The organism is Streptomyces sp. NPDC091376 (assembly GCF_044757085.1).
Classification (GTDB): Bacteria; Actinomycetota; Actinomycetes; order Streptomycetales; family Streptomycetaceae; genus Streptomyces; species Streptomyces pratisoli.
The window spans coordinates 396907-794619 of the sequence record NZ_JBIVUF010000001.1; the positions used below are offsets into that span (position 1 = coordinate 396907).

General features: G+C 71.5%; 343 protein-coding genes, 1 tRNA gene, 2 pseudogenes and 2 riboswitches (1 of these 348 only partly in view). Of the genes and pseudogenes, 196 read left to right on the top strand and 150 right to left on the bottom strand.

The features are described 5' to 3' along the window. Together ACIQMR_RS01775 and ACIQMR_RS01780 are read left to right on the top strand one after the other, a co-directional pair. Positions 1-225, top strand: the final stretch of a protein-coding gene (locus ACIQMR_RS01775; RefSeq protein WP_401381676.1) for an endonuclease/exonuclease/phosphatase family protein. It extends 801 nt beyond the left edge of the window; only the last 225 of its 1026 coding nucleotides appear in the window; its start codon lies beyond the left edge, outside the window; its stop codon occupies positions 223-225. A 153-nt stretch (positions 226-378) separates the two neighbouring features. Further along, a complete protein-coding gene (locus ACIQMR_RS01780) occupies positions 379-1611 on the top strand; it encodes an MFS transporter (protein ID WP_401381679.1) in 1233 nt (410 codons plus the stop codon). Here ACIQMR_RS01780 and ACIQMR_RS01785 read toward each other — a convergent pair. Together ACIQMR_RS01785 and ACIQMR_RS01790 are read right to left on the bottom strand one after the other, a co-directional pair. Further along, positions 1580-3361, bottom strand: coding sequence for an NAD+ synthase (locus tag ACIQMR_RS01785; RefSeq protein ID WP_401381681.1), 1782 nt, complete (start codon positions 3359-3361; stop codon positions 1580-1582). The two genes, ACIQMR_RS01780 and ACIQMR_RS01785, sit on opposite strands and share 32 nt — an antisense overlap. Positions 3362-3475: 114 nt before the next feature. Beyond that, a complete protein-coding gene (locus tag ACIQMR_RS01790) occupies positions 3476-5197 on the bottom strand; it encodes a multicopper oxidase family protein (protein ID WP_401381684.1) in 1722 nt (573 codons plus the stop codon). 93 nt (positions 5198-5290) lie between these two features. Between ACIQMR_RS01790 and ACIQMR_RS01795 the strand changes: the two genes are divergently transcribed. Continuing rightward, on the top strand, positions 5291-6022 hold the full coding sequence (locus tag ACIQMR_RS01795; protein ID WP_401381685.1) for a DUF998 domain-containing protein: 732 nt from the start codon (positions 5291-5293) through the stop codon (positions 6020-6022). After that, positions 6019-6975 (top strand): alpha/beta fold hydrolase, encoded by a 957-nt coding sequence (locus tag ACIQMR_RS01800; RefSeq protein ID WP_401381688.1) that lies wholly within the window; start codon positions 6019-6021, stop codon positions 6973-6975. The genes ACIQMR_RS01795 and ACIQMR_RS01800 overlap by 4 nt, the downstream gene beginning before the upstream one ends. Here ACIQMR_RS01800 and ACIQMR_RS01805 read toward each other — a convergent pair. Next, positions 6896-7315 carry a CBS domain-containing protein gene (locus ACIQMR_RS01805; protein ID WP_266374613.1) on the bottom strand — a complete coding sequence of 140 codons (420 nt, stop codon included), beginning with the start codon at positions 7313-7315 and terminating at the stop codon, positions 6896-6898. The two genes, ACIQMR_RS01800 and ACIQMR_RS01805, sit on opposite strands and share 80 nt — an antisense overlap. Before the next feature lie 99 nt (positions 7316-7414). Between ACIQMR_RS01805 and ACIQMR_RS01810 the strand changes: the two genes are divergently transcribed. Continuing rightward, a complete protein-coding gene (locus tag ACIQMR_RS01810) occupies positions 7415-7852 on the top strand; it encodes a DUF5990 family protein (RefSeq protein ID WP_401381690.1) in 438 nt (145 codons plus the stop codon). A gap of 166 nt (positions 7853-8018) precedes the next feature. Here ACIQMR_RS01810 and ACIQMR_RS01815 read toward each other — a convergent pair whose 3' ends face one another. The 3 genes from ACIQMR_RS01815 to ACIQMR_RS01825 all read right to left on the bottom strand — a co-directional run bounded on the left by ACIQMR_RS01815 (position 8019) and on the right by ACIQMR_RS01825 (position 9891). Next, positions 8019-8783 carry a DUF305 domain-containing protein gene (locus ACIQMR_RS01815; protein ID WP_401381691.1) on the bottom strand — a complete coding sequence of 255 codons (765 nt, stop codon included), beginning with the start codon at positions 8781-8783 and terminating at the stop codon, positions 8019-8021. Further along, a complete protein-coding gene (locus ACIQMR_RS01820; RefSeq protein WP_401382640.1) occupies positions 8783-9379 on the bottom strand; it encodes a DUF3105 domain-containing protein in 597 nt (198 codons plus the stop codon). The genes ACIQMR_RS01815 and ACIQMR_RS01820 overlap by 1 nt, the downstream gene beginning before the upstream one ends. A 107-nt stretch (positions 9380-9486) precedes the next feature. Then, complete coding sequence (locus tag ACIQMR_RS01825; protein ID WP_401381693.1) at positions 9487-9891, bottom strand: hypothetical protein; 405 nt, start codon at positions 9889-9891, stop codon at positions 9487-9489. 142 nt (positions 9892-10033) lie between these two features. Between ACIQMR_RS01825 and ACIQMR_RS01830 the strand changes: the two genes are divergently transcribed. Then, positions 10034-11395 carry a glutamine synthetase family protein gene (locus ACIQMR_RS01830; RefSeq protein ID WP_266374618.1) on the top strand — a complete coding sequence of 454 codons (1362 nt, stop codon included), beginning with the start codon at positions 10034-10036 and terminating at the stop codon, positions 11393-11395. A gap of 199 nt (positions 11396-11594) precedes the next feature. Here ACIQMR_RS01830 and ACIQMR_RS01835 read toward each other — a convergent pair whose 3' ends face one another. After that, complete coding sequence (locus ACIQMR_RS01835) at positions 11595-12197, bottom strand: YcxB family protein (protein ID WP_401381696.1); 603 nt, start codon at positions 12195-12197, stop codon at positions 11595-11597. Between the two features lie 46 nt (positions 12198-12243). Beyond that, positions 12244-12849, bottom strand: a complete 606-nt coding sequence (locus ACIQMR_RS01840; protein WP_401381698.1) for a CGNR zinc finger domain-containing protein — start codon at positions 12847-12849, stop codon at positions 12244-12246. Between the two features lie 193 nt (positions 12850-13042). Between ACIQMR_RS01840 and ACIQMR_RS01845 the strand changes: the two genes are divergently transcribed. Further along, positions 13043-14224, top strand: a complete 1182-nt coding sequence (locus ACIQMR_RS01845; protein WP_401381701.1) for an epoxide hydrolase family protein — start codon at positions 13043-13045, stop codon at positions 14222-14224. Positions 14225-14813: 589 nt separating this feature from the next. On the opposite strand, the gene ACIQMR_RS01850 is transcribed toward ACIQMR_RS01845, so the two are convergent. The 5 genes from ACIQMR_RS01850 to ACIQMR_RS01870 form a co-directional block, all read right to left on the bottom strand. Then, entirely contained in the window at positions 14814-15038 is a 225-nt protein-coding gene (locus ACIQMR_RS01850) for a hypothetical protein (protein ID WP_401381704.1), read from the bottom strand. 55 nt (positions 15039-15093) lie between these two features. Further along, entirely contained in the window at positions 15094-15534 is a 441-nt protein-coding gene (locus ACIQMR_RS01855; protein ID WP_401381706.1) for a VOC family protein, read from the bottom strand. Between the two features lie 30 nt (positions 15535-15564). Next, complete coding sequence (locus ACIQMR_RS01860) at positions 15565-15999, bottom strand: VOC family protein (RefSeq protein WP_401381708.1); 435 nt, start codon at positions 15997-15999, stop codon at positions 15565-15567. A 20-nt stretch (positions 16000-16019) separates the two neighbouring features. Then, positions 16020-16568 (bottom strand): pyridoxamine 5'-phosphate oxidase family protein, encoded by a 549-nt coding sequence (locus ACIQMR_RS01865; protein WP_401381710.1) that lies wholly within the window; start codon positions 16566-16568, stop codon positions 16020-16022. Positions 16569-16632: 64 nt separating this feature from the next. Then, positions 16633-18870, bottom strand: a complete 2238-nt coding sequence (locus ACIQMR_RS01870; protein ID WP_401381712.1) for a PIG-L family deacetylase — start codon at positions 18868-18870, stop codon at positions 16633-16635. 246 nt (positions 18871-19116) lie between these two features. Here ACIQMR_RS01870 and ACIQMR_RS01875 point away from each other — a divergent pair, with 246 nt between their 5' ends. Then, on the top strand, positions 19117-22110 hold the full coding sequence (locus ACIQMR_RS01875) for a bifunctional [glutamine synthetase] adenylyltransferase/[glutamine synthetase]-adenylyl-L-tyrosine phosphorylase (RefSeq protein WP_401381714.1): 2994 nt from the start codon (positions 19117-19119) through the stop codon (positions 22108-22110). A 62-nt stretch (positions 22111-22172) separates the two neighbouring features. On the opposite strand, the gene ACIQMR_RS01880 is transcribed toward ACIQMR_RS01875, so the two are convergent. The 4 genes from ACIQMR_RS01880 to ACIQMR_RS01895 form a co-directional block, all read right to left on the bottom strand. Then, the gene (locus ACIQMR_RS01880; protein ID WP_401381717.1) at positions 22173-22820 is read right to left on the bottom strand and encodes a DUF4230 domain-containing protein; all 648 of its coding nucleotides are present in this window, start codon (positions 22818-22820) and stop codon (positions 22173-22175) included. A gap of 414 nt (positions 22821-23234) precedes the next feature. Further along, on the bottom strand, positions 23235-24119 hold the full coding sequence (locus ACIQMR_RS01885) for a phosphatase PAP2 family protein (protein WP_401381720.1): 885 nt from the start codon (positions 24117-24119) through the stop codon (positions 23235-23237). Positions 24120-24285: 166 nt separating this feature from the next. Beyond that, positions 24286-25317 carry a LacI family DNA-binding transcriptional regulator gene (locus ACIQMR_RS01890; RefSeq protein ID WP_401381723.1) on the bottom strand — a complete coding sequence of 344 codons (1032 nt, stop codon included), beginning with the start codon at positions 25315-25317 and terminating at the stop codon, positions 24286-24288. A 25-nt stretch (positions 25318-25342) separates the two neighbouring features. Next, entirely contained in the window at positions 25343-27082 is a 1740-nt protein-coding gene (locus ACIQMR_RS01895) for a glycoside hydrolase family 13 protein (protein WP_401381725.1), read from the bottom strand. Between the two features lie 301 nt (positions 27083-27383). Here ACIQMR_RS01895 and ACIQMR_RS01900 point away from each other — a divergent pair, with 301 nt between their 5' ends. The 8 genes and pseudogenes from ACIQMR_RS01900 (at position 27384) to pulA (ending at position 40695) form a co-directional block, all read left to right on the top strand. After that, the gene (locus tag ACIQMR_RS01900; RefSeq protein WP_401381728.1) at positions 27384-28655 is read left to right on the top strand and encodes an extracellular solute-binding protein; all 1272 of its coding nucleotides are present in this window, start codon (positions 27384-27386) and stop codon (positions 28653-28655) included. 15 nt (positions 28656-28670) lie between these two features. Continuing rightward, a complete protein-coding gene (locus ACIQMR_RS01905) occupies positions 28671-29684 on the top strand; it encodes a carbohydrate ABC transporter permease (RefSeq protein WP_401381731.1) in 1014 nt (337 codons plus the stop codon). Continuing rightward, positions 29678-30541 carry a sugar ABC transporter permease gene (locus ACIQMR_RS01910; RefSeq protein WP_401382643.1) on the top strand — a complete coding sequence of 288 codons (864 nt, stop codon included), beginning with the start codon at positions 29678-29680 and terminating at the stop codon, positions 30539-30541. Before ACIQMR_RS01905 ends, ACIQMR_RS01910 begins: the two co-directional genes overlap by 7 nt. Before the next feature lie 105 nt (positions 30542-30646). Next, complete coding sequence (locus ACIQMR_RS01915) at positions 30647-32323, top strand: glycoside hydrolase family 13 protein (RefSeq protein WP_401381733.1); 1677 nt, start codon at positions 30647-30649, stop codon at positions 32321-32323. Continuing rightward, positions 32308-33351 (top strand): LacI family DNA-binding transcriptional regulator, encoded by a 1044-nt coding sequence (locus tag ACIQMR_RS01920; RefSeq protein WP_401381735.1) that lies wholly within the window; start codon positions 32308-32310, stop codon positions 33349-33351. The genes ACIQMR_RS01915 and ACIQMR_RS01920 overlap by 16 nt, the downstream gene beginning before the upstream one ends. A 42-nt stretch (positions 33352-33393) precedes the next feature. Further along, positions 33394-33516, top strand: coding sequence for a hypothetical protein (locus ACIQMR_RS01925; protein WP_401381737.1), 123 nt, complete (start codon positions 33394-33396; stop codon positions 33514-33516). Positions 33517-33932: 416 nt separating this feature from the next. Then, a pseudogene (locus ACIQMR_RS01930) lies at positions 33933-35312 on the top strand (alpha-amylase family protein); the annotation flags it as partial. A 91-nt stretch (positions 35313-35403) separates the two neighbouring features. Beyond that, positions 35404-40695 (top strand): pullulanase-type alpha-1,6-glucosidase, encoded by a 5292-nt coding sequence (gene pulA / locus ACIQMR_RS01935; RefSeq protein ID WP_401381739.1) that lies wholly within the window; start codon positions 35404-35406, stop codon positions 40693-40695. Between the two features lie 10 nt (positions 40696-40705). On the opposite strand, the gene ACIQMR_RS01940 is transcribed toward pulA, so the two are convergent. Then, on the bottom strand, positions 40706-41455 hold the full coding sequence (locus tag ACIQMR_RS01940; protein ID WP_401381741.1) for a TetR/AcrR family transcriptional regulator: 750 nt from the start codon (positions 41453-41455) through the stop codon (positions 40706-40708). 63 nt (positions 41456-41518) lie between these two features. Here ACIQMR_RS01940 and ACIQMR_RS01945 point away from each other — a divergent pair, with 63 nt between their 5' ends. After that, positions 41519-41815 carry a hypothetical protein gene (locus ACIQMR_RS01945; RefSeq protein ID WP_266374655.1) on the top strand — a complete coding sequence of 99 codons (297 nt, stop codon included), beginning with the start codon at positions 41519-41521 and terminating at the stop codon, positions 41813-41815. A 68-nt stretch (positions 41816-41883) separates the two neighbouring features. On the opposite strand, the gene ACIQMR_RS01950 is transcribed toward ACIQMR_RS01945, so the two are convergent. From ACIQMR_RS01950 to ACIQMR_RS01965, 4 genes are all read right to left on the bottom strand, one after another. Beyond that, positions 41884-42918 (bottom strand): PDR/VanB family oxidoreductase, encoded by a 1035-nt coding sequence (locus ACIQMR_RS01950; protein WP_401381744.1) that lies wholly within the window; start codon positions 42916-42918, stop codon positions 41884-41886. A gap of 1 nt (position 42919) precedes the next feature. Next, positions 42920-43888 (bottom strand): metal-dependent hydrolase, encoded by a 969-nt coding sequence (locus ACIQMR_RS01955; RefSeq protein ID WP_401381747.1) that lies wholly within the window; start codon positions 43886-43888, stop codon positions 42920-42922. 74 nt (positions 43889-43962) lie between these two features. After that, positions 43963-45819, bottom strand: a complete 1857-nt coding sequence (locus ACIQMR_RS01960) for a hypothetical protein (protein ID WP_401382646.1) — start codon at positions 45817-45819, stop codon at positions 43963-43965. Between the two features lie 374 nt (positions 45820-46193). After that, positions 46194-49334: an alpha-N-acetylglucosaminidase gene (locus tag ACIQMR_RS01965; RefSeq protein WP_401381749.1), complete on the bottom strand. Its 3141-nt coding sequence runs from the start codon at positions 49332-49334 to the stop codon at positions 46194-46196. Positions 49335-49440: 106 nt separating this feature from the next. Here ACIQMR_RS01965 and ACIQMR_RS01970 point away from each other — a divergent pair, with 106 nt between their 5' ends. Then, the gene (locus ACIQMR_RS01970) at positions 49441-49914 is read left to right on the top strand and encodes a hypothetical protein (protein WP_401381752.1); all 474 of its coding nucleotides are present in this window, start codon (positions 49441-49443) and stop codon (positions 49912-49914) included. A 149-nt stretch (positions 49915-50063) separates the two neighbouring features. On the opposite strand, the gene ACIQMR_RS01975 is transcribed toward ACIQMR_RS01970, so the two are convergent. Both ACIQMR_RS01975 and ACIQMR_RS01980 read right to left on the bottom strand, forming a co-directional pair. After that, positions 50064-51629 (bottom strand): DUF1996 domain-containing protein, encoded by a 1566-nt coding sequence (locus ACIQMR_RS01975; RefSeq protein WP_401381753.1) that lies wholly within the window; start codon positions 51627-51629, stop codon positions 50064-50066. Positions 51630-51825: 196 nt separating this feature from the next. Further along, positions 51826-52818 carry an NAD-dependent epimerase/dehydratase family protein gene (locus ACIQMR_RS01980; RefSeq protein WP_401381755.1) on the bottom strand — a complete coding sequence of 331 codons (993 nt, stop codon included), beginning with the start codon at positions 52816-52818 and terminating at the stop codon, positions 51826-51828. A 174-nt stretch (positions 52819-52992) separates the two neighbouring features. Here ACIQMR_RS01980 and ACIQMR_RS01985 point away from each other — a divergent pair, with 174 nt between their 5' ends. Next, positions 52993-53706 (top strand): hypothetical protein, encoded by a 714-nt coding sequence (locus ACIQMR_RS01985; RefSeq protein ID WP_401381757.1) that lies wholly within the window; start codon positions 52993-52995, stop codon positions 53704-53706. A gap of 48 nt (positions 53707-53754) precedes the next feature. Next, positions 53755-55206 carry a PepSY-associated TM helix domain-containing protein gene (locus ACIQMR_RS01990; RefSeq protein ID WP_401381759.1) on the top strand — a complete coding sequence of 484 codons (1452 nt, stop codon included), beginning with the start codon at positions 53755-53757 and terminating at the stop codon, positions 55204-55206. An 80-nt stretch (positions 55207-55286) separates the two neighbouring features. Here ACIQMR_RS01990 and ACIQMR_RS01995 read toward each other — a convergent pair whose 3' ends face one another. The 4 genes from ACIQMR_RS01995 to ACIQMR_RS02010 all read right to left on the bottom strand — a co-directional run bounded on the left by ACIQMR_RS01995 (position 55287) and on the right by ACIQMR_RS02010 (position 59425). Next, positions 55287-55910 carry a winged helix-turn-helix domain-containing protein gene (locus tag ACIQMR_RS01995; RefSeq protein WP_401381761.1) on the bottom strand — a complete coding sequence of 208 codons (624 nt, stop codon included), beginning with the start codon at positions 55908-55910 and terminating at the stop codon, positions 55287-55289. A gap of 344 nt (positions 55911-56254) precedes the next feature. Further along, a complete protein-coding gene (locus ACIQMR_RS02000; protein WP_401381762.1) occupies positions 56255-57169 on the bottom strand; it encodes a DUF6891 domain-containing protein in 915 nt (304 codons plus the stop codon). Between the two features lie 155 nt (positions 57170-57324). After that, positions 57325-58356, bottom strand: coding sequence for a glutamine synthetase (gene glnII / locus ACIQMR_RS02005; RefSeq protein ID WP_401381764.1), 1032 nt, complete (start codon positions 58354-58356; stop codon positions 57325-57327). A 277-nt stretch (positions 58357-58633) separates the two neighbouring features. Then, positions 58634-59425: a tyrosine-protein phosphatase gene (locus ACIQMR_RS02010; RefSeq protein ID WP_401381766.1), complete on the bottom strand. Its 792-nt coding sequence runs from the start codon at positions 59423-59425 to the stop codon at positions 58634-58636. A gap of 138 nt (positions 59426-59563) precedes the next feature. Between ACIQMR_RS02010 and ACIQMR_RS02015 the strand changes: the two genes are divergently transcribed. Next, the gene (locus ACIQMR_RS02015) at positions 59564-60448 is read left to right on the top strand and encodes a Gfo/Idh/MocA family protein (RefSeq protein ID WP_401381769.1); all 885 of its coding nucleotides are present in this window, start codon (positions 59564-59566) and stop codon (positions 60446-60448) included. Positions 60449-60479: 31 nt separating this feature from the next. Here the strand turns inward: ACIQMR_RS02015 and ACIQMR_RS02020 are convergent, their stop codons facing one another. Beyond that, positions 60480-61199 carry a hypothetical protein gene (locus ACIQMR_RS02020; protein WP_401381771.1) on the bottom strand — a complete coding sequence of 240 codons (720 nt, stop codon included), beginning with the start codon at positions 61197-61199 and terminating at the stop codon, positions 60480-60482. A 174-nt stretch (positions 61200-61373) separates the two neighbouring features. Continuing rightward, positions 61374-61733: an arsenate reductase family protein gene (locus tag ACIQMR_RS02025; RefSeq protein ID WP_401381773.1), complete on the bottom strand. Its 360-nt coding sequence runs from the start codon at positions 61731-61733 to the stop codon at positions 61374-61376. Positions 61734-61862: 129 nt separating this feature from the next. Here ACIQMR_RS02025 and ACIQMR_RS02030 point away from each other — a divergent pair, with 129 nt between their 5' ends. After that, complete coding sequence (locus ACIQMR_RS02030; protein WP_401381776.1) at positions 61863-62171, top strand: hypothetical protein; 309 nt, start codon at positions 61863-61865, stop codon at positions 62169-62171. A 147-nt stretch (positions 62172-62318) separates the two neighbouring features. Here the strand turns inward: ACIQMR_RS02030 and ACIQMR_RS02035 are convergent, their stop codons facing one another. Continuing rightward, positions 62319-63671, bottom strand: coding sequence for a DUF1254 domain-containing protein (locus ACIQMR_RS02035; RefSeq protein ID WP_401381777.1), 1353 nt, complete (start codon positions 63669-63671; stop codon positions 62319-62321). Positions 63672-63950: 279 nt separating this feature from the next. Between ACIQMR_RS02035 and ACIQMR_RS02040 the strand changes: the two genes are divergently transcribed. The 3 genes from ACIQMR_RS02040 (at position 63951) to ACIQMR_RS02050 (ending at position 67683) form a co-directional block, all read left to right on the top strand. Next, entirely contained in the window at positions 63951-64820 is an 870-nt protein-coding gene (locus ACIQMR_RS02040; protein WP_401381779.1) for an arpA protein, read from the top strand. A gap of 80 nt (positions 64821-64900) precedes the next feature. Further along, entirely contained in the window at positions 64901-65779 is an 879-nt protein-coding gene (locus ACIQMR_RS02045; protein ID WP_401381781.1) for a class I SAM-dependent methyltransferase, read from the top strand. 89 nt (positions 65780-65868) lie between these two features. Continuing rightward, complete coding sequence (locus ACIQMR_RS02050; protein ID WP_401382649.1) at positions 65869-67683, top strand: choline/carnitine O-acyltransferase; 1815 nt, start codon at positions 65869-65871, stop codon at positions 67681-67683. Positions 67684-67802: 119 nt separating this feature from the next. Here ACIQMR_RS02050 and glnA read toward each other — a convergent pair whose 3' ends face one another. Continuing rightward, positions 67803-69212 carry a type I glutamate--ammonia ligase gene (gene glnA / locus ACIQMR_RS02055; protein WP_358664709.1) on the bottom strand — a complete coding sequence of 470 codons (1410 nt, stop codon included), beginning with the start codon at positions 69210-69212 and terminating at the stop codon, positions 67803-67805. A 246-nt stretch (positions 69213-69458) separates the two neighbouring features. Between glnA and ACIQMR_RS02060 the strand changes: the two genes are divergently transcribed. Next, a complete protein-coding gene (locus ACIQMR_RS02060) occupies positions 69459-69926 on the top strand; it encodes an RDD family protein (protein WP_266374690.1) in 468 nt (155 codons plus the stop codon). Between the two features lie 154 nt (positions 69927-70080). On the opposite strand, the gene ACIQMR_RS02065 is transcribed toward ACIQMR_RS02060, so the two are convergent. From ACIQMR_RS02065 to lipB, 4 genes are all read right to left on the bottom strand, one after another. Beyond that, positions 70081-70779: a DUF4191 domain-containing protein gene (locus ACIQMR_RS02065; RefSeq protein ID WP_266374692.1), complete on the bottom strand. Its 699-nt coding sequence runs from the start codon at positions 70777-70779 to the stop codon at positions 70081-70083. A 19-nt stretch (positions 70780-70798) separates the two neighbouring features. Then, positions 70799-71002, bottom strand: a complete 204-nt coding sequence (locus ACIQMR_RS02070) for a hypothetical protein (RefSeq protein WP_266374694.1) — start codon at positions 71000-71002, stop codon at positions 70799-70801. A 234-nt stretch (positions 71003-71236) separates the two neighbouring features. Then, on the bottom strand, positions 71237-72202 hold the full coding sequence (gene lipA, locus ACIQMR_RS02075) for a lipoyl synthase (RefSeq protein ID WP_401381784.1): 966 nt from the start codon (positions 72200-72202) through the stop codon (positions 71237-71239). A gap of 102 nt (positions 72203-72304) precedes the next feature. Then, positions 72305-73159 (bottom strand): lipoyl(octanoyl) transferase LipB, encoded by an 855-nt coding sequence (lipB, locus tag ACIQMR_RS02080; protein WP_401381786.1) that lies wholly within the window; start codon positions 73157-73159, stop codon positions 72305-72307. A 271-nt stretch (positions 73160-73430) separates the two neighbouring features. Here lipB and ACIQMR_RS02085 point away from each other — a divergent pair, with 271 nt between their 5' ends. After that, on the top strand, positions 73431-74879 hold the full coding sequence (locus tag ACIQMR_RS02085) for a regulator (RefSeq protein ID WP_401381788.1): 1449 nt from the start codon (positions 73431-73433) through the stop codon (positions 74877-74879). Between the two features lie 74 nt (positions 74880-74953). Here the strand turns inward: ACIQMR_RS02085 and ACIQMR_RS02090 are convergent, their stop codons facing one another. From ACIQMR_RS02090 to ACIQMR_RS02105, 4 genes are all read right to left on the bottom strand, one after another. Continuing rightward, positions 74954-77191 (bottom strand): alpha-L-fucosidase, encoded by a 2238-nt coding sequence (locus ACIQMR_RS02090; protein ID WP_401381791.1) that lies wholly within the window; start codon positions 77189-77191, stop codon positions 74954-74956. Beyond that, a complete protein-coding gene (locus ACIQMR_RS02095; RefSeq protein ID WP_401381793.1) occupies positions 77188-79425 on the bottom strand; it encodes a family 20 glycosylhydrolase in 2238 nt (745 codons plus the stop codon). The genes ACIQMR_RS02090 and ACIQMR_RS02095 overlap by 4 nt, the downstream gene beginning before the upstream one ends. 143 nt (positions 79426-79568) lie before the next feature. Further along, positions 79569-80894 (bottom strand): FAD-dependent oxidoreductase, encoded by a 1326-nt coding sequence (locus ACIQMR_RS02100; protein WP_401381795.1) that lies wholly within the window; start codon positions 80892-80894, stop codon positions 79569-79571. Positions 80895-81239: 345 nt separating this feature from the next. Beyond that, on the bottom strand, positions 81240-82130 hold the full coding sequence (locus ACIQMR_RS02105; protein WP_401381797.1) for a TIGR01777 family oxidoreductase: 891 nt from the start codon (positions 82128-82130) through the stop codon (positions 81240-81242). A gap of 35 nt (positions 82131-82165) precedes the next feature. Here ACIQMR_RS02105 and ACIQMR_RS02110 point away from each other — a divergent pair, with 35 nt between their 5' ends. Next, positions 82166-82744: a GNAT family N-acetyltransferase gene (locus ACIQMR_RS02110; protein WP_401381800.1), complete on the top strand. Its 579-nt coding sequence runs from the start codon at positions 82166-82168 to the stop codon at positions 82742-82744. Here the strand turns inward: ACIQMR_RS02110 and ACIQMR_RS02115 are convergent. Next, on the bottom strand, positions 82734-83417 hold the full coding sequence (locus tag ACIQMR_RS02115) for a TetR/AcrR family transcriptional regulator (protein WP_401382652.1): 684 nt from the start codon (positions 83415-83417) through the stop codon (positions 82734-82736). The genes ACIQMR_RS02110 and ACIQMR_RS02115 overlap by 11 nt on opposite strands. A 131-nt stretch (positions 83418-83548) precedes the next feature. Then, on the bottom strand, positions 83549-84067 hold the full coding sequence (locus ACIQMR_RS02120; RefSeq protein ID WP_401382654.1) for a DUF4240 domain-containing protein: 519 nt from the start codon (positions 84065-84067) through the stop codon (positions 83549-83551). Positions 84068-84177: 110 nt separating this feature from the next. On the opposite strand from ACIQMR_RS02120, the gene ACIQMR_RS02125 reads away from it, so the two are divergent. Beyond that, positions 84178-85098 carry an SDR family oxidoreductase gene (locus ACIQMR_RS02125; protein ID WP_401381802.1) on the top strand — a complete coding sequence of 307 codons (921 nt, stop codon included), beginning with the start codon at positions 84178-84180 and terminating at the stop codon, positions 85096-85098. Here the strand turns inward: ACIQMR_RS02125 and ACIQMR_RS02130 are convergent. The 6 genes from ACIQMR_RS02130 to ACIQMR_RS02155 all read right to left on the bottom strand — a co-directional run bounded on the left by ACIQMR_RS02130 (position 85089) and on the right by ACIQMR_RS02155 (position 95136). Continuing rightward, complete coding sequence (locus ACIQMR_RS02130; RefSeq protein ID WP_401382656.1) at positions 85089-86057, bottom strand: helix-turn-helix transcriptional regulator; 969 nt, start codon at positions 86055-86057, stop codon at positions 85089-85091. The genes ACIQMR_RS02125 and ACIQMR_RS02130 overlap by 10 nt on opposite strands. 149 nt (positions 86058-86206) lie before the next feature. Next, complete coding sequence (aceE, locus tag ACIQMR_RS02135) at positions 86207-88891, bottom strand: pyruvate dehydrogenase (acetyl-transferring), homodimeric type (protein ID WP_401381805.1); 2685 nt, start codon at positions 88889-88891, stop codon at positions 86207-86209. 345 nt (positions 88892-89236) lie between these two features. Then, positions 89237-89860, bottom strand: a complete 624-nt coding sequence (locus ACIQMR_RS02140) for a GntR family transcriptional regulator (RefSeq protein ID WP_401381806.1) — start codon at positions 89858-89860, stop codon at positions 89237-89239. 110 nt (positions 89861-89970) lie between these two features. Continuing rightward, positions 89971-91773, bottom strand: coding sequence for a 2-oxoglutarate dehydrogenase, E2 component, dihydrolipoamide succinyltransferase (sucB, locus tag ACIQMR_RS02145; RefSeq protein ID WP_401381808.1), 1803 nt, complete (start codon positions 91771-91773; stop codon positions 89971-89973). Between the two features lie 95 nt (positions 91774-91868). Beyond that, the gene (gene lpdA / locus ACIQMR_RS02150; RefSeq protein ID WP_358664729.1) at positions 91869-93257 is read right to left on the bottom strand and encodes a dihydrolipoyl dehydrogenase; all 1389 of its coding nucleotides are present in this window, start codon (positions 93255-93257) and stop codon (positions 91869-91871) included. A 370-nt stretch (positions 93258-93627) separates the two neighbouring features. Next, on the bottom strand, positions 93628-95136 hold the full coding sequence (locus ACIQMR_RS02155; RefSeq protein ID WP_401381810.1) for a leucyl aminopeptidase: 1509 nt from the start codon (positions 95134-95136) through the stop codon (positions 93628-93630). Positions 95137-95439: 303 nt separating this feature from the next. On the opposite strand from ACIQMR_RS02155, the gene ACIQMR_RS02160 reads away from it, so the two are divergent. From ACIQMR_RS02160 to ACIQMR_RS02175, 4 genes are all read left to right on the top strand, one after another. After that, positions 95440-97569, top strand: coding sequence for a hypothetical protein (locus ACIQMR_RS02160; RefSeq protein ID WP_401381812.1), 2130 nt, complete (start codon positions 95440-95442; stop codon positions 97567-97569). A gap of 95 nt (positions 97570-97664) precedes the next feature. After that, entirely contained in the window at positions 97665-99188 is a 1524-nt protein-coding gene (pelF, locus tag ACIQMR_RS02165; RefSeq protein ID WP_401381814.1) for a GT4 family glycosyltransferase PelF, read from the top strand. Then, complete coding sequence (locus ACIQMR_RS02170) at positions 99185-100648, top strand: hypothetical protein (protein ID WP_401381816.1); 1464 nt, start codon at positions 99185-99187, stop codon at positions 100646-100648. The genes pelF and ACIQMR_RS02170 overlap by 4 nt, the downstream gene beginning before the upstream one ends. Positions 100649-100662: 14 nt before the next feature. Then, positions 100663-101487, top strand: a complete 825-nt coding sequence (locus ACIQMR_RS02175) for an endo alpha-1,4 polygalactosaminidase (RefSeq protein ID WP_401381818.1) — start codon at positions 100663-100665, stop codon at positions 101485-101487. Here the strand turns inward: ACIQMR_RS02175 and ACIQMR_RS02180 are convergent. After that, complete coding sequence (locus ACIQMR_RS02180) at positions 101484-102284, bottom strand: adenosylcobinamide-GDP ribazoletransferase (protein WP_401382659.1); 801 nt, start codon at positions 102282-102284, stop codon at positions 101484-101486. The genes ACIQMR_RS02175 and ACIQMR_RS02180 overlap by 4 nt on opposite strands. A 59-nt stretch (positions 102285-102343) precedes the next feature. Here ACIQMR_RS02180 and ACIQMR_RS02185 point away from each other — a divergent pair. Further along, positions 102344-103108 (top strand): annotated as a pseudogene (locus tag ACIQMR_RS02185) (hypothetical protein); the annotation flags it as partial. A gap of 26 nt (positions 103109-103134) precedes the next feature. Here the strand turns inward: ACIQMR_RS02185 and ACIQMR_RS02190 are convergent. From ACIQMR_RS02190 to ACIQMR_RS02200, 3 genes are all read right to left on the bottom strand, one after another. After that, positions 103135-103953: a hypothetical protein gene (locus ACIQMR_RS02190; RefSeq protein WP_401381821.1), complete on the bottom strand. Its 819-nt coding sequence runs from the start codon at positions 103951-103953 to the stop codon at positions 103135-103137. A 208-nt stretch (positions 103954-104161) separates the two neighbouring features. After that, positions 104162-105202: a nicotinate-nucleotide--dimethylbenzimidazole phosphoribosyltransferase gene (cobT, locus tag ACIQMR_RS02195; RefSeq protein ID WP_401382661.1), complete on the bottom strand. Its 1041-nt coding sequence runs from the start codon at positions 105200-105202 to the stop codon at positions 104162-104164. A gap of 60 nt (positions 105203-105262) precedes the next feature. Then, positions 105263-106462 (bottom strand): bifunctional adenosylcobinamide kinase/adenosylcobinamide-phosphate guanylyltransferase, encoded by a 1200-nt coding sequence (locus ACIQMR_RS02200; RefSeq protein ID WP_401381822.1) that lies wholly within the window; start codon positions 106460-106462, stop codon positions 105263-105265. A 91-nt stretch (positions 106463-106553) separates the two neighbouring features. Between ACIQMR_RS02200 and ACIQMR_RS02205 the strand changes: the two genes are divergently transcribed. Then, positions 106554-106760, top strand: coding sequence for a hypothetical protein (locus ACIQMR_RS02205; protein ID WP_401381824.1), 207 nt, complete (start codon positions 106554-106556; stop codon positions 106758-106760). Between the two features lie 45 nt (positions 106761-106805). Here the strand turns inward: ACIQMR_RS02205 and ACIQMR_RS02210 are convergent, their stop codons facing one another. Continuing rightward, positions 106806-107543: a class I SAM-dependent methyltransferase gene (locus ACIQMR_RS02210; RefSeq protein WP_401382663.1), complete on the bottom strand. Its 738-nt coding sequence runs from the start codon at positions 107541-107543 to the stop codon at positions 106806-106808. A 92-nt stretch (positions 107544-107635) separates the two neighbouring features. Continuing rightward, positions 107636-108232: a DUF3043 domain-containing protein gene (locus ACIQMR_RS02215; protein WP_401381827.1), complete on the bottom strand. Its 597-nt coding sequence runs from the start codon at positions 108230-108232 to the stop codon at positions 107636-107638. Positions 108233-108545: 313 nt separating this feature from the next. Here ACIQMR_RS02215 and ACIQMR_RS02220 point away from each other — a divergent pair, with 313 nt between their 5' ends. The 5 genes from ACIQMR_RS02220 (at position 108546) to ACIQMR_RS02240 (ending at position 114986) form a co-directional block, all read left to right on the top strand. Continuing rightward, positions 108546-109331: a PspA/IM30 family protein gene (locus ACIQMR_RS02220; RefSeq protein WP_401381830.1), complete on the top strand. Its 786-nt coding sequence runs from the start codon at positions 108546-108548 to the stop codon at positions 109329-109331. 12 nt (positions 109332-109343) lie between these two features. Next, positions 109344-109622 carry a hypothetical protein gene (locus ACIQMR_RS02225; RefSeq protein ID WP_266374737.1) on the top strand — a complete coding sequence of 93 codons (279 nt, stop codon included), beginning with the start codon at positions 109344-109346 and terminating at the stop codon, positions 109620-109622. A gap of 113 nt (positions 109623-109735) precedes the next feature. Then, positions 109736-110989: a sensor histidine kinase gene (locus tag ACIQMR_RS02230; protein ID WP_401381833.1), complete on the top strand. Its 1254-nt coding sequence runs from the start codon at positions 109736-109738 to the stop codon at positions 110987-110989. After that, positions 110986-111672 carry a response regulator transcription factor gene (locus ACIQMR_RS02235; protein ID WP_266374740.1) on the top strand — a complete coding sequence of 229 codons (687 nt, stop codon included), beginning with the start codon at positions 110986-110988 and terminating at the stop codon, positions 111670-111672. The genes ACIQMR_RS02230 and ACIQMR_RS02235 overlap by 4 nt, the downstream gene beginning before the upstream one ends. 149 nt (positions 111673-111821) lie before the next feature. Continuing rightward, complete coding sequence (locus ACIQMR_RS02240) at positions 111822-114986, top strand: efflux RND transporter permease subunit (RefSeq protein ID WP_401381836.1); 3165 nt, start codon at positions 111822-111824, stop codon at positions 114984-114986. Between the two features lie 180 nt (positions 114987-115166). Here the strand turns inward: ACIQMR_RS02240 and nadA are convergent, their stop codons facing one another. Then, positions 115167-116345, bottom strand: coding sequence for a quinolinate synthase NadA (gene nadA / locus ACIQMR_RS02245; RefSeq protein ID WP_266374742.1), 1179 nt, complete (start codon positions 116343-116345; stop codon positions 115167-115169). A gap of 278 nt (positions 116346-116623) precedes the next feature. On the opposite strand from nadA, the gene erpA reads away from it, so the two are divergent. Beyond that, positions 116624-116980 (top strand): iron-sulfur cluster insertion protein ErpA, encoded by a 357-nt coding sequence (erpA, locus tag ACIQMR_RS02250; RefSeq protein ID WP_340369235.1) that lies wholly within the window; start codon positions 116624-116626, stop codon positions 116978-116980. Between the two features lie 64 nt (positions 116981-117044). On the opposite strand, the gene ACIQMR_RS02255 is transcribed toward erpA, so the two are convergent. Then, positions 117045-118562: a hypothetical protein gene (locus ACIQMR_RS02255; protein WP_401381839.1), complete on the bottom strand. Its 1518-nt coding sequence runs from the start codon at positions 118560-118562 to the stop codon at positions 117045-117047. A gap of 111 nt (positions 118563-118673) precedes the next feature. Beyond that, the gene (locus tag ACIQMR_RS02260) at positions 118674-118889 is read right to left on the bottom strand and encodes a hypothetical protein (RefSeq protein ID WP_401381841.1); all 216 of its coding nucleotides are present in this window, start codon (positions 118887-118889) and stop codon (positions 118674-118676) included. A 130-nt stretch (positions 118890-119019) separates the two neighbouring features. Between ACIQMR_RS02260 and ACIQMR_RS02265 the strand changes: the two genes are divergently transcribed. Then, positions 119020-119994, top strand: coding sequence for a carbohydrate kinase family protein (locus tag ACIQMR_RS02265; protein ID WP_401381843.1), 975 nt, complete (start codon positions 119020-119022; stop codon positions 119992-119994). A gap of 84 nt (positions 119995-120078) precedes the next feature. On the opposite strand, the gene ACIQMR_RS02270 is transcribed toward ACIQMR_RS02265, so the two are convergent. Continuing rightward, positions 120079-121443, bottom strand: coding sequence for a cysteine desulfurase/sulfurtransferase TusA family protein (locus ACIQMR_RS02270; protein WP_401381846.1), 1365 nt, complete (start codon positions 121441-121443; stop codon positions 120079-120081). Between the two features lie 282 nt (positions 121444-121725). Here ACIQMR_RS02270 and coxB point away from each other — a divergent pair, with 282 nt between their 5' ends. The 4 genes from coxB (at position 121726) to ACIQMR_RS02290 (ending at position 126225) form a co-directional block, all read left to right on the top strand. Continuing rightward, complete coding sequence (gene coxB / locus ACIQMR_RS02275; RefSeq protein ID WP_401381848.1) at positions 121726-122730, top strand: cytochrome c oxidase subunit II; 1005 nt, start codon at positions 121726-121728, stop codon at positions 122728-122730. Next, complete coding sequence (ctaD, locus tag ACIQMR_RS02280) at positions 122727-124457, top strand: cytochrome c oxidase subunit I (protein WP_401381851.1); 1731 nt, start codon at positions 122727-122729, stop codon at positions 124455-124457. Before coxB ends, ctaD begins: the two co-directional genes overlap by 4 nt. Further along, a complete protein-coding gene (locus ACIQMR_RS02285) occupies positions 124454-124852 on the top strand; it encodes a cytochrome c oxidase subunit 4 (RefSeq protein ID WP_328725006.1) in 399 nt (132 codons plus the stop codon). The genes ctaD and ACIQMR_RS02285 overlap by 4 nt, the downstream gene beginning before the upstream one ends. Before the next feature lie 119 nt (positions 124853-124971). Next, positions 124972-126225, top strand: a complete 1254-nt coding sequence (locus ACIQMR_RS02290) for an Ig-like domain-containing protein (protein ID WP_401381854.1) — start codon at positions 124972-124974, stop codon at positions 126223-126225. A gap of 37 nt (positions 126226-126262) precedes the next feature. On the opposite strand, the gene ACIQMR_RS02295 is transcribed toward ACIQMR_RS02290, so the two are convergent. After that, the gene (locus tag ACIQMR_RS02295; RefSeq protein ID WP_401381856.1) at positions 126263-126661 is read right to left on the bottom strand and encodes a hypothetical protein; all 399 of its coding nucleotides are present in this window, start codon (positions 126659-126661) and stop codon (positions 126263-126265) included. Positions 126662-126852: 191 nt separating this feature from the next. Here ACIQMR_RS02295 and ACIQMR_RS02300 point away from each other — a divergent pair, with 191 nt between their 5' ends. The 6 genes from ACIQMR_RS02300 (at position 126853) to ACIQMR_RS02325 (ending at position 134057) form a co-directional block, all read left to right on the top strand. Continuing rightward, on the top strand, positions 126853-127473 hold the full coding sequence (locus ACIQMR_RS02300; RefSeq protein WP_266374756.1) for a heme-copper oxidase subunit III: 621 nt from the start codon (positions 126853-126855) through the stop codon (positions 127471-127473). A 62-nt stretch (positions 127474-127535) separates the two neighbouring features. Continuing rightward, positions 127536-128345, top strand: coding sequence for a c-type cytochrome (locus ACIQMR_RS02305; protein ID WP_401381859.1), 810 nt, complete (start codon positions 127536-127538; stop codon positions 128343-128345). Further along, positions 128342-129391, top strand: coding sequence for a Rieske 2Fe-2S domain-containing protein (locus ACIQMR_RS02310; protein WP_401381861.1), 1050 nt, complete (start codon positions 128342-128344; stop codon positions 129389-129391). The genes ACIQMR_RS02305 and ACIQMR_RS02310 overlap by 4 nt, the downstream gene beginning before the upstream one ends. Continuing rightward, positions 129388-131013, top strand: a complete 1626-nt coding sequence (locus tag ACIQMR_RS02315; RefSeq protein WP_401381864.1) for a cytochrome bc complex cytochrome b subunit — start codon at positions 129388-129390, stop codon at positions 131011-131013. Before ACIQMR_RS02310 ends, ACIQMR_RS02315 begins: the two co-directional genes overlap by 4 nt. A 124-nt stretch (positions 131014-131137) precedes the next feature. Further along, entirely contained in the window at positions 131138-132202 is a 1065-nt protein-coding gene (trpD, locus tag ACIQMR_RS02320; protein ID WP_401381867.1) for an anthranilate phosphoribosyltransferase, read from the top strand. 85 nt (positions 132203-132287) lie between these two features. Next, positions 132288-132405: riboswitch (SAM riboswitch) on the top strand. A gap of 200 nt (positions 132406-132605) precedes the next feature. Beyond that, positions 132606-134057, top strand: a complete 1452-nt coding sequence (locus tag ACIQMR_RS02325) for an aminotransferase class V-fold PLP-dependent enzyme (RefSeq protein WP_401381870.1) — start codon at positions 132606-132608, stop codon at positions 134055-134057. A 156-nt stretch (positions 134058-134213) separates the two neighbouring features. Here ACIQMR_RS02325 and ACIQMR_RS02330 read toward each other — a convergent pair whose 3' ends face one another. Then, entirely contained in the window at positions 134214-134495 is a 282-nt protein-coding gene (locus ACIQMR_RS02330; RefSeq protein ID WP_328401570.1) for an Lrp/AsnC ligand binding domain-containing protein, read from the bottom strand. Beyond that, entirely contained in the window at positions 134492-135217 is a 726-nt protein-coding gene (locus tag ACIQMR_RS02335; protein WP_401381872.1) for a rhomboid family intramembrane serine protease, read from the bottom strand. The genes ACIQMR_RS02330 and ACIQMR_RS02335 overlap by 4 nt, the downstream gene beginning before the upstream one ends. A 114-nt stretch (positions 135218-135331) precedes the next feature. Between ACIQMR_RS02335 and ACIQMR_RS02340 the strand changes: the two genes are divergently transcribed. The 5 genes from ACIQMR_RS02340 to ACIQMR_RS02360 all read left to right on the top strand — a co-directional run bounded on the left by ACIQMR_RS02340 (position 135332) and on the right by ACIQMR_RS02360 (position 140860). Then, positions 135332-135574 carry a hypothetical protein gene (locus ACIQMR_RS02340; protein WP_401381875.1) on the top strand — a complete coding sequence of 81 codons (243 nt, stop codon included), beginning with the start codon at positions 135332-135334 and terminating at the stop codon, positions 135572-135574. Between the two features lie 46 nt (positions 135575-135620). Further along, positions 135621-136979 carry an NYN domain-containing protein gene (locus ACIQMR_RS02345; protein ID WP_401381877.1) on the top strand — a complete coding sequence of 453 codons (1359 nt, stop codon included), beginning with the start codon at positions 135621-135623 and terminating at the stop codon, positions 136977-136979. 320 nt (positions 136980-137299) lie between these two features. Beyond that, positions 137300-138328, top strand: coding sequence for an NlpC/P60 family protein (locus tag ACIQMR_RS02350; RefSeq protein ID WP_401381879.1), 1029 nt, complete (start codon positions 137300-137302; stop codon positions 138326-138328). 207 nt (positions 138329-138535) lie between these two features. Next, entirely contained in the window at positions 138536-139564 is a 1029-nt protein-coding gene (locus tag ACIQMR_RS02355; protein ID WP_401381881.1) for an NlpC/P60 family protein, read from the top strand. Positions 139565-139618: 54 nt separating this feature from the next. After that, positions 139619-140860 carry a hypothetical protein gene (locus ACIQMR_RS02360; protein WP_401381884.1) on the top strand — a complete coding sequence of 414 codons (1242 nt, stop codon included), beginning with the start codon at positions 139619-139621 and terminating at the stop codon, positions 140858-140860. 348 nt (positions 140861-141208) lie between these two features. Here ACIQMR_RS02360 and ACIQMR_RS02365 read toward each other — a convergent pair whose 3' ends face one another. Further along, positions 141209-142453 carry a glycosyltransferase 87 family protein gene (locus tag ACIQMR_RS02365; protein WP_401381887.1) on the bottom strand — a complete coding sequence of 415 codons (1245 nt, stop codon included), beginning with the start codon at positions 142451-142453 and terminating at the stop codon, positions 141209-141211. Between the two features lie 106 nt (positions 142454-142559). Between ACIQMR_RS02365 and ACIQMR_RS02370 the strand changes: the two genes are divergently transcribed. Both ACIQMR_RS02370 and ACIQMR_RS02375 read left to right on the top strand, forming a co-directional pair. Continuing rightward, positions 142560-143702 (top strand): glycosyltransferase family 4 protein, encoded by a 1143-nt coding sequence (locus ACIQMR_RS02370; protein ID WP_401381890.1) that lies wholly within the window; start codon positions 142560-142562, stop codon positions 143700-143702. A gap of 278 nt (positions 143703-143980) precedes the next feature. After that, on the top strand, positions 143981-145612 hold the full coding sequence (locus tag ACIQMR_RS02375; RefSeq protein WP_401381892.1) for a GMC oxidoreductase: 1632 nt from the start codon (positions 143981-143983) through the stop codon (positions 145610-145612). Here the strand turns inward: ACIQMR_RS02375 and ACIQMR_RS02380 are convergent. Beyond that, complete coding sequence (locus tag ACIQMR_RS02380) at positions 145600-147396, bottom strand: AMP-dependent synthetase/ligase (protein ID WP_401381894.1); 1797 nt, start codon at positions 147394-147396, stop codon at positions 145600-145602. The genes ACIQMR_RS02375 and ACIQMR_RS02380 overlap by 13 nt on opposite strands. A 236-nt stretch (positions 147397-147632) precedes the next feature. Between ACIQMR_RS02380 and ACIQMR_RS02385 the strand changes: the two genes are divergently transcribed. The 6 genes from ACIQMR_RS02385 (at position 147633) to ACIQMR_RS02410 (ending at position 152914) form a co-directional block, all read left to right on the top strand. Then, entirely contained in the window at positions 147633-148394 is a 762-nt protein-coding gene (locus ACIQMR_RS02385) for a metallophosphoesterase (RefSeq protein ID WP_401381896.1), read from the top strand. Positions 148395-148458: 64 nt separating this feature from the next. Then, positions 148459-148908, top strand: coding sequence for an SRPBCC family protein (locus tag ACIQMR_RS02390; protein ID WP_385475467.1), 450 nt, complete (start codon positions 148459-148461; stop codon positions 148906-148908). A 10-nt stretch (positions 148909-148918) separates the two neighbouring features. Beyond that, positions 148919-150169: an ArsA family ATPase gene (locus tag ACIQMR_RS02395; RefSeq protein WP_401381898.1), complete on the top strand. Its 1251-nt coding sequence runs from the start codon at positions 148919-148921 to the stop codon at positions 150167-150169. Positions 150170-150265: 96 nt separating this feature from the next. Continuing rightward, positions 150266-150730, top strand: coding sequence for a DUF5304 domain-containing protein (locus ACIQMR_RS02400; protein ID WP_401381900.1), 465 nt, complete (start codon positions 150266-150268; stop codon positions 150728-150730). Positions 150731-150791: 61 nt separating this feature from the next. Then, positions 150792-151733 (top strand): ROK family glucokinase, encoded by a 942-nt coding sequence (locus tag ACIQMR_RS02405; protein ID WP_401381903.1) that lies wholly within the window; start codon positions 150792-150794, stop codon positions 151731-151733. Positions 151734-152149: 416 nt separating this feature from the next. Then, the gene (locus ACIQMR_RS02410) at positions 152150-152914 is read left to right on the top strand and encodes an endonuclease/exonuclease/phosphatase family protein (RefSeq protein WP_401381906.1); all 765 of its coding nucleotides are present in this window, start codon (positions 152150-152152) and stop codon (positions 152912-152914) included. Positions 152915-153063: 149 nt separating this feature from the next. Here ACIQMR_RS02410 and ACIQMR_RS02415 read toward each other — a convergent pair whose 3' ends face one another. Together ACIQMR_RS02415 and ACIQMR_RS02420 are read right to left on the bottom strand one after the other, a co-directional pair. Next, entirely contained in the window at positions 153064-153693 is a 630-nt protein-coding gene (locus tag ACIQMR_RS02415) for a hypothetical protein (RefSeq protein ID WP_401381909.1), read from the bottom strand. Then, positions 153686-154465 carry an alpha/beta hydrolase gene (locus tag ACIQMR_RS02420; protein WP_401381911.1) on the bottom strand — a complete coding sequence of 260 codons (780 nt, stop codon included), beginning with the start codon at positions 154463-154465 and terminating at the stop codon, positions 153686-153688. The genes ACIQMR_RS02415 and ACIQMR_RS02420 overlap by 8 nt, the downstream gene beginning before the upstream one ends. 187 nt (positions 154466-154652) lie before the next feature. Between ACIQMR_RS02420 and ACIQMR_RS02425 the strand changes: the two genes are divergently transcribed. From ACIQMR_RS02425 to ACIQMR_RS02440, 4 genes are all read left to right on the top strand, one after another. Beyond that, entirely contained in the window at positions 154653-155462 is an 810-nt protein-coding gene (locus tag ACIQMR_RS02425; RefSeq protein WP_401382666.1) for a lysophospholipid acyltransferase family protein, read from the top strand. A gap of 47 nt (positions 155463-155509) precedes the next feature. Next, positions 155510-156739: a MacS family sensor histidine kinase gene (gene macS / locus ACIQMR_RS02430; protein ID WP_401381913.1), complete on the top strand. Its 1230-nt coding sequence runs from the start codon at positions 155510-155512 to the stop codon at positions 156737-156739. Continuing rightward, positions 156736-157407 carry a response regulator gene (locus ACIQMR_RS02435; protein ID WP_401381914.1) on the top strand — a complete coding sequence of 224 codons (672 nt, stop codon included), beginning with the start codon at positions 156736-156738 and terminating at the stop codon, positions 157405-157407. Before macS ends, ACIQMR_RS02435 begins: the two co-directional genes overlap by 4 nt. 136 nt (positions 157408-157543) lie before the next feature. After that, complete coding sequence (locus ACIQMR_RS02440; protein WP_401381917.1) at positions 157544-158572, top strand: 6-phosphofructokinase; 1029 nt, start codon at positions 157544-157546, stop codon at positions 158570-158572. Positions 158573-158768: 196 nt separating this feature from the next. Here ACIQMR_RS02440 and ACIQMR_RS02445 read toward each other — a convergent pair whose 3' ends face one another. Then, positions 158769-160673: an anthranilate synthase family protein gene (locus tag ACIQMR_RS02445; protein WP_401381920.1), complete on the bottom strand. Its 1905-nt coding sequence runs from the start codon at positions 160671-160673 to the stop codon at positions 158769-158771. Between the two features lie 101 nt (positions 160674-160774). Then, entirely contained in the window at positions 160775-160831 is a 57-nt protein-coding gene (locus tag ACIQMR_RS02450) for a trp operon leader peptide (RefSeq protein ID WP_078513512.1), read from the bottom strand. A gap of 107 nt (positions 160832-160938) precedes the next feature. On the opposite strand from ACIQMR_RS02450, the gene ACIQMR_RS02455 reads away from it, so the two are divergent. Continuing rightward, the gene (locus ACIQMR_RS02455) at positions 160939-162285 is read left to right on the top strand and encodes a class II 3-deoxy-7-phosphoheptulonate synthase (RefSeq protein WP_401382669.1); all 1347 of its coding nucleotides are present in this window, start codon (positions 160939-160941) and stop codon (positions 162283-162285) included. Positions 162286-162454: 169 nt separating this feature from the next. Further along, positions 162455-162727 carry a bacterioferritin-associated ferredoxin gene (locus ACIQMR_RS02460; protein WP_266374812.1) on the top strand — a complete coding sequence of 91 codons (273 nt, stop codon included), beginning with the start codon at positions 162455-162457 and terminating at the stop codon, positions 162725-162727. Positions 162728-162755: 28 nt separating this feature from the next. On the opposite strand, the gene bfr is transcribed toward ACIQMR_RS02460, so the two are convergent. Continuing rightward, positions 162756-163235 (bottom strand): bacterioferritin, encoded by a 480-nt coding sequence (bfr, locus tag ACIQMR_RS02465; protein ID WP_358664801.1) that lies wholly within the window; start codon positions 163233-163235, stop codon positions 162756-162758. A 157-nt stretch (positions 163236-163392) separates the two neighbouring features. On the opposite strand from bfr, the gene ACIQMR_RS02470 reads away from it, so the two are divergent. Next, the gene (locus ACIQMR_RS02470; RefSeq protein WP_401381924.1) at positions 163393-164025 is read left to right on the top strand and encodes a sulfite oxidase-like oxidoreductase; all 633 of its coding nucleotides are present in this window, start codon (positions 163393-163395) and stop codon (positions 164023-164025) included. A gap of 30 nt (positions 164026-164055) precedes the next feature. On the opposite strand, the gene ACIQMR_RS02475 is transcribed toward ACIQMR_RS02470, so the two are convergent. The 6 genes from ACIQMR_RS02475 to thiO form a co-directional block, all read right to left on the bottom strand. Further along, positions 164056-164565: a DUF4396 domain-containing protein gene (locus tag ACIQMR_RS02475; protein ID WP_401381926.1), complete on the bottom strand. Its 510-nt coding sequence runs from the start codon at positions 164563-164565 to the stop codon at positions 164056-164058. 81 nt (positions 164566-164646) lie between these two features. Continuing rightward, a complete protein-coding gene (locus tag ACIQMR_RS02480) occupies positions 164647-165510 on the bottom strand; it encodes a deoxyribonuclease IV (RefSeq protein WP_401381928.1) in 864 nt (287 codons plus the stop codon). Positions 165511-165515: 5 nt separating this feature from the next. Further along, on the bottom strand, positions 165516-167438 hold the full coding sequence (gene pknB / locus ACIQMR_RS02485) for a Stk1 family PASTA domain-containing Ser/Thr kinase (protein WP_401381930.1): 1923 nt from the start codon (positions 167436-167438) through the stop codon (positions 165516-165518). Between the two features lie 148 nt (positions 167439-167586). Then, complete coding sequence (locus tag ACIQMR_RS02490) at positions 167587-168381, bottom strand: thiazole synthase (protein WP_401381933.1); 795 nt, start codon at positions 168379-168381, stop codon at positions 167587-167589. Between the two features lie 6 nt (positions 168382-168387). After that, positions 168388-168603 (bottom strand): sulfur carrier protein ThiS, encoded by a 216-nt coding sequence (thiS, locus tag ACIQMR_RS02495; protein WP_266374819.1) that lies wholly within the window; start codon positions 168601-168603, stop codon positions 168388-168390. Then, positions 168600-169787, bottom strand: coding sequence for a glycine oxidase ThiO (gene thiO, locus ACIQMR_RS02500; RefSeq protein ID WP_401381935.1), 1188 nt, complete (start codon positions 169785-169787; stop codon positions 168600-168602). The genes thiS and thiO overlap by 4 nt, the downstream gene beginning before the upstream one ends. Next, positions 169785-169897, bottom strand: a riboswitch (TPP riboswitch). Its footprint overlaps the gene before it by 3 nt. Positions 169898-170014: 117 nt before the next feature. On the opposite strand from thiO, the gene ACIQMR_RS02505 reads away from it, so the two are divergent. The 5 genes from ACIQMR_RS02505 to ACIQMR_RS02525 all read left to right on the top strand — a co-directional run bounded on the left by ACIQMR_RS02505 (position 170015) and on the right by ACIQMR_RS02525 (position 174409). Next, complete coding sequence (locus ACIQMR_RS02505) at positions 170015-171256, top strand: NAD(P)/FAD-dependent oxidoreductase (protein WP_401381936.1); 1242 nt, start codon at positions 170015-170017, stop codon at positions 171254-171256. Positions 171257-171346: 90 nt separating this feature from the next. Next, positions 171347-171712 carry an Rv2175c family DNA-binding protein gene (locus ACIQMR_RS02510; RefSeq protein WP_266374825.1) on the top strand — a complete coding sequence of 122 codons (366 nt, stop codon included), beginning with the start codon at positions 171347-171349 and terminating at the stop codon, positions 171710-171712. Between the two features lie 115 nt (positions 171713-171827). Next, positions 171828-172478 (top strand): thiamine phosphate synthase, encoded by a 651-nt coding sequence (gene thiE, locus ACIQMR_RS02515; RefSeq protein ID WP_401381939.1) that lies wholly within the window; start codon positions 171828-171830, stop codon positions 172476-172478. Positions 172479-172554: 76 nt separating this feature from the next. Beyond that, positions 172555-173472 carry a methylenetetrahydrofolate reductase [NAD(P)H] gene (metF, locus tag ACIQMR_RS02520; protein WP_401381942.1) on the top strand — a complete coding sequence of 306 codons (918 nt, stop codon included), beginning with the start codon at positions 172555-172557 and terminating at the stop codon, positions 173470-173472. 52 nt (positions 173473-173524) lie between these two features. Further along, on the top strand, positions 173525-174409 hold the full coding sequence (locus ACIQMR_RS02525) for a hypothetical protein (RefSeq protein ID WP_401381945.1): 885 nt from the start codon (positions 173525-173527) through the stop codon (positions 174407-174409). 128 nt (positions 174410-174537) lie between these two features. On the opposite strand, the gene ACIQMR_RS02530 is transcribed toward ACIQMR_RS02525, so the two are convergent. From ACIQMR_RS02530 to ACIQMR_RS02560, 7 genes are all read right to left on the bottom strand, one after another. Further along, the gene (locus ACIQMR_RS02530; RefSeq protein ID WP_401381947.1) at positions 174538-176058 is read right to left on the bottom strand and encodes a phytoene desaturase family protein; all 1521 of its coding nucleotides are present in this window, start codon (positions 176056-176058) and stop codon (positions 174538-174540) included. A 53-nt stretch (positions 176059-176111) separates the two neighbouring features. Further along, the gene (locus tag ACIQMR_RS02535) at positions 176112-176729 is read right to left on the bottom strand and encodes a DUF4126 domain-containing protein (protein WP_401381950.1); all 618 of its coding nucleotides are present in this window, start codon (positions 176727-176729) and stop codon (positions 176112-176114) included. Between the two features lie 351 nt (positions 176730-177080). Next, a complete protein-coding gene (locus tag ACIQMR_RS02540; protein ID WP_401381952.1) occupies positions 177081-177689 on the bottom strand; it encodes a TetR/AcrR family transcriptional regulator in 609 nt (202 codons plus the stop codon). A 28-nt stretch (positions 177690-177717) separates the two neighbouring features. Then, a complete protein-coding gene (locus ACIQMR_RS02545; protein WP_401381954.1) occupies positions 177718-179805 on the bottom strand; it encodes a YhgE/Pip family protein in 2088 nt (695 codons plus the stop codon). Further along, positions 179777-180883: an ATP-binding cassette domain-containing protein gene (locus ACIQMR_RS02550; RefSeq protein WP_401381956.1), complete on the bottom strand. Its 1107-nt coding sequence runs from the start codon at positions 180881-180883 to the stop codon at positions 179777-179779. Before ACIQMR_RS02550 ends, ACIQMR_RS02545 begins: the two co-directional genes overlap by 29 nt. 186 nt (positions 180884-181069) lie before the next feature. Beyond that, positions 181070-182017, bottom strand: a complete 948-nt coding sequence (locus ACIQMR_RS02555) for an MASE1 domain-containing protein (RefSeq protein ID WP_401382671.1) — start codon at positions 182015-182017, stop codon at positions 181070-181072. A gap of 78 nt (positions 182018-182095) precedes the next feature. Next, positions 182096-182932, bottom strand: a complete 837-nt coding sequence (locus ACIQMR_RS02560) for a PP2C family protein-serine/threonine phosphatase (protein ID WP_401381958.1) — start codon at positions 182930-182932, stop codon at positions 182096-182098. 175 nt (positions 182933-183107) lie between these two features. Here ACIQMR_RS02560 and ACIQMR_RS02565 point away from each other — a divergent pair, with 175 nt between their 5' ends. The 3 genes from ACIQMR_RS02565 (at position 183108) to ACIQMR_RS02575 (ending at position 185200) form a co-directional block, all read left to right on the top strand. Then, positions 183108-183647: an SAV_6107 family HEPN domain-containing protein gene (locus tag ACIQMR_RS02565; protein WP_266374839.1), complete on the top strand. Its 540-nt coding sequence runs from the start codon at positions 183108-183110 to the stop codon at positions 183645-183647. Positions 183648-183740: 93 nt separating this feature from the next. After that, positions 183741-184529 (top strand): methyltransferase, encoded by a 789-nt coding sequence (locus ACIQMR_RS02570; protein ID WP_401381961.1) that lies wholly within the window; start codon positions 183741-183743, stop codon positions 184527-184529. Between the two features lie 281 nt (positions 184530-184810). Continuing rightward, positions 184811-185200, top strand: coding sequence for a DUF3040 domain-containing protein (locus ACIQMR_RS02575; protein WP_266374841.1), 390 nt, complete (start codon positions 184811-184813; stop codon positions 185198-185200). Positions 185201-185445: 245 nt separating this feature from the next. Here ACIQMR_RS02575 and ACIQMR_RS02580 read toward each other — a convergent pair whose 3' ends face one another. The 4 genes from ACIQMR_RS02580 to ACIQMR_RS02595 form a co-directional block, all read right to left on the bottom strand. Beyond that, the gene (locus tag ACIQMR_RS02580; RefSeq protein ID WP_401381963.1) at positions 185446-187863 is read right to left on the bottom strand and encodes a transglutaminaseTgpA domain-containing protein; all 2418 of its coding nucleotides are present in this window, start codon (positions 187861-187863) and stop codon (positions 185446-185448) included. After that, the gene (locus ACIQMR_RS02585) at positions 187860-189209 is read right to left on the bottom strand and encodes a DUF58 domain-containing protein (protein WP_401381966.1); all 1350 of its coding nucleotides are present in this window, start codon (positions 189207-189209) and stop codon (positions 187860-187862) included. The genes ACIQMR_RS02580 and ACIQMR_RS02585 overlap by 4 nt, the downstream gene beginning before the upstream one ends. Beyond that, positions 189209-190261 carry an AAA family ATPase gene (locus tag ACIQMR_RS02590; protein WP_401381968.1) on the bottom strand — a complete coding sequence of 351 codons (1053 nt, stop codon included), beginning with the start codon at positions 190259-190261 and terminating at the stop codon, positions 189209-189211. The genes ACIQMR_RS02585 and ACIQMR_RS02590 overlap by 1 nt, the downstream gene beginning before the upstream one ends. Positions 190262-190526: 265 nt before the next feature. Next, positions 190527-191069, bottom strand: a complete 543-nt coding sequence (locus ACIQMR_RS02595; protein ID WP_401381971.1) for a beta-class carbonic anhydrase — start codon at positions 191067-191069, stop codon at positions 190527-190529. A gap of 308 nt (positions 191070-191377) precedes the next feature. On the opposite strand from ACIQMR_RS02595, the gene rsmH reads away from it, so the two are divergent. From rsmH to ACIQMR_RS02675, 16 genes are all read left to right on the top strand, one after another. Next, a complete protein-coding gene (gene rsmH, locus ACIQMR_RS02600; protein WP_401381973.1) occupies positions 191378-192355 on the top strand; it encodes a 16S rRNA (cytosine(1402)-N(4))-methyltransferase RsmH in 978 nt (325 codons plus the stop codon). A gap of 60 nt (positions 192356-192415) precedes the next feature. Next, complete coding sequence (locus tag ACIQMR_RS02605; protein ID WP_401381975.1) at positions 192416-192931, top strand: septum formation initiator family protein; 516 nt, start codon at positions 192416-192418, stop codon at positions 192929-192931. Between the two features lie 4 nt (positions 192932-192935). Beyond that, on the top strand, positions 192936-194885 hold the full coding sequence (locus ACIQMR_RS02610) for a peptidoglycan D,D-transpeptidase FtsI family protein (protein WP_401381977.1): 1950 nt from the start codon (positions 192936-192938) through the stop codon (positions 194883-194885). A gap of 17 nt (positions 194886-194902) precedes the next feature. Next, a complete protein-coding gene (locus tag ACIQMR_RS02615; protein ID WP_401381980.1) occupies positions 194903-196558 on the top strand; it encodes a UDP-N-acetylmuramoyl-L-alanyl-D-glutamate--2,6-diaminopimelate ligase in 1656 nt (551 codons plus the stop codon). Then, positions 196555-197991, top strand: coding sequence for a UDP-N-acetylmuramoyl-tripeptide--D-alanyl-D-alanine ligase (murF, locus tag ACIQMR_RS02620; RefSeq protein ID WP_401381983.1), 1437 nt, complete (start codon positions 196555-196557; stop codon positions 197989-197991). The genes ACIQMR_RS02615 and murF overlap by 4 nt, the downstream gene beginning before the upstream one ends. Then, positions 197988-199058, top strand: coding sequence for a phospho-N-acetylmuramoyl-pentapeptide-transferase (gene mraY / locus ACIQMR_RS02625; RefSeq protein WP_358664842.1), 1071 nt, complete (start codon positions 197988-197990; stop codon positions 199056-199058). Before murF ends, mraY begins: the two co-directional genes overlap by 4 nt. Then, the gene (murD, locus tag ACIQMR_RS02630) at positions 199055-200473 is read left to right on the top strand and encodes a UDP-N-acetylmuramoyl-L-alanine--D-glutamate ligase (protein ID WP_401381985.1); all 1419 of its coding nucleotides are present in this window, start codon (positions 199055-199057) and stop codon (positions 200471-200473) included. Before mraY ends, murD begins: the two co-directional genes overlap by 4 nt. Positions 200474-200959: 486 nt before the next feature. Further along, positions 200960-202345: a putative lipid II flippase FtsW gene (gene ftsW / locus ACIQMR_RS02635; protein WP_401382674.1), complete on the top strand. Its 1386-nt coding sequence runs from the start codon at positions 200960-200962 to the stop codon at positions 202343-202345. Between the two features lie 6 nt (positions 202346-202351). Then, positions 202352-203440, top strand: coding sequence for an undecaprenyldiphospho-muramoylpentapeptide beta-N-acetylglucosaminyltransferase (gene murG / locus ACIQMR_RS02640; protein WP_266374854.1), 1089 nt, complete (start codon positions 202352-202354; stop codon positions 203438-203440). Between the two features lie 21 nt (positions 203441-203461). After that, complete coding sequence (locus ACIQMR_RS02645) at positions 203462-204262, top strand: cell division protein FtsQ/DivIB (RefSeq protein ID WP_401381988.1); 801 nt, start codon at positions 203462-203464, stop codon at positions 204260-204262. Positions 204263-204541: 279 nt separating this feature from the next. Beyond that, complete coding sequence (ftsZ, locus tag ACIQMR_RS02650; RefSeq protein WP_401381990.1) at positions 204542-205744, top strand: cell division protein FtsZ; 1203 nt, start codon at positions 204542-204544, stop codon at positions 205742-205744. Positions 205745-205772: 28 nt separating this feature from the next. Continuing rightward, positions 205773-206498 (top strand): peptidoglycan editing factor PgeF, encoded by a 726-nt coding sequence (pgeF, locus tag ACIQMR_RS02655; RefSeq protein WP_401381992.1) that lies wholly within the window; start codon positions 205773-205775, stop codon positions 206496-206498. Then, positions 206495-207214 (top strand): YggS family pyridoxal phosphate-dependent enzyme, encoded by a 720-nt coding sequence (locus tag ACIQMR_RS02660; protein ID WP_401381994.1) that lies wholly within the window; start codon positions 206495-206497, stop codon positions 207212-207214. Before pgeF ends, ACIQMR_RS02660 begins: the two co-directional genes overlap by 4 nt. Positions 207215-207348: 134 nt before the next feature. After that, positions 207349-207972: a cell division protein SepF gene (locus ACIQMR_RS02665; RefSeq protein WP_401381996.1), complete on the top strand. Its 624-nt coding sequence runs from the start codon at positions 207349-207351 to the stop codon at positions 207970-207972. Positions 207973-208049: 77 nt separating this feature from the next. Further along, complete coding sequence (locus tag ACIQMR_RS02670) at positions 208050-208346, top strand: YggT family protein (RefSeq protein ID WP_266374861.1); 297 nt, start codon at positions 208050-208052, stop codon at positions 208344-208346. A 49-nt stretch (positions 208347-208395) separates the two neighbouring features. Next, complete coding sequence (locus ACIQMR_RS02675; RefSeq protein WP_385479642.1) at positions 208396-209487, top strand: DivIVA domain-containing protein; 1092 nt, start codon at positions 208396-208398, stop codon at positions 209485-209487. 292 nt (positions 209488-209779) lie between these two features. Here the strand turns inward: ACIQMR_RS02675 and ileS are convergent, their stop codons facing one another. Further along, on the bottom strand, positions 209780-212956 hold the full coding sequence (ileS, locus tag ACIQMR_RS02680) for an isoleucine--tRNA ligase (protein WP_401382000.1): 3177 nt from the start codon (positions 212954-212956) through the stop codon (positions 209780-209782). Positions 212957-213560: 604 nt separating this feature from the next. On the opposite strand from ileS, the gene ACIQMR_RS02685 reads away from it, so the two are divergent. From ACIQMR_RS02685 to ACIQMR_RS02710, 6 genes are all read left to right on the top strand, one after another. Beyond that, positions 213561-214652, top strand: a complete 1092-nt coding sequence (locus tag ACIQMR_RS02685) for a TraR/DksA family transcriptional regulator (protein ID WP_401382002.1) — start codon at positions 213561-213563, stop codon at positions 214650-214652. A 206-nt stretch (positions 214653-214858) separates the two neighbouring features. Next, positions 214859-215419 carry a signal peptidase II gene (gene lspA / locus ACIQMR_RS02690; protein WP_401382005.1) on the top strand — a complete coding sequence of 187 codons (561 nt, stop codon included), beginning with the start codon at positions 214859-214861 and terminating at the stop codon, positions 215417-215419. Positions 215420-215485: 66 nt separating this feature from the next. Beyond that, a complete protein-coding gene (locus ACIQMR_RS02695) occupies positions 215486-216427 on the top strand; it encodes an RluA family pseudouridine synthase (protein ID WP_401382007.1) in 942 nt (313 codons plus the stop codon). Continuing rightward, positions 216424-216945: a GNAT family N-acetyltransferase gene (locus tag ACIQMR_RS02700; RefSeq protein ID WP_401382010.1), complete on the top strand. Its 522-nt coding sequence runs from the start codon at positions 216424-216426 to the stop codon at positions 216943-216945. The genes ACIQMR_RS02695 and ACIQMR_RS02700 overlap by 4 nt, the downstream gene beginning before the upstream one ends. A gap of 199 nt (positions 216946-217144) precedes the next feature. Beyond that, positions 217145-218731: a Na+/H+ antiporter gene (locus ACIQMR_RS02705; RefSeq protein WP_401382012.1), complete on the top strand. Its 1587-nt coding sequence runs from the start codon at positions 217145-217147 to the stop codon at positions 218729-218731. Positions 218732-218930: 199 nt separating this feature from the next. Continuing rightward, on the top strand, positions 218931-219677 hold the full coding sequence (locus tag ACIQMR_RS02710) for an SDR family NAD(P)-dependent oxidoreductase (protein WP_401382014.1): 747 nt from the start codon (positions 218931-218933) through the stop codon (positions 219675-219677). Between the two features lie 52 nt (positions 219678-219729). On the opposite strand, the gene ACIQMR_RS02715 is transcribed toward ACIQMR_RS02710, so the two are convergent. Further along, positions 219730-220821: a mechanosensitive ion channel family protein gene (locus tag ACIQMR_RS02715; RefSeq protein ID WP_401382017.1), complete on the bottom strand. Its 1092-nt coding sequence runs from the start codon at positions 220819-220821 to the stop codon at positions 219730-219732. Between the two features lie 23 nt (positions 220822-220844). Here ACIQMR_RS02715 and ACIQMR_RS02720 point away from each other — a divergent pair, with 23 nt between their 5' ends. Next, positions 220845-221414, top strand: a complete 570-nt coding sequence (locus ACIQMR_RS02720; protein WP_401382020.1) for a dienelactone hydrolase family protein — start codon at positions 220845-220847, stop codon at positions 221412-221414. Positions 221415-221459: 45 nt separating this feature from the next. Here ACIQMR_RS02720 and ACIQMR_RS02725 read toward each other — a convergent pair whose 3' ends face one another. From ACIQMR_RS02725 to ACIQMR_RS02745, 5 genes are all read right to left on the bottom strand, one after another. Then, positions 221460-223028, bottom strand: coding sequence for a protein kinase (locus ACIQMR_RS02725; RefSeq protein ID WP_401382023.1), 1569 nt, complete (start codon positions 223026-223028; stop codon positions 221460-221462). A gap of 34 nt (positions 223029-223062) precedes the next feature. After that, positions 223063-224712, bottom strand: coding sequence for an alkaline phosphatase D family protein (locus ACIQMR_RS02730; RefSeq protein WP_401382025.1), 1650 nt, complete (start codon positions 224710-224712; stop codon positions 223063-223065). A gap of 101 nt (positions 224713-224813) precedes the next feature. Next, positions 224814-225626, bottom strand: coding sequence for a DsbA family protein (locus tag ACIQMR_RS02735; RefSeq protein WP_401382027.1), 813 nt, complete (start codon positions 225624-225626; stop codon positions 224814-224816). A 50-nt stretch (positions 225627-225676) separates the two neighbouring features. Continuing rightward, the gene (locus ACIQMR_RS02740; protein ID WP_401382029.1) at positions 225677-226360 is read right to left on the bottom strand and encodes a hypothetical protein; all 684 of its coding nucleotides are present in this window, start codon (positions 226358-226360) and stop codon (positions 225677-225679) included. A gap of 136 nt (positions 226361-226496) precedes the next feature. Next, entirely contained in the window at positions 226497-227825 is a 1329-nt protein-coding gene (locus tag ACIQMR_RS02745; protein ID WP_401382032.1) for a DUF2252 domain-containing protein, read from the bottom strand. Between the two features lie 214 nt (positions 227826-228039). On the opposite strand from ACIQMR_RS02745, the gene dnaE reads away from it, so the two are divergent. After that, positions 228040-231579: a DNA polymerase III subunit alpha gene (gene dnaE / locus ACIQMR_RS02750; RefSeq protein WP_401382035.1), complete on the top strand. Its 3540-nt coding sequence runs from the start codon at positions 228040-228042 to the stop codon at positions 231577-231579. Positions 231580-231695: 116 nt separating this feature from the next. On the opposite strand, the gene ACIQMR_RS02755 is transcribed toward dnaE, so the two are convergent. Further along, positions 231696-231869, bottom strand: coding sequence for a hypothetical protein (locus ACIQMR_RS02755; RefSeq protein ID WP_401382036.1), 174 nt, complete (start codon positions 231867-231869; stop codon positions 231696-231698). A 223-nt stretch (positions 231870-232092) separates the two neighbouring features. On the opposite strand from ACIQMR_RS02755, the gene ACIQMR_RS02760 reads away from it, so the two are divergent. Genes ACIQMR_RS02760 through ACIQMR_RS02775 form a run of 4 tightly spaced genes read left to right on the top strand, consistent with a single transcriptional unit; the run spans position 232093 to position 235937 of the window. After that, positions 232093-233361: an NYN domain-containing protein gene (locus ACIQMR_RS02760; protein WP_401382038.1), complete on the top strand. Its 1269-nt coding sequence runs from the start codon at positions 232093-232095 to the stop codon at positions 233359-233361. 37 nt (positions 233362-233398) lie between these two features. Further along, positions 233399-234373, top strand: coding sequence for an ABC transporter ATP-binding protein (locus tag ACIQMR_RS02765; protein WP_401382676.1), 975 nt, complete (start codon positions 233399-233401; stop codon positions 234371-234373). A gap of 55 nt (positions 234374-234428) precedes the next feature. Further along, the gene (locus ACIQMR_RS02770) at positions 234429-235262 is read left to right on the top strand and encodes an ABC transporter permease (RefSeq protein WP_401382040.1); all 834 of its coding nucleotides are present in this window, start codon (positions 234429-234431) and stop codon (positions 235260-235262) included. A gap of 48 nt (positions 235263-235310) precedes the next feature. Beyond that, entirely contained in the window at positions 235311-235937 is a 627-nt protein-coding gene (locus tag ACIQMR_RS02775) for an ABC transporter permease (RefSeq protein WP_401382042.1), read from the top strand. A gap of 428 nt (positions 235938-236365) precedes the next feature. On the opposite strand, the gene ybaK is transcribed toward ACIQMR_RS02775, so the two are convergent. The 4 genes from ybaK to ACIQMR_RS02795 form a co-directional block, all read right to left on the bottom strand. Beyond that, entirely contained in the window at positions 236366-236863 is a 498-nt protein-coding gene (ybaK, locus tag ACIQMR_RS02780) for a Cys-tRNA(Pro) deacylase (protein WP_401382044.1), read from the bottom strand. 16 nt (positions 236864-236879) lie between these two features. After that, a complete protein-coding gene (locus ACIQMR_RS02785) occupies positions 236880-237620 on the bottom strand; it encodes an LON peptidase substrate-binding domain-containing protein (protein WP_266374889.1) in 741 nt (246 codons plus the stop codon). Between the two features lie 5 nt (positions 237621-237625). Further along, positions 237626-238738 (bottom strand): hypothetical protein, encoded by a 1113-nt coding sequence (locus ACIQMR_RS02790; RefSeq protein WP_401382046.1) that lies wholly within the window; start codon positions 238736-238738, stop codon positions 237626-237628. A gap of 184 nt (positions 238739-238922) precedes the next feature. Further along, complete coding sequence (locus ACIQMR_RS02795; RefSeq protein WP_401382048.1) at positions 238923-240530, bottom strand: oxidoreductase; 1608 nt, start codon at positions 240528-240530, stop codon at positions 238923-238925. A gap of 191 nt (positions 240531-240721) precedes the next feature. Between ACIQMR_RS02795 and hisD the strand changes: the two genes are divergently transcribed. Genes hisD through ACIQMR_RS02845 form a run of 10 tightly spaced genes read left to right on the top strand, consistent with a single transcriptional unit; the run spans position 240722 to position 248415 of the window. Next, positions 240722-242047 carry a histidinol dehydrogenase gene (gene hisD / locus ACIQMR_RS02800; protein WP_401382050.1) on the top strand — a complete coding sequence of 442 codons (1326 nt, stop codon included), beginning with the start codon at positions 240722-240724 and terminating at the stop codon, positions 242045-242047. After that, positions 242044-243150: a histidinol-phosphate transaminase gene (locus ACIQMR_RS02805; RefSeq protein WP_401382052.1), complete on the top strand. Its 1107-nt coding sequence runs from the start codon at positions 242044-242046 to the stop codon at positions 243148-243150. Before hisD ends, ACIQMR_RS02805 begins: the two co-directional genes overlap by 4 nt. Beyond that, entirely contained in the window at positions 243147-243740 is a 594-nt protein-coding gene (hisB, locus tag ACIQMR_RS02810; protein WP_328724972.1) for an imidazoleglycerol-phosphate dehydratase HisB, read from the top strand. The genes ACIQMR_RS02805 and hisB overlap by 4 nt, the downstream gene beginning before the upstream one ends. 2 nt (positions 243741-243742) lie before the next feature. Next, positions 243743-243907: a hypothetical protein gene (locus ACIQMR_RS02815; RefSeq protein WP_266374897.1), complete on the top strand. Its 165-nt coding sequence runs from the start codon at positions 243743-243745 to the stop codon at positions 243905-243907. Then, positions 243904-244545, top strand: coding sequence for an imidazole glycerol phosphate synthase subunit HisH (hisH, locus tag ACIQMR_RS02820; RefSeq protein WP_401382055.1), 642 nt, complete (start codon positions 243904-243906; stop codon positions 244543-244545). The genes ACIQMR_RS02815 and hisH overlap by 4 nt, the downstream gene beginning before the upstream one ends. Positions 244546-244547: 2 nt before the next feature. Continuing rightward, a complete protein-coding gene (priA, locus tag ACIQMR_RS02825) occupies positions 244548-245285 on the top strand; it encodes a bifunctional 1-(5-phosphoribosyl)-5-((5-phosphoribosylamino)methylideneamino)imidazole-4-carboxamide isomerase/phosphoribosylanthranilate isomerase PriA (protein WP_266374899.1) in 738 nt (245 codons plus the stop codon). Next, positions 245282-245689: a RidA family protein gene (locus tag ACIQMR_RS02830; protein WP_401382056.1), complete on the top strand. Its 408-nt coding sequence runs from the start codon at positions 245282-245284 to the stop codon at positions 245687-245689. Before priA ends, ACIQMR_RS02830 begins: the two co-directional genes overlap by 4 nt. After that, entirely contained in the window at positions 245686-246441 is a 756-nt protein-coding gene (gene hisF / locus ACIQMR_RS02835) for an imidazole glycerol phosphate synthase subunit HisF (RefSeq protein ID WP_401382059.1), read from the top strand. Before ACIQMR_RS02830 ends, hisF begins: the two co-directional genes overlap by 4 nt. Positions 246442-246448: 7 nt before the next feature. After that, positions 246449-247132, top strand: a complete 684-nt coding sequence (locus ACIQMR_RS02840) for a hypothetical protein (protein ID WP_401382061.1) — start codon at positions 246449-246451, stop codon at positions 247130-247132. 59 nt (positions 247133-247191) lie between these two features. Then, the gene (locus ACIQMR_RS02845) at positions 247192-248415 is read left to right on the top strand and encodes a serine hydrolase domain-containing protein (RefSeq protein WP_401382063.1); all 1224 of its coding nucleotides are present in this window, start codon (positions 247192-247194) and stop codon (positions 248413-248415) included. Positions 248416-248454: 39 nt separating this feature from the next. Here ACIQMR_RS02845 and ACIQMR_RS02850 read toward each other — a convergent pair whose 3' ends face one another. Then, entirely contained in the window at positions 248455-249087 is a 633-nt protein-coding gene (locus ACIQMR_RS02850) for a TIGR03085 family metal-binding protein (protein ID WP_401382065.1), read from the bottom strand. Between the two features lie 84 nt (positions 249088-249171). On the opposite strand from ACIQMR_RS02850, the gene hisI reads away from it, so the two are divergent. The 11 genes from hisI (at position 249172) to lgt (ending at position 258011) form a co-directional block, all read left to right on the top strand. Continuing rightward, the gene (gene hisI / locus ACIQMR_RS02855) at positions 249172-249540 is read left to right on the top strand and encodes a phosphoribosyl-AMP cyclohydrolase (protein ID WP_358664896.1); all 369 of its coding nucleotides are present in this window, start codon (positions 249172-249174) and stop codon (positions 249538-249540) included. Between the two features lie 11 nt (positions 249541-249551). Continuing rightward, positions 249552-251081 (top strand): anthranilate synthase component I, encoded by a 1530-nt coding sequence (locus tag ACIQMR_RS02860; protein WP_401382067.1) that lies wholly within the window; start codon positions 249552-249554, stop codon positions 251079-251081. 8 nt (positions 251082-251089) lie between these two features. Next, complete coding sequence (locus ACIQMR_RS02865; protein ID WP_401382069.1) at positions 251090-251737, top strand: TIGR02234 family membrane protein; 648 nt, start codon at positions 251090-251092, stop codon at positions 251735-251737. 125 nt (positions 251738-251862) lie between these two features. Continuing rightward, positions 251863-252120 (top strand): HGxxPAAW family protein, encoded by a 258-nt coding sequence (locus ACIQMR_RS02870; protein WP_401382072.1) that lies wholly within the window; start codon positions 251863-251865, stop codon positions 252118-252120. A gap of 80 nt (positions 252121-252200) precedes the next feature. Then, the gene (locus tag ACIQMR_RS02875) at positions 252201-252626 is read left to right on the top strand and encodes a DUF2752 domain-containing protein (protein ID WP_266374917.1); all 426 of its coding nucleotides are present in this window, start codon (positions 252201-252203) and stop codon (positions 252624-252626) included. Between the two features lie 127 nt (positions 252627-252753). After that, positions 252754-253563 carry an indole-3-glycerol phosphate synthase TrpC gene (gene trpC, locus ACIQMR_RS02880; protein WP_358664900.1) on the top strand — a complete coding sequence of 270 codons (810 nt, stop codon included), beginning with the start codon at positions 252754-252756 and terminating at the stop codon, positions 253561-253563. An 8-nt stretch (positions 253564-253571) separates the two neighbouring features. After that, entirely contained in the window at positions 253572-253778 is a 207-nt protein-coding gene (trpM, locus tag ACIQMR_RS02885) for a tryptophan biosynthesis modulator TrpM (RefSeq protein ID WP_266374920.1), read from the top strand. 72 nt (positions 253779-253850) lie between these two features. Continuing rightward, entirely contained in the window at positions 253851-255143 is a 1293-nt protein-coding gene (gene trpB, locus ACIQMR_RS02890; protein WP_401382076.1) for a tryptophan synthase subunit beta, read from the top strand. Continuing rightward, positions 255140-255952, top strand: a complete 813-nt coding sequence (gene trpA, locus ACIQMR_RS02895) for a tryptophan synthase subunit alpha (protein WP_401382078.1) — start codon at positions 255140-255142, stop codon at positions 255950-255952. Before trpB ends, trpA begins: the two co-directional genes overlap by 4 nt. Positions 255953-256037: 85 nt before the next feature. Continuing rightward, entirely contained in the window at positions 256038-256868 is an 831-nt protein-coding gene (locus tag ACIQMR_RS02900) for a thioredoxin domain-containing protein (protein ID WP_401382080.1), read from the top strand. Between the two features lie 186 nt (positions 256869-257054). Next, positions 257055-258011, top strand: coding sequence for a prolipoprotein diacylglyceryl transferase (gene lgt / locus ACIQMR_RS02905; protein WP_401382083.1), 957 nt, complete (start codon positions 257055-257057; stop codon positions 258009-258011). A 155-nt stretch (positions 258012-258166) separates the two neighbouring features. On the opposite strand, the gene ACIQMR_RS02910 is transcribed toward lgt, so the two are convergent. From ACIQMR_RS02910 to ACIQMR_RS02940, 7 genes are all read right to left on the bottom strand, one after another. After that, entirely contained in the window at positions 258167-258964 is a 798-nt protein-coding gene (locus tag ACIQMR_RS02910) for an HpcH/HpaI aldolase/citrate lyase family protein (protein ID WP_401382085.1), read from the bottom strand. Then, positions 258961-260265: a CaiB/BaiF CoA transferase family protein gene (locus ACIQMR_RS02915; protein WP_401382088.1), complete on the bottom strand. Its 1305-nt coding sequence runs from the start codon at positions 260263-260265 to the stop codon at positions 258961-258963. The genes ACIQMR_RS02910 and ACIQMR_RS02915 overlap by 4 nt, the downstream gene beginning before the upstream one ends. A gap of 83 nt (positions 260266-260348) precedes the next feature. Further along, positions 260349-261269, bottom strand: coding sequence for a ribokinase (gene rbsK / locus ACIQMR_RS02920; protein WP_401382090.1), 921 nt, complete (start codon positions 261267-261269; stop codon positions 260349-260351). Then, the gene (locus tag ACIQMR_RS02925) at positions 261266-262684 is read right to left on the bottom strand and encodes an ADP-ribosylglycohydrolase family protein (RefSeq protein ID WP_401382093.1); all 1419 of its coding nucleotides are present in this window, start codon (positions 262682-262684) and stop codon (positions 261266-261268) included. Before ACIQMR_RS02925 ends, rbsK begins: the two co-directional genes overlap by 4 nt. Further along, on the bottom strand, positions 262681-263850 hold the full coding sequence (locus tag ACIQMR_RS02930) for an ADP-ribosylglycohydrolase family protein (RefSeq protein ID WP_401382096.1): 1170 nt from the start codon (positions 263848-263850) through the stop codon (positions 262681-262683). Before ACIQMR_RS02930 ends, ACIQMR_RS02925 begins: the two co-directional genes overlap by 4 nt. Positions 263851-263923: 73 nt before the next feature. Beyond that, positions 263924-265276, bottom strand: coding sequence for an ADP-ribosylglycohydrolase family protein (locus ACIQMR_RS02935; RefSeq protein WP_401382679.1), 1353 nt, complete (start codon positions 265274-265276; stop codon positions 263924-263926). Positions 265277-265833: 557 nt separating this feature from the next. Further along, on the bottom strand, positions 265834-266829 hold the full coding sequence (locus tag ACIQMR_RS02940) for an ADP-ribosylglycohydrolase family protein (RefSeq protein ID WP_401382099.1): 996 nt from the start codon (positions 266827-266829) through the stop codon (positions 265834-265836). A gap of 257 nt (positions 266830-267086) precedes the next feature. On the opposite strand from ACIQMR_RS02940, the gene ACIQMR_RS02945 reads away from it, so the two are divergent. From ACIQMR_RS02945 to ACIQMR_RS02975, 7 genes are all read left to right on the top strand, one after another. After that, the gene (locus ACIQMR_RS02945; protein WP_401382101.1) at positions 267087-267815 is read left to right on the top strand and encodes a VIT1/CCC1 transporter family protein; all 729 of its coding nucleotides are present in this window, start codon (positions 267087-267089) and stop codon (positions 267813-267815) included. Between the two features lie 405 nt (positions 267816-268220). Next, positions 268221-272786, top strand: coding sequence for a glutamate synthase large subunit (gltB, locus tag ACIQMR_RS02950; RefSeq protein WP_401382103.1), 4566 nt, complete (start codon positions 268221-268223; stop codon positions 272784-272786). Next, positions 272779-274239, top strand: a complete 1461-nt coding sequence (locus tag ACIQMR_RS02955; protein ID WP_401382106.1) for a glutamate synthase subunit beta — start codon at positions 272779-272781, stop codon at positions 274237-274239. The genes gltB and ACIQMR_RS02955 overlap by 8 nt, the downstream gene beginning before the upstream one ends. 196 nt (positions 274240-274435) lie before the next feature. Further along, positions 274436-275266, top strand: coding sequence for a Scr1 family TA system antitoxin-like transcriptional regulator (locus ACIQMR_RS02960; protein WP_401382109.1), 831 nt, complete (start codon positions 274436-274438; stop codon positions 275264-275266). Next, positions 275263-275466: a DUF397 domain-containing protein gene (locus ACIQMR_RS02965; protein WP_401382111.1), complete on the top strand. Its 204-nt coding sequence runs from the start codon at positions 275263-275265 to the stop codon at positions 275464-275466. Before ACIQMR_RS02960 ends, ACIQMR_RS02965 begins: the two co-directional genes overlap by 4 nt. A 2-nt stretch (positions 275467-275468) precedes the next feature. Further along, positions 275469-276191 (top strand): vWA domain-containing protein, encoded by a 723-nt coding sequence (locus tag ACIQMR_RS02970; protein WP_401382113.1) that lies wholly within the window; start codon positions 275469-275471, stop codon positions 276189-276191. Positions 276192-276259: 68 nt separating this feature from the next. Continuing rightward, positions 276260-276763: a pyridoxamine 5'-phosphate oxidase family protein gene (locus ACIQMR_RS02975; RefSeq protein WP_401382116.1), complete on the top strand. Its 504-nt coding sequence runs from the start codon at positions 276260-276262 to the stop codon at positions 276761-276763. Between the two features lies 1 nt (position 276764). Here ACIQMR_RS02975 and ACIQMR_RS02980 read toward each other — a convergent pair whose 3' ends face one another. Further along, entirely contained in the window at positions 276765-277736 is a 972-nt protein-coding gene (locus tag ACIQMR_RS02980) for an acyl-CoA dehydrogenase family protein (RefSeq protein ID WP_401382118.1), read from the bottom strand. 160 nt (positions 277737-277896) lie between these two features. Next, on the bottom strand, positions 277897-279048 hold the full coding sequence (locus ACIQMR_RS02985; RefSeq protein WP_401382120.1) for an acyl-CoA dehydrogenase family protein: 1152 nt from the start codon (positions 279046-279048) through the stop codon (positions 277897-277899). 63 nt (positions 279049-279111) lie between these two features. Here ACIQMR_RS02985 and ACIQMR_RS02990 point away from each other — a divergent pair, with 63 nt between their 5' ends. The 5 genes from ACIQMR_RS02990 (at position 279112) to ACIQMR_RS03010 (ending at position 283993) form a co-directional block, all read left to right on the top strand. Then, positions 279112-279900, top strand: coding sequence for an SDR family oxidoreductase (locus tag ACIQMR_RS02990; protein WP_401382123.1), 789 nt, complete (start codon positions 279112-279114; stop codon positions 279898-279900). Between the two features lie 26 nt (positions 279901-279926). Then, positions 279927-280565: a TetR/AcrR family transcriptional regulator gene (locus ACIQMR_RS02995; RefSeq protein ID WP_401382126.1), complete on the top strand. Its 639-nt coding sequence runs from the start codon at positions 279927-279929 to the stop codon at positions 280563-280565. Then, positions 280547-281704, top strand: coding sequence for an acetyl-CoA C-acetyltransferase (locus ACIQMR_RS03000; protein ID WP_401382129.1), 1158 nt, complete (start codon positions 280547-280549; stop codon positions 281702-281704). Before ACIQMR_RS02995 ends, ACIQMR_RS03000 begins: the two co-directional genes overlap by 19 nt. Before the next feature lie 347 nt (positions 281705-282051). Then, positions 282052-282255: a cold-shock protein gene (locus tag ACIQMR_RS03005; protein WP_020871138.1), complete on the top strand. Its 204-nt coding sequence runs from the start codon at positions 282052-282054 to the stop codon at positions 282253-282255. Between the two features lie 91 nt (positions 282256-282346). Further along, positions 282347-283993, top strand: coding sequence for a DEAD/DEAH box helicase (locus ACIQMR_RS03010; protein WP_401382132.1), 1647 nt, complete (start codon positions 282347-282349; stop codon positions 283991-283993). A 71-nt stretch (positions 283994-284064) separates the two neighbouring features. Here the strand turns inward: ACIQMR_RS03010 and ACIQMR_RS03015 are convergent, their stop codons facing one another. Genes ACIQMR_RS03015 through ACIQMR_RS03030 form a run of 4 tightly spaced genes read right to left on the bottom strand, consistent with a single transcriptional unit; the run spans position 284065 to position 287489 of the window. Then, positions 284065-285114 carry an NAD(P)H-dependent flavin oxidoreductase gene (locus ACIQMR_RS03015; protein WP_401382134.1) on the bottom strand — a complete coding sequence of 350 codons (1050 nt, stop codon included), beginning with the start codon at positions 285112-285114 and terminating at the stop codon, positions 284065-284067. Continuing rightward, positions 285114-285878 (bottom strand): CoA-transferase subunit beta, encoded by a 765-nt coding sequence (locus ACIQMR_RS03020; protein WP_401382137.1) that lies wholly within the window; start codon positions 285876-285878, stop codon positions 285114-285116. The genes ACIQMR_RS03015 and ACIQMR_RS03020 overlap by 1 nt, the downstream gene beginning before the upstream one ends. Then, positions 285875-286744 carry a CoA transferase subunit A gene (locus ACIQMR_RS03025; protein ID WP_401382140.1) on the bottom strand — a complete coding sequence of 290 codons (870 nt, stop codon included), beginning with the start codon at positions 286742-286744 and terminating at the stop codon, positions 285875-285877. Before ACIQMR_RS03025 ends, ACIQMR_RS03020 begins: the two co-directional genes overlap by 4 nt. After that, complete coding sequence (locus ACIQMR_RS03030) at positions 286737-287489, bottom strand: enoyl-CoA hydratase family protein (protein ID WP_401382143.1); 753 nt, start codon at positions 287487-287489, stop codon at positions 286737-286739. Before ACIQMR_RS03030 ends, ACIQMR_RS03025 begins: the two co-directional genes overlap by 8 nt. A gap of 66 nt (positions 287490-287555) precedes the next feature. Between ACIQMR_RS03030 and ACIQMR_RS03035 the strand changes: the two genes are divergently transcribed. From ACIQMR_RS03035 to ACIQMR_RS03055, 5 genes are all read left to right on the top strand, one after another. Next, positions 287556-288332 (top strand): SDR family oxidoreductase, encoded by a 777-nt coding sequence (locus tag ACIQMR_RS03035; RefSeq protein WP_401382145.1) that lies wholly within the window; start codon positions 287556-287558, stop codon positions 288330-288332. A 1-nt stretch (position 288333) separates the two neighbouring features. Next, positions 288334-289251, top strand: a complete 918-nt coding sequence (locus tag ACIQMR_RS03040) for an SDR family oxidoreductase (protein ID WP_401382148.1) — start codon at positions 288334-288336, stop codon at positions 289249-289251. A 211-nt stretch (positions 289252-289462) separates the two neighbouring features. Further along, positions 289463-289855, top strand: a complete 393-nt coding sequence (locus tag ACIQMR_RS03045; RefSeq protein WP_401382151.1) for a ribonuclease domain-containing protein — start codon at positions 289463-289465, stop codon at positions 289853-289855. Between the two features lie 162 nt (positions 289856-290017). After that, complete coding sequence (locus ACIQMR_RS03050) at positions 290018-291118, top strand: TauD/TfdA family dioxygenase (RefSeq protein ID WP_401382153.1); 1101 nt, start codon at positions 290018-290020, stop codon at positions 291116-291118. Continuing rightward, positions 291115-291675: a phosphonate degradation HD-domain oxygenase gene (locus ACIQMR_RS03055; RefSeq protein WP_401382155.1), complete on the top strand. Its 561-nt coding sequence runs from the start codon at positions 291115-291117 to the stop codon at positions 291673-291675. The genes ACIQMR_RS03050 and ACIQMR_RS03055 overlap by 4 nt, the downstream gene beginning before the upstream one ends. A gap of 334 nt (positions 291676-292009) precedes the next feature. Here the strand turns inward: ACIQMR_RS03055 and ACIQMR_RS03060 are convergent, their stop codons facing one another. From ACIQMR_RS03060 to ACIQMR_RS03095, 8 genes are all read right to left on the bottom strand, one after another. After that, on the bottom strand, positions 292010-292765 hold the full coding sequence (locus tag ACIQMR_RS03060; protein WP_401382157.1) for a GntR family transcriptional regulator: 756 nt from the start codon (positions 292763-292765) through the stop codon (positions 292010-292012). Further along, a complete protein-coding gene (locus ACIQMR_RS03065) occupies positions 292758-293435 on the bottom strand; it encodes an HAD family hydrolase (protein WP_401382159.1) in 678 nt (225 codons plus the stop codon). The genes ACIQMR_RS03060 and ACIQMR_RS03065 overlap by 8 nt, the downstream gene beginning before the upstream one ends. Then, complete coding sequence (locus tag ACIQMR_RS03070; protein WP_401382161.1) at positions 293432-294511, bottom strand: ABC transporter ATP-binding protein; 1080 nt, start codon at positions 294509-294511, stop codon at positions 293432-293434. Before ACIQMR_RS03070 ends, ACIQMR_RS03065 begins: the two co-directional genes overlap by 4 nt. After that, positions 294511-295359 (bottom strand): ABC transporter permease, encoded by an 849-nt coding sequence (locus ACIQMR_RS03075; RefSeq protein ID WP_401382163.1) that lies wholly within the window; start codon positions 295357-295359, stop codon positions 294511-294513. Before ACIQMR_RS03075 ends, ACIQMR_RS03070 begins: the two co-directional genes overlap by 1 nt. Next, positions 295347-296255 (bottom strand): ABC transporter permease, encoded by a 909-nt coding sequence (locus tag ACIQMR_RS03080; protein ID WP_401382165.1) that lies wholly within the window; start codon positions 296253-296255, stop codon positions 295347-295349. Before ACIQMR_RS03080 ends, ACIQMR_RS03075 begins: the two co-directional genes overlap by 13 nt. A gap of 8 nt (positions 296256-296263) precedes the next feature. After that, positions 296264-297424 (bottom strand): ABC transporter substrate-binding protein, encoded by a 1161-nt coding sequence (locus tag ACIQMR_RS03085; protein ID WP_401382166.1) that lies wholly within the window; start codon positions 297422-297424, stop codon positions 296264-296266. Between the two features lie 196 nt (positions 297425-297620). Next, positions 297621-299177 (bottom strand): ankyrin repeat domain-containing protein, encoded by a 1557-nt coding sequence (locus ACIQMR_RS03090; RefSeq protein ID WP_401382169.1) that lies wholly within the window; start codon positions 299175-299177, stop codon positions 297621-297623. 24 nt (positions 299178-299201) lie between these two features. Next, the gene (locus ACIQMR_RS03095; protein WP_401382171.1) at positions 299202-300101 is read right to left on the bottom strand and encodes a hypothetical protein; all 900 of its coding nucleotides are present in this window, start codon (positions 300099-300101) and stop codon (positions 299202-299204) included. A gap of 261 nt (positions 300102-300362) precedes the next feature. Between ACIQMR_RS03095 and ACIQMR_RS03100 the strand changes: the two genes are divergently transcribed. Next, positions 300363-301121, top strand: a complete 759-nt coding sequence (locus tag ACIQMR_RS03100) for a S1 family peptidase (protein ID WP_401382681.1) — start codon at positions 300363-300365, stop codon at positions 301119-301121. A gap of 95 nt (positions 301122-301216) precedes the next feature. Here the strand turns inward: ACIQMR_RS03100 and ACIQMR_RS03105 are convergent, their stop codons facing one another. Then, complete coding sequence (locus tag ACIQMR_RS03105; protein ID WP_401382173.1) at positions 301217-302959, bottom strand: beta-galactosidase family protein; 1743 nt, start codon at positions 302957-302959, stop codon at positions 301217-301219. Between the two features lie 269 nt (positions 302960-303228). On the opposite strand from ACIQMR_RS03105, the gene ACIQMR_RS03110 reads away from it, so the two are divergent. From ACIQMR_RS03110 to ACIQMR_RS03140, 7 genes are all read left to right on the top strand, one after another. Further along, positions 303229-304116, top strand: coding sequence for a helix-turn-helix domain-containing protein (locus tag ACIQMR_RS03110; protein WP_401382175.1), 888 nt, complete (start codon positions 303229-303231; stop codon positions 304114-304116). A gap of 11 nt (positions 304117-304127) precedes the next feature. Then, a complete protein-coding gene (locus tag ACIQMR_RS03115; RefSeq protein ID WP_401382177.1) occupies positions 304128-304457 on the top strand; it encodes a chorismate mutase in 330 nt (109 codons plus the stop codon). A 173-nt stretch (positions 304458-304630) separates the two neighbouring features. Further along, entirely contained in the window at positions 304631-305581 is a 951-nt protein-coding gene (locus ACIQMR_RS03120) for an alpha/beta hydrolase (RefSeq protein ID WP_401382179.1), read from the top strand. A gap of 383 nt (positions 305582-305964) precedes the next feature. Then, the gene (locus tag ACIQMR_RS03125; protein ID WP_401382181.1) at positions 305965-306816 is read left to right on the top strand and encodes an alpha/beta fold hydrolase; all 852 of its coding nucleotides are present in this window, start codon (positions 305965-305967) and stop codon (positions 306814-306816) included. Positions 306817-306990: 174 nt separating this feature from the next. Then, positions 306991-309492, top strand: coding sequence for an aminopeptidase N (gene pepN / locus ACIQMR_RS03130; protein WP_401382183.1), 2502 nt, complete (start codon positions 306991-306993; stop codon positions 309490-309492). A 530-nt stretch (positions 309493-310022) separates the two neighbouring features. Further along, positions 310023-311402, top strand: coding sequence for a pyridoxal phosphate-dependent decarboxylase family protein (locus ACIQMR_RS03135; protein ID WP_401382185.1), 1380 nt, complete (start codon positions 310023-310025; stop codon positions 311400-311402). Continuing rightward, positions 311399-312832, top strand: a complete 1434-nt coding sequence (locus ACIQMR_RS03140) for a lysine N(6)-hydroxylase/L-ornithine N(5)-oxygenase family protein (protein ID WP_401382187.1) — start codon at positions 311399-311401, stop codon at positions 312830-312832. The genes ACIQMR_RS03135 and ACIQMR_RS03140 overlap by 4 nt, the downstream gene beginning before the upstream one ends. Before the next feature lie 12 nt (positions 312833-312844). On the opposite strand, the gene ACIQMR_RS03145 is transcribed toward ACIQMR_RS03140, so the two are convergent. After that, positions 312845-314638: a bifunctional metallophosphatase/5'-nucleotidase gene (locus ACIQMR_RS03145; RefSeq protein WP_401382189.1), complete on the bottom strand. Its 1794-nt coding sequence runs from the start codon at positions 314636-314638 to the stop codon at positions 312845-312847. A 109-nt stretch (positions 314639-314747) separates the two neighbouring features. On the opposite strand from ACIQMR_RS03145, the gene ACIQMR_RS03150 reads away from it, so the two are divergent. The 4 genes from ACIQMR_RS03150 to ACIQMR_RS03165 all read left to right on the top strand — a co-directional run bounded on the left by ACIQMR_RS03150 (position 314748) and on the right by ACIQMR_RS03165 (position 318219). Continuing rightward, entirely contained in the window at positions 314748-315473 is a 726-nt protein-coding gene (locus tag ACIQMR_RS03150; protein ID WP_401382192.1) for an SIMPL domain-containing protein, read from the top strand. Positions 315474-315615: 142 nt separating this feature from the next. Then, positions 315616-317049, top strand: coding sequence for a pyruvate kinase (gene pyk, locus ACIQMR_RS03155; protein WP_401382194.1), 1434 nt, complete (start codon positions 315616-315618; stop codon positions 317047-317049). Between the two features lie 100 nt (positions 317050-317149). After that, entirely contained in the window at positions 317150-317704 is a 555-nt protein-coding gene (locus ACIQMR_RS03160) for a hypothetical protein (RefSeq protein ID WP_401382196.1), read from the top strand. Between the two features lie 26 nt (positions 317705-317730). Beyond that, positions 317731-318219, top strand: coding sequence for a hypothetical protein (locus ACIQMR_RS03165; RefSeq protein ID WP_401382198.1), 489 nt, complete (start codon positions 317731-317733; stop codon positions 318217-318219). A gap of 21 nt (positions 318220-318240) precedes the next feature. On the opposite strand, the gene ACIQMR_RS03170 is transcribed toward ACIQMR_RS03165, so the two are convergent. Next, positions 318241-319029 (bottom strand): helix-turn-helix domain-containing protein, encoded by a 789-nt coding sequence (locus ACIQMR_RS03170; protein WP_401382200.1) that lies wholly within the window; start codon positions 319027-319029, stop codon positions 318241-318243. An 85-nt stretch (positions 319030-319114) separates the two neighbouring features. Then, a tRNA-Leu gene (locus tag ACIQMR_RS03175) sits at positions 319115-319197 on the bottom strand. 93 nt (positions 319198-319290) lie between these two features. Between ACIQMR_RS03175 and ACIQMR_RS03180 the strand changes: the two genes are divergently transcribed. Further along, the gene (locus tag ACIQMR_RS03180; protein WP_266374986.1) at positions 319291-319947 is read left to right on the top strand and encodes an ANTAR domain-containing response regulator; all 657 of its coding nucleotides are present in this window, start codon (positions 319291-319293) and stop codon (positions 319945-319947) included. A gap of 78 nt (positions 319948-320025) precedes the next feature. Here the strand turns inward: ACIQMR_RS03180 and ACIQMR_RS03185 are convergent, their stop codons facing one another. From ACIQMR_RS03185 to ACIQMR_RS03215, 7 genes are all read right to left on the bottom strand, one after another. After that, entirely contained in the window at positions 320026-320742 is a 717-nt protein-coding gene (locus ACIQMR_RS03185) for an ABC transporter ATP-binding protein (protein ID WP_266374987.1), read from the bottom strand. After that, positions 320742-321830 carry an ATP-binding cassette domain-containing protein gene (locus tag ACIQMR_RS03190; protein ID WP_401382203.1) on the bottom strand — a complete coding sequence of 363 codons (1089 nt, stop codon included), beginning with the start codon at positions 321828-321830 and terminating at the stop codon, positions 320742-320744. Before ACIQMR_RS03190 ends, ACIQMR_RS03185 begins: the two co-directional genes overlap by 1 nt. A gap of 2 nt (positions 321831-321832) precedes the next feature. Continuing rightward, positions 321833-323659: a branched-chain amino acid ABC transporter permease gene (locus tag ACIQMR_RS03195; protein ID WP_401382205.1), complete on the bottom strand. Its 1827-nt coding sequence runs from the start codon at positions 323657-323659 to the stop codon at positions 321833-321835. 5 nt (positions 323660-323664) lie between these two features. Further along, positions 323665-324594, bottom strand: a complete 930-nt coding sequence (locus ACIQMR_RS03200; RefSeq protein ID WP_401382207.1) for a branched-chain amino acid ABC transporter permease — start codon at positions 324592-324594, stop codon at positions 323665-323667. 94 nt (positions 324595-324688) lie between these two features. Beyond that, entirely contained in the window at positions 324689-325927 is a 1239-nt protein-coding gene (locus ACIQMR_RS03205; protein ID WP_401382209.1) for a branched-chain amino acid ABC transporter substrate-binding protein, read from the bottom strand. A gap of 212 nt (positions 325928-326139) precedes the next feature. Further along, the gene (locus ACIQMR_RS03210; protein WP_401382211.1) at positions 326140-326604 is read right to left on the bottom strand and encodes a Tat pathway signal sequence domain protein; all 465 of its coding nucleotides are present in this window, start codon (positions 326602-326604) and stop codon (positions 326140-326142) included. Positions 326605-326735: 131 nt separating this feature from the next. Then, positions 326736-327146 carry a hypothetical protein gene (locus tag ACIQMR_RS03215; protein WP_401382214.1) on the bottom strand — a complete coding sequence of 137 codons (411 nt, stop codon included), beginning with the start codon at positions 327144-327146 and terminating at the stop codon, positions 326736-326738. A gap of 213 nt (positions 327147-327359) precedes the next feature. Here ACIQMR_RS03215 and ACIQMR_RS03220 point away from each other — a divergent pair, with 213 nt between their 5' ends. After that, a complete protein-coding gene (locus ACIQMR_RS03220; protein WP_401382216.1) occupies positions 327360-329279 on the top strand; it encodes a Xaa-Pro dipeptidyl-peptidase in 1920 nt (639 codons plus the stop codon). Positions 329280-329333: 54 nt separating this feature from the next. Here the strand turns inward: ACIQMR_RS03220 and ACIQMR_RS03225 are convergent, their stop codons facing one another. Continuing rightward, positions 329334-329825 carry a PaaI family thioesterase gene (locus ACIQMR_RS03225; protein WP_266374998.1) on the bottom strand — a complete coding sequence of 164 codons (492 nt, stop codon included), beginning with the start codon at positions 329823-329825 and terminating at the stop codon, positions 329334-329336. Positions 329826-329887: 62 nt separating this feature from the next. Beyond that, positions 329888-332167 (bottom strand): FdhF/YdeP family oxidoreductase, encoded by a 2280-nt coding sequence (locus tag ACIQMR_RS03230; RefSeq protein ID WP_401382219.1) that lies wholly within the window; start codon positions 332165-332167, stop codon positions 329888-329890. A 181-nt stretch (positions 332168-332348) separates the two neighbouring features. Here ACIQMR_RS03230 and polA point away from each other — a divergent pair, with 181 nt between their 5' ends. Then, positions 332349-335030 carry a DNA polymerase I gene (gene polA, locus ACIQMR_RS03235; RefSeq protein ID WP_401382683.1) on the top strand — a complete coding sequence of 894 codons (2682 nt, stop codon included), beginning with the start codon at positions 332349-332351 and terminating at the stop codon, positions 335028-335030. A 171-nt stretch (positions 335031-335201) separates the two neighbouring features. On the opposite strand, the gene ACIQMR_RS03240 is transcribed toward polA, so the two are convergent. Then, positions 335202-336041, bottom strand: a complete 840-nt coding sequence (locus tag ACIQMR_RS03240) for a DUF4184 family protein (RefSeq protein ID WP_401382221.1) — start codon at positions 336039-336041, stop codon at positions 335202-335204. Between the two features lie 221 nt (positions 336042-336262). Between ACIQMR_RS03240 and ACIQMR_RS03245 the strand changes: the two genes are divergently transcribed. The 3 genes from ACIQMR_RS03245 to ACIQMR_RS03255 all read left to right on the top strand — a co-directional run bounded on the left by ACIQMR_RS03245 (position 336263) and on the right by ACIQMR_RS03255 (position 339420). Beyond that, a complete protein-coding gene (locus tag ACIQMR_RS03245; protein WP_401382222.1) occupies positions 336263-337975 on the top strand; it encodes a lytic transglycosylase domain-containing protein in 1713 nt (570 codons plus the stop codon). 297 nt (positions 337976-338272) lie between these two features. Then, a complete protein-coding gene (locus tag ACIQMR_RS03250) occupies positions 338273-338410 on the top strand; it encodes an SPW_0924 family protein (protein ID WP_401382224.1) in 138 nt (45 codons plus the stop codon). A gap of 17 nt (positions 338411-338427) precedes the next feature. Continuing rightward, positions 338428-339420 carry a DUF3068 domain-containing protein gene (locus tag ACIQMR_RS03255; protein WP_401382225.1) on the top strand — a complete coding sequence of 331 codons (993 nt, stop codon included), beginning with the start codon at positions 338428-338430 and terminating at the stop codon, positions 339418-339420. A 29-nt stretch (positions 339421-339449) separates the two neighbouring features. Here ACIQMR_RS03255 and hrpB read toward each other — a convergent pair whose 3' ends face one another. Together hrpB and ACIQMR_RS03265 are read right to left on the bottom strand one after the other, a co-directional pair. Beyond that, complete coding sequence (hrpB, locus tag ACIQMR_RS03260; RefSeq protein ID WP_401382227.1) at positions 339450-342011, bottom strand: ATP-dependent helicase HrpB; 2562 nt, start codon at positions 342009-342011, stop codon at positions 339450-339452. 4 nt (positions 342012-342015) lie between these two features. Further along, entirely contained in the window at positions 342016-342819 is an 804-nt protein-coding gene (locus ACIQMR_RS03265; protein ID WP_401382229.1) for a class I SAM-dependent methyltransferase, read from the bottom strand. Positions 342820-343204: 385 nt separating this feature from the next. Between ACIQMR_RS03265 and rpsA the strand changes: the two genes are divergently transcribed. The 5 genes from rpsA (at position 343205) to ACIQMR_RS03290 (ending at position 347519) form a co-directional block, all read left to right on the top strand. Continuing rightward, on the top strand, positions 343205-344698 hold the full coding sequence (gene rpsA / locus ACIQMR_RS03270; RefSeq protein ID WP_266375005.1) for a 30S ribosomal protein S1: 1494 nt from the start codon (positions 343205-343207) through the stop codon (positions 344696-344698). 150 nt (positions 344699-344848) lie between these two features. After that, positions 344849-345790 carry a PAC2 family protein gene (locus ACIQMR_RS03275; RefSeq protein WP_401382232.1) on the top strand — a complete coding sequence of 314 codons (942 nt, stop codon included), beginning with the start codon at positions 344849-344851 and terminating at the stop codon, positions 345788-345790. Positions 345791-345928: 138 nt separating this feature from the next. After that, the gene (gene coaE, locus ACIQMR_RS03280) at positions 345929-346528 is read left to right on the top strand and encodes a dephospho-CoA kinase (protein ID WP_401382234.1); all 600 of its coding nucleotides are present in this window, start codon (positions 345929-345931) and stop codon (positions 346526-346528) included. Between the two features lie 150 nt (positions 346529-346678). Next, positions 346679-347074: a DUF3592 domain-containing protein gene (locus ACIQMR_RS03285; RefSeq protein ID WP_401382236.1), complete on the top strand. Its 396-nt coding sequence runs from the start codon at positions 346679-346681 to the stop codon at positions 347072-347074. Between the two features lie 82 nt (positions 347075-347156). Then, the gene (locus tag ACIQMR_RS03290) at positions 347157-347519 is read left to right on the top strand and encodes a tetratricopeptide repeat protein (protein WP_266375010.1); all 363 of its coding nucleotides are present in this window, start codon (positions 347157-347159) and stop codon (positions 347517-347519) included. A 45-nt stretch (positions 347520-347564) separates the two neighbouring features. On the opposite strand, the gene ACIQMR_RS03295 is transcribed toward ACIQMR_RS03290, so the two are convergent. After that, positions 347565-347840 carry a DUF6343 family protein gene (locus ACIQMR_RS03295; protein ID WP_401382238.1) on the bottom strand — a complete coding sequence of 92 codons (276 nt, stop codon included), beginning with the start codon at positions 347838-347840 and terminating at the stop codon, positions 347565-347567. Between the two features lie 169 nt (positions 347841-348009). Here ACIQMR_RS03295 and ACIQMR_RS03300 point away from each other — a divergent pair, with 169 nt between their 5' ends. Next, entirely contained in the window at positions 348010-348480 is a 471-nt protein-coding gene (locus tag ACIQMR_RS03300; RefSeq protein ID WP_401382239.1) for a DoxX family protein, read from the top strand. A 51-nt stretch (positions 348481-348531) separates the two neighbouring features. Here the strand turns inward: ACIQMR_RS03300 and ACIQMR_RS03305 are convergent, their stop codons facing one another. Continuing rightward, the gene (locus ACIQMR_RS03305; protein WP_401382241.1) at positions 348532-348867 is read right to left on the bottom strand and encodes a hypothetical protein; all 336 of its coding nucleotides are present in this window, start codon (positions 348865-348867) and stop codon (positions 348532-348534) included. Between the two features lie 206 nt (positions 348868-349073). Here ACIQMR_RS03305 and ACIQMR_RS03310 point away from each other — a divergent pair, with 206 nt between their 5' ends. The 5 genes from ACIQMR_RS03310 to ACIQMR_RS03330 all read left to right on the top strand — a co-directional run bounded on the left by ACIQMR_RS03310 (position 349074) and on the right by ACIQMR_RS03330 (position 356644). Next, the gene (locus ACIQMR_RS03310; RefSeq protein ID WP_401382243.1) at positions 349074-350024 is read left to right on the top strand and encodes an SPFH domain-containing protein; all 951 of its coding nucleotides are present in this window, start codon (positions 349074-349076) and stop codon (positions 350022-350024) included. 193 nt (positions 350025-350217) lie between these two features. Next, positions 350218-353034: a DEAD/DEAH box helicase gene (locus ACIQMR_RS03315; RefSeq protein WP_401382245.1), complete on the top strand. Its 2817-nt coding sequence runs from the start codon at positions 350218-350220 to the stop codon at positions 353032-353034. After that, complete coding sequence (locus tag ACIQMR_RS03320; RefSeq protein ID WP_401382248.1) at positions 353031-354440, top strand: SWIM zinc finger family protein; 1410 nt, start codon at positions 353031-353033, stop codon at positions 354438-354440. Before ACIQMR_RS03315 ends, ACIQMR_RS03320 begins: the two co-directional genes overlap by 4 nt. Positions 354441-354496: 56 nt before the next feature. Beyond that, positions 354497-355846, top strand: coding sequence for an amidohydrolase (locus ACIQMR_RS03325; RefSeq protein WP_401382250.1), 1350 nt, complete (start codon positions 354497-354499; stop codon positions 355844-355846). Positions 355847-356032: 186 nt separating this feature from the next. Then, complete coding sequence (locus ACIQMR_RS03330) at positions 356033-356644, top strand: chaplin (protein ID WP_401382252.1); 612 nt, start codon at positions 356033-356035, stop codon at positions 356642-356644. A 110-nt stretch (positions 356645-356754) separates the two neighbouring features. On the opposite strand, the gene ACIQMR_RS03335 is transcribed toward ACIQMR_RS03330, so the two are convergent. Beyond that, positions 356755-357417 (bottom strand): DUF2293 domain-containing protein, encoded by a 663-nt coding sequence (locus tag ACIQMR_RS03335; RefSeq protein WP_401382254.1) that lies wholly within the window; start codon positions 357415-357417, stop codon positions 356755-356757. A 110-nt stretch (positions 357418-357527) separates the two neighbouring features. On the opposite strand from ACIQMR_RS03335, the gene ACIQMR_RS03340 reads away from it, so the two are divergent. Continuing rightward, positions 357528-358259 carry a hypothetical protein gene (locus ACIQMR_RS03340; protein WP_266375020.1) on the top strand — a complete coding sequence of 244 codons (732 nt, stop codon included), beginning with the start codon at positions 357528-357530 and terminating at the stop codon, positions 358257-358259. Positions 358260-358633: 374 nt separating this feature from the next. On the opposite strand, the gene ACIQMR_RS03345 is transcribed toward ACIQMR_RS03340, so the two are convergent. Beyond that, positions 358634-359845, bottom strand: coding sequence for a pyridoxal phosphate-dependent aminotransferase (locus ACIQMR_RS03345; protein WP_401382256.1), 1212 nt, complete (start codon positions 359843-359845; stop codon positions 358634-358636). A 117-nt stretch (positions 359846-359962) separates the two neighbouring features. On the opposite strand from ACIQMR_RS03345, the gene ACIQMR_RS03350 reads away from it, so the two are divergent. Both ACIQMR_RS03350 and ACIQMR_RS03355 read left to right on the top strand, forming a co-directional pair. Then, a complete protein-coding gene (locus ACIQMR_RS03350) occupies positions 359963-360715 on the top strand; it encodes a winged helix-turn-helix transcriptional regulator (protein WP_401382258.1) in 753 nt (250 codons plus the stop codon). Between the two features lie 116 nt (positions 360716-360831). Beyond that, on the top strand, positions 360832-361503 hold the full coding sequence (locus ACIQMR_RS03355; RefSeq protein WP_401382261.1) for a uridine kinase: 672 nt from the start codon (positions 360832-360834) through the stop codon (positions 361501-361503). Positions 361504-361808: 305 nt separating this feature from the next. Here ACIQMR_RS03355 and ACIQMR_RS03360 read toward each other — a convergent pair whose 3' ends face one another. The 4 genes from ACIQMR_RS03360 to ACIQMR_RS03375 all read right to left on the bottom strand — a co-directional run bounded on the left by ACIQMR_RS03360 (position 361809) and on the right by ACIQMR_RS03375 (position 366129). Next, on the bottom strand, positions 361809-362741 hold the full coding sequence (locus ACIQMR_RS03360) for a carbohydrate kinase family protein (RefSeq protein WP_401382262.1): 933 nt from the start codon (positions 362739-362741) through the stop codon (positions 361809-361811). After that, positions 362738-363646, bottom strand: a complete 909-nt coding sequence (locus ACIQMR_RS03365) for a pseudouridine-5'-phosphate glycosidase (protein WP_401382265.1) — start codon at positions 363644-363646, stop codon at positions 362738-362740. The genes ACIQMR_RS03360 and ACIQMR_RS03365 overlap by 4 nt, the downstream gene beginning before the upstream one ends. Positions 363647-363821: 175 nt before the next feature. After that, entirely contained in the window at positions 363822-365162 is a 1341-nt protein-coding gene (locus tag ACIQMR_RS03370) for a hypothetical protein (RefSeq protein ID WP_401382267.1), read from the bottom strand. Next, complete coding sequence (locus tag ACIQMR_RS03375) at positions 365146-366129, bottom strand: hypothetical protein (RefSeq protein ID WP_401382269.1); 984 nt, start codon at positions 366127-366129, stop codon at positions 365146-365148. The genes ACIQMR_RS03370 and ACIQMR_RS03375 overlap by 17 nt, the downstream gene beginning before the upstream one ends. Before the next feature lie 171 nt (positions 366130-366300). Here ACIQMR_RS03375 and ACIQMR_RS03380 point away from each other — a divergent pair, with 171 nt between their 5' ends. Beyond that, a complete protein-coding gene (locus tag ACIQMR_RS03380; protein ID WP_401382271.1) occupies positions 366301-366678 on the top strand; it encodes a cupin domain-containing protein in 378 nt (125 codons plus the stop codon). On the opposite strand, the gene ACIQMR_RS03385 is transcribed toward ACIQMR_RS03380, so the two are convergent. Next, positions 366668-367951 (bottom strand): MFS transporter, encoded by a 1284-nt coding sequence (locus ACIQMR_RS03385; protein WP_401382273.1) that lies wholly within the window; start codon positions 367949-367951, stop codon positions 366668-366670. The two genes, ACIQMR_RS03380 and ACIQMR_RS03385, sit on opposite strands and share 11 nt — an antisense overlap. 116 nt (positions 367952-368067) lie before the next feature. Continuing rightward, positions 368068-368604 carry a methylated-DNA--[protein]-cysteine S-methyltransferase gene (locus ACIQMR_RS03390; protein ID WP_401382275.1) on the bottom strand — a complete coding sequence of 179 codons (537 nt, stop codon included), beginning with the start codon at positions 368602-368604 and terminating at the stop codon, positions 368068-368070. Between the two features lie 269 nt (positions 368605-368873). Between ACIQMR_RS03390 and ACIQMR_RS03395 the strand changes: the two genes are divergently transcribed. The 5 genes from ACIQMR_RS03395 to ACIQMR_RS03415 all read left to right on the top strand — a co-directional run bounded on the left by ACIQMR_RS03395 (position 368874) and on the right by ACIQMR_RS03415 (position 376151). Further along, entirely contained in the window at positions 368874-369779 is a 906-nt protein-coding gene (locus tag ACIQMR_RS03395) for an MHYT domain-containing protein (RefSeq protein WP_401382278.1), read from the top strand. Positions 369780-369889: 110 nt separating this feature from the next. Continuing rightward, positions 369890-372037 carry an excinuclease ABC subunit UvrB gene (gene uvrB / locus ACIQMR_RS03400; protein WP_401382281.1) on the top strand — a complete coding sequence of 716 codons (2148 nt, stop codon included), beginning with the start codon at positions 369890-369892 and terminating at the stop codon, positions 372035-372037. A gap of 135 nt (positions 372038-372172) precedes the next feature. Beyond that, on the top strand, positions 372173-372805 hold the full coding sequence (locus ACIQMR_RS03405) for a TerD family protein (RefSeq protein WP_266375033.1): 633 nt from the start codon (positions 372173-372175) through the stop codon (positions 372803-372805). Between the two features lie 88 nt (positions 372806-372893). Next, positions 372894-374864 carry a TerD family protein gene (locus ACIQMR_RS03410; RefSeq protein WP_401382284.1) on the top strand — a complete coding sequence of 657 codons (1971 nt, stop codon included), beginning with the start codon at positions 372894-372896 and terminating at the stop codon, positions 374862-374864. Between the two features lie 276 nt (positions 374865-375140). Further along, complete coding sequence (locus ACIQMR_RS03415) at positions 375141-376151, top strand: TerC family protein (RefSeq protein WP_401382286.1); 1011 nt, start codon at positions 375141-375143, stop codon at positions 376149-376151. Between the two features lie 134 nt (positions 376152-376285). Here ACIQMR_RS03415 and ACIQMR_RS03420 read toward each other — a convergent pair whose 3' ends face one another. From ACIQMR_RS03420 to ACIQMR_RS03430, 3 genes are all read right to left on the bottom strand, one after another. Next, complete coding sequence (locus tag ACIQMR_RS03420) at positions 376286-377584, bottom strand: MFS transporter (RefSeq protein WP_401382287.1); 1299 nt, start codon at positions 377582-377584, stop codon at positions 376286-376288. 195 nt (positions 377585-377779) lie between these two features. After that, a complete protein-coding gene (locus ACIQMR_RS03425; protein WP_401382290.1) occupies positions 377780-378436 on the bottom strand; it encodes an MBL fold metallo-hydrolase in 657 nt (218 codons plus the stop codon). A 21-nt stretch (positions 378437-378457) separates the two neighbouring features. Then, entirely contained in the window at positions 378458-379150 is a 693-nt protein-coding gene (locus tag ACIQMR_RS03430) for a maleylpyruvate isomerase family mycothiol-dependent enzyme (RefSeq protein WP_401382293.1), read from the bottom strand. A gap of 224 nt (positions 379151-379374) precedes the next feature. Between ACIQMR_RS03430 and uvrA the strand changes: the two genes are divergently transcribed. After that, a complete protein-coding gene (gene uvrA, locus ACIQMR_RS03435) occupies positions 379375-382398 on the top strand; it encodes an excinuclease ABC subunit UvrA (RefSeq protein ID WP_401382295.1) in 3024 nt (1007 codons plus the stop codon). A 105-nt stretch (positions 382399-382503) separates the two neighbouring features. Here uvrA and ACIQMR_RS03440 read toward each other — a convergent pair whose 3' ends face one another. Beyond that, on the bottom strand, positions 382504-383421 hold the full coding sequence (locus ACIQMR_RS03440) for a carbohydrate kinase (protein ID WP_401382297.1): 918 nt from the start codon (positions 383419-383421) through the stop codon (positions 382504-382506). 138 nt (positions 383422-383559) lie between these two features. Between ACIQMR_RS03440 and ACIQMR_RS03445 the strand changes: the two genes are divergently transcribed. Continuing rightward, on the top strand, positions 383560-383988 hold the full coding sequence (locus tag ACIQMR_RS03445) for a Rieske (2Fe-2S) protein (RefSeq protein ID WP_401382300.1): 429 nt from the start codon (positions 383560-383562) through the stop codon (positions 383986-383988). 58 nt (positions 383989-384046) lie between these two features. Here the strand turns inward: ACIQMR_RS03445 and ACIQMR_RS03450 are convergent, their stop codons facing one another. Then, positions 384047-384991: a hypothetical protein gene (locus ACIQMR_RS03450; RefSeq protein ID WP_401382302.1), complete on the bottom strand. Its 945-nt coding sequence runs from the start codon at positions 384989-384991 to the stop codon at positions 384047-384049. 342 nt (positions 384992-385333) lie between these two features. On the opposite strand from ACIQMR_RS03450, the gene uvrC reads away from it, so the two are divergent. From uvrC to ACIQMR_RS03500, 10 genes are all read left to right on the top strand, one after another. After that, positions 385334-387376, top strand: coding sequence for an excinuclease ABC subunit UvrC (gene uvrC, locus ACIQMR_RS03455; RefSeq protein ID WP_401382305.1), 2043 nt, complete (start codon positions 385334-385336; stop codon positions 387374-387376). Further along, positions 387373-388317, top strand: a complete 945-nt coding sequence (gene rapZ, locus ACIQMR_RS03460) for an RNase adapter RapZ (RefSeq protein WP_401382308.1) — start codon at positions 387373-387375, stop codon at positions 388315-388317. The genes uvrC and rapZ overlap by 4 nt, the downstream gene beginning before the upstream one ends. Further along, positions 388314-389348, top strand: a complete 1035-nt coding sequence (gene yvcK, locus ACIQMR_RS03465) for a uridine diphosphate-N-acetylglucosamine-binding protein YvcK (protein ID WP_401382310.1) — start codon at positions 388314-388316, stop codon at positions 389346-389348. Before rapZ ends, yvcK begins: the two co-directional genes overlap by 4 nt. After that, on the top strand, positions 389339-390328 hold the full coding sequence (whiA, locus tag ACIQMR_RS03470) for a DNA-binding protein WhiA (RefSeq protein WP_093653140.1): 990 nt from the start codon (positions 389339-389341) through the stop codon (positions 390326-390328). Before yvcK ends, whiA begins: the two co-directional genes overlap by 10 nt. 178 nt (positions 390329-390506) lie before the next feature. After that, the gene (locus ACIQMR_RS03475; RefSeq protein WP_401382314.1) at positions 390507-393446 is read left to right on the top strand and encodes a M14 family zinc carboxypeptidase; all 2940 of its coding nucleotides are present in this window, start codon (positions 390507-390509) and stop codon (positions 393444-393446) included. Between the two features lie 194 nt (positions 393447-393640). Then, a complete protein-coding gene (gap, locus tag ACIQMR_RS03480) occupies positions 393641-394645 on the top strand; it encodes a type I glyceraldehyde-3-phosphate dehydrogenase (protein WP_266375050.1) in 1005 nt (334 codons plus the stop codon). Positions 394646-394754: 109 nt separating this feature from the next. Beyond that, positions 394755-395966: a phosphoglycerate kinase gene (locus tag ACIQMR_RS03485; RefSeq protein WP_401382318.1), complete on the top strand. Its 1212-nt coding sequence runs from the start codon at positions 394755-394757 to the stop codon at positions 395964-395966. Positions 395967-395973: 7 nt separating this feature from the next. Continuing rightward, positions 395974-396765 carry a triose-phosphate isomerase gene (gene tpiA / locus ACIQMR_RS03490; RefSeq protein ID WP_401382320.1) on the top strand — a complete coding sequence of 264 codons (792 nt, stop codon included), beginning with the start codon at positions 395974-395976 and terminating at the stop codon, positions 396763-396765. A 142-nt stretch (positions 396766-396907) separates the two neighbouring features. Beyond that, complete coding sequence (gene secG / locus ACIQMR_RS03495; protein ID WP_266378139.1) at positions 396908-397138, top strand: preprotein translocase subunit SecG; 231 nt, start codon at positions 396908-396910, stop codon at positions 397136-397138. A 111-nt stretch (positions 397139-397249) separates the two neighbouring features. Next, positions 397250-397585, top strand: coding sequence for an RNA polymerase-binding protein RbpA (locus ACIQMR_RS03500; protein WP_078503510.1), 336 nt, complete (start codon positions 397250-397252; stop codon positions 397583-397585). The last annotated feature ends 128 nt before the right edge of the window (positions 397586-397713 follow it).

The following is a 397713-nucleotide window of genomic DNA, read 5'->3' on the forward strand; positions in this document are numbered from 1 at the left end:
GATCTCAACGGCACGATGAACGACCGCTCCCTGAACGCGGTCAGCTCCCAGATGCGCTCCACCCAGGGCGCGGCGGGCGACGGCTTCGGCTTCAGCTGGCCGGCGTCGTTCCCGATGGCCAGGATCGACCAGATCCTGGTGAAGGGCGTCGAACCGGTCTCCTCCTGGACCCTGCCGCGCACCGCGAGCGACCATCTCCCCATCGCGGCACGCGTGAAGCTCTGACCCGTGTGAACCTCTGCGTCGCCCCTGTGAACCTCTGACCCGAGTGAAGCTCTGACCCGGGGTAAAGCCGCGGCAACCAGGCGTTCACCCGCGGGAACAATCCGCATGAGAGTCTTTGTTCCGTTTGAGAACTAAACCGGAAAGGCTCTTCCCATGCCCCTGGCGCTGCTCGCGCTCGCCGTGTCCGCCTTCGGCATCGGCACCACCGAGTTCGTGATGATGGGCCTGCTGCCCAATGTCGCGGGCGATCTCGGCACCTCCGTCCCCACCGCCGGGTACCTCGTCTCGGCGTACGCGATCGGCGTCGTCATCGGCGCCCCGCTGCTCACCGCGCTCGGCTCCCGCGTCCCGCGCAAGCGGATGCTCCTGCTGCTCATGGCGCTTTTCGTCGTCGGCAACCTCGCCTCCGCACTCGCCCCCGGCTTCGGCACGCTCCTCGCCGGGCGCGTCCTCGCGGGGCTGCCGCACGGCGCGTTCTTCGGGGTCGGCGCGGTCGTGGCCGCGCGGCTCGTCGCCGAGGGGCGGCAGGCGCGGGCCGTGGCCACGATGTTCCTCGGACTGACCGTGGCCAACATCGTCGGCGTACCCGCCGCGACGCTCCTCGGCCAGCACCTCGGCTGGCGCGCCACCTTCCTCGTCGTCACCGTGATCGGACTGGTCGCGATGGCCGCGCTCGCCAGGCTCGTGCCGGACGTACCCGTCGACGCCCACCAGGGCCTCGGCCGTGAGCTGCGCGCCCTCGGCAACCGGCAGGTGCTGCTGGGACTGCTCACCGCCGTGTTCGGCTTCGCGGGCGTCTTCGCCGTGTACTCCTACCTCGCCTCCATCACGACCGAGGTGATGGGCCTCGGCGAGTCCTCCGTGACGCTCGTCCTCGCCCTCTTCGGCATCGGCATGACGCTCGGAGCGCTGGCGGCCGGCCCGCTGACCGACCGGGCCCTGCGCCCCACCCTGTATGGCTCGCTCGCCGCACTCGCGCTGGTCCTCGTCGCCTTCAGATTCACCGCGCACATCCCGTGGGCCGCGCTCGTCACCGTGGTCGTCCTCGGCGCGGTCGGCTTCATGACCACGACCCCGCTCCAGATGCTGGTGATGAACAAGGCCCAGGACGCCCCGACCCTCGCCTCCGCCTCCAACCACTCCGCCTTCAACCTCGCCAACGCCGGCGGCGCAGGGCTCGGCGGGGCGGCGATCGCCGCGGGCTGGGGCTGGATCTCACCGGCGCTCGTCGGCTCGGTTCTCGCCGTCGCGGGCCTGGCGATCGCGGCCGCGGCGGGACTGCTGGACCGTACGGCGAAGGGAGCCTCCCGCGTCGTCGCGGGAAGCCCCCTCGCAGCGGCGGACGGCCGGCAGGTCAGTGCGTCGTCTCGCGCCAGCGGTTCGTGATCGGCAGGCGCCGGTCCTTGCCGAAGCCCTTCGCCGAGATCTTGGTGCCCGGCGGGTACTGGCGCCGCTTGTACTCGGCCGTGTCGACGAGGCGCAGGGTCCTCGTGACCAGCTCCTCGTCGTAACCGGCGGCCACGATCGCGTCCTTGCCCTGATCGCGGTCGACGTACAGCTCCAGGATCCGGTCGAGGACGTCGTAGTCCGGGAGCGAGTCCGTGTCGACCTGCCCCGGGCGCAGTTCGGCGCTCGGTGGCTTGACGATCGAGCTCTCCGGGATCGGCGGGGTCTGGCCGCGCTCCTCGGCCGCCCGGTTGCGCCACTTCGCCAGCCGGAAGACCGAGGTCTTGTAGACGTCCTTGATCGGGCCGTACGCGCCGACCGAGTCGCCGTACAGCGTCGAATAGCCCACCGCCAGCTCGGACTTGTTGCCCGGGGCGAGGACGATGTGGCCCTCCTGGTTGGAGACCGCCATCAGCATCGTCCCGCGCAGCCGCGACTGGAGGTTCTCCTCCGCGAGACCGGTCAGCCCGAGCGAGCCCATGTAGGCGTCGAACATCGGCTCGATCGACACGGTGCGGAAGTTCAACCCGGTGCGACGGGCCAGCTCGGCCGCGTCGCCCTTGGAGTGGTCCGAGGAGTACTTGGACGGCATGGAGATGCCGTACACGTTCTCCGCGCCGAGCGCGTCACAGGCGATCGCGGCGACGAGTGCCGAATCGATACCTCCGGACAGGCCGATCAGGACGGACCGGAAGCCGTTCTTGGCGGCGTACGCGCGCAGGCCGACGACCAGCGCGGAGTACACCTCCTCGTCGTCGTCGAGGCGCTGGGCGTAGCCGCCCGTCAGCTCCCGCTCGTACGCGGGGAGCGGCTCCTCGGAGAGGACGACCCGGTCGACGGTGAGAGCGTCGTCCACCCGCTGCCCATCAGCGGCTCCGCCGCCGGGCGTCCCGGGCTCGGCGGACGCCGCCGGGAGGTCGAGGTCCAGGATGACGCTGCCCTCGGCGAACTGCGGGGCGCGCGCGACGACCTCGCCGTTCCTGTCGACGACGATCGAGTCGCCGTCGAAGACGAGCTCGTCCTGGCCGCCGATCATCGCGAGGTACGCGGTGGTGCAGCCGGCCTCCTGGGCACGCTTGCGCACCAGTTCCAGACGGGTGTCGTCCTTGTTCTGCTCGTAGGGCGAGGCGTTGATCGAGACGAGCAGCCCGGCCCCGGCGGAGCGGGCGGCGGGGACGCGGCCGCCGTCCTGCCAGAGGTCCTCGCAGATGGCGAGCGCGACGTCGACGCCGTGCACGCGGATCACCGGCATGGTGTCGCCCGGCACGAAGTACCGGAACTCGTCGAAGACGCCGTAGTTGGGGAGGTGGTGCTTGGCGAACGTCAGCACCACCTGGCCGCGGTGCAGCACCGCGGCGGCGTTCTGCGGGGCGCCGGCGGGCTGGCCGTACCGCGGCTGTGCCTTCTCGGAACGGTCGAGATAGCCGACGATCACCGGGATCTCCCCGTACCCCTCGTCGGCGAGCCGCCCGGCGAGCGCGCGCAGCGCGGCCCGCGAGGCCTCGACGAAGGACGACCGCAGGGCCAGGTCCTCGACGGGGTAACCGGTCAGCACCATCTCGGGGAACGCGACGAGATGCGCACCCTGCCCGGCGGCGTGCCGGGTCCAGTGCACGATCGACTCGGTGTTGCCGGCGAGATCGCCGACGGTCGAGTCGATCTGATTCAGAGCGAGACGAAGTTGAGGCACGCGGCCCAGTGTAATCGTCTCTCTGACGCGATGTCCTGCGGTGTGTCACGCGCCACCCCGCAGGCGCCTGCTCCGCCAGGGCGAGGGGGGAGGGGCGGGCCCCTCCCCGCTCGGTCAGCGGCGATACGCGAGGGTCGTCATCATCCCGGACTCCGAGTGGTAGATGTTGTGGCAGTGCAGCATCCACAGGCCCGGGTTGTCCGCGTCGAAGTCGAGGACCAGCTTGTTGTGCGGCAGGACCACGGACGTGTCCTTGCGCGCGCCGTGGGAGTCGATGCCGGCCAGCGAGTAGGTGTGGCCGTGCAGATGGACGGGGTGCCACATGTCCGTGGCGTTGACGACCACCAGACGCACCCGCTCGCCGTGCTCGATCTTGTGGATCCGGTCCGGTGAGTAGGGCCGGTGGTCGATGCCCCAGTCGTAATCCTCCATGCCGCCGGTCAGCGTGACCTTGAGCAGGCGGTCCGGCCGGCGCCGGTCCATGGCCACGGACTCGTGGGGCCGCAGCCGCCGGGCCGACTGGAGCACGTTACGGTACAGCTCCGCCGGACGCGTGGACGGCTTCGGCGCCGCCCCGCTGCCGGTGCGCAGCACGGCCATGGCCGAGCCGTTCTTGCCTTCGGCGAGGGCGGTGAACGGGAAGACCCCGCTCTTCACGGTGACCAGTGCGTCGTAGCGCTCGGCCATCCCCACGAGCAGCGAGTCGACCTTCTCGTGGTGCACGGGGAAGCCGTCGCTGTGGGTGATCGTCAGCTGGTGACCGCCGAGCGCCACGCGGAACGGCGACTCGCCGCCCGCGTTGATGATGCGCAGCCGGATGCGCTCGCCGGGCTTGGCCTGGAACTGCGTCGGGTCGTCCGGCGTGCGCCCGTTGATCAGGTAGTGCGGGTAGGCGACATCGCCCGCGTGGCCGCCGAGCAGCTCGCTCTTGGCGCCCTTCATCAGCCGGTACGGGCCCTTGCCGCCGTGCGGTGACGGCGAGGGGCCGCTCCGCGCCGCCGGTGCGTGGGCCCAGCCCGGCCCGTACCCGGCGTCCACTCCTCCCGCGGGCCGGGAGGGCCGGCCGCCGCGCTCGTCGTCGTCCTCGTCCCCGTGGTCCTCGCCGCGCTCATCGCCGTGCCCGGAGCCGTGCGCCATGGCGGGCTTGCCCTTGCGGAGCTGTGCGAACACGTCCTCCGGTGTGGAGCCGTTCACCCCGTCGATCCAGTCGTCCAGGATGATGATCCACTCCCGGTCGTAGGAGAGCGGCTCGTTCGGGTCGTCCACGATCAGCGGCGCGGCCATCCCGCGGTCGAGCTGCAGGCCCATGTGCGGGTGGAACCAGTAGGTACCGGGATGCGGCACGAAGAAGCGGTAGGTGAACGCCTTGCCGGGCTTGATCGGCGGCTGCGTCACATCGGGCACGCCGTCCATGTCGTTGGTCAGGGCGATGCCGTGCCAGTGGACCGTGGTCGCCTCCGGCAGATGGTTGTTCAGCGTCATCTTCAGTGTGTCGCCGGCGGTGATCCGCACCTCCTTTCCCGGCAGTTCGTTGTTGTACGTCCAGGTCCTGACGGTGCGTCCGCCGCCCAGCTCGACCGTGCTGGGGGTGGCGGTGAAGGTGAGCCCCCGCTCCAGGCGCTCGGGGCTCGGCGTCCAGGTGGGGCCGACCTGCTTGCCGTCCGGCGCCGGGGCAGAAGCCTGGGGCCTGGCCCCCGGGGCCCCCTCCTGGCCGCCGCGGTCCGGACCGTCGCCCGAGCAGGCGGCGAGCAGTCCGGATCCCGCGGCGGCGATCCCGGCGCCGAGTACCGCGCGACGGGTGTGAGAGGTCTGACGGGTGTGCTCCTGCCTGTACATGGCCCTCCGGTCGGTCGAACCTGCGCGCCCCCACCCCACCGGGGGACAGGCCCCGGGCGGGGCCGGACGCGGCACGACCTAGCATGGGGCACAATGCCCGAAACATTCGGTACATCCGTTACATCCAGAACTGTCGCGCTGCTGATCGCGCTCGGTTCCCTCGCTTACACCGCCTGGGTGCTCGAACTGATCCTCAGCACCGGCATCGACCCGGTCCGGGCGTACGTGAGCGAACTCGCCGCCGCCGACCAGCCCTTCGGCGGACTGTTCCGCGCCACCGATCTGGCCGCCGGGCTGTTCGTCCTCACCGGAGCCGCCGGGGCACTGCGATGGCTGCCGCGGCGCCCCTGGTCCGTGCTCGGCTGGGCGGCCCTCGCGCTGTTCGGCGCGGGCACCGCGGCCGACTCCCGGCTGCCGCTCAGCTGCGCACCCAGCGCGGACCCGCAGTGCGCGGCCCGGGAGACCGCGGGCCTCGTCCCCGCCACGCACGCCGCGCACGCCGTCACGTCCACCCTCGCCACGGCCGGCGCGCTCGTCGGCCTCGTCGCGCTGACCGTCGCCGCGCGCCGCTACGGATGGTGGCCCCCGCTGGCCCGGACGGGACCGGTCCTCACCGGCCTCGAACTCGCCGCCACCGTCTGGACACTGACCGCCGTCGCCGCCTTCCGGGCGGGCCGCGGCATCTGGGCGCTCGGCGCCGGACAACGACTCCAGGTGCTGCTCGTGGCAGGCTGGCTGGCGGTACTCGCGCTGTCCGTGGCGCGGGACGGCAGGCGGGGGACACCAGGGATGCCGGGCACACAGGGGACGAGGGACAGCGCGTGACGTTCGTACGGGTCGGCGGAGTGCCCCATCACGTCGTCGTCGAGGGCAGCGGACCGGTCTGCGTCCTCAGCGCGGGTCTCGCCATGAGCTGGTTCGACTGGGACCCGGTCGTACCACTGCTCGCGCCCCGCCGCACCGTCGTCCGCTTCGACCGTCCGGGACACGGCCTGAGCGGACCGGCGGCGGTCCCCCCGTCGGCGACGGGCGAGGCCCACCGCATCGCCGCCCTCCTCGACGCGCTGGGGCTCGCCGGGCCCGCCTCCGTCGTCGGCCACTCCATCGCCGGATTCCACGCCGAGGCCTTCGCCCGCCTCCACCCCGCCCGTACGTCCGGCATCGTCCTCGTGGACTCCAGCGTCGAGGAGGACGCGCGTGCGCCCGTCGCCCCCGCGGTGCGTACGGCCGTGGCACACGGCGTCGGCACCGCGCTGACCGCCGTGGGAGCGCCCGCCGCGCTCGGCCCGCTCACCCGCCGCGCCGTCGTCCGGCTCTCCCGCACGGGCGGCGGCGATCCGGCCCCCGCCCCGCTCGTACGCCGCTGCTACGGCACCGCGCGCGTGCTCCAGGGCGCCCTGCTGGAGAACACCCACTACCGCGCGGTCGCCGCCGAACTGCTGGCGCTGCGCGGGCGGTTCCCGCTTCCGGACGGGGTCCCCGTGACCGTGCTCGCCGCGGACGCCGGCCGGGGCGGCCTGGGCGGCCGGTTCACCCGGCGCTGGCTGGAGCGGCAGCGCGCGCTGGCCCGGCTGCTCGGCGACGCCCGCTTCGAGGCCGTCGGCGGCTCTGGCCATCTGATGATGCTGGACCGCCCGGACGCGGTGGCCCGGGCGGTCCTGACGCCGGAGGGGGAGGCGGGAGAAGGAGAAGAGCGGGTCAGCCCCGCGCGTACACCTGCTCGACCCACGACGCGATCTGGTCCTCCGGCAGATGCTGGGCCAGATCGGCCTCGCTGATCATTCCGACGAGGCGCTTGTTCTCGATGACGGGCAGCCGGCGGATCTGGTGGTCCTGCATCTCGTGCAGTACCTCGTTCACGTCCGCACCGGCTTCGACCCAGCGCGGGGTGCCCTTGGCCATGTCGCCTGCCGTGATCTTCGACGGGTCATGGCCCATGGCCACACAGCCGACGACGATGTCACGGTCGGTCAGGATGCCGCAGAGGCGTTCCTCGGAGTCGGCTATGGGCAGGGCGCCCACGTTCAGTTCGCGCATCAACTGCGCGGCACGGTCGAGCGTTTCGTGTGCCGGGATCCACTGGGCCCCGGGATGCATGATGTCCTTGGCGGTGGTCATGGGGTTCGTACCTCCTGAGTGCGGCCCACGCGACCCTTGTCACCCGATGTCACGCCCGGACCCCCGCTGGAGGACCCAGGGGCGGAGAGGAGCCTTCCGATGGCCCGGCTGACGTTGCGCATCACGGGCCGGGATCTTCCCGGCCGTCACTGCGGGGACTTCTCCGACGTGCACGTGGGCACACAGCGGGGCAGGGAACCCGACCAGCTGGTCCCGGCGGACGCCGGGGAGGCCGTTTTCGACCTTACCGCCGACGTCGTCGAGGCGCCCGACGGGACGACCGACTTCCGCGGCCCCTATGTGCAGGGGCGGCGCGGCGAGCGGTTCGTCTATCTCACCTGGGGAGAACTGCCGGCCGGTGGCACCTTCGCGATGTTCCGGCGCGCGAAGCTCTTCCTCGCGGACATCCCGGCGGAGCTGGTGGCGGCGGGCGCCGCCGAGGCGACCATCGGGCTGACCGACGCCCACGGCCTGCCGCTGTGCGCGGCGGTCCGCCCGCCCCGGGTGCGGTGGCGGGCCGGGGCGTGCGAAGGCTGAGCCGGGTCGGGCGCGAGCCGGCCGGGCGCGTGTCAGGCCGGCCGCGTGTCAGGCCGGCCGCGTGGCCGGTCCGCCGCGAGACGGACCGGCCACGGGGCTCGTCGGCCGAAGGGCAGGCCGGCCGCGCGGCGGACCGGGTTGGGCGGCGGACGGGCTGCGAACCGGGTCAGCCGCGGGGCGCCGCACCCCGCTTCTTCAGCAGGTCGGCCATCAGCGCCAGCTCGGACTGCTGGGCGTCGACCATGCCCTGGGCGAGGGACTTCTCCGTCCCCACGGTGCACAGGTCCGCGCAGCCCCGGGCCATCGTGACGCCGCCCTTGTGGTGGTCGGTCATCAGCTGGAGGTAGAGGATCTCGGCCTGCTTGCCGCTCGCCTTCGCGAGCTGATCCAGCTCGGCCGCGGTGGCCATGCCGGGCATCAGCGAGGCCTCGCCGGCGGCGCGCCCGGCGGCTGCGCCGTGCCCGCCTCCCTGCCCCTCGCCCTGCTCCTCTTCATGCCCGTCCTCGTGACCGCCTCCGTGACCGTCCTCATGCCCGCCGTGGCCCTGCGCCGGGGTCATCCAGCCCATCGGCTCGGACCCGGACTCGACCTTCGGCAGCCCCCACAGATCCAGCCAGCCCAGCAGCATGCCGCGCTGGTTGGCCTGTGTGTTGGCGATGTCGTACGCGAGCCGGCGCACCTCTTCGTCCTGCGTACGGTCCCGGACGATGAAGGACATCTCCACCGCCTGCTGGTGATGGACGGCCATGTCACGGGCGAAGCCCGCGTCGGCGGAGTCCGACGCGGGGACCGCCGTCCCCGTACCGCCGCCGTGGCCGCCCTCGTGCCCCTCGTCGCCGCCCGCGGACGCGACCGTGGCCGCGCCCGCGAACAGCAGCGCCAGCACCACCGCGGTGATCGCGGCCCAGTGCGTCCGGGTCGGCTTCGGCATCACCCGCTCAGCCCGCCCGTGCACGCGGCACCCGGCTCGGGCGTCTGCGGACCCTGCACGTACCGGGTGAAGAACTGGTCCACGCGCGGGTCGTCCGCGGCGTCCACCGTCACCTGCTTGCCCCAGGCGCTGAGCATGATCGCTCCGGCCTGGTCCTTCACCGGGCTGATCATCGAGTACGAGGTCTTGCCGACCTTGTCCTTCAGCTTCTGCACCTCGGCGGCCGGAGCCTTGTCGCTGTAGGTCACCCACACCGCGCCGTGCTCCAGCGAGTGCACGGCGTTCATCTCCGGTATCGGCTTGTCGTAGACGTTGCGGTCGCAGTTCATCCACGCCTGGTGGTGGTCACCGCCGACCGGCGGCTTCATCGGGTACGTCACCGCCTTGGTGACGTGGTTGCGGCCGAGCTTCTTCGCGTCCCAGGACTTCTCGTCCTTGATCGGAGCCTTGGCGGCGGCCTCCGCCTGCTCCTTCTTCTCGGACTCCTTGTTCAGCATGAACGCACCGAAACCGATGAGGCCCGCCACCACGACGGCGCTGACCGAGATCGTGATGATGCGGTTGCGGCGCTCGCGGGCCTGCTCGGCGCGGCGCATCTGCTCTATCCGGGCGCGTCGGTCGTTCGTCTTCTTCGACACTCTGCTTCGTCCTTCGTCTTCTGCGTCTGAGGGATGTCGGGGGTGTGCGGGAGGGCGCGGTCCGCTCAGGTCCGCAGCACCTGAAGGACGTGGAGATCCGGGGCACGGGGGAGCGCCCCGGAGCGCGGCGGCCGGCCTCCGAGGGCCGCCGTCGCGGGGTCGGCCGGGAGCCCGGAGACGGCGAGGGGGGAGTCCAGGGGCGGGGCGGTGAGCACGGCGGGGCCCAGGTGCGGGAAGAGGTCGCAGTCGCCCCGGTCGTACGGACAGCTGTACGCGGCCTGGTCCGGGGTGCCGGGCGCCGCCGTGAGCCCCTCGAACCCCTGGTGGGCGTCGTGCGGGCGCGCCGTTCCCGCCGCGGTCTCGGCCTGGCCCAGACAGAGGAAGAGCGCGGCGAGGAGCGTCGCCACGGCACTCCCCAGCGCCATGGGACGCGCGGTGTGCGCGGTGCGGGTGTGCCGCAGGCCCCCCATGGGCGCAGATGGTAACGGCGGGTGCGTGCTTCATGTCATACGGGGTGCGTAATCTGGGCGAAACCCCGGGTCGTGATACTGAAGTTCTCCGCTACGCCCTGGCGGTGGTGCACAGGCCGTCTGAACTGCAAGGATGTGGCTTATGGACAAGCAGCAGGAATTCGTGCTCCGTACGCTCGAGGAGCGCGACATCCGGTTCGTCCGCCTCTGGTTCACCGATGTGCTCGGCTTCCTGAAGTCGGTCGCGGTGGCACCCGCCGAGCTCGAGCAGGCATTCGACGAAGGTATCGGCTTCGACGGGTCCGCGATCGAGGGCTTCGCGCGGGTCTATGAGTCCGACATGATCGCCAAGCCCGATCCGGGCACCTTCCAGATCCTGCCGTGGCGCGCGGAGGCCCCCGGCACGGCCCGGATGTTCTGCGACATCCTCATGCCCGACGGCTCCCCGTCCTTCGCGGACCCGCGCTTCGTGCTCAAGCGCATCCTGGCCAAGACCTCGGACCTCGGCTTCACGTTCTACACCCACCCCGAGATCGAGTTCTTCCTGCTGAAGAACCGGCCGCTGGACGGGTCCCGCCCCACGCCCGCGGACAACTCCGGCTACTTCGACCACACCCCGCAGAACGTCGGGATGGACTTCCGCCGCCAGGCCATCACGATGCTCGAATCCATGGGCATCTCGGTGGAGTTCAGCCACCACGAGGGCGCGCCGGGGCAGCAGGAGATCGACCTGCGGTACGCGGACGCGCTGTCGACCGCCGACAACGTCATGACGTTCCGCCTCGTCATGAAGCAGGTCGCGCTGGAGCAGGGGGTCCAGGCGACCTTCATGCCCAAGCCGTTCTCCGAGCACCCCGGATCCGGGATGCACACGCATCTGTCCCTCTTCGAGGGCGACCGCAACGCGTTCTACGAGTCCGGCGCCGAGTACCAGCTCTCCAAGGTGGGACGGTCCTTCATCGCCGGCCTGCTCAAGCACGCCGCCGAGATCTCGGCCGTCACCAACCAGTGGGTCAACTCCTACAAGCGCATCTGGGGCGGCTCGGCCCGCACGGCCGGCTCGGGCGGTGAGGCCCCCTCGTACATCTGCTGGGGCCACAACAACCGCTCGGCCCTGATCCGCGTGCCCATGTACAAGCCGGGCAAGACGGGCTCCGCACGGGTCGAGGTCCGCTCCATCGACTCCGGCGCCAACCCGTACCTGACCTACGCGGTGCTGCTCGCCGCGGGCCTCAAGGGCATCGAGGAGGGCTACGAACTCCCCGCCGGCGCCGACGACGACGTCTGGGCCCTCTCGGACGCCGAGCGCCGCGCGATGGGCATCGAGCCGCTGCCGCAGAACCTGGGCGAGGCGATCACGCTGATGGAACGCAGCGAACTGGTCGCGGAGACGCTCGGGGAGCACGTCTTCGACTTCTTCCTGCGCAACAAGAAGCAGGAGTGGGAGGAGTACCGCTCCGAGGTCACGGCCTTCGAACTGCGCAAGAACCTGCCGGTGCTGTAGCCGCATGCCGGCGGGCTCACCGCCGCTGAACGGCACTCCGGGCCGGCGGTCACCGACCGTCGGCCCTCCGGTGCCTTGCCGGCCTCGGGCCGTCCGTGGGCCGTGCGGGCGCTGAGACGGTCGGCCCGTACACACCGTGGCGCCGTTGGTCGTTGCGGGTGCGCAAGCCGTCGCGAGCCGGGTGCGGCCGGCTACCGGCTCAGGTGGCGCGCGCCCCTCCCGCGGCGCCGGGGCCGTCTTCCGGCTGGTCGCAGCCGTTCCTCCGAGCGGCCCGTACCGAGCGCTGGTCGATCAGAGCGGCGGCGAGCAGTTCCCGCATGCGTTCCGTGTCCTGGGGTGCGCTCAAGCCGCGCTTCGGCAGTAGCAGCACTCCGGCGCCCCATACATCTGGCGTGAGCAGTACGAAGACCCGGCGACTCTCGACGCAGCGCCCGTAGAACTCCCAACCCGTGTGGTTCGTATGGCGCTCGGACACGGTGCCGATCCCTCTTCGGTCGACCGTGACGCGATGTTCGCCCAGGTGCCTCGCGTATCCGAGCAAGGCCAGAGCCATCAGCCAGCGGCACGCGATCATGATGAGGACGACAGTCACGGTGAACCGCAGCACCCCCAAGGCAGGGGAGTTGATGCCCCTGGTCGCCACGTTGGCCACGATGACCAGGCCGAGGAAGATGCCCACGACCCACAGGACGCGACAAACCCATCGGCCAGCGGGGCTGTGCCGCATCTGAAGCTTCAACCCGTCGGATATCTCCCGCAGTGTCACCGTGTACGTGAACTGCACGGATACGTCGGTAGCCATACGTCCTCCCCGGAGCTGCTGAAGAGGGGATCGTACTGGTGGGCGATCAACCGCTACTCAGCCCACCGCGGCCGGACTGCTTTGCTGATCCGGGGCTTTCATGCTTGTTGGCATTGAAGCGCGCCTTCTTCTGACGATTCCCACACGTGTTCATGTCGCACCATCTGCGGGTGCGACTTTGGCTGGTGTCGAAGAAGGCTGCCTGGCAGGTCGGCGATGCGCACAAGGCCAATTTTCCGTCTCGTTCGCCTGTGATGATGCTGATCGCGTCGGCGGCGATGACGCCCAGGGCATCCTCCACGGAGGAAGCCGAGCTGAGCCGCCATCGCCGATTGCCCTCGGGCGTCAAGACAGCCGCGGCCCGGCCCTGAGTGCTGCAGTCATTGATGACCTGGACGGCAGATGCAGGGAGAGGGTCTCGGCGTGCGGCCGCTGTCGCGGCGGCGTGAATCGATTCCCTCAGCTCCCGGGCGCGTTCGAGCTGGGCGGTGGTGCAGGACTCCACGGCGAGGCCACTCACCGCCAGCCAGTCGACGAGTCGGTTCGGCGCGGGAATGCGTTCCACAGCGTTGCCACAACGCTCCGTCAGGGTCGCCGTGAAGCTGGTCGCCAGCACCTTACCGAGACGGAAGTCAGGGAACCGAGCGCTCATGGAACCACCTTAGCTGGTTGCATGCCGACATCGAGACCTGCTAGAACCGTCTTAGCCGGTTCCGGCGGATCCCAAACCGATTCCATCGATGACCAGGAGGTCTCATGGCCACACACCGGTGCGTCACCGATGCTGCGGCGGCCATCGATCATGGCGTGGTCACCACGTCAGCTCACCCTGGTGGGGGCATCTCATGAACCGTCGAACCAGCGACGTGCAAGCATTTGAAGCCCGCGAAACCGACACCGACCTCGACGACCTGCGCGCGCGACTGGCCGCAGCACAGCTGCCGGAAGCCGAGACGGTCCATCGCGCCGCGCCCGGCCCGCGCCGATGGGATCAGGGCGTTCCTCTTGCCGACCTCGTCGATGTCGTGAACTACTGGCGCACCGAGTACAACTGGCGGTTGTTCGAAACGCGTATCAACCAGATCGGCCAGTTCCGCACGACCATTGACGATCTGGGAATCCACTTCCTGCACCGTCGGTCCATCCGGGCAGACGCCATCCCTCTGATCTTGACACACGGATGGCCGGGCAGTATTGCCGAGTTCACTCATGTAATAGACGAACTGGCAGATCCGAAAAGCGCAGACGCACCGGCGTTCCACGTCGTAGTCCCGTCGCTGCCAGGTTTTGCTTACAGTGACAAGCCGGCCACCACCGGGTGGGGAACCGAAAAGATCGCGGCCGCCTGGGTGAAACTGATGGGAAGGCTCGGCTACAACAAGTTTGTCGCCCACGGCGGCGACTGGGGAGGTGTGATCACCGCAATCCTCGGCGGCAGGTTCCCGGAGCATGTGCTCGGCATCCACACGACGCTCGCGCAGGCACCGCCCGGGTTGACAACGGACGGGCTGACAGCGGGCGAGCGTAAATGGACCGAGGAAACCAGCTGTTTCTGGCGCCACCACGCGGCGTACGCGAAGCAGCAGGCGACCCGGCCGCAGACCATCGGGTACTCGCTCGTCGACTCACCAGTCGGTCTTCTCGCCTGGATCCTTGACAAGTTCGCCGAGTGGACAGATACCGAAGACAGTCCGTTCGAGACGATCTCCAGAGACAGCGTCCTTGACAACGTCACGCTGTACTGGCTGACGCGAAGCGGCGCATCGTCAGCCCGCATCTACTACGAAAGCCACAACTCGCTCGACCCCGAACTCCGCGTCGACGTCCCGTCGGCAATCAGTGTGTATCCCCGCGACATCGAGAAGTGTCCGCGCGCCTGGGCAGCGGAGCGGTACCGACAGATCGTCCGATGGAGGTCGCCCCGAACCGGGGGACATTTCCCGTCGCTGGAGGTTCCCGCGCACTTCGTCAAGGATCTGCAAGAGGGCCTCGCGGCGGTGCTGGCCGCCGGCGGTAGTCGGTCATGACGTTGTCGACGCCGGCATGGAGGCGTGCGGCCGGAGCCGTGCTCGCCAGGGCGACGTGGACGGCGGTGCCGCCAGGGATGCCCAGGACCGCTTTGCGCTGCCAGAGGTGGAGGGCCACGGTGGCGGCGAGGGCGTGAGGGCGGGCAGGCAGGAGGATCAAGGGCGAGGACTGAACCGCGCGGCTACGGCCCGTCGGACGAGATCGCCGCACCACCCACTCCGGGCCGACGGTCACCGACCGTCGGCCCGCAGGCGTTTCACTGCGCCGAAACGCGTCCCGGCATCGGGCAGCGGTCAGCCCTGCCGGGGCATGGCGATGAGGGGGAGCGGCGTGGGTGCCACCGGGCGCGGGTGGCCGCCAAGGGCGCGGGGCGCGCCTCCGTGGTGGTCGTGGCGGCGGAGACCGGTGTGAGGGATCTCCGGACCGTGGAGCGGCTTGAGACCCGGCGGCCGCGTACCCGGCTCGTACGACGAGGTCGTCGAATGCCGGCCCGTCCGGGTCAGCCGGCCCCCGACATCGGGTGCCGGCAGGACAGCGCTCCGGGCCGGCGGTCGGCGACCGTCGGCCCGGGGGGCGTTCTCGTGTGCGTCAGAGCTTGTGCATGCCGTAGTAGGGGCTGACGATCCGGGTCTGCTGCGAACCGAAGTCGACGAGCATCGCTTCGCCCGAAGCTTCCACGGCGATGACCTTGCCAAGGCCGTGCTGGTCGTGCGAGACGCGGTCTCCGAGGGTGAATTGCTTCAGCACCGGGTCGGCCGGCGCCTTGAAGGGGCTCGTGGGCAGGTGGCGCCTGGGCGCTGGTCTCTTAGTCATTACAGTCCAGTATGCGGTCTGGAGCACCGGCCGGACAGACTCGAACGCCCGTCCGTCAGACCTGGCGCCGGTCGGAGAGGGGTAGCGGGGACTCCTGGATGACCCAGCCGTTGCCGTCGGGGTCGGTGAAGAAGACGAAGGAGTTCCAGGCTTCCCCCTTGCCCGGGGCCCAGCCGGAGGGGGAGACGTGCTGGACCGCGCTGACGGCGACACCGCGGCCGAGGAGTTCGTCGTGGGCCGTTTCGATGTCCGGGACACAGAGCTGGAGGCCCTGGATCGCGCCGGGGGTCATCGTCGTCTGGCCGGGTGCCGGCGGCATGCCCTCGCCGATGACGATCGAGCAGGTGGAGCCGGGCGGCGTCAGCTGGAGGATGCGGACGCCTTTGGCGATGCGGGTGTCGTGATCGACGGCGAAACCGCACTGGTCGGCGTAGAAGGTCCTGGCCCGGTCCAGGTCGGAGACCGGGATGACGATCACTTCGAGGGTCCATTCCATGGCGCCGCCAGGGGAGTGGTCGTGCGGACCTCAGCGGTCCGTCAGGGGTTTCGGGGCCTCCTGGACCACCCAGCCGTTGCCGTCGGGGTCCTGGAAGAACACGAACGAGTTCCAGGCGTCGTCCCCCTTGCCGTCCTCCCAGCCGCTCGGTCCGACGTGCTGCACGGGCCCGACCACCACACCGCGGCCCACCAGCTCCTTGCGGGCCGCCTCGATGTCGGTGACACACACCTGCAGGCCCTGCAGGGAGCCCGGGGTCATCCGTGGCCGGCCCGGCGAGTCGGGCAGACCGGACTCGAGGGCGATGGAGCAGCGTGAGCCGGGCGGGGTGATCTGGACGAGGCGGGCGCCTTCGAACGGTGATGTGTCGAGGTCGGCCCGGAATCCGCACTGGTTCACGTAGAAGTTCTTGGCCCGGTCGACATCGGTGACCGGGATGGAGACCACTTCGAGGGTCCATTCCATGGCTGGGTATTCTCCTCGTCTCAGCCGCTGAAGCGCCAGCGCGTCTGGCTGTACGTCCCGCCGCCCCTGCCGAAGCCGAAGGCGGTCCGCGGCGCCACCCCGAAGACGAGGGCGCGGCCTCCGCCTTCGTGCCAGAACGCCTTGTTCCGTACGTCGAAGCGCCATTCCGGGCCGTACTTCGCCTCCCAGGCCTCGGCCAGCCGCGCGAGCCGGGCCTCGTCGGACACCATGACCGCCTCACCCTCGACGACCAGGTCCCGGCCCTCCTTGTCGCGGCTGGTGCCCGTGGTGAGGACGACCTGCGGGTTGGCGGCGAGATTGCGGGCCTTGCGTTCCTCCTCGCCGGTGGTGAAGTGCAGTGCGCCCTCCAGCCAGACCGCCAGCAGCGGGGTGACGTGCGGGCGGCCCTCGGGGCGTACGGTCGACAGCCAGAAGATCCCGGATTCGTTCAGCTGGGTGACCGCCTCCGGCCAGGGCGTCGCCGTGGCGTCGGCGGAGCTGTACCGGGGATCGAGGTGGGTCTGCGGTTCCTGTGTCGCCATCGCGGCGTCCCTCCGGGGTCCGGTCATGAACATCGTCCCTTCGATGTACTGACCCTGCCCGTCGGCCGGACTCATCGGCGGACACGGGTGCTCATCGGGCCGACGGCGTCCAGTGGAGCGTTCCGTCGAGGCCGATCGCGGCCACCCCACCGGCGGATCCCCCGGTCAGCCCCGCGGGCGCGCCCGCGAAGAGGAAGCCGGACTCGGTCCAGGCGGGCCGCCGGGTTCCGGGCACCGTGGGCGTGGACGCCGCCACGGACACGGAGGGTGTCGTCGCGAGGGTGCCGGTGCGGGACCGTACGGCGAGCAGATCGCCGGCGGCGCTGACCGGACCGAAGCCCGCCACTCCGGCGGAGGGCACGGACGAGGTGACCGGTGCGGCCGTTCCCGCCGTGCCGCGAAAGCCCAGGCCGCGAGGGCCCGAGCCGCGTAGGGCCGGGTCGCCGAAGTGGACGCTGCGCACCTCGCCCGTCACCGGCGCCCGGTACCAGAGCCGTACGCCGTCACCGCCCGGGTCGGCCGTCGCGCTCAGCGCCAGCGTCGTCGGCGGCAGTCCCGTCGGCCGCGGTCCCGACGGCGGCGCGTCCGGCGCGGTCCGTGTCCAGGCCACCACCGACCTCGGCGTGGAGACGAAGACCGTGTGCCGGCCCGCCGCGTCGGCGGCGACGACCGGATCGCCGTGCAGATCCGACCCGCCCAGCGGCGTCCACGGACCCCAGCCGCCGCCGGGGAGCTCGGCCCGGCCGCTCAGCCGGTGGCCGCCGTCGCGGAGGTAGACGGTGAGCCTGCCTGCGGTGTCCACGGTCGCGGCCGGGGCACTGATGTCGGACGTGCCGCTCGCGTCGTCCCGCTCGGGTGTACCGAGCGGGACCCACGGCCCGAAGCCCCCGCCCGGCGTGCGCTGCACGGTGAGGACGACGTCCCGGCGGTAGTCGGCGGCGCGGGCGCCGAGTGTCGTACGCGTCCCGAGGACGGCGATCCGTCCGTCGGGCAGGCGTACGGACGTCACTCCGCTGTCGATCCCGCCGCCGGAGAGCAGCCGGGGCCCGGTCCACGGCGCGTCGGCCGCCGCACGGTGCCAGACCGCGAGCCTCCGGTCGAGCACGGAGAACGCCCACGCCGCCCCGTCCGCGCCCGGCTGCACCCAGGAGGTCGAGTCGCCGCGCGTGTAGCGGACCGTCTGCGCCCAGCCGTGGCCGGCGGGCCGCGCCGCGACCTTACGGTCTCCGCAGCCCGCTGGGTCGCCGCAGTGGTCGGCGCCGTCCACCCATGCGTACGTCTTCAGGGTGCGCAGCTTGGCCTCGGCGCCTGCCGGGTCCAGGGTGCGCGGCAGGCCGCCGGTGAAGTAGCCGAGGTAGGTCTGGACGCCGAAGCGCGGGTGCCCGGGCACCCGCGCGTAGCGGGCGAGCGCCGCCTGCGCGAACCGCGCCCCGTACAGATGGTCCTGGTGGTCCGCGTACGTGCCCTTCGCCGTACGGCCGGGCGTCGGGTCCTGCATCCGCACGAAGGTCGGCCGGAACCGCTCCAGCAGTCCGGCGATGGTGTCGACGACCTGCCGTTTCGTGTACGCGAAGTCCTCCCGTACGGGCGCGCTGGCGGCGAGCTGCGACGACAGTGTGTCCACCCGGCCGTCCCACAGTCCGTGCAGGCTGTGCGGCCGGTCGCCGTTGATGCTGCCGGCCTCGTGGAGCTGCACCCAGACCAGGCTTATCTGCGGCTCGGCGCGCAGGACGTCCAGCTCGGCCGTGCCGCCGCCCGCCGTCGGTACGGCCGTACGCGACCACGCGCTGGTCCGGTCGCCGGTGGCCATCTCGGCGTAGGCCGCGCGTATGCCGTTCTGGCGGGCCTCGGCGTAGGCGGCCTTGTCGGCGGCGGGCGGACGCGGGTCGTCACGGCGGGCGTTGACCCCGTCGGACTCGCCCGCCGTCAGATACACCGAGGTCAGGCTGCGGCCGGTGGCGACGGACTGGCCGGCGTCCGGGTTCATAAAGAACAGGTCGTCGTCGGGGTGCGCGACGATCTGCATCACCCTCTCGCCCACGGTCGTGCGCACCGGCGGCACCGCGGGCGCCTCGGCCGGTCCCGCCGTGCTCGTACCCGGCCGGTCCGCGGAGGCGCTGCCGGGGACGGCGACCAGCGCGCAGACCAGGCTCAGCAGCGTGACGACGACGAATCCGGCGGCGAGACCGCGGCGGGGCGCCTGACGCAGACCGCGACGGGGCGCTGGACCAAGATCGCGACGTGGCGCCTGACGCAGACCGCGACGGAGCGCTGGACGAACAGCGCGGCGGGGCGCTGGGCGAAGAGCGCGGCGGGGCCGGATGGGCATGGCGGACAGTGCTTTCGTGCGGGCGTGACAATGCCGTCCGGGCATCTGACATGTCCGGACGGCACAGAAGACGGAAAGTCCAGGAATAAGGGTTGATCCGCCCGAACCACGAAAAACATGGCGAATATCACGGTACCGGTGACGCCGCTCGCGCGCTCACCCGGACTCCGCGCCCTGCGCGGGCACCTTCCGCGCCCCTGCGGCTAGGCTCGGTCCCGGATCCGGACCTTGATCGGAGGCGGCGGGATGACATCGGTGCCGGGGCGCAGAAGCAGTACGTTCACCCGTCTGCTGCGGCACGGCTTCACCCACCCCGCCGTCGCCGAGCGGTTCCTCGACCTGCCCGAGATGGCGCCCGTGCGCACCGACTCCGTGCTCCTCGACGCGCTCGGCGCCACCGCCGACCCCGACCTCGCGCTGCGCGGACTCGTACGGCTCGTGGAAGCACAGCAGCCGGAGGAGCGACAGGGCCTCCTCGACACCCTGATCGCCGCGAAGCCGCTGCGGGACCGGCTGCTCGGGGTGCTCGGCACGTCCGAGGCGCTCGGCGACCACCTGGCGCGCCATCCGCACGACTGGCAGGCGCTGGTGATGTACGAGGCGGCCGATCTGCACCCCGGCGTCGCGGAGTTCGAGCGCGGACTGGCCGAGGCGACCGATCCGGTGTCGCTGCGCGTCGCCTACCGCCGCTGCCTGCTGTCGATCGCGGCCCGTGACGTGTGCGGCACGACCGACATGACCCAGAACGCCGCCGAGCTCGCCGACCTGGCGACGGCGACGCTGCGGGCGGCCCTCGCCATCGCCCGTGGTGCGGCGCCCGAGGACGCCGCCGCCTGCCGGCTCGCCGTGATCGCCATGGGCAAGTGCGGCGGCCATGAGCTCAACTACGTCTCCGACGTCGACGTGATCTTCGTCGGTGAGCCGGCGTCCGACGGGACCGACGAGTCCACGGCGCTCAAAGCCGCGACCCGGCTCGCCTCGCACCTCATGCGGATCTGCTCGGAGACCACCGTCGAGGGCGCGATCTGGCCCGTCGACGCCAATCTGCGCCCGGAGGGCCGCAACGGCCCGCTCGTGCGCACCCTGTCCAGCCATCTCGCGTACTACCAGCGCTGGGCGAAGACCTGGGAGTTCCAGGCGCTGCTGAAGGCGCGGCCGGTGGCCGGGGACCTCGAGCTCGGCGGCGACTACATCGAGGCGCTCTCCCCGCTCGTGTGGCAGGCCGCGGAGCGCGAGAACTTCGTCCCCGACGTGCAGAAGATGCGCCGCCGGGTCGTCGACAACATTCCCGCCGCGCACGTCGACCGCGAGCTGAAGCTCGGGCCCGGCGGACTGCGGGACGTCGAATTCGCCGTCCAGCTCCTGCAGTTGGTGCACGGCCGCAGCGACACCACACTGCGCAGCGGCACCACCCTCGACGCGCTGAAGGCGCTTGCCGCCGGCGGGTACGTCGGCCGGACGGACGCGGCACAACTCGACGAGGCGTACCGCTTCCTGCGCAGCATGGAGCACCGCATCCAGCTGTACCGGCTGCGCCGCACGCATCTCGTCCCCGAGAGCGAGGAGGACCTGCGACGCCTCGGACGTTCGCTCGGGCTGCGCACCGACCCGGTCGCCGAGCTCGACAAGGAGTGGCGGCGGCACGGCTCGGTCGTCCGGCGGCTGCACGAGAAGCTGTTCTACCGGCCCCTGCTGGACGCCGTCGCACAGCTCACGCCCGGCGAGACCCGGCTCAGCGCGAAGGCCGCCGGGCAGCGCCTGGAAGCCCTCGGCTACGCCGATCCGGCCGCCGCGCTGCGGCATCTGGAGGCCCTGTCGTCCGGTGTCACGCGCAAGGCGGCGATCCAGCGGACGCTGCTGCCGGTGCTGCTGGGCTGGTTCGCGGACTCCGCCGACCCCGACGCGGGCCTGCTCGGCTTCCGCCAGGTGTCGGACGCGCTCGGCAAGACACCCTGGTACCTGCGGCTGCTGCGCGACGAGGGCGCGGCCGCGGAGAACCTCGCCCGCGTCCTGTCCGCGGGGCGGCTCGCCCCCGATCTGCTGCTGCGCGCCCCGGAGGCGGTGGCGTTGCTCGGCGACCCCGAGGGACTCAAGCCGCGCGGCCGGGAGCATCTGGAGCAGGAGGTGCTGGCGGCGGTCGGCCGCGCCGACGGCCCGGAGGCGGCGGTCGCGGCGGCCCGCGGGGTGCGCCGGCGTGAGCTGTTCCGTACCGCCGCGGCGGATCTGATCAGCTCGTACGGCACCGAGGAGCGCCCTGCCGAGCACGACCCGGGAGCGCTCGTCGACCGTGTCGGCAACGCCGTCACCGACCTCAACGCGGCGACGATCGCCGGCGCGCTGCGGGCCGTCGTCCGCGACAAGTGGGGGGACGAACTCCCCGCCCGCTTCGCCGTCATCGGCATGGGCCGCTTCGGCGGCCACGAGCTTTCGTACGGCTCCGACGCCGACGTCCTGTTCGTCCACGAGCCCCGCGAGGGCGTCGACGACCACGAGGCGGCCCAGGCCGCGAACACCGTCGTGGCGGAGATGCGACGGCTGCTCCAGCTCCCCACCGCCGACCCGCCGCTCCTCATCGACGCCGACCTGCGCCCCGAGGGCAAGACCGGTCCCCTCGTGCGCACGCTCGCCTCGTACGCCGCGTACTACCGCCGCTGGTCGCTGGTGTGGGAGAGCCAGGCGCTGCTGCGCGCCGAGCCCATGGCGGGCGACGCGGACCTGGGCGCGCGCTTCATCGAGCTGATCGACCCGCTCCGCTACCCGGCCGAGGGCCTCGGCGAGGACGCGGTACGCGAGATCCGCCGCCTCAAGGCCCGTATGGAGACCGAACGTCTGCCGCGCGGTGCCGATCCGACCCTGCACACCAAGCTGGGGCGTGGCGGCCTCAGCGACGTCGAATGGACGGTCCAGCTGCTCCAGATGCGCCACGGCTGGTCCGAACCGGGCCTGCGCACCACCCGCACCCGAGAGGCCCTGGCCGCCGCGCACGCCGCGGGACTCATCTCGACGGAGGACGCCCAGATCCTCGACGACGCCTGGGTGCTCGCGACCCGCGTCCGCAACGGCGTCATGCTGGTCCGCGGCCGCGCGGGCGACACCTTCCCCTCGGACGGTCGTGAACTCGGCGCGGTGGGGCGGTACCTGGGGTACGGCTCCGGGCACGTGGGGGAGATGGTCGACGAGTACCGGCGTGCGACGCGAAGGGCGCGCGCGGTGGTGGAGGAACTGTTCTACGGGGCCTAGGGGTATCGACCCGCGGCGTCGGACAGCGCCCCGAGCCGCCGCCGGCCCGGGGCGCGGGCCCCTTACGCGCCGTACGTGATCCGGACGTCCGTGAACCCGAGGGAGCGCAGGAGGCCCTGCAGCATCCTCGTGGTGTTCTGCTCGGCCTGTGCCGTCAGCCTGCTGTCCTTCGCCGCTGCCGCGATGTGCTTGGTCGCCAGTTGCTGGACCGCCTGTTCGTTGTTGGGGTTGTCGGAGAAGAGGTCGCCGAGCCGGTCGAGCAGGCCGCGCTGCTTCGAGACGGCGTAGGACCGGTCCGGGTCGAGGGCCGGCTTGCCCAGGGCCGCGTGCGGGAGTCTGATGATGGCGGCGGTGCGGTCCTCGTTGACCGTGATGTCGTCCTCGGCGAGACCTTCCATGTCGACGTACGCGTCGACGGTGCCGGCGCCGACGTACAGCGTCCTCGTACCCCGCAGCGCGTCCGGGAGGTACTTGGCGTCCTTCTCCAGGTCCACGACGACCTGGAAGTTGCCCGTGGCCGCCTCGTAGCGGCTGATGTCCTGGATGGACTCGAGCAGCGCGGGGCCCGAGCGGTCACGGGTCTCCTCGCCGAAGACGTCGCCGAACGACGGCAGCAGGCTGAGGCGCATTCCCGCCACCAGCAACACGACCACCAGAGCTGCGCCTCCGGCTGCCTTCGCCCACCAAGGCACAGCTTTGCCAGAACTCATGAGGGTGTTTCCCTTCCTTTCCGTACGGATGCCCTCGTCCGCGGCGATCAGGCACGGCCATGTCCCAGTCATGGCAATGTCGTGTTCCTGTCACATTGTTGAGCGCCCCGTCCGTCCCCAATTCGTCGTCCGAATCGGTGACTTGGAGGCAGAGGCCCGCGCCGCGTCGACGCCTACGATCGATGATCGCGAGGCTTTGTGCAACGCGTCACACCCGGGGTGCCGGGAGAGTCCTTCTCGCCGTCGTCGGCGACACGCGGAAGCACCCCACGGACCCGCCGGAGCCGACCGTGTCGGGTGGGTATGCGACACACCGCGCCGGCCGAGGTGTGGACCGGGCGCACGCGATCCGGGGGCCGGGGTGTGCGCTACGCACCGTGAGCGGAGACGTTTCGCCGCCGCTCGTGCGTCGGCTCAGCGACGGGCGGTGTTCAGCTTCGCCGACCAGATCCCGTCGCTCGCCGTCGCCGTCGTCACGTGCCGCGGCAGCCGGTGCGGCAGCGACCCGTACCAGGCGTACGACAGCCCGTACCCGAAGGCGAGGCAGAGCAGGCCGCCCACCGCGTCCAGCCAGAAGTGGTTGGCCGTGGCCACGATCACTATGAGCGTCAGCGTCGGGTACAGCAGGCCGAGGATCTTCGCCCACGGAGCGGTCGCCAGGGCGAAGATGGTCACCCCGCACCACAGCGACCAGCCGATGTGCATCGAGGGCATGGCGGCGTACTGGTTGGACATGTTCTTCAGGTTGCCCGAGGCCATCGAGCCCCAGGTCTGGTGCACCAGCACCGTGTCGATGAAGTCCTGGCCGGTCATCAGCCGCGGCGGGGCCAGCGGATACAGGTAATAGCCGACGAGCGCGACGCCGGTGGTCGCGAAGAGGACGAGCCGGGTGGGTGCGTAGCGGCCCGGGTGGCGCCGGTAGAGCCACACCAGGACGCCGATGGTCACGATGAAGTGCAGCGTCGCGTAGTAGTAGTTCATCGTCACGATCAGCCATGTCACCGAGTTGACGGCGTGGTTGACCGTCTGTTCCACGGCGATGCCGAGGGCGTTCTCGGCGTCCCAGATCCAGTCGGCGTTCCGCAGGGCCTGCGCCTTCTGCTCGGGAACCGCGTTACGAATGAGGGAGTATGTCCAGTAACTGACCGCGATGAGCAGGATCTCGAACCAGATGCGCGGCCGTCGAACCGACCGCATCCTCTGCAGTCTGCTCCGCTCCGGGGCCTGGCCGTCCTCGGTCACCATGGGTGACGGGGACGCGGTCAGGCCTTCCAAAGTCTTTACGGTCGCTTCACCCATAGGTGCAGAGTCTGCCAGATAGGTGCCTCCGGTCCGATCATCCCTCGGTCGGGTTCGCGGCACCCGCGGTACGTCCTGAGTACTAGGGCGATCCCCCGCATTTCCCGGGGGTTCCGCGGAATGCCTCGCTCCGCCGGATCGGGGCGGCCGGGGTGGACGGGGCGGATCAGGAGGCGGTGTGCACGGGGCCCGCGGCGGTCGAGCCGCGGACGACCAGCTCCGGCATGAAGACGAACTCGCTGTGGGGAGCGGGCGTCCCGCCGATCTCCTCCAGCAGGGTGCGTACCGCCGCCTGGCCCATCGCGGGGACCGGCTTGCGCACGGTCGTCAGCGGCGGGTCGGTGAAGGCGATGAGCGGGGAGTCGTCGAAGCCCACGACCGAGATGTCGTCGGGGACTTCCAGTCCGCGCTGCCGCGCCGCCCGGATCGCGCCGAGCGCCATCATGTCGCTCGCGCACACCACGGCCGTGCAGCCCCGGTCCATCAGCGCGGACGCCGCGGCCTGGCCGCCCTCCAGGGTGTAGAGGGAGTGCTGGATCAGCTGGGACTCGATCTCCCGCTCACTCAGGCCGAGCTGGTCGTGGACGGCCTTGATGAAGCCCTCTATCTTCCGCAGGACCGGGACGAAGCGCCGGGGCCCGAGGGCCAGTCCGATACGGGTGTGGCCGAGGGAGACGAGATGGGTCACCGCCAGCTGCATGGCCGCCCGGTCGTCGGGCGAGATGAACGGTGCCCGCACCTGCGGGGAGAATCCGTCGACGAGGACGAAGGGCACGCCCTGGGCGCGCAGCTTCTCGTAGCGCTGCATGTCGGCCGTCGTGTCGGCGTGCAGCCCGGAGACGAAGATGATGCCCGAAACGCCCCGGTCCACCAGCATTTCGGTGAGCTCGTCCTCGGTGGAGCCCCCGGGAGTCTGGGTGGCCAGCACGGGGGTGTAGCCCTGGCGGGTCAGCGCCTGTCCGATGACCTGGGCCAGGGCCGGGAATATGGGGTTCTCCAGCTCGGGCGTGATGAGCCCGACGAGCCCGGCGCTGCGGCGGCGCAGCTTCACGGGACGCTCGTAACCGAGGACGTCGAGTGCGGCGAGCACCGATTCGCGGGTGGTCGAGGCAACGCCTGGCTTGCCGTTGAGCACCCGGCTGACCGTCGCCTCGCTGACCCCCGCCTGGGCTGCGATGTCGGCAAGCCGTGCGGTCATGGGATTGGACTGTACCGGTCGCATGTCAGATTGCCCACCAGACGGTCGAGTCGGCGGGCAGGCGGACCCTCCCGCCGTCGAACCCGGGGGTCGCCGAGGCCAGCAGCAGGCTCCCCGGCGCGGGAAGCTCCACGTCCGTGCCGCCGATGTTCATCGTGCAGACGAACCCGTCGCGGGCGAAGGCGAGGACGCCGTCGGGTGCGTCCAGCCAGGTCACACCGGAGCCGGCGCCGAGGCCCGGGTGCTCGCGGCGGGTGGCGAGGGCGGCGCGGTACAGCTCGAGGGTGGAGCCGGTGATTCCGGTCTGGGCCTCCACGCTCAGCTCGGCCCAGTCCGCCGGCTGGGGGAGCCAGCTGCCGCCGCTGCCGAAGCCGTACGACGTGCCCGACCGTGTCCACGGGATCGGCACGCGGCAGCCGTCACGGAAGCCGTCCTGGCCCTCCGCACGGAAGAACGACGGATCCTGACGCACCTCGTCCGGCAGATCCGTCACTTCGGGGAGGCCGAGTTCCTCGCCCTGGTACACGTACACCGACCCCGGCAGCGCCAGCATCAGCAGCGCCGCGGCCCGGGCCCGGCGGAGCCCCTGCTCCCCTCCGCCGTAGCGCGTGGTGTGCCGGGTGACGTCGTGGTTCGACAGCACCCACGTGGTGGGCGCGCCCACGGACGCCGTCGCCGCCAGCGAGGCGTCGACGACCTCCCGCATCCGGTCCGGATCCCAGGGGCAGCGAAGGAACTGGAAGTTGAACGCCTGGTGCAGCTCGTCGGGCCGTACGTACAGCGCGAGCCGCTCCGGGCTGGGGGCCCAGGCCTCGGCGACGCCGATGCGCTCGCCGTCGTACGTGTCCAGGAGCCGGCGCCAGGAGCGGTGGATCTCATGGACACCGTCCTGGTCGAAGAACGGCAGCACCTGCGCGCCGATCATCTTCGCCTGCTCACGGGCCCCGATGTCGGGCAGGCCGGGGGCCTTGACCATGCCGTGGGCGACGTCGATCCGGAAGCCGTCGACGCCGAGGTCCAGCCAGAAGCGCAGGACAGCGTCGAACTCCTCGCGCACGGCGGGGTGCTCCCAGTCGAGATCGGGCTGCTCGGGGGCGAAGAGGTGCAGGTACCACTCTCCTCCGGCCTCCGGCTGGGAGGTGCCCCCATCGCCGTCCGGGTTCGTCGTCCGGGTCCACGCCGGGCCACCGAAGACCGACTCCCAGTCGTTGGGCGGCAGTTCCCCGTCCGCTCCCTTGCCCGGCCGGAAGTGGTAGTACGCCCGCTCGGGACCGCCCGCGAGCGCCGAGCGGAACCAGGCGTGCTGGTCGGAGGTGTGGTTCGGGACGATGTCGACGATCACCCGCAGGCCCAGGCGGTGCGCCTCGCGTACGAGGTCGTCGGCGTCGTCGAGGGCGCCGAAGAGCGGATCCACGGCCCGGTAGTCGGAGACGTCGTAGCCGCCGTCGGCCTGCGGGGAGGCATAGAAGGGGGTCAGCCAGACCGCGTCCACGCCGAGGCCCGCGAGATGGGGGAGTCGGTCGCGGATGCCGCGCAGATCGCCGATGCCGTCGCCGTCGCTGTCGGCGAAGGAGCGGACGTACACCTGGTAGATCACGGCGTCCCGCCACCAGTCCCGCGGCTGCCCGGGGCGGCGCGGCGGAGCGACCGTGGCGGCCTGCGGCACGGGCGCCGTACCCGACTCCGGCACAGTGGCCGTACCCGACTGCGGCGTGGCGGTCGTACCGGTCTGCGGCGTGGCGGTCGTGCTGAGCTCCTGCGTCATGGGCGCTCCTTCGGATGCCTGTTTCGGGATGTTCCGGATCTTCCGGTTCAACGCCGACCTATGTCGAAGGTAACAGCGCTGCAATCTCTTGCGGAAGCAGTTGCGCGGGCCTTACGGAGCGTTGGAACGGACGAAGCCCCCGTTGGCAAGGCGCGCAACGGCCACCGTGAGGACACGCGGATGTAACGATCGCGGCTGCTTGCGGAAATCTCTCGCAAGGTCTTTCGGTCTTCTTTCAACCTTGTTACGTTCCTCGACGAATCGGCGCCGTGATGGAGCGGCCCAGGTCGAAGGAGTTCACATGCGACGTGGCATAGCGGCCACCGCTCTGGTCGCGAGCCTGGCGCTCACGGCGACGGCGTGCGGCGGGGACGACACCGAGGGCGGCAAGAGCAGCTCGGGCAAGCTGTCCGGCACGGTCACCTGGTGGGACACGTCGACCGTCGGCAGTGAGGACAAGGTCTTCAAGAAGCTCGCCGAGGGCTTCACCAAGCTCCACCCCGACGTCAAGATCAACTATGTGAACGTGCCCTTCGGTGAGGCGCAGAACAAGTTCAAGAACGCCGCTCAGTCCGGCTCCGGCGCCCCCGACGTGATCCGCTCCGAGGTCGCCTGGACCCCCGAGTTCGCCGACCTCGGCTACCTCGCCCCGCTCGACGGCACCTCGGCCCTCAAGGACGAGAAGGACTTCCTGCCGCAGGCCGCCGCCTCCACGAAGTACAACGACAAGACCTACGCGGTCCCGCAGGTCATCGACTCCATGGGCATCTTCTACAACAAGAAGATCTTCGAGCAGGCCGGCGTCACGCCGCCCGCCTCGATCGCCGATCTGAAGACGGTCTCCAAGACCATCAAGGAGAAGACCGGCAAGACGGGTCTGTACCTGCGCGGCGACGACGCGTACTGGTTCCTGTCCTTCCTCTACGGCGAGGGCGGCAACCTGGTCGACGCCGAGAAGAAGCAGATCACGATCGACAACCCGGCCGGCGTCAAGGCCATGAAGGTCGTCAAGGACCTCGTCGACACCGGTGCGGCCAAGACCGACGCCACCGACGGCTGGAACAACATGCAGACCGCCTTCAAGGAAGGCAAGGTCGCCATGATGATCAACGGCCCGTGGGCGGTCACCGACACCTACGCCGGCAAGGAGTTCAAGGACAAGACGAACCTCGGCATCACCCCGGTGCCGGCGGGCTCCGCCGACCAGGGTGCCCCGCAGGGCGGCCACAACCTCGCCGTCTACGCCGGCTCCAAGAACCTCGACGCCTCCTACGCCTTCGTCGAGTACATGAGCTCCGTCGAGTCCCAGACCACGGTCGCCAAGGAGCTCAGCCTGCTCCCGACCCGCACCTCCGTCTACAACAAGCCGACCGTCTCCGGCAACGAGATGGTCGCCTTCTTCAAGCCGGTCGTCGACAAGGCCGTCGAGCGCCCCTGGATCCCGGAGGGCGGCAGCCTCTTCGCCCCGCTGGTGACCGAGTACACCAAGGTCCTCACCGGCCAGACCACCCCGGAGAAGGGAGCCAAGACGGCGGGCGACGCCTACCGCAAGCTCCTCAAGGACTGGAAGTAAGGAAGAGACCGACTGATGGCTGTCCACACCAGCGGCCAGTCGGTGGCGAAGGCCGCGGAGCCCAACAGGGCCCGCGGCCGTCGCCGCGACACCGCAGGCGCGCCCGGCAAGCTCCGCCGCGCCCTCTCCACCCACTGGTACGCCTGGACCATGGTCGCCCCTGTGGTGATCGTGATCGGGGTGATCATCGGCTATCCGCTCGTCCGCGGCGTCTATCTGTCGCTGACCAACGCCAACGAGCGGAACGTCGAGCGGTCGATCGGGGTCAACCACCTCCCCGCGACCTACGAATTCGTCGGGCTCGACAACTACGCCGACGCACTCACCGGCAGCCAGTTCCTCGACACCCTCGGGTGGACGCTGGTGTGGACGGTCTCCTGCGTGGCCGTCACCTTCGGCCTGGGCCTCGCCCTCGCCAACATCCTCAACCGCAGGATCGCCGGCCGGTCGTTCTACCGGATGATGCTGATCCTGCCCTGGGCCGTGCCCGGATTCGTCTCCGTCTTCGCCTGGCGCTTCCTCTACAACGAGGACAACGGCCTGCTCAACAAGATCCTCGCGGGTGGCGGCCTCGACGCGGTGCCGTGGCTGAACGACCCCACCTGGGCCAAGTTCTCGGTGATCGCCGTCAACGTCTGGCTCGGCGTCCCGTTCATGATGGTCGCCCTGCTCGGCGGTCTGCAGTCCATACCCGGCGAGCTGTACGAGGCCGCGGAGATGGACGGCGCGGGCGCCTGGCAGCGGTTCCGCCACATCACCATGCCGGGCCTCAGGTCGGTGTCCACCACCGTCGTCCTGCTGAGCACCATCTGGACCTTCAACATGTTCCCGGTGATCTTCCTGCTCACCAGGGGCGGTCCCGGTGAGGCCACCCAAATCCTGGTCACCCAGGCGTACAAGTTCTCGTTCGAGATCAGTCCGCGCGACTTCGCCCAGTCCTCCACCTGGGGCGTGCTGATCCTCGTCCTCCTGATGGTCTTCGCCGCTGTCTACCAGCGCGTCCTCCGCAAGCAGGGAGAAACCTGGTGACCTCGACCCACGTCCCGGCCAACGCCCCCGTGCGCGGCCGCCGCTCGCCGCTCGCCTCGGCCCTGCTGCACCTGACGCTGTTCGTCGCGTCCGTGATCGCCGTCTTCCCGGTGCTGTGGGTGCTGCTCACCTCGCTGAAGCCGGCGGAGTACGCGATCACCACCGACTTCGTCAAAGAGACGACGTTCGAGAACTACACCAAGCTGCTCGACGACACCGAGTTCCTCACCTGGTTCGGCAACTCGCTGCTCGTCGCCGGCCTCACCACGGTCCTCGGCGTCTTCGTGGCCGCCACCACCGGCTACGCCGTCAGCCGCTTCCGCTTCCCCGGCAAGCGCGGTCTGATGTGGACCCTGCTCATCACCCAGATGTTCCCGGTCGCGGTCCTCATCGTGCCGATCTACAACATCATGGCGGGCCTCGGTCTGCTCAACGAGCCCGCCGGCCTCGTCATCACGTACCTCACCATCGCGGTGCCGTTCTGCGCCTGGATGATGAAGGGCTTCTTCGACACGATCCCGCGCGAGATCGACGAGTCGGGCCAGGTCGACGGCCTCACCCCGTTCGGCACCTTCTGGCGGCTGATCCTGCCGCTCGCCAAGCCCGGCATCGCGGTGACGGCGTTCTACTCGTTCATCACGGCCTGGGGCGAGGTCGCGTACGCCTCCGCCTTCATGGTCGGCGACGAGAACCTCACCCTCGCCGGGGGCCTGCAGAAGTTCGTCAACCAGTACGGCGCCCAGTGGGGGCCGATGACCGCGGCCTCGGTGCTCATCGCCATCCCGGCCGCGATCGTCTTCCTCTTCGCCCAGCGTCATCTGGTCACGGGCGTGTCGGCAGGTGCCGTGAAGGGCTGATCCGTCAAGGGCCGATCCCACGAAGGCCGATCGGCACAGCGCCCGTCCGCCGCGGATCCCCACGTTCCGTACGTTCCCCCCAACCACCACCATCCCAGGGATGAAATGACCCAGCATCTCGCTGCCCCCGCCACCACGACGACGACCGGCACCCACGCCGAGCCAGCGCCATGGTGGCGGGACGCGGTGATCTACCAGGTCTATCCGCGCAGCTTCGCCGACGGCAACGGCGACGGCATGGGCGATCTCGCCGGGATACGCAGCCGGCTCCCGTACCTCAAGGAGCTCGGCGTCGACGCGGTCTGGCTCAGCCCGTTCTACGCCTCCCCACAGGCCGACGCGGGATACGACGTCGCCGACTACCGGGCCATCGACCCGATGTTCGGCACCCTCCACGACGCCGACGCGCTCATCCGCAGTGCCCACGCCCTGGACCTGCGCATCATCGTCGACCTCGTGCCCAACCACTGCTCCGACCAGCACGACTGGTTCCGCCAGGCGCTGCGCGAGGGCCCCGGCTCCCGGCTGCGCGAGCGGTTCCACTTCCGGCCCGGCAAGGGCGAGCACGGCGAACTGCCGCCCAACGACTGGGAGTCGATCTTCGGCGGCCCGGCGTGGACCCGGACCACGAACCCGGACGGCGGCGCGGGAGAGTGGTACCTCCACCTCTTCGCCCCCGAGCAGCCCGACTTCAACTGGGAGCACCCGGCCGTCCAGGACGAGTTCCGCTCGATCCTGCGGTTCTGGCTGGACATGGGTGCCGACGGCTTCCGCGTCGACGTCGCCCACGGCCTGGTCAAGGCCCCCGGCCTGCCCGACATCGGCTCCGGCGACCAGCTCAAGCTGCTCGGAAACGATGTCATGCCGTTCTTCGACCAGGACGGCGTCCACGAGATCTACCGCTCCTGGCGGCGGATCCTCGACGAGTACGAGGGCGAGCGCATCCTCGTCGCCGAGGCCTGGACGCCGACGGTCGAGCGCACCGCGATGTACGTGCGCCCCGACGAGATGCACCAGGCCTTCAACTTCCAGTACCTCACCACCAACTGGGACGCGAAGGAGCTGCGGCAGGTCATCGACGGCTCGCTCGCCGCGATGCGGCCCGTCGGAGCCCCCACGACATGGGTGCTGTCCAACCACGACGTGACCCGCCACGCCACCCGCTTCGGCAACCCGCCCGGCCTCGGCACGCAGCTGCGCGAGCAGGGTGACCGTGAGCTGGGGCTCCGCCGGGCGCGTGCGGCGACGCTGCTGATGCTGGCGCTGCCGGGGTCGGTGTACGTGTACCAGGGCGAGGAGCTGGGTCTGCCGGATGTGACGGATCTGCCGGACGAGGTGCGTCAGGATCCGTCGTTCTTCCGTGCGGAGGGCCAGGACGGCTTCCGTGACGGCTGCCGCGTGCCGATCCCGTGGACACGGTCGGGCACGTCGTACGGCTTCGGCAGCGGCGGCAGCTGGCTCCCCCAGCCGGCGGACTGGGCCGAGCTGAGCGTGGAGGCCCAGACCGGAATCACCGGCTCCACCCTCGAGCTGTACCGCGCCGCCCTCGCCACCCGCCGCGAGCACCCGGGCCTCGGCGCCGGCTCCGGTGTGACCTGGCTGGACGCCCCCGACGGCGTCCTCGCCCTGTCCCGCGACGGGTTCGTCTGCACCACCAACACCACGGGCGCGCCGGTACGCCTCCCCGCGCCCGGCACGCTCCTGCTGGCCAGCACACCGGTGGCGGTGAGCGACGGCTCCGCCGTCCTGCCGGCCGATGCGACGGCGTGGTGGACGGTGTGACGATCCCCCGGCCGAGGGGCACCGCGGGGGCGGGCGCCCCTCGGCTCACGGACATCGCCGCGCAGGCCGACGTCAGCGAGGCGACGGTCAGCCGTGTCCTCAACGGCAAGCCGGGGGTCTCGGCGGCGACCCGGACACGGGTGCTCGCCGCGCTCGACATCCTCGGCTACGAGCGTCCCGTACGGCTTCGACGGCGCAGCGCCGGGCTGATCGGGCTGGTCGTACCCGAACTCACCAACCCGATCTTCCCCGCCTTCGCCCAGGTCATCGAACAGGTCCTGGCCGGACACGGCTACACCCCGGTGCTGTGCTGCCAGCAGCCCGGGGGAGCGACCGAGGACGAACTCGTCGAGCAGCTGGAGGAGAGCGGCGTCGACGGCATCGTCTTCCTCTCCGGTCTGCACGCCGACACCGCCGCGGACCAGACCCGCTACGCCGAACTGGCCGCCCGACGGGTCCCGTTCGTCCTCGTCAACGGTTACAACGAACAGGTCTCCGCGCCGTTCGTCTCGCCCGACGACCACATGGCGGCCGGCATGGCCGTGCGCCATCTCGCCGAACTGGGCCACGACCGGATCGGCCTCGCCGTCGGCCCGCTCCGCTACGTCCCCTCGCGCCGCAAGACCCAGGGCTTCCTGGAAGCCGCGGGCCCGGGTGCCGAGCGCTACGTCCGGCACACCCTCTTCAGCCTGGAGGGTGGGCACGCCGCGGCCGCGGACCTCCTCGACGCGGGCTGCACCGGCATCGTCTGCGGCAGCGACATGATGGCCCTCGGCGTCATCAGGGCCGCCCGCGAACGCGGCCTGGACGTACCGGGCGACGTCTCGGTCGTGGGCTACGACGATTCCGCCCTGATCCCCTTCACCGACCCGCCCCTGACCACCGTCCGCCAGCCCGTCCAGGCCATGGCGTCGGCGGCGGTCGGCGCACTGCTGGAGGAGATCCGCGGCAATCCCGTGCCGAGCACGGAGTACGTCTTCCAGCCGGAACTGGTGGTCCGGGGCTCGACGGCGCGGGCGCGCGGCTGAGGGCTGCCGCCATCGCAGTCCTCCCGCGATGGCGGCGGCACCGTGTCTCAGCTCAGCCCGTTGATGGCGTATGCCTCGATGACGCCCCGTTGCCGCGACGCCGAACGCAGCTTCCACAACCAGGCCATGGACCTGCTCGATGAGGCCGCCGACACCGAAGCCTGACAGCACGAGCGGCCCAGCAGAGGCCCTCGACACGGCCATGAAGACTCCGAAGGAGCGAGGCTGTTCGACGCGGCCGAGGGATCCGTTTCGACCGGCTGGGCTCGTAGATCAACGGCACGGCCAGGGGAGGCCGGGAGTGCCGGACAGGTGACCGTCGCGACGGCCGAGGTGTCGCAGAGGCGTCCCAGCTCTGTGCGGGGTGCCAAGGTCTTCTTGGAACGGTCCGGAGCCTGCAAGTTCTTGCGGAATCATCACGTCCATGTGTCGCGCACATGTCTCAACCGTTGACCGATGGACCGTCTGGCCCTACGGTCACCTGCGCAGAGGGCCTTTCAGCTTTGCAGCAAGAACATTCAATCCCCACGCAGGCCCTCGGCTCGACCCCCACACCCTTCCTGAGCCGCAGGAGGAACCACATGGCCAGCAGATCTCTGGCCGCCGCACTCGCCCTCGTGGCGGGCGCAGCGGCCGCGGTGATCGCGCCGGCAGGAGCCGCGCAGGCGGCCCCGCCCGGTAGCAAGGACGTCACCGCCGTCCTGTTCGAGTGGCGCTTCGACTCGGTCGCGCAGGCGTGCAGCAGCACCCTGGGTCCCGCCGGGTACGGGTACGTCCAGGTCTCGCCGCCCCAGGAACACATACAGGGCGGGCAGTGGTGGACCTCGTACCAGCCCGTCAGTTACCGGATCGCGGGGCGGCTGGGCGACCGCGCCGCGTTCGCGAACATGGTCAACGCCTGCCACGCGGCGGGCGTCAAGGTAGTCGTCGACACCGTCATCAACCACATGGCCGCCGGGAGCGGGACGGGCACGGGCGGCTCGTCGTACACGAAGTACGGCTACCCCGGCCTGTACTCGTCGTGGGACATGGACGACTGCACGGCGCAGATCACCAACTACCAGGACCGCGTCAACGTCCAGTACTGCGAACTGGTCGGGCTCGCCGATCTCGACACCGGTGAGGAGTACGTCCGCACGAAGATCGCGGGCTATATGAACGACCTGCTGTCGCTCGGCGTCGACGGCTTCCGGATCGACGCCGCGAAGCACATACCGGCCGCCGACCTCGCCGCGATCAAGGGCAAGCTCGCCAACCCGGGCGTGTACTGGAAGCAGGAGGCCATCCACGGCGCCGGTGAGGCCGTCCAGCCGACGGAGTACCTGGGCAACGGCGATGTGCAGGAGTTCCGTTACGCCCGTGACCTCAAGAGGGTCTTCAACAACGAGAACCTCGCCTATCTGAAGAACTACGGCGAGGGCTGGGGCTACATGGAGAGCGGCCGGTCCGCCGTCTTCGTCGACAACCACGACACCGAGCGCGGCGGTGACACGCTCAACTACAAGGACGGCGCCAACTACACGCTGGCCAACGTCTTCATGCTGGCCTGGCCGTACGGGGCCCCCGACGTCCACTCCGGGTACGAGTGGTCCGACAAGGACGCGGGCCCGCCGAACGGCGGCACGGTCAACGCCTGTTACAGCGACGGCTGGAAGTGCCAGCACGCCTGGCACGAGATCTCCTCGATGGTCGCGTTCCGGAACACCGCCCGGGGCCAGACCGTCACCAACTGGTGGGACAACGGCGCCGACGCGATCGCCTTCGGACGCGGCGACAAGGCGTACGTCGCCATCAACCACGAATCGTCCTCGCTGACCCGCACGTTCCAGACCTCGCTCCCGGCCGGGAACTACTGCGACGTCCAGACCGGCACCGGCGTCGCGGTCAACGGCTCCGGCCAGTTCACCCGGACCCTGGGCCCCAACACCGCGGTCGCCCTGCACGCCGGTGCGAGGAACTGCACAGCCTGACCCCCTGCGCCGGCCGGGCCGTGCGGGTGCCCTCGCACCCGCACGGTCCGACCGGCCTTCCGCACACGAAAGGGAGACCTCTGTGATACGCCCCTGGCGCGGCCGGCGCAGAACGGTGGCGGCCACGCTCGCCGCCGCCCTCTGCGCGGCGCTCGCGCCCGCCGTACCGGCCGCGGCGGCGAAGCCGCCCGCCCCACCCGCGGACGCGAAGCTCGCCGCCGAGCCCGCACGGCACGACCTGACCCGGGAGCAGTTCTACTTCGTGCTCCCGGACCGGTTCGCGAACGGCGAGCGCGCCAACGACCTCGGCGGGCTGACCGGTTCACGCCTCCAGACCGGTTACGACCCCACCGACAAGGGCTTCTACCAGGGCGGCGACCTCAAGGGCCTCACCCGGCGTCTCGACTACATCAAGGGCCTCGGCACGACCGCCATCTGGCTCGCGCCGATCTTCAAGAACCGGCCCGTGCAGGGGTCGGGGAAGGACGCGTCGGCCGGCTACCACGGCTACTGGATCACCGACTTCACCCAGGTCGACCCCCACTTCGGGACCAACGACGACCTGGAGACCCTGATCGACAAGGCCCATGCCAAAGGCATGAAGGTCTTCTTCGACGTCATCACCAACCACACCGCGGACACCGTCGACTACGCCGAGAAGGCCTACGGCTACCGCCCCAAGGGCGCCTACCCGTACCTCGACAGGACCGGCCGTCCCTTCGACGACCGGACCGCGGTCGCCGCGGTGGACGCCGACTCCTTCCCGTACACCCCGGTCAAGGGCGCGGGCGGCGTCACCAAGGTCCCGGCGTGGCTCAACGACCCGACGATGTACCACAACCGCGGCGACTCCACCTGGGCCGGCGAGAGCGCGGAGTACGGCGACTTCGTCGGCCTCGACGACCTGTGGACCGAGCGCCCCGAGGTCGTCGACGGCATGCGGAAGATCTACGAGAAGTGGGTCCGCGACTTCGACATCGACGGCTTCCGCATCGACACCGTCAAGCACGTCGACCTCGACTTCTGGACCCGGTGGGCCACCGCGCTCGACGCGTACGCCGCGAAGCACGGCCGCGACGACTTCTTCATGTTCGGTGAGGTCTTCTCCGCCGACACCGCCGTGACCTCGCCGTACGTCACGCGGGGGCGGCTGGACGCCACCCTCGACTTCCCGTTCCAGGACGCGGCCCGCGCCTACGCCTCGCAGGGCGCCGAGGCCGGCCGGCTCGCGAAGGTCTTCGCCGACGACCACCGGTACACCACCGACAAGGCCAATGCCTACGAGCAGGTGACCTTCCTCGGCAACCACGACATGGGCCGCATCGGCACCTTCCTCAAGCAGGACAACCCCGGCGCGGACGACGCCGAACTGCTGAAGCGGGCCCGGCTCGCCAACGAGCTGATGTTCCTCAGCCGCGGCAACCCGGTGGTCTACTACGGCGACGAGCAGGGCTTCACCGGCGCCGGCGGCGACAAGGACGCCCGCCAGACCCTCTTCGCCTCGAAGACCGCCGACTATCTCGACGACGACCAGCTCGGCACGGCTCGCACCCACGCCGACGACGCCTACGACCCCGCGCACCCCGTCTACCGCTCGATCGCCGCGCTGTCGAAGCTGACCCGCGAGCACCCGGCGCTGCGCGACGGCGTCCAGCAGGAGCGGTATGCCAAGGACTCCGTCTACGCCTTCTCGCGTACGGACGCGAAGAAGCGCGTCGAGTACGTCGTGGCGACCAACAACGCCACGACCGCGAAGACCGTGACCCTGCCCGTGGACTCGGCGGCCTTCCGCGTCCTGTACGGAGGCTCCGGCGCCGTACGGGTCACCGGCGGGAAGATCACGGTCACGGTGCCCGCGCTGTCGTCCCTGGTACTGCGCGCGACCGGCCCCCTGGCACCACCCGCCGCGAAGCCGTCCCTCACCCTGAAGGCCCCGGCGGCCGGAGCGACCGGCACCGTGGAGCTCTCCGCCGACGTCGAGGACGGACAGCTCAACCGGGTCGTCTTCGCCGCCCAGGTCGGCAACGGCGCTTGGCGCACCCTCGGCACCGCCGACCACGCCCCGTACAAGGTCACCCAGCACATCACCGCTCCCGCCGGAACGCCCCTGCGCTACAAGGCGGTGGTCGTCGACAGCCTCGGCCGCACGGCGAGCGCCCTCGCCGCCACGACCGCGGGACACCTCCCGCCGCCCGAGAAGCCGACGGCCGTCGATCGCACGTACGCCGTCGTCCACTACAAGCGCCCCGGGGGAGGCGACTACGACGGCTGGCAGCTGAAGTCCGGTGACCTGACGGGAAGCTTCACCGGCCGGGACGCCTGGGGCGCCTTCGCCTGGGTCAAGGTCCCCGAGGGCGCGTCCACCATCACGTACACGGTGGAGAAGGACGGCACCGCCGACGGTCCGCAGCGAAGCATCAACCTCGCCCGCACCGGCGAGGTCTGGATCACGCAGGGCCAGGACGGCCAGTCCGAGACGCCGCCCGACGGCGCCGACCCGCCGCAGGACACGAAGAAGGCGGTGCTGCACTACCAGCGGGCCGACGGCGACTACGACGGCTGGGGACTGCACACCTGGACCGGCGCCGCCGAGCCCACCGACTGGTCGAAGCCGCTGATGCCGGTCCGCGAGGACGCGTACGGCGCGGTCTTCGAGGTCCCGCTCGCCGAAGGCGCCACCTCGCTCAGCTACATCCTCCACAAGGGCGACGAGAAGGACCTGCCCACCGACCAGTCGCTGTCGTTCGGCAGCCACGGCCGCGAGGTGTGGATGCTCGCGGGGCAGCCGAAGTACCTGCTGCCGATGACCGGCGGCGCTCCCTCGCCGGATCTGTCGAAGGCCGAGGCGCAGTTCATCGACCGGAACACCGTCGTGTGGAAGGTGAAAGCGACCGACGCCACCAGCCAGCAGCTCGTGTACGCGCCCGGCGGCGGGATCGAGGTCGTCGACGGGGCGCTCAGCGACGAGGGCCGGTGGCTGCGCCTCGGCCCGGCCGCGCTGAGCGACGCCCAGAAGGCGAAGTTCCCGCACCTGAAGGACTTCCCCGCCTTCACCGTCGACCCGCGCGACCGCGACCGGGTCCAGGAGGCCCTGCGCGGCCAGCTCATCGCCACCCAGCGCAACGAAGCGGGCGCTCTGCTCGCCGCCACCGGCGTGCAGATCCCGGGCGTCCTCGACGACCTGTACGCCGGGAAGGCCCAGGGAGCCGCGCTCGGGCCGGTGTTCCGCAAGGGCCGCCCGACGCTGTCCGTATGGGCGCCCACCGCGCGGAAGGTCGCCCTCGAACTCGACGGCAGGACCGTGCCGATGCGCCGCGACGACGCCTCCGGCGTCTGGTCGGTCACCGGCCCGGCGAGCTGGAACGGAAAGCCGTACCGGTACGCCGTGACCGTCTGGGCGCCCAGCGTCCGGCAGCTGGTCACCAACAAGGTCACCGACCCGTACTCCACCGCGCTCACCACCGACTCGGCCCGCAGCCTCGTCGTCGACCTCACCGACCCGAAGCTCGCCCCCGAGGGCTGGTCGACACCGAGCAAGCCCGCCGCCGTGCCGCTGAGGGACGCCCAGATCCAGGAGCTGCACATCCGGGACTTCTCCACCCGCGGCTATCTGGGCTTCACCGACCGCGACTCGGCCGGCATGAAGCACCTGACGTCGCTCGCGAAGAGCGGCACCTCGTACGTCCATCTGCTGCCCGCCTTCGACATCGGCACCATCCCGGAGAAGACGTCGGACCAGGCCGTGCCCGACTGCGACCTGACGGCGTACGCGCCCGACTCCGACGAGCAGCAGGCGTGTGTCACGAAGGCCGCCGCGAAGGACGCCTACAACTGGGGCTACGACCCGCTGCACTACAGCGTCCCCGAGGGCTCCTACGCCTCCGACCCCGAGGGCACCCGCCGCACGGTCGAGTTCCGGCGGATGGTGCAGGGCCTGGGCGACGCCGGGCTGCGCACGGTCATGGACGTCGTCTACAACCACACCGTCGCGAGCGGTCAGTCGGAGAAGTCCGTCCTGGACCGGATCGTGCCCGGCTACTACCAGCGGCTCCTCGACGACGGCACCGTGGCCACCTCCACCTGCTGCGCCAACACCGCGCCCGAGAACGCCATGATGGGCAAGCTCGTCGTCGACTCGGTCGTCACCTGGGCCAGGGAGTACAAGGTCGACGGCTTCCGCTTCGACCTCATGGGCCACCACCCGAAGGCGAACATCCTCGCCGTCCGCAAGGCCCTGGACGCGCTGACCGTCGAGAAGGACGGCGTCGACGGAAAGAAGATCATCCTGTACGGGGAGGGCTGGAACTTCGGCGAGATCGCCGACGACGCCCGCTTCGTCCAGGCCACCCAGAAGAACATGGCAGGGACCGGGATCGCGACCTTCTCCGACCGGGCGCGGGACGCCGTCCGCGGCGGCGGGCCCTTCGACGAGGACCCGGGCGTCCAGGGCTTCGCCTCCGGCCTGTTCACCGAGCCCAACTCCTCGAAGGCCAACGGCACCCCGGCCGAGCAGCGGGCGAGGCTGCTCCACTACCAGGACCTGATCAAGGTCGGGCTCTCCGGGAACCTCGCGTCGTACACCTTCACCGACACCCGCGGCACCGAGGTCAAGGGCTCCGAGGTCGACTACAACGGCTCACCGGCCGGCTACGCCGCCGCGCCAGGAGACGCCCTCGCCTACGCGGACGCGCACGACAACGAGACGCTCTACGACGCCCTGGCGTTCAAGCTGCCGTCGGCCGTCTCCGCCGCTGACCGCTCGCGGATGCAGGTGCTGGCGATGGCGACGGCCACGCTGTCACAGGGACCCGCGCTGTCGCAGGCAGGCTCCGACCTCCTCCGGTCGAAGTCGCTCGACCGCAACTCCTACGACAGCGGCGACTGGTTCAACACCATCCACTGGGACTGCCGCGACGGCAACGGCTTCGGCCGCGGCCTGCCGCCCGCCGCCGACAACAAGCCCAAGTGGTCCTACGCCGGGCCGCTGCTGACCGCGCCGACGCTGACGCCGGGCTGCCCCGAGATCAACGGCGCCTCGGCCGCGTACCGCGATCTGCTGAAGATCCGTACGACGGAGCGGGCGTTCGGGCTCGGCACGGCGGAGCAGGTGCAGTCGGCGCTGTCCTTCCCGCTGTCGGGGAAGGACGAGACGCCCGGTGTGATCACCATGCGTCTGGGCGAGCTGGTCGTGGTGTTCAACGCCACACCGGAGCGCACGTCGCAGCGGATCGGCGCGGTCGCGGGCACGTCCTACGGTCTGCACCCGGTGCAGGCGGCGGGCGCCGACGCGGTGGTGAGGTCCGCCTCGTACGAGGCGGGCTCGGGCACCTTCACCGTGCCCGGCCGGACGGTGGCCGTCTTCACCCGCGGCTGACCGCCGTGGGTCAGGTGTCGCGCTGCTCCGGCACGCGTACCGCCTGAGGCGCCAGCGCCATGAGCCGGCCGACGAGTTCAGCGAAGGGACCGTCGGCCGGCTCGTCCGCGAGGATGCGCATGAGCACCGTGGCCATGGAGTCGTCGTACGCCGCCGGCACCGCCACCAGCGCCACGAAGTCGTGCACCAGCTGCACTTCCAGCTCGGCGCGCGGAATCTCCCGCCCGTCCAGCCACAGCAGCGCCGTCGTCTCGGCGAGCGACACCCAGGAACGGACGACGAGCCGCAGCCGCGGCGACCGGTCGCCGACGTCGAGGTGGGCCATGATCTGCTCGTACGCGGCGTGCCTGACCTCGTCGATCATGGCGTTGGTGGTCGTGGCCGCGCCTGTTGGGCACGACCCGCCCGCGGCTACGGCAGGCCCGCCGCGCATCAGCGCGGAGAACCCCGGACCGTGCTCGTCCACGAAATCGAAGAACCGTCCCATGACGCGCAGCAGCCGGGCCCCGAGCGGCCCCTCCTGCTTCTCCTGGAACCGGGCGGCGAGTTCGTCGGCCGCGCGCCGCAGTGCCGCCTCGTACAGGCTCTGCTTGCCCGGGAAGTAGTGGTACACCAGCGGGCGCGAGATGCCCGCGGCGGCGGCGATCTCGTCGATCGACACCTCGTCGGGGGAGCGGTGGCCGAACAGCTCCAGCGCCACGCCGATCAGCTGCTCTCGGCGCTCTTCGACGCCCATCCTGCGGCGAACCCCGGTCGTCATGCGAACAGCGTAACGGCCGGTCGTCGAACAGCGTCCGCCTCCCGCCGGGTACGCTCCCGGGATATGACCGCTTCTGACCAGGACACCACCGCCCCTGTGCCACAGGGCATGACCCCGCGCCAGGCGCGGCTCCTCCGCATCACGGCAGCGTCCGTACTGCTCGTGGCTCTCGCGGTCGTTCTGGTGGTGCGGCTGGCCAGTCGTACGTCCGTCCTCGTGGTCGGGGTGTACGGACTGGCCATGATCCTGTGCGGAGTCGTCATCGAGCTGAGCCGCCACGGACGCACCCGGCTGGGTACGTATCTGCTGGGCGCGGGCCTGGTGGCGGCCCTGGCCGCGGACTGGGTGCTGCTGCCCTGAAACGGGCGGATTCCTGCGCCGCGCGGATTCCTGCGCCGCGCGGACCTCTTGAGCCGCACGCGCCGGGGTCACAGGTCCAGGACGAGGCGCCCGCTCGTGCACCGGGAGACGCAGATCAGCATCGAGTCGGACCGTTCCGCGTCCGTGAGCAGCTCGTCCCGGTGGTCGATCCCGCCCTCCAGCACCCGCTGTCGGCAGGTGCCGCAGAAGCCCTGCCGGCAGGAGTAGGAGACGTCCGGCAGCTCGTCGCGCACGGCGTCGAGCACCGAGCGGCCGGCGGGGACCGTGAGCGTCCGCCCGGAGCGGCGCAGTTCGAGCTCGAACGCACCGCCGGGGGCGGCGGCCGCGCCCGTGAACCGCTCCAGGCGAAGCTCCCGGCCCTCGGGCAGGGCGGCGGCGACCGCGTCCATCAGCCCTTGCGGGCCGCAGCAGTAGACCACCGTCTCCGCGGGAAGGTCCGCCAGGAACGCCAGGTCCGGCCGGCCGGACACGGTCTTCGCGCCCAGCTTCTCGGCCTCCTCGACGTACGGCATCGTGGCCCGGTCGCGCCCGCAGTACAGCAGCCGCCAGTTCGCGGCGCCCGCCGCGTGCAGCGCCCGCACCATGGGCAGGACGGGGGTGATGCCGATGCCGCCCGCGAGGAAGAGGTACGAGGCCGACCCGGCGAGCGGGAACCGGTTGCGCGGACCGCGGATCTCCACCTCCGTGCCCTCGTGCAGGTGCTCGTGCACCTCGCGCGAACCGCCGCGGCCGTCCTCGACCAGGCGGGTCGCGATCGTGTACGCACCGGAGTCCTCCGGGTCGCCGCAGAGCGAGTACTGGCGTACGCGGCCGGAGGGCAGGACGAGGTCGATGTGCGCGCCCGGCTCCCAGCGCGGCAGGTGGGCACCCTCCAGCCGGAGCTGGACGACGCCTTCGGCGGGCGTGGTGCGCTCGGTGACCAGCACGCGGCGGGAGGAGGCGCGACGACCGCCCCTGCCCGAGACCGGTTCCTCCAGCGCGGGCATCGGCCACAGCGGGGACGCCGCGATACGCCGGCGCAGGGCACGCCTGGCCAGCAGCGCGGTTCCGGCGACGAGGACGACGGTACGCAGCCGGGGCATGTCAGCGGCCTCCCTTCGGGAACGGGCCGTCCACGCCCTTGCCGTCCGCGCGCTTGCCGTCCGGGCCCTTGTTCTTCACGGCCTTGTCGTTCAGGCCGTTGGCGCCGGGTGACGAGGCCAGATAGGCGACGGCCTGGGCGGTGCTGCCCTCCTGGCTGGGGTGGTAGGCACGGCTGAGATAGCGCGGGATGGAGCGCAGCATGTCCGGTGTGGACGGGAGGACGCCGCGGTTTCCCGCGCGGTAGAAGTCCCGGAAGCTCGCCCTGCCGTCGAGCAGTGTGGGGTCGTTCTCCATGAAGAAGCGGGCGCCGCGCTGCCAGAGGAAGACGAGCGCGGAGAAGGCCGCCGCCCAGGTCCGCACCCGGCGCCGGTAGCTGCCGTCGACGTGCAGGAACAGGTCGAAGGCGACCGAGCGGTGCTCGACCTCCTCCGCGCCGTGCCAGCGCAGCAGGTCCAGCATCATCGGGTCGGCGCCGCGCCGGTCCAGTTCACCGGCGTTGAGCACCCAGTCGCCGAGGAAGGCCGTGTAGTGCTCGATCGCGGCGATCAGCGCGACCCGTTCCTTCAGCCACCATGCGCGCGGCTTTCCGGGCGGCAGCGTCCGGTCGCCGAGCAGCTTCTCGAAGAACCAGTCGACCTGCGCGGTGTACGGGGTGGGGTCGAGGCCCAGTTCCCTGAGGTGCGGCAGTACGTCGTCATGGGCCTGCGAGTGGACCGCCTCCTGGCCGATGAAGCCGATGACGTCCTCGCGCAGCCGGTCGTCGTGGATGTGCGGCAGGACCTGCTTGTAGACGTGGACGAACCAGCGTTCGCCGGCCGGGAGGAGCAGATGCAGCACATTGATCGTGTGGGTGGCGAACGGATCGCCGGGGACCCAGTGGAGCGGGGTCTCCTCCCAGGCGAAGGAGACCTTTCGGGCTGTGAGCGCCGTGTGTTCCGACGCCACCTTGACCGGCCGCGTGTTAGACATGGCGTCAATGTACTGATGGGTACGTCGTGGGAACAGGGTCCGCGCAGCAGCGGATCGGGACGGGCCGATCCGGTTCAGCGCAGCGAGTCGAGCCGCGTACCGTCCGCGAGACGTCCGTTCAGCTCCGCCCGTGCGCCCTTGCGCGCCGGTACGGAGAGGAGATTGCCCCGGGTGCTGCCCGTGACCCCGCCGCTGGCGGTCAGCGAGGCGAACTGCTCGCTGCCCGCGGCCAGTACGTACCACTGCCGCGCCCGGGACTGCCACAGCACACCCGTCAGCACGCGTGGATCACGTGGTCCGCAGGCGGGCGAGGCCTCGGAGCGGGCCACGACCGTGCCCGGCGATTCGGCGGGCGGGCGGGGCGACGGCGTCTGGATCTGGGCGAGCACACGGCTGCCCGTGCCACGCCAGGTCTCGGCCCGCGTGCACAGCCAGGCCGCGGTGCCGTCCCCCTCCGGCAGGGTCTGCCGGGCGTACTCCCAGGTGTTGACCTCCCTCACCCCGTGCGAACGCATCGCGCGGAGCAGACAGGCCGTACGCGCCCACGCCCGACGGGCCGACCGCCCCTCACCCGGCACATCGGCGTTGGCCGACGGCGGACCCCAGGTCAGCCGGGCCGGGGTCAGCTCGCCCAGGTCGGTCAACAGCCGCCGTGCGCCGTCGTCCGTCAGCTCCAGCGCGGCCCAGGTCCGGCAGTCCCTGGCCTGGACCGCGCTCGCCAGCGGCTCGGTCACCCCGTGCGCGTCGCGCCGCAGCGGACGTGGCTCCCCCGCCGGGTCGAGCAGATCACGCACCGCGGACCCGCGTACCCAGGGAGCCGTCAGATAGCGGACGTTGCCGTGGCCCCGGCCGATGAGCAGGGCCCCGGAGGAGGCCCCGTCCGCGGCATCGGCACGGGCGAGGTCGAGGGCCGGGCCGCCGGTCGTCGCGTCGTTCGGCTCGGCGTACCGCACGATCCGCAGCCCGTCGTGGAACAGCACCACCCGGGCGCGGTCCACCTCCCCGGCGAACAGCAGCTGCGGTGCGCCCATCGGCGGCCCGGGCGGAGTGCCGGGCGTCGCCGACACCTGCACCCGGACGCCTGGCCGCGCCCATACGGCGAGCGCCCGGCCCAGCAGCGCGCGGTCGCCCGTCAGCCTTCCGCGGGCCGGCCAGACGGAGAAGTCGGTGCGCGTGGCGCTCTGCCAGGCCATGGGGCCGACGCGGCGCAACTGGCCAGGGTCCAGGGCCGCCTCGGCCGCCGGGTTGCGCGCGTACAGCGGGGCCGCGGCGCCGTCGCGCCCCCAGCCCTCGCCCGGCAGTCCCAGCAGCAGGCCGCAGACCAGCACGGCCGCCACCGCCGCGAGCGCCGCCTTCGCGTGCTGGCGGCGGCGCATCAGATCGGTGGGGCGGGCCTGGAGCGAGCAGGGGTCGAACTCGGGGGAGGCCAGCAGCGCGGCGGCGCTCCTGCCTCCCGGCGTCCGGACGCCGTCGGCCTCGGCGAGCGGCGCGTGCGGGTCCCCGACCCCGGCGTCGCTCAGGACGTGCCGCACCTCCGCGTCCGGCAGCTGTTCGAGACCGCGCAGCACGTACGCGGCGCGTGCCGGACCGGACAGCGCGGACAACTGCTGGTCCAGGGCGAGTTCGTCGGCACCGCCGGAGCGGGGGAACACCCGCAGGCCCCACACCTGGGGCAGCAGCGGCGGGAACTGGGCGCGCTTCGGCCAGGCCGGCCGTCTGAGCGGAAGCCCCGCCTCCAGCGCCTGCCGCAGCACCCGGCCGCGGATGTACGCGTATCCGGGCGCGGCCGTCCCGCGCGGCACAGGCACCCCCGCCGAGCCCCCGGAGCCGCGCCCGGCCCGTCCGCGCGGCAGCGAACGCTGCACGACGGAGTGGGCGGTCAGCACCCGCCGGTTGCGGCCGAGCGACGGCGGCAGGACGAGATACGCCATCCGCACCAGACGCGGATAGTGCTCGACGAGCGCGGCCTCGGCCTGCTCGACACCGACGGCGGGGCGTACGAGATCCTGGGTGCTCACGTTCAGCAGAACGAGCGAATACTGCGATAGTCACCAGGCTGGGGAAAGCCGTACTGCCGTGTCGCGGTGAGGCGTTCACGCATCCGTTCCACCGCCTCGTCCGGCACGCCGAGACCTCCGGTACGCAGCGTTCCGTCGAGCCGTGGAGCCTCGCCGGCTCGTCGAACGCGGCAGCCGGGTACCCGGGCGTCACACCGACGACCGTCAGGGCGAACCCGGCACGGTGCCCGCTCGCCACGGTCCGCCCGGACCGGTGCCGCCGGACCGGTACCGGTGAGCCGACGCGGTCAGTCCGACGGCCAGCCCGACAGCCCGCTGAAGCCGACCGTGCCCCTGGCCCCGGTCCCGTTGTGCGCGGCCGTCATGAACAGGCCCGCGTCCTGCACCGCCGCCGCGCCCGGCACCGTCGGCGTGGCGACAAGGCGCCACGTCGCGCCGTCGTCCGTGGAGCACTCGCCGGTGAACCGGCCGTCCGCGCGGCCCAGCCGCAGCAGCACCGGCGCCGTCACCCCCGTCACCCGCCGGTAGGCGTCCACCGTGCCGTCGCCGTCACTGTCGTACGAGAAGACGACCCCGTTCGCCGGGGTGACCGCGAGATTGAGGAATCCGGGGGAGCCGGCCGTCGCCAGGCTGTTGCGCACGACGATGCCCGCCCGCGCCCAGGCGCCCGTCGCCGGCTGGGAGTCCACCCGCAGCGTCAGGCTCACGCCGTCCCGCAGCACGCCCTGCCGGTGGACCGCCCCGAACTGCTCGGTCGTCCGCCACAGGTCACCGCCGCCGCCGTTGATCGCGAAGCGGCCGTCCAGGTGCCCGAACACGGCCGAGTTGCTCGAATGCGTCCGCCATCCGGCGGGGAGCGGGCCGGCCACGTACAGGCTGCCCCGGTGCACCGCGGTGACGGGCGTCTCGCCCTGCGGCCCGTAGGTGGCGCGCAGTTCGTACGGCAACGGTTCGAGCGGGGAGGTGAGCGGGCCCGGCGGGGCCTGCACCGTCCAGCCCACCGTCCCCGAACCGGCCGCCGGCACGGGCGGCAGGGCTCGCGGCGGCTGCTCGCCGAGTCCGGTGACCGCGAAGTCCACCGGCCCCGTGCCCCGCAGCCCGTTCACGTTGCGGAAGGCGGCCGTGACCGAGGCGGTGCCGCCCGGCCCCAACACCGGGGGCGTCGCCGTGACGGTGACGGTGCCCTGGTACGGGGCCAGGGACAGCACCTCGTGCACCCGGCGCGCCGTACGGTACGGATCGCGCACCGGCCGCAGCGGATACGCGGTCCGTTCCCGGGTCCACGGCTCCTCGGTCGCGTACCAGTCGAACGCCTTCGGTGGCCTGCCCTGCGCGAGCGCGTCCTCCAGCTCGTCCAGGAACGCCTGCCACTGCGGCAGATGGAAGTCACCGACCAGGCCCTGCCAGTCCCGGTTGGCATAGTTCGCGAGCCGGCCGGCGTCCGCCGTGACCCGGTCCGCCCACGTGGTGACGAGAACCCGGGCGGTGCGCTCCAGCTGCTCCCGCTCGGCCTCCGACGAGGCCATGCGCTTCGCGTCCTCCAGCCACGGCCCGAGCAGGAACGCACGATGCGAGCCGGTCATCTCCTCACTCAGCCGCATCAGCTTCAGCCACAGCCGCGACAGGGTCCGGAAGGCCACCTGGTCGCCGCGCCCGTGGGCGGCCTCCAGGTGCGGCAGCAGCTGCCAGGAGCGGTTCGCGAGCGCCTGCCGGCCCAGATCGGTGAGGTCGTAGCGGTACGCGTCGGATCCCCGCAGCTCCTCCCGTACGTCCAGCAGCGCCGCGAAGGCCTGGTCGAGGACGCCGGGGTGGTAGGCGGGCGTGTGGGTGGCGTAGTACGTACCGGACGCGGCCGTCAGCGACGGCCGGGCGGCGAAGATGGAGTCGTGCGGGCGGCCGTCCCGGCTGCTGATCCGGTAGACGGAGTCCCGCAGCGCGGCGAACGCGGCCCGGGCCGCCTCGTCCCGGCCGCCGTAGCGCAGATCGGCGTACCCGGCGAACCACTCCTCGCGGTCGATCGCCTCCTCGTGCCAGGCCAGTTCGGAGAACAGCTCCAGCGCCGCCGGATCGCGCTCGGCGGCCTCGGGCATGTAGGCGGTCCCGGCCAGCGCGGAGCCCGGCTTGTCCCGCCACCGCGTGAACCGCTCGGTCCAGATGTGCGTCTTGGCGCCGAGCGTGGTCCGCCCGCCGAAGTTCGGGATGGTGCCGAACGCGTACGGCGCACCTCCCCAGTCCTTCTCACGGTCCACGACGGTGTCGAGATCGGACAGTCCGTCGACGATGAGCAGATGCCTCTTGTCGAGGGCGTCGAGCAGATCACGGCGCGGATTGGCCTGCCAGCCCAGGATCAGCCACAGCGCACCGGGGCGGGCGGTCCGCAGGGCCCGCTCCACGGCTCGGGCGGCGTCCGGCACGGGCACGTCCCCGGCGGAGCCGCCCTCGTGCAGCAGGTCCATCTTGAAGTGCCCGATCTCGCCGAACAGATCGTGCTGGTGACGGTAGAACGCGGCCGCGACCCGCTCGAAGGCCTCCGTGCGCGGATCGAGCCAGTCGGGCCGCTTCAGACCGGACCAGGTGCCCTGCGCAACGGTGCGGGCACCGGGGTTGCGGTCGGCGAAACCGTCGGGGACGGTGCCGAAGTAGCCGGGCATGACGGGGGACATGCCCAGCTCGCGCAGCCGGGCGGTGATTCGCCGGCCCAGCTCGGCGCGCCGGGCGACCAGCTCGGGGCTCATCGGGCCGCCGTACGCGCTCATGTTCTGCAGGAGCCACCACGGCTGATGGGACGGGGCGGGGAGCCAGGTGCGCGCCTCGGCGTCGGAGTAGCCGAAGTCCTGGAGCAGCCGGTGGTAGACGGCTTCCTGGCCCGGGGTGACCAGGACCTCGTTGCAGCCGTGCAGGGCGAGGACGTCGATCAGCCGCTCCCAGCGCGGCCAGTCCGCGTACGGGGCCGTGTAGCCGTCATGGGTGTCGTTGAACGCGAACCGGTGCGGGACGGTGGCCGCGCGTTCGAGCGGGCGCTGGGGTGCGGGGAGCCGGAGGGGGAGGTCCAGCTGGGTGCCGGCCCAGGAGACATGGGCTCCGCACTCGTACTTGAGGTACCAGTGCACGCCGGTGAGCAGGGCCACGGGGCCGGTGCCGGCGACCTCGATGCGTCCCGTGGTGCCGGAGACCCGGAAGCGTTCCCCGCCGCCGTCCTCGGGCAGGTCCGAGAGCCGGAACTGTGCGGCGTGGTGGGGGATCAGCAGGCGGTGCAGCGCGGCGCGGGCGGGGTCCGTAGCCGTGGGTCCTTCGCCCCTGCCGGCGCCGCTGCCGCTGCCGGCGTCACTGTTGTCGTCGGAGGCGCCGGAGGCGGGGGCGGCGAAGGCCGTACTCACCCCGATCGCTCCCGCGGTGCTGAGCAGTGAACGTCTCGAAAGCCGGCTCATCGCGCTCCTCCGTGTTGCTGGTGAGACAACAGGTGCGTGTGCGTCGCGCGGCACGTTACCCGGCGTTCGCCAGCGCACGAGGGTGCCGAGCGGGCACGATGGCCGGATGCGTACGGAACGAGCTCGAAGCACCACCCCGATAGCCCTGGCCGCCCTGGCCCTGACCGCCGTCACGGCCCTGACGGCCTGCGGCGCGGACGACGAAAAGGCCCCCGACGCGCCGAAGACGGCGACGGGGACCCTGGAACAGCTGGCCGAGCAGGCCGAGTGCGACCCGAACATCCAGACGGACGCCAAGGAACTGCGGCAGGCGAACTGCGCGACGAAGGACGGCAAGTACGTCCTGGCCACGTTCGCCACCGACCGCGGACAGCGCGAGTGGATCAACGAGGCCAACGACTACGGCGGCTCGTACCTCGTCGGCAGGAAGTGGGTCGTGGTCGGCGAGGAGAAGGTGGTCACAGCACTGCGCGGCCGGCTCGGCGGGACCGTGGAGACCGGCTCGTCGCACGGCGGACACTCGGGGAGCAGTGCCGACGGCGGTGGGGGACACGAGCAGGAGCACTCCGGCCATCACTGAGCAGGCCGCGCAGTTCGGTGGGGGGTCAGGGGGGACGGGGGCGGTCGGGGGAGGGGAGAGAGCGGAGGTGGTGCCGAACCCCAGGGGCTCAACCCGGGAGCCCCGGGGCTCGGCGCCGGCTCACTCTGCGGATCTGGCCGACTCGGTGGTCATCGGCACCGCCGGCCGCCGTTGATGCAGTTCACCACCTTGTTCATCAGGTTCTCGTCGAAGACGTTGATGAAGTCGCCGTGGTCGGTGATGGGCTTGTGCAACTGCTCCGGGAAGGAGTCGACCGCGAAGACGCTCGGATTCTCCCCGTCGAAGACGGGGGGCGGAACGTCGTAGACGATGCGCTGCACCAGCTGCGGAATGGCCCTGAAGCCGTTCTGGCAGCTGCCGTTCTCATCCGCGAAGGCGACATGGGTGCGGTGATTGGCGCTGTCGGTGTTCTGGCCGTCCCAGCAGCTCTGGAATTTGAATGTCCGTACCACCTGACTGCCCTCCGGGCAGATCGGGTACTTGTCCTTCAGCTGACGGTCCTCGAATCCGGTGCAGCTCCACGATGCATTGGCATTGGCATCACCGTTGACAAAGGCCTTGGCGTCACCGGTGATGATCCGCAGGAATCGTGGCATCGCGGTGACCTTGGAGACGGGACTTCCCACGAAATTGAGCGTGACCTGGGCCGGGGTCTGGATCTCGCCGACATTCTGGTCCTTGCCGCCGCCGTCGGCCTGGGCGTCGTTCTCGTCCTGCCCGTTCTGCAGTCGCAGCACCGGCCAGTAGTAGGTTGACCTGTCGCCCTGGTTACGGCAGGTGGTGTCGCCGTTGGCAAGGTCGTCGTCGCTGGCGAAGGCGTCGTTGGCCTGGTTGCCGACGTAGTCGTGCATATGGTGCGCGCCATTGCTCACACCGGGCGCGACGATGACATTGTCCGGGTTGAACTTGCCGTTCTCGTTCTTGCCGCAGTCGGTGCTGAAGGTGCCCTTGGAGGCGCCTCGGCGGTTCCGGGGGCCGTTGACGTTCGGCTGCACGGACTGGATGTCGACGAAGTCGTTCTGCTCGGGACCGTTGCCGGCCTGACCGCCGTTGTCGTTGCCGCCCTGGTCGCCGCCGTCCTGGCCGCCGTCCTGACCCTGGCCCTGGTCCTGACCCTGATCCTGGCCGCCGTCCTGGCCTTGGTCCTGCCCGCCGTCCTGGCCCTGGTCCTGACCTTGGTCCTGGCCACCGTCCTGGCCCTGGTCCCCGCCGCCGTTGTCGGCGTCGTCGGCGCGCAGGGTGCACGGCGCCATGTTCTCCAGGCCCTGCGGTTTGGGTGCGCCGCGCTCGATGAGCGAGACGATCCGCTGGATGATGACCAGCCGCTCGTTTCTCAGCGGAGCGAGAATCTGCTGCTGTCCGTAGGAGGGGTCGCTTTCGACCCGCTCCTTGTTCTCGGCGAATCGCTGATACGCCGTGGTGATCTGGGTGTCCAGCGTCGCGAGTTCACGGTCCACGGAACCGCGTTGCTGCTGGGGTACTTCGGGCAGTTCGTTTCCGACGTCCGGACAGTCGATGGTCGACACCGACTGTCCGGCGGCCTGGGTCTGGTCGGGGCGCTGACCGGTCCAGCCCTCACCCGCGGATGCGTAGACATTGACCGCGATCAGCCCACCCCCGCCCAGAATGAGGGCAGCCGAGGCGGCTATCGCCCGGTTTGCCAGCGTTGAGCGTTTGCGTGTTGTGCGTGCCATGGAACTCCAATCCCGGGAGGGGAGCAGCGCGTCGTTCCATACGGACGGCGACGACGGCTCGTTCAGCCGGAGCCGGAATTCGTAGAAGTCTCCATTCGCAAACCGGACGTGACCGGACGTCAGTGACGGCTGTGACCTCAGTGAGCCCGGTGACGTCAGTGGCCGAGATGTGCCGGTGCGGTCGCACCGGCCCCGCTCAGGAGCGGGCGAGCAGCGCCGACTCCTGGTCGGGGGACAGGCCCACCGGGCTGCGGTCGGTGCGCTGCGGTGCGCTGCCGCCGAGACCGCGCAGCCAGGCCCATGTGTCGGCGACCGTCTCCTGGACCGGCCGGCAGCGCAGTCCGGCAGCCAGGGCCTTGGACACATCGGCGTCGTGGATCGCGTCGTACAGCTCGCCGCGCGGGATCCAGACCGGCAGATCGGTCCAGGGCTCGACCCCGGCCGCCGCGATGGTCTCCGCGTCCAGCCAGCGCAGCTCCGCGTCGGAGCCGGTCACCCGCACGCAACTCTCCAGCAGCTCGCCCATGGTCGTGTGCCCGGGCGGGGACACCAGGTTGTACGGGCCGGCGAGACCCTGTTCCGACGCGTCGAGGGTCCACTGCGCGAGATCGCGTACGTCGACGTACTGCACCGGCAGATCCCGCGGTCCGGGCGCGGGCACCGGGCCGCCGCGAGCCACGCGGTTCAGCCACCAGGGCAGCCGGCCCACGTTCTCCCACGGGCCGATGATCAGCCCCGCGCGTACCAGCAGCGACCGCTCCGGGCCGAAGGCCTCCGTCGCGGCCAGTTCACCGCCCCGCTTGTCCCGGGCGTAGTCCGTGGCCTCGGCGCCGGCCGCCGCGCCCGCCACCAGGGGACCGTTCTCGTCGAGTCCAGCGGCCGGCGGCCAGGCGTAGACCGAGCGACTGGACACATACGCATACCGGCCGACACGGTCCGCGAGGAGCCGTGCCGACTCCTGCACGGCGGACGGGGCGGCCGACCAGGTGTCGACCACGATGTCCCATTCACCCTCCGCGAGCGCCTTCAGACCACCCGGCGCGACCCGGTCACCGTGCAGCACCCGCACACCGGACGGGGCCTCGTGCCGCCCCCGGTGGAACACCGTCACCTCCCAGTCGCGCCGGAGCGCCGCCTCCGCGACCGCCCGCCCCACGAACTCCGTGCCGCCCAGAATCAGAAGTCTCATGCTGCCGACCCTGCCCTCCCGGACGGCATGACGTGCGCAATTCCGCTGCCGGGAGAATCCGTTGATGCAGGTCGTGCGGGGGCCGCGGTGGGGGCCGCGGTGGGGGCCGTGACGCAGGTCGTGAAGCAGGCCGTCTGACGGAATCCGGCCAAGGGATGGCACCATGTGCGAGCCATGACAGATGCCTGGTCGCCGATGCGCGCCCTGCGAGCCGCACTTTTCGCGGCGGTGTGCATCTCGCTGGCCGGGGTGGGGCATTCGTCCATGTCGGGTCATGATCTTCCGGTCACCGCGGTCCTGTTCGCGTTCGTGCTCACCGCTGCCGCGGGGTGGCTCGCGGGCACCCGACGCCGTGGCGCGCTCACCATCGGCTCGGGCCTGCTCACGGTCCAGGGCGTCCTCCACCTGGTCTTCGCGGGCTCCGAGCCCCATGACTCCGGCGGCAGGGGCCACCACCACACGGCGGCGACGGGCGCGGACGCCACGTCGAACGGCGCCGCCACGCTCGACATGGCGCCGACGGCCGGCACGGCCGCTGCCGACACTCTCGTGGCCGAGGCCACCGCGCACCTGACGCATCTCGCCGCCGGTCCCGGCGGCATGCTCGCCGCGCACGTCCTCGCCGCCGCGGTCTGCGCGCTGTGGCTCGCGCACGGCGAGACCGCCCTCTTCCGGCTCGCCCGCACCGCCGGGACCGTCCGCACCTCCGTCTTCGCGCCGCTGCGGCTGCTCCTCGCCGTCGTGCGCGTGCCGGAACTCCCGTACTCCGTACGCCCGCGCCCCCGCACCCGGCGCCTCCACGGAGTCGTCCTCGCGCACAGCGTCTCCCGGCGGGCCCCGCCCGGCCGCCCGTACACCCGCGCCACGGTCCCTGGAGCACTCGTCTGACACCCGGGGGCCGCATCCCCCATGTCAACGCCGACTCCTAGGACCATCATGGCCATTGACGACCCCGTACGGGGCAACACCGACACCCCTGGCGCCCCTGGCGCATCCGAGGCGCCGGCCGCGGCGGAGACCCGCTCGACCTGGAGCGCGCTCCGCCCGCTCGTCCTGCGCATCCACTTCTACGCGGGCATCCTCATCGCCCCGCTGCTGCTCGTCGCCGCCACCAGCGGACTCCTCTACGCCCTCTCCTTCCCGGCCGAGAAGATCCTCTACAGCCACGAGCTGACGACCGACGTCGGTGAACGCAAGATCCCGCTGGACACCCAGGTCGCCGCCGCCCGCAAGGCGCACCCCGAGGGCACGGTGACCGCCGTGTGGCCCTCCGCCGAGGACGGGGCGACCACCCGGGTCCTCATGAGCAGCGACGAGGTCGAGGAGGGCAAGTCCCTCGCCGTCTTCGTCGATCCCTACACCGCCCAGGTACGCGGTGACCTTCCCAGTTACGGCAGCTCCGGCGCGCTCCCGCTGCGCACCTGGCTCGACGAGCTCCACCGCGATCTGCACCTCGGCGACCTCGGCCGCAACTACAGCGAGCTGGCCGCCAGCTGGCTCTGGGTGGTCGCCCTCGGCGGACTGCTCCTGTGGATCGGCCGCAAACGATCCGCCAAGCGCGCCCTGTTCGTCCCCGAGCGCGGCGCGAAGGGCCGCCGCCGCACCCTGTCCTGGCACGGTTCCGTCGGTCTGTGGGCGGTCACCGGTCTGGTGCTGCTCTCCGCCACCGGACTGACCTGGTCGAGGTACGCGGGCGAGAACATCGGTGCCGTCCAGGACCAGCTCGGCGGCGCCACCCCGGTCGTCGCCGCGACCCTCGACGGCGCGGCCGCGGGCGGCGACGAGCACGAGGGCCACGGCGCCGACGGGCACGGGGACGCCCACCAGGGCGCCGACATCGGCATCGACAACGCCGTCGCGGCGGCCGCGGGCGAGGGCGTGGACGGCCGGATCTCCGTCGTCCTCCCGGCCGACGGCAGCGGCTACGTCGTCAAGGAGACCGACACCCTCTTCCCGGTCAACCTCGACTCGGTCGCGATCGACCCGGCCGACGCGCGCGTCATGGACGAACTGCGGTTCGCCGACTACCCGCTGCTCGCCCAGCTCACCCGGTTCGGCATCGACGCCCACATGGGCGTCCTCTTCGGACTGCCCAACCAGCTCGCACTCGCGGCGCTCATGATCGGGCTGATCATGCTCACGGTGTGGGGCTACCGTATGTGGTGGCTGCGCCGTCCGACGAAGGGCCGCGGGCTGGGCTTCGGACGGCCGATACCGCGGGGCGCCTGGCGCAAGGTACCGGTGACGGCGATGCTGCCGCTGGCCGCCGTGACCGCGCTGGTGGGCTGGTTCGTCCCGATGCTCGGCGTCAGCCTGCTGGTGTTCCTCGCCGTCGACATCACCCTGGGCCTGGTCGCACGGGCGAGGGGCGGGGCCCCCGCCGCGTAGGTCGTGTCTGACGAGCCGGGCCGAAGGGCCCGGTCCGGCGGAGGCCGTGAGGCTGCGCGGGACCGGGCCCAAGGGCCGTATCAGGGCGTGTACGTGTAGCCGACCCGCCGCACGGTCCGGATCGTGTCGCGGTGCTCGGCGCCCAGCTTGCGGCGCAGCCGCGCCACGTGGACGTCGACGGTCCTGCCGTCGCCCACATGACCGTAGCCCCACACGGTCGTCACCAGCTGGTCGCGGGTGTGGACGCGGTGCGGATGCGCCACGAGATGCGCCAGCAGCTCGAACTCCAGATACGTGAGGTCGAGCACCTGCCCGGCCACCGCCGCGGTGCGCCGGGCGGTGTCGATGCGCACGGGACCGGTCTCGCCGCCGTCCGTGAGCGGACCGGGGCCCGGGCTCCGGCCCGGGTCCTGGCCGGGGCCCGGCTCGGTGACTTCGGCCGGCGTCTGCGCGGTGGCCGCGAGGAGCGGTGGCTGCCGGTCGGCCGGTACGAGAACGAGGTAGCCGACCATCGGAGGCCGGCCCGGGAGCACGGGCAGTGTGTGCTGCGGTGCCGGGAGCCAGGTGGCGCCCGGCGGGAGGAAGTCCCCGACGTGCACGACCTCGTCCGGGTCGACGGCTCGCAGCCGGTGCCGGTTCTGGACGGTGGCTGCGGTGCCGGTGCTGGTCGCGGTCGCGGTCGAGAAGGAACGGGAGTTCGCCATGAGAGGTCAGCTCTTTCGCGCGGAGAGTCGTCGATCCCCGGATCGGGGGAGTCGGATCGACGGAACGGACGGACGGACGTGCGTACGTCGTGCGCGTCGGCCGAAGGCCTCGGCAGGGCCCGCTGAAGGGTCCTGGGGAAGGCTTTAGAGGGCCGACGCGTTCCTCGCGCGGCAACACACACGGTCGAAGTCGTGGTGCTGACGGGAAGGCCAGAACGGCTCCAGGTCGCTGCGACCTGTCACGTTGTCCCGAAGTCTGGCCATACGCCTATTCAAGCAGATGAAGCGGCAGGACAGCAGACCCCTCTCACGAGACGGACACCACCGTCCGCCCCGCGCGGTCCTCAGCCCACGAGACGCTTGCGCCAGTCCAGCGGGGTGACCGTGATCGCCCGGCCGGGATCGCCGTCCCAGTCGGTGGCGAGCCCCACCCCGGCGAGCGCCGCCACCACCTCGTGCCCGACCGCGGCCGTGGTCTCCGGGGAACCGTCGAACCCGCCGTACAGCAGCGTCAGTCCGTATCCCGCGGCCACCGAGTCCGTGCACTGCGTGTGGAAGTAGACGAAGCCGCGCGCGCCGGGCGACCCGGCGTCACCTATCTCGGACTCGCCGCAGTTGCGGCAGCAGGTGAAGTTCTCCCGGGCGGTGATGCCGGCCGACTCCAGGGACCCGAAGGCGCGCGTGAGCCGCTCGGGGTCCGTCTGGCCCTCCCAGTCGGCCTGCTCGGCCACCCGCTCCAGCCACATCCGGTCCACCAACTGTCGTGCCTGCTCGGGCGACACCGGTCGGTCGTCGCCGGAGACGAGGTAGTCCTCGGCCGCCTCGGACAGCTGGGCCCGGGTGACGTAGCCGCCGACCAGCAGCCCCTGGACTAGCTCCTCGACCTGCTTGCGATCGTCGGGGTCCAGCTCGGGAGCGGTCTCCGGGGCGGGCCCCAGGTCCAGCGGCTCCCAGCCGAGCCCCGCGTCCCAGCCGTCCTCCTGCCGCGCCCAGCCCAGCATCGCCGCCACCACGGCTTCCGGGGCGTCGACCCGCACCTGGAAGTGCCGGTCGGGCGCCCCGGCGCGATGCTCCAGCGTGTAGTCACCACCCGTCTCGTGCCACACCTGGACGAAGACATCGGGCAGGTCCGGTATCCGCTGCACCACGAGGAACTTGTCCTGCGGGCCGCCGATCCGGCACACCAGCTCACCGAGCCGCTCCGCGGTCGCCCGCACGTGCCGCTGCCCGTTCTCCGTCATCACTGTGATCGCAAGCATGCGCACCACCATGGCAGGCCCCACTGACAACGAGGGCGACGGGCGACGGGGCGACGGAAGGGACGGGAGCGACGGAGGCGACGAGGTCTGTGGCGACAACGGAAAGGGCGCCCACCGCAAACGGTGGGCGCCCCTCGCGAGCGGTCGCGAGCGGATCAGACCTGGCCGGCCTTCTCCAGCGCGGAACAGCAGGTGTCCACGAGCAGACGCGTCACCACGTACGGGTCGACGTTCGCGTTCGGACGGCGGTCCTCGATGTAGCCCTTGCCGTCCTTCTCGACCTGCCACGGGATACGGACCGAGGCGCCGCGGTTGGAGACGCCGTAGCTGTACTCGTTCCACGGGGCGGTCTCGTGCAGACCGGTCAGCCGGTCGTCGATGCCGGCGCCGTAGTTCTTGACGTGGTCGAGCGGCTTGGAGCCCTCGCCCAGCGACTCGCACGCGGTGATGATCGCGTCGTACCCCTCGCGCATCGCCTTGGTCGAGAAGTTGGTGTGCGCGCCCGCGCCGTTCCAGTCGCCCTTCACCGGCTTGGGGTCGAGCGTCGCGGAGACCTTGAAGTCCTCGGCGGTGCGGTACAGCAGCCAGCGGGCGATCCACAGCTGGTCCGCGACCACCAGCGGCGCCAGCGGGCCGACCTGGAACTCCCACTGGCCCGGCATGACCTCGGCGTTGATGCCGGAGATGCCCAGACCCGCCGCGAGGCAGTTCTCCAGGTGCGCCTCCACGACGTCGCGGCCGTAGATCTCGTCGGCGCCGACACCGCAGTAGTAGCCGCCCTGCGGGGCCGGGAAGCCGCCGACCGGGAAGCCGAGCGGACGGTCGCCGTCGAAGAACGTGTACTCCTGCTCGATGCCGAAGACGGGCTCCTGCGCGGCGAACTTCTCCGCGACCTCGACCAGCTGCGCACGCGTGTTGGACGGGTGCGGCGTCATGTCCGTGTCGAGGACCTCGCACAGCACCAGGATGTCGTCGCCGCCGCGGATCGGGTCGGGACAGGAGTAGACCGGCTTCAGCACGCAGTCGGAGGCGTGACCCTCGGCCTGGTTGGTGCTGGATCCGTCGAAGCCCCAGATGGGCAGCTCGGCGACGGTCGTGGCGGAGCCCGTCAGAATCTTCGTCTTCGAGCGAAGCTTCGCGGTCGGCTCGGTGCCGTCGATCCAGATGTACTCAGCCTTGAAGGTCACGGGGCCTCATCCTTTGCGGGTGCAGCGGGTATGAGGCGCAGCTTCGCAACACCGGATTTCCCGTCCATTGCTCGATTGTGAACCCCGTGTTACTCAGGAATCCTTCGTTTCCCGCGACCTCTCCGCGACCGCACCGGCGTTGGGCGATGCCTCGAATCCGGCATTCCGGATTCGCCGGACGAGCTGAAGCCGTCCGTGTCGTATACGGGGTTGAGGCGCACCCTCACGCTGTCCGGCCGTCGTGATCGCGGCGGCGTCGACGAGGAGCGGCACGTCCTCAGTCGCGGCCCGTGTGCCGGGAGGCCGGCGTCGGTGCCCGTGCCGGCGCCGGCGCCGGCGCCGGTTCGAGCAGGTTCCGGCGCAGAGCGGTCTCCCAGGCGTCGTCGATGCCCAGCAGGTTTCTGGTGTAGTCGCGTACGGAGCCGTGCTGCCGCGTCAGGGCGGTGAGGAAGAGGCGCATGACGTCGGCGGGGGCGCGGCCGTAGCCCGGCCAGGCGGGTTCCTGGCCGGGGTGGTCGGCACGCCAGTCGTGGAGGAGCCGTTCGGTGGCCAGTTCGGTGAGGGCGAAGTCCTCGATGACGCGCTGCTCGGGCACGCCCAGAAGGGTCAGTACGAGCGCGGCGACCAGTCCCGTGCGGTCCTTGCCGGACGCGCAGTGGAACACCACGGGCCCGTCGCCCGCCGTGGCGATCACCTCGAGCGCCCCGCGCAGCTCCGTGACGCCGTCGTGGGCGACCTCCATGTACTTCTCGGCGAGGAACGGGCCGGTCTCCACCCCGGGGCCCAGGGCCGCCTGGTCGTACGGGCGGTGCTCGATGCTGAGATTGTGGTAGGTCAGTGACTCGTGCTCGGGGATCCGGCCCTTGGCGTCGATCTCCCAGGGGTAGCGCAGATCGATGACGGTACGGACACCCAGGCCGAGGAACCGGTCCCAGTCCCCGCCCGTGAGCTTGCCCAGCGAGTCGGAGCGGTACAGGAGTCCCCACCGCACCGTGCTGCCGTTCTCGGCCTGATAGCCGCCCAGGTCGCGGAAGTTGTGGAGCCGCTCGAAGGCTATGTGTCTCTTCACAACGCGTCACCCTACGTCCGCGCCGGGACACAGGCGGTGGACGCGGGACCGGAACCGGCACCGGCACCGGCGCCTGCACCTGGGTCCACGCCGGCATCGCTGTCACCGCGACTCTGCCACGGGTGCAGACTTGCCTCCATGACGAAGCTGCGGATCGGACTGATCGGAACGGGTCCCTGGGCGGAGCGCACCCAGGCCCCTGCTCTCGCCGCGCACCCGGAGGCCGTCTTCACCGGGGTGTGGGGGCGCCGCCCGGAGGCCGCCGCCGCGATCGCCGCGGCCCACGGGGTCAAGGCGTACGACGACGTGGACGCCCTCATCGAGGCGAGCGACGCCGTCGCGATCGCCCTGCCGCCCGACATCCAGGCACCGCTGGCGGCGCGGGCGGCCGCCGCAGGGCGGCATCTGCTGCTGGACAAGCCGGTGGCGACCACGGTGACGGGAGCCCGCGAAGTCGTGACCGCCGTGGAGGGCACGGGCGTCGCGTCGGTCGTCTTCTGCACGCTGCGGTTCGCCGCGGACACCGCGCCGTGGATCGCGGAACAGGCCGCCGCGGGCGGCTGGTTCACCGCGCGGGCGCACTGGCTCGGCTCGCTGTTCGCGAGCGGCTCGGACAGCCCGTACGCGGCCTCGCCCTGGCGCCGGGAGAAGGGCGGGCTGTGGGACGTCGGCCCTCATGTGCTGTCCGTGCTGCTGCCCGTACTCGGCGACGTGAGCGACCTGACGGCGCTGCGCGGACCGGCCGACACGGTGCATCTCGCCCTGCGGCACGGGTCCGGGGCGTCGAGCACGGCCACCCTCGGCCTGAGCGCGCCACCGGAAGCCGCCGGCGCCGCCATCGAACTCTACGGCGAGCGGGGGCGGGTGCCGATGCCCGCGTGGGGCGATGCGATCGGCTCGTTCCGGTCGGCGATGGACGCGCTCCTGGAGTCGGCGCGTACGGGGGACGCGCACGCGTGCGACGTACGGCTCGGGCTGCGCATCACGGAGATCCTGGCGGAGGCGGAGGAACGGCTTCGATAGCCGCCCCTCCGCCTGCCCGTGGCGAGCGCCGTCAGCCGACGCGCTCGATGCGCGCGTTGCGGATCAGGAACTTGCCGGGCTCGCGCACCTGCTCGAACGCGGCGTTGTTCAGCAGCGCGCAGCTACCGGACACCGAGGTGACCTCGACGGTCGTGGACTTGTCGTTGTCGAGGTTGGTCACCTTCAGCTTCGTACCGGCCGGGAACTGGCTGCTGGAGGCGGCCGGGGCGCCGCCCTCGCCGGACAGGGTCACGGTCGAACCGGCGCAGACGACCTCACCGGCGGCCCCGCCGTTGTTCCCGCCGTCCTCGGCGCCGCCTTCGTCACCGGCACCTGCACCGCCGTCGTCCGCGGGCGGCTGCTCCTCGGCGGGCGGCTGCTCCATGCCCGGGGGCGCTTCCTCGGCAGGGGGCTGCTCCTCGGCCGGCGGCTGCGCGGGCGGCGCGGCCTGACCGCCGCCGCCCTCCCCTGCGCCCTGGCCGACCTCACAACCCGACGCCTCCTGCTGGACGTTGATCTGTGCGATCACGGCTTCGCGGTTGGCGATCCGGGCCGCCGACTGGGCATCGGGATTGGCCCGCTGACCGGCGATGAAGTTCTCGTTGTTGCGAATCGCCTGCGCGAGTCCGTCACAGGCCACCGACGCCTGGCTTGTCCCGGTCATGACAATCGCAGTACCGCCGACCAGCGCCGCGGCGCCGATCATGAGGGCGATCTTCTTCTTGCCGCTGAGGGTCTTCTTGCGCGACACGTAAGGCTCCTGTCCTCGGCCGTGAACGGCGGCCGGATGGGTTCCGTGTGCCGTTACGTACGAGTAGGCCGAGGGCTCTGCTCAACCGCCACAGGCGGGACTTCCTTAACTGAGGCTTAAGTTTTCGCAGGTGGGCGAGGAGCTGCGGTTTCGCGGTCCGGCCGGAGAGCGCGTTCAGCGATCCAGTGCGTCCCGTACCGCCTCGTCCGTGCGCGCCACGACCGCCGTGCCGTCGCCCGCCGTGATGATCGGACGCTGGATCAGCTTCGGGTGCTCCGCGAGCGCCTCGATCCACCGGTCCCGCGAGGCGGCGTCGCGCGACCAGTCCTTCACGCCGAGTTCCTTGGCTGCCGCTTCCTGTGTGCGGGTGATGTCCCACGGCTCAAGGCCGAGCCGCCCGAGCACCTCGCGGATCTCGTCCGTCGACGGCACGTCCTCCAGGTAGCGCCGCACCGTGTACGACGCGCCTTCCTCGTCGAGCAGATGCAGCGCACTGCGGCATTTCGAGCACGCGGGATTGATCCAGATCTCCATCCCGACACCGTACTCCCCATGCGCCTCTCGAACACCCTGAACACCCTTTGGCCAGGGGCGATTGTCAGTGGCGGGCAGTAAAATCGAACTAGTTCGTGAGGGTCCAACCACCGCGCCAGGAGGTCGCCGATGGCCGTAGCCACGATCACGACGAAGCCGGGGACGAGGACGAAGAGGGGGACGGGGACGAAGACGGGGGCGCTGCCCGAACCGACGAAGCGGCCACTGCCCGCGGGCCTCCCGCGCGAGTGGTACGAAACCCACAACCGCCGGCTCAAGGCCATGCGCATCGCCATCGCCCTGCTCGACACGGGGGTCTACCACCCGGCCAACGCCAGCAACCGCCGGATACGCACCACGGCCGAGCGCATCGGCATCCACCCGCCGTCCGAGACGACGTGCCGCATGGTGCGCTCACTGATCCACTACGCCGACTGACGGCCGGGATCCACGGGTCCGGATCCACGAGTCCGGATCCACGAGTCCGGAGTCGGGAATCCGGAGCCAAGATGTGCGTGGGCGCGCCCCGCGGTCCGGTCCGCCGGCCGGCCCGGGGCGCTCCCGCGCACCCGCGGCGGGCGACTCCTATCGACGTCTCTCGATCCTCGGCAGCCGGTAACTCCCGTCCAGCACGTCCTCCTTGGGCGCGTACAGACGCACCACGGGCCGGAAGTCCCCGGGCGGGGCGGGCAGCCAGTTCGCGGCCCAGGCCGGATCGGCCGGCCGCTCCTGCTGGATGTGGACGGTCAGGGAGCCGTCGTCGGCGTGGACGAGTCCGGGGGTGCGGTCGCCGATCGAGTACCGCCCGATCGGATTGGCGACGAGATAGTGGTCCGGGGTGTCGTACATCGTCACCGTCCAGAACGACTCGACGGGCGGCGGCTGTTCGAAGCGCAGCGTGTACGCCCGGGAGCCGGTGAGCCCCTCGCCGTCGGCGTCCGTGAAGACCTCGGCCTGCACGGACTCGTAGCCGTGGTTCCCCCACAGCGCGCTGCGCGCCGCGACGGCACGTACGAGGTACGACTCCTCGCGGTCCGCGATCCTCCACCGGGGTGAGTCGTGCGTGCCGACGCCGAAGTGGTCCAGGTTGTAGTCGCAGGCGTGCGGGTCCAGCGCCCACTCCCCGGGCCCTGTGCCGTCGCCGGCCCGGCTCCGCAGTGCCTCCTCGATCCGGGACCGGCCCCGGACGAAGCCGTCCTTCAGCGCCTTCGCCAGGTCGGCGGCGGGGGAGACGTACGGCGACGGGCCCTCCTCCAGCAGTCCGAGGGGCTGGAACTTCTGCTGGTACGCGGCATCCTCGGCCGACGGAGGGAAGTCGGCCATCCACACCCGCAGCTTCTCGAAGAACCCGAGTGCCTCCCGTACCCCCGGCTCCGGCGTCGGCAGCCCCGCCCGGTGCTCCCGTCCGTCGAGCGCCTCGACCGCCAGCGCGTCCTGCAGTGCGGCGACTCTCGGCAGGTCGTCCGGCCCGTCGCACGACCAGCGCCCGACGGCCGTCACCACGGCGGTCGGCGCGTCGATGACCCCGCGCACGCCGTCGGGCTCCCGGCCGGCCCACCCGGGTGGCGCGACGAGCCAGCGGCCGCCCTCGGTGCCGGTCGCGCGGGAGCCGATGTACGCGAAGGAGTTGCTCCACGCGTCCACGAACTGCACCACGTGGTACGCGCTGCCGTCGCTGCCCGGTACCCGCAGCACCAGCGGTCCGCCGGACAGATCCAGCTGCGCGACCGAAGGAACCGTGTCGTTGCTGACCGAGGCGAACGTGTCATGGTGATCAGCGAGCTTGCGGGCGTGCGCGAACGCGTTGAACGGCGTCGGCGGCAGCCTCCCGATGCCCTTGCGGACGAGCGCCCCGGCCATCGTCAGCTCGTACACCAGCGGATACCCGTACACGTACGCCTCGGCGGCGAGTGCTTCCGTCACCGTCGCATCGGCCATCGAACAGCCCCTCCGGACCAGGGTGTGGTGTTTGCCCCGTAATAGTGAACTTATGGACGATTGATCAGCATGCGGAGTCTAGATCCCGCCGGGCCGCCCGCCCCGTATTGCTGCGGCGCCGTGCCGCACCGCCCGCACCGCTCGTGCCGTCCGCACCACCACGGCCGTGTGGCGTGTCACAGACAACCCGGCGGAGGCTGTGGGAACTTCAACTGTGTTACTTCTCAGTTCAGTTGGGGATGGTCTTGTCTTGCCCTGCCCGCACACCGAGAGGATCGAATGAGCACTCTGGAAGCAATGACGCTTGACCAGGTGGTCGACACGGCCCGATATCCCCTGTCGGAACTCGGGAGCGCCGAGGGGCAGGCCGTGGTTTCCCGGGCCCGGCGCGAACTGTCGGCACTCGGCTGCACCGTGCTGCCGGACTTCATCCGTCCGGTGCTCCGTGACGTCCTGTGCGAGGAATGCTCGGCCATCGCCCCACGGGCGCACTTCGACCTCGAGACGGTGAACGTCTACAACATCGCGGTCGACGCGGCACTGCCGCAGGACCACCCCGGCGTAAGGACCTTCCAGCGGGGCAACGCGTTCGTGGCGCGGGACCGTGTCCCCGAGAGCTCCCTCATCAGCCGGCTCTACTCGAACGAGGCGTTCCGGCGGTTCGTCGCCGAGTGCTTCGGGCTGCCCCGGCTGCACGAACTGGCCGATCCGCTCTCCGGACTGGTCCTCAACGTCGTCCAGCCCGGGATGGAGCACCCCTGGCACTTCGACACGAACGAGTTCACCGTCAGCATGCTCACGCAGGAGGCCGAGGACGGCGGCGTCTTCGAGTACTGCCCGAACATCAGATCCGCGCACGACGAGAACTTCGCCGACGTCCGGGACGTCCTGGACGGCCGCGGCGAGCGACTGCTCCGACGCCTCCCTCTGCACCCCGGTGACCTGCAGCTGTTCAAGGGCCGCTACTCCCTGCACCGGGTGAGCCCCGTGCGGGGCGGGACGGCGCGCCACTCGGCGATCTTCGCGTACAGCGAGCGCCCGGGAGTCATCGGGAGCGTGGCACGGACCCGGCAGCTCTTCGGCCGGGTGCTGCCCGCGCACCTGGCCGCCGAGGGCCGCGCGGTCCGGAGCGACCAGCTGCTGGACTGACCGTCGGCGTCCGTCCAGGAACGCGCCGCCCGGCGACCGAGCAATCCAGAGACTCAGTGACCCACGGAGGGCCAAGCCCCGTGCGATTCGACGAGACCGGAAAAGTCACCCTCGACCACATCTACACCCAGCCCGATCCCCGCGCCTACTTCAGAGTGCTGCGTCCCCTCGGCTACCGCGTTCCGCAACAGGCCAAGCCCTACTTCGCCAAACTCATCAAGGAGTACCGGGAGTCCCAGCAGGTCGCGGCGCCCCAGGTGCTGGACATCGGGTGCTCGTACGGGATCAACGCCGCCCTCGTGAAGTACGACGCGACCATGGACGAGTTGTACGAGCGCTACGAGGACGACGGCGAGGACGAGGGCGAGAACGGCGGCGAGGACGGCGGCGAGGACGGCGGCCGCGAGGCCCTGCTGGCCCGCGACCGGGAGCTGTCCCGGTCCCGCCGGCCCGCCCAGCCCATCCGCTTCGTCGGCCTGGACGCCGCAGGCAGCGCGCTGTCCTACGCGCTCGAGGCCGGCTTCCTCGACGACGCGGTCCACGCCGACCTGGAGAACGACGAGCCCACCGCCCGGCAGCGCGACCAGCTCTCCGGCACCGACCTGGTGATCTCGACGGGCTGTCTCGGCTATGTCACCGAGCGGACGCTCACCCATGTCGTACGGGCCCAGGGCGGCCGCCTGCCCTGGATGGCGCACTTCGTCCTGCGGATGTTCCCCTTCGACCGCGTCGAAGGCGCACTGGCCGAACTGGGATACCGGACCGTCCGCGTCGACGAGGTCTTCAAGCAGCGCCGGTTCGCCTCCCCGGAAGAACAGGCGCTCGTACTCGACGGCATGTCGGCCGCCGGAGTGGATACGCAGGGTCTGGAAGCGGAAGGCTGGCTCTACGCACAGCTCTATCTGTCCCGGCCGAACGGCACCTCAGGTCACAACGATCCGAATCGAGAGCAGAAGTGAACATCAGTCAGGGCGTAGCAGGCGGCACGGCGGCCGGCGGCACGACGAGCGGGGGCGCGTCTGCAGGCGGCACGGCTGCCGGTGGCGCGATGAACCACGGCGCGACGACCTTCGCCAACGAGGAAAGCCTGCCGCGCGTACCGCTGCCCACGCTGGAGGCGAGCTGCGAGAGGTTCCTCGCCTGGTGCGCACCGCTGCTCGGCCCCGACGAACTGGCGGCGACCGAGGCGGAGGTCGCCGCCTTCCTCCGGCCCGGCGGGCCCGGCCGGGCGCTGCACGCCGCCCTGGAGGAGTACGACGCCACCGACGGCGTGCACAGCTGGCTCGACACCTTCTGGCCCTACCGCTACCTGGGCCGCCGGGACCGGATCGCGCTCAACGCCAACTTCTTCTTCCTGTTCCAGGACTCCGGCCTGCCCCAGACCGAGCGCGCGGCCGGGCTCATCGCGGGTGCCCTGAACTACAAGCGGCAGCTCGACCGCGAACTCCTTCCGCCCGTGGTGCAGCGCGGCGTGCCCCAGTCGATGGTGCAGAACAAGTTCCTCTTCTCCGCCACCCGCATCCCGGGCGCCCGGCAGGACACCGTCCGCGCGCCCTACAGCGACGCCTGGCCGGGTCCGTCCGACGCCCGGCACATCGTGGTCTTCTTCCGCGGCGGCATGTTCCGCCTGGAGGTGCTCGGCGCGGACGGCGTCCCGTACGGGCTGGACGACCTGGCGGCCGGGCTGCGGGCCGTCATGAAGGCCGGCGACGAGCCGGCCGCCGCGGACACCTCGGTGGGCCATCTGACCACCATGGCGCGGGCGGAGTGGGCGGCGGCCCGCCAGTCCCTGCTCGACCACGACCCCCGCAACGCGGACGCCCTCGACGTCGTCGAGACCGCGCTGTTCTGCGTCTGCCTGGAGGACTTCGCCCCGGCGGACACGCAGGAGGCCTGCGACGAACTGCTCCACGGCGACCGCGGCAACCGCTGGTTCGACAAGGCGCTGTCCCTGATCGTCTTCGCGGACGGCCGCGCGGGCATCAACGTCGAACACTGCGAACTCGACGGCACCACCATCCTCAGCTTCACCGACTTCCTCCTCAGCACCCCGGCGGAGGAGCATTCCCGGAACTCCGGAGCCCGCTCCCAGGGCCTGCCGGCCGTGGAACCGGTCGTCTTCGGACTCGACGCGGCGCTACGGGACCAGGTGCGCGCCGCCGCCGACGCCTTCGCCGCGTACGGCCGGGCCACCGCGACCACCACCGTGTCCTTCCCCGACTTCGGCAGCACCACGGCCAAGGCCCTCGGCGTCTCGCCGGACGCCTTCGTCCAGTGCGCCTACCAGCTGGCCCACCAGCGCGCCAAGGGCCTCCTCGGCGCCACGTACGAGTCGATCGCCACCCGCCAGTACCGCAACGGCCGCACCGAGGCGATGCGCGTCGTCACCCCCGAGATGCTGGCCTTCGTCGCCGCGATGGAGGACCCCTCGACCTCCCCGGCCGCCCGCCGCACGGCCTTCCGCACCGCCGCCGAGGCCCATGTGACCCGCGCGAAGGCCTCCCAGGCCGGCCAGGTCCCCGAACAGCACCTCTGGGAACTCGAACTCATCCAGCGCCGCCGCGGCCCCGCCCTGGGCGTCGACGACCAGCCCGCCCTCTACCGCACCCCCGGCTGGCTCACCCTGCGCGACGACTACCTCAGCACCAGCTCCGCGCCGTCCCACAACATCCAGTACTTCGGCTTCGGCTCCACCAGCAGCCGCTGCATCGGCGTCGCCTACGTCCTCCTGCCGGACCGCTTCAACCTCTACCTGAGCACCCCCGAACCGGTCGCCGACCAGATGCGCACCTTCGCGGACCGGCTGAGGGAGGCGGTGGCGGAGCTGCGGGAACTGATGGGATCCGGGCGGGACGGGAGCTGAGAGCGAACGGCTCGGACACAGAAAAGGCCGTCGGCCGCGCCTTCCGGTGAGGGAAGAGCACGGCCGACGGCCCACGGACGGCCCGGGCGAGCGGATACCCGCTCCGACCTGGGGCGTTCTTAGATGTCGAAGTACAGCTCGAACTCGTGCGGGTGCGGACGCAGCTGGATCGGGGCGATCTCGTTCGTGCGCTTGTAGTCGATCCAGGTCTCGATCAGGTCGGACGTGAAGACGCCGCCCGCCTGCAGGTACTCGTTGTCCGCCTCCAGGGCCTCGAGGACCGCCGGGAGGGACGTCGGGACCTGCGGGACGCCCGCGTGCTCCTCGGGGGCCAGCTCGTAGAGGTCCTTGTCGATCGGCTCGGCCGGCTCGATCTTGTTCTTGATGCCGTCCAGACCCGCCAGCATCAGGGCGGAGAAGGCCAGGTACGGGTTCGAGGACGGGTCCGGGGCGCGGAACTCGACGCGCTTGGCCTTCGGGTTGGAGCCCGTGATCGGGATACGCATCGCGGCCGAGCGGTTGCGCTGCGAGTACACCAGGTTGACCGGCGCCTCGAAGCCCGGGACGAGGCGGTGGTACGAGTTCACCGTCGGGTTGGTGAAGGCCAGCAGCGAGGGGGCGTGCTTCAGGATGCCGCCGATGTAGTAGCGGGCGGTGTCCGAGAGGCCCGCGTAGCCCTGCTCGTCGTAGAAGAGCGGCGAGCCGCCCTGCCACAGCGACTGGTGGACGTGCATGCCGGAGCCGTTGTCGCCGAAGATCGGCTTGGGCATGAAGGTCGCGGTCTTGCCGTTGCGCCAGGCGACGTTCTTCACGATGTACTTGAAGAGCATCAGGTCGTCGGCCGCGGCGAGCAGCGTGTTGAACTTGTAGTTGATCTCGGCCTGGCCGGCGGTGCCGACCTCGTGGTGCTGGCGCTCGACCTGGAGGCCGACGTTCTCCAGCTCCAGGGAGATCTCGGCGCGCAGGTCGGCGAAGTGGTCGACCGGCGGGGCCGGGAAGTAGCCGCCCTTGTAGCGGACCTTGTAGCCGCGGTTGTCCTCGAGCGCGCCCGTGTTCCAGGCACCGGCCTCGGAGTCGATGTGGTAGAAGCCCTCGTTGGCGCTGGTCTGGAAGCGCACGCTGTCGAAGACGTAGAACTCGGCCTCGGGGCCGAAGTACGCGGTGTCCGCGATGCCGGTGGAGGCGAGGTAGGCCTCGGCCTTCTTGGCGATGTTCCGCGGGTCACGGCTGTACTGCTCGCCGGTGATCGGGTCGTGGATGAAGAAGTTGATGTTGAGGGTCTTGTCACGGCGGAACGGGTCCAGACGCGCGGTGGACAGGTCCGCGCGCAGCGCCATGTCGGACTCGTGGATCGCCTGGAAACCGCGGATCGACGAGCCGTCGAAGGCGAGCTCCTCGGACGGGTCGAACGCCGTGGCCGGAATCGTGAAGTGCTGCATCACGCCGGGAAGGTCGCAGAACCGGACGTCGATCATCTTCACGTCGTTGTCCGCGATGTACTTCTTGGCGTCGTCGGCGTTCTGGAACATCCAACTCCTCCTACTCCCGACCCGGGGATGGGCGGGGTTGTGACTCGGGTCGTGCGGCCAGTGCGGTGGCACACGCTGCACACGACCCTAGGCAGACGGGATTTCTCCAGCATGACTCATTTGTTTCGCGGAAGTTAACCGAGCCGGTGGTGAGCCGTGTGAAGAGCGTGGATACGGGTGACCAGGGTGAGCCCGTGGTGTGACCCGGGCGGCGGTGATCAAAAGCGTGCACAGTACCGTTGACGGGTGGACAACAGGCAAGCAATCGGATCGTGGCTGTCCGGGCCCCGTGCGGCGGCCGAGGACATGGGCGCCGAATTCGGCTACCGGGGTGAGCGGCTCGGACTGCCGGAGCAGGGCCCCGGCTCCGTCGCCCCGCTGGGGCGGCGCTTCGGTGCGCTCTTCATCGACTGGGCCCTGTGCATGCTGATCGCATACGGGCTCTTCGCGGACGGTGACCAGCAGGCCGCGGGGAACTGGGCGCTGGGGATCTTCCTCGTCCTGAGCGTGCTGACCGTGGGCACCCTCGGCAGCACTCCCGGTAAGCGGATCCTCGGTCTGCGCGTCGTCGCCGAGGACGGCGGACGGCTCGGCATCGGCAAGGTCCTCGTCAGGAGCGTGCTGCTCTGCCTGGCCATCCCGGCGCTGGTGTGGGACCGCGACGGGCGCGGCCTCCATGACCGGCTCTCCCGCTCCGTCCAGGTGCGGATCTGACTGCGCGGGGCCGGCTCCTCACAGTGGACCGGCTCCCTGCCGAGACATGAAGCCGGCTCCATACCGAGACATGAAGAGGGGCGCCCCGGGAGATCCGGAGCGCCCCTCTTCATGTCGGAGCATTCACGTCGTAGCAGCCAGTACGTCAGCTACGTCAGCGCATCTTTCCGCCGCGCGGCATCCGCATGCCCTTCGGCATCGGGCCCTTCGGCAGGGGCATGTTGCTCATCAGGTCGCCCATCGCGCGCAGACGGTCGTTCGTCTGCGTCACCTGCGGGCCGGTGAGCACGCGCGGGAGCTTCATCATCGTGGTGCGGAGCTTCTTCAGCGGCACCTGGCCCTCGTCGTTGCCGACGACGATGTCGTGGACCGGGGCGTCCACGGCGACCCGGGCCATCCGCTTCTTCTCGGCCGCCAGCAGGGTCTTCAGCCGGTTCGGGTTGCCCTCGGCCACCAGCACGATGCCGGCCTTGCCGACGGCCCGGTGCACGACGTCCTGGCTGCGGTTCATCGCGACCGCTGGGGTCGTGGTCCAGCCTCGGCCCACGTTCTGGAGCACCGCGGCCGCCGCACCCGGCTGTCCTTCCATCTGCCCGAAGGCGGCGCGCTCGGCGCGGCGTCCGAAGACGATCGCCATCGCGAGGAAGGCCAGCAGGAAGCCCAGGACGCCCAGGTAGATCGGGTGGTCGATCAGAAAACCGATCGCGAGGAAGACACCGAAGGTGACGATTCCCACACCCGCGAGGACAAGACCGATCTTCGAGTCGGCCCGCCTGGTCATCTTGTAGGTAAGGGCGATCTGCTTGAGTCGCCCGGGGTTCGCAGAGTTCTCTGCCTGTTCCTTCCTCGCCATGTCCTGAAGTTTACGTGCCTCAGGAAGAGCGAGTCGCCACGGCCTCCAGCACGTGCTGCGCCTCGACCCGGTCCTTGGCGCGACGGCGGTCCTCGAGGACCGCGGTCCAGGCATTGCGGCGGGCGGTGCGCTGGCCGCCGCTCAGGAGTACGGACTCGACGGCGAGGAGCGCCTGGGTGAAGGTCGGGAAGGCGTTGGCGCGTACGGAAGTCGCGGCCTGCATGGTGGAGATCTCCCTCGGAGGCGGGGTGATGAGCGGTGCGAGTGTGCGTGCGGTGCGTAAAGCCAGAGTCACTGATTGGTGTTACCAGGGCGTGACCGACCGGTCAAACACCGATGAAACCTTTACTCGCTACCCCGGAATCCTGACGCGGCCCGTACGCGCCCGCGACCTGCGGGGAGCGTACGGGCCGCGCCCAATTGGCCGTTACCGGCCGGTAGTTTCCTGTGCTGGAGTTCACACCGCCTGCGTAGCGGCGATCTCCCCACGCTTCTCGATGGCCTGCTGGAAGAGGCGGCCCGCGCGGTAGGAGGATCGCACCAGCGGACCCGACATCACTCCGGAGAAGCCGATCTCCTCGGCCTCCTCCTTCAGCTCCACGAACTCGTGCGGCTTCACCCAGCGCTCGACGGGATGATGCCGGACCGAGGGCCGCAGGTACTGGGTGATGGTGATCAGCTCGCAGCCCGCGTCGTGCAGGTGCTGCAGCGCCTCGCTGACCTCCTCGCGGGTCTCGCCCATGCCGAGGATCAGGTTCGACTTGGTGATCAGACCGGCCGCGCGGGCCTCGGTGATCACCTTCAGCGAGCGCTCGTAGCGGAAGCCGGGGCGGATGCGCTTGAAGATCCGGGGGACGGTCTCGACGTTGTGCGCGAGGACCTCGGGGCGGGAGGAGAAGACCTCGGCCAGCTGGTCCGGCTCCGCGTTGAAGTCGGGGATCAGCAGCTCGACCTTGGTCCGGCCGGCCTCGCGGTCCGCGGTCTGGGCGTGGATCTGGCGCACGGTCTCCGCGTACAGCCAGGCGCCGCCGTCCTCCAGGTCGTCGCGGGCGACGCCGGTGATCGTGGCGTAGTTCAGGTCCATCGTGACGACCGACTCGCCGACGCGGCGGGGCTCGTCACGGTCGAGAGCCTGCGGCTTGCCCGTGTCGATCTGGCAGAAGTCGCAGCGCCGGGTGCACTGGTCGCCGCCGATGAGGAAGGTGGCCTCGCGGTCCTCCCAGCACTCGAAGATGTTCGGACAGCCTGCCTCCTGGCACACCGTGTGCAGGCCCTCGCTCTTCACGAGCTTCTGCAGCTGGTTGTACTCGGGGCCCATTTTCGCCCGGGTCTTGATCCACTCGGGCTTGCGCTCGATGGGGGTCTGGCTGTTCCGGACCTCCAGACGCAGCATCTTGCGTCCGTCGGGTGCGACAGCGGACACGACCGGCTCCCTACACTTCGATTCCTCGGCGCACACCAGGGTACGCCCGATGATTGTGATGCCCTCACCGGTGGCCAACCTCTGGCCACAGGCGGGCATTCCTCAGGCTGTCGGCGCCGGGGCCGGCTCGGGCTCGCGCCCCGTCTCGCGCCCGGCGTCCAGGCCGGTTTCCCCCTCGACCTCCCGCGGTCGCAGATCCGCGTTCTCCAGGACCTCGCGCAGATGCCTCTCGACGACCGGGAGCACCTCCGCGATGGTCACGTCACGGCCCAGTTCGTTCGCCAGCGAGGCCACTCCCGCGTCCCGGATGCCGCACGGCACGATCCGGTCGAACCAGGTGTTGTCCGGGTTCACGTTCAGGGCGAAGCCGTGCATCGTGACGCCCTTGGCGACCCGGATGCCGATGGCCGCGAGCTTGCGGTCCTCACGCCGCTGGCCGGCGTTGGACGGGGCGTACTCCGGTCCGCTCAGCCGCGGGTCGAACTCGTCGTCGTGCAGGCGCGGGTCGAAGTCGAGCGAGAGGCCACCGAACGCCGGGCGCTGCTCGACCGGGTCGCCGAGCACCCACACACCGCTGCGGCCCTCGACCCGGGTGGTCTCCACGCCGAACTCCGCGCACGTACGGATCAGCGCCTCCTCCAGCCGCCGGACGTGGGCCACCACGTCCACCGGGCGGGGCAGCTGCATGATCGGGTAGCCGACCAGCTGGCCGGGCCCGTGCCAGGTGATCTTCCCGCCGCGGTCGACGTCGATGACCGGGGTGCCGTCCAGGGGGCGCTCGCTGTCCTCCGTACGCCGCCCGGCCGTGTAGACGGGCGGGTGCTCCAGCAGCAGGCAGGTGTCGGGGATCTCACCGGCGAACCGGGCCGTGTGCACACGGCGCTGCTCGTCCCAGGCCGCCTGGTACTCGACAGCGTCGTCGCCGAAGCCCAGATGGACAAATCGCAGCTCGCTCACCGTTGTGCCTCCCTAAAGCTTTCACGGTGCACTCATCGCGCCCCCGGCCACTGTACGACTCGTGTCGCACCCGTCAGCGCCGCCCTCAATCCTCACACGATCGGATGAATGCCGGACGAAGGTGGCGGTTGGGTCGGTATGGGCCGCTAAATTCGCGCCGTTCCTCCCCCAGAGCTTCTCCCCCGGAGCCGCGCCCGGGGGAACCCCCAGGAGGCACCCCCAGGCTGCGAGGGCCGCACCCGGGCCCGGAAGGCAGGAGACCGCACAGCTGATGACCGACCGACCCCCGCAGCGCACCCCCAACCGCCAGCTCGCCGCGCTCATCGCGGAGGCCGGATTCTCCAACGCGGGGCTCGCCCGCCGGGTGGATCAGCTGGGCCTGGAGCACGGCCTCGACCTGCGGTACGACAAGACGTCGGTGACCCGCTGGCTGCGCGGACAGCAGCCGCGCGGCACGACGCCCGCGCTCATCGCCGAGGTCTTCACCCGTCGGCTCGGGCGGCGGCTGTCGGCGCAGGACCTGGGGCTCGACGCCTGCGCGCCGGTCTACGCGGGCCTGGAGTTCGCGGCCACGCCCGAGGAGGCCGTGGACATCGTCAGCGGGCTGTGGCGCAAGGACTCCGGCAGCCATGCCGAGCTGCGGAAGATCGCGTTCACCCCGGCGGGGCTCGTCGTCCCGAGCCGGGACTGGCTGATCGGGCGCGCGGACGAACAGGTGAGCCGCGGCGATCCCGCGCAGAACGGCGGGCCGGTGCGCGTGCCCTCCCAGGGCCGCGCCACCGTGCCGCGGCAGCGCGGCACCGACCGCGGGCCGGGCCAGCGCGTCACCCCCGGCGACATCGCGGCCCTGCGCTCGGTCGGCGAGCTCTTCCGCACCCTCGACCACGCGTACGGCGGCGGACACGCCCGCCAGGCACTCGTCCGCTACCTGGAGCACGAGGCCGAGCCGATGCTGCGCGGCACGTACGGGGAGAACACCGGGCGCCGGCTGTTCGCGGCCGCCGCGGATCTGACCCGGCTGGCCGGCTGGACGTCGTACGACATCGCCGCGCACGGTCTCGCGCAGCGGTACTTCGTCCAGGCCCTGCGGCTGGCCCAGGCGGCCGGCGACCGGGCCTACGGGTCGTACGTGCTGGTCACCATGGCCCGGCAGGCGGTCTACCTGGGGCACGGGCGGGAGGCTGTCCAGCTGACCCGGGTCGCCCAGCAGGGCGTCGGTTCCGCCGTACCGCCCGTCGTCCAGGCACTGCTCCACGCCGTCGAGGCCCGCGGCCATGCGGTGCTCGGTGAGGTACGCGCCGCCACGGCCTCCCTCGTGCGGGCCGAACGCGCGCTGGACACGGCGCGTCCCGGGGACGACGCGCCGCACTGGGCGCGCTTCTTCGACGAGGCGCAGCTCGCGGACGAGTTCGGGCACTGCCACCGCGATCTGCAGCAGTTCCGGGCGGCCGCGCAGCACGCGGAGCGCTCGCTGCACCTGCGCGCGCCCGGGTACGCGCGCAGCCGGCTCTTCTGCCGAATCGTCCTGGCGACGGCCCGGCTGGGGCTGGGGGAGCTGGACCAGGCGTGCGCGCTGGGCGCGGAAGCGGCGCAGCAGGCCTCGGAGATGCGGTCGGCCCGTGCGATCGAGTACGTGCGGGACTTCGAGCGGCGGCTCGAGCCGTACCGCGACGCGGCCGCGGTACGTACGTACCGGGACCGCGTCGCGGCGATGGGCTGAGCAGCCGGCGCCGTCCGGCGGGACCACGCCGTGCCCACGACGCCGTGCCCACGACGCCGTGCTTACGACAGGGACTACGGTCGGCTGCCCCGGAGTTGGACCTCCGCGAGCGAGAGCGGGTTCGTCGGGGACGAGAGCTGGACACGGACGTGCCGGGCCGTCGTGCCCGGTGGCAGCGGGACCGTGGTCGGGCGGCCCGCCCGGGCCGGGACGTGGATCGCCGTGACGCCCGGGGTCGCCTTGGCCTCCTCGAGGCCGTCGGCCGTGATCGGGTCGTCCGAGGCCAGCAGCCAGAAGTCCGTGAGCCGATCGGCACAGCAGTCCGTACGGTTCCAGATCTGCGCCTCCTCCAGCCGTGCGCTCGCGCCGAGATCGATCTGCCACCACGCCTGGTGCGAGGGCTCGGCCGTGTGCGTCACCGATCCGCCGGAGAACGCGCCGTCCGTGTTGCCGTCCACCGCGCGTGATGCCGGGGCGTCCCAGGCGGTCGACGACTGCGTGGCCGGGCGGCCCTTCGCCAGGTTCTCCCGGGCGACGGTCACCTTCACCTCGGTGGTCGTCGTCAGCCGGCCGTGCCGCAGGGTGATGTCCAGCGTGTACGTACCGGACGCCGCCGACGCGGGCGGGGTGAGCGTGAACGGGACCTTCGCGTCCGCGCCGGGACCGAGCGGCTTCAGCCGGGCCCCGGACGGGGTGACCGTCCAGCCGTCGGGGGCCGACAGCCGCAGGCCCGTCGAAGGCGCCGGGCGGCGGGAGGTGTTGGTGACGGTGAGTCCGCCGTCCGCCGTCCGCCCCGGGTTCAGCTCCTGCGGCAGCTCGGTGCGCGTCCGCACCAGACTGTGCACCCCCGGGGTGGTGACCTTGAAGACGTACGCGTGCCGGCCCGACTCCGCCGGTGTCTTCACCACGACGCGGCCCTGTGCGTCCCGGTGCCAGGCCAGCGCACCGGCCTTCGAGCCGAGCAGGGTGATCCGGGAGCCCGCCGTGACCGGGGTGTCGGAGCCCAGGGTCAGTTCGGCCCCCGGCCACGTCAGCGCGGTCGCGTAGAGCGCGCCGTCCTTCACCGTGTAGCGGATGTCGTCGTCGCCGGACGGCTCCTCGGCGTGGTGCCAGTACGTCGTTCCGTAGATCGCCTCGCCGTTCGTCCTCAGCCACGCTCCCATGTCGAGCAGCCGTTGTCGCTGGATCTCCGGAATGGTGCCGTCGCCGCGCGGGCCCACGTCGAGCAGCAGATTGCCGTTCTTGCTGACGATGTCCACGAGCGAGTCCACGAGCTGGTCGGACGTCAGATGGTCCTCCTCCGGCTCGTTCTGGTTGTAGCCGTACGAGTGGGCGATGCCGCGGCTCGCCTCCCACTTGTTCGGGTCGATGTCCGCCTTGACCGTGTACTCGGGCGTCTGGAAGTCGAGTTCGGTCGAGTCCAGGGCACCGGTATCGATCTTGCAGCGGTTGGCGACCGCGACCTCCTTCGGCTTCGGCCGGTTCTTGGCCCTGTTGTAGTAGTCGGCGAGGACGGGCGCCGTCCGCCAGTACGAGGCCGGCTTCTCCCACTGGCCGTCGCACCACAGGATGTCCGGGTCGTACTGCTCGATCAGCTCCCGCATCTGCGGCGCCATGTAGTCGGCGGCGTAGTCGCCGACCACCGGGGCTCCGGTGTAGGGAACGGGGGCGCCCGTGTACGGGTTGGTGGCGGGGCGGCCGGTGTAGGACGGGTTGAACCACTCGTACAGCGAGTAGTAGAAACCGGCCTTCAGCTTCTCTCCCCGGCCGTCCTTGCGGGCGGCGGCGAAGAGTTCGCCCGCGAGGTCCCGGTGGGGGCCGAGGTCGACGCTGTCGCGGCCGGAGACCTCGGAGTCGTACAGCGCGACACCTTCGTGGTGCTTGGAGGTGAGCACGAAGTACTTGGCCCCGGCGTCCTTGAAGAGCTTCACCCAGTCGTCCGGGTCGTACTTCTCGGCCTTCCACTGCCCGATGAAGTCGTCGTAGTCGGCGTCCGCGCCGTAGGTGTCCCGGTGGTAGGTGCTGGTGGCGCTCCCCGGGGAGTTCATGTAGTTCCAGTACCACTCGGCGTAGCTGCCGCGCGGGCCCCAGGCGGGCACCGAGTAGGCGCCCCAGTGGATGAAGATGCCGAACTTGTCGTCCTCGAACCACGTCGGTGTGGGGTGGCTGTTGAGGGACTCGACGGTGGGTTCGTAGTCCTTGCCCCTGTCTGCGCCCTCGCCTCGGGCACCATCCCCGGCACCCGAGGCGGGCGGTGCGAGGAGCAGTGCCGCGCAGGCGGCGAGGGCCGCCGCGGCCGCGGTGCGTCTCACTGTGCATCCCTTCGGAGGAGGTCGCGTACCTGTCCGGGGCTCAGCGCCTCGTCCCAGGTGCGCAGTTCGTCGAGATCGCCGCGGAGGCTCGCCTTCTCGGTGCCGATGGAGCGCAGCGGCAGCGGGACGGACGCCTCGACGGTGCCGACGCGCTCGCCGTCGGCGTACAGGGTGGTGCGGCCCGGCTCGGTCACCCAGGTCAGCCGGGTCCAGCGGTCGAGCGGGAGGGTGTAGGAGAAGGAGTGGTCGGCGGTGCCGTAGCGGGTGAAGCCGACCCGGCCGGTGCCGTACTGCATGAGCTTGAGCGCGCCCGCCTTCGAGCTGAGCAGCACTTGGTCGGCGGTGCGGGCGGTGGGGCGTACCCGTACGGACACCGTCCACGGCTCGGCGGTGTCGAGGCCGCCGAGGCCGAGGCCGTCCCGGTCGTGGTCGAAGCGCCAGGCGCCGCCGGCCGCGCCGTCACCGGTGACGGGCGTGGGGTTGTTGATGATGTACGAGGTGCCGGGCAGGGAGCCGGCGGTGTCCTCGGCGTAGAGGGTGTTGCCGGGGCTGCCGGCGTACGTCCAGCCGCTCGGGTACGGGGCCGGGTCGAAGGTCCAGTGGTGGCTGGGGCGGCCGTCGTCGGTGCGGGGTGCCACGGGCAGGGGACGGACGCCGGGCGGGTCGCCGAGGCGGGCGACGAGGGCGCGGAAGCCGTCGACCGTGCCGGGGGTGGGGGAGGCGTTCCAGGCGCGGTCGGCGAGGATCGCGCGGGCTGCCGCCATCTGCTGCTCGAAGTAGCCGTCGTCCGACCAGAAGTTGTAGTCGGCCCAGTTGACCAGGCCGGAGCCGAGCATGTCGGGCGTGGTGCTCGGGGCCCAGGTGTCGTACATCCAGGGCTCGTCCGGATACAGGTGGTGGTAGTTGTTCGGGGTGACGTAGAAGGGGCCGATGGCGATCTCGTCATGGCCCGGAATGGCCGGCTCCGCGCCCGTGCCCTCCCAGGTGATGAAGACGACCGGGCCGTGGACCTTCTGCTGGGGCGCGGCGAGGTGCTCGGAACCGTTGTAGACGGCGGTGCGCCTGCCGTGCTTGCTCACCACGTCGTCGAGGGTGTTGATGTAGCGGTTGAGCAGGTCGCCGAGGGTGCTGATGTCCGGGTCCGCGGCCAGGAAGTCCTTCACGCGCGGGCATTCGGCGAGCTGGCCCGGGACCTCCTCGGCGCCGATGGCGAACAGCGGGGCGTCGAACCAGCCCGCGAACTCGTCGACGATCTCCTTGGTCTTCTCCACCGCCCGCTCACTGGTCATGTCGATGATCCAGTCGGCGGTGAGGTGCGAGTGGGTGTGCGCGCCGGTGCAAGGGGCCGAGCCGGTGCCGTTGTCCGCGCCGAAGCCGATGCCGAACGCCTCGCTGATGACGGTCGCGTGGCCCGGGACCTCGATGCCGGGCATCAGCTGGACGTGGTGGCGGGCCGCGAAAGCCTTGAGGTGCTCGATGTCGGCGCGGCTGTAGCTGTGGCCGGGGTCGGCGAGCCCGGGGAACTTCGGGCTGTGGAGGCGGAAACCTTCAGACTCCGACAGGTGCAGGAACAGGGTGTTGAGCTTCTGGTCGCCCATCCTGCGGATGAGGTTCTCCAGGTAGGGGATCCGCCAGTACTTGCGGCCCGCGTCGAGATGGACCATGCGGACGGCCTGGGCGGGCTGGTCGGCGGCGCGGGCGCGGGGGAGCGAGCGGTGGTCGGGGGCGGTGGCGCGGAGCAGCTGGAGGAGCGTGCGGGTGCCGTAGAAGAGGCCGTGGGTGGAGGCGGCTTCGACGGTGACGGCGCCGCTCGTGTCGCCGGCTGTGCCGCTGCCGCTGCCGCTGTCGAAGCGGTAGCCCTCCGCACCGAGTCCGGTGTCCGCGAGGCGCAGAACGATGTCGCCGGGGGCCGGGTGCCCGTACGCGATCCGGGGACGCAGCCCGCTGACGCTCGCGAGCTCGGCCCGCAGCTGATCGGCGAGCCCGCGCACCGACTGGCGGGCGGGGCCGGGGAGTTCGGCGCGCCCGGCGGGAAGCGCGGTGGACCGGGCGGTGCGGGGGTCCACGACGATGCGGCTGCGGGAGGTGAGGACGGTACGGCCGCCGAGGTCCGTCCAGTCGGTGGGGCGCGGGACGACGGACGGTGGCGCCGCGGCCCCTGGCTCGCCCGCCCCGGCGGCAGTGGGAGTGATAGCTCCGATGACTAGGCTGAGGATGAAGACGAGCACAGGCATGGCTCGGCGCACTACTGCCTCCCGGCGTCACTCCTGGCATCAAGGGACACGGGGACCGTAGTGCTGTGTCAGGTCACTGACAAGAGCTGACGACGACAGAGGTCGGATGTATTACTGGCTGGACTCCCAGACTACGAGGCCAACTACGCCGCAGCCGTGCTGAGGGAGGACGGGCTGAGTTCCGGCTGGATGCCGATGTCGCGCAGGAGCGCGTGCGCCGCCCTCCGGCCGGAGAACAGGGCGCCCTGGACGGTGCTCGTGTCGCGGTGGTCGCCACAGACGTAGAGCCCGCAGAGGAGCCGTACCGGGCGGCGTGTGTCGTGCGGCGGGGGCATCGCCGGTACGGCCTCCGGGTCGTGGTGCGCGTCCAGCAGCTCCCACTTGGCGGTGGACGTGCCGTACAGCGCGGCGAGATGCGTACGGACCCGGCGGTCGAGCCCGGCGGGCGGGCGGCCGAGGACGGTGGACGTGATCAGCACCCGGCCCTCCGGCGCGCGGGACGGGTCGACCTCGCTCATCACCGCGGTGTGCGCGACCGGGCCCGCGCCGTCCGCGTCCAGGAGCAGGGCAGGCTCGGCCAGCGGCGGTGCGGGGGCGGTGTGGTGCAGGACCGTCACGGGGTGGAAGTCCGGGACGCGCAGCCCGGGCAGGAGCGCGGCTGCGGCGCGGGCGCCGGTGGCCAGGAGCAGCGAGCGGCAGGTGAACATGCCGTGCTCTTCGGTGGTGACGGAGCTGATCGACGCCTCGGTGACCCGGGCGCCGGTGAGGACGGTACCGGGCGGCAGGGCGTCCGCGAGCGCCTCGGGAAGGGTCGCGGCGCCGCCGGCGGGGACGCAGAGCCGGCCCCGGGCGAAACCGCGCAGGACGAGGTCGGCGCAGCGGCTGGAGGTCGTGAGCTCCGGGTCGCCGAGGAGGGCGGAGAGCAGCGGACGGAGGAAGGAGTTGACGGTACGAGGGGGGAGCCCACGGGCGAACAGGGCCTCGTGCGTGGGCAGTTCACGGCGTGCGAGCAGCCGGCGGGGCGGGGTGGCCGCGAGCCGCCCGAGCGCGGCGGCGAGGCGGGCCTGGTCGATGGCGCCACCGAGAGGCGTGCGAGGGGCGCTCGCGAGGGCGCGCGCAGCGGTGAGTGCGCCCCTCGCGCTCCGTGCGTGGCGTACGCCGCGGGTCTCACCGGCTCGGTGGTGCCGGCCGTCGCTGTGCACGAGCACGCCGGGGGTGAACGTCCGCAGCGGCATGCCGGCGAGGGCGGGGTCACGGCGGAGTTCCGGATACGACGTGTTGAGCAACTGGCCGACCCGGTCCAGCCGGAACCCGTCCAGGTCCTCGGTGACCATCCGGCCCCCGACCCTCGGTTCGGCCTCCAGCACGAGGACCGTGACCCCCGCACTGGTCAACCTGTGAGCCGCCGCGAGCCCGGCGATACCGGCTCCGACGATGACGACGTCCGCGTGGCGTGCGCTACTGAGCACGTGCCCCTCCCCGGGTCGGCGCGGCTGGTGTGGGGGCTCATGCCCCCAACCGGCGGGCGGAATGCCGAAGTTCGGATCGAGCGTAGAAACCTCGCCACCGACCGCGACGCGCGCGCGTCGGGGCGCCCGGTGGCACGGGGTCGCACGGGCGCCTCCGGCGCGGCGAGGGACCGGCGCGGGTGGCCCGGTGAGGTGACGCCGTCCCGTGGGGCGGTTCCCGTGCGGGACCCCAGGGGCTCGGGCCGGGGCTCGGACTCGGACTCCGGGGTTGCGGCCGCTCCGTGCCCGCGACCGCATCCCGTACCGCTCAACCGCGTGGTCACCGCGGCGCCCCGCGCGAGCGGCTCAGTCGAGGGCCGCGCGGATCGCCGCGTCGATGGAGGGGTGGCTGAACGTGAAGCCCGATTCGAGCAGCTTCGCCGGCAGTACGCGCTGGCTGCCGAGGACGTCCTCGGCGAAGTCACCGAGGTAGACCCGCAGCGCGATCGGCGGGACCGTGAAGAGCGTCGGACGGCGCAGGACGCGGCCCATCGCCGCGGTCACCTCGCGGTTCGTGAGGGGGTCCGGCGCCGTGAGGTTGACCGGCCCTGACAGGGTGTCCGTGTCGACGATGTGCCGCAGCGCCGCGACCTCGTCGTGCAGGGAGATGAAGCTCCAGAACTGGCGCCCCTTGCCGAGCCGCCCGCCCAGGCCCGCCCGGAAGACGGGGAAGAGCCGGCCCCACGCCCCGCCCTCGCGGGCCACGACCAGGCCCGTACGGGCGAAGACCACCCGGATGCCCGCCTCCTCGGCCGGCGCCGCCGCGTCCTCCCACTCCTCGCACACCGAGGGGAGGAAGCCGGCGCCGGGCGGTGCGTTCTCGTCGACCGCGCGGTCACCCGTGTCGCCGTAGTACCCGACCGCGGAACCGCACACCAGCACCCGAGGCGGTTCCTCCAGCGACGCCACCGCCTCGGCGATCGCGGCCGTACCGAGCACCCGGCTGTCCCGGATCTCCTTCTTGTACGCGTCCGTCCACCGCTGCTCGCCCACGCCCGCACCCGCGAGATGCACCACCGCCTCGCAGCCGATGAGCCCCGCCGCGTCCACGTACTGCCGTACGGGATCCCACTCCACCTCGTCCGCGGCCCGCGGTGCCCGCCGCACGAGCCGCACCACCTCGTGCCGGTCCTCACGCAGGGAACGTACAAGTGCCGTACCGATGAGCCCGGTCGAGCCGGTGACCGCAATGCGCATGTCTCACATCCTCCTCCCATGACACAGTGGCCGCCATGTCCGAACCCGGCACCCTCTTCTCCATACGCGCGGCCCGTGGCTGCGACGACGCCGCGCTCGGCGAGCTCGACCGCGCCACCTGGTCCACGCTGCACTCCGTGCAGGCGCGCCCGGTGCCGCCGTACGGCACGTTCTTCACGTCCCACCGCCCCGAGGACTACCTCGTCGCGGAGACGGACGACCACGACGGCGACCGCGGTGACCACGACGGCCACGACGGCGACCACGACTGCGGCGAGCACGACGACCACCACGGCCGGATCGCCGGATTCATCTGCGTCGTCGCCCCCACCCCGCTCGCCTGCCACCGGCACGTACGCCAGATCCAGGGCCTCGCCGTGGCCGCCGGGGCGCGCGGTCAGGGCGTCGGGCGGGCGCTGCTGCGGGCCGCGGCGGACGAGGCCCGGCGTCAGGGCGCGACGCGCATCACCCTGCGCGTGCTCGGGCACAACACCCCGGCCCGCCGGCTCTACGAATCCGAGGGGTACACCGTGGAAGGCGTCCTGCCCGGTGAGTTCTACCTGGCCGGGCGTTACGCCGACGACGTGCTGATGGGCCGTCCGCTCACCCGGTAGCCCGCCCCGCACCCGACAACGGGCGCATCCCGCCCGTCAGTTCGCGCAGACACCGCACAGCGAGCTCCGACGGCGAACCCGGACCCGCGAGCGGCGGGGCGTCCGCCTCGGCCCAGGTCTCCAGCGCGATCCTGACCGCGTCCGTGGCCACCGCCGCGGCCAGCCGAACCTCCAGCGGTTCGGCGTCCGGCCCGGTCAGCGCGGCCAGCACCGGCAGCAGCTGCTCCTCCGACTCCTGGTTAACCCGGTACCAGACCGCCCGCAGCGCCGGGTCCCGCAGCGCCGTACGCACCAGCCAGCGCGTCCAGCGCAGCCACTCGGCCGAGGTACCCGGCGGCACCGACAGCGCCTCGGCGAGAGTCCGCTCCAGCAGCTCGGGCAGCTCGGGCCCCGTGGTGGGCCCGGGTCCGGGCAGGGCCGCCGTCAGCCGCACGCGCCAGCGCTCGGGGCCGATCGCGAACAGCGGGCCGACGGCATCGCGCTTGTTGCGGAAGTACCGGTAGAAGGTGCGCAGCGCCACCCCGGCACGGTCCGCGATCTCCTCGGCGGTGGTGCCGTCGGGCCCGCGCTCGGCGAACAGCTCGGCGGCGGCGCGCGCGATCTCCAGCCGGGTCGTGGCCTTGCGGCGCTCGGTGAGCGGCCGGCGCGGCGACGGCGGTGACGGCGGCGTGATGTTCACCGGAGAAAGCGTACGCCCGGCACCGGCCGGCGCCGGGCGGGCCGCGCCTCCCGGGTGCCCGCGCGTGTTGCGCGCGCCCGGCGCCCGGAGGCAGGCGCGCGGCGGGAGCCCGGGGGCAGGCGGCGCTACACTCCGAAGCGCTCCCAGAGCGCCGGGAAGCGCTCCGCCAGCGCACGGTCGTCGTCGAAGTCGAACGGCGTGCCCTCCGGTTCCGCCGACTGCGCCGGGATCCCCAGATCGGGTGCGACCGCACCGGTGAGCTGTTCGTACGCCTCGTCGGCCGCGTATCCCAGTTCCTCCCCGTCCCCGTCGATCTCCTCGTCGAAGTCGTCCAGGAGCTCGGACAGGGAGTCCGGGTCGTGCACCGCGCCCTCGAACACCTCGCGCCCCTGGCCGATGAGCCAGCACCGGAAGTAGTCGAAGGCGTCGTCGCTCGCTCCGCCGAGCAGGACGGCGGCGGCAGCCCACAGGTCCCAGCGGTACGCGCGGTTGTACCGCGATTCGAAGTGCCGGGCGAAGTCCAGGACGGAGTCGGGGTCGAGCTGCAGCAGTCGGTCGACGAGCAGATCGGCGTGTTCCTCGGGGTCGCCCTCGGCGGCCTCGCGCGTGCTGTCGATGATTTCCCAGAACTCCGTCTCGTCCATCACGGGACAAGCATCGGGGTTCGCGCTGACCTGCGCACGTGGAGCGGCCGAAACGCTCCCTTTCGGAAATGTGGACAGAGGGTGTCGCATTTCCGTGCGACCGTCCCGGCATGGTGACGAACACAGCACTGCAGGGGAAGATCGCGCTGGTCGCGGGTGCGACACGGGGCGCGGGCCGGGCCATCGCCGTACAACTCGGCGCGGCGGGCGCGACGGTCTACGTGACCGGGCGTACGACCAGGGAACACGTCAGCGAGGTCGGCCGGGCGACCGAGACCGTCGAGGAGACCGCCGAACTGGTCACCGCGGCCGGCGGCGAGGGCATCGCCGTCCCCACCGACCATCTCGACGTGGACCGGGTCCGCGCCCTGGTCGCGCGCATCGACGAGGACCACGGCCGCCTCGACATCCTGGTCAACGACGTCTGGGGCGGCGAACACCTCATCGTCTGGAACACGAAGATGTGGGACACGGACCTGGAGGGCGGCCTGCGGATGCTGGAGCTCGGCGTCCGCAGCCACATCATCACCAGCAGCTGCGCGCTGCCGCTGCTCGTACGCAACCCCGGCGGGCTCGTCGTCGAGGTCACCGACGGCACCGCGGAGACCAACCGCCGGTTCCGCGAGAACTTCTACTACGACCTCACCAAGAGCGCCCCGATCCGGATGGCCTTCGCGCTCGGCGAGGACCTGAAGGGCGTCGGCTGCTCCGCCGTCTGTGTCACCCCCGGTTTCCTCCGCTCCGAGCAGATGCTGGACACCTTCGGGGTGCGGGAGGAGAACTGGCGGGAAGCGATCGCCGAGCAGCCGCACTTCGCGATCGCCGAATCGCCCGTGTACGTGGGCCGGGCCGTGGCCGCGCTCGCCGCGGACCCGGAGCGGGCGCGCTGGAACGGACGGTCGCTGTCCAGCGGACAGCTCGCCGAGGAGTACGGCTTCACGGACGCCGACGGGAGCAGGCCGGACGCGTGGGGCTACTTCGAGGACGTCGTGTACGGAGGCGGGAAGGGGACGGCGGAGGACTACCGCTGACGGCGGGAGTAGAGGGCGTGCAGCCCGGTCGCGGCCTCCGTGAAGCGTTCACGCAGGCCCGCCGGCTCCAGCACCTCCAACTCCGCTCCGAGGGAGAGGAGCTGAGTGAACGCCACCACGTCCGACTCGACGGGCAGCGTGACCGTGACCCACCCCTGACCGTCGGGCGGTCCCGCGGCCGCCAGGGCCTCCTCGGCGGCGGCGCGGTCGGTGACGTGGGCAAGCCGGCGCGCGCCGTCCGGGGAGAGCCGGACGACCACCTCGGCGCGCAGGATCGAACGGGCGAACTGGGCGGCGCGCTCCTCCCAGAAGCCCGCCAGGTCGAAGGACTCGTCCCGCTCGAAGCGGTCCTCGGTGAGGGCGACGGCGGTGAAGCGGTCGATGCGGTAGACCCGGAAGGAGCTGCCGTCGGCCCGGGCGCACAGATACCAGACCCCGGCCTTCAGCACGAGGCCGTACGGCTCCAGCCGCCGCTCGGCGTCCCGGTAGCGGGCCGTGACGACGCGGTCGTCCCACACCGCCTCGGCGACGACCGGCAGGAGGTCGGGGGTCGCCGGCTCCTGGTACCAGCCGGGCGCGTCCAGATGGAACCGCCGTGCCGCCGAGTGCGAGGCGTCCTTCAACGACGGCAGCAGCGCGGCGGACACCTTGAGCTGTGCGGCGGAGGCCGCGTCCTGCAGCCCCATCTCGCGCAGCGCCCCGGGCACGCCGGAAAGGAACAACGCCTCCGCCTCGCTCCTGGCGAGCCCGGTCAGCCGCGTCCGGTAGCCCCCGATCAGCCGGTAGCCCCCGGCCCGGCCCCGGTCCGCGTACACCGGAACGCCCGCCTCCGAGAGCGCGAGGGCGTCGCGGGTGATGGTGCGCTCGGAGACCTCGAGCGCCTGGGCGAGCTCGGCGGCGGTCATGGAGGGGCGGGACTGGAGGAGGAGAACCATCTTGATGAGGCGGGCGGCACGCATGCCGGCCATTTTCCCCTCCCTCGCCCTCCCCGGAGGCTCGCCCGGGGCGCCGGGCCTCCTGTGCCCCGCGGGCCTGGGGAGTCCCGGACGCGCAGGCACGACGCCCCCGTCACTCACTGGGCGACGGGGGCGTCACTGCGAGGGGGGCCTCAGAAGCCGTACCGCTCCCGCGCGTCCTTGACCGCGGAGGCCGGGACCTCGCCGCGGCGGGCGAGCTGGGCCAGCGCGGCGACGACGATCGACTGCGCGTCGACACCGAAGTGGCGGCGGGCCGCCTCACGGGTGTCCGAGAGACCGAAGCCGTCCGCGCCGAGCGAGGACCAGTCCTGCTCCACCCACTGCGCGATCTGGTCCGGCACCTGCCGCATGTAGTCGCTGACCGCGAGCACCGGGCCCTGCGCGCCCTCCAGCGCCTGGCGTACGTACGGCACCCGGGACTCGCCCCGCAGCAGTGCCGCGTCCGCCTCCAGCGCGTCGCGCCGCAGCTCGGTCCAGGAGGTGGCGGACCAGACGTCGGCCGTGACACCCCAGTCGGAGGCCAGCAGCTGCTGCGCCTGAAGCGCCCAGTGGATCGCCGTACCCGACGCGAGCAGCTGGATGCGCGGGTCGTCCGCCGCGCCCTCGCCCTCGTTGAAGCGGTAGAGACCGCGCACGATGCCCTCGTCGACGCCTTCCGGCTTCGCGGGCTGCGGCATCGGCTCGTTGTAGACGGTGAGGTAGTAGAAGACGTCCGGATCCTCGTCCGGGCGGGCCTCGCCGTACATCCTGCGCAGACCGTCCTTGACGATGGCCGCGATCTCGTACGCGAACGCCGGGTCGTACGTCAGCGCCGCCGGGTTGGTCGCCGCGATCACCGGCGAGTGACCGTCCGCGTGCTGCAGACCCTCACCCGTCAGCGTCGTACGGCCCGCCGTGGCGCCCACCAGGAAGCCCTTGCCGAGCTGGTCGCCGAGCTGCCACATCTGGTCGGCGGTGCGCTGCCAGCCGAACATCGAGTAGAAGATGTAGAAGGGGATCATCGTCTCGCCGTGCGTCGAGTACGCGGTCGACGCGGCGATGAAGTCCGCCATCGAACCGGCCTCGGTGATGCCCTCGTTGAGGATCTGGCCGTCCTTGGCCTCGCGGTAGTACATCAGCTGGTCGCGGTCGACCGGCTCGTACGTCTGGCCCTTCGGCGAGTAGATGCCGAGCGACGGGAACAGCGACTCCATACCGAAGGTACGCGCCTCGTCGGGGACGATCGGCACCCAGCGCTTGCCGGTGTCCTTGTCGCGGATCAGGTCCTTGACCAGGCGGACGAAGGCCATCGTGGTCGCCAGGGACTGCTTGCCGGAGCCCTTGTCGAAGGCGGCGAACGCCTTCTCGGCGGGCGCGGGCAGCGGGGCGAGGGGGTGTACGCGGCGGGCCGGGGCCGGGCCGCCGAGGGCCGCGCGACGCTCCTGCAGGTAGCGGACCTCGGGGGAGTCCGCTCCCGGGTGGCCGTAGGGCACCTGGCCGTCGGCGAAGGCCGCGTCGGAGATCGGCAGGCCGAGCAGGTCCCGCATCGCCTTGAACTCGTCCACCGTCAGCTTCTTCATCTGGTGGTTGGCGTTCTTGGACGCGAAGCCCGCACCGAGCGTGTAGCCCTTGACCGTCTGGGCCAGGATCACCGTCGGGGCGCCCTTGTGCTCCACGGCGGCCTTGTACGCGGCGTACACCTTGCGCGGCTCGTGGCCACCCCGCGAGAGGTGGAAGCACTCGAGGATCTTGTCGTCGGACAGCAGCTTCGCCATCTCGACGAGCGCGGGGTCCTTGCCGAAGAAGTCCTCGCGGATGTAGGCGGCGTCGCGGGTCTGGTACGTCTGGACCTGCGCGTCCGGTACCTCGCGGAGGCGGCGGACCAGGGCGCCGGTGGTGTCGAGCTGGAAGAGCTCGTCCCAGGCGTTGCCCCACAGGCTCTTGACGACGTTCCAGCCGGCGCCGCGGAACTGGGCCTCCAGCTCCTGCACGATCTTGAAGTTCGCGCGGACGGGGCCGTCGAGGCGCTGCAGGTTGCAGTTGATGACGAAGGTCAGGTTGTCGAGGCCCTCGCGGGCGGCGAGTGCCAGGGCCGCGGTCGACTCGGGCTCGTCCATCTCGCCGTCGCCGAGGAAGGCCCAGACGTGCGACGCGGAGACGTCCTTGATGCCGCGGTTGGTCAGATAGCGGTTGAAGCGCGCCTGGTAGATCGCCGAGAGCGGGCCGAGGCCCATGGAGACCGTCGGGAACTCCCAGAGCCAGGGCAGTCGGCGCGGGTGCGGGTAGGACGGCAGGCCGTTGCCGCCGGACTCCTGGCGGAAGTTGTCCAGGTGGGCCTCGGTGAGGCGGCCGTCGAGGAAGGCGCGGGCGTAGATGCCGGGGGAGGCGTGGCCCTGGATGTAGAGCTGGTCGCCGGAGCCGTCCTGCTCCTTGCCGCGGAAGAAGTGGTTGAAGCCGGTCTCGTAGAGCCAGGCGGCGGAGGCGAAGGTGGCGATGTGTCCGCCGACGCCGTGTTTGGCGCCGCGGGTGACCATCGCGGCGGCGTTCCACCGGTTCCAGGCGGTGATCCGCTGCTCCATCGCCTCGTCGCCGTCCACGGCGGGCTCGGCGGCGGTCGGGATCGTGTTGACGTAGTCCGTCTCCAGAAGCTTGGGCAGATCGAGCCCTGACACACCCTCGGCGTGCTGGAGGGTGCGTCGCATGAGGTACGCGGCGCGGTGGGGGCCGGCGGCCTTGGTGACGGCGTCGAGGGAGGCCGCCCATTCGGCGGTCTCCTCGGTGTCACGGTCCGGGAGCTGGTCGAGCTCGCTCGGAAGCTTGCCTACGGGGTCGGTCATGACGCCGCCTTCCGGAGAGGAGGGGGGTGGAGATGGGGCCTTGTCTGGCAGGACGGGGCCGACGGACTGGTGGGTCCGTCGTCGACTGTAAGCCGACGATCGATGATCGATCAAAGTTTGAAGCGAAAAACTTCTTCAGATCGACAAAGTCGGCACAGGGTGCCGCGAAGTAGGGCACCGGGTGCCGAGCTTTTTCCTTCGTGGGGCTCCGCCCACACCCCGCGCGGGGCCAGGAGGAGCCGGGCCCGGAGAGGTCACGCCACGCCCCACAGCCCACCCGGTGAACACCTCACCCAGGCGTCGGCGACGACACCGCACCCCGTACCGGCACCGCCGCCGGAGGCGTTACGCGCGGGGGGCGCAGCCGAGGACGTGGGACTTGACCAGGGTGCCGATCTGCGGGTCGCGGCGGCGGAAGGCCGCGAGGAGTTCCTCGTGCTCCTCCGCGTAGGACTTCTGCTTCGTGCCCAGCCACCGGATGGACAGCGCGGTGAAGACCTCGATCCCCAGGCCCTCCCACGTGTGCAGCAGCACCCCGTTGCCCGCGGCCTTCACCAGCTCCCGGTGGAACGCCACCGTGTGCCGTACCTGGGCCGTCCCGTCCGCGGCGCGGTCCGCCTCGTACAGCGCCGCCACATGCGGCTCCAGCGCCGAGCAGTCGGCCGCCAGCCGCTCCGCGGCCAGCTCGGCCGCGATCTGCTCCAGACCGGCCCGGACGGGGTAGCTCTCCTCCAGGTCCGCAGCCGTCAGATTCCGTACCCGTACGCCCTTGTTGGGCGCCGATTCGATCAGCCGCAGCGACTCCAGCTCGCGCAGCGCCTCCCGCACGGGCGTCTGGCTCACGGCCAGTTCCGTGGCGATCCGGCGCTCCACGATCCGCTCGCCCGGCTTCCAGCGGCCGCTGACGATGCCCTCCACGATGTGCTCGCGGATCTGATCGCGCAGCGAGTGGACGACGGGCATGGTCATGGAAGCGCTCCTTCAAGAAGAGAAGACCCCTAGACAATACGGCGGCGCCCCTACCTGGGAGTACTCCCGGGCAGGGGCGCCGCTCGTGAGGCTGGTTACAGCCGGGTGGCTCAGAGGCCGAGCTCGACCTCGAACTCGCCGGCCTCCAGGATCGCCTTGACCGCCGTCAGGTAGCGGGCGGCGTCGGCGCCGTCCACCAGGCGGTGGTCGTAGGAGAGCGTCAGGTACGTCATGTCGCGGACGCCGATGACGGTGCCCTCGGCGGTCTCGATGACGGCCGGACGCTTGACCGTCGCGCCGATGCCCAGGATCGCGACCTGGTTCGGGGGCACGATGATCGTGTCGAACAGCGCACCGCGCGAACCGGTGTTGCTGATCGTGAAGGTCGCACCGGCCAGCTCGTCCGGCGTGATCTTGCTGCCGCGGACCTTGCCCGCCAGATCGGCGGTGGCCTTGGCGATACCGGCCAGGTTGAGGTCGCCCGCACCCTTGATGACCGGGGTCATCAGGCCCTTCTCGGAGTCGACGGCGATGCCGATGTTCTCCGAGTCGAAGTAGGTGATGGTGCCCTCGTCCTCGTTGATCCGGGCGTTGACGACCGGGTGGGCCTTCAGCGCCTGGGCCGCGGCCTTCACGAAGAACGGCATCGGGGACAGCTTGACGCCCTCGCGGGCGGCGAAAGCGTCCTTGGCCTGGGCGCGCAGCTTCATCAGCTTGGTGATGTCGACCTCGACGACCGAGGACAGCTGAGCCTGGCCGTGCAGCGCCTTCATCATGTTGTCGCCGATGACCTTGCGCATGCGGGTCATCTTGACGGTCTGGCCGCGCAGCGGGGACACCTCGAGGGCCGGGGCCTTCTTCGCGGCGACCGGAGCGGCGGCGGCCGGAGCCGGGGCAGCGGCGGCGGCCTTCGCGGCCTCGGCGGCCGCGATGACGTCCTGCTTACGGATACGGCCACCGACGCCGGTGCCCTTGACCGAGGACAGGTCCACACCGCTCTCGGTCGCGAGCTTGCGGACCAGCGGCGTGACGTACGCGCCCTCGTCGACCGGAGCGGCGGGAGCCGGAGCGGCCGGAGCGGGGGCGGCGGGGGCCACCGGGGCCGGTGCCGGGGCGGCAGCGGCAGGCGCGGCCTGGACCGGCGCGGGCGCGGGCGCCGGAGCCGGAGCGGCCGGAGCCGGAGCCGGAGTGGCCGGAGCCGGAGCCGGAGTGGCCGGAGCGGGAGCCGGGGCGGCAGCGGGAGCCGGGGCCGCGGGGGCGGCCGGAGCAGCCGGAGCGGCACCCGGGGCGCCGATCACGGCGAGCTTCGCGCCGACCTCGGCGGTCTCGTCCTCGCCGACCGTGATCTCCAGCAGCACACCCGAGGTGGGCGCCGGGATCTCGGTGTCGACCTTGTCGGTGGAGACCTCGAGCAGCGGCTCGTCGGCCTCGACGGAGTCGCCGACCTCCTTGAGCCAGCGGGTGACGGTGCCCTCGGTGACCGACTCGCCCAGCGCGGGCAGCACGACGTCGGTGCCCTCGGCACCGCTGCCGCCGGCGGCGGCCTCGGCGGTCGGAGCCGGTGCGGGGGCGGCCTGCTCGGCGGCCGGGGCGGCCGCGGCGGGCTGCGCCGGCTCGGGGGCGGGGGCGGGGGCCTCGGCGGCGGCCGGGGCCGGGGCGGCAGCGGGGGCGCCCGTGCCGTCGTCGATGACGGCCAGCTCTGCGCCGACCTCGACGGTCTCGTCCTCGGCGACCTTGATGGACGCCAGGACACCGGCGGCCGGTGCGGGGATCTCGGTGTCGACCTTGTCGGTCGACACCTCCAGCAGCGGCTCGTCGGCCTCGACGCGCTCGCCCTCGGCCTTCAGCCAGCGGGTGACGGTGCCCTCGGTGACGCTCTCGCCGAGCGCCGGAAGGGTTACGGAAACCGGCATGGTTTCGGTTGCTCCTAACGGTGGGGTCTCCCCGGCTCGCGCGGAGCGCCGAGCCAGGGGAAGTGCGGTAGTGGTCGTCGCGCCCGTGGACTGGATCAGTCGTGGGAGTGGAGGGGCTTGCCCGCGAGGGCCAGGTGGGCCTCGCCGAGCGCCTCGTTCTGCGTCGGGTGCGCGTGGATGAGCTGCGCGACCTCGGCCGGCAGAGCCTCCCAGTTGTAGATCAGCTGAGCCTCACCGACCTGCTCGCCCATACGGTCACCGACCATGTGGACGCCGACCACGGCACCGTCCTTGACCTGCACGAGCTTGATCTCGCCCGCGGTCTTGAGGATCTTGCTCTTGCCGTTGCCCGCGAGGTTGTACTTCAGAGCGACGACCTTGTCCGCGCCGTAGATCTCCTTGGCCTTGGCCTCGGAGAGACCCACGGAGGCGACCTCGGGGTGGCAGTACGTCACCTTCGGCACGCCGTCGTAGTCGATCGGGACGGTCTTCAGACCGGCCAGTCGCTCCGCCACCAGGATGCCCTCGGCGAAGCCGACGTGCGCGAGCTGGAGGGTCGGGACGAGGTCACCGACGGCCGAGATCGTCGGCACGTTGGTCTGCATGTACTCGTCGACCAGGACGTAGCCGCGGTCCATCGCGACGCCCTGCTCCTCGTAGCCGAGGCCCTGCGAGACCGGGCCGCGGCCGACGGCGACCAGCAGCACCTCGGCCTCGAAGGTCTTGCCGTCGGCGAGGGTGACCCGCACGCCGTTCTCGGTGTACTCGGCCTTCTCGAAGAAGGTGCCGAGGTTGAACTTGATGCCGCGCTTGCGGAAGGCGCGCTCAAGAAGCTTCGAGCTGTTCTCGTCCTCGACCGGGACGAGGTGCTTCAGGGCCTCGATGATCGTGATGTCGGTGCCGAAGGACTTCCAGGCGGAGGCGAACTCGACGCCGATGACACCGCCGCCGAGCACGATCGCGGACTGCGGCACCCGGTCCAGGACCAGGGCGTGGTCGGAGGAGATGATGCGGTTGCCGTCGATGGTCAGACCAGGCAGCGACTTCGGGACCGAGCCGGTGGCGAGGAGGACGTGGCGGCCCTGGACGCGGCGGCCGTTGACGTCGACCGAGGTGGGGGAGGACAGCCGGCCCTCACCCTCGATGTACGTGACCTTGCGGGAGGCGATCAATCCCTGCAGGCCCTTGTACAGCCCGGAGATCACCTCGTCCTTGTACTTGTGGACGGCAGGGACGTCGATGCCCTCGAAGGTGGCCTTGACGCCGAACTGCTCGCTCTCGCGCGCCTGGTCGGCGATCTCACCGGCGTGCAGCAGGGCCTTGGTGGGGATGCATCCACGGTGCAGGCAGGTGCCGCCGACCTTGTCCTTCTCGATCAGGGCGACGTCCAGGCCCAGCTGCGCTCCGCGCAGGGCCGCGGCGTAACCACCGCTGCCACCGCCGAGGATCACTAGGTCGAAAACGGTGCTGGCGTCGTTCGCCACGTCACGTCCTCCATGCATGTGCGCCGGGCGCCGGTCGTCCATGACCTACGCGGCGGCTGGTGTTCGGCCGCTTGTCTTCGGCCCTGTGGTGGGGGCCCTGTCCTGCCGAGAACCCATCTTCGCACTTGTCGACGGAAGGCGGGACGCGGGGCCGGGGTACGGGACGGCGGTTCAGCCGTCACCGGCGATTACTGGTACGTACGAACCTGCGAATTTCGTCGAAGGCGAACGGAAAGACCACCGGCTGGGCAAACCGAGGACCCCCGCCCGGTATTCCTGCGGCGCTCGCGGAAGGCTTCCCGCGGCGCTCGCGGAGGGCCACCGACGCCCGGGTCCGGAACGTACTCCGGACCCGGTGCACGGTGGTGCGTCAGCCCAGGTCGCCCTCGGCGGTGCGCTCGGCCAGCCTGACCAGGGTGCGGACCGCGGAGCCGGTGCCGCCCTTCGGGGTGTAGCCGTAGGGGGCGCCCTCGTGGAAGGCCGGGCCGGCGATGTCCAGGTGGGCCCACGTGATGCCCTCGCCGACGAACTCCTTGAGGAACAGGCCGGCGACCAGGCCGCCGCCCATCCGCTCGCCCATGTTCGCGATGTCGGCGGTCGGCGAGTCCATGCCCTTGCGCAGGTCGGTCGGGAGCGGCATCGGCCAGGAGTCCTCGCCGACCTCCTCCGCGATCTCGTGGATCGAGGTGCGGAAGGCGTCGTCGTTGGCCATGATGCCGAAGCGGCGGGTGCCGAGCGCCAGCACCATCGCGCCGGTCAGCGTCGCCACGTCCACGATCGCGTCGGGCTTCTCCTCCGACGCCTTGGTGAGCGCGTCGGCCAGGACGAGACGGCCCTCGGCGTCGGTGTTGAGCACCTCCACCGTCTTGCCGCTGTACATGCGCAGCACGTCACCCGGGCGGGTGGCGGTGCCGGACGGCATGTTCTCGGCGAGCGCCAGCCAGCCGGTGACGTTCACGCGCAGGCCGAGCCGGGCGGCGGTGACGACGGCGGCGAACACCGCGGCGGCGCCGCTCATGTCGCACTTCATCGTCTCGTTGTGGCCCGCCGGCTTCAGCGAGATGCCGCCCGAGTCGTAGGTGATGCCCTTGCCGACGAAGGCCAGGGACTTCTCCGCCTTGGGGTGCGTGTACGCGATCTTCACCAGCCGCGGGCCGTTGGCCGCGCCCTGGCCGACACCGAGGATGCCGCCGAAGCCGCCCTTGAGGAGCGCCTTCTCGTCGAGGACCTGCACCTTGAGGCCGTGCTCCTTGCCGGCCGCGGAGGCGACGGCGGCGAACGACTCGGGGAACAGGTCGTTCGGCGGGGTGTTGACCAGGTCGCGGGCGCGGTTGATCTCCTCGGTCAGCGCGATCGCCCGGTCGGCCGCGGCCTTGTACGCCTTGTCGCGCGGCTTGGCGCCGAGCAGGGCGATCTCGGCCAGCGGCTTCTTGCCGTTCTCGCCGTCCTGGTACGCGGTGAAGGCGTAGGCACCGAGCAGCGCGCCCTCGGCGATCGCCTCGGCGTCCTCGGAGGCCTCGATCGGCAGCGCGAACGCGGCCTTCTTCGTGCCGGACAGCGCCCGGGCCGCGGAACCCGCGGCGCGCCGCAGCGATTCCGGCGTGTACGAGTCGTCCTTCTCCGGGGCGGCACCGAGGCCGACCGCGATCACGACCGGGGCCTTCAGGCCGGCCGGCGCGGGCAGCTTGGTCACCTCGCCCTCGGCACCGGAGGCACCGAGGGTCTCGAGGACGGTGGCGAGCTTTCCGTCGAACGCCTTGTCCACGGCCTCGGCGCCGGCGGCGACGACCGGGCCCTTGGCGCCCTTCGCGACGCCGACGACGACCGCGTCGGCGCGCAGCGTCGCAGCGCCGGCAGTGCTGAGAGTGAGAGCAGTCACGGTGGTGAAATCTCGCTTCCGTTGAGTTCCATGGCCGAAGAGGTGGGTCGGCCGCCCGGCGCATCGTAAATCGGGCGAGCCGGAGCGCCGCCACGAGCCTACGCGCGCCCGCTGTGTTCGCTCGCGCCAGCGGTGATTCACCCATCCGTGGTGTCTCCGCCACGTTTCCCCGGCCGACCGGTGAGTCCTGCGTCACACTCGGCCCGAATGCGCAAGGGAGCGAGTAGCTGCTTTGCATGATTTCCACATGTCCTCCCCGGATTCTCCGCGGGGGAGGGCCAACGAGGGGTGGGGGGAAACGCCATGGCGCCCGTATTCGGTACGAGGTTGCGTACGAGCGGATTCACGAGCGGATCGACGAGAGGATCGACGAGAGGATCCAACGGTTCCACGAAGGGCAGGCTCGGCACGGCAGCGGTGGCGCTCACGTCGTGCGCGCTGCTCACCGCCGTGCTGCCCGCGACGCCGGCGGCGGCCGCGGACCCGGTGCCGCGGATCGACCTGAAGGTCCTGGTCGTCGACGACGGCGGTGACTCGGTGGCCGCGGTCACCTCCGAGCTGCGCAGTACGGGAGTGCCGTACAGCGTCGTCGACCTCGGCGATCCGAGCCGTCCGACGATCAACGCGGCCTTTCTGAGCGACACCGTGAGCGGCCGGCCGCGCGCCAAGTACCAGGGTGTGGTCCTCCCGAACGAGGCGCCGTTCGGGACGGACTCCGCGGGCGCCGCCGAGCAGGCCGCGCTCGTGGCGTACGAGAAGACCTTCGGGGTCCGCCAGGTCGACGCCTACACCTGGGCGCATCCGGGCGTCGGGCTCGACTACACCAGCGAAGGCGGCTGGGCCGGCACCCTCGACGGCGCCGCGGCCACCGTCACCGCCGCGGGCCGCACCGGGCCCTTCGGCTATCTCGACGGCCCGCTGACGTTCGAGGACAACGCGCCCGACATCGGCGAGAGCTACGGCTATCTGGCGCGCCCGCGCGAGGGGTTCACGAGTTACGTCGACGCCCCTGTGCCCGGCGGCGAGGGCCGGGCCAGCCTGCTCGGCGAGTACGCGCACGACGGGCGCCGTGAGCTGGTCGTCACCTTCGCCTACAACCAGCACCAGCGGCAGTTCCGGCTGCTGGCGCGGGGCATCGTCGAATGGCTCACCCAGGGCGTCCACCTCGGACAGAGCCGCAACTACTTCGCGGTCCACGTCGACGACGTGTTCGCGCCCGACGCCCGCTGGGACAAGGACCGCAACTGCACACCGGGCGACATCGACTGCGGTGGCGGGGCCGAGGACACCACGCCCGACATCCGCATGACCGCCGCGGACGCCCAGTACGCCGCGCAGTGGCAGCAGTCCAGCGGCTTCACCCTCGACATGGTCTACAACGCCGGGGCCGGCGAGGAGTGGAAGGCCGAGCACGGCGGCACCGACGCGCTCACCGCCCGGCTGGTCGCCGACCGCGCCAAGTACCGCTGGATCAACCACACCTACACCCATCCGTTCCTCGGCTGCGTCCAGAACGTGTCCGTCGTCCCGTGGCAGTGCGCGAAGAACGCGAACGGCACGACGCAGTACATGAGCCGCGCCGAGATCGCCGCGCAGATCCGCGACAACCACAACTGGGCGGTGAACAAGGGCATCTCCGTCGACCGTACCGAGCTGGTCACCGGCGAGCACTCGGGTCTCAAGACCCTCCCGCAGCAGCCTGCCGACAATCCCAACCTGGCGCCCGCGCTCGCCGACAACGGCGTCAAGTGGATCGCCAGCGACAACTCCCGCGAGCCGCAGCAGCGCCCCGTGGGCAGCGCCCTCACCGTGCCCCGTCACCCGATGAACGTGTACTACAACACGGGCACGGCCGCGGAGATGGCCGACGAGTACAACTGGATCTACACCTCCAGGGCGGACGGCGGCAGCGGCATCTGCGAGAGCAACCCGGCCTCCACCTGCCTGGACGAGCCCCTGGACGAGCAGACCGGCTACGCGCAGTACATCGTGCCGCAGGAGGCCAGGATCGCCCTCGGCCACGTCGTCGCGAACGACCCCCGCCCCCACTACGTCCACCAGTCCAACCTGGCCGAGGACCGCATCCTCTACCCCGTCCTCGACCGGATCCTCGCCGACTACCGGTCGCTGTTCGCCGACAGCGCGCCGCTCGTCAACCAGAGCCAGCGCGACACCGGGACGGAACTGAGCCGCCGCGCCGCGTGGCAGAAGGTCCTCGACACGGGCAAGGTCACCGCGTACCGGATCGGCACCACCGTCACCGTCCAGGCGCCGAACGGGGTCGTCGTTCCCGTCACCGCGCCCGAGGGCACGCGGAAGCAACTGCTGCTCGGTACGAGCCTCTTCGGCACGCCCTACGCGGGCCGGCGCTCGGCCTGGACCGCTCCCGACCTCCTGCAGTCCGCCGTCACCCTGCGGCTGCCCGCCGTCTGACGCGCGGGTCCGCCCCGTCATCGCACGCACCCCGGCCGGCCCGGCCGGGGTGCGTCACCCACGCCCATGACGCACGTCCAGGGGGACCCAGCACGATGAGCCAGGGACGTCATGTCGCCATGCTCACCGAAGGAACGTATCCGCATGCCCACGGTGGCGTCAGCACCTGGTGCGACCAGCTGATCCGGGGCATGCCCGAGGTCGAGTTCACCGTCACCGCCCTCACCGGAAGCGGCCGGGAGCCCGTCACCTGGGAGCTGCCGCCCAACATCCGCAGGCACACCTCCGTGCCGCTGTGGGGGCCTCGCCCCGGCCGTGCCCGCGCCCGGTTCGGCAGAGCCGCCCGGCACTTCCCCGACCTCTACGCACGCTTCCTGATGTCGGTGCTCGACCCGCACGCGCACGCCGACTTCGGCGCCGGGCTGGACGCGCTCGCCGAGGAGGCCCGCGCCGGCCGGCTCTCCGCCGCGCTGCGCACCGAGTCCGCCGTCCGCACCCTGATGCGGCTGTGGACGCTGCCGCATCTGCCCACCGCCGCGGCCCGGCCGACCGTCCACGACGCCCTGACCGCCGTCGATCTGCTCGAGCACGCGCTGCGCCCGCTCGCTGTGCGCATCCCCACGGACAGCGTCGCCCACGCCGTCAGCAGCGGGCTCGCCACCCTGCCCGCGCTCGCCGCCCAGCGCCTGGACGGCGTGCCCTTCCTCCTCACCGAGCACGGCATCTATCTGCGCGAGCGCTATCTCGGCCAGCGAGCGACGGCCCAGCGGTGGCCCGTCAAGGCGCTGATGCTGGGCTTCTACCGGGAGCTCAACACCCTCGGCTACGAGCGGGCCGATCTGATCACGCCGTGCAACCGGTACAACCGCCGGTGGGAGGAGCGCGGAGGCGCCCCCGCCGACCGGATCCGCACGGTCTACAACGGTGTCGATCCGCACGCCTTCCCGCATGCCGGCGCCGAACCCTCCGTACCCACGCTCACCTGGGCCGGCCGGATCGACCCCATCAAGGACCTGGAGACGCTGATCCGGGCCTACGCCCTGGCCCGGGCCGAACTGCCGGAGCTGCGGCTGCGGTTGTTCGGGGCGGCGCCCGCGGGCGGTGAGCGGTACGCGACCGGGCTGGAGAAGCTCGCCGCGGAACTGGGCGTCGCCGACGGCATCGTGTGGGAGGGCCGGATCAGCGATGTGGCGCGCGCCTACGCCGCCGGGCACGTGGTGATGCTGTCCAGCATCAGTGAGGGCTTCCCGTTCTCGGTCATCGAGGCGATGTCGTGCGGCCGGACGACGGTGTCCACCGATGTGGGCGGGGTACGGGAGGCCGTCGGCGACACGGGCCTGGTGGTGCCGCCGCGCGAGCCGGAGGCGCTGGCCGCGGCGGCCCTGGAACTCCTGCGGGACGACGAGCGCCGGGCGGAACTGGGCCGGCGCGCCCGGCAGCGGGTCCTCGACCGCTTCACGCTGCGGCGTTCCGTGGACGCCTTCCGCCGGATCTACCGGGAACTGGACGGGGCGCCGGGCGCGGTGCCCGAGCCGCTCGCCGAGACCATCGCCGACTGGACGCTGGAACTGAGAGACCCCTGGTACCTGCAGCCGGCCGCGGACGGGAGCGTGTGGTGAGCGGATCGCTGTGGCTGAAGGAACCGGGCTCCGCCGGGCGGGACGCTCTGCCGTCCGTACCGGGGAGCCGGCTCCACGCCGACCGGTCCGAGGCCGACCCGGTCGACGAACTCGCCGGGCGGCTCGGCGACTTCATCGCGGCGGCCGTCCATCCGGACGAGATCGCCGCGCTGCTGGAGTCCGACGGGCTGACGGACGAGCAGATACGTCTGCGTTACGGCCGCCAGGACTCCTTCGCCCTGGCGGAGGAGCTGTACGCGCGCGCCGAACGCCGCTTCCCGGAGCCCGGCGGCCCGCCGGCCGCACCCACGGGCCCGACGCTCCTCGCCTGCCTGCTGCGCGGCCTGGTCTTCACCCTCCCGGGGCTCGCCCACGTCCTGGCCGTACCGCTCCTCGCGGGCGGCCGCCCGGCGTACGAACCGCTGATCGCCGCCGCGCTCGCCGGCTGGGCGTGGAACCAGGCCCTCGCCCACCGCGCCTACACCTGGCTGGGCCTCGGCGACCGCGCGGCGGCCGCCCGGTCGCTGCTCCTGGGCGCGCCCGTGGGCGCGCTGCTCGGCACGGCCTCGGCGGTCACCGCCGAGGGGCCGATGGTCCTCTTCGCGGCGGGCCAGTCGCTGTATCTCGTGGCGGCGACCGTGCTGCTGGTGCTGGGCCGCGACCGTGCGCTGCTGCTCGCCCTGACGCCGCCGGCCGGTGGCGCGCTGTTCGCCGCGCTGCACCCGATGCCGGTCTGGGCGCACCTCGCCCTGCCCCTGGCCTCGGTCATCGCCGCGGTCGCCCTGGCGGCGTGGGCGGTGAGCACGGAACTGCGCCCGGGCGGTCCGGGCGGTCCGGGCGGGAAACCCGGCCCTGCCGGAGGCGGGGCCCACCGCACACCGTCCCGTGGCCTGGTCACGCGTGTCCGCACCGGGGGCCGTGGCCGGCCGCGGCTCGGCGGGTCGGTGCCGTACGGGCTGTTCGGGCTCGGGGCCGGTGTGCTCGTGCTCCAGGTCGCCCTGGACACCCCGCTGTTCGCCGTCGCGCTGACGCTCGGCATGGGGCCCGCCGAGTGGCTGCTGCACCGGTTCCGGGCGGAGAGTCTCGCCGGGCTGCGGGCCAGCACCTCCCCGCGTCGCTTCCGCGTCACCGTCGCCGCGGCGCTGGCGCGCTGCCTCGCCGGCCATCTGGGGGCGCTGCTGACGCTCACGGCGGCGGCGACGCTGCTGTGGCCGGGCAGCGGCCACGGACCGGGCGGAGCGGCGATCGCCGGGATGCTGCTGCTCGGCGTCGTGCTCTGGACGGCACTGCTGCTCCAGGCGTTCGGCGCGGTGACGAGCGCGGCCGTGGTGTGCTGCGCGGCCGCGCTCGGCACGGTCCTCGTCCCCGGGGCGGACCTGCTGTTCGTCCCCGCGGCCGCCGCCGTCGTGCTGGTGGGGCTGGTCTGTGCTCTGCTGGGCCGGATCACCGCGCATCGCTGAGGAGCCCACGGAACATGAGCCTGCCGGTCCCGCCAAGACGTCTCCTGCTGCTCCTGGCGCTGCTGCTGACACCGGTGCTGCTCGCCGGCTGCACCACCGTCCCGGACGACGCCGCCCCGGACGACGCCGTGCCGCCGCGCACCCGTTGGCAGCCGAAGCCGGGGCTCGCCTGGCAGTGGCAGCTCAGCGGCCGCCTCGATCCGACGGTCGACGTACCCGTCTACGACATCGACGGCTTCGAGCATCCGGAGTCCGTCGTCAGCGACCTGCACCGGCGCGGCCGCAAGGTCATCTGCTACATCTCCACGGGCGCGTGGGAGGACTTCCGCCCGGACGCGGACGCCTTCCCCAGGGCCCTGCTCGGCAAGGGCAACGGCTGGAAGGGCGAACGCTGGCTCGACATCCGCCGCACGGACGTCCTGGAACCGCTGATGGCCGAACGCTTCGACATGTGCAGGGAGAAGGGCTTCGACGCGGTCGAGCCGGACAACATGGACGGCTACGCCAACGACACGGGCTTCCCGCTCACCGCCGCCGACCAGCTCCGCTACAACCGGCTCATCGCCCGGCTCGCCCACGACCGGGGACTGGCCGTCGGCCTGAAGAACGACCTGGACCAGATCCCGCAGCTGGTCGGTGACTTCGACTTCGCGGTCAACGAGCAGTGCGCGCAGTACGCCGAATGCGCCGCGCTGACCCCGTTCGTCGAAGCGGGCAAGGCGGTCTTCCACGTCGAGTACGAGCTGACGACGGACCGCTTCTGCCCGCAGTCGAAGCGGCTGCGGCTGAGCTCGATGCTCAAGAGGTACGAGCTGGGGGTGTGGCGGCAGGCCTGTTAGGAGCCCACGGCCAGCGCGATCAGCGTCGCCGTCGCCGCCGTCTCCGCGAGCGCGCCGAACACGTCTCCCGTCACCCCGCCGAAGCGGCGCACACCGTGCCGCAGCAGCAGTTCGGCCGCCGCCGCTCCGAGCAGGAGGGCCACGGCGACCCGCAGCGCCCCGTACCCGCCCGACGTCGTGCCCGCGGCCGCGCACGCCGCGGTGACCAGGACGGCGGCCGTCACGGCGTGGCGTACGGGGACGGTGGCGGCGACCATGGCGCCGAGGCCCTCCGGGCGGGCCGCCGGGACACCCGTGCGCGAGGCGAGCGTGAGCGCGAGCCGCGCCGCGACGCCCGCGGCCACCGCCCCCGTCGCGCCGTGGACCCAGCCGTGCCCGTACAGCTCGTACAGTGCCGCGACCTGCGCCAGCAGCACGAAGAGCAGGGTGATCACGCCGAACGGCCCGATGTCCGACTGCTTCATGATCCGCAGCGCGTCCTCGGCGGGCTTGCCGCTGCCCAGGCCGTCGGCGGTATCGGCGAGGCCGTCGAGGTGGAGGCCCCGGGTGAGCACGGCGGGTACGGCGGCGGAGCCGACGGCGGCGAGCAGCGGGCCCGCGCCGAGCACCAGTAGCAGCCCGCCGAGGGCGGCCGCGCAGAGGCCCACGACCAGCCCGGCGAGCGGGGCGCAGAGCATTCCCGCGCGTGCGGCGTCGCGGTCCCAGCGGGTGACACGCACCGGCAGCACGGTGAGGGTGCCGAAGGCGAACCGTATGCCGACCGGGCCGACTGTCCTGAGAGAGCTCACCGCGCGCAGGGTAGTCGGTGCGCTCCGACGGTAAATTGCGCATGACGGACAAAACGGGAGCGGGTGGCATGGGTCACTGGTTTTACCGCAACATCGTGGAGCCGGGAAAGCTCCCGCTGCTCATCGCGCTGGCCTCTTTCGTCCTGACCTTCCTGATCACCCGCACGGTCACCCGGCTGATCCGGCTCGGAAAAGGACCCTTTCGCAACGTCAGCTCCGGCGGGCTGCACATCCACCATGTGGTGCCCGGTGTCGTCCTCATCATCATCGGCGGATTCGGGTCGGTCGCCAGCAGCCAGCACACCGGCGCGGGCACCGTCGTCTTCGCGGTGGTCTTCGGGACGGGCGCCGGGCTGGTCCTCGACGAGTTCGCGCTGATCCTGCACCTCGACGACGTCTACTGGACGGAGGCGGGCCGCCAGAGTGTCGAGGTGGTCGTGCTCACCGCCTCACTGCTGCTGCTGATCCTCGGCGGCTTCTCGCCGCTCGGGGTCAACAACCTCACGGAGGACGAACGCGACGACCGCCGGGTCTTTCTGCTCACCCTCGCCGTCAACTTCGCCTTCGTCCTGATCGCCCTCTTCAAGGGCAAACTGCGGATGGCGATCATCGGCACCCTGGTGCCGTTCGTCGCGATCATCGCGGCGCTCCGGCTGGCCAGGCCCGCCTCGCCGTGGGCCAAGCGGGTCTACCGGCGCCGCCCGCGCTCCCGGGCGAAGGCGGTGCTGCGCGCGTTCCACCACGACAAACGCTGGAGCGGACCGCGCCGCAAGTTCGAGGACCTGATCGGCGGCGCCCCGGACCGGCTGCCGGCCGCCCTCGCCCCCGGCCCGGGACCCGGCGCCCGTGCCGTGTCCGGTCATGGCGCCGCCACCGGTGCCGATCCCGATCCTGATCCCGGCAACGGTCCCGGCGGCGCCTCCGGCGCCGGTCCCGGTTCCGCCACCGATCCGGCCTCCGGTCCCGGTTCCGGTTCCGGTTCCGCCACCGATCCGGCCTCCGGTCCCGGTTCCGAACCCGGCGCACGCTGAAAGTGCGCCGTCACGGCGAACACCACGATCACCACGAGCACGCCCGCGATCGCAGCGAGATGCTCCTTGCCCGCCAGATTGTTCTTCACCAGCACTTCGACGATCATCGCGACGACCACCAGGCCCATCGTCACCCGCGCCCCGTAGCGGTGACAGACCCAGACCGCGAGCCCCACCACCGCCGCCGACGGCCCCGTGTCCACGACCTGGGCGTCCGCGGCGGGCAGGCCCAGCGGATGACCGGGTCCCAGGGCGATCCCGGCCCGTGCGTACAGCGTCCCGGCGAGCGTGGCCGCGTACGCGACCATCAGGGTGCGCGGCCGTCCCAGACAGATCTCGCAGATGCCGAACACCAGGAGGATCTGGGCCAGTGCGCCCCACACCGGCAGATCGAGCGCCGGGACGAAGAGGGACAGCGGGGTGCGGAGCAGAGCGAGCCAGAGCGGGTCCTCCGCCCGCACCGAGCCGATGTCCTGCACCGGCTGATAGCCCCACGTCTGGTTCTGCACCAGCTGGAACAGGCCGGTGAGACAGACCGCGCCGAGCGTCATGGGGACCGCGCGCCACGTCCTCGTCACGAGCGCCGTCCGTACGGTCGTGTACAGCGGCCCCCACTCGCGGCGCGCGAAGGCGCGCGCACGGTTCACCGCCGGCCCGCCGAGGGCTCGAGAACGGCGCTCACGTCGAAGAGCATGGAACGTGGCTCCCAGATGGGTCGGTACGTGGCGTCGGCGCGCTGCAGCGACTCGATCCGGTCCCGCCCCGAGCCCCGCGCCACGATCGAAGACCGGCGACGGTGTCGAGAAGTTGAGTGGGATCCGAGTGATCCCGATCTCGCGCGGGTCGCGGCGGAAACTACTCCGTACGCACGGGCAGTTCGGCGGCGAGCGCCGCGGACGCCCGGACGAGGGGGAGCGCCAGCAGGGCGCCCGTTCCCTCCCCGACCGTGACGCCGTGGTCGAGCAGCGGGTCGAGCGCCATCCGGTCGAGGGCCTTCGCCTGGGCCGGCTCTCCGGTCACCTGGCCCGCCAGCCACCAGTCCGGCGCACGGAACGCCGCCCGCTGCCCGACGAGGGCGCAGGCCGCCGATACGACACCGTCCAGGATCACGGGCATCCGGCGCACCGCGGCCTGCAGCAGGAACCCGGTCGTCGCGGCCAGATCCGCCCCGCCCACGGCCGTCAGCAGCGCCAGCTGGTCGCCGAGCACGGGCCGGGCGCGGCGCAGCGCGTCGCGGATCGCCGCGCACTTGCGCATCCACGCCAGATCGTCGATCCCGGCACCGCCGCGCCCGGTCACCACCGAGGCGTCCGTGCCGCAGAGCGCGGCGATCAGGGCGGCGGCGGGCGTCGTACCGCCGACACTGAGATCGCCGAGCACCACCAGATCGGTACCGGAGTCGGCCTCCTCGTCGGCGATCGTCACACCCAGACGCACGGCCGCCTCGGCCTCGTCCGGGGTCAGCGCGTCCTCGACGTCGATGCGTCCGCTGCCACGCCGCACCCGGTGCCGTACGACGTCCTCGGGCAGCAGGTCCGGATCGCAGTCCAGTCCGGCGTCGACGATCCGCACCGGCACATCCATCCGCCGGGCCAGTACCGCGACGGGGCTCGCGCCCTCCAGCGTGGCCCGCACCAGCTCGTGCGCGGTTCCCGCCCGCCGTCCCGACACACCCAGCTCAGCGACCCCGTGGTCCCCCGCGAACAGCACCACCCGCGGCCGTTCGACGGCCCGTGCCGGCACGGCCCCCTGCGCGGCCGACAGCCACTCGCCCAGCTCGTCCAGCCGCCCCAGGGCCCCGGGCGGCACGGACAGCCGCTCCCGGCGTTCCTCGGCGTCGCGCCGCATACCGGTGTCGGGGCGCTCGATAAGGTCGGAGAAGTCGTCGAGATTCAGCGAGCTCATTCGCCGAACAGTACCGGCCCGCCCCGCCTTTCCGGCTCCCGGGCCACCCGCTCACCGCAGCGGCAGCGCCTGGCCCGCCACCACCAGCAGGACGTGCTCGCACTCCGAGGCGAAGGCCGCGTTCAGGCGGCCCAGTTCGTCGCGGAAACGACGGCCCGACGGGGTCGCGGGGACGACACCCGAACCGACCTCGTTGGTGACGGCGACGAGCGTGCGGCGCGTCTCGCGGACGGCCGCGACGAGGGCGGACGTGCGGGCGTGCAGGAGGCCGCGGCCGACCGTCTCCCAGCGCTCGTCGTCCCACGCGTCCACCTGGTCCATCGCGTCCGTGAGCCACAGCGCCAGGCAGTCGATGAGCAGCGGCGGACCGCTCTGGGCCAGCAGGGGAACGAGCTCGCAGGTCTCGATCGTGCGCCAGCTGCCCGGCCGGCGCTCCCGGTGCGCCGCGACCCGGGCCGCCCACTCCCGGTCGTTCCCGCGCGCGCCGCTCGTCGCCACGTAGACCACATCGGGGAACGACTCCAGCCGCCGCTCCGCCTCAAGCGACTTCCCCGACCGCGCACCGCCGGTGACCAGCGTGCGCCGCGGCACGTCCGGGACCGCGTGGTACTCCCCGACGTACAGCGTCGTGCCGTCCGGCACGGTCCGCGCCCCCGCCGCCGCGAGCCGCCGGTCCAGCTCGGCACCGGGTGGCGAGTCGTGGTCGATGTGGACGGCGACGACGTCGGTCGTGGCGCCGACCGCGCCCACCGCCCGCAGCCTGGCCAGTCCGTCGGGGCGTCCGACGACATCGGCGACGATCATGTCGTACGGCAGCGGATCACCGTCCGTCACGCCGGCGGGCGCCCCGCCCGGCGGCAGGTACAGCAGCCGCTCCCCCTCCGGCGAGGTCACCTCGTACCCCGTACCCGGGGAGTCCAGCGAGACCGCTCGCACCCGGTGCCCGCTGATCAGCGTCAACTCCTGACCGTCCGGCACCCGCCCGGCCGTCGGCAGCCCCGCGGGCAGCTCCATCGCGGGCCCGTCGTGCGGGTGCGACAGCAGGACCTGCCGTACCCCCACGAGTGAGTGGCCGGCCCGGGCGGCGGCCAGCGCCGCCCCCGGCGTCAGGTCGAGCAGCAGCGCGCCGTCCACCAGCAGGGCGGTCGCCGCGCGTGCCCGCTCGCCGCGGGCGGCGGCGCAGACGGCGCAGGGGCAGTCGGGGCGGGGGAGCCCGGTGGGGGCTCCGGTGCCGAGCAGAGTCAGTTCCACGGTCACGATCTTCCCGCGTCACCGCTGCGGGTGCGCGCCCGGCTACGCTGCGGGAAGCAAGGTCATCAGCGCGTGGACCCGGGAGGCGCACATGGCGTGGACGTGGCGGTTCGAGAAGGCCGACGGGACGGAGGTCCAGCCGGCCGTGGAGCCGGAGGAGTTCAGCACGCAGGGGGACGCGGAGTCCTGGATCGGCGAGGTCTGGCGAGAGCTCCTGGAGGGCGGTGCGGACCAGGTCTTCCTCTTCGAGGACGGCAGCCGCATCTACGGCCCGATGAGCCTGAACGCCGAGGGCTGAGCCCACTCACCGGCCCGCACCCGGGGGAACCGCCCCGGGGCGGGCCTACTGGCCCCGCACCCCGCACAGATGCAGCAGTGCCGCCGCCGAGCGGTACGGGTCCGTACGTCCCGCGCGGTCCTCGGCCGTCAGCAGCCGGGCCAGCTCGTCCTCGGGCGGCAGCTCCGCGTCGTCGGCGGCGCCGTCCGTGAAGACCCGCACGCCGTACCAGGCGTGCAGTGGGGCGGCGATCCCCGCGAGGGTCGCCTTCAACGACGCCATGTGGTCGGCGCGGACCTGGATGCCGAGCCGGTTGGTGTACGTGTCCGAGTCGAAGGCGGTCAGCGCCGTCGCCCAGTCACCCGCGAGGCCGGGCCGCATCGCCAGCGCGTCCGCGTTCCGTACGAGCAGGGACAGCAGACCGCCCGGCGCCAGCATCCGCGCCAGGCCCGCCAGCATCGCGTCGCGCTCCTCGACGTACATCAGCACGCCGTGGCACAGCACCACGTCGAACGAGCCGGGCAGGAAGTGCACCCCGGTGTCCCGGCCGTCGCCCTCGATCATCCGGAAGCGCTCCCGGATGCCTTCGGGCTCGGTCGCCAGCGCCTCCCGGGCGACCCGGAGCATTCCCGCGTCCGACTCCAGACCTGTCACCTTGTGCCCGGCCCGCGCCAGCCGCAGGGCCTGGGTGCCCTGGCCCATGCCGACGTCGAGGACCCGCAGCCGCTGCCCGACGGGGAAGCGTGCGGCTATCTGCTCGTCGAGCTGACGGGCGACGAGCTCCTGGCGGACCGTGTTGCGCAGCCCGCCCAGGCCCTTCAGCCAGGCGGCCGCGCAGCTCGCGAAGCCGGAGACGTCCTGAACGGAGACGTCCTGAACGGAGACGAGGTCCGCGCTCAGGGCCGCTCTCCGCGCTTGACGCGGGGCTTGGGCAGCCGCAGTCGGCGCATCTGGAGCGTACGCATCAGGCCGTAGGCCACGGCACCGCGCTTCGGCTCGTCGGGGAAGCGCTCGGCCAGCTGCTTCTTCAGGCGGAGCCAGATGCCGATCGAGTCGATGACGATCAGCACGATCACACCGAGCCACAGCAGCAGCGCGATGTTCTGCAGCTGGGGCACGCGGATCATGGAGAGCACCAGGATCACCACGGCCAGCGGCAGGAAGAACTCGGCGATGCAGAACCGCGAGTCGACGAAGTCGCGGACGAATCGACGCACCGCACCCCTGTCACGGGCCGGGAGATAGCGCTCGTCGCCACCGGCCAGCGCCTCGCGCTGCTTGGCCAGGTCGGCGCGGCGCGCCTCCCGTTGGCGGCGCATGGCCTCCTTGCGGTCGGTCGGTGCCGACTGCGCGCGACGGCGCTGCGTCTGGGCGTCACTCCGCTTCGGGGTCGGGCGGCCCTTGGGGGCCTCGGGGTCGCGGGGCTGCTTGGAGAGGTCCGCCGTCACCTTGTCGGTGGGGGCCTTCTCATCCTTCGAACGGCTACGGAACACAAAACACAAGGGTACGGGGTGCCGGGCATGGACCCCAGCCCCCGGGGGAACGATCCGGCAACGGCGAGCGTCCGTACGGGGCAGAAGCAGGCAGAACGTACGGCGGCGCGTGTGCACGACGGGGCAACCGCGGCTTTCCCTGACGGTCACCTACTCCTTGGGCTGGATCGCAGCCGTGGACAGGTCGTTCTTGGGGAGGAGCGCATCCGCGCTCGAACAGTGCGGTAATGGATGCAGGGCCCGTACTGTGGGTCCTGGAGTAGCTGGAGCTGAGTCCGTCAGAAGGGGGCGCGCGAAGCCCATGAGCGGTGTCATGAAGCGTATGGGGATGATCTTCCGCGCGAAGGCAAACAAGGCCCTTGACCGGGCCGAGGATCCGCGCGAAACCCTCGATTACTCGTACCAGAAGCAGCTGGAGCTGCTGCAGAAGGTGCGCCGCGGAGTCGCCGACGTGGCGACCTCGCGCAAGCGCCTGGAGCTGCAGCTGAATCAGCTCCAGGGCCAGTCCACGAAGCTGGAGGACCAGGGCCGCAAGGCGCTGGCGCTCGGCCGTGAGGACCTGGCGCGTGAGGCGCTGTCCCGCCGCGCCGCGCTTCAGCAGCAGGTCACCGACCTGGAGACGCAGCACCAGACCCTGCAGGGCGAGGAGGAGAAGCTCACGCTCGCCGCCCAGCGGCTGCAGGCCAAGGTCGACGCCTTCCGTACGAAGAAGGAGACCATCAAGGCCACGTACACGGCGGCCCAGGCGCAGACCCGGATCGGGGAGGCCTTCTCCGGCATCTCCGAGGAGATGGGCGACGTCGGCCTCGCGATCCAGCGCGCCGAGGACAAGACCGCCCAGATGCAGGCCCGCGCCGGCGCCATCGACGAGCTCCTGGCGTCCGGTGCGCTGGACGACCCGACCGGCATGGCGAAGGACGACATCGCCGCGGAGCTGGACCGGATCTCCGGCGGTACGGACGTCGAGCTGGAGCTGCAGCGCATGAAGGCCGAGCTGGCCGGAGGCAGCAGCGCGCAGCAGCAGGCGATCGAGGGCGGCAGCGGTTCGGCGCAGGACCAGGCCCAGGGTCAGAACCAGCACAAGTTCGACAAGCAGTAGGGACGGCGCGTCATGATCGTACGGATCATGGGGGAGGGCCAGTGGAAGGTCGAGGACTGCCACTTCGTCGAGCTGAACAAGCTGGACGACGAGCTGCTCGCCGAGATGGAGTCGGGTGACGGGGCCGGCTTCCGCCGCACCCTGGGCGCCCTGCTCGACGCGGTCCGCCGCTTCGGCGCCCCGCTGCCCGACGACTCCCTGGAGCCGTCCGAGCTGATCCTGCCCTCCCCGGACGCGACGCTCGGCGAGGTCAAGGCGATGCTCAGCGACGACGGCCTCATCCCGGGCTGACCCCGGTACTCAGCACCTCGGCCCGCGCCCGGACACCTCCGGGCGCGGGCCGGGTTCTGTGCCCGTGCGGGAGCGGCGCCCCGGGGGGCGTGCACCCCGTACCGTTGCTTGACGTGACGGCACCTCTGACGGGATTCACCCGGCTCGCGCACACCCGTTGCTGGCTGCGCGCGCATCCGACGGCGTTCGACGCGGCCCTTGCCGTCGCCGTGCTCGTCTGCATGGTCACCGCGTCGTTCGCCGATCCGCACGGGCCGCACGGGCCCACCTTCGGCACCCGTACACCCGAGGTCCGCAGCCTGCTGCTGATGGTGGTCGCGGCCGGGGCCCTGGTGTTCCGGCGGAACCGGCCCGTGGCGGTGCTCGCGGTCACCGCCGCCGTGTCCGTCGTGGAGCTCGTCGCGGGCGATCCGCCCGCCCCCGTCGCCATGTCCGCGGTGGTCGCGCTCTACACGGTCGCCTCCCGCACCGACCGTCCCACGACCTGGCGGGTCGGCCTGCTGACGATGGCCGTGCTGACCGGCTCGGCGATGCTGTTCGGCTCGGCGCCCTGGTACAGCCAGGAGAACCTGGGGCTCTTCGCCTGGACCGGTATGGCGGCCGCCGCGGGCGACGCCGTACGCAGCCGGCGCGCGTTCGTCGACGCCATACGGGAGCGGGCCGAGCGGGCGGAGCGGACCCGCGAGGAGGAGGCCAGGCGCCGGGTCGCCGAGGAGCGGCTGCGGATCGCCCGCGACCTCCACGATGTCGTCGCGCACCACATCGCCCTGGTCAACGTGCAGGCCGGGGTCGCGGCACACGTCATGGACAAGCGCCCCGACCAGGCCAAGGAGGCGCTCTCCCACGTACGGGAGGCGAGCCGGTCCGCGCTGAACGAACTGCGCGCCACCGTCGGTCTGCTGCGGCAGTCCGGCGACCCCGAGGCACCCACCGAGCCGGCCCCGGGACTGGCCGTGCTCGACGCGCTGCTGGACACCTTCCGGAACGCCGGACTGCCGGTCGAGCTGGCCCGTACCGACCACGGCACCGAGCTGCCCGCCGCCGTCGACCTCGCCGCGTACCGCATCATCCAGGAGGCACTGACCAATGTGCAGAAGCACGGCGGCGGCGACGCGAAGGCCGAGGTGAGCGTCGTACGCGTGGGCCGCACGGTGGAGGTCACGATCCTCGACAACGGCTGCCCGGCCGGCCAGGGGAGCGGACCCGGGCACGAGGCGGACAGCGGCGGCCACGGACTGATCGGCATGCGCGAACGGGTCACGGCGCTCGGCGGCACCCTCAGCGCGGGACCCCGTTACGGCGGAGGCTTCCGGGTGCAGGCGATACTGCCGGTCAAGGCCCACGCGGAGGGGGACGAGGACGCATGACGATCAGGGTGCTGCTCGCCGACGACCAGGCGCTGCTGCGCAGCGCGTTCAAGGTGCTCGTCGACTCGGAGCCGGACATGGAGGTCGTCGGGGAGGCCGCCGACGGCGCACAGGCCGTGGAGCTGGCCCGCTCGGCCCGGGCCGACGTGGTGCTCATGGACATCCGGATGCCCGGTACGGACGGGCTCGCCGCCACCCGCCTGATCAGCGCCGACCCCGCGCTCGCCGATGTACGGGTGGTGATGCTGACGACGTTCGAGGTGGACGAGTACGTCGTGCAGTCGCTGCGCGCGGGGGCGTCCGGCTTTCTCGGCAAGGGGGCGGAGCCCGACGAACTGCTCAGCGCCATCCGGATCGCCGCGGCCGGGGAGGCGCTGCTCTCGCCCGCCGCGACCAAGGGCCTGATCGCGACCTTCCTCGCGCAGGGCGGCAGTTCGGAGGGCGGCCAGGACTCGGGCGCGTACTCGGAGCGGCTGGCCGCGCTGACCGGCCGGGAACGCGAGGTCCTCGTCCTCGTCGCGGGCGGCCACTCCAACGACGAGATCGCGGAGCGCCTGGAGGTCAGCCCGCTCACCGTCAAGACGCACGTGAACCGGGCGATGGCGAAGCTCGGCGCCCGCGACCGGGCTCAATTGGTGGTCATTGCGTACGAATCGGGCCTGGTACGCCCAAGGGTGGAGTGAGTCTCCACCCGGCAGTACTCCAGGAGGAGTATGCGCCGGATAAGGATGTGGACCTGGGGCCTACGGATTCACCCTCCTGGATGGCCGATCGTATAGAGGGGCACCTGACCAGGCCCGCCTCCTGCGTACCGCCACAGAAGAGAGACCCCATGTCCTGGCTGTCCAGATTCAGCCTCGCGCAACGGGCCCTGATAGGGCTGATGTCGATCGTGGCGATCGTCTTCGGAGCGATCGCCATCCCCCAGCTCAAGCAGCAACTGCTGCCCTCCATCGAACTGCCGATGGTGTCGGTGCTGGCCCCCTACCAGGGTGCGTCCCCCGATGTGGTCGAGAAGCAGGTCGTCGAGCCGCTCGAGAGCACCATCAAGGCCGTCGACGGCATCACGGGCATCACCTCCACGGCGAGCGAGGGCAACGCCGTGATCATGGCCACGTTCGACTACGGGGACGAGGGCACCAAGCAGCTCGTCGCCGATGTCCAGCAGGCCGTGAACCGCGCCCGCGTCCAGCTCCCCGACGACGTGGACCCGCAGGTCATCGCCGGTTCCACCGATGACATCCCGACCGTCGTCCTCGCCGTCAGCTCCGACAAGGACCAGCAGGCGCTCGCCGACCAGCTGGAGCGGACCGTCGTCCCGGCCCTGGAGGACATCGACGGCGTCGGCCAGGTCACCATCGACGGCGTCCAGGACCTCCAGGTCTCGGTCACGCCGGACGACAAGAAGCTGGCCGCGGCCGGGCTGAACACCATGGCCCTCGCCGAGGCGCTCAAGGCGGGCGGCGCGACCGTCCCCGCGGGCTCCTTCTCCGAGGCGGGCAGCAGCCGCACCGTCCAGGTCGGCGGCGGTTTCACCTCGCTGAAGCAGATCGAGGACCTGCGCATCGCGCCGCAGGCAGCCGAGGCGGGCAAGGGCGGCAAGGCCAAGCCGGTCCGGCTCGGCTCCGTCGCCACGGTCGAGCAGGAGGAGTCGCAGCGCGTCTCCATCACCCGTACGAACGGCAGGCCCAGCCTCGCCGTCATGGCCACGATGGACAAGGACGGCAGCGCCGTCGCCATCTCCGACGCGGTCACGGAGAAGCTGCCCGAGCTCCGCAAGGACCTCGGCTCCGGCGCCGAACTCTCCGTGGTCTCCGACCAGGGCCCGGCCGTCTCCAAGTCGATCTCCGGTCTGACCACGGAGGGCGCGCTCGGTCTGCTCTTCGCCGTCGTCATCATCCTGGTCTTCCTGGCCTCGATCCGCTCGACGCTCGTCACCGCGGTCTCCATCCCGCTGTCCGTCGTCCTCGCGCTGATCGTGCTGTGGACTCGCGATCTGTCGCTCAACATGCTGACGCTGGGCGCGCTGACCATCGCCATCGGCCGGGTCGTCGACGACTCGATCGTGGTCCTGGAGAACATCAAGCGGCACCTCGGCTACGGCGAGGAGCGCGAGACCGCGATCCTCACGGCCGTGCGCGAGGTGGCGGGCGCCGTCACCTCCTCGACGCTGACCACGGTCGCCGTCTTCCTGCCGATCGGTCTGGTCGGCGGCATGGTCGGCGAGCTGTTCGGCTCGTTCTCGCTGACGGTCACCGCGGCGCTGCTGGCGTCGCTCCTGGTCTCCCTGACCGTGGTGCCCGTCCTGTCGTACTGGTTCCTGCGCGCCCCCAAGGCCGTACGGGACATCGACCCGGACGAGGCGCGCCGCAAGGCCGAGGAGAAGGAGGCCCGCAGCCGGCTCCAGCGGATGTACGTGCCGGTCCTGCGGTTCGCGACCCGTCGCCGTCTCACCAGCGTCGTCCTCGCGATCGTCGTGCTCTTCGGCACCTTCGGCATGGCCCCGCTCCTGAAGACGAACTTCTTCGACCAGGGCGAGCAGGAGGTCATGTCGATCAAGCAGGAGCTGAAGCCCGGCACCAGCCTGGAGGCGGCCGACGCGTCCGCGAAGAAGATCGAGAAGGTCCTCGACGGGATCGACGCGATCAAGGCGTACCAGGTCACCGTCGGCTCCTCCGGCTTCATGGCGGCCTTCGGCGGCGGCACGGGCGCCAACCAGGCCTCGTACCAGCTGACCCTGAAGGACTCCGGGTCCTACGAGAAGACCCGCGACCTCATCGACGAGGAGCTGGGCAAGCTCGACGGGATCGGCGACACGACGATCGCGGCGGGCGACGGCTTCGGCAGCCAGGACCTCAGCGTCGTGGTGAAGGCGGCCGACGCGGATGTCCTGCGCACGGCGTCCGAGCAGGTACGGGACGAGATCGCGAAGCTCGACGACGTCACCGACGTCCAGAGCGACCTGTCCCAGTCCGTGCCGCGGATCTCCGTCAGGGCCAACGCGAAGGCGGCGGACGCCGGCTTCAACGACGCCACGCTCGGCGCCGCGGTCGCCCAGGCGGTGCGCGGTACCCCGGCGGCCACGGCGATCCTCGACGACTCCGAGCGCGATGTCGTCATCACCTCCGCCAAGCCGGCCACGACGATGGCCGAGCTGAAGAAGCTGCCCCTCGGGCCGGTGAAGCTCGGTGACATCGCCGACGTGAAGCTGGTGCCGGGCCCGGTCTCGATGACCCGGATCGACGGCGCACGCGCCGCGACGATCACGGCGAAGCCGACCGGTGACAACACGGGCGCCGTGAGCGCGTCGCTCCAGACGAAGATCAACGCGCTGGATCTGCCGGACGGCGCCACCGCGTCCATCGGCGGCGTCTCCGAGGACCAGGAGGAAGCCTTCGCCTCGCTGGCCCTGGCCATGCTCGCGGCGATCGCGATCGTCTTCATGCTGCTGGTCGCGACGTTCCGCTCGCTGGTCCAGCCGCTGATCCTGCTGGTGTCCATCCCGTTCGCGGCGACCGGCGCGATCGGTCTGCTGATCGCCACCGGTACGCCGTTGGGCGTGCCCGCGATGATCGGCATGCTGATGCTGATCGGCATCGTGGTCACCAACGCGATCGTGCTCATCGACCTCATCAACCAGTACCGGGCGCAGGGCCTGGGCGTGGTCGAGGCGGTCGTCGAGGGCGGCAGGCACCGGCTCCGGCCGATCCTGATGACGGCCCTGGCGACGATCTTCGCGCTGCTGCCGATGGCGCTGGGCGTCACCGGCCAGGGCGGCTTCATCGCCCAGCCGCTGGCGGTCGTGGTCATCGGTGGTCTGGTGACGTCGACGCTGCTCACGCTGCTGCTGGTGCCGACGCTCTACGCGATGGTCGAACTCCGCAAGGAGCGCCGCCGTGCCAAGCGCGAGGCGAAGCGGGCGCGGAAGTCGGGGCCCGCCGCCCCGGCGGCCCCGGCCCCGTCGGACGACCCCGACCCGCAGCCGGTCAACGCGTAAGCGCGTAACGCCTCCGGCGCGCCGCCCGGTACCGGTCCATCCGGTGCCGGGCGGTTGCCGTTGCGGCCTTCGCCGGGTGCCCGGTGGTTCGCGGCGGTCGCTGCTGGTGCCGGCGAACGCCGGTGCCCCCGGTACGCACAGGCGTACCGGGGGCACCCGGGATCGAGGGGCGCGGCCCCGTTACGGGAGCGCCAGCATGCGCTCCAGCGCCAGCTTCGCGAAGCTCTCGGTCTCGCGGTCGACCTGGATGCGGTTGACCAGGTTGCCCTCCGCCAGGGACTCCAGCGCCCAGACCAGGTGCGGCAGGTCGATGCGGTTCATCGTCGAGCAGAAGCAGACCGTCTTGTCGAGGAAGGCGATCTCCTTGCCCTCGGGGGCGAAACGGTTCGCCAGGCGGCGTACCAGATTCAGCTCCGTGCCGATCGCCCACTTGGACCCGGCCGGGGCCGCCTCCAGCGCCTTGATGATGTACTCCGTGGAGCCCACGTAGTCCGCGGCCGCGACGACCTCGTGCTTGCACTCGGGGTGGACCAGGACGTTCACGCCCGGGATGCGCTCGCGCACGTCGTTCACGGAGTCCAGCGAGAAGCGGCCGTGCACGGAGCAGTGGCCGCGCCACAGGATCATCTTCGCGCCGCGCAGCTGCTCGGCGGTGAGCCCGCCGCCCGGCTTGTGCGGGTTGTAGACGACGCAGTCGTCCAGCGACATCCCCATGTCACGGACCGCGGTGTTCCGCCCGAGGTGCTGGTCGGGCAGGAAGAGCACCTTCTCGCCCTGCTCGAAGGCCCAGTCCAGCGCCCGCTTGGCGTTCGACGACGTACAGATCGTGCCGCCGTGCTTTCCCGTGAACGCCTTGATGTCCGCGGAGGAGTTCATGTACGAGACGGGGACGGTCGCCTCGGCGACACCGGCCTCGGTGAGCACGTCCCAGCACTCGGCGACCTGCTCGGCGGTGGCCATGTCGGCCATGGAGCAGCCGGCGGCCAGGTCGGGGAGCACGACCTTCTGGTCGTCACCCGTCAGGATGTCCGCCGACTCGGCCATGAAGTGCACACCGCAGAAGACGATGTACTCGGCCTCGGGGCGGGCCGCCGCGTCCTTCGCGAGCTTGAAGGAGTCGCCGGTGACGTCCGCGAACTGGATGACCTCGTCGCGCTGGTAGTGGTGGCCGAGCACGAAGACCTTGTCGCCGAGCTTCTCCTTCGCCGCGCGGGCGCGCTCCACCAGGTCCGGGTCGGACGGGGAGGGGAGGTCGCCGGGGCACTCGACGCCGCGCTCGCTCTTGGGGTCGGCCTCGCGGCCGAGCAGCAGCAGGGCGAGCGGCGTCGGCTGGACGTCCAGGGTTTGGGCGGTGGTCACGTCACGCACCCTTTCTCTTCTCGAGCGGTTGAGCGAGGCGGAAGCCTTTTCGTCTATATGACGCTATCTATCATAACCGCTTCACGTCACTTTGACGATGCCGATAGCGTCGATGTGACGCAATTCCTGGATCGCCGACTGCCGGAGGCTGGTGCCCCCACAGGAGCGTGTGTGCGAGCATGAAGGGGAAAGACTAGGGCTCGTCCGGAATGAATCCGGAGCCCCGCCGGTTGCAAGAGGTCGGCAAGCAGTCTCCGTACAACCCGGGAGAGAAGCAGATGTCCGTATCGGACGAGACCACCACCGTGAGCGACGGCATCCTCCTGTCCGACGCCGCCGCGGCCAAGGTCAAGACCCTGCTGGACCAGGAAGGCCGGGAGGACCTGGCGCTGCGCGTCGCCGTTCAGCCCGGTGGCTGCTCCGGCCTGCGCTACCAGCTCTTCTTCGACGAGCGCTCGCTCGACGGCGACGTCGTCAAGGAGTTCGACGGGGTGAAGGTCGTCACCGACCGCATGAGCGCCCCGTATCTCGGCGGTGCCTCGATCGACTTCGTCGACACGATCGAGAAGCAGGGCTTCACGATCGACAACCCGAACGCGACGGGTTCGTGCGCCTGCGGCGACTCCTTCAGCTGAGCCCGCACGACAACGCCCGAGGGCGGCGACCCGGACCGGGTCGCCGCCCTCGGGCGTTCGTCGCTCACTTGCGGGGAACGGCGTCCCCGCTCTGCACGTCGAGGACGGTGCGGTCACCCAGCGGCTTGTCCAGGGTCACCTTCGCCGTCAGCTCCTTGGCGATCAGGATGCAGACCCGCCCGGGGTCCGGCCTCGACTCGATGATCTTCACCTTCACCTCGGTGCCGGTCTCGTCCGCGGCCGCCGAGTAGTCGCTGCAGACCCCGCCCCAGAAGCGCAGGGTCAGCGTCCGGCCGTCCTTGGCCACGGCGTACGACTCGACGCCCCGCACCGTCGTCTCGGGAAGCTTCGACGGGTCGCCGGGTGACGGCACCGATGTGCCGGGTGGCCTGGCCGGCGCCCGGGTCGCCGGTGGGGCGGCCGGCTCCTTCGGCGCCTGCTTCAGATATGCCGGGGCCACGGCGGGCTCCGTCATGGTGAACGGCTGGGCGCCACGCGTCGGCTTCACCTCGAACAGCCAGGACGGGACGAGCGCGGGCCGCCCGGCCACGGAATGCACCGCGAGCCCGAACTCCGCCTTCGTGATCGTCATCACCTCGTCCGGACCCGTCGTGCCCTTCGGCTCGCACGGTGCGGCGGGTTCCGGCGCGGCCGGCTTCTCCTGACCCGTCAGCGGTCCGGGACTCGCGCAGCCGCCGATGCCGACCCGGCCGCCACGGCGCGCCTCGTTCAGCTGCTTCAGCGTCTGCTCCGCGCCGATCACCGGGTACTCGTGGCCCTTCACGGGCTTGGCCAGCTGACCGCTGCCGCCGCTCACGGTGCCGTCGGCGCCGACATGGACACCGGTCGACCAGCCGTACGTGGGCAGCCCGCCGACCACCGGATCGGCGCGCACGACGCGGACCGCGCCCATCACCTGGGTCGCGTCGAGCCCGGCTTCGCTCTGGCCGACCGCGGCCAGCACGGGAGCGGCGGCCTTCTTCGCGGCCTCCTCGCTCACCGTCCCCACCCCGCCCGTCTCCGGCGCCTGGGGCAGGATGCCTCCACCCGGCCGGCAGACGTCCTTCTTGACGCAGTCGTCGCCCTTCGGCAGCCCGAACCGGGTGAACGACCACGTCCCCGGTGCCTGCCGGTTCACCTGGAGCTGCGGACCACCGCCGTCCTTCTCGCCACCGGCCTTCCACACATCGCCGTGCAGCCGCGGTGTTCCGGGCACCCCGAGGACCTCGGCCAGGCGCTTCACCTCGGCCTCGCCCACCGTCCCGTTCGCCTCGTAGAGCGGCGCCGAATCCGGGCCGTCGGGCAGTTCGCCCGCCGCCCGGTACTCCACGCCGTAAGGGCTGGGCTCACCCGCCGCGACACCCGTGCCGCCGTCCAGTGCCAGGGGTGGCGGCTTGTCGCCGGCGCCCGGCACGGCGCCGGCGCCTCCGTCGGAGGCCGTCGTGGCGAGGTAGGCACCACCGCCACCCGCGACCAGGACGGCGGCGGCCACCGAGGCGACCGCCAGCGGGGACCGGCGCAGACGGCGGAGGGTGCCTTCGGGTCCGTCGGCGCTGTTCTGGGACCGCTCCGTACTGCTCACCGCATCGCTCCTTAGGGACCCTCGTCGGGGACACCCATGGGACGGAGTGGGGGAGCGCGCGGTTCCCCGAGTGCGCCGTACGGGGGATGGCGGGCGCCGGGGAGGCGTGGGTCAGTCGCCGTACACGGGCATCGAGTCGACCAGTCGCGCGGAGGCCGACGGGACGACGATGCCGTGGATCAGCGACGGGTGCACGGGTGCGGCCGCGGTGAGCGGCGGCACGGTCCAGTGCGGCGCCATCCGTGCGCTGTCACCGCGCAGCTCGGCCAGGCTGATCTCGGTGTCCCGGCGCTCAGGAGAGACGGTGTACGACATGTGCTTCGGCATACGGGAACCGTACGCAGGGTTACGTGGCGGAAAAAGCCCTACTATCGGGTAGTTTCCGTGCTTCAGCGCGGGCACCGCGAACCGGTAGCGTTAACTGTCAACGCCGCCTCCCTTCCAGGAGCACTTCGCCGTGCGAATCGCAGTCACCGGCTCCATCGCCACCGACCATCTGATGACCTTCCCCGGCCGTTTCGCCGACCAGCTGGTCGCGGACCAGCTGCACACGGTCTCCCTCTCCTTCCTGGTCGACAACCTCGATGTGCGCAGGGGAGGGGTCGGCGCCAACATCTGCTTCGGGATGGGTCAGCTCGGCACCGGACCCATCCTGGTCGGCGCGGCGGGCGCCGACTTCGACGAGTACCGCGCCTGGCTCGACCGGCACGGAGTGGACACCGCGTCCGTACGGATCTCCGAGGTGCTGCACACCGCGCGCTTCGTCTGCACGACCGACGCCGACCACAACCAGATCGGCTCCTTCTACACGGGCGCGATGAGCGAGGCCCGGCAGATCGAGCTGAAGTCGGTCGCGGACCGGGTCGGCGGACTCGACCTGGTGCTGATCGGCGCCGACGACCCCGAGGCGATGCTCCGGCACACCGAGGAGTGCCGGTCCAGGGGGATCCCGTTCGCCGCGGACTTCTCGCAGCAGATCGCGCGGATGAACGGCGACGAGATCCGGATACTGCTGGACGGGGCGACCTACCTCTTCTCCAACGAGTACGAGAAGGGGCTCATCGAGTCCAAGACCGGCTGGACGGACGAGGAGATCCTGGGCCGCGTCGGCCACCGGGTCACCACCCTCGGCTCGCGCGGTGTGCGCATCGAGCAGAAGGGCGAGGAGGCCATCGAGGTCGGCTGCGCCGAGGAGGAGTCCAAGGTCGACCCGACGGGCGTCGGCGACGCGTTCCGCGCCGGGTTCCTCTCCGGGCTGTCGTGGGGCGTGGGCCTGGAGCGGTCGGCGCAGGTCGGCTGCATGCTCGCGACGCTGGTCATCGAGACCCTGGGCACCCAGGAGTACACCCTGCGCCGCGCCCACTTCATGGACCGCTTCACCAAGGCGTACGGCCACGACGCCGCCTCCGAGGTTCGCGAGCACCTGGCGTAACCCCCGGCTGTCCGTCCCGTCCCCGGTCTCCCCGCGCACGGCGCGGGGAGACCGGGCGCCGGGCCCGGTGCGGAGCCCCGGGGATCAGCTCCGGCGGCGCACCACGTACGCCGTGCCCCGTTCCGCCGGCGACTCGCCCACGTACTCCTGGTCGCGCATCTCGCACCAGGCGGGGATGTCCAGACGCGCCGCCTCGTCGTCGGCCAGGACGGTGACCGTGCCGCCGACCTCCACATCGCCGATGACCTTCGCCAGCTCGATGACGGGCACGGGGCAGCGCCTGCCGAGCGCGTCCACGACGAGGGACGCGGACCCGGCGGAGGCTCCGGGGGAGACGGGCGCGCCGAGCCGCCCGCGGACGTCGGCGATCACCCCGGGAAGGATCTCCAGGAAGCGGTCCACGTCCGCCTCCTGCGTGCCCGGCGGCAGCGACACCCGTACGTTGCCCTCGCTCAGCACCCCCATCGCCCGCAGCACATGGCTCGGCGTGAGCGTCGAACTCGTGCACGACGAGCCGGAGGACACGGAGAATCCCGCCCGGTCCAGCTCGTGCAGCACAGTCTCCCCGTCGACATAGAGACAGGAGAAGGTGACGAGATGCGGGAGCCGGCGCACCGGGTCGCCGACCACCTCCACGTCCGGCACCAGCTCCGGAACGCTCGCCCGGATCCGGTCCACCAGCGCCCGCAGCCGCCGGGCCTCCTCCCGTGCCCCGTCCCGTACCGCCCGCAGGGACGCCGCGGCCGCCACGATCGCCGGAATGTTCTCGAAACCGGGCGCACGGCCCGACTCCCGCTCGTCCGCGGGATGTTGGGAGGCGAACCGGACGCCCTTGCGGACCGCGAGCAGCCCCACACCCGCCGGTCCGCCCCATTTGTGCGCGCTCGCGGTCAGCAGCGACCAGTCCCCGGCGACCGGGCCCCAGCCGAGCGACTGCGCGGCGTCGACGAGTAGCGGCACCCCCGCCGCCCGGCACGCCTCGGCGACCTCGGCGACCGGCTGCTCGGTACCGACCTCGTGGTTCGCGGACTGCAGGCACGCGAGCGCGGTGTCCTCGCGCAGTGCCTGACCGAACACGCCCGGTGACACCGCACCCCAGCGGTCCACCGGGACCTCGGTGACCGGACGGCCCTCCGCCGCGTGCAGCACCGCGGAGTGCTCGACCGCCGACACCACCAGATGGCTCCCGACACGCCGGCGGCCCGCCAGCGCGCCCGAGATGCCCGTATGGATGGCCCGTGTCCCCGAAGGGGTGAAAACGAGCTCGTCGGGGCGGCATCCCACGGCGTCCGCCGCGGCCTCCCGGGCCGCGTCCAGCAGCAGGCGCGCCCGGCGTCCCTCGCGGTACAGCCGGGCGGGATCCGCCCAGCCCTCGTCCAGGGAGGCCTGGAGGGCCTGCCGGGCGACGGGGTGCAGCGGGGCGGAGGACGCGGCGTCGAAGTAGGGCACGTTTCCACGCTAACGCGCCGCTTCGGAGAAGGCGTCAGAAGGCCGCCGCGGGCCCTCAGTCGGGGTCCGTGACCAGCCCCGGGACCGTTCCCGGAACCGTACGGTCCACCCCTTCGGGTCGTCGGACGGCGCGTTGGGCACCCTCCATGCGCGACCCCAAATAGCGTCCAGTAGGGTTTGGTCCGCATAAACATCCAAACCCCTGCCCGCGTCAGGGCCGGCGACCGACCAGCGAGACGGCCGCAGCCGGCCGCGCGGGCGAGACTCTCGGGAAGGCGCTACGTGAGTCCCAACGGCTCCGACCTCCCCCACCGCCCGCCGGGCGTGGGCGGTTCCCCCATGTCGCGGCGCCCGATGCGGCGGAAGCTGCCGCAGGTGCTGACTGCGGGCTTGATCGTGGCAACCGCCACTGGTTGCTCCCCCACTTGGGAGGACTTCCCCCGCCTCGGAATGCCCACCCCCGTCACGGAGGAGGCTCCGCGGATCCTCTCCCTCTGGCAGGGCTCCTGGGCGGCCGCCCTCGCCGTGGGCGTGCTGGTGTGGGGTCTGATCCTGTGGAGCATCTTCTTCCACCGGCGCAGCCGGACCAAGGTCGAGGTTCCCCCACAGACCCGGTACAACATGCCCATCGAGGCGCTGTACACCGTGGTTCCGCTCATCATCGTCTCGGTGCTCTTCTACTTCACCGCGCGCGATGAGTCGAAGCTCCTGGCCCTCTCCGACGAGCCGGCTCACACCGTCAATGTGGTCGGCTACCAGTGGAGCTGGGGCTTCAACTACCTCGAGGACGTGGACGGCAACCCCGCCTCGGGCGACGCTCAGGCCGACAAGAACCTGAACGCGATTCCGGACAAGTACACCAATGACTTCCCCAAGGGTGCCGAGGGCGTCTACGACGCCGGCATCCCGGGCACCCGGAACCCGCAGACCGGCAACCCCGGCCCCACACTGTGGCTGCCGAAGGGCCAGAAGGTCCGCTTCATCCTGACCTCCCGGGACGTCATCCACTCCTTCTGGGTGGTGCCCTTCCTGTTCAAGCAGGACGTCATCCCCGGTCACACCAATGTCTTCGAGGTCACGCCGAACCAGGAGGGCACCTTCCTGGGCAAGTGCGCCGAGCTCTGCGGTGTCGACCACTCCCGGATGCTCTTCAACGTCAAGGTCGTCTCCCCGGAGCGCTACCAGCAGCACCTGAAGGAGCTCGCCGAGAAGGGGCAGACCGGCTTCATCCCGTCGGGCATTGAGCAGTCGGACCCGGCCCGGAATGCGGAGAAGAACCAACTGTGAGCATCCTCAACGAACCCCAGGGTGCTGCGACGGCCGACGACTCGTACGAGAACGAGCTCCCGGTCCGTAGCAGGCAGCCCGGCAATGTGGTGGTGAAGTGGCTGACCACCACCGACCACAAGACCATCGGCACGCTCTATCTGGCGACGTCGTTCGTCTTCTTCTGCATCGGCGGTGTGCTGGCGCTCTTCATGCGCGCCGAGCTGGCCCGTCCGGGTACGCAGATCATGTCGAACGAGCAGTTCAACCAGGCGTTCACGATGCACGGCACGATCATGCTGCTGATGTTCGCGACGCCGCTGTTCGCCGGATTCGCCAACTGGATCATGCCGCTGCAGATCGGCGCGCCCGACGTGGCGTTCCCGCGGCTGAACATGTTCGCGTACTGGCTGTACCTCTTCGGCTCCATCATCGCGGTGGCGGGCTTCATCACCCCGAACGGTGCGGCCGACTTCGGCTGGTTCGCCTACTCCCCGCTGTCGGACGCGGTCCGCTCGCCGGGTGTCGGCGCCGACATGTGGATCATGGGTCTGGCCTTCTCCGGCTTCGGCACGATCCTCGGTTCGGTCAACTTCATCACCACGATCATCTGCATGCGCGCGCCCGGCATGACGATGTTCCGGATGCCGATCTTCACCTGGAACGTGCTGCTGACCGGTGTGCTGGTCCTGCTCGCCTTCCCGGTGCTGGCCGCCGCCCTGTTCGCCCTGGAGGCGGATCGTAAGTTCGGCGCTCATATCTTCGACGCGTCGAACGGCGGCGCGTTGCTGTGGCAGCACCTCTTCTGGTTCTTCGGGCATCCAGAGGTGTACATCATCGCCCTGCCGTTCTTCGGAATCGTCTCCGAGGTCATCCCGGTCTTCAGCCGCAAGCCGATGTTCGGTTACATCGGTCTGGTGGCCGCGACCATCTCGATCGCGGGTCTGTCCGTGACCGTGTGGGCCCACCACATGTACGTCACCGGCGGAGTGCTCCTGCCGTTCTTCTCCTTCATGACCTTCCTCATCGCGGTACCGACCGGTGTGAAGTTCTTCAACTGGATCGGCACCATGTGGAAGGGCTCACTGTCCTTCGAGACCCCGATGCTCTGGACGATCGGCTTCCTGATCACCTTCCTCTTCGGTGGTCTGACCGGCGTCATCCTGGCCTCGCCCCCGATGGACTTCCACGTCTCCGACTCGTACTTCGTCGTCGCGCACTTCCACTACGTCGTCTTCGGCACCGTGGTCTTCGCGATGTTCGCCGGATTCCACTTCTGGTGGCCGAAGTTCACGGGCAAGATGCTGGACGAGCGGCTCGGCAAGATCACGTTCTGGACGCTGTTCATCGGCTTCCACGGCACGTTCCTGGTCCAGCACTGGCTGGGCGCCGAGGGCATGCCGCGTCGTTACGCCGACTACCTGGCCGCCGACGGGTTCACCGCGCTGAACACCATCTCCACGATCAGCTCGTTCCTGCTCGGTCTGTCGATCCTGCCGTTCCTCTACAACGTCTGGAAGACCGCGAAGTACGGCAAGAAGATCGAGGTCGACGACCCGTGGGGCTACGGCCGTTCACTCGAATGGGCGACATCCTGCCCGCCGCCGCGCCACAACTTCCTCACCCTGCCGCGGATCCGCTCCGAATCCCCGGCGTTCGATCTGCACCACCCGGAGATCGCGGCTCTCGACCAGCTCGACCACGCCGGTCACGGTGCCATCAGCGCTGACAAGGAGGTCGGCAAGTGAAGATCCAGGGCAGGATGTTCATCTGGCTGAGCGTCTTCATCCTCGCCATGGCCATCCTCTACGGCGTGTGGTCGAAGGAGCCGGCCGGTACGACGGCGCTCTTCCTGGCCTTCGGCCTGAGCATCATGATCGGCTACTACCTGGCCTTCACGGCCCGGCGAGTGGACGCCATGGCCCAGGACAACAAGGAGGCCGACGTCGCGGACGAAGCCGGTGAGGTGGGCTTCTTCTCCCCGCACAGCTGGCAGCCGCTCTCGCTGGCCGTCGGCGGTGCGCTGGCCTTCCTGGGTGTCGCCATCGGCTGGTGGATCCTGTACTTCTCGGCCCCGCTGATCCTGGTCGGGCTCTTCGGCTGGGTCTTCGAGTACTACCGCGGCGAGAACCAGAACCAGTAGCGAATCCGCTGCTCCGCACTGCGCAGGGGCCCGGACACTGACCCGAACGGGTGTGTCCGGGCCCCTCGTTTGCAGTCATCCGGCGCGCCGCTGCCGGGGGTTCTTCATAGCGTGTGCTCATGAACGACACGCCGCGCAAGCGCACCGTAGTGAGCTGCACCGTGCTGGCCCTGGTCATCGGGGCGGGGGCGACCGCGTGCAGCGGCCAGGACAGCCATCCGTTGTCGGCGAGGCCGTACGACGCGGCGCGTCAGGTAACCATGAACGCACCCGCAGCGGGCAAGAAGGCGGACCCGGACAAGCCCCTGGAGGTCACCGCCAAGGGCAAGGACGGCCGCATCACGGACGTCACCGCCGTCGACACCGCCGGCCGCTACCTGGCCGGAGAACTCTCCGCGGACGGCGCCAGATGGCGCTCCACGGGCCCTCTCGCGGCCGGAACGCGCTACACCGTCAAAGTGTCCACGGAGGACGGCCACGGCGCTCCGGGCGTCCGTACGGTGACTTTCGAGACCGCGTCCCCGAAACGGATACTCGACGTCGCACTGGGCCCGAAGGCGGGCACCTACGGCGTCGGACAGCCCATCACCGCCGAGCTCAGTGCGCCCGTGGCCGCCAAGGAGGCCAGAGCCGCCGTCGAACGCGCCCTGAAGGTCCAGTCCTGGCCGGGCGTGGAGGGCGCCTGGCACTGGGTGGACGACAAGAAACTGCACTACCGCCCGAAGGAGTACTGGCCGACGGGCGCCGTCGTCGAGGTGCACAGCAACCTGGAAGGCGTAAAGGTCGGCGATCACCTGTACGGAGGACCCGCGAAGCCCCTCAAGCTGACGATCGGCGACCGCGTGGAGGCCATCACCGACGCGAGCAGCCACCAGATGACGGTCAAGCGCAACGGAGAAGTGATCAACACCATTCCGGTGACCACGGGCAAGCCGGGCTTCTCCACCCGCAACGGCGTCAAGGTGGTGCTCGGCAAGGAGTACTTCGTACGGATGCGCGGCACCAGCATCGGCATCCCCGTCGGCAGCGCGGAGTCCTACGACCTGCCCGTCTACTACGCGACACGGGTCACCTGGAGTGGTGAGTACGTCCACGCCGCGCCCTGGTCGACCGGCTCCCAGGGGTACGCCAACGTGAGCCACGGCTGCACCGGAATGTCCACCGGCAACGCCGCCTGGTTCTACAACACCGTCCGTGAGGGCGACATCGTCAAGGTCGTCAACAGCCTGGGCGAGGCCATGGATCCGTTCGGGAACGGCTTCGGCGACTGGAACCTGGACTGGGACCAGTGGCGCACGGGCAGCGCACTGCTGGAGGGCACCAGGGACGGCAGCGGCGCCGCCGACGACGCACGGCTGCGTCCCCGCATCTGACCCCCCAGCCGACCCGCACCGGGGCGGGCCCGCAGGCTCAGGCCGCGGCCCGCCCCTTGCGCAGCAGACCGGCCAGGGAGTCGGCGAACTCCACCGGCTCCACCGGAAGTGTCACAGCGGCGTCCGCGCGGCTCCAGGTGGCCAGCCAGGCGTCCTGAGGACGCCCCATGAGCACCAGGACCGGCGGGCAGCGGAAGATCTCGTCCTTGATCTGCCGGCAGACGCCCATACCGCCGGCGGGCACCGCCTCGCCGTCCAGCACGCAGACGTCGATCCCGCCCTTGTCCAGCTGCTTGAGGACCGCGGGGAGGGTCGCGCACTCGATGAACTCGACCGCGGGAACGTCGGCGGCCGGGCGCCGGCCCGTGGCGAGCCGCACCTGTTCGCGGGTGCCGGCGTTGTCGCTGTACACCAGCACCGTGGCGGTCGACTGCATTGTTCCTCCGGTTTCGTCGGGGAGAACTGCGGGCTGAACCGATGCGCGGGATGCTACCCCTCACAGCCCCTCGGCAGCACCGCTCGGGACGGTCCGATGACGGCATTTGATGGGCCGTTCGGGCTGGACACGGCTCACTGACACACCGAACGGCACCCCCCGGAGTGAGGGCTGGATAAGCGACCGACATAATGTCGGTCGTGGCGACAGCAACGACAGTAGAAACCGGGCACGCGCACCCGTCGGTCAATCGGCCGAACCTCACCAGCGTCGGAACCATCATCTGGCTGAGTTCCGAGCTGATGTTCTTCGCGGCCCTCTTCGCGATGTACTTCACCCTGCGATCGGTGCTGGGTGCCGAGTACTGGGCAGAGCAGGCTTCGGCCCTGAACTTCCCCTTCTCGGCGACCAACACCACGATCCTGGTGCTCTCCTCCCTCACCTGCCAGCTCGGCGTGTTCGCCGCCGAGCGCGGTGACGTGAAGAAGCTCCGCACCTGGTTCGTGATCACGTTCGTGATGGGTGCGATCTTCATCGGCGGCCAGGTGTTCGAGTACACCGAGCTGGTCAAGCACGAGGGCCTCTCGCTCTCCTCCGACCCGTACGGCTCGGTCTTCTACCTGACCACCGGCTTCCACGGACTGCACGTGACGGGCGGTCTCATCGCCTTCCTGCTCGTTCTCGGCAGGACGTACGCGGCCCGGAGATTCACCCATGAGCAGGCAACCGCCGCCATCGTCGTGTCCTACTACTGGCACTTCGTCGATGTCGTCTGGATCGGCCTCTTCGCCACGATCTACATGATCAAGTAGCCGGGCTCGTACCCGCACACATTCCAGCATCGACGCAGAAGATCCTGACACCGGGGTAATCCGTGAAAAAGCTCTCCGCACGACGACGCCATCCGCTGGCGGCGGTCGTCGTCCTACTTCTCGCGCTGGCGGCCACTGGGGGGCTGTACGCCGCGTTCGCGCCCGCGGACAAGGCGCAGGCCGATGAAACCGCCCAGTCCCTCGCCATCGAGGAGGGCAAGAAGCTCTACACCGTCGGCTGCGCCAGCTGCCACGGAACCGGCGGTCAGGGCACCTCCGACGGCCCCTCCCTGGTCGGCGTCGGTTCCGCCGCCGTGGACTTCCAGGTCGGCACCGGCCGTATGCCCGCGCAGCAGCCGGGCGCCCAGGTGCCGAAGAAGAAGGTCATCTACTCGCAGGCCCAGATCGACCAGCTCGCGGCGTACATCGCTTCCCTCGGCGCCGGCCCGATCACGCCGACCGCGAAGCAGTACAGCCCCGACGGTGCCGACATCGCCAAGGGCGGTGACCTGTTCCGCACCAACTGCGCCCAGTGCCACAACTTCACGGGTGAGGGTGGTGCGCTGACGCACGGCAAGTACGCCCCGAACCTCGAAGGCGTGAGCCCGAAGCACATCTACGAGGCCATGCAGACCGGCCCGCAGAACATGCCCTCCTTCCCCGACACGACGATGCCGGAGCAGGAGAAGCGGGACATTATCGCCTACCTCCAGACCGTGAACAGCGGCGAGTCGGCAAGCCCCGGCGGCCTCAGCCTGGGTGGCCTCGGCCCCGTCAGCGAGGGATTGTTCGCCTGGGTGTTCGGTCTGGGTGCGCTGATCGCCGTCGCCATCTGGGTCGCGGCCCACACCGCTAAGGCCAAGAAGTCATGAGTAGCCAAGACATTCCAGAAGAGACCCTGCCCTCCGAGCAGGACCACGCGCGCGGCACCGTGGAGGCGAAGGACCCCTTCGCCGACCCCGGGCTTCCGGCCCACAAGCCGCGCATCCAGGACATCGACGAGCGGGCCGCCAAGCGGTCCGAGCGTACGGTCGCCCTCCTGTTCACGTTGTCGATGCTGGCCACGATCGCCTTCATCGCCTCTTACGTGATCTTCCCGGTCGACGAGATCGTCTACATCTGGCCGTTCGGTCATGTGAGCTCGCTGAACTTCTCGCTGGGCATCACGCTCGGCCTGGCGCTGTTCTGCATCGGCGCGGGTGCCGTCCACTGGGCCCGCACCCTGATGTCCGACACGGAGATCGCCGACGAGCGTCACCCGATCGAGGCCGAGCCCGAGGTCAAGGCCAAGGTCCTGGCCGACTTCGCGGCCGGTGCGCAGGAGTCCGGCTTCGGCCGTCGCAAGCTCATTCGCAACACCATGTTCGGCGCGCTGGCCATGGTGCCGCTCTCCGGTGTGGTGCTGCTGCGCGACCTGGGCCCGCTGCCCGAGGACAAGCTCCGGCACACGCTGTGGGCCAAGGGCAAGCAGCTCATCAACATGAACACCAACGAGCCGCTGCGTCCCGAGGACGTCGTCGTCGGTTCGCTGACGTTCGCCATGCCCGAGGGTCTGAGCGAGCACGACCACAGCTTCCAGACCGAGATCGCCAAGGCCGCCCTGATGATCGTCCGGATCCAGCCGGAGGACATCAAGGACAAGCGCGAACTCGAGTGGTCCCACGACGGCATCGTGGCGTACTCGAAGATCTGCACCCACGTGGGCTGCCCGATCTCCCTGTACGAGCAGCAGACGCACCACGTGCTCTGCCCGTGCCACCAGTCCACCTTCGACCTCTCCGACGGCGCCCGCGTCATCTTCGGCCCGGCCGGTCACGCCCTTCCGCAGCTGCGGATCGGTGTGAATGACGAAGGCTTCCTCGAAGCGCTCGGCGACTTCGACGAGCCCGTCGGTCCTGCCTTCTGGGAGCGCGGATGAGCACCAACGACGCAAACAAGCGGAAAGCGCCCGCGGGTGAGCGGGTCGCGGACTGGGCCGACGGCCGCCTGGGGATCTACTCCCTGGCCAAGACCAACATGCGCAAGATCTTCCCGGACCACTGGTCCTTCATGCTGGGTGAGGTCGCGCTCTACAGCTTCATCGTCGTCATCCTCACGGGTGTCTACCTGACGCTGTTCTTCCACCCGTCGATGAACGAGGTGGAGTACCACGGTTCGTACGTCCCGATGCAGGGCGTGCTGATGTCGGAGGCGTTCGCCTCGACCCTGGACATCAGCTTCGACGTCCGCGGTGGACTGCTCATCCGGCAGATCCACCACTGGGGTGCGCTGATCTTCCTCGCGGCCATGATGGTCCACATGATGCGCGTCTTCTTCACGGGCGCGTTCCGCAAGCCGCGTGAGATCAACTGGCTGTTCGGCTTCCTGCTGTTCGTCCTCGGCATGTTCACCGGCTTCACCGGTTACTCGCTCCCGGACGACCTGCTCTCCGGCACCGGTGTCCGCTTCATGGAGGGCGCGATCCTGTCCGTCCCGGTCGTCGGCACGTATCTGTCGATGTTCCTGTTCGGCGGCGAGTTCCCGGGCGGCGACTTCGTGGCCCGGTTCTACTCGGTCCACATCCTGCTGCTGCCGGGCATCATGCTCGGCCTGCTGGTGGCGCACCTGATCCTGGTCTTCTACCACAAGCACACGCAGTTCGCGGGTCCCGGCCGGACCGAGAAGAACGTCGTCGGCATGCCCCTGCTGCCGATCTACATGGCCAAGGCCGGCGGCTTCTTCTTCCTGGTCTTCGGTGTCATCGCGGTCATCTCGGCCATCGCCACGATCAACCCGATCTGGGCGCTCGGCCCGTACCGCCCGGACCAGGTGTCCACCGGTGCGCAGCCCGACTGGTACATGGGCTTCTCCGAGGGTCTGATTCGTGTGATGCCCGGCTGGGAGATCAACCTCTGGGGCCACACGCTGGTCCTGGGCGTCTTCATCCCGCTGGTGATCTTCCCGCTGGTGCTGGTGGCGATCGCGGTCTACCCGTTCGTCGAGTCCTGGGTCACCGGTGACAAGCGCGAGCACCACATCCTGGACCGCCCGCGCAACGCCCCGACCCGTACGGCCTTCGGTGTGGCCTGGCTGACCTGGTACTTCGTGTTGCTGATCGGTGGTGGAAACGACCTCTGGGCGACCCACTTCAACCTGTCGATCAACTCGATCACCTGGTTCGTCCGGATCTTCTTCTTCGCCGGACCGGTCATCGCCTTCATCATCACCAAGCGGATCTGTCTGGGTCTGCAGCGGCGCGACCGGGACAAGGTGCTGCACGGACGCGAGTCCGGCATCATCAAGCGGCTCCCGCACGGTGAGTTCGTCGAGGTCCACGAGCCGCTGACGCAGGAGGCCCTGCACACGCTCACCGCGCACGAGCAGTACAAGCCGACCGAGATCGGCCCGACGGTCGACGAGAACGGTGTCGAGCGCAAGGTGCCGCGCAGCCAGAAGCTCCGGGCACGGCTGAGCAAGGCGTACTACGGCGAGGGCAACCAGATCGAGAAGCCGACGGTCGAGGAGTACAAGGAGATCACGAGCGGCCACGGCCACCACTGATCCCACCCGCTGATCGAAGCGATCGCCACGGCAGGGGCCCCGTCCACTCGATGGACGGGGCCCTTCGCCGTGCCGGGGCTCGATAGGGTGGAGGCATCCCATACATACGGAACCAGGAGCGGCCATGAGCGCTGTGACCCCCGCAGGAGGTACTACCGCGGCGGGCCGTTCCTGGCCCGCGGTACTGGACTCCCTGCTGTACGGACGCGACCAGAGCGCGGACGCCACCGCCTGGGCGATGGACCGGATCCTGCGGGGCGAGGCCACCGACGCGCAGATCGCGGGATTCGCCGTCGCCCTGCGCGCCAAGGGGGAGACCGTCGAGGAGATCGCCGGGCTCGTACGGACGATGTACGAGCACGCCAGGACGATCGAGGTACCCGGGGCGACCGTCGACATCGTGGGCACGGGCGGCGACGGCGCCAAGACCGTCAACATCTCGACGATGTCCGCGATCGTCGTCGCCGGCACCGGCGCGAAGGTCGTCAAGCACGGCAACCGTGCGGCGTCCAGCGCGAGCGGAGCCTCCGACGTCCTGGAGAAGCTCGGCGTCAATCTGGAGCTGACGCCGCAGCGGGTCGCGGAGGTCGCCGAGGAAGCGGGGATCACCTTCTGCTTCGCCGTGAAGTTCCACCCCGCCCTGCGGCATGTGGCGGCGGCGCGCAAGGAACTCGGTATCCGTACGACGTTCAACTTCCTGGGTCCGCTGACCAACCCCGCACGGGTCAAGGCGCAGGCCACCGGTGTCGCCGACGCCCGGATGGCGCCGATCATGGCCGGGGTGCTGGCCGAGCGCGGCTCCAGCGCGCTGGTCTTCCGCGGGGACGACGGACTCGACGAGCTCACCACGACCGCGACCTCCCGGGTGTGGGTGGTGCGCGACGGTGCGGTGCGTGAGGAGGCCTTCGACCCGCGGGACGTCGGTATCGAGCTGGTCCCGGTGGAGGCACTGCGCGGCGCGGACGCCTCGTACAACGCGGATGTGGCCCGCAGACTGCTCGCCGGTGAGACCGGGCCGGCGCGGGACGCGGTGCTGCTGAACTCGGCGGCGGCGCTCGCCGCGCTGGGTGACGGCGAGGGCGACCTGGTGGACCGGCTCAGGTCCGGCATGGCGCAGGCGGCGGAGTCCATCGACTCGGGCGCGGCGAAGCGGGCGCTGGACCGCTGGGTGGCGGCGAGCAATCGCTAGACGCCGACCGATGTGGCGCAGGGCGCAGTCCGGATGACGGACTGCGCCTTGCGCGCTCCGGAACCTGTGGCAGGATTCTCCTCAAGGTCATGAGTGACAGCGACTACGGCCCCGGCCCGCTGTCCGGCAACCCTCCGTCCGTGGCGGGGTGCCCCGGGTGAAGACCAGGTCGTAGGCAGCGAGGTCTACGGCAAGCGCGGACCCCTGCCCCTGGGGTCCTGGTCCTCAAGGGAGCTGTCTCGTGAGCAAGCGAATGCGCTAGGGCCCCTCGGCCCCTCTTCTCTCACCTCCGTACGTGCCGTCACGCCGTGCGTCGAGGCAACACCCGTATGCGGAGCGGCAGTTCAGCCGCCGTACGGGTTCTCCACAGCCATTTCGCCCTTTCCTCCCGGGAGATACCGCCATGTCCGTGCGCCCCGACACCGCCCCCGCCGTCATCGCTCCTGTCCCCGCCGTCGCCACGTCCGCCGCCGTCACCGTCACCGACCCCGACGCCTGCTGTGCCGCCCCGCTGCCGGTACTCGGCCGGGACGTCACCGTCCCGCTCGTGACCGGTGGCGAGGTCACGTACGCCGCCCTCGACTACGCGGCGAGCGCACCGACGCTGCAGCGCGTGTGGGACGACGTCGCCGCGTACGCCCCCTACTACGGCAGCGTGCACCGCGGCGCCGGATACCTCTCGCAGCTGTCCACCGACCTGTTCGAGAACAGCCGGGCGACGGTCCACGAGTTCCTGGACTGCCGGGACGACGACCAGGTCGTGTTCACCCGCTCCACGACCGACTCGCTGAACCTGCTGGCCGCCGCGCTCCCCGCCGACTGCCAGGTCTTCGTCTTCGAGACGGAGCACCACGCCTCCCTGCTGCCGTGGAGGGACGCCCGCGTCACCTACCTCAACGCGCCGCGCACGCCCGGGGAGGCGGTGCGGACCCTGGAGACGTCGCTCGCCGACCGCGACCCCTACGGCCCCGCGCTGGTCTGTGTGACGGGCGCGTCCAACGTGACCGGTGAGCTGTGGCCGGTACGGGAGCTGACAGCCGCCGCGCACGCCCACGGCGCCCGCGTCGTCCTCGACGCCGCGCAGCTCGCCCCCCACCACCCGGTCTCGGTGCAGGAGTTGGACGTCGACTGGGTCGCCTTCTCCGGGCACAAGCTGTATGCGCCCTTCGGCTCCGGGGTCCTCGCCGGACGCGCTGACTGGCTGCAGGACGCGGAGCCGTACCTCGCGGGCGGCGGCGCCTCACGGAAGGTCGCACGGCGCACGGACGGCGGGGTGGACGTCGAATGGCACAGCACCGCCGCCCGCCACGAGGCCGGCTCGCCGAACGTCATCGGCGTCTACTCCATCGCCTCCGCCTGCAAGGCGCTGACGGACGCCGGCTTCGCCACGCTCGTCGCGCGCGAGCAGCACCTCGTCGCGAAGGTCCGCGAGGGCCTCGCCGAGGTGCCCGAGGTCAAGGTGCTGTCGCTGTTCGGCGACGAGTCCCCCTCGCGTTCCGCCGGGGGGAGCCCCACCCGGGTCGGCGTCATCTCCTTCGTGGTCGAGGGCTGGAACAGTTCCCACTTCGCCGCCGCTCTGTCGGCCGAGTACGGCATCGGCGTACGCGACGGGCTGTTCTGCGCCCACCCGCTGGTCCGCACCCTGCTCGGCAGCGACCCGCAGGACGTGGGCGAGTGCGGCGCGCCGGAGGCCGAGCCGGGGGAGAGGTCGCTGAACGCGATCCGGGTGAGCTTCGGGGCAGGTACGCCGGACGAGCACGTCGAGCGGTTCGTGCGGGCGGTGACGGAGCTCGTGCGCGACGGTGCGAAGTGGAACTACCGCACCGAGGACGGCCGTTGCGTGCCCGCGGTCTGAGCCGGCGGCGACGAAGGACGGGTCCCCGGCGGGAACATCCTCATGGCGCGCTCGGCCGCTTCGGCGAGGAATCGCCGGCGCGGCCGAGCGCTTCGCGCCGGGCCGGACCGGCGCGTGGCCGGGCAGGAGCCCGGCCCGAGGGCGAGCCGGACGCGCCTACGCGTCGAGGCCGATCGCGAATGCCGCCTCCAGGTCGTGCTGGGAGTATGTGCGGAACGCGACGTGCGTGTCCGTCGCCTCGACGCCCGGGATCTTGCTGATGCTGCCCGGGATGACGTCGGCCAGGTCGTCGTGCTTGGCGACGCGGACCATGGCGATCAGGTCGTACGTACCGGTGACCGAGAAGACCTCACTGACGCTGTCCAGAGCGGCGATCGATTCGGCGATCTCGGGAATGCGGTCCACGCTGGTCTTGATGAGCACGATCGCGGTGATCACGGCTGTCCTTCTCCCTCGGTGGCCGCTGCTTGGGCTTTCACTCTAGCCGCCTGCCGGAAACGGCCCCACGCGTAGAGGAACCCGATCCCGAACCCCACCAGATGCGCCAGATACGCCACCCCGGGACCCGTCGACGTGCTCTGGGCCTCCGCCAGCCACTGCAGTGCGAACCAGAAGATCAGCACGATCCACGCGGGGAAGCGCAGCGGCAGGAAGAACAGGAAGGGGTAGAGGCTGGTCACCCGTGTCCTCGGGAAGAGGCACAGGAAAGCGCCGAGCACTCCCGAGATCGCTCCGGACCCCCCGACCAGTGTGTGGTCCGAATCCGCGTTGGCCGCCGCGTAGGCGACGAGCGCGAGGTAGCCGCAGCCGACGTAGAAGAGGGCGAACTGCCCGTGCCCCATGCGTTCCTCGGCCATCGCCCCGAACACGTAGAGGAACAGCATGTTGCCCAGCAGATGGAGCCAGCTTCCGTGCACGAAGAGCGCGGTGAGCGGGGTGAGGAGGGCCCGGGGGGAGCCGCGCAGCAGCTCGCTCGGGATGACGCCCCAGCGTTCGAAGTGGACGGTCTGCGCGGCGAGCAGAGTGTCCCCGGTGCCGTAGGACGGGTTGAGCCCGGAGACCGGGCCGATGACGAAGAGCAGACCGCACAGACCGATCACTCCGTAGGTCACGGAGGGACCTCTCAACGCGCTCCTCGCCGCTGTCCACCGATCGATCATGACCAGAGCATGGCGTACCGGGACCGAAGGGGGCAGACTGCCTCGCCGTGTCACGGCGGACCGGTGAGGTCGTAGGGTTACGGGCAGTACGCACGAAGAGACGAGGACGGCACGATGACGACGGTACCCATGCCGACTGCCGGCACCCGGTGGCGCTGCACCCTGTGCGGCAACCTGACCCGCTTCGACGTGACCCGTTCGTCCAAGGTCGTCGAGTACGTCCATCTGGACCTGGCGGGCGAGCCCAAGGTGGAGGAGCGCGAGGTGGTCAGTGAGACCATCGAGTCGGTCCGCTGCCGCTGGTGCAACGCCGTGGATCAGATCGAGCTGGTGGACAGGCCGGGCAGCGGCTCCTGAGCGGAGCCGTGCGGACCCGTACGGAGGAACGGTGGGGTGACGGATTGTGGAGCAGCCTGACAGCGGCGCCGGGCCGGCCGGTGCCGGCGACGCCGCAGAGGCGCTCGACCGCCCGCTGCCGGAAGGTGTACGGCGACGTGTCGTCGCCCTGGTCTCGGACGCCTTCGGCGGGCTGACCGTCAACGAACTGCCCACCCAGTTGAGGCAGTACGCCCGCTTCACCCCGACGCGCCGCGCGAAGTTCGCGGGCAACGCCATGGCCGCGGCCCTGGAGGGTGACCCGCTGTTCCGGCAGCGCATCGGCGAACGGCTGCGGGAGTCGCAGCCGGAGCTGACCGGTGCGCTGGAGACGGGGACCGCGCCCGCCGCCGCGGACCCCGTCGACGTGGCCGCGGCCGCCTATGTGCTGCGCCCGGCCGGCTGGGTGAAGCTGGTGGCCGCCGCGGGCGAGGAGGCCCAGCGCGCGGACGCCGAGCGCGCCGACGAGGAGAGCCGGCGCGAGCTGGAGCGGCTCCGCGAGGAACTCGACCGGCTGAAGGCGCAGACCAGGGCCGAGACCGAGCGGTTGCGCACCGAGCTGGACGCCGCCCGCAAGGAAGCCGAATCGCTTCACCGCAAGCTGCGCAGCGCCCAGAGCGATGTGAAGCGCGGCGAGGCCGCGGTGCGCCGCACCAGCGCCGAGGCCGAGACCGCCAAGGCCGAGGCGCACGCCCAGGTGTCCGCGGCCGAGAGCGAGGCGCGCCGGCTCAAGGCCAGGCTCGGTGAGGCGGAGGCCGCGGTGGAGGCGGGCCGCAGGGCCTCCCGGGAGGGCCGCTCGATCGAGGACATGCGGGTGCGGTTGCTGCTGGACACCGTGCTGGACGCGGCCTCGGGGCTGCGCCGTGAACTGGCCCTGCCTCCGGTCTCCCTGCATCCCGCCGACACCGTCGACGCGGTCGAGCCTGGCCGTATGACCCCGAAGGACATCGCGGCGCGGGCGCTGTCCGAGACCGACCCGGCGCTGCTGGACCAGCTGCTCGCACTGCCCCAGGTGCATCTCCTCGTGGACGGCTACAACGTCACCAAGACCGGCTATCCGACGATGCCGCTGGAGAAGCAGCGGCTGCGGCTGCTCGGCGGTCTGGCGATGCTCGCCGCGCAGACGGGCGCCGAGATCACCTGTGTCTTCGACGGGGCGGAGCTGGCGGCTCCGGTGCTGCTGGCGCCGCCGCGCGGGGTGCGGGTGCTGTTCTCCAAGCCGGGGGTGACCGCGGACGAGCTCATCCGCCAGCTCGTCCGGGCCGAGCCGCCCGGCCGTCCCGTCGTCGTGGTCTCGACCGACCGTGAGGTCGCCGACGGAGTCGCCAAGGCGGGAGCCCGGCCCGTCCCGTCCGCAATGTTGCTGAAGCGGCTTTCGCGCGTCTAGTACGTCTCGTAACTCCTGGGCTTAATGCCCGATTTCACGGAACGTACCGTCAAGTCATCGCTACTGCCTGTGTGATGTGTGTAAAGAATGCGCTTCGTGGGCCAGATTTTTCTGATGAGGATTTGAACTGATCACAGGAAGGTCACTAGGGTCAGGCCTCGAACCTTCGCACGGTTGATCGTCCATCCGGGATGACAGTGAAGGAACCGCCGATTTCACGTAGTTCAGCCCGATTTACGCGGGGGTGCTGGGCAGGCGTGAGCCGGGGATTCAACCCCCCACAGCCCGGCAGGCGGCTGAGGAAGAAGGAGCTCGCCTTCGTGGCGTCCCACCGTCGACCCAAGCAGCCGAGCCGCACCCGTGTGACCGTGCTCACCGCGACCGCCGCAGCGGCCGTCGCCCTCACCTCCCAGGCCGCGCAGGCCGCACCGGCGAAGCCGAGCAAGGACGAGGTCAAGGCGAAGGTCGACGCCCTCTACCACGAGGCGGAGAAGGCCACCGAGGAGTACAACGGGGCCAAGGAGCAGCAGACCAAGCTCCAGAAGGAGATCGGCGCGATCCAGGACAAGGTCGCCCGCGGTCAGGACGAGCTCAACACCCTGCGGGACAGCCTCGGTTCGGTGGCGAGCGCCCAGTACCGCTCCGGCGGTATCGACCCGTCCGTCCAGCTCTTCCTCTCCGGTGACCCGGACACCTACCTCGACAAGGCGTCCGCGATGGACCAGCTCGGGGCCAAGCAGACCGCCGCGCTGGAGAACATCCAGTCCAAGCAGCGCACCCTCGCCCAGGAGCGCGCCGAGGCCGCCCGCAAGCTCGGTGACCTCGAGGACGTCCGCAAGACGCTGGGCGAGAAGAAGAAGAAGTTCCAGGGCAAGCTCGCCGACGCCCAGAAGCTCCTCAACACCCTGACCGCCGCGGAGCGGGCGAAGATGCAGGAGGAGGAGCAGCGCGCCAGCCGCGCCGCGGGTGACCGCGTCGACCTGGGCAACGAGGTTCCGGCCTCCCAGCGTGGCGCCGCCGCTCTCAACGCCGCCGCGACCCAGATCGGCAAGCCGTACGTCTCCGGCGCCGAGGGCCCGAACTCCTACGACTGCTCCGGGCTGACGCAGTGGTCGTACCGCCAGGCCGGTGTCGGTATCTCCCGGACCACCTACACGCAGCAGAACGACGGCGTGAGGATAGGCCGCAGCCAGCTCAAGCCCGGCGACCTGGTCTTCTTCAACGGCCTTTCGCACGTGGGTCTGTACGCGGGCAACAACCAGATCCTGCACGCCCCGAAGCCGGGTGCCTCCGTCCGCTACGAGTCGATGGACTACATGGGCACCTTCCAGTTCGGCGTCCGGATCTGACGGACCCGACGCCCTCCCAAGCGGCGCCCATTCGGGCGAATTACGGCATCGTCCGCTGACGGTACGCCCCGCCGGTGACCTGTGGTCTCCGTCGGGGCGTCACTGTTTGCGCCCATTGCCGCTTTTGGCCGGTCCGTGTCCCCGCCGTTACTGTCTGCCGCGCAGCAGCCGCTCAGGCTGCGTCCAGCGGAAGGGAGTACGGCTCCTGTGGCGTCCCATCGCCGACCCTCAGCGTCCGGTTTCAACCGGGGTGCCCGGGTCACCCTCCTTTCAGCCGCGGCGGCGACCGCCGCGGCCGCCCTCGGCAGCGCACCGGCCGGCGCCGACCCGGCCGACAGCCCCGAGTCGACCCGGGCCAAGGTCGACCGGCTGTACGAGCAGGCCGAGAAGGCCACGGAGCAGTACAACCAGGCGGAGGAGCACGCGGACGAACTCCGCGGGGAGGTGGCCCGAGCACAGGACAGGGCGGCACGCGGCCAGGAGCACATCAACCGGATGCGCAGCACGCTCGGTTCGGTGGCCGGCGCCCAATACCGCTCCGGCGGGGTGGATCCCGCCCTCGCCCTCCTGCTCTCCGGGAACCCCGACACGTATCTCGACAAGGCCGCGGTGCTCGACCGGCTGAGCGAACGCGAGGCGGAGGCCGTTCAGGAGCTCCGGCGGGCCCAGCGCAGGCTCGGCCAGGAGCGGTCCGAGGCCACCCGGAAACTGGCCGAGCTCGAACGCACCCGGTCCGCCCTGGCCCGCCACAAACGCACGATCGAGGCCAAGCTCGCTCAGACCCAGCGGCTGCTGAACTCCCTTCCGAGGACGGAGCGGGAGGCCTACGACCGGGCGTCGCGCTCCGGCCGGGCCATGCCGGACCTGTCGGGCGGCGCGGGTCCGGCGTCCGCGCGCGCGGCCGCGGCCGTGGCCGCCGCGCAGAGCGTGGTCGGCAGGCCCTACGTCTGGGGCGCGAACGGCCCGCACGGCTTCGACTGCTCCGGGCTCACCCAGTGGTCCTACGCGCAGGCCGGCGTCGGACTGCCGCGCACCTCCCAGGCGCAGCGGTACGCCGGACTGCAGGTGCCGCTGTCGCAGGCCAGGCCCGGCGACCTCGTCACCTACCGCTCCGACGCCAGCCATGTCGCCATGTACGTCGGCAACGGCCAGGTCGTCCACGCGCCCTATCCGGGGGCCGGGGTGCGCTACGACCCCGTCGGCATGATGCCGATCGCCTCGGTGACGCGTCCCTGAGTGCCCGACTGTCGCTCTCCGTCCCGTCCGGCCCGCTCGCATACGATCGGCAGGGTGGCCGGTCAGGGGTTCTTCGGGCGGACGGCGGGACGACGTGCGGCGTCGCTCGTCGCCGCCGGGCTGCTCCTGACGGGCGGCTGCACGGATCCCGAGGGGCCGGACACCGCGGGCCATGACATCCAGCGGACGCTCGACGCCCGGGCCGCGGCGGTCCTCCGGCACGACGAGGACGGCTATCTGGCCGCTCTCGACCCCGCGGCGCGACAGCTGCGGGAGGCCGGGCGAAACGAGCTCGCCAGCCTCGCCGACGTACCGCTGCGCTCCTGGGAGTACCGGCTCACCGATGTACGGCGCTCCGGTGACCGGGCCACGGTCGAGGCCGAACTGCGCTACCGGTTCGACGGGTACGACAGCGCGCCCGTGACCGCCGACCGCAGCCTGGACCTGACCGAGCGGGGCGGCCGCTGGTACGTCACGGCCGACCGCCCCGGTCGCGGCGAAGGCCAGCACCTCTGGCAGCAGGGTGACATCGAGGTGGTGCGGAGCGCCCGCAGCCTGGTCCTCGGCGTCGGCCAGCGCCCGGCGCGGCTGCGGGAGATCGCGGCGGACGCCGATCGCGCCGTGCCCGCGGTGTCGGCGGCGTGGCCCGAGCACTGGGCGGGACGGGTGGTGGTCCTGGTGCCGGCGTCACTGGACGCGATGGGACGGCTGCTGGGGGCGCCGGCCGAGGGGTACCGGGGCATCGCGGCGGTCACCACGGGCGAGACCGGGGGGAGCGCGGCGGTCCGGGCCGACCGGGTGATCGTCAACCCGGAGGCGTACGGAGTGCTCGGCGAGGTCGGCCGCCGTGTCGTCCTCACACACGAGACCGCGCACGTGGCGACCAGGGCGCACACCTCCGCCACCACGCCGGTGTGGCTCTCCGAGGGCTTCGCCGACTGGGCCGCCTACCGCGGGACCGGCCGCACGGCCGCCGAGGCCGCCCCGGAGCTCCAGCGGGCGGTCCGCCGCGGCGATCCGCCCGCCCGCCTCCCCGCCGACGCCGACTTCGCCTTCGGCGCCGACGCGGAGGCGCTGGGCCGTGCCTACGGGAGCGGCTGGCTGGCCTGCGAGTTCATCGCCGAGCGATGGGGCGAGGACCGGCTGCGGGCCCTCTACCGCGCGGTGGGCGACGCGGAGCCGCGCGAGGGCGCGCGGGAGTCCGCGCTCGAATCCGCGCTGAACAAGGTGCTCGGCACGAGCGTGGAGGCCTTCACGGCGGACTGGCGCGAGTACGTACGCGCACGCCTGACCTGAGCTGTCGGGCCGGAACTGGGCCGCCTGTGACGTGAGCTGTCGGGCCGGAACTGGGCCGCCTGTGACGTGAGCTGTCGGGCCGGATCTGTGGCGCCTGTGCCGTGAGCTGTCGGGCCTGACCTGGGCCGCCGCCTCTGACCTGAGCCGCCGAGCCGGATCTGGGCCGCCGCGCCTGCCGTGGGCCGCCTCTGACCCGAGCCGCCTGTGCCGTGAGCCGCCGTGGCGAACCTGAGCCCCGCCGCCGGCCGGTGCCTCCGCCCGCGGTCGCTCCGTCGGACGGGCCCGTATGCCGGAGGTGCGGGCGTGGGCGCTCGCCCCGCTGTTCCGGTGGCCGGGGACGCGTCGGTGTCAGGGCTCGACGGGCTCCTTGTCGCGGGCGGGCTGAGCGGGCAGCGCCCGGCGGCCCCGTCGCCGTGCGGGTTCCGCGGGCCGGGGGACCGTGCTCGTCCACAGCCGCCGGCAGGCCATGAGCGCGGCCACGACGAGCAGACCGTTGCGCGCCGCCAGCACGGCGATGCCCCTCGCGTCGCTCGCCACCACGAGGTCGAACCAGACGGGGAACCCGAGGAACGTGAGCCCCGTGGCCGCCAGCACCAGGCATCCTGGCACCGCCATCCGGCTCGACCGGAACGCGAGGCAGACCGCGGCCAGACCCACCAGCCAGATCATGTACTGCGGGCTGATCACCCGGCTCGTGATCGTGAACAGCAGCACCGCCGTGAACGCCGCGTCGGCCGTGGTGGCGGCCGTGAACCGCCTGGCCCGCAGCCGCCATGCCGCCAGCCAGGCGAAGGCCACCACCGACAGCCCGAGCGCCGTCGCGCTGACCTGCGGCACGTACGGTCCCAGGAACTCGACCGAGCCGTAGTTGAGCAGCACCTGGCCGTCCCAGCCGGCATGCCGGGCCACATGGAAGACCAGCGCGCCCAGCGACTCGACCTCCGTGCCCCGGTCCCGCTGGAAACCGAGGAACGCCAGCGCCCCGGGCATCGCCGCCGCGAACACCAGCAGCAGACCGGCCCCCGTCACCGCCGCCGCGATCCAGGAACGGCCCTTGCGCATCCCGGCCAGCACCAGCACCGGCCACACCTTCAGCAGCGCGCCGAACCCGGCCAGCGCCCCTGCGAGCCGCGGCCGGCGCGCGGCCGCGAACAGGGCCGCGACCGCGACCGCCGTCACCATCAGGTCGTAACGGGCGTAGGCGGTCGGACCGAGCAGCGGGACCCCCGCGACCCACGCCCAGGCCCCCCGCGTCGACTTCCCGGGCCGCCGCCCCGCGTACAGCAGGAGCCCGAGCACTGCCGCGTCGCAGACCAGCGCGAGCACGAAGAAGGCGGAGACGTAGTCCAGGAAGGGCAGCAGGGCGGGGGAGAGGATCGCCAGGGCGGCGGCGGGCGGATACTGCCAGGTGACATCGTCCACCGGGTACGTGCCGGTCCTCAGGACCTCGTACCAGCCCTGGTAGATCACCGCGACGTCGCTGGTCACATCCGGGCCCCGGACGACGAGGACCTTCAGGACCCAGAGCAGCACCAGGGTCCTGGTGAGGGCCCAGGCCAGGACGGACAGGCCCGTACCGACCGCACCCTTCATGGCCACCTCATCCCGATCCGTTCCCGTACGCCCCGAACTGTCATGATGCCCGGTAGGGCCGTACGCGCGCGAAGAGGCTCGGCCGCCGTTGGTACTGTCGGCGGCGATGGAGAAGACCCTGATCGTGACCAACGACTTCCCGCCGCGCCCCGGCGGCATCCAGGCGTTCCTGCACAACATGGCGCTGCGCCTGGACCCCGAGCAGCTCGTCGTCTACGCGTCCACCTGGAAGCGCGGCCGCGAGGGCGTCGAGGCGACGGCCGAGTTCGACGCCGAGCAGCCCTTCACGGTGGTCCGCGACCGCACCACCATGCTGCTGCCGACGCCGCGCGTCACCCGGCGGGCGGTGGGACTGCTGCGGGAGCACGGCTGTACGTCGGTGTGGTTCGGGGCCGCCGCGCCGCTCGGGCTGATGGCACCCGCGCTGCGCAGGGCGGGAGCCCGGCGGCTCGTCGCGACCACGCACGGGCACGAGGCGGGCTGGGCGCAGCTGCCCGGGTCCCGGCAGCTGCTGCGCCGGATCGGCGAGGGCACGGACACGATCACCTACCTCGGTGAGTACACGCGCTCGCGGATCGCCGCGGCGCTGACGCCCGAGGCGGCCGGACGGATGGTGCAACTGCCGCCGGGCGTCGACGAGAAGACCTTCCACCCGGGCTCGGGCGGGGACACGGTCCGCGAGCGGCTCGGGCTCACCGACCGCCCGGTGGTCGTCTGCGTCTCCCGGCTGGTGCCGCGCAAGGGCCAGGACACGCTGATCCTGGCGATGCCCGCGATCCTGGCCGAGGTGCCGGACGCGGTACTGCTGATCGTCGGCGGCGGGCCGTACGAGAACGACCTGCGCAAGCTCGCCGAGGCGACGGGGGTGGCCGCGTCCGTGCGGTTCACCGGCTCCGTGCCCTGGGAGGAACTGCCCGCGCACTACGGCGCCGGTGACGTCTTCGCCATGCCGTGCCGTACGCGGCGCGGGGGGCTGGACGTGGAGGGCCTCGGCATCGTCTATCTGGAGGCCTCGGCCACCGGCCTCCCGGTCGTCGCGGGCGACTCCGGCGGCGCACCGGATGCCGTGCTCGACGGCGAGACGGGGTGGGTCGTACGGGGTGGCTCGCCCGGGGACTCGGCGGACCGGATCGTGACCCTGCTCCAAGACCCGGCCCTGCGCCGGCGCATGGGGGAGCGGGGCCGTGAGTGGGTCGAGGAGCGCTGGCGCTGGGACCTCCTGGCGGACCGTCTCAGGGCGCTGCTCTAGGGGGTCCGGCGGGTCCTGCCGGGCTCGCGCCCGACCCACCGGACACCCCTGCCAGGCGCCGCCGACGAAGGACGCGCCCACTGCTTCGGGGCGATGGCCACCGGGGAAGCCAGGACAACCCTGAGGCGCGTTCCGGGGACCGGCGCCCGGACCTCCGTCGTGCGCGCACTGCGAGCCCCCTCGCCCGGCCCTGGCGGAATCGGCACTCTTGCGTGCCCGCGAAGAAAGCTTCCCGCGGTGTATAGGCGGAACCGAAAAGTCCGCACATGCTGCGCATCATGACACCAAATCTGACGCGCCGTCACTTACTGGGTCTCGGCGCCCTCCAGACCGCCGCCGCGCTCGGCCTCACGCGCATCACGGCCACCCCCGCACAGGCCGCGCAGAGATCCCGGGCCGCGCAGGCCACCGACCACACCCCCGCTCTCGTCATCGGCTCCGGATACGGCGCCGCCGTCACCGCACTTCGCCTCGGCGAGGCCGGAATCCCCACCCTCGTCCTCGAGATGGGCCGGCTCTGGGACACCCCGGGCCCCGACGGAAAGCTGTTCTGCACCACCGGCGCCCCGGACCACCGATCCATGTGGTTCCGCACCCGCACCGAGGCCCCGCTCGCCCAGTTCCTCTGGCTCGACGTCGTCAACAAGGACATCAGCCCCTACCCCGGTGTCCTCGACCGCGTCCGCTTCGCCAACATGTCCGTGTACGTGGGGCGTGGCCTCGGCGGCGGGTCACTCGTCAACGGCGGCATGGCCGTCACCCCGGAACGCGCGTACTTCACCGAGGTGCTGCCGGCCGTCGACGCGACCGCGATGTACGACACGTACTTCCCGCGCGCCCGCCGGATGCTGGGCGTCAACACCATCGACCCGGCGTGGTTCGAGTCCACCGAGTGGTACCGCTTCACCCGGATCTCCCGCAAGCACGCCGCCAACACCGGCCTCGGGACGACCTTCGTGCCCAACGTCTACGACTTCGGCTACATGCAGCGCGAAGCCGCGGGCCAGGCCGTCAGGTCCGCCCTCGGCGGAGAGGTCATCTACGGCAACAACCACGGAAAGCGCAGCCTCGACAAGACCTATCTCGCCGCCGCGCTCGGCACCGGCAACGTCACCATCGAGACCCTCCAACGGGCCCGCGCCGTACGGAGACAGCCCGACGGCACGTACGTCGTCACCGCCGACCGCATCGACACGACCGGCAAGGTCGTCGCCACCCGCGACATCGGCTGCACCCGGCTCTTCCTCGGCGCCGGCAGCCTCGGTACCACCGAACTCCTCCTGCGTGCCCGGGAGTCGGGCGCGCTGCCGGACCTCAGTGAGCATGTCGGCAAGGGCTGGGGCACCAACGGCAACGTCATGACGGCCCGTGCCAACCACCTGTGGGACACCGTCGGCGCCAACCAGGCGACCATGCCCGTCATGGGCATCGACGACCGGTCCAACACCGCCAATCCGGTCTTCGCCGAGATCGCCCCGCTCCCGATGGGCTTCGAGCACTGGATCAGCCTCTACCTGGCGATCACCAGAAACCCCGAACGCGGCACCTTCACCTACGACGCCGCCACCGACTCCGCGCGACTCGACTGGTCACAGGCGCAGAGCCAGGTCTCCGTCAACGCGGCGAAGAAGCTCTTCGACCGCATCAACCTCAGGAACGCCACCATCTACCGGTACGACCTGTTCGGCGGCAACAAGACCTTCGCCGACGACTTCACGTACCACCCGCTCGGCGGCTGCGTGCTCGGCAGGGCCACCGACGACTACGGCCGTGTGCGCGGCGCCCCCGGGGTGTACGTCACCGATGGAGCCCTGATCCCGGGCTCCATCGGTGTCAATCCGTTCGTCACCATCACCGCGCTCGCCGAGCGCAACATGGCCCGCGTCCTGGCAGAGGACTACGCGCGGTAGATCGCCTCGATCTCGTCGGCGTAGTCCTTCGCCACCACATTCCGCTTCAGCTTCAGCGACGGCGTGATGTGGCCGGCCTCCTCCGTGAACTGGGAGGTGAGAATGCGGAATTTCCGCACCGATTCCGCCTTGGAAACCGCGGCATTGCCCTCGTCCACCGCCCGCTGGATCTCCGCCAGCAGGTCCGCGTCATCGCGCAGGGAAGCGGCCGTCGAACCGACCGGCTTCCCGTTGTCGGCGGCCCAGCGGGCCAGGAACTCGTCGTCGATCGTGACCAGCGCGCCCACGAACGGCCGCCCGTCACCCACCACCATGCACTCCGCGACCAGCGCGTGAGCCCGGATACGGTCCTCGATGACCGCCGGGGCGACGTTCTTGCCGCCCGCCGTCACCAGGATCTCCTTCTTCCGGCCGGTGATCGCGAGATAGCCGTCCTCGTCGAGCGTGCCGATGTCACCGGTGTGGAACCAGCCGTCGGCCAGGGCCTCCGCCGTGGCCGCCTCGTTGTTCCAGTAGCCGGTGAAGATGTGCTCGCCGTGCAGCAGCACCTCGCCGTCGTCGGCGATCCGCACCACCGAACCCGGCAGCGGCTGCCCGACCGTACCGATCTTCTGCCGGTCCCACGGGTTGAACGCCGTCGCCGCACAGGACTCCGTGAGGCCGTAGCCCTCCAGCACGGTGAAGCCGATGCCGCGGAAGAAGTGACCGAGCCGCTCACCCAGCGGCGCACCGCCGGAGACCGCGAACTCGCCGCGTCCGCCCAGCACCGCACGCAGCTTGCTGTACACCAGCCGGTCGAACACCTTGTGCTTGAGCTTCAGCCCGAGCGGGGCGCCCTGCGGGGTGCCGATGGCGCGGCTGTACGCGATCGCCGTGTTCGCGGCCTTGTCGAAGATCTTGCCCTTGCCGTCCGCCTGGGCCTTCGCCCGCGCCGAGTTGTAGACCTTCTCGAAGACGCGCGGCACACCGAGGATCAGCGTCGGGCGGAAGGCCGCCAGTTCGTCGGTGAGGTTCTTGATGTCCGGAACACAGCCGAGCTTGATCGGCGCCATCACGGACGCGATCTCGACCATGCGGCCGAAGACGTGCGCGGCCGGCAGGAAGAGCAGGACCGAGCTGTCACCGGTACGGAACAGCGGCTTGAGCCGCTCGACCAGGTTGCCGCACTCCGCGAAGAACGCGCGGTGCGTGAGCACACAGCCCTTGGGGCGTCCCGTGGTGCCCGAGGTGTAGACGATCGTCGCCGGGTCGTCGGCCTTGGTGACCGCGCCGCGCGCGTCGAGCGTCTCGTCCGAGACCTCCGCACCCGCCGCGGTCAGCTCACCGATCGCGCCGTCCTCGATCTGCCAGACGTGCCGGAGGGCCGGCAGGCTCTCGCGTACGGACTCCACGGCCGCCGCGTGCGCCGGGCTCTCCACGATCACCGCGACCGCACCGGAGTCGCCGAGGATCCACTGCACCTGCTCGGCCGAGCTGGTCTCGTACACCGGCACGGTCACGCCGCCGGCGCTCCAGATCGCGAAGTCCAGCTGCACCCACTCGTAGCGGGTGCGCGACATCAGGGCGACCCGGTCACCGGGGCTCACACCGGCGGCGACGAGCCCCTTCGCGGCCTCGCGCACCTCGGCGAGGAACTGTGTGGCGGTCACATCGGTCCAGGCACCGGCGACCTTTCTGCCCATGACCGCGACGTCGGGATGCTGCGTCGCGTTGCGGCGGATGAGATCCGTCAGATTGCCGTCCGTGGGGACCTCGTACAGGGCCGGAAGGCTGAACTCGCGCAAGACTGCTGCTCCTCATCGGGCGCCGGCGCCACGGCTCTGTGTGAACGCACCGGGGACTGCCCGGACGTTACCCATGAGTACTTGGTTCCGGATAGGGGCACCGGCCAGATGTTCCCTGCGTCACACCGCTGTGCCGCACCGTGGCGAACACTATTCCACCCTATGGACGGTTCGGCAGTAACCGCAGGTCCGGCCTCCTCTACCCACCGATGCCCGACGACTCTAGGGTGATCACCATGCGAGTTCATGTGGTCAGTGACGTGCACGGCAACGCCGCGGACCTCGCGGGCGCGGGCGACGGGGCCGACGCCCTGATCTGCCTCGGTGACCTGGTGCTCTTCCTCGACTACGCCGACCACTCCCGCGGCATCTTCCCCGACCTCTTCGGCGTCGAGAACGCGGACCGTATCGTCGAACTGCGCACCGCCCGCCGCTTCGAGGAGGCCCGCGAGCTGGGCCGCCGGCTCTGGGCCGGGCTCGACCGCGACGCCGCGATCCTCGCCGCCGTGCGCAAGCAATACACGGAGATGTTCGCCGCGTTCCCCACCCCGACCTACGCCACCTACGGCAATGTCGACATCCCGCACCTGTGGTCCGAGTACGCGCGCCCCGGCACCACCGTCCTCGACGGCCAGCGCGTCGAGCTGGGCGGACTCGTCTTCGGCTTCGTCGGCGGCGGTCTGCGCTCCCCGATGCGTACGCCGTTCGAGATCTCCGACGAGGCCTACGCGGCGAAGGTCGAGGCTCTTGGCGAGGTCGACGTCCTGTGCACGCACATCCCGCCGGAGGTGCCCGAGCTGACGTACGACACGGTCGCCCGCCGCTTCGAGCGCGGCAGCCGGGCGCTGCTCGACGCCATCCACCGGATCCGGCCCCGGTACTCCCTCTTCGGGCATGTGCACCAGCCGCTGGCGCGGCGCATGCGGATCGGCGCCACCGAGTGCGTGAACGTCGGGCACTTCGCGGCGACCGGGAGGCCGTGGGCCCTGGAATGGTGACGGGCCCGGTCACGATAGATTGCTGACCGCAACCCTGTCCGGAGATCACTGGAGGAGCCCGGCGATGGCGGAACACACCAGCTCGAGCATCACCATCGACGCGGCACCGGCCGATGTGATGGGGGTGATCTCCGACTTCGCGCGCTACCCGGAGTGGACCGGCGAGGTGAAGGAGACCGAGGTCCTGGAGAAGGACGACCAGGGCCGCGCCCTCCAGGTCCGACTGGTGCTCGACGCCGGCGCGATCAAGGACGACCACACCCTTGCCTACACCTGGACCGGCGACAACCAGGTCTCCTGGACGCTGGTCAAGTCCCAGATGCTGCGCGCCCTGGACGGCTCCTACACACTGGCGCCGGTCGGCGGCGGCGAGCGCACCGAGGTCACGTACCAGCTGACCGTCGACGTCAAGATCCCCATGCTCGGGATGATCAAGCGCAAGGCGGAGAAGGTCATCATCGACCGCGCGCTGGCCGGTCTGAAGAAGCGCGTCGAGTCCGGCCCGAAGGCCTGATCCCCCCTCCATGCGCACCGTCTTCGTCACCGGCACCGGCGGAGCCGGCCGGACCACCGTCGCCACCGCCCTCGCACTCGCCGGGGCGCGGCGAGGCGAACGGGTTCTGCTGCTGTCCACCGAACCGGCCGACGCGCTCGCGGGAACCGGCGTGGCCGCGGGAGCCGGTGTCCCGGTCCCGGCCGGAGCCGATGTCCTGGCCTCGGCCGGGGCCGGTGTCCCGGTCCCGGCCGAAGGCGACGCCGGCGTACCGGGTCTGACCGTCGTCCGCCTGGACTCCGACGCCGACTTCCGGCGCGAGTTCCTCACCTTCCAGGAGCGGGCCGACGCCGCCCTCGACCTGCTCGGGGCCGTCCCCCTGGAGGACGGGGAGCTCACGGAGCTGCCGGGCAGCGAACAGTTCGCGATGCTCCGCGCCCTCAAGACGGCCGGCGAGGGCGACCACGACCTCGTGGTCGTCGATCTTCCCCCGGTACGTCAGGCGATCGCCCTGCTCGCCCTCCCCGAGCAGCTGCGGCGCTACCTCCGGCGGCTGCTGCCCGTGGAACGCCAGGCCGCCCGCTCGCTACGCCCCGTGCTCGCCCAGCTCGCGGGCGTTCCGATGCCCGCGCAGTGGCTCTACGAGACGGCCGCCCGCTGGGACGCGGAGCTCGCCCTCGTCCAGGCGCTGGTCGAGAGCCCCGACACGTCCGTACGGCTGGTGGCCGAGCCCGGCTCCGCCGCCGCCGGTCGCGCCCTGCGCACGGCCCGGCTCGGGCTTGGCCTGCACGGCCCGGCCCTCGACATGGTGATCGCCAACCGGATCCTGCCGACCGGGTCCGCCGAACCCTTCCTCGCGGCGCTCTCGGGGCGGCAGCAGAGCGCGATCAAGGAGTGGCGCGAGGAGTTCGGCGGCATACCGGTCCAGGAGGTGCCCCACGCCGGGCACGACCCGCAGGAACCCGCCGACCTCGACGAGCTGATCGACGAGCCCACCGGCCGCACCTGCGACCCGGTCCCCGTGAAGGGCTGGACGGTCGAGGACCGCAGGGCCGACGACGGTGTGCTGGTCTGGCGGCTGCCGCTGCCAGGAGCCGTCAAGGACCAGCTGCAGCTGGTCCGCCGGGACGACGAACTGTTCGTCACCGTCGGCCCGTTCCGCCGGATCCTCCCGCTGCCGTCCGTGCTGCGCCGCTGCACCGTCACCGGCGCCGGCCTCAGGGAGGGCGAGCTCAAGGTCCGGTTCCTGCCGGATCCCGGCCTGTGGCCGAAGGGCCGCTGAACCGCCGAAGGGCCGCTGGACCGTCGAGGAGCCGCTGAACCGTCCCCTGCCGTTCGGGTACCGTCGACGTACGAAGAACTTTCCTAGGAGTACGCCATGAGCGATGCCACCGAACGTCCCGCCGTCGACGCCGACGCATGGGCGACGGCGTGCGCCGAGGACCTGGAGGCGGAGCGGGCCCGCCGCCGCGAACAGCACGGGCAGACCACCGGCACCGCGGGCGAGGAACTGCGCAAGCTCCTCGACGCGGTCGCCGACAAGGTCTCGTCGCTGCAGAACCCGCTGCTCGGCATGGCCGCGCAGGGAGCGGTGCAGCAGTTCATCAACCAGGCGAAGTCGGCCGTGGAGCCGGTCATCGAGCGCAACCCGCAGGTCTTCGACCATCTCGCGGCCGCGGGCAACGAGCTGCTGGCCGCGTACCGCTCCGCCGTGGAAGGGCAGGAGCGCCGCTGGACCCGGAGCGGGACGTCCGGCCGACCGGACCACCGCACGGACGGGACCGACCGTAACGACCGACGGGACGAGGGGCCCGGTCCGAGCGAGAAGATCGACCTGGACTGAGGCCAGGACTCCCTCCGGTACGGTTGGCCCTAGCGGGGCTCGACCGAAAACTGAGGGACACATGGGACTCACCATCGGCGTCGACATCGGCGGCACCAAGATCGCGGCCGGCGTGGTCGACGAAGAGGGCACCATTCTCGAGACACACACGGTGCCCACTCCGCCGACCGCCGAGGGCATCGTGGATGCGATCTGCGCGGCCGTCACCGGAGCCGGTAAGGGACACGACATCGAGGCAGTCGGCATCGGCGCCGCCGGCTACGTCGACGACAAGCGTGCCACCGTCCTCTTCGCACCGAACATCGACTGGCGGCACGAGCCGCTGAAGGACAAGGTCGAGCAGCGGGTCGGCCTCCCCGTCGTCGTCGAGAACGACGCGAACGCGGCGGCGTGGGGCGAGTACCGCTTCGGCGCGGGCCAGGGACATGACGACGTCATCTGCATCACGCTCGGCACCGGCCTCGGCGGCGGCATCATCATCGGCAACAAGCTGCGCCGCGGACGCTTCGGCGTGGCCGCGGAGTTCGGGCACATCCGGGTCGTCCCCGACGGTCTGCTGTGCGGCTGCGGCAGCCAGGGCTGCTGGGAGCAGTACGCGTCCGGACGCGCCCTCGTGCGGTACGCCCGCCAGCGCGCGATGGCGACGCCCGAGATGGCCGAGATCCTGCTCGGTCTCGGCGACGGCACCCCCGCCGGCATCGAGGGCAAGCACGTCAGCACCGCGGCACGGCAGGGCGACAAGGTCGCGATCGACTCCTTCCGCGAACTGGCCCGCTGGGCCGGCGCGGGACTGGCCGACCTCGCGTCGCTCTTCGACCCCTCGGCGTTCATCGTCGGTGGCGGAGTCTCGGACGAGGGCGAACTGGTCCTCGACCCGATCCGCAAGTCCTTCCGGCGATGGCTGATCGGCGCCCAGTGGCGCCCGCACGCGCAGGTCCTCGCGGCGCAACTGGGCGGCAAGGCGGGCCTCGTCGGCGCGGCCGACCTGGCCAGGCAGGGCTGACCGCCCCACCGCACCCTTGCGCCCTGCGGGCGGGCATGTTGACGGCTCTGGAGGCGACGCCTCCAGAGCCGCGCGGCTCTTCGGCCCTCTCCTCGGATGCCGGGCGGGCCGGGAAGCGGCGTCCGTCCGGCCGGGTGTCGGCGGTTCTGCGGACGGCGCCTCCCCGAGAGCTCTCAGGGTCAGGGTCTGCGGCCGTGTTCTCGGCTGCCGGGCCGGCCGGGACGTGAGCGCCGTCCGGCCGAGATCCGCGGCGGAGCCCCACTTCCAGCCTCGCGCGCTGCTTCCGAACCTCGGGCGTAGGGACGTTCGAGAGGTGGCGGACCGGCGCGGATCCCCTGCGGCTCCCGCGTGTGCGCCCGCCGCGGGCCACGCGGCGTGCCGGGCAACGGGGGCCGGGGCCCGTTATCTTGTGGCGCATGGTGACGTCCGAGACGCGACCGCTGCCCAATTCCCGCACCGAGTCCGACGGTTCAGCCGTCGTCCGCGCCCTCAGCTACAACATCCGCTCCCTGCGCGACGACGAGGACGCCCTCGCCCGCGTCGTCCGCGCCTGCCGCCCCGACCTCGTCTTCATCCAGGAAGCCCCACGCTTCTTCCGCTGGCGCAAGCACGCCGCACGCCTCGCCGCCAAGAGCGAACTGGTGATGCTGGGCGGCGGCGCCACCGCCGCGGGGCCCCTGCTGCTGTGCTCGCTGCGGGCGACCGTCGAGCGCACCGAGGACGTGCTGCTGCCGCTCACCCCGGGCCTGCACCGCCGCGGCTTCGCCACCGCCGTCGTACGCTTCGGCCGCGCCCGCGTCGGACTGCTCAGCTGCCATCTGAGCCTGCAGAGCGACGAGCGCTACGCCCAGGCCGGGGTGCTGCTGGACCGCCTCGCCGCGATGGATGTGCCCTACGCGATCGCCGCGGGCGACATCAACGACCGGCCGGACGGGCGCGGCTTCCGGCGGCTCGCGGCCGGGCTCCAGGACTGCTGGGCGGTCAGTCCGTGGGGCGCCGAGTACACCTCGACGCCGACCGACCCGCACCAGCGCATCGACGCGATCTTCGCCACCCAGGGCATCGAGGTCCTCGGCTGCGGCGTACCACGAGGCCTCCCGGGCGTCGCGGACGCCGATCTCGCGGCGGCCACCGACCACCTCCCGGTGCTGGCGGCGCTGAGGATCCCCGCCACCGGCTGACCCGACGCACCGCCGCCCCGACGCTGCGAGGGCCGACGTGCGGGCACAGCCGCCCCGACGCTGCGGGTCCGACGCTGCGAGGGCCGACGTGCGGGCACAGCCGCCCTGACGCTCCGGGGCCGACGGCGCCAGGGGCCGAAGCCTCAGCCCTAGACCACTGCGCCCCGCCCCGGATCGTCGTCGTCCTCGTCGTCCCCCTGCGACATCCGGGCCACAAGGGTGACGAAGCCCCCGAGGAAGCCGCCGACGCCGAGCGTCGTGAGCCACCACGTCATGTCCCACTGCAGGATCACGGCGAGCAGCAGCAGCACCGGACCGCCGATCACGGCGAGCCAGGCGAACTTCGCGGTCGTGTCGGCCTCCGGCAGCGGCGGCGGCTCCGGCGGCACGAAGTGGCCCTCGTCGCTCTCGTCGAGGTCGTCGTCGCTCGCCTCGTCGACCTGGTAGTCACGCGGGCCCGCGCCCATGCCGACACCCGGTGCGAACACGATCGAGCCGCCGAGCGGCCGCTTCGGCGCCCGGTCCTCCTCCTCGCCGTCCCCGACGTCCCCGCTGTGGTCGCCGGACCCGTCGTCCTCGACGCCACGGCCCCCGGGCAGGTCGTTGAGCACCGGCTTCTGAAGACCCGCGAGGTCCTCCACCGACTTGAACGGCTTCGCCCCCGGCGGGTCCGCCGGCTCATCTCCGTACCCGGCGACGATCGCCGCCCAGGCGGCTTCCTCGTCGATGGGCTGCGGCTCCGGATCCCGGTCCCGGTCCGCGTCGTGCTGCTCAGCCACCTGTCGTGCTTCCCTTCTTGCCGACGCTCGGAGCGAGGCGGCCGATGAACGCGTGGCTCTCCTCGAAAATCCGCTCCGCGTCGTGGTCCAACGTCGCCACGTGGTAGCTCTGTTCCAGCAGGACCTCCCGGACGTCCGTCGAGGAGACCCGGCCGAGGATCCTGGCGGAGTCCGCGGGCGGCACCACATGGTCCTGCGGGCTGTGCAGCAGCAGCATCGGCTGGGTGACCTGCGGCAGCTCGCCGTCGACCAGACGGAAGAAGTTCCGCACGGAATGCGCGGCGTGCAGCGGCACCCGGTCGTAGCCGACCTCCTCCACGCCGTCCTTGGCGATGTCGCTCGTCAGCCCCTTCGTGGTCCGGACGAAGTGGCGGGCCACGGGCAGCGCGTACGCCGAGAGTCCGTGCACCTTGTTCGCGGGGTTGACGACGACGATGCCGCTGATCGCATCGCCGTGCTTGGCCGCCAGCCGCAGGGTCAGCGCGCCGCCCATGGAGAGCCCGAAGACGAAGACCTGGCTGCACTGCTCGCGCAGCGTCCGCAGCTCCCGGTCCACCTCCGCGTACCAGTCCTGCCAGCCGGTGAGCGCCATGTCCTGCCAGCGGGTGCCGTGTCCGGGGAGCAGCGGCAGCGACACGGTCAGATCCCGCGCCGCCAGATACTCCGCCCACGGGCGCAGCGACTGCGGGGAACCGGTGAATCCATGACAGAGAAGGACGCCGATCTCGCCACCCTCGTGGCGGTACGGCTCGGCTCCAGGAAGGACCGGCACCGGGGTCTCCTTTCAGGGGCCCGGGGGGCGTCCCCCCGGTAGGCAAACTCACCGTACGCGACCGGACTGACACCGACCAGGGCCGACGGCCACCCAGCACGGGCCCGGGGAGGAGAGGGCGGACGTCGCACGGGTTAAGGTCTTTTCGACGGATACCAGGAAGGCACTCGAGTTGATCTACGGCGCAATGAAGTTCTCCATCGGAGGGACACTGAAACTCGCCTTCAGGCCGTGGGTGGAGGGCCTCGAGAACATCCCCGCCGAGGGGCCGGCGATCCTCGCGAGCAACCACCTGTCCTTCTCGGACTCCTTCTTCCTCCCCGCGGTGCTGGACCGCAAGGTCACCTTCATCGCCAAGGCCGAGTACTTCACCTCCCCGGGGATCAAGGGCAAGCTCACGGCGGCCTTCTTCAAGGGCGTCGGCCAGTTGCCGGTGGACCGGTCCGGCGCGCGCGGCGCGGGCGAGGCCGCCATCAAGAGCGGTATCGAGGTCATCGAGCGCGGTGAGCTGTTCGGCATCTACCCGGAGGGCACCCGCTCGCCGGACGGCCGGCTCTACCGCGGCAAGCCGGGCGGCCTCGCGCGCGTGGCGCTCGCCACCGGCGCGCCGGTCATCCCGGTCGCGATGATCGACACCGAGAAGATCCAGCCGCCCGGCAAGGTCGTCCCCAAGCTGATGCGCCCGGGGATCCGGATCGGCAGGCCGCTCGACTTCAGCCGGTATCACGGCATGGAGCACGACCGCTTCATCCTGCGCTCGGTGACCGACGAGGTCATGTACGAGATCATGAAGCTTTCCGGCCAGGAGTACGTGGACGTCTACGCCACGGCGGCCAAGCGGCAGATCGCGGACGCGGAGAAGGCCGCGAAGGAAGCGGAGAAGGCGGCCAAGGCCGTCAAGGAGGCCGCGGCCCCGCACGACGCGAACGACACGAAGGCCGCGGGCACGAAGGACGCGCAGGACGCGGGCACGACGGAACGGGACGGCGCACACTAGCGTCGTCGGTCCACGGGTGTCCGGGACTGGTTGGGGGGATCGGGGGCATGGCCAAGCGCGAGCGGGTCGTCCGCATGTCGGTGGAGCTGCCGCTGTGGCGCGCGCTGACGGCGTACCGCGTGCTGACGATGGGCTACGCGGTCGCCCTCTTCCTCTTCGCACGTGACAAGTACGAGCGTCCCTGGGTGGCCGTGGGCTTCCTCGCCGTGATGGTGCTCTGGACGTTCGCCACGCTCCCCAGGGTGGCGAACGCCACCGCGTGCACCCGGCGTTTCCTCGCCGCCGACCTCACCATCGCCCTCGCCGGAATCCTGCTCACCCCGCTCGCCGACGAGCAGGCGCAGCAGATGGACGGTCCGACGCTGCCCTCGATCTGGACGGCGGGATCGGTCCTCGCGTTCGCGATCAAGGGCGGGTGGCGCTGGGCGGGCTTCGCGTCCTCCCTGGTCGCCGTCGCCAACATCATCGAGCGCGGTGAGCCCAGCCGGGACACCTTCCACAACGTCCTGCTGGTGTGGGTCGCCTCCATCGCGATCGGCTACGTCGTCGAGGTCGCCCGTGCGTCCGAGCGCACGCTGGCCCGCGCCCTGGAGATCGAGGCGGCCACCCGGGAGCGGGAGCGGCTGGCCCGCGACATCCACGACAGCGTGCTCCAGGTACTGGCCATGGTGCAGCGGCGCGGCACGGCGATCGGCGGTGAGGCGGCGGAACTCGGCCGGATGGCGGGTGATCAGGAGATCGCCCTGCGCACCCTGGTCGCCGGCGGTCTGCTGCCCGCGTCGCGGGTGTCGGAGGACGAGACGCAGGGCGCGGTGGTCCGGGTCGTGGAGGAGCCGGAGGGCCCGGACGGATCCGCCGCCGCGGTCCCGTGCGACCTGCGCACGCTCCTGGCGCCGCACGCCGGTTGCCGGGTGACCCTGTCCGAGCCCGGCGCCCCGGTACTGCTGCCGCCGCACTCGGCGAAGGAGCTCGCGGCCGCTGTCGGTGCCGCCCTGGACAATGTCCGCAGGCACGTCGGCGACGACGCACAGGCCTGGATCCTGGTCGAGGACTGGCCGGACGAGGTGATCGTCACGGTCCGGGACGACGGGCCGGGCATCCCGGACGGGCGGCTCGCCCAGGCGGAGGGGGAGGGGCGGCTCGGCGTCGCGCTCTCGATCCGCGGCCGGCTGCGGGACATAGGCGGCGCGGCGGAGCTGATCTCGGTGCCGGGACAGGGTACGGAAGTCGAGTTGAAGGTCCCGCGGGGACTCGGGGGAAGGCGGACGGATAGATGAGCGAGCAGCCGATCAGGGTGATGGTGGTCGACGACCACCCGATGTGGCGGGACGCCGTCGCACGCGATCTGGCCGAGTCCGGCTACGACGTGGTGGCCACGGCGGGCGACGGGCCGCAGGCGGTGCGCAGGGCCGGGGCCGTCGGGCCCGATGTGCTCGTCCTCGATCTGAACCTGCCCGGGATGCCGGGCGTCCAGGTCTGCAAGGAGCTGGTGGGGGCGAACCCGGCGCTGCGGGTCCTGGTGCTGTCCGCGAGCGGTGAGCACGCCGATGTCCTGGAGGCGGTCAAGTCCGGGGCGACGGGCTATCTGCTGAAGTCGGCCAGCACCGAGGAACTGGTGGATGCCGTGCGGCGCACCGCCGCCGGCGACCCGGTCTTCACCCCCGGCCTGGCCGGACTGGTCCTCGGGGAGTACCGGCGGCTGGCCACCGAGCCCCTGCCGGCCGCGGGGCCCGACGAACCGAAGGCGCCGCAGCTCACCGAGCGGGAGACGGAGGTGCTGCGGCTGGTCGCCAAGGGCCTCTCGTACAAGCAGATCGCCGAGCGTCTGGTCATCTCGCACCGCACGGTGCAGAACCATGTGCAGAACACGCTGGGGAAGCTGCAGCTGCACAACCGCGTGGAGCTCGTGCGGTACGCGATAGAGCGCGGGCTCGACGACGCCTGACACTCGATCGAGTGAACGGCTGGACGTCAACTGCCGTCCCCGTGCCGGGAATTCACCTTTCGTACCGTCCCGGAGTGACCTGGGTCACTACTAGCGTGGCTCCCATATGTCACCAGCGACGGCGAAGGGACCTTCCATGCGCGTCGGAGTACTGACCGGGGGCGGCGACTGCCCCGGCCTCAACGCGGTCATCCGCGGCATCGTCCGCAAGGGCGTGCAGGAGTACGGATTCGAGTTCACCGGTTACCGGGACGGCTGGCGCGGGCCGCTGGAGGGCGACGCGGTCCGGCTGGACATCCCCGCCGTGCGCGGCATCCTGCCGCGCGGAGGCACCATCCTCGGCTCCTCCCGCACCAACCCCCTCAAGGTGGAGAACGGGATCCGCCGGATCAAGGAGAACCTCGCCAAGCAGGAGGTCGAGGCGCTGATCGCGATCGGCGGCGAGGACACCCTCGGCGTCGCCGCCCGGCTCTCCGACGAGTACGGCGTCAACTGCGTGGGCGTGCCGAAGACCATCGACAACGATCTGTCCGCCACGGACTACACCTTCGGCTTCGACACGGCCGTGGGCATCGCGACGGAGGCGATCGACCGGCTGCACACCACCGCGGAGTCCCATATGCGGGTCCTGGTGGTCGAGGTGATGGGCCGTCACGCGGGGTGGATCGCGCTGCACTCGGGGCTGGCGGGCGGGGCGAACGTCATCCTCATCCCGGAGCAGCGGTTCGACGTGGACCAGGTCTGCGCGTGGGTCACATCGCGCTTCCGCGCCTCGTACGCGCCGATCGTGGTGGTCGCGGAGGGCGCGATGCCCAAGGACGGCGAGATGGTCCTCAAGGACGGGACGCTCGACTCGTTCGGGCACGTCCGGCTGTCGGGGGTCGGCGAGTGGCTGGCCAAGGAGATCGAGAAGCGCACCGGCAAGGAGGCCAGGACGACGGTCCTCGGCCACGTCCAGCGCGGCGGCACGCCCAGCGCCTTCGACCGCTGGCTGGCCACCCGCTTCGGCCTCCACGCGATCGACGCGATCCGCGACCACGACTACGGCAAGATGGTCGCCCTCCGCGGCACCGACATCGTCCGTGTCCCGATCGCCGAGGCGACGGCGAAGCTGAAGACGGTGGACCCGGCGCTCTACAAGGAGGTCGGCGTCTTCTTCGGCTGACCGCTGCCACCCCTGCGGGCCGCACCCCACGCGGCCCGCAGGCCCCTTGCGGGCATGCGTTCCGCGGGGCGCAACGGGTGGGCCCGACCCCCGGCGCCGGGTGCCCGTCGGTCGGGCGATGCCGCGTGTACGCGTCCCCGGGGCCCGGGTGCCCAGAGGAAGCCGGCACCCCGCACCCCCGACCACGCGCCCCGCGCTATGCGAGCCGCTCGCGGACCAGCCCCTCCAGCAGGCCCCGCACGATCTCCGGGCCGCGCAGCGTCAGGACCGACTCCGGGTGGAACTGGATGCCCGCGAAGCCGGCGCCCCGAAGAGCGTGGACCTCGCCGGTGAGGAGGTCGCGGCTCAGCTCGACGCCCCGCGCCGACAAGGCGGCCGCCGCCGAGTCGTCGCAGACCGCCGTGAAGCTGTTGTAGAAGCCGACCGTCTCCTCACGGCCGAACAGATCGATGCCCACCTGCGCGCCCTGGAACGGCGCGTCCTTGCGGGCGATGCGCAGGCCCAGTTCCGACGCGATCAGCTCGTGGCCGAGGCACACTCCCAGCAGCCCGCCCCGGTGCCCCCGCACCAGCTCCGCGGTCAGCGACCGCAGCACCCGCATCCTGGGATCGGCCGCGTCCGACGGATCGCCGGGCCCCGGGCCCAGGACCACCGGCCCCTCATGGGCCAGCGCGGCCTCCCGCACCCCCGGCTCGTCGTAGCGGCGTACGGTCACCGCCAGCCCCGCCCCCCGCAGCAGATGGGCCAGCATTGCGGTGAACGTGTCCTCGCCGTCCACCACGAGGGCGTGGCCGGTGACCCGCTCCGGCAGGGACTGCATCCGCAGCCAGAACGGCGCCAGGTCCGCCCGCCGGGCGTCCAGTGCCTCCCGCACCCGGGGATCGTCCGCCAGTCGGGGCCGCGCCGAATCCTCCCGGGCCGGCCCCGGAAGCACCCCCAGCGCGGCCAGCACCCCCGCCGCCTTGGTGTGCGTCTCCGCCACCTCGGAGAGCGGGTCCGAGTGGCGGACCAGCGTGGCGCCGACCGGGACGCGTACCTCTCCCGCGGCCGAGATGTCGGCGGTACGGATCAGGATCGGCGAGTCCAGGGTCTGCGCGCCGCCCGCGTCCCGCCCCAGCAACGCCAGCGCGCCCGCGTAGTACCCGCGCCCCCCGTCCTCGTACCGCTCGATGACCCGGCACGCGTTCTGCACCGGCGATCCGGTGACCGTCGCCGCGAACATCGTCTCGCGCAGCACTTCGCGGACGTCGAGCGAGGAGCGCCCGCGCAGCTCGTACTCGGTGTGCGCGAGATGGGCCATCTCCTTGAGCCGGGGCCCGATCACGACGCCGCCCATGTCGCCGACCGTGCACATCATCTTGAGTTCCTCGTCGACGACCATGGAGAGCTCGTCGGTCTCCTTGCGGTCGGCGAGGAAGTCCAGCAGACCGGAAGCCGTCGGTCCGGACGCCGGATAGCGGTACGTGCCGCTGATCGGGTTCATGACGACCGTGCCGCCGGACATCCGGACGTGCACCTCCGGGCTCGCGCCGACCAGCACGCGCCCTCCCGCCCCGGCGCCGGTGTGCACGACGAACGTCCAGTACGCGCCGCGCTCCGCGGCGAGCAGCCGCCGGAACAGGGCGAGGGCGTCAGCCCTGCCGAAGCCCGGGATCGCGCCGGTGAACGTCCGCCGGATGACGAAGTTCGCACCCTCCCCGCGCCCGATCTCGTCCTCGACGACCCGCCGGACGGTCTGCGCGTACTCCTCGTCGCCGACGTCGAAGCCCCCGCCCTCGACGCGCACCTCATGCGCCGGGAGCCGGTCGAGCGCCTCGTCCAGCGGGATCTCGAAGCACTCCTCGGCGACCAGGACGGACAGCGGGGTGCCGTCGTCGCGTACGTCGAAGCCGCGCTCCCTGATCTGCCGGAACGGCACCAGCGCGAGCGAGGGGAGATCTCCGACCGGGATGTCGGCGAGCCGTTCGGCCTCTTCGATCCGGCCGGTCAGCACTTCGACGGTGTCGTGGTCGCGGCCCGGGGTGCGCCTGCGCAGCAGGGCGAACGGCGGCGCGGCGGGGTCGTCCAGCAGTCTGCCGATGATGTGCGTCCGTGGGTGCATCCGTGGGTTCCTTCCGGGTGGAGTGGAGAGGAACGGCCCGCGGAGACACGAGAAAGGCCGCCCCTCGGGCGGCCTTCGCGATTCCTGTTGCGCGCGATCAGTCAGTGGGCCGCCGGATGAGCGGTCCACCACCAGTTCTGGGTCGTCTGCGCGAACATGTCCGGAACCCTACCCCAGGAACACGGGTCCGGCCGTGCGAGCCGTCTCACTCCCTGGGCCGCGACATGGACAGCGCTGTTCACCCCGTAATGTGGTGAGGGTGACCGTGAACGCTAAGCCCACCGCAACCGGTGGCAACACCTGGCGAGACCTGCCCGCGGCGCAGCAGCCCGAGTACCCCGATGCCGAGGCTCTGCGCGATGTGATCGCGGACCTCGAGTCGTATCCGCCGCTCGTCTTCGCGGGCGAGTGCGACCAGCTGCGCGCCCGGATGGGTGCCGTCGCCAAGGGCGAGGCGTTCCTGCTCCAGGGCGGCGACTGCGCCGAGGCCTTCGACGCGGTGTCCGCAGACCACATCCGTAACAAGCTCAAGACCCTGCTCCAGATGGGTGCGGTGCTCACGTACGCCGCATCCGTGCCCGTCGTGAAGGTCGGCCGGATCGCCGGTCAGTACTCCAAGCCCCGCTCCAAGCCCACGGAGACCCGCGACGGCGTGACGCTCCCGACCTACCGGGGCGACTCCGTCAACGGCTTCGACTTCACCGAAGAGGCCCGCGTCCCGGACCCCGAGCGGCTGAAGCGGATGTACCACGCCTCCGCGTCGACGCTGAACCTGGTGCGCGCCTTCACCACCGGTGGCTACGCCGACCTGCGCCAGGTGCACGCCTGGAACCAGGACTTCGTGAAGTCGTCCCCGTCCGGGCAGCGCTACGAGCAGCTCGCGCGCGAGATCGACAACGCGCTGAACTTCATGAAGGCCTGCGGCACCGACCCGGCCGAGTTCCGCACCGTCGAGTTCTACGCCTCGCACGAGGCCCTGCTGCTGGACTACGAGTCGGCGCTGACCCGCGTCGACTCCCGTACGGGGAACCTGTACGACGTCTCGGGCCACATGGTCTGGATCGGTGAGCGCACCCGCCAGCTGGACGGCGCGCACATCGAGTTCGCGTCGAGGATCCGCAACCCCATCGGCGTGAAGCTCGGCCCGTCGACCACGGTCGACGAGGCGCTGCAGTACATCGACAGGCTGGACCCCGAGCGCGAGCCCGGCCGGCTGACCTTCGTCGTCCGCATGGGCGCCGACAAGGTCCGGGACCGGCTCCCGGAGCTGGTCGAGAAGGTCACGGCCTCCGGTGCCACGGTGGCCTGGGTGACCGACCCGATGCACGGCAACACCTTCGAGGCGGCCTCCGGCCACAAGACGCGCCGCTTCGACGACGTGCTCGACGAGGTCAAGGGCTTCTTCGAGGTCCACAAGGCGCTGGGCACCCACCCGGGTGGCATCCACGTGGAGCTCACCGGTGACGACGTCACCGAGTGCGTGGGCGGCGGCGACGAGATCTTCGTCGACGATCTGCACCAGCGGTACGAGACGGCGTGCGACCCCCGGCTCAACCGCAGCCAGTCGCTCGACCTGGCGTTCCTGGTGGCGGAGATGTACCGCGACCAGTGATCGCAGCGCTCAGCGACGACTCATGACTGTGGGGCGCGGATCCATGTGATCCGCGCCCCACAGTCATATCCCGGGCTTTTATGACCCGCGGCCGGCGGGTAAGGTTAGGTTAGCCTCACCGAGAAGTCGGGACGGCACCACTGAACGATCCCGCCGGGAGGTGAACCGCGTGTACGTCTGCTCGTGCTTCGGCATCACGGAGAAGCAGGTCAAGGAGCACGCGGAGGCGGGTGCCTGCACACCCCGCCAGATCGCTTCGGTCTCCAAGGCCGGCACCGACTGCGGTTCGTGCGTGCGCCGTATCCAGGGCCTCCTCGGCCGTGGTGCCTGCCCGCGCCGCGAACTGCTCGAGCAGGGGAACGGCGCAGCCGTACTGGCCGAGGACGTGACCCCGGACGCGCTGGAGACCGTCTCTCCGGGCCGGCTGCGCGAAGCGGCCTAGCGGCCCGGCACCGCGTCTCCCGGCGCGGTCAGCTCTCCGGCTGCTCGATCAGCTGCGCGATGTAGAGCGCCTCGCCGAGCTTCTCGACCAGTTCGAGCTGGGTGTCGAGATAGTCGATGTGGTGCTCCTCGTCGGCCAGGATCGACTCGAAGATGTTCGCGGACGTGATGTCGCCCTTGTTCCGCATGACCTCGATACCGCGCCGCAGCCGGTCGATGGCCTCGACCTCGACCTGCCGGTCCGCCTGGAACATCTCGGTGACCGTCTGGCCGACCCGCACATGGAACAGCCGCTGGTAGTTCGGCAGGCCGTCCAGGAACAGGATCCGGTCGGTCAGCACCTCGGCGTGCTTCATCTCGTCGAACGACTCGGCCCGGGTGTACTTGGCGAGCTTCGTCCAGCCGAAGTTCTCCTGCATCTTCGCGTGCAGGAAGTACTGGTTGATCGCGGTCAATTCGGCAGTCAGCTGCTCATTGAGGAACTCGATGACCTCGGGGTCGCCCTGCATCGCAGAGGCTCCTTCCGCGCGTGTGACTCGGGCAGGATGGCCGCATCCTCGCACCGTGATCGTTGAGCCGTCCAGTAAGTGCCTCCTTAGTAGGAGTTGCCCGAATCGGCTCAGACCTGGTCATGACCACCCCTCCTGGTCTGTCACCATTGAAGGCATGGGTCAGCCGGAGAGCCGGGAACACCGGGCGTCAGAACAGTCCGAGCTTCCTCCGGGGCAGCGACTCCAGCGCGGCTGGCCGGTCACCCATTACGGACCCGTCCCCAAGTTCAAGCCGGAACGCTGGGAATTCCGGGTCTTCGGCGCCACCGCGGACGGCGACAAGCACTGCTGGAACCACGAGGAGTTCTCGGCCCTGCCGTTCTCGACGGTCGTCGCCGATCTCCACTGCGTGACGAAATTCAGCATGCTGGGGGCCGAATGGGGCGGGGTGCCCGCCCGGACGATCCTCGACCTGGCCCCGCCGGCCCCGGCCGCCACCCACGTCATGGTCTGGGCCGAATACGGTTTCAGCGCCAATCTGCGCCTCTCCGACTTCCTCTCCGAGCGCACGATCTTCGCCACCCACAAGGACGGTGAGCTGCTCACCGCCGAGCACGGCTTCCCGCTGCGGCTCGTCGTACCGCACCTGTACGCCTGGAAGGGCCCGAAGTGGGTGCGGGGCGTGGAGTACATGACCGCCGACCGCCGCGGCTTCTGGGAGGAGCGGGGCTATCACAACCTCGGCGACCCCTGGCGCGAGCAGCGCTACTCGTACCAGGAGCAGCCGGGCGACGGGCCCGAGTTCTGACCCGACCCGGGTTCCAGGAGCCGGTCCGGCCTAGTGGTACTGGTGCACCACCGCGTGGCCCTTGCCGCGGCCGATCATCCACTTGTTGACCGGAGTCGTGACCAGGAACGCGACGAGGAAGGCGAAGGCGAGCGCGCCCCAGAACAGCCCGTCCGACAGATGGGCGTCCATCGCGCCCGGAACCAGCAGCAGTACGCCGTTGTCGACGAGCTCCATCACGGCGATGGAGAGCGTGTCGGCGGCGAGGGCGACACCGATCGCGGCCTTCAGGCTCAGCCCGGCGCGTACGACCGCCCAGAGGGTCAGCGAGTACCCGAAGAAGAACGCGAGGACGATCGCGAGAACCATCGTCGGGACGGTGCCCCAGCCCAGGGCGGTGCCGATGACCATGCCGAGGACCTCGCCGACGGCACAGCCGGTGAGGCAGTGGAGGGTGGCCCTGGCGGCCGTCGGCCAGTCGGCCGTGGCCCCGTGTCCCTCGTGGCCCGCGTGCGCGCCGGACTGTTCGGTGCGGTGATGAGCGTGTGCGTCGTGCTGCATGAGACAACCCCCACAGCCGGGTAGCGGTTCCTTCCGACAGCGGGAACCGTATACCCCCCCAGGGTATTCCTCAAGGAATCCTCAGCCGTCGCGGAGCTTCTTCAGCAGCGCCACATCGGCTGCGTACGTCTCCTTCCCGTGCCGCCCGCCAGGGGTCTCGATGATCAGCGGCACGCCGTCCGCCGCAGGGTGGCGCATCACCTCACGAAAGGCGTCCTCACCGATGTGACCGGCGCCGATGTTCTCGTGGCGGTCCTTGCGGGCTCCCACGACATCCTTGGAGTCGTTCGCGTGGATCAGCTTCAGCCGCCCCTCGCCGACCGTGCTCACCAGCAGATCCAGCGCCCGTCCGGCACCGCCCGGCGCGGCCAGATCGTGGCCGGCGGCGAAGGCGTGGCAGGTGTCCAGACAGACGCCCAGCCGGGGATGGGCGTCCAGCGCGTCGAAGTACGGGCCGAGGTCCTCGACCAAGGAGCAGAGCGAGAAGCCCTGACCGGCGGTCGGCTCCAGCAGCAGGAACGGGTCGTCGTCATGCGTGAGCTCGTCCAGCAGCGGCAGCACCAGCTCCCGTACCTGCGCGAGCGCCGTCGCGCGCGTCCGGCCCCCCGTCGCCGACCCGGTGTGCACGACCACGCCCAGCGCGCCGATCTCCCGCCCACGGCGCAGTGAATGACGCAGCGACTCCACGGACCGCTCGGCGGTTTCGGTGCTGTGCGAACCGAAGTTGATCAGATACGGCGCGTGGACGTACGCGGGTATGCCCTCGGCCGCGCACTCCTCACGGAACCGCTCGTCCTGCGCCGGGTTCCCCGGTGGCGTCGCCCAGCCGCGCGGATTGGCGACGAAGACCTGGACGCTCTCGGCGACGATCTCGCGGGCGTACGTCAGACCCGTCCTGGCCAGGCCGCCGGCCACGGGGACATGGGCGCCGACAGGGCTGTGCATCGGATCTAGATCCCCTTGGTCTTGATGGTGATCGTGCTGCCCTCGGGAGCCTTGCCGCCGCCCTCGACGGACTGGCTCTCGACGGTGTCGCCGAGGAACGGGAAAGCGCGCTCGACCTTGACCTCGAAGCCGGCCTGCTCGAGCTCGCTCCGTGCGTCTTCCAGCTTGTCGCCGGTGACGTCCGGGACCGCGATCATCCGGGGGCCCTTGGAGACGGTGAGGGTGATGGTGTCCCCCGTGGCGGCCTGCCGGCCCTCGGCGGGGGACTGGGTGGCGACGGTGCCGGCGTCCGCGGGGGAGTGGACCCGCCCGGCGGCCACCGTGACCTTCAGCCCGGCGTCCTCGAGGGTGCTCGTGGCGTCCTCGACGGACTCGCCGGTGACGTCCGGGACGTCGACCGGGGCGCCCTTGCTGACGACGAGCGCCACCGCGGAGTCCGGGCGGCGGTCGGTGCCGGCGGCCGGGTCCGAGCTGATGACCACGCCCTGCGCGGCCTCCTCGCTGAACTCCCTGGTGACCACACCCGGGGCGAGCCCGACCCTGCGCAGCGCGCTCCGCGCCTCGGCGAGGGGTAGGCCCTCCACCTTCGGGACCTTGACGATCTCGGGGCCGCGGGAGATGACGAGCGTCACCGAGCCGTTGTCGCGGATGCGTCCGCCGGGGTCGGGGTCGACGTCCATGACGGTGCCCCGCCGGTAGACGTCGCTGAAGCCCTTCGTCGTCCGCTCCACGTCCAGGCCGGCGGCGGTGAGCCGCTCCCTCGCCGCGGCTTCGCTCTGACCGAGGACGGTGGGCACACGCGTGAACTGCCCCGAGTTGATGTACCAGACCCCGGCGCCCACACCGAGAACCAGCAGCACCGCGACGACGGCGGCCAGCATCCCGCGCCGCGGGACCGGGCGACGGCGGCCCCGGGCGGGCCGCGCGGGACCGGGCGGCGGCATCTCCAGCCGGCTGGTCCGGTGGACCGCTTCCCCCTCGGTGGGCAGCGGCCGCGCGATCACGCTCGTACGGTCCTCGGCACGGGCGGCTCCGCCGGGGTCCGCGGTCCGCGCCCGCGGCGGCACGGCGTCGAGCTGGTCGTCGCCGAGCGCGGCACGCGCCTCACGGGTCCCCGCGAGCAGCGCGACGGCGTCGTACGGACGTGCCCGGGGATCGCGGGCCGTGGCGCTCGCGACGAGCCCGTCCAGCTCCGGGGCGAGCCCGGGTACGGCCGCGGACGGGGCCGGCACGTCCTCGTTGAGGTGCTGGTAGAGGACCGCGGCGGGGGTGTCGCCCGAGTGCGGTTTGCCGCCGGTCAGCATCTCGTAGAGCACGACACCGCAGGCGTAGACGTCCGCGCGGGTGTCGGCGGTGCCCGACTCGATCTGCTCCGGCGCGAGGTACGAGACGGTCCCGAGCACCGACCCCGTGGTGTTCGTCACGGACCCCACGGCCCTGACCAGCCCGAAGTCGGCGACCTTCACCCTGCCGTCGTCCCCGATGAGGACGTTCTCCGGCTTCATGTCCCGGTGCACGAACCCGGCCCGGTGGGCGGCGCCGAGCGCGGCCAGCACCGGTTCGAGGATGTCCAGCGCCGCCCGTGGCTGGAGCGCACCGCGCTCGCGCAACACGTCGCGGAGGGTGCATCCGGGTACGTACTCCATCGCGAGATAGACGTACGCGCCCTGCGCTCCCTGGTCGTACACCCCCACCACATTCGGGTGGGACAGCCGCGCCACGGACTTCGCTTCCCGGATGAAGCGCTCGACGAACGTGGCGTCCGTCGCGAGATCCGGGTGCATCACCTTGAGGGCGAGCACCCGGTCGAGCCGGGTGTCCACGGCCCGGTAGACCGTGGCCATCCCGCCGACGGCGACGCGCGCGTCGACGCGGTAGCGGCCGTCGAGCACCTGCCCGACGAGGGGGTCCTGAAGGGTCGTATCCACGCGGTTGAGTCTACGAGCCGTGCCAGGTGCTCCGGCCACCCTCGGGCGGGGCGGTGCCCGTACTGCAGCGCACCTGTGACGCGCGCGCCCACGCCCGGACCCGCGCGCCCCCGAACCTCCTCGCCACCGCCCCCGGACCCCTGGGTACTCAGAACGCAGGGCGCTCCGGGTCCAGGGCCGCCCGGCCCTCCACCGGGGAGGACGCCTCGGCGAAGTGGCGGCGGGGGATGCGGCCCGCGCGGTGGGCCAGGCGGCCCGCCTCGACCGCGTGGCGCATGGCCTCGGCCATCAGCACGGGCTCCTGCGCACGGGTGACCGCCGACGCCAGCATCACCGCCGAGCACCCCAGCTCCATCGCCAGCGCCGCGTCCGACGCCGTACCCGCGCCGGCGTCCAGGATCACGGGGACCCCGGCCCGCTCGGTGATCAGCTGGAAGTTGTGCGGATTGCGGATGCCGAGCCCGGAGCCGATCGGAGAGCCGAGCGGCATGATCGCCGCGCAGCCGGCGTCCTCCAGTTTCCGGGCGAGGACGGGGTCGTCGTTGGTGTACGGCAGCACCGTGAAACCGTCGTCGACGAGCACCTCCGCCGCGTCCAGCAGTTCGATGGGATCGGGCAGCAGCGTCCGCTCGTCCGCCACCACCTCCAGCTTGATCCAGCCGGTCCCGAGGGCCTCGCGGGCGAGCCGTGCGGTCAGCACCGCCTCGCCCGCGGTGAAGCAGCCCGCGGTGTTCGGCAGGACCTGGATGCCGAGGCGGTCCAGCACGGAGAGCACGGATCCGTGCACGCTCGGGTCGAGACGGCGCATCGCCACCGTCGTCAGTTCCGTGCCGCTCGCGATCAGCGAGCGCTCCAGTACGTCGAGGCTCGGCGCCCCGCCCGTCCCCATGATCAGTCGGGACGAGAACTCCACTCCGCCCAGCAGAAAACGGTCGTCGGCCATGACTGGTCAGCCTCCCTGGACTGCGGTGAGGACCTCGACGCGATCACCTTCGCCGAGCAGGGTCCCGGACCATTCGCCGCGCGGGACGACGGTCTCGTTGACGGCGGCGGCGACCCCGGACGGCGCGGCGGTGAGCATGGCGACGAGTGCGTCGAGCGTCGTGCCGGTCGCGATGTCGCGCGGTTCCCCGTTCACGGACACGGTGTTCATGGGCGCGGTCATGCGGACAACTCCTGTCGAGCGGGAGACGGAGCGGAAGAGAAGCGGTGCGGGCTGAAGGCGCGTGCCTCCTCCGGAAGGCCACCGGTGACCAGGACGTGCGCCATGACATCGCCGGTCACCGGGGTGAGCAGGACGCCGTTGCGGTAGTGACCGGTGGCGAGCAGCAGACCCGGCAGTTCCGAGGGCCCCAGCATCGGGGCGTTGTCCGGGGATCCCGGGCGCAGCCCTGCCCGGGTCTCGGTCAGCGGCAGTTCGGTGAGGCCGGGCACCAGCTCGTGCGCGTCGCGCAGCAGCTCGTAGACGCCGCCCGCCGTGACCGTCGTGTCCCAGCCCAGCTCCTCGCTGGTCGCGCCCACGACCAGCTCGCCGTTCTCGCGCGGCACGAGATAGACATGGCTGCCGCGCACCACGGCCCGCACCGTGCGGGACAGGAACGGCGCGTAGGTCTCCGGCACGGTCAGCCGCAGCACCTGCCCCTTCACGGGCCGTACCGGAGGGAGCACCTGCGGGGGTACCCCGGCCAGCCGGCCGCTCAGACTGCCCGCGGCCAGCACCACCTGGTCCGCGGCGACCTCGCCGCCGTCGGCGAGCACGGCTCCGGTGGCCCGGTCCCGTGCCACGGACAGCCGCTCCACCCAGTGGCGGTGGAAGGTCACCCCGGCCCGCTCGCAGGCCACGACCAGCGCCTTCGCCAGCCGTCGCGGATCGATCTGGTGGTCGCCGTCCACCCGCAGCCCGCCGCGCACCCCGGGTGCCAGCATCGGCTCCAGGCGCCGGCACTCCCGGCCGGTGAGCCAGTCCGACTCCAGCCCGCAGCGCTGCTGCAGGGCGTGCAGATCCCGCAGTCCGGCCCGGTCGTCGGCGTCGAGCGCGACGGCGAGCGTCCCGCAGCAGCGGTATCCGGTGTCCTGGCCGCTCGCCTCCTCCAGCTCGGCGACGAACTGCGGATAGCGCCGGGCGGAGGCGAGGTTCAGCCCGAGCAGGGTCTCCTCGCCGTAGTGGAGCTCCGTCACGGCCGCGAGCATGCCCGCCGCGACCTGGGCGGCTCCGCCGCCCGGCGCGGGATCGGCGAGCGCGGTCCGCAGCCCGCGCTGGGCCGCCCGCCAGGCCGTGACGAGGCCGATGATTCCGCCCCCGATGACGAGGACGTCCGCGGATCGTCCTGGTGAATGCGCTGGACGCATACGTCTTCAGACCCTCCCTTCGCCGGCATGACCCGGATCAGGTTCGTACGGTCGGAGGCCGCCCAGCCTCCCTCTCAGCCCGGTGCGTCCGGGCTCCCGCGAGTATCGGTACGGTGGCCAGCCTAACCCCGCGGCCCAACGGGCAGTAGGGGAGCCCGGGCCCGGTCCCGCCGGGGCGAGGGGCGGTTCGCCTTCCTGACGTTTCGTCAGATGGTTAGGGTGGCCGGGTGAGTGAGACCGAGCAGACGGCGCAGAGCCGCCGTGTCGTCATCGTCGGCGCGGGCATGGCAGGCGTCCAGACCGCCGTGGCCCTGCGTGAACAGGGCTTCACGGGCAGCATCACCCTCATCGGCGCCGAGCCCCACCAGCCCTACGACCGGCCGCCGCTCTCCAAGGCCGTCCTGCTCGGCACGGCGGAGGGCTCCGCCTTCGATGTCGATTTCGAGGCCCTGTCGGTGGACCTGCAGCTCGGCCGTGAGGCCAGTGGCCTGCGGCCGGGGGCGCACGAGCTCGACACCCCGGCCGGTCCCGTCGCGTACGACGTCCTCGTCATCGCCACCGGCGCGGAACCGCTGGCCCTGCCCGGCACCGAAGGCGTCCCCGGCGTCCATCTGCTGCGCACCCTGGACGACGCGGAACGGCTGCGTCCGGTGCTGCAGCGGCAGCACGACATCGTGGTCGTCGGGGCCGGCTGGATCGGTGCGGAGTTCGCCACCGCCGCCCGCGAGGCCGGGTGCGCGGTCACCGTGGTCGAGGCCGCCGACCGTCCCCTTCCCGGCGCCCTGCCCGCCGAGGTCACCGCCCCGATGACGGACTGGTACGCCCAGAGCGGCGCGGAACTCCTCACCGACGCGCGGGTCGCCGCCGTCGAGCCGGGCACGGTCGTCCTCGCCGACGGTCGTCGGCTGGCCGCCGGCGCCGTCGTCGTCGGCATCGGCGCACGCCCCGCCACCCGCTGGCTCGCCGGGTCGGGAATCGACCTCGGCGCCGACGGCTCGATCACCGCGGACGAACGACTGCGCACCTCACTGCCCGATGTGTACGCGGTCGGGGACTGCGCCTCCTTCCCGTCCGGCCGCTACGGGCAGCGGCTGCTCGTCCACCACTGGGACAACGCGCTCCAGGGCCCGCGCACGGTCGCGGCCAACGTCATCGGCGCCGACGCGGGACGGCCGGCCGAGCCGGGGGAGATCTACGACCCGGTGCCGTACTTCTGGTCCGAGCAGTTCGGCCGCTTCGTGCAGTACGCGGGACACCACGGCGGCGCCGGAACCCTCGTCCGGCGAGGCGACCCGGCCGACGCCTCCTGGTCGGTGCTGTGGCTGCGGGACGGGATCCTCGTCGCCCTCCTGGCGGTAGGCAGGCCCCGCGACCTGGCCCAGGGGCGCAGGCTCATCGAGTCCGGGGCCCGGCTCGACCCGCAGCGCGCCGCCGACCCGGCCGTCCCGCTGAAGGCGGCGGCGCTCTGAGGTGCCGCCACGCCGTCGTTGTCCCTCTGAAGGCCGCAGCTCAGGCGGGCCCGGCTACCGACTGTCAGTCCGGGATGGCAGGCTTGTCCCGTGACCGAGATTGACGCAAAGATCGATGCTCTCGTCCCCGCCTGGCTCCACCTGCCGGACATCGCAGAAAAGCTCGATGTCGAGGTGACGCGCGTGCGGCAGCTGGTCAAGGAGGGCCAGCTGATCGCCGTGCGCCGCGGTGAGAACCGGACGCTCCAGGTCCCGGCCGCCTTCATCAAGGGCGACAAGGTCGTCAAGGGCCTCTCCGGCACCCTGACGCTCCTGAAGGACGACGGCTTCACCGACGAAGAGATGCTGGAGTGGCTCTTCACTCCCGACCCGACCCTGCCGGGAACCCCCGTGGAGGCTCTCGGGGAGAATCGCGGCACGGAGGTGAAGCGCCGGGCACAGGCGCTCGCCGTCTGACGTCGCTTCCCGCATCGCCCGACCTGCACACCGCTCGACGCGGTGCGCGGACCGCAGTCCGGCCACCCGGCCGGACCCGGTCCGCGCACCGCCGACCCACCGGGGGGTATCACCCATGTCCGATTCCCGTGCGCCGCTGTCCGACGCCCGGCTCTACCTCTGCACGGACGCGCGCAAGCGCCAGGGCGACCTCCCCGAGTTCCTGGACGCCGTCCTGTCCTCCGGGGTGGACATCGTGCAGCTGCGGGACAAGGGCATGGAGGCCGGTGAGGAGCTGGAGCACCTCGCGGTCTTCGCGGACGCCTGCCGCCGCCACGGCAAGCTGCTGGCGGTCAATGACCGGGCCGATGTCGCCCACGCCGTCCGCTCCGACGTGCTGCATCTGGGCCAGGGCGATCTGCCCGTGCCCGCCGCCCGGGCGATCCTCGGGCCCGACGTGCTGATCGGCCGCTCGACCCACGCCACCGAGGAGGTCGACGCGGCGGCGGCCGAGCCCGGCGTCGACTACTTCTGCACCGGCCCGTGCTGGCCCACCCCGACCAAGCCGGGCCGCCACGCCCCTGGCCTGGACCTCGTGCGGTACGCGGCCGCGCTCGGCCAGGACCGGCCCTGGTTCGCGATCGGCGGGATCGACGCGGGCAACCTCGACCAGGTCCTGGAGGCGGGCGCGCGGCGCGTCGTCGTCGTCCGGGCGATCACGGAGGCCGACGACCCGGCCGCGGCAGCCGCCGGTCTCACCAAGCGGATACGGTCCTACGCCCAGTAGGCCGTTTCATGAGCGATCGGTGTCCGATGGGTGGAATACGGTTGGGAGACCGGTGGGCCCTGGATAACCTGCGAGTATGGCCCTCGGCACAGCTTCCACCCGGACGGATCGCGCACGTACCGTGCGCGAGCTGCTCGCCACCGACAAGACGTCGTACTCGTTCGAGTTCTGGGCGCCCAAGACGGAGAAGGGTGAACGGAACCTCTGGAACGCGCTGCGGCGGGTGGAGGCGGTCCAGCCGAACTTCGTCTCGGTGACCTACGGAGCCGGAGGCTCCACCCGGGCGGGCACGGTGAAGGCGACCCAGCAGATCGCCGCCGACACCACGCTCACGCCGGTCGCGCACCTCACCGCGGTCAACCATTCCGTCGCCGAGTTGCGGAACATGATCGGCCAGTACGCCGACGCCGGGATCAGGAACATCCTGGCGGTCCGCGGCGACCCGCCGGGCGATCCCATGGGCGAGTGGGTCGAGCACCCGGACGGCGTGCGCTACGCGGCGGACCTGGTCAGGCTCATCAAGGAGTCGGGCGACTTCTGTGTCGGTGTCGCGGCCTTCCCCGAGATGCACCCCCGGTCGGCCGACTGGGATTCGGACGTCCAGCACTTCGTGGACAAGTGTCGTGCCGGTGCCGACTACGCGATCACCCAGATGTTCTTCCGGCCCGAGGACTATCTGCGGCTGCGCGACCGGGTCGCGCAGGCAGGCTGCGAGACCCCGATCATCCCCGAGATCATGCCTGTCACCAGCGTCAAGCAGATCGAGCGGTTCGCGCAGCTCAGCAACGCGTCGTTCCCGCCCGCACTCGAACAAAGGATCCGCGCCGTCGGGGACGACCCCGCCGCTGTACGCTCCATCGGTATCGAGTTCGCAACGGAGTTCTGCGCGCGGCTGCTCTCCGAGGGTGTCCCCGGATTGCACTTCATCACGCTCAACAACTCCACGGCGACGCTCGAAATCTACGAGAATCTCGGACTGCACCAGCAGTCGTGACCGGCCGTATCCGCCGCTACCCCGGGCGGAGGGCCGCAGGAGAGGGGCGGGCATGGGCTGGACGGTGCTCTACATCGCGTTCGGCATTGTCGCGCTGTGGCTGCTGGGCGAGGTGCTGCTGCAGTACAAGGCGAGGCTGCGCTGGCGGCTGGTCGCGTTCGTCGGATTCCTGGGCGTGGTCGTCGGCGTGCTGATGCCGAACGTGATCGTGATCGGCATCGGTGCCGTCGCCTTCGCGGTCGGCCAGACCTATGTCACGCTCTCCTTCCGCCGCGGCTTCTCGACCGGCTGGGCGATCGGCGGCAGCCCGGGCTCCAGCCGGCGCCGCAGGTCCGGCGGCGGCCCCGTCGACCGTGAGCCCACTCTCGAGGTGACCGACCTCGCGTACGAGGACTCCGGCCCGGCCGATCCCTCCCACCAGGGCATGGCAGAGCACCCGGACGACGGCTCGTCGGCCGTGTACGAGCCGCAGCCGCTCCCGGAGGACACCGGCCAGTACGGCATCTACACCGACACGGCGTACGCCAACCAGGGGCAGGCGCAGGGGCAGAACGACAGCGGCTACGGCACCTGGTCGACGGGCTACGCCGACGCCTACTCCCAGGGCCACAGCTACGAACAGCCGGTCGGCGCCCACGACGCCTACACCGGTCCGTACGACTACGGCACCGGACAGCAGCAGTACGCCGCCTACTCCGATCCGTACATCGGCACGCAGGGCTACGGCTCGTACGACAGCTACGGCGGCCAGCAGCAGTACACCGACCCCTACGCCACCCAGCAGGGCTACAGCGAGACCCCGCCGGGCGGTGTCTGGGTGCCGCAGCAGCGCGACGGCGAGCAGGTCCCGCCGATGCCCCCGGAGCAGCCCTCCCCGTACGGCTACGACCAGTCGGGCTACGAGACCGACTACAACGGCCAGACGTACCGCTACTGACACCGGCACCCACGGCGTCGGCACCCACGGCGTCGGCACGCGCGGCGACCCGCGGGGCCTTTGCTCGTGGGTCACTGCTCGCGGGTCACTGCTCGTGGGTCACCGCGGCGCGGGCCACTGCCCGGGGCTCACTGTGAGCCGCGGAAGCCGGCACCCTCCACGATCAGCCCGGCCACCAGCGCACCCGACATGCCGCTGTGCGCGAGCCCGCCGCCCGGATGCGACCAGCCGCCCGCGAAGTACAGCCCGGGCACGGGCGAGGAGTTGGCCGCGGGAAGCAGCTCCCCGCGCGCACCGGCCAGCGCGGGTCCCGGCACCTGATGGGCGCCCGTCTCCCGGAAGGTGTCCACGGGGGTGCGCACCTCGCGCCACAGCAGCCGCTCCCGCAGTCCCGGAACGGCGGCCGCCGCGGCCTCCAGCATCCGGTCCGCGAACGCCTCCGCGCCCATGGCCCCGGCCGCCCCCTCGCCCCACAGGTTCTCCGGCGACGAGCTGTCCCCCGCGGGGACGGTCGCGGTCACCGTGACCGCCTCGTGCGCGCCGTCCGGCAGCAGCCGCTCGTCGCCGGGCCGCAGCACCACCACCGTCGGCCGCTCGCACAGCCGTCCCGCGCCGAGCGCCGCCAGTTCGTCCGCCCGGTCCGTCGAGTGCACCACCGTCCGGTGCGCCGCGCCGTCCTCCCGGGCGCCGCGCAGCGCCAGACAGACGGTGACCCGCCCGGTCCGTACCGCCTCCTGATAGCGCGGCCAGTCCGCCCGGGAGTCCCATCCAAGGACATGGTCGCGGTACAGCGCGGGCACGGGCGAGCCCGCGACCACGTGGTCCGCCTCGACGCTCCGGCCGTCCGCCAGCTCGACGCCGACCGCCCGGCCGTCCTTGATCCGTACGTCCGTCACCTCGGCGCCGAAGACGAACTCGACCCTGCGCGCGAGGCATCGCTCGTGGACGGCGTCCGCGAGAGCCCGTATCCCGCCGCGCACGTACCAGCTGCCGAAGGTCTGCTCCATGTACGGCAGGACGGCGGCGGAAGCGGGCACGGTCGCCGGATCGAAGCCGTACGCCAGGGCGTGGCTCTCCAGCAGCGCCGCCAGCCGCGCGTCGCGCAACTCCCGCCGGCCCACCTCGGCGAGGGTGCGCGCCGGGCGCCGCAGCAGTCCGCCCTTCACCGCCGGATACGGGTCACGGCCGAAGCGGGAGGGATCGGCGGGCAGCGGCTCCTCCAGCAGCGGTCGCCGCGAGCGGTCCCAGGCGTCCCGCGCGCGCACCAGGAACTCGCCCCAGCGCTCACCCGAACCCGCCCCGAGCGCCGCGTCCAGCGCCGCGACGACACCCGCCCGTGACGCGTTCGGCAGCGCCACGACCGTGCCGTCCGCGAAGAGATGACGGCTCGCCGGATCGACCTGGACCAGCTCGACGCGGCTCTCCAGCGGCTCCTTGCCGGTCTTGACGAACAAGTCCCGCCATACGGCGGGCAGATGGAGCAGCCCCGGCCCGGTGTCGAAGACGAAGCCGTCACGCTCGAACCGGCCCACCGAGCCGCCGTACGTCTCCGCGCGCTCGAACACCGTCACCCGGTGGCCCGCCACGGCCAGCCGGGCAGCGGCCGCCATGGCGCCCATCCCGGCGCCGATCACCACAATCCGTGCCATGCCAGGGACCTTATCGGCCGCCACCGACAGTCACGGGCCCGGCCCGTGGACCGTCAGGGGCCCGGTGGCCCCGGCAGGTCCGACGCCAAGCGTCTCTCCTCGCGGCGCTGTGCCCACCGCCGCAGGAAACGGCGGATCCGCGAGGCGAGGAAGACCAGTATCACCAGCCCCAGCACGAGCAGCGTCGCCGCGATGATCGCCGCCGGCAGCGGATGGAACATCGCGAACGTGACGATCCCGCCGACGCCGAGATCCTCGGCGGTGCTCATGGCGACATTGCTGAAGGGTTCCGGTGACGTGTTGATCGCCATCCGGGTGCCCGCTTTGACCAGATGGCTCATCAGCGCCGTGGAGCCGCCGACCGCGCCCGCCGCGAGCTCCGGCAGCGACCCGCTCTCCCCGGCCAGCAGCGCCGCCACCACCGCCCCGGCCACCGGCCGGATCACCGTGTGGACCGAGTCCCAGGCCGAGTCGACGTACGGGATCTTGTCCGCCACCGCCTCGCACAGGAAGAGCACACCGGCCGCGATGAGGACGTCGGGGCGCTGCAGCGACTCGGGTACCTCGTCGGTGACCCCGGCCGCGCCGAACAGGCCGAGCAGCAGGACCACCGCGTACGCGTTGATCCCGCTGGCCCAGCCGCTCGTGAAGACCAGAGGGAGTACGGACACGGACGCGATCGTAACCAGCCCGGACCTCCCGCGGGTGGGCATGAGCACGGGCTGCTGAGTATCCGTACCTAGTGCGGGAGATGAGTAGGTACGCGGATGGGGTCCGACCTGCGTGGACGGAAGAGTGGAGGCCACGGGAGGGCGCGGCGCCGGCACCGCCGGCACGGGGCGGCGGAACGGCGTGGCGCACCGACCGAACGGGGGTTGCCCGGACCCGGGGGAACAGCGGTACAGGGCAACGGGGGAACGGGGAACGGGGGATACGCCGGTCCGGCAAAGCTCGGGGGGATCGAGCTTCGCCGGACCGGCACTCTTCGTGTGCGGGCCGGGAGGACGGGACTCCGGGCGACGTCAGGAGCCGCTGACGCGTCCGTGCAGCAGCCGCGACAGCGCGGCGTGGACATCGTCGATCGACCGCTCCCGCTGGAAGGCCTGCCAGTCGAGCGCCGCCACCAGCACCATGCCGACGAGCGCGGCAGCGGTGAGCGGAACGTCGATCTCCGCGCTCAGCTCACCCCGCTCGACGCCCTCCCGCAGGACGGTCTCGACCACGGCCACCGCCTGCTGACGGACCACCATCAGCGTGGACTGCCAGGCGCGGTTGGTGCGCCACAGCTCGGCGACGTACAGCTGGGTGAAAGCCGGATAGCGGTCGATGAAGAGCAGACCGGCCCTGATCATCCCGTCCAGCGCCTCGACCTTGGTGCCGCCGCGCGCCTCCGTCTCGTCGGCGGCCTCCTGAAGCGAGGCGGTGAGCAGGCCCACGCCGTACCGCAGCAGCTCCTCGAAGAGTTCGGTCTTGCTCTTGAAGTTGTAGTAGACCGTGCCCTTGGCCACCCCGGCGCGCTCGGCGATCTCGTCGACCGTCGTCGCGGAGAAGCCCTGCTCGGCTATGAGGGTCACGGCGGCCTCGTAGAGCTTGGCGCGGGTCGCCTGTCTCCGGGTGCTGCTGCTGTTCATGGCGTCGATTCTCACAGGTTCGGCCGCCTCACAGACTCAGCTCGGGATGGAGACGGTCGAACGTCCACACCTGTTTGCGCCGCGCCGATACGGCGGTGAGCGCGAGCGCCCCGGCGGTGAAGGCGGCCAGCACGGCCGTGGCCTGCCAGACCGGACCGATGCCGCCGCCCGTGATCAGCCGGCGCAGTGCCTCGACCACGTAGGTCATCGGCAGGAAGGGGTGGATGGCGTTGAAGAACGCCGGGCTCGTCTGGACGGGATAGGTGCCGCCCGCCGAGGTCAGCTGGAGCATCAGCACCGCCAGGACGAGGATCCGGCCCGCCGCTCCGAAGCGGGCGTTCAGCCACTGGATGATCGCGGCGAAGCAGCACACCGTCAGCGCGAGGAAGGCCGTCGTCCCGGCTGCGCGGGCCATCTGCAGCCCGAGGCCCCAGTGGAGGACCGCCAGCAGGGCCCCGACCTGGAGCAGCCCGATCGCGGCCACCGGCAGCCAGCCCGCGAGGGCGATCCGCCAGGCGGAGGCGCCCGCGGCGAGGGCACGCCGGTTGAGCGGCTGGATCAGCATGTAGGCGACCATCGCGCCCACCCAGAGGGAGAGCGGGATGAAGTACGGGGCGAAGCCGGTGCCGTAGTTGTCCGCCTTGTGCATCGACTGGGAGGCGAGCTGCACCGGGTCGGCCATGACGTCCGTACGGCGGTCGCGGTCCTTCTTGTCGTAGTCGGGGATCTTGCCGACGCCCTCGTTGAGGCCCCCGGCCAGTTCGCCGGAGCCGTCGACGAGCTTGAACATGCCGCCGTCGAGTTCGCCCGCGCCCTTCTCGAGCTTGCCGACGCCGGTGTCGAGATCGCTGGAACCGGTCTTGGCGCCGGCGAGACCCGTGTGCAGCTGCGCGGCTCCATCGGCGACCTTGTGGGCACCGGAGTTCAGTTCGTTGATCCTGGCGAGGGCGTAGTCGACGTCCTCGTGCAGGCGCGGTGCGCGCTTGGCGAGGTCGTCGGCGCCCTTCTGGAGCTTCGCGAGTTCGGCGTCCAGCTTCTTCAGATCGCCGTTGCCGTCCTTGGCCAGCTCGTCCAGATCGTCGGCGATCGTCGCGACGTCCGCGGCCGTGTCGGCCGCGCGCTTCAGGTCCGGGCACAGGGTGATGTCGGGCAGGGGACTGTCGACGCAGCGCTTCTGGTACTGCGCCGCGAGCTTGTCGGCGGCCGTGTGCGCGCCGGAACGCAGGCCGGGGCCGTGCTCGACGATCAGGTCCAGGTTGCGCCTGGTCGCCTTGGACAGGTCCGAGACCAGCCGGGCCGAGTCGCCGATCTTCTTGCCGTTGTCCTTGAGGTACGGACGTGCCCCGGCGGCCGCTCCGTTGATCCTGTCGGCGAGCTTCTGGGTCCCGTCCGCGACCCGCCGGGAGCCGGTCTCCAGCTCGCCCGCGCCCTTGTTGAGCTTCTTCAGGCCGCCCGCGAGCCTGCCGCTGCCCTGCTTGGCGTCCTTCAGCCCGTCGGAGAGGTCCTTCGAGCCCTTCTTGGCCTTGCCGACGCCGTCCTTGAGCTCGTCGGCGCCCTTCGCCGCCTTCTCGGTCGCGTCATGGATGTCGGAGAAGGAGATGAAGATCTTGTCGAGGAAGGAGCGGGACGACTTGGTGGAGGCCGCCGTGCGCACCTCGGAGAAGACCGTCCGCGAGATCTGCCCGACGATGTAGTTGTTCGCGTCGTTCGTCCGTACCTCCAGCGCGCCGGTCTCCGGGGCGTCGCCGGAGGAGGAGGCGATGCGCTTGCTGAAGTCGGCGGGCATGGTGAGGGACAGGTAGTACGTGCCCTCCTCGACGCCCTCGCGGGCCTCGGCGGCGCTCACCTCGTGCCAGTCGAAGACCTCGCTGTCGAGCAGGTTCCGGGTGATCTCGTCGCCTGCCGCGATCTTCTTGCCGTCGGCGGTGGCGCCTTTGTCGTCGTTGACCAGGGCGACGGGGATCCGGTCGAGCCTGCTGTACGGGTCCCAGAAGGACCACAGGTACAGGGCGCCGTAGAGCAGCGGAAGCAACAGGATCGCGACGAGCGCGGCACGCGGCAGCTTGCCCCTCCCGAACCGCTTCAGCTCAAGCGCGGCCAGTCTCGGCGAACGCATCGGCCGCCCCCTCCTCGGTGTCGTCGGTGTGGTGCTGGGCGCCGTCCGCGCCGGCCTCCGGCCGGCCCGGGCCGGCGTCGGCCGCGCTCTTGGCGGGCTCGGTCTCTGCCGGGGTGTCCGTCGCGTCGTCGGGCCGGTCGGGCCCGGGTGTGCTGTCGGCGGGCCGGTCGGCGTCGGCCGCGCTCTTGGCGGGCTCGGTGTCCGCCGGGGTGTCCGTGGCGTCGTCGGGCCGGTCGGGCCCGGGTGTGCTGTCGGCGGGCCGGTCGGCGTCGGGCGCGCTCTTGGCGGGCTCGCTGTCCGCGGGGGTGTCCGTGGCGTCGGCGGGCTCGGGCTCCGCCCGCTCGGGATCCGGGACGGGCCCCGGCTGAGCCTCCCCGGCGGCCGTCGTGACCGTACGGATCAGCACCGCGTCCTGCGGCGCCTCGCTGCACACGGCCAGTACCGTCGTGCCCCGAGCGGCGACGTCGCGCAGCAGTTCCCAGGCCAGCGCACGGTCCGTGTCGGAGAGCTTGAGGTCGGTGTCGTCCACGGCCAGCAGCCGGGGCCGGCCGATCAGGGCGAGGGCGACGGACAGGCGGAGGGCCTCAAGGCGTTCCAGATCCCGTACTGCCGTGCGCCCCGCCTTCGGCAGGGCGTCCACGTCGAGCCCCGCCGTGTCCAGTGCCTCGGCGATCCGGCTCCGGGCCGACTCGGCCCGTTCGCCGCGCGGCCGCAGCAGCGCGCGAAGCGAGCCGTCGAACCGCCGTTGCAGCAGCGCACGCTCACGCAGATGCTCGGTGACCGTCAGCGCCGGATCGAGATCGCTGACCCCGGGGACAGGGCCGAGCGCGCTGATACGGCGCACGGCGGCCATCTTGCGCGGCAGTGGCAGCCCGCCGACCTCCGCCCGGCCCACCGAGGGCTTCATCCGCCCGGTGAGCGCGAGCAGCAGACACGTCCGGCCCGAGCCGGACGGGCCCTCGATCGCGATGAGCGAGCCGGGGCCGGCCTGGACGTCCACCCCCTGGAACGCCCAGCCCCGCGGGCCCTTGAGCCCGAACCCCTCGGCACGTACGGCCGCCCCGTGCGGGCTGTCCACGCCGCCTCCCCTTTTGAACTGACTGGTCAGTGCAAAAGCTACTCCGAACCCGTGAAGGACGCAAAACCGGGGTCAGCGGCCGGGGTTGGCTGTGCCGGGAAAGCCGACGGCCGGGGTGGGCAGCGACAAGGAGTGGTTCGGAGGCCGGGGAGGCCGAGGGAGGCCGGAGACCGGGGAGGCCGGCGGTCAGCGGTCGCGCGGCTCGATGCCCGCCACCATCTCCGCCAGCCGCGCGCAGACGCGCCTGATCTCCTCATGCGTCTGGTTCCGCTCGGTGATGACGGCCGCGAGCAGCAGCGCGGTCAGCGCGGTCGTGCCGTTGAACGCCTGCAACGTGACCATGTTGGAGAACAGGTCCCGGCCCGCGAAGGGCCCCGCCTCCCGGGTCGCGGCGTAGATCGTCAGCGTCGACACCCCGAGCGCGCACGGCGCCGCCCCCGCCAGCTGGAACCGGAACGCCGCCCAGATCAGGAACGGGAACACCAGGAACAGCAGCGACGAACTGCCCGTGGCGGTCGCCAGGAGCGTGGCGAGGAGCGTGCACACCGCGAGCGCCACCGCCTCCGCCCAGCGGCCCGGCCGCACGCCACGGGGCCACCGGACCCTGCGCAGCACGAGCAGGAACGGGGTGACCACGAGCACCCCCATCGCGTCGCCCGTCCACCACACCGACCACGCCGGCCAGAAGCCGCCGGGAGCCAGCGCGCCGGCGAGCAGCAGCACCCCGGTGCCCACGGTCGCGCTGATCAGCATGCCGGCCAGTGCGCCGAGGAAGATCAGTGCCAGCCCGTCCCGGAGCCGGTCCAGCTCCTCCCGGAACCCGGCACGCCGCAGCAGCAGGTACGCACAGACCGGCGCCGCCGTGTTCCCGGCGGCGATGGCGAGCACCGGGAACACCGACGGACCGATGGACACGTTCACCAGGAAGGCGCCCAGGGCGATGCCCGGCCAGACCTTCAGGCCGAAGAACAGCAGACCGGCCAGGGCCACCCCCGTCGGCGGCCACAGGGGAGTGACCTGACCGCGCACCAGCTGCTGGAGCAGTCCGAACTCGGCGGAGCCGTAGTAGACGGCGGCCACGGCGAGGATTCGCAGCGCCACCGAGCCGTAACGCCGGATCTCCTCATCGCGCACCACAGCAGTCTCCGTCGTCGGCGGGAGCAGGGCGACTCGGGCGGTTCGGTCGGGCGGCGGGGTCGCGCACGGCGGACCTCACGACGGGGCCCCGTGCGCGGGCCCGTCGTAGCGGGCGACGAGGACCGCGGCGTCGTCGCGGTGACCGGTCAGATCGGCCACCTTGATCACGGCCGAGGCCAGCAGGTCGGGATCGGCGTCGAAACCCGCCCGCACCAGCTTGGCCACCTCGGCGAGGCCCGCCTCCATCGGGTAGGTGGGCCCCTCCACGACCCCGTCGGTGAGCAGGACCAGCACCCCTGCCTCCGTCAGCCGCCGGTGCGTCACCGGATACTGTTCGCCGGACACGATGCCCAGCGGAGGGCCACCGCGGTCCAATGCGACCCCGTAGCCACCGCCGGCGGTCGCCCAGATCATCGGGACATGACCGGCACGGGACACGTGGAGATCGCGTGTCACGGGGTCGAAGCGTATGAAGCAGCAGGTGGCGAACAAGCCGCAGCCCATCGAGATGAGCAGGTTGTTGGCGCGGCCCAGCACCTCCCTGGGATCGCTCGTGGCCTCGGCGAGGGCCCGGAGGCTGGTGCGGACCTGCCCCATGAACGCGACGGCCTCCACGTCATGGCCCTGCACGTCACCGATCGAGAGCCCGAGAGACCCGTCCGACATCACGAACGCGTCGTACCAGTCGCCACCCACGTCCAGCCCGTCCCTGGAGGGCGAGTACCGGGCCGCGACGCGCAGACCCGGCAGCTCCGGCAGCTCGGGCGGGAGCATGTGACGCTGCAGGGCCGTGGCCAGCTCGGCCCTGGCCCGCTGGATCCTGATCCGCTCCAGGGCCTGGTCGACGAGACGCCCGAGGGTGACGAGAAGGGTCTGGGCACTGTCGGGCGGGTCACCGTGCTGTCCGCGCATGACCCCTCCGAGGGGGTTCCACGTACTGCGCCGTGCTCCTCGATTCACCTTAGCCCCGCACCGCAGTCACCACCTCACCTCGAGAAATGCCCAGGTCAGGGCGGATTGTCAGTGGTGGCACCCAGGATGGACACAGACGGCCGGAATGCCGTCACCCGACGACAGGAGGTTCGTCATGGCCAGCTCGTACGCCGCTGCAGCACGCCGGCTCCGCGCAGGCGGCCCTGCCCCCTCACTGACCGGTCCCGCGAGCGATGTCCACCCCGTGCTGCGGCGGTCCTCCGCGCCGCCCGCCGCACTCGATCTGCTCGGCCAGGCGCGGGCGGGCCTCGAAGAGGCCGCCACCCTGGAAACGCCCAACGAGCGGTATGCCACCGCCCATCTCGCCGCGCTGCGCACCGCGGCGGCCGTACTCGCCGCCCGAGGCCGGCCCGAGACCAGCCCGCGCCGCCGGGCACGCATACGGTCCGCCTGGGAGGTGCTCCCCGAGATCGCCCCGGAGCTCACCGAGTGGAGCGCGCTCTTCGCCTCCGGCGCCGTGCGCAGGGCACGCGCCGAGGCGGGTATCCAGGGGGCTGCCGGCAGCCGTGACGCCGACGATCTGATCCGCGACGCGGCCATGTTCCTGCGCCTGGTGGAGCGGCTGCTGGTGCTCCAGCCGGTCCTGCCGCAGCCCAGGCCCGAGCAGCCGGGGACGGGGGATGCCGTGGGATGACGGGGACGCCGGGCGGAGGCAATAGGGTGGAGCGAGCCTGCACCGTTCACGCCCCGTCAGCAGGGGCGGCACCGCGCCGAGGAGTCAACTGCCGTGTCGGACCAGAAGCCCCCCGTACGGCTTCGCCGTGGGGAGACCCCTTCCCGCGCCTCCCTCCGGACCGCCGTGGTCCAGGACGTCCTCAAGGACGCGCTCGACCGGCGGGTCAAGGCGACCGGGCGGGACTCGCTGGACGTCCTCGACACCGGCGGCGGCTCCGGTCACTTCGCGGTGCCCGCCGCCAGCCTCGGCCACCGCGTCACCGTGGTCGACCCCAGCCCCAACGCGCTGTTCGCGCTGGAGCGCCGGGCCGCCGAGGCCGGGGTCGCCGACCGGGTGCGCGGAGTCCAGGGGGATGTGCACGGCCTGTTCGAGGTCGTGGAGCGTGGCGGCTTCGACGCCGTGCTGGTCCATGGCGTGCTCGAGTACGTCGAGGACCCCGCCGAGGGCGTGCGCAACGCGGTGGAGGCACTGCGTCCGGGAGGGGCTCTCAGCCTGCTCGCCGCCGGGCTCGGCGGCGCCGTGCTCGCCAGGGCCCTGGCCGGGCACTTCACCGAGGCCCGGCAGGCGCTCGGCGACCCGGCAGGCCGCTGGGGCGAGGGCGACCCGGTGCCGCACCGCTTCACCGCCGAGCAGCTCACCGAACTGGCCGCCGGCGCGGGTCTGGAGATCCGCTCCGTGCACGGCGTCAGGGTCTTCGCCGACCTCGTTCCGGGCGTCCTCGTGGACACCGAGCCGGGCGCTCTGGACGCCCTGCTGCAGCTGGAGGAGGCCGCCGCCGAGCTGCCCGCGTTCCATGCGATCGCGACACAGCTCCACGTACTGGGCGAGAAGCACGGCTGAGCCACCGGCCTCGTACCGCCGCCGCACCGCTGATCAGCGACGCAGCGGCAGACGGAGTACGTCACAGGACGCCCGCTCGGGGCGTCCGCCCCGTATGATCGGGGGACACCATCCGGCATGACGGACAGGCGGTTGGGGAATCTACGCCTCAGCAGTCGATCCGGCATGGCGGCCCCGAAGGGCAATCGGGCAGCGGGCGGGTTTCACGGGGGCGATTCCCTGCCTATCCTGAAAGGGCCGCATACCGGTCGCCCCCAGCGACCGACGACTAGGAGGACTCCGTGCCGCTCTCGGAGCACGAGCAGCGAATGCTCGAGCAGATGGAGCGAGCGCTGTACGCCGAAGATCCCAAGTTCGCGACAGCGCTTGAGGGAAGCGGGCTGCGTACGTACACCCGGCGACGGGTCTACCAGGCGGTCGCCGGCTTCCTGGTGGGTATCGCGCTCCTCATGGCCGGAATGGTCGCCCAGCAGATCTGGATCAGCGTGGTGGGTTTTCTCGTCATGCTCGGCTGTGCGGTCCTGGCGGTCACCGGCTGGCGCAAGGCGCCCAAGCCGGGTGAGCAAAGCCCTGGGGCTCAGGCCACGAGCCGACAGCCCAAGCAGCGCCGGTCAATGATGAACCGGATCGAGCAGCGGTGGCAGCGTCGCCGCGACGAGCAGGGCCACTGAGCCCTTTGTGACCTTCGCCGACCAAGCACTCTCATACGGGTGAGGGGTGACCGCAGACGCGGTCACCCCTCACCCGTATCGCGTGACCCCACCCGAACCGAGGCCTCACCCGTATCGCGTGACCTCACCCGTATCGGGGTCTCACCCATATCGCGTGACCTCACGTTCAGGCACCCGGGCCGACCCCGAAACGGGCCGGCCGGGCAGGACCGTGTCCCGCCCGGCCCCTACGGCCGTACCGCCCCTCAGCCGCGCTGCTGCGACCGCCTGCGCAACTGCGCGAGCCAGCGGTCCGTGATCCGGCGACGGGCGGCGGTCCCACGGTCCGTCAGCGTGCTCCATTGCTCCGAGGACGCCCACACGACGCGCACGGCCGAGCGCGGCAGGAACAGCGCCCGCAGCCGGGCACCGCGGCCCGCCCGGGCGGACAGGCCCGCCCGGATCCGTCCGGCGTCCTCGGCCAGACCGGTCCCGGGCAGCGGACGCGGCGCGTACAGGACCTGCTCCACCGCGTGGGCCACCCGGTGGACCGAGTCCGCGGGCTCGCCCTCCAGGCGGCCGAGCCGCACGATGCGGGCGGCCGCCCTGCGCGGCGACAGCGACTCGTCCGGCAGGATGCCGTGGTCCCACGCCGTGTCGCCGATCTCCAGCCAGGTCGTCAGCGTCCGGGCGGCGGCCTCCTCGGGCGTACGCCCGTCGGAACCCAGCCGGACGGCTCTCACCCGCAGCCGCCACAGCATCGGCAGCAGCGGTACGAGCAGCACACCGGCGCCCACCGCGATCCACAGCAGGACGCTGCGCAGTGACGGCCCTGAGCCGCCGGCCATCGACACGTCCTTCGGCGCCTGTGCTCCGCACTCGCCGAGCCGCTGCTCCTGCGGTGAGCAGTCGGCAGACCGCGACGGGGCGACCGGCACGGCCACGGACGCGCTCGCCTCCGGCTCGGCGGGGCTGGACGGACCGCCCGACGGAGTGCTCGCACGGGTGTAGTCGGGCGCGCTGCCCCGCGTCGGTGTCGGCTCGAACCTGGTCCACCCCACACCCTCGAAGTACAACTCCGGCCAGGCGTGGGCGTCCTGGTTGCTGACCGACATCGCTCCGCCCGCCGCGGGCGAACCGGGCGTGAAGCCCACGGCGACCCGCGCCGGTATCCCCAGCGTCCGCGCCATCGCGGCCATGGAGAACGAGAAGTGGATGCAGAACCCTTCCTTGTTCTTGAGGAAGCGGGAGATCGCCTGGGCGCCGCCGCCCGACTCCACCTGGGTGTCGTAGGTGAAACCGCCGTTCACGGCGAACCAGTCCTGGAGTTTCACCGCCCGCTCGTAGTCGTTCGTCGCGCCCTTCGTCACCTGGAGCGCGGTGGCCGGCACATCGGCCGGCAGGGCATCGGGCACCTTCGTGTACTCCTCGAGCACCGACGCGGGCGCCTTTGGTGCTCCGGCGAGCTGCTCCGCGGTGGGCTTCACCTGCAGGCTCGTGACCGAGTACTGCAGCCCGCCCGTCGTCTGCCCGCGGTCGCCGACGATGGTCCGCCGGGCCGGGTCGAAGCGCCAGTTCCCGTCCACGGCCACGTTCGTCGCCGGGTACGGCATCGGCAGCCAGCCCTGCTTGTAGGCACCGGCGGCGGAGATGTTCGTCCTGATCTCCGTCGTGCCGACACCGCTGCCCAGGCCCTCCGGCTGGGGGAGCCGCTCCGGGATGTCCGTGACCTTGCGCACCGAGAACTTCCACGCCCCGCCGTCGAACTGGTCCAGCGCCATGATCCGCAGATACATGTCGCCGGTGGCGTCCGCGTTGGTCTTGTACTTCAGCCACTCGCGGCTCTCGGGCTGGTTGAGGCTGTCCTGCAGCGTCACCACCGGGTTGACCGCGTTGATCGTGCCGCCGCCCGTGCCCGTACCCGAACCGCCGCCGTCCTCTCCCAGCAGCCCGCTGCCCAGCGCCGGGAACGCGGCGTGGGCGGCCAGGGCGACGCCGAGAGCGGCCGCACCGATCCGCCGGCCGGTGCGCAGCGGCGCACGGGCGGCTCCGCCCCCCGGCTCGAAGCCGGCCGCCCCGCGCGGGGGCGCGCCGCCGAAGACCCGGCCCCACTGGGACAGCCGGTCCCGGCCCTCGGCCAGCAGAAGCAGCAGATAGCCCGAGGCCGCCGGCAGGAACCACCACCAGCCGGACCCGCCGCCGGACAGCCCGGCGGCCACCGAGTACAGCGCGAGCAGCGGCAGACCCGCGGGAGCGGCGCTGCGGTACGTCACCGCGAGGGCGTCCACCGACAGGCCGATCAGCAGCACTCCGCCGATCAGCATCAGCTTGATGCCGTCGGTCGCCGGCGCCGGGATCGCGTACCGGCCGACGTCCTGGGAGCCCGTGGACAGCAGCTCGCCGAACCGGGCGAAGGCCTCGGGCCCCGGCAGCAGTCCGATCACCGCCTGCTCCCGGGCGAAGACCAGCGTGAGCATCAGCAGGGCCAGCACCGCCTGCGCCGCCACCGTCAGCGGCCGCGCCAGGGGCACCCGGCGCGCCAGGGCACCGGCCCCGGCGACCAGCGCCAGCAGGACCGCGGCCTGCAGCAGCCACACCCACGGATCGACCAGCGGGATCATGGCGCCCGCCGCCATCAGCGTGGCGGCATAGCCGCACAGGGCGAGCCTTCCGCGACCGCTCATGACCATCCCCCGGAAGCAACCGTCGTACCGGCGACGGACCCGGTCCGTTCGCGTGCTGCCTGCTGCCACAGCTCGGGCAGCGCGGCCCCGGGCCGGACGGGCACCGCCGTCCATCCGGCCTCGCGCAGCCGGCGCAGCCGCCCCTCGACCACGTCGTCCACCGCTCCGCCCGTCACCCACACACCGCTGTCCAGGACGAACGCGACGGCGCCGCCGCTGCGCTGCCGCATCCGGGCCGCCACCACCGTCTGCTCCTCGTCCATGTCGCCGAAGAAGGCGACCAGCAGCCCTTCGTTACCGCCGCGCAGCACGTCGTAGGCGCGCGCCAGGCCCGCGCCGTCCGAGTGGTCCACGACCGCGAGGGCGTCCAGCATCAGCCCGGCCGACTCCGCGGACTCCTGGGTGGCTCCGGCGAAACCGTCCCCGCCGTCGCCCGGCACCGAGGTCCCGGTGTCCGTCAGCAGGCGCGCCGAGAAACCCCGCTCCAGCATGTGCACCAGCACGGAGGCCGCGCCCGACACCGCCCACTCGAAGGCCGAGTCGGGGCCCGCGCCCTGGTAGGCGGCACGGCGGGTGTCCAGCAGGACCGTGCATCGCGCCCGCTGCGGCTGCTCCTCGCGGCGCACCATCAGCTCGCCGTAGCGCGCGGTGGAACGCCAGTGGACCCGGCGCAGATCGTCCCCGTGCCGGTAGGTCCGGGGAATGATGTCGTCGTCACCGGCCAGGGCCAGCGAGCGCTGCCGTCCGTCGCCGTACCCCATGGCCTCGCCGGACAGCCGCACCGGCGGCAGCGGCTCGGTCCGCGGGATGACGGTCAGCGTGTCGTACGCGCTGAAGGAGCGGGTCAGTTCGCACATGCCGAACGGGTCGCTGAGCCGCAGCTGCAGCGGGCCGAGCGGATACCGCCCGCGCAGATCCGAGCGGACCCGGTACGACACCTCCCGGCGGCCGCCCGGCTCCACCCGGTCCAGCACGAAGCGGGGCCGCGGCCCCAGCACGTACGGCACGTGGTCCTGGAGCATCAGCAGACCCGTGGGCATCCGCGAGACGTTGTCCATCCGCAGATGCACCCGGGCCTCGGACCCGGCCGGTGCCCGGGACGGGAACAGCCGGCGGCTGCCCGCCACCCGGTAGCGCGTGCGGTACAGCACGGCCACACAGATCAGCGGCAGCACGGCGAGCAGCAGCCCGACCCGGAGCAGATCGCTCTGCCCCAGCACCACGGCGCACACCGCCGCGGCCACACCGGCAGCCAGGAAGGAGCGGCCGCGCGTGGTCAGGCCGCCGAGAGCCGCCCGCAGACCGCCCTTGTCCTCACCGCCGGCGGCAGGGCTCCCGGCCGCCATCAGAGCCGCCGGGCGCCGGGCCGCTGCTGGCCGTAGGCCGGGCTGCCGGGCACCTGGCGGGGCGCCGTGCCGTATCCGCTGTCGTTGCCCGAGGTGGGTACGGGCGTGCGCTGGACGATCTCCAGCACGACCTGCTCGGCGGTACGGCGGTTCAGCTGGGCCTGGGCCGTGGGCAGCAGCCGGTGCGCGAGCACCGGCCCCGCGAGCGACTGCACATCGTCCGGCAGCGCGTAGTCCCGGCCGGACAGCGCGGCCGAGGCCTTCGCGGCCCGCAGCAGATGCAGAGTGGCGCGCGGCGAGGCACCCAGCCTGAGGTCCGCGTGGTTGCGCGTGGCGGAGACCAGCTCCACCGCGTACCGCCGCACGGACTCGGCGACATGGACCGTGCGCACCGCGTCGATCAGCTTCACGATGTCATGGGCGTGCGCCGCGGGCTGCAGGTCGTCGAGCGGCGACACCGAGCCGTGCACGTCGAGCATCTGCAGCTCGGCCTCCGGCGTCGGATAACCCATCGACACCCGGGCCATGAAGCGGTCGCGCTGCGCCTCGGGCAGCGGATACGTGCCCTCCATCTCCACCGGGTTCTGCGTGGCCACCACCATGAAGGGGCTGGGCAGTTCGTACGTCTGCCCGTCGATGGTGACCTGCCGCTCCTCCATGGACTCCAGCAGCGCGGACTGCGTCTTCGGCGACGCGCGGTTGATCTCGTCGCCGATCACGATCTGCGCGAAGATCGCGCCCGGCTTGAACTCGAAGTCCCTCCGCTGCTGGTCGTAGATCGACACGCCCGTGATGTCCGAGGGCAGCAGGTCGGGCGTGAACTGGATACGCCGGACCGAGCAGTCGATGGATCGCGCCAGCGCCTTGGCCAGCATCGTCTTGCCGACGCCCGGAACATCTTCGATGAGCAGATGTCCCTCGGCGAGCAGCACGGTCAGCGAGAGCCGTACGACCTCAGGCTTGCCCTCGATCACACCCTCCACCGACCTGCGGACACGCTCCGCTGTGGTGGTCAGATCTGTGAGGCTCGCTCGATCGTCATAGGTCGTCACCCGGCCCTCCTCGGCCCGTTCCATGGACCGGTGCGCTGCTTACGGCACGGCCCACTCCGAAACATGGACACCGTCCGCGGTCGGTTCCGCGGAGGTGTCACACCCGCATTCTTGTTGGCGTTACCGCTTCGTGTCACTCGCCTGTGGATAAGTGGGTGCCATATGTCGGAAGTTGCCGTGTTTGGCTGCTCACGGAGAGCTGTGATCCGCCCCACGCCGCCCCGCACCGCCCTCACGCGACCCCGTGCCGCGTCGTGCGACCGGTTCAGACGGCCGGGTCGATCTCCCGCAGAAGGCCCGTGGTGACGTCGAAGACGAAGCCGCGGACGTCTTCGGTGTGCAGCAGGAACGGCGAGGTTCGCACGCGCTGCATCGACTGCCGCACGTCCTGGTCGACATCGCGGAACGCCTCGACCGCCCAGGCCGGCCGCTGCCCCACCTCGTCCTCGATCTCGTGCCGGAAGTCCTCGGTCAGGCTCTCCAGGCCGCAGCCGGTGTGGTGGATGAGGATGACGCTGCGGGTGCCGAGCGCGCGCTGGCTGATGGTCAGGGAGCGGATCACGTCGTCGGTGACCACCCCGCCCGCGTTGCGGATGGTGTGGCAGTCGCCGAGTTCCAGGCCCAGCGCCGCGTGCAGGTCGAGCCGGGCGTCCATGCAGGCCACCACGGCGACCTGGAGCACCGGCCGGGCGTCCATCCCGGGGTCGGTGAACTTCGACGCGTAGCGCTGGTTCGCTTCGATGAGCCGCTCGGTGACGGTTCCGTTGGAGGCGGCGGGTTCGGCGGGGAGGTGCGCGGAGGTCGACATGCCTACGACGGTAATGGTCACCAGCCCGCCGAGCCCGCTGTGAGAGCGGACAAAGAACGTCAACGAGGCTTGTTGTGAGCTAACCCACAGGCGGGAACGGGCGGGGTCCGTTCGGGTGAGTCGTTCGGTCCGCGGAACCCGCGACGGCCGCCGGTGCGACGCGCCAGCCGGTTGATTGACCGGCACGACCAGTGGACTAAAGTGACGCGCAGTTCACGGACACATCCTGCACATTTCGCGATCTCCCGCGCGTGCGGCAAACGAACGTCCGGCCCGGCCACCGCCCGCGCCGGACCTGAGAGGGCGCATTGAGCCAGCGACACGTCCCGGTGATGCTCCAGCGGTGCCTGGACCTGCTGGCGCCCGCCCTGGAGCAGCCCGGGACCGGCCCCGCCGAAGGCCGGGGACCCGTGGTCGTCGACTGCACCCTCGGCCTCGGTGGACACAGCGAGGCGCTGCTCACCAGGTTCCCCGGGGTACGGCTCGTCGCGCTCGACCGGGACAAGGAGGCGCTGCGGCTGTCCGGCGAGCGGCTCGCTCCCTTCGGTGACCGCGCCACCCTCGTGCACGCCGTCTACGACGAGCTGCCCGACGTTCTCGACCGGCTCGGCATCCCCGCCGTTCAGGGCGTCCTCTTCGACCTCGGTGTCTCCTCCATGCAGCTCGACGAGGCCGACCGCGGTTTCGCCTACGCCCAGGACGCGCCGCTCGACATGCGCATGGACCAGACGACGGGGGTCAGCGCCGCCGAGGTCCTCAACACCTACCCGCCCGGTGAGCTGGTGCGGATCCTGCGCGCCTACGGCGAGGAAAAGCAGGCCAAGCGGATCGTGGCGGCGGTCGTACGGGAGCGGGACAAGGAGCCCTTCTCCAACAGCGCCCGGCTCGTCGAACTGATCCGTGACGCGCTCCCGCAGGCGGCGAAGCGCACCGGCGGAAACCCCGCCAAGCGCACCTTCCAGGCCCTGCGCATCGAGGTCAACGGTGAGCTGACGGTCCTGGAACGCGCCGTCCCGGCGGCGGTCAAGGCCCTCGCCGTCGGTGGCCGGATCGCGGTCCTGTCGTACCACTCGCTGGAGGACCGGCTGGTCAAGCAGGTCTTCGCGGAAGGCGCCGCGAACACGGCACCGCCCGGACTGCCCGTCGTCCCCGAGCGTTACCAGCCGCGGCTGAAACTCCTGACCCGCGGCGCCGAACTCCCCACGGAGGAAGAGGTCGCCGAGAACCGCCGGGCCGCGCCCGCGCGACTGCGCGGCGCCGAGCGGATCCGGGAGGACGTGCGGTGACGACGGCCGCGGCGAGGGAGAGCGATCGGTGACAGCAGCCGCGGAGAGGGAGGGCGAGCGGTGAGGAAGGCCGCCGGACAGCTCAGGGGACGCGCCGCGCGGCTCGCACGGTTCATGCCGTCCGGACCGAGCACCGCAGCCCGTACCCCCTTCGTCCTGCTCGTCGTCGTGCTGCTCGGCGGCGGACTGATCACCCTGCTGCTGCTCAACACCTCCCTCAACGAGGGTTCCTTCAAGCTGAGCGAGCTCAGGAAGAAGACCACCGAACTCACCGACCAGGAGCAGGCGCTCCAGCGGGACGTGGACGGCCGTTCCGCTCCCGACGCGCTGGAGCGGCGGGCCCGGGAGCTCGGCATGGTGCCCGGTGGCGGCCCCGCCTTCCTCGGGCCGGACGGCACGGTCCGCGGCGTGCCGAAGAGGGCGACCGCCGACCCGTCCGCCGTTCGGCGTCCCGCGCCGCCGCCCGCGTCCGGCGCCCCCGCGCCGCCGCCCGCGTCGGGCGCCCCCGCGCCGCCGCCCGCGCAGCCGCCCGTGTCCGGTGCGCCGACGCCGCCCCCCACGACCCCCGGCAGGTGACGCAGTGCCACCCCAGGAACCACCGCGGCGCCGTGTGCCGGGCCCCGCACGTCCCGGCAGGCCCGCGGGCCGGGGCCGTCCCGCCGCGCGCCGCCCCCGCCGGACCGGGGCGCCCGGCCGGATCCGGCTCGGCAACCCCCGGCCCCGGCTGCGGCTCGTCAGCCTCGCCCTCACCCTCGTCATGCTGGCGTTCGTGGTCCGGCTGCTGCAGGTGCAGGCCGTCGACGCCGGTACGTACGCGGCCAAGGCGGAGAAGAACCGCTACCTGAGCCACAAGCTGGCGGCCGAGCGCGGCAGGATCACCGACCGTTCCGGGATCGCCCTGGCGACCAGCGTGGACGCGTACGACATCACCGCCGACCCGAAGATGTTCACGCCCGAGGAGAGCAAGGCCCCGGACGCGCCCGAGCAGGCCGCCGCGCTGCTCGCGCCGATCGTCGGCGAGGACGCCGCCGAGCTGGCGAACAAGCTCAAGGCCCCCAAGTCCCGCTACACCGTCCTGGCCCGCCGCCAGATGCCGCAGGTCTGGAAGCAGATCCAGGACCTCAAGAGCGTCTTCGCCGAGAAGGCCGCGGCGGACCGGGCCGCGGGCGGGGCCGGCGCCAACGTCCTCGCGGGCGTCTTCCAGGAGACCAGCAGCAAACGCGTCTACCCCAACGGCGATCTCGCCGCCGGGATACTGGGTTACGTCAACGCCGAAGGCCGCGGCGCCGGCGGCCTGGAGTCCATGCTCGACACGGAGCTGGCGGGCGAGGACGGCAGCATCACCTACGCCCAGTCCGGCGGCCGCCGGGTGCCCACCGCCGGAACCCGCGAGACGCCCGCCGTCCCCGGCTCCGACATCGAGCTCACCATCGACCGCGACCTCCAGTGGGCCGCCCAGCGGGCGATCAGCCAACAGGTGGCGAAGTCCAAGGCGGACCGCGGCTACGTGGTCGTGCAGAACACCAGGACCGGCGAGGTGCTGGCCATGGCCAACGCCCCGGGCTTCAACCCCAACGACATCTCCCGGGCCAACGCCGCCGCCATGGGCAACGCCGCCCTCCAGGACGTGTACGAACCGGGGTCCACCAGCAAGGTCATGTCCATGGCCGCGGTCCTGGAGGAACAGGCGGCCACGCCCGCCACCCATGTCACCGTCCCCAACCGGCTCCACCGCGGCGACCGGCTCTTCAAGGACGACATCGACCACCCCACCTGGTACCTGACGCTCAACGGCGTCCTCGCCAAGTCGAGCAACATCGGCACCATCCTGGCGACCGGACAGCTCGGCAAGACCCAGGCGCAGGCCAACCGGGTCCTCTACTCGTACCTGCGCAAGTTCGGCATCGGCAGCCCGACCGGGCTCGGCTACCCCGGTGAGACCGCCGGCATCCTCGCCAAGCCCCAGGACTGGTCGACCTCGCAGCAGTACACGATCCCGTTCGGCCAGGGCCTGTCGATCAACGCCATGCAGGCGGCCTCGGTCTACTCGACCATCGCCAACGGCGGCGTACGCGTCGAACCCACCCTGGTCCGCGGCACCAAGGGCCCCGACGGCCGCTTCGCCCCGGCACCCGCCCCCGAGACGACCCGCGTGGTCAGCGAGAAGACCGCCAAGACCCTCGCCACCATGCTCGAATCGGTCGTCGGCGACGAGGAGGGCACCGGCACCAAGGCCCGGATCCCCGGCTACCGCGTCGCCGGCAAGACCGGCACGGCGAACAGGGTCGACCCGGAACTCGGCCGCTACCGGGGCTACACCGCCTCCTTCGCGGGCTTCGCGCCCGCCGACAAGCCGCAGATCACCGTCTACTGCGCCATCCAGAACCCCACCAAGGGCAGCTACTTCGGCGGCCAGATCTGCGGACCCATCTACAAGAAGGTCATGGAGTTCGCGCTCAAGACCCTGCAGGTCGCGCCGACGGGCAACGCCCCCGCCCGGCTGCCGGTCACCTTCGAACCCGGCGCGTGACCCCGGAGGAACAGCCAGTGAGAACGATCACGTCCGATTCCGGGAACCAGGTGCCGGGCGCCACCTCATTTAGCGCCCGTCCCGGTACGCCCGGTACGCTCACCGCCGTGCCACAAGCTGATCAGTACCGAACCGCCCCACCCCGTCCGGCCGAGGTCCGTGCGACCGACCTCGCAGAGCTGGCCGCCCGGCTGGGGGTCGAGCCCCCGGGCTCCGGCGCGGTCACCGGCATCACGCACGACTCCCGGGCCGTGCGTCCCGGGGACGTCTACGCCGCGCTGCCCGGTGCCCGCCTGCACGGCGCCGACTACGTCGCCCAGGCCAAGGATCTCGGCGCGGCCGCGATCCTCACCGACCCGACGGGTGCCGACCGCGCGGCCGCGACCGGACTGCCGGTGCTCGTCACGGAGAACCCGCGCGGCCGGATGGGCGAGCTCGCCGCCGACATCTACGGACGGCCGGGCGAGGGCCTGCTGCAGATCGGCATCACCGGCACCTCCGGCAAGACCACCACGGCCTACCTCATCGAGGGCGGACTGCGCGGCGCCGGACACCGCACCGGGCTGATCGGCACCGTCGAGATGCGCATCGAGGACGAGCGCATCAAGTCGGAGCGCACCACCCCCGAAGCCACCGATCTGCAGGCGCTGTTCGCGGTGATGCGCGAGCGCGGCGTCGAATCGGTCGCGATGGAGGTGTCCAGCCACGCGCTGGTGCTCGGCCGCGTCGACGGCTGCGTCTTCGACGTCGCCGTCTTCAACAACCTCACGCCGGAGCACATGGAGTTCCACTCCGGCATGGAGGACTACTTCCAGGCCAAGGCCCAGCTGTTCACGCCGGCCCGCGCCCGCCGCGGCGTCGTCAACCTCGACGACGACTACGGTCAGCGCCTCGTGGCGGAGGCCGGGATCCCGGTGGTGAGCTTCTCGGCCGAGGGCCACCCCGACGCCGACTGGCGGGCCGAGGACGTCGAAGTGGGCCCGCTGGGCTCCACGTTCACCGTCGTCGGCCCGGAGGGCGTGCGGGTACGCGCCGAGGCACCGCTGCCCGGCCCGTTCAACGTCGCCAACACCCTCGCCGCGATCGTCACCCTCGCCGTCGCGGGGATCGATCCGCAGACCGCGGCCGACGGTGTCGCCGCGGTGCCCGGCGTGCCCGGGCGGCTGGAGCGTGTCGACGCCGGCCAGCCGTACCTCGCGGTGGTCGACTACGCGCACAAGACGGACGCCGTCGAATCGGTTCTCCGCTCGCTGCGCAAGGTCACCCAGGGCAAGCTGCACATCGTGCTCGGCTGTGGCGGCGACCGCGACCGCACCAAGCGCGGCCCGATGGGCGCCGCCGCCGCCCGCTTCTCCGACACCGCGCTGCTGACCTCGGACAACCCCCGCTCCGAGGACCCGCTCGCGATCATCGCCGCGATGCTCGCGGGCGCCGCCGAGGTGCCGGCGCACGAGCGCGGCGACGTCCTGGTCGACGCGGACCGCGCCGCGGCCATCAGCGCGGCCGTCGCCCGGGCGGAGGCCGGTGACACCGTGCTGATCGCCGGCAAGGGCCATGAGCAGGGCCAGGACATCGCCGGAGTGGTCCGCCCCTTCGACGACCGCCAGGTGCTGCGCGAAGCGATCGAACACAGCCGCAAGACGTCACATGAACAGTCAGGGATGAAGCATTGATCGCCCTCTCCCTCGCCGAGATCGCCGAAATCGTCGGCGGGCGGCCCTACGACATACCGGATCCGTCCGTGTGCGTCACGGGACCCGTCGTCCGGGACTCCCGTGAGATCGAGTCCGGCAGCCTCTTCGCCGCCTTCGTCGGCGAGCGGGTCGACGGGCACGACTACGCCGCGGACGTGGTCGCCGCGGGCGCGGTCGCCGTACTGGCCTCGCGTCCCGTCGGCGTCCCCGCGATCGTCGTCGACGACGTCCGGGCGGCGCTCGGCGCACTGGCACGCGCCGTCGTCGAGCGGCTCGGCGCGACCCTCGTCGCGCTCACCGGCTCCGCGGGCAAGACCAGCACCAAGGACCTCATCGCACAGGTGCTGCAGCGCAAGGCGCCGACCGTCTGGACCCCCGGCTCCCTCAACAACGAGATCGGCCTGCCGCTGACCGCGCTGAGCGCCACCGAGGAGACCAGGTTCCTGGTCCTGGAGATGGGCGCCCGCGGCATCGGCCACATCCGCTACCTCGCCGGTCTCACCCCGCCGCGCGTCGGCGTCGTGCTCAACGTCGGCACCGCCCACATCGGCGAGTTCGGCGGCCGCGAGCAGATCGCCGAGGCCAAGGGCGAGCTCGTCGAGTCGCTGCCCGCCGCCGAAGAGGGCGGGGTGGCCGTCCTCAACGCCGACGATCCCCTCGTGCGCGCCATGGCCTCCCGTACGAAGGCACGTCTCGTGTTCTTCGGTGAGTCGGACGAAGCGGACGTACGCGCCGAGAACGTCCGGCTGATGCCGAGCGGACAGCCCGCATTCCGCCTTCGCACACCCTCCGGGTGCAGCGACGTGACCCTGCGGCTGTACGGTGAGCACCACGTGTCGAACGCGCTCGCCGCGGCCGCCGTCGCCCATGAGCTGGGCATGTCCGTCGACGAGATCGCCACCGCGCTCTCGGAGGCCGGCACCCTCTCCCGCTGGCGTATGGAGGTCACCGAGCGAACGGACGGCGTGACGGTCGTCAACGACGCCTACAACGCGAACCCCGAGTCCATGCGAGCCGCCCTGCGTGCGCTCGCGGCCATGGGCGCGGCCGCCCAGGCCGCCGGGGGACGCACGTGGGCGGTGCTCGGCCCGATGGCCGAGCTCGGGGGCGAGTCGCTGGCCGAGCACGACGCGGTCGGACGGCTCGCCGTCCGGCTCAACGTCAGCAAGCTCGTCGCAGTCGGGGGCAGGGAAGCGTCCTGGTTGCAACTGGGCGCCTATAACGAGGGTTCGTGGGGTGAGGAGTCGGTGCACGTGTCCGACACGCAGGCGGCGGTCGAACTGTTGCGCAGAGAGCTGCGCCCGGGAGACGTCGTGCTGGTGAAGGCTTCCAGGTCGGCCGGGCTCGAGCGGATCGCCGAGGCGCTGCTCGCCGGCACCGACGGCTCCGAGGGGCAGGTCACCGGCCGATGAGGCAGATCCTCTTCGCGGGGGCCATCGGCCTCTTCCTGACGCTCATCGGCACCCCGCTGCTGATCAAGCTGCTGGCTCGCAAGGGATACGGGCAGTTCATCCGCGACGACGGCCCGCGCAGCCACGGCAGCAAGAAGGGCACGCCCACCATGGGCGGCATCGCCTTCATCCTGGCCACGCTGATCGCGTACGCCCTCGCCAAGGTGATCACCGGTGAGGACCCGACGTTCTCGGGCGTGCTGGTGCTGTTCCTGATGGCGGGCATGGGCCTGGTCGGCTTCCTCGACGACTACATCAAGATCGTCAAGCAGCGGTCGCTCGGCCTGCGGGCCAAGGCGAAGATGGCCGGACAGCTGATCGTCGGCATCGCCTTCGCGGTGCTGGCCCTCCAGTTCGCGGACATCCGCGGCAACACCCCGGCCTCCACCAAGCTGTCGTTCGTCACCGACTTCGGCTGGTCGATCGGACCGGTGCTGTTCGTGATCTGGGCGCTGTTCATGATCCTCGCGATGTCGAACGGCGTGAACCTGACCGACGGTCTGGACGGTCTGGCCACCGGCGCCTCCGTGATGGTCTTCGGCGCGTACACCTTCATCGGGCTCTGGCAGTTCCAGGAGTCCTGCGCCAACGCGATGACGCTGACGAACCCCAACGCCTGCTTCGAGGTGCGCGATCCGCTCGACCTCGCGGTCGTCGCCTCCGCGCTGATGGGCGCCTGCTTCGGCTTCCTGTGGTGGAACACCTCGCCCGCCAAGATCTTCATGGGCGACACCGGCTCGCTCGCGCTCGGCGGCGCGCTCGCCGGCCTCGCGATCTGCTCGCGCACGGAGCTGCTGCTCGCACTCCTCGGCGGCCTGTTCGTCCTCATCACCATGTCCGTGGTCATCCAGGTCGGCTCCTTCCGGCTCACCGGGAAGCGCGTCTTCCGGATGGCTCCGCTGCAGCACCACTTCGAACTCAAGGGGTGGTCGGAAGTCCTTGTGGTGGTCCGTTTCTGGATCATTCAGGGCATGTGCGTCATCGTGGGTCTGGGACTCTTCTACGCGGGCTGGGCGGCCGACAAGTGACCACGCGGGACTGGCAGGGCAAGCGCGTCACCGTCGCCGGGCTGGGCGTGAGCGGCATTCCGGCCGCCCGCGTCCTGCACGGCCTCGGCGCGATCGTCACGGTCGTCAACGACGGCGACGACGAGCGCGCGAAGGCGCAGGCGGCGGAGCTGGAGGCGGCGGGCATCACCGTCCGCCTCGGCGACGGTGCCACCCTGCCGGCGGGCACCGAGCTGATCGTCACGGCGCCCGGCTGGAAGCCCGACAAGCCCCTGTTCGCCGCCGCCGCCGAGGCGGGCGTCGAGATCTGGGGAGACGTCGAACTGGCCTGGCGGCTGCGCGGACCCGGCGCGGCTCCCTGGCTCGCGGTCACCGGCACCAACGGCAAGACCACGACGGTCCGGATGCTCGCCTCGATCCTGGAGGCGGCGGGCCTGAGGACGGCGGCCGTCGGCAACATCGGCGTCTCGCTGCTGGACGCCGTACTGGGCGACGAGACGTACGACGTCCTCGCCGTCGAGCTGTCCAGCTACCAGCTGCACTGGGCGCCCTCACTGCGCGCCCACTCCGCCGTCGTGCTCAACCTCGCGCCCGACCACCTCGACTGGCACGGCTCCATGGAGGCGTACGCCGCCGACAAGGGCCGCATCTACGAGGGCAACACGGTCGCCTGCGTCTACAACGTGGCCGACCCCGCCACCGAGGACCTGGTCCGCGAGGCCGACGTCGAGGAGGGCTGCCGCGCGATCGGTTTCACCCTCGGCACCCCCGGACCCTCACAACTCGGTGTCGTGGACGGCATCCTCGTGGACCGCGCGTTCGTCGAGAACCGGCAGAAGCAGGCCCAGGAGCTGGCCGAGGTCTCCGACATCGACCCGCCCGCCCCGCACAACATCGCCAACGCCCTCGCCGCGGCCGCGTTGGCCCGTGCGTACGGTGTCGAGCCCGCCGCGGTGCGGGACGGACTGCGGGCCTTCCGGCCCGACGCGCACCGTATCGAGTACGTGGACGAGGTCGACGGCGTCGCGTACGTGGACGACTCCAAGGCCACCAACACCCATGCCACGGAAGCCTCCTTGGCGTCGTACGACCCGATCGTCTGGATCGCGGGCGGCCTCGCCAAGGGTGCGACGTTCGACGACCTCGTCGAGAAGTCGGCGAAGAGACTGCGCGGCGTCGTGCTCATCGGCGCGGACCGGGCGCTGATCGCCGAAGCCCTGACGCGACACGCGCCCGAGGTCCCGGTGGTCGACCTCGACCGGACCGACACTGGGGCGATGTCGGCGGCGGTCCGCGAAGCGGCACGGCTCGCGCGGCCGGGGGACACGGTTCTGCTGGCTCCCGCCTGCGCCTCGATGGACATGTTCGTCAACTACAACAAGCGAGGCGAGGCCTTCGCGGACGCGGTCCGCGCCCTCGCCGCCGAACGCGCCTGACCGGCCCTGGCCCCGCCGCCACGATCCGGCGGCGTCGGCCACGACTGGAGGGGACAGCGAACCATGCCACCCGACGCCACCGCCGCGCCCGGCTCCGGGGCGCCCGAGCCTTCGGGCCGGCCGGCCACGCCCTCCGGACCCGGCTCCTCACAGGCTCCTCCACGGTCCGGCGCGATGATGCTCCCACGCGTCCCGGACGGGGCCGTTCCGCGGCCGGCCCTCCCCGGGAGTCCCGGCCGGGAGGAGTCCCCGTCCCTGTCCCCCTCCCCGCTCCGTCGGGACTCCGCCCCCGAGCCCGCGGGCAGCGGTCGTCGGCGAGCCTCCACCGCGGCCCGTACGGCGGCCGGGGACACGGCCGGAGGCCGTACCGGAGTCCGTGGGGAGAAGCCTCCGGTCACGGGAGCGGGACACGTCCCGGACGCGGCTCCGGGTGAGGGCGCGGCGAGGAGGCTCTCCCGCGCTGCCGCCGCCCTGGCACAGGCCCTCATGCCCGCGCCCGCCTTCGCCGGAGCGCCTGCCCTCGCCGGCGTGCCCGGCCTGGCCCTGCGCAGCGGGACCGCGGGACGGCCCGCCCCGCGGCGGCCCGAGGCGGCCCGCGCCGGGGCCCGCACGGGCGGCGCCCCGCGCCCACCCCGCGGCGGCACGGTCCGCCGTGCCTACGAGCAGGCCCGCCGGGCCTGGGACCGGCCGCTCACCGCGTACTACGTGATCCTCGGCGCAGGACTGCTCATCACCGTGCTCGGCCTGGTCATGGTCTACTCCGCCTCGATGATCACCGCGCTGAAGTACTCGCTGCCCTCCTCGTACTTCTTCCGCAAACAGTTCCTGGCCGCCGTCATCGGCGGCGGACTGCTTCTGCTCGCCTCCCGGATGCCGATCAAGCTCCACCGCGCGCTCGCCTATCCCATCCTCGTGGTCAGCGCCTTCCTGATGGTGCTCGTGCAGGTCCCCGGGATAGGGCAGTCCGTCAACGGCAACCAGAACTGGATCTCGCTCGGCGGCCCCTTCCAGCTGCAACCCAGCGAGTTCGGCAAGCTCGCCCTGATCCTCTGGGGCGCCGACCTGCTCGCCCGCAAGCAGGACAAACGGCTGCTCACGCAGTGGAAGCACCTGCTCGTCCCCCTGGTCCCCGTCGCCTTCATGCTGCTCGGGCTGATCATGCTCGGCGGTGACATGGGCACCGCGATCATCCTGACCGCGATCCTCTTCGGGCTGCTGTGGCTGGCGGGCGCTCCGACCAGGCTGTTCGTCGGCGTCCTGTCCGTCGCCACGGTGATCGGCACCATCCTGATCAAGACCAGTGCGAACCGTATGGCGCGGTTCCAGTGCGTCGGTGCCACCGACCCCGGCCCCGACGACCACTGCTGGCAGGCCGTGCACGGGATCTATGCCCTCGCCTCCGGCGGATGGTTCGGATCCGGCATCGGGGCGAGTGTGGAAAAATGGGGGCAACTCCCGGAAGCCCACACCGACTTCATCTTCGCCATCACCGGGGAGGAACTGGGTCTGGCGGGGACGCTGTCGGTGCTCGCTCTCTTCGCGGCTCTAGGCTATGCGGGTATCCGCGTGGCCGGACGCACGGAGGACCCCTTCGTGAGGTACGCCGCGGGAGGTGTGACCACCTGGATCACGGCCCAGGCCGTGGTCAACATCGGTGCGGTGCTCGGTCTGCTGCCGATCGCCGGTGTCCCTCTCCCGCTGTTCTCCTACGGAGGGTCGGCCCTGCTGCCGACCATGTTCGCCGTGGGACTCCTGATCGCCTTCGCGCGAGAGGATCCCGCGGCGAAGGCGGCGCTGGCCGTGCGGAGGCCCGGGGTGAGATGGAAGACGATGAGACGGCGCGTCAAGGAGCGTCCGTCCGGAGAGCGGTGAATTTCGGTGCATGTCGTACTCGCCGGCGGGGGGACCGCCGGCCACATCGAGCCCGCGCTCGCCCTCGCGGACGCCCTGCGGAGGCAGGATCCGACCGTGGGTATCACGGCCCTCGGAACAGAGCGCGGTCTGGAGACCAGGCTCGTTCCCGAGCGTGGCTACGATCTGGCCCTGATCCCCGCCGTACCGCTGCCCCGCAAGCCCACGCCCGAGCTGATCACCGTCCCGGGACGGCTGCGCGGCACGATCAAGGCCGCGGAGCAGATCCTGGAGCACACGAAGGCCGACGCCGTCGTCGGCTTCGGCGGCTATGTCGCGCTGCCCGGCTATCTCGCGGCCAAGCGCCTCGGTGTGCCGATCGTCGTCCACGAGGCCAACGCCCGCCCGGGCCTGGCCAACAAGATCGGCTCGCGGTACGCCGCGGCCGTCGCCGTCTCGACGCCCGACAGCAAGCTGCGGGGCGCCCGCTACATCGGCATCCCGCTGCGCCGCTCCATCGCCACCCTCGACCGGGCCCGAGTCCGACCCGAGGCGCGCGCCGCGTTCGGTCTCGACCCCAACCTGCCGACGCTGCTGGTCTCCGGCGGCTCGCAGGGCGCCCGCCGCCTCAACGAGGTGGTCGAGCAGGTCGCTCCGCTGCTCCAGCGCTCCGGCATCCAGATCCTGCACGTGGTCGGCCCGAAGAACGAACTGCCGCGCGCGGACAACATGCCGGGAATGCCGCCGTACATCCCGGTACCGTACGTGGACCGGATGGATCTCGCGTACGCCGCGGCCGACATGATGCTCTGCCGGGCGGGCGCCATGACCGTCGCCGAACTCTCCGCCGTCGGGCTGCCCGCCGCCTACGTACCGCTGCCGATCGGCAACGGCGAACAGCGGCTCAACGCCCAACCGGTGGTGAAGGCCGGCGGTGGACTGCTGGTCGACGACGCCGAACTGACCCCCCAGTGGGTCCAGGGCCACGTGCTCCCGGTGCTCGCCGATCCGCACCGGCTGTACGAGATGTCCCGCGCGGCCGCCGAGTTCGGCCGCCGGGACGCAGACGATCTGCTTGTCGGAATGGTGTATGAGGCGATCGCCTCACGCCGATAGGCACGGCGAAGGGCAGGGAGCATGGCCGGACCGACGACCGCCGAACGCGGCACACGCAAGCCGAACGGCCCGTCGTCGGCCGGCCCTGCCCGCAAGGGCGGTTCCGCACCCCGCCGCCCCCGGCTCCCCGGCCCTCCCGTCCTGCTGTCCCTCCTCGCCGCCCTGCTCGTCGCGGGCGGCTTCTGGGTGCTCTACGGCTCCTCGTGGGTGCGTGCCGAGCGGGTCGAGGTGTCCGGCACCAGGGTTCTGACGCCCCGTGAGGTCGAGGCGGCGGCCGACGTGCCCATCGGGACGCCGCTGGTTTCCATCGATCTGGGTGGGATTGAGAACCGGCTGCGCAAGCGGCTTGCCCGTATCGAGTCGGTCGAGGCCGACCGGTCGTGGCCGCACGGAGTCGTGCTGAAGGTGACCGAGCGCGAGCCCGTACTCCTCATGGAGAAGGGCGCACGGTTCATCGAAGTGGACGCGAAGGGCGTGCGCTTCGCCACGGTGGACAAAGCCCCCAAAGGCGTCCCATTGGTGAAATTGACGGCGAATCAGTCGGCGAGCGTGCGGCGCTTCGGCGAGCAGCGCCTGCTGAGGGAGGCGTCGCTCGTCATTCCCGAACTCCCCGCACCGGTGGCGAAGGACCTCCGGTCCGTCGAGGTCCTCTCGTACGACTCCATCACGCTGAGGCTGACGCGCGGCCGCACCGTGATGTGGGGAAGCAGCGAGGACGGCGAAGTCAAGGCCCGTACGCTCACCGCCCTGATGAAAGCCGCGTCCCGTGCGGGGTACTTCGATGTGAGTGCTCCCACCGCGCCTGCCGCGTCGGCGAGTTGACGCACAAACGCGCAGGCCAGCACCCTGGTTGGTCAGCGCAACGGCTGATCACATAGGGTGAAAAGAAAAACGGGAGGTTCGGCGTGTTCGTTGAACGCACGCCACTTGTCGACTTAGTGTCTCGTTCGAGAGAGTCCAGGAAGTAGAGACACTGGTAACCCTAAACTTCAACGTTAGGGTTTGGGTCGGCGTTTCGGACCGTCCCATCGGCATCCGTCGTCGCGGCGCGGGAACCACCGCGAAGCGGCGACACGTAACTCGAGGCGAGAGGCCTTCGACGTGGCAGCACCGCAGAACTACCTCGCAGTCATCAAGGTCATCGGTGTCGGCGGCGGTGGTGTCAATGCCATCAACCGAATGATCGAGGTCGGTCTCAAGGGCGTCGAGTTCATCGCGATCAACACCGACGCGCAAGCACTGTTGATGAGCGACGCCGACGTCAAGCTCGACGTCGGCCGGGAACTCACCCGCGGCCTCGGGGCCGGGGCCAACCCGGCAGTCGGCCGCAAGGCGGCAGAGGACCACCGGGAGGAGATCGAGGAGGTCCTCAAGGGGGCCGACATGGTCTTCGTCACCGCCGGCGAAGGCGGCGGCACCGGCACCGGCGGCGCCCCCGTCGTGGCCAACATCGCGCGCTCGCTCGGCGCGCTGACCATCGGCGTGGTCACCCGGCCCTTCACCTTCGAGGGCCGCCGCCGCGCCAACCAGGCGGAGGACGGCATCGCCGAGCTCCGCGAAGAGGTCGACACCCTCATCGTCATCCCGAACGACCGGCTGCTGTCCATCTCGGACCGCCAGGTCAGCGTGCTCGACGCGTTCAAGTCCGCGGACCAGGTACTGCTGTCCGGTGTCCAGGGCATCACCGACCTCATCACCACCCCCGGTCTCATCAACCTCGACTTCGCCGACGTCAAGTCGGTCATGTCCGAGGCCGGCTCCGCCCTCATGGGCATCGGCTCGGCCCGCGGCGACGACCGCGCGGTGGCCGCGGCCGAGATGGCGATCTCCTCGCCGCTGCTGGAGGCGTCCATCGACGGCGCCCGCGGTGTGCTGCTCTCCATCTCGGGCGGCTCGGACCTCGGTCTCTTCGAGATCAACGAGGCGGCCCAGCTGGTGAGCGAGGCCGCCCACCCCGAGGCCAACATCATCTTCGGCGCCGTCATCGACGACGCGCTGGGCGACGAGGTGCGGGTCACGGTCATCGCCGCGGGCTTCGACGGGGGCCAGCCCCCCACCCGCAGGGACAACGTGATCGGCTCCTCCTCCGCCAAGCGCGAGGAGCCCGCGCAGCCGGCCCGCACCGAGACCGCGCGCTCGCTCGGCGGACTCGGCACGGTCCCGCAGCGCGAGGAGTCCCCGGCCGAGCCGGCCCCGATGGCGAAGGACACCTCGTCCTCGCAGAGCCCGTCCCCGCAGGTCCCGCCGGCCCGGCCGTACGACAGCTCGGCCGAGGAACTGGATGTCCCGGACTTCCTGAAGTGATCTTGAAGTGATACGGGAGCACAACAGCGTGAGCGGCGCCCACTTCGCTTTCACCGACCGGTGGGGCGGGGTGAGCGCCGCTCCGTACGAGGAGCTCAATCTCGGCGGCGCGGTCGGTGACGACCCCGTCGCCGTCCGTACGAACCGGGAGCTCGCCGCCGGGCGGCTGGGCCTCGACCCGGGCCTCGTCGTCTGGATGAACCAGGTGCACGGCCGGGACGTCGCCGTCGTCGAAGGCCCCTGGGCCGGCGCCGACATCCCCGCGGTGGACGCCGTGGTGACCGCCCGGCGCGGACTGCCGCTCGCGGTCCTCACCGCCGACTGCACCCCGGTGCTGCTGGCCGACCCGGTCGCGGGGGTGGTGGGCGCCGCCCACGCGGGACGCCCCGGAATGGCCGCCGGAGTGGTCCGGGCCGCCGTCGAGGCGATGATCGCACTGGGCGCCGAACCGGCCCGGATGACCGCCAGGACCGGACCCGCGGTCTGCGGACGCTGTTACGAAGTGCCGGAGGCCATGCGGGCGGAGGTCGCCGCGGCGGTACCGGCGGCATGGTCCGAGACCAGCTGGGGCACCCCGGCCATCGACGTCACCGCCGGAGTGCACGCGCAGCTCGAGGCGCTCGGCGTGCGGGACCGGAGCGCGTCACCGGCCTGCACACTGGAGTCGGAAGACCACTACTCGTACCGCCGCGACCGCACCACCGGGCGGCTTGCCGGATATGTCTGGCTGGACCGCGAAAGAGACGACGCATGACCGACCGCAGGACCGAACTCGCCGAGAACCTGGCGCGCGTGGAGGAACGTATCGCCACCGCCTGTGCCGCGGCAGGCCGCAAGCGGGAGGAGGTGACCATGATCGTGGTCACCAAGACCTACCCCGCGAGCGATGTGCGACTGCTGCACGAACTGGGCGTGCGGCACGTCGCCGAGAACAAGGACCAGGAGGCGGCCCCGAAGGCCGCCGCCTGCTCGGATCTGTCGCTCACCTGGCACTTCGTCGGTCAGCTCCAGACCAACAAGGTCCGTTCTGTTGCGGGTTACGCCGATATCGTGCAGTCCGTCGACCGGTTGAAGCTCGTCCGCGCGCTGTCCACGGCTGCGGTGAACGCCGGACGTGAACTGGGGTGCCTGATCCAGGTCGCCCTCGACGCCGAGTCGGGTCGGCAGGGCGACCGTGGAGGCGTCGCGCCCGACGGGATCGAGGAGTTGGCCGCGGCGGTCGAGGGCTCGCCCGGGCTGCGGCTCGACGGACTGATGACGGTGGCGCCGCTGTCGGGGCCGTACGCGGGACGTCAACAGGCTGCGTTCGAGCGGCTGATGGAATTCTCATCCCGCCTGCGCGTGGACCGTCCGGCTGCGAACATGGTGTCAGCAGGGATGAGTGCGGATCTCGAACAGGCAGTGGCGGCCGGAGCGACACACGTGCGCGTCGGTACGGCGGTGCTCGGAGTCCGTCCCCGGCTCGGGTAACGTCGCGAAGCAAGTCGGACCACAGCAGAAAATATGGTCATTTCCGTCGAAAGGCGGACGGGCCCAGTGGATCGCGGGCACTTGGTGACGTAGCCGAACGAAGCCGATCCACCACAGAGCGGAGGACTCAGAGAATGGCCGGCGCGATGCGCAAGATGGCGGTCTACCTCGGCCTCGTGGAGGACGATGGGTACGACGGCCGGGGATTCGACCCCGACGACGACTTCGAACCCGAGATGGAGCCGGAGCCCGAGCGGGACCGCCGGCGGCACCAGCCCCCGCATCAGGTGGAACGAGAAGAGCCGGTGCGTGTGGTCCAGCCGCCCGCGCCGCGCGAACCGGCGCAGCGCGCCGCTTCGCTGGCCGCGGAATCCGGACGTCCGGCACGAATCGCCCCCGTGGCATCCATCACACCTGAACGTCCGAGTCTGGAGAAGAACGCACCGGTGATCATGCCCAAGGTCGTGTCCGAGCGGGAGCCCTACCGCATCACCACGTTGCACCCCCGGACCTACAACGAGGCCCGTACCATCGGGGAACACTTCCGTGAGGGCACCCCGGTGATCATGAATCTCACGGAGATGGACGACACCGATGCGAAGCGACTTGTCGACTTTGCCGCGGGACTCGTCTTCGGTCTGCATGGCAGCATTGAGCGGGTGACTCAGAAGGTCTTCCTCCTCTCGCCTGCTAACGTCGATGTCACGGCGGAGGACAAGGCCCGCATCGCAGAGGGCGGGTTCTTCAACCAGAGCTAGAACGAGTCAGAACACAACCGAGGGAACGATCCGGCCGCGAGGCCGACAATGAGAGCCAGGGGAGAGGGAAGCGCGGGATGAGCGTCGCACTGCAGGTGATCTACATCGCGCTGATGTGCTTCCTCATCGTGCTGATCTTCCGGCTGGTCATGGACTACGTCTTCCAGTTCGCCCGCTCGTGGCAACCCGGCAAGGCGATGGTGGTCGTCCTGGAGGCCACCTACACTGTCACCGATCCACCGCTCAAGCTTCTGCGGCGGTTCATTCCGCCGCTGCGTCTCGGGGGCGTGGCACTAGACCTGTCCTTCTTCGTTCTGATGATCATCGTCTACATCCTGATCTCCGTCGTGAGCAGCGTGGGGAGAGGGATGTGAACGATACGGTCTTGCCGACTGCCGACGACTACGTAGAGGTGAAGAAGAGATGCCGCTGACCCCCGAGGACGTGCGGAACAAGCAGTTCACGACCGTCCGCCTCCGAGAAGGCTATGACGAGGACGAGGTCGATGCCTTTCTTGACGAGGTCGAGGCCGAGCTGACTCGCCTGCTCCGCGAGAACGAGGACCTGCGCGCCAAGCTGGCGGCGGCGACCCGTGCGGCCGCGCAGAACCAGCAGCAGCAGGGCATGCGCAAGCCGCCGGAGCCGCAGGACGGCCGCGGTCCCGGTGCTCCCGTGCCCGCCGCCATATCCGGACCGCCGGTCCAGCAGCAGCCCCCGCAGATGGGTCCGCCCCAGCTGCCCGGTGGAGCTCCGCAGCTGCCCGCCGGTCCCGGTGGTCACGGTGGTCACGGTGGTCACGGTCCCCAGGGTCACCCGCAGGGCGGCCCGATGGGTCCCGGCCCGATGCAGGGCGGTCCCATGGGTGGTCCGATGGGCGGCCCCATGGGCGGTCACGGCCCGCAGCTGCCGGGCCAGGGCCCGGGCGGCGACAGCGCGGCCCGAGTGCTCTCCCTTGCCCAGCAGACCGCCGACCAGGCGATCGCGGAGGCCCGTTCCGAGGCCAACAAGATCGTCGGTGAGGCCCGGTCGCGCGCCGAGGGCCTGGAGCGGGACGCCCGCGCCAAGGCCGACGCGCTGGAGCGGGACGCGCAGGAGAAGCACCGCGTCGCGATGGGCTCGCTGGAGTCGGCCCGCGCCACGCTGGAGCGCAAGGTCGAGGACCTGCGCGGCTTCGAGCGCGAGTACCGCACGCGGCTGAAGTCGTACCTGGAGAGCCAGCTGCGTCAGCTGGAGACCCAGGCCGACGACTCGCTGGCCCCGCCGCGGACCCCCGCGGCCGCGTCGCTGCCGCCTTCCCCGTCGATGGCTCCGGCCGGCGCGGGTGCCCCGTCCTTCGGCAACCAGACGATGGGCGGCAACCAGCAGATGGGCGGCGCTCCGTCGTACGGCGGTCAGCAGCAGATGTCGCCGGCGATGACCCAGCCGATGGCACCGGTGCGGCCGCAGGGCCCGCAGCCGATGCAGCAGGCGCCGTCGCCGATGCGCGGATTCCTCATCGACGAGGACGACAACTGACGGCGGGCTGCCGCGCGATGAGCGCGTAGCCGTCGGCAGGCTCCAGGGCCGGGCCCGGGACAACATGTCCCGGGCCCGGCCCTGTTGTGTGCGCGGAACCGGTTTCGCGAGCCCGTCCGCCCCCGTAACCCGGTGCCTCGACCGCCGAGAAGGCCGGTGGTCGCAGCCCGTCAGGCGTGCGAGAACCGGGGTCCCCTCGCGGCGGAGCCGCACATCGACGGAGCCGCTGGAAGCGCGGGAAAGGCCGACGGGCCCGGCCGCAGACGCGACCGGGCCCGTCGGGCGTTCGTTCTCAGACCTTGCGCAGGCGGAAGGCCAGGGACAGCCCCTCGTCCGTGAACGGGGCGCCGTACGCGTCGTCGGCGTCGCCCATGGCGAAGTCCGTCGCCAGCACCTCGTCCGCGATCAGCGAGGCGTGGTCCGCGAGGGCCGAAGTGACCTCGGGGTCCTCGGAGGACCAGCGGAGCGCGATGCGGTCCGCCACGTCCAGGCCGCTGTTCTTACGGGCCTCCTGGATCAGCCGGATCGCGTCACGGGCCAGGCCCGCGCGCCGCAGCTCCGGAGTGATCTCCAGATCCAGGGCGACCGTCGCGCCCTGGTCCGAGGCGACCGACCAACCCTCGCGCGGGGTCTCCGTGATGATGACCTCCTCGGGGGAGAGGGTCACCTCCTCGCCGTTCACCGTCACCGACGCGGAGCCGGAGCGCAGCGCCAGCGACAGCGCCGCCGCGTCCGCCGCCGCGACCGCCTTGGCGACGTCCTGGACCCCCTTGCCGAAGCGCTTGCCCAGCGCCCGGAAGTTCGCCTTCGCCGTCGTGTCGACGAGCGAGCCCCCGACCTCGGACAGGGAGGCCAGCGAGGAGACGTTGAGCTCCTCGGTGATCTGCGTGTGCAGCTCCGGGGACAGCGTCTCGAAGCCCGTCACCGCGACCAGCGCACGCGACAGCGGCTGGCGGGTCTTGACGCCGGACTCCGCGCGGGTGGCGCGGCCGAGCTCGACCAGCCGGCGCACCAGCGCCATCTGCTGGGACAGCGCCGGGTCGATTGCCGACAGGTCCGCGTCGGGCCAGGTGGACAGGTGGACGGACTCGGGAGCCTCGGGAGCCACCGGGACCACCAGGTCCTGCCAGACCCGCTCCGTGATGAACGGGGTCAGCGGCGCCATCAGCCTGGTGACGGTCTCGATCACGTCGTGGAGCGTGCGCAGCGCGGCCGCGTCGCCCTGCCAGAAGCGGCGGCGCGAGCGGCGCACGTACCAGTTCGACAGATCGTCGACGAACGACGAGATCAGCTTGCCGGCGCGCTGCGTGTCGTAGGCCTCCAGGGCCTGCGTCACCTGGTCCACGAGCGCGTGCAGCTCGGAGAGCAGCCAGCGGTCGAGAACCGTGCGGTCCTTCGGCGCCGGGTCGGCGGCCGACGGCGCCCAGCCCGACGTACGGGCGTACAGCGCCTGGAACGCCACCGTGTTCCAGTACGTCAGCAGCGTCTTGCGCACGACCTCCTGGATCGTGCCGTGACCCACGCGCCGGGCCGCCCAGGGCGAGCCGCCGGCCGCCATGAACCAGCGCACCGCGTCCGCGCCGTGCTGGTCCATCAGCGGGATCGGCTGCAGGATGTTGCCCAGGTGCTTGGACATCTTGCGGCCGTCCTCGGCGAGGATGTGGCCGAGGCACACCACGTTCTCGTACGACGACTTGTCGAAGACCAGCGTGCCGACCGCCATCAGCGTGTAGAACCAGCCGCGGGTCTGGTCGATCGCCTCCGAGATGAACTGCGCCGGGTAGCGCTTCTCGAAGATCTCCTTGTTCTTGTACGGGTAGCCCCACTGCGCGAACGGCATCGAACCCGAGTCGTACCAGGCGTCGATGACCTCGGGGACGCGGGTCGCGGTCCGCCCGCAGCCGTCCTGCGGGCAGGCGAAGGTGATCTCGTCGATGAACGGGCGGTGCGGGTCCAGCGAGGACTGGTCCGTGCCCGTCAGCTCGGTCAGCTCGGCGAGGGAGCCCACGCACGTCGGGTGGTTCTCCTCGCAGCGCCAGATCGGCAGCGGCGTGCCCCAGTAGCGGTTGCGGGAGAGTGCCCAGTCGATGTTGTTGTTCAGCCAGTCCCCGTACCGGCCGGTCTTGACCGAGTCCGGGAACCAGTTCGTGTTCTCGTTCTCCTCGAGGAGCCGGTCCTTGATCGCGGTCGTACGGATGTACCAGGACGGCTGCGCGTAGTAGAGCAGCGCCGTGTGGCACCGCCAGCAGTGCGGATAGCTGTGCTCGTACGGGATGTGCTTGAAGAGCAGCCCGCGGCCGTCCAGGTCCTTCGTGAGCGCCTCGTCGGCCTTCTTGAAGAAGACCCCGCCGACCAGCGGCACGTCCTCCTCGAAGGTGCCGTCCGGGCGGACCGGGTTCACGACCGGCAGGCCGTACTGGCGGCAGACCTTGAGGTCGTCCTCACCGAAGGCGGGGGACTGGTGGACCAGACCCGTACCGTCCTCGGTCGTCACGTACTCGGCGTTGACGACGTAGTGGGCGGGCTGGTCGAAGGGGACGAGCCGGAAGGGGCGCTCGTACGTCCAGCGCTCCATCTCGGCGCCCGTGAACGTCCGGCCCGTGGCCTCCCAGCCTCCCCCTGGGCCCTGCGGCCCGTGAGGTGCCCCCACGCCGAGGGCCTTCTCCAGCAGCGGCTGCGCGACGACGAGCTGCTCCTCGCCGTTCGTCGCCACGACGTAGGTGACCTCGGGGTGCGCGGCCACCGCGGTGTTCGAGACCAGCGTCCACGGGGTCGTCGTCCAGACGAGCAGCGAGGCCTCGCCCGCCAGCGGGCCGGACGTCAGCGGGAAGCGGACGAAGACGGAGGGGTCGACGACCGTCTCGTAGCCCTGCGCCAGCTCGTGGTCGGACAGGCCGGTGCCGCAGCGAGGGCACCAGGGGGCGACCCGGTGGTCCTGGACCAGCAGTCCCTTGTCGAAGATCTCCTTCAGGGACCACCAGACCGACTCGATGTACTCGGGGTCCATCGTCCGGTACGCCTCGTCGAGGTCGACCCAGTAGCCCATCCGGGTCGTGAGCTCGGCGAACGCGTCCGTGTGGCGGGTCACCGACTCACGGCACTTGGCGTTGAACTCCGCGATGCCGTACGCCTCGATGTCCTTCTTGCCGTTGAAGCCGAGCTCCTTCTCGACGGCGAGCTCGACGGGCAGGCCATGGCAGTCCCAGCCGGCCTTGCGGGCCACGTGGTAGCCGCGCATGGTGCGGAAACGAGGGAAGACGTCCTTGAAGACGCGGGCCTCGATGTGGTGGGCGCCGGGCATGCCGTTCGCGGTGGGCGGGCCCTCGTAGAAGACCCACTCGGGGCGGCCCTCGGACTGGTCGAGGCTCTTCGCGAAGACCTTGTTCTCGCGCCAGAAGTCGAGCACGGCGTGCTCCAGCGCGGACAGGTCGACCTGGGCGGGTACCTGGCGGTACTGCGGCGGCGTCATGTAGGAGCTCCTCCAACGGTGTCTCTTCCGTCGGAGGGACGAGAGCCGATGCGCTCCCGCGGTACCACCCTCCTTGGCCCTCCGGCGCACGGCCGGTGAGCCCCCTCATTGGGGTCGCGATGCCGGGTCTACTGGCCTGGCGGATTCCCGCAGACGTTCTTCCGGCGGCTCCGGGGTGATGCTTCGCACCGCGCTCGCCCCCGGGCTCTCACCGTCCCCGGGTCGCTCATGGCTGCGTACGACGCTACTGGTCCCCATCCACGCCTTTCGCTGCGCCCAGTGTACGGGCCCGGGCGCGGCGCGGCAGACCGGTTTTCCGCGACGCGAGGCGGGGCCCTTCGCGGGCCGTGCACCGGCCCCGCGCGCGACCCGGGACCGGCCCCGCGCATGACCCGAATGGGCATACGGAGCCGTGCCGGATCCGGTGGCTCCGCCCCGGCGGATTAGGGGGCGGGGAGCTGGGCACAACGGATGCAGGCTCGCGTTCGGTGAGGCGCGGGGCGGGCCCGAGAGGCGGCGTGCCCCGTTGCCGCGGCGCTGGGGTCGATTTATCGTCCCAGCACGAATCGCGAGCAAGATCACAATATGTGAAGGGGCCGCGGCCATGGTGGCGAAGAAGACCGCCGTGAAGAAGACGGCGTCAGCGAGGTCCACCGCCGCTGCGGGGGCGGCGGCCAAGGACACGAACGGCAAGAAGCGCATCGTCGCGAAGAAGACCACCAGGAAGGTGACCGACGCCGACGCGTCCGGAGCCGGCGCGCACAATGCGCACGACGCGGCCGGGGCCGAGGCCGCGGCACTCGACGGGAAGACCGGGAAGCAGACCGCGGCCGCGAAGGAGCCGGCGAAGAAGGCGGCCAGGAAGACGGCGAAGAAGGCGACCGCCAAGGCCACCGACGCGAAGCGGACCGCGACGGAGAGGAAGATCGCGAGCGGGAAGCAGACCGCGACCGAGAAGACCGCGTCGGGGAAGAGGACCGCGACGGCGGAGAAGGCCACGACGGCGGAGAAGACCACGCCGGTGACGAAGACCGCGGCCGCGAGGAAGAGCACCCCGGGCAAGCAGGCGGCGGGGCGCTCGACGGCGTCCTCCTCAGCGGCGGCGGCGAAGGCGACGGGCAGTGGGGCGGCTGCGAAGGCAGGCGCCAGGAAGGCCGCCACGGCGGCCAAGGAGGCGGCCGAGGCCGCGGAGCAGACGGGAGCCAGCACGGTGGCAGCCAAGAAGAGCGCGGGCGGGTCCGGTACGGCCACGAAGGACACCGCGTCGGCGGTGCCGCAGGCCCGTGTCGCCGCCGCGCCGGGAGAGCTCGCGGTACGGCCCGGCGAGGACCCGTGGACGCCGGAGGAGGTCGCCGAGGCGCGCGCCGAGCTGGAGAGCGAGCTGGCCCGGCTCACGGCCGAGATCAGCCACTCCGAGGAATCGCTGACCGGGCTGATGCGCGACTCCGGGGACGGAGCGGGCGACGACCAGGCGGACACTGGCACCAAGAACATCACGCGGGAGCACGAGATGGCGCTCGCCGCCAACGCCCGCGAGATGGTCGAGCAGACCGAGCGTGCGCTGCACCGCCTCGACGCCGGGACCTACGGCCTCTGCGAGATCTGCGGCAAGCCGATCGGGAAGGCCCGGATGCAGGCGTTCCCGAGGGCCACGCTCTGCGTGGAGGACAAGCAGAAGCAGGAGCGGCGGGGCTGAGCCTCCACTCGCCGAGTACGGGCCCGTGCACGGGCCCGTCCTCGCGTCGGCGGGGCCCGGCTGGACCGGGCTGCTCGTCCTCGCGTCGACGGGACCCGGGACCGGGGCCCGTACTCGGCGTGGCTGCGGCGCGGTGGCCCGGGTCGGGTCCGTACGTGTGTGCCGTACCCTCGTGACCAGTCAGGCACCTAGGTTGAGGGACTCACGTGGCAGAGGCGGAGAGCATCATCGGTACGCCGGACGTAGACGACGAGGCTGCGGCTCCCGCCGAGCAGCCCAGGGGCAGGCGCCGGATCCTCGTGCTGTTCGCCGTGGCCGCCGTGGCGTACCTGCTGGACCTCGGCAGCAAGATGCTCGTGGTGGCGAAGCTGGAGCACCACCAGCCGATCGAGGTCATCGGCGATCTGCTGAAGTTCGAGGCCGTGCGCAACCCCGGCGCCGCCTTCGGCTTCGGCGAGGCGTTCACGATCATCTTCACCATCATCGCCGCCGTGGTGATCGTGGTGATCGCGCGGCTGGCGCGCAAGCTCTACAGCGTGCCGTGGGCGATCGCGCTCGGGCTGCTGCTGGGCGGTGCGCTGGGCAATCTGACCGACCGGATCTTCCGTTCGCCGGGCGTCTTCCAGGGCGCGGTCGTCGACTTCATCGCGCCCGCCCACTTCGCCGTGTTCAACCTGGCCGACTCGGCGATCGTGTGCGGTGGCATCCTCATCGTGATCCTTTCCTTCAAGGGCCTGGACCCCGACGGGACCGTCCACAAGGACTGACCCGGGTGGATCGGGTCATCCACAGGGCGGGGCCGGTCACAGGACCGGACAAGGCATACTCGACGGGTGAGCACGATTCCGGAAACCCGCACCCTGCCCGTACCCGACGGCCTCGAGGGCGAGCGTGTCGACGCCGCCATCTCCCGCATGTTCGGCTTCTCGCGTACGAAGGCGGCTGAGCTGGCGGCCGCCGGCAAGGTGCAGGTCGACGGCTCCGTCGTAGGAAAGTCCGAGCGTGTGCACGGCGGGGCGTGGCTCGAGGTGGAGATGCCGCAGGCGCCCGCACCCGTCCAGATCGTCGCCGAGCCGGTCGAGGGCATGGAGATCGTGCACGACGACGACGACATCGTCGTGATCGTGAAGCCGGTCGGCGTGGCCGCCCACCCCAGCCCCGGCTGGACGGGCACGACGGTGATCGGCGGTCTCGCGGCGGCGGGGTACCGGATCTCGACATCGGGCGCGGCGGAGCGGCAGGGCATTGTGCACCGGCTGGACGTGGGCACGTCCGGACTGATGGTGGTCGCCAAGTCCGAGCGGGCGTACACCCTCCTGAAGCAGCAGTTCCGGGAGCGCACGGTCGACAAGCGGTACCACGCCCTGGTGCAGGGCCACCCGGACCCGCTGAGCGGCACGATCGACGCGCCCGTCGGCCGCCACCCCCAGCACGACTACAAGTGGGCGGTGACGGCCGAGGGCAAGCCCTCCGTCACCCACTACGACCTGATCGAGGCGTTCCGGGCCGCTTCGCTGCTGGACATCAAGCTGGAGACGGGGCGTACGCACCAGATCCGGGTGCACATGTCGGCCCACCGGCACCCCTGCGTCGGCGATCTGACCTACGGCGCGGACCCGACCATGGCGAAACGGCTGGGGCTGACCCGGCAGTGGCTGCACGCGGTGCGGCTCGGCTTCGAGCACCCCTCGGACGGCCAGTGGGTCGAGTTCGCCAGTGACTACCCCGCCGATCTGCGGTCGGCGCTCGACAGGATCGCGGCGGAGAGCGCATGAGCGACCACGGCGGCCCCAGCGACGGCCACAGCGGCCGGGCCGGCTCCGGCGGCGGCTATGCCGTGCGGGAGGCGACGGACCCGGCGGACCGTGAGGCGTGCTTCGCGGTGCGCAAGGAGGTCTTCGTCGTCGAGCAGCGGGTGCCCCAGGAGATCGAGTACGACGCGTACGACGCGGCGGACGCGGACACGGTCCATGTGCTGGCCGTCGGCCCGGACGGCCCGCTGGGCACGGGCCGGCTGCTGTACGGTCCGGCCGCGGCCGGCAAGACCGGCGGTGACGCCTCGGTCGGCTCGCTCGGCCGTCTCGCGGTGACCAAGGCCGCGCGGGGCCTCGGCGTCGGAGCGGCGCTGGTACGCGCGATCGAGTCCGCGGCCCGGGCGCGTGGTCTGCGTGCGGTCGACCTGCATGCGCAGACGCATGCCCTCGCGTTCTACGAGCGGCTGGGGTACGAGGCGTACGGTCCGGAGTTCCCGGACGCCGGCATTCCGCACCGCGCGATGCGACGGGCCCTTTAGCGGCGGTGCCCGGTCCCCGTCGTCCGACGGGGCTCGACGCGAGCCCATGGACGGAGCCGAGGACCGTACGGCGGGGCACGCGACGGAGCCACGGCTCGGGAAGTCGGCCGTAGCGGGGGTGGATTCGGGGCAAATCGGCACAATCGCATGGCAGGCTTGACGCTCCGACGTCGATGCCTCGACCGCCGAGGGGTGCTCCGTGGACCAACTGGCCCTGCTGTTCGTGCTGTTGCTGGGGGCCGTGGTGACCGTGCCGCTCGGGGAGCGGCTGGGGCTTCCGGCGCCTGTGCTGATGACCCTCGTCGGGGCCGTCCTCGCGCTGCTGCCCTTCGTCCCGAACGTCGCGCTGCCGCCCGAGTACATCCTTCCCCTGCTGCTGCCGCCGCTGCTGTACGCCGCCGTCCAGCGCACCTCCTGGCGGCAGTTCACCGCCAACGTCCGGCCGATCCTGCTGCTCGCCGTCGCGCTGGTCTTCGTCACCACGGCGGCGGTCGCGGCCGTCGCCCACGCCGCCGTCCCCGGACTGCCGATCGCCGCCGCGGTCGTGCTCGGCGCGCTCGTCGCCCCGCCCGATCCCGTCGCCGCGACCGCTGTCGCGGGCACTCTCGGGCTGCCCCGCAGACTGGTGTCGATCCTGGAGGGCGAAGGGCTCTTCAACGACGTGACCGCGATCGTGCTCTACCACGTGGCGATCGGGGCGGTGGTCAGCGGATCGTTCTCCTGGCCGGAGGCGGCCTGGGAACTCGTGCTCTCCGCCGTGGTGGCCGTGGCGGTCGGTCTCGCGCTCGGCTGGCTGTCCAACCGGCTCATGAGCCTGCTCGGCGATGCCACCCTGCAGATCGGGCTCACGCTGCTCGTGCCGTTCATCAGCTATGTGCTGGCGGAGGACCTGCTGGGCTCGGGCGTGCTGGCCGTTCTGGTGACGGCCCTCTATCTCGCCGAGAACGCCGCCGACGCGGACGACGTCTTCTGGCGGCTCGCGGGCAACACGTTCTGGCAGATCGTGGACACCCTGGTCACCGGGGTCGCGTTCGGGCTCATCGGGCTCGAACTCCACCATGTCTTCGGCACCGCCCTCGTGGGGGAGGCCGGCCTGATGGGGTGGGCCGCGCTCGTCGTCGGGGTCGTCGTCGGCGTACGGCTGCTGTACCTGCTGCCCGCCACCTGGCTCACCAAGCGGCTGCACAAGCGGCGCGACTACGACGAGGAGATCCCCGTCGGCTGGCGCGAGACCGTGGTCATGTGGTGGTCCGGGATGCGGGGTGTCGCGTCGGTCGCGCTGGCGCTGGCTATTCCGCTGCGGACCGATGACGGGGCGCCGTTCCCGGCCCGCGACGAGATCATCTTCATCGCCTTCGCGGTGATCATGACGACCCTGGTCGCGCAGGGACTCACACTGCCCTGGCTGGTGAAGCGGCTCGGTGTACGGGCGGACACGGATGCCGAGCGGGCACTGGAGCGTCAGCTCGCACTGCGCGCGGCCAAGGCGGCCAAGCACCGGCTGAAGGAGATCGAGGAGGTCGAGGAGCTGCCGGAGGACATCGCCGAGCGGCTGCAGCGAGCGGCGTACGACATCGGCACCCGGATCAGCCCGAACATCGTCGACGAGGAACGGCGCGAGTGGTTCGCCAAGAGGGCCGGCCGGCAGCGCACCCTCCAGCGCGTCCAGCGCGAGATGCTCTCGGCCGCACGCCATGAAGTGCTCGCGGCACGCAGCGAGCCGGGCGCCGACCCCGAGGTGGTGGACCGGGTGCTGCTGCAACTCGACGTCCGCAGCCTCCGCTGACCCGGACCGCCGGCACGGGCCCCTCTGCCCCCGGAGCTCTGCCCCCGGAGCTCTGCCCCGAACCTCAGCCCTCGGACTTCTGCCCCCGGACCTGCCCTCGGACCGCTGACGTCGACGCTGATCCGAACCGTTGATCCGAAGTGCCGTCCACCGGGTCGCCGTCGGCCGGATCCCGGGAGTCCGGTCGTAGGATCACGGCATGGCGCGCACCGTGGTGATCAGTGGTGGAGGTACCGGGATCGGGCTCGCGGCGGCGGAGGCGTTCGCCGCGGACGGGGAGCAGGTGCTGCTGGTCGGACGGCGCGAGGAGGTCCTCGCGCGGGCGGCCGAGCGGATTCCCGGCGCCCGCTACTGCGCCGCCGATCTCAGCGAACCCCAAGGCGCCCGCCGTGTGGCCGTGTTCGCCGAGCGGGAGTACGGCACCGTCGACGTGCTCGTGCACAGCGCGGGCGGCAACGGGAGGCTGGAGCAGCAGCCCGGGTTCGAGGACCCGCTGGACGCCGTCGCCCACGACTGGACCGTCAACTTCCGGCTCAACACGCTCACGGCGACGCTGCTGACCGAGGCCCTCAAGGACCACCTGGCCACGCCCGGCGGCCGGGTGCTCTTCCTCAGCTCCATCGCCGCCTACCGTGGTTCGGGCTCGGGTGCCTACGCCGCCTCGAAGGCCGCCCTGCACCCGTACGCGCACGACCTCGCCCGCCAACTCGGGCCGCGCGGCATCACGGTGAACCTGGTCGCGCCCGGCTTCATCGAGGAGACCGGGTTCTTCGGCGGCGAGATCCCGGGCGAGCGCCGCCAGAGACTCGTCGCGGAGACCTCCACCGGCCGGGCCGGGCACCCGGGCGATGTCGCCCAGACCCTGCGCTGGCTGGCCTCACCCGCCGCCGGCCACATCACGTCCCAGGTCATCCAGGTCAACGGCGGAGCGGAGCGCGGCCACTAGGAGGTGCCGGGCTCCGCTCCACGTCCGCTGCCGCGCACGGGCGGCGCAGGCCCTAACCGCGGCCCGTGCGGTGGACGGACTCGTCGGGTGGCGTGTGTTCGCCCGGGGGCTCGGCGGCGCGTGCGGTCGCGATGTGCGGCAGTGCGTAGGGATGGTGGTCGCAGAGCCAGGCGATCAGCTGTTCGCGCACCGCGCACCGGACCGTCCAGACGTCGTCCGCGTCCTTCGCGGTGACCACGGCGCGCACGACCATCGTGTTCGGCGTGGTGTCCGTGACCGCGAGGGACCAGTCGCGGCCGTCCCAGGCCGGGCATCCGCGCAGGACGTCATGGAGCTTCTCGCGCATCTCGTGCACCGGCGCCGAGTGGTCCAGGTGGAAGAAGACCGTCCCGGTCATCTGCACCCCGCCGCGCGACCAGTTCTCGAACGGCTTGCTGGTGAAGTACGACACCGGCATCGTGATGCGGCGCTCGTCCCAGGTGCGCACCGCGAGGAAGGTGAGGGTGATCTCCTCGACCGTTCCCCACTCGCCGTCCACGACCACCGTGTCGCCGATCCGCACCATGTCGCCGAACGCGATCTGCAGGCCCGCGAAGAGATTGCCCAGCGTCGACTGGGCCGCGATGCCGGCGACGATGCCGAGGACACCGGCGGAGGCGAGCATCGACGCGCCGACCGCCCGCATCGCGGGGAACGTGAGCAGCATCGCCGCGACCGCCACGACGCCGACCACCGCGATGACGACCCGCTGGATCAGCGTGACCTGCGTACGGACCCGGCGCACACGTGCCGGATCGCGCGTGACGGCGGCGTACCGGGTGTACGAGGATTCGACGACGGCCGTCGCGATCCGCACCACCAGCCAGGCCGAGGCGCCGATGAGCACCAGCGTCAGCAACTGCCCGATGCCCGCCTCGTGCTGCTGCACCGTCGCGATCTCGGCCTGCCGGAAGGTGCCTCTCAGCAGTGCCGAGCCGAGCACGAACTGCAGCGGGACGCGGCAGCGGCGCAGCATGCCCCACAGCGGGGTCTCGGTGTGCCGGGAGTCGGCGCGACGAAGCAGCACATCGGTCAGCCACCCCACGAGCAGCGTGAGGACGACCGAGCCGCCGATGACGATCAACGGACGCAGCACGTTTTCCATGTCCTCGAACGTAACCTGACCGCATGGACATCATGCTTTTCCATTCGACATACGGTCTGCGCCCGGCCGTGCTCGCCGCCGCCGAGCGCCTCCGGGCGGCCGGACACCAGGTGTGGACGCCCGATCTCTTCGAGGGTCGGGTCTTCGACTCGGTCGAGGAGGCCAGGGAGTACAAGAGCGAGGTCGGCGTGGACGAGCTGCTGAAGCGGGCGATCCTGGCCGCCGCGCCCCACTCCGAGCGCGGACTCGTGTACGGGGGCTTCTCGCTGGGCGCGGCCATCGCCCAGAACCTGGCGCTGGGCGACGAGAAGGCGCGCGGCCTGCTCCTGCTGCACGGTACGTCCGACATCGCGGAGGACGCCAAGGTGGACGAGCTGCCCGTACAGCTCCATGTCGCCGACCCCGACCCGTTCGAGCCGCACGACTGGCTGACCGCCTGGTATCTGCGGATGGGCAGGGCCGGGGCGGACGTCGAGGTCCACCGTTACCCGGGCGCCGGGCATCTGTACACGGATCCGGATCTGCCCGACCACGACGCTCAGGCCGCCGAGCAGACCTGGCGCGTGGCGCTCGGTTTCCTGGAATCCCTGTAGGGGCCAGGAGCCAGGAGCCAGGAGCCAGGAGCCAGGAGCCAGGGGCTACGGGCGCGTGCAGCGGCCCGAGGGGTCGCTCGCCGGCGGACGGCACTGCAGGCCGAAGTCGTCCGCGCTCGTGCTCAGATAGCGGGCGAAACAGGTGTTCGCCGTGGTCCTGCCGCGCTCCGCGCAGAACGCGAGAGCGGCCCGGCCGTCGGCGAACGGCCCCGGTGCGTAGATCACCCAGTAGCCCGGCCGCAACGAGGCGTAGCCGTCGCTGCGTACGTACTCGGCCTCGGGCACGGTCTCGCGGACCTTGGCGAGCCGCTGGTCCCGTGCGCCCGTGCCGGAACCGACGGGTTCGGAGAAGAGCTGGGCGATCCAGCGCCCCGAGGACGCGGGCGGGGTGTCGCCCGGCGGGGCCGGCGCGGTGACGGTCACTGTTGGAGCCGCACTCGCCGGTGGTGCGGTCGGGGACGTGGTCGTGGGCGGCGGCGTGCTGGGCGCCGTGCTCGTCGCGCCGCCGGAGCCCTTCGCGCCCCCCGTGGTCTCCGTCTCCGAGCCGCGCAAGGCGAGAACGAGCGCGGTCGCGGCGGTGACCGCGACGGCCACGGCGATCGCGGCGACGACCACGGGTGCACGGCCCGGCCGTTGCCGCTCCGGGAGAGACGGCGGCCGCGTCGGCTGCGGAACCGTCGGTCGCGGACTGTCGAGCCGGGTGGGCACGGGAGGCACCGGCCAGGGCGCGGATTCCGGCGGCCGCGCCGTCGAGGTCGGCTGTACCCAGTACGGCGTCGTCCCCGACTCCACCTGCGCCAGCATCGCGTCGAGCCGTGCCGCGTCGGGTCGCGCCGACGGGTCCCGTACGAGCAGCGCCTGCAGCACGGGCGCCAGCGGCCCGGAGCGCACCGGTGGGGGCACCGGGTCGTCGAGCACGGCCGCCAGCGTCGCCAGCGTGGTCGCCCGGCGCAACGGACTGACGCCCTCCACGCACACGTACAGCACGAGCCCGAGCGACCACAGGTCCGACGCGGGATCGTCGTCGTGACCGCGGACGCGTTCCGGTGCGATGAACTCGGGCGAGCCGACCAGCTCACCCGTGGCGGTGAGCGACGTCGAGCCCTGGAGCGCCGCGATCCCGAAGTCGGTGAGTACGGCGTCGGCGGCACCACCCGGGCCGCCGGGCCCGGCGGGACTCTCGGGCCGCAGCAGGACGTTGGCGGGCTTCACGTCCCGGTGCTGGATGCCCGCCGCGTGTGCGGCGCTGAGGGCGGAGAGCGTCTGGCGGCCGATGCGTGCCGCTTCCCGCGGGGTCAACGAGCCCTGGGAGAGGCGGTCCTGGAGCGAGATGCCCGGCACCAGAGCCATCACGATCCACGGATGCGGCCGCACGTCCACGATGTGATGGACCGTCACCACATGGGGGTGGTTGAGCCGGGCGAGCGCCCGCGCCTCACGCAGGACGCGTTCGCGCACCGCGTCGGACGTGGAGGCGTCGGGACGGACCGCCTTCAGCGCGACTTCGCGGTGGAGCACGGTGTCGCGAGCCCGCCACACCGTGCCCATTCCGCCGCTGCCGAGCGGCTCGATCAGCTCGAACCGCCCGTCGATCAGTTCCCCCGGCGCATTCATGGCGCCAGGTTAGAGGAATCTGAACGGCCGTTGCTCAGAGCACCGGCCGGCTGACCCGCTCGACCTTCTGCGTCCCGTTGAGCGTGCGGTACGAACGCGCCCAGGAGGCCGTCGCGTCCTGACGCGTCTTGTCGGAGAGCGTGTAGTAGTCCATCTGCGAGTGCTCGGCGGTCACATCGAGGACGCCGTACCCGTGATGGTCCATGTCGAGCCACTTCACATGGCGGTTGGCGGCCTTGACGGCGGTGGCCGCGACCAGGGACAGCGTGCCCGGCGCGACGTGCAGGATCTCGTCGAGGTTGTCGGACGTCACCGACGTCACCACGAACTCGGTCGCGGCCGACTGCGACAGCGGGTACGTCGCCGCCTTCACCGGAACGTCGTTGGCCCACGCCATGTGGATGTCGCCGGTGAGGAAGACGGTGTTCTTGATGCCGCGGTCCGTCAGATGCTTCAGCAGCTCCTTGCGGTCGTCCGTGTAGCCGTCCCACTGGTCGACGTTGACCGCGAGGCCCTCCTTGGGCAGACCGAGCAGGTCGGCGATCGGCTCCAGCAGATAGGCGGGTACGGAGCCGAAGGCGACCGGCGAGATCATCACCGACGTACCGACCAGCTTCCAGGTCGCGTCCGAGGACGCCAGGCCCGACTTGAGCCAGTCCAGCTGGGCGCGGCCGGTGATCGTGCGCTCCGGGTCGTCGACCGTGCCGCTGCCCACGGACGCCTGCTGCGAGCGGAACGAGCGCAGATCGAGCAGATGCAGGTCGGCCAGCTTGCCGAAGCGCAGCCGGCGGTAGACCGTGCCCTCCGTCGAGGCGCGCACGGGCATCCACTCGAAGTAGGCCCGCTTGGCGGCCGCGGCGCGGGCCGCGTAGTCGCCCTCGGTGCCCGGCGTGTGGTTCTCCGCGCCCCCGGACCAGGCGTCGTTGGCTATCTCGTGGTCGTCCCAGATCGCGATGAGCGGGTGGGCGGCGTGCAGCGACTGGAGGTCGGCGTCGGTCTTGTAGTTGCCGTGCCGGGTGCGGTAGTCGGCGAGCGTGGTGATCTCGTGCCGGGGCTCGTGGCGCCGTACGACCTCGTCCTCGGCCGGGTAGCCGCCGGTGCCGTACTCGTAGATGTAGTCGCCGAGATGGAGGACCGCGTGCAGATCGGCGCGGGCCGCCAGATGCCGGTACGCGGAGAAGTAGCCCGACTCCCAGTTGGCGCAGGAGACGACACCGAAGCGGACACCGGACGCGGCGGCGTCGACGGCGGGCGCGGTGCGGGTGCGGCCGACGGCGGAGACCGCGGTGCCGGAGGTGAAGCGGAAGTAATAGGTGGTGCCGGGGCGCAGGCCCCTGACGTCGACCTTGACGGTGTGGTCGGAGGTGGCGGTGGCGGTGGTGAGTCCGCCGGAGACGACGGCGGTGAACGCCTTGTCCTCGGCGATCTCCCAGCGCACCTCGGTGGCGGCGCCCTTGCCGGAGCCGGGAACGGCGTCCGGGGCGGGCGTGACCCGGGTCCACAGCAGCACACCGTCGGGCAGCGGGTCGCCCGAGGCGACACCATGGAGGAACGCGGGGGCCGACTCGGCGGCGGAAGCGGAGGACGCGGCGGCGCCGGCCAGAACGGGCGCGGCGACAGCGGTGGCGGCAGCGGCCTTGACGACCGTGCGGCGGCTCGGAGTTGTGGTGAGTCTACTGGTCACGGGCGGTCAGCCTACTGACCGGTACGGCGAACGGGCAGACGAATTCAGAGAATTCGTCTGCCCGTCCTTCGAGCGCTACCGAGCGCTCTCCATGTGGGCCGTCAGCCCTTGAGCGCCTTGTCGATCGCGGCGTTGAACTGCTCGACCGTCATGGGCGCGTTCTCGCTGCCGTCCGCGGTCACCTTCTTGCCGTCCATCTTCAGCGTCGGCGTACCCGTCACACCGCTGTCGCTGAAGGTCTGGGACATCTTCAGCGCCCAGGGGTCGAAGGTGCCGTTCTCGACGTTCTTCTTGAACTCGGCGTTCCCCTTGAGCGCGCCGACCGAGTTCGCGACCTCCAGCAGGTACGAGTCCTTGGCGAACTTGTCCTCGCTCTCCTCGGGGTGGAACTTCGCCGAGTAGAGCGCCGCCTTGTACTCCGTGAAGGCTTCGGGACTGACGTCGAGCGCGGCGCCCAGGGCGGAGAGGGCGTTCTTGGAGCCCTCGCCGCTGTCGGCGTTGTCGATGAACGTGGCGCCGATGTACTTCACCTTGTACTTGCCGGCGTCGACGTCCTTCTTGACCGTCTCGCCGACCGCCTGCTCGAAGGTCGCGCAGATCGGGCAGCGCGAGTCCTCGTAGATCTCCAGGGTCTTCTTCGCGGCGGGCTTGCCGATGACGACCGTCGTGCCGTTCTCGCCCTCGGTGTTCTTGGGCTTGACGACCTTCGCGTCCTTCGCGGCCTCCCAGGCCGTGGGCTTGTTGGCCTGCATGACGGCATAGCCGATGCCGCCCGCCGCGATCAGTACGCCGACCGTCGAAAGGGCGACGATGATCTGCCGCCTGGCCTTGTCCTTCTTCGCCTGGCGCTCGCGCTCCGCGCGCATCCGCTCGCGGGCGGCAGCCTTGTTGGCCTTGCTGTTGCGTGCACTCATGATCGTGTTCTCCGTGGGAAAGGGGTGGTCGGGCGGGGGACTGCCGGGGCTCAGACGAGAGCCGGAGCCGGCAGCGGCGGTCCCCTGCGTCGCACGGACTGCACGAAGTGGCGGGTACGGGCGGCGTGCGTCCGTACCGGGGAGGGCATCGCGGAACGGGCGCCGGCGCGGGCGCCGCGGACGACGGCGACGGCTGTCAGCAGTGGCCGGAACGCCGCCACCGCCGCCGTCCGCAGCAGACCCGCGAGCGCCGACTCGCCGTGCCGCAGCCAGGCCGCGGCGACAAGCCCGACCGACACGTGGGCGGCGAGCAGCAGCCAGGGCACGGACGGGTCCGGGGAGTCGATCAGTGCCGCCATGTGCCCCTCGGCCGAGGCGACGCCTGGCAGGGGCGCACCGGCGCTGCGGCCGCACAGCACGTCCACCCCGACCGCGCGCAGCGCACCGGCGACCGGCCCGCCGGCGGCGCCGTAACAGACGTGCTGGCCGGTGGTGAAGACGGTGTCCGCGGCCAGCTCCAGCGGGACCAGCACGGCCGCGATCGGCCCGTATCCGCGCTCGCGTCCCGCCAGCGCGTAGGTGAGCAGGAACACCCCGGCGGCGACGGCGGCGACGGTCGGCAGCGGCAGCGGCACCTGCGACAGCAGCACGTGGGAGGCCGCGGACAGCGTCACGACGAGTGCCGTGAAGATCGCTGCCCGCAGCCCCCTGAGCCGTGTCTCGCCTATGTGCACGGGGTCCTCTGCCTGCCGGATGTCCTTTACTGCCGGGGCCCAGGGGGAGGCCCCCCGGAAATCGGCATCGTTCAGGAGTGTGCCATGCCGCTCCGTAAGCCGCGGCTAAGGAGGATCCGGCCGCCCGTGGGCCGCCCTACCGCAGCCCCGGGATCCTTCCGTTGCGGAAGAGGTCCACGAAGATCTGGTGGTCGGCGCGCGCCCGTGCGCCATAGCTGTGCGCGAAGCCCACCAGCAGCTCCGCGAAGCCGTCCTCGTCGGCGGCGATCGCCGCGTCGATGGCCCGCTCGGTGGAGAACGGCACCAGCGAGTGGCCGCTCTCGTCGTCCGCGGCCGCGTGCATCGTGGCCGTCGCCCGGCCGAGATCGGCCACCACGGCCGCGATCTCCTCCGGGTCGTCGATGTCCGACCAGTCCAGGTCCACCGCGTACGGTGAGACCTCCGCGACCAGCTGACCGGACCCGTCCAGCTCCGTCCAGCCCAGCCACGGGTCCGAGTGCGCCTGCAGCGCGCGCTGCGAGATCACCGTGCGGTGGCCCTCGTGCTGGAAGTAGTCGCGGACGCGCTCGTCGGTGATGTGCCGGGACACCGCCGGGGTCTGCGCCTGCTTCATGTAGATCACGACGTCGTTCTCGAGCGCGTCGCTGTTGCCCTCAAGCAGGATGTTGTACGAGGGCAGCCCGGCCGATCCGATGCCGATGCCGCGCCGTCCGACCACGTCCTTCACCCGGTACGAGTCGGGGCGGGTCAGGCTCGACTCGGGCAGCGTCTCCAGATAGCCGTCGAACGCGGCCAGCACCTTGTACCGCGTCGCCGCGTCCAGCTCGATCGAGCCACCGCCGCCGGCGAAGCGCCGCTCGAAGTCGCGGATCTCGGTCATCGAGTCGAGCAGCCCGAAGCGGGTCAGCGAACGGGCGCTGTGCAGCGCCTCCAGGAGCGGGCCCTCCGCGGTGTCCAGCGTGAAGGGCGGCACCTCGTCGTTCTTGGCGCCGGTCGCCAGGGCGTGGACGCGCTCCCGGTAGGCAGCCGCGTAGACCCGCACCAGCTCGGTGATCTGCTCGTCACTGAGCGCCTTCGTGTAGCCGATCAGCGCGAGCGAGGCGGAGAGCCGCTTGAGGTCCCAGGTGAAGGGGCCGACGTACGCCTCGTCGAAGTCGTTGACGTTGAAGATCAAGCGACCGTTCGAGTCCATGTAGGTGCCGAAGTTCTCGGCGTGGAGGTCGCCGTGGATCCACACCCGGCTGGTGCGGTCGTCCAGATACGGGCCGCTGTGCTGCTCCCGCTCCAGGTCGGCGTAGAACAGGCTCGCCGAGCCCCGGTAGAAGGCGAAGGCGGAGGCCGCCATCTTGCGGAACTTCACCCGGAACGCGGCCGGGTCGGCGGCCAGAAGCTCGCCGAAGGCGGTGCCGAAGACGGAGAGGATCTCCTCGCCTCGCTCGCCGGCCGTGGGCTGGTGGACCGACATCGCTGGGTGCCTCCTGCTGCATGACATAAGGGACAGGGCTTCCGTCCCGCTCAACGCACGAAGGTAGTCCCGAGTGCCCGGCGGTCCAACCCGCCGCCCGACCGCCACCCCGCACCGGGGCACTGCGCCTCACCCCCGTTTGTCAGTGCGGGGGAATAGACTTCCACGCTGTCCACCCAGACTGCCGCCCACTGTTTGCCGGAGGCCTTCCGCCGTGACCAAGCCGCCCTTCACGCACCTGCACGTCCACACCCAGTACTCGCTGCTGGACGGTGCCGCGCGGCTCAAGGACATGTTCAACGCCTGCAACGAGATGGGCATGACGCACATCGCCATGAGCGACCATGGCAACCTCCACGGCGCGTACGACTTCTTCCATTCCGCGCAGAAGGCCGGAGTCACGCCGATCATCGGCATCGAGGCCTACGTCGCCCCGGAGTCCCGGCGGAACAAGCGGAAGATCCAGTGGGGCCAGCCGCACCAGAAGAGGGACGACGTCTCCGGTTCCGGTGGTTACACCCACAAGACGATCTGGGCGGCGAACAGGACGGGTCTGCACAACCTCTTCCGGCTCTCCTCGGACGCCTATGCCGAGGGCTGGCTGCAGAAGTGGCCGCGGATGGACAAGGAGACCATCTCCCAGTGGTCCGAGGGCCTGATCGCCTCCACCGGCTGCCCCTCCGGCGAGCTGCAGACGCGGCTGCGCCTCGGCCAGTTCGACGAGGCCCTGAAGTCGGCGTCCGAGTACCAGGACATCTTCGGCAAGGACCGCTACTTCCTGGAGCTGATGGACCACGGCATCGAGATCGAGCGCCGGGTCCGCGACGGACTGCTGGAGATCGGCAAGAAGCTCGGCATCCCGCCGCTGGTCACCAACGACTCGCACTACACGTACGCGCACGAGGCGACCGCCCATGACGCGCTGCTGTGCATCCAGACCGGCAAGAACCTCTCGGACCCGGACCGCTTCAAGTTCGACGGCACCGGCTACTACCTGAAGTCGACCGACGAGATGTACGCCATCGACGCGTCCGACGCCTGGCAGGAGGGCTGCCGCAACACCCTGCTGGTCGCGGAGCAGATCGACACCACGGGCATGTTCGAGGCGAAGAACCTCATGCCGAAGTTCGACATCCCCGAGGGCTTCACCGAGGTCACCTGGTTCAAGGAGGAGGTCCGCCTGGGCATGGACCGCCGCTTCCCCGGCGGCGTCCCCGAGGACCGGCAGAAGCAGGTCGAGTACGAGATGGACGTCATCATCCAGATGGGGTTCCCGGGGTACTTCCTCGTCGTCGCCGACTTCATCATGTGGGCCAAGAAGAACGGCATCGCGGTCGGCCCCGGCCGTGGTTCCGCGGCCGGTTCGATCGTCGCGTACGCGATGGGGATCACCGACCTCGACCCGATCCCGCACGGTCTGATCTTCGAGCGGTTCCTCAACCCCGAGCGCGTCTCCATGCCCGATGTCGACATCGACTTCGACGAGCGCAGGCGCGTCGAGGTGATCAGGTACGTGACCGAGAAGTACGGCGCGGACAAGGTCGCCATGATCGGCACCTACGGCAAGATCAAGGCCAAGAACGCCATCAAGGACTCCGCGCGCGTGCTGGGCTATCCGTACGCGATGGGCGACCGGCTCACCAAGGCGATGCCCGCCGACGTCCTCGGCAAGGGCATCGACCTGAACGGCATCACCGACCCCTCCCACCCGCGGTACAGCGAGGCGGGCGAGATCCGGTCGATGTACGAGAACGAACCGGACGTGAAGAAGGTCATCGACACCGCCAAGGGCGTCGAGGGCCTGGTCCGGCAGATGGGCGTGCACGCGGCCGGCGTGATCATGTCCAGCGAGCCCATCGTCGACCACGCCCCGATCTGGGTGCGGCACACCGACGGCGTGACCATCACCCAGTGGGACTACCCGCAGTGCGAGTCGCTCGGCCTGCTGAAGATGGACTTCCTGGGCCTTCGCAACCTCACGATCATGGACGACGCCATCAAGATGGTGAAGGCCAACAAGGGCATCGACCTGGAGATGCTCGCCCTCCCGCTGGACGACCCCAAGACCTTCGAACTGCTCTGCCGCGGTGACACCCTCGGCGTCTTCCAGTTCGACGGCGGCCCGATGCGCTCGCTGCTCCGCCAGATGCAGCCCGACAACTTCGAGGACATCTCCGCCGTCTCGGCCCTCTACCGGCCGGGCCCGATGGGCATGAACTCGCACATCAACTACGCGGAGCGCAAGAACGGCCGCCAGGAGATCTCGCCGATCCACAAGGAGCTGGAGGCACCGCTCGAAGAGGTCCTCGCGGTCACCTACGGCCTGATCGTCTACCAGGAGCAGGTGCAGAAGGCCGCCCAGATCATCGCCGGGTACTCGCTCGGCGAGGCCGACATCCTCCGCCGCGTCATGGGCAAGAAGAAGCCCGAGGAACTGGCGAAGAACTTCACCATCTTCCAGGCCGGCGCCCGGAAGAACGACTACAGCGACGAGGCCATCCAGGCCCTGTGGGACGTCCTGGTCCCCTTCGCCGGCTACGCCTTCAACAAGGCCCACTCCGCCGCGTACGGACTGGTCTCCTACTGGACCGCGTATCTGAAGGCCAACTACCCGGCCGAGTACATGGCCGCGCTGCTCACCTCGGTCAAGGACGACAAGGACAAGTCCGCGGTCTACCTGAACGAGTGCCGTCGCATGGGCATCAAGGTGCTGCCGCCCAATGTGAACGAGTCCGAGCAGAACTTCGCCGCCCAGGGCGACGACGTCATCCTCTTCGGCCTCACGGCCGTCCGTAACGTCGGCACGAACGTCGTCGAGTCGATCATCCGCAGCCGCAAGGCCAAAGGGAAGTACACGTCCTTCCCCGACTTCCTCGACAAGGTCGAGGCCGTCGTCTGCAACAAGCGGACCATCGAGTCGCTCATCAAGGCGGGCGCCTTCGACGAGATGGGGCACACCCGCAAGGGCCTGGTCGCCCAGCACGAGCCGATGATCGACAACGTGGTGGCGGTCAAGCGCAAGGAGGCGGAGGGGCAGTTCGACCTCTTCGGCGGGATGGGAGAGGAGGACAGCAGCGAGCCGGGCTTCGGGCTCGACGTCGAGTTCTCCGACGTCGAGTGGGAGAAGTCGTATCTGCTCGCCCAGGAGCGCGAGATGCTCGGCCTCTACGTCTCCGACCACCCGCTCTTCGGTATCGAGCACGTGCTGAGCGACAAGAGCGACGCGGCGATCGCGCAGCTCACCGGAGGCGAGCACGCGGACGGAGCGGTCGTCACCATCGGCGGCATCATCTCCGGCCTGCAGCGCAAGATGACCAAGCAGGGCAACGCGTGGGCGATCGCCACCGTGGAGGACCTGGCGGGCTCGATCGAGTGCATGTTCTTCCCGGCGACGTACCAACTGGTGTCCACCCAGCTCGTCGAGGACACGGTCGTCTTCGTCAAGGGCCGGCTCGACAAGCGCGAGGACGTACCGCGGCTCGTCGCGATGGAGCTGATGGTCCCCGACCTGTCCAACGCGGGCACCAACGCCCCCGTGGTGATCAGCATTCCGACGGTGAAGGTCACCCCGCCGATGATCAGCCGGCTCGGTGAGATCCTCGGCCACCACAAGGGCAACACGGAGGTGCGGATCAAGCTCCAGGGAGCCCGCAAGACCACCGTGCTCCGCCTCGACCGGCACCGGGTCCAGCCCGATCCCGCGCTCTTCGGCGATCTGAAGGTGCTGCTCGGCCCGTCCTGCCTGGCGGGCTGAGACCGGCGCACGACGTGTGACGCACGTGGACGCGTGACGTACGTGAACCTGCGACGCACTTGAGGGGCGCGCCCGGTCATCGGGCGCGCCCCTCACGCATGCGTCGGCGTGGTGCGTCAGTTGTGGCCGAAGCGCTTCTGACGGCCCTTGTGGGCAACGCTGGTCGGCGGTACCTGCGTGTCCCGGCGCTCCGACTGGGCCTCCATCGAAGAAGAACGGGCCTCTTGGGCGCTCCGCTCGGCGTTCGAGCCGGTCTGTATCTTGCGATCTCGGTTCTTGTTCTTGGCCATGGTGGTGCCTCCTGCGGGATCTAGGGGCCAGGGCCGCCATCAGACTCACATACCGCCGGAAGGGCCGCATTTCGGATCATTGCAGTGAGTAACGGGCTGCTGTTACGGTGCGGCTTCACGACCCGCCACGCCGATGATCGAGTTCCGGCCGTTAACCTCCCGGCGTTCGGGCAGACTCGAAGGAAACCCGAAGCAACTCCGATCCCGAGGTTCCCGAAAGAGGGTGGAACACGTGGACCGCTGCGTCGTCCTGGTGGACGCCGGCTATCTGCTGGGCGCCGCCGCGAGTCTCCTCGCCGGAGAACCGGCCCGTTCGCGCATCACCGTCGACCACGCCGCCCTCATCCATGCCCTGCGCGAGCGCGCCGAAGCCGATACGGAACGTCCGCTGCTCCGCATCTACTGGTTCGACGGAGCCCCCGACCGCGTACCCCAGCCCGAGCACCGCAGGCTCCGGGTCATGCCCCGCGTCACCGTCCGGCTGGGCGCGCTGACCCGCAGCGACGGCCGATGGGCGCAGAAGGGCGTCGACGCCGCGATGCACGCCGAGCTCACCGAGCTGGCCAGAAATCGCGCCTGCTCCGACGTGGTGCTGGTGACCGGTGACGGCGATCTGCTGCCCGGACTGATGTCCGCGAAGGAACACGGCGTCGCCGTCCACCTCTGGGCCGTCCAGGCCGCCGACGGCGACTACAACCAGTCCGAGGACCTGGTCGCCGAGGCCGACGAACGCCGAGTCCTCGACCGGGCCTGGATCACCCAGGCCGTACGCGCCAAGGAACTCACCGGAATCTGCGCCCCGCCACCCGCGCCCCGCCCCGAGATCGCGGCGATCCTCTCCGCCCCGCTGCCCGAGTCGGCACTCGCGGCCGCCGCGGAGCGCGCTGAGGACACGGGCCCCCGAGTGACTCCGGTGGGCAACGGGTCGTCGGCCCCGGCCGCGGGCAGCGGTACGGAGAACGGGGTGGCCGCCCCCGTCGGCCCCCACACCAAGGGCGTCCCCACCCCCAAGGACCTGGCGGGCCTGCGCGGCCCGGCCGTCCAGACGGACCGGCAACCCGCCGGTGCCACCCTGCGCTGGTCCTCCGACAAGGGCTGGATCGAGCGCTCGGGCGGTGGCGCGCTCGGCGAGCCCCCGGAGACCGCCTCGCTGCCCACCCTCGCCCAGCTCACCAGCGCCGAGCAGCGCTGGGCGGACCGCGAGGAGGACATCACCACCGTCGGCGGCGACCCCTTCGAGGTCGGACAGGTCTTCGCCCGCCGCTGGATGGAGCGGCTGCCGGACCCCGCGCACGTGACCAAGCTGTCCACCATGTACCCGCGCATCCCGCACCGCATCGACGGCGAACTGCTCCGGTACGCCGCGCGTTTCGGGCTGCTCGCCCACAAGGACGACCAGATCGACGAGCATGACCGGTACGCGATCCGGGCCGGATTCTGGCGGGAGATCGACGTACGTGCCGCCACGGAACGCGCCCCGGCCGGGGAGTAGGACGGCGGACCCCGTAGGCTCGTCCCTCGTGAGTACGGTGTGCGTGGTGCGGGATCTGGTCAAGACGTACCCCGCTGCGCGTGCCCGGCGGGGGACACCCGCGACTCCCGAGGTGCGTGCCAACGACGGAATCGGCCTCGAAGTGCGGCGCGGAGAGATCTTCGGGCTGCTCGGGCCGAACGGCGCCGGCAAGTCCACCCTCGTGCGCCAACTGACCGGTCTGATGCGACCGGACTCCGGCAGCGTCGCGGTGCTCGGCCACGATCTCGTACGCCATCCCGAGCGCGCGGCCCGGCTCATCGGCTACCTCGGCCAGGAGTCCACCGCGCTCGACGAGCTGACCGTCGCGCTCGCCGCCGAGACCACCGGGCGGCTGCGCGGACTCGGGGCACGGCAGGCGCGCGCGGAATGCGCCACCGTCCTGGAGGAGCTCGGTCTGACCGGGCTCGCCGGGCGTCCACTGAAGAAGCTCTCCGGGGGCCAGCGGCGGCTCGCCTGCTTCGCCGCCACGCTGGTGGGGGAGCGGCCGGTGCTGGTGCTGGACGAGCCCACCACCGGAATGGACCCGGTCGCCCGGCGCGCGGTGTGGGCCGCGGTGGACCGCAGGCGCGCCGAGCACAATGTGACCGTGCTCCTCGTCACCCACAACGTCATCGAGGCCGAGACGGTCCTCGACCGCGTCGCCGTACTGGAACGCGGCAAGGTCATCGCCTGCGACACGCCCGCCGGGCTCAAGGAGCGCGTCGCCGGCGAGGTCCGCGTCGAACTCCTCTGGCGCGAGCGGGCCCCGCTCGATGTGCCCGAGGTCGCCGCGCTCCGCCCCTCCGCCCAGGAGTCCGGCCGTCGCTGGGTCCTCCGGCTCGCACCGGACGAGGCCCGCGCGGCCGTCGCCGCGGTGACGGGAGGCAAGGCCTTCGCCGCCCTCGACGACTTCACCCTGGCCACGCCGAGTCTGGAGGACGTCTATCTGGCGCTCGGCGGCCATGCGACGAAGGGCCTGGTGAAGGCATGAGCCATGAGCCGTCGCCCCTACCGAGGCCGTCCGTACCGAACAGGAGCAGCGCCAGGTGAGCATCGTGCCTGCGGAGGCCGTGTCCGCGAGTGTGCGGGGAGCGCGTGACGCCCACGCCGGTGCGGAGGGCGGTGCCGCGCCGCTCGCGCCGAGCGCCCGGCTGCTGCCCGCGCTCGCCGCGGTGTACCGCGCCCAGCTGTCCCGGGCGCGGGTCGCCCGGATCCCGCTGCTCTTCGTCGCGACCTTCCAGTCCGTCGGGATCATGGTGCTGATGCGCGGGGTCGTCGACGGCGGTGCCGAGGCGCGGGCCGTCGTCGCGGGGTCGGCCGTCCTCGTCGTCGCGTTCGTCGCGCTGAATCTGCTCGCCCAGTACTTCGGGCAGCTCCGGGCTTCCGGTGGTCTGGACCACTACGCGACGCTGCCGGTGCCGCCCGCGGCGGTGGTGCTCGGCGCGGCCGGGGCGTACGCCTCCTTCACCGTGCCGGGGACGGTGGTGACCGCGGTCATCGGCTCGGTGCTCTTCGGGCTGCCGCTCACCCATCTGTGGATACTCGCCGCCGTGATCCCGCTCTCGGGTGCGGCGCTGGCGGGGCTCGGCGCGGCGCTGGGTCTGCTCGCGCCGCGCCAGGAACTCGCGACGCTGCTGGGCCAGTTGGGCATGTCCGCGGCGCTGCTGCTGGGCGTGCTGCCGGCCGGGCGGCTGCCCGGGCCGATCGCGTTGGCGCGTGATCTGCTGCCGTCCACGTACGGCGTCGAGGCTCTCGCTCGTACGTTCGACGCGCATCCGCACTGGCCGACCGTCGCGCTGGACCTCGCCGTCTGCGCCGGCGTCGGTGTGGTGTCACTGGCCGTCGCGACCTGGGCGTACCGCCGGGCGGCGGTCCGCTGAGGCGCGGCCGGTGAGGCGGGCCACAGGGACGTTTGGCACGATGTCAGGGTGACAGCACCCCTGACGCCGCCTCACCGGCCCGCACCTCATGACGCGCCCTGGCGCACCCCGCACCCCGCGCCGTACCCGGAGGGAGAAGGGTTGGACATGAAGAGGGAGCTGCGGCAGGCCGCGGTGGTCCTGGTGGCCGTGACGCTCGCGGGGATCGTGCTCGGACTGCTGTGGCTGTGGCTGGCGCCCCGGGTGCCGCTGATCTCGACCGACACGGCGGTCTTCGTCGCGGACACGGAGGGCGAGGAGTCGGCGGGCGCGGACGGTACGTTCGTGCTGCTGGCGCTCGGTTTCGGGGTGCTCAGTGCGACGGGTGCCTTCCTGTTCAACCGGCGTGGGGGCATCGCCGTCGTCGCCGCGCTCGCGCTGGGCGGGCTCTTCGCCTCCGCCCTGGCGTGGGGCACGGGCCACTGGCTCGGGCCCGACCAGGACGTCGTCGCGCACGCCCGCGCGGTGGGCGAGGGGGTCGTCTTCGACGCGCCGCTCAGGCTCCGTGCCAAGGCGGCGCTGCTGGCGTGGCCGGTCGCCGCGATGATCATGCACCTGGGCCTGACGGCCCTGTTCGGCCCCCGCGACCCCGAGCCGGAATGGGCCCCGTCGCCTGCCCACGACGAGCCGCGCTGACGATCGCCGCGCCGCGCGGAACCCTCCCCTTCTCCTGCTAGGGGCTCTGCCCCGCGACCTTGCGCCACGATCGCCGGCGGGGCTTGTCATGAACGCTCGCGGCCCGGGCCCCGCCCCCTGGTTCTGCCGACCCGAAGGTACGGCCGGGGCCGTACCGGGAGCAGACTGCGAGGGGCGAAGCCCCGCCCGCTGCCGCTGCCGCTGCCGCTGCCGCAGGCGCACGTGGCTTGTGACCCGCGTCCTGGGGGCCGGGAAGGGCGGTGCCCCCTCCCGGACTACGCCGGCCGGCGGCCGTGGTTCGCGCGGCGCTTACGGACGCGCCACTTCCGCTTCCTTGTGCGCTTCGACATGGCGGTGCCCCTCCTGCCGGGATGTCCTTCGGTCGTAGCCGAGGACCGGCCGTCCGTCGAGGGGCCGCGCACGCCCCGCTACACGCGGCCGATCGGCGCGAGCACCGCGCCGGTCAGGGACGCCAGGTCGGCGGGTGCCAGCTCGACCTCGAGGCCCCGGCGGCCCGCCGAGACGCAGATCGTCGGGTGGGCCGAGGCCGAGGCGTCCAGCACCGTACGCAGCCGCTTGCGCTGCCCCAGGGGAGAGATGCCGCCCCGGACGTATCCCGTGGTGCGCTCGGCCGCGGCCGGATCGGCCATCGCCGCGCGTTTGCCGCCGACCGCCGTGGCCAGCGCCTTCAGGTCGAGCTGTCCGGCGACCGGGACGACGGCGACCGTCAGCTCGCCGTCCACGTCCGCGACGAGGGTCTTGAAGACCCGCTCCGGAGCGACGCCGAGGGCCTCCGCGGCCTCCTCGCCGTACGAGGGCGAGGCCGGGTCGTGCTCGTACGCGTGCACCGTGAACGCCGTCCCCGCGGCCGTCAGCGCCACCGTCGCCGGAGTTCCGCCCTGCTGCTTCCGCTGCTTCTTCGCCAAGGTCGTCGTCCTCGTGTCAGTTCGGGCTCGTCGGCGCGCGCGTCAGTTCGACCGCGGGCAGCGACGGCAGATGCCGTATCACCGCGGTCTCGGAGCGCAGCAGCTTCAGTTCCTCCCGCAGTCGGGTCGCCGTGTCCGGCGCCTGCAGCAGCCGTTGCTTCGACGGCGTGTCCAGCACAGCCGCCGCGGCCACCAGGTACGAGACCACGGACGGTTCGTCCGGCAGCTCCGAGCCCGTGGACAGAGAGCGCTCCCGCGCTCCCGCCAGCCGCTTCTGGTAGTTCCGGAACGCCCGCAGCACGCCTTCGGCCAAGGTGCCCGCCCCTTCCCCGGACTCCTCCGGGATCTCTTCGAGTTCGGCGGTCAGGAACGGGCCGCTCGCGTCGACGGAGAGCAGCCTGACCCGGGACGTGCCGGTGGCGAGCACCTCGAAACTGCCGTCCGCGCGTTCCCGGATCGTCGCGGCGTCCGCGATGCAGCCGACCCGGTGGAACGCCTGGACCGGGTCCGCCCCGAAGCCGGCGGCCGGGCCCTTCTCGGGCAGTGCGGTCTGGTCCGGCAGCCCGGGCGCGGTCGGCGCGACCTCACGGCCGTCGCGGATGGCGACCACGGCGAACCGGCGCGGTTCGGACTCGTCGGTCTTCAACAGCTCGCGCATCATGGCGCGATAGCGCTCCTCGAAGACGTTCAGCGGCAGCACGAGGCCCGGGAAAAGCACCGCGTTGAGCGGGAAGAGTGGCAGGCGAGCGGTGGTCACAGCGGTCAAGCGTAATGGCCACCGGACGGGGCTCGTCCGGCCGCCTTCCCCTGGCCCTTGGTGAGCGCGCTCAGGGAACCGGCCGCGGCGGCCGGGTGAGCCGCGCCGTTCGTACGGATCCGGCGGCCGCGGCGGATCGGCGTCGAGGAGGCCACCTCGATCCGGACACCGTCGCGGGCTTCCAGGAACTGGCCCAGCGCGTCGTCCGTCAGACAGTTCCACGGGAACGACGTGGCGTAGGTGCCGATCGTCCTGAACACCTCCAGCGCCTCGGTCCAGCGGCCGCGCGCGATCAGCACGTACACCAGCAGATTGCGCACCTCGGCGGGCCAGGGGTCGGCCGTGCGATAGCGGGCGGACAGCGCGATCGCCCGGTCCGCCGCGGCGTCGATCCGGTCCGCCTGCACGGAGCTGACGGCCCCGGCCAGCAGCAGGGAGAACGCCGCCCGCACCGGCAGGGCCTGGACGAGGGAGCCGGGCAGCGAGTCCTCGGCGGCGCGCTCGGCGAAGTCGAAGCACTCGCGGTGCGAGCCGTACCAGACGGCGGAGAGGTACTGCAGCGCCGCGACATGGCAGCCGTAGTGGTGCGGGGAGCGGCGCACCGCCTGCTCCCACAGCGCCTCGAAGGCCGTGTGCGTGGCGTGCGTGCCGCGGGCGTGGTCGAGCGCGAGCCGCCAGGGCACGGGATCGCGGGGGTCGGCCTCGGCCGCGGCGTGGACGAGCGGGCCGACCTCGCGCAGCCGCTCGGCGCTCGCGGGTGACTCCCAGGCCCTGCGGAGCTCCAGCTCGGCCTTCACCAGCAGGGCGTCGGGGTCGCGGGGCGAGGCGGCGAGCCAGCCGGCCAGCCAGTCGTCGCGGTTGTACGCGAACGCCGCGAGCCGCGTCACATGGCGGTCCCGGTTCTCCCACTCGGCCGCGCCGCGCGTGGCGGCGAGCAGCGCGGCGGCGGGCTCGTGGTCGCCGACGGCGGCCGCGACGAGCGCCGGGCCCAGCCCGCCGTCCGGGGCGTCGAGCAGTACCGCATCGTCCGGAGGCAGGCCGTCGGCGAGCCGCGGGGTGTGCCGGACCATGCGGGCGGTGCTGATCAGGGCGCGGAGCAGAGACATGGTGCGGACCATTGAAAGACGCAGGTCGGAGGTGCGCCAGAGGGCATCTGTGAAGTTTTGGTAGCAGGTGGAATGGTTGTCCTGGCCAAGGTCAAGAAAACGCAAAGGCGCGCGTATTCGGACGCACGCGAGAGCCCCTCGCGCACCCCCGTCGCGCCTCGCGCGCCCCCTGTCTCCCGCACACCTCAGTTGCGCCTCAGCTGCGTCTCAGCATCCGTGACGCGCCTGCCGCCACCGTCGTCGCGAGGATCCAGCCCAGGAGTATCAGCGCGGCCGCCGCCCATTGCCAGCGGCCCTCCAGGCGCCAGTAGCCGTCCTGGCCGAGGTTGATCACCGGGATGAGCAGATCCAGGGCGAACAGGGACGGGTTCCACTCCGGGTGCTCGTCCGGTTTGATCGCCGAGGGGTCGTAGCGCGAGAAGGCCACCGCACCGGCCGCCCAGAGCACCGCCATCCACAGCGCGGCCCGGCCCGGCCGGTAGCCGTACGCCACCGTCCAGTCCTGGAGGAAACCCCACAGCTTCGCGGCGAGCGGCAGGGTCTCGCGGCGGCGGCGCTGCTTGGCCAGCAGCACCTCACGGGCGTCCGCGTCCTCGCCGCTGTTGCGCAGCACGGTCGCGAGCCGTTCGTACGGCTCCGGCGCGTACTCCGGAGTCGCCGCGGCGATCCACTCCAGTCGTCGCGCCAGCGGAAAGCGGCTGTACGGGACGAGGTTCTCGTACACGAAACCGCCCATCGCCAGCCCGCCGGGCCCGGGCCAGCTCGTGGAGAGATCGATCAGCGTGACGACCTTCGCGCCGTTCAGCACGACGCGCCCCTGCTCCGGCCGCTCCCCGTTGAAGCGCAGCTCGGGGGTGACGATCCTGCGCAGCGACAGCTCCTCCCGCCGCGCGTCCGACAGGACGAAGCGGGCTTTGTGGAGGTCGACGGCGTCGCCGAAGCGGCCGTCGTCCAGTCGCACCCCGCCATGGCACTCGAAGCGCCGCTCCCGTGCCCCGGGCGTCCGGCCGTCGGCGGCGTTGGTGATGCCGAACGGGGGAGTGGCGCCCTGGTCACCGACCACGTCGACCCACGCCCGGGTCATGTACAACGAGCGCTCCACCGTCAGCTGCGGGGCGTTCAGCGCGCGCCGCCCCTCGACCGCCCGCAGCCTGCTGCCGCGCAGGCTCAGCGACACGCCGATCTTCGCGCCGCGCAGACTGACCTCGCCGTACGTGTCGATCAGCTCGGCCTGCAGGTCCTGTGCGACGGACAGCCCGTCCGCCGCGATCGCGCGGCCCCGCCGGTCCGGCCGCACCTGGATCTGGTTGATCAGCAGATCCGTGCCTATCTGGGCGTCCGTGAGCCGCATCCCGCGCTCGATCCGGCAGCGCGGCAGGTGCAGGTCGCCCTCGGTGTGCAGCCGGGCGGCCTCCAGCCGCGGTATCGCGCAGCCGACCATGCGCAGCGTGGTGAACCGCGCCTCGGGAAAGGCCAGTTCGCTCTCGAACCGGCAGCCGGTCAGCTCGACGTACGGCCCGATCGTGCCGCCGGAGAGGGTGAGCTTGCCCGTGACGTACGCGCCGCGCAGCTTGAGCGCGCACACGCGCCCGGGGCGTGCCGGCGGACCGCTCAGCAGCAGCATCGCGATCACATCGGCGCGCACGCTGCGCCCGGGGCCCCATTCGCGTTCCGAGAAGGGATCGTTCAGCAGTGGATTGCTGTCGCGAAGGTCGCAGGTCCTCCCGTGCTCGAACGAGGTCCACATCGTGCGCTCCGCCGTGGTGAGATCGTTGGGCATGTCGATGCCCTGCGGCTCGGTCAATGCCGCCCCCTCGCTTCCCCCGGTCTGGTTCCCCGGTTCCGTACAGCCGTTGTTCCCGCTGAGTAACGAACTGAACGCTAGTGGTCATGAACGACTTCTGGGGTGCGAAGGGAGGAGTGAAGAGTGCTGTGACGCGTATCAGCCACTGATACGGACGACGGCGCCGAAGAACGGTCTGCGAGAATTGACCCGTGATCTCGCGAATCGACCTGCGCGGCGACGCCCTCCCCGAGGGCGGGGCCCTGCGCGACCTGCTGCCCCGTGCCGAGTTCGACGTGGAAGCCGCCCTGGACAAGGTGCGGCCCATCTGTGAGGACGTCCATCATCGGGGCGACGCGGCACTGATCGAGTACGCGGAGAAGTTCGACGGCGTGACGCTGGAGCACGTCAGGGTGCCCGCGAAGGCGATCGCCGAGGCGCTGGAGCAGCTCGACCCCGAGGTCGGGGCGGCCCTGGAGGAGTCCATCCGGCGCGCCCGGATCGTCCACCGCGAGCAGCGCCGCGAGACGCACACCACCCAGGTCGTGCCCGGCGGCACGGTGACCGAGAAGTGGGTTCCGGTCGAGCGCGTCGGGCTGTACGCACCGGGCGGCCGTTCCGTCTACCCCTCGTCCGTGATCATGAACGCCGTACCGGCGCAGGAGGCCGGCGTCGAGTCCATCGCGCTCGCCTCCCCGCCGCAGAAGGAGTTCGGCGGACTGCCGCACCCGACGATCCTGGCCGCGTGCGCGCTGCTCGGCGTCGACGAGGTGTACGCGGTGGGCGGCGCGACGGCCGTCGCGATGTTCGCGTACGGCACCGAGTCCTGTGCGCCCGCCAACATGGTCACCGGACCCGGCAACATCTGGGTGGCGGCCGCCAAGCGCTACTTCACGGGCCGGATCGGCATCGACGCCGAGGCCGGTCCGACCGAGATCGCGGTCCTGGCCGATGCCACCGCCGACCCGGCGCACGTCGCGGCCGACCTGATCAGCCAGGCCGAGCACGACCCGCTGGCCGCGGCCGTGCTGGTCACCGACTCGCCCGAGCTGGCGGACGCGGTCGAGCGGGAGCTGGAGCCGCAGATCGCCGCGACCAAGCACGTCGAGGGCCGCATCGTCCCGGCGCTGTCCGGCCGGCAGTCCGCGATCGTCCTCGTCGACGACATCGAGGACGGCCTGCGTGTCGTCGACGCGTACGGCGCCGAGCACCTGGAGGTCCAGACCGCCGACGCGGCGGCCGTGGCCGAGCGGGTCCGCAACGCGGGCGCGATCTTCGTCGGCCCGTGGGCGCCGGTCTCCCTCGGCGACTACTGCGCCGGGTCCAACCACGTGCTGCCGACCGGCGGCTGCGCCTGCCACTCCTCCGGGCTGTCCGTCCAGTCGTTCCTGCGTGGCATCCACATCGTGGACTACACGCGGGAGGCGCTCGCCGACGTCACCCACCACGTGGTGACCCTGGCGGAGGCGGAGGACCTCCCGGCGCACGGCGCCGCGCTCAAGGCTCGGTTCGGCTGGAAGGTACCCGACGGCAAGTGACCGGCATCGACGACCTCCCCATCCGCGACGAGCTGCGCGGCAAGTCCCCGTACGGCGCGCCCCAGCTCGACGTCCCCGTGCAGCTGAACACCAACGAGAACCCGTACCCGCTGCCCGAGCCGCTCGTCGAGCGGATCGCCGAGCGGGTGCGCGAGGCCGCGCGCGGCCTCAACCGCTACCCGGACCGGGACGCGATCGAGCTGCGCACGGAGCTGGCGAAGTATCTGACCCGCACCGGGAAGCACCCGCTCGCCCTGGAGAACGTGTGGGCGGCCAACGGCTCCAACGAGGTCATCCAGCAGCTGCTGCAGACCTTCGGCGGACCCGGCAGGACCGCGATCGGCTTCGAGCCCTCGTACTCGATGCACGGTCTGATCGCGCGCGGCACCGGCACCGGCTGGCTCTCGGGACCCCGCAACGACGACTTCACCATCGACGTGGCGGCGGCCGCGACGGCCATCGCCGAGCACCGCCCCGACGTCGTCTTCGTCACCTCGCCCAACAACCCCACCGGCACGGCCGTCGACGCCGAGACGGTCCTCGCCCTGTACGAGGCCGCCCAGGCGGCGAAGCCGTCACTGGTGGTCATCGACGAGGCCTACGTCGAGTTCAGCCACCGGCCCTCGCTGCTGCCGCTGCTCGAAGGCCGGCCCCACCTCGTCGTCTCGCGGACCATGTCCAAGGCCTTCGGCGCGGCCGGACTGCGCCTCGGCTATCTCGCCGCGCACCGCGCCGTGGTCGACGCCGTCCAGCTCGTCCGGCTGCCGTACCACCTCTCCGCCGTCACCCAGGCCACCGCGCTGGCGGCCCTGGAGCACACCGATACGCTGCTGAAGTACGTCGAGCAGCTCAAGGAGGAGCGGGACCGGCTGGTCGCCGAGCTGCGCGCCATCGGCTACGAGGTGACCGAGTCCGACGCCAACTTCGTCCAGTTCGGACGCTTCGAGGACGCCCACGCCATGTGGCAGCGGATCCTCGACCGGGGCGTCCTGGTCCGCGACAACGGCGTACCGGGCCGGCTGCGGGTCACCGCCGGCACCCCCGAAGAGAACGACGCGTTCCTCGACGCGGTTCGCGCACTGAAGAAGGAGCACAGCTCATGAGCCGGGTAGGACGGGTCGAGCGCACCACGAAGGAGACCGCTGTCGTCGTCGAGATCGACCTCGACGGCACCGGAAAGGTCGATGTGTCGACCGGGGTCGGCTTCTACGACCACATGCTCGACCAGCTCGGCCGCCACGGGCTGTTCGACCTCACCGTCAAGACCGACGGCGATCTGCACATCGACAGCCACCACACCATCGAGGACACCGCCCTCGCGCTGGGCGCCGCCTTCAAGCAGGCCCTCGGCGACAAGGTCGGCATCTACCGCTTCGGCAACTGCACCGTGCCGCTGGACGAGTCGCTCGCGCAGGTGACGGTGGACCTGTCCGGCCGCCCGTACCTCGTGCACACCGAGCCGGAGAACATGGCGCCGATGATCGGCGCGTACGACACGACGATGACCCGGCACATCCTGGAGTCCTTCGTCGCCCAGGCGCAGATCGCGCTGCACGTCCACGTGCCGTACGGGCGCAACGCCCACCACATCGTGGAGTGCCAGTTCAAGGCGCTGGCCAGGGCCCTGCGCTATGCCTCCGAGCGCGACCCGCGCGCTGCCGGAATCCTTCCCTCCACGAAGGGCGCTCTCTAGTCGTGAACGGTCTCTCCACGGTTCTGATCGTCCTTGGGCTCTTCCTGATCGGCGGCATCATCTCGTTCGCCAAGCAGCAGATGCCCAAGGGCCTGATCGTGCTCCTGTCCCTCGGAGCCGCGCTGTGTCTCGCCGCGGGTGTCCTGCGACTGGACGTGTGGTCATGAGCGAGCGGAAGAAGGTCGTCGTCTTCGACTACGGCTTCGGCAACATCCGCTCCGCCGAGCGCGCTCTCGCCCGCGTCGGCGCCGACGTCGAGGTCACCCGCGACTTCGACACGGCCATGAACGCCGACGGTCTGCTCGTGCCCGGTGTGGGCGCCTTCTCCGCCTGCATGACCGGACTCCAGCAGGCCCGCGGACACTGGGTGGTCGACCGCAGGCTCTCCGGCGGCAGGCCGGTCATGGGCATCTGCGTCGGCATGCAGATCCTCTTCGCCCGCGGCATCGAGCACGGCGTCGAGACCGAGGGCCTCGACGAGTGGCCCGGCGTCGTCGGACCGCTGAACGCCCCGGTCGTCCCGCACATGGGCTGGAACACGGTCAAGGCTCCCGAGGACACGGAGATGTTCGCCGGCCTCGACGCCGACGCCCGGTTCTACTTCGTGCACTCCTACGCCGTGCGCGACTGGGAGCTGGAGGTGACCAACCCGGCCATCCGCCCCCCGAAGGTCACCTGGGCCACCCACGGCGAGCCCTTCGTCGCGGCCGTCGAGAACGGTGCACTGTGGGCCACCCAGTTCCACCCCGAGAAGTCCGGCGACGCCGGAGCCCAGCTCCTCACCAACTGGATCGAGACCCTCTGATCATGGCTCAGAAGCTTGAACTCCTCCCCGCCGTCGACGTCCGCGACGGCCAGGCCGTCCGCCTCGTCCACGGCGAGTCCGGCACGGAGACCTCCTACGGCTCCCCGCTGGAGGCCGCCCTCACCTGGCAGCGGGCGGGCGCCGAGTGGCTGCATCTGGTCGATCTCGACGCGGCCTTCGGCACCGGTGACAACCGGGAGCTGATCGCCGAGGTGGCCGGAGCCATGGACCTCAAGGTCGAGCTGTCCGGCGGCATCCGCGACGACGCCTCGCTCGCCGCCGCCCTCGCCACCGGCTGCACCCGGGTCAACCTCGGCACCGCCGCACTGGAGACTCCCGAGTGGGTCGCCAAGGTCATCGCCGAGCACGGCGACAAGATCGCGGTCGGTCTCGACGTACGCGGCACGACGCTGCGCGGCCGCGGCTGGACCCGCGACGGCGGCGACCTCTACGAGACGCTGGCGCGCCTGGACTCCGAGGGCTGCGCGCGGTACGTCGTCACCGACATCGCCAAGGACGGCACCCTCCAGGGCCCCAACCTGGAACTGCTGCGCAATGTCTGCGCCGCCACGGACAAGCCGGTCGTCGCCTCCGGCGGCGTCTCCTCGCTCGACGACCTGCGCGCGCTCGCCGGCCTCGTGCCGCTCGGCGTCGAGGGCGCGATCGTCGGAAAGGCGCTCTACGCCGAGGCGTTCACCCTGGAAGAGGCGCTGGAAGCCGTGGAGGCGGTGTCGCGGTGAGCAACGACGTCCGCCGGATCGGCTCCGGCGGCCCGTGGGAGGAGGCCTTCGGCTACTCCCGCGCGGTCGAGCTGCCGAACGGCATGGTGCTGGTCTCCGGCTGTACGTCGGTGGTCAACGGCGCCTTCGCCGACGGCGGCCCGTACGACCAGGCCGTCAACTCCTTCAACGCGGCACTGGCCGCGCTGAAGGAGTTCGGACTCGGCAGCGAGCACGTGGTGCGCACCCGCATGTACATCACGCACGCCCGCGACGTCGACGAGGTCGGCCGCGCCCACAAGGAGGTGCTCGGCGCCGTCCGTCCGGCCGCGTCGATGATCATCGTCTCCGGCTTCGTCGACCCACGACTGGTCGTCGAGGTCGAGGTCGAGGCGTACCGAGGAGAAGGAGGGGGAGCGGCATGACCCTCGCCGTCCGAGTCATCCCCTGCCTGGACGTGGACAACGGCCGGGTGGTCAAGGGAGTCAACTTCCAGAACCTGCGGGACGCCGGCGACCCCGTCGAGATGGCCAAGCTGTACGACGCCGAAGGCGCCGACGAGCTGACCTTCCTCGACATCACCGCCTCGTCCGGCGACCGCGAGACGACGTACGACGTCGTGCGCCGCACCGCCGAGCAGGTCTTCATCCCGCTCACGGTCGGCGGCGGGGTGCGCTCCGCCGACGACGTCGACAAACTGCTGCGGGCCGGCGCCGACAAGGTCGGCGTCAACACCGCGGCCATCGCCCGCCCCGAGCTGATCCGCGAGATCGCCGAGCGTTTCGGCCGCCAGGTCCTGGTGCTGTCGGTCGACGCCCGCCGCACCCCGTCCGGTTCCTTCGAGGTCACCACTCACGGCGGCCGCCGCGGCACCGGCATCGACGCCGTCGAATGGGCGCACCGGGCCGCCGAGCTGGGCGCGGGCGAGATCCTGCTCAACTCGATGGACGCCGACGGCACCAAGGACGGCTACGACACCGAGATGATCGCCGCCGTCCGCAAGCACGTCACGGTCCCGGTCATCGCCTCCGGCGGCGCGGGCAGGCTCGGCGACTTCGCACCGGCCATCGCGGCGGGCGCGGACGCGGTGCTGGCGGCGTCCGTCTTCCACTTCGGTGACCTGCGGATCGCCCAGGTCAAGGAGACCCTGCGGGAAGCGGGACACCCCGTCCGGTGAGCGGGCGGTGAGGGACTCCTGGGACCGCCGGCTCGGCTGGACCCGCGGACTGGTGTCCGCGGATCCTGCCGAGCGCGAGGCCGCGCTGCGGCGCCACCTCGCGGCAGGTGCCGCGCTCGAACGCACCGCGCGGCGGCTGAACAGCCCGGCACGGCGGTTCCGGGACTCCGTGACGTGGCACTGGAGGCGCAGATACGTCCTCCCGGGCGGCCTCTGGTGCGGCCTGCGGCAGCCCGACGAGCTCGTTCGCCGGCCACGACTGCCGTATGCGCTGAACTTCCTCGAGTGGGAAGCCCGCCACCCGGAGATCTGGACCGCCCATGCCAAGGACTGGGGGACGAAGGAGCAGTTGCTGCGCGGTCTCGCGACCGTCGGCCACGACGAGACGACGCGGGCACGGCTCACCGCGCTCGTCCTGCTCGTCGTGGCCCGCCCCTACCGGTGCAAGGACCGGCACTACGTGGGCGTCGCCCGTGCGGTGGACGGTCCGGCGCTGCGCGCCGGGCTGGTTGCCGCGACTGCTTCGTCCGAGGCGTGGGCCCGGCTGCACGCCACCTACGTGCTGAAACTGCTGGCCGATCCGGGGATCCCCAACACGCGCGCGACCTGGACGCGGCACCTCGCCGCCGGGAGTGCCGCTGGGCACGGCTCCGTGGGGCACGGCCCCGCTGGGCACGACTCCGCCCGCTGACGCCGGAGCCCGGTCGCCCTGGCGTGGCCATGTCCGGACGGTTCGCCGACAATGAGGCGATGAGGCGCACCCCCCGCGTGGCCCCGCTCCTCTTCGCCGCGACGCTCGTCGCCGCGAGCCTCCAGGCGACGGCCGGCGCCGGCACCGCCGCCCCGGCCGGGGCCGGGAGCGGCCGGCCGTGTGTCAGCTCTCCGCCGTCCAGGGGCGGCCCCGCCCGTGAGGTCCTGAACCTCGCGCAGCAGGCCAGGACAGAACTGCACCTGAACTCGGTCGTGCTGCGCGTCACGAAGGACGGCCAGGAAGTCCTCACGACGGCTCTCGGCGAATCGATGACCGGCGTTCCCGCGCAGCCCGCTATGCACTTCCGAGCCGGTTCGATCGCCATCGTGTACATGGGCATCACCCTGCTGCAGCTGGTGGACGAGAAGAAGGCGCGTCTCGACGACCCGGTGTCGCGCTGGCTGCCCGACGCCCCGCACGCCGACAGGATCACCCTGCGGATGCTCGGCGACTCCACCTCGGGCCTCGACGACTACGTCACCGACCCGAAGTTCCTCGCCGCGCTGGAGGCGGCCCCCTTCCGCCGGTGGACGCCCGAGGAACTGGTGGCCTACCCGGCCGCGCACCCCCTGTGGTACGAGCCGGGCACCAGCTGGAGCTACTCCCACGCCAACTTCGTGCTCCTCGGCGCCGCCCTGGAGAAGATCGCCGCAATGCCGCTCGACCAGCTGCTGGAGCAGCGCGTCATGGGCCCCCTCGGGCTGGACGACACCCGCAACGGCGCCACGCCCGAGATCCCACGGCCGGTCCTGCACGCCTTCACCTCGGAACGAGGACCCTACGAGGAATCCACCTTCTGGAACCCGTCGTGGACCACCGCGCCGGGCGCCGTCCTCACCTCCCACATCTGCGACCTGGCCCGCTCGGCGGAGGGTGTGGGCACGGGGGAACTGCTGTCCCCGGCCGCGTTCCGTACCCAGCTCGACCCCGGCACGGTCGGGCTCGGCGGCGGTACGAAGAGCTGCCCCGCCACGGTCTGCCTGAAGAACACCGCGGCCAAGCACTTCGGCCTGGGTGTCCTCGTCCAGAACGACTGGATCATGACCAACCCGTCGTTCTCCGGCTACGCGGCCGTGCAGGCCTACCTGCCCGCCGAACGACTCGCCATCGCGGTCGCGACCACGAAGACCGAAGAGACGCCGGAGGGCAACGCCGCCCAGACGCTCATGAACCGGATCGCCACGGCCCTCGCCCCGGGGCATCCCGCCCCCGGCGGGACCTGAACGCGCGCCGGACCGGCCCGCGGGTCGGCAACCCGCAGGTCAGCCCATCCCCAGCTGGGTCCTGCCCACGCGGTCGACCGCGTCCTTCTCGCCCTCGATCTCCACCTTCGCCGCGTCCTGCCGTCCGAAGGCGTACATCGTCAGCTCACCCGGCTCACCGGTCACCGTCACCACCGGGGCGCCGCGGTGCGCGACCGCCGTCTGCCCGTTCGGACGCCGCAGCACCAGCCCCACCGGGGCCTTGCGGCCCAGCAGCCGGGCCGACCTCTCCAGCCGTGACCAGAGCGTGTCCGCGAAGACCGCGTCCAGCTCACGGGCCGTCCAGTCGGGCTGTGCCCGGCGCACGTCCTCGGCGTGCACGTAGAACTCGACCGTGTTCGATGCCTCGTCCAGCGGCTTGATCGAGAACGGTGACATCCGCGGCGGGCCCGTACGGATCAGCTGGATCAGCTCCTCGTACGGCTTCGCGGCGAACTCCGCCTGCACCCGCTCCAGCCTGCTCCGCAGCGGGCTCAGCACGATCCCCGCGGCCTCCGGGCGGCGCTCGCGCACCACGACATGGGCCGCCAGATCGCGGGTGTTCCACCCCTCGCACAGGGTCGGGGCGTCCGGGCCCGCCGCCTCCAGAAGATCGGCGAGCAGAAGTCGTTCACGCTTCGCATGGGTCGACATGGCGGCCAGCCTACGACCGGCGCGCCGCGTCCGCCCAGTGGACGCACCACCGTTCCGGGCCCGTGGGCGCGGCACAATGAGCCCATGACAGGCACGTCCCGCATTCCCAGCGCACTCGACCCCGCCATCGCCGCCCGCCTCAAGCGGAGCGTCGACGGACTGGTCCCGGCCATCGCCCAGCAGTACGACACCGGCGAGGTGCTGATGCTCGGCTGGATGGACGACGAGGCCCTGCACCGCACCCTCACGACCGGCCGAGCCACGTACTGGTCCCGCAGCCGCCGGGAGTACTGGGTCAAGGGCGACACCTCCGGCCACGTCCAGCACGTCAAGTCCGTGGCTCTCGACTGCGACGCCGACACCGTGCTCGTCAAGGTCGACCAGATCGGTGCCGCCTGCCACACCGGGGCCCGTACCTGCTTCGACGCCGACGTGCTCTCCCTCGGCCAGTAGGGTTTCGCGCCATGGATCTCGACACCTTCCGCAAGCTGGCGGCCGACCGCCGCGTCATCCCCGTCAGCCGCCGCCTCCTCGCGGACGGTGACACTCCGGTCGGCCTCTACCGCAAGCTCGCGGGGGAGCGCCCCGGCACGTTCCTGCTGGAATCCGCCGAGAACGGCAGGTCCTGGTCCCGCTACTCCTTCATCGGCGTCCGGTCCGCCGCGACCCTCACCGTCCGTGACGGTCAGGCGCACTGGCTCGGCACCCCGCCCGTCGGCGTCCCCACCGACGGGGACCCGCTCGAGGCGCTGAGGGCGACCGTCGAGGCCCTGCACACCCCGCCCGCCCCCGGTCCCGACCTCGCCGCGGGCACGCCCCCGTTCAGCGGCGGCATGATCGGCTACCTCGGCTACGACATCGTCCGCCGGCTGGAGAAGATCGGCGAGCACGGCACGGACGATCTGGAACTGCCCGAGCTGACCATGCTGCTCACCTCGGACCTCGCCGTGCTCGACCACTGGGACGGCTCGGTCCTGCTGATCGCCAACGCGATCAACCACAACGACCTCGACACGGGCGTCGACGAGGCGTACGCGGACGCCGTGGCCCGTCTCGACGCCATGGAGGCCGATCTGGCGCAGCCGGTCGACTACCGGCCGCAGGCCCTGCCGCCGTCCGAACTGCCCCCGTACACCGGGCCGATGTGGAGCGGCGAACAGTTCCAGGACGCCGTCGAGGACATCAAGGAGCGCATCCGCGCGGGCGAGGCCTTCCAGGTGGTGCCCTCCCAGCGCTTCGAGACCCCGTGCGAGGCGAGCGCCCTCGACGTCTACCGGGTGCTGCGCGCCACGAACCCGAGCCCGTACATGTACCTGCTGCGCTTCCCCCACGAGGACGGGGGCTTCGACGTCGTCGGCTCCAGCCCCGAGGCACTGGTCAAGATCGAGAACGGGCGCGCCATGGTGCACCCGATCGCCGGCACCCGCCCGCGCGGCGCCACCCCGCAGGAGGACCACGACCTGGCGGAGGAGCTGCTCGCCGACCCGAAGGAGCGCGCCGAGCACCTGATGCTCGTCGACCTCGGCCGCAACGACCTGGGCCGCGTCTGCGAACCCGGCTCGGTCGAGGTCGTCGACTTCATGTCGGTCGAGCGGTACTCCCACGTCATGCACATCGTCTCGACCGTCACCGGTTCGGTCGCCGCGGGCCGTACCGCCTTCGACGTGCTGACCGCCTGCTTCCCCGCCGGCACGCTGTCCGGCGCCCCGAAGCCCCGCGCCATGCAGATCATCGAGGAGCTGGAGCCCTCCCGGCGCGGACTGTACGGCGGCTGCGTCGGCTATCTCGACTTCGCGGGCAACTCCGACACCGCGATCGCCATCCGTACCGCCCTGCTGCGCGACGGCACCGCGTACGTGCAGGCCGGAGCGGGGATCGTGGCCGACTCCGACCCGGTCGCCGAGGACACCGAATGCCGCAACAAGGCGGCAGCCGTGCTGCGTGCCGTGCACACCGCGAACCGGCTGAACGGGAACCGAACGCGTAAGGGATAGTGGGGGGCGTGAGTGCTGTTCCCGTACCCCAGCCCCGTACCGAGACCGCAGAGGCCGCCGCGACCGCCGCCGGCGGCCGGCGCAGCCTCGCCGCCGCTCTGTTCCTCGGCGCCGTCGGCGCCGCCGTGGTGCTGCTCGCCTCCGGCCAGACCTGGGCCGAGGGCGCGGCCGCCGTCGGCGCGGGCAGCGTGCCGCTTCAGGCGGACGGCCGGGACGTCACCGGGCTTCCGGCGGCCCTCGCCGTCGTCGGCCTGGCCGCCCTCGTCGCCGTCTTCGCGGTCCGCCGCACCGGCCGCGTCGTCGTCTCCGCGCTGCTGGCGCTCAGCGGCGCGGGCGGGGCGGCCGCCGCGTTCCTGGGCGCCTCCGACAGCGCGGCGCTCGACGAGCAGGCCCGGCAGACCACGAGCGGCACCGTCACGAGCGTCGACGCCCTCACGCACACCGCCTGGCCGTACGTCACGGCCGCCGCCGGACTGCTGATCCTCCTCGCCGGACTGCTCGCCCTGCGCTACGGGTCCGCCTGGCCCGCGATGTCCGGGCGGTACGAGCGCGAGGGCGGGGGCGCCCGCAAGGCCCGCCCCGCGGCCGACCCGGAGCGCCCCGAGGAACTGTGGAAGGCCCTCGACCGCGGTGAGGACCCCACCGGGGACCGGTGACACCCGCGGTCCGTGACACCCGCGATCAGTGACGACCCCCACGTCCCGGCACCCCTTCCGGTACGGGACAATGGAAGACGAGCCCCCGGCTCACCCCACAGCGCAAGACCAACGAGGAGCAACTCATGGCGGGCAGCAGCCACGGACACACCCCGGCCGCCTGGACCGGTGTCACCATCTCCGTCATCGGCTTCTGCATCGCAGGAGTCTTCATGGTGGCGGCCAACCCGCTCGGCTTCTGGGCCGGAATGGGCGTGACCCTGCTCGGCGGTGTCGTCGGCGCCGCGATGAAGGCCGCCGGTCTCGGCCTGAAGGAGAGCCCCGTCCCGGCCCGTGCGCAGGCCGCCGCGCAGCCCGTGCCGGCCGAGGCCACGGCCTCCTGACCGCACCCGTCGCTCCGTACGAGGCGCAGCCCGGCGAGCCCGGGCTGCGCCTCTGCCCATGAGCGGGGGACAATCACGAGGTGGACGCCATCACAGCCACCACCCCCGCACCCCTGTCGCGGCGGCTCGCCGCGCCGCTGGGAACGATCGCCGTCGTCGCCGCGGCCTTCGCGTACGTCGGCGCGGTCGACCCGAACGAGCCGGGCCACTACCCGGTCTGTCCGCTGCTGCGGTTCACCGGGATCTACTGCCCGGGCTGCGGCGGCCTGCGCAGCGCCCATGCCTTCATCCACGGCGACCTGGGCACCGCCTTCGGTGCCAACGCCCTCGCCGTCGCCGGATACGGGATCTTCGCCGTTCTCTGGACCGCGTGGCTCGTCCAGGCGGTCCGTGCAAGACCGGTGCGGATAGCGCTCGGGCCCGGCTGGTGGTGGGGTCTCGGCGCGGTTCTGGCGCTCTTCACGGTTGTCCGGAACCTGCCGTTCGGCTCGGTGCTCGCACCATGACCTTCAGGACGAAGTCCCAGGTAGTGGGACGGACGTCAACCGGATGCGAGGCCTTCGCCCCCAGCCGGATACCATCGGGATTGCTGACAGTGATCCACCATCTACCTCTCGGAAGGGGGCCGCTCGCGTGAGTGTGCTCGACGAGATCATCGAAGGCGTACGCGCCGACCTCGCAGAGCGGCAGGCGCGGGTCAGCCTCGACGAGCTCAAGGAGCGTGCCGCCAAGGCGCCCCAGGCCAAGGACGGCGTCGCCGCGCTGCGCGGCGAGGGTGTGAAGGTCATCTGCGAGGTGAAGCGCTCCAGCCCCTCCAAGGGAGCGCTCGCCGCGATCGCCGACCCGGCCGCACTCGCCGCCGACTACGAGGCGGGCGGCGCGGCCGTCATCTCCGTCCTCACCGAACAGCGCCGCTTCGGCGGCTCGCTCGCGGACCTGGAAGCCGTGCGGGCCCGGGTGGACATCCCGGTGCTCCGCAAGGACTTCATCGTCACGTCGTACCAGCTGTGGGAGGCCCGTGCCTACGGCGCGGACCTCGTGCTGCTGATCGTCGCCGCGCTCGACCAGGAGGCCCTGGTCTCGCTGATCGAGCGCGCCGAGTCGATCGGTCTCACCCCGCTCGTCGAGGTCCATGACGAGGACGAGGTCGAGCGGGCCGTGGACGCCGGAGCCAAGATCATCGGTGTCAACGCGCGCGACCTCAAGAGCCTCAAGGTCGACCGTTCCACGTTCGAACGGGTCGTACCCGAGATCCCCGCAGGCCTCGTCAAGATCGCCGAGTCCGGCGTCCGCGGCCCGCACGACCTGATCGCGTACGCCAACGCCGGCGCCGACGCGGTCCTCGTCGGCGAGTCGCTGGTCACCGGACGCGACCCCAAGGCCGCCGTGGCCGATCTGGTCGCCGCCGGCGCCCACCCGGCCCTGCGGCACGGGAGGGACTGACCCTCCCCATGACCACCGTCCTGCGCCGCGTACCGTCCGCCCGGCCGAGCCTTCGCCCGGCCGGTACGACGGCGCGCGTGCCGCACGCCCCGCTGGCGCGCGGCTGCCGCCCTCGCGGCTGCCGCGCCCCGGCCCGGCGAGTGCACGGACGACGGGTCAGGTACGTCATCGGGGACGAGCCCGGCCAGGTCAACGGCATGCGATGGCGTCGCTGAGCGACCCGCTCAGCGATCCGACGTCATCACCCTCATTTCTCTTCTGCTTTCACGCTCATGAGGAGTTCTGGCATGCCCAGCGATTACTTCATTCCCGATCCCGAGGGCCAGGTGCCGAACGCGGCCGGCTACTTCGGCGACTTCGGCGGCAAGTTCATCCCCGAGGCGCTCGTCGCCGCGGTCGACGAGGTGGCCGTCGAGTACGACAAGGCCAAGTCCGACCCGGCCTTCGCCGCCGAGCTCGACGATCTGCTCGTCCACTACACCGGCCGGCCGAGCGCCCTGACCGAGGTGCCCCGCTTCGCCGAACACGCGGGCGGCGCACGCGTCTTCCTCAAGCGGGAGGACCTCAACCACACCGGCTCGCACAAGATCAACAACGTGCTGGGCCAGGCCCTGCTCACCAGGCGCATGGGCAAGACCCGTGTCATCGCCGAGACCGGCGCCGGCCAGCACGGCGTCGCCACCGCGACCGCCTGCGCCCTCTTCGGCCTCGACTGCACCGTCTACATGGGCGAGATCGACACTCAGCGCCAGGCGCTGAACGTCGCCCGGATGCGCATGCTCGGCGCCGAGGTCGTGCCCGTGAAGTCCGGCAGCCGCACGCTCAAGGACGCCATCAACGAGGCCTTCCGCGACTGGGTCGCCAACGTCGACCACACGCACTACCTCTTCGGCACGGTCGCGGGCCCGCACCCCTTCCCGGCCATGGTCCGCGACTTCCACCGCGTCATCGGCGTCGAGGCCCGCCGCCAGATCCTGGAGCGCGCGGGCCGCCTCCCGGACGCGGCCGTGGCCTGCGTCGGCGGCGGCTCCAACGCCATCGGCCTCTTCCACGCCTTCATCCCGGACACCGGCGTACGGCTGGTGGGCTGCGAGCCCGCGGGCCACGGCGTCGAGACCGGCGAGCACGCGGCCACGCTGACCGCGGGCGAGCCCGGCATCCTGCACGGCTCCCGCAGCTACGTCCTCCAGGACGACGAGGGCCAGATCACCGAGCCGTACTCGATCTCGGCAGGGCTCGACTACCCGGGCATCGGCCCGGAGCACTCGTACCTCAAGGACAGCGGACGCGGTGAGTACCGGGCCGTCACCGACGACGCCGCGATGCAGGCGCTGCGGCTGCTCTCCCGCACCGAGGGCATCATCCCGGCGATCGAGTCCGCGCACGCGCTCGCCGGAGCCCTGGAGCTCGGCAAGGAGCTGGGCAAGGACGGACTGATCATCGTCAATCTGTCCGGCCGCGGTGACAAGGACATGGACACGGCTGCCCGCTACTTCGGGCTGTACGACGAGGAAGCCGCCGCGGCCGTCGAGGCGGACGCGGCCGGCGAGGTCGCCGAGATCGAGGGGGACGCCAAGTGAGCGGGAACATCCAGCTGCTGAACGACACTCTGGCGCAGGCGAAGTCCGAGAACCGGGCCGCGCTCATCGCCTACCTCCCGGCCGGTTTCCCGACCGTGGACGGCGGCATCGAGGCGATCAGGGCCGTCTTCGACGGCGGCGCCGATGTCGTGGAGGTCGGCCTGCCGCACTCCGACCCCGTCCTCGACGGCCCCGTCATCCAGACGGCCGACGACATCGCCCTGCGCGGCGGCGTCAGGATCGCCGACGTCATGCGCACGGTCCGCGAGGCCCACGAGGCCACGGGCAAGCCGGTCCTCGTGATGACGTACTGGAACCCCATCGACCGCTACGGCATCGCGCGCTTCACCGCCGAGCTCGCCGAGGCGGGCGGAGCGGGCTGCATCCTGCCCGACCTGCCCGTCCAGGAGTCCGCCGTATGGCGCGAGCACGCCGAGAAGCACGGCCTCGCCACGGTCTTCGTGGTCGCGCCGAGCAGCAAGGACGCACGGCTCGGCGAGATCACGGCGGCGGGTTCCGGCTTCGTCTACGCCGCCTCGCTGATGGGCGTCACCGGAACGCGTGAGTCCGTCGGCGCCCAGGCCCAGGACCTGGTCCGGCGCACCCGTGCCACCACCGGGCTGCCGGTCTGTGTCGGCCTGGGAGTCTCCAGCGCCGAGCAGGCCGCGGAGGTCGCGGGCTTCGCCGACGGCGTGATCGTCGGCTCGGCTTTCGTCAAGCGGCTGCTCGACGCCGAGGATCGCCCGGCCGGCATCGCGGCGGTGCGGGCGCTGGCGGGCGAGCTGGCGGCGGGCGTGCGCAAGCGCTGACGCCGTCGGGCGAACTGCTCACCCGTACGGGTGGACCTCGGACCGGGGAGGCGCATAGGTGCCTCCCCGGTTCGTTGCTGTGGGCGTGAGCGAGAAGAACCATGACGGAAGGCGGGCCGCGCGTGAGCGGCTCCTGCAGGATCGTGAGCTGCAGAAGGCGCGCGACAAGCGACGGCGCCTGTTGATCGTGTCCGCGGCCGTGGTCGGCGTGCTGGGCCTCGCCGCGGTCGTCGGCGTGATCGCGGCCAACTCCGGAGGGAAGGGGAAGGGCGACAGCGCGTCCACCGGCCCGGTGACAGCCCCCAGCGGCGCCGAGGGCGAGGACGCCCTCGCGCTCCCCGCGGGGGTGAGCGACGCGCCGTCCACGCTCACGGTCTGGGAGGACTTCCGCTGCCCGGCCTGCGCCCAGTTCGAGAACGTGATGAGGAACACCATCCATGAGCTGACGGACTCCGGACAGCTCAAGGTGGAGTACCGCCTCGCCACCATCATCGACGGCAATCTGGGCGGCAACGGCTCCCGCCGCGCGGCGAACGCGGCGGCGTGCGCGCAGGACGCCGGGAAGTTCGTCCCGTACCACGACGTGCTGTACCAGAACCAGCCGCCGGAGACGGACGACGCCTTCGCTCAGAACGGCAGGCTGATCGAGCTGGCGGGCAAGGTCCAGGGTCTGGACACACCCGCGTTCCGGGACTGCGTCGAGTCCGGCGCGCACGACAGCTGGGTCGAGAAGTCCGGCGAGGCCTTCCACAAGGGCGACTTCAAGGGCACGCCGACGGTGCTGCTGAACGGGCAGTCGATCTTCCCGCAGCGGGGCAACGAGCAGATCAGCCCGGAGAACCTGAAGAAGTGGGTCACCGAGGCGAACAAGGGCAAGAAGCCGGGCACGGCGCAGCCGAGCCCGTCCGGGTCCTGAGCGACGGCGGGTCGTCCGGGGCGTTCGGCGGCGTGGCCGCGGGGCGCCCCGGACGCATGCCCGGCGGGTTCTGCGGTGGACCAGCCCGCCGCGCGGGAACGGCGGGTGCCCAGGGGGCCTCGTTATGCAGACGTTGCCCCGTCGGTTGCCGTGCGGTGGGCCCGGCAGGGTAGCGTCGGACCTGCCATGGACCTTGCCTTCATTCCCAGTCCGTCCACCGGTGTGATCCACCTCGGACCGCTCCCGCTGCGCGGCTACGCCTTCTGCATCATCATCGGTGTCTTCGTGGCCGTCTGGTACGGCAACAAGCGCTGGATCGCCCGCGGCGGCAAAGCCGGCACGGTGGCCGACGTCGCCGTGTGGGCGGTGCCGTTCGGCCTCGTCGGCGGCCGTCTGTACCACGTGATCACCGACTACCAGCTGTACTTCAGCGAGGGTGAGAACTGGGTCGACGCGTTCAAGATCTGGGAGGGCGGCCTCGGCATCTGGGGCGCCATCGCGCTCGGCGCGGTCGGTGCCTGGATCGGCTGCCGCCGCCGCGGCATCCCGCTCCCGGCGTACGCCGACGCCATCGCGCCCGCGATCGCCATCGCGCAGGCGATCGGCCGCTGGGGCAACTGGTTCAACCAGGAGCTGTACGGCAGGTCGACGGACGTGCCGTGGGCGCTCGAGATCAGCGAGGGTGTCAACCGCGCGGAGGGCACCTACCACCCGACGTTCCTCTACGAGTCGCTGTGGTGTGTCGGCGTCGCGCTGCTGGTCATCTGGGCCGACCGTCGCTTCAAGCTGGGCCACGGCCGGGCGTTCGCGCTGTACGTCGCCGCCTACTGCGCGGGCCGCGCCTGGATCGAGTACATGCGCGTCGACGAGGCCCACCACGTGCTCGGCCTCCGGCTGAACGTGTGGACCGCGATCATCGTCTTCGTCCTGGCCGTCGTGTACATCGTGCTCTCCGCGCGGCTCCGTCCGGGCCGCGAGGAGGTCGTCGAGCCGGCGGCGGTGGAGTCGCGGAAGTCCGACGACGCCGACGCCACCTCCGCCACGGCCTCCGACGCGACGACGGACGCCGACCCGGCGGCCCTGTCCCTGGACAAGGACCCCTCCGGGGAACCGGCGGACTCGGAGTCCGCGAACAGGAGCTGACCGCTTCGCGCAACGGGTGGCCGACCGCTTCCCCGCACATCCCCAGGGCCGCCCGGCTGTGATCAGCCGGGCGGCCCTGCGGCGTTTCCGGCGGCCCGTGAGCCCGTAGCACGGGAGTCCGGGAGCCTGTGGGCCCGGGCGCTCCGGGCTCTGGGTCAACGGCCGTCGCGGCCCGCCAGCGACAGCGTGCGGTGGGCCGCGGCGACGACGGCCGCGTCGACGAAGCGTCCGTCGGGGAGGGCGAGCGCGCCCGCGTCCGTCGCCGCCGCCTTGACGATCTCCTCGGCCGCCTCGACCTCCTCCGGGCTGGGGAGGTAGGCCCGCTCGATGACCGGGAGCTGCCGGGGATGGATGGCGGCCCGGCCCAGGAAGCCCAGGGCGCGGCCGTGGGCGCAGGAGGCCGCGAGGCCGTCCAGGTCGCGGATGTCGGGGTACACGGACTGGGTCGGCGGGGGGAGCCCGGCCGCGCGGGCCGCGACGACGACGCGGCTGCGCGGCCAGTCGAGGCCGGTGTCGTTGCGTACGCCCAGGTCGGCGCGGAGATCCGCCTCGCCGAGCGCGATCCCGCGCACGGCCGGGTCGGCGGTCGCGATGGCGTAGGCGTGTTCCACGCCCCCCGCCGACTCCAGCAGCGCGTACAGCTCGGTGCCCGGCGCCAGCTTCGCCGGAACCTGGATGTCGGTGGCGTGTGCCACCTTGGGGATACGCAGTGCCGACAGGCCGGGCAGGGGGGCCAGCGCGGTGATGTCGCGCTCTGCGTGGATGCGGACATGCACCGGCACCGGCTGGGGGGAGGCGAGCAGTTCCGTGGTCGCCGCGAGGGCGTACGCCTTGCGGTGGGGCGCGACCGCGTCCTCCAGGTCGACGATCACGATGTCGGCTCCGGAGGACAGCGCCTTGCCCACGACCTCCGGCCGGTCCCCGGGGGCGTACAGCCAGGTGAGCGGGGTCATAGCGCGCCTTCGTCGCGGAGGCCGGCGATCCGGCCGGGCGTGAGCCCGAGTTCGCCGAGGACCGTGTCCGTGTCCGCGCCGTGCGGGCGGCCGGCCCAGCGGATACCACCAGGAGTCTCGGAAAGGCGGAAGAGGATGTTCTGCATACGGATCGGGCCGAGTTCCGCGTCGGGGACCTCGGTGACACTGTCCAGCGCGCGGTACTGCGGATCGTCCATGACGTCACGTACGTCGTAGACGGGGGCGACCGCGGCCTCCGCCTTGTCGAACGCGGCGAGCACTTCGTCGCGGGTGTGCTGGGCGATCCAGTCGCCCACCGCCGCGTCGAGTTCGTCGGTGTGCTCGGCCCGCCCGCTGCCGCTCGCGAACCAGGGCTCGTGCGTCAGCTCGGGGCGGCCCACCAGCCGCATCACCCGCTCGGCCACCGACTGTGCGGAGGTCGAGACGGCGAGCCAGGAGCCGTCGGCGGCGCGGTAGGTGTTGCGCGGCGCGTTGTTGCGGGAGCGGTTGCCAGTGCGCGGCTGGACGTAGCCGAGCTGGTCGTACCAGATGGGCTGCGGCCCCAGCACGGTGAGGATGGGTTCGATGATGGCCATGTCGACGACCTGGCCGCGTCCGGTGGCGGCGCGGGCGGTCAGGGCGGTCATGACGGCGTAGGAGGTGGCGAGCGCGGCGATCGAGTCGGCGAGACCGAAGGGGGGAAGCGTGGGCGGACCGTCGGGTTCACCGGTGATGGCGGCGAACCCGCTCATGGCCTCGGCGAGGGTCCCGAAGCCGGGGCGGTGGGAGTACGGGCCGAACTGACCGAACCCGGTGACACGGGCCAGCACGACACGGGGGTTGGCGGAACTCAGTTCGTCCCAGCCGAGCTGCCACTTCTCCAGCGTGCCGGGGCGGAAGTTCTCGATGACGACATCGGCGGTCGCGGCGAGCGCGAGGAAGGTCTCCCGGCCGCCCGGCGTGGACAGGTCGATCGTGATGGTGCGCTTGTTGCGGCCGAGCAGCTTCCACCACAGGCCGACACCGTCCTTGTCGGGGCCGTGGCCGCGTGAGGGATCGGGTTTGCGGGGGTGCTCGATCTTGATGACGTCGGCACCGAAGTCGCCGAGCATCGTCGCGGCGAGCGGCCCGGCGAACAGGGTGGCGAGGTCGAGGACGCGCAGCCCGGCGAGCGGACCGGCTCCGGTGGACGGACCGGCTCCCTCGTACCGGCCGGCTCCCTCGTACCGGCCGGCTCTGGTGGACGGGCGGGCTCCGGTGGACCGGCGGGCGGCGGCACCGTCGGCGTCGGGGTCGTGCATCGGGGCTCCTTGCTCCTTGCGGGTCTCCTGCGGGGCCTGTCGCGGCGGCTTGCCCGGCAGCGGCTGGTGGCAGCGGCAGGCGGCTAGCGGCGCCTCGCGGTGCTCCTCGCACCCGTCTCCGCCTCCGCGTCGATCTCGGGGCGGTAAGGCATGGAGGACGAGGCGCCCGGGCGCTGGACGGAGAGCGCGGCCGCGGTGGAGGCCCAGATCATCGCCTCGGGCATCGGCCTGCCCTCGACGAGGGCCACGGCGAGGGCACCGACGAACGTGTCACCGGCCGCGGTGGTGTCCACGGCGCGGACGCGGGGCGCGGCGACCGTGAGGGGCTCCATGCCGCGGGCCGCGTAGAGACAGCCCGCCCCGCCGAGCGTGATCACCACCTCGGGAACCTGGCGGAGCAGTGCCTCGGCGGCGGCGAGCGGTTCGGCGACACCGGCGAGGAGGGCCGCCTCGTGCTCGTTCGGCACCAGCAGGTCGGTGGCGGCGAGCAGTTCGGGCGGCAGAGGCTGAGCGGGCGCCGGGGTGAGGACGGTCCGTACCCCGTGCCTGCGGGCGGCCTCGGCGCCGGCGATCACCCCGCCGAGGGGGAGTTCGAGCTGGAGGAGGAGGGCGTTCGCGGTGGCGATGAGGGTTTCGTCACCGGGGGTCAGATGGTCGACGGTGGCGTTGGCGCCGGGGATGACGACGATCGCGTTGCCGCCCTGGTCGTCCACGACGATGTGCGCGGTTCCGGAGGGTCCTTCGGCCGTGCGCAGCAGATCGGTGTCGACTCCGGAGTGTTCGAGCGTGGCCCGCAGCCGGCCGCCGAAGTCGTCCGTGCCGACGGCTCCGATCATCGCCACCTCGCCGCCGGCCCGGGCGGCGGCGACGGCCTGGTTGGCGCCCTTGCCGCCGGGGACGGTGCGGAACTCGCGTCCCGTGACGGTCTCTCCACGCTGCGGGGCCTTCGCGACATAGGCGACGAGGTCCATGTTGGTGCTGCCGAGCACGACGATGCCGGTCATGGGCGCGGGTCCTCCCGGAGATTGGTGTGGGCGCACGTGAGGCGGGCGAGCGAGTCGAAGCCGATGCCGTCGAAGTCGCCGACGCTGCTGGCGAGGCGGTTCTTGAGCGGGGCGGTCCAGCGCCCGGGCAGCCGGTCCGGATGGCCGGCGAGCAGGCCGGCGAGCGAGCCGGCGGTGGCGCCGTTGGAGTCGGTGTCCCAGCCGCCGGACACGGCACGGCAGATGGACCCGGAGAAGTCGCCGTCCGCGTGGGTCAGGGCGGCGGCGAGAAGGGCGGCGTTGGGGATGACGTGGACCCAGTGGTACGAGCCGTGGCCGGCGTGCAGGCGGTCCACGACGGTGTCGAAGTCGCTGTGCGCGCCGGCGGTCTCGATGCCCGAGCGGACGGCTTCGGCGAGCCGCGAGCGGGGCGGGACGACGCGGAGGCCGGCGCGCAGGCACCCGTGCACGTCCGCGTTCCCGGTGGCCGCCACGGCGAGCGCGGCGGCGATGAACATGGCCCCGTACACCCCGTTCGCCGTGTGGGTGAGCACCGCGTCCCGGTGGGCCTGCTCGGCGGCGGCCGCCGGATCGCCGGGGTGCGTCCAGCCGTGCACATCGGCGCGGATCGCGGCGCCGATCCATTCCCGGAACGGGTTGTGGCGCAGCGCGGTCAGCGGTGGTTCGAGGCCGCAGAGGAGGTTGCGGTACGCGACGCGCTCGGCGGTGAAGGTGCGGCCGGCGGGGAGTTCGTCGAGCCACAGCCGGGCGACGTCGGCGGTGCCGAAGCCGGGCCCGTACCGCTGGAGGAGGAGCAGATCGAGGAGCGGGTAGTTGAGGTCGTCGTCCTCGGGCATGCCGTCGATGTTCTCGGCGAGGGAGGTACGTGCGGAACGGCGGTTCCAGGGGTGGGCGTCGAGCAGCTCACCGGGCACGCCCTTCGCGGTGAACCAGTCGGCGAGCGGCCAGTTGCCGGTGGCGCGGGCGAGGGCGCGGATGGCGTGCAGCGGGAGCTTCTCCACGGGCTTGCCCAGAAGACACCCGGCGGCGCGGCCGAGCCAGGCGGCGTGCAGACGGTCCATGAGCGCTTCCGCCACGGGGCCGGATGCCGCCGCGCCTGGGCCGGATGCCTCCGCCGCCGTGCCGGACCGGGGCCAGCCCGGACAGGCCGCTCTGATGGCGGGGAGGTCCGTCGGCTCGTGGACCGACAAGGGGCTGGGGAGTTCCGCCAGTTCGTCCAGCAGGCGGGAGGCGAGGGCGCGGAGTCGAGGGGGCGCCGGCTGCGGGGACGCGCCGGCGGCCGATGGTGCCGGGGGGCCACCCGCCGCGCGCCAGCGGTGGGCGATCTCCGACGCGTCGCGGCCGTCTTCCGCCGCCTGCCGGAGTTCATGGCCGATCAGGTCCTCGGGCTGGACCCAGGTGAGCCGGAGGTTCATCGGGGGTCCGTCAGCCTGGCGAAGGCCGCTTCGTGCTCCCGGCGGCGCCGGGTGTCGCGGGCGAAGATCTCGTGCGTGACCTCCGTGAGGCTGCGCGCCGGTGCGTGCAGATCGAGGCGGCTGGCCTCGGCGACGGTCTTCACCCAGTCGGGCGGGATCGGTTCCTCGCCGTACAGCGCGCCCGCGATCGCGCCGGACATCGTGGCGATCGAGTCGCAGTCGCGACCGTAGTTGACGGAGCCGAGGACCGTACGGCGGTAGTCGCCGTCGCCGACGAGGAGCATGCCGAGGGCGATGGGGAGTTCCTCGATGGCGTGCAGCCGGGAGGGGCGTCGGGCCGCCAGGGAAGGCGCGCGGTAGTCGGGGCCCACGGTGTCGAAGGGGGCGACGGCCTCGCGAAGCGGGCGCAGGGCCGACTCGAAGTCGCTGTGGCGGGCGGCGACTTCGGCCACCTCCTCGATGGCCGAACGGGTGCCGTCCTTGGCCAGGGTCAGACAGGTCTCGACGACGGTCGTCGGTGTCGCGCCGGGAGTACAGGCCGCGGCGACCGCCGCCGCGAACACGCCCGCCGCCTCGCGCCCGTAGGAGGACTGGTGGGCGCCGGCGACGTCCAGTGCCTCGGCGTAGGCGGCCGCGGGGTCGGCGGCGTTGACCAGGCCGACGGGGGCCATGTACATCGCTGCACCGCAGTTGACGATGTTTCCGGTACCGGCCTCGCGCGGGTCGACATGGCCGTAGTGGAGGCGGGACACGAGCCACTTCTCCGCGAGGAAGATCCGCTGGAGAGGGAGTGCCTCGGTCTCCAGCTCCGGGATCCAGCGGGGCGTGGAGATCAGCTCCGGGACGAGGTGGTCGGCGACGGCGTAGGCGTCGAGGTGGTCCCGTACGGTCGCGTAGACCCGTACGAGAACGTGGGTCATGAGGGTGTCGTCGGTGACGTGGCCGTCACCCTTGTGGTAGGGCGCCACGGGCCGGGCGGTGCGCCAGTCGTCGCCGTGCCACGGGCCCACGATGCCGTGGACGCGGCCGCCGTGCCGTTCCACGATCTGCGCCGGGGTGTATCCCTCGACGGGGCCGCCGAGGGCATCGCCGACCGCCGCGCCGACGAGGGAGCCCGTGATCCGGTCTTCGAGCGTCGCGACCGCCGGGAGCGCTGAGAGTGTCATGCCGGAATTGTCCACCCGGGGCGGTCGCGGGCGGGGCATGCGGAGTCGGGGATTCGTGTCCGGCGGGGGCGAGTTACGGGCGGGAGGCCGGGCCGGCGCCTTGTGTGACGGACGGACTGTGTGACGGGTCGGGCGACGGTTCGTGTGCCGGGCCGTGTGCCGGTTCGTCCGACAGGTCGTGCGACGGGGCGTGCGAGGGGAGGCGCGACGGGCGGATCGTGTCGGCGAGGAGCCCGGCGAGTTCGACGAGGTCCGTGCCGGCGAGACGGGGCAGGGTGCAGCCGGCGAGGGTGCGGCAGGCGTCCCGCCAGGCGGCCGGTACGGCCGTACCACCGCCGAGCGCGCCGGTCAGCGCCCCGGCGAGGGCGGGCGCGGAGTCGGCGACCCGGGACAGGCAGACGGCGGCGGGGATGGCACCGGCGACCTCGCCGCGCGCGGCGGTGGCGAGGGCGAGGGCGACGGGGACGGTCTCGGCGGCGGCGATGCCGTAGCTGTACACGTGATCGACGATCTGGTGCTCCAGGAGCGGGACGAGGGAGAATGCGTCGTCGGCGTCGCGGGCGAGCTTGAGGGCGTAGCGGGCGTTGCGGCCGATCTCGGTGGCGTCCGGGAGCTGGGCGAGGGCGGCGTCGACGGCGGTGTCCACGTCCGCGCCGCCCAGTGCCGAGGCGACGGCGGCGGCCATGGCGCGGGCGCCGTGCACACCGTCGCCGTCCTGCGTGTAGCGGGCGTCGAACTCGGCGAGATCGGCGGCGGCCTGCGGGTTGCCGGGGTGGATGACGGCGAGGACGCTGGCGCGGATACAGGCGGCGTCGTCGAAGTAGTGCGGGTTGTCGTGGCCGGTCGCGGGCGGTCGCAGCCCGGTGGCGAGGTTGCCGAGACCGGCTCGTACGGAGATCCGGGCGCGCAGCGGAAGGACGGCGGACTCGACCTCGGGGGCGCGGGCGGCGGCCGCGGCGATCTTGCCGGCGAGGACGTTCCAGGCGAGGTCGACCGCGGCGCGCATACGGCGGCCCAGGTCGAGTCCGTCGAAGTGCTCGCCGGCGGCGGTGAGGACCGTCTCGGCGGCGAAGGCGGCCCACTCGGCGTCGTCGGAGGGGCCGAGGCGCAGGGGCTCGGGGGGCTGGTTCAGAGCGATGGGCACGGGGAGGGTGGTCGTGGCGTTCTGCTCGGCGAAGGTGTCCAGCTCCCGGGTGAGCCGCCGGGTCCACTCGGGCATCCGCGCGGCCCGATGCCGCGCGGCGGGCCACCCGGCGGCGTCGCCGGCGGCGAGCCCGAGCAGCAGCCCTTCGATCCGCGCGCGGTACGGCTCGCCGCCTTGCGCCACCCGGTCGCGCCGGGATCGCCCCTGGTGCCCCCAGGAGCAGTAGCCCCACCCCGAAACCGGCCCCGCTCCGCCGGAGCCGTGCGATCCGCCCGCTGCCATGCGTGGCGAACGGGCCTCTTCGAGGTGATCGGAGTGAGGGGTCGCCGCGGCCCCGCCTCCCGCGCCGGGCCTGTCCAGCAGCAGACCGCCCGAACCGGCGCCCCCGACCCCGCCCGCCGCGGTGGGCCTCACCGACCGGGGCGCTCCTCCGGTCCCGCTTCCGCCTGGCGTGTCGAGCAGGAGGGCGGCGGGGGCGGCGGGGGCTTCTCCGCTCTCCCCGGTCGCACCGGTCGCGGGGCTGTTCCCGCCGGACCCGTCCGTTGCCCGGTCCGCGTCGCTCGTGTGCTGTCCGTCGCCCAGCTGTACGTCGCCCAGCTGTCCGTCGTCCGGCTTTCCGTCGGCCGCCGTGCCGGGCGGACCCGACACCAGCCCTGATGCCGTCTCCCGGTACTCGCCCTCCACGCCCGGCGTCGCCGTCACGGCCCCCGGTGCGGGGTCCGGGGAGGCTCCGCCCGTCTCGTCGCCCGTGCCGGGCGTCTCCAGCCCCAGGTCCGGAGGGGACTCCGGGGTGTCCGGGGCGGGCTGGTCCGGGGTCGCGGAGTCGAGGGGGCGGGGGGTCATGGGGCGGCCTCGGTGTCGTCGTACGGGGTGAGGAGGTCTGCGATGTCCAGGACGTGATAGCCGCGCATGGAGGGGAGGCAGCTGCCCCGGACGGGGCCGATCGCGGCGGCCCAGTCCGCCGGAATGGCGGAGGCCCCCACCAGCGCGCCGGCCAGCGCCCCCGCGACCGCCGCCGTGGTGTCGGCGTCGCGGCCCATGTTGACCGCGGTCAGCACCGACGTACGGAAGTCGCCGCGGGCCGCCGCGAACGCCCCGAAGGCGAGGCCGACGGCCTCGGGAGCCAGGTCCGTCCAGGGGTAGCCACCGATGACGACCGCGGAGCGGACCGTCCGTTCGCGGCTGAGCGGATCCGTCTCCGCGCGTTCCGCCGCGACGACCGCGCGGCGCATGGAGCGCGCGGTCCAGGAGTCCATGGGCACGACGGACAGTGCCGCGCCGATCACCCCGGCCGGTCCCGCTCCCGCCATCGCCGCCGCCACGCCCGCCGCCACGGCCTGCCCGCCGTAGATGCCCTCGCCGTCGTGACTGACGCAGCCGTCGATGGCGACCAGCCGCGCCGCCTCGTCGGGGCGGCCCGCCGCGAAGACGCCGAACGGCGCCGCCCGCATCGCCAGCCCGTCGCTCCAGGCGTGCCGGTGCTGCGCGGTGATGGGCGCTGCCAGACCGCGGCGGAGGTTCTCCAGCGTCCCGCGCTCACTGAAGCCCGCGCCCCGGAACGGACCTTCGTCGAGGTCGGCGATCCAGTGGTGCCAGGCGTTCTCGACATGCGAGACGGTGAGTGCGGACCCGTGCCTGGCGAGCAGCAGCCCGGAGAAGATCGCGTACTCCGTGTCGTCCGTGCCGGCCGGAGCGTCGGTCACGAAGCCTTCGATCCGGCCCCACCTGCGGCGGATCTCGGACGGCCGCATGTTCTCCGCCGGCGCCCCCAGCGCGTCGCCCACCGCCAGTCCGAGGAGCGCGCCGCGGGCCCGATCGCATGCAATCCAGTCCACCGCGTCACCCCTTCGTGCCCACTGGACCCCTTGGGTCTCTTGCTCGATGGGCCTCTTGCTCGATCTCTGCCACGCGGGGCGCCGAGTGCGGCGCGGGAAACGTCGGTGTCACCCGCCTGCCACCAGGTAAGTAAAGCCTGCCTTGCTGGCACGACCCTTACATCGCGCGTACTTTCGAGACGTTGAGGGGGAGCGGGACGCCGTACGAACCCGCCCTGGCAGTACGTACGAACCCGCAAGGAAGCAAGGGGAGAGCTGTGTCCATCATCGAGACCGAGGCGACACTCCACGAGGCGCATCGCGACAATCACACGCACCGCGATGTGAGCGGCGGCTGGCTGCGTCCCGCGGTGTTCGGCGCGATGGACGGGCTCGTCTCCAACCTCGCGCTGATGACCGGTGTCGCGGGCGGTGCCGTGTCGCAGCAGGTCATCGTCATCACGGGGCTCGCCGGCCTCGCTGCCGGAGCCTTCTCCATGGCCGCGGGCGAGTACACCTCGGTGGCCTCGCAGCGTGAGCTCGTCCAGGCGGAACTGGACGTCGAGCGTCGCGAGCTGCGAAAGCACCCGGTGGACGAGATGGAGGAGCTGGCCGCGCTGTACGTGGCGCGCGGCGTCGAGCCCCGGCTCGCCCGCGAGGTGGCCATGCAGCTGTCCAGGGACCCCGAGCAGGCGCTGGAGATCCACGCCCGCGAGGAGCTCGGCATCGACCCGGACGATCTGCCGTCGCCCACGGTCGCGGCCGTCTCGTCCTTCGGCTCGTTCGCGCTCGGCGCGCTGGTGCCGGTGCTGCCGTTCCTCCTCGGCGCCACGGCTCTGTGGCCCGCGGTCCTGCTGGCTCTGCTGGGGCTGTTCGCCTGCGGTGCGCTGGTCGCCAGGGTCACCGCCCGCGGCTGGTGGTTCAGCGGCCTGCGGCAGCTCGCCCTCGGTGGCGCCGCGGCGGCCCTGACGTACGCCGTCGGGTCCCTCGTCGGGGCAGCCGTCTAGCCGGCCTTCCTGGCGCCCCACCTGCGTAGACACAGCCTCCGGGACCTTTGCCCGGAGGCTGTGACGCATGTCCCGGTGCCCGATCGGGCCGCCGAATGCGACACTGGACGTGGCTCACATCAGGAGCCCGTTACCCGGCGGTTTCGAATCCGTGACCACCGGGCATGAGCCGTAAGCGCTGTGGGCAACGAAGCCTGCTCTGCATCCGGGTCCGTGGATGGCGATCCGTCCGCACCCGTCCCCCACCTGCGCCGCTATCAGACCCCAGACCGCGGTGTCCGCATGTTGGAATGGTCTATCCGCTAGTCGAGAACCACTCCATCATGTAACCTGCACGAAATTTCAGCGGAGGGCCAACGTCGTCCCTCGGCACCGCCATATGCCACGACGACGACGGGAGAGCCGATGCGTTCCTACGCCTGGTCGCCCATGGACGGTCGCCCCGCCCCGCAGGGGATGTACGACCCCCGTAACGAACACGACGCCTGTGGTGTCGGGTTCGTGGCCACCCTGACCGGTGTTGCCAGCCATGAGCTGGTGGAGCAGGCGTTGACCGTACTGCGCAACCTCGAGCACCGCGGCGCCACCGGCTCCGAGCCCGACTCCGGCGACGGCGCCGGCATCCTGCTCCAGGTCCCGGACGCGTTCCTGCGCGAGGTCGCCGGATTCGAGCTTCCCGAGGCCGGTTCGTACGCCGTCGGTATCGCCTTCGTCCCTCAGGCCGAGCAGGACGACGCCGTCTCACGGATCGAGACGATCGCCGTCGAGGAGGGCCTGAACGTCCTCGGCTGGCGCGAGGTCCCCGTCGCCCCCGAGCTGCTCGGCGCCACCGCCCGCTCGACGATGCCGGCCTTCCGCCAGCTGTTCGTCGCGGACGGGGACGGCGAGGCCACCGGCATCGCCCTCGACCGCAAGGCGTTCGTGCTGCGCAAGCGCGCCGAGCGCGAGGCCGGGGTGTACTTCCCGTCGCTCTCCGCCCGCACGATCGTCTACAAGGGCATGCTGACCACCGGCCAGCTGGAGCCCTTCTTCCCGGACCTCTCGGACCGCCGCTTCGCCACCGCCGTGGCCCTGGTGCACTCCCGGTTCTCCACCAACACCTTCCCGAGCTGGCCTCTCGCCCACCCGTACCGCTTCGTCGCGCACAACGGCGAGATCAACACGGTCAAGGGCAACCGCAACTGGATGCGCGCCCGTGAGTCCCAGCTGGTCAGCGACCTGTTCGGGAACGAGAAGCTGGACCGGATCTTCCCCGTCTGCACACCGGACGCCTCCGACTCCGCCTCCTTCGACGAGGTCCTGGAGCTGCTCCACCTCGGCGGCCGCTCGCTCCCGCACAGCGTCCTGATGATGGTCCCCGAGGCGTGGGAGAACCACGACTCCATGGACCCGGCCCGGCGCGCCTTCTACCAGTACCACTCCACGATGATGGAGCCCTGGGACGGCCCGGCCTGTGTCACCTTCACCGACGGCACCCAGGTCGGCGCGGTCCTCGACCGCAACGGTCTGCGCCCGGGCCGCTACTGGGTCACCGACGAAGGACTCGTCGTCCTCTCCTCCGAGGTCGGCGTCCTGGACATCGACCCCGCCAAGGTCGTCCGCAAGGGCCGTCTCCAGCCGGGCCGGATGTTCCTCGTCGACACCGCCGAGCACCGCATCATCGAGGACGACGAGATCAAGGCCGCACTGGCCGCCGAGCACCCGTACCAGGAGTGGCTGGAGGCCGGCGAGATCGAGCTCGAGGACCTCCCCGAGCGCGAGCACATCGTCCACACCCACGCCTCGGTCACCCGCCGCCAGCAGACCTTCGGCTACACCGAGGAGGAGCTGCGCGTCCTCCTGGCGCCGATGGCCCGCACCGGCGGTGAGCCCCTCGGTTCCATGGGTACCGACTCCCCGATCGCGGCCCTCTCGGAGCGCCCGCGGCTGCTCTTCGACTACTTCACCCAGCTGTTCGCGCAGGTCACCAACCCGCCGCTGGACGCCATCCGCGAGGAGCTCGTCACCTCGCTGCACTCGTCCCTCGGCCCCCAGGGCAACCTGCTGGACCCGACCGCGGCCTCCTGCCGGTCGGTCACCCTGCCGTTCCCGGTGATCGACAACGACGAGCTGGCCAAGCTCATCCACATCAACGCCGACGGCGACATGCCCGGCATGAAGGCCGTGACGCTGGCGGGCCTCTACCGGGTCTCCGGCGGCGGCGACGCGCTGGCCGCCCGTATCGAGCAGATCTGCGCCGAGGCCGACGCCGCGATCGAGGACGGGGCACGCCTCATCGTGCTCTCCGACCGGCATTCCGACGCCGAGCACGCCCCGATCCCGTCGCTGCTGCTCACCGCCGCCGTGCACCACCACCTCATCCGCACCAAGCAGCGCACCCACGTGGGCCTGCTGGTCGAGGCCGGCGACGTCCGCGAGGTGCACCACGTCGCGCTGCTCATCGGCTACGGGGCCGCCGCCGTCAACCCGTACCTGGCGATGGAGTCCGTCGAGGACCTGCTGCGCGCCGGTACGTTCATCGAGGGCATCGAGCCCGAGCAGGCCATCCGCAACCTGATCTACGCCCTCGGCAAGGGCGTCCTCAAGGTCATGTCGAAGATGGGCATCTCCACCGTCGCCTCCTACCGCGGCGCCCAGGTCTTCGAGGCCGTCGGTCTCGACGAGGCCTTCGTCGACAAGTACTTCAACGGCACGGCGACGAAGATCGGCGGCGCCGGTCTCGACGTCGTCGCCAAGGAGGTCGCCGCCCGGCACGCCAAGGCGTACCCGGCCAGCGGCATCGCCCCGGCGCACCGCGCGCTGGAGATCGGCGGCGAGTACCAGTGGCGCCGCGAGGGCGAGCCGCACCTCTTCGACCCCGAGACCGTCTTCCGCCTGCAGCACGCCACGCGCAGCAAGCGGTACGACATCTTCAAGAAGTACACCGAGCGCGTGAACGAGCAGTCCGAGCGCCTGATGACGCTGCGCGGACTCTTCGGCTTCACGTCCGGCCGCGAGTCGATCTCCATCGACGAGGTCGAGCCGGCCAGTGAGATCGTCAAGCGCTTCTCCACCGGCGCCATGTCGTACGGCTCCATCTCCAAGGAGGCGCACGAGACCCTCGCCGTCGCCATGAACCAGCTGGGCGGCAAGTCCAACACCGGTGAGGGCGGCGAGGACCCGGACCGTCTGTACGACCCGACGCGCCGCTCGTCGATCAAGCAGGTCGCCTCCGGCCGCTTCGGCGTGACGAGCGAGTACCTCGTCAACGCGGACGACATCCAGATCAAGATGGCCCAGGGCGCCAAGCCCGGCGAGGGCGGCCAGCTGCCCGGCCACAAGGTCTACCCGTGGATCGCCCAGACGCGGCACTCCACCCCCGGCGTCGGCCTGATCTCGCCGCCGCCGCACCACGACATCTACTCCATCGAGGACCTGGCCCAGCTGATCCACGACCTCAAGAACGCCAACCCGGCCGCCCGCATCCACGTGAAGCTGGTGTCCGAGGTCGGTGTCGGCACGGTCGCCGCCGGTGTCTCCAAGGCACACGCCGACGTGGTCCTCATCTCCGGCCACGACGGCGGTACGGGCGCGTCCCCGCTCACGTCGCTGAAGCACGCGGGCGGTCCCTGGGAGCTCGGCCTCGCCGAGACCCAGCAGACGCTGCTGCTCAACGGTCTGCGCGACCGGATCGTCGTGCAGACCGACGGTCAGCTCAAGACCGGGCGGGACGTCGTCATCGCCGCGCTGCTGGGCGCCGAGGAGTTCGGTTTCGCGACCGCGCCGCTCGTCGTCTCCGGCTGCGTCATGATGCGCGTCTGCCACCTGGACACCTGCCCGGTCGGCATCGCCACCCAGAACCCGGTCCTGCGTGAACGCTTCACCGGCAAGGCCGAGTTCGTCGTCAACTTCTTCGAGTTCATCGCCGAAGAGGTCCGCGAGCTGCTCGCCGAGCTGGGCTTCCGCACGCTGGAGGAGGCCGTCGGCCACGCCGAGCTGCTGGACACCACCCAGGCCGTGAACCACTGGAAGGCGCAGGGCCTGGACCTGCAGCCGCTCTTCCACGTGCCCGATCTGCCCGACGGCGCCGTACGCCACCAGCTGGTCGAGCAGGACCACGGCCTGGCGAAGGCCCTGGACAACGAGCTGATCAAGCTGTCCGCGGACGCGCTGGCCGCGGCCTCTGCCGAGGAGGCCCAGCCGGTCCGCGCCCAGGTCGCGATCCGCAACATCAACCGGACCGTCGGCACGATGCTCGGCCACGAGGTGACCAAGAAGTTCGGCGGTGCGGGCCTGCCCGAGGACACCATCGACATCACCTTCACCGGCTCGGCCGGCCAGTCCTTCGGCGCGTTCCTGCCGCGCGGCGTCACGCTGCGCCTGGAGGGCGACGCCAACGACTACGTCGGCAAGGGCCTCTCCGGCGGCCGCGTCGTCGTCCGCCCGGACCGCGGTGCCGACCACCTGGCCGAGTACTCCACCATCGCGGGCAACACCATCGCCTACGGCGCCACCGGCGGCGAACTGTTCCTGCGCGGCCGCACCGGCGAGCGCTTCTGCGTCCGCAACTCCGGTGCGCTGGTGGTCTCCGAGGGCGTGGGCGACCACGGCTGCGAGTACATGACCGGCGGCCACGCCGTCGTCCTCGGCGGTACGGGACGCAACTTCGCGGCCGGCATGTCCGGCGGTATCGCGTACGTCGTCGACCTCGACAAGGACAACGTCAACGCCGGCAACGTGGACGCCGTCGAGGCTCTGTCCGACAGCGACAAGCAGTGGCTGCACGATGTCGTGCGCCGCCACCACGAGGAGACGGGTTCCACCGTCGCCGAGAAGCTCCTCGCGGACTGGGACGCGGCCGCGGCCCGGTTCAGCAAGATCATCCCGACCACGTACAAGGCAGTGCTCGCCGCCAAGGACGCCGCTGAGCTCGCCGGTCTCTCCGAGCGCGAGACCACCGAGAAGATGATGGAGGCGGCGACCAATGGCTGACCCCAAGGGCTTCCTGACCACCGGACGCGAGGTCGCCGCGACCCGTCCGGTCGGTGAGCGCGTCAAGGACTGGAACGAGGTCTACGTCCCCGGCTCCCTGCTGCCGATCATCAGCAAGCAGGCCGGGCGCTGCATGGACTGCGGCATCCCGTTCTGCCACAACGGCTGTCCGCTGGGGAACCTGATCCCCGAGTGGAACGACTACGCCTACCGCGAGAACTGGCAGGCCGCGAGCGAGCGCCTGCACGCCACCAACAACTTCCCGGAGTTCACCGGCCGGCTGTGCCCCGCTCCGTGCGAGTCGGCGTGCGTGCTCGGCATCAATCAGCCCGCCGTCACCATCAAGAACGTCGAAGTCTCCATCATCGACAAGGCGTGGGACGCCAACGACGTCAAGCCGCAGCCGCCCGAGCGGCTGTCCGGCAAGACCGTCGCGGTCATCGGCTCCGGCCCGGCCGGCCTCGCCGCCGCCCAGCAGCTGACCCGCGCCGGCCACACGGTCGCCGTGTACGAGCGCGCCGACCGCATCGGCGGGCTGCTGCGCTACGGCATCCCCGAGTTCAAGATGGAGAAGCGGCACATCAACCGCCGTATCGAGCAGATGCGCGCGGAGGGCACCAAGTTCCGCACCGGCGTGGAGGTCGGCCGCGACATCGACGCGGCGAAGCTGCGCCGCCGGTACGACGCCGTCGTCATCGCCGCCGGTGCCACCACCGCTCGCGATCTGCCCGTCCCGGGCCGTGAGCTGAACGGCATCCACCAGGCGATGGAGTACCTGCCGCTCGCCAACAAGGTCGTCGAGGGCGACTTCGTGGCGCCGCCGATCACCGCCGAGGGCAAGCACGTCGTCGTCATCGGCGGCGGCGACACCGGCGCGGACTGCGTCGGCACCGCCCACCGCCAGGGTGCGGCGTCCGTCACCCAGCTGGAGATCATGCCGCGTCCGGGCGAGGACCGTCCCGGCCACCAGCCCTGGCCGACGTTCCCGATGCTCTACAAGGTGACGTCCGCGCACGAGGAGGGCGGTGAGCGGGTCTACTCCGTCTCCACCACCCACTTCGAGGGAGACGAGGACGGCAACGTCCAGTCCCTGCACCTGATCGAGGTCGAGTTCGTCGACGGCAAGCTGAGCCAGAAGCCGGGCACCGAGCGTGTCATCCCGGCCCAACTGGTCACCCTCGCCATGGGCTTCACCGGCACGGACGTCCAGAACGGCCTGGTCTCGCAGTTCGGCGTGGAGCTGGACGAGCGCGGCAACGTGGCCCGCGACGCGGACTTCGCGACCAACGTCCCCGGCGTGTACGTCGCCGGCGACGCCGGCCGCGGCCAGTCCCTCATCGTCTGGGCCATCGCCGAGGGCCGCTCCGCGGCACGCGGCGTGGACCGCTTCCTCACGGGCGTGAGCGAACTGCCCGCCCCGATCCGCCCCACGGACCGTTCCCTGACGGTCTGATCCCACCCCGAAGACGTCCCGTACAACGGCGTACGGAACAGACCGCGGCGCCTGCCCACCGTCCCCGACCGGACACCGGGCAGGCGCCGCGGTGCGTTCGCGTGCGCGGAGTACCGGATTCCGCCCTCACGCAGCGCTGGTCAACGGCTACGCTCGGTAGGACCGGCAAGTGCGTTGCGCAAAGGGGACCTTGGCCATGACCGAGCCCAGGAACACCGACCCGTACACCGACCCGAGGGCCTTCTACGGCTCGGAGCTGCGCAGACTGCGCGAAGCCGCGCGGCTCTCGCAGGAGCAGGTCGGGGAGCGGGTCTTCTGCTCCGCCACCTACATCGGCCAGTTCGAGAACGCGACGAGACGGCCGCAGTTGGAGATGTCGAAGCAGCTGGACGAGGTACTGGGCAGCGGGGAGCACCTTCAGCGGCTGTGCCGGCTGGCCCGCACATCGAAGGTGGCGGACTACTTCGCGGACGCGGCGGAGCTGGAGCGGCTGGCGAAGACGATCTGCGAGTACGCGCCGGTGTTGGTACCGGGGTTCCTGCAGACCGAGGCGTACGCGCGGGCGATCACACGTACCGCCACTCCGTTCGCCTCGCAGGAGAGCGTGGAGGAACGTGTCCGGGCCCGGATGGACCGGCAGGGCATCCTGGACGATTCAACGCGGCCCGTACTGTGGGAGATTCTCAGTGAGACGGTGCTTCGATCGCCGATGGGCGGGTCCGAGACCATGCACGAGCAGCTTCTCCACATCGTCGAAGTGGCGCGACGTCGCAGGGTGGTGGTGCAGGTGCTGCCGTTCACCAGCATGAGCGAGGCGTACATCGACAGCATGATCTCCGTGATGTCCTTCGGCGACGCACCGTCCGTCGTCTACACGGAGGGGGCGGGCAGCGGTCAACTCATCGACGATCCGGCCCTGGTCGAGCACTGCCAGAGGTCATACGATCTTTCCAGGGCCGCCGCATTGTCACCGATGGCGTCCTTGGACCTGCTGGAATCGGTGGCGGAGGACTACAGGGTCACATGACAACCCCACTGGATCTGAGTCGTACCGGCTGGCGTAAGTCGTCCTACAGCGATGGCACGGGCGGCAATTGTGTCGAGGTCGCCGACCTTCCCGGCATCGTTCCCGTGCGCGACAGCAAGAGGCCCGAGGGCCCCGCGCTCGTCTTCCCGGCCGCGGGATGGGTGTCGTTCGTCGCCGCCGTGAAGGGCTGCGTCATCTAGCCATGGCGGGTATCAGCCTCCGCAAGATGGAGGAGTCCGCCCCGGCCCTCGTCAGCCTCTACAAGAGCGCGGGCGTCTCGCTGGAGAAGCACGGGCTCAACGGTCAGCGCGCGGCCGTCTACCTGGTCGTCGACTATTCCGGCTCCATGAAGCCGTACTACAAGGACGGCAGCGTCCAGGCTCTCGCCGACCGGGTGCTGGGGCTCTCGGCCCATCTCGACGACGACGGGCGGGTGCCTGTCGTGTTCTTCTCCACGGACATCGACGCGGAGACGGACATCGCGCTCGCCGACCACGAGGGCCGGATCGACCGGATCGTCGCCGGACTCGGCCACATGGGCAAGACCAGCTACCACCTCGCCATGGACGCGGTCATCGACCACTACCTGGACAGCGGCGCCACGGCCCCCGCCCTCGTCGTCTTCCAGACGGACGGCGGGCCGATCAACAAGCTCGCCGCGGAGCGGTACGTGTGCAAGGCGGCCAAGCTGCCGATCTTCTGGCAGTTCATCGGCTTCGGCGACCCCGGCAGCAAGCAGTTCGACTTCCTGCGCAAGCTCGACGACCTGGCCGTCCCGGCCAAGCGTCCCGTCGACAACGCGGGCTTCTTCCACGCCGGCCAGGACCCGCGCCGGGTCGCGGACGCCGAGCTGTACGACCGGCTCGTCTCCGAGTTCCCGTCATGGCTGGCCGCCGCCCGCGCGCAGGGCATCGTGCGCGCGTAACGCCACGCGTACCCTCGGCCGAGGAAATCACGACAGTAGATGTCGGGTTTCCAGGCTTTCCTGGATCCATGAACAACAGCTGGGCAGACTTTCAGGCGGCTGAGCCCGACTTCGCCGCGACCGTGCGGCAGCGCTTCGAGAAGTACACGCACCACGTCCTCGGGACCCTCCGCGGGGACGGGTCCCCGCGGCTGACCGGGATCGAGGTGACCTTCCGCTTCGGGGAGCTGTGGCTCGGGATGATGCCGAACTCGCGCAAGGCGCTGGACCTTCGCCGGGACCCGCGGTTCGCCGTCCACGCGAACCCCGGGGCCGACGCGTCCATGGACGACGGGGACGTACGGATCGGCGGACGGGCGGTCGAGGTGACGGACCCGGACGTGACGGCCCGGTTCCAGGAGGCGACCGAGGCGCCGCAGCCGTTCCATCTCTTCCGGGCCGAGCTGTCCGAGGCCGTACGGACCGGGGTCGAGGGCGACGAACTCGTCGTACGGACCTGGCGGCCGGGCCGGGCGCTGCGGACGATCCGGCGCGGCAACGACGACAGCCCGCCGCGCACGGACGCCCCATGATTCAGCCGGACAGCACGGCCGCGCGGCACTGCGAGGGCGTCCCCCAGGCGTCCCGCAGCGGTCGGGCCTTGCGCAGCCAGAGGGAGAGCGCCGGCTCGTCGGTGTAGCCGACCGCGCCGTGCAGCTGCAGAGCGGTGCGGGCGGCGCCGTACGCGGCCTCGCCCGCTGCCACCTTCGCCGCGGCGATGTCGGCCGGTGCCGTCGTCAGCGCCGCGCCGAGCACCAGCGGCCGGGCGAACTCGAGGGCGATCAGCGTGTCCGCCAGCCGGTGCTTGACCGCCTGGAACGAGCCGATCGCGACACCGAACTGCGAGCGCTGCCTGACGTACGCGACGGTCCGCTCCAGCAGCGCCAGCCCGGTCCCGAGCGCCTGGGCGGCGGTCGCGAGCCGGGCCCGGTCGACGGCTCGCGCGGCGGCGGCCGCCACGTGAGCCCCGCTCGCCAGTACCTCGCCTCCGCCGTCCGGGACGGCCAGCCGCCGCGCCGGATCGGCCGAGGCCCGTACCGGCCCGTGCCCGGGCGCGACGCGCAGCTCGTCGCCGAGGACCATGAGCGTGACCGACGCCGTGTCCGCGTCCAGCGCGTAGGGCCCCTGCCCCTCAAGCGCCAGGGTGACCACGGTCTCGCCCGCCGCGATGCCCGGCAGGAAACGCTTCGCGAGAGCCGGGTCGCCGAGGCCGGAGATCAGCGTCGCCGCCGCTGCCGTCTCCACCAGCGGGCCCGGCACCGCGTGCCGCCCCAGCTCCACGAAGGCGAGGGCCAGTTCGACGGGGCGCGGCCCCACGCCCTCGTACGCCTCGGGCACGGCGAGCGCGAAGACCCCGGCGTCGGCCACCCGGGACCACACCGCGCGCCCGGGACCGGGGTCGCCCGCGCCCCAGGCCCGGGCCGCCCGCGGTGTGTCCGCGGCCGTCAGCATGGCGTCCAGCGAGCGCACGAACGCCCGCTGTTCGTCGGTCGGCAGGAACTTCACAGGACGTCTCCTCGTGACGGTGGCCCGCTTCGTCCGCGGCTCGGCCCGTGCGCGCCGCGTGCCCGCGGCGCCCCCGGCACCCGCACCGCCGCCCGCACCGGCGGCCCGGCGCCGGCCGGGCATCCCGGGTCCGGGACGAAGCCCGGGCGAGGGCGCCGCATCAGCGGCGTCCCTTCGGCAGGCCGAGCAGCCGCTCGGCGATGATGTCGCGCTGGATCTCGTTCGTCCCGGCATAGATCGGGCCCGCGAGCGAGAAGACGTACCCCTCGGCCCACTCACCCGGCCCGTCGGCCAACTCGCCGTCCCTGCCCAGCAGATCGAGCGCGGTCTCGTGCAGCGCGATGTCGTACTCCGACCAGAAGACCTTGTTCAGGCTCGACTCGGCCCCGACCGGCCCGCCCGCGGCGAACCGGGAGGCATGGGCGTACGTGAACAGCCGGTACGCCCGCGCCCCGATGATCGCGTCGGCGACCCGGTCACGCAGAGCGGTGTCGCAGGGGTCGGCCGTCGAGCGCCACAGCTCCACCAGCCGGTCCGCCGCGGCGAGGAAGCGACCGGGGGAGCGGAGCGTCAGCCCCCGCTCGTTGCCGGTCGTCGACATGGCGATACGCCAGCCCTGGCCCGGCTCGCCGATCACGTCCTCGTCCGGCACGAACACCTCGTCCAGGAACAGCTCGGCGAAGGCGGGCTTCCCGTCGAGCCGGCCGATCGGCCGCACCGTCACACCCGGCGCCCGCAGGTCGAACATCAGATACGTCAGACCCCGGTGCGGCCTGTCCGCCTCCGGGTCCGTGCGGAAGATCCCGAACGCCCGGTCCGCGAAGGCCGCCCGCGACGACCAGGTCTTCTGGCCCGACAGCAGCCAGCCGCCGTCCGTCCGCAGCGCCCGGGACCGCAGTGAGGCGAGGTCCGAGCCCGCCTCCGGCTCCGACCACGCCTGCGCCCAGATCACCTCGCCGCTCGCCATCGACGGCAGGATCCGGGCCCGCTGCTCCTCGGTGCCGTGGTCGAAGAGCGTCGGGGCGAGGAGATTGATGCCGTTCTGGGAGACCCGGCCGGGCGCGCCCGCCGCGTAGTACTCCTCCTCGAAGACCAGCCAGTGGAAGAGGTCCACGCCGCGTCCGCCGTACCGCTCGGGCCAGGACACCACCGACCAGCGGCCGGCGGACAGCTCCGCCTCCCACTCCCGGTGCGCGGCGAAGCCCTCCGCGGTCTCCAGCGAGGGCAGCGGCCCGTCGGGGACGTGGGCGCGCAGCCAGTCGCGGGCCAGGGCGCGGAAGGCGTTCTCCTCGTCGGTGTGGTCCAGGTCCATGAGGTGCCCGCTCCCTCGTCGCGACGCTTCCCTAACAAGTGTTTGGTAGGTTAACTTGCCCGTGTGAGGGACAACAAGGCTCCGTACGTGGCCGGGCACGCGCTGCTGGAGGGCCGCACCGCCGTGATCACCGCGGCCGCGGGGAGCGGCATCGGCGGCGCCACCGCCCGCCGCTTCCTGGAGGAGGGCGCCCGGATCCTCATCAGCGACGCGCACGCGCGCCGCCTCAAGGAGACGGAGGAGACGCTGGCCGGGGAGTTCGGGCCGGCCGCCGTCGACTCGCTGGTCTGCGACGTCACCGACGAGACCCAGGTGCAGGCTCTCTTCGACACGGCCGTACGGGTCCACGGACACCTCGACGTCGTCGTCAACAACGCCGGACTGGGCGGCACGGCCCAGCTCGTCGACATGAGCGACGAGCAGTGGTCCCGCGTCCTCGACGTCACCCTGGGCGGCACCTTCCGCTGCACCCGCGCCGCCCTGCGCGCGTTCAGGGCGGCCGGCCGCGGCGGGGCCGTCGTCAACAACGCCTCCGTCGTCGGCTGGCGCGCCCAGGCCGGACAGGCCCACTACGCCGCCGCGAAGGCCGGCGTCATGGCCCTCACGCGGTGCGCGGCCGTCGAGGCGGCCCAGTACGGGGTCCGGGTCAACGCCGTCGCGCCCAGCCTCGCCATGCACCCGCATCTGGTGAAGGTCACCTCGGCCGAGCTGCTGGACGAACTCACCGCCCGCGAGGCCTTCGGCCGCCACGCCGAGCCCTGGGAGGTCGCCAACGTCATCGTCTTCCTGGCCAGTGGCTACTCCTCCTACATGACCGGCGAGACCGTGTCCGTCAGCAGCCAGCACGCGTAGATGCGGGGCGGGACCAGAATGGACACGTGCCGACGACCAAGAAGAAGACCCAGGTGACCGCCTCGCCCGAGCGGCGCCGCGAACTCCTCGACACCGCCGCCGAGGTGTTCGCCGCCCAGGGCTACAACGCCACGACCGTCCGCAGGATCGCCGACGAGGCGGGGATGCTGGCGGGCAGCCTCTACTACCACTTCGACTCCAAGGAGTCGATGCTCGACGAGATCCTCTCCACCTTCCTCGACGAGCTCTGGGCCGGGTACGACGCGGTCCTCGCCGCCGGACTCGGACCGAGGGAGACCATCGAGGCGCTCGTCACCGAGTCGTTCCGGGAGATCGACCGGCACCGTGCGGCCGTGGCGATCTACCAGAAGGAGTCCCGGCACCTCTCCGCACAGCCCCGCTTCGGCTATCTCGCCGACTCCCAGCAGAAGTTCGAGAAGGCCTGGCTCGGAACGCTGGAGCGCGGGGTCGCCGAGCGGGTCTTCCGCGACGACCTGGACATCCGGCTCACCTACCGGTTCGTCCGCGACACCGTATGGGTCGCGGCCTCCTGGTACCGGCCGGGGGGACAGCACAGCCCGGACGAGATCGCCCGCCAGTACCTGTCGATGGTGCTGGACGGCATCACGACGAAGGAGGAGCAGCCATGGCCGAGGCCTACATAGTCGAAGCGGTCCGCACCCCGGTGGGCCGGCGCAGGGGCGGCCTCGCCGCCGCGCACCCGGCCGACCTGGGTGCGCACGTCCTCAAGGCCCTGGTCGAACGGTCCGGGATCGACCCTGCGGCCGTGGAGGACGTCGTCTTCGGCTGTCTGGACACCGTGGGCCCGCAGGCCGGTGACATCGCGCGCACGAGCTGGCTGGCGGCAGGACTTCCCGAAGAGGTGCCCGGCGTCACCGTCGACCGCCAGTGCGGCTCTTCCCAGCAGGCGGTGCACTTCGCGGCCCAGGGCGTCATGTCCGGCACCCAGGACCTCGTCGTTGCGGGCGGCGTGCAGAACATGACGCAGATCCCGATCGCCTTCGCCTCCCGGCAGGCCGCCGAGCCGCTCGGGCTGACCGAGGGCCCCTTCGCCGGCAGCGAGGGCTGGCGGGCGCGGTACGGCGACGCACCCGTCAACCAGTTCCACGGCGCCGAACTCATCGCGCGGAAATGGGACATCTCCCGTCGCGCCATGGAGGAGTTCGCCCTCCGGTCCCACCAGCGGGCGATCCGTGCGATCGACGAGGGCCGCTTCGAGCGGGAGACCGTCGCGTACGGGGACGTGACGGCGGACGAGGGCCCCCGCCGCGACACCACCCTGGAGAAGATGGCGGGCCTGAGGCCCGTCGTCGACGGCGGCACGATCACCGCGGCCTGTTCCTCACAGGTCTCGGACGGCGCGGCGGCGATGCTGCTCGCGAGCGAGCGCGCGGTAGCGGAGCACGGGCTGACCCCGCGCGCTCGCGTCCACCATCTGTCGGTGCGCGGCGAGGACCCGATCCGGATGCTCTCCGCGCCGATCCCGGCGACCGCGTACGCGCTGAAGAAGACCGGCCTCACCCTCGACCACATCGACCTCGTCGAGATCAACGAGGCGTTCGCACCCGTCGTCCTGGCGTGGCTGAAGGAGACCGGCGCCGACCCGGAGAGGGTGAACGTCAACGGCGGCGCCATCGCGCTGGGCCATCCGCTCGGGGCGACCGGCGTCAGGCTGATGACCACTCTGCTGCACGAACTGGAACGCACGAACGGGCGATTCGGGCTGCAGACGATGTGCGAGGGCGGCGGTCAGGCGAACGTGACGATCATCGAGCGGCTCTGAGCTCCGGTCGCTCCGCCCGTTCCCCTCGCTCCGGTGGTTCCGGTCGTTCCGGTGGTTCCGCTCGCTCCGGGCGGACGGGGTCCGCCGCGGCCCGCGGAAGCGATCATCGAGCGGCCGCGACGGCGTCAGCCGGTACCCGTCCTCGGCCGGGACGCCCCGTGGCCGGCGCGGGGCTCCGGCGTGTCCGCCGACCGCCTCGCGCCCGATCCACATCCGGCGTGCTACGGTTGGTCGCGTTGCAGTTTTGGTACCCATGAACTTTATGTGCGCCTGACGGGAATGATCCGCAGGCGCATTACTGTTTCCGGCATCTCCGGATGGGGCCTCTCACCTGTCAGGAGAATGACATGGCTACGGGAACCGTGAAGTGGTTCAACGCTGAAAAGGGCTTCGGCTTCATCGAGCAGGACGGCGGCGGCGCCGACGTCTTCGCTCACTACTCGAACATCGCCACCTCGGGCTTCCGCGAGCTCCAGGAAGGCCAGAAGGTCACCTTCGACGTCACGCAGGGCCAGAAGGGCCCGCAGGCGGAGAACATCGTCCCGGCCTGACCCCGGACGCGTACCACGCAGCCGGGGCCCGCACCTTCGCGTGCGGGCCCCGGCTTGTGCTGTCCTCAGGCCCAGGAAGGCAATCCCCCGAATGACTCGCTCCGAACGTCCCGCACGCAAGCGACCGGCCAGGCGCACTGGCACCCAGCCCGCTAACCAGTCCGCGAAGCGGTCGGCGAAGGGCTCCGGCGGTGCGCGCCGCGTGGCGCCTCCGCAGGAATTCACCCTGCCGGAATCCAGCACGCCCGCCCTGCCCGCCGTCGAGTCGTTCGAGGAGCTGCAGCTGCCGACAGGGCTGCTGAAGACCCTCGCCGCCCAGGGGGTGACCGCCCCCTTCCCGATCCAGGCCGCCACCCTGCCGAACTCGCTCGCCGGCCGTGACCTGCTCGGACGGGGCCGTACCGGATCCGGCAAGACCCTCGCGTTCGGACTGGCGCTGCTCGCCCGCACCGCCGGGCGCCGGGCGGTCGCCGGGAGCCCGCTGGGCCTGGTGCTCGTTCCCACGCGGGAGCTCGCGCAGCAGGTCACCGATGCCCTCACCCCGTACGCGACGGCGGTCAACCTGCGGCTCGCGACCGTCGTCGGCGGAATGTCGATCGCCAAGCAGGCCGGCGCGCTGCGGCGCGGTGCCGAGGTGCTCGTCGCGACGCCCGGACGGCTGAAGGACCTCATCGAGCGTGGTGACTGCCGACTGGACCAGGTCGCGATCACGGTGCTGGACGAGGCCGACCAGATGGCCGACATGGGATTCCTGCCGCAGGTCACCGCTCTGCTGAAGCAGGTCGAGCCGGGCGGTCAGCGGATGCTGTTCTCGGCCACCCTGGACCGGAACATCGACCGCCTGGTGCGGCAGTTCCTGGTCGACCCGGTGGTGCACTCGGTGGACCCGTCCGCCGGCGCCGTCACGACCATGGACCATCACGTTCTCTACGTCGCCGACGAGACGGACAAGAAGGCCGTCACCGTGCGCATAGCGGCCCGTGACGGCCGGGTCATCCTGTTCCTCGACACGAAGCGGTCCGTGGACCGGCTGGTCAAGCGCCTGCTGGCCAGCGGTGTGCGGGCGGCGGGACTGCACGGCGGCAGGACCCAGCCGCAGCGCAACCGCACCCTCGACCAGTTCAAGAACGGCCAGGTCAGCGCGCTGGTGGCGACCAATGTGGCGGCTCGTGGCATCCACGTGGACGACCTCGATCTGGTGGTGAACGTCGATCCGCCGATGGACCACAAGGACTATCTGCACCGCGGCGGCCGTACCGCTCGGGCGGGAGAGTCGGGCAGTGTCGTGACACTCGTGCTGCCGGACCAGAAGCGCGAGATGAGCCGGCTGATGTCCGACGCGGGAATCAGCCCGCGCACGGCCATGATCAAGTCCAGTGACGAGGAGCTGGCCCGGCTGACCGGAGCCAGGGAGCCGTCCGGGGTGGCGATCACCATCGAGATCCCGCAGCCTCAGCAGCCCGCCTCGTCGCGCCCGAAGCGCAAGCGCCCGCAGAACGGCGGCGGCTCCGGCCGCCGTGCCGAAGGGGGCCGCACGGAGAACGCCCGCAGCGAGACGGGCCGGGCACAGTCCGGCCGTTCCCAGTCGGGGCGTGCCCAGTCCGGCCACACGCAGGCCGGCCACACGCAGTCCGGCCGTTCCCAGGCGGGGCGTGCGCCGGCGAAGCGCGGGCGCTCCCGCGGGCCCGCGGCCGGAGGTGCCCAGGGCGGCACCGGCGGCCGCCGGACCGCCGCCTAGCCCCCGCCCCCCACAAGCGGATGGACGGGCCGGGCGACCGACCGCCCGGCCCGGCCATCCTTCCCTCCCGCTCAGCCCCCTGCCGTCAGACCGCGCAGCACCTGTTCCGCCTCGGACATCACCCGGGCGACCAGCTCCGCGCAGCTCGGCAGATCCTCGATCACCCCCGCCACCTGCCCCGACGCCATCACGCCGAGGTCGGTGCGGCCGTCCACCATGGACGCCTTCAGGAGCATGGGAGTGTTCGCGGCGAGCAGGACCTGGCTCCAGGACAGGTCCTTGCCGTGTTTCATCGCGAGCCCGTCGCGGACCATCGCGGACCACGACAGCCCGGAGAGCTTCCGGAACCCGGCCGCACGGCGCAGTGCGTGCAGCAGCGCCCGGACGCGCCCGGAGCGCGTCAGCGCGTCGACGAGGTCCGTACGGAGCATGCGGTGCGGCAGTCCGTCGACGGCCGACGTGACGACGACGTCCTTGACCGACGCCGCGAGATAGCGAGCCTTGACGGCGTCGGGGACGGTCGAGTCGGAGGTCAGGAGGAAACGGGTCCCCATGGCGATGCCCGCCGCCCCGTAGGCGAGCGCAGCGACCAGCCCGCGCCCGTCGTGGAAGCCGCCCGCCGCGACCACGGGAATGTCCACCGCGTCCACGACCTGCGGCAGCAGCACCGTCGTGGCGACGTCGCCGGTGTGGCCGCCGCCCTCGCCGCCCTGCACGATCACCGCGTCCGCACCCCACGCCGCGACCTTCTCGGCGTGCCGCCGGGCGCCTACGGACGGGATGACGACGACGCCCGCGTCCTTGAGCTCGGCGATCAGCTCACGGGACGGGGCGAGGGCGAAGGAGGCGACTCGTACGCCCTCGTCGACGATGATCCGTACCCGCTCGCGGGCGTCCCCGGCGTCCGCCCGCAGATTGACGCCGAACGGCGCGTCCGTACGGGACCTGACCTCGCGCACCGCCTGCCGCAACTGCTCGGTGGTCATGGTCGCGGACGCGAGGATGCCGAGCGCGCCCGCGTCGGCGGACGCGGAGACGAGCCGGGGCCCGGCGACCCAGCCCATACCGGTCTGGACGACGGGGTGGCGGACGCCGGTGAGCTCGGTGAGCGCGGTCTCCATCAGTCGCCGACCTCGCGTGAGCGGGTGCCGCCCGGGTCGATGACCTCGCGGATCAGCGTCAGTTCGGCCGCGGTCGGCTCCCGTGTGTACGGCACGTCGTCGTCGATGACCAGGCCGAAGCCGGTCGCCTCCCGGATCTGGGCGACGGTGACGCCCGGGTGCAGCGAGGCCAGCCGCATCGAGTGGTCCGGTGTGGCGAAGTCGAAGACGCCGAGGTTGCTGACCACCCGCGGGATGCGGTGGAAACGCGCGCCGTTCGCGTGGTCGTACCCGACGCCGCTGATCATGTCGACCTTCTCGACGAAGACCCGGGGCGAATGCCGGGGCACCCAGTAACTCACCGGATTGTTGAGGGTGTTCACGGGAGCGCCGCGCACGCCGAGCAGCTGGCGCGCCGGGCGGGCCCAGTCGCCGATGCAGGAGATGTTCTGGTTGCCGTAGCGGTCGATCTGGCTCGCGCCCATCATGACGTGCCGCCGGCCGCCGGTGACCATCGTGAGGTGGCGACGGTAGGGCAGCCAGCCCTCCACGGTGCCGTCCAGGCCGACGAGCATGGCCTCACCGTCCGTGAGCAGGAGGTCGGGGGAGAAGGTGCGTCTGGCGAGGCGGGCGCCGAGGGACGGGACGATCCCCATCGGGCTGGCCAGCACTTCGCCGTTGTCGCGCCAGGCCTCGGCGCAGGCGATGACGCAGTACTCGGACCGGGTGACGGAACCGGACGCAGAGCCGGACACGGAACCGGGGACGGGGCGGGAGGCGGTCACTGCTGCTCCTCGTGCCAGGCCTGGACGGCGGACTGGTAGTTGTGCTCGCTCCCGCCGGACAGGAACCGTTCGGCGAATTCCTGCCAGGGCGTGGTCGCGTACAGCTTCTGGAAGGCCTCGTCGCGCCCGTAGTCAGGAGCGCAGGAGGTGAAGTGCGCGCCGTTCGGGGTCTCGACGACGCCGGTGATGCTGTGCCGGCTGATCAGCAGCGTCTGCGGGACCGCCTCCTTGGTCAGCTCGGCCGTCTCGACCAGCTGTTCGCACGACAGGTACGCCTCGTCGGCGGCCTCGCAGAAGAGGTCGTCGAAGTACGGGTCGGGCCCGAGGTACTGGCCGTTGCCGAGCCGGTCGGCGCGGTTCATGTGGACGAACGCGGCGTCCATCCGCAGCGCGGGCACGGCCACGAACTCCTCGCCGCGCCCGCCGCCCTCGCCGTCCTCGTAGGGAGAGGTGACGGTGCGCAGCTCCGGGTTGACCCGCATGACGTCCGAGCCGATGCCCGCCCGCACGGGCAGGAACGGCAGCCGGTTCGCCGCGGCGTGCAGCCCCCACATGAACATGGCCTCGTCGAGCTCCGTCATCGCGAAGGCGGCGCTTTGGCGCGCCGCGCGGAAGTGCGGCTCCAGCGGGATCGAGTCGAGGGTCGCGAAGGGCGCGACGAGCCTGCGCACCCGGCCCGCGGCGGCCAGCAGCCCGACGTCCGGGCCGCCGTACGAGACGACGGTGAGATCGGTGATCCCGGTGCGGAGCAGCGCCCGCACCAGCGCCATGGGCTTGCGGCGCGAGCCCCAGCCGCCGATGCCGAGGGTCATGCCGCTGCGCAGCCGGCCCACGATCTCGTCGACGCTCATGGTCTTGTCAGCCACTCGTCTCCTCCTTGCCGAAGGTGTCGCGGACCCGGTCGGCGGTGCCGCTGAGGGCCGCCTCGAAGGTGAAGCCCTGCTCGAAGCGGTAGCTGCGGCGTACGTCGACGGGGTCGATGCCGTTGATGGCCGCCTTCGCCAGCCGGATGAGGTGGCCGTCCTTGCGGGCGATCTCCCGCGCCAGCTCCAGGGCCGCTGCGTGGAGCCCGGCGCGCGGGACCACCCGCCAGATGGAGCCGTGGGCGTGCAGTTCGGCGGCGGTCGCCGTGCGCGAGGTGTAGTACAGGGCACGCATCAGATGCCCGGGGACCAGCCGGGCGAGATGGGTGGCGGCGCCGAGCGCGCCCCGGTCGAGCTCCGGCAGCCCGAAGGTGGCGTCGTCGGAGGCGACGATCGCGTCCGCGTTGCCGACGAGGCCGATGCCTCCGCCGAGGCAGAAGCCGTGCACGGCGGCGACGACGGGGACCTCGCACTCGTGGACGGCGGCGAACGCCTCGTAGCAGCCGCGGTTGGCGCCGATCAGGGCGTCGTGGCCGGGGTCGCGCTGCAACTCCTTGATGTCGACGCCGGCGTTGAAGCCGCGGCCCTCGGCGGCCAGGACGACGCAGCGGATCTCCGGGTCGCGGCCGGCGGCGCGTACGGCGTCGGCGAGGTCGTACCAGCCCCGTACGGGAAGGGCGTTGACGGGCGGGAAGTCGAGGGTGACGACGGAAATGCCCTTCTCCGGGCTTGTGGTGGAGACACCCATGAGTGGATCAGCTACCTTTCCACCAAACGTTTGTTAGGTGACTGCTCGTCAGGAAGGTAGCAGCCGATGGAGCTGGACGGGAGGGTCGCCGTCGTCACCGGCGGGACGCGCGGCGTCGGCGCGGGCATCGCCCGGGCGTTCCTCGCGGCGGGGGCCGAAGTCGTCGTCTGTGCCCGCAGACCGCCGGACGTGCCCGTCGCGTCCGCGGGCCGCGCCGCGCGGTTCGTCCCCGTCGATCTGCGCGACGCCGATGCCGTCGGGGACTTCTTCACCGGGATCGGCCGCCGGTACGGGCGGCTCGACGTCCTCGTGAACAACGCGGGCGGAACGCCGTACCGGCTGCTGGGGGAGGGCGGGGCACAGCGGCACGCACGGGTCCTGGAGCTGAATCTGCTGGCCCCGCTGACGGCGTCGCTGGCCGCCTACGAACTGCTGCGCGCGGCACGCGGTTCCGTGCTGATGGTCGGGAGCGTGAGCGGGACGCGGCCGTCGCCGGGCACGGCCGCGTACGGGGCGGCGAAGGCGGGGCTGGAGAGCCTCGCGCGGTCCATGGCCGTGGAATGGGCGCCGGAGGTACGGGTGAACACGCTCGTGCTCGGGATGGTGCGTACGGAGCTTTCGCATCTGCACTACGGCGACGGGACGGGCGTCGCGGCGGTCGGCCGCACCGTGCCGCTGGGCCGGCTCGCGGAGCCGGACGAGATCGGGGACACGGCGGTCTTCCTCGCCTCGGCGCGGGCCGCGTATGTGAGCGGGGCGTCCCTGCTGGTGCACGGGGGCGGGGAGCGCCCCGCGTTCCTCGATGCCGCGACCGCGAACAAGGAGATCTCCGATGGGAGTTGAGATGACTGCTGGTATCTGCCGGGGCCGGGTCGTGATCGTGACGGGCGCGGGCCGGGGGCTCGGGCGGGCCCACGCGCTGGCGTTCGCCGCGGAGGGCGCACGGGTGGTGGTCAACGACCTCGGGGTCGGGCCGGACGGGGCGCCCGGCCCGGACAGCCCGGCCGGGCGGGTCGTCGACGAGATCCGCGCGGCGGGCGGCGAGGCGGTGGCGCACGGCGGGGACGTGGCGTCGGGGGAGGGCGCGGCCTCACTGGTGGCGGCGGCGCTCGACTCCTTCGGCCGGCTCGACACGCTCGTCAACAACGCGGGGTTCCTGCGGGACAGGATGCTGGTCAACCTCGACGAGGACGACTGGGACGCGGTGATGCGAGTGCATCTGAAGGGGCACTTCCTGCCGCTGAAGCACGCGGCGGCCCACTGGCGCGCGCAGGCCAAGGCGGGCCACGAGGTGGCGGCCCGTGTGGTCAACACGTCCAGCGGCGCGGGCCTGCTGGGCTCGGTCGGCCAGGGCAACTACAGCGCGGCGAAGGCGGGCGTCATCGGCCTGACCCTGGTCGCGGCGGCGGAGATGTCCCGCTACGGCGTGCAGGTCAACGCGATCGCCCCGGCGGCGCGTACGCGTATGACGGAGCGGACGTTCGCCGCGACGATGGCGGCACCGGACATGCCGGGTGCCTTTGACGCCATGGCTCCCGAGAACGTCTCACCGCTCGTCGTCTGGCTCGGCTCGGCGGCGTCGGCGGGTGTGACCGGCCGCGTCTTCGAGGCGGAGGCCGGGCGCATCACGGTCATGCAGGGCTGGCACCCGGGCCCCACGGCCGACCGCGCCGCCCGCTGGAGCCCCGCGGAGGCGGGCGAGACGGCGCTGAAGCTCCTCGCGGAGTCGCAGCCGCCGCAACCGGTGTACGGGACGCGGTAGTCGGCTCCGGTTCCGGGCTCCGTGGCTCCGGGTTCCGGGCTCCGGGCTCCGGGCTCCGGAGACGGGGCGGTGCGTCGACGCGGTTACCGCGCCGGGGCGTCCGGGCGACCGGGCGACCGGGGCGTGAGGGTCCGGTGGTGGAGGTGAATGGGGCGAAAACACCTTGGAGTTGACGTTGACACGTCAACTTCTACGCGCGTCATCATGGGATATGCGAATCCCCCCACGGATCACCATGCTCGGCGGCGCGGCCGCCCTCCTCTCCGCCCTGCTCGTCGGCGGACCCGTAGCCGCCCCGGCGACCGCGGCGGCCGCCGCGGTCGGCGACATCTGCTACTCCGACCTGCCGTCCCAGGCCCATGACACGCTCGAACTCATCGAGAACGGCGGCCCGTTCCCGTATCCGCAGGACGGGACGGTCTTCCAGAACCGCGAGGGCATCCTCCCGGCCCACTCGACCGGCTACTACCACGAGTACACCGTCAAGACGCCCGGCTCCTCCACGCGCGGTGCCCGCCGCATCGTCACCGGCGAGTCCCCGCAGGAGGACTACTACACCGCCGACCACTACGCGTCGTTCGATCTCGTCGACCACGGCTGCTGAGCCCCCACCGACCCACCTTCCGACCCCGTGCCGCCGGCCCTTCCCCCTTCTGGCCGGCGGCACGGGTCTTTCTGGTGTCCACCGTGCCGTAACCATGAGGTCATTCCTCCCTGTCAGGCTCCAGCTGTTCAGAAGTTGTCTGTACAACTTGGAGCTCCGCTCATGCTCTCCCTCGCGTCCGCACCGCCGCTCTGGCTGCGCGACAACTGTCCCTGCTCCGGCTGCCGGAACCCCCGCAACGGCCAGAAGCTCTTCCAGATCACCGAGCTGCCCGCCGCACTCGCCGTCGGCTCCGTCCAGGACACCACGACCGCGGACGGCCTCGCCGCCCGTGAGGTCGTCTGGGCCCCCGACGGGCACCGCTCCGTCTACCCCGACGCCTGGCTCGACGCCCACCTCCCCGGCACCGCCGTGGCTCCGGGCGACGGCCGTACCGAGGACGACAAGGAGCTGTGGGACGTGGCCGGCCTCACCGGCCGCGGGTTCCCCGAGGCCGACTGGGCCGCGTACACCACCGACGACGCCGTCCGTGCCGCGGCGCTCGACAGCGTGCTGCGCCTCGGCTTCGTCCTGCTGCGCGGCGTACCCGTACGCGACCGGCAGGTCCTCGACGTGGCGCGGACCTTCGGCTACGTACGCGAGACCAACTACGGCCCGCTCTTCGAGGTCCGTGTCGAGGCCGACCCCAACAACCTCGCCTTCACCGGCGCCCGTATCACCCCGCACACCGACAACCCGTACCGCGACCCGGTGCCGACCCTCCAGCTGCTGCACTGCCTCACCAACGCGGCCCAGGGCGGCGACTCCGGCCTGGTCGACGGCTTCCACGCCGCCTCGCTGCTGCGCGCCGAGGACCCGGAGGCGTACCGCGTCCTCACCAGCGTCCCGGTGCCTTTCGCCTTCGCCGACGACCACACCGAGCTGCGCGCCCACCGGCCGCTGATCGGCACCGACCCGGCGGGCCGGATCCGCGAGATCCGCTTCAACAACCGCTCCATCGGCACCCTGCACCAGCCGGCCGAGGTACTGGACGCCTTCTACGCCGCCTACCGCCGCTTCGGCGAGCTGCTGCTCCGCAGCGAGCTGCAGCTGGACTTCCGGCTCACCCCGGGCGACTGCCTCGTCTTCGACAACACCCGGCTGCTGCACGCCCGTACGGCCTTCGCCGAATCCGGTGACCGGCACCTCCAGGGCGCCTACGCCGACATCGACGGCCTCGCGTCCACCCTGGCCGTACTCCGCAGGAAGGAAAGCACCGCATGAGCACCGCCGCCCACCCCCTCGACACCCTCGCCGAGCTGTTCGAGGGCGAAGGCAGCGCCGAGTACTTCGGCGAGGACGTGACCCAGGCCGAGCACATGCTCCAGGCCGCCGCGCTCGCCGAGGCCGCAGGCGCCCCGCCGCACCTCGTCGCCGCCGCGCTGCTGCACGACGTCGGCCACTTCCAGGGCGCCGTCACCGGCCGCGACCTGATGGAGCACGGCACCGACAACCGGCACAGCCACACGGGAGCCGACTGGCTCGACCAGTGGTTCGGCCCCGAGGTCACCGAGCCCGTACGCCTGCACGTCGCCGCCAAGCGCTACCTCTGCGTCGTCGAGCCCGGCTACTTCGACCTGCTCTCCGAGGCTTCCGTGCACACCCTCCAGGTCCAGGGCGGTCCGATGTCCGACGACCAGGTTCGGGCCTTCGAGGCGCACCCGGGAGCCCGTGACGCCGTCGCCGTACGCCGCTGGGACGAGCAGGCGAAGGACCCGGACATGCCCACACCGGGCTTCGCCCACTTCCGGCCGCTGCTGGAAGGGCTGCTGCGTCCGTAGGCGCCCGGCGGGAAACGGCACGAGCGCGCACGAGCGTGGACGAGCGGGGGGGGGGGGGGGCCCGGGGCGGGGCGCCCCCCCCCCCCCCCCCCCCCCCCCCACCCCCCCCCCCCCCCCCCCCCCGCCCGGGCCCCCCCCCCCCCGCCGGGCGCGGGCCCCCCCGCGCGCGGGGGGGTGTTGGGGGCGGGGGGCCGGGGGCGCCGGGCGGACCCCCGCCCGGCCGCCCCGGGCGGGGCGGGGGGGGGGGGGCCCCCCGCCCCCCCCCCCCCCCCCCCCGCTCGTCCACGAACCCCGGCGCACCGCTCGGTGCCGCCGAAGACAACCGGCTCGGCCGCTACTGGCTCAGTCTGCGGCCCAGTGCCGTCGTCGCCATCGAACTCTGCATCGTGAACGCCACCGTCCCCGGCAGGTAGCGGTCCTGCGACCACTCCACCGGCGTTCCCGCCGGGTCCGTCGAGTGCCGCCGCTCCCGCAGCAGCGCCTCACCGGCCCGGCAGCCCAGCAGTTCCGAGTCGTCCTCGTCCGCCCGCACCAGGTCGATGGTGTGCCGGGCGTCCGCGAACAGCACGCCGTGCAGTTCGAGTTGCTCCGAGTACGAGACCGTGTCCAGCGGCATCCCGGCCACCAGCTCACCGATCCGCTCCGGATACGTCGTCCGCTCCACCATCACCGGCGCGCCGGAGAGCGTGCGCAACCGGCGCACCCGGTACACGATCGAGCCCTCCGCGAGACGGAGCCTCTCCGCCTCCTCCTCGTTCGCCGCGACCCTGTCGAGGGCCACCACCCGGCCGCCCGGCTCCTCGCCGAGCGAACGCGCCCAGCGGGTGAAACTGCGCAGCTCACCGAAGCTGTGCAGACGGGGCGCGCCCAGGACGACGCGGCGGGTGCCGCGCCGGGAGGTGATCAGTCCGTCGGTGCGCAGCGCGGCGAGCGCCTGGCGCACGGTGCCTCTGGACACCCCGTAGCGGCGGGCCAGTTCGTCCTCCGCCGGAAGCTTCGCCCCGGAGCCGTACTCGCCCGCCGTGATGGCGGTCCGCAGATCGGCGGCGACCTTCAGATACAGCGGCGTCCTCTGCTGTCCTTCACTCACGCGCACACCCTGTCATGCCGTCCTCCGGTGCCACCAGTGAGCTCAGCAGCTCGGGATCGACGTCCGTGAGCGACCGGGCGAGGGTCACCCCGTCGGCCTCCGCGAGCGGTTCGGTCGACGGGACCGCGAGGACCCGGCAGCCCGCCGCGCGGGCCGAGGCGACGCCCGTGGGGCTGTCCTCGACCGCGACGCACTGGGCAGGGTCGGCGCCCAGCGCCGCGGCCGCCGCCAGATACGGGTCGGGCTCGGGCTTGGTCCGTACGGTGTCCTCCGCGCCGAACACGGCGTCGAAACGGTGCCCGGTCAGGGTCCCCGCCACCTGGTCGACCACCGCTCGCGGCGACGCCGACACCAGGGCCGTCGGCACCTCCCGCTCCCGCAGCGCGGCGAGCAACCGCAGCGCGCCCGGGCGCGGTTCGACCGCGGCGGCGAGCCGGGCGGCGAAGTCCGCGCCCAGTTCGGCGGCGAGTTCCTCCTCCGGCGCCTCCAGATGGCCGTGCAGCATCGCCGCGGTGTCCCCGACCGAGCGGCCCGTCACGGCCGTACGCCGTCCGGCGTCCAGGACGCGGCCGCGGCGCCGCGCGGCGGCCTCCACGACATCCAGCCAGACGCGTTCGGTGTCGACCAGGGTGCCGTCCATGTCGAACAGCACGCCACGCAGTGCGGTCACTCGGCGCCGCCACGGGTGACCAGGACCGGCCGCTCCTGCGGGCGTACGGACACGGCCGCACCCGGTGTGAGTGCGGCGGCCGTGTGCGTCGGCACGTCCGCCTTGACGGTCGTGCCGTCGGGGAGCGTGACCCGGACGCGGGTGGTCGGGCCGTGGAAGGCGGTGCCGGTGACCCTGGCGGGGCCGGCCGCGTCCACGAGGACGTCCAGGGCCTCGGGCCGGATCAGCGCGTGCACGGGGCCGGCGGGCACGGGTGCGTCGCCGTCGACGGGCAGGCGGGCGCCGAGCACCTCGACCAGTCCGCCGTCGACCGCCCTCGCCGGCACCCGGTTCATGGTGCCGATGAACTCGGCGACGAAGTCCGTCGCGGGGCGTGCGTACAACTCGGTCGGGGTGGCGCACTGTTCGAGCCGGCCGCCGTTCATCACCGCGACCCGGTCGGCCATCGACAGCGCCTCCTCCTGGTCGTGCGTGACGAACACGGTGGTGATGCCGAGCTCCAGCTGGAGCCTGCGGATCTCCTCGCGCAGCGTCACGCGGACCTGCGCGTCGAGCGCCGACAGCGGCTCGTCGAGCAGCAGCAGCCGGGGACGCAGCGCCAGGGCGCGGGCCAGCGCGACCCGCTGCTGCTGGCCGCCGGACAGCTGGTGCGGGAAGCGGCCGCCGTGGCCGGGCAGTCCGACCAGCTCCAGCAGCTCGGCGGCGCGCGCCCGCCGCTCGGCGCCCGGGGCCTTGCGCATCCGCAGCCCGAAGGCGACGTTGTCGGCGGCCGTGAGGTGCGGGAAGAGGCTGTACGACTGGAACACCATCGCCGTGTCGCGGCGGTTGGCCGGCACCGGCACGATGTCCTCGCCGTCAAGCAGCACCTGGCCCTCGTCCGGCCGCTCGAAGCCGGCGAGCACCCGAAGCGCGGTGGTCTTTCCGCAGCCCGACGGGCCGAGGAGGGCGAGCAGTTCGCCCGGGGCGACGTCCAGGTCCAGGCCGTCGAGCGCGACGGTGGCGCCGAACGCCCGGCGCAGTCCGCGCAGGCGCAGCTCCGCGCCGGTGCGTACCGGCGGCGTATCGAGCATCGTCATCAGGAGGTCTTCCGTTCGGCGGTACGTGAGGTACGTGAGGTACGTGAGGTACGGGACGGGCGGCGGCGGTTGCCGAGCGTGGTCAGGGCCAGCAGGAGCACCCAGGTCAGCAGCAGGCTCAGCAGCGACACGGCGACCGACAGCCGGGCGTCCGAGCCGGAGGCCTGCACGATCCACACCGCGAAGGGCTGGAAGCCGAGCAGCGAGGCCACGGTGAACTCGCCGAGGACCAGCGCGAGGGTGAGGAACGAGCCGTTCAGCAGCGCGCCGCGCAGATTCGGCAGCACGGCCGAGACCAGTGCCCGCGGCCAGGACGCGCCCAGGTCGCGGGCCGCCTCGACGAGCGTACGGACGTCGACGGCCCGCAGGCCCGCGTCCAGCGCGCGGTACACGAACGGCAGCGCCATCACCGCGTAGGCGAGCACGAGCACGAACGGGAAGTCGGGGTTCTGCACGGCCACGAAGGTCTGGTACAGCGGCGTCGTGGACAGCTTCTCCGGGCCCCAGCGCAGCACCGTCCCGAGCCCGGCGGTGAGCGCGACGGGCGGCACGACCAGCGGCAGGGTGCACACCACTTCGAGCACGGGACGCAGCCGCGGGGCCGAGAGCCGGGCGGCGACCGCCGCGGGAATGGTGAGCAGCAGCACGAGCACGACGGTGGCCGCCGCGAGGCCGAGCGACAGCAGCAGGCTGCCGGTGAAGCCGGGCGCGCCGAGGATCGCCGTGTACGAGGACAGGGTGAGCCCCTGGCCGGGAATGTCGAGCGTGAACACGGCGGACGCCAGCAGCGGCACCAGGAAGTACACCCCGGCGACCAGCAGCACGGCGGAGCGGGTCAGGCGAGCCATCGGGTGCTCCTTCGCTGCAGGGGCAGGTGGACGGCCATGACCACGGCCGCGACCAGCACCATGTCGAGGCTGAGCGCGAGCGCCACGTTCTCCTGGCCTACGAGGACGTTGCCGGACAGCGCGTCGGCGATCTGGAGGGTGACCAGCGGGACCGAACTGCCCACCATCGCGGCGGCGGTGGCGTACGCGGCGAAGGCGCTGCCGAAGAGCAGGACGAATCCGCCGAGGAGGGTGGGCAGCAGCACCGGGACGCCGACGTGCCGCCAGTACTGCCAGGTGGAGGCGCCGCAGTCGCGGGCCGCCTCCCGCCACTGGACGCGCAGTCCGTCGAGGGCGGGCGCGACGGTCAGCACCATCAGCGGCACCAGGAAGTACAGGTACGTCAGTGCCAGTCCCCAGAAGCCGTAGAGGGACCAGCCGTGCTCGTCGAGGCCGAGGCGGGTGGTGAGGACGCCCGCGTTGCCGAGGGTGGCGACGAAGGCGAACGCGAGCGGTACGCCGCCGAAGTTGGCGAGCACACCGGACGCGGTGAGGACGGCCTCGCGCAGCGCGCGGCCCCGGGAGCTGACGACGGCCTGGGCGAGCAGCAGGCCGAAGAGCGTGCCCGCCGCGGCGGTGAGCGCGGACAGCTTCACGCTGCCGAGGAGGGCGGTGCGGTACGCGCCGTCGACCGAGCGGGTCATGTTGTCGAGGCCGTAGCCGCCGTCGCCGACCGTGAAGGCACCGTCGGCCATGGCCAGCGCGGGCAGTCCGAAGGCGACGGCGACGACGAGGAACAGCGGCAGCGCGGCGAGCCACGCCCAGGAGCGGCGCCTGCGGGCGCCGGGCCGGGGGCCCGCGCCCGCGGCCGGTGACGTACCGGCCGAGGCGCGGGCGGGGGAGTCGAGCAGGGTCATGTGGCGCGTCACCCGGAGACGGCCGCGGCCCAGCCCTGCGAGAGGGTCTCCTTGGCCTTGGCGGTCTGCTGCTCGGTCGGGAACCGCGGGGTGCCCTCGACGGCGGGCAGGGCGGCCGCGGCCGCCTTGTCGATGGTGCCGTCGGCGGTCATCGCCGGCATCAGCACGGGGCGGGCGTAGCCCTTGAGCCACAGGTTCTGGCCCTCGGCGCTGTACAGGTACTCCTGCCAGAGGCGCGCGGCGGCCGGGTGCGGGGCGTCCTTGTTGATGGCCTGCGAGTAGTACTGGGCGTAGACGCCGTCCGAGGGGACGGCGACCTTCCAGTCGATGCCCTTGGACGCGAACTGCTTGGCGTAGCCGGCGTTGAGGTAGTCCCAGTCGATGCTGATCGGGGTCTCGCCCTTCTCGACCGTGGCCGGGGTGGACTCGACGGGGTTGTAGTTGCCGTTCTTCTTCAGCTTGCCGAAGAAGTCGATGCCGGGCTGGATGTCGTCGAAGGAGCCGCCGCTCGCGAGCGCGGCCGCGTAGACGCCGCCGAAGGCGGAGCCGGACTTGGTGGGGTTGCCGTTGAGGGCGACCTTGCCCTTGTACTCGGGCCGCAGCAGGTCGGCGAACGTCTGCGGGCAGACCTTGACGCGCTTGGCGTCGCAGCCGATGGAGACGTAGCCGCCGTAGTCGTTGAACCAGCGGCCCTGCGCTTCGCGCTGGGTCTCGGGGATCTTGTCGAAGGAGGCGACCTTGTACGGGGCGGTCAGCCCCTGCTCGGCGGCGGCCTGCGCGAAGGAGGCACCGAGGTCGAGGACGTCGGGGGCACGGTCCTGGCCCTTGCGGGTCTTCACCGCGTTGATCTCGTCCTGGCTGGAGCCGTCGGGGTTCTCGACGGTCACCTTGATGCCGTACTTCTTGGTGAACCCGTCGATGATCGCGCCGTAGTTGGCCCAGTCGCGGGGGATGGCGATCGCGTTGAGCGTGCCCTCCTTCTTCGCGGCGGCGATCAGGGCGTCCATCCCGCCCGCGTCGGCCGCCGAGGCCGCGGAGCTGAGGTTCTTGCCACCGACGGCACCGGCACCCTTGTCGGGCGCGGCACCACAGGCGGTGAGCGTAAGAGCGGTGAGTCCGAGGGCGCCGACGAGCGCGGCGATACGGGCGGGGCGGGCAGGGCTGGTCACGCGTACTCCATGAGGGAAGGCGAAGCGGGGCCGAAGCTGTATGGACAACTGTTGTCCATACAACTCCGTCATTACGGGGGTCCGTGATGTCCCGCCGGTGAACACGAGACGTCGCCCGCGAAGCGATTGCCGGGCGCCTGGGGTCCGTCTCCCCGACCGGCCCCGGGGCCTGTCCCCGCCCGGCGCCGGGGTCGCGTCAGCGCGACCGCGGAACCGTGGCTTCCAGACGTCGTCTCGTCCGCTCGTCCTCGATGTGGTCCACGGCCTGGTCGGCCGTGGAGTACGCGTAGCCGTCCGGGTCCGCGTTCTCCAGGATGCGCGCCAACGCGTCCACCGCGCGCGCGTCCTGACGCATCGCCAGACCGCGCGCCGCCTCCGCCTCGATGTCGGGGACGTCGTCGTCGAGGCGGGCGGCGAGGGCGTCGCGGATCGCGGGAGTGTCCGCGTCCACGTCGGCCAGGACCGTCGTCGCCCAGTCCCTGACGCCGTCGTCGGCGTCCCGGGTGAGTGCGAGGACCACGCCGATGCCCTCGGTGTGGTCGCCCGGGAGCAGCCCGTGCAGGGCCACCGCCACCCCGAAGCGCACCTCGGGGTCCGCATGACCGGCGTGCCGGAGGATCTCCGTCGCCCCCGCGGGGTCCGCCTGCTGCCCCAGGGCCGCAACCGCCGCACGGATCACCTCGGGCTGGGTCGCCTCCCGTGCCAGCTCCCGCAGCAGCGGGACCGCCCGGGCCCGCGTCCCCGCGCCCGAGAGCCCCGCCAGCACGTCGGCCGCGAACGTCTGCCGCAGCGGATCCTCGGTCCCGCACCAGCCCGCGGCCGCGCGGAAGGTGTCCTCGTCACCGCGGCGCTGAAGGACCCCCACGGCCTCGGTCCAGTCGTCCAGGTCCGGGTCCCCGCGCCGCAGTGCGCGCTCCGCGAGGATCTCGGCGGGGGGCCGCAGATCCAGCTCCTCCTCCAGGATCGTGACGATCGCCGCGTGGCCGGTCTGCTGCTCGATGCCGGAGACGAGACCACCGATGTGGATCAGCTCGACGATGACGGTCTCCCCGCCGTCCTCCTCCACCCGCCGCGCCACGGTCTCGTACCCGTGGCCGTCCGTCCCGCTGTGCATCTCGGTCAGCGTGCGCCGCAGCTCCGCCTCGGGGTCGACGCCGAGGTGGCGCCTCGCCTCCGTGAGCGCGTCCTCCCTCGCCCGGGCGCCGTGCCTGAGCAGGGCGCGCACGCAGGACGTCGACCCGCGCCGCGCCGCCGTCACCAGCGGGGGCTCCTCGCCCGGCCCCGGCAGGTCCGGGTCGGCGCCGGCGGCCAGCAGCAGCTCCACCGCCTCGGCGCGCCCCTGACGACAGGCCCAGGTCAGCGCCCTGACCCCGGTCTCCTCCTCCAGATCCGGCCGTGCGCCGGCCGCCAGCAGCGCCCGCAGCACCTCGGTGCGCCCCCACGACGCAGCCCCGCACAGCGGCAGCTCGGCCCCGTCCGCGCCGCTCGCCCGGTCGGGGTCCGCGCCCTTCGCGAGCAGCAGCCGCACCATGCCCGGCCGGTCCTGGGAAGCGGCCACGTACAGCGCGGTCTGACCGTCCTCGTCGGCCGACTCGGCCGGCGCCCCGGCCCGCAGCGCCCGCACCACCGCGTCGTCGTCGTCGCCGTACAGCCCCTCGAAGAGCTCTTCGGTCAGGTCCTGGCCCTGGGCCGGGTCCCGGACCGGGGCGGGGGCCGTGGCCGGAGCGAGGTCCTCGGTGTCCTTGGTGCTCATAGGGAAAACCCTACGGAAGCACCCTCAGGTATCGCATTCGAGAACCGTGCGGCACAGTGCGCACCGTGCCCGCACCCGCCCCCGCACCGGCACCCGGATCCGCTGGTGGCAGGTGGGGCAGGGGAACGACACCCGCAGCCCGCCGCCGGGCACCCGCTCGAAGGCGTAGGGCGAGCCGTGCCCCGGGAGCCCCGGCCCGGGATGGTCCGCGGCGTACCGCCGATCCTTGGCGTAGCGCCGCCGCCCGTTCCACCCGGCCGCCGAGAGCGGCGGCTGCTGCCCGTCGCGCAGGGCCTGCGCCCGCCCCTTCGTATAGGCCGTGTAGCCCTGCGGGCTGGTGAACCAGACCGACGGGTCCTCGCCGAAGACCATCGCGCGCTTGGCAAGGACGTAGCCGAACTCCTCGGGGGTCAGATAGCCCAGTTTCTGGCTGGAAACATCGTCCTCGCGGTACGCGTCGAGCAGCAGCCAACCCGCCCCGAGATAGGTCGTCACCGTGTCCGTGAGGATCTCGTTGTCGCGTGTCCCGGGGAACTCCAGCCCGAGCCGGTGCAGCAGCACATGCGTGATCTCGTGCGCGAGGGCGGCGCCGATGTCGCGGCGATGGCTGCGGAATCGGTCGTTCAGCTCGATGAAGTACTCCGGCCCCGCCGTGAGTTCGACGCTCGCCGCATGGTGCATCTCGCGGAAGCTCACGATCATCCGGGCCTCCGGCAGCCGCAGCTGATGGACCAGTGCACGGGCCACCCGCTGTGCGCCGAGATGCAGGTCGTCCTGGTCGGAGAAGGCGACGTCGGCGGGCGGCACACTGCTCCCGTACGCGCGCACGCCGTCGTACGACAGCCTCTTGTGCAGTGCCGTGATGGCCGCCCGCACCGAGTCGAGATGCGGGAAGCCGTGCACGACCTCGCTGCCGTTCGTCACGCCCGTACCCCCTGTGGGTGCTGTACGCGGCCGGCCCGCACACCAGCCTGAACGGCGGCGGGCCGCTCCCAACTCTACGGCGCTCCCACGCCCCGCAGCGGCACGGCGCCTGGCCGAAAAGTGCTTCTTGTGGGCCTCGTGAGCCGCTCCTCATAATCCGGACCACGCCTTGACGGGCCCATGTCACTACCCATGGCGTGGGGCCGCCCGGCGCGCAGGTAGCAACCCCCCACGAAAGAAGGCAGACCCTTGAACAAGCTCATGCGCACCCTCAAGAGATGCGCGGCCGCCGGTGCCGTCATACTCGCCGCCGTCAGCCTGCAGCCCAGCTCCGCGTTCGCCGCACCGCCGCCCGTCGTCGGCGGAACCCGCGCCGCCCAGGGCGAGTTCCCCTTCATGGTCCGGCTCTCCATGGGCTGTGGCGGCTCCCTGCTCACCCAGCAGATCGTCCTCACCGCCGCGCACTGCGTGAGCGGCTCGGGCAACAACACCAGCATCACCGCCACCGCCGGAGTCGTGGACCTCCAGAGCTCCAGCGCCATCAAGGTGAGGTCGACCAAGGTCCTCCAGGCCCCCGGGTACAACGGCAACGGCAAGGACTGGGCGCTGATCAAGCTCGCCCGGCCGATCAACCTGCCCACCCTGAAGATCGCCGACACGACGGCGTACAACAACGGCACCTTCACCGTGGCCGGCTGGGGCGCGGCCCGCGAGGGCGGCGGCCAGCAGCGCTACCTGCTCAAGGCGCAGGTCCCGTTCGTCTCCGACGCCTCCTGCAAGCAGTCGTACCCGAGCCTCATCGCGGGCGAGGAGATCTGCGCCGGCTTCGACGAGGGCGGCGTCGACACCTGCCAGGGCGACTCCGGCGGCCCGATGTTCCGCCGCGACAACGCCGGCGCCTGGATCCAGGTCGGCATCGTCAGCTGGGGCCAGGGCTGCGCACGGCCCGACTACCCCGGTGTCTACACCGAGGTGTCCACCTTCGCCTCCACGATCAAGTCCGCCGCGGCGAGCCTGTAGCGGTAGCCCCGCGGCACCGATCGACCCGTAGCACCGCGCCACCGAACCTCTGAGCGCGGCGGGGAGGCCGTCCACTGGGCCATCACGCCCGGTCGTCACGCCAGCCGTACGTCCTCCCCGCCCCGTTCCAGCTCCAGCACCCACACCTCGTTGGCACCCTCGCGCAGCACCGGCCCCGGCACGAACAGCGACTCCTGCGGCCCGGCCGACCAGTACCGGCCCAGACAGAAGCCGTTCACCCACACGAACCCCCGCGTCCAGCCCGGCAGTTCGAGCCTCGCGTCGCCGGCCCCCGCGACCGTCAGCCCGCCCCGGTACAGGCCCCGCTCACCCGGCCGCGGTACGCCGAACGTCAACCCGGCCACCGCCCCCGCCCGCTCGAACGCGCCCAGCCGCAACCCCCGCGCCCGCACCCCGTGGAGATACTGGCGCTCGTGCATCACCCCGCCCGTGATGCCCTTCGGCTCGCCGACCCGCGGACCGTAGTTGACCCGCCCCAGCGACTCCACCCACAGCTCCACCGCCGCGGGACCCTCCACCGGCTCCGGCAGCGTCGCGTCGGCCTCCGTCAGCACGCCCGCCCGCTCCCCGTCCACGTACACCACCGCGATGTCCCGCAGCCCGTCCACGGTCAGCGGAAAGGCCCGCCGTGGCCCGGGCACGTCGAGCCGGTAGCGCACCAGGCCCCGGTCCACGTCCAGCTCCTCGAACGACGGCGGGGTCGCGTAGTCGGTCTCCGGGCCGCCCAGCGCCTCCAGCACGGCGTCCATCGACGCCCACTCGCTCAGCACGGCCTCCGCCGGCGCCCCCAGCACCGCCGGCGCCACGGGAACCTCCGGCAGCGGGCCCTGCGCGTACGGCGCCAACAGGTCCCGGAACGCCCAGAACTTCTCCGTCGGGCGCCCGAACTCGTCGACGGGCGCGTCGTAGTCGTACGACGTGATGTCCGGGGTCAGCTCGCCCATGTGCAGTGCGCCGGAGCGGTTCGCACCGGCCCAGCCCGCGAAGTTCGTACCGCCGTGCGCCATGTAGATGTTGACGGACGCCCCGCACTCAAGGATCTCGCGCAGCGCCTGTGCCGCGTCGGACGCATCCCGCCCGACGGCCTTGTCACCCCAGTGACTGAACCAGCCGCACCAGAACTCCATGCACATCAGCGGCCCCTTCGGCTGATGGCGGCGCAGCACCTCGAAGCCCTTGCGCGCACCCGAGCCGAAGTTCGCGGTCGCGAGGACACCCGGCACGGACCCGCCCGTCAGCATGTGGTCCGCGGGACCGTCGGACGTGAACAGCGGCACCTCCACGCCCAGCTCGAGCAGCAGGTCCCGCAGCCGGCCGAGATAGACGTGGTCCGAACCGTAGGAGCCGTACTCGTTCTCCACCTGGACCATGACCACCGGACCGCCCCGCGTGATCTGGCGCGCCACGACCTGCGGCATCAGCGCGCCGAACCAGCGCTCCACATGCTCCATGTACCGAGCGTCACGCGTCCGCGCCCGGCGCCCGAGCGGACCGGTCAGCCAGTGCGGCAGCCCGCCGTTCTCCCACTCGGCGCAGATGTACGGTCCCGGCCGCACGATCGCCCACATCCCGGCCGCGGCCACCGCGTCCAGGAACCTGCCGAGCGCCTCCGGGTCGGCGTACCGGCCGGGCTCAGGCTCGTGCAGATTCCACGGGACGTAGGTCTCCACGCAGTTGAGCCCCATGGCCCGCAGCATCGCCAGCCGGTGATCCCACTGAGCCTCGTGCACCCGGAAGTAGTGCAGGGCCCCGGACAGCAGCCGCACGGGCCGCCCGTCCAGCAGAAAATGCTCGTCACCGACCGTGAACTCAGCCAACGCCCCGCCCCTCCCTGATCATGTACCGCGGTCATCATTTGCCTCTGGCGGTCCGGCGGTCCATGGACAAAGATCAGCGCTGATTGGACACAAAGCCGATCGGAGCCGACCGGAGCCGAGCGGCGACACGGTCGATCGGGCACAAAAGCGGACACAAGGCCGAGTCGGACACCCAGCCGAATCGGACGCCCCAGCCGAGTCGGACACGCGTCCGAGGCGGGCGCAAGGCGAATCGGACACGAATCAGGACCGGGCCGGGAGGCGGGCGGATGTACCACACCTGGATGCGCTACTTCACGCCCAGCCCCGTCCACCACCGCCTCGGCCTCGTCTGCCTCGGCGTCGGACTGCAGCACGGCGCCCTCCCCACCGTCGGCCCCCGCACCCTCGACCACCATGTGGCCGTCCTGATCAGCGCCGGCGGCGGCTGGTACCGCGGCACCGACGGCCGGCGCGTCACCGTCGCCGCACCCGCCGTCCTCTGGCTCACCCCCGGTGTCCCGCACCACTACGGCCCCGACCCGGCCACCGGCTGGGACGAGAGCTTCGTCGACTTCGCGGGCCCCGCGACCGCCACGTACACCGAACTCGGCTACATCGAACCCGACCGGCCCGTGGTCCCGCTCTCCGACGCGGCCCCCGCCCGCGCCGCCGTCGGCCGTATCGCCCGCGCCGCCCGCCGCGGCAACCCGCTGCTGGAGGTCGAGACCGGCGCCGCCGTCCACGAACTCCTCGTCGCGCTGCGCCGGGCCCGCGCCGACGTCAACCCCGACGGCGACCCCGTCCTGCACGCCCTCGCCCGTGACGCCTTCCAGTCGCTGTCCGTGACCGAACACGCCGCCCGCCACGGCATGACCCCGGCCGAACTGCGCACCGCCGTCCGCCGCGGCGCGGGCTGCAGTCCCAAGGACTATCTCCTGCGCATCCGCCTGGGGCGCGCCAAGGAACTCCTCGCCGCCACCGACCTTCCCGTCGCCGCCGTCGCCCGCCGGGTCGGCTACGACGACCCTGCCTACTTCTCCCGCCTCTTCACCCGCCGTGTCGGCACCGCTCCGATCCGCTTCCGCGAGCAGCAGGGACGCACCGTCCCCGGGGGCTGGAGCAACCGCGTTCCGGATCCCGAACACCCTCCGACCATCGTGGCCGGGCCGACGTAAGCTCCCACCCCATGACCACCAGCGAGACGAGCGGTACCGACGAGTCCGTCCTGGCCGAGCTGACCCGGCTGCGCGAGAGCATCGACAACATCGACGCGGCCGTCGTCCACATGCTCGCCGAACGCTTCAAATGCACCCAGCAGGTCGGCCACCTCAAGGCGAAGCACCACCTGCCGCCCGCCGACCCGGCCCGGGAGGCCCGCCAGATCGCCCGCCTGCGGCAGCTCGCCGAGAGCGCCAAGCTCGACCCCGGCTTCGCCGAGAAGCTCCTCAACTTCATCATCGCCGAGGTCATCCGCCACCACGAGCAGATCGCCGACGGCCCCGGCCCCCGCTCCTAGATCCGGTCCTGGCCCTGGTCCTCGCGAGCCGGTGAAGCGATTCCGGGAGGGCGGAAGCGGCTCCTCCGGCCTCGTCCTCCTCGGCCCTTTTATTGACTTATGTCACACCTTCGGCACGTGCCCGGTCATTGGAGTGGATGCAGGAAGAGCCTGCTGACCGAAGGAGTGAAGTGATGACCAAGCCCACTCTTGAACCGGCCGCTCAGGAATTCGCCGAGGCGACGGCCAACCCGCCGTTCCTCTATGAAATCGGTCCGGAGGCTGCCCGGAAGGTCCTGGACGACCTGCAGGCGGCGCCGGTGGCGAAGCTGGACGTGGAGGAGAAGTGGATCACGGTGCCCGCCGAGGTGGGCGACGTCCGGGCACGCATCGTCAAGCCCGTCGGTGGCGAGGACGTGCTGCCGGTCGTCCTCTATGTGCACGGTGGCGGCTGGGTCCTCGGCAACGCCGGCACTCATGACCGTCTCGTGCGTGAGCTTGCCGTCGGGGCGCACGCCGCCGTCGTGTTCGTCGAGTACGACCGTTCGCCGGAGGCCAAGTACCCCGTCGCCATCGAGCAGGCGTACGCGACCGCTCGATGGATCACCGCGAAGGGCGCCGGCGAAGGCCTGGACGCCTCCCGCCTGGCAGTGGCCGGCGACTCCGTCGGCGGCAACATGACCGCCGCACTGACCCACATGGCCAAGCAGCGCGGCGACGTGACCTTCGTGCACCAGTCGCTCTACTACCCCGTCACGGACGCGGCCCAGGACACCGACAGCTACCGGGAGTTCGCGGACGGGCCCTTCCTCACGGCGAAGGGCATGGCCTGGTTCTGGGACTGCTACACCACCGACCCCGCCCAGCGGGCGGAGGTCACCGCCTCGCCGCTGCGGGCCCGCCTGGACGAGCTGGAGGGCCTGCCGCCCGCGCTCGTCATCGTCGACGAGAACGACGTGCTGCGGGACGAGGGTGAGGCCTACGCCCGCAAGCTGACCCAGGCCGGTGTTCCCACCGCGAGCATCCGCTGCAACGGCATCCTGCACGACTTCATGATGCTCAACCCCCTGCGGTCCACGCAGGCCACGACCGCCGCGGTGGTGCTGGCAGTTCACACCCTGCGCACCGTCCTCCACGGCCACTGAGAGTGCTGCGCCGCACAGCCGCGGCACCTACGGGACCAGCGGCACACAACCTGCTCACCACCTCGCCGCTCGTGCGCGTGCACCGGCCGAGAACGGTGATCATCCGGGACCTCCGCCGTTCATCGACCCCACGGACACGATGAGCACCGCGGGCGAGCCGGTCCGCACGGTCGCGCGGCACCCCGCCGACCCGGGCGGGGGAGCGCCGAGCCCGATCCACCGAGCCGATCCTCGGCGGTAGCCCGCTCCCGGCAAGCCCCGGACCCGTTCCCCTCTTGCCGCCCACGGTCCGCCCCTCCCCGACGTGCGGCACCTCCTGCCGTACCGCGGCCACGTCCATCTGTCCGGACATGGCTGAATCTTCTGCCTCGAAAGGGCTCCTCATGTACCGTCATTCGCGCCTTCGGCGTGCCCGCACCCCCCTCACCCTCATGGCCACGGCAACGGTCGCCGCCGGCGCCTTCGCCGTGTCGACCGGTCCGGCGAGCGCCGCCAAGACCCCTCCCGTCCAGGAGTCGAAGCAGCCCAAGCCGACCGTCGTACTCGTCCACGGCGCGTTCGCCGACTCCTCCAGCTGGAACGGCGTCGTCAAGAGGCTGAAGCAGGACGGTTATCCGGTGGTGGCCGCGGCCAACCCGCTGCGGGGTGTGAGCACCGACGCCGCCTCCGTCAAGCACCTCGTGGCCAGCATCGACGGACCGGTGGTTCTCGTCGGGCACTCCTACGGCGGAGCGGTGATCAGCAACGCCGCCCACGGCTCCGACAACGTCAAGGCGCTGGTGTACGCCGACGCTTTCCTTCCCGACAAGGGCGAGAGCGCCAACGACCTGGCGGGCAAGTTCGAGGGCAGCGTCATCGGCAAGGTCCTGCGTCCCGTCCCGATCACCAACCCCGACGGCTCCAAGGACGTCGACCTCTACATCGACCAGTCCCAGTTCCACAAGGCGTTCGCCGCGGACGTCCCCGCGCGCACCGCCGGCCTGATGGCGGTCGCCCAGCGTCCCGGCACCGGCAGCGGCCTGGGCGAACCTTCCGGTGAGCCTGCCTGGAAGACCATCCCTTCCTGGGTCCTCGTGGGCACCAATGACAAGATCATCCCCAGGGAGCTTCAGCTGTTCATGGCCAAGCGCGCCAACGCCCACATCCAGGAGGTCAGGTCCTCCCACGCCGTGACCGTGTCCCGCCCGGACGCCGTCACCCGCATCATCGAGAAGGCGGCACGGACGGTCCGCTGACCGGCGCACCCGACCGGGTGCGGTGGCAAAGGCGCCACCGCACCCGACCGGGCGGGGTGGCAAAGGCGCCACCCCGCCCAGTCGTCGTCACAGCCGCCACCGGTGCCGTCCGATACGGACAAAAGCAGATCAACCCACAAACCCCCGTGTGCGAGGCACGAGCCATCAGGCAGCATGGCCCGCATGCCCGTACTGACGCGCGACGAAGCGCAGACCCGAGCCCAGCTCCTCGACGTCCACCGGTACACGGTCGAGCTCGACCTCACCACCGGCGACGAGACCTTCGACTCACGAACCGTGATCCGGTTCACGGCCCGCGCGGCCGGAGACACCTTCGTGGAGCTCAAGCCCGCCACCCTGCGCTCCGCCACCCTCGACGGGCAGCACCTCGACCCGGAGACGCTCGACGCCAACCGGCTCGCCCTGACCGGACTGACCGAGGGCGAGCACGAGCTGCGCATCGACGCCGCCATGCGCTACTCCCGCACCGGCGAAGGCATGCACCGCTTCACCGACCCCGCCGACGGCGAGACCTACGCCTACACGCAGCTCTTCATGGAGGACGTGCAGCGCGTCTTCGCCGCCTTCGACCAGCCCGACCTCAAGGCGGTCTTCGAGCTCACCGTCACCGCCCCCGAGAACTGGACGGTCCTCGCCAACGGCATCACCACCCACCAGGGCGAAGGCCGCTGGACCGCCGCCGCCACCCCCCTCATCTCCACCTACCTCGTCGCCGTCGCGGCCGGACCCTGGCACTCCGTACGCACCGAGCACGCCGGACTGCCCTTCGGCATCCACTGCCGCCGCTCACTCGCCCCGTACCTGGACGCCGACGCCGACGAGATCCTCGACGTCACCCGCGCCTGCTACGACCGCTACCACGAGAAGTTCGAGGAGCCGTACCCCTTCGACTCCTACGACCAGGCCTTCGTCCCCGAGTTCAACGCGGGCGCGATGGAGAACCCGGGCCTGGTCACCTTCCGCGACGAGTTCGTCTACCGCTCCGCCGTCACCGACACCGAACGGCAGACCCGTGCCGTGGTCATCGCCCACGAGATGGCCCACATGTGGTTCGGCGACCTGGTCACCCTGCGCTGGTGGGACGACATCTGGCTGAACGAGTCCTTCGCCGAGTACATGGGCTACCAGACCGCTGCCGAGGCCACCCGCTTCACCGACACCTGGACCGACTTCGGCATCACGCGCAAGGCCTGGGGCTACGACGCCGACCAGCGCCCGTCCACCCACCCCGTCGCCCCCGACCCGGACGCCGTCCCCGACACCGCCTCCGCCCTGGTCAACTTCGACGGGATCTCCTACGCCAAGGGCGCCTCCGCGCTCCGCCAGCTCGTCACCTGGCTCGGCGAGAAGGACTTCCTCGCCGGCATCAACAACCACTTCGCCCGGCACCGCTTCGGCAACGCCACCCTCGCCGATTTCATCGACTCCCTCGCCGCGGCCACCGACCGGGACGTGCACACCTGGGCCGCCGCCTGGCTGCGCACCACCGGAGTCGACACCCTCACCCCGCGGACCACCGCGGGCGACGGCACCTGGCGGCTCGACATCGACCGGGACGGCAGCCGGCCCCACCGCATCGCCGTGGGTGCCTACGACCGCGACCCCGTCGACGGCCGGGCGCTCGTCCTGCGCGAACGCTTCGAGGTCGACGTCCCCCAGAGCGAGACCGGCACCGTCCGCACCGGCCGCCGCCCCGACCTCGTCGTCCTCAACGACGGCGACCTCACCTACGCCAAGATCCGCCTCGACGCGGCCGGCTGGGACACCGTCGTACGCTCCCTCTCGGGCCTTCCCGACGCGCTCACCCGCGCCGTCGTCTGGAACGCCGCCCGCGACATGGTCCGCGACGGCGAACTGGCGCCCACCGCCTATCTCGACGCCGCCCGCGCCCACCTCCCGCACGAGAGCGACCTCGCCGTCGTCCAGGGCGTCCTCGCCTTCGCCCGCACCCAGATCGCGGACCGCTTCCTCGCCCCCGAGGCCCGTCCGGCCGCGCTCGCCCTGCTCACCGACCTCACCCGCGACCTCATCCGCCGCACCGAGGACGGCGGCCGGCCCGGACTGCGCCTCACCGCCGTACGGCACTTCATCGACGCCGCCGCACACCCCAACGGGCTCCACGACTGGCTCAGCGACGGCAGCGTCCCCGGCGGACCCGACCTCGACGCCGAGCTGCGCTGGCGCATCCTCGGCCGGCTCGCCGTCCTCGGCGCCACCGACGAGGCCGAGATCGCCGCGGAACTCGACCGCGACCCCAGCGCCACCGGCCAGGAAGGCGCCGCCCGTTGCCGTGCCGCCCTGCCCACCCCCGAGGCGAAGGCGGCGGCCTGGTCCCGGCTCTTCGAGTCCGACGACCTGTCCAACTACCTGTTCGCCGCGACCGCCCAGGGCTTCTGGCAGCCCGAACAGGCCGACCTCGTACGCGAGTACGTACCCCGCTTCTACCCGGCCGCCGTCGCCGTCGCGGACCGCCGCGGCCCCGCCATCGCCGAAGCCGTGGGCCGCAACGCCTTCCCTCTCCACGCGGTCGACGAGGAAACCCTGCGTCTCGGCGAGACCTGTCTGCGCGACGCCACCATGATCCCGGTCCTGCACCGCAAACTCACCGACCAACTCGACGACCTCCGCCGCGCCTTGACGGCCCGCTCCGCCTGACCCCGAGCCCGCCCACACCCCGACGTGCCCGGCCCCCGAGGCCGGACACGCCGGGATGACGGCGGGTGGCGCCCGACCCGACGGCACGAGCCCCTCCGGCCCCGCGCCCGGGGCCGCACGTCAGGGGCGTGCCGTGGGCCCGGGGCCGGATGCCGATCCGGGGACCGGACCTCGATCCCGGGACCGTGCGCCGCGTGTCCGGGACGTGTTGTGGGCCGAGGGCCGGACGCCGCGCCCGGGGCAGGACGCCGACCCGCAGCCCGTACGGGCGGCCCGGGACCGTCGGAACCTGGCCCGGAGCCGGACGCCGACCCCGGAGGCCCGCCCCGCCCCGCGCCAGGGCCGGACGCCGGCCCCGGGACCGCACGGGCGCGCCCGGGACCGTCGGAACCCGGCGCCGGGACCCGATCGCCGGGGCCGCGTCGGGCGCGGTCGGGGCGCGTCGTGCGCCCCCCCGCCGACGTACCCCATTCGGGTTGAGATCGCCGCGGACTTCGGGTACTTCGGGCACAACGCGCCAGGCTGGACGCATGACCATCCCGCCCCTCGCCGGAGGCACCACCGGCCCCGACGCGCTGCGGCCCCTGCTCGCCGTCGTGCTCGAAGCGCTCCGCGCGGGCGCCGTCGCGCGCGGCGGGCCACTCCCCCCGGGCGGGCCCGCCCTGCTGACCCGGGCCGTGCGGGAGACCGTCACACCGGTCGTCCCCACCGAGGGCCACGGCGCGGCCGAGGCGCTCCGCACCCTCGTCGAAGCCTTCGCGTACGGCGCCGCCGACCCCGCCGACCCGCGCTGCGCCGCCCACCTCCACACCCCGCCGCTCGCGCTCGCCGTCGCCGCCGATCTCGCCGCCTGCGCGCTCAACCCCTCCATGGACTCCTGGGACCAGGCACCCGCCGCCTCCGCACTGGAGGCCGAGGTCACCCGGGCCCTGGCCGCCGAGGTCTATCCCGCCGCGCCCCGCCCCGACGCCCTCGTCACCACCGGCGGCACCGAAGCCAACCAGCTCGCCCTCCTCCTCGCCCGCGAGCGCCACGGCACCGTCCAGGTCGTCTGCGGGGCGCACACCCACCACTCCGTCCGCCGCTCCGCCTGGCTGCTCGGCCTGCCCGCGCCGGTCACCGTCCCCACCCGCGCCGGCACCACCGACCCCGCCGCCCTCGACGACGCCCTCACCGCACTGCACGGCCGCCCGGTCCTCGTCACCGCCACCGCCGGCACCACCGACACCGGACACATCGACCCCCTCCCCGGCATCGCCGCCCTCTGCGAACGGCACGGCGCCGAGCTCCACATCGACGCCGCCTACGGCGGACCGCTGCTGTTCAGCCCGCGCAGGCGCGAACTCCTCCGCGGCCTCGACCGCGCCCACTCCGTCACCCTCGACCTGCACAAACTGGGCTGGCAGCCGATCGCCGCGGGCATCCTCGCCGTACCCGACCACACCCTGCTCGCACCCCTGTCCCACACCGCCGACTACCTCAACCCCGACGACGACACCGAAGCCGGGCTGCCCGACCTCCTCGGCCGCTCACTGCGCACGACCCGCCGCCCCGACATCCTCAAGATCGCCGTCACCCTCCGCGCCCTCGGCCGCAACGGACTCGCCGACCTCGTCGACCGCACCTGCGACGCCGCCCAGGACCTCGCCGACCTCGTCGAGAAGACCCCGGCGCTGGAACTCCACCAACGCCCCGTCCTGTCCACCGTCCTCCTCCGCCCCCGCGGCGCGAGCGACGACACCGTGGCCGCCGTCCGCCGCGGCCTCCTCCACGACGGCCGCGCCGTCCTCGGCCGCGCCCACGCCGACGGCCGCCTCTGGCTCAAGGCGACCCTGCTCAACCCCCACCTCACCCCGGACGACCTCGACACCCTCATCGCACTCGTAGTGGAAGGCAGCACCCCCCGATGACCGGCACGCCCGCCCCTGGCGCCCCAGAGCCCGACCAGCCCCACGACCTGGTGGGCATCGGCATCGGGCCCTTCAACCTCTCCCTCGCCGCCCTCGCCCACGGGCTGCCCGGGGAAGGCGCGGGCGGCCTCGCCGCCACCTTCTACGAGCAGCGCCCCGCCTTCCACTGGCACCCCGGGCTCCTCATCGACGGCACCACCCTCCAAGTGCCCTTCCTCGCCGACCTGGTGAGCCTCGCCGACCCGACAAGCCCCTGGTCGTTCCTCAACTACCTCAAGGCCCGGGACCGGCTCTTCCCCTTCTACTTCGCCGAGAAGTTCCACATCCAGCGCGCGGAGTACGACGCCTACTGCCGCTGGGTCAGCGCCAGACTGCCCGGACTCCACTTCGGCCACCAGGTCGACGCGGTCCGCTGGAACCCCGAACGCGCCCTGTTCGAGGTCGACTTCACCCAGCTCGACGCCGGCGGGGGAGCGGAGTCACTCGGCCGCGCCTACGCCCGCCACATCGCCGTCGGCATCGGCACCGAACCCCACGTACCCGAACCGCTCAGACCCCTCGTCGACGCCCCCGGCGTCCCCGTACTCCACTCCGCCGACTACCTCGAACACCGCGAGCGGCTCCTCGACGCCGGGCACATCACCGTCATCGGCTCCGGCCAGTCCGGCGCCGAAGTCTTCCTCGACCTGCTGCGCGCCCGCCCCGCCGGCGCCGAGGGGATCCACTGGCTGGCCCGCACCGAGGCCTTCGCCCCCATGGAGTACTCCAAGCTCGGCCTGGAACACTTCACACCCGACTACACGCGCTACTTCCACGCCCTGCCCGAGACCGTACGGGACGGACTCGTCCCCCAGCAGTGGCAGCTCCACAAGGGCATCGACGCCGAAACCATCTCCGCCATCCACGACGAGCTCTACCGCCGCAGCCTGCACGGCGGCTGGCCCGACACCGTCCTCACCCCCGGCGTCCAGGTCCGCACCGCCGGCCGGGTCGCCACCACCCAGGTCGAGCTCCATCTGGAGCACCTCCACCAGGGCACCCGCTCCCGGCTCACCACCGACGCCGTCGTCCTCGCCACCGGCTACCGGGAGCGCCCCCTCGACCGGCTCCTCGTCAGCCTCGACCCGTACATGCGCCGCGACTCCTCCCACCGGCCCCGCATCGACGAACAGTTCCGCCTCGTCCTCGACCCGGCCGTCACCGGCTCCGTGTACGTACAGAACGCCGAGCGGCACACGCACGGCGTCGGCGCCCCCGACCTCGGACTCGCCGCCTGGCGCAGCGCGACCATCCTCAACTCCCTCACCGGCAAGGAGCCCTACCCACTGCCGCGCCGCACCGCCTTCACCAGCTTCGGCCTGGAGCGGCGGGAGGCGCCCGGCATTCCCGGCCAGACGCCCCCGCTCACCCCGCTCGAAGAACGACGCTGATGCTGTGACCGGCTAGAAGACCGGAGCGCCGTCCCGCGTGAGCTTCCACCCCACGGACGCGAACGCGGCCGGGTCCACCGTCCCCTTCGCCTGCACCCACTGGATGATCGTGTTGCGGATCTCCTCCGAGTTCGCCCACAGCTGCTCGGCCTTCGCGACATGCGGGAACGCGCCACCGCCACTGGCCCGGTAGTTGTTCACCGCCAGCACGAACCGCGCCGCCGGGTCGAGCGGAGCCCCCTCGAAGGACAGGTTCACGATCCTCGACCCGGCCGGCTTCGCGATGTCGATCTCGTACGTCAGCCCCGAGACGGCGTCGTAGTTGTAGTCCGGCGTGCCGTCGGCGTTCGTCAGCTTCGCCGTGTCCACGGGCGCCCCCGCCGGCGTCTGCACGTAGTACCGCGCCGAGTACTCCAGATAGTCCTTCAGCTGGGCACCGGTCATCAGCCGTGCCTCCAGCGTGTTCTCGAACGGGTAGAGACCCGCCGCGTCCCGGATCGTCACCTGCCCGGCCGGGATCGCCGCCGTACGCGAGAAGCACGACGCCTGCGACAGCACCGGCAACGCCGCGTACTGGCCGCCCGCCAGCGCCGCCTTCACCGTCTCCGCCTGCACATGGTTGATCAGATCGATGATCGGCTCGTCCTTCCACGGCGCCTCGGCCGTGGTCATCGCCGCCGTGGACGTACCGATGACCTGATTGACGTACGCGACGACCTTCCTGTGCTCGTCGGAGAGCAGACCCGTGATCTTCGGGTCCTCGGCGACGGTGTTGGAGTCGAGGACCTTCGCCCCCACCTTCGCCACCGTCCAGCGGCCCCGCTCCCACACCAGGTCGAAGTCGAAGAGGGTCAGCCGCTGGCCCCACTTCAGCGGCTCCGACAGCACGACCGGCTTCCCCGTCCCCTTGTTCGTGACGACGTACTCGGCGATCTCCGTGTGCGCGTGTCCGACGAGGATCGCGTCGATGCCCGGCACCTGCTCGGCCACCAGGGCCGCCGCGTTCTCGACGTACGGAAGCTGGTCACCGTACGAGGACGTACCGCTGGACCCGGAGTGCGCCGACACGATCACGACGTCCGCACCCATCGAACGCAGCTTCGGCACCCACTTCGCCGCCTGCTCCTCCAGACCGGGGAACACCATCTTCCCGCTGACGTTGGCCTTGTCCCAGATCGCGATGCCCGGGTTGGTCAGCCCGAGGACCGCGACCTTCACGTCCCGGCCGTGCGGGGTGCACAGGCGGTGCATGCTGTACGGCGGGAACGCGGGGCGCAGCGTCTTCGCGTCCAGCGCGTTCGCGCCGAGGAGCGGGAAGTCGCACTGCTCCTGGAACTTCCGCAGCACCGGGATGCCGTAGTTGAACTCGTGGTTGCCGAGCGCCGCGGCGTCGTAGCCGATGGCGTTCATGGCCTGCGCCATCGGATGCACCGGACCCCGATGGGCGGTGATCGGGTCGACCTTGGCGTAGTAGTACGACAGCTGGGTGCCCTGGATGGTGTCGCCGGCGTCGATGAGGAGCGTGTTGCGCCTGCCCTTGTCCTCGCGGACCTGGTTCACCAGCGTGGAGATCTTCGCCAGCCCCACATCGTTGTGGGCCTTGTCGTCGAACTCCTTGTCCGTGAAGTAGTCCCAGTTGAAGACGTTCCCGTGCAGGTCCGTGGTGCCCATGACGGTGAACGAGTACCGCCTCTCCCGGCCGCCGCGGCCATGAGCCGCGGCGGGAACGGCGGCACCGCCCGCGACGGCGACCCCGGCCCCCGCGGCGGCCGAACGGCCCAGGAACGTCCTGCGATTGAGCGGCATGAATTCTCCCCTGTCCAGTGACACTACGCGCGTGGCACAACGCGCGTAGAGTCTGGCGCAGGGAACCCCGCGTGCGAAAGTGTCCGAGGACAACAGCGAGGGAGCCCACATGACCAGCGACACGCCGCAGCCCACGCCACCACCCGCACCGCCGCCCTTCGGCACCCCCGAAATGCCACGCGTCGCGGTACGCGGAGAGGCACGGCTGGAGATCGACCCCGAGATCGCCAGGATCGAAGTCACCGTCAGCGCACGCGGCAAGGACCGCAGAGCCGCCCTCGACGACCTCACCCGCCGCAACGGCCAGGTGCTCGACCTCATCAAGTCCTACGGCGACGCGGTCGAGAAGCTGGAGACCGGAGCGTTCTCCATCAGCCCCGAACTCGCCCAGCACGGCCGAGGGGAACGCATCCGCGCCTACCACGGCCGCGTCCACATCACCGCCGTACTCGCCGACTTCACCGCCCTCGGAGAACTCACCACCCGCCTCGCTGACCTCGACCTGACCCGCGTCGACGGCCCCTGGTGGTCGCTGCGCCCCGACTCCCCGGCCCACGGCGAAGCCCGCCGCCAAGCCGTCCTCGAAGCCGTCCAGCGCGCCCGCGAATACGCCGACGCCCTCGGCGCCCGCCTCTCCGCACTCGTCGAACTCGCCGACCTCGGCGCCGAAGCCCCCATGGCCTACGGCATGCCCCCCGCCCCCGGCGCCCTGCGCTCCGCCGCATTCGCCGGATCAGCCCCCGAAGCCGCCCCCGCCCTCGACCTCGAACCCGAACGACAGACGGTCCACGCCCAGGTCAACGCCCGCTTCACCATGACGCCACCACAGCTGTGACCCCGGACCAGGGGGCGTTCAATTGCTCAAAAGAGCGCCCCCATGCACAATTCAATACTTGTCAATAACCCTTCACGTAAAGGTTGTTGAGTAGTCATGCGCCACCAATTCTCTACCCGCGGGTAAGACATAGGCTCGGACCATGCGCCGAGCAAAGATCGTCTGCACACTGGGCCCCGCCACCGACTCGTACGACCAGATCAAGGCACTGGTCGAGGCCGGAATGGACGTAGCCCGCTTCAACCTCAGCCACGGCACCTACGCCGAGCACGAGGAGCGCTACCGGCACGTCCGCAAGGCCTCCGACGAGATCGGCCGCAGCGTCGGCGTCCTCGCCGACCTTCAAGGCCCGAAGATCCGCCTCGGCCGCTTCCGCGAAGGACCCGTACTCCTTGAACGCGGCGACGAATTCACCATCACCGTCGAATCCGTCGAAGGCGACCGCCACACCTGCGGAACCACCTACGCGGGACTCGCCGCCGACGTCACCACCGGAGAACGCATCCTCGTCGACGACGGCCGCGTCGCCCTCGAAGTCACCGCGATCGACGGACCCCGCGTACACACCACCGTCGTCGAAGGCGGCGTCGTCTCCGACCACAAGGGCCTCAACCTCCCCGGAGTCGCCGTCTCCGTCCCCGCGCTCTCCGAAAAGGACGTCGAAGACCTCCGCTGGGCGATCAGGACCGGCGCCGACATCATCGCCCTCTCCTTCGTCCGCAGCGGACACGACATCGACGACGTCCACCGCGTCATGGACGAGGAAGGCCGACGCCTCCCCGTCATCGCAAAGATCGAAAAGCCCCAGGCCGTCGACAACATCGACGACATCGTCGCCGCCTTCGACGGCATCATGGTCGCCCGCGGCGACCTCGGCGTCGAAATGCCACTGGAACAGGTCCCCATCGTCCAAAAGCGCGCGATCAAGCTCGCCAAGCGCAACGCCAAGCCGGTCATCGTCGCCACCCAGATGCTCGACTCGATGATCGACAACTCCCGCCCCACCCGCGCCGAAGCCTCCGACGTCGCCAACGCCGTCATCGACGGCACCGACGCCGTGATGCTCTCCGGCGAAACCAGCGTCGGCAAATACCCCGTCGGCACCGTCCGCACCATGAGCCGCATCGTCGAAGCCGCCGAGGAAGACGTCCTCGCCAAAGGCCTCCCGCCCCTCACCGAACGCAACAAACCCCGCACCCAGGGCGGCGCCGTCGCCCGCGCCGCCGCCGAAATGGGCGACTTCCTCGGCGCCAAGTTCCTCGTCGCCTTCACCCAGTCCGGCGACACCGTCCGCCGCCTCTCCCGCTACCGCTCCCCGATCCCCCTCCTCGCCTTCACCCCCGACCCGGCCACCCGCTCCCAGCTCAACCTCACCTGGGGCGTCGAAACCTTCCTCGGCCCGCGCGTCGAGTCCACCGACGCCATGGTCGCCCAGGTCGACGAGGAACTCCTCAGGATCGGCCGCTGCCGCAAAGGCGACACCGTCGTGATCACCGCCGGCTCCCCACCCGGAGTCCCCGGCTCGACGAACCTCGTACGTGTCCACCACATCGGAGAGGACAACCCGAACTCCTGAGAGTGTTTGTCCGGACTCGTCCTGGGCAGTCGGCGACTACAGAGGGCCCTGACCGCAGAACACAGGGCCGCGCCGACAACGGACTCACATGGAGGTCCGGATGTCCACGGGAACACTCATCGCCATCATCGCCGCGATCGCGGTCCTCCTGATCATCATCGGCACCGGCATATGGCTCACCACACGCCGACGCCGCCTCCAGGAACAGTTCGGACCCGAATACGACCGGACCGTCGAGGCCGACGACAGCCGCCTCACCGCCGAACGCGACCTGCGCTCCCGGCAGCAACGGCACAAGGACCTGGACATCAGGGAACTGCCCGCCGGAGCCCGCGAACGCTACTCCACCGAGTGGAAGGGCGTCGAAGAACACTTCGTCGACGAACCGGGCAGGAGCGTCGACGACGCCGACCGCCTGGTCACCCGGCTCATGAGCGACCGCGGGTACCCCACAGAAGGCTACGACCAGCAACTCCGGGACCTCTCCGTCGAACACGGACGCACCCTGGAGCACTACCGCGCCGCCCACGACATCGGCCTCCGCAACAGGAACGGCCGAGCCACCACCGAAGAACTCCGCGGCGCCATGCTGCACTACCGCACCCTGTTCCAGGAGCTCCTCGGCGACCGGCAGACACGGCACGACGCGGCCTGACCCCGCCCCGGACGAGGTGAGTTGACATGCGCAACCCCGACACCGACACCAGCCGAGACACGCAGGCCGCCGGCCTCACCACGGACGACCTGGCACACCCCAGGTCCACCGCGGCCACGGAACCGCCACCACCGGCCTACCCGGGCGAGGCCACACCGGACACCGCCGGACGCGCTCCCGAAGCCGCTTCCGCTCCCGACCTCGCCCCCGCCCCCGAACCGGCACCCGAACCCGCCGCGACGGACGGGCAGCCCCTCATCCCCGCCGAAGCCGCCGAGGACTACCGCGACCGCTGGCAGGAGATCCAGGGCACCTTCGTCGACGACCCCAAGGACTCCGTCCGCGCCGCCGACGCCCTGGTCGCCGAAGTCATCCAGTCCCTCGCGGCCACCTTCGCCGACAACAAGCAGGACCTGGAATCCCAGTGGAGCCGCGGCGAGGAGATCGAAACGGAAGGCCTCCGTGTCGCACTCCAGCGCTACCGCACCTTCTTCAACCAACTGCTCCACGCCTGAGCCCGCGCGCCGCAGGACTCCTCAGTACTTCGGCCCGATGTGCGCGTCCATCAACGCGACGGACGCGCGCCGGGCCACGGATATGTTGTACGGCCTGCCGGCCCGGGTGCAGTCCTTCCACTCGATGCCCAGCTTGTCGAGGGTGTCCGTGTACAGCCGGCGGATGTCGTCCGAGACATTCGTGAACCAGTAGCGCGGATACTCGTACCGCTTCCGCTCGCCCCCGACGACGCGGGTCGTCCAGTTCATGTTGCGGCACCCGTCGGAGTGGACGAGTCCCCGAACGAAATCCCACGGATGTGCGTCCACGATCTCCTGCTGCCAGGCCTCGAGGACGATCGGACGCTCGTGCTTCCTGCCGGGGCCGTGTTGTGGAAACAAGCAGGTGAGGTGGCTCGAGTACACCTTGACGTTGCGGCACCCCTGCTTGCGCACCCGGCAGACGGAGTTGTCGGGGAAGACGGCCCGCATCGCCGCCTCGCATTCGTCCATGAGCCCCGGCCACTGTTCGGCACAGGTGATCATGAGGCTCGGAACGCGGTGACCCGAGTAGTGGACGATGTGCCCGTCGCCGAGATACAGCCCGAGCAGGTACGCGTAGGCCGCCCGATCGAGTTCACGCCCGTCGCAGCGCGGGCAGGGAGGCGCATGCCTCCCTGGGCATTCGCCGCGTTCCGCCCGGTCCTTGTGGAGCCAGTAGGCGACGGTGCCCGCGGGCACGTCGAGGAGACGGCTCACATCGGCGTTTCTCGTGCCACCATGCAGGAGAGCCAGGGCTCTCTGTCGCACATCAGTGCCATGAAGAGTCATGTGGCTACAGTGCGTGATTGTCCATCGCCGCGCGTAGTAGAAAGCGGATGTTCACGAGAAGGTGAACATCCGCTTGCAGACTGTGTGCCGGGTGCGGGATTCGAACCCGCACGTCCTTTCGGACAGATGTGTTTGAGACATCAGCGTCTGCCATTCCGCCAACCCGGCAAGGTTGCTGGTGGGAGTGTACCGGGTGAAGGTCGATGGCCTCAGCTAGGTAGGCTTCTCAGTGCAGTACCTGCCCCGCACCAAGGAGCTCCCGTGACCGCCCCCGAGTCGCCCCAGCCCGTCGCCGACGACGGCAACGCGTCGCACGTCCCGCCGCTGACGACCCGCGTCGTCATCGCAGAGGACGAGGCCCTCATCCGCCTCGACCTGAAAGAGATGCTGGAGGAAGAGGGCTACACGGTCGTCGGGGAAGCCGGGGACGGGCAGCGGGCCGTCGAGCTGGCCCGGGAGCACCGGCCGGATCTGGTCATCCTCGATGTGAAGATGCCGGTGCTGGACGGGATTTCCGCCGCGGAGAAGATCGCGGAGGAGTCGATCGCTCCGGTTCTGATGCTGACCGCGTTCTCACAGCGCGATCTGGTGGAGCGGGCCCGGGACGCGGGTGCGATGGCGTATCTCGTGAAGCCGTTCAGCAAGAGCGATGTGGTGCCGGCCATCGAGATGGCGGTGTCGCGTTTCGCGGAGCTGAGGGCGCTGGAGCAGGAGGTCGCGGACCTTTCCCAGCGTCTGGAGACGCGCAAGCTGGTGGATCGCGCGAAGAGCATTCTGCAGACGCAGTACGGGCTGACGGAGCCGGCGGCGTTCCGGTGGATCCAGAAGACGTCGATGGACCGGCGGCTGTCGATGCAGCAGGTCGCGGAGGCGGTCATCGAGGACGCCGAGGAGAAGAAGGCCGCCAAGGGGCAGTAGCCGGCGTTGGTACGAGGAGAGGCCCGCCCCCCGCGGGGGTGCGGGCCTCTCCCGTGTCCGTGCGGTGGTGGCGGTGGATCAGTCCTCGCCGAGGTACGCCTTGCGGACGGACTCGTCGTGGAGCAGGTCCTGTCCGCTGCCGGAGAGGACGATCTTGCCGATCTCCATGACGTGGCCGTGGTCGGCCAGCGAGAGCGCGGCCTGGGCGTTCTGCTCGACGAGCAGGATGGTGGTGCCCTGGGCCTTGAGCTCGGCGATGGTCGCCATGATCTTCTGCATCATGATGGGTGAGAGGCCCATCGACGGCTCGTCGAGCATGAGCAGTTTCGGCTGGGACATGAGGGCCCGGCCCATGGCGAGCATCTGCTGCTCGCCGCCGGAGAGCGTGCCGGCCGCCTGCTTCCTGCGTTCACCCAGGATGGGGAAGAGGTCGTAGGCGCGCTGCACGTCCTTGGCGATGCCTTCCTTGTCGTTGCGGAGGAAGGCGCCGAGGAGCAGGTTGTCCTCGATCGTCATGCGCGGGAAGATGTGCCGCCCCTCGGGGGAGTGGGCGAGCCCGAGCGAGACGATCTGGTGGGCCTGGACCTTGCGCAGGGACTTGCCGTTGAACTTGATCTGTCCGCCGACGGGCTTGAGGAGCCCGGAGAGGGTGCGCAGGGTGGTGGTCTTGCCGGCGCCGTTGGTGCCGATGAGGGTGACGACCTCGCCGGCCTCGACCTTGAACGAGATGCCCTTGACGGCCTCGATCTTGCCGTAGGCGATGCGCAGGTCCTCGACCTCGAGAAGTGCGGTCATCAGTCGTTCTCCTTGCCGGAACCGGAGGCCTTGTCGGCGTCGTTGTCGGCGTCGGTGGTGGGCTCCGGCGCGTCGTCCTGTGCGGGGTCCGGCGCGTCGGTGTCGTTCTCGTCCTCGTCGTCCGCCGAGTCGTCCGCTTCGGCCTCCGGCGATTCGTCGGCCTCGGTTTCGGCGGAGTCCTCGGCTTCGGCCGCCGCGTCGGTGGCCGTTTCCGCCGCGGCCGCGGCGGCGGCTGCTTCGGCCTCGGCGACCTCTGCGGCCTCCGCCTCGCCGGGTTCGCCCTCGAAGGGCTCGCCGAGGTAGGCGGCGATGACGCGCTCGTCGCTCTGGACGGTGGCGCTGTCGCCCTCGATGAGCTTCTCGCCTTGGACGAGGACAGCGACGCGGTCGCAGAGGTTCATGATGAACCGCATGTCGTGCTCGATGACGAGGACGGCGATGCCCTGGTCGCGGATGGCGAAGATGAGCTCTTCGGCAGCGCGGGTCTCCTGCGGGTTCATGCCCGCGGTGGGCTCGTCGAGGAGGAGCAGGCCGGGCTCGCTGGCGAGCGCGCGGGCGATCTCGAGCTTGCGCTGTTCGCCGTACGGCAGGTTGCGGGCGAGGTGTTCCGACTTGCCGGCGAGGCCGATGAACTCGAGCAGTTCCATGGCCCGTTCGCGGGAGTCGGCTTCGGCCTTGTGGAAGCCGGGGCCGCGCAGCAGGGCGGACCAGAGGCCTTCCTTGGTGCGGGTGTGGCGGCCGACGAGGACGTTCTCCAGCACGGTCATGTTGTTGAAGAGCCGGATGTTCTGGAACGTCCGGGCGATGCCGGCGGCCGTGACCTTGAAGGACTTCGGAGGCAGCACCGTGCCCTTGTACCGGACCTCACCCTCGGTGGGGATGTAGAGGCCGGTGAGGCAGTTGAAGAACGTGGTCTTGCCGGCACCGTTGGGGCCGATGAGACCGACGATCTCGCCGCTGTTGACGGTGAGGTCGACGGAGCGCACGGCGGTGAGGCCGCCGAAGCGCATCGTGACGCCTCGTGCGTCGAGGACCGTCTCGCCGGTCGGCGTCGTGGCGGTCGTCTTCGTGGTGGTGTCTGTGGTCATGTTCAGGCACCTGCCTTGGTGAGGGTGGCGGGCGCTTCCTCGTTCTCGTGGAACTCGAGCTGGCGGCGACGGTTGGGGATGAGGCCCTCGGGGCGGAAGCGCATCAGGAGGATGAGTGCGAGACCGAAGGCGAGGAGCTGCTTGTCACCGAGGAACTGCAGCTTGTTCGGGATGAGGTAGAGCAGTGCGCCGCCGACGAGCGGACCGCTGATGGTGCCCATGCCGCCGAGGACGACCGCGGCGAGCAGGAAGGCCGAGTTGGGCGGGACGACGTGGGCGAACTGGTACTGCTCGGGCGTCACGGTGTAGGTGACGTGGGCCTGGACCGCGCCGGCGAGGCCGGCGAGCGCGGCTCCGAGGGCGAAGGCGATGAGCTTGACGCGGAAGCCGTTGATGCCCATGGCCTCTGCGGCGGTCTCGTCCTCGCGGATGGCGACCCAGGCACGGCCGATGCGGGACTCGGAGCTGCGGCGGAAGACCACGACCACGACGAGCGTGACCAGCAGCATGAGCAGGAAGTAGTTCGCGAACCGGCCGATGGTGAATCCGGCGATGGTGTGTTCGGCACCGAAGTCGAAGCCGAACATGTTGAGGTTCGGGATCGACGAGATGCCGTTGGAGCCGTTGGTGATGTCCGGGCCGGAGGTCCCGTCCATGTTGTTGACGGCGATGCGGAAGATCTCACCGAAGCCGAGGGTCACGATGGCGAGGTAGTCGCCGCGCAGCCGCAGGGTCGGGGCGCCGATGAGGACGCCGAAGACCATGGATGCGGCGGCGCCGACGAGGATGGCGGCCCAGAACGGCAGGTGGAGGCCGAACGGCGACGACGGGGAGCCGGAGACCATGGCGGCGGCGTAGGCGCCGACGCCGAGGAAGGCGACGTATCCGAGGTCGAGCAGGCCCACGAGACCGACGACGATGTTCAGACCCAGCGCGACGGTGGCGAAGATCAGGATGTTGACGCCGATGGTCGCGTACTGGTCGTCGGACTGGGTGAAGGGGAAGGCCGCGGCGGCGGCGAATGCGCCGACCATGGCCACGTTGCGGTGGCGGGCAGCGATTGCCGAGACGCGCTGGGCGAGCCCTGCCTTGCTGAGGGCCGCGAAGCCGAAGCAGGCGGTGATGAAGAAGCCGATGAACAGCTCGTCGTACTCGGTGCCGATGCCGTAGGTGAAGACGGCGAGTCCGAGTGCGAGCACGGCGCTGAGGATGAGGATCTCGATCCAGCCGGGCAGCTTTCGCGCCGGGGCGGGCGTGCCGGTCGCGAACGCGGCCTTGACGACGGTCCACCTGTTGCCGGCGTTGTGCTTGAACTGGTCGAGTCCGGTGTCCTCGGGGTCGGCGGGCTCGGTGGCCGGCCGGTCGAAGGGCAGGCCGAGCGCTCCGACGAGTGCGGCGAGCGAGGCGACGGCCGCGAGCAGGCCGCCGGGCTCGAGATTGACGAGGCCGCCGAGGGTGGTACCGATGGCGAGGACGGTGTACCAGGTGGTGGCGAAGGTGCCGATGGCGGCGACCTTGATGGCCGCGTCGGACCCGGAGGGGATGAGCCAGCGGGTTCCCTTGACGCCGTACGACGCCAGGCCGAAGAGCGTGGTGAGGGCGCCGCCGATGAGGACGAGCCACTGGAGGCCGCCGGGGTAGCCGTAGACGGTGAGGTCGCCAGGGAAGGCGGACGTCCAGGTCCAGGCGGTGAAGGCGGAGACGACGGTGAGGGCGCCGCCTGCGGTGGCGGTGGCCCGGGCGATGCGCGGGGGCAGGGCGATGAGGCCGGTGCCGGCCTCGGCAGCGGGGGTGCGCGGGGTGTCCGCGGTGGTGGTCTCAGTAGTCATGTTGATCACGCCCTGTCCGCCACGCGCTCGCCCAGCAGACCCTGAGGCCGGAAGAGGAGCACGAGGATGAGGAGTACGAACGCCCAGACATCGGCCCAGGCCTGGCCGCCGAGTTGCTGCATGCCAGGGACATCGGCGATGAAGGCGGTGGCCATGGTCTCGGCGATGCCGAGGACGAGGCCGCCGATCATGGCGCCGTAGATGTTGCCGATGCCGCCGAGGACGGCTGCGGTGAAGGCCTTGAGGCCGAGCAGGAAGCCCATTCGGAAGTTGACCTCGCCGTACTTGAGGCCGTAGGCGACGGCCCCGATCGCGGCGAAGGCGGCGCCGAGGGCGAAGGCGACCACGATGATGCGGTCGGTGTTGACGCCCATGAGCTTGGCGGTGTCAGGGTCCTGTGCGGTGGCCTGCATGCCGCGTCCGGTGCGGGTCTTCATGACGAAGTAGCCCAGTACGGCCATCGATATGGGGGCCGCGATCAGCAGGAAGACGTCGCCGGTCTGGATGGTGACGCTGCCCAGGTGGAAGGGTCCGCCGGGGATTTCCGGGAAGGTCAGGGAGGACTTGGCGCCGGGGTACCACGCCCATACGGCCTGCTGCAGGGCGAGTGACAGACCGATCGCCGTGATGAGCGGCGCGAGTCGTGGTGCGGTGCGCAGTGGCCGGTAGGCGAAGCGCTCTGCCCCGACGGCGATGGTGGTGGCGACGATGATCGCGCCGATGATCATGAGCGGCAGCGCCACCCACATGGTGGTGCCCGACGGGAGCATCAGCCAGACCGTGAGAGCACCGAAGCCTCCGGTCATGAAGATCTCGCCGTGGGCGAAGTTGATGAGCTGGACAATGCCATAGACCATCGTGTAGCCGATGGCGACCAGCCCGTACATCGATCCGAGTAGCAGGCCGTTGACCAGCTGTTGCGGCAGCTCGTTCACCGCAGGTCCTCCGAAGTCTTTCGCCGGATATGACACCGCGCGGGGCGCTTGGTGCAGCGCCCCGCGCGGCCATGCATGTGATGCGGAGTGGAGATCAGCCGGTGAACGTACCGGACTTGACGGCAGCCCAGGCGCCGCCCTTGTACTGGTACACGGTGAGCTGCTTGTTGGTGGCGTCGCCGAACTCGTCGAAGGAGACCTTGCCGGTCACACCGTCGAAGGAGACACCCTTCATGGCTTCGAGGACCTTGGCGCGGGCGTCCTTGGACTCGGGAAGCTTGCCGCCGTTGTCGTCGACGACCTTCTTCACGGCCTCGATGATCGACCAGGCCGAGTCGTAGGAGTAGCCGCCGTACGCCTCGTAGGCCTCCTTGTAGCCGGCCTTCTCGTAGTTCGCGACGAACTCCTTGGCGGACGGCAGGGTCTCGACGGGCGCGCCGACGGAGGTGGCGAGGTCGCCCTCACCCTCCTTGCCGGAGAGCTTGATGAACTCGGCGCTGTAGATGCCGTCACCGCCGACCAGCGGGATCTTGGCGCCGGCCTTCTTGATCTGCTTGCTCAGCGGGCCGGCCGCGGGGTACTCGCCGCCGTAGTAGACGACGTCGGCGCCCGAGTTCTTGATCTTGGTGGCGACCGCGGAGAAGTCCTTCGTCTCCGGGTTCACGTGGTCCTCGCCGGCGACCTTGCCGCCGAGCTTGGTGAACTCGGCCTTGAAGGTGGCCGCGAGGCCGGCGCCGTAGGTCTTCTTGTCGTCGACGACGAAGACCTTCTTCTTCTTGGCGTCGTTGAAGAGGTACTGCGCGGCGAAGGGACCCTGGATGGCGTCCGTGGTGGCCGTGCGGAAGTACGAGTTGTACGGGCGCTTCTTGGTGCCGCTGTTCCAGTCCGCACCCTGGGTCAGGGCCGGGTTGGTGTTGGCGGGGGAGACCTCGACGAGCTTCGCGTCGTCGAAGACCTTCTGCATCGACTCGGCGACGGAGGAGTTCAGCGGGCCGACGACACCGAGCACGTCCTTGTTGGCGACGAGCTTGGTGGCGTTCTGCTGGCCCGAGGAGGGCTGCGCCTGGTCGTCGAGCGCTTCGACCTTGAAGGTGACGCCCTTGACGTACTTCTTCTCGTTGGCCTGCTTGGCCGCGAGGTCCACGGAGTTCTTGATGCCGAGACCCAGAGCGGAGAGGTCGCCGGTGAGCGGCGCGTCTACCCCGATGACCACGGTGGTGTCGCCACCGGCCGTCGAGTCCCCGCCCTTGTCGTCGCGCGAGCCACAGGCGGTAAGGGTGAGTGCCCCCGCGGCAAGTGCTGCGGTTATGGCTATGAGCGAACGTTGACGCACGATTTGGTCCTTTCACCTGGCACGGCAACCCCCTCGTGGAGCGCCGAGTCGAGCGCTGGAACCTCGCTGGCAAGGAATCCGGTGGCGCGGTGACTGGCCGTGACTCTAAGCGGGTAAATGGGAATTCAGCACTGGTCTGGCCGATGCTGTGACGCTCTTGTTATCCCGAACGGATTTGCGGCATGGGGTGCATGACTGTTTCCCTATTTTGGTCATGACAGGCGTGGTGGTCGCTCGCAGTAGTCGGCCACGGCCCGGGACAGGTCCCGCGCGTAGTCGTCGCCGAGGATGAAACTCTGGTCCTGTTTTGCGCGGGCATTACGGAGCGTTACATCCAGGAAAGGGAGCCCGGCATTTCGGGGTGCTTTTTCGCAGTCGTCCACATGGATGGCGATCACTGCGGTGCGGGTGGAGCCGGTTTTCACCGTAAAAGGGGGATTCGGGGACGCGGTGAGGTGCAGGGCCGCGGACGGCTGGCGGACGCTCTCGACCGTGACCGGTGGCCCCGCGCCTGCCGTGATTTCCACGGAGAAGCGGAATGACCCCCCGGGGTGGACGGCTGCCGGTCCGGCGCCCGCGTACGTCACGGAAATCGCCTGAGCGGGCCAGGGGCCGGGGTCGGGGCGAGGGCGCGTGGCGTAGAGGTATGCGGAGCCGGCGGCGACGGCGAGGACCACGAGGACGACGGTCAGTGCCCGCCGATGGTGTGCGGCGAACGCCGTCCATCTCCCGGCCGGCGCGCGGTGAGCCGGGGCGGAGGTTTCCGCCGCGTACGTGGACTCTCCGGGCTCCACGGGGCCGACGCCGCTCACTGCCACGGCCCGCCCGTGGGAACGCCTTCGCGGTAGCGCTCCGTACAACGCCGGTCGGCCTGACCGGCGATCAACTCGCGTGCGGGTACTGGGCCGTTGCGTTGCTCCTCGGTGCGGGCGGCGTCGAGGACGGCGCGCAGGATCTCGTACTGGCCGTTGGACAGGCCCATCGACTGGTAGTCGCCGTAGCCGCTGCCACCGTCGTCGAGGAGCTGCTGCGCCCACCGGGTGACGAGGGTCGTGCACAACTGCTGGGGTGAGGTGGTCCGCGGCGAGGGAGCCGGCCGGGGGGCCGCCCCGGGAACGTGGTCCGCGCAGCCGGCCGCGCCGGCCGCCAGCGCGGCGGCCGCCACGAGGGCGCGCAGAAGGGTGCACCGCAGGTGAGGCGGCGGCGCACCGGTCGTCATGCGTCGAAGCTAGACCCGCCCCGACGGGTCCGGCAACGGGCGGTGCGGAACGAGGGTTGCCGTGTGTGCCGTGGAATCGCCCGTGCGGCAAGAAGGCCCGGCCGGGCGGCAGTTGCGCTCTGGTGCGCCTGATGCGCAAGCGATGGAATGTGCGTGCGCTTCCCGCGCGCTCATCACCCGTCGCGGATCCATCCCGCCCAGGAGGCAGACACGATGGCGAGACCCACCCGCATGCGCACGGCCCACCGGAGCTGTGTCCGTACGGTACGGAGATGGGGTACGGCGGCTCTGGCCGCCGTCCTGCTGACGGCGCTGCCCGTGCCGGCGGCGCGGGCCGGGACGCCCGCGCTGTCCGTCGTCGGCGACCGGACCCAGCCGGTATTCTCGCGCGCCGAGGCGATTCATCAACAGGTCGACATCGAGACCGAGGTGGACAGTGACGGCGACGGCCGCCGGGACACGGTCCGGATGCGGATCCTGCGGCCGAAGGAGACGGACACGGGCCTGCGGGTCGCCACCATCGTCGAGGCGAGCCCGTACTGGGCGGGCCTCAACGACGTCCCCTTCCACAACGTCGACGTGGACGAGGACGGCCTTCCCGCGGGCAGGCGGCTCGCGGCGGGAGAGCGGGTCCCCGGACTCGTCGGCCCCTCCGTCGCCTGGTCGGGGTACACCGACAACTACTTCCTGCCGCGCGGCTACGCGGTCGCGCAGATGGACAGCCTCGGTACCGGGGGCTCCACCGGCTGCCCCACCTCCGGCGGCCGCAACGAGACCCTCGGCGCGAAGGCCGCCGTCGACTGGCTGAACGGCCGCGCCCGGGGCTGGGACCCGGACGGCACGCCGGTCTCCGCCGGCTGGTCGACCGGTGACACGGCCATGATGGGCATCTCGTACAACGGCACACTTCCGACGGCCGTGGCCACGACGGGAGTCGAGGGCCTCAAGGCCATCGTGCCGATCTCCGGGATCTCCTCCTGGTACGACTACTACCGCGCCGGCGGCGCAGTGGTGGCGCCGGGCGGCTACCAGGGCGAGGACACCGACGTCCTCGCGAAAGCCGTCTACAGCCGCGCCGACCGGGACATCTGCAAGCCCGTGCTGGACCGGCTGACCGCCGAACAGGACCGGCTCACCGGTGACTTCACCCGCTTCTGGAAGGAGCGGGACTACCTCAAGGACGTACGAAAGATCAAGGCCGGGGTCTTCGTCGTGCACGGCGGCAACGACTGGAACGTGAAGACGCAGCACTTCGGGCAGTTGTGGGAGGCGCTGAAGCGGCACGACGTGCCGCGCAAGCTGTGGCTGCACCAGGCGGGCCACAGCAATCCGATGCCGCTGCGCATGGAGGAGTGGCTGGCCCAGCTGCACCAGTGGTTCGACCACTGGCTCTACGGGCTGGACAACGGGGCGACGACCGCGCCCCGAGTCGATGTCGAGCAGGCCGACTTCAGCTGGCGGCAGCAGCCGGACTGGCCGGACCGTTCCACCCGGGACCTGACCCTGCGGCTCAACGCCGACGGGCTCTCGCCGCTCCCCGGGCGGCCGGTGCGGCAGACGATGACCGACGCCGGGCGGACCGTCACCGCCGAGCAGCTGGTCGCCGACCCCGGCACACCCCGGGCGGACCGGCTCGTGTACTCCACGGGGCCGCTCCCGAAGGACCTGCGCGTCAACGGCGTGCCGAAGGTGTCGGTACGGGCGTCACTCGCCGGTTCCTCACCGTATGTGACCGCGCTGCTCGTCGACTACGGCACCGACACCCGCGCCACCGCCGGCACCGTCACGGACACCTCGCAGCTCGTCTGCTACGGAGAGGGCATCCCCGGTGACACCGGGTGCGCCTACCGGACCAGGCACCGGACCGAGACCGCCGACTTCAAGATCGTGTCGCGCGGCTGGCTGGACATCCGCAACCGCTACTCGCTCGAACGGGAGAGCAAGGCCGTCGAAGGCCGCGAGTACCAGCTGACGTGGGGGATGCAGCCGCAGGAGCACGTCTTCAGGAAGGGGCACCGGCTCGGTGTCGTGCTGATCTCGACCGACCACGACTACACCCTTCGGTACCCGGCCGGGACGGAACTGTCCGTCCGGGCCGGGATCAGCAGCGTCACCCTGCCGGTCGCCCGCTAGTGCCGTCAGCCGCGTGCGGTAGGGCCGTCAGCCGCGCCGGGCAGGGCCGGGCCGTCAGGCCGAAGCGCCCCGGACCTGCTCGGCGTCCTTGGCTCCCACGTCACGCAGCATGCAGGTCAGGCGGGCCGTGCAGACCCGCTTGTCCTGCTCGTCGGTGATCACGATCTCGTACGTGGCCGTCGAGCGGCCCCGGTGCACCGGGGTGGCCACTCCGGTGACCGAGCCGGAGCGGACACCCCGGTGGTGCGTGCAGTTCAGATCCACGCCGACGGCGATCTTGGAGACTCCGCCGTGCAGCATCGAGCCCACGGAACCGAGCGTCTCGGCGAGGACGGCGGAGGCGCCGCCGTGCAGCAGACCGTAGGGCTGGGTGTTGCCCTCGACGGGCATCGTGCCGACGACGCGGTCCGCGGAGGCCTCCACGATCTGCACGCCCATCCGGTTGCCGAGATGCCCGGCGGAGAACAGCGCGGGCAGGTCGACGCCGAGTGCCGCGTACTCGTCGAGGACCTCTTGCGGGAACTTCACCGTCGTCTGCTCGCCCATGTGCCGGCTCCGATCGTCGTACGTCTGCGGTGTCCAGGATCTTCCTCTGCCTGAGCAAACGCTTAGGCGGACGGTGATTGTTCCAGACGCACGACCACGGACTTGCTGGCGGGGGTGTTGCTGGTGTCGGCGGTGGCGTCCAGCGGCACCAGGACATTGGTCTCCGGGTAGTACGCGGCGGCGCAGCCCCGCGCGGTCGGGTAGTGCACCACCCGGAACCCGGCGGCCCGGCGCTCCACGCCGTCCTTCCACTCGCTGACCAGATCCGTGTACGCGCCGTCGGCCAGGCCCAGCTCCGCCGCGTCGTCCGGGTGGACGAGGACGACGCGGCGGCCGCCCCGCACCCCCCGGTAACGGTCGTCGAGGCCGTAGATCGTCGTGTTGTACTGATCGTGGGAGCGCAGGGTCTGCAGCAGGAGACGGCCCTCGGGCACCTCGGGGTACTCGACGGGCGCGGCGGTGAAGTTGGCCTTTCCGGTGGCGGTGGGGAAGCGGCGTTCGTCGCGCGGGGCGTGCGGCAGGGTGAAGCCGCCGGGGCGCGCGACCCGGTTGTTGAAGTCCTCGAAGCCGGGCACCACCCGGGAGATCCGGTCCCGGATCGTCGCGTAGTCCTTCTCGAACTCCTCCCACGGGGTCGCCGACTCCGGGCCGAGCACGGCACGCGCCATGCGCGCCACGATCGCCGGCTCGGAGAGCAGATGCGCGCTCGCCGGCGCCAGATTGCCCCGCGAGGCGTGCACCATGCCCATCGAGTCCTCGACCGTCACGATCTGCCTGCCGCTCTTCTGCACGTCCTTGTCGGTGCGGCCCAGCGTCGGGAGGATCAGCGCGCGGGTGCCCGTCACCGCGTGCGAGCGGTTGAGCTTCGTCGACACGTGGACCGTGAGACGGGCGCGGCGCATCGCCGCCTCCGTGACCTCCGTGTCGGGGGTGGCGCCGACGAAGTTGCCGCCCATGGCGAAGAAGACCTTCGCGTCGCCGTCACGCAGCGCCCGGATGGACCGGACCACGTCGAGGCCGTGGTGGCGCGGCGGCGCGAAGCCGAACTCCTTCTCCAGCGCGTCGAGGAAGCCGGTCGAGGGCCGCTCGAAGATGCCCATCGTGCGGTCGCCCTGCACGTTCGAATGCCCGCGCACCGGGCACACCCCGGCGCCGGGCCGGCCGATGCTGCCGCGCAGCAGCAGGAGGTTGACGACCTCCCTGATGGTCGCCACGGAGTGCTTGTGCTGGGTCAGGCCCATCGCCCAGCACACGATCGTGCGCTTCGAGTCGAGCACCATGCGCGCCGCGCCCTCGATGTCCGCGCGGGTGAGGCCGGTCGCGGCGAGCGTCTCGTCCCAGTCGGCGGCGCGCGCGGCGGCGGTGAACTCCTCGAAGCCGTGCGTGTGTTCCCGTACGAAGTCCTCGTCGACCGCGCCCCGCGTCTCCAGGACGAGCTTGTTGAGCAGGCGGAACAGCGCCTGGTCGCCGCCGATGCGGATCTGGAGGAAGAGATCGGTGAGGGAGACGCCCTTGAGCATGCCCTGTGGCGTCTGCGGGTTCTTGAAGCGCTCCAGGCCCGCCTCGGGCAGCGGGTTCACCGACATGATCTTCGCGCCGGACTGCTTGGCCTTCTCCAGCGCGGACAGCATCCGCGGATGGTTCGTACCGGGATTCTGCCCGGCCACGATGATCAGATCCGCCTGGTGCAGATCCTCCAGGGAGACGCTGCCCTTGCCCACGCCCAGTGTCTCGGTCAGGGCCGAGCCGGAGGATTCGTGGCACATGTTGGAGCAGTCCGGCAGGTTGTTCGTGCCGAACTCGCGGGCGAAGAGCTGCAGCAGGAACGCGGCCTCGTTGCTGGTGCGGCCCGAGGTGTAGAAGAGGGCCTCGTCGGGGGAGCCGAGCGCCCTGAGCTCCTCCGCGATGATGGCGAAGGCCCGCTCCCACGTCACCGCCTCGTACCGGTCCGCGCCCGCCTCCAGCAGTACGGGCTCGGTGATACGGCCCTGCTGGCCCAGCCAGTACCCGCTGCGGGACGCCAGGTCCGAGAGCGGGTGCGCGGCGAAGAAGTCCGGCGTGACGCGGCGCAGCGTCGCCTCCTCGGCCACCGCCTTCGCGCCGTTCTCGCAGAACTCCGCCACGTGGCGCTTCTCGCCCTCGGGCCAGGCGCAGCCCGGGCAGTCGAAGCCGTCCTTCTGGTTCACCTTGAGCAGGGTCCGGGCGCTGCGCGCCATGCCCATCTGCTGCTGGGCGATCCTCAGGGTGTGCCCGATCGCGGGCAGGCCGGCCGCGGCGTGCTGGGGCGCCTCGATCTGCGGTGCGTCCTGAACCGGGTCGCCTGCGGGCGGCTTGCTGGCCATCGTGCTCCCCTTCGAGCGCGGGATCGGTCGTTCGTCGCCGTCGATCCTGTCACGCGTCGCCGACAGCGGACCCCGTCGATGGCCGTGGGCGGCTTTGTCAGTGGTCCGTGGCAGGATCGTGTTCGTGGCCGAGACAGCATCGAAGAAGACCCCAGACGACATCCGTCCGCGCCTGCTCCTCATGGACGGGCATTCCCTGGCGTACCGGGCGTTCTTCGCGCTGCCCGCGGAGAACTTCACGACCGCGAGCGGCCAGACGACCAACGCCATCTACGGCTTCGCGTCGATGCTGGCGAACACGCTGCGCGACGAGGCGCCCACGCACTTCGCCGTGGCCTTCGACGTGTCCCGCAAGACCTGGCGCTCAGAGGACTTCCCCGAGTACAAGGCGAACCGCTCCTCGACACCGGACGAGTTCAAGGGGCAGGTCGAGCTGATCGGCGAGCTGCTCGACACGATGAACGCGGTGCGGTTCGCCGTGGACGGCTTCGAGGCCGACGACATCATCGCCACCCTCGCCACCCAGGCCGAGGCCGCGGGGTTCGAGGTGCTGATCGTCACCGGCGACCGGGACTCCTTCCAGCTGGTCTCCGACCACGTGACCGTGCTCTACCCGACCAAGGGCGTCTCCGAGCTGACCCGGTTCACCCCGGAGAAGGTCCAGGAGAAGTACGGACTGACCCCCTCGCAGTACCCCGACTTCGCGGCCCTGCGCGGTGACCCGTCCGACAATCTGCCGGGCATCCCCGGCGTCGGCGAGAAGACGGCCACGAAGTGGATCACCCAGTTCGGTTCGTTCGCGGAACTGGTGGAGCGTGCGGACGAGGTCAAGGGCAAGGTCGGGCAGTCCCTGCGCGACCATCTGGAGGCCGTCAAGCTCAACCGTCACCTGACGGAGCTGGTGCGTGACGTGGAGCTGCCCCGGTCCGTCGCCGACCTGGCGCGCGCTCCGTACGACAGGAGCGCGCTGAAGGGCTTCCTGGAGGTCCTGGAGATCCGCAACCCGAGCCTGCGCGAGCGGCTCCTGGCGGTCGACCCGGGCGCCGCGGAGGAAGAGGCCCCTGCCCCGGCCGCCGGGGTCGAGCTGGACGGCAGCGTGCTCGGCGCCGGCGAGCTGGTCCCCTGGCTGGAGCGGCACGGCGGGCAGCCGCTCGGTGTCGCCACCGTCGCGTCCTGGGCCCTCGGCGTCGGCAACGTCAGCGAGATCGCGCTCGCCGCCGGCCCCTCCTCCGCCGAAGGCCAGGGGGGAGGCCAGGCCGCCTGGTTCGACACGACCCAGCTCGACGAGGCCGACGAGCGGGCCTTCGCCGCCTGGATCTGCGACCCGGACCGGCCGAAGATCCTGCACAACGCCAAGGAGGCGCTGCGGGTCTTCCCCGAGCACGGCTGGGACATCCAGGGCATCACGATGGACACCGCCCTCGCCGCCTATCTGGTCAAGCCCGGCCGCCGGTCCTTCGCCCTGGACGCCCTGTCCGTCGAGTACCTCCACCGTGAGCTGGCCCCGGCCGCCGCCGACGGGCAGCTGGCCTTCGGCAGCGAGGAGGAGCAGGCCGAGGCCGACGCCCTGATGGCCCAGGCCCGCGCCGTCCTCGACCTCGGCGAGGCGTTCCGTACCCGCCTCGAGGAGGTCGGCGCCGCCGAGCTGCTCCATGACGTGGAGCTGCCGACGTCCCTGCTCCTGGCCCGGATGGAGCGGCACGGCATCTCCGCCGACCGCGCCCATCTGGAGGCGATGGAGCAGCAGTTCGCCGGCGCGGTCCAGCAGGCGGTGAAGGAGGCGCACGCCTCGGTGGGCCACGAGTTCAACCTCGGCTCGCCCAAGCAGCTCCAGGAAGTCTTCTTCGGCGAGCTGAACCTCCCCAAGACGAAGAAGACCAAGACCGGTTACACGACGGACGCGGACGCGCTGGCCTGGCTCGCCGCCCAGACCGAGCACGAGCTGCCGGTGATCATGCTGCGCCACCGTGAGCAGGCGCGGCTGCGCTCCACGGTCGAGGGCCTGATCAAGACCATCGCGGCGGACGGCCGGATCCACACCACCTTCAGCCAGACGGTCGCGGCCACGGGACGCCTGTCGTCCACCGACCCCAACCTGCAGAACGTGCCGGTGCGTACGGACGAGGGCCGCGCCATCCGCCGCGGATTCGTCGTCGGCGAAGGCTTCGAGTCGCTGATGACGGCCGACTACAGCCAGATCGAGCTGCGCGTGATGGCCCACCTCTCCGAGGACGAGGGCCTGATCGAGGCGTTCACCTCCGGCGAGGACCTGCACACGACCGTTGCCTCCCAGGTCTTCGGCGTCGAGCGGTCCGCGGTCGATGCCGAGATGCGCCGCAAGATCAAGGCCATGTCGTACGGACTGGCCTACGGACTGTCGGCGTTCGGGCTCAGCCAGCAGCTGAGCATCGAGGCGGCCGAGGCACGCGCGCTGATGGACACGTACTTCGAGCGCTTCGGCGGGGTGCGCGACTATCTGCGCCGAGTGGTGGACGAGGCGCGGGCCACGGGTTACACGGCGACGATGCTGGGCCGTCGCCGCTATCTGCCCGACCTCAACAGCGACAACAGGCAGCGCCGTGAGGCGGCCGAGCGGATGGCGCTGAACGCGCCGATCCAGGGCACGGCCGCGGACATCGTCAAGGTCGCGATGCTCCGCGTCGACAGCGCGCTGCGCGAGGGCGGGCTCTCCTCCCGGATGCTGCTCCAGGTCCACGACGAAATCGTGCTGGAGATCGCCCCGGGCGAACGCGAGCGGGTCGAGGCGGTCGTCCGCGCGCAGATGTCGGCCGCGGCGCAGCTGCGGGCGCCGCTGGATGTCTCGGTGGGCGTGGGCGAGGACTGGGAGTCGGCGGCGCACTGAGCGCCTGACGCCTCCGGCGGAGGCGGCGGTAGGGGGCGGGCCGGCAGTGGCCCGCCCCCTACCGCCGCCCCGACCCTCTACAGCCCCGACCCTCTACAGCCCCGACCCCGTAAGGCGCGCCACCCGTACACCACCTCGTGCATCGCGGGCCCCGTACGCCGGCCCGCTTCGTCAGGCCGGCTGGTCGACCCGGTCCGAGGTGGTGCTGTCCGTCCGCATCCTCAGACGGACGGCCGCCGCGTAGAGCACCACACCCGCCGCGAGGCCCGCGCCCGCGCCGAAGCAGGCGGTCGGGACGATGTCGAGCGGGGAGTCGATCCGGCCCCAGTACAAGTACCAGCGCACGCAGCGGTGCACGGTCCCGGCGAGGACACAGACCGCCAGCAGTGCGGCGGCCGCCCGCCGGCCGCGCCGGCCGATCCGCGGCACGGACGGCGGCGCCGGTGTCGTCGACGGCACAGCCCTCAGCGCCGAGGCGGTGAACCAGACGAGAGCGATCAGCGCCAGTGCCGAACTGCCGTACTGCGTGTACGTGTAGAGGGGGAATCCGGCGACGGACTCGGCCAGCACGGGCAGGGCCCGTGTGCCCCAGCGGTCGAAGTGGGTGAACGAGTCCCAGACGATGTGCGTCGTCGCCCCGATCACCGCCGAGACATAGAGCCAAAGCACCGCCACCAACGGCGGCCGGTCGCCCCAGGGGCGGCCCCGCAACACGGCGTGCACCTGCCCCTGCCGGCCGCGCGGCAGCAGCGCCAGCAGTGGCTCACGCACCATCAGCCAGAGGCCCACCAGCACGGCGGTGATGGCGGCATCGACGGTCAGCACACCCAGCGGCCCGTGGGTCATGCCTCCCAACTCCATCGCCTCGGGACGCACACTGGCCGCGAAGTACGTCATATCGGGCGCGAAGGAACCCGCGACGAGCGCCGAGGCGAACAGCGGGCCTCGCGCCGTGCCGTTCCTCCGGATCCCGGGCAGAACCGCCGCGGCATGGCTGAGTGTGAATGGCATGGTGCCCCCGTAGGACCATCTGTGAGCAATGCGGACCAGTATGCGGGAAGCTGACCGTCCGCCATACGAACGCGCGGTTCCGCATACCGCGGACGGCCGGGAGGTGAACAGCGGCAAGAGCGGCCGGGGGACCTGTGTTACGGCGCCGCGAGTTGCCGTAGTGTCACCCGGGACACTGCGCGGGGAGCGCGAACGGTCGCCGACGGGGAGGGAACAGACGTATGGCAGCGCAATTCGGCCGCCGACTGCGCAGGGGAGCCGCCACGACGGCGGTGGCAGCGGCCGCGGTGGCCGCGCTCTCCGCGTCGCAGGCGCCGGGGGTCACCAACGTCGGCAGCGACAGTGACACCCCGACGTCCGAATCGACCGCGCCACCGGAGTCCTCGGCCACCGGCAACTCCCCGTACTACACGGATCTGCCGCCGCTGAACAGTCCGAACAAGCCGGGTGCCGCTCCCGCTCTCCCCGTGACGGGTCCGGCGGAAGCGGGCATTCCGGCCACGGTGCTCGCCGCGTACAAGCAGGCGGAGCAGACCCTCGCGAGCAGCGACCCCGCCTGCCGCCTCCCCTGGCAACTGCTCGCCGCGATCGGCAAGGTCGAATCCGGCCAGGCGCGCGGCGGCCGTGTCGACGCCAACGGCACCACGCTCACCCCGATCCTCGGCCCGGTCCTCAACGGCGTCGGTTTCGCCAACATCTCCGACACCGACAACGGTGCCTACGACGGCGACCGCACCCATGACCGTGCCGTCGGCCCGATGCAGTTCATCCCGTCGACCTGGGCCACCTGGGGCCAGGACGCCAACAGCGACGGCAGCAAGGACCCGAACAACATCTACGACGCCGCCCTCGCCGCCGGAAAGTACCTGTGCGCGGGCGGCCGTGACCTGTCGGTCCAGGCCGACCTGGACCGGGCGATCCTGAGCTACAACCATTCGCGGGAGTACCTGCGGACGGTCATGACGTGGTTCGAGTACTACAAGAAGGGCACGCACCAGGTCCCGGACGGTACGGGCGTACTGCCGACCGATCGCAGCGACCGCGGCACCGGCGCGAGCCCCACGCCGACCGCCCCGCCCACCCCGGGCGGCACGCCGAGCCCCTCGCCCTCCCCGTCGAAGCCCGGTGGTTCGCCCAGCCCCACCCCGCAGCCCTCCCAGCCCGGCACGCCGACGCCGACTCCGACGCCGCCGCCCACCGCGACGGTCTTCGGGATCGAGAACGCGGGCACCGGACAGCCCACAGCCACCGCCGGCGGAGAGTTCACGGAGCTGCCGAAGGTCCGTGCCAAGAACCGTTCGGGCCAGTCCGTCGTCGGGGCCGACCTCGTCTTCGAGATCGTCGGTGACACCGGTGCCCGGTTCTCCGGCAACCGCACCGCCGTGGTCGTCCGTACCGGCACCGGCGGCATCGCCGTCGCCCCGGCGCTGACGGCGGGCGAGAAGACCGGCGACTTCACCCTCCGCGTCACCGTCGCCGGACGTCCCCTGCCCCGCATCGACTACGTCGCCACCGTGAGCCCGCGCCGGGCCGACGCGCTCGCGCGGACCGGGGACAAGGAGCTGACGGCGGCGCCCGGCGGCGAGTTCGCCGACGCGGTCGAGGTCAAGGCCACGTTCAAGGGCGCGGTGGCGGCCGGGGTGGCGGTCACCGCCACGATGATCACCGCGGCCGACGACCCGGCCGAGAACACCAAGGGCCCGTACTTCAAGGACGCGGACGGCAAGGCGGTCCGCACCCTGACGGAGCTGAAGACCGACGCCGACGGTGTGCTCGTCCTGCCGAAGATCTTCTCCGACGAGCACACCGGCACGTTCCTGCTGCGACTGACGACCGAGGGCGGCGCGACGCTGACCGTCGAACTGAAGGTCGCACCGGCCCCGGACCCGACCCCGACCCCGACTCCGACCCCGACCTCGAGTCCGGCCACCTGACCCGGTAGCGCACACGCACCACGCACGGCGTGCCGCCCCTTCACCGCTGCCCGGTGGAGGGGCGGCGCCATGTCCGGCGCCGCCTCCGGCTCCGCCATGTCGGGCTCCGTGTAGGGCTCGAAGCCGGGCGCCCTGTCCGGCGCCGCCGTGTCCATTGCCATGTCCCGCGCCATGTCCCGCGTCGCGAGCGGCGTCGTGTGCGGTGCGAGCTGTTCTCATCTCGCGGCCGCGTTGCTACGGTGCCTCCGCCCTGCCGTCCTGACGCCGTATCAGATCCGCGCACCCGGGAGGCCGACCATGCGCGCCCTCGTCGCCGCCGCCATCGGGCTGGCTCCTGTGCTCCTCGTCGTGCTGCTCGTCTCGGTGCTCGACGTACCGCCCGGGGAGACCTCGCCCAAGCCGATGTACACCACCGTCCCCGGTCCCAAGAAGTAGCGGGAGGACCAGCCGCCATGCGCCGCAAAGCCAGCCTCGTCCTCCTGTCCTTCGCCGTCTTCTTCGCCGCCCTCGCACCGGTGATGCGTTGGTACGCCTTCCCCCGGCTGGCGAAGATCCCGCCGAGCCAGTACCAGGAAATGGTGCTCGAGGCGAAGCCCGCGACGCTGCTGCAGTACGACACGATGCAGGCGAAGCAGGTCGAGAAGGTCACCATCGTGCAGACCCTCAAGGGCAACGTCGAGGAGTCGGCGAAGATCGAGCGCGACGCGGGCCGGGACGTCGTCGTCTGGGACTCGCTCTCCTACGTCCAGGGCCCCGACGGCAAGATGGTCTCCCAGATCCCCGAGCGCTACATCTTCGACGCCCACACCCAGGACCCCGTGCACGCGACCGGCGAGATGGTCGACGGCGACGCGGTACGGCGCGAGGGCATCGAGTTCAAGTGGCCCTTCCTGACCGAGAAGCGGGACTACGAGTACTTCGACGCCCAGACCCGTACCTCCGCCCCCATCCACTACAAGGGGACGCGGGACTTCCGGGGCATGGAGGTCTACTACTTCGAGCAGACGATCCCGTGGACCAAGGTGCCGTACCCGAAGAAGATGCCGATGCCCGGCATCGACGCCACGACGCTGGAGAAGCAGACCGGCACGACCCGCTGGTACACCACCAAACGCATGTTCTGGGTCGAACCGGTCACCGGTGCGCCCGTCAACGGCGAGGAGATCCACACCGAGGAACTGCGCGGCGGTTCACTGCTCGGTGGCCGTGAGAAGGTCACCGCGTTCTCCGGGCACGTCAAGATGCGCGAGGACTACGTCGACCACACCGTCGGCCTGGTGTCGTCGAACCGCACGCTGGTGCTCCTGCTCACCTCGTATCTGCCATGGGGATTCCTGACCCTCGGCGCCGCACTGCTCGCTCTCTCCCTCTATCTGGAAGCACGCTCGCGCCGGCCCGACGACGACCCCGTCGCGGAGCGGCGCCCCGAGCCCGTCGGCGTCTGACCACCGCCCGCCCCGGGCACCGGACACGGTCAGCGCTTCACACCTCGCGTCGGCCGGGCCGTCGTCGGGTCCTCGGGCCAGGGGTGCCGCGGATAGCGGCCGCGCAACTCCGCGCGCACGGCCCGGTAACCGTCGCGCCAGAACGAGGCCAGATCGGCGGTGACGGCCGCCGGCCGCCCGGCGGGGGAGAGCAGATGGACGAGTACGGGAACCCCGGCGACGCGCGGCGTCTCGTGCAGCCCGAACAACTCCTGGAGCTTCACCGCCAGCACCGGCTGCTCGGCGGAGTAGTCGACCCGGATCCGGGACCCGCTGGGCACCTCGATCCGCTCCGGGGCGAGCTCGTCGAGGCGCACCGCCTCGCCGGTGGCCCAGGGCAGCAGCCGTCGGAGTGACTGCCCGGCGTCGACCCGGGCGAGATCGGCCCGCCGCCGGGCCCGGGACAGCTCCGGCTCCAGCCAGTTCCCGGCACGCTCCAGCAGGGCCGCGTCCGACACATCGGGCCAGGGCGCGCCCAGCACCCGGTGCAGAAAGCCGAGCCGCTGCCGCAGCGCCCCGGCATCCCGTGACCAGGCGAGCAGCCCGAGCCCTTCACGACCGAGCCCCTCCAGCAGCGCGTCCCTGACGAGACCGGGCCCCGGCTCCTTCAGCGGACGTACGGACAGCTCCACCGCGCCGAGCCGCTCCACGTGCCGGGCGACGACGTCACCGTCCTCCCAGTGCACCTCCTCGCCCCTGCTCAGCAGATGCGCCGCGGCGGCGCGCGCGGTGTCCTCGTCCACGACGGCGGCGAGCCGCACCCGTGCGGATGCCGCCTGCGCCTGCCGGTCCGCCACGGCCACCGCCAGCCACGGCGCGCTCCGCAGCCGCGAGCCCTCGCCCAGCTCCGCACCGGTCCCGGAAGCCATCAGATACGCCGCCTCGCCCCGCGCCCGCGCGACGCGCTCGGGGAAGGCGAGCGCGGTGACGAAACCGGCGACCGTGTCATCGGCGAGGTGGCCCTCCGCCGGCCCCGCCGCCCCAGGCCGCGCCCGTGCGCCGCGTGCCCCGGACACCGAGGAGTCCCGAGGCGCGGCGCCGGCCGGGGAACCGGGGGCGGAGCCCCCCGTCCCGGCCGACCGCGCCAGCCGCCCCGCCTCGGTACGCCAGCGCGCACCGTACGCGTCACCCCCGCGGCGCGCCGTGCGCCAGGCCGCCGCCAGGTCGTCGCCGTACTCGCGCGGCGGCTCCTCGCTCAGCAGGGCCACGACCTCGGCGGCGCGGCGGGCACCCACCTCGGGCGCGCCGTCCACCAGGGCCCGCGCGAGACGGGGATGGACGCCGAGGCGGGACATGCGCACGCCGCGGCCGGTCACCCGGCCCGACGCGTCGACCGCGCCGATCGCGGACAGGACCGAGCGGGCGGCGGCCATCGCCCCGCCCGGCGGCGGGTCCAGCAGGGCGAGCCCGGAGGCGTCCGGGGCGCCCCAGCACGCCGCCTGGAGCGCGAACGCGGTCAGATCCGCGACCTGGATCTCCGGCGCGGGGAAACGGGGGAGCCGGCCGTCCTCCGCCTCCGGCCAGCAGCGGTAGACCGCACCCGGCGCCTCACGCCCCGCCCGGCCGGCCCGCTGGCGGGCCGCCGCCTGCGAGGCCCGCACCGTCGTGAGCGAGCCGATGCCCCGCGCATGATCGGTACGCGGTTCCCGGGCGAGGCCCGAGTCAACGACGACGCGCACCCCCGGAACGGTCAGCGACGACTCGGCGACCGATGTCGCCAGCACCACCCTGCGGCCCCGACCGGGCGAGAGCACCGCGTCCTGCACCGCCGCCGGCGCCCGCCCGTGCACCTGGAGCACCTCGGCGTCCACATCCCCGAGCAGCCCGGCGACCCGCGCGATCTCCCCGACGCCCGGCAGGAAGCACAGCACGTCCCCCGTGCGCTCGCCCAGCGCGCGCCGGACCACCGACGCGACATGCGAGAGCAGCGCCGGGTCCACCCTCGTCCCGTGCGGTGGCCGCACCGGCCGCGCCGGGGGAGCCCACACCACGTCCACCGGATGCGCGACGCCCTCGGCCTCGACGACCGGCGCGTCACCGAGCAGTCGCGCCCACCCCTCGGCGTCCGTCGTCGCCGACGCCGCCACCAGCCGCAGTCCGGGCCGCAGGGTCTCCCGCACATCCAGCAGGAACGCGGCCACCGTGTCCGCGTCCAGGTGCCGCTCATGGCACTCGTCGAGGATCACCACATCGACGCCTGCCAGCTCCTGGTCCCGCTGGAGACGCTGCAGCAGCACACCCGTGGTGACCACCTCGACCGCGGTGTCCCGGCCGACGACCCGCTCGCCGCGCACGGTGAAACCGACCCGGCCGCCCACCTTCTCTCCCAGCAGCCACGCCATCCGCCGCGCCGCCGCCCGTGCCGCGATCCGCCGCGGCTCGGCGACGACCACCCGGGCGCCCCGCTCGGCCAGCGCCAGGGGTACCAGCGTCGTCTTGCCGGTGCCGGGCGGCGCGCACAGCACCGCCGAACCGTGCTCGTCCAGCGCCCGTTCCAGCGCGGGCAGGGCGGTGCGTACGGGCAGTGCGGCCAGGGCGTCCTCGCGGATCACGGCCTCAGTCCCGGACGCAGACGAAGATCGCCGTTCCGGGGATCAGGTTCCCGCGCAGCGGGGACCAGCCGCCCCATTCCTGGCTGTTCCAGGCCGGCCACTCCGGCTCGACCAGGTCGACCAGCCGGAAGCCGCCGGCGACCACGTCACGCACCCGGTCGCCGATCGTCCTGTGGTGCTCCACATATACGGCGCGGCCCCGCTCGTCCTGTTCGACGTACGGCGTGCGGTCGAAATAGGAGGCGGCCACGCTCAGCCCCTCGGGCCCGGGCTCGTCCGGGAACGCCCAGCGGATCGGGTGCGTCACCGAGAAGACCCACCGTCCGCCCGGCCGCAGGACCCGCCGTACCTCGCGGAACACCTTCACCGGGTCGGACACGAACGGCACCGCCCCGTAGGCGGCGCACCCCAGGTCGAAGGAGCCGTCCGCGAAGGGCAGGGCCCCCGCGTCGGCCTCGACGAGCGGGAAGCGGCCGCCGATCCGCAGGGCGTGCTGGAGCTGGCGGTGCGACAGGTCCACGGCCACCGGCCGGGCGCCCTGCGTTGCCAGCCAGCGCGAGCACTGCGCCGCGCCCGCGCCGATCTCCAGAACGTCCGCGCCCGTGATGGACTCCGCCGGGCCGAGCAGCCGGGCCTCCGCCTCGTCCAGCCCCTCCGGCCCCCAGACGAACCGGTCGTCGCCCAGGAACGCGCCGTGCTCGCTCTGGTACTCGTCCGCGTTCCGGTCCCACCAGCCACGGCTCGCCCGGCTGCTCTCCGCGTCGCCGGCGTCACGCCGGGTCGCCTCCGGTTCGTACTCTTGGATCATCTCGCCCGTCGTTGTACGTTGCTGATACCTCGCCCGGGGGCACGCACGAGCCGTGTCGCGGTCGTGTCGCGGACGAGCGAGGCGCGGCCATCGTGGCCTCGGGAAACCTTAGTTGTGCCGGGTATGCGGCGTTCCGCCCCGGGTGGGGGCCTTCGCGCATTGACCGTGCCCTGCCGTCCCCGTATGCTAAAGGTTGCGCTGCGGGCTTGCGCGCCTCAGACGTAGCAGGCCGCGCTCGCATCTGTTGTATGTCCCCTCGGTTCTCGAGGCGCCTCTCCCTTCGGGTGGGCGCTTACTTGGCTGTCCGGCTTCATCAGCTGCGATATCGGGCTCTCGGCGTAGCAGTACCTACGACTTCAATGTCCGTACCGGAGCCCTTTCCCACATGACGAGCAGCACCGAGACCACCGCCACCACCCCGCAGGTTGCGGTCAACGACATCGGTAACGAGGAAGCTTTCCTCGCCGCGATCGACGAGACGATCAAGTACTTCAACGACGGCGACATCGTCGACGGCGTCATCGTGAAGGTCGACCGGGACGAGGTCCTGCTCGACATCGGTTACAAGACCGAAGGTGTCATCCCGAGCCGCGAGCTCTCGATCAAGCACGACGTCGACCCGAACGAGGTCGTCAAGGTCGGCGACGAGATCGAGGCCCTTGTTCTCCAGAAGGAGGACAAGGAAGGCCGCCTGATCCTCTCGAAGAAGCGCGCCCAGTACGAGCGTGCCTGGGGCACCATCGAGAAGATCAAGGAAGAGGACGGCATCGTCACCGGTACCGTCATCGAGGTCGTCAAGGGTGGTCTCATCCTCGACATCGGCCTCCGCGGCTTCCTCCCGGCCTCCCTCGTGGAGATGCGCCGCGTCCGCGACCTCCAGCCGTACGTCGGCAAGGAGCTCGAGGCGAAGATCATCGAGCTGGACAAGAACCGCAACAACGTGGTCCTGTCCCGCCGTGCCTGGCTCGAGCAGACCCAGTCCGAGGTCCGCCAGACGTTCCTCACCACCCTGCAGAAGGGTCAGGTCCGCTCCGGCGTCGTCTCCTCGATCGTCAACTTCGGTGCCTTCGTGGACCTCGGTGGCGTCGACGGTCTCGTCCACGTCTCCGAGCTCTCCTGGAAGCACATCGACCACCCGTCCGAGGTCGTCGAGGTCGGTCAGGAAGTCACCGTCGAGGTTCTCGACGTCGACATGGACCGCGAGCGTGTCTCCCTGTCGCTGAAGGCGACGCAGGAGGACCCGTGGCAGCAGTTCGCCCGTACGCACCAGATCGGTCAGGTCGTCCCGGGTAAGGTCACCAAGCTCGTTCCGTTCGGTGCGTTCGTCCGCGTGGACGAGGGCATCGAGGGTCTGGTCCACATCTCCGAGCTGGCCGAGCGCCACGTGGAGATCCCGGAGCAGGTCGTCCAGGTCAACGACGAGATCTTCGTCAAGGTCATCGACATCGACCTCGAGCGTCGCCGGATCTCGCTGTCCCTGAAGCAGGCCAACGAGTCCTTCGGTGCCGACCCGGCTTCGGTCGAGTTCGACCCGACGCTGTACGGCATGGCCGCGTCGTACGACGACCAGGGGAACTACATCTACCCCGAGGGCTTCGACCCGGAGACCAACGACTGGCTCGAGGGCTTCGAGACCCAGCGCGAGGCATGGGAGGGCCAGTACGCCGAGGCGCAGCAGCGCTTCGAGCAGCACCAGGCCCAGGTCATCAAGTCCCGCGAGGCCGACGAGGCCGCCGCTGCCGAGGGTGGCGCCGCCGCTCCGGCCGCCGCGCCGCAGGGTGGTTCGTACTCCTCGGAGTCGGACGACAACTCCGGCGCCCTGGCGTCGGACGAGGCCCTGGCCGCGCTCCGCGAGAAGCTGGCCGGCGGCCAGAGCTGATCGCTCTCCGCTAGGCATCAGGCACTGAACCGAGGCCCGCTCCCCTTCCGGGGAGCGGGCCTCGGTCATGTTCCGGGTCCGCAGCCCGTCACCGGGAATGACCGCACGGTGCGTGATGTTGTGACCTGTTGACACGGAGGAGGGGCGAAAATGGCGCGAGATCCGCAGGGTTTGTACGAGTGGGAGCCCAAGGGACTGGCAGTCGTCGACATGGCGCTGGCACAGGAGTCGGCCGGGCTCGTCATGCTGTACCACTTCGACGGGTACATCGACGCGGGCGAGACGGGCGAGCAGATCGTCGACACCTTGCTCGGAACCCTCCCGAACCAGGTGGTGGCCCGCTTCGACCACGACCGGCTCGTGGACTACCGTGCCCGCCGCCCGCTGCTGACCTTCCGCCGTGACCGCTGGACGGGGTACGAGACCCCGGCCATCGAGGTGCGGCTGGTCCAGGACGCCACCGGCGCACCGTTCCTGCTGCTGTCCGGGCCCGAGCCGGACGTCGAGTGGGAGGGCTTCGCCGCCGCCGTACGGGAGATCGTCGAGCGACTCGGCGTACGCCTGTCGGTCACCATGCACGGCATCCCGATGGGCGTCCCGCACACCCGCCCCGTCGGCATCACCCCGCACGGCAACCGCACCGACCTCATGCCGGGGCACCGCAGCCCCTTCGACGAGGCCCAGGTGCCGGGCAGCGCCGAAGCCCTCGTCGAGTACCGGCTGATGCAGTGGGGGCACGACGTCCTCGGCGTCGCCGCCCATGTCCCGCACTACGTCGCCCGCTCCGCCTACCCGGACGCCGCACTCACCGCGCTCGAAGCGATCACGGCCGCCACCGGACTGGTACTCCCCGGAATCGCGCACACGCTGCGCACCGAGGCCCAGCGCACCCAGACCGAGATCGAGCGGCAGGTCGGCGAGGGTGATGAGGAACTGGTCTCCCTGGTGCGGGGGCTTGAGCACCAGTACGACGCCATCGCCGGCGCGGAGACACGCGGCAGCCTGGTCGCCGAACCGGTGGACCTGCCGTCCGCGGACGAGATCGGCAGGGAGTTCGAGAAGTTCCTGGCCGAGCGGGAGGACGGATCCTGAGGCCGGCAGAGCCGACGAAGCCTGCGGCCGGCAGGGCCGAAGGAATCCGCCGGATCCCGGCATGCGCGGTGGATCCGGGCCCGGCCGGTACCAGGGCCCGGCGGCGCACCGAATCGGACACCCCCTAAGCTTCCGCTCATGCTGAAGGTGGGCCTGACCGGCGGGATCGGCGCCGGCAAGAGCGAAGTGTCCCGGCTGCTCGTGTCGTACGGCGCCGTACTGATCGACGCCGACAAGATCGCCCGCGAGGTCGTCGAGCCGGGAACGCCCGGACTCGCCGCCGTCGTCGAGGCGTTCGGCCCCGAGATCCTCACCCCCGAGGGCACCCTCGACCGGCCCCGGCTCGGCTCCATCGTGTTCGCGGACGCCGACCGGCTGGCGCAGCTCAACGCGATCGTGCACCCGCTGGTCGGGGCGCGGTCGGCGGAGCTGGAGGCCGCGGCAGGGGAGGACTCGGTCGTGATCCACGATGTGCCCCTGCTCGCCGAGAACGGTCTCGCCCCGCTGTACGACCTGGTGGTGGTCGTGGACGCGGCCCCGGACACCCAGCTGGAGCGGCTCGTAGGGCTGCGCGGGATGACGGAGTCCGAGGCACGCGCGCGGATGGCCGCGCAGGCCACGCGCGAGCAGCGGCGGGCGATCGCCGATCTGGTCATCGACAACGACGGGCCGCTGGCGGCGCTGGAGCCACAGGTCCGCAAGGTCTGGGCGGAACTGACCGAGCGCGCTCGCCGGTAGCCCGCCGCGACGGGTGGCACTTCGCGCCACCGTCGCTCCCGGCAGGTGGCGTTCCGTCGCTGACACCGGGTTCCTCCCGGGGACGCCGGGCGTCAGGGATGCGTCAATCGGGCGCCCGGGGCGGAGACGGCGCGCGGCGCGGGTGCCAGCATGGATGCGGTGCAGATCGTCTTCGCGGGCTTCACCGTCCTCGGCGGGCTCGTCGCCCTCCTCGCGGGCGCGTACGGCCTGAACCGGACACGGCGGATCTCCGCCGCCGGCCAGGTCGTCACCGCCCTCGTCAAAGCCGCACCGCCGGGCGCGGACCGGCCCCTGCTCCAGTACGAGACCGCCGACGGCCGGGTCCTGGAGGTCCCGGCACCCGCGCCGCCCACCCGCGGTCTGCCGCTGATCCCCGGCTCCACCGTCCGGATCTCGTACGACCCCGACGACCCCCGAGAGGTCGTCCTGTCCGGTCATGAGCGGACTCGTATCGACCGGGGCTTCATGATCGTCGGGGCGATCGCGCTGCTCACCGGGCTGACGCTGGCGGTCACCGCACGGTGATCACCGGCCGCGGCCGTGATCGCCGGGAATGAGGCAAGGCGCACGATGTTGAATCCTTCAGGGGGAAGGGAAGGATGCGAGCGTGCCCGAGACGAACCCGGAGACCCATGTCATCGACTTCCGCGCGGCCGAGCATCTGCTCGCGGCGCGGGACCCCCGTGGGGCGATCAAGCTCCTCGACTCGGTCATCGCCGCGCACCCGGAGAGCAGAGCGGCCCGTCTGCTGCGGGCGCGCGCCTACTTCGCGGCGGCCCAACTGCGCGCGGCCGAGCGCGAGTTCCAGCACATAGTCGACCACGAGCCGGACAACGCCTTCGCGCACTTCGCGCTGGCCCGCACCTTCCAGCGCTCCGGCCGGCCGGACCAGGCCCTGCGGCACTTCCGGCTCGCGGCGGCGCTCGATCCCAAGCCCGAGTACCTGGAAGCCGCCCGCTTCGACTCCTGACCCTAAGCGGCGAGTCCTCGGCGGCGAGTTCTCAGCGGCCGGTCCTCAGTGGCGCCGTGTGTTGTCCCCGTGGTCCGGTTCGTACGGCGGGATGTCGGGGCCGGGCTGGTAGTGCGGTCCCTGATGGAGCCGGTGGACCACGATCATCAGATCGGTCATGACGATCAGGCACAGCACCGCGCAGGCGATCGCCCAGCCCGGGCGCTCCGCGAGCGCGAAGAGCGCCGTTCCCGCGGCCGCCCACAACAGTCCCCAGACACTCAGCCAGAACCGCATCCGCAGAGGACTGCGTGCGGTCGTCGGTTCACTCCCAGTGCGCATGGCAATCGCCTCTTCCACTCCTGGATGTACCCCGATCCCGGAGGTTGAGCCGGTGGTGGGTGCTGCGGCGACGAGTGGCGCGGCGATGAGTGGCGCGGCGATGAGTTCAGGGCGTGCACCCGGTCTCACTCCGTGCAAGCCCACACGCACGCTCTACCGAGGAGACCTCATGTCCGCCGACGCCACGGGCAGCACCGCCGCCGCTTCCGCCGCCTCCGTATCCGCCGCGCCCGCCACGGGTGCCGGCGCCGGCATCAGCCGCCGCAGGCATCTGACGGTCCTGACGCTGCAGATCCTGCTCGCGCTCTTCCTCGCCGTCCCCAGTGCCGCCCCCAAGCTGATCGGGCACTCCTCGGCCGCGGAGTCCTTCGACAGGATCGGCCTCGGCGACTGGTTCATGTACACCGTCGGCGGGCTGGAACTCGCGGGCGCCGTGGCGCTGGTGATCCCGATCCTCTCCGGGATCTCCGCCCTGGCGCTGATCGGCCTGATGATCGGGGCGTTCGTGACCCAGCTGACCGTGTTCGACGGACAGTACGCGATCACGCCGGTGCTGGTGGCGCTGCCGCTCGCAGCCGTCGCATGGGTCAGGCGGCACCACAACACCGAGCTGGTGGCGCTGCTCCGCCGGCGGCCGTGAGGCCGGGGCACCGAGCCACCGCCGGGCGCCGGGCAGGCTCCCGGCGGTGCTTCAGTGGACGAGGGAGTAGCTGCGCCAGGGCGGGTCGCCGGGGACGATGTTGTCGAACAGCGTCGTCGGGATGTACGCCGTATTGCTGCCCGTACAGTCGGGCGTCGGGTACGCGATGATGTCGATCAGCGTGGCGTTCTCGACCCGGACGGCGCCGGCCGCGGAGAACCGGTGGCAGCCGTTGACCCCGGGGTTCGACACCGTGACGACGGCTTTCCGCTCGGTCTCGTAGGTGACGGTGCCCACCGCGGTCCGGCCCAGGCCGGAACAGCCCGCGACAGCGGCGGTCAGGAGCAGTGCTCCGGCGGCGAGGCCGGGACGCCGGTGATCGGACATGGCTCGTCCTCGTCTGTGATGCGGACTCGTGCTCAGAACCCTGCCGGACGTCCGGCGGGGTTCGCACGCCATGCGCGTCCGCTCAGGGGATCCGGGCGGTGCACGACGCTCGACCACGGGTCGGGACAGGAATACCGTTGAAATCAGCCATACCGTTGAGTCAGAGACCGAAACTCCCGGACGCAGGGACCGCAGGGGGTGCAGTGATGGTCGAAGAGCTGGTGGCGGCGGGATTCGCGGCAGGGGCCGCGTGCGTCGTGTACGGCCTGGCCGCGGCCAGGGTCATCAAGCAGTACGAACGAGGCGTGGTGTTCCGCCTCGGCCGGCTCCGGGGCCGCGTGCGCGGACCCGGATTCACCATGATCGTTCCGATCGTGGACCGGCTGCACAAGGTGAACATGCAGATCGTGACGATGCCGGTGCCCGCACAGGAGGGCATCAGCAGGGACAACGTCACCGTCAGGGTGGACGCCGTCGTCTACTTCAAGGTGGTGGACGCCGCCGACGCGCTCGTCACGGTCGAGGACTACCGGTTCGCCGTCTCGCAGATGGCTCAGACATCGCTGCGGTCGATCATCGGAAAGAGCGAGCTGGACGACCTCCTGTCCAACCGGGAGAAGCTCAACCAGGGCCTCGAGCTGATGATCGACAGCCCGGCGCTCGGGTGGGGCGTGAGCGTCGACCGTGTGGAGATCAAGGACGTCTCGCTGCCCGAGACGATGAAGCGCTCGATGGCGCGCCAGGCGGAGGCGGACCGCGAACGGCGGGCCCGGGTCATCAACGCGGACGCGGAACTCCAGGCGTCCAAGAAGCTGGCCGAGGCGGCGCGCCAGATGGCCGACACGCCCTCCGCCCTGCAACTGCGCCTGTTGCAGACCGTGATGGCGGTGGCCGCGGAGAAGAACTCCACCCTGGTGCTCCCCATCCCGGTGGAGCTGCTGCGCTTCCTGGAACGGGGCGCGCAGCCCGCCCAGCAGCCGGAGCGGCGCCAGGAGGAACCACCGGAGAAGCCACCACTGACGAACGCGCCGGCGACGAACTCGACGGCGATCCCGACCATGGCGAGCGGCCCGCTGCCGGTCGTCCCGGAAAGCCCCGCGGCCCTGAGCGACCCGGCACACGGAGGCCACGAATCCCTCGGCGACGGGGCCCGGTAGGGAGGCGGCGCGTCGCCGCAAGCGCGGCCCGACCGGACCGTTGCCGGCGGCAGGGCCCTCGGGCGGCGGCGAATCGGGCGCTGCGCCGCAGGTCAGGGGGGTTGTCAGAACCTGCCCGTAAGGTCGTAGCTCCATGGCGCGCGAAGTCGGCGTGCGCCTGGCACGACCCCTCGGGGAGGGAGGCGACCCACGCATGCTGCACACCCGCGCCGCGGTGTTCCTTCCGGCCGCGCTGCCCCGGGACGGGCGGGTCGCCTTCTGGAGCCCGGACGGACTGCCGGCGCCCGGCGGGGACGGGACCCCGGGCGTCTGCGGTGAGATCACCGTCGTGCGGCGGCACGGAGCCGGGGTCCGCGGCCGCACCGTGCCCGCGGTGCTGCTGTCCGTCGCCGAGGCCGTGCCGCTGCTCGCGCGCGCCCGGCACGACGCGGCGGCACATCCCGCCACCGCCTGCTGGGGCGCCGCCGCCCTGCACGCCCTGCACCTCGCCGCGCGGGGCAGGCTGCTGCCCGGGCTGACCTCCACCGACCACGACGCCTGGCGGGCCGGCCCGCTCGACGCCGACGACATCGCCCACCTCCGCGCCATCGCCGCCGCCATGCCGTACGAGGCGCACGCCACGCCGCTGCCCGGTCCGCGCCCGCTCCAGCTGCCCGAGCCCGAGGCGCTGCTCAGGTCGTTCCTGGACGCGGTCGCGGACACCCTGCCCCGCACCCCCGCCGCCGAGCACGCCGCGGGCCGGCCGTTCGCCGCCACGGCGCCGCAGCATCTGCCGCACGCCCGGGAGTGGGCGGCGGAGGCAGCCGCCGGGATGGACGCGGGCGTACGGATCTCGCTCCGTCTCGACCTCTCCGCGTACGAGCTGTTCGACCTCGGCGAGGAGGGCGGCGACGAGCGGCAGGCGGGCGCCGCGCTCCTCCAGGTGCACAGCCTCGCCGACCCGACCGTGATCCTCGACGCGGCCCCGCTGTGGGCGGGCGAGGGCGACGACCACTTCGGGCCGCGCGCCCGGATCGACGCCGTGCTCGCGCTGCGCCGCGCGGCCCGCGTCTGGCCCCCGCTCGGCCGGCTCATGGAGCGCGACGTCCCCGACGTGCTGCCGCTCACCGAGGACGAGCTGTACGAACTGCTGGGCGAGGCCGCCGCACGGCTCGGCGCGGCGGGGGTCGCCGTGCACTGGCCCAGGGAGCTCGCCAGGACGCTCAGCGCGGCCGCGGTCGTCCGCTCGCCCGCGCCCGGCTCCGCCACCGACGGCACCCCGTTCTTCGACAGCGAGCAGCTCCTCCGCTTCAACTGGCAGCTGGCGCTGGACGGAGACCCGCTCACCGAGCGCGAGATGGACGCGCTCGCCGAATCGCACCGCCCCGTCGTGCGGCTGCGCGACCAGTGGGTGGTGGTCGACCCGGATCTCGTGCGCAAGGCACGCAAGCGGGAGCTGGGGCTGCTGGGGCCGGTCGACGCGCTGGCCGTGGCGCTCACCGGCACGGCCGAGGTGGACGGCGAGAGTGTCGAAGCCGTCCCCGAGGGCGCCCTGGCCGCCCTGCGCGACCGCCTCACCGAGGGCCCCGCCGTCCTCGCCCGGCCCACGGGCCTCGACGCCACCCTGCGCGACTACCAGCTGCGCGGTCTCGCCTGGCTGGACCTCATGACCTCACTGGGCCTCGGCGGCTGCCTCGCCGACGACATGGGCCTCGGCAAGACCGTCACGGTCATCGCGCTCCATCTGCACCGCGCCGAGCACCGCGGCCGCACCGCGCCCACACTCGTCGTCTGCCCGGCCTCCCTGCTGGGCAACTGGCAGCGGGAGATCACCCGGTTCGCGCCCGGAGTGCCCGTGCGCCGCTTCCACGGCCAGGAGCGCGACCTCGACACCGGATCCGGCGGCTTCGTCCTCACCACCTACGGCACGATGCGCACGAGCGCCGAAGACCTCGCCGCCCGCGAGTGGGACATGGTCGTCGCGGACGAGGCACAGCACGTCAAGAACCCGTTCTCCGCGACCGCCAAGGCGCTGCGCACCATCCCCGCACCGGCCCGCGTCGCCCTCACCGGCACCCCCGTGGAGAACAACCTCTCCGAGCTCTGGTCCCTCCTCGACTGGACCACCCCCGGGCTGCTCGGCCCGCTGAAGTCCTTCCGCGCCCGCCACGCCCGCGCCGTCGAGAACAACGAGCACGTCGAGAACGAGGAGGCCGTCGAGCGCCTCTCCCGTCTCGTCCGCCCCTTCCTGCTGCGGCGGAAGAAGAGCGACCCCGGCATCGTGCCGGAGCTGCCGCCCAAGACCGAGTCCGACCATCCCGTGCCGCTGACCCGTGAACAGGCGTCGCTGTACGAGGCGGTCGTGCGCGAGACGATGGCGCAGATCGAGACCGCCGAAGGCATCGCACGCCGCGGGCTGATCATGAAGCTGCTCACCTCGCTCAAGCAGATCTGCAACCACCCGGCGCAGTATCTGAAGGAGGACGGCGCCCGGCTCACCGCCCGCTCGGGCAAGCTGGCCCTGCTCGACGAACTGCTCGGCACGATCCTCGCCGAGGACGGTTCCGTGCTGGTCTTCACCCAGTACGTGTCGATGGCGCGGCTCATCTCCGCCCATCTCACGTCCCGCGCGATCCCCTCCCAGCTGCTGCACGGCGCCACCCCCGTGCCGGAGCGGGACAGGATGGTGGACCGCTTCCAGTCCGGCGAGGTCCCCGTCTTCATCCTGTCGCTGAAGGCCGCGGGCACCGGGCTGAACCTGACCCGCGCCGGCCATGTCGTCCACTACGACCGCTGGTGGAACCCGGCGGTGGAGGACCAGGCGACCGACCGGGCCTATCGCATCGGCCAGACCCAGCCGGTCCAGGTCCACCGCCTCATCGCCGAAGGCACCGTCGAGGACCGCATCGCCGAGATGCTGCTCGCCAAGCGGGCGCTCGCGGACGCGGTGCTCGGCTCCGGTGAGGCCGCGCTGACCGAGCTCACCGACCGGGAGCTGGCCGATCTCGTCTCCCTGAGGAGGCCGTCATGAGCCCCGCGCCCTTCGGTCGCCCCGGGCCGCCCCCTCGTCGCACGGACCGGCCCGGCCGCGCGTCGCCGAGCAGGGCCGACGAGCGGCGGCGCACGTTCCCCGCCCTCGCCCCGCGCTCCGGCGACGAGACCTTCGCCGCGTCCTGGTGGGGCAACGCCTGGGTCGAGGCGCTGGAGGACACGGCCCTGGACCCGGCCCGCCTCGCCCGCGGCCGCGCCTACGCGGGACGCGGCCAGGTCGACGCGATCACCGTCACGCCCGGCAGGGTCGTGGCGTATGTGCACGGCTCCCGGCCGCGTCCCTACCGTGCGGAGATCCGGCTGCGGCCCCTCGGGGACGACGACTGGGAGCGCCTTCTGGACACCGCCGCCGCCCGGCCCGATCACATCGCAGCCCTGCTCGACAAGGACGTCCCGCACGCCCTGGCCAACGCCGCCGATCTGCTGCCCGTCCCCGGCGATCTGATCCCCGACTGCTCGTGCCCCGACGACGGGTTCCCCTGCAAGCACGCGGCCGCCCTCTGCTATCAGACGGCCAGGATCCTCGACGAGGACCCGTTCGTGCTGTTCCTCATGCGCGGCCGCGGCGAGCACGAGGTTCTCGCCGAGCTCACCCGCCGCAACGCGACCCGCGCCGCTGCGGAACGCGGCAGCGCGACACGGAGCCCGGCCGAAGGGAGCGAGGCGGGGCGGAGCACCGGAGCGGGCCCGGACGACGGGCACGGCGGCGCGCCCGCCCTCGCGACGGTCCGCGCGCGTGACGCCCTCGCCCCGCGCACGCTGCCACCGCTCCCGCCCCCGCTGCCCGTTCCGGCGCACCCCGGGCGCCCACCGGTCTACCCGCGGGCCGCGGGCGCGGCCGACACCCCCGCGGCCGCCGGCCCCGAATACGCCGCCCTCGATCCGCTCGCCCTCGACCTGCTCGCCTCCGAGGCCGCGGCCCGTGCCCACACCACCCTCCACACCGGCCGCGACCCCATCGCCGGCCTCAGTGCCTGGCAGGACGCGGTCCGGCTGGCCGCCGCCCACCCCGGCTCCGGTCTCACCGCGTCCACCCGCGTGCTGTACACGGCACTCGCCCGCGCCACCGGCCGTACCCCCACCGACCTCGCCCGTGCCGTGGCCGCCTGGCGCCAGGGAGGCCGTGCGGGCCTGGCCGCGCTGGAGGACGAGTGGGACCCGCCGGCCGGCCCGTTCGACCGGGCCCGGCCCGCCCTGATCGCCGCGGACTTCCCGCACTTCCGCCCCCGGCGCAACCGCCTCTCCACCCCGTCCCTCCAACTGCGCCTGGGCCGGGACGGGTTGTGGTACGGCTACGAGTCGGACCCCGGCCGCGACGACTGGTGGCCCCGAGGCATACCCGACGAGGACCCCGTGGGGGCGCTCACCACCCTCCTCGGACGCTGACCGACGGGCCGGCCGATAGGCTCGGCCGCGCCGACCACCCAGCGAAGGGGGGCCTGATGGCCGAGCCCGCGGATCTCGTCGTCGAAGGGTGCACGGTGCTCGTGCACGGCGAGGACGGCTCGATCCGGTTCGAGGAGGACAGCGCCGTCGTCGTTCGCGACGGAGCCATCACGGACGTCACCAGCGCCGTGACCGCGGCCGCGCTGCCCGCGCGTGAACGCATCGACGCCCACGGCCGGTTGGCCATGCCCGGTCTGATCAACTGCCACACCCACGCGCCCATGGTCGCCCTGCGCGGCATCGCGGAGGACGTGCCCGTCGAGGAGTGGTTCAACGACTGGATCTGGCCCATCGAGAGCAACCTCACCGACGAGGTGGTGGAGCTCGGCGCGCTGCTCGCCTGTGCCGAGATGATCCGCGGCGGGGTCACCGCCTTCGCCGACCACTACTTCTCGATGGACCGGGTCGCCGACGCCGTCGCCCGCAGCGGGCTGCGGGCGAGCCTCGGCTGGGCCTACTTCTCCAGCCAGGGAGCCGAAGGACGCGAGCGGTCCCTCGACTTCGCGCTGCGCCGGGACGGTGACGCGAACGGCCGGATCACCACCACCCTGGCTCCGCACGCCCCGTACACCGTCGACGACGCCGATCTGGAGGCCACCGCCGAGCTGGCGCGCGAGCACGGACTGCCCGTCCACATCCACGCAGCCGAGAACCGCGCCCAGACGGACAGCAGCCGCGAGCGGTACGTCCGCACACCCGTCGAGACCCTCCACCGCACCGGACTGCTCGATGTGGACCTCCTCGTCGCGCACGGCACCGGCATCGTCGACAGCGACCTCGCGGTGCTCGCGCGGGCGTCGGGCCGGATCGGGATCGCGACCGCACCCAAGGGCTATCTGAAGTTCGGCTGGGACACGACGCCCATCAGGGCGCTGAGTTCGCTCGGCATCCCCGTCGGCCTGGCCACGGACGGAGCGGCGTCCAACAACACGCTCGACGTGTGGGAGAGCATGACGCTCACCGCGCTCGTGCAGAAGTCGGCGGAGAAGGACCCGCGCTGGCTGACGGCACGCCAGGCGCTGGACCACGCGACCACACAGAGCGCGCGGGTCGCCGGGCTCGGCGAGCGGGCCGGCGCTCTCGCACCGGGGCGGCGCGCGGATCTGATCCTGGTGGACCTGAGCGGACCGCACCTGCGCCCGCTCCACGACATCGCCGCGGCCCTCGTCTTCAGCGCACGGTCCGCGGACGTCCTGACCACGATCGTCGACGGTCGCGTCCTGATGCGCGACCGCAGGCTCCTCACCCTCGACGTCGACGAGATCGCCGGTGAACTCACCCGGAGACTTCCCGCATTGACCGCCCGGGGGCACGGCCGACGCATCCAGGATTACCGAACCGGGTGAGCGGGGGAGGAAGCGGCGAACGGCGGTGCAGGCATTCACCGTGGTGAACACCCGGAATGCGGCGACCAGTTCGACAGCCGTCCACTCGATGGGGTGATTCGCCCACCGGCCATAACCCGTTTGGTTCTATCGCGTTATTTTCGGTGCGGGTGAGCACCCGTGTTCATCCTCCGGAAGGCAGGAATCATGAGGCAGATTCGCCGAACAGGTCTGGTCGCGGTCATGGTCACGGGCGGCGCCCTCGCCGCGGCCGGGGCCGCCCACGCCGACTCGGACGCGCACGGACGCGCGACCGGATCGCCGGGTCTGATCTCCGGCAACACGGTGCAGATCCCGGTGCATGTGCCGGTGAATGTGTGCGGCAACACCGTGAATGTGATCGGTCTGCTCAACCCGGCGGCCGGCAACAGCTGCGAGAACGAAGGAAGGGGCGACGGCGGTGCCGTCGCCCAGGGCAGCGCGAAGGATTCCCCCGGTGTCCTCTCCGGCAATGCGATCCAGGTGCCCGTCGATGTTCCGGTGAATGTCACCGGCAACTCCGTGAATGTCGTCGGTATCGGCAACGCGGCCGTGGGCAACTCGTCCTCGAACTCCTCCGTCAAGCCCGTGACCCGGCCGCGGCCCGTGACGCCGCCGAAGGCCCGTCCCGCGCCCGCCGTTCAGAGCGCGGCCCGGCAGAGTCCGGTCCACCTGGCCGAGACCGGCACGCCGTCGACGATCGGACTCACCGTCCCGGCCGCCGCCACCCTGATCCTGGGCGGTGCCGTGCTCTACCGGCGGTCCCGCGCGAAGGCGTAGGGCCCGACCTCGAAGGCGTAGGGCCCGACCTCGAAGGCGTAGGGCCCGGCTCCGAAGGCGTAGGGCCCGGCTCCGAAGGCGGGGGCTCCGGGCGGTCGGGCCGCCGCGGGCTATGCCCCGCGCTCGCACCGCCACGCCGTGAGCATGGCCTCGATGGCCGGTGCGACGCGTCTGCGGGCCTCGTGGCGTGGAACGCCCCGCATGAGCAGCGAGTCGTACGGCGTGTCCAGATGGCGTACGGATGCCCGCACCGCAGCCGTGACCGCGCCCTCGTCCAGGGCCCGGCCGGCCGCGGTGCGGCCCACGCGTCCGCTGCCCCGCGCCGATGTGTGCGCCGCGACGTCCAGCGCGCGGTCGAGCGGGCAGGACGGGAAGAGCCGCAGGATCTCCGCGGTGAGCCTGGCCGTGAAGCGGACGTCCTCCGCCGCCCGCCGCGCCGCGTCCCGCTGCCGGCGGCGCGCCCGTACCTCCGCGTCGGCGAGGCACGCCTCCTCCGCGCGCCCCAGCGCGGCCTCCTCCACGAGCAGGCCCTGCCGCTCGTACCGGGTGCGCTGTCTGTTGTGCCGTACGACGACGGCCCACAGGGAGCTCGCCTCGCGGGACCGTCGGGTCAGTGCCGCGTTCCCGCGCGGCAGGAAGACCAGATGCCCGAGGTCGGCGCAGTCCAGACAGCGAGGTGAGCCGAACTCCAGGACGAGCCGCTCCAGCGGCCCCCGCCCGCACTCGGCGCAGCGCCGCCGCTTCAGCGGTTCGACGACCACCAGCGGATCCACCGGTCTCCCGCCCCCTTTCCCGAAGGGGGCCCCGGCCCTTATCCGAAGCGGCCCCCGCCCGTCCAATAATCGTTCGAGAAACGGACATCGGTCCTGTTAGTTTCCCGGACGTGGCGAAACTCAATCAGATCATCGCAGTGGAGAAGGGCGTCAAGTCCAAGGCGCACCAGGACCTGACGACGGCGCATCACGGCCTGCAGAAGCCCGCACTGCTCGCCGGAATCGCCCGCACCTATCAGCCGAAGGACGAAGAGGGCGAGCAGCTGCCGCCCGAGTCGACGCTGGTGCAGGTCAAGACCGAGGACGTGCTGCGCGACACCGCGAAGACGCTCACCCGGCTGTTCGACGTCACCGCCACCAAGGACTGGGCGAACTGCGCGGCCCGCGCCGACATCACCGTCGACGGCCGCGTCCTCGTGGCCGAGGTGCCCGTGGCGTACCTCCTGTTCCTGGAGAAGCAGCTCACGGACATCAACACCTTCGTGCGCAAGCTCCCGGTGCTGGACGCGGCCGAATCCTGGACGCAGGACCCGTCCACCGACTCCTGGAAGACCGAGCCGGTCAGGACCGTCCGTACGAAGAAGGTGCCCCGCAACCATGTGAAGGCGGAGGCCACCGAGAAGCACCCGGCGCAGGTCGAGGTGTACTACGAGGACATCCCGGTCGGCTACTGGACCACCGTGAAGTTCTCCGGAGCCCTGCCCGCCCGCCGGGTCAACGAGCTGCTGGACCGGGTGGAGAAGCTCCAGCAGGCGGTGAAGTTCGCCCGCGAGGAGGCGAACGCCGCGGAGGTCACCGACCAGCGGGTGGGTGACGCCGTGTTCGGCTACCTCTTCGGGTAGCCCCTACAGACTCCCCGGCCAACGAGCACCACGGCCGGGGTGCGCGAGGAGCGCAAAGCTGAAGCTGAAGCTTTTGGTGAACCACGTGGCCGGCGATGACCGGCCGCGATGAATCTCAGACTCTCGCTCCAGACTCAGCATTCGCCGCTCATCGCCGGATCGACCGGGCCCGGGCCCTGGTGCGTCGAAATGCCAGTTCGAATCTGGTCCGCCGAGCTCGATCGGCGGTGGTCCAAAGGCAGGACGCGGCGCAATGACGACTGACCCGGGTTCTCAAGTGTGCCGGCGTGTGAATGTGAGCGGCATCCACAGGGTCCGGGGGCAGGCTACGCCCTCGGACCCGCTCCCGTTCCCGGCCCCCGCTCGCCTTCCGCCTACTGGCGGTATCCGCTCAGGAAGCGTCCGATACGGCTGATCGCCGCGTCGAGATCGTCGGCGTACGGCAGGGTCAGGATCCGGAAGTGGTCAGGGCGCGGCCAGCTGAAACCGGTGCCCTGGACGACCTGGATCTTCTCGCGCAGCAGCAGGTCCAGGACGAACTTCTCGTCGTCGTGGATGGGATGCACCTTCGGGTCGAGACGCGGGAACGCGTACAGCGCGCCCTTCGGCTTCACGCACGAGACGCCGGGTATCTCGTTGAGCCGTTCCCACGCCCGGTCACGCTGCTCACGCAGCCGCCCGCCCGGCGCGGTGAGTTCGCGGATCGACTGGCGTCCACCGAGCGCGGCCTGAATGGCGTACTGCGCGGGCGCGTTGGGGCACAACCGCATCGACGCCAGCATCGTGAGCCCCTCCAGATAGCTGCGCGCATGCTGCTTGGGGCCGGTGACGACCAGCCAGCCGGAGCGGAAGCCGGCCACGCGGTACGTCTTGGACAGCCCGCTGAAGGTGAGCACCACCAGATCCGGGGCGAGGGCGGCGGCACTGTGGTGGACCGCGTCGTCGTAGACGATCTGGTCGTAGATCTCGTCGGCGAACACCATCAGCTGGTGGCGGCGCGCGAGATCGAGAATGCCCTCGACGATCTCGCGCGGATACACGGCGCCGGTGGGGTTGTTGGGGTTGATGATCACGACGGCCCTGGTCCGGTCGGTGATCTTCGCGGCCATGTCGTCGAGATCGGGGTACCAGTCGGCGGACTCGTCGCACAGATAGTGCACGGCCTTTCCACCGGAGAGGGTGGTGACGGCGGTCCACAGCGGGAAGTCGGGTGCCGGTACGAGGACTTCGTCGCCGTCCTCGAGAAGCGCCTGCACGGCCATGGAGACGAGTTCGGAGACGCCGTTGCCGAGAAAGACGTCGTCCACCGACACATCGCCGAGCCCGAGGGATTGGTAGCGCTGGGCGACGGCGCGGCGTGCGGAGAGGATGCCGCGCGAATCGGTGTACCCATGGGCCTGGGGGAGCATCCGGATCATGTCCTGGACGATCTCCTCCGGCGCCTCGAAGCCGAAGAGCGCGGGGTTGCCGGTGTTGAGACGCAGGACGCTGTGGCCCGCCTCCTCCAGGGCGTTGGCGTGCTCGATCACCGGGCCGCGGATCTCGTAACAGACCTCGCTGAGCTTGCTCGACTGCCGGAACTCCATGCGGAGGCCTCCCCTGAAGTGGCGCTGCGGGTGGTGGTGCTCGGTCCCTCGTACTCGACACTTGGTTTTACCAAGCGAGAGCTTGGAAAGTCCAACAACCGGTCTAGACTGCGTCGCATGCCACGTCCTCCACGCCGCCGAAGCTACGACCAGTACTGCGCCGTCGCCCGCGCCCTCGACTCCGTCGGCGACCGCTGGACCCTGCTGATCGTGCGGGAGTTGCTCGCGGGCCCGCGCCGCTACACCGATCTCCACGCCGATCTTCCCGGCGTCAGCACGGACGTCCTCGCCTCCCGCCTCAAGGACATGGAACGTGACGAGCTGGCCGTGCGACGCCGCCTTCCCGCCCCCGTCTCCGCGTACGTGTACGAACTGACCGAGCGGGGACGGGCGTTGCACCCCGTCGTCGCCGCCCTGGCCGAATGGGGAGCGCCCGAACTCGCCGCCCCCCGCCCGACGGACGCGGTACGGGCCCACTGGTTCGCGCTGCCGCTGCTGCGTCGCCTTGAGGCGACGGGGATGCCCGAGCTGCCAGGGATGCCAGGGATGCCGGGGATATCGGGAGTGACGGCGGCATCGGGAGTGCAGGGCGTGCCGGGCGTGGCGGGCCTCGTGGACGTACGGCTGCCGGAAGGGGAGTTCCACCTGCGGCTCGGGCCCGACGGATCCGTCCGCGGATACGGGGACGGTCCGGCTGCCGCGCAGGGCGCGGTCGCCCGGCTGGAGCTGGACGCCGACACATGTCTCGCGATCAGCCGCGGAGACCTCACCGTCGAGGACGCCGTACGGGACGGGCGCATCCGCGTCTTCGTGGACGGAACGCCGGTGGCGGCACCGCGCGACGCGGCGGCCGGAGTGCCGTCCGTCTGACGACCGGTCCTGGCTTTCCCGCTTCGGGTCCGGCCGCGCTGCTTCCGGTCCCGGCCTGCCTTCGGGTCCGGCTCCCTCGTTCCCCGGTGCGCGCCGTGGGGAGCCATGATGGACCGGTGCGACTCGAACCGATCACCTGGGAACGGCTGACCGAGGCCGTCGCCGACCGGGCCCTGGAGAGCAAGGCCGATGACGGCGGTGCCTGGCTGCGCATCGCCGTCGACGGCGCGCCCGCCGCCGGGACGGCCGCCGTGGCCGGGACGCTCGCCGAGGCGCTGCGGCTGCGCGGACGGTCGGTGCTGGTGGTCGGCACGGGCGGGTTCCTGAAGCCCGCCTCGCTGCGGTACGAGCACGGGCGCGAGGACGCCGACACGTACTACGACGGCTGGTTCGACACCGGAGCGCTGTGGCGCGAGGTGTTCGGACCGCTGGATCCGGGCGGGTCGGGGCGGGTCCTGCCGGACCTGTGGGACCCGGACACCGACCGCGCGACCCGCAGCCCGCACGTCGAACTGCCGCCCGGCGGTGTGCTGGTGGTGCACGGACCGCTGCTGCTCGGCCACTGGTTCCCGTTCGATCTCACCCTGCACGTACGCCTCTCGCCCGGCGCACTGCGTCGCCGCACCGCCGCACACGAGTCCTGGACGCTGCCCGCCTTCGAGCGCTACGAGCACGAGGTCGCCCCTGCCGGCTCGGCGGACGTCGTCGTCCGCGCCGACGACCCACGCCACCCGGCCTGGAACGACCCTTGGGGGCCCGCCCTTCGGGATCGCGACGACCACGCCTAGCACGGCGCGAGTTCCCGCGCCCGCGCCCGCGCCCGCCGTGGGCGACCGCCCGGTGCGCGGAAGTGCGGGCGCCCGGTCCGGGGAAGTGCGGGTGTGCGGCCAGGGCTCGCTGGAGCGGCCGGTTCTGCCGTGCACGGCACGGTTCGCGACAGCCGTGCGTGGCCGAGCCGGTGGCCGTCCCTCGCACGGACGGTCCGGCCTCCGGCCCTACCGTTGTGCCGTCCTGCGACGCCGTCCTGCGACGCCGTCCTGCGACGCCGGTCGGCGTGAGCCGGGCGGCTCCCACGCGCGACCGGCCGGTACGGTCAGGGGCCCGTGTCCGTACGGCCCGGTGGGCGGGCGCCGTGGAGGCCGACCGCGTGGGCGCCGACGTGACAGCCCGAGGCCGCTGCCGTGGCCGCGGGCGCGCCGGACAGGAGCGCCGCGAGAAACGCGCCCGTGAAGGCGTCGCCCGCGCCCGTCGTGTCGACCGCCGTCGCGGAGACCGGCGCGATCCGGGCCGTCACCGCGCCGGACTCCGCGACCAGCGCGCCGCCGGAGCCGAGTGTGACGACGGCGAGCGGTACGTGGCGGCTCAGTTTGGCCGCGGCGTCGGCGACGTCCGGGAGGCCGGTGAGCAGCCGGGCCTCGTCCGCGTTGGGCAGCAGGATGTCGGCCCCCGCCGTCGCCGCGAGGAAGCGGTCCACCCCGAGAGCCGCGATGAAGCCTGCCGACGCCGGGTCCACGCTCACCGGAATGCCCCGCACGCCGGCGTCGGCGGCGGCCAGCGAGGCCAGTTCGCGGCTGGAGTCCGCGAAGAAGAGATACCCGGACAGATGGAGCCGGGCCACTCCGTCGAGCAGGGCCGGCGACCAGTCGGCGGGGCAGAGCCGCAGCGCCGCACCGCTGTCGGTGAGGAACGTGCGCTCCGCGTCGGCGTCGACCAGCGCGACGACCGTCGCCGTGGGCGCCTCGTCGTCCGCGACCAGGAGGGGGCGTACCCCGGCCTCGCGCAGGCACGCTTCGTGCCAGGCCAGGGCGTCGCGGCCGACCCGGCCCAGCAGCCGTACGTCGGTCCGGCCCGCGTACGCCGCCCAGCACGCGGCGTTGGCACCTGCCCCGCCCGGCAGGGTCCGTATCTCGGCCGCCGTGTCCGTCCCGTGGGCCAGCGCCGAACCGTGCCGGGCCACCACGTCCGTGGCCACATCCCCGACGACGAGCAGCGCGCCCTGCGCCCCGCGCCCCGCGGGAGGCGTCACAGCGCCGCCGCGATCCGTGCCGCCAGCCGCACGTTGCCGCGCACCGCCGCCAGATTGGCCTCCAGCGAGGCACCCTTCGTGCGCCGCATCAGCGAGTCGAGCAGGAACGGCGTGACGGCCTGGCCGCCGATGCCCCGTTCCCGGCACTCGTCCAGCGCCTCCGCGAGCACCCGGTCGTGCAGGTGCGGGTCCAACTGCTCCTCCTCCGGCACCGGCTGCGCCACGATCAGCGCCGTCTCCGGACCGCCCAGGGAGTCCTGCGCCCGCATCACGTCCGCCACCTCCTCCGGCGTACGGACCGTCCAGTCGACCGGCAGCCCGGAGGACGTCAGATAGAAGCCGGGGAACCGGTCCGTGCCGTAGCCGAGGACGCCCACGCCGAGGGTCTCCAGCCGCTGCAGCGTCGCCGGGACGTCGAGGATCGACTTCACCCCGGCACAGACGACCGTGATCCGGGTGCGTGCCAGCAGCCGCAGGTCGGCCGACTCGTCCTGGGACACCGTCCACTCGCGGTGCACCCCGCCGAGCCCACCGGTCGCGAAGACCCGGATGCCCGCCCGCGCCGCCAGGAACGCCGTGGCGGACACCGTCGTCGCGCCGCTTGCACCCGCCGCCAGCGACGGGGCGAGATCGCGATGCCCGAGTTTGCGCACCCCGGGGTCCGTCGCGACGCGTTCCAACTCGTCCTTGTCCAGCCCGACATGGGGCCGGCCGTCCAGTACGGCGACGGTCGCGGGTACCGCGCCTCCCGCTCTGACCAGCGACTCCAGCTCCTCCGCCACGGCCAGATTGCGTGGACGCGGGAGCCCGTGCGCGATGATCGTGGACTCCAGGGCGACGACGGGGCGGCGCGCGTCGAGCGCCTCCCGTACCTCTTCGGACAGCATCAGTGTGGTCTCGGGCATGTCCACATCCCTGGCACGGCAGCGCTCTGCGCAAACGTTTCGGCGCCCCCGTGTCAACGGCGCCCCCCGTGTCAGCGGCGCCTCCGTGTCAGCGGCGCACCTCGTGTCAGCGGCGCGCCCCGTGCCGGCCGCAGCCTCGTGCCGTCCGTGGCCCCCTGCCGGCCGGAGCCCGGCGTCAGCCGCAGTCCCGCGGCATCGGCAGCCGCGGCAGCCGGTCCGCGCGTACGACCTGGATCACGGACCGTCCACCGGGCCCCTTCGTCTCGCCCTGGTTGTACGCGACGGCGAGCGCACCGGCCCTGGCCTGCGCATAGCCGTACTGCGGGGTGATCCGGGCGTACGCCGACGTCCGCAGGTCCAGCGCGTACGCGGCCTCCGGCGTGCGCCAGGTGATCAGCTCACCGCTGATGCGCAGCTGGTCGAGGCCCTCGGCCGCGGGCGGCCCGGAGAGCCGCGCCACCGGTGACCGCTGTCCGGGCCGCCAGACCATCAGCCTCGGCTCCTCGTCGTCCTCGATCCAGGCCCAGGTGGCGCCGTCCGAGGCCGGCGAGCGCAGGTCGCGCAGCCCGCCGAGGGGCCCCGGCAGCCCGGCCGGGCGCAAGGTGGCGAACGACAGCGCCGCCAGCTTCGTCGTCCGGCCGTCCGGGCCGGCCTCGCGCCAGGCCAGCAGCCCGCCGGCGGCGAAGGGCGCGTCGAGCACCCCGGTGTGCAGGGCGCGGGGCGCACGGGACGACGTGCCGGAACCGGGCGGACGGACCGGGCTGGTGAACACGGTGGCCCGCCCGTCGCCGGTGCCCTGCGCCCAGAAGACCGCCCCGCCCCGGACGACGGGCTGCGGGAGCGGGCCGGGGAGCGCGGAACGGGCGAGCCGCCGCATTCCGCCCTGCGCGTCCCGTACGTACAGCGACCAGGGGCTGTCGAGCGTCCGGCCCTCCAGGACCGCGAACGCTGTCCAGCGGCCGTCCGCCGACACATCGGCCGCCAGGAGCTGGTGCTCGACGGGGTCGGTGAACGTCAGCAGGGTGCGCGGGGCCCCGGCCGCCTCGACGAGGGCGGCCCGGCGGGTCCGCTCGTCCGACAACTGGACGACGGTCCAGCTGGCCCGGGGGCCCACTTCCGTGAGCACCGCCCGCTCGCCCGTGGGCGCACGGAACTCACCGGCGGCGAGCGCGGACCGCCAGCTCTCGGGCAGCGGCGCCTCACAGGCCGCCCGGACGGCCGCCACCGACGGTCGCGATCCCGAGGTCACCGGCACCGACGGTGCGGAGGCCGAAGGGACGGAAGCCGACGGTGCGGAGGGCGAAGGGACGCGGGCTGCCGTGGGGACGGCCGGACGGGCGGTGGGCGCCGGTGTACAGCCCATACCGCCGACCAGCAGCGCCGCGCTCAGCAGTGCCGTGTTCAGCAGTGCCGTGTTCAGCAGGTTCGCGTGGTGGAGCGCCGTGAGCGGGGCCGGGGGCGTGGTCCCGCGGAGCTGGCGAGCGGGCCTGCCGGCGGACCTACCAGACGTATCCACGGCCGCCCATGATCGTCGTGATGGTGTGGGACGAGATCCGGGCCGACTTGGGCACGCCGCCCGCCCACGAGATCACGCTGGTGCTCACCCCGCCCACCGGGTCCAGATAGCGGACCTGGCCGGCATCGGTGTCGCTGTTGTAGCCGTCGATCGCCACCCAGTGGAAGATCTCGATGTTCGGATGGCCGACGAGGTGCGGGCCGCCCGGCACCTCCCAGGCGTTGCCGGCGATCGCGTAGTCGTTGTCCGTGTCGTGGGTGATGTGCTCACGGAAGTCCGCCACGTCGTCCGAGGTCGGGCTGTACGGCAGTGACCTGGGCACGTAGTTCGCGCCCGGCAACCGGTAGTTGAGCGCGTCCACGACGGGGTAGCCGGTCGGGTCCGGCACATCGATGCCGACCCCGTACCAGGCCGTGCCGCTCGAGTCGGTCTCCAGGAGATCCGCCGCGCTCTGCTGCGAGCGGCCGCCGACCTCGTCATGCGCGGACTGGGTGATGACGAGGGCCGCCGGCCCGCACCAGTACGAGGTCCGCTGGGACTGGTGCAGTCCGCCCGAGACGACGTAGCCCGCGCGCTTCGTCCGGGTCTCGGCGCGTCTGAACCAGCTGCTCGCCGCGGCCTCCTTACGGGCGGTGAGTCTGCGCTGCCCGGGGGTGAGCGGCCGGGGGCCGAGGGTGTCGAGTGCCTGCTTGTAGACGGCGCCCGGTGCGAACACGGGCGCGGGCATGGATCCGGGCGCAGGCATGGATCCGGGGGCAGGCATGGATCCGGGCGCGGGCATGGATCCGGGCGTGCGCAGCGGCGCCGGGAGAGGAAGGGGCCGGGGGACCGGATCGGTGACCTGTCCGGCTGCCGCACGGGGGCCGGCGGGCTCGGCGGCCGCCGTGGGTCCGGCCGCCGCGAGGGCGCAGAGGAGGACTCCGGCCGACATGAGGGCGAGACAACGCCCCGTGCGCACTGCTGACATCGGTCATCGCTCCTGTACGAGGTGGGGACTCGGGCGGGCGCTGCCGTGGGCGTCGCGTGCCTTCCCCCGGGGCAGCTCTGGGCGTACCCACGACGGTGCCCCGGGCCGGGGCACCACCCGGGACGGCTCGCCGTGCACCGGGCATCTTTTCGCCCGCTAAGGTGAGCCGCCATGACGACCTTCGATCACGCAGCCGCCGGGCCTTCCTCCCCTTCGTTCGCCGTGCACATTCCGGATGCCGAGCTGGAGCCCGAGCCGCTCGATCCCGGCCAGATCGTCTCCGGGGAACCGGTCGTCACGGGCAGGACGCTGTGGGAGTCGGAGGACGGCAAGCAGCTGCGGGGCATCTGGCAGATCACCCCGGGCGTGGTCACCGACACCGAGGCCAACGAACTGTTCGTGGTCGTGAGCGGGCGCGCCACCATCGAGGTCGAAGGGGGCGACACCCTGGAGGTCGGGCCGGGTGACGCATGCGTGCTGCGCGAGGGCGACCGTACGACCTGGACCGTGCACGAGACGCTGCGCAAGGCCTACCACATCAGCCTCTGACGGCCGGCTCCCGCCTGGTGAGTGCGCGCCGGGCGGCGATGGCCGCCAGTGGGAGCAGCAGGCAGACGCCGATCAGGTTGAGCCCGCCGTAACCAGCCTTCGCCACGATGACGCCGGCCATGACGCCGCCGATGCCCGCCGACGCGTTCATCGTCAGGTCCGACAGGCCCTGCACGGCGGCCCGGGCGGGGCCGGGTACGGAGTCGGTGAGCAGGGCGGAGCCCGAGACGAGTCCCGCGGACCAGCCGAGCCCCAGCAGGAACAGGCCCGCCGCGGTACGGCCGTGGCTCGCCCCCGCCGTCCCGGCCAGCAGAGCGGCGCACGCCAGCAGCCCCACGGCGAGGCCGATCACCGCGAGCCTGCCGAGCCGGTCGGACAGCATTCCCATCACCGGCGAGAAGGCGTACATACCGGCGATGTGGCCGCTGATGACGAGGCCGATCAGCTCGATCCCGGCGCCGTGGTGGCTGAGCGCCAGCGGGGTCATCGACATGATCGACACCATCGCGGTGTGCGAGACGGCGACCGTGACCAGCGCGAGCCGGGCTCGCGGCGATTCCCGGACCGCCCGCACGCCCGCCTTCAGGGAACGCCCCTCCTTCGCGTCCTCCCCGGCGGGTGCCAGCGCCCGTGCCGTCAGCAGCGGATCGGGGCGCAGAAGGACGGCCACGACCAGCGCCGAGAGCAGGAACACCGCGGCCGCCCAGACGAACGGCCCCGCGGCCGCCGGTATGCCGAGGCCGGAGACGCTCCGTCCCGCCGGCGCCGCGATGTTCGGCCCGAGCACCGCGCCGATCGTGGTCGCCCACACCACCGTGGAGATCGCCCGGGCCCGTCGATCCGGCTCGGCCAGATCCGCGGCCGCGAACCGCGCCTGCAGATTCGCCGAGGACGCCGCCCCGAATCCCGCCATGCCCAGCAGAAGCAGCGGAAAGTTCCCCAGCACCGCGGCGAGCACGACCACACCCGCTCCGACGGCCCCGATCAGATAGGCCAGGACCAGCCCGGGGCGCCGCCCCCGAGCGGTCATCAGCGCGGCCAGCGGCACGGACAGCAGTGCCGTACCGGCGACGGTCGCGGTCGGAGCCAGGCCCGACAGCGCCTCGGACCCGCTGACCTGCTGGGCCAGCACGGCTGCCAGGGCGATACCGGTCGCGACGCCGAGTCCGCCGAGGATCTGACTGACGATCAGCACGGGTGTGACCCGTCGCCGCAGGGCGGGCAGGTCGACGGAGGCGGAGGCCAGGGGGACATCATGGGAAGGAGCGGACACCGCCGCAGTGTGCCAGGGACACCCGTTCGAGGGGAACCGCACCGGCAGTGTCCCGCTCGCGCACGAGCAGTGCCCGGCTCCCGCCGGGCGGCCCGGCACCGGATCGGAACACGGGATCAGAACAGCGGCTGCGGCAGCACGCCCTCCAGCGCCAGCAGCTTCCGCTTGGTCTCCAGACCTCCACCGAATCCGCCCAGACCCCCGTCGCTCTCCACCACCCGGTGGCACGGCACCACCACGGGCAGCGGATTCGAGCCCATCGCCGCGCCGACGGCCTGGGCGGCGCCGGCCCGGCCCACCCGGTCGGCCAGATCGCCGTACCCCACGACCGTCCCGTACGGAACGCCGTCCGCGAGCTCGCGCAGCACCTGGCGGTTGAAGCCGGAGGCCAGCGACCAGTCCAGCGTGAGCCCGAACTCCGTGCGCCGCCCCGCGAAGTACTCCGCGAGCTCCCGTATCGGCTCGGCGAGCAGGCCCGAGCCGGTCGCGTCCTCGGCGGGCGCACGGCCCAGTCGCGCGGCCAGCTGCCCCAGCGCCCTGTCCCGCACCTCGGCCCGGGCGTGGAACACGACGCTCACCAGCCCGTCGTCGGTGGCGGCGAGCAGCAGCGGCCCGATTCCCGAGTCCACGACCGTCCACGCGAAGCTGTTCATGCGGACCACCGTACGACCGGCCACCGACAGCCGGCCGGGCCTGTGGACAACTGCCGTCCGACGCCTTCGGAACGGCCGGCGGGTACAGGATGGCCACAACATGAACGGAACCGTCGCCATGGGGTCCTCGCTCCACCGTTTCCTCGCGGAGAAAACCCGGCCCCGCTGTTTGCCTGCCGGTCCGCTCGCCATACTCTCGCCCGGACAAGGCTTCCTCGACGGGGGCACACGGGGGCACCGGCGACACAAGGGGCGAAGGGCATAGAACGATGCAGGGCACAGTGGACGGTTTCAGCTACGGCCTCGTCACGCCTGTGGCCGCCTACCTCCTGGCCTGCCTCGGCGGCGCGCTGGGGCTGCGCTGCACCACCAGATCACTGCGCCACGGCGGAGCCCTCAGACCGGGCTGGCTGGCGCTCGGCGCCACCTCGATCGGCTCCGGGATCTGGACGATGCACTTCGTCGCCATGATGGGCTTCACCGTCGCCGAGGCCCCGATCAGCTACGACCGGCCGATCACCTTCGCCAGCCTCGGCATCGCCGTCGTCATGACCGGCATCGGCATCTTCATCGTGGGCCACCGGGGTGCCACGGCGATGGCCCTCATCACCGGAGGGACCATCACCGGCCTCGGCATCGCCTCCATGCACTATCTCGGCATGGCCGGGATGAGACTCCAGGGCCGGCTCGTGTACGACACCCCGACCGTCGCGCTGTCCGTCGTGATCGCCGTCGTGGCGGCGACCACCGCGCTGTGGGCCGCCGTGTCCGTGCACGGGTTCCTGGCGAGCCTCGGCGCCAGCCTGGCGATGGGCGTCGCGGTGAGCGGAATGCACTACACCGGGATGGCTGCCGTCGACGTCCATCTGCACGGCATCGTCCCGCCGTCCGCCGTCGGTGACTCGCCCACCACGCTCCTCGCCCCGATGCTGGTCGGCCCGGCCGTCTTCCTGATCCTGGCGGCCGCGGTCGTCGTGTTCGACCCGCTGCTGGTCACGGGCGACCGGGACGAGGCGCCCCCCGTGCGCCTGTCCCGCACGGTGCCGGGAGGCGTGCCCGCGCAGCGGCTGCCGTCGTACGGAGAACCGGCGAACCGGTCGGCGTCCCCGCGTACCGTGCGTCGCGTGTCCCAGCGCTCCCGCCAGCGCTCCCGCCAGCGCTCCCGCCAACGCTGACCCGCTCCCGCCGGCGCTGACCCGCTTGCGCCGGCGCCCGCCTGCTCCCCGGATCCCGCGGGCACGGCCGATCCCGCCCGGCTGTCAGTGGCGGGTCGTACGGTGGTTGCATGCGGCCCGTTTCCCAGATCGAACGCACGATGGCGCCCTTCGAGGTCGTCAGCCCCTACCAGCCCAGCGGTGACCAGCCCGCGGCCATCGCCGAGCTCGCCAGGCGCATCCGCGCGGGCGAGAAGGACGTCGTCCTGCTCGGCGCGACCGGCACCGGCAAGTCGGCCACCACGGCCTGGATGATCGAGAAGCTTCAGCGCCCCACCCTCGTGATGGCGCCGAACAAGACGCTGGCCGCCCAGCTGGCGAACGAGTTCCGCGAGCTGCTGCCGAACAACGCGGTGGAGTACTTCGTCTCGTACTACGACTACTACCAGCCCGAGGCGTACGTCCCCCAGTCGGACACCTACATCGAGAAGGACTCCTCGATCAACGAGGAGGTGGAGCGGCTGCGCCACTCCGCGACGAATTCGCTGCTGACCCGCAGGGACGTGGTCGTCGTCGCCTCCGTCTCGTGCATCTACGGCCTGGGCACCCCCCAGGAGTACGTGGACCGCATGGTGCCGCTGAAGGTCGGCGAGGAGATCGACCGCGACCAGCTGCTGCGCCGATTCGTCGACATCCAGTACACGCGCAACGACCTGGCGTTCGCCCGGGGCACCTTCCGGGTGCGGGGCGACACCATCGAGATCTTCCCGGTCTACGAGGAGCTCGCCGTCCGGATCGAGATGTTCGGCGACGAGATCGAGGCGCTCTCGACGCTCCACCCGATCACCGGCGAGGTCATCAGCGACGACCAGGAGCTCTACGTGTTCCCCGCCAGCCACTACGTGGCCGGTCCGGAGCGCATGGAGAAGGCGGTCAACGGGATCGAGCGCGAGCTGGAGGAGCGCCTCGCCCAGCTGGACAAGCAGGGCAAGCTCCTGGAGTCCCAGCGGCTGCGCATGCGCACCTCGTACGACATCGAGATGCTCCGCCAGATCGGATCCTGCTCCGGCGTGGAGAACTACTCGATGCACTTCGACGACCGCGCCCCCGGCACCGCGCCCAACACGCTCCTGGACTACTTCCCGGAGGACTTCCTCCTCGTCATCGACGAGTCCCATGTGACGGTCCCGCAGATCGGCGCGATGTACGAGGGCGACGCGTCCCGTAAGCGCACCCTCGTGGAGCACGGCTTCCGGCTGCCCTCGGCGCTCGACAACAGACCGCTGAAGTGGGAGGAGTTCCAGGAGCGCATCGACCAGACCGTCTATCTGTCCGCGACCCCGGGCACCTACGAACTCTCCCGCTCCGACGGCTTCGTGGAGCAGATCATCCGGCCCACCGGCCTCGTCGACCCGGAGGTCGTCGTCAAGCCGACCGAAGGCCAGATCGACGACCTGGTGCACGAGATCCGCAAGCGCACCGAGAAGGACGAGCGCGTCCTGGTCACCACACTCACCAAGAAGATGGCGGAGGACCTCACCGACTACTTCCTGGAGCTGGGGATCAACGTCCGCTACCTCCACAGCGACGTCGACACGCTCCGCCGGATCGAGCTCCTCCGCGAGCTGCGCTCCGGCGAGTACGACGTCCTGGTCGGCATCAACCTGCTCCGCGAGGGTCTCGACCTCCCGGAGGTGTCACTGGTGGCGATCCTCGATGCCGACAAGGAGGGCTTCCTGCGCTCCGGCACCTCCCTGATCCAGACCATCGGCCGCGCGGCGCGCAATGTCTCCGGACAGGTCCACATGTACGCCGACAAGATCACCCCCGCGATGGAGAAGGCCATCGACGAGACCAACCGCCGCCGCGAGAAGCAGGTCGCCTACAACAAGGCGAACGGCATCGACCCGCAGCCGTTGCGCAAGAAGATCAACGACATCGTGGCCACCATCGCCCGCGAGGAGGTCGACACCGAGCAGCTGCTCGGCTCCGGCTACCGCCAGGGCAAGGACGGCAAGGCGGCCAAGGCGCCGGTGCCGTCGCTCGGCGCGCACACGGTCAAGGGGCCCAAGGGCCCCAAGGCGGCCGTGGCCGCCGGCAAGGGCGAGATCACCAGCGACCGCCCGGCCGCCGAACTGGCCGGGATCATCGAGGAGATGACGGACCGGATGCGCGCCGCCGCGGCGGAGCTCCAGTTCGAGGTGGCCGCGCGGCTCCGCGACGAGGTGAGCGAACTCAAGAAGGAGCTGCGGCAGATGAAGGAAGCCGGGATCGCCTGAGCAGGCCGGGCGTCCGCGCGCCGCCGGACGTCTGTGTTTCAACACCGACACAAAAACGGACCGAGGCTGCTGCGCTGTCAGTGCTGCTGCGTAGGGTGCTGGGCAACCGCACACACGGACGGTTGCGGGGGAACCATGGAGAGGGGACAGCGCGTGGTGGACGTATCCAAGGGCGGTACGCCCGGGGGTCCTGGCGTCAATCTGACCAAGGGACAGGCCATCAGCCTGGAGAAGCAGGGCGGCGGCACCCTCACCGCGGTGCGGATGGGGCTCGGCTGGCAGGCGGCGCCCCGGCGCGGGCTGTTCGGCTCGCGCACCCGGGAGGTCGACCTGGACGCCTCGGCGGTGCTCTTCGCCGACAAGCAGCCGGTGGACGTGGTCTTCTTCCGGCACCTCGTGAGCGACGACGGCTCGGTCCGGCACACCGGCGACAATCTGGTCGGCGGCGCCGGCCAGGGTGGTGACGACGAGTCCATCCTCGTCGACCTGCAGCGGGTGCCGGTCCACATCGACCAGATCGTCTTCACGGTCAACTCGTTCACGGGCCAGACGTTCCAGGAAGTGCAGAACGCGTTCTGCCGCATCGTGGACGAGACCAACGGCCAGGAGCTCGCGCGCTACACGCTGGACGGCGGCGGTCAGTACACCGCGCAGATCATGGCGAAGGTGCACCGCGTCGGTTCCGGCTGGCAGATGACCGCCCTGGGCAACCCCGGCACCGGCCGGACGTTCCAGGACCTGATGCCGTCGATCCTGCCGCACCTGTAGGCGCGGCTTCGACTGTCGTGACCGCGCAGCTCCCGGAGGCAGCAGGCCGCCGGGAGCTGCAACGCTTACCACCGAGGGGACAGAGGCGATGACGGCCGAGCTGGTCAGGGGGCAGAACCACGCCCTGCCCCACACCCGAGTCGGCATCCGGGTGTCGGCCGGCAAGCCGGTCGTGGCGGCCGCCACCCTGGCCGACGAGGACGGCCGGGTGCCGAGCACCGAATGGGTCGCCCACCCCGGCCGGCCGGCCCTTTCGGGGATCGAGGTCTCCCGCCGGGCCACCGCCGACCAGCGGCTCACCGTCGACCTCGACGCCGTGCCCCCGGCGGTGCACCGGCTGACCGTGCTGCTCGCGCTGCCGATGGGGCCGGGCTCCCCGGTCCGGTTCGGCTCCGTCGCCGCCCCGTACGTCGCCGTCACCGGGCCCGACGGCGAGGAGATCGCCAGCTACACGATCACCGGCCTGGACTCCGAATCCGCCGTCGTGGCCCTGGAGCTCTACCGCCGCCAGGGCGCCTGGAAGGTCCGCGCCGTCGGCCAGGGCTACGCGGGGGGCCTCACCGCACTCCTCACCGACCAGGGCCTCGACCGCGCGGGCGAACTGGCCGCCGTCATCCAGGAGACCGTCGCCCCCGGCATGGCCCGCACGGTGGGGACACCCCCGCCCCGGACGACGGAAGTCCGGCACAACGCGGCGGCGGCCGCCAACGGCACAGCGGGCGACCCCGGCCCCGGCCACGGTCACAGCGCGAGCCCCGGCCCCGGCTCAGGACCGGGAGCGGCAGCGGACCCGCAGCCGCCAGCCTCCACGCCGCCGGCACAGACCCACGACGGCTCCATCGACTACACGCACCCGCGCCGGCAGCAGCCCGCCGCCCCGCCGTCCCCGCCCCCGGCCGCACCGCACGCCGAGCCGGGACGTCCGCCCACGCCGGTCGCCGGGGACGCCACCGGCTGGTCACTGGAGGAGCGGCTCTACAACCAGGTGTGGGGCATGTTCGAGGACCTGGCCCGTACGACGGCCGCGTACCGCAGCGCGGTCGACTTCGCCGAGTCCCGGCTCGACCAGGAGCTCGACCGGGCCCTGTCCGACCCGCGCAGCCGGATCGCCGGCGCCGGTGACACCGCCCGTGAGGCGGCCCGCGCCAAGCACGACGAGCTGACCGAGCGGGCCCGCGAGGTCCTCGACCGTGACCTCGCCCAGCTGATCGCGGAGTCCGAGGTCGTCGAGCCCGCCCTGCCGCCCGCGTTCGCCCGCTGGGACAGCCCCGTCTGGCACGGCTACCGGGTCCCCATGGAGATCCCGATGGCCCTCCGCCTCGGCGATCTGCACCTTCCCGAGCGGCCCGAGCTCCGGATCCCCATGCTGATCCGGCTGCCGCTGGAGCGCGGTCTGTGGGTGGACAGCGGCCGCGGTGCCTCGGAGGCGGCCTTGCTCATGGACGAGGCGCAGCTGCGCCGGCGCGCCATGGACACCGCGGTCGGCCACGCGGTCCGGCTGCTCGCGGTGTATCCGGCCGGGGAGTTCACGGTCCATGTCATCGACCCCGCGGGCTCCGCGGCGGCCTCGCTGGCCCCGCTCGTGGCGTCGGGCGTGCTGGACGGGCCGCCGGCCGCCGGAGCCCAGGGCGTCTCCACCGTGCTCGCGAAGCTCACCCAGCGGGTGGACCTCGTGCAGATGGCCGTGCGCGGCGGCGCGGCCGACGCCCTGCCGCCCGGCCTCGACACGGCCGAGCAGCTGCTGATCGTCAACGACTTCCCGCACGGCTTCGGCGACCGGGCCGTCACGCAGCTGCGGTACCTCGCCGACGAGGGCCCGGCGGTCGGGGTTCATCTGCTGATGGTCGCCGACCGCGAGGACGCGAGCGCCTACGGGCCGGTGCTCGATCCGCTGTGGCGCTCCCTGCTGCGGATCACGCCCGTCCCGGACGACCACCTCGCCGACCCGTGGGTGCAGCACTCCTGGACGTACGAGCCGCCGGAGGTCCCGGCGGGCAGCGACGTGCTCCGGCTGGTGCTGGCCCAGGTCGCCGAAGCCCGCCGGACGTGGAGGCGCTGACCCGTCGCGCGCTGCTCAGGTTGCACACGTCAGGACCCGTGCTGACCTGCTTACTTGACGTTTACATTACCTCCGTCTTTACCTTCTCTTGGGTTTTCCTGTACTGTTCTTTGCGCGGAGGGGAGTACTCCCATATGCGGCGTGCCCGTCAATACGGACGGACAGACCTAGACCGGTCCCGGGGCGCCGGCCCTTAGTGCGGCGAGTGCCGCTCGGGTGGAAGAGACCTCCGGCAGCGACGACGCTGATCAGTAGCCGTACGACGCCGGAGGCGCAGTGGACGTTTCATTCACCATGTGGGCAGTGACCATTCTTGGTCTGGCCGCCCTGATCGCGGTCGACTTCTTCATCGGGCGCAAGCCCCATGACGTGTCGATCAAGGAAGCCGGAATATGGACGATCGTCTGGATCGTCCTCGCCGTGCTCTTCGGAGTCGGGCTGCTGCTGGCCGGTGAGAGCCAGGCCTCGGGCGAGTTCTTCGCCGGCTTCATCACCGAGAAGTCGCTCAGCGTCGACAACCTCTTCGTCTTCGTGCTGATCATGGCGAAGTTCGCGGTGCCGTCCCACCTCCAGCAGCGGGTGCTGCTCATCGGTGTGCTGATCGCGCTGGTCCTGCGGGCCATCTTCATCGCCGCGGGTGCCGCGATCATCGCCAGCTTCTCCTGGGTCTTCTACATCTTCGGCGCGTTCCTGATCTACACCGCCTGGAAGCTCATCCAGGAGGCGCGCAAGGACGAGGAAGAGGACGAGTTCGAGGAGAACAGGCTCCTCAAGTCCATCGAGAAGAAGTTCGGCGTCGCCGACAAGTACCACGGCACGAAGCTCTTCATCCGCGCCAACGGCAAGCGCATCCTGACCCCGCTGATGGTCGTCATGCTCGCCATCGGCACCACCGACGTGCTGTTCGCCCTGGACTCGATCCCCGCGATCTTCGGCCTCACCCAGGACCCGTACATCGTGTTCACGGCCAACGCCTTCGCCCTGATGGGACTGCGCCAGCTGTACTTCCTGATCGGCGGACTGCTGAAGAAGCTGGTCCACCTCAGCTACGGCCTGTCGGTGATCCTCGGCTTCATCGGCGTCAAACTCGTGCTCCACGCACTGCACGAGTCCGGCGTCCACGTCCCCGAGATCTCCATCCCGTTCTCGCTGGCGGTCATCTGCGGCGTACTGATCATCACCACGATCACGAGCCTCATCGCCTCCAGGAAGCAGGAGCAGCGGGAGGCGGCCGAGGCCTCCGCGGCCGGCGAGCCCGAGAAGGACAAGGACAGCATCGAGGCCTGACGCCTCACCGCGCGCCGCGCGGCGCTCATCCCGCGCGGTCACGACGCGGAACACCGGCCGGGTTGCCCGCAACCCGGCCGGTGCCGTGCGTCATGGACGGTGCACGGCCCCGGGCCGCGGACCGCCGGACCCGCTCACGCGGTAGCCCCGTCCGCCGCCCCTTCCGCCTCCATGGCGGGCTTCCGCGCGCTCCCGCGTGCCGGCGCCGTCTCCGGCAGCAGGGCGAAGCACCCGAGGCTGAGTACCGCGATCGCGGTCAGATACGCCGCGACGCCCCACGGCGGCCCGCTTCCGCTCGCCACCGCCGTGGCCACCACCGGCGTCAGCGCCCCGCCCAGCACGCCCGCCAGGTTGTAGCCGACCGCGGCGCCCGTGCACCGCACCCTGGGCTCGTACAGCTCCGGCAGATACGCCCCGACCACCGCGAACATGGTGATGAACGCCAGCAGCGCACCCAGGAACCCCGCGAACATCAGCAGCGGCTCGGCGGTCTGCAGCAGCGCCACTATCGGGAACATCCACAGCGCACAGGCGCCGCACCCCGCCAGGCACAACGGCCTGCGGCCGTACCGGTCGCCGAGCATCGCCACGAACGGGGTCACGGCGCCCTTGACCGCCACGGCCGCCATGATGCAGACGAGCATCACCGTACGGCTGACACCGAGCCGCTCGGTGCCGTACGCCAGCGACCAGGTGGAGACCGCGTAGAAGACGGCGTAACCGACGGACAGCGCCCCGGCGGTCAGCAGCACCAGGCGCCAGTGCCCGCTCACCACCTCGGCCAGCGGCAGCCGCGCCCGTTCGCCGATCTGCTCGAACTGCTGTGTCTCCGCCAGCGAGCGGCGCAGCAGCAGACCTCCCGCGGCCAGCAGCCCCGCCGCCCAGAACGGCACCCGCCAGCCCCACTCGCGGAACTGCGCGTCGCTCAGTCCCGCGGAGAGCGCCAGCATCACGCCGTTGGCCAGCAGGAAGCCGACCGAGGGCCCGATCTGCGGAAAGCTCGACCACAGCCCACGGCGTCCGGCCGGCGCATGCTCCGCCGTCAGCAGGACCGCCCCGCCCCATTCACCGCCGACGCCGAGCCCCTGCAGAAAGCGCAGCACCAGCAGCAGCACGGGAGCGGCGACGCCGAGGGTCGCGTACGACGGCACACAGCCGACCCCGACCGTGGCCAGTCCGGTCAGCAGCAGCGACGCGAAGAGCACGGGCCGCCGTCCGTAGCGGTCACCGACGTGCCCGAAGAGCACCGAACCCAGAGGTCGGGAGACGAAGCCGATCGCGAACGTGCCGAAGGCGGCGAGAGTGCCCGCGAGCGGGGAGAACGTCGGGAAGAACAGCGGGCCGAGAACCAGCGCGGCGGCGGTGCCGTACACGAAGAAGTCGTAGAACTCGACGGCCGTCCCGGCGAGGGCGGCCATCGCGATCCGGGCCATGGAAGGGGGCTGGGCGGACGGTTCCGAAGCGGCGGCCGGTTCCGGCGGTGGCAACGGAGCGTGACTGTTGTGCATGTCGCGCCAACTACCCGTGATCGTCCGCGGTTACGGGGGCGCACGGGAGCTCCGGGTGCCGTCCGCGCGCGCCGCCGTCAGCCGCTTCCGGGGTCCGTCACCGACGAACCCCGGACGCCGTCACCAGCCTCGTTCGCGCCACTCGGGAAGGTGGGGGCGCTCGTTGCCGATCGTCGTGTCGTTGCCGTGGCCCGGGTAGACCCAGGTCTCGTCCGGCAGCGCGTCGAAGAGCTTCGTCTCGACGTCACGGATCAGCGAGGCGAACGCGTCCGCGTCCTTCCAGGTGTTGCCCACGCCGCCCGGGAAGAGGCAGTCGCCGGTGAAGACGTGCGGGTGGCCGTGCGGGTCGTCGTAGACGAGCGCGATCGAGCCGGGCGTGTGGCCGACCAGATGGCGGGCGGTGAGCCCGACCCGGCCCACCGTGATCGTGTCCCCGTCGTCGACCAGCACATCGGTCGGCACCGGAATGCCCGCCGCGTCATGGCGCCCCGCGTAGGTCCGGGCGCCGGTCGCCGAGACCACGTCGGCCAGCGCCTCCCAGTGGTCGCCGTGCCGGTGCGTGGTGACGACGGACGTGATGCCGTCGTCACCGATCAGCCTCAGGAGCGTGTCGGGCTCGTTGGCCGCGTCGATCAGCAGCTGCTCGCCGGTGGTCCGGCAGCGCAGCAGATAGGAGTTGTTGTCCATCGGGCCGACGGCGACCTTGGAGATCATCAGGTCCGCCAGCTCGTGCACATCCGCCGGACCGCCGACCTTCACCGCTCCGCTGTATGTCATGGGGTCAGCGTACTCAGACGGCTACAGCGGCGGGAGCACCGGAAGCGGTCCGCCGGTGACCTCCAGCGCCGAGCCGTCGCGGCGGCCGGCCAGCCAGCCGAGCAGATCCGCGGCGCTCCCCGAGACGGTGACAGGTCCGCCCTCGGATCCGCCCCCCGTGGTCCACGAACCACTGCCGCCGGCGGCGACGACCGTGGTGGGCGGAACGTCCGCGTGCCCGTCGAACCGTTCCGTGAGGAAGCCGATCTCGCGCTCCGTGAAGTCCGCCGGCAGGTCCTCCAGCTCGTAACCGACGCCGAGGTCGACATGGTGCAGCTCGACCTCGACCAGCCGGCGGAAGGGGATCCGGGACGCCGTGTCCTTCACACCGTTGCGGAGTTCCACGACGCGCGCCCAGTCGGCTTCCGCCGCGCCAGCGGACCCGAAGCGCTCGCCGGACTCGCGTACGTCGTCGAGCTGGACGCCGAGCTGCCGGGGCGCGTCACGCTCGATGTCGTTGTCGCGCGCCTCGGCGCTGACGTACATGGGGCGGCCTTCGAGAACATTCACGAGGGCGTCGGCGTTGCGGGCCACATGCGCCAGCAGATGGCCACGCGTCCAGCCGGGAAGCCGTGACGGCTCGGCGACGGCCGCGTTCTCCAGGGCGGCGGTCGCGTCGAGGAGCCGCTTCGTCGCTTCGCGTACAGAGGCCAGGTCACGTACGGGATCGATCATGGGGAAGACGATAGTCCCGCCACACGTTCGAGTGAAGGTGGGCGAGCGTGGCCGTAAATCGAATACGCGTGCTATAGGCTCACGGTGAGGCATCCTTGAAAGTCGGGCGTTCAGCAGTCCGGCACCGTTGATCTCGCGGTCCCCAATAGCCTGGATCAGTCCGGGACGGGGGCCCTCCTCCCGATGCTTCTCACGACCTGTCTCAAGAAAGGTGCGGACCCGGCGTGGCCGACCGTCTCATCGTCCGTGGCGCTCGCGAGCACAATCTCAAGAACGTCTCGCTCGACCTCCCGCGTGACTCACTCATCGTCTTCACCGGGCTCTCGGGGTCGGGCAAGTCGTCGCTCGCGTTCGACACGATCTTCGCGGAGGGCCAGCGCCGGTACGTGGAGTCGCTGTCCTCCTACGCCCGGCAGTTCCTCGGCCAGATGGACAAGCCGGACGTCGACTTCATCGAGGGCCTCTCCCCGGCCGTCTCGATCGACCAGAAGTCCACGTCGCGCAACCCGCGCTCCACGGTCGGCACGATCACCGAGGTGTACGACTACCTCCGGCTGCTCTTCGCCCGCATCGGCAAGCCGCACTGCCCCGAGTGCGGCCGCCCGATCACGCGCCAGTCGCCGCAGGCCATCGTGGACAAGGTGCTGGAGCTCCCCGAGGGCAGCCGCTTCCAGGTGCTGTCGCCGCTCGTCCGGGAGCGCAAGGGCGAGTTCGTCGACCTCTTCGCCGACCTCCAGACCAAGGGGTACGCGCGGGCGAGGGTCGACGGGCAGACGATCCAGCTCACCGACCCGCCCAAGCTCAAGAAGCAGGAGAAGCACACGATCGAGGTGGTCGTCGACCGCCTCACCGTCAAGGAGAGCGCCAAGCGCCGGCTCACCGACTCCGTCGAGACCGCGCTCGGCCTGTCCGGCGGCATGGTCGTGCTCGACTTCGTCGACCTCCCCGAGGACGACCCCGAGCGCGAGCGCATGTACTCGGAGCACCTGTACTGCCCGTACGACGACCTGTCCTTCGAGGAGCTGGAGCCCCGCTCCTTCTCCTTCAACTCGCCCTTCGGCGCCTGCCCCGACTGCACCGGCATCGGCACGCGCATGGAGGTCGACCCCGAGCTGATCGTCCCGGACGAGGAGCGCTCGCTCGACGAGGGCGCGATCCACCCCTGGTCCCACGGCCACACCAAGGAGTACTTCGGCCGCCTGATCGGCGGGCTCGCGGACGCGCTCGGGTTCAGCACCGACATGCCCTGGGCGGGGCTGCCGCAGCGTGCCAGGAAGGCCCTGCTGTACGGCCACAAGACCCAGGTCGAGGTCCGCTACCGGAACCGGTACGGACGGGAGCGGGCATACACCACCCCGGCGTTCGAAGGCGCGGTCTCCTTCGTCAAGCGGCGGCACAGCGAGGCCGAGAGCGACTCCAGCCGGGAGCGCTTCGAGGGCTACATGCGCGAGGTGCCGTGCCCGACCTGTGAGGGCACGCGGCTCAAGCCGATCGTCCTCGCCGTCACGGTCATGGAGCGGTCCATCGCCGACGTCTCCGCGATGTCGATCAGCGAGTGCGCCGAGTTCCTCGGCCGGCTCACCCTCAGCGCCCGCGACAAGAAGATCGCCGAGCGGGTGCTGAAGGAGGTCAACGAGCGGCTGCGGTTCCTGGTCGACGTCGGCCTGGACTACCTCTCGCTCAACCGGGCCGCGGGCACGCTCTCCGGCGGCGAGGCCCAGCGCATCCGGCTCGCCACACAGATCGGCTCCGGACTCGTCGGCGTGCTGTACGTCCTGGACGAGCCGTCGATCGGTCTGCACCAGCGCGACAACCACCGGCTCATCGAGACCCTCGTGCGCCTGCGGGACATGGGCAACACCCTGATCGTCGTCGAGCACGACGAGGACACCATCAAGGTCGCCGACTGGGTCGTCGACATCGGCCCCGGCGCCGGAGAGCACGGCGGCAAGGTCGTCCACTCCGGCCCGTTGAAGCAGCTCCTGGCCAACAAGGAGTCGATGACCGGGCAGTACCTGTCCGGGAAGCGGTCCATCGCGACGCCCGACATCCGGCGCCCCACGGACCCGACCAGGCAGCTGACGGTGCACGGCGCCCGGGAGAACAACCTCCGGGACATCGATGTGTCGTTCCCGCTCGGCGTTCTCACGGCCGTCACCGGAGTCTCCGGGTCCGGCAAGTCGACGCTGGTCAACGACATTCTGTACACACACCTCGCCCGCGAGCTGAACGGCGCCAAGTCCGTGCCGGGCCGGCACACGCGCGTGGACGGCGACGACCTCGTCGACAAGGTCGTGCACGTCGACCAGTCGCCCATCGGCCGTACGCCCCGGTCCAACCCGGCGACGTACACCGGAGTCTTCGACCACGTCCGCAAGCTCTTCGCCGAGACGATGGAGGCGAAGGTGCGCGGCTATCTGCCGGGCCGCTTCTCCTTCAACGTCAAGGGCGGGCGCTGCGAGAACTGCTCGGGCGACGGCACGATCAAGATCGAGATGAACTTCCTGCCCGACGTGTACGTCCCGTGCGAGGTCTGCCACGGAGCGCGCTACAACCGGGAGACCCTGGAGGTCCACTACAAGGGCAAGTCCATCGCCGAGGTGCTGGACATGCCCATCGAGGAGGCGCTGCACTTCTTCGAGGCCGTGCCGACGATCGCCCGCCATCTCAAGACGCTGAACGAGGTGGGCCTCGGGTACGTCCGGCTCGGGCAGTCCGCGCCCACGCTGTCCGGTGGTGAGGCACAGCGCGTCAAGCTGGCGAGCGAGCTGCAGAAGCGGTCCACGGGCCGCACGGTCTACGTCCTCGACGAGCCGACGACCGGACTGCACTTCGAGGACATCTCCAAGCTGATCAAGGTGCTGTCCGGGCTGGTCGACAAGGGCAACACGGTGATCGTGATCGAGCACAACCTGGACGTCATCAAGACCGCGGACTGGGTCGTCGACATGGGCCCCGAAGGCGGCAGCGGCGGCGGCCTCGTCATCGCCGAGGGCACGCCGGAGCAGATCGCCGGCGTTCCCGCCAGCCACACCGGCAAGTTCCTGCGGGACATCCTGAGCCCGGAGCGCATCATCGACTCGGTGCCGCCGCAGTCGCGCAAGGCGGCGACGAAGAAGGCGGCGGCCAGGAAGACGGTCTCGGCCAACTCGACCGCGGTGGCCAAGAAGACGGTGACGGCGAACGCGACGCCGGTGAAGCCGGTGAAGAAGCAGGCCGCCTCGCGCACCCGCGCGCGCAAGGCCTGACCTCGGGTCCGGCGCGGGCCCGCCACCGCCCGGGGGCGGCGGACCCGCGCCGGACCCGACCGCCGGGACTTCGCCCCGGCACGGGTCGGATCCGCCGGCCCGGACCTACTCCAGTTCCGGCGCGTACGGGGGTTCCGCGCCGGTGCGGGAGCAGGTCAGGGCCGCCGCGCGGGCCGCGAAGGTGAGGTGGGCGGACCAGGTGGGGGCGTCCAGGGCCCGCAGGGCGCCCGAGGAGAGCGCGGCGTGCCGGTCCAGGGTGTGCAGCAGCGCCGCGTTCACCGTGTCGCCCGCGCCGATCGTGTCCGCGACGTGCACCGCGGCCGCCGGGACGGAGACCTCGGCGCCGTCGCGGGTGTACACCGTCAGCCCCCGCTCACCGCGGGTCAGCACCACCGCCGCCGGGCCGGCTGCGAGCCACCGCTTCGGGTCGCCGCCGAGCCACTTCGCGTCGTCCTCCGAGAGCTTCAGCAGGGACACCGACGGCAGCCATCCCGCGAACCGCGCCCGGTACGCGTCGGCGTCCGGGATCAGCCCCGGCCGGATGTTCGGGTCGAGCAGGGTGAAGAGCCCACGTCCCGCCTCCCGCCGCAGCAGCGCCTCGTACGCGCTCGCACCGGGCTCCAGCACCATCGAGCACGTGCCGAACGCCAACGCCCGTACCCCGCGCGGAAGTTCCCGCGGCAGCTCGAAGAGCCGGTCCGCGCTTCCGGACGTGTAGAAGCCGTACCCCGCGGAACCGTCCGCGCCGATCGAGGCGACGGCGAGCGTCGTCGGCTCCGGCCCCCGCTGCACCAGCGATGTCCCGACCTCCGCCGCACGCAGCCCGCTCAGCAGTGCCTCGCCGAAGCCGTCCGTCGACACGCGCGAGCAGAAGGTGACGGGCGAGCCGAGCCGCCCCAGAGCCACCGCCGTGTTGTACGGGCCGCCGCCGAGCCGCGGCAGCAGTGGTGGCAGCGGTTCGCCGTCGACCGCCGTCCGCTGCGGGACCAGGTCGATCAGGGACTCACCGGCGACGACGATCACGGCTGAAAACGTAGCCCATCGGTACGGGCCGCGACAGCCCTCCCGCGGTCCTGGCCCGACCCGCCCGGAGAGGCCGCGATCTGCGCCGGTATCGTCGGGTCTGTCACCGCCCCCCACCCCTGACCCGTGGAGACCTTCATGTCCGGCCAGCCCGCCGCCCGCCGTACCGTGCTGAAAGGCGCCGCCCTCGCGGGCGCCGCCGGGCTGGGTGTCGCCGCCTGCTCCACCGAGTCCAAGCTGGGCCACGCCCAGGTCCCGACGCCGACCGAACCGGTCGACCTCGGTGCCGCGGACGAGGTCCCCGTCGGTGGCGCCCGGCTCTACCGCGAGCAGCGGCTCGTCGTGCACTGCCCGGCGCAGGGCGAGTACAAGGCGTTCAGCGCGCAGTGCACGCACGCCGGCTGCGTCCTGGACAAGGTGGAGGGCATGGAGGGCAACTGCCCATGCCACGGAAGCCGCTTCGACGTCACCACCGGCAAGGCCCTCAAGGGCCCCGCGACCGTGCCGCTCCCGCAGGTCCCGGTCCGTGTGCGGGACGGCAAGCTGGTCGCCGGCCCGGACGCCTGACCCGCGGGCCGACTGCTCCGAGGGGCCGGCCCGCGGGCCTGCGCGGGGCGCGTGCGGCTCAGTCCCAGTCCCAGTCGATCCCCAGGACCCCCGGCCGTACGTCCTGCTCGACCAGATGGACCGTGCCGTGCCGGCCGTTCGGCGTCAGGTCCGCACGGCCCGTCCGCGCCGCCCCCGCCGAGGCCCGGGCGAAGCGCCGGCACCGTACCGGCAGCGCCGCCTCGTCGAACCGCACCTGCAGGACGTACTGCCCGCCCGCGAAGCCGAAGCCCCGCGCGTACTCGCCACTCGGCCCGGCCGTGCCGTCCTCGAAGCCGTACCCGAAGAGATACGTCTCACCGGCCCGCAGCCGTGCGTCGAAGAGCAGCTCCGCGACCAGCACCCCCGACGCGCAGTCGTACCGCACCCGCCCCGTCCGGCAGTTCTCCGTCGCCCGCACCGTCACCCGGGCCGGATCGCACCCGGGATCTCCCTGGTGGACGGCCAGACAGCGGTCGACGCCGTCGCGGTGGGCGCGTACGACGTGCTGCGAGTCCCGCCCCAGCAGCTCACGTCCCGCGCCGATCCGCACCCGCTCGTGGTGCCCGACCGTGTGCAGCCCGCCGTCCGCCGGCCGGCCCAACCCGGCCAGCAGCTGTTCCAGGACACCGGACTCCCCGGCGAGCGAGCGGTACGAGCGCGCCGCCGGTCTGCCCCGGTCGTTCGGTGCGCCGCCCTCCGGCAGCAGCCGCAGCAGGGAGTTCCCCGGCAGCTGCAGCACCTCCTCCAGGGCGCGCACGGCCCGCAGCGACTCGGGGCGCTGTGGCCGGCGCGCGCCCTGCTGCCAGTAACTGAGGCTGGTCACGCCGACCTTGACCCCCCGGTGCGCGAGATGGTGCTGGACGCGCTGGAGCGGCAGCCCGCGCACCGCGAGCGCCGCCCGCAGCGCCACATGGAACGGGCCGGTGTGCAGCACCTGGGCCAGCTCGGCCTCCGTGTGCGCGGGGTGCGCGGCGTACCCCATGGGGACTCCTCGGTGAATGGTCACGGCGGCCCGGCGGATCGTCGCACCGTGGGCCGCGGTCATGCCGATGGGCCGAAGACGGCTGCTCACACCCGGAACGCACCGTTCACAGCCGTGCATCACCCCGCATTGAAGCGTGTTGACCTGGTCCGGACAACGGAAGATGCTCATGGCACCTGTCCGGACGCGTCCTGGACCGCCCGGCTCGACGTGCCCCGCCACGCTCCCGGCCCGACCCGTCACGTACCGGCCCCGAAGCCGCTCCCGCGCCCGGGCGCGGGACGCCGTCCACGCGCCCCCGGCGGGCCCCGGTTGTCCGTGGCCGCCAGTAGGGTGGGCGGCATGGCAGACCCCTCCAGCTACCGACCCAAGCCGGGACAGATCCCCGACTCGCCAGGGGTCTACAAGTTCCGTGACGAGCACCGCCGGGTGATCTACGTCGGCAAGGCGAAGAGCCTGCGGCAGCGTCTCGCCAACTACTTCCAGGACCTGGCGGGTCTGCATCCGCGCACCCGCACGATGGTCACGACCGCGGCCTCCGTGGAGTGGACCGTCGTCGCCACCGAGGTCGAGGCGCTGCAGCTGGAGTACTCCTGGATCAAGGAGTTCGACCCCCGCTTCAACGTCAAGTACCGGGACGACAAGAGCTACCCCTATCTCGCGGTGACGATGAGCGAGGAGTTCCCGCGGGTGCAGGTGATGCGCGGCGCCAAGAAGAAGGGCGTGCGCTACTTCGGTCCGTACGGGCACGCGTGGGCGATCCGCGAGACCGTGGACCTGATGCTCCGCGTCTTCCCGGTCCGCACCTGCTCCACCGGTGTGTTCAAGAACGCCGCGAGGACCGGCCGGCCGTGTCTGCTGGGCTACATCGGCAAGTGCTCGGCGCCGTGCGTGGGCCGGGTCACCGCGGAGGAGCACCGCGAACTGGCCGAGGACTTCTGCGACTTCATGGCCGGCCGCACGGGCACGTACATCCGGCGTCTGGAGAAGGACATGACGGCGGCGGCCGAGGAGATGGAGTACGAGCGGGCGGCCAGGCTGCGCGACGACATAGAGGCCCTGAGGCGGGCGCTGGAGAAGAACGCGGTGGTGCTTGCGGACGCCACCGACGCGGATCTGATCGCGGTCGCCGAGGACGAGCTGGAGGCCGCCGTCCAGATCTTCCACGTGCGCGGCGGCCGGGTCCGCGGCCAGCGCGGCTGGGTCACCGACAAGGTCGAGGCGGTCGACACGGCGGGCCTGGTCGAGCACGCGCTGCAGCAGCTGTACGGGGAGGAGAGCGGCGACGCCGTCCCCAAGGAGGTGCTCGTCCCGGCCCTGCCCGAGGATCTCGCCGCGGTCACCCAGTGGCTGAGCGACCGGCGCGGGTCCGCCGTCTCGCTGCGCATCCCCCAGCGCGGGGACAAGAAGGACCTGATGGCGACGGTCGGGCGCAATGCGCAGCAGGCCCTCGTACTGCACAAGACGAAGCGCGCGAGCGACCTCACCACCCGCTCCCGGGCCCTGGAGGAGATCGCCGAGGCGCTGGACCTGGACTCGGCGCCGCTGCGGATCGAGTGCTTCGACATCTCGCATCTGCAGGGCGAGGACGTGGTGGCGTCCATGGTGGTCTTCGAGGACGGGCTGCCGAGGAAGAGCGAGTACCGGCGCTTCCAGATCAAGGGCCGGGTCGGCGATACGCAGGTCTGGCACGGCGAAGGGCAGGACGACGTCCGGTCCATGCACGAGGTGATCAGCCGGCGCTTCCGGCGCTACCTCGCCGAGAAGGAGAAGACGGGCGAGTGGACCGCCGAGGACGGCGGTGAGGTCGCCCTGACCGCCGCCGAGGAGAACGGCAGACCGAAGAAGTTCGCCTACCCGCCGCAGCTCGTCCTCGTCGACGGCGGACAGCCGCAGGTCGCCGCCGCGCAGCGGGCGCTGGACGAGCTGGGCATCGACGATGTCGCCGTCTGCGGGATCGCCAAGCGCATGGAGGAGATCTGGCTGCCCGGCGAGGACGACCCGGTCGTGCTGCCCCGCTCCAGCGAGGGGCTGTATCTCATACAGCGGGTGCGTGACACGGCTCACGACTTCGCGATCCGCTATCAGCGCTCCAAGCGCACCAAGCGGCTGCGGACGAGCCCGCTGGACGCGGTGCCGGGCCTCGGCGAAACCCGCAAGCAGGCGCTGATCAAGCATTTCGGCTCGGTGAAGCGGCTGCGGCAGGCGACAATCGAGCAGATCTGCGAGGTGCCCGGCATGGGCCGGAAGACGGCGGAGTCCGTGGTCGTTGCCCTTGCACAGGCGGCGCCCGCCGCCCCCGCCGTGAATATGGCGACAGGCGAGATCATGGAAGAGAACGACGGGGCCGTAGTGGCGACCGAGGACGGGGGCAGCACGGAATGACCGAGCAGAACAGACCAGAACACGGAGCAGGAGACGTGAGTACGGGCACGACTACCGAGGCCGGGCAGGTCGCAGAGGCGGCCATCCCCGAGCTGGTGATCATCTCCGGAATGTCGGGCGCGGGCCGCAGTACCGCGGCGAAGTGCCTGGAGGACCTCGGCTGGTTCGTCGTCGACAACCTGCCGCCCGCGCTGATCCCCACCATGGTGGAGCTCGGCGCCCGTTCCCAGGGCAATGTGGCCCGTATCGCCGTCGTCGTGGACGTCCGCGGCCGGCGGTTCTTCGACAACCTCCGCGAGTCCCTCGCGGACCTGGACGCCAAGCAGGTCACCCGGCGGATCGTCTTCCTGGAGTCGTCCGACGACGCCCTCGTGCGCCGCTTCGAGTCCGTGCGCCGCCCGCACCCGTTGCAGGGCGACGGCCGGATCGTCGACGGCATCGCCGCCGAGCGGGACCTCCTGCGGGAGCTGCGCGGCGACGCCGACCTGGTGATCGACACCTCCAGCCTCAACGTCCACGAGCTGCGCGCCAAGATGGACGCCCAGTTCGCGGGCGACGAGGAGCCGGAGCTGCGGGCCACCGTCATGTCCTTCGGCTACAAGTACGGCCTCCCCGTCGATGCCGACCTCGTCGTGGACTGCCGCTTCCTGCCGAACCCGCACTGGGTCCCGGAGCTGCGCCCCTTCACGGGCCTGAACGAGGAGGTGTCGGACTATGTCTTCGACCAGCCGGGCGCCAAGGAGTTCCTGAACCAGTACACCGAGCTGCTGCAGCTGATCGCCGCGGGCTACCGCCGCGAGGGCAAGCGGTACGTGACGATCGCCGTCGGCTGCACCGGCGGCAAGCACCGCTCGGTCGCCATGTCCGAGAAGCTCGCCGCCCGCCTCGGCTCCGAGGGGATCGAGACCGTCATCGTGCACCGGGACATGGGGCGCGAGTGACCGGACGTACTCTCCGTCTGCGCCGGCTGCGGGGCAGTGACGCGCTCCGCACCGGCCGCAGACGCGGCGCCCAGCCCAAGGTCGTCGCGCTCGGCGGCGGTATGGGACTGTCGGCGTCGCTCGCGGCCCTGCGCCGCATCACCGGCGACCTCACCGCGGTCGTCACCGTCGCCGACGACGGCGGTTCCAGCGGCCGGCTCCGCAAGGAGCTGGGTGTCCTGCCGCCCGGCGATCTCCGCAAGGCGCTGGCGGCGCTGTGCGGTGACGACGACTGGGGCCAGACCTGGTCCCGGGTCATCCAGCACCGCTTCCAGTCACAGGGCGAGCTGCATGAGCACGCGGTCGGCAATCTGCTGATCGTCGCGCTGTGGGAGCAGCTCGGCGACCATGTGCAGGCCCTGGACCTGGTCGGCAAGCTGCTGGGCGCGCACGGCAGGGTGCTGCCGATGTCCGCCGTGCCGCTGGAGCTGCAGGCGCTGGTCAGGGGGCATGATCCGGACCGCCCCGACGAGATCGTCACGGTCCGGGGGCAGGCGACGGTCGCGCTCACCCCGGGTGAGGTGCAGTCGGTGCACCTCGTGCCGAACGATCCGCCGGCCGTTCCCGAGGCCGTCGCGGCCGTGCTCGACGCGGACTGGGTGGTGCTCGGTCCCGGCTCCTGGTTCTCGTCGGTGATCCCGCACCTCCTGGTGCCGGAGTTGCTGGACGCGCTCGTCGAGACGAAGGCCCGTCGCGTTCTCTCGCTGAATCTCGCACCGCAGCCCGGAGAAACGGAAGGCTTCTCTCCGCAGCGTCATTTGGAGGTTTTGGGGCGACACGCCCCTAAACTCGCCCTGGACGTGGTGCTGGCCGACGAGGCCGCCGTGCCCGACCGCGAGTCTCTCGCCGAGGCTGCAGAGCGGCTCGGTGCGGCGGTCGAGCTGGCGCCCGTGGCGAGACCCGACGGGGCTCCGAAACACGACCCGGAGCTGTTGGCCGCCGCGTACGACCGTATTTTTCGGATGCATGGAAGGATCGGCCCATGGCGATGACGGCAGCGGTGAAGGACGAGATCTCCCGGCTCCCCGTCACCCGGACCTGCTGCAGAAAGGCGGAGGTCTCGGCGATCCTTCGGTTCGCGGGCGGGCTGCATCTGGTCAGCGGCCGCATCGTGATCGAGGCGGAGCTGGACACCGGCATCGCGGCCCGCAGGCTCCGCAAGGACATCCTGGAGATCTTCGGGCACTCGTCGGATCTCGTGGTGATGGCCCCCGGCGGGCTGCGGCGCGGTTCGCGTTACGTCGTACGGGTGGTGGCGGGCGGTGACCAGCTGGCGCGCCAGACCGGTCTGGTCGACGGCCGTGGCCGCCCCATCCGCGGGCTGCCCCCGCAGGTCGTCTCCGGCGCCACCTGCGACGCCGAGGCGGCCTGGCGCGGAGCCTTCCTGGCGCACGGTTCGCTCACCGAGCCCGGCCGCTCCTCCTCGCTGGAGGTGACCTGCCCGGGCCCGGAGGCCGCGCTGGCGCTGGTCGGCGCGGCACGCCGGCTCTCCATCGCGGCGAAGGCGCGTGAGGTGCGCGGGGTGGACCGGGTCGTGGTCCGTGACGGTGACGCGATCGGCGCGCTGCTCACCCGGCTCGGCGCGCACGAGTCGGTGCTGGCCTGGGAGGAGCGGCGGATGCGCCGCGAGGTCCGCGCGACCGCGAACCGGCTGGCCAACTTCGACGACGCCAATCTGCGCCGCTCGGCCCGCGCCGCGGTGGCCGCGGGCGCGCGGGTCCAGCGCGCGCTGGAGATCCTCGGCGAGGAGGTCCCCGAGCACCTCGCGGCGGCGGGCCGGCTGCGCATGGAGCACAAGCAGGCGTCCCTGGAGGAGCTGGGGGCGCTCGCGGACCCGCCGTTGACGAAGGACGCGGTGGCCGGGCGGATCCGCCGGCTGCTGGCGATGGCGGACAAGCGCGCGCAGGACCTCGGCATTCCGGGTACGGAATCCAATCTGACGGAGGAGATGGCCGACGGTCTCGTGGGCTGAGCCCACGGTGCGGCCCGCTCCCGTGAAGCCCGTCCGGTGCAACGCCGGACGGGCTTCTCTCTTCACCCCGCCCCTTCACCCCGACCGGTACCGCGGACACGCGGTCTTGACATGATCATGAGGTGTGATGAGCCTGGCATCTGTTTTCTTTCGCGACAGACGAAAGCAAGGGGGGCCAATGAGACGAAGAGCGAGATCGATCCTCGCCGCGACCTCACTCCTGATGGCCGGTCTGGCGGCCGCGCCGCTCGCCCGGGCCGACCAGGGCGGAGACGACGCCGGACTCTCCGTATGGCAGGCGAAAGTCAGCAAGGAGCAGGTGCCACTGCTCCTCGCGGCCGGAGCCGACGGTCATGAACTGACCGAGCAGGTACCGGACAAGGGCACCGCCACCGTCGAGGTGTTCCTCACCCAGGACCAGGCGGGAGAGCTCCGCGCCCGAGGCGTCAGCCTCACCGAGCACACCGTCTCCAGTGCCGGGAGGCAGCGCGCCGCCGCGGCCGGGGACGGCGTCTACCGGCCGTACAGCGGAGAAGGGGGCCTCAAGGAGGAGATCCTGGCCACCGCCGCGGCCAACCCGTCGATCACCAAGGTCGTCAGCATCGGCAAGACCGTGCAGGGCAAGGACATCCTCGCCCTCAAGCTCAGCAAGGGCGCCAAGAAGTACCGCGACGGCGCCAAGCCGTCCACGCTCTACATGTCCAACCAGCACGCACGCGAGTGGATCACCCCCGAGATGACCCGGCGGCTGCTCCACCACTACGTCGACGGCTACGGCAAGGACCAGCGCATCACCCGGCTCGTGGACACCACCGAGCTGTGGTTCCTGCTCTCCGCCAACCCCGACGGCTACGACTTCACCCACGCGGCGGACAGCAACCGGCTCTGGCGCAAGAACCTCCGCGACAACAACGGCGACGGACGGATCACCACCGGCGACGGCGTCGACCTGAACCGGAACTTCTCCTACAAGTGGGGCTACGACAACGAGGGTTCGTCCCCCAACCCGGGCAGCGAGACCTATCGCGGCGCGGGCCCCTCCTCCGAGCCCGAGACGGTCGCGCTCGACCGCTTCCAGAAGCGCATCGGCTTCGAGTACGGCATCAACTACCACTCCGCCGCCGAACTGCTGCTGTACGGCGTGGGCTGGCAGGTCGCCACCCCCACCCCCGACGACGTCCTCTACAAGGCGCTCGCGGGCACACCCGACAAGCCGGCCGTCCCCGGCTACTACCCGCAGGTCTCCTCCGAGCTCTACACCACCAACGGCGAGGCCGACGGCCATGCGGCCAACGTCAACGGGATGATGATGTTCACCCCGGAGATGACCACCTGTCAGACGGCCTCCGCCATCGACCCCGACGACCAGTGGAGGCCCCAGGACTGCCGGTCCGGCTTCAACTTCCCCGACGACGAGAAGCTGATCCAGGCGGAGTTCGCCAAGAACATCGACTTCGCGCTCGCCGTGGCCGAGACCGCCACGCATCCCGACCGGCCGACCTCCCCGGTCGGCATGGACGCCCCGGACTTCACCGTCGACCCGTTCGGCGTCTCCTACGCCCGCGGCGGCGACCAGGAGGTGTCCGTCACCGTCCGCAAGTCCGTGCGGGACAAGGAACTCAAGTACCGCGTCAACGGCGGCCGTACGCACGACATGGCGCTCAGGCCGTGGAAGGGCGGCGAGACCTACGGCGGCGAGGACAACATCCGCTTCGACCAGTACCGGGCGAAGGTCAAGGACGGTGACGTCGGCGACAAGGTCGAGGTCTGGTTCACCGGCGAGACCCGCGCCGGGAAGCCCACGTCCAGCCCGCACTTCACCTACACCGTCGCGCCCCGGCCCGGCGCCGACACCGTGGTGGTCGCGGAGGAGGGCGCACCCGCCCAGCACGCCAAGGCCTATGTCGACGCGCTGAGGGCCAACGGCCGCAAGGCCGTCGTCTGGGACGTCGCCACCCAGGGCGCCCCGCACCCCCTCGGCGTCCTCGGCCACTTCTCCACCGCGGTCCACTGCACGGGCGCCCAGGCTCCCGGCGGACCCACCCAGCTCGCCCTGCGCGACTTCCTCAACGAGGGCGGGAAGCTGATCGAGGCCGGCGAGCTGGCCGGCGGCAACGCCCAGGTCGGCAGGGCCGCGACCGACGACTTCAGCCAGTACTACCTCGGCGCGTACGGACGTGGCTCCGTGCCCGGGGCCACCGGGTTCACCGGCACGGGCGGCCTCACCGGATCCGCGGGCCCGCTGGCCGGGGCCACCGGCAACCCGCTCAACGCGCCGGGCGCGTACACGATCACGTCCGACGCGCTGCCGGCCGCCGAGTTCCCGCAGTTCCGCAGCGCACAGGCGGGCCGCTACAGCGGAGTGGCCAACCCCTACGCCCCGTACGGGGGGCAGTCGATGGCCTCCGCCACGCACGAGGACAACGACTGGAAGCGCCTCACCCGCACCGTCGATCTCACCGGTGTCGCGGCGGCCGACAAGCCGCAGCTGAAGCTCGCGCTCAACTGGAACACCGAGCCGGGCTACGACCACGCCATCCTGGAGGCGCACACCGCCGGGGCCCAGGACTGGACGACGCTCCCCGAGGAGAGCGGACTCACCGGCACCGCCGTCCCCGACGAGTGCGCGGCCGGGTTCTTCCTGGACGGTCACCCCTTCCTGCGCCGCTATCTCACCCTGGGCGCGGGCGGCTGCACCGCGACCGGTTCCAGCGGGGCGTGGCACAGCTTCACCGGATCCTCGGCCGGCTGGAAGCAGGTCTCGTTCGACCTGAGCGCCTACGCGGGCAAGCAGGTCGAGCTCTCGGTCTCCTACGTCACCGACCCCGGCAGCGGCGGACGCGGCGTCTTCGCCGACAACGCGGCCCTCGTCGTCGGCGGCACGGAGAAGGAGAGCGAGGGCTTCGAGACCTCGCTCGGCCCCTGGACGACCCCCGGGTCTCCCGAGGGCACGCCCGCGGTCGGCGGCGACTGGGCGCGGACGGGCGAGCTGTTCGTCTCGTACGCGGCCGTCTCCACACGTGACACGGTCCTGCTCGGCTTCGGGCTGGAGCACGTCACCGCGCCGGCGGACCGCAACGCCCTGATGCGGAAGGCGCTCGGCGTGCTCCGCCGTTGACGCTGCGTAGTCGCCCGAAACGCGCCGGTGGCCCGTACTTGTCGGTAGGTACGGGCCACCGGTGTCCGGCCCGACATAGGGGCGTGCTCGATGTCACTCCGGCTGGCGCGGGGAGGTAGGGTCGTAAGCGGTCGGGGACATCCCATATCAGCTCGCCGGTGTCGAAACCGGCGTACCACTGAGGAGATCGGTTCGTGACGATCCGCGTAGGCATCAACGGCTTTGGCCGCATCGGTCGTAACTACTTCCGCGCGCTGCTGGAGCAGGGTGCAGACATCGAGATCGTGGCTGTCAACGACCTGGGTGACACCGCGACCACCGCTCACCTGCTGAAGTACGACACCATCCTCGGCCGCCTCAAGGCCGACGTGTCGCACACGGCCGACACCATCACCGTCGACGGCCACACCATCAAGGTGCTGTCCGAGCGCAACCCCGCCGACATCCCGTGGGGCGAGCTGGGCGTCGACCTCGTCATCGAGTCGACGGGCATCTTCACCAAGAAGGCCGACGCCGAGAAGCACATCGCGGGCGGCGCGAAGAAGGTCCTCATCTCGGCTCCGGCCACCGACGAGGACATCACCATCGTCATGGGCGTCAACCAGGACAAGTACGACCCGGCGAAGCACAACGTCATCTCCAACGCCTCCTGCACCACCAACTGTGTGGCCCCGATGGCGAAGGTCCTCGACGAGAGCTTCGGCATCGTCAAGGGCATGATGACGACCGTCCACGCGTACACGAACGACCAGCGCATCCTGGACTTCCCGCACAAGGACCTGCGTCGCGCCCGTGCGGCCGCGGAGAACATCATCCCGACCTCGACCGGTGCCGCGAAGGCCACCGCCCTGGTCCTCCCGCAGCTCAAGGGCAAGCTGGACGGCATCGCCATGCGCGTCCCGGTCCCGACGGGATCCGTCACCGACCTGGTCCTGGAGCTCGACCGCGAGGTCACCAAGGACGAGATCAACTCCGCCTTCCAGAAGGCCGCCGAGGGCCAGCTGAAGGGCATCCTGGACTACACCGAGGACCCGATCGTCTCCTCGGACATCGTCAACTGGCCGGCCTCCTGCACCTTCGACTCGAAGCTCACGATGGTCCAGGGCAAGCAGGTCAAGGTCGTCGGCTGGTACGACAACGAGTGGGGTTACTCCAACCGCCTCGTCGACCTGACCGTCTTCGTCGGCAACCAGCTCTGATCCACGCGCCGGTAGGCACCTCGATGTGAGCCACAGGGCTCGGGCAGCGCAACGACGCGCTGTACGAGCCCTGTCGCTTGTCCTCGACCCCCTCTAGGAGTCATCACACATGAAGACGATCGACGAACTTCTCGCCGGAGGCGTCACCGGCAAGCGGGTCTTCGTCCGCGCCGACCTGAATGTGCCGCTCGACGGCGCCACGATCACCGACGACGGCCGTATCCGCGCCGTCCTGCCGACCGTGAAGGCCCTCGCCGAGGCGGGCGCACGGGTCGTCGTCGCCTCCCACCTGGGCCGCCCCAAGGGCGCCCCGGACCCGGCGTTCTCGCTCGCCCCCGCCGCCGCGCGCCTCGGTGAACTGCTCGGCGCCGACGTCGCGTTCGCGACCGACACGGTCGGCGAGTCCGCCCGCGGCACCGTCGACGGCCTCGCCGACGGCCAGGTCGCCGTCATCGAGAACCTCCGCTTCAACGCCGGCGAGACGTCCAAGGACGACGCCGAGCGCGGTGCGTTCGCCGACCGGCTGGCCGCCCTCGCCGATCTGTACGTGGGCGACGGCTTCGGCGCCGTGCACCGCAAGCACGCCTCGGTCTACGACCTCCCGGCCCGCCTCCCGCACGCCGCCGGCCACCTCATCGGCACCGAGGTCGGCGTCCTGAAGAAGCTGACCGAGGACGTGAAGCGGCCGTACGTGGTCGTCCTCGGCGGTGCCAAGGTCTCCGACAAGCTCGCCGTCATCGACGAACTGCTCGGCAAGGCCGACCGTCTGCTCATCGGCGGCGGCATGGCGTACACCTTCCTCAAGGCCAAGGGCTACGAGGTCGGCATCTCCCTCCTTCAGGAGGACCAGATCCCGGTCGTGACCGAGTACATGGAGCGCGCCGAGAAGAGCGGCGTCGAACTGGTGCTGCCGGTCGACATCCTGGCCTCGTCGGACTTCCCCGACCTGAAGACCAAGGCACCGGCCGAGTTCGTCACGGTCGACGCCGACAAGATCCCCTCCGACAAGGAGGGCCTGGACATCGGCCCGAGGACGCGCGAGCTGTACGCGTCCAAGGTCGCCGATGCCGAGACGGTGTTCTGGAACGGCCCGCTGGGCGTCTTCGAGCACCCCGACTACGCGGGCGGTACCCGCGCCATCGCCCAGGCGCTCGTGGACAGCAAGGCCTTCACCGTCGTCGGCGGTGGCGACTCGGCCGCCGCGGTCCGCACGCTGGGCTTCGACGAGAACGCATTCGGCCACATCTCGACCGGTGGCGGCGCGAGCCTCGAGTACCTCGAGGGCAAGACGCTTCCCGGCCTCGCCGCACTGGAGGACTGACCTACCCATGACTGCATCCACTCCTTCTGGCCGTACCCCGCTGATGGCGGGCAACTGGAAGATGAACCTCAACCACCTCGAGGCCATCGCCCACGTCCAGAAGCTCGCCTTCGCACTCGCCGACAAGGACTACGACGCCGTCGAGGTCGCCGTCCTGCCCCCGTTCACCGATCTGCGTTCCGTGCAGACCCTGGTGGACGGCGACAAGCTCAAGATCAAGTACGGCGCCCAGGACATCTCGGCGCACGACTCCGGTGCCTACACCGGTGAGATCTCGGGCCTGATGCTGGCCAAGCTGAAGTGCACCTACGTCGCCGTCGGTCACTCCGAGCGACGTCAGTACCACGGCGAGTCCGACGAGATCTGCAATGCCAAGGTCAAGGCCGCCTACCGGCACGGCCTGACCCCGATCCTCTGTGTCGGCGAGGGCCTGGACGTCCGCAAGGCGGGCCAGCAGGTCCAGTACACGCTGAACCAGCTCGACGGCGGACTGAAGGACATCCCGGCCGAGCAGGCCGAGACCATCGTGATCGCGTACGAGCCCGTCTGGGCCATCGGCACCGGCGAGGTCGCCACCCCCGAGGACGCCCAGGAGGTCTGCGGGGCCATCCGCGGCCGGCTGGCCGAGCTCTACAGCCAGGAGCTGGCCGACAAGGTCCGGATCCAGTACGGCGGCTCGGTGAAGGCCGGCAACGTGGCGGCGATCATGGCGCAGCCCGATGTGGACGGCGCTCTGGTCGGCGGTGCGGCGCTGGACGCCGACGAGTTCGTCAAGATCGTCCGCTTCCGCGACCAGTGAGTAGGCCGTAGAGCGGATCCGTCGTACCCTTGCGGGGGCCGAGCCTTTCCGGCCCGGCCCCCGTGCTCTTGATCAGGTCGCCCGTCGAGTTGATCAGTTGTTCAGTCCGATCCCGTCCGAGGAAGTTGGTCCAGCCGTGATTATGGGGTTCTCGATCGCCCTGATCTTCTTCAGCCTGCTGCTGATGCTGCTGGTGCTGATGCACAAGGGGAAGGGCGGCGGCCTCTCCGACATGTTCGGTGGCGGCATGCAGTCGTCCGTCGGTGGTTCCTCGGTCGCCGAGCGCAACCTCGACCGCATCACCGTCGTCATCGGTCTGATGTGGTTTGCCTGCATTGTCGTACTTGGTCTCCTGATGAAGCTGGGCAGCTGACCCACTGAGGGCGTCCCAGGGGGTGGGGGTGTAACTCCAATCACTGGACGCGCGTTGGGCCTTACGTAGACTGGGGCATCTTCGAGCACCATCACGCAGGGAGTTACGACCGTGGCAAGTGGCAACGCGATCCGGGGAAGCCGGGTCGGAGCGGGGCCGATGGGGGAGGCCGAGCGGGGCGAATCCGCGCCGCGTCTCCGCATCTCCTTCTGGTGCTCGAACGGGCACGAGACGCAGCCGAGCTTCGCCAGTGACGCACAGGTTCCGGACAGCTGGGACTGCCCGCGCTGCGGGTTCCCGGCCGGCCAGGACCGGGACAACCCGCCGGACCCGCCGCGCACCGAGCCGTACAAGACGCATCTGGCGTATGTGCGCGAGCGGCGCAGCGACGCGGACGGCGAGGCGATCCTCGCCGAGGCGCTCGCGAAGCTCCGGGGCGAGATCTGAGCAGCTGATTCCGGGCCCGGGGCGGGGGGGGGGCCCCCCCGGGGGGGCGGGGGGGGGGCGGGGGGGGGGGGGGGGGGGGCCGGCGGGGGGGGGGGGGCGGGGGGGGGGCGGGGGGGGCGCGCCCCCCC

What these genes read in the sequence shown, in the direction of transcription:
- ACIQMR_RS01780 (WP_401381679.1), top strand. Translation starts at nt 379, where the DNA reads ATGCCCCTGGCGCTGCTCGCGCTCGCCGTGTCCGCCTTCGGCATCGGC.
- ACIQMR_RS01790 (WP_401381684.1), bottom strand. Translation starts at nt 5,197, where the DNA reads ATGTACAGGCAGGAGCACACCCGTCAGACCTCTCACACCCGTCGCGCG.
- ACIQMR_RS01795 (WP_401381685.1), top strand. Translation starts at nt 5,291, where the DNA reads ATGCCCGAAACATTCGGTACATCCGTTACATCCAGAACTGTCGCGCTG.
- ACIQMR_RS01805 (WP_266374613.1), bottom strand. Translation starts at nt 7,315, where the DNA reads ATGACCACCGCCAAGGACATCATGCATCCCGGGGCCCAGTGGATCCCG.
- ACIQMR_RS01810 (WP_401381690.1), top strand. Translation starts at nt 7,415, where the DNA reads ATGGCCCGGCTGACGTTGCGCATCACGGGCCGGGATCTTCCCGGCCGT.
- ACIQMR_RS01815 (WP_401381691.1), bottom strand. Translation starts at nt 8,783, where the DNA reads ATGCCGAAGCCGACCCGGACGCACTGGGCCGCGATCACCGCGGTGGTG.
- ACIQMR_RS01820 (WP_401382640.1), bottom strand. Translation starts at nt 9,379, where the DNA reads ATGCGCCGCGCCGAGCAGGCCCGCGAGCGCCGCAACCGCATCATCACG.
- ACIQMR_RS01825 (WP_401381693.1), bottom strand. Translation starts at nt 9,891, where the DNA reads ATGGGGGGCCTGCGGCACACCCGCACCGCGCACACCGCGCGTCCCATG.
- ACIQMR_RS01830 (WP_266374618.1), top strand. Translation starts at nt 10,034, where the DNA reads ATGGACAAGCAGCAGGAATTCGTGCTCCGTACGCTCGAGGAGCGCGAC.
- ACIQMR_RS01835 (WP_401381696.1), bottom strand. Translation starts at nt 12,197, where the DNA reads ATGGCTACCGACGTATCCGTGCAGTTCACGTACACGGTGACACTGCGG.
- ACIQMR_RS01840 (WP_401381698.1), bottom strand. Translation starts at nt 12,849, where the DNA reads ATGAGCGCTCGGTTCCCTGACTTCCGTCTCGGTAAGGTGCTGGCGACC.
- ACIQMR_RS01845 (WP_401381701.1), top strand. Translation starts at nt 13,043, where the DNA reads ATGAACCGTCGAACCAGCGACGTGCAAGCATTTGAAGCCCGCGAAACC.
- ACIQMR_RS01850 (WP_401381704.1), bottom strand. Translation starts at nt 15,038, where the DNA reads ATGACTAAGAGACCAGCGCCCAGGCGCCACCTGCCCACGAGCCCCTTC.
- ACIQMR_RS01855 (WP_401381706.1), bottom strand. Translation starts at nt 15,534, where the DNA reads ATGGAATGGACCCTCGAAGTGATCGTCATCCCGGTCTCCGACCTGGAC.
- ACIQMR_RS01860 (WP_401381708.1), bottom strand. Translation starts at nt 15,999, where the DNA reads ATGGAATGGACCCTCGAAGTGGTCTCCATCCCGGTCACCGATGTCGAC.
- ACIQMR_RS01865 (WP_401381710.1), bottom strand. Translation starts at nt 16,568, where the DNA reads ATGACCGGACCCCGGAGGGACGCCGCGATGGCGACACAGGAACCGCAG.
- ACIQMR_RS01870 (WP_401381712.1), bottom strand. Translation starts at nt 18,870, where the DNA reads ATGCCCATCCGGCCCCGCCGCGCTCTTCGCCCAGCGCCCCGCCGCGCT.
- ACIQMR_RS01875 (WP_401381714.1), top strand. Translation starts at nt 19,117, where the DNA reads ATGACATCGGTGCCGGGGCGCAGAAGCAGTACGTTCACCCGTCTGCTG.
- ACIQMR_RS01880 (WP_401381717.1), bottom strand. Translation starts at nt 22,820, where the DNA reads ATGAGTTCTGGCAAAGCTGTGCCTTGGTGGGCGAAGGCAGCCGGAGGC.
- ACIQMR_RS01885 (WP_401381720.1), bottom strand. Translation starts at nt 24,119, where the DNA reads ATGGGTGAAGCGACCGTAAAGACTTTGGAAGGCCTGACCGCGTCCCCG.
- ACIQMR_RS01890 (WP_401381723.1), bottom strand. Translation starts at nt 25,317, where the DNA reads ATGACCGCACGGCTTGCCGACATCGCAGCCCAGGCGGGGGTCAGCGAG.
- ACIQMR_RS01895 (WP_401381725.1), bottom strand. Translation starts at nt 27,082, where the DNA reads ATGACGCAGGAGCTCAGCACGACCGCCACGCCGCAGACCGGTACGACC.
- ACIQMR_RS01900 (WP_401381728.1), top strand. Translation starts at nt 27,384, where the DNA reads ATGCGACGTGGCATAGCGGCCACCGCTCTGGTCGCGAGCCTGGCGCTC.
- ACIQMR_RS01905 (WP_401381731.1), top strand. Translation starts at nt 28,671, where the DNA reads ATGGCTGTCCACACCAGCGGCCAGTCGGTGGCGAAGGCCGCGGAGCCC.
- ACIQMR_RS01915 (WP_401381733.1), top strand. Translation starts at nt 30,647, where the DNA reads ATGACCCAGCATCTCGCTGCCCCCGCCACCACGACGACGACCGGCACC.
- ACIQMR_RS01940 (WP_401381741.1), bottom strand. Translation starts at nt 41,455, where the DNA reads ATGACGACCGGGGTTCGCCGCAGGATGGGCGTCGAAGAGCGCCGAGAG.
- ACIQMR_RS01945 (WP_266374655.1), top strand. Translation starts at nt 41,519, where the DNA reads ATGACCGCTTCTGACCAGGACACCACCGCCCCTGTGCCACAGGGCATG.
- ACIQMR_RS01950 (WP_401381744.1), bottom strand. Translation starts at nt 42,918, where the DNA reads ATGCCCCGGCTGCGTACCGTCGTCCTCGTCGCCGGAACCGCGCTGCTG.
- ACIQMR_RS01955 (WP_401381747.1), bottom strand. Translation starts at nt 43,888, where the DNA reads ATGTCTAACACGCGGCCGGTCAAGGTGGCGTCGGAACACACGGCGCTC.
- ACIQMR_RS01960 (WP_401382646.1), bottom strand. Translation starts at nt 45,819, where the DNA reads ATGGCGTATCTCGTCCTGCCGCCGTCGCTCGGCCGCAACCGGCGGGTG.
- ACIQMR_RS01965 (WP_401381749.1), bottom strand. Translation starts at nt 49,334, where the DNA reads ATGAGCCGGCTTTCGAGACGTTCACTGCTCAGCACCGCGGGAGCGATC.
- ACIQMR_RS01970 (WP_401381752.1), top strand. Translation starts at nt 49,441, where the DNA reads ATGCGTACGGAACGAGCTCGAAGCACCACCCCGATAGCCCTGGCCGCC.
- ACIQMR_RS01975 (WP_401381753.1), bottom strand. Translation starts at nt 51,629, where the DNA reads ATGGCACGCACAACACGCAAACGCTCAACGCTGGCAAACCGGGCGATA.
- ACIQMR_RS01980 (WP_401381755.1), bottom strand. Translation starts at nt 52,818, where the DNA reads ATGAGACTTCTGATTCTGGGCGGCACGGAGTTCGTGGGGCGGGCGGTC.
- ACIQMR_RS01985 (WP_401381757.1), top strand. Translation starts at nt 52,993, where the DNA reads ATGACAGATGCCTGGTCGCCGATGCGCGCCCTGCGAGCCGCACTTTTC.
- ACIQMR_RS01990 (WP_401381759.1), top strand. Translation starts at nt 53,755, where the DNA reads ATGGCCATTGACGACCCCGTACGGGGCAACACCGACACCCCTGGCGCC.
- ACIQMR_RS01995 (WP_401381761.1), bottom strand. Translation starts at nt 55,910, where the DNA reads ATGGCGAACTCCCGTTCCTTCTCGACCGCGACCGCGACCAGCACCGGC.
- ACIQMR_RS02000 (WP_401381762.1), bottom strand. Translation starts at nt 57,169, where the DNA reads ATGCTTGCGATCACAGTGATGACGGAGAACGGGCAGCGGCACGTGCGG.
- ACIQMR_RS02015 (WP_401381769.1), top strand. Translation starts at nt 59,564, where the DNA reads ATGACGAAGCTGCGGATCGGACTGATCGGAACGGGTCCCTGGGCGGAG.
- ACIQMR_RS02025 (WP_401381773.1), bottom strand. Translation starts at nt 61,733, where the DNA reads ATGGAGATCTGGATCAATCCCGCGTGCTCGAAATGCCGCAGTGCGCTG.
- ACIQMR_RS02030 (WP_401381776.1), top strand. Translation starts at nt 61,863, where the DNA reads ATGGCCGTAGCCACGATCACGACGAAGCCGGGGACGAGGACGAAGAGG.
- ACIQMR_RS02035 (WP_401381777.1), bottom strand. Translation starts at nt 63,671, where the DNA reads ATGGCCGATGCGACGGTGACGGAAGCACTCGCCGCCGAGGCGTACGTG.
- ACIQMR_RS02040 (WP_401381779.1), top strand. Translation starts at nt 63,951, where the DNA reads ATGAGCACTCTGGAAGCAATGACGCTTGACCAGGTGGTCGACACGGCC.
- ACIQMR_RS02050 (WP_401382649.1), top strand. Translation starts at nt 65,869, where the DNA reads ATGAACCACGGCGCGACGACCTTCGCCAACGAGGAAAGCCTGCCGCGC.
- glnA (WP_358664709.1), bottom strand. Translation starts at nt 69,212, where the DNA reads ATGTTCCAGAACGCCGACGACGCCAAGAAGTACATCGCGGACAACGAC.
- ACIQMR_RS02065 (WP_266374692.1), bottom strand. Translation starts at nt 70,779, where the DNA reads ATGGCGAGGAAGGAACAGGCAGAGAACTCTGCGAACCCCGGGCGACTC.
- ACIQMR_RS02070 (WP_266374694.1), bottom strand. Translation starts at nt 71,002, where the DNA reads ATGCAGGCCGCGACTTCCGTACGCGCCAACGCCTTCCCGACCTTCACC.
- ACIQMR_RS02085 (WP_401381788.1), top strand. Translation starts at nt 73,431, where the DNA reads ATGACCGACCGACCCCCGCAGCGCACCCCCAACCGCCAGCTCGCCGCG.
- ACIQMR_RS02095 (WP_401381793.1), bottom strand. Translation starts at nt 79,425, where the DNA reads ATGCCTGTGCTCGTCTTCATCCTCAGCCTAGTCATCGGAGCTATCACT.
- ACIQMR_RS02105 (WP_401381797.1), bottom strand. Translation starts at nt 82,130, where the DNA reads ATGCGCATTGCGGTCACCGGCTCGACCGGGCTCATCGGTACGGCACTT.
- ACIQMR_RS02110 (WP_401381800.1), top strand. Translation starts at nt 82,166, where the DNA reads ATGTCCGAACCCGGCACCCTCTTCTCCATACGCGCGGCCCGTGGCTGC.
- ACIQMR_RS02120 (WP_401382654.1), bottom strand. Translation starts at nt 84,067, where the DNA reads ATGGACGAGACGGAGTTCTGGGAAATCATCGACAGCACGCGCGAGGCC.
- ACIQMR_RS02125 (WP_401381802.1), top strand. Translation starts at nt 84,178, where the DNA reads ATGGTGACGAACACAGCACTGCAGGGGAAGATCGCGCTGGTCGCGGGT.
- ACIQMR_RS02130 (WP_401382656.1), bottom strand. Translation starts at nt 86,057, where the DNA reads ATGCGTGCCGCCCGCCTCATCAAGATGGTTCTCCTCCTCCAGTCCCGC.
- aceE (WP_401381805.1), bottom strand. Translation starts at nt 88,891, where the DNA reads ATGACCGACCCCGTAGGCAAGCTTCCGAGCGAGCTCGACCAGCTCCCG.
- ACIQMR_RS02140 (WP_401381806.1), bottom strand. Translation starts at nt 89,860, where the DNA reads ATGACCATGCCCGTCGTCCACTCGCTGCGCGATCAGATCCGCGAGCAC.
- sucB (WP_401381808.1), bottom strand. Translation starts at nt 91,773, where the DNA reads ATGCCGGTTTCCGTAACCCTTCCGGCGCTCGGCGAGAGCGTCACCGAG.
- ACIQMR_RS02160 (WP_401381812.1), top strand. Translation starts at nt 95,440, where the DNA reads ATGGCGCCCGTATTCGGTACGAGGTTGCGTACGAGCGGATTCACGAGC.
- pelF (WP_401381814.1), top strand. Translation starts at nt 97,665, where the DNA reads ATGAGCCAGGGACGTCATGTCGCCATGCTCACCGAAGGAACGTATCCG.
- ACIQMR_RS02175 (WP_401381818.1), top strand. Translation starts at nt 100,663, where the DNA reads ATGAGCCTGCCGGTCCCGCCAAGACGTCTCCTGCTGCTCCTGGCGCTG.
- ACIQMR_RS02205 (WP_401381824.1), top strand. Translation starts at nt 106,554, where the DNA reads ATGGCGTGGACGTGGCGGTTCGAGAAGGCCGACGGGACGGAGGTCCAG.
- ACIQMR_RS02220 (WP_401381830.1), top strand. Translation starts at nt 108,546, where the DNA reads ATGAAGCGTATGGGGATGATCTTCCGCGCGAAGGCAAACAAGGCCCTT.
- ACIQMR_RS02225 (WP_266374737.1), top strand. Translation starts at nt 109,344, where the DNA reads ATGATCGTACGGATCATGGGGGAGGGCCAGTGGAAGGTCGAGGACTGC.
- ACIQMR_RS02235 (WP_266374740.1), top strand. Translation starts at nt 110,986, where the DNA reads ATGACGATCAGGGTGCTGCTCGCCGACGACCAGGCGCTGCTGCGCAGC.
- ACIQMR_RS02240 (WP_401381836.1), top strand. Translation starts at nt 111,822, where the DNA reads ATGTCCTGGCTGTCCAGATTCAGCCTCGCGCAACGGGCCCTGATAGGG.
- erpA (WP_340369235.1), top strand. Translation starts at nt 116,624, where the DNA reads ATGTCCGTATCGGACGAGACCACCACCGTGAGCGACGGCATCCTCCTG.
- ACIQMR_RS02260 (WP_401381841.1), bottom strand. Translation starts at nt 118,889, where the DNA reads ATGCCGAAGCACATGTCGTACACCGTCTCTCCTGAGCGCCGGGACACC.
- ACIQMR_RS02290 (WP_401381854.1), top strand. Translation starts at nt 124,972, where the DNA reads ATGAACGACACGCCGCGCAAGCGCACCGTAGTGAGCTGCACCGTGCTG.
- ACIQMR_RS02295 (WP_401381856.1), bottom strand. Translation starts at nt 126,661, where the DNA reads ATGCAGTCGACCGCCACGGTGCTGGTGTACAGCGACAACGCCGGCACC.
- ACIQMR_RS02300 (WP_266374756.1), top strand. Translation starts at nt 126,853, where the DNA reads ATGTCGGTCGTGGCGACAGCAACGACAGTAGAAACCGGGCACGCGCAC.
- ACIQMR_RS02310 (WP_401381861.1), top strand. Translation starts at nt 128,342, where the DNA reads ATGAGTAGCCAAGACATTCCAGAAGAGACCCTGCCCTCCGAGCAGGAC.
- ACIQMR_RS02315 (WP_401381864.1), top strand. Translation starts at nt 129,388, where the DNA reads ATGAGCACCAACGACGCAAACAAGCGGAAAGCGCCCGCGGGTGAGCGG.
- trpD (WP_401381867.1), top strand. Translation starts at nt 131,138, where the DNA reads ATGAGCGCTGTGACCCCCGCAGGAGGTACTACCGCGGCGGGCCGTTCC.
- ACIQMR_RS02325 (WP_401381870.1), top strand. Translation starts at nt 132,606, where the DNA reads ATGTCCGTGCGCCCCGACACCGCCCCCGCCGTCATCGCTCCTGTCCCC.
- ACIQMR_RS02335 (WP_401381872.1), bottom strand. Translation starts at nt 135,217, where the DNA reads ATGATCGATCGGTGGACAGCGGCGAGGAGCGCGTTGAGAGGTCCCTCC.
- ACIQMR_RS02340 (WP_401381875.1), top strand. Translation starts at nt 135,332, where the DNA reads ATGACGACGGTACCCATGCCGACTGCCGGCACCCGGTGGCGCTGCACC.
- ACIQMR_RS02365 (WP_401381887.1), bottom strand. Translation starts at nt 142,453, where the DNA reads ATGAAGGGTGCGGTCGGTACGGGCCTGTCCGTCCTGGCCTGGGCCCTC.
- ACIQMR_RS02370 (WP_401381890.1), top strand. Translation starts at nt 142,560, where the DNA reads ATGGAGAAGACCCTGATCGTGACCAACGACTTCCCGCCGCGCCCCGGC.
- ACIQMR_RS02375 (WP_401381892.1), top strand. Translation starts at nt 143,981, where the DNA reads ATGACACCAAATCTGACGCGCCGTCACTTACTGGGTCTCGGCGCCCTC.
- ACIQMR_RS02385 (WP_401381896.1), top strand. Translation starts at nt 147,633, where the DNA reads ATGCGAGTTCATGTGGTCAGTGACGTGCACGGCAACGCCGCGGACCTC.
- ACIQMR_RS02390 (WP_385475467.1), top strand. Translation starts at nt 148,459, where the DNA reads ATGGCGGAACACACCAGCTCGAGCATCACCATCGACGCGGCACCGGCC.
- ACIQMR_RS02395 (WP_401381898.1), top strand. Translation starts at nt 148,919, where the DNA reads ATGCGCACCGTCTTCGTCACCGGCACCGGCGGAGCCGGCCGGACCACC.
- ACIQMR_RS02400 (WP_401381900.1), top strand. Translation starts at nt 150,266, where the DNA reads ATGAGCGATGCCACCGAACGTCCCGCCGTCGACGCCGACGCATGGGCG.
- ACIQMR_RS02405 (WP_401381903.1), top strand. Translation starts at nt 150,792, where the DNA reads ATGGGACTCACCATCGGCGTCGACATCGGCGGCACCAAGATCGCGGCC.
- ACIQMR_RS02410 (WP_401381906.1), top strand. Translation starts at nt 152,150, where the DNA reads ATGGTGACGTCCGAGACGCGACCGCTGCCCAATTCCCGCACCGAGTCC.
- ACIQMR_RS02425 (WP_401382666.1), top strand. Translation starts at nt 154,653, where the DNA reads ATGAAGTTCTCCATCGGAGGGACACTGAAACTCGCCTTCAGGCCGTGG.
- macS (WP_401381913.1), top strand. Translation starts at nt 155,510, where the DNA reads ATGGCCAAGCGCGAGCGGGTCGTCCGCATGTCGGTGGAGCTGCCGCTG.
- ACIQMR_RS02435 (WP_401381914.1), top strand. Translation starts at nt 156,736, where the DNA reads ATGAGCGAGCAGCCGATCAGGGTGATGGTGGTCGACGACCACCCGATG.
- ACIQMR_RS02440 (WP_401381917.1), top strand. Translation starts at nt 157,544, where the DNA reads ATGCGCGTCGGAGTACTGACCGGGGGCGGCGACTGCCCCGGCCTCAAC.
- ACIQMR_RS02445 (WP_401381920.1), bottom strand. Translation starts at nt 160,673, where the DNA reads ATGCACCCACGGACGCACATCATCGGCAGACTGCTGGACGACCCCGCC.
- bfr (WP_358664801.1), bottom strand. Translation starts at nt 163,235, where the DNA reads ATGCAGGGCGACCCCGAGGTCATCGAGTTCCTCAATGAGCAGCTGACT.
- ACIQMR_RS02470 (WP_401381924.1), top strand. Translation starts at nt 163,393, where the DNA reads ATGGGTCAGCCGGAGAGCCGGGAACACCGGGCGTCAGAACAGTCCGAG.
- ACIQMR_RS02475 (WP_401381926.1), bottom strand. Translation starts at nt 164,565, where the DNA reads ATGCAGCACGACGCACACGCTCATCACCGCACCGAACAGTCCGGCGCG.
- ACIQMR_RS02480 (WP_401381928.1), bottom strand. Translation starts at nt 165,510, where the DNA reads ATGCACAGCCCTGTCGGCGCCCATGTCCCCGTGGCCGGCGGCCTGGCC.
- ACIQMR_RS02490 (WP_401381933.1), bottom strand. Translation starts at nt 168,381, where the DNA reads ATGGCCGACGACCGTTTTCTGCTGGGCGGAGTGGAGTTCTCGTCCCGA.
- thiS (WP_266374819.1), bottom strand. Translation starts at nt 168,603, where the DNA reads ATGACCGCGCCCATGAACACCGTGTCCGTGAACGGGGAACCGCGCGAC.
- thiO (WP_401381935.1), bottom strand. Translation starts at nt 169,787, where the DNA reads ATGCGTCCAGCGCATTCACCAGGACGATCCGCGGACGTCCTCGTCATC.
- thiE (WP_401381939.1), top strand. Translation starts at nt 171,828, where the DNA reads ATGTCCGATTCCCGTGCGCCGCTGTCCGACGCCCGGCTCTACCTCTGC.
- metF (WP_401381942.1), top strand. Translation starts at nt 172,555, where the DNA reads ATGGCCCTCGGCACAGCTTCCACCCGGACGGATCGCGCACGTACCGTG.
- ACIQMR_RS02525 (WP_401381945.1), top strand. Translation starts at nt 173,525, where the DNA reads ATGGGCTGGACGGTGCTCTACATCGCGTTCGGCATTGTCGCGCTGTGG.
- ACIQMR_RS02530 (WP_401381947.1), bottom strand. Translation starts at nt 176,058, where the DNA reads ATGGCACGGATTGTGGTGATCGGCGCCGGGATGGGCGCCATGGCGGCC.
- ACIQMR_RS02540 (WP_401381952.1), bottom strand. Translation starts at nt 177,689, where the DNA reads ATGAACAGCAGCAGCACCCGGAGACAGGCGACCCGCGCCAAGCTCTAC.
- ACIQMR_RS02545 (WP_401381954.1), bottom strand. Translation starts at nt 179,805, where the DNA reads ATGCGTTCGCCGAGACTGGCCGCGCTTGAGCTGAAGCGGTTCGGGAGG.
- ACIQMR_RS02560 (WP_401381958.1), bottom strand. Translation starts at nt 182,932, where the DNA reads ATGCGCGGACAGCACGGTGACCCGCCCGACAGTGCCCAGACCCTTCTC.
- ACIQMR_RS02565 (WP_266374839.1), top strand. Translation starts at nt 183,108, where the DNA reads ATGGCCAGCTCGTACGCCGCTGCAGCACGCCGGCTCCGCGCAGGCGGC.
- ACIQMR_RS02580 (WP_401381963.1), bottom strand. Translation starts at nt 187,863, where the DNA reads ATGAGCGGTCGCGGAAGGCTCGCCCTGTGCGGCTATGCCGCCACGCTG.
- ACIQMR_RS02585 (WP_401381966.1), bottom strand. Translation starts at nt 189,209, where the DNA reads ATGGCGGCCGGGAGCCCTGCCGCCGGCGGTGAGGACAAGGGCGGTCTG.
- ACIQMR_RS02595 (WP_401381971.1), bottom strand. Translation starts at nt 191,069, where the DNA reads ATGTCGACCTCCGCGCACCTCCCCGCCGAACCCGCCGCCTCCAACGGA.
- mraY (WP_358664842.1), top strand. Translation starts at nt 197,988, where the DNA reads ATGAGGCAGATCCTCTTCGCGGGGGCCATCGGCCTCTTCCTGACGCTC.
- ftsW (WP_401382674.1), top strand. Translation starts at nt 200,960, where the DNA reads ATGCCCGCGCCCGCCTTCGCCGGAGCGCCTGCCCTCGCCGGCGTGCCC.
- ACIQMR_RS02645 (WP_401381988.1), top strand. Translation starts at nt 203,462, where the DNA reads ATGGCCGGACCGACGACCGCCGAACGCGGCACACGCAAGCCGAACGGC.
- ACIQMR_RS02660 (WP_401381994.1), top strand. Translation starts at nt 206,495, where the DNA reads ATGACCGACCGCAGGACCGAACTCGCCGAGAACCTGGCGCGCGTGGAG.
- ACIQMR_RS02665 (WP_401381996.1), top strand. Translation starts at nt 207,349, where the DNA reads ATGGCCGGCGCGATGCGCAAGATGGCGGTCTACCTCGGCCTCGTGGAG.
- ACIQMR_RS02670 (WP_266374861.1), top strand. Translation starts at nt 208,050, where the DNA reads ATGAGCGTCGCACTGCAGGTGATCTACATCGCGCTGATGTGCTTCCTC.
- ACIQMR_RS02675 (WP_385479642.1), top strand. Translation starts at nt 208,396, where the DNA reads ATGCCGCTGACCCCCGAGGACGTGCGGAACAAGCAGTTCACGACCGTC.
- ileS (WP_401382000.1), bottom strand. Translation starts at nt 212,956, where the DNA reads ATGACGCCGCCGCAGTACCGCCAGGTACCCGCCCAGGTCGACCTGTCC.
- ACIQMR_RS02685 (WP_401382002.1), top strand. Translation starts at nt 213,561, where the DNA reads ATGGTGGCGAAGAAGACCGCCGTGAAGAAGACGGCGTCAGCGAGGTCC.
- ACIQMR_RS02700 (WP_401382010.1), top strand. Translation starts at nt 216,424, where the DNA reads ATGAGCGACCACGGCGGCCCCAGCGACGGCCACAGCGGCCGGGCCGGC.
- ACIQMR_RS02710 (WP_401382014.1), top strand. Translation starts at nt 218,931, where the DNA reads ATGGCGCGCACCGTGGTGATCAGTGGTGGAGGTACCGGGATCGGGCTC.
- ACIQMR_RS02715 (WP_401382017.1), bottom strand. Translation starts at nt 220,821, where the DNA reads ATGGAAAACGTGCTGCGTCCGTTGATCGTCATCGGCGGCTCGGTCGTC.
- ACIQMR_RS02720 (WP_401382020.1), top strand. Translation starts at nt 220,845, where the DNA reads ATGGACATCATGCTTTTCCATTCGACATACGGTCTGCGCCCGGCCGTG.
- ACIQMR_RS02725 (WP_401382023.1), bottom strand. Translation starts at nt 223,028, where the DNA reads ATGAATGCGCCGGGGGAACTGATCGACGGGCGGTTCGAGCTGATCGAG.
- ACIQMR_RS02735 (WP_401382027.1), bottom strand. Translation starts at nt 225,626, where the DNA reads ATGAGTGCACGCAACAGCAAGGCCAACAAGGCTGCCGCCCGCGAGCGG.
- ACIQMR_RS02745 (WP_401382032.1), bottom strand. Translation starts at nt 227,825, where the DNA reads ATGTCGGTCCACCAGCCCACGGCCGGCGAGCGAGGCGAGGAGATCCTC.
- ACIQMR_RS02755 (WP_401382036.1), bottom strand. Translation starts at nt 231,869, where the DNA reads ATGGCCAAGAACAAGAACCGAGATCGCAAGATACAGACCGGCTCGAAC.
- ACIQMR_RS02790 (WP_401382046.1), bottom strand. Translation starts at nt 238,738, where the DNA reads ATGGTCCGCACCATGTCTCTGCTCCGCGCCCTGATCAGCACCGCCCGC.
- hisB (WP_328724972.1), top strand. Translation starts at nt 243,147, where the DNA reads ATGAGCCGGGTAGGACGGGTCGAGCGCACCACGAAGGAGACCGCTGTC.
- hisH (WP_401382055.1), top strand. Translation starts at nt 243,904, where the DNA reads ATGAGCGAGCGGAAGAAGGTCGTCGTCTTCGACTACGGCTTCGGCAAC.
- priA (WP_266374899.1), top strand. Translation starts at nt 244,548, where the DNA reads ATGGCTCAGAAGCTTGAACTCCTCCCCGCCGTCGACGTCCGCGACGGC.
- hisF (WP_401382059.1), top strand. Translation starts at nt 245,686, where the DNA reads ATGACCCTCGCCGTCCGAGTCATCCCCTGCCTGGACGTGGACAACGGC.
- ACIQMR_RS02845 (WP_401382063.1), top strand. Translation starts at nt 247,192, where the DNA reads ATGAGGCGCACCCCCCGCGTGGCCCCGCTCCTCTTCGCCGCGACGCTC.
- ACIQMR_RS02850 (WP_401382065.1), bottom strand. Translation starts at nt 249,087, where the DNA reads ATGTCGACCCATGCGAAGCGTGAACGACTTCTGCTCGCCGATCTTCTG.
- hisI (WP_358664896.1), top strand. Translation starts at nt 249,172, where the DNA reads ATGACAGGCACGTCCCGCATTCCCAGCGCACTCGACCCCGCCATCGCC.
- ACIQMR_RS02860 (WP_401382067.1), top strand. Translation starts at nt 249,552, where the DNA reads ATGGATCTCGACACCTTCCGCAAGCTGGCGGCCGACCGCCGCGTCATC.
- ACIQMR_RS02870 (WP_401382072.1), top strand. Translation starts at nt 251,863, where the DNA reads ATGGCGGGCAGCAGCCACGGACACACCCCGGCCGCCTGGACCGGTGTC.
- trpM (WP_266374920.1), top strand. Translation starts at nt 253,572, where the DNA reads ATGACCACCGTCCTGCGCCGCGTACCGTCCGCCCGGCCGAGCCTTCGC.
- trpB (WP_401382076.1), top strand. Translation starts at nt 253,851, where the DNA reads ATGCCCAGCGATTACTTCATTCCCGATCCCGAGGGCCAGGTGCCGAAC.
- lgt (WP_401382083.1), top strand. Translation starts at nt 257,055, where the DNA reads ATGGACCTTGCCTTCATTCCCAGTCCGTCCACCGGTGTGATCCACCTC.
- ACIQMR_RS02910 (WP_401382085.1), bottom strand. Translation starts at nt 258,964, where the DNA reads ATGACCCCGCTCACCTGGCTGTACGCCCCCGGGGACCGGCCGGAGGTC.
- ACIQMR_RS02915 (WP_401382088.1), bottom strand. Translation starts at nt 260,265, where the DNA reads ATGCACGACCCCGACGCCGACGGTGCCGCCGCCCGCCGGTCCACCGGA.
- rbsK (WP_401382090.1), bottom strand. Translation starts at nt 261,269, where the DNA reads ATGACCGGCATCGTCGTGCTCGGCAGCACCAACATGGACCTCGTCGCC.
- ACIQMR_RS02925 (WP_401382093.1), bottom strand. Translation starts at nt 262,684, where the DNA reads ATGAACCTCCGGCTCACCTGGGTCCAGCCCGAGGACCTGATCGGCCAT.
- ACIQMR_RS02930 (WP_401382096.1), bottom strand. Translation starts at nt 263,850, where the DNA reads ATGACACTCTCAGCGCTCCCGGCGGTCGCGACGCTCGAAGACCGGATC.
- ACIQMR_RS02935 (WP_401382679.1), bottom strand. Translation starts at nt 265,276, where the DNA reads ATGGCAGCGGGCGGATCGCACGGCTCCGGCGGAGCGGGGCCGGTTTCG.
- gltB (WP_401382103.1), top strand. Translation starts at nt 268,221, where the DNA reads ATGCGTTCCTACGCCTGGTCGCCCATGGACGGTCGCCCCGCCCCGCAG.
- ACIQMR_RS02955 (WP_401382106.1), top strand. Translation starts at nt 272,779, where the DNA reads ATGGCTGACCCCAAGGGCTTCCTGACCACCGGACGCGAGGTCGCCGCG.
- ACIQMR_RS02960 (WP_401382109.1), top strand. Translation starts at nt 274,436, where the DNA reads ATGACCGAGCCCAGGAACACCGACCCGTACACCGACCCGAGGGCCTTC.
- ACIQMR_RS02965 (WP_401382111.1), top strand. Translation starts at nt 275,263, where the DNA reads ATGACAACCCCACTGGATCTGAGTCGTACCGGCTGGCGTAAGTCGTCC.
- ACIQMR_RS02970 (WP_401382113.1), top strand. Translation starts at nt 275,469, where the DNA reads ATGGCGGGTATCAGCCTCCGCAAGATGGAGGAGTCCGCCCCGGCCCTC.
- ACIQMR_RS02975 (WP_401382116.1), top strand. Translation starts at nt 276,260, where the DNA reads ATGAACAACAGCTGGGCAGACTTTCAGGCGGCTGAGCCCGACTTCGCC.
- ACIQMR_RS02985 (WP_401382120.1), bottom strand. Translation starts at nt 279,048, where the DNA reads ATGGACCTGGACCACACCGACGAGGAGAACGCCTTCCGCGCCCTGGCC.
- ACIQMR_RS03000 (WP_401382129.1), top strand. Translation starts at nt 280,547, where the DNA reads ATGGCCGAGGCCTACATAGTCGAAGCGGTCCGCACCCCGGTGGGCCGG.
- ACIQMR_RS03005 (WP_020871138.1), top strand. Translation starts at nt 282,052, where the DNA reads ATGGCTACGGGAACCGTGAAGTGGTTCAACGCTGAAAAGGGCTTCGGC.
- ACIQMR_RS03010 (WP_401382132.1), top strand. Translation starts at nt 282,347, where the DNA reads ATGACTCGCTCCGAACGTCCCGCACGCAAGCGACCGGCCAGGCGCACT.
- ACIQMR_RS03015 (WP_401382134.1), bottom strand. Translation starts at nt 285,114, where the DNA reads ATGGAGACCGCGCTCACCGAGCTCACCGGCGTCCGCCACCCCGTCGTC.
- ACIQMR_RS03030 (WP_401382143.1), bottom strand. Translation starts at nt 287,489, where the DNA reads ATGGGTGTCTCCACCACAAGCCCGGAGAAGGGCATTTCCGTCGTCACC.
- ACIQMR_RS03035 (WP_401382145.1), top strand. Translation starts at nt 287,556, where the DNA reads ATGGAGCTGGACGGGAGGGTCGCCGTCGTCACCGGCGGGACGCGCGGC.
- ACIQMR_RS03040 (WP_401382148.1), top strand. Translation starts at nt 288,334, where the DNA reads ATGACTGCTGGTATCTGCCGGGGCCGGGTCGTGATCGTGACGGGCGCG.
- ACIQMR_RS03045 (WP_401382151.1), top strand. Translation starts at nt 289,463, where the DNA reads ATGCGAATCCCCCCACGGATCACCATGCTCGGCGGCGCGGCCGCCCTC.
- ACIQMR_RS03050 (WP_401382153.1), top strand. Translation starts at nt 290,018, where the DNA reads ATGCTCTCCCTCGCGTCCGCACCGCCGCTCTGGCTGCGCGACAACTGT.
- ACIQMR_RS03055 (WP_401382155.1), top strand. Translation starts at nt 291,115, where the DNA reads ATGAGCACCGCCGCCCACCCCCTCGACACCCTCGCCGAGCTGTTCGAG.
- ACIQMR_RS03070 (WP_401382161.1), bottom strand. Translation starts at nt 294,511, where the DNA reads ATGACGATGCTCGATACGCCGCCGGTACGCACCGGCGCGGAGCTGCGC.
- ACIQMR_RS03075 (WP_401382163.1), bottom strand. Translation starts at nt 295,359, where the DNA reads ATGGCTCGCCTGACCCGCTCCGCCGTGCTGCTGGTCGCCGGGGTGTAC.
- ACIQMR_RS03080 (WP_401382165.1), bottom strand. Translation starts at nt 296,255, where the DNA reads ATGACCCTGCTCGACTCCCCCGCCCGCGCCTCGGCCGGTACGTCACCG.
- ACIQMR_RS03090 (WP_401382169.1), bottom strand. Translation starts at nt 299,177, where the DNA reads ATGAGCACCAAGGACACCGAGGACCTCGCTCCGGCCACGGCCCCCGCC.
- ACIQMR_RS03100 (WP_401382681.1), top strand. Translation starts at nt 300,363, where the DNA reads ATGCGCACCCTCAAGAGATGCGCGGCCGCCGGTGCCGTCATACTCGCC.
- ACIQMR_RS03110 (WP_401382175.1), top strand. Translation starts at nt 303,229, where the DNA reads ATGTACCACACCTGGATGCGCTACTTCACGCCCAGCCCCGTCCACCAC.
- ACIQMR_RS03115 (WP_401382177.1), top strand. Translation starts at nt 304,128, where the DNA reads ATGACCACCAGCGAGACGAGCGGTACCGACGAGTCCGTCCTGGCCGAG.
- ACIQMR_RS03120 (WP_401382179.1), top strand. Translation starts at nt 304,631, where the DNA reads ATGACCAAGCCCACTCTTGAACCGGCCGCTCAGGAATTCGCCGAGGCG.
- ACIQMR_RS03125 (WP_401382181.1), top strand. Translation starts at nt 305,965, where the DNA reads ATGTACCGTCATTCGCGCCTTCGGCGTGCCCGCACCCCCCTCACCCTC.
- pepN (WP_401382183.1), top strand. Translation starts at nt 306,991, where the DNA reads ATGGCCCGCATGCCCGTACTGACGCGCGACGAAGCGCAGACCCGAGCC.
- ACIQMR_RS03135 (WP_401382185.1), top strand. Translation starts at nt 310,023, where the DNA reads ATGACCATCCCGCCCCTCGCCGGAGGCACCACCGGCCCCGACGCGCTG.
- ACIQMR_RS03140 (WP_401382187.1), top strand. Translation starts at nt 311,399, where the DNA reads ATGACCGGCACGCCCGCCCCTGGCGCCCCAGAGCCCGACCAGCCCCAC.
- ACIQMR_RS03145 (WP_401382189.1), bottom strand. Translation starts at nt 314,638, where the DNA reads ATGCCGCTCAATCGCAGGACGTTCCTGGGCCGTTCGGCCGCCGCGGGG.
- ACIQMR_RS03150 (WP_401382192.1), top strand. Translation starts at nt 314,748, where the DNA reads ATGACCAGCGACACGCCGCAGCCCACGCCACCACCCGCACCGCCGCCC.
- pyk (WP_401382194.1), top strand. Translation starts at nt 315,616, where the DNA reads ATGCGCCGAGCAAAGATCGTCTGCACACTGGGCCCCGCCACCGACTCG.
- ACIQMR_RS03160 (WP_401382196.1), top strand. Translation starts at nt 317,150, where the DNA reads ATGTCCACGGGAACACTCATCGCCATCATCGCCGCGATCGCGGTCCTC.
- ACIQMR_RS03165 (WP_401382198.1), top strand. Translation starts at nt 317,731, where the DNA reads ATGCGCAACCCCGACACCGACACCAGCCGAGACACGCAGGCCGCCGGC.
- ACIQMR_RS03170 (WP_401382200.1), bottom strand. Translation starts at nt 319,029, where the DNA reads ATGACTCTTCATGGCACTGATGTGCGACAGAGAGCCCTGGCTCTCCTG.
- ACIQMR_RS03185 (WP_266374987.1), bottom strand. Translation starts at nt 320,742, where the DNA reads ATGACCGCACTTCTCGAGGTCGAGGACCTGCGCATCGCCTACGGCAAG.
- ACIQMR_RS03190 (WP_401382203.1), bottom strand. Translation starts at nt 321,830, where the DNA reads ATGACCACAGACACCACCACGAAGACGACCGCCACGACGCCGACCGGC.
- ACIQMR_RS03195 (WP_401382205.1), bottom strand. Translation starts at nt 323,659, where the DNA reads ATGACTACTGAGACCACCACCGCGGACACCCCGCGCACCCCCGCTGCC.
- ACIQMR_RS03215 (WP_401382214.1), bottom strand. Translation starts at nt 327,146, where the DNA reads ATGACGACCGGTGCGCCGCCGCCTCACCTGCGGTGCACCCTTCTGCGC.
- ACIQMR_RS03220 (WP_401382216.1), top strand. Translation starts at nt 327,360, where the DNA reads ATGGCGAGACCCACCCGCATGCGCACGGCCCACCGGAGCTGTGTCCGT.
- ACIQMR_RS03225 (WP_266374998.1), bottom strand. Translation starts at nt 329,825, where the DNA reads ATGGGCGAGCAGACGACGGTGAAGTTCCCGCAAGAGGTCCTCGACGAG.
- ACIQMR_RS03230 (WP_401382219.1), bottom strand. Translation starts at nt 332,167, where the DNA reads ATGGCCAGCAAGCCGCCCGCAGGCGACCCGGTTCAGGACGCACCGCAG.
- polA (WP_401382683.1), top strand. Translation starts at nt 332,349, where the DNA reads ATGGACGGGCATTCCCTGGCGTACCGGGCGTTCTTCGCGCTGCCCGCG.
- ACIQMR_RS03240 (WP_401382221.1), bottom strand. Translation starts at nt 336,041, where the DNA reads ATGCCATTCACACTCAGCCATGCCGCGGCGGTTCTGCCCGGGATCCGG.
- ACIQMR_RS03245 (WP_401382222.1), top strand. Translation starts at nt 336,263, where the DNA reads ATGGCAGCGCAATTCGGCCGCCGACTGCGCAGGGGAGCCGCCACGACG.
- ACIQMR_RS03250 (WP_401382224.1), top strand. Translation starts at nt 338,273, where the DNA reads ATGCGCGCCCTCGTCGCCGCCGCCATCGGGCTGGCTCCTGTGCTCCTC.
- ACIQMR_RS03255 (WP_401382225.1), top strand. Translation starts at nt 338,428, where the DNA reads ATGCGCCGCAAAGCCAGCCTCGTCCTCCTGTCCTTCGCCGTCTTCTTC.
- ACIQMR_RS03265 (WP_401382229.1), bottom strand. Translation starts at nt 342,819, where the DNA reads ATGATCCAAGAGTACGAACCGGAGGCGACCCGGCGTGACGCCGGCGAC.
- rpsA (WP_266375005.1), top strand. Translation starts at nt 343,205, where the DNA reads ATGACGAGCAGCACCGAGACCACCGCCACCACCCCGCAGGTTGCGGTC.
- ACIQMR_RS03275 (WP_401382232.1), top strand. Translation starts at nt 344,849, where the DNA reads ATGGCGCGAGATCCGCAGGGTTTGTACGAGTGGGAGCCCAAGGGACTG.
- coaE (WP_401382234.1), top strand. Translation starts at nt 345,929, where the DNA reads ATGCTGAAGGTGGGCCTGACCGGCGGGATCGGCGCCGGCAAGAGCGAA.
- ACIQMR_RS03285 (WP_401382236.1), top strand. Translation starts at nt 346,679, where the DNA reads ATGGATGCGGTGCAGATCGTCTTCGCGGGCTTCACCGTCCTCGGCGGG.
- ACIQMR_RS03295 (WP_401382238.1), bottom strand. Translation starts at nt 347,840, where the DNA reads ATGCGCACTGGGAGTGAACCGACGACCGCACGCAGTCCTCTGCGGATG.
- ACIQMR_RS03300 (WP_401382239.1), top strand. Translation starts at nt 348,010, where the DNA reads ATGTCCGCCGACGCCACGGGCAGCACCGCCGCCGCTTCCGCCGCCTCC.
- ACIQMR_RS03305 (WP_401382241.1), bottom strand. Translation starts at nt 348,867, where the DNA reads ATGTCCGATCACCGGCGTCCCGGCCTCGCCGCCGGAGCACTGCTCCTG.
- ACIQMR_RS03310 (WP_401382243.1), top strand. Translation starts at nt 349,074, where the DNA reads ATGGTCGAAGAGCTGGTGGCGGCGGGATTCGCGGCAGGGGCCGCGTGC.
- ACIQMR_RS03315 (WP_401382245.1), top strand. Translation starts at nt 350,218, where the DNA reads ATGCTGCACACCCGCGCCGCGGTGTTCCTTCCGGCCGCGCTGCCCCGG.
- ACIQMR_RS03320 (WP_401382248.1), top strand. Translation starts at nt 353,031, where the DNA reads ATGAGCCCCGCGCCCTTCGGTCGCCCCGGGCCGCCCCCTCGTCGCACG.
- ACIQMR_RS03325 (WP_401382250.1), top strand. Translation starts at nt 354,497, where the DNA reads ATGGCCGAGCCCGCGGATCTCGTCGTCGAAGGGTGCACGGTGCTCGTG.
- ACIQMR_RS03330 (WP_401382252.1), top strand. Translation starts at nt 356,033, where the DNA reads ATGAGGCAGATTCGCCGAACAGGTCTGGTCGCGGTCATGGTCACGGGC.
- ACIQMR_RS03345 (WP_401382256.1), bottom strand. Translation starts at nt 359,845, where the DNA reads ATGGAGTTCCGGCAGTCGAGCAAGCTCAGCGAGGTCTGTTACGAGATC.
- ACIQMR_RS03350 (WP_401382258.1), top strand. Translation starts at nt 359,963, where the DNA reads ATGCCACGTCCTCCACGCCGCCGAAGCTACGACCAGTACTGCGCCGTC.
- ACIQMR_RS03365 (WP_401382265.1), bottom strand. Translation starts at nt 363,646, where the DNA reads ATGCCCGAGACCACACTGATGCTGTCCGAAGAGGTACGGGAGGCGCTC.
- ACIQMR_RS03375 (WP_401382269.1), bottom strand. Translation starts at nt 366,129, where the DNA reads ATGTCAGCAGTGCGCACGGGGCGTTGTCTCGCCCTCATGTCGGCCGGA.
- ACIQMR_RS03380 (WP_401382271.1), top strand. Translation starts at nt 366,301, where the DNA reads ATGACGACCTTCGATCACGCAGCCGCCGGGCCTTCCTCCCCTTCGTTC.
- ACIQMR_RS03390 (WP_401382275.1), bottom strand. Translation starts at nt 368,604, where the DNA reads ATGAACAGCTTCGCGTGGACGGTCGTGGACTCGGGAATCGGGCCGCTG.
- ACIQMR_RS03395 (WP_401382278.1), top strand. Translation starts at nt 368,874, where the DNA reads ATGCAGGGCACAGTGGACGGTTTCAGCTACGGCCTCGTCACGCCTGTG.
- uvrB (WP_401382281.1), top strand. Translation starts at nt 369,890, where the DNA reads ATGCGGCCCGTTTCCCAGATCGAACGCACGATGGCGCCCTTCGAGGTC.
- ACIQMR_RS03405 (WP_266375033.1), top strand. Translation starts at nt 372,173, where the DNA reads ATGGAGAGGGGACAGCGCGTGGTGGACGTATCCAAGGGCGGTACGCCC.
- ACIQMR_RS03410 (WP_401382284.1), top strand. Translation starts at nt 372,894, where the DNA reads ATGACGGCCGAGCTGGTCAGGGGGCAGAACCACGCCCTGCCCCACACC.
- ACIQMR_RS03420 (WP_401382287.1), bottom strand. Translation starts at nt 377,584, where the DNA reads ATGGCCCGGATCGCGATGGCCGCCCTCGCCGGGACGGCCGTCGAGTTC.
- ACIQMR_RS03425 (WP_401382290.1), bottom strand. Translation starts at nt 378,436, where the DNA reads ATGACATACAGCGGAGCGGTGAAGGTCGGCGGTCCGGCGGATGTGCAC.
- ACIQMR_RS03430 (WP_401382293.1), bottom strand. Translation starts at nt 379,150, where the DNA reads ATGATCGATCCCGTACGTGACCTGGCCTCTGTACGCGAAGCGACGAAG.
- ACIQMR_RS03445 (WP_401382300.1), top strand. Translation starts at nt 383,560, where the DNA reads ATGTCCGGCCAGCCCGCCGCCCGCCGTACCGTGCTGAAAGGCGCCGCC.
- ACIQMR_RS03450 (WP_401382302.1), bottom strand. Translation starts at nt 384,991, where the DNA reads ATGGGGTACGCCGCGCACCCCGCGCACACGGAGGCCGAGCTGGCCCAG.
- uvrC (WP_401382305.1), top strand. Translation starts at nt 385,334, where the DNA reads ATGGCAGACCCCTCCAGCTACCGACCCAAGCCGGGACAGATCCCCGAC.
- rapZ (WP_401382308.1), top strand. Translation starts at nt 387,373, where the DNA reads ATGACCGAGCAGAACAGACCAGAACACGGAGCAGGAGACGTGAGTACG.
- whiA (WP_093653140.1), top strand. Translation starts at nt 389,339, where the DNA reads ATGGCGATGACGGCAGCGGTGAAGGACGAGATCTCCCGGCTCCCCGTC.
- ACIQMR_RS03475 (WP_401382314.1), top strand. Translation starts at nt 390,507, where the DNA reads ATGAGACGAAGAGCGAGATCGATCCTCGCCGCGACCTCACTCCTGATG.
- ACIQMR_RS03485 (WP_401382318.1), top strand. Translation starts at nt 394,755, where the DNA reads ATGAAGACGATCGACGAACTTCTCGCCGGAGGCGTCACCGGCAAGCGG.
- tpiA (WP_401382320.1), top strand. Translation starts at nt 395,974, where the DNA reads ATGACTGCATCCACTCCTTCTGGCCGTACCCCGCTGATGGCGGGCAAC.
- secG (WP_266378139.1), top strand. Translation starts at nt 396,908, where the DNA reads ATGGGGTTCTCGATCGCCCTGATCTTCTTCAGCCTGCTGCTGATGCTG.